This window comes from Pedobacter nutrimenti (assembly GCF_003208655.1).
GTDB lineage: Bacteria > Bacteroidota > Bacteroidia > Sphingobacteriales > Sphingobacteriaceae > Pedobacter > Pedobacter nutrimenti.
The window spans coordinates 286,078-747,450 of sequence record NZ_QKLU01000004.1; the positions used below are offsets into that span (position 1 = coordinate 286,078).

Annotated in this window: 394 protein-coding genes and 1 tRNA gene (2 of these 395 cut by a window edge); 142 read left to right on the forward strand and 253 right to left on the reverse strand. The window is 41.9% G+C overall.

The genetic code is table 11. From position 1 onward, the window contains the following. From B0O44_RS12765 to B0O44_RS12800, 8 genes are all read right to left on the reverse strand, one after another. Positions 1–1,991: the 5' portion of a SusC/RagA family TonB-linked outer membrane protein gene (locus B0O44_RS12765; RefSeq protein WP_170123327.1), read on the reverse strand. It extends 1,456 nt beyond the left edge of the window; the window shows 1,991 of its 3,447 coding nt (coding positions 1–1,991); its start codon is at positions 1,989–1,991; the stop codon falls past the left edge of the window. 264 nt (positions 1,992–2,255) lie between these two features. Further along, the gene (locus tag B0O44_RS12770; protein ID WP_170123328.1) at positions 2,256–3,419 is read right to left on the reverse strand and encodes a FecR family protein; all 1,164 of its coding nucleotides are present in this window, start codon (positions 3,417–3,419) and stop codon (positions 2,256–2,258) included. 225 nt (positions 3,420–3,644) lie between these two features. Then, positions 3,645–3,935 (reverse strand): type II toxin-antitoxin system RelE/ParE family toxin, encoded by a 291-nt coding sequence (locus B0O44_RS12775; protein WP_110831099.1) that lies wholly within the window; start codon positions 3,933–3,935, stop codon positions 3,645–3,647. Continuing rightward, the gene (locus tag B0O44_RS12780) at positions 3,929–4,144 is read right to left on the reverse strand and encodes a hypothetical protein (protein ID WP_110831102.1); all 216 of its coding nucleotides are present in this window, start codon (positions 4,142–4,144) and stop codon (positions 3,929–3,931) included. Before B0O44_RS12780 ends, B0O44_RS12775 begins: the two co-directional genes overlap by 7 nt. A gap of 108 nt (positions 4,145–4,252) precedes the next feature. Further along, on the reverse strand, positions 4,253–4,450 hold the full coding sequence (locus B0O44_RS12785; RefSeq protein WP_110831104.1) for a type IV toxin-antitoxin system AbiEi family antitoxin: 198 nt from the start codon (positions 4,448–4,450) through the stop codon (positions 4,253–4,255). Positions 4,451–4,539: 89 nt separating this feature from the next. After that, positions 4,540–5,202, reverse strand: coding sequence for an energy transducer TonB (locus tag B0O44_RS12790; protein WP_170123330.1), 663 nt, complete (start codon positions 5,200–5,202; stop codon positions 4,540–4,542). Positions 5,203–5,724: 522 nt separating this feature from the next. Beyond that, complete coding sequence (locus tag B0O44_RS12795; protein ID WP_110831109.1) at positions 5,725–6,102, reverse strand: type II toxin-antitoxin system VapC family toxin; 378 nt, start codon at positions 6,100–6,102, stop codon at positions 5,725–5,727. A gap of 2 nt (positions 6,103–6,104) precedes the next feature. Continuing rightward, complete coding sequence (locus tag B0O44_RS12800; protein ID WP_110831111.1) at positions 6,105–6,335, reverse strand: hypothetical protein; 231 nt, start codon at positions 6,333–6,335, stop codon at positions 6,105–6,107. 339 nt (positions 6,336–6,674) lie between these two features. Here B0O44_RS12800 and B0O44_RS12805 point away from each other — a divergent pair, with 339 nt between their 5' ends. Continuing rightward, positions 6,675–6,905 carry a hypothetical protein gene (locus B0O44_RS12805; protein ID WP_110831113.1) on the forward strand — a complete coding sequence of 77 codons (231 nt, stop codon included), beginning with the start codon at positions 6,675–6,677 and terminating at the stop codon, positions 6,903–6,905. 81 nt (positions 6,906–6,986) lie between these two features. On the opposite strand, the gene B0O44_RS12810 is transcribed toward B0O44_RS12805, so the two are convergent. Together B0O44_RS12810 and B0O44_RS12815 are read right to left on the reverse strand one after the other, a co-directional pair. Further along, positions 6,987–7,505, reverse strand: coding sequence for a GNAT family N-acetyltransferase (locus tag B0O44_RS12810; RefSeq protein ID WP_110831116.1), 519 nt, complete (start codon positions 7,503–7,505; stop codon positions 6,987–6,989). A gap of 14 nt (positions 7,506–7,519) precedes the next feature. Continuing rightward, entirely contained in the window at positions 7,520–8,125 is a 606-nt protein-coding gene (locus B0O44_RS12815; RefSeq protein ID WP_110831118.1) for an FMN-binding negative transcriptional regulator, read from the reverse strand. A 65-nt stretch (positions 8,126–8,190) separates the two neighbouring features. Here B0O44_RS12815 and B0O44_RS12820 point away from each other — a divergent pair, with 65 nt between their 5' ends. The 3 genes from B0O44_RS12820 to B0O44_RS12830 all read left to right on the forward strand — a co-directional run bounded on the left by B0O44_RS12820 (position 8,191) and on the right by B0O44_RS12830 (position 11,582). Next, positions 8,191–9,669, forward strand: coding sequence for an aminotransferase-like domain-containing protein (locus tag B0O44_RS12820; RefSeq protein WP_110831121.1), 1,479 nt, complete (start codon positions 8,191–8,193; stop codon positions 9,667–9,669). A 29-nt stretch (positions 9,670–9,698) separates the two neighbouring features. After that, positions 9,699–10,718, forward strand: coding sequence for a phosphotransferase enzyme family protein (locus B0O44_RS12825; protein WP_110831123.1), 1,020 nt, complete (start codon positions 9,699–9,701; stop codon positions 10,716–10,718). 81 nt (positions 10,719–10,799) lie between these two features. Beyond that, positions 10,800–11,582, forward strand: coding sequence for a fatty acid desaturase family protein (locus B0O44_RS12830; protein ID WP_110831125.1), 783 nt, complete (start codon positions 10,800–10,802; stop codon positions 11,580–11,582). Between the two features lie 261 nt (positions 11,583–11,843). Here the strand turns inward: B0O44_RS12830 and B0O44_RS12835 are convergent, their stop codons facing one another. From B0O44_RS12835 to B0O44_RS12850, 4 genes are all read right to left on the reverse strand, one after another. After that, positions 11,844–12,605 carry a hypothetical protein gene (locus B0O44_RS12835; RefSeq protein ID WP_110831127.1) on the reverse strand — a complete coding sequence of 254 codons (762 nt, stop codon included), beginning with the start codon at positions 12,603–12,605 and terminating at the stop codon, positions 11,844–11,846. Between the two features lie 135 nt (positions 12,606–12,740). Next, a complete protein-coding gene (locus B0O44_RS12840) occupies positions 12,741–13,661 on the reverse strand; it encodes a metallophosphoesterase family protein (protein WP_110831129.1) in 921 nt (306 codons plus the stop codon). Between the two features lie 37 nt (positions 13,662–13,698). Beyond that, positions 13,699–15,492: a RagB/SusD family nutrient uptake outer membrane protein gene (locus B0O44_RS12845; RefSeq protein WP_110831131.1), complete on the reverse strand. Its 1,794-nt coding sequence runs from the start codon at positions 15,490–15,492 to the stop codon at positions 13,699–13,701. Between the two features lie 24 nt (positions 15,493–15,516). After that, positions 15,517–18,789, reverse strand: coding sequence for a SusC/RagA family TonB-linked outer membrane protein (locus tag B0O44_RS12850; RefSeq protein WP_110831133.1), 3,273 nt, complete (start codon positions 18,787–18,789; stop codon positions 15,517–15,519). Between the two features lie 172 nt (positions 18,790–18,961). On the opposite strand from B0O44_RS12850, the gene B0O44_RS12855 reads away from it, so the two are divergent. Beyond that, complete coding sequence (locus tag B0O44_RS12855) at positions 18,962–19,558, forward strand: TetR family transcriptional regulator (protein ID WP_110831135.1); 597 nt, start codon at positions 18,962–18,964, stop codon at positions 19,556–19,558. On the opposite strand, the gene B0O44_RS12860 is transcribed toward B0O44_RS12855, so the two are convergent. From B0O44_RS12860 to B0O44_RS12915, 11 genes are all read right to left on the reverse strand, one after another. Next, positions 19,531–19,818 (reverse strand): CBU_0592 family membrane protein, encoded by a 288-nt coding sequence (locus B0O44_RS12860; RefSeq protein WP_211321369.1) that lies wholly within the window; start codon positions 19,816–19,818, stop codon positions 19,531–19,533. The two genes, B0O44_RS12855 and B0O44_RS12860, sit on opposite strands and share 28 nt — an antisense overlap. Before the next feature lie 78 nt (positions 19,819–19,896). Continuing rightward, positions 19,897–20,877 carry a hypothetical protein gene (locus B0O44_RS12865; protein ID WP_110831137.1) on the reverse strand — a complete coding sequence of 327 codons (981 nt, stop codon included), beginning with the start codon at positions 20,875–20,877 and terminating at the stop codon, positions 19,897–19,899. A gap of 95 nt (positions 20,878–20,972) precedes the next feature. After that, positions 20,973–21,551 (reverse strand): RNA polymerase sigma factor, encoded by a 579-nt coding sequence (locus tag B0O44_RS12870; RefSeq protein ID WP_110831139.1) that lies wholly within the window; start codon positions 21,549–21,551, stop codon positions 20,973–20,975. A 176-nt stretch (positions 21,552–21,727) separates the two neighbouring features. After that, positions 21,728–22,210, reverse strand: coding sequence for an ASCH domain-containing protein (locus B0O44_RS12875; protein ID WP_110831141.1), 483 nt, complete (start codon positions 22,208–22,210; stop codon positions 21,728–21,730). A gap of 5 nt (positions 22,211–22,215) precedes the next feature. Continuing rightward, entirely contained in the window at positions 22,216–23,085 is an 870-nt protein-coding gene (locus tag B0O44_RS12880; RefSeq protein ID WP_110831143.1) for an NmrA family NAD(P)-binding protein, read from the reverse strand. A 329-nt stretch (positions 23,086–23,414) separates the two neighbouring features. After that, positions 23,415–24,179, reverse strand: a complete 765-nt coding sequence (locus B0O44_RS12890; RefSeq protein WP_110831147.1) for a hypothetical protein — start codon at positions 24,177–24,179, stop codon at positions 23,415–23,417. Positions 24,180–24,183: 4 nt separating this feature from the next. Beyond that, positions 24,184–24,684, reverse strand: a complete 501-nt coding sequence (locus tag B0O44_RS12895) for a MarR family winged helix-turn-helix transcriptional regulator (protein ID WP_110831937.1) — start codon at positions 24,682–24,684, stop codon at positions 24,184–24,186. Between the two features lie 136 nt (positions 24,685–24,820). Continuing rightward, a complete protein-coding gene (locus B0O44_RS12900) occupies positions 24,821–25,417 on the reverse strand; it encodes a hypothetical protein (RefSeq protein WP_110831149.1) in 597 nt (198 codons plus the stop codon). Next, on the reverse strand, positions 25,407–25,922 hold the full coding sequence (locus tag B0O44_RS12905; protein WP_110831151.1) for an RNA polymerase sigma factor: 516 nt from the start codon (positions 25,920–25,922) through the stop codon (positions 25,407–25,409). The genes B0O44_RS12900 and B0O44_RS12905 overlap by 11 nt, the downstream gene beginning before the upstream one ends. Before the next feature lie 9 nt (positions 25,923–25,931). After that, a complete protein-coding gene (locus B0O44_RS12910) occupies positions 25,932–26,822 on the reverse strand; it encodes an alpha/beta fold hydrolase (RefSeq protein WP_110831153.1) in 891 nt (296 codons plus the stop codon). Between the two features lie 89 nt (positions 26,823–26,911). Next, on the reverse strand, positions 26,912–27,511 hold the full coding sequence (locus B0O44_RS12915; protein WP_110831155.1) for a hypothetical protein: 600 nt from the start codon (positions 27,509–27,511) through the stop codon (positions 26,912–26,914). Between the two features lie 132 nt (positions 27,512–27,643). Between B0O44_RS12915 and B0O44_RS12920 the strand changes: the two genes are divergently transcribed. Both B0O44_RS12920 and B0O44_RS12925 read left to right on the forward strand, forming a co-directional pair. Continuing rightward, positions 27,644–28,873: a DUF4932 domain-containing protein gene (locus tag B0O44_RS12920; protein ID WP_110831157.1), complete on the forward strand. Its 1,230-nt coding sequence runs from the start codon at positions 27,644–27,646 to the stop codon at positions 28,871–28,873. A gap of 113 nt (positions 28,874–28,986) precedes the next feature. Continuing rightward, the gene (locus tag B0O44_RS12925; RefSeq protein ID WP_110831159.1) at positions 28,987–29,430 is read left to right on the forward strand and encodes a DoxX family membrane protein; all 444 of its coding nucleotides are present in this window, start codon (positions 28,987–28,989) and stop codon (positions 29,428–29,430) included. Positions 29,431–29,469: 39 nt separating this feature from the next. Here B0O44_RS12925 and B0O44_RS12930 read toward each other — a convergent pair whose 3' ends face one another. The 5 genes from B0O44_RS12930 to B0O44_RS12950 all read right to left on the reverse strand — a co-directional run bounded on the left by B0O44_RS12930 (position 29,470) and on the right by B0O44_RS12950 (position 33,081). Next, a complete protein-coding gene (locus B0O44_RS12930) occupies positions 29,470–29,826 on the reverse strand; it encodes a gamma-glutamylcyclotransferase family protein (RefSeq protein WP_110831161.1) in 357 nt (118 codons plus the stop codon). A 79-nt stretch (positions 29,827–29,905) separates the two neighbouring features. Beyond that, positions 29,906–30,556: an HD domain-containing protein gene (locus B0O44_RS12935; protein ID WP_110831163.1), complete on the reverse strand. Its 651-nt coding sequence runs from the start codon at positions 30,554–30,556 to the stop codon at positions 29,906–29,908. A 69-nt stretch (positions 30,557–30,625) separates the two neighbouring features. Beyond that, on the reverse strand, positions 30,626–31,489 hold the full coding sequence (locus tag B0O44_RS12940) for an AraC family transcriptional regulator (RefSeq protein WP_110831166.1): 864 nt from the start codon (positions 31,487–31,489) through the stop codon (positions 30,626–30,628). A 73-nt stretch (positions 31,490–31,562) separates the two neighbouring features. Beyond that, the gene (locus B0O44_RS12945; RefSeq protein WP_110831168.1) at positions 31,563–32,069 is read right to left on the reverse strand and encodes a TetR-like C-terminal domain-containing protein; all 507 of its coding nucleotides are present in this window, start codon (positions 32,067–32,069) and stop codon (positions 31,563–31,565) included. A gap of 112 nt (positions 32,070–32,181) precedes the next feature. Beyond that, positions 32,182–33,081, reverse strand: a complete 900-nt coding sequence (locus B0O44_RS12950; RefSeq protein ID WP_110831170.1) for an SDR family oxidoreductase — start codon at positions 33,079–33,081, stop codon at positions 32,182–32,184. Between the two features lie 182 nt (positions 33,082–33,263). Here B0O44_RS12950 and atpD point away from each other — a divergent pair, with 182 nt between their 5' ends. From atpD to B0O44_RS13035, 15 genes are all read left to right on the forward strand, one after another. Beyond that, a complete protein-coding gene (gene atpD / locus B0O44_RS12955; protein WP_110831172.1) occupies positions 33,264–34,769 on the forward strand; it encodes a F0F1 ATP synthase subunit beta in 1,506 nt (501 codons plus the stop codon). A gap of 22 nt (positions 34,770–34,791) precedes the next feature. Further along, positions 34,792–35,037: an ATP synthase F1 subunit epsilon gene (atpC, locus tag B0O44_RS12960; RefSeq protein ID WP_110831174.1), complete on the forward strand. Its 246-nt coding sequence runs from the start codon at positions 34,792–34,794 to the stop codon at positions 35,035–35,037. Positions 35,038–35,851: 814 nt separating this feature from the next. Further along, entirely contained in the window at positions 35,852–36,778 is a 927-nt protein-coding gene (locus B0O44_RS12970) for a branched-chain amino acid transaminase (RefSeq protein WP_317047150.1), read from the forward strand. Between the two features lie 7 nt (positions 36,779–36,785). Beyond that, entirely contained in the window at positions 36,786–38,483 is a 1,698-nt protein-coding gene (ilvD, locus tag B0O44_RS12975; protein ID WP_110831179.1) for a dihydroxy-acid dehydratase, read from the forward strand. A 30-nt stretch (positions 38,484–38,513) separates the two neighbouring features. Further along, the gene (gene ilvB / locus B0O44_RS12980; RefSeq protein WP_110831181.1) at positions 38,514–40,253 is read left to right on the forward strand and encodes a biosynthetic-type acetolactate synthase large subunit; all 1,740 of its coding nucleotides are present in this window, start codon (positions 38,514–38,516) and stop codon (positions 40,251–40,253) included. A gap of 11 nt (positions 40,254–40,264) precedes the next feature. Continuing rightward, positions 40,265–40,882: an acetolactate synthase small subunit gene (gene ilvN / locus B0O44_RS12985; RefSeq protein ID WP_110831183.1), complete on the forward strand. Its 618-nt coding sequence runs from the start codon at positions 40,265–40,267 to the stop codon at positions 40,880–40,882. Between the two features lie 70 nt (positions 40,883–40,952). Further along, on the forward strand, positions 40,953–42,434 hold the full coding sequence (gene ilvC / locus B0O44_RS12990) for a ketol-acid reductoisomerase (protein WP_110831186.1): 1,482 nt from the start codon (positions 40,953–40,955) through the stop codon (positions 42,432–42,434). Positions 42,435–42,492: 58 nt separating this feature from the next. Then, complete coding sequence (gene leuC / locus B0O44_RS12995; protein ID WP_110831188.1) at positions 42,493–43,899, forward strand: 3-isopropylmalate dehydratase large subunit; 1,407 nt, start codon at positions 42,493–42,495, stop codon at positions 43,897–43,899. A 10-nt stretch (positions 43,900–43,909) separates the two neighbouring features. Continuing rightward, complete coding sequence (leuD, locus tag B0O44_RS13000; RefSeq protein WP_110831190.1) at positions 43,910–44,494, forward strand: 3-isopropylmalate dehydratase small subunit; 585 nt, start codon at positions 43,910–43,912, stop codon at positions 44,492–44,494. Beyond that, positions 44,494–45,960, forward strand: coding sequence for an ATP-binding cassette domain-containing protein (locus B0O44_RS13005; RefSeq protein WP_211321370.1), 1,467 nt, complete (start codon positions 44,494–44,496; stop codon positions 45,958–45,960). Before leuD ends, B0O44_RS13005 begins: the two co-directional genes overlap by 1 nt. A gap of 4 nt (positions 45,961–45,964) precedes the next feature. Continuing rightward, positions 45,965–47,062: a 3-isopropylmalate dehydrogenase gene (leuB, locus tag B0O44_RS13010; protein ID WP_110831194.1), complete on the forward strand. Its 1,098-nt coding sequence runs from the start codon at positions 45,965–45,967 to the stop codon at positions 47,060–47,062. Between the two features lie 3 nt (positions 47,063–47,065). Beyond that, entirely contained in the window at positions 47,066–48,238 is a 1,173-nt protein-coding gene (locus tag B0O44_RS13015) for a 2-isopropylmalate synthase (protein WP_110831196.1), read from the forward strand. Between the two features lie 13 nt (positions 48,239–48,251). Beyond that, the gene (ilvA, locus tag B0O44_RS13020) at positions 48,252–49,502 is read left to right on the forward strand and encodes a threonine ammonia-lyase IlvA (RefSeq protein ID WP_110831198.1); all 1,251 of its coding nucleotides are present in this window, start codon (positions 48,252–48,254) and stop codon (positions 49,500–49,502) included. Positions 49,503–49,871: 369 nt separating this feature from the next. Continuing rightward, positions 49,872–50,852 carry a glycosyltransferase gene (locus B0O44_RS13030; RefSeq protein WP_110831202.1) on the forward strand — a complete coding sequence of 327 codons (981 nt, stop codon included), beginning with the start codon at positions 49,872–49,874 and terminating at the stop codon, positions 50,850–50,852. Between the two features lie 129 nt (positions 50,853–50,981). Then, entirely contained in the window at positions 50,982–51,410 is a 429-nt protein-coding gene (locus tag B0O44_RS13035; RefSeq protein ID WP_245943658.1) for a hypothetical protein, read from the forward strand. Between the two features lie 57 nt (positions 51,411–51,467). Here the strand turns inward: B0O44_RS13035 and B0O44_RS13040 are convergent, their stop codons facing one another. From B0O44_RS13040 to hemA, 15 genes are all read right to left on the reverse strand, one after another. Continuing rightward, positions 51,468–51,752 carry a GNAT family N-acetyltransferase gene (locus tag B0O44_RS13040; RefSeq protein WP_110831204.1) on the reverse strand — a complete coding sequence of 95 codons (285 nt, stop codon included), beginning with the start codon at positions 51,750–51,752 and terminating at the stop codon, positions 51,468–51,470. A 249-nt stretch (positions 51,753–52,001) separates the two neighbouring features. After that, on the reverse strand, positions 52,002–52,994 hold the full coding sequence (locus tag B0O44_RS13045; RefSeq protein WP_110831206.1) for an ABC transporter ATP-binding protein: 993 nt from the start codon (positions 52,992–52,994) through the stop codon (positions 52,002–52,004). Between the two features lie 80 nt (positions 52,995–53,074). Continuing rightward, the gene (locus tag B0O44_RS13050) at positions 53,075–53,881 is read right to left on the reverse strand and encodes an outer membrane beta-barrel protein (protein ID WP_110831208.1); all 807 of its coding nucleotides are present in this window, start codon (positions 53,879–53,881) and stop codon (positions 53,075–53,077) included. Positions 53,882–53,887: 6 nt separating this feature from the next. Then, positions 53,888–54,622 (reverse strand): anti-sigma factor, encoded by a 735-nt coding sequence (locus tag B0O44_RS13055; protein ID WP_110831210.1) that lies wholly within the window; start codon positions 54,620–54,622, stop codon positions 53,888–53,890. Further along, complete coding sequence (locus B0O44_RS13060; protein WP_110831212.1) at positions 54,603–55,166, reverse strand: RNA polymerase sigma factor; 564 nt, start codon at positions 55,164–55,166, stop codon at positions 54,603–54,605. Before B0O44_RS13060 ends, B0O44_RS13055 begins: the two co-directional genes overlap by 20 nt. A 74-nt stretch (positions 55,167–55,240) precedes the next feature. Next, complete coding sequence (locus B0O44_RS13065) at positions 55,241–56,365, reverse strand: hypothetical protein (protein ID WP_146229828.1); 1,125 nt, start codon at positions 56,363–56,365, stop codon at positions 55,241–55,243. Between the two features lie 3 nt (positions 56,366–56,368). Further along, on the reverse strand, positions 56,369–56,908 hold the full coding sequence (hemJ, locus tag B0O44_RS13070; protein WP_110831216.1) for a protoporphyrinogen oxidase HemJ: 540 nt from the start codon (positions 56,906–56,908) through the stop codon (positions 56,369–56,371). A gap of 3 nt (positions 56,909–56,911) precedes the next feature. Then, positions 56,912–57,934 carry a uroporphyrinogen decarboxylase gene (gene hemE, locus B0O44_RS13075; RefSeq protein WP_110831218.1) on the reverse strand — a complete coding sequence of 341 codons (1,023 nt, stop codon included), beginning with the start codon at positions 57,932–57,934 and terminating at the stop codon, positions 56,912–56,914. Positions 57,935–57,952: 18 nt separating this feature from the next. Further along, positions 57,953–58,468, reverse strand: coding sequence for a hypothetical protein (locus B0O44_RS13080; protein ID WP_110831220.1), 516 nt, complete (start codon positions 58,466–58,468; stop codon positions 57,953–57,955). A 3-nt stretch (positions 58,469–58,471) separates the two neighbouring features. Continuing rightward, positions 58,472–59,176 (reverse strand): response regulator transcription factor, encoded by a 705-nt coding sequence (locus B0O44_RS13085; RefSeq protein WP_110831223.1) that lies wholly within the window; start codon positions 59,174–59,176, stop codon positions 58,472–58,474. 5 nt (positions 59,177–59,181) lie between these two features. After that, complete coding sequence (locus B0O44_RS13090) at positions 59,182–60,048, reverse strand: sensor histidine kinase (protein WP_110831225.1); 867 nt, start codon at positions 60,046–60,048, stop codon at positions 59,182–59,184. 32 nt (positions 60,049–60,080) lie between these two features. Beyond that, positions 60,081–61,454 carry a glutamate-1-semialdehyde 2,1-aminomutase gene (hemL, locus tag B0O44_RS13095; protein WP_211321371.1) on the reverse strand — a complete coding sequence of 458 codons (1,374 nt, stop codon included), beginning with the start codon at positions 61,452–61,454 and terminating at the stop codon, positions 60,081–60,083. Between the two features lies 1 nt (position 61,455). Beyond that, entirely contained in the window at positions 61,456–62,424 is a 969-nt protein-coding gene (hemB, locus tag B0O44_RS13100) for a porphobilinogen synthase (RefSeq protein WP_110831227.1), read from the reverse strand. A 19-nt stretch (positions 62,425–62,443) separates the two neighbouring features. Next, the gene (gene hemC / locus B0O44_RS13105; RefSeq protein WP_110831229.1) at positions 62,444–64,024 is read right to left on the reverse strand and encodes a hydroxymethylbilane synthase; all 1,581 of its coding nucleotides are present in this window, start codon (positions 64,022–64,024) and stop codon (positions 62,444–62,446) included. A 38-nt stretch (positions 64,025–64,062) separates the two neighbouring features. Then, positions 64,063–65,289, reverse strand: a complete 1,227-nt coding sequence (hemA, locus tag B0O44_RS13110; protein WP_110831948.1) for a glutamyl-tRNA reductase — start codon at positions 65,287–65,289, stop codon at positions 64,063–64,065. Between the two features lie 172 nt (positions 65,290–65,461). Here hemA and B0O44_RS13115 point away from each other — a divergent pair, with 172 nt between their 5' ends. After that, positions 65,462–66,283 (forward strand): alpha/beta hydrolase family protein, encoded by an 822-nt coding sequence (locus B0O44_RS13115; protein WP_110831232.1) that lies wholly within the window; start codon positions 65,462–65,464, stop codon positions 66,281–66,283. A 134-nt stretch (positions 66,284–66,417) separates the two neighbouring features. On the opposite strand, the gene B0O44_RS13120 is transcribed toward B0O44_RS13115, so the two are convergent. The 17 genes from B0O44_RS13120 to B0O44_RS13205 all read right to left on the reverse strand — a co-directional run bounded on the left by B0O44_RS13120 (position 66,418) and on the right by B0O44_RS13205 (position 86,407). After that, positions 66,418–67,911: a RagB/SusD family nutrient uptake outer membrane protein gene (locus B0O44_RS13120; RefSeq protein WP_110831235.1), complete on the reverse strand. Its 1,494-nt coding sequence runs from the start codon at positions 67,909–67,911 to the stop codon at positions 66,418–66,420. A gap of 11 nt (positions 67,912–67,922) precedes the next feature. Beyond that, complete coding sequence (locus B0O44_RS13125) at positions 67,923–71,387, reverse strand: TonB-dependent receptor (protein ID WP_170123331.1); 3,465 nt, start codon at positions 71,385–71,387, stop codon at positions 67,923–67,925. Between the two features lie 226 nt (positions 71,388–71,613). Then, the gene (locus B0O44_RS13130) at positions 71,614–72,762 is read right to left on the reverse strand and encodes a FecR domain-containing protein (protein WP_110831240.1); all 1,149 of its coding nucleotides are present in this window, start codon (positions 72,760–72,762) and stop codon (positions 71,614–71,616) included. Between the two features lie 88 nt (positions 72,763–72,850). Next, a complete protein-coding gene (locus B0O44_RS13135) occupies positions 72,851–73,432 on the reverse strand; it encodes an RNA polymerase sigma factor (protein WP_110831243.1) in 582 nt (193 codons plus the stop codon). A gap of 97 nt (positions 73,433–73,529) precedes the next feature. Then, positions 73,530–75,515 (reverse strand): (E)-4-hydroxy-3-methylbut-2-enyl-diphosphate synthase, encoded by a 1,986-nt coding sequence (gene ispG / locus B0O44_RS13140; RefSeq protein WP_110831245.1) that lies wholly within the window; start codon positions 75,513–75,515, stop codon positions 73,530–73,532. Positions 75,516–75,546: 31 nt separating this feature from the next. Then, on the reverse strand, positions 75,547–76,158 hold the full coding sequence (locus tag B0O44_RS13145; RefSeq protein ID WP_110831247.1) for an RDD family protein: 612 nt from the start codon (positions 76,156–76,158) through the stop codon (positions 75,547–75,549). An 11-nt stretch (positions 76,159–76,169) separates the two neighbouring features. Beyond that, positions 76,170–77,120, reverse strand: a complete 951-nt coding sequence (locus B0O44_RS13150; protein WP_110831250.1) for a LiaF transmembrane domain-containing protein — start codon at positions 77,118–77,120, stop codon at positions 76,170–76,172. Between the two features lie 41 nt (positions 77,121–77,161). Next, the gene (locus tag B0O44_RS13155) at positions 77,162–77,833 is read right to left on the reverse strand and encodes a PspC domain-containing protein (RefSeq protein ID WP_110831252.1); all 672 of its coding nucleotides are present in this window, start codon (positions 77,831–77,833) and stop codon (positions 77,162–77,164) included. 16 nt (positions 77,834–77,849) lie between these two features. Next, entirely contained in the window at positions 77,850–78,542 is a 693-nt protein-coding gene (locus B0O44_RS13160; RefSeq protein ID WP_110831254.1) for an SDR family oxidoreductase, read from the reverse strand. 82 nt (positions 78,543–78,624) lie between these two features. Then, a complete protein-coding gene (locus B0O44_RS13165) occupies positions 78,625–79,494 on the reverse strand; it encodes a hypothetical protein (RefSeq protein ID WP_110831256.1) in 870 nt (289 codons plus the stop codon). A gap of 1 nt (position 79,495) precedes the next feature. Continuing rightward, entirely contained in the window at positions 79,496–80,419 is a 924-nt protein-coding gene (locus B0O44_RS13170) for a hypothetical protein (RefSeq protein WP_110831259.1), read from the reverse strand. Between the two features lies 1 nt (position 80,420). Beyond that, entirely contained in the window at positions 80,421–81,464 is a 1,044-nt protein-coding gene (locus B0O44_RS13175) for a hypothetical protein (RefSeq protein WP_245943659.1), read from the reverse strand. 13 nt (positions 81,465–81,477) lie between these two features. After that, positions 81,478–82,224 carry a hypothetical protein gene (locus tag B0O44_RS13180; RefSeq protein WP_146229829.1) on the reverse strand — a complete coding sequence of 249 codons (747 nt, stop codon included), beginning with the start codon at positions 82,222–82,224 and terminating at the stop codon, positions 81,478–81,480. A 4-nt stretch (positions 82,225–82,228) separates the two neighbouring features. Then, the gene (locus B0O44_RS13185; protein ID WP_110831263.1) at positions 82,229–83,179 is read right to left on the reverse strand and encodes a hypothetical protein; all 951 of its coding nucleotides are present in this window, start codon (positions 83,177–83,179) and stop codon (positions 82,229–82,231) included. Positions 83,180–83,252: 73 nt separating this feature from the next. Then, on the reverse strand, positions 83,253–84,017 hold the full coding sequence (locus tag B0O44_RS13190; protein WP_211321372.1) for a hypothetical protein: 765 nt from the start codon (positions 84,015–84,017) through the stop codon (positions 83,253–83,255). 4 nt (positions 84,018–84,021) lie between these two features. Continuing rightward, positions 84,022–85,044 (reverse strand): hypothetical protein, encoded by a 1,023-nt coding sequence (locus B0O44_RS13195; protein ID WP_211321373.1) that lies wholly within the window; start codon positions 85,042–85,044, stop codon positions 84,022–84,024. Between the two features lie 622 nt (positions 85,045–85,666). After that, a complete protein-coding gene (locus B0O44_RS13205; RefSeq protein ID WP_110831267.1) occupies positions 85,667–86,407 on the reverse strand; it encodes a hypothetical protein in 741 nt (246 codons plus the stop codon). A 136-nt stretch (positions 86,408–86,543) separates the two neighbouring features. Here B0O44_RS13205 and B0O44_RS13210 point away from each other — a divergent pair, with 136 nt between their 5' ends. After that, a complete protein-coding gene (locus B0O44_RS13210; RefSeq protein WP_110831269.1) occupies positions 86,544–87,002 on the forward strand; it encodes a hypothetical protein in 459 nt (152 codons plus the stop codon). 106 nt (positions 87,003–87,108) lie between these two features. Here B0O44_RS13210 and B0O44_RS13215 read toward each other — a convergent pair whose 3' ends face one another. The 13 genes from B0O44_RS13215 to B0O44_RS13285 all read right to left on the reverse strand — a co-directional run bounded on the left by B0O44_RS13215 (position 87,109) and on the right by B0O44_RS13285 (position 104,654). Continuing rightward, a complete protein-coding gene (locus B0O44_RS13215; protein WP_110831271.1) occupies positions 87,109–87,513 on the reverse strand; it encodes a hypothetical protein in 405 nt (134 codons plus the stop codon). Between the two features lie 13 nt (positions 87,514–87,526). After that, complete coding sequence (locus tag B0O44_RS13220) at positions 87,527–88,033, reverse strand: hypothetical protein (RefSeq protein WP_110831273.1); 507 nt, start codon at positions 88,031–88,033, stop codon at positions 87,527–87,529. Between the two features lie 477 nt (positions 88,034–88,510). Continuing rightward, the gene (locus B0O44_RS13225) at positions 88,511–88,978 is read right to left on the reverse strand and encodes a hypothetical protein (RefSeq protein ID WP_110831276.1); all 468 of its coding nucleotides are present in this window, start codon (positions 88,976–88,978) and stop codon (positions 88,511–88,513) included. 645 nt (positions 88,979–89,623) lie between these two features. Beyond that, positions 89,624–93,010 carry a DUF6443 domain-containing protein gene (locus B0O44_RS13235; protein WP_110831280.1) on the reverse strand — a complete coding sequence of 1,129 codons (3,387 nt, stop codon included), beginning with the start codon at positions 93,008–93,010 and terminating at the stop codon, positions 89,624–89,626. Between the two features lie 12 nt (positions 93,011–93,022). Continuing rightward, positions 93,023–96,331: a hypothetical protein gene (locus B0O44_RS13240; RefSeq protein WP_110831282.1), complete on the reverse strand. Its 3,309-nt coding sequence runs from the start codon at positions 96,329–96,331 to the stop codon at positions 93,023–93,025. 322 nt (positions 96,332–96,653) lie between these two features. After that, positions 96,654–97,823, reverse strand: coding sequence for a hypothetical protein (locus B0O44_RS13245; RefSeq protein ID WP_110831284.1), 1,170 nt, complete (start codon positions 97,821–97,823; stop codon positions 96,654–96,656). Positions 97,824–97,938: 115 nt separating this feature from the next. Beyond that, complete coding sequence (locus B0O44_RS13250; protein ID WP_110831287.1) at positions 97,939–98,919, reverse strand: hypothetical protein; 981 nt, start codon at positions 98,917–98,919, stop codon at positions 97,939–97,941. A gap of 18 nt (positions 98,920–98,937) precedes the next feature. Further along, positions 98,938–99,798, reverse strand: coding sequence for a hypothetical protein (locus B0O44_RS13255; protein ID WP_110831289.1), 861 nt, complete (start codon positions 99,796–99,798; stop codon positions 98,938–98,940). A gap of 5 nt (positions 99,799–99,803) precedes the next feature. Further along, complete coding sequence (locus B0O44_RS13260) at positions 99,804–100,592, reverse strand: hypothetical protein (RefSeq protein WP_146229830.1); 789 nt, start codon at positions 100,590–100,592, stop codon at positions 99,804–99,806. A gap of 138 nt (positions 100,593–100,730) precedes the next feature. Then, positions 100,731–101,744 (reverse strand): hypothetical protein, encoded by a 1,014-nt coding sequence (locus B0O44_RS13270; RefSeq protein WP_110831295.1) that lies wholly within the window; start codon positions 101,742–101,744, stop codon positions 100,731–100,733. A 12-nt stretch (positions 101,745–101,756) separates the two neighbouring features. Further along, the gene (locus tag B0O44_RS13275; RefSeq protein WP_110831297.1) at positions 101,757–102,788 is read right to left on the reverse strand and encodes a hypothetical protein; all 1,032 of its coding nucleotides are present in this window, start codon (positions 102,786–102,788) and stop codon (positions 101,757–101,759) included. After that, complete coding sequence (locus tag B0O44_RS13280) at positions 102,778–103,827, reverse strand: hypothetical protein (RefSeq protein WP_211321374.1); 1,050 nt, start codon at positions 103,825–103,827, stop codon at positions 102,778–102,780. Before B0O44_RS13280 ends, B0O44_RS13275 begins: the two co-directional genes overlap by 11 nt. Positions 103,828–103,841: 14 nt before the next feature. Continuing rightward, complete coding sequence (locus tag B0O44_RS13285) at positions 103,842–104,654, reverse strand: hypothetical protein (RefSeq protein ID WP_170123332.1); 813 nt, start codon at positions 104,652–104,654, stop codon at positions 103,842–103,844. Between the two features lie 357 nt (positions 104,655–105,011). On the opposite strand from B0O44_RS13285, the gene B0O44_RS13290 reads away from it, so the two are divergent. Both B0O44_RS13290 and B0O44_RS13295 read left to right on the forward strand, forming a co-directional pair. After that, complete coding sequence (locus tag B0O44_RS13290; RefSeq protein ID WP_110831301.1) at positions 105,012–107,420, forward strand: TonB-dependent receptor; 2,409 nt, start codon at positions 105,012–105,014, stop codon at positions 107,418–107,420. 61 nt (positions 107,421–107,481) lie between these two features. After that, positions 107,482–108,195, forward strand: a complete 714-nt coding sequence (locus tag B0O44_RS13295) for a DUF4198 domain-containing protein (RefSeq protein ID WP_170123333.1) — start codon at positions 107,482–107,484, stop codon at positions 108,193–108,195. A 93-nt stretch (positions 108,196–108,288) separates the two neighbouring features. Here B0O44_RS13295 and B0O44_RS13300 read toward each other — a convergent pair whose 3' ends face one another. From B0O44_RS13300 to B0O44_RS13315, 4 genes are all read right to left on the reverse strand, one after another. Then, complete coding sequence (locus B0O44_RS13300) at positions 108,289–109,035, reverse strand: hypothetical protein (protein WP_110831305.1); 747 nt, start codon at positions 109,033–109,035, stop codon at positions 108,289–108,291. Continuing rightward, the gene (locus B0O44_RS13305; RefSeq protein ID WP_146229831.1) at positions 109,036–109,248 is read right to left on the reverse strand and encodes a hypothetical protein; all 213 of its coding nucleotides are present in this window, start codon (positions 109,246–109,248) and stop codon (positions 109,036–109,038) included. 198 nt (positions 109,249–109,446) lie between these two features. Beyond that, positions 109,447–110,094: a GIN domain-containing protein gene (locus tag B0O44_RS13310; protein WP_110831309.1), complete on the reverse strand. Its 648-nt coding sequence runs from the start codon at positions 110,092–110,094 to the stop codon at positions 109,447–109,449. Positions 110,095–110,343: 249 nt separating this feature from the next. Next, positions 110,344–110,877, reverse strand: a complete 534-nt coding sequence (locus tag B0O44_RS13315) for an NADPH-dependent FMN reductase (RefSeq protein WP_110831311.1) — start codon at positions 110,875–110,877, stop codon at positions 110,344–110,346. Between the two features lie 174 nt (positions 110,878–111,051). Here B0O44_RS13315 and B0O44_RS13320 point away from each other — a divergent pair, with 174 nt between their 5' ends. Genes B0O44_RS13320 through B0O44_RS13330 form a run of 3 tightly spaced genes read left to right on the forward strand, consistent with a single transcriptional unit; the run spans position 111,052 to position 113,441 of the window. Beyond that, positions 111,052–111,786, forward strand: a complete 735-nt coding sequence (locus tag B0O44_RS13320) for an MlaE family ABC transporter permease (RefSeq protein WP_110831313.1) — start codon at positions 111,052–111,054, stop codon at positions 111,784–111,786. Further along, positions 111,783–112,535 (forward strand): ABC transporter ATP-binding protein, encoded by a 753-nt coding sequence (locus B0O44_RS13325; RefSeq protein ID WP_110831315.1) that lies wholly within the window; start codon positions 111,783–111,785, stop codon positions 112,533–112,535. The genes B0O44_RS13320 and B0O44_RS13325 overlap by 4 nt, the downstream gene beginning before the upstream one ends. A gap of 24 nt (positions 112,536–112,559) precedes the next feature. Beyond that, complete coding sequence (locus tag B0O44_RS13330; RefSeq protein WP_110831958.1) at positions 112,560–113,441, forward strand: class I SAM-dependent methyltransferase; 882 nt, start codon at positions 112,560–112,562, stop codon at positions 113,439–113,441. A 107-nt stretch (positions 113,442–113,548) separates the two neighbouring features. Here B0O44_RS13330 and B0O44_RS13335 read toward each other — a convergent pair whose 3' ends face one another. The 6 genes from B0O44_RS13335 to B0O44_RS25295 form a co-directional block, all read right to left on the reverse strand. Continuing rightward, the gene (locus tag B0O44_RS13335; protein WP_110831318.1) at positions 113,549–114,577 is read right to left on the reverse strand and encodes a hemin-degrading factor; all 1,029 of its coding nucleotides are present in this window, start codon (positions 114,575–114,577) and stop codon (positions 113,549–113,551) included. 72 nt (positions 114,578–114,649) lie between these two features. Beyond that, positions 114,650–115,432 carry a heme ABC transporter ATP-binding protein gene (locus tag B0O44_RS13340; protein WP_110831320.1) on the reverse strand — a complete coding sequence of 261 codons (783 nt, stop codon included), beginning with the start codon at positions 115,430–115,432 and terminating at the stop codon, positions 114,650–114,652. Further along, a complete protein-coding gene (locus tag B0O44_RS13345; protein ID WP_245943660.1) occupies positions 115,429–116,478 on the reverse strand; it encodes a FecCD family ABC transporter permease in 1,050 nt (349 codons plus the stop codon). The genes B0O44_RS13340 and B0O44_RS13345 overlap by 4 nt, the downstream gene beginning before the upstream one ends. Further along, complete coding sequence (locus B0O44_RS13350) at positions 116,475–117,335, reverse strand: heme/hemin ABC transporter substrate-binding protein (RefSeq protein WP_110831323.1); 861 nt, start codon at positions 117,333–117,335, stop codon at positions 116,475–116,477. Before B0O44_RS13350 ends, B0O44_RS13345 begins: the two co-directional genes overlap by 4 nt. Positions 117,336–117,438: 103 nt before the next feature. Further along, complete coding sequence (locus B0O44_RS13355) at positions 117,439–118,506, reverse strand: HmuY family protein (protein WP_110831325.1); 1,068 nt, start codon at positions 118,504–118,506, stop codon at positions 117,439–117,441. 37 nt (positions 118,507–118,543) lie between these two features. Beyond that, the gene (locus tag B0O44_RS25295) at positions 118,544–120,850 is read right to left on the reverse strand and encodes a TonB-dependent receptor (protein WP_110831328.1); all 2,307 of its coding nucleotides are present in this window, start codon (positions 120,848–120,850) and stop codon (positions 118,544–118,546) included. A gap of 167 nt (positions 120,851–121,017) precedes the next feature. On the opposite strand from B0O44_RS25295, the gene B0O44_RS13365 reads away from it, so the two are divergent. The 3 genes from B0O44_RS13365 to B0O44_RS13375 all read left to right on the forward strand — a co-directional run bounded on the left by B0O44_RS13365 (position 121,018) and on the right by B0O44_RS13375 (position 125,350). Further along, entirely contained in the window at positions 121,018–122,067 is a 1,050-nt protein-coding gene (locus B0O44_RS13365; protein WP_110831330.1) for a hypothetical protein, read from the forward strand. Positions 122,068–122,238: 171 nt separating this feature from the next. Then, positions 122,239–122,826 carry a HupE/UreJ family protein gene (locus B0O44_RS13370; protein WP_110831332.1) on the forward strand — a complete coding sequence of 196 codons (588 nt, stop codon included), beginning with the start codon at positions 122,239–122,241 and terminating at the stop codon, positions 122,824–122,826. A gap of 76 nt (positions 122,827–122,902) precedes the next feature. Beyond that, positions 122,903–125,350: a bifunctional YncE family protein/alkaline phosphatase family protein gene (locus B0O44_RS13375; RefSeq protein WP_110831334.1), complete on the forward strand. Its 2,448-nt coding sequence runs from the start codon at positions 122,903–122,905 to the stop codon at positions 125,348–125,350. On the opposite strand, the gene B0O44_RS13380 is transcribed toward B0O44_RS13375, so the two are convergent. After that, positions 125,347–128,385, reverse strand: coding sequence for a DNA gyrase/topoisomerase IV subunit A (locus B0O44_RS13380; protein ID WP_110831337.1), 3,039 nt, complete (start codon positions 128,383–128,385; stop codon positions 125,347–125,349). The genes B0O44_RS13375 and B0O44_RS13380 overlap by 4 nt on opposite strands. 160 nt (positions 128,386–128,545) lie before the next feature. Further along, positions 128,546–129,034: a cytidine deaminase gene (locus tag B0O44_RS13385; RefSeq protein ID WP_110831339.1), complete on the reverse strand. Its 489-nt coding sequence runs from the start codon at positions 129,032–129,034 to the stop codon at positions 128,546–128,548. 130 nt (positions 129,035–129,164) lie between these two features. On the opposite strand from B0O44_RS13385, the gene B0O44_RS13390 reads away from it, so the two are divergent. From B0O44_RS13390 to B0O44_RS13400, 3 genes are read left to right on the forward strand one after another with little or no spacing between them, the layout of a single operon-like run. Beyond that, entirely contained in the window at positions 129,165–134,291 is a 5,127-nt protein-coding gene (locus B0O44_RS13390) for a translocation/assembly module TamB domain-containing protein (RefSeq protein WP_110831341.1), read from the forward strand. Next, the gene (gene tamL, locus B0O44_RS13395) at positions 134,275–136,590 is read left to right on the forward strand and encodes a translocation and assembly module lipoprotein TamL (protein ID WP_110831344.1); all 2,316 of its coding nucleotides are present in this window, start codon (positions 134,275–134,277) and stop codon (positions 136,588–136,590) included. Before B0O44_RS13390 ends, tamL begins: the two co-directional genes overlap by 17 nt. A 9-nt stretch (positions 136,591–136,599) precedes the next feature. Further along, positions 136,600–137,571: a YihY/virulence factor BrkB family protein gene (locus B0O44_RS13400; RefSeq protein ID WP_110831346.1), complete on the forward strand. Its 972-nt coding sequence runs from the start codon at positions 136,600–136,602 to the stop codon at positions 137,569–137,571. Between the two features lie 7 nt (positions 137,572–137,578). Here B0O44_RS13400 and B0O44_RS13405 read toward each other — a convergent pair whose 3' ends face one another. Further along, positions 137,579–139,702 (reverse strand): ATP-binding protein, encoded by a 2,124-nt coding sequence (locus B0O44_RS13405; RefSeq protein ID WP_110831348.1) that lies wholly within the window; start codon positions 139,700–139,702, stop codon positions 137,579–137,581. A 105-nt stretch (positions 139,703–139,807) separates the two neighbouring features. Beyond that, positions 139,808–141,712: a DNA topoisomerase IV subunit B gene (locus B0O44_RS13410; RefSeq protein WP_110831350.1), complete on the reverse strand. Its 1,905-nt coding sequence runs from the start codon at positions 141,710–141,712 to the stop codon at positions 139,808–139,810. Between the two features lie 145 nt (positions 141,713–141,857). Between B0O44_RS13410 and B0O44_RS13415 the strand changes: the two genes are divergently transcribed. From B0O44_RS13415 to B0O44_RS13425, 3 genes are all read left to right on the forward strand, one after another. Further along, positions 141,858–143,195, forward strand: a complete 1,338-nt coding sequence (locus tag B0O44_RS13415) for an MFS transporter (RefSeq protein WP_110831352.1) — start codon at positions 141,858–141,860, stop codon at positions 143,193–143,195. Between the two features lie 74 nt (positions 143,196–143,269). Next, on the forward strand, positions 143,270–144,622 hold the full coding sequence (locus tag B0O44_RS13420; RefSeq protein ID WP_110831354.1) for a DEAD/DEAH box helicase: 1,353 nt from the start codon (positions 143,270–143,272) through the stop codon (positions 144,620–144,622). Positions 144,623–144,770: 148 nt separating this feature from the next. Beyond that, positions 144,771–146,426: a PAS domain-containing sensor histidine kinase gene (locus B0O44_RS13425; protein ID WP_110831356.1), complete on the forward strand. Its 1,656-nt coding sequence runs from the start codon at positions 144,771–144,773 to the stop codon at positions 146,424–146,426. Here the strand turns inward: B0O44_RS13425 and B0O44_RS13430 are convergent. From B0O44_RS13430 to B0O44_RS13490, 13 genes are all read right to left on the reverse strand, one after another. Beyond that, positions 146,395–147,357, reverse strand: coding sequence for an MBL fold metallo-hydrolase (locus B0O44_RS13430; protein ID WP_110831358.1), 963 nt, complete (start codon positions 147,355–147,357; stop codon positions 146,395–146,397). The genes B0O44_RS13425 and B0O44_RS13430 overlap by 32 nt on opposite strands. A gap of 56 nt (positions 147,358–147,413) precedes the next feature. Beyond that, complete coding sequence (locus B0O44_RS13435; RefSeq protein WP_110831360.1) at positions 147,414–148,811, reverse strand: aminopeptidase P family protein; 1,398 nt, start codon at positions 148,809–148,811, stop codon at positions 147,414–147,416. A 249-nt stretch (positions 148,812–149,060) separates the two neighbouring features. Then, positions 149,061–149,276 carry an Lrp/AsnC family transcriptional regulator gene (locus B0O44_RS13440; RefSeq protein ID WP_110831362.1) on the reverse strand — a complete coding sequence of 72 codons (216 nt, stop codon included), beginning with the start codon at positions 149,274–149,276 and terminating at the stop codon, positions 149,061–149,063. A 34-nt stretch (positions 149,277–149,310) separates the two neighbouring features. Next, positions 149,311–149,574 carry a hypothetical protein gene (locus tag B0O44_RS13445; protein ID WP_110831364.1) on the reverse strand — a complete coding sequence of 88 codons (264 nt, stop codon included), beginning with the start codon at positions 149,572–149,574 and terminating at the stop codon, positions 149,311–149,313. A gap of 532 nt (positions 149,575–150,106) precedes the next feature. Continuing rightward, positions 150,107–150,736: a hypothetical protein gene (locus tag B0O44_RS13450; RefSeq protein WP_146229832.1), complete on the reverse strand. Its 630-nt coding sequence runs from the start codon at positions 150,734–150,736 to the stop codon at positions 150,107–150,109. Positions 150,737–150,946: 210 nt separating this feature from the next. Continuing rightward, complete coding sequence (locus B0O44_RS13455) at positions 150,947–151,399, reverse strand: hypothetical protein (RefSeq protein WP_110831368.1); 453 nt, start codon at positions 151,397–151,399, stop codon at positions 150,947–150,949. Next, entirely contained in the window at positions 151,396–154,905 is a 3,510-nt protein-coding gene (locus B0O44_RS13460) for a DUF6443 domain-containing protein (protein WP_110831370.1), read from the reverse strand. The genes B0O44_RS13455 and B0O44_RS13460 overlap by 4 nt, the downstream gene beginning before the upstream one ends. A gap of 12 nt (positions 154,906–154,917) precedes the next feature. Further along, positions 154,918–158,061, reverse strand: a complete 3,144-nt coding sequence (locus B0O44_RS13465; protein WP_110831372.1) for a hypothetical protein — start codon at positions 158,059–158,061, stop codon at positions 154,918–154,920. Positions 158,062–158,388: 327 nt separating this feature from the next. Then, positions 158,389–159,342 carry a hypothetical protein gene (locus B0O44_RS13470; protein ID WP_110831374.1) on the reverse strand — a complete coding sequence of 318 codons (954 nt, stop codon included), beginning with the start codon at positions 159,340–159,342 and terminating at the stop codon, positions 158,389–158,391. 1 nt (position 159,343) lies between these two features. Beyond that, complete coding sequence (locus B0O44_RS13475; protein WP_110831376.1) at positions 159,344–160,246, reverse strand: hypothetical protein; 903 nt, start codon at positions 160,244–160,246, stop codon at positions 159,344–159,346. Further along, a complete protein-coding gene (locus tag B0O44_RS13480) occupies positions 160,243–161,010 on the reverse strand; it encodes a hypothetical protein (protein ID WP_146229833.1) in 768 nt (255 codons plus the stop codon). The genes B0O44_RS13475 and B0O44_RS13480 overlap by 4 nt, the downstream gene beginning before the upstream one ends. 1 nt (position 161,011) lies before the next feature. Continuing rightward, the gene (locus B0O44_RS13485) at positions 161,012–161,758 is read right to left on the reverse strand and encodes a hypothetical protein (RefSeq protein ID WP_110831381.1); all 747 of its coding nucleotides are present in this window, start codon (positions 161,756–161,758) and stop codon (positions 161,012–161,014) included. 1 nt (position 161,759) lies between these two features. Next, positions 161,760–162,692 (reverse strand): hypothetical protein, encoded by a 933-nt coding sequence (locus tag B0O44_RS13490; RefSeq protein WP_110831383.1) that lies wholly within the window; start codon positions 162,690–162,692, stop codon positions 161,760–161,762. A 444-nt stretch (positions 162,693–163,136) separates the two neighbouring features. Between B0O44_RS13490 and B0O44_RS13495 the strand changes: the two genes are divergently transcribed. Beyond that, positions 163,137–163,535 carry a hypothetical protein gene (locus B0O44_RS13495; RefSeq protein WP_110831386.1) on the forward strand — a complete coding sequence of 133 codons (399 nt, stop codon included), beginning with the start codon at positions 163,137–163,139 and terminating at the stop codon, positions 163,533–163,535. 236 nt (positions 163,536–163,771) lie between these two features. Here B0O44_RS13495 and B0O44_RS13500 read toward each other — a convergent pair whose 3' ends face one another. The 15 genes from B0O44_RS13500 to B0O44_RS13570 all read right to left on the reverse strand — a co-directional run bounded on the left by B0O44_RS13500 (position 163,772) and on the right by B0O44_RS13570 (position 177,030). Next, positions 163,772–164,263 carry an RrF2 family transcriptional regulator gene (locus tag B0O44_RS13500; RefSeq protein ID WP_110831388.1) on the reverse strand — a complete coding sequence of 164 codons (492 nt, stop codon included), beginning with the start codon at positions 164,261–164,263 and terminating at the stop codon, positions 163,772–163,774. Positions 164,264–164,326: 63 nt separating this feature from the next. Next, positions 164,327–164,641 carry an iron-sulfur cluster assembly protein gene (locus B0O44_RS13505; protein WP_110831390.1) on the reverse strand — a complete coding sequence of 105 codons (315 nt, stop codon included), beginning with the start codon at positions 164,639–164,641 and terminating at the stop codon, positions 164,327–164,329. 11 nt (positions 164,642–164,652) lie between these two features. Continuing rightward, complete coding sequence (locus tag B0O44_RS13510; RefSeq protein WP_110831392.1) at positions 164,653–165,102, reverse strand: SufE family protein; 450 nt, start codon at positions 165,100–165,102, stop codon at positions 164,653–164,655. Beyond that, positions 165,102–166,310 carry a cysteine desulfurase gene (locus B0O44_RS13515; RefSeq protein ID WP_110831394.1) on the reverse strand — a complete coding sequence of 403 codons (1,209 nt, stop codon included), beginning with the start codon at positions 166,308–166,310 and terminating at the stop codon, positions 165,102–165,104. Before B0O44_RS13515 ends, B0O44_RS13510 begins: the two co-directional genes overlap by 1 nt. A 10-nt stretch (positions 166,311–166,320) precedes the next feature. After that, a complete protein-coding gene (sufD, locus tag B0O44_RS13520; RefSeq protein WP_110831396.1) occupies positions 166,321–167,616 on the reverse strand; it encodes a Fe-S cluster assembly protein SufD in 1,296 nt (431 codons plus the stop codon). A 10-nt stretch (positions 167,617–167,626) separates the two neighbouring features. Beyond that, entirely contained in the window at positions 167,627–168,391 is a 765-nt protein-coding gene (sufC, locus tag B0O44_RS13525; protein ID WP_110831398.1) for a Fe-S cluster assembly ATPase SufC, read from the reverse strand. A gap of 12 nt (positions 168,392–168,403) precedes the next feature. After that, the gene (gene sufB / locus B0O44_RS13530) at positions 168,404–169,849 is read right to left on the reverse strand and encodes a Fe-S cluster assembly protein SufB (RefSeq protein ID WP_110831400.1); all 1,446 of its coding nucleotides are present in this window, start codon (positions 169,847–169,849) and stop codon (positions 168,404–168,406) included. Positions 169,850–169,961: 112 nt separating this feature from the next. Beyond that, positions 169,962–171,197 carry an SAM-dependent methyltransferase gene (locus B0O44_RS13535; RefSeq protein WP_110831402.1) on the reverse strand — a complete coding sequence of 412 codons (1,236 nt, stop codon included), beginning with the start codon at positions 171,195–171,197 and terminating at the stop codon, positions 169,962–169,964. Further along, the gene (locus tag B0O44_RS13540) at positions 171,194–172,000 is read right to left on the reverse strand and encodes a DUF1365 domain-containing protein (RefSeq protein WP_110831404.1); all 807 of its coding nucleotides are present in this window, start codon (positions 171,998–172,000) and stop codon (positions 171,194–171,196) included. Before B0O44_RS13540 ends, B0O44_RS13535 begins: the two co-directional genes overlap by 4 nt. 44 nt (positions 172,001–172,044) lie before the next feature. Further along, the gene (locus B0O44_RS13545) at positions 172,045–173,289 is read right to left on the reverse strand and encodes an NAD(P)/FAD-dependent oxidoreductase (RefSeq protein WP_110831405.1); all 1,245 of its coding nucleotides are present in this window, start codon (positions 173,287–173,289) and stop codon (positions 172,045–172,047) included. After that, positions 173,289–174,323, reverse strand: coding sequence for an SAM-dependent methyltransferase (locus B0O44_RS13550; protein ID WP_110831407.1), 1,035 nt, complete (start codon positions 174,321–174,323; stop codon positions 173,289–173,291). The genes B0O44_RS13545 and B0O44_RS13550 overlap by 1 nt, the downstream gene beginning before the upstream one ends. 96 nt (positions 174,324–174,419) lie before the next feature. After that, on the reverse strand, positions 174,420–175,217 hold the full coding sequence (locus tag B0O44_RS13555; protein ID WP_110831409.1) for a DUF1295 domain-containing protein: 798 nt from the start codon (positions 175,215–175,217) through the stop codon (positions 174,420–174,422). A gap of 5 nt (positions 175,218–175,222) precedes the next feature. Further along, entirely contained in the window at positions 175,223–175,951 is a 729-nt protein-coding gene (locus B0O44_RS13560) for an acyl-CoA desaturase (protein ID WP_110831412.1), read from the reverse strand. Between the two features lie 166 nt (positions 175,952–176,117). Then, positions 176,118–176,615: a cupin domain-containing protein gene (locus tag B0O44_RS13565; protein WP_110831414.1), complete on the reverse strand. Its 498-nt coding sequence runs from the start codon at positions 176,613–176,615 to the stop codon at positions 176,118–176,120. Between the two features lie 43 nt (positions 176,616–176,658). Then, entirely contained in the window at positions 176,659–177,030 is a 372-nt protein-coding gene (locus B0O44_RS13570; RefSeq protein ID WP_110831416.1) for a response regulator transcription factor, read from the reverse strand. A gap of 155 nt (positions 177,031–177,185) precedes the next feature. Here B0O44_RS13570 and B0O44_RS13575 point away from each other — a divergent pair, with 155 nt between their 5' ends. Then, positions 177,186–177,821, forward strand: coding sequence for a YiiX/YebB-like N1pC/P60 family cysteine hydrolase (locus B0O44_RS13575; RefSeq protein ID WP_110831418.1), 636 nt, complete (start codon positions 177,186–177,188; stop codon positions 177,819–177,821). Positions 177,822–177,854: 33 nt separating this feature from the next. On the opposite strand, the gene B0O44_RS13580 is transcribed toward B0O44_RS13575, so the two are convergent. From B0O44_RS13580 to B0O44_RS13660, 16 genes are all read right to left on the reverse strand, one after another. Then, on the reverse strand, positions 177,855–178,751 hold the full coding sequence (locus tag B0O44_RS13580) for a DUF1338 domain-containing protein (RefSeq protein WP_110831421.1): 897 nt from the start codon (positions 178,749–178,751) through the stop codon (positions 177,855–177,857). 20 nt (positions 178,752–178,771) lie between these two features. Continuing rightward, positions 178,772–181,057: an aminotransferase class III-fold pyridoxal phosphate-dependent enzyme gene (locus B0O44_RS13585; RefSeq protein ID WP_110831423.1), complete on the reverse strand. Its 2,286-nt coding sequence runs from the start codon at positions 181,055–181,057 to the stop codon at positions 178,772–178,774. Next, on the reverse strand, positions 181,054–183,015 hold the full coding sequence (locus B0O44_RS13590) for an MGH1-like glycoside hydrolase domain-containing protein (protein WP_110831425.1): 1,962 nt from the start codon (positions 183,013–183,015) through the stop codon (positions 181,054–181,056). Before B0O44_RS13590 ends, B0O44_RS13585 begins: the two co-directional genes overlap by 4 nt. A 4-nt stretch (positions 183,016–183,019) precedes the next feature. Continuing rightward, positions 183,020–186,112 carry a glycoside hydrolase family 2 TIM barrel-domain containing protein gene (locus B0O44_RS13595; protein ID WP_110831964.1) on the reverse strand — a complete coding sequence of 1,031 codons (3,093 nt, stop codon included), beginning with the start codon at positions 186,110–186,112 and terminating at the stop codon, positions 183,020–183,022. A gap of 63 nt (positions 186,113–186,175) precedes the next feature. Continuing rightward, positions 186,176–187,690: a RagB/SusD family nutrient uptake outer membrane protein gene (locus B0O44_RS13600; protein ID WP_110831427.1), complete on the reverse strand. Its 1,515-nt coding sequence runs from the start codon at positions 187,688–187,690 to the stop codon at positions 186,176–186,178. A gap of 18 nt (positions 187,691–187,708) precedes the next feature. Then, a complete protein-coding gene (locus tag B0O44_RS13605) occupies positions 187,709–190,816 on the reverse strand; it encodes a SusC/RagA family TonB-linked outer membrane protein (protein WP_110831429.1) in 3,108 nt (1,035 codons plus the stop codon). A gap of 140 nt (positions 190,817–190,956) precedes the next feature. Beyond that, a complete protein-coding gene (locus B0O44_RS13610) occupies positions 190,957–192,588 on the reverse strand; it encodes a tetratricopeptide repeat protein (RefSeq protein ID WP_110831431.1) in 1,632 nt (543 codons plus the stop codon). 73 nt (positions 192,589–192,661) lie between these two features. Next, on the reverse strand, positions 192,662–193,429 hold the full coding sequence (locus B0O44_RS13615) for a carbonic anhydrase family protein (protein WP_110831433.1): 768 nt from the start codon (positions 193,427–193,429) through the stop codon (positions 192,662–192,664). Continuing rightward, positions 193,422–193,721 (reverse strand): hypothetical protein, encoded by a 300-nt coding sequence (locus B0O44_RS13620; RefSeq protein WP_110831436.1) that lies wholly within the window; start codon positions 193,719–193,721, stop codon positions 193,422–193,424. Before B0O44_RS13620 ends, B0O44_RS13615 begins: the two co-directional genes overlap by 8 nt. Positions 193,722–193,821: 100 nt before the next feature. Beyond that, positions 193,822–194,178 (reverse strand): hypothetical protein, encoded by a 357-nt coding sequence (locus B0O44_RS13625; protein ID WP_110831438.1) that lies wholly within the window; start codon positions 194,176–194,178, stop codon positions 193,822–193,824. A gap of 432 nt (positions 194,179–194,610) precedes the next feature. Then, a complete protein-coding gene (locus tag B0O44_RS13635) occupies positions 194,611–195,327 on the reverse strand; it encodes a DUF4397 domain-containing protein (RefSeq protein WP_110831443.1) in 717 nt (238 codons plus the stop codon). A 211-nt stretch (positions 195,328–195,538) separates the two neighbouring features. Then, positions 195,539–195,886, reverse strand: a complete 348-nt coding sequence (locus B0O44_RS13640) for a hypothetical protein (protein WP_110831445.1) — start codon at positions 195,884–195,886, stop codon at positions 195,539–195,541. Between the two features lie 190 nt (positions 195,887–196,076). Then, on the reverse strand, positions 196,077–196,550 hold the full coding sequence (locus B0O44_RS13645) for a DUF1905 domain-containing protein (protein ID WP_110831447.1): 474 nt from the start codon (positions 196,548–196,550) through the stop codon (positions 196,077–196,079). Between the two features lie 79 nt (positions 196,551–196,629). Then, on the reverse strand, positions 196,630–197,784 hold the full coding sequence (locus B0O44_RS13650; RefSeq protein WP_110831449.1) for a TIGR03364 family FAD-dependent oxidoreductase: 1,155 nt from the start codon (positions 197,782–197,784) through the stop codon (positions 196,630–196,632). Between the two features lie 26 nt (positions 197,785–197,810). Beyond that, a complete protein-coding gene (locus B0O44_RS13655; RefSeq protein WP_211321375.1) occupies positions 197,811–199,142 on the reverse strand; it encodes a DUF5690 family protein in 1,332 nt (443 codons plus the stop codon). A 7-nt stretch (positions 199,143–199,149) separates the two neighbouring features. Then, positions 199,150–199,827 (reverse strand): HAD-IA family hydrolase, encoded by a 678-nt coding sequence (locus tag B0O44_RS13660; RefSeq protein ID WP_110831451.1) that lies wholly within the window; start codon positions 199,825–199,827, stop codon positions 199,150–199,152. Between the two features lie 290 nt (positions 199,828–200,117). On the opposite strand from B0O44_RS13660, the gene B0O44_RS13665 reads away from it, so the two are divergent. Then, positions 200,118–201,350 carry a hypothetical protein gene (locus B0O44_RS13665; RefSeq protein ID WP_110831453.1) on the forward strand — a complete coding sequence of 411 codons (1,233 nt, stop codon included), beginning with the start codon at positions 200,118–200,120 and terminating at the stop codon, positions 201,348–201,350. Positions 201,351–201,401: 51 nt separating this feature from the next. Here the strand turns inward: B0O44_RS13665 and B0O44_RS13670 are convergent, their stop codons facing one another. Together B0O44_RS13670 and B0O44_RS13675 are read right to left on the reverse strand one after the other, a co-directional pair. Then, complete coding sequence (locus B0O44_RS13670; protein ID WP_110831455.1) at positions 201,402–202,247, reverse strand: DUF4249 domain-containing protein; 846 nt, start codon at positions 202,245–202,247, stop codon at positions 201,402–201,404. Beyond that, a complete protein-coding gene (locus B0O44_RS13675) occupies positions 202,244–204,592 on the reverse strand; it encodes a TonB-dependent receptor (RefSeq protein WP_170123334.1) in 2,349 nt (782 codons plus the stop codon). The genes B0O44_RS13670 and B0O44_RS13675 overlap by 4 nt, the downstream gene beginning before the upstream one ends. 182 nt (positions 204,593–204,774) lie before the next feature. Here B0O44_RS13675 and B0O44_RS13680 point away from each other — a divergent pair, with 182 nt between their 5' ends. The 3 genes from B0O44_RS13680 (at position 204,775) to B0O44_RS13690 (ending at position 206,804) form a co-directional block, all read left to right on the forward strand. Then, positions 204,775–205,371: a sigma-70 family RNA polymerase sigma factor gene (locus tag B0O44_RS13680; RefSeq protein WP_110831459.1), complete on the forward strand. Its 597-nt coding sequence runs from the start codon at positions 204,775–204,777 to the stop codon at positions 205,369–205,371. Between the two features lie 10 nt (positions 205,372–205,381). Further along, positions 205,382–205,657 carry a hypothetical protein gene (locus B0O44_RS13685; RefSeq protein ID WP_110831460.1) on the forward strand — a complete coding sequence of 92 codons (276 nt, stop codon included), beginning with the start codon at positions 205,382–205,384 and terminating at the stop codon, positions 205,655–205,657. 253 nt (positions 205,658–205,910) lie between these two features. Next, complete coding sequence (locus B0O44_RS13690; RefSeq protein ID WP_110831462.1) at positions 205,911–206,804, forward strand: EamA family transporter; 894 nt, start codon at positions 205,911–205,913, stop codon at positions 206,802–206,804. A gap of 47 nt (positions 206,805–206,851) precedes the next feature. Here B0O44_RS13690 and B0O44_RS13695 read toward each other — a convergent pair whose 3' ends face one another. From B0O44_RS13695 to miaE, 5 genes are all read right to left on the reverse strand, one after another. Then, positions 206,852–207,718: a glycine betaine ABC transporter substrate-binding protein gene (locus B0O44_RS13695; RefSeq protein ID WP_110831967.1), complete on the reverse strand. Its 867-nt coding sequence runs from the start codon at positions 207,716–207,718 to the stop codon at positions 206,852–206,854. Between the two features lie 5 nt (positions 207,719–207,723). Continuing rightward, on the reverse strand, positions 207,724–208,551 hold the full coding sequence (locus tag B0O44_RS13700) for an ABC transporter permease (protein WP_110831464.1): 828 nt from the start codon (positions 208,549–208,551) through the stop codon (positions 207,724–207,726). Beyond that, positions 208,552–209,790: a quaternary amine ABC transporter ATP-binding protein gene (locus tag B0O44_RS13705; protein ID WP_110831467.1), complete on the reverse strand. Its 1,239-nt coding sequence runs from the start codon at positions 209,788–209,790 to the stop codon at positions 208,552–208,554. Positions 209,791–210,090: 300 nt separating this feature from the next. After that, on the reverse strand, positions 210,091–212,073 hold the full coding sequence (locus tag B0O44_RS13710) for an ATP-binding protein (protein ID WP_110831469.1): 1,983 nt from the start codon (positions 212,071–212,073) through the stop codon (positions 210,091–210,093). Positions 212,074–212,187: 114 nt separating this feature from the next. Further along, positions 212,188–212,769 carry a tRNA-(ms[2]io[6]A)-hydroxylase gene (gene miaE, locus B0O44_RS13715; protein ID WP_110831471.1) on the reverse strand — a complete coding sequence of 194 codons (582 nt, stop codon included), beginning with the start codon at positions 212,767–212,769 and terminating at the stop codon, positions 212,188–212,190. Positions 212,770–212,872: 103 nt separating this feature from the next. Between miaE and B0O44_RS13720 the strand changes: the two genes are divergently transcribed. The 9 genes from B0O44_RS13720 to B0O44_RS13760 all read left to right on the forward strand — a co-directional run bounded on the left by B0O44_RS13720 (position 212,873) and on the right by B0O44_RS13760 (position 224,560). Then, positions 212,873–214,105 (forward strand): glycosyltransferase family 4 protein, encoded by a 1,233-nt coding sequence (locus B0O44_RS13720; RefSeq protein ID WP_110831473.1) that lies wholly within the window; start codon positions 212,873–212,875, stop codon positions 214,103–214,105. Between the two features lie 67 nt (positions 214,106–214,172). After that, positions 214,173–214,520 carry a hypothetical protein gene (locus tag B0O44_RS13725; RefSeq protein WP_110831475.1) on the forward strand — a complete coding sequence of 116 codons (348 nt, stop codon included), beginning with the start codon at positions 214,173–214,175 and terminating at the stop codon, positions 214,518–214,520. Positions 214,521–214,651: 131 nt separating this feature from the next. Further along, positions 214,652–215,878, forward strand: a complete 1,227-nt coding sequence (locus B0O44_RS13730; protein WP_110831477.1) for an MFS transporter — start codon at positions 214,652–214,654, stop codon at positions 215,876–215,878. Between the two features lie 129 nt (positions 215,879–216,007). Continuing rightward, entirely contained in the window at positions 216,008–216,586 is a 579-nt protein-coding gene (locus tag B0O44_RS13735; protein WP_110831479.1) for an RNA polymerase sigma factor, read from the forward strand. A gap of 77 nt (positions 216,587–216,663) precedes the next feature. Continuing rightward, positions 216,664–217,797, forward strand: a complete 1,134-nt coding sequence (locus B0O44_RS13740) for a FecR family protein (RefSeq protein ID WP_110831481.1) — start codon at positions 216,664–216,666, stop codon at positions 217,795–217,797. 259 nt (positions 217,798–218,056) lie between these two features. Continuing rightward, complete coding sequence (locus B0O44_RS13745) at positions 218,057–221,461, forward strand: TonB-dependent receptor (RefSeq protein WP_211321376.1); 3,405 nt, start codon at positions 218,057–218,059, stop codon at positions 221,459–221,461. 9 nt (positions 221,462–221,470) lie between these two features. Next, positions 221,471–223,276, forward strand: coding sequence for a RagB/SusD family nutrient uptake outer membrane protein (locus B0O44_RS13750; RefSeq protein ID WP_110831485.1), 1,806 nt, complete (start codon positions 221,471–221,473; stop codon positions 223,274–223,276). Positions 223,277–223,298: 22 nt separating this feature from the next. Further along, a complete protein-coding gene (locus B0O44_RS13755; RefSeq protein WP_110831487.1) occupies positions 223,299–224,210 on the forward strand; it encodes a metallophosphoesterase family protein in 912 nt (303 codons plus the stop codon). Between the two features lie 152 nt (positions 224,211–224,362). Then, complete coding sequence (locus B0O44_RS13760; RefSeq protein ID WP_110831490.1) at positions 224,363–224,560, forward strand: hypothetical protein; 198 nt, start codon at positions 224,363–224,365, stop codon at positions 224,558–224,560. A gap of 9 nt (positions 224,561–224,569) precedes the next feature. On the opposite strand, the gene B0O44_RS13765 is transcribed toward B0O44_RS13760, so the two are convergent. Beyond that, complete coding sequence (locus tag B0O44_RS13765) at positions 224,570–225,220, reverse strand: hypothetical protein (RefSeq protein WP_110831492.1); 651 nt, start codon at positions 225,218–225,220, stop codon at positions 224,570–224,572. A gap of 232 nt (positions 225,221–225,452) precedes the next feature. Between B0O44_RS13765 and B0O44_RS13770 the strand changes: the two genes are divergently transcribed. From B0O44_RS13770 to B0O44_RS13790, 5 genes are all read left to right on the forward strand, one after another. Next, positions 225,453–226,253 (forward strand): hypothetical protein, encoded by an 801-nt coding sequence (locus tag B0O44_RS13770; RefSeq protein WP_110831495.1) that lies wholly within the window; start codon positions 225,453–225,455, stop codon positions 226,251–226,253. A 160-nt stretch (positions 226,254–226,413) separates the two neighbouring features. Then, entirely contained in the window at positions 226,414–227,007 is a 594-nt protein-coding gene (locus B0O44_RS13775; protein WP_110831497.1) for a TetR/AcrR family transcriptional regulator, read from the forward strand. A 3-nt stretch (positions 227,008–227,010) separates the two neighbouring features. Beyond that, positions 227,011–228,009: a hypothetical protein gene (locus B0O44_RS13780; RefSeq protein ID WP_110831500.1), complete on the forward strand. Its 999-nt coding sequence runs from the start codon at positions 227,011–227,013 to the stop codon at positions 228,007–228,009. Between the two features lie 27 nt (positions 228,010–228,036). Then, positions 228,037–228,531: an acyl-CoA thioesterase gene (locus tag B0O44_RS13785; protein WP_110831502.1), complete on the forward strand. Its 495-nt coding sequence runs from the start codon at positions 228,037–228,039 to the stop codon at positions 228,529–228,531. A gap of 119 nt (positions 228,532–228,650) precedes the next feature. Further along, positions 228,651–229,346, forward strand: coding sequence for an alpha/beta hydrolase (locus B0O44_RS13790; RefSeq protein WP_110831504.1), 696 nt, complete (start codon positions 228,651–228,653; stop codon positions 229,344–229,346). 37 nt (positions 229,347–229,383) lie between these two features. Here B0O44_RS13790 and B0O44_RS13795 read toward each other — a convergent pair whose 3' ends face one another. Next, positions 229,384–230,652: a hypothetical protein gene (locus B0O44_RS13795; RefSeq protein ID WP_110831507.1), complete on the reverse strand. Its 1,269-nt coding sequence runs from the start codon at positions 230,650–230,652 to the stop codon at positions 229,384–229,386. Positions 230,653–230,777: 125 nt separating this feature from the next. Here B0O44_RS13795 and B0O44_RS13800 point away from each other — a divergent pair, with 125 nt between their 5' ends. Continuing rightward, a complete protein-coding gene (locus tag B0O44_RS13800) occupies positions 230,778–231,458 on the forward strand; it encodes a hypothetical protein (RefSeq protein WP_110831509.1) in 681 nt (226 codons plus the stop codon). Between the two features lie 57 nt (positions 231,459–231,515). On the opposite strand, the gene B0O44_RS13805 is transcribed toward B0O44_RS13800, so the two are convergent. Next, positions 231,516–233,327 carry a M1 aminopeptidase family protein gene (locus tag B0O44_RS13805; RefSeq protein WP_146229834.1) on the reverse strand — a complete coding sequence of 604 codons (1,812 nt, stop codon included), beginning with the start codon at positions 233,325–233,327 and terminating at the stop codon, positions 231,516–231,518. Positions 233,328–233,560: 233 nt separating this feature from the next. Here B0O44_RS13805 and B0O44_RS13810 point away from each other — a divergent pair, with 233 nt between their 5' ends. From B0O44_RS13810 to B0O44_RS13850, 9 genes are all read left to right on the forward strand, one after another. Next, positions 233,561–234,418 carry a helix-turn-helix domain-containing protein gene (locus B0O44_RS13810; protein WP_110831513.1) on the forward strand — a complete coding sequence of 286 codons (858 nt, stop codon included), beginning with the start codon at positions 233,561–233,563 and terminating at the stop codon, positions 234,416–234,418. A gap of 81 nt (positions 234,419–234,499) precedes the next feature. Continuing rightward, positions 234,500–235,606, forward strand: coding sequence for a Kelch repeat-containing protein (locus tag B0O44_RS13815; protein WP_110831515.1), 1,107 nt, complete (start codon positions 234,500–234,502; stop codon positions 235,604–235,606). A 2-nt stretch (positions 235,607–235,608) separates the two neighbouring features. Then, entirely contained in the window at positions 235,609–236,829 is a 1,221-nt protein-coding gene (locus B0O44_RS13820; RefSeq protein ID WP_170123335.1) for an OmpA family protein, read from the forward strand. A 22-nt stretch (positions 236,830–236,851) separates the two neighbouring features. Then, the gene (locus B0O44_RS13825; RefSeq protein WP_110831519.1) at positions 236,852–237,634 is read left to right on the forward strand and encodes a hypothetical protein; all 783 of its coding nucleotides are present in this window, start codon (positions 236,852–236,854) and stop codon (positions 237,632–237,634) included. A 91-nt stretch (positions 237,635–237,725) separates the two neighbouring features. Then, the gene (locus tag B0O44_RS13830) at positions 237,726–238,157 is read left to right on the forward strand and encodes a hypothetical protein (protein WP_110831521.1); all 432 of its coding nucleotides are present in this window, start codon (positions 237,726–237,728) and stop codon (positions 238,155–238,157) included. Between the two features lie 159 nt (positions 238,158–238,316). Continuing rightward, entirely contained in the window at positions 238,317–238,871 is a 555-nt protein-coding gene (locus B0O44_RS13835; RefSeq protein ID WP_110831523.1) for a hypothetical protein, read from the forward strand. Positions 238,872–238,967: 96 nt separating this feature from the next. Further along, entirely contained in the window at positions 238,968–239,972 is a 1,005-nt protein-coding gene (locus B0O44_RS13840; RefSeq protein ID WP_110831525.1) for a DUF6624 domain-containing protein, read from the forward strand. Between the two features lie 137 nt (positions 239,973–240,109). Then, a complete protein-coding gene (locus B0O44_RS13845; RefSeq protein WP_146229835.1) occupies positions 240,110–241,102 on the forward strand; it encodes a DUF6624 domain-containing protein in 993 nt (330 codons plus the stop codon). 27 nt (positions 241,103–241,129) lie between these two features. Next, positions 241,130–241,804, forward strand: coding sequence for an alpha/beta fold hydrolase (locus B0O44_RS13850; RefSeq protein ID WP_110831529.1), 675 nt, complete (start codon positions 241,130–241,132; stop codon positions 241,802–241,804). On the opposite strand, the gene B0O44_RS13855 is transcribed toward B0O44_RS13850, so the two are convergent. Next, positions 241,801–242,529: a DUF4595 domain-containing protein gene (locus tag B0O44_RS13855; protein WP_110831531.1), complete on the reverse strand. Its 729-nt coding sequence runs from the start codon at positions 242,527–242,529 to the stop codon at positions 241,801–241,803. The genes B0O44_RS13850 and B0O44_RS13855 overlap by 4 nt on opposite strands. A 171-nt stretch (positions 242,530–242,700) precedes the next feature. On the opposite strand from B0O44_RS13855, the gene B0O44_RS13860 reads away from it, so the two are divergent. Then, positions 242,701–243,285, forward strand: coding sequence for a methyltransferase domain-containing protein (locus tag B0O44_RS13860; protein ID WP_110831533.1), 585 nt, complete (start codon positions 242,701–242,703; stop codon positions 243,283–243,285). Here the strand turns inward: B0O44_RS13860 and B0O44_RS13865 are convergent. The 9 genes from B0O44_RS13865 to B0O44_RS13905 are packed head-to-tail and all read right to left on the reverse strand — an operon-like array spanning position 243,282 to position 255,018. Next, complete coding sequence (locus tag B0O44_RS13865; protein ID WP_110831535.1) at positions 243,282–244,619, reverse strand: MATE family efflux transporter; 1,338 nt, start codon at positions 244,617–244,619, stop codon at positions 243,282–243,284. The two genes, B0O44_RS13860 and B0O44_RS13865, sit on opposite strands and share 4 nt — an antisense overlap. Then, positions 244,616–246,043, reverse strand: a complete 1,428-nt coding sequence (locus tag B0O44_RS13870; RefSeq protein ID WP_110831538.1) for a DUF3526 domain-containing protein — start codon at positions 246,041–246,043, stop codon at positions 244,616–244,618. Before B0O44_RS13870 ends, B0O44_RS13865 begins: the two co-directional genes overlap by 4 nt. After that, entirely contained in the window at positions 246,040–247,446 is a 1,407-nt protein-coding gene (locus B0O44_RS13875; protein ID WP_110831540.1) for an ABC transporter permease, read from the reverse strand. The genes B0O44_RS13870 and B0O44_RS13875 overlap by 4 nt, the downstream gene beginning before the upstream one ends. An 11-nt stretch (positions 247,447–247,457) precedes the next feature. Then, positions 247,458–249,593 carry an outer membrane beta-barrel family protein gene (locus tag B0O44_RS13880; RefSeq protein WP_110831542.1) on the reverse strand — a complete coding sequence of 712 codons (2,136 nt, stop codon included), beginning with the start codon at positions 249,591–249,593 and terminating at the stop codon, positions 247,458–247,460. Beyond that, positions 249,590–250,285 (reverse strand): ABC transporter ATP-binding protein, encoded by a 696-nt coding sequence (locus B0O44_RS13885; protein ID WP_110831970.1) that lies wholly within the window; start codon positions 250,283–250,285, stop codon positions 249,590–249,592. Before B0O44_RS13885 ends, B0O44_RS13880 begins: the two co-directional genes overlap by 4 nt. Before the next feature lie 7 nt (positions 250,286–250,292). Beyond that, complete coding sequence (locus B0O44_RS13890; RefSeq protein ID WP_110831544.1) at positions 250,293–251,480, reverse strand: DUF4374 domain-containing protein; 1,188 nt, start codon at positions 251,478–251,480, stop codon at positions 250,293–250,295. 9 nt (positions 251,481–251,489) lie between these two features. Continuing rightward, entirely contained in the window at positions 251,490–253,604 is a 2,115-nt protein-coding gene (locus tag B0O44_RS13895) for a TonB-dependent receptor plug domain-containing protein (protein WP_110831546.1), read from the reverse strand. Positions 253,605–253,627: 23 nt separating this feature from the next. Continuing rightward, positions 253,628–254,548 (reverse strand): hypothetical protein, encoded by a 921-nt coding sequence (locus B0O44_RS13900; protein WP_110831549.1) that lies wholly within the window; start codon positions 254,546–254,548, stop codon positions 253,628–253,630. After that, positions 254,548–255,018, reverse strand: coding sequence for a glycine-rich domain-containing protein (locus B0O44_RS13905; RefSeq protein WP_110831551.1), 471 nt, complete (start codon positions 255,016–255,018; stop codon positions 254,548–254,550). Before B0O44_RS13905 ends, B0O44_RS13900 begins: the two co-directional genes overlap by 1 nt. 411 nt (positions 255,019–255,429) lie before the next feature. On the opposite strand from B0O44_RS13905, the gene B0O44_RS13910 reads away from it, so the two are divergent. The 4 genes from B0O44_RS13910 to B0O44_RS13925 all read left to right on the forward strand — a co-directional run bounded on the left by B0O44_RS13910 (position 255,430) and on the right by B0O44_RS13925 (position 258,342). Continuing rightward, entirely contained in the window at positions 255,430–256,284 is an 855-nt protein-coding gene (locus tag B0O44_RS13910) for a hypothetical protein (protein ID WP_110831553.1), read from the forward strand. A 69-nt stretch (positions 256,285–256,353) separates the two neighbouring features. Then, on the forward strand, positions 256,354–257,079 hold the full coding sequence (locus B0O44_RS13915) for a M15 family metallopeptidase (RefSeq protein WP_110831555.1): 726 nt from the start codon (positions 256,354–256,356) through the stop codon (positions 257,077–257,079). A gap of 5 nt (positions 257,080–257,084) precedes the next feature. Next, entirely contained in the window at positions 257,085–257,645 is a 561-nt protein-coding gene (locus B0O44_RS13920; RefSeq protein ID WP_146229836.1) for a hypothetical protein, read from the forward strand. 70 nt (positions 257,646–257,715) lie between these two features. Next, positions 257,716–258,342 (forward strand): hypothetical protein, encoded by a 627-nt coding sequence (locus tag B0O44_RS13925; protein ID WP_110831559.1) that lies wholly within the window; start codon positions 257,716–257,718, stop codon positions 258,340–258,342. A gap of 13 nt (positions 258,343–258,355) precedes the next feature. On the opposite strand, the gene B0O44_RS13930 is transcribed toward B0O44_RS13925, so the two are convergent. Next, positions 258,356–259,009, reverse strand: a complete 654-nt coding sequence (locus tag B0O44_RS13930) for a hypothetical protein (RefSeq protein WP_110831561.1) — start codon at positions 259,007–259,009, stop codon at positions 258,356–258,358. Between the two features lie 319 nt (positions 259,010–259,328). Between B0O44_RS13930 and B0O44_RS13935 the strand changes: the two genes are divergently transcribed. The 3 genes from B0O44_RS13935 to B0O44_RS13945 all read left to right on the forward strand — a co-directional run bounded on the left by B0O44_RS13935 (position 259,329) and on the right by B0O44_RS13945 (position 262,017). After that, complete coding sequence (locus B0O44_RS13935) at positions 259,329–259,658, forward strand: LytR/AlgR family response regulator transcription factor (protein ID WP_110831563.1); 330 nt, start codon at positions 259,329–259,331, stop codon at positions 259,656–259,658. A gap of 132 nt (positions 259,659–259,790) precedes the next feature. Next, positions 259,791–260,264 (forward strand): hypothetical protein, encoded by a 474-nt coding sequence (locus B0O44_RS13940; protein ID WP_110831972.1) that lies wholly within the window; start codon positions 259,791–259,793, stop codon positions 260,262–260,264. 334 nt (positions 260,265–260,598) lie between these two features. Further along, complete coding sequence (locus B0O44_RS13945; protein WP_110831565.1) at positions 260,599–262,017, forward strand: serine hydrolase domain-containing protein; 1,419 nt, start codon at positions 260,599–260,601, stop codon at positions 262,015–262,017. A gap of 34 nt (positions 262,018–262,051) precedes the next feature. Here B0O44_RS13945 and B0O44_RS24880 read toward each other — a convergent pair whose 3' ends face one another. The 15 genes from B0O44_RS24880 to B0O44_RS14015 form a co-directional block, all read right to left on the reverse strand. After that, entirely contained in the window at positions 262,052–262,252 is a 201-nt protein-coding gene (locus tag B0O44_RS24880) for a hypothetical protein (protein ID WP_146229837.1), read from the reverse strand. 273 nt (positions 262,253–262,525) lie between these two features. Further along, positions 262,526–262,735, reverse strand: a complete 210-nt coding sequence (locus tag B0O44_RS13950; protein ID WP_110831567.1) for a hypothetical protein — start codon at positions 262,733–262,735, stop codon at positions 262,526–262,528. A gap of 1 nt (position 262,736) precedes the next feature. Continuing rightward, a complete protein-coding gene (locus B0O44_RS13955; protein ID WP_110831569.1) occupies positions 262,737–266,129 on the reverse strand; it encodes a DUF6443 domain-containing protein in 3,393 nt (1,130 codons plus the stop codon). A gap of 11 nt (positions 266,130–266,140) precedes the next feature. Beyond that, positions 266,141–269,368 (reverse strand): hypothetical protein, encoded by a 3,228-nt coding sequence (locus B0O44_RS13960; RefSeq protein ID WP_146229838.1) that lies wholly within the window; start codon positions 269,366–269,368, stop codon positions 266,141–266,143. 11 nt (positions 269,369–269,379) lie between these two features. After that, the gene (locus B0O44_RS13965; RefSeq protein WP_110831573.1) at positions 269,380–270,294 is read right to left on the reverse strand and encodes a hypothetical protein; all 915 of its coding nucleotides are present in this window, start codon (positions 270,292–270,294) and stop codon (positions 269,380–269,382) included. A 266-nt stretch (positions 270,295–270,560) separates the two neighbouring features. After that, positions 270,561–271,805, reverse strand: a complete 1,245-nt coding sequence (locus B0O44_RS13970; protein WP_110831575.1) for a carboxypeptidase-like regulatory domain-containing protein — start codon at positions 271,803–271,805, stop codon at positions 270,561–270,563. A gap of 1,217 nt (positions 271,806–273,022) precedes the next feature. Beyond that, on the reverse strand, positions 273,023–274,012 hold the full coding sequence (locus B0O44_RS13975) for a ComEC/Rec2 family competence protein (protein ID WP_110831577.1): 990 nt from the start codon (positions 274,010–274,012) through the stop codon (positions 273,023–273,025). Between the two features lie 4 nt (positions 274,013–274,016). Then, positions 274,017–274,739 (reverse strand): hypothetical protein, encoded by a 723-nt coding sequence (locus B0O44_RS13980; RefSeq protein WP_110831579.1) that lies wholly within the window; start codon positions 274,737–274,739, stop codon positions 274,017–274,019. Between the two features lie 2 nt (positions 274,740–274,741). Further along, positions 274,742–277,456: an EcoRII N-terminal effector-binding domain-containing protein gene (locus B0O44_RS13985; protein ID WP_110831581.1), complete on the reverse strand. Its 2,715-nt coding sequence runs from the start codon at positions 277,454–277,456 to the stop codon at positions 274,742–274,744. A gap of 40 nt (positions 277,457–277,496) precedes the next feature. Further along, the gene (locus B0O44_RS13990) at positions 277,497–278,717 is read right to left on the reverse strand and encodes a type II restriction endonuclease (RefSeq protein WP_110831583.1); all 1,221 of its coding nucleotides are present in this window, start codon (positions 278,715–278,717) and stop codon (positions 277,497–277,499) included. Position 278,718: 1 nt separating this feature from the next. Further along, on the reverse strand, positions 278,719–279,966 hold the full coding sequence (gene dcm, locus B0O44_RS13995; RefSeq protein ID WP_110831585.1) for a DNA (cytosine-5-)-methyltransferase: 1,248 nt from the start codon (positions 279,964–279,966) through the stop codon (positions 278,719–278,721). A gap of 139 nt (positions 279,967–280,105) precedes the next feature. Further along, positions 280,106–280,528, reverse strand: coding sequence for a very short patch repair endonuclease (locus tag B0O44_RS14000; protein WP_110831587.1), 423 nt, complete (start codon positions 280,526–280,528; stop codon positions 280,106–280,108). Between the two features lie 198 nt (positions 280,529–280,726). Beyond that, complete coding sequence (locus tag B0O44_RS14005) at positions 280,727–281,533, reverse strand: HNH endonuclease signature motif containing protein (RefSeq protein WP_110831589.1); 807 nt, start codon at positions 281,531–281,533, stop codon at positions 280,727–280,729. A gap of 582 nt (positions 281,534–282,115) precedes the next feature. Then, positions 282,116–282,853: a hypothetical protein gene (locus tag B0O44_RS14010; RefSeq protein ID WP_146229839.1), complete on the reverse strand. Its 738-nt coding sequence runs from the start codon at positions 282,851–282,853 to the stop codon at positions 282,116–282,118. Positions 282,854–283,101: 248 nt separating this feature from the next. After that, the gene (locus B0O44_RS14015; protein WP_146229840.1) at positions 283,102–283,581 is read right to left on the reverse strand and encodes a hypothetical protein; all 480 of its coding nucleotides are present in this window, start codon (positions 283,579–283,581) and stop codon (positions 283,102–283,104) included. Positions 283,582–283,791: 210 nt separating this feature from the next. Here B0O44_RS14015 and B0O44_RS14020 point away from each other — a divergent pair, with 210 nt between their 5' ends. After that, a complete protein-coding gene (locus tag B0O44_RS14020; RefSeq protein WP_110831595.1) occupies positions 283,792–284,202 on the forward strand; it encodes a DUF805 domain-containing protein in 411 nt (136 codons plus the stop codon). 121 nt (positions 284,203–284,323) lie between these two features. On the opposite strand, the gene B0O44_RS14025 is transcribed toward B0O44_RS14020, so the two are convergent. After that, positions 284,324–284,581, reverse strand: a complete 258-nt coding sequence (locus B0O44_RS14025; RefSeq protein WP_110831597.1) for an Imm32 family immunity protein — start codon at positions 284,579–284,581, stop codon at positions 284,324–284,326. A 369-nt stretch (positions 284,582–284,950) separates the two neighbouring features. Here B0O44_RS14025 and B0O44_RS14030 point away from each other — a divergent pair, with 369 nt between their 5' ends. The 3 genes from B0O44_RS14030 to B0O44_RS14040 all read left to right on the forward strand — a co-directional run bounded on the left by B0O44_RS14030 (position 284,951) and on the right by B0O44_RS14040 (position 287,431). Then, the gene (locus B0O44_RS14030) at positions 284,951–285,964 is read left to right on the forward strand and encodes an SDR family NAD(P)-dependent oxidoreductase (protein WP_110831599.1); all 1,014 of its coding nucleotides are present in this window, start codon (positions 284,951–284,953) and stop codon (positions 285,962–285,964) included. 42 nt (positions 285,965–286,006) lie between these two features. Then, on the forward strand, positions 286,007–286,822 hold the full coding sequence (locus B0O44_RS14035; RefSeq protein WP_110831975.1) for a helix-turn-helix domain-containing protein: 816 nt from the start codon (positions 286,007–286,009) through the stop codon (positions 286,820–286,822). A gap of 123 nt (positions 286,823–286,945) precedes the next feature. Further along, entirely contained in the window at positions 286,946–287,431 is a 486-nt protein-coding gene (locus B0O44_RS14040; protein WP_110831601.1) for a GNAT family N-acetyltransferase, read from the forward strand. Between the two features lie 14 nt (positions 287,432–287,445). On the opposite strand, the gene B0O44_RS14045 is transcribed toward B0O44_RS14040, so the two are convergent. The 8 genes from B0O44_RS14045 to B0O44_RS14085 form a co-directional block, all read right to left on the reverse strand. Then, the gene (locus tag B0O44_RS14045) at positions 287,446–287,721 is read right to left on the reverse strand and encodes a hypothetical protein (protein ID WP_110831604.1); all 276 of its coding nucleotides are present in this window, start codon (positions 287,719–287,721) and stop codon (positions 287,446–287,448) included. 100 nt (positions 287,722–287,821) lie between these two features. Then, positions 287,822–289,147, reverse strand: coding sequence for a serine hydrolase domain-containing protein (locus B0O44_RS14050; RefSeq protein WP_110831606.1), 1,326 nt, complete (start codon positions 289,145–289,147; stop codon positions 287,822–287,824). Positions 289,148–289,675: 528 nt separating this feature from the next. Beyond that, on the reverse strand, positions 289,676–290,563 hold the full coding sequence (locus B0O44_RS14060; protein WP_110831611.1) for a glycoside hydrolase family 16 protein: 888 nt from the start codon (positions 290,561–290,563) through the stop codon (positions 289,676–289,678). A gap of 8 nt (positions 290,564–290,571) precedes the next feature. Continuing rightward, the gene (locus tag B0O44_RS14065) at positions 290,572–291,603 is read right to left on the reverse strand and encodes a family 16 glycosylhydrolase (protein ID WP_110831613.1); all 1,032 of its coding nucleotides are present in this window, start codon (positions 291,601–291,603) and stop codon (positions 290,572–290,574) included. Between the two features lie 4 nt (positions 291,604–291,607). Further along, the gene (locus B0O44_RS14070) at positions 291,608–292,507 is read right to left on the reverse strand and encodes a PKD domain-containing protein (RefSeq protein WP_146229841.1); all 900 of its coding nucleotides are present in this window, start codon (positions 292,505–292,507) and stop codon (positions 291,608–291,610) included. A 10-nt stretch (positions 292,508–292,517) separates the two neighbouring features. Continuing rightward, the gene (locus tag B0O44_RS14075) at positions 292,518–294,104 is read right to left on the reverse strand and encodes a PKD domain-containing protein (protein WP_110831617.1); all 1,587 of its coding nucleotides are present in this window, start codon (positions 294,102–294,104) and stop codon (positions 292,518–292,520) included. A gap of 18 nt (positions 294,105–294,122) precedes the next feature. Next, positions 294,123–295,631: a RagB/SusD family nutrient uptake outer membrane protein gene (locus tag B0O44_RS14080; RefSeq protein WP_110831978.1), complete on the reverse strand. Its 1,509-nt coding sequence runs from the start codon at positions 295,629–295,631 to the stop codon at positions 294,123–294,125. A gap of 20 nt (positions 295,632–295,651) precedes the next feature. Next, entirely contained in the window at positions 295,652–298,774 is a 3,123-nt protein-coding gene (locus tag B0O44_RS14085) for a SusC/RagA family TonB-linked outer membrane protein (RefSeq protein WP_110831620.1), read from the reverse strand. 177 nt (positions 298,775–298,951) lie between these two features. Between B0O44_RS14085 and B0O44_RS14090 the strand changes: the two genes are divergently transcribed. Together B0O44_RS14090 and B0O44_RS14095 are read left to right on the forward strand one after the other, a co-directional pair. Then, positions 298,952–301,897 (forward strand): ligand-binding sensor domain-containing protein, encoded by a 2,946-nt coding sequence (locus tag B0O44_RS14090; RefSeq protein ID WP_110831622.1) that lies wholly within the window; start codon positions 298,952–298,954, stop codon positions 301,895–301,897. A gap of 415 nt (positions 301,898–302,312) precedes the next feature. Further along, entirely contained in the window at positions 302,313–303,542 is a 1,230-nt protein-coding gene (locus B0O44_RS14095) for a glycosyltransferase family 87 protein (RefSeq protein ID WP_110831624.1), read from the forward strand. A gap of 11 nt (positions 303,543–303,553) precedes the next feature. Here B0O44_RS14095 and B0O44_RS14100 read toward each other — a convergent pair whose 3' ends face one another. From B0O44_RS14100 to B0O44_RS14110, 3 genes are all read right to left on the reverse strand, one after another. Continuing rightward, positions 303,554–304,108: a hypothetical protein gene (locus B0O44_RS14100; protein WP_110831626.1), complete on the reverse strand. Its 555-nt coding sequence runs from the start codon at positions 304,106–304,108 to the stop codon at positions 303,554–303,556. 72 nt (positions 304,109–304,180) lie between these two features. Then, entirely contained in the window at positions 304,181–304,561 is a 381-nt protein-coding gene (locus B0O44_RS14105) for a hypothetical protein (RefSeq protein ID WP_146229842.1), read from the reverse strand. Between the two features lie 7 nt (positions 304,562–304,568). Continuing rightward, positions 304,569–305,252, reverse strand: coding sequence for a hypothetical protein (locus tag B0O44_RS14110; RefSeq protein WP_110831630.1), 684 nt, complete (start codon positions 305,250–305,252; stop codon positions 304,569–304,571). Between the two features lie 197 nt (positions 305,253–305,449). On the opposite strand from B0O44_RS14110, the gene B0O44_RS25090 reads away from it, so the two are divergent. From B0O44_RS25090 to B0O44_RS14130, 4 genes are all read left to right on the forward strand, one after another. Beyond that, positions 305,450–306,238, forward strand: a complete 789-nt coding sequence (locus tag B0O44_RS25090; protein WP_211321377.1) for a helix-turn-helix domain-containing protein — start codon at positions 305,450–305,452, stop codon at positions 306,236–306,238. A 121-nt stretch (positions 306,239–306,359) separates the two neighbouring features. Further along, complete coding sequence (locus tag B0O44_RS14120) at positions 306,360–306,737, forward strand: hypothetical protein (protein WP_110831632.1); 378 nt, start codon at positions 306,360–306,362, stop codon at positions 306,735–306,737. Between the two features lie 54 nt (positions 306,738–306,791). Continuing rightward, positions 306,792–307,259, forward strand: coding sequence for a hypothetical protein (locus tag B0O44_RS14125; protein WP_110831634.1), 468 nt, complete (start codon positions 306,792–306,794; stop codon positions 307,257–307,259). A 5-nt stretch (positions 307,260–307,264) separates the two neighbouring features. Further along, positions 307,265–307,777 carry a hypothetical protein gene (locus tag B0O44_RS14130; RefSeq protein WP_110831636.1) on the forward strand — a complete coding sequence of 171 codons (513 nt, stop codon included), beginning with the start codon at positions 307,265–307,267 and terminating at the stop codon, positions 307,775–307,777. Positions 307,778–307,885: 108 nt separating this feature from the next. On the opposite strand, the gene B0O44_RS25230 is transcribed toward B0O44_RS14130, so the two are convergent. Then, the gene (locus B0O44_RS25230) at positions 307,886–308,125 is read right to left on the reverse strand and encodes an exo-beta-N-acetylmuramidase NamZ domain-containing protein (RefSeq protein ID WP_317047152.1); all 240 of its coding nucleotides are present in this window, start codon (positions 308,123–308,125) and stop codon (positions 307,886–307,888) included. Positions 308,126–308,279: 154 nt separating this feature from the next. On the opposite strand from B0O44_RS25230, the gene B0O44_RS14140 reads away from it, so the two are divergent. Further along, positions 308,280–309,734 (forward strand): ligand-binding sensor domain-containing protein, encoded by a 1,455-nt coding sequence (locus tag B0O44_RS14140; protein WP_110831638.1) that lies wholly within the window; start codon positions 308,280–308,282, stop codon positions 309,732–309,734. A 620-nt stretch (positions 309,735–310,354) separates the two neighbouring features. Here B0O44_RS14140 and B0O44_RS14145 read toward each other — a convergent pair. After that, positions 310,355–311,359 (reverse strand): hypothetical protein, encoded by a 1,005-nt coding sequence (locus B0O44_RS14145; RefSeq protein WP_110831641.1) that lies wholly within the window; start codon positions 311,357–311,359, stop codon positions 310,355–310,357. 160 nt (positions 311,360–311,519) lie between these two features. Here B0O44_RS14145 and B0O44_RS14150 point away from each other — a divergent pair, with 160 nt between their 5' ends. After that, complete coding sequence (locus B0O44_RS14150) at positions 311,520–312,647, forward strand: aminotransferase class V-fold PLP-dependent enzyme (RefSeq protein ID WP_110831643.1); 1,128 nt, start codon at positions 311,520–311,522, stop codon at positions 312,645–312,647. Here B0O44_RS14150 and B0O44_RS14155 read toward each other — a convergent pair. After that, positions 312,644–313,753, reverse strand: a complete 1,110-nt coding sequence (locus B0O44_RS14155) for an acyltransferase family protein (RefSeq protein ID WP_110831645.1) — start codon at positions 313,751–313,753, stop codon at positions 312,644–312,646. The genes B0O44_RS14150 and B0O44_RS14155 overlap by 4 nt on opposite strands. A 165-nt stretch (positions 313,754–313,918) precedes the next feature. On the opposite strand from B0O44_RS14155, the gene B0O44_RS14160 reads away from it, so the two are divergent. Then, complete coding sequence (locus B0O44_RS14160; protein WP_110831648.1) at positions 313,919–314,332, forward strand: hypothetical protein; 414 nt, start codon at positions 313,919–313,921, stop codon at positions 314,330–314,332. A gap of 108 nt (positions 314,333–314,440) precedes the next feature. Here the strand turns inward: B0O44_RS14160 and B0O44_RS14165 are convergent, their stop codons facing one another. The 10 genes from B0O44_RS14165 to B0O44_RS14210 all read right to left on the reverse strand — a co-directional run bounded on the left by B0O44_RS14165 (position 314,441) and on the right by B0O44_RS14210 (position 328,101). Further along, entirely contained in the window at positions 314,441–314,761 is a 321-nt protein-coding gene (locus tag B0O44_RS14165) for a hypothetical protein (protein WP_110831650.1), read from the reverse strand. An 11-nt stretch (positions 314,762–314,772) separates the two neighbouring features. Further along, positions 314,773–316,095, reverse strand: coding sequence for a DUF5689 domain-containing protein (locus B0O44_RS14170; RefSeq protein ID WP_146229844.1), 1,323 nt, complete (start codon positions 316,093–316,095; stop codon positions 314,773–314,775). Between the two features lie 36 nt (positions 316,096–316,131). Beyond that, positions 316,132–317,457 carry a DUF5689 domain-containing protein gene (locus B0O44_RS14175; RefSeq protein ID WP_110831655.1) on the reverse strand — a complete coding sequence of 442 codons (1,326 nt, stop codon included), beginning with the start codon at positions 317,455–317,457 and terminating at the stop codon, positions 316,132–316,134. Between the two features lie 79 nt (positions 317,458–317,536). Then, the gene (locus tag B0O44_RS14180; protein ID WP_110831657.1) at positions 317,537–318,448 is read right to left on the reverse strand and encodes a DUF4397 domain-containing protein; all 912 of its coding nucleotides are present in this window, start codon (positions 318,446–318,448) and stop codon (positions 317,537–317,539) included. A 5-nt stretch (positions 318,449–318,453) separates the two neighbouring features. Continuing rightward, a complete protein-coding gene (locus B0O44_RS14185; RefSeq protein WP_110831659.1) occupies positions 318,454–320,037 on the reverse strand; it encodes a hypothetical protein in 1,584 nt (527 codons plus the stop codon). A gap of 11 nt (positions 320,038–320,048) precedes the next feature. Beyond that, entirely contained in the window at positions 320,049–323,462 is a 3,414-nt protein-coding gene (locus tag B0O44_RS14190; protein WP_110831661.1) for a TonB-dependent receptor, read from the reverse strand. Positions 323,463–323,570: 108 nt separating this feature from the next. Next, positions 323,571–324,578: a FecR family protein gene (locus B0O44_RS14195; RefSeq protein ID WP_110831664.1), complete on the reverse strand. Its 1,008-nt coding sequence runs from the start codon at positions 324,576–324,578 to the stop codon at positions 323,571–323,573. 173 nt (positions 324,579–324,751) lie between these two features. Beyond that, positions 324,752–325,336 (reverse strand): RNA polymerase sigma factor, encoded by a 585-nt coding sequence (locus B0O44_RS14200; protein ID WP_110831666.1) that lies wholly within the window; start codon positions 325,334–325,336, stop codon positions 324,752–324,754. Between the two features lie 85 nt (positions 325,337–325,421). After that, positions 325,422–326,222 (reverse strand): 4-hydroxy-tetrahydrodipicolinate reductase, encoded by an 801-nt coding sequence (gene dapB / locus B0O44_RS14205; protein WP_110831668.1) that lies wholly within the window; start codon positions 326,220–326,222, stop codon positions 325,422–325,424. Positions 326,223–326,322: 100 nt separating this feature from the next. Further along, positions 326,323–328,101, reverse strand: coding sequence for a S41 family peptidase (locus B0O44_RS14210; protein WP_110831670.1), 1,779 nt, complete (start codon positions 328,099–328,101; stop codon positions 326,323–326,325). A 199-nt stretch (positions 328,102–328,300) separates the two neighbouring features. Between B0O44_RS14210 and B0O44_RS14215 the strand changes: the two genes are divergently transcribed. Further along, a complete protein-coding gene (locus tag B0O44_RS14215) occupies positions 328,301–329,341 on the forward strand; it encodes a sensor histidine kinase (protein WP_110831672.1) in 1,041 nt (346 codons plus the stop codon). Continuing rightward, a complete protein-coding gene (locus tag B0O44_RS14220) occupies positions 329,338–330,057 on the forward strand; it encodes a LytR/AlgR family response regulator transcription factor (RefSeq protein WP_110831674.1) in 720 nt (239 codons plus the stop codon). The genes B0O44_RS14215 and B0O44_RS14220 overlap by 4 nt, the downstream gene beginning before the upstream one ends. Positions 330,058–330,106: 49 nt before the next feature. On the opposite strand, the gene B0O44_RS14225 is transcribed toward B0O44_RS14220, so the two are convergent. The 4 genes from B0O44_RS14225 to B0O44_RS14240 all read right to left on the reverse strand — a co-directional run bounded on the left by B0O44_RS14225 (position 330,107) and on the right by B0O44_RS14240 (position 333,997). Beyond that, the gene (locus B0O44_RS14225) at positions 330,107–330,808 is read right to left on the reverse strand and encodes a CPBP family glutamic-type intramembrane protease (protein ID WP_110831676.1); all 702 of its coding nucleotides are present in this window, start codon (positions 330,806–330,808) and stop codon (positions 330,107–330,109) included. Positions 330,809–330,828: 20 nt separating this feature from the next. Beyond that, the gene (locus B0O44_RS14230) at positions 330,829–331,536 is read right to left on the reverse strand and encodes an energy transducer TonB (RefSeq protein WP_110831678.1); all 708 of its coding nucleotides are present in this window, start codon (positions 331,534–331,536) and stop codon (positions 330,829–330,831) included. Between the two features lie 77 nt (positions 331,537–331,613). After that, positions 331,614–332,126, reverse strand: coding sequence for a hypothetical protein (locus B0O44_RS14235; protein ID WP_146229845.1), 513 nt, complete (start codon positions 332,124–332,126; stop codon positions 331,614–331,616). 35 nt (positions 332,127–332,161) lie between these two features. Then, the gene (locus tag B0O44_RS14240) at positions 332,162–333,997 is read right to left on the reverse strand and encodes a patatin-like phospholipase family protein (RefSeq protein ID WP_170123337.1); all 1,836 of its coding nucleotides are present in this window, start codon (positions 333,995–333,997) and stop codon (positions 332,162–332,164) included. A gap of 129 nt (positions 333,998–334,126) precedes the next feature. On the opposite strand from B0O44_RS14240, the gene B0O44_RS14245 reads away from it, so the two are divergent. After that, entirely contained in the window at positions 334,127–334,741 is a 615-nt protein-coding gene (locus B0O44_RS14245) for a hypothetical protein (protein ID WP_110831684.1), read from the forward strand. Here B0O44_RS14245 and B0O44_RS14250 read toward each other — a convergent pair. Further along, positions 334,738–335,544 carry a CPBP family intramembrane glutamic endopeptidase gene (locus B0O44_RS14250; RefSeq protein WP_110831686.1) on the reverse strand — a complete coding sequence of 269 codons (807 nt, stop codon included), beginning with the start codon at positions 335,542–335,544 and terminating at the stop codon, positions 334,738–334,740. The two genes, B0O44_RS14245 and B0O44_RS14250, sit on opposite strands and share 4 nt — an antisense overlap. A gap of 223 nt (positions 335,545–335,767) precedes the next feature. On the opposite strand from B0O44_RS14250, the gene B0O44_RS14255 reads away from it, so the two are divergent. Beyond that, positions 335,768–336,877, forward strand: a complete 1,110-nt coding sequence (locus B0O44_RS14255) for a sensor histidine kinase (protein WP_110831688.1) — start codon at positions 335,768–335,770, stop codon at positions 336,875–336,877. Then, positions 336,877–337,578, forward strand: coding sequence for a LytR/AlgR family response regulator transcription factor (locus B0O44_RS14260; protein ID WP_110831690.1), 702 nt, complete (start codon positions 336,877–336,879; stop codon positions 337,576–337,578). The genes B0O44_RS14255 and B0O44_RS14260 overlap by 1 nt, the downstream gene beginning before the upstream one ends. Before the next feature lie 17 nt (positions 337,579–337,595). Here B0O44_RS14260 and B0O44_RS14265 read toward each other — a convergent pair whose 3' ends face one another. Then, complete coding sequence (locus B0O44_RS14265) at positions 337,596–338,492, reverse strand: SMP-30/gluconolactonase/LRE family protein (RefSeq protein ID WP_110831692.1); 897 nt, start codon at positions 338,490–338,492, stop codon at positions 337,596–337,598. 106 nt (positions 338,493–338,598) lie between these two features. Next, on the reverse strand, positions 338,599–340,083 hold the full coding sequence (locus B0O44_RS14270) for a serine hydrolase domain-containing protein (protein ID WP_110831694.1): 1,485 nt from the start codon (positions 340,081–340,083) through the stop codon (positions 338,599–338,601). A 231-nt stretch (positions 340,084–340,314) separates the two neighbouring features. Here B0O44_RS14270 and B0O44_RS14275 point away from each other — a divergent pair, with 231 nt between their 5' ends. Continuing rightward, entirely contained in the window at positions 340,315–340,920 is a 606-nt protein-coding gene (locus B0O44_RS14275; RefSeq protein WP_110831695.1) for a hypothetical protein, read from the forward strand. 17 nt (positions 340,921–340,937) lie between these two features. On the opposite strand, the gene B0O44_RS14280 is transcribed toward B0O44_RS14275, so the two are convergent. Continuing rightward, entirely contained in the window at positions 340,938–342,131 is a 1,194-nt protein-coding gene (locus B0O44_RS14280) for an MFS transporter (RefSeq protein ID WP_110831983.1), read from the reverse strand. Positions 342,132–342,424: 293 nt separating this feature from the next. Here B0O44_RS14280 and B0O44_RS14285 point away from each other — a divergent pair, with 293 nt between their 5' ends. Both B0O44_RS14285 and B0O44_RS14290 read left to right on the forward strand, forming a co-directional pair. Beyond that, on the forward strand, positions 342,425–343,111 hold the full coding sequence (locus tag B0O44_RS14285) for a lipid-binding SYLF domain-containing protein (RefSeq protein ID WP_245943662.1): 687 nt from the start codon (positions 342,425–342,427) through the stop codon (positions 343,109–343,111). A 135-nt stretch (positions 343,112–343,246) separates the two neighbouring features. Then, positions 343,247–344,542: an alpha-1,2-mannosidase gene (locus tag B0O44_RS14290; RefSeq protein WP_245943663.1), complete on the forward strand. Its 1,296-nt coding sequence runs from the start codon at positions 343,247–343,249 to the stop codon at positions 344,540–344,542. Positions 344,543–344,592: 50 nt separating this feature from the next. On the opposite strand, the gene B0O44_RS14295 is transcribed toward B0O44_RS14290, so the two are convergent. From B0O44_RS14295 to lgt, 3 genes are all read right to left on the reverse strand, one after another. Further along, the gene (locus B0O44_RS14295) at positions 344,593–344,775 is read right to left on the reverse strand and encodes an Arc family DNA binding domain-containing protein (protein WP_110831697.1); all 183 of its coding nucleotides are present in this window, start codon (positions 344,773–344,775) and stop codon (positions 344,593–344,595) included. Positions 344,776–344,777: 2 nt separating this feature from the next. Beyond that, positions 344,778–345,632, reverse strand: a complete 855-nt coding sequence (locus B0O44_RS14300) for an SPFH domain-containing protein (RefSeq protein WP_110831699.1) — start codon at positions 345,630–345,632, stop codon at positions 344,778–344,780. A 74-nt stretch (positions 345,633–345,706) separates the two neighbouring features. Then, positions 345,707–346,510 (reverse strand): prolipoprotein diacylglyceryl transferase, encoded by an 804-nt coding sequence (lgt, locus tag B0O44_RS14305; RefSeq protein WP_110831701.1) that lies wholly within the window; start codon positions 346,508–346,510, stop codon positions 345,707–345,709. Positions 346,511–346,899: 389 nt separating this feature from the next. On the opposite strand from lgt, the gene B0O44_RS14310 reads away from it, so the two are divergent. Further along, positions 346,900–347,394: a hypothetical protein gene (locus B0O44_RS14310; protein ID WP_110831703.1), complete on the forward strand. Its 495-nt coding sequence runs from the start codon at positions 346,900–346,902 to the stop codon at positions 347,392–347,394. Between the two features lie 56 nt (positions 347,395–347,450). On the opposite strand, the gene B0O44_RS14315 is transcribed toward B0O44_RS14310, so the two are convergent. From B0O44_RS14315 to B0O44_RS14340, 6 genes are all read right to left on the reverse strand, one after another. After that, on the reverse strand, positions 347,451–349,355 hold the full coding sequence (locus B0O44_RS14315) for an alkaline phosphatase (RefSeq protein ID WP_110831705.1): 1,905 nt from the start codon (positions 349,353–349,355) through the stop codon (positions 347,451–347,453). Between the two features lie 69 nt (positions 349,356–349,424). After that, entirely contained in the window at positions 349,425–350,948 is a 1,524-nt protein-coding gene (locus B0O44_RS14320; protein WP_110831708.1) for a RagB/SusD family nutrient uptake outer membrane protein, read from the reverse strand. 27 nt (positions 350,949–350,975) lie between these two features. After that, complete coding sequence (locus tag B0O44_RS14325) at positions 350,976–354,326, reverse strand: SusC/RagA family TonB-linked outer membrane protein (protein ID WP_245943664.1); 3,351 nt, start codon at positions 354,324–354,326, stop codon at positions 350,976–350,978. A 176-nt stretch (positions 354,327–354,502) separates the two neighbouring features. Further along, positions 354,503–355,456 carry a FecR family protein gene (locus B0O44_RS14330; protein WP_110831711.1) on the reverse strand — a complete coding sequence of 318 codons (954 nt, stop codon included), beginning with the start codon at positions 355,454–355,456 and terminating at the stop codon, positions 354,503–354,505. Positions 355,457–355,519: 63 nt separating this feature from the next. Then, entirely contained in the window at positions 355,520–356,035 is a 516-nt protein-coding gene (locus B0O44_RS14335) for an RNA polymerase sigma-70 factor (RefSeq protein ID WP_110831714.1), read from the reverse strand. 178 nt (positions 356,036–356,213) lie between these two features. After that, positions 356,214–357,884: a MutS-related protein gene (locus B0O44_RS14340; RefSeq protein WP_110831717.1), complete on the reverse strand. Its 1,671-nt coding sequence runs from the start codon at positions 357,882–357,884 to the stop codon at positions 356,214–356,216. Positions 357,885–357,987: 103 nt separating this feature from the next. Here B0O44_RS14340 and B0O44_RS14345 point away from each other — a divergent pair, with 103 nt between their 5' ends. The 4 genes from B0O44_RS14345 (at position 357,988) to B0O44_RS14360 (ending at position 363,936) form a co-directional block, all read left to right on the forward strand. Further along, positions 357,988–359,085: a serine hydrolase domain-containing protein gene (locus B0O44_RS14345; protein WP_245943665.1), complete on the forward strand. Its 1,098-nt coding sequence runs from the start codon at positions 357,988–357,990 to the stop codon at positions 359,083–359,085. Between the two features lie 62 nt (positions 359,086–359,147). Then, positions 359,148–359,822, forward strand: a complete 675-nt coding sequence (locus B0O44_RS14350; protein WP_110831722.1) for a VOC family protein — start codon at positions 359,148–359,150, stop codon at positions 359,820–359,822. Positions 359,823–359,900: 78 nt separating this feature from the next. Further along, positions 359,901–362,633 carry an amidohydrolase family protein gene (locus tag B0O44_RS14355; protein WP_110831725.1) on the forward strand — a complete coding sequence of 911 codons (2,733 nt, stop codon included), beginning with the start codon at positions 359,901–359,903 and terminating at the stop codon, positions 362,631–362,633. Further along, a complete protein-coding gene (locus B0O44_RS14360) occupies positions 362,626–363,936 on the forward strand; it encodes an amidohydrolase family protein (protein WP_110831727.1) in 1,311 nt (436 codons plus the stop codon). The genes B0O44_RS14355 and B0O44_RS14360 overlap by 8 nt, the downstream gene beginning before the upstream one ends. A 110-nt stretch (positions 363,937–364,046) precedes the next feature. Here B0O44_RS14360 and B0O44_RS14365 read toward each other — a convergent pair whose 3' ends face one another. The 10 genes from B0O44_RS14365 to B0O44_RS14410 all read right to left on the reverse strand — a co-directional run bounded on the left by B0O44_RS14365 (position 364,047) and on the right by B0O44_RS14410 (position 375,562). Next, a complete protein-coding gene (locus tag B0O44_RS14365; protein WP_110831730.1) occupies positions 364,047–364,838 on the reverse strand; it encodes a DUF4249 family protein in 792 nt (263 codons plus the stop codon). 3 nt (positions 364,839–364,841) lie between these two features. Then, a complete protein-coding gene (locus B0O44_RS14370) occupies positions 364,842–367,490 on the reverse strand; it encodes a TonB-dependent receptor (protein WP_110831733.1) in 2,649 nt (882 codons plus the stop codon). A gap of 9 nt (positions 367,491–367,499) precedes the next feature. Further along, positions 367,500–368,468, reverse strand: coding sequence for a FecR family protein (locus tag B0O44_RS14375; protein WP_110831735.1), 969 nt, complete (start codon positions 368,466–368,468; stop codon positions 367,500–367,502). Positions 368,469–368,531: 63 nt separating this feature from the next. After that, positions 368,532–369,134: an RNA polymerase sigma factor gene (locus B0O44_RS14380; RefSeq protein WP_170123338.1), complete on the reverse strand. Its 603-nt coding sequence runs from the start codon at positions 369,132–369,134 to the stop codon at positions 368,532–368,534. A gap of 57 nt (positions 369,135–369,191) precedes the next feature. Next, positions 369,192–370,034 (reverse strand): sterol desaturase family protein, encoded by an 843-nt coding sequence (locus B0O44_RS14385; protein WP_110831739.1) that lies wholly within the window; start codon positions 370,032–370,034, stop codon positions 369,192–369,194. A 7-nt stretch (positions 370,035–370,041) separates the two neighbouring features. After that, a complete protein-coding gene (locus B0O44_RS14390) occupies positions 370,042–370,596 on the reverse strand; it encodes a FecR domain-containing protein (protein WP_110831741.1) in 555 nt (184 codons plus the stop codon). 98 nt (positions 370,597–370,694) lie between these two features. Continuing rightward, on the reverse strand, positions 370,695–372,299 hold the full coding sequence (locus tag B0O44_RS14395; protein WP_110831743.1) for a PAS domain-containing protein: 1,605 nt from the start codon (positions 372,297–372,299) through the stop codon (positions 370,695–370,697). A gap of 287 nt (positions 372,300–372,586) precedes the next feature. After that, on the reverse strand, positions 372,587–374,131 hold the full coding sequence (locus tag B0O44_RS14400; RefSeq protein ID WP_245943666.1) for a glycoside hydrolase family 10 protein: 1,545 nt from the start codon (positions 374,129–374,131) through the stop codon (positions 372,587–372,589). A 228-nt stretch (positions 374,132–374,359) separates the two neighbouring features. Then, positions 374,360–375,004, reverse strand: coding sequence for a M23 family metallopeptidase (locus tag B0O44_RS14405; RefSeq protein WP_110831747.1), 645 nt, complete (start codon positions 375,002–375,004; stop codon positions 374,360–374,362). A 12-nt stretch (positions 375,005–375,016) separates the two neighbouring features. Next, positions 375,017–375,562, reverse strand: coding sequence for a P-loop NTPase family protein (locus tag B0O44_RS14410; RefSeq protein WP_110831749.1), 546 nt, complete (start codon positions 375,560–375,562; stop codon positions 375,017–375,019). A 225-nt stretch (positions 375,563–375,787) separates the two neighbouring features. On the opposite strand from B0O44_RS14410, the gene B0O44_RS14415 reads away from it, so the two are divergent. The 3 genes from B0O44_RS14415 to B0O44_RS14425 are packed head-to-tail and all read left to right on the forward strand — an operon-like array spanning position 375,788 to position 378,088. After that, positions 375,788–376,072: a hypothetical protein gene (locus tag B0O44_RS14415; RefSeq protein WP_110831751.1), complete on the forward strand. Its 285-nt coding sequence runs from the start codon at positions 375,788–375,790 to the stop codon at positions 376,070–376,072. 14 nt (positions 376,073–376,086) lie between these two features. After that, positions 376,087–376,761, forward strand: coding sequence for a response regulator transcription factor (locus B0O44_RS14420; RefSeq protein WP_110831753.1), 675 nt, complete (start codon positions 376,087–376,089; stop codon positions 376,759–376,761). Positions 376,762–376,816: 55 nt separating this feature from the next. Beyond that, positions 376,817–378,088, forward strand: a complete 1,272-nt coding sequence (locus tag B0O44_RS14425) for a sensor histidine kinase (protein ID WP_245943667.1) — start codon at positions 376,817–376,819, stop codon at positions 378,086–378,088. A 4-nt stretch (positions 378,089–378,092) separates the two neighbouring features. Here B0O44_RS14425 and B0O44_RS14430 read toward each other — a convergent pair whose 3' ends face one another. Beyond that, a complete protein-coding gene (locus B0O44_RS14430; protein WP_170123339.1) occupies positions 378,093–378,797 on the reverse strand; it encodes a DUF4377 domain-containing protein in 705 nt (234 codons plus the stop codon). A 252-nt stretch (positions 378,798–379,049) separates the two neighbouring features. Between B0O44_RS14430 and B0O44_RS14435 the strand changes: the two genes are divergently transcribed. Then, positions 379,050–380,141, forward strand: a complete 1,092-nt coding sequence (locus B0O44_RS14435; protein ID WP_110831760.1) for a DUF695 domain-containing protein — start codon at positions 379,050–379,052, stop codon at positions 380,139–380,141. A 212-nt stretch (positions 380,142–380,353) separates the two neighbouring features. Here B0O44_RS14435 and B0O44_RS14440 read toward each other — a convergent pair whose 3' ends face one another. Further along, positions 380,354–382,816 (reverse strand): DUF5686 and carboxypeptidase regulatory-like domain-containing protein, encoded by a 2,463-nt coding sequence (locus B0O44_RS14440; protein ID WP_110831762.1) that lies wholly within the window; start codon positions 382,814–382,816, stop codon positions 380,354–380,356. 631 nt (positions 382,817–383,447) lie between these two features. Here B0O44_RS14440 and B0O44_RS14445 point away from each other — a divergent pair. From B0O44_RS14445 to B0O44_RS14455, 3 genes are all read left to right on the forward strand, one after another. Then, a tRNA-Ala gene (locus B0O44_RS14445) sits at positions 383,448–383,521 on the forward strand. 179 nt (positions 383,522–383,700) lie between these two features. Continuing rightward, on the forward strand, positions 383,701–384,639 hold the full coding sequence (locus tag B0O44_RS14450; protein ID WP_170123340.1) for an erythromycin esterase family protein: 939 nt from the start codon (positions 383,701–383,703) through the stop codon (positions 384,637–384,639). A 73-nt stretch (positions 384,640–384,712) separates the two neighbouring features. Next, a complete protein-coding gene (locus tag B0O44_RS14455; RefSeq protein ID WP_110831766.1) occupies positions 384,713–385,342 on the forward strand; it encodes a hypothetical protein in 630 nt (209 codons plus the stop codon). Positions 385,343–385,384: 42 nt separating this feature from the next. Here B0O44_RS14455 and B0O44_RS14460 read toward each other — a convergent pair whose 3' ends face one another. Beyond that, a complete protein-coding gene (locus B0O44_RS14460) occupies positions 385,385–387,934 on the reverse strand; it encodes a hypothetical protein (RefSeq protein WP_110831768.1) in 2,550 nt (849 codons plus the stop codon). Between the two features lie 165 nt (positions 387,935–388,099). Between B0O44_RS14460 and B0O44_RS25395 the strand changes: the two genes are divergently transcribed. After that, entirely contained in the window at positions 388,100–388,342 is a 243-nt protein-coding gene (locus B0O44_RS25395; protein ID WP_110831770.1) for a histidine kinase, read from the forward strand. Between the two features lie 43 nt (positions 388,343–388,385). Here B0O44_RS25395 and B0O44_RS14470 read toward each other — a convergent pair whose 3' ends face one another. Beyond that, the gene (locus B0O44_RS14470; protein ID WP_110831772.1) at positions 388,386–389,333 is read right to left on the reverse strand and encodes a nuclear transport factor 2 family protein; all 948 of its coding nucleotides are present in this window, start codon (positions 389,331–389,333) and stop codon (positions 388,386–388,388) included. 147 nt (positions 389,334–389,480) lie between these two features. Between B0O44_RS14470 and B0O44_RS14475 the strand changes: the two genes are divergently transcribed. After that, positions 389,481–390,185, forward strand: coding sequence for a DUF2490 domain-containing protein (locus B0O44_RS14475; protein ID WP_110831774.1), 705 nt, complete (start codon positions 389,481–389,483; stop codon positions 390,183–390,185). 50 nt (positions 390,186–390,235) lie between these two features. Here the strand turns inward: B0O44_RS14475 and B0O44_RS14480 are convergent, their stop codons facing one another. The 6 genes from B0O44_RS14480 to B0O44_RS14505 all read right to left on the reverse strand — a co-directional run bounded on the left by B0O44_RS14480 (position 390,236) and on the right by B0O44_RS14505 (position 399,946). Beyond that, a complete protein-coding gene (locus B0O44_RS14480; protein WP_245943668.1) occupies positions 390,236–391,651 on the reverse strand; it encodes a calcineurin-like phosphoesterase C-terminal domain-containing protein in 1,416 nt (471 codons plus the stop codon). A gap of 9 nt (positions 391,652–391,660) precedes the next feature. Beyond that, positions 391,661–393,214, reverse strand: coding sequence for a DUF5689 domain-containing protein (locus tag B0O44_RS14485; protein WP_110831779.1), 1,554 nt, complete (start codon positions 393,212–393,214; stop codon positions 391,661–391,663). 29 nt (positions 393,215–393,243) lie between these two features. After that, entirely contained in the window at positions 393,244–394,698 is a 1,455-nt protein-coding gene (locus B0O44_RS14490; RefSeq protein ID WP_110831781.1) for a SusD/RagB family nutrient-binding outer membrane lipoprotein, read from the reverse strand. Between the two features lie 34 nt (positions 394,699–394,732). Beyond that, positions 394,733–398,170, reverse strand: a complete 3,438-nt coding sequence (locus tag B0O44_RS14495) for a SusC/RagA family TonB-linked outer membrane protein (protein ID WP_110831783.1) — start codon at positions 398,168–398,170, stop codon at positions 394,733–394,735. A gap of 106 nt (positions 398,171–398,276) precedes the next feature. Further along, positions 398,277–399,296 carry a FecR family protein gene (locus tag B0O44_RS14500; protein ID WP_110831786.1) on the reverse strand — a complete coding sequence of 340 codons (1,020 nt, stop codon included), beginning with the start codon at positions 399,294–399,296 and terminating at the stop codon, positions 398,277–398,279. 80 nt (positions 399,297–399,376) lie between these two features. Next, positions 399,377–399,946 (reverse strand): RNA polymerase sigma factor, encoded by a 570-nt coding sequence (locus B0O44_RS14505; RefSeq protein WP_110831788.1) that lies wholly within the window; start codon positions 399,944–399,946, stop codon positions 399,377–399,379. Positions 399,947–400,140: 194 nt separating this feature from the next. On the opposite strand from B0O44_RS14505, the gene B0O44_RS14510 reads away from it, so the two are divergent. Together B0O44_RS14510 and B0O44_RS14515 are read left to right on the forward strand one after the other, a co-directional pair. Continuing rightward, complete coding sequence (locus B0O44_RS14510; RefSeq protein ID WP_110831790.1) at positions 400,141–401,073, forward strand: GLPGLI family protein; 933 nt, start codon at positions 400,141–400,143, stop codon at positions 401,071–401,073. Next, on the forward strand, positions 401,070–403,739 hold the full coding sequence (locus B0O44_RS14515) for a carboxypeptidase-like regulatory domain-containing protein (protein WP_110831792.1): 2,670 nt from the start codon (positions 401,070–401,072) through the stop codon (positions 403,737–403,739). Before B0O44_RS14510 ends, B0O44_RS14515 begins: the two co-directional genes overlap by 4 nt. On the opposite strand, the gene B0O44_RS14520 is transcribed toward B0O44_RS14515, so the two are convergent. From B0O44_RS14520 to B0O44_RS14535, 4 genes are all read right to left on the reverse strand, one after another. Further along, positions 403,729–405,201 carry a M56 family metallopeptidase gene (locus B0O44_RS14520; RefSeq protein ID WP_110831794.1) on the reverse strand — a complete coding sequence of 491 codons (1,473 nt, stop codon included), beginning with the start codon at positions 405,199–405,201 and terminating at the stop codon, positions 403,729–403,731. The two genes, B0O44_RS14515 and B0O44_RS14520, sit on opposite strands and share 11 nt — an antisense overlap. Before the next feature lie 5 nt (positions 405,202–405,206). Next, positions 405,207–405,569 (reverse strand): BlaI/MecI/CopY family transcriptional regulator, encoded by a 363-nt coding sequence (locus B0O44_RS14525; RefSeq protein WP_110831796.1) that lies wholly within the window; start codon positions 405,567–405,569, stop codon positions 405,207–405,209. Positions 405,570–405,651: 82 nt separating this feature from the next. Then, a complete protein-coding gene (locus tag B0O44_RS14530; protein WP_110831798.1) occupies positions 405,652–406,353 on the reverse strand; it encodes a LytR/AlgR family response regulator transcription factor in 702 nt (233 codons plus the stop codon). A gap of 35 nt (positions 406,354–406,388) precedes the next feature. Beyond that, complete coding sequence (locus B0O44_RS14535; RefSeq protein WP_110831800.1) at positions 406,389–408,062, reverse strand: histidine kinase; 1,674 nt, start codon at positions 408,060–408,062, stop codon at positions 406,389–406,391. A gap of 165 nt (positions 408,063–408,227) precedes the next feature. Here B0O44_RS14535 and B0O44_RS14540 point away from each other — a divergent pair, with 165 nt between their 5' ends. The 3 genes from B0O44_RS14540 (at position 408,228) to B0O44_RS14550 (ending at position 412,078) form a co-directional block, all read left to right on the forward strand. Then, positions 408,228–409,637: a serine hydrolase domain-containing protein gene (locus B0O44_RS14540; RefSeq protein WP_110831802.1), complete on the forward strand. Its 1,410-nt coding sequence runs from the start codon at positions 408,228–408,230 to the stop codon at positions 409,635–409,637. 90 nt (positions 409,638–409,727) lie between these two features. Beyond that, positions 409,728–410,816, forward strand: a complete 1,089-nt coding sequence (locus B0O44_RS14545) for an AraC family transcriptional regulator (protein ID WP_110831804.1) — start codon at positions 409,728–409,730, stop codon at positions 410,814–410,816. Positions 410,817–410,923: 107 nt separating this feature from the next. Further along, a complete protein-coding gene (locus B0O44_RS14550; protein ID WP_110831806.1) occupies positions 410,924–412,078 on the forward strand; it encodes a DUF4932 domain-containing protein in 1,155 nt (384 codons plus the stop codon). On the opposite strand, the gene lpxB is transcribed toward B0O44_RS14550, so the two are convergent. Genes lpxB through surE form a run of 3 tightly spaced genes read right to left on the reverse strand, consistent with a single transcriptional unit; the run spans position 412,075 to position 414,222 of the window. Then, positions 412,075–413,184, reverse strand: coding sequence for a lipid-A-disaccharide synthase (gene lpxB / locus B0O44_RS14555; protein ID WP_110831808.1), 1,110 nt, complete (start codon positions 413,182–413,184; stop codon positions 412,075–412,077). The two genes, B0O44_RS14550 and lpxB, sit on opposite strands and share 4 nt — an antisense overlap. Next, on the reverse strand, positions 413,184–413,450 hold the full coding sequence (locus B0O44_RS14560) for a stationary phase survival protein SurE (protein ID WP_110831810.1): 267 nt from the start codon (positions 413,448–413,450) through the stop codon (positions 413,184–413,186). The genes lpxB and B0O44_RS14560 overlap by 1 nt, the downstream gene beginning before the upstream one ends. Continuing rightward, a complete protein-coding gene (gene surE / locus B0O44_RS14565) occupies positions 413,443–414,222 on the reverse strand; it encodes a 5'/3'-nucleotidase SurE (protein WP_110831812.1) in 780 nt (259 codons plus the stop codon). The genes B0O44_RS14560 and surE overlap by 8 nt, the downstream gene beginning before the upstream one ends. A 210-nt stretch (positions 414,223–414,432) precedes the next feature. On the opposite strand from surE, the gene B0O44_RS14570 reads away from it, so the two are divergent. Both B0O44_RS14570 and B0O44_RS14575 read left to right on the forward strand, forming a co-directional pair. After that, entirely contained in the window at positions 414,433–417,366 is a 2,934-nt protein-coding gene (locus B0O44_RS14570) for a M16 family metallopeptidase (protein WP_110831814.1), read from the forward strand. Positions 417,367–417,588: 222 nt separating this feature from the next. Further along, entirely contained in the window at positions 417,589–418,956 is a 1,368-nt protein-coding gene (locus tag B0O44_RS14575) for a S41 family peptidase (protein WP_211321378.1), read from the forward strand. Positions 418,957–418,996: 40 nt separating this feature from the next. Here the strand turns inward: B0O44_RS14575 and B0O44_RS14580 are convergent, their stop codons facing one another. After that, complete coding sequence (locus tag B0O44_RS14580) at positions 418,997–419,182, reverse strand: CsbD family protein (RefSeq protein ID WP_110831994.1); 186 nt, start codon at positions 419,180–419,182, stop codon at positions 418,997–418,999. A 121-nt stretch (positions 419,183–419,303) separates the two neighbouring features. Here B0O44_RS14580 and B0O44_RS14585 point away from each other — a divergent pair, with 121 nt between their 5' ends. After that, the gene (locus tag B0O44_RS14585) at positions 419,304–419,990 is read left to right on the forward strand and encodes a hypothetical protein (protein ID WP_110831818.1); all 687 of its coding nucleotides are present in this window, start codon (positions 419,304–419,306) and stop codon (positions 419,988–419,990) included. Positions 419,991–420,060: 70 nt separating this feature from the next. Here the strand turns inward: B0O44_RS14585 and acs are convergent, their stop codons facing one another. Continuing rightward, on the reverse strand, positions 420,061–421,956 hold the full coding sequence (acs, locus tag B0O44_RS14590; protein WP_110831997.1) for an acetate--CoA ligase: 1,896 nt from the start codon (positions 421,954–421,956) through the stop codon (positions 420,061–420,063). A gap of 239 nt (positions 421,957–422,195) precedes the next feature. On the opposite strand from acs, the gene rpmB reads away from it, so the two are divergent. From rpmB to B0O44_RS14625, 7 genes are all read left to right on the forward strand, one after another. Then, on the forward strand, positions 422,196–422,429 hold the full coding sequence (rpmB, locus tag B0O44_RS14595) for a 50S ribosomal protein L28 (RefSeq protein ID WP_108554931.1): 234 nt from the start codon (positions 422,196–422,198) through the stop codon (positions 422,427–422,429). 39 nt (positions 422,430–422,468) lie between these two features. Continuing rightward, positions 422,469–422,651 carry a 50S ribosomal protein L33 gene (gene rpmG / locus B0O44_RS14600; RefSeq protein ID WP_008242799.1) on the forward strand — a complete coding sequence of 61 codons (183 nt, stop codon included), beginning with the start codon at positions 422,469–422,471 and terminating at the stop codon, positions 422,649–422,651. A gap of 38 nt (positions 422,652–422,689) precedes the next feature. Continuing rightward, positions 422,690–422,857, forward strand: a complete 168-nt coding sequence (locus tag B0O44_RS14605) for a DUF4295 domain-containing protein (RefSeq protein ID WP_108554932.1) — start codon at positions 422,690–422,692, stop codon at positions 422,855–422,857. Between the two features lie 72 nt (positions 422,858–422,929). Continuing rightward, the gene (gene ftsY, locus B0O44_RS14610; RefSeq protein ID WP_110831820.1) at positions 422,930–423,892 is read left to right on the forward strand and encodes a signal recognition particle-docking protein FtsY; all 963 of its coding nucleotides are present in this window, start codon (positions 422,930–422,932) and stop codon (positions 423,890–423,892) included. A gap of 56 nt (positions 423,893–423,948) precedes the next feature. Beyond that, complete coding sequence (gene rimO / locus B0O44_RS14615) at positions 423,949–425,283, forward strand: 30S ribosomal protein S12 methylthiotransferase RimO (protein ID WP_110831822.1); 1,335 nt, start codon at positions 423,949–423,951, stop codon at positions 425,281–425,283. Between the two features lie 46 nt (positions 425,284–425,329). Continuing rightward, positions 425,330–426,919, forward strand: a complete 1,590-nt coding sequence (gene bshC, locus B0O44_RS14620) for a bacillithiol biosynthesis cysteine-adding enzyme BshC (RefSeq protein WP_110831824.1) — start codon at positions 425,330–425,332, stop codon at positions 426,917–426,919. A 12-nt stretch (positions 426,920–426,931) separates the two neighbouring features. After that, positions 426,932–428,017 carry an Ldh family oxidoreductase gene (locus B0O44_RS14625; RefSeq protein ID WP_110831827.1) on the forward strand — a complete coding sequence of 362 codons (1,086 nt, stop codon included), beginning with the start codon at positions 426,932–426,934 and terminating at the stop codon, positions 428,015–428,017. A gap of 11 nt (positions 428,018–428,028) precedes the next feature. Here B0O44_RS14625 and lepB read toward each other — a convergent pair whose 3' ends face one another. Genes lepB through B0O44_RS14650 form a run of 5 tightly spaced genes read right to left on the reverse strand, consistent with a single transcriptional unit; the run spans position 428,029 to position 432,403 of the window. Continuing rightward, complete coding sequence (gene lepB / locus B0O44_RS14630) at positions 428,029–429,228, reverse strand: signal peptidase I (protein ID WP_110831829.1); 1,200 nt, start codon at positions 429,226–429,228, stop codon at positions 428,029–428,031. A gap of 8 nt (positions 429,229–429,236) precedes the next feature. Then, entirely contained in the window at positions 429,237–429,977 is a 741-nt protein-coding gene (gene dapB / locus B0O44_RS14635; RefSeq protein ID WP_110831832.1) for a 4-hydroxy-tetrahydrodipicolinate reductase, read from the reverse strand. Positions 429,978–430,036: 59 nt separating this feature from the next. Beyond that, on the reverse strand, positions 430,037–430,669 hold the full coding sequence (locus tag B0O44_RS14640; protein WP_110831835.1) for a DUF5683 domain-containing protein: 633 nt from the start codon (positions 430,667–430,669) through the stop codon (positions 430,037–430,039). Beyond that, complete coding sequence (locus B0O44_RS14645) at positions 430,669–431,589, reverse strand: ParB/RepB/Spo0J family partition protein (protein WP_110831837.1); 921 nt, start codon at positions 431,587–431,589, stop codon at positions 430,669–430,671. The genes B0O44_RS14640 and B0O44_RS14645 overlap by 1 nt, the downstream gene beginning before the upstream one ends. Before the next feature lie 10 nt (positions 431,590–431,599). After that, the gene (locus tag B0O44_RS14650; protein WP_110831840.1) at positions 431,600–432,403 is read right to left on the reverse strand and encodes a ParA family protein; all 804 of its coding nucleotides are present in this window, start codon (positions 432,401–432,403) and stop codon (positions 431,600–431,602) included. Between the two features lie 182 nt (positions 432,404–432,585). Here B0O44_RS14650 and B0O44_RS14655 point away from each other — a divergent pair, with 182 nt between their 5' ends. Then, positions 432,586–433,107 carry an NADPH-dependent FMN reductase gene (locus B0O44_RS14655; protein WP_110831842.1) on the forward strand — a complete coding sequence of 174 codons (522 nt, stop codon included), beginning with the start codon at positions 432,586–432,588 and terminating at the stop codon, positions 433,105–433,107. On the opposite strand, the gene B0O44_RS14660 is transcribed toward B0O44_RS14655, so the two are convergent. Next, positions 433,104–433,559 carry a hypothetical protein gene (locus B0O44_RS14660; protein ID WP_110831844.1) on the reverse strand — a complete coding sequence of 152 codons (456 nt, stop codon included), beginning with the start codon at positions 433,557–433,559 and terminating at the stop codon, positions 433,104–433,106. The genes B0O44_RS14655 and B0O44_RS14660 overlap by 4 nt on opposite strands. Positions 433,560–433,644: 85 nt before the next feature. On the opposite strand from B0O44_RS14660, the gene B0O44_RS14665 reads away from it, so the two are divergent. Further along, positions 433,645–435,267 (forward strand): ABC transporter substrate-binding protein, encoded by a 1,623-nt coding sequence (locus B0O44_RS14665; RefSeq protein ID WP_110831847.1) that lies wholly within the window; start codon positions 433,645–433,647, stop codon positions 435,265–435,267. A gap of 55 nt (positions 435,268–435,322) precedes the next feature. Here the strand turns inward: B0O44_RS14665 and B0O44_RS14670 are convergent, their stop codons facing one another. The 3 genes from B0O44_RS14670 to B0O44_RS14680 all read right to left on the reverse strand — a co-directional run bounded on the left by B0O44_RS14670 (position 435,323) and on the right by B0O44_RS14680 (position 441,530). Continuing rightward, positions 435,323–437,728 carry an outer membrane beta-barrel family protein gene (locus B0O44_RS14670; protein WP_110831849.1) on the reverse strand — a complete coding sequence of 802 codons (2,406 nt, stop codon included), beginning with the start codon at positions 437,726–437,728 and terminating at the stop codon, positions 435,323–435,325. Between the two features lie 432 nt (positions 437,729–438,160). Continuing rightward, positions 438,161–440,968 carry a leucine--tRNA ligase gene (leuS, locus tag B0O44_RS14675; RefSeq protein WP_110831852.1) on the reverse strand — a complete coding sequence of 936 codons (2,808 nt, stop codon included), beginning with the start codon at positions 440,966–440,968 and terminating at the stop codon, positions 438,161–438,163. Positions 440,969–441,107: 139 nt separating this feature from the next. Then, positions 441,108–441,530, reverse strand: coding sequence for a hypothetical protein (locus B0O44_RS14680; protein ID WP_110831854.1), 423 nt, complete (start codon positions 441,528–441,530; stop codon positions 441,108–441,110). A gap of 239 nt (positions 441,531–441,769) precedes the next feature. Here B0O44_RS14680 and B0O44_RS14690 point away from each other — a divergent pair, with 239 nt between their 5' ends. Genes B0O44_RS14690 through B0O44_RS14730 form a run of 9 tightly spaced genes read left to right on the forward strand, consistent with a single transcriptional unit; the run spans position 441,770 to position 449,921 of the window. Continuing rightward, positions 441,770–442,648, forward strand: coding sequence for a cell division protein FtsX (locus B0O44_RS14690; protein WP_110831859.1), 879 nt, complete (start codon positions 441,770–441,772; stop codon positions 442,646–442,648). Beyond that, on the forward strand, positions 442,648–442,872 hold the full coding sequence (locus B0O44_RS14695; RefSeq protein ID WP_110831861.1) for a DUF3098 domain-containing protein: 225 nt from the start codon (positions 442,648–442,650) through the stop codon (positions 442,870–442,872). The genes B0O44_RS14690 and B0O44_RS14695 overlap by 1 nt, the downstream gene beginning before the upstream one ends. A 3-nt stretch (positions 442,873–442,875) precedes the next feature. Beyond that, the gene (locus B0O44_RS14700; protein ID WP_110831863.1) at positions 442,876–443,676 is read left to right on the forward strand and encodes an undecaprenyl-diphosphate phosphatase; all 801 of its coding nucleotides are present in this window, start codon (positions 442,876–442,878) and stop codon (positions 443,674–443,676) included. Then, the gene (gene truB / locus B0O44_RS14705; RefSeq protein ID WP_110831866.1) at positions 443,676–444,371 is read left to right on the forward strand and encodes a tRNA pseudouridine(55) synthase TruB; all 696 of its coding nucleotides are present in this window, start codon (positions 443,676–443,678) and stop codon (positions 444,369–444,371) included. Before B0O44_RS14700 ends, truB begins: the two co-directional genes overlap by 1 nt. Before the next feature lie 2 nt (positions 444,372–444,373). Next, the gene (locus B0O44_RS14710) at positions 444,374–445,237 is read left to right on the forward strand and encodes a YitT family protein (protein WP_110831868.1); all 864 of its coding nucleotides are present in this window, start codon (positions 444,374–444,376) and stop codon (positions 445,235–445,237) included. A 12-nt stretch (positions 445,238–445,249) separates the two neighbouring features. Beyond that, the gene (locus B0O44_RS14715; RefSeq protein WP_110831870.1) at positions 445,250–446,197 is read left to right on the forward strand and encodes a bifunctional riboflavin kinase/FAD synthetase; all 948 of its coding nucleotides are present in this window, start codon (positions 445,250–445,252) and stop codon (positions 446,195–446,197) included. A 47-nt stretch (positions 446,198–446,244) separates the two neighbouring features. After that, entirely contained in the window at positions 446,245–446,571 is a 327-nt protein-coding gene (locus tag B0O44_RS14720) for a hypothetical protein (RefSeq protein ID WP_110831872.1), read from the forward strand. A 57-nt stretch (positions 446,572–446,628) separates the two neighbouring features. Then, positions 446,629–448,857, forward strand: coding sequence for a cation:proton antiporter domain-containing protein (locus B0O44_RS14725; protein WP_110831875.1), 2,229 nt, complete (start codon positions 446,629–446,631; stop codon positions 448,855–448,857). Positions 448,858–448,883: 26 nt separating this feature from the next. Then, on the forward strand, positions 448,884–449,921 hold the full coding sequence (locus B0O44_RS14730) for a DUF2157 domain-containing protein (protein WP_110831878.1): 1,038 nt from the start codon (positions 448,884–448,886) through the stop codon (positions 449,919–449,921). Positions 449,922–449,924: 3 nt separating this feature from the next. Here the strand turns inward: B0O44_RS14730 and B0O44_RS14735 are convergent, their stop codons facing one another. Both B0O44_RS14735 and uvrA read right to left on the reverse strand, forming a co-directional pair. Beyond that, positions 449,925–450,548, reverse strand: coding sequence for a LysE family transporter (locus B0O44_RS14735; protein ID WP_110831881.1), 624 nt, complete (start codon positions 450,546–450,548; stop codon positions 449,925–449,927). A gap of 94 nt (positions 450,549–450,642) precedes the next feature. After that, complete coding sequence (gene uvrA / locus B0O44_RS14740) at positions 450,643–453,447, reverse strand: excinuclease ABC subunit UvrA (protein ID WP_110831883.1); 2,805 nt, start codon at positions 453,445–453,447, stop codon at positions 450,643–450,645. Positions 453,448–453,710: 263 nt separating this feature from the next. On the opposite strand from uvrA, the gene B0O44_RS14745 reads away from it, so the two are divergent. The 4 genes from B0O44_RS14745 to recA all read left to right on the forward strand — a co-directional run bounded on the left by B0O44_RS14745 (position 453,711) and on the right by recA (position 456,500). After that, complete coding sequence (locus B0O44_RS14745; RefSeq protein WP_110831885.1) at positions 453,711–454,286, forward strand: RNA polymerase sigma factor; 576 nt, start codon at positions 453,711–453,713, stop codon at positions 454,284–454,286. A gap of 84 nt (positions 454,287–454,370) precedes the next feature. Then, entirely contained in the window at positions 454,371–454,562 is a 192-nt protein-coding gene (locus B0O44_RS14750; RefSeq protein ID WP_110831888.1) for a hypothetical protein, read from the forward strand. Between the two features lie 138 nt (positions 454,563–454,700). After that, a complete protein-coding gene (gene nth / locus B0O44_RS14755; protein WP_110832000.1) occupies positions 454,701–455,366 on the forward strand; it encodes an endonuclease III in 666 nt (221 codons plus the stop codon). A 120-nt stretch (positions 455,367–455,486) separates the two neighbouring features. Continuing rightward, positions 455,487–456,500, forward strand: a complete 1,014-nt coding sequence (recA, locus tag B0O44_RS14760; RefSeq protein WP_110831891.1) for a recombinase RecA — start codon at positions 455,487–455,489, stop codon at positions 456,498–456,500. A 69-nt stretch (positions 456,501–456,569) separates the two neighbouring features. On the opposite strand, the gene B0O44_RS14765 is transcribed toward recA, so the two are convergent. Next, a complete protein-coding gene (locus tag B0O44_RS14765; protein WP_110831893.1) occupies positions 456,570–456,755 on the reverse strand; it encodes a hypothetical protein in 186 nt (61 codons plus the stop codon). Between the two features lie 14 nt (positions 456,756–456,769). Beyond that, a complete protein-coding gene (tsaD, locus tag B0O44_RS14770) occupies positions 456,770–457,771 on the reverse strand; it encodes a tRNA (adenosine(37)-N6)-threonylcarbamoyltransferase complex transferase subunit TsaD (protein WP_110831895.1) in 1,002 nt (333 codons plus the stop codon). 727 nt (positions 457,772–458,498) lie between these two features. Here tsaD and B0O44_RS14775 point away from each other — a divergent pair. Next, positions 458,499–461,373: the 5' portion of a translocation/assembly module TamB domain-containing protein gene (locus tag B0O44_RS14775; RefSeq protein ID WP_245943669.1), read on the forward strand. Its footprint extends 890 nt past the window's final position; the window shows 2,875 of its 3,765 coding nt (coding positions 1–2,875); the start codon lies at positions 458,499–458,501; the stop codon falls past the right edge of the window.

Sequence of the window (461,373 nt, forward strand, 5' to 3'; positions counted from 1 at the left end):
GTATAATCCTTAAGTTCCGTTCCAATTAAGGCGTCGATTTCGTGATCATTTTTTAAGATTTTTTGAAAATTAAGCTGTAGCCTACCCGTGTTGTTTTTGGAATTACTGGAACTAAAATTTGCCACAGCCCCCAAAGGAACTGGCCGGGTAATTACACCCGTAATGGGGTCAATTTGGCTGTAGGTATTAATGAGGTTCCTAGTTGAATAACTATCTAAATCTTTTATAGATTCAAAATCATCCATCCCCCGCTGATACTGGTACAAAAATTCGAGATTTAAAGTTTTTGGGATGATCTTATAGTTTAAACCTAAATTGAGCCTGTAATTGCTCATTTGTGTTTTCGAATTCTGAACAAGCCTTTCGTTTAGGGGATAATAATTCCAATCTAGTAATCCAGAGTTTAAATATTTATCTTTAGCCACCTGACTATAAAAAGTAGAAACGGGTAATGCTTTCCCATTTTGATCGGCCAGCTGTACATAGGGGTATGTAATTGCATAGCCTCCTGTATTAGATCTTGCGATGCTCCTGGTAAAAGAAATATCGGTACTGAGCTCCATCCTATCTTTTAACAGGTTAAAGGTATTCCTGGCATTTACGGTTAAACGGTTGTAATCACTGGAAACACTGGTGGCCAGGTTTTTATCGTAACCTGCAGAAAAGTAATACATATGGTATGCAGAACCCCCTGTAATGTTTAGGGCATATTGCTGGTTTACTTCATTTCGTAAAAAATACTTACTGTAGTCATTACGCGCATCTATTTTGCTTAAGGCACTTAGTTTTGCAGCTGCATCACTATGGCTTAAAGCGCCTTTTCGCTCGGCATCCAGAATATCCACTACAGGACTTTGGGCCAAATAGGGTGTATACTTAAGTGCCCCGTCATAATTACCATGATCAAACAGATATTTTTGATACTCTATATACTCTGCTGAACTCATTTGAGGCACAGAAAACAAATCGGGTTTGCCGGTAATGCTTACATTTGAGTTCATGGAAATTTTGGGCAACTGGTTGTATTTCCCTTTTTTGGAAGTCAGTACTATGACCCCGTTACCGGCCCGTACCCCCCAAATGGATGCCGCAGCCGCATCTTTTAATATGGTTACCGATTCGATATCGCTGGGGTTAATGTTGTTTAAATCGCCCTCATAGGGAAAATTATCCAGTACAATTAAAGGGTCGGTATTGGCCCTAATGGTGCTCCGACCCCGTACACTGATCGCCGGGTCACCCGGTGTTTTATTCGCACTTTTATTAAAAATAACCCCGCTGGTTACCCTATCCAATCTGCTCAGCACATCTGTACTGACACTCCGGTTTAACAACTGGTTGTCTACCTGTACAAAACTCCCCGTGGCCCTTTCTTTATTTAAATTCTGGTAACCTGTACTGATAATTCCTACTTCTTTAAGCTCTCCTGCCGCTGGTTCCAGCTGTATGGCCGAAGAGCCCGAAACTTCCTTTGCTAAAATCTCCTTTGTTTTGTAGCCCAGGTACGAAATGACCAGTACGGTATTTTCTTCCAGTTGCTTTATGGTAAACTCGCCTTTATCGTCGGTCACCACGGCCCTACTCGTTCCCTTTATCCTTACCGAAGCTCCCGGCAAGGGCTCGCCTTTTTCATCTTCCACACGGCAATGCACATCGGCATTGCGCCAGGCAGCAGCCAGCTTTTCCAAAAAGGAAGGCGTTTTCAGTTTAAGCACTACGGTATTTTCTTTCAGCTCGTACGACAGGGGCTGCTGGTCGAAAATTTTGTCTAGCGCCTCATCGAGCGGGCTGTTGTTCAGTTTAATGTTTACTTTTTTACTTTGTTCTAAAATGTCATCGGCATACAAAAAATTAACACCGCTTTGCGATTTGATTTTTTTAAGCACTTCTTTTAAAGGGGTATTTTGTTCCGACAGGGTAATGCGCTGCCCAAAGGTGGCGGCACTGACCTGCAACAAACCCAGGGTCATAAGCAGTAGTGTGATTTTCACAGTTCGTAATAATTTTGGCGGCAGCCACGGCGTGGGCATACCTGGGTAAAAAGCATTATTTTGCATACTTTTATTGGGTCTTGAGTAAATACATGAAACGGTTTGCACAAATTGTTTTACCCGGAATTTCCGGGAGGGTTTACTCAGGGACATGCTGGCCGGTTGGTGTTCCCGCACCTACCGGCTTTATATCCTCTGGCTACCCGGCCTGGCTAACCTGGTGGACTTTTGCTGTTCATTTTAAATTGGGTTTGTTGGTTGTTGTTAGTTGCTTACAGTGACATTTTTGCCCTGGATGTTAAAATGTACCTTGCCGGTGGTTTGCAGCAGGTCGAGGACTTTATTGGCATTGTCGAACCTGGAAATGGCCCCGCTAAATTTTACGTTTTGCAAAGGGGTCTGGTAATGGATGCTGATGTCGTACCAGCGGGCCAGCTTGCGCATAATGGAGCCCAGGCTTTCATTGCTAAAGGCAAACTGCCCGTTTTTCCAGTCGATGCTTTCCAAAGGGTCGACCTTACGGATGTTGTAATCGAATGCACCGGGCAATGTACCCACCACCGCCTGCTCACCGGGCTGAAGCAGGGTGCTTTTTTCGGCGATAAACCCTGCCGTTTCCATGCTCAGGCGAATCCTCACCAGTCCTTCCAGCAGGGTGGTTTTGGCCTGCTGCTCGTCGGCATAATTGCTCACGTTAAAATGGGTGCCCAGTACTTCCACCTGCTGGTGTCCGGTTTTAACTTTAAAAGGATGTTTTTTGTCTTTGGCCACTTCAAAGTAGGCTTCGCCGCTCAATTCTACCTTCCGGCCGGCCGGGCATACAAAGGCCAGCGGATAAGTGAGTTTTGAGGCGGCGTTAAGCCATACCCTGCTGCCATCGGGCAAACGCAGCTGATAGGTACCGCCTTTGGGCGTTTCTATGGTGTTGTACTGCTTGCTGCCGGCCTGGCCGCTTTGTGTGTATACGATTTGCCCATCGGCCGTTTTGGTAATTTGCACACCGTCTTCCTGTGCCAGGGTTCCATTGGCGGCCTGGTTTAGGGCTATGCGTTTTCCGCTCGACAGGGTAAGCCAGGCTTTGTTGCCACCGGGCTTAATTTGGTTTTGTACCTGTTGTTTTGGGGCGCTGTGCCGGGGTTTATGGTTCAGGTACACCAGGCCCGCAGCCAGGGCAATGGAGGCGGTCAGGCCCAGCCTGGTCCAAAGTTTTATCGCTTTTCGGGGAGGCCTGCGGTGTGATGTTTTGCTTTGCGCAGGCATGCGGGCCCAAATTTGGGCCGTGAGGTTGTTGTGGTCCTGCTCACTGAGCCCGCTGTTTGCTGCCGTGGCAAATTGGGCGTACCAGTCTTCGACCAGGTGCCGCTCCTGCTGGCTGGCCTGCCCGGCATTGTATTTTTGGATCAGTGCTTTGGCTTGTTCTTTAGTCATACATGCTATGGCCATTAAAAGGCCATTTAGTAGTATAAAGAATAAGTAAGGCGCAAGGGGTACAAGGGGCTGAAATATTTTTTACTTTTTTTTAAAAGCCGCTTAACCCGAGCAGGAGTTGTTTTCTGTTTAAAATTAAAAAGCCCCAATTAAGGGGCTTTAAATGAGACTACTCAGAATTTTATCCTGTTTTTAGTGCTTATTAAGAATTTACAAGTTAATTTTTCAATAATTCAGAGGAGACTTACTGGTATGCCTCAGACGAACTATACGAATTTGATTCTGTAAAATACGATAAGAAACCCGATAGTGATACTTTTCAAAAGCCCTCCAGGTCCCATCATTATCTTTTTTGAACTTATCAGAAGGATATTTTTCCGGGTGTTCAAGTAATTCAATGGTCAAATCAATCAATGTATCTCTAACCATTTGTGCATTCTGCAAAGAGTCCAAAGCAATATATTCATAAGCTTTTTTCAATTCGGCCTTTGCACTATTACTCCAAACTACTACCATTTACCAGCTTCGACTTTTAAGTCAGCTGCAGTGGTGAATTCACCTCGCTCAACTTCAGCATCACCTTTTTCAAGGTCTTTGTTGTATTGCGCATATGTTTGTGGCTTTTCAGCAGTATGGAAACCTATATGCATTAACTTTAGTGAACTAATCAACCATTCTCTTTTAGAAGGATCTTTTATCTTATCAAAATCAATTATCAGTTCCATAACATAAGATTTAACATCACGAATTTACACATAAAAGCACTAATAAACAAAGAAGTAATAGTTGCTACAAAAATACTCAAGAGCTTTTTGAGGTGATCTGGTGTTTTATCAGTCGGTAAATTGTATGTACTCATCAAAAATTCTTTGGGCTGTTTCTATATCTCTGCTGTCTTCTGAAGTAATCAGCTCTGCATAAACCAGTATAGGAGGAACAAGTATGGAAGGGTAAACTGCTACTTTAAATATTGGGTGGTCTTTTTCCCAAAAGAATTTCAAAACTTCAATCTCTCCTTCCTCCTTTGGTATAAGTTTTCAAATGCACGAACAATTCGCGATTCGCGAATTTTAAACTGGCAAGGGGCTGAAATATTTTTTAAAAATGTTTTGGGGCTGGCCTAATCCTCCAGCTTAAAGGTGACATCGATTTGATAAGTCAAAGCAATGGGTCTGCCGTTTGCAACCCCGGGAGAACATCTGGGACCTTTTAAAATTGCATTTATAGCGGCTTCATCACAACCATAGCCCAAGCCATTTATAATTTTGGGTCTAACAACATCTCCATTTCGCTCTACAGAAAATTCTACGGTCACAGTGCCTTCTATATTATTTTTAATTGCTGCCGGTGGATATACCAGGTTCTGGTTGATCCGCTCGGCATAGCTTTTTATTCCACTGGGAAATCCGGCATTAGCTAATATTGAAAAATTACAATTGTAATTATCAATCACAGAAAAACTAACCTCCTTTTTTTTATGGCTCCGTTTGGCCGTAACCTGTGGCTTGTTTGCCCCTGGTACGGTCAAAGCTCCGGAGGATACTTTAATGGTGATGTACCTGCTCCCTTTATTGATGAAAGTATAATCTACACCCGCATACCTAAAGCTTAATGTATCTATTGGTTTTAAGCCATTAAACATAAAATTACCTGAACTATCAGTCCCAGCAGTTTCCTTAAAGCCATTGTATTTTTTGTGGGGTGTTCTGCTCTGTATCACAATCCCGTAAACATTGCTGCCATCAATTGCAATTATTTTTCCCCGGACATTGATCGTGTCCATGCGTATAATTTTGGAGGGTAATTTTTGGGCCTGTACATGAAAAGATAATATGAGCAGGACGATCGTTGTAAAAGCTTTTGTCATAATTACCTGATGCCTAAAAACAGATAAATCCATAATGATTTATGTTTTTTCTAAGTGCTGTTGAAACTAAGCAGGAGTGTTACTTGTTTAAAATTAAAAAGCCCCAATTAAGGGGCTTTAAATGAGACTACTCAGAATTTTATCCTGTCCTTTTCAAGACCACTTAGACATATATCCTGTCTCTAATGTTTATAAGACACCTAATCAAGTACTCAATCACATATCTATGATAACTTTTATGATATAAATTATTACTTAGACAGGATGTAAAACAGACCCTTTATGGAGCTAACTTGGACATAAAAACAGATTACCTTATAAATTTAAGCTGTTAAAGGTTTTTTACGTGCGGAGCAATAACACAGCTTTCTTTCTGCTGTCAGAAAATCCTATAGATGAAGTTTTGAGCAGGAGATAGATTGCTTTAAATCAATAACATCAGTCTCTTGAACGAATAGGATTAACACATTTCAGCCCTGCGACTCGCTCAAAATCATTGAGGTTTCGGGTATAAATTTCTAAATCGTGAATACTCGCTGTAGCAGCGATCAAACTATCTCCTAATTTCAGATTGTAATTTTTACGGATTTCTATAGCACGATCAAAAACTTCTCCATCTGGAATAATAACTGATGCGTATTTAAAAACATCCCTAAAATATTTCTCCTCTTCCTTTTTTAATTTATGATATCCTAGAACTTCCACTCTCGATATTTCAGAAAGCCAACAGGCCCCATCAATAATAAATTCCCTCAGGTACTCATATTCATTTGAATACGAATAAATGATAATATTACTATCTAAAAGAAAGGCCATTTTTATGAAAAAGGTAATTCACGATCCGAACGTTGGTTTTGCTCCCATTTCTTAGCATCACCAAAAGAAGAAGGTTCTTTGGCCTTAAAATTAAGAATACGGTTTTTCAACGTATTTTTGGTAGTTTCATTTAAATCAACATTTTTCTTCTCAATCACCACGTTTAACTTCTTAGCTAAAGCAATAATCTTCGCAAGACTATCTTCATTATCAGATTTTAAGATGAGTTCCATAATACTTCGCTATTGTTATATACAAATTTACTAAAAATAAATTATGTTGGGTAGCCTGCACTCTCTTTCTCTGGCTCAATTATAATATTCAAAAGCATACTATCGTAAGCTTTTTAAATCTCTTCGAGATTCACCTGAAGGCCAAAGATTTTAAAATAGCTTAATACCTCTAGTATAGGAGAACCAATTAGAGATAAAAAATTAACAAATAATAAAATCTTCGCAAAATTTATTATATTTTTAAATCGCACTGTATAAAAAAATATGGTATGCTAGACGGTGGTAGGCAACTGTATTTAGAGGATATATCGTTACCCAAATTATAAAAAAATATCTACCATGAGCATAAAGAAGATTTTAACTAAACTAGCACCTGAAGAGATTGCTGATGCTTATGTATTACCTACCTCTCTGAGCAAGGAAGAACAAAAATTAGCAAACCAGGAACTTGCCCTTGCACGTGCAAAACGTCGAAGTGAATTACCTGAAGCTCAAAGACTTTATAATAGCCTTATGCTATTAAAAGATCGACTGGAAATTAATAGAAAAAGAATACCAAATCAGTCATGATTTAGATTTACGAAAAAGGAAAGCTCAACATGTTTCAAAAAAATTGGAACTTGCCTTTTAGCTTTTGATCCGATGATCATTTTAAAGCCTCTTCCGCATTAAAAAATCCATTTGCTCGTCTTCGCCTACTTTAAAAACATGCTTATCAAAAGCCCTAAACCCGTTGTTGAAATAGAACTTTATGGCCCTGGAATTTTGTTCCCATACCCCTAACCAAATGGAAGTTTTATGTAAGCCAAGGGCCACCTCCAGGGCTTTTTCGTACAACAGCTGGCCTACTTTTTTACCCTGATAGGCACTTAAAACATAAATCCGCTCAATTTCCAGGCTGTCCTTTTCCTGTAAATCTGTTTGGGCCTGTTCTGTATTGACTTTCAGGTAGCCAACAGGCTTTTGCCCATCCCACACAACATAAAATATAGAACCAGGGTGACCAAGCTCTGCAGCTATTTTCTCTGCGCTGAAATTTTCATCCAGGTATTTTTTCATATCGGCCTCGGTATTGTCCTTAGCAAAACTTTCAAAAAATGTCTCCCGGCCAATTGCCCTTACGGTTTCTACATCTGCTGTACCGGCTTTACTGATTTTAATCTGTTCCATATTGCTGTATAAACTTATATATTTTTAATGTGGGCTGCCAGGTCTTTTTCAAGGGCATCGCTGCTTTTTTCCAAATGCTCCACAATCCGTTCCCGTTCGGCCTGGTTTTTATTTTGGCTTAGCTTCTTTTGACCTTGCAAATCATTTACTTCGAGCTCAAAGGCCACAATACCTTTAAGCATCCCATCGCGAAACTTATCGCTCAGGCTGTTCCACTGCTCCAGGTAAGCCGGCTCATAAAAGCCAATCATCTGTTCCAGCATTTTAACTTTATCTTCCTGCCCTTCAATAATGGTGGCTTTTCCGTAGGCATGTACCGCAATATAATCCCAGGTAGGAACACTTTCGCGCTTATCGTAATGCGAAGGCGAAATATAGGCATGCGGCTCTGTAAATATAACCAACGAGGTGTTTTCTGTGATATAGCGGGCCTGCTCATTGGCCGCAGCAAAATGCGAAGTCAGCAGCAGTTTACCCGAACGTTCGCTGATAAAAAAGGGCAGCTGCGTGGCTATAGGAAGCGTATCTTTTACCGTAACCATACTTGCAAAGCTATACTGCTTCATAAAAGCAATCATTTCGGCATGGTCCTTAAACTTAAATGAATTAGGCGTATACATTTCTATGTGTTTTAGCTCAAAATTACCCTTAAATTGGATTATATTTATAGACCAATTTTAATATAATGAGTAATCCAATTGCACTGCCTTTATTTGAAACCATTTCTTTTAACCCGGAATCTGGCAGGGCGGTTTACCTGCAACTTTCGGATGCGGTTTTGTTGTTGATTAAAAACGGCAAACTGCGTTCGGGGCAAAAGTTACCTGCCTCCAGGGACCTTGCCCGGTTACTGGGCATCAACAGGCTTACTGTGGTAAAAGCTTATGAAGAACTGCAAATGCAGGGCTGGCTGGAAAGTGCTGTGGGCAGCGGCACTTTTATTTCTTCACATGTTGTTGACCACCAGCCAACCACACTCGGTGGCAGCCTGGTGCCCTCTTCCTTAAAAAAGGCAGGTTTTGTCCTGCAGCCTTTGGATTATCTGGAAAATGTTTCGGAACCTGCCATTGCCGGGCTTCACCTGGACGATGGTTATCCCGACCCAAGGCTTGCACCTTTAAAGGAGTTTTACAGGGCTTATCGTTCGCAGCTGAACAGAAGCGGATTGTATGACAAATTTGGCAGTTACAGCAATCCTGCGGGGCCCGGCCATTACCGGGAAGCACTATCCCTTTACCTGAACGCCAGCCGTGGTTTAAAAACAACGGCCAACAATATTCTTTCTGTACGGGGCACCCTTATGGGCATTAACCTGGTGTGTAGTGCCCTCATTAAACCCGGGGATGTGATCGTTTCGGGTGTTCCGGGCTGGAGAAGGGTGGAACATAATTTTATACATGCCGGGGCCCGGCCGATCGGAATACCGGTCGATGAGCATGGCCTGGTGGTAGAGGAACTGCGCAAAATATGTCTTAAAGAAAAGGTAAAAATGGTGTATGTGACCCCTCACCATCATTATCCGACTACGGTGTCTTTAAGAATTGACCGCAGGTTGGAACTATTAAGGCTGGCCAATACCTACGGTTTTATCATTTTAGAAGACGATTACGACTTTGATTTCCATTACAGGCACCGCCCACTGCTGCCCCTTGCAAGTGCCGACGAAAACGGAATGGTGATTTACTGCGGTTCCTTTGGCAAAAGTTTTTCGCCTGCTTTTCGCATGGGCTACCTGGTGGCTGCCGAAAATGTCATTGAACATTTATCGAAGGTCCGCGTTATTTTAGACCGGCAGGGCGATCACATTCAGGACAATGCCATGGCCGATCTGTTAAACGATGGTACCGTACAGCGTTATCTCCGGAAAACACTGGCGGTATACCAGCAGCGCCGCGATTTTTTTTGTGACCTGCTGGGTACAGCGCTACAAGATGTGGTGCGCTTTACTCCTCCTGAAGGTGGCATGACGGTTTGGACCCAATTTCCCGATACCGTTGATTTACAGAAACTGATCAAACAGGCTTATGCCAAAGGTTTATCCATTTCGGATGGAAAAGCCCACCAATACCCTGGCTTTAATGTAAAGGGGCTTCGGTTGGGTTTTGCTTCCTCCACAACAGAAGAGCTGGCCAAGAGTGTGGAAATTTTAAAGCGTTTATTGTGAGCGGCTTTTGGATGTAATATCTTTACACTATGAAACCTGCTTTCCCATCTGTTTATTCTACGCTTTGTCCTGTTGCTTTATCTGACCTGATTACTGAAAAATATACAACCGGAAAGACCACTTGCAAATTTTTGGTGCGGGGCGTGGGCGATACTTATCTGGTTGAATCGTCAACTGACCGTTTTATTTTAAGGGTATACCGTACCAGCCACCGCAGCCATGCACAGATCAGCGCGGAAATCGAATTGCTGCTGGCTTTAAAAAATGCAGGCGTATCGGTCTCTTATCCTATTGCGGATGTTTTGGGTAACATCATTCAAAAAATTGATGCAGCCGAAGGCGAAAGGTATGCTGTGCTGTTCAGCTATGCACCAGGGCAGGTGGTAAAAGCTTTAAGTGATGCACAGCTGGGGGCATTTGGCCAGGAAATTGCCAAATTTCATGTGGTTTCATCGACACTTCAACTGGGTGATGCCCGCTGGAATTTTGATCTGGAATCGACCCTTTTTGCCCCGCTGGAAAAGTTAAAACCTGCATTTTCAGAAGATCCGGAAAGCTACACCTGGCTGCAGGGCATTGTACAACAGGCAACAAAAAAATTATCGCAACCAGAAACCCTCAATTTTGCCAAAGGTTATTGCCATTTTGATTTTCTGCCCAAAAACGTGCACTTTGAGCAGGATACAGTGACCCTTTTTGACTTCGATTTTATGGGTTATGGCTGGCTGGTCAATGACATCATGTCCTTTTGGCAACACCTGATGCTGGAGGTATTTACCGCGCGCATGACCCAGCAGACTGCTGATGAAGCTTACCAAACTTTTTTAAAGGGTTACCGGGAATACCGTTCCCTCGGTGAGCAGGAACTGGACATGGTCCCTTACCTTAGTCTGGGGTTCTGGCTTTTTTATATGGGCTTTCACACCACCCACGACCAGTTTTATGCCTTTAGCCAGCCGGCACAGCTAAAAGCTTACACCGGCATTTTAAAACATATTGTGGCCAGTTATTGGGAAAAAGAGGAAAATTTGCTTGTAAAAGACAACTAATAGTCATACCAAAGAAATATTTTTTATTTATTCTTTTACATTTTTCTTTTATCGTAGCTTTAGCCTTATAATTTTAAAGCCATGACACATCAGGAAATACTCAAAAAAGTGGAATGGAAAGACTTGAGAAGCCTCTCCATCAGGGAAGTATTCATTGAAAACAATTTAACCATTCCCTGGTTTTTAATTTCCATTACGCTCGCTTACTTTGGTTATTACATTTTTGCCCTCCCCTTTTCGGCATTTTTTTTCCTGACGGGTTTGCGACAGGTGCAGAATGGTTTTCATAATTCATTGGGTACCAATAAATTTTTAACCTGGTTATCGCTATACATCAATAGTGTGCTGATGCTTGTTTCTATTCATGCGGTTAAATTTAACCACATCCGCCACCATAAATATTGTTTAACAGACCAGGATTATGAGGGTAAATCTGCTGGCATGTCCTGGTATGGCGCCATTTTATACGGACCTGTGCACATGTTTCTGATCCATAAAATAACCCTGCAGCTCGGCAATAAAAATTACCGGCGCAATGTGGTCACAGAGCTCTTGTCTATTGTTGCTTTTGCAGGCATCAGCTTGTACTTTAACATCCATTTTTTACTGTACCACATTATTGTAATGCTTATTGGTGAATTTTTAATGGCTTTTTTTGCTGTATGGACAGTTCACCACGATACGCATGACAGCCCGGAATATGCCCGCACCCAAAGAAATGGCTGGAAAAATAAAATCACCTTTAGCATGTTCTATCATTTGGAACACCATATGTTTCCGGCTGTGCCCACCATTAAACTGCCGGAACTGGCCCGCAGAATAGATGAGGCCATACCCGAACTGGAAAAGAAAAGTACTTTTTAAAATTTTTATTTGCTGTATGCAACATTCGGGAAATCCCTTTGTCTCTTATATGGGTTAATACCTCTAAACAATAGTTGAATACTGTAGCAAAAAACAGCCCTGGTGGATGCCAGGGCTGTTTTTATTTCTGCCATGCAACATTTAAATATTCCTGTTGTCTTTTAATCAGGTTACCAATAACCGTTGAAAGGGAGGGGGAATAAGGAACAGCCCCGGAGCAACCCGGGGGCTGTTTATTTATTTTTTGAACTTAAATTATAATCAAAAAGGCTTTACAATTTTAGCCTTTTGAAACAGCACTTTTTTATCTCCTTTGGTAACGGTCAGCAAGGCCGGCGCACCACCCCTTTCGGTGAGGACCATAATGGCGCAATTGTAGGTGATCCCATCTTTTTTAAACTCATAATAATGATTGCCGCCACTGCCTTCAAATACCAGTTCGCCATTTTCGATAACCAGATCGGGTTTATCACTCATTTTACTTTTCAGCGGCCAGGCGGCATAACGGTAGTTGAAGTCGCCCAAATCGTCAATCCTGATTCTGTAAGTTGGGGTTTCCAGTATTTGCCGTGGCGCCACAAAGTCCCGGATGGCGGGGTACAGGCTTTCTTTTTCCTGTTTAATCAGTTGCGCGCGCTTTGCCTTTTCGACTTTGGAGTGGTAAGTCACCCCAGTTAGTTTTCCATCATAGCGCAGCCATACATCCCCATGGTCCAACATAATTCCTCGCCAGCCCACTGCCGACCAATTGCTCGCCGGTGTAGAATTCGCTATTTTTTTGATCAGCTGTGCATCAAATATTTCGTCAAAACGCTTTAAAAATTCCTGCTGGTTTTTCACATCGGGCACCGGGTATTCACGCTGCAAGGGATAAGAAACCCTGGCGGCCAGTTTTTCCCGTTTCTGTTTTTTAATGCAGTCGATAAAATCGGCAACAGGTTCATGGTATTTTGTTTCCAGGCCTTGTCCAAAAACGACAGACAAGCTTAAGCTTAGTATAAAGGTAAATAGTAGTTTTTTCATCAAAAGAGGTATCCGCACCTAAAAATAAGATATTAATTTCAAGAGCAGGAAAATTGGGCTAAAAAAACGAATCCTTACAAATTCGGAACCAGGTTCCGAATTTGTAAGGATCATAAAAATTACCTTCCGTATTTTTTAATAGGTATGCGGAAAATAGTCGTTTTCCACGCTTCCGTCGTCGTACATTTTTAAAATTGCATAACCCGGCGGGGTTTCCAGGTAATAGCCCGGCCCGGCCGACTCGGCATCGCCTTTACCCCACCAAAACCCACTCATTGCGCCATTGCAGCAATATAAAACATCGTTATAAAGGGTATGGTCAGATAAATGGTTGTGTCCGCTTAAACAGATTTTCACCTTGTCGCGGTGTTTGTAAAATAAATCTTTCAGCTTTTTACAATCGGAATGTCCTCCGCCAACCAGCACCTGTGTGGTACCCAAAATCGGGTAATGCGACATCAGCAAAGTTGGGGTTCCGGCAGGAATTTTTTCCAGTTCCTGTTCCAGCCAGCTGAACTGTTCCTTGTCCAGCGAAATTTTGCTGTTGTTCCCGTCAAGTACGATAAAGTGCCAGTTCTTTTTGCGGAAACTATAATAACGGTGCGGGATTTTTAAACGTTTGACAACATAATCTTTTCCGTACATTTCATCTGTTTCAGAGGGTGCTTTCCACCAGGTATCGTGATTACCGATACAGCTGTGCACTTCATATGCAGCAAGCATGGCCGTACAGTCGTCCCAGATGGCCCATTGCTCGGTCACCTGCTCCCTGACCACATTATCGTAAGAGGCATCATTGATGGAATCTCCACCGTTCAGAAAAAAATCGGGCTTATGTTTGCTTATAATTTCTTTCAGGCATTTTTTAAATCTTTCGGGTGCATTCTCGCCCTTGCGGATGTGCACATCGGTAATGTGCGCAACTTTAAGGCTTAGTTTTTTGCCTTTTTTCTCTGCTTTCTCCTTTTCCAAAGCCAGGGCAGGCAAACCTCCTGTAACCACCAGGCCCGTCGCCAATCCCGCTGCTTTTAATAAGGACCGTCTTTTTATATTCATTTTTGTACAGGATTAAATAAAAAACTGAGGGCAGGTTTTACCACCCAAAAATTTGCTTCAGGTTAGGGTTTAACACCACTTCCGATTGTGGAATTGGACGGTAATAATACTGCGGCTCCACAAAATTCCGGATCACCGATTCGGTCACAATATTGCTGCCCCCATTTAAACTTTTCAGGTATATGGTCGCATCCGAACCAATGGTTCCGGTACGGTAATAAATCAGTTTTACCCCTAATGAATTTTTCTCTTTACTGTCTTCAGCAGGAATAGAAGAAGCCGCATCAATTAAAATAATGTCTTCTATACCATCTCCTGTCAAATCGTATTTGCCCAAACCCGGAAAATACATTCCTTCCGGACTTTTTGCCAAAAGGCTTCCTGCTTTCCACCGCATCAAATCGTCAAAGCGGGTATTTTCGAAAGCAAATTCTATTCTGCGCTCTCTTCTAATTTCCAGGATCACCCCAACATTACTGGTCAGGCCTGTATATTGTCGCTGCAGCAATGCATCGGGCGAGGCATTGGCCTGTCCCATGTTCAGGTCGGGTAACCCAGCCCTTCTACGGATCAGGTTTACCGAAACATCCAGTTGCTGCTGGGTTAAGCTCCCCATTTCGGCCAATGCTTCGGCATAGGTAAGCAGCACTTCGGCATACCGGTATACCGGAAAATCTGAACCATTGATCGTAGCCTGATCTGTACTATTGACATAACCTTTTAGCTGGTGGTAACCTGTAAAATTTTTACCAATAATTTGTACATAAGGTGTTGTATTTGGTGCCATGATCCAGCCCGGGTACACCATCGTTTGTGCCAGCCTTGGGTCACGGTTTTTGAATTCCTGCACATAACCCATTTTATCATAGTTTGGCTGATCCGTAAAACGGCTGCCGTCTTTCATCAGGTAGGTCTGCACCAGGTCTTTTGCGGGCGCTTGTTCGTAATCACCAAAAAGGGTTCTGTTTACGTCCTGGCTTTTCTTTTTGCTCATGTCAAAAACATTGGCAAGGATCACCTCCGGATTTATCGTTAAGTCCTGACTGTTAAACAATGTACCATAATCCTGATCAGGTTTGCCCGTATTGTAAATGGAAAACTTTTTTGAAGACATAATATCATTGGAAACATCTGCAGCCACTTGCAGAAAACGGCCGGCACTGCCCGCCAGGTTCAGTTCGGAGTGGTATTTGCGATAGGTACCTTCGTAAAGGGCTGTCCGGGCATAAAATGTGGCCACCGCCCATTTACCCGGCGTGCCCGAGGGTACGCTTTCTTTTACATACTTATAAGCAAAAGCCAAATCGGCCATCACACTGTCAACCACAAGTGCCCTTGGGTCACGGGCTTTTGTGAGTCCCGGATCTCCCGGGTTTAAAGTACGGGAATACCAGGGCACATCGGAAAAACGCTTTACTTTATCCATGTAAAACATGGCCCGGTAATACCGGGCCAATCCGGCGTAATGATTTTTGATGTCGTCACTAATTTTAGCCCTATTATAATTCTCTAAAAAATAGTTTACATCACGCAACCTACCCCAGTCCCATCCAACATTAATATTTTGGGCATTGGTTTTACCGCCCATAATGTTTTTAACTTCCACAGCAGCTGTGGTAGCCGTGTTATCACTGTTCTGGTCATTTGCATAACTGTACTTATCCGGCTGCGAAAGCAGGCCATTGACATACAGGGAAAGGTCACTTTCTGTATTAAAGAAAAGATCAGGTGAAATACTGGTTTGTGGTAAGCGGTCAAGGTCCGATTTTTTACAGGCAGCCAATACCAGTACAGCAATCAGCAGGATATATATTTTAGAAGTATTTTTCATAACTTTTTTTAATGAGGGTTAAGCTTAAAAATCCAGGTTTAAACCAATGGCATATTTTCTCTGGTAAGGATAGGCCCAAGCGCTTGGGCCCTGGTTTACGGCTTCCGGATCTATGTATTTTTTAATGGATGAAAATTCATAGAGGTTATCGGCTGTTACAAAAATTCGCAAACGGCTTACCTTAAAACGCTCGGTCATTTTACGCGGCAGGGTATAGCCTACTGAAACGTTCTTGATCCTTAAATAGGCTCCATTGAGCAGGTATTTGGTTTGCGGGATATCCAGTCCGCTGCCATAGTTGTTGTCGGCCAGCCAGGATTGCAAAACAGGATAATAGGAATTCGGGTTGGCATCGGCTAAACCTGCAGCAATGTAAGAAGCCGAATGCTGGGCCCTCTGCTCAGGGGTGTCGGCCGCGCCACGGTAAAAATCAAGGTTCCATGGATAAACATTCGCATATGGCTGCTGGTAAGGTCCCCAGAACAGGTAATGGTGCGGATAAAAATCTCTTTTTAAAACGCCCTGCAGGAATATCGAAAGGTCAAATCCATTCCAGTCCATATTGAAATTGGCACCGATACTATACCTGTCACTGCTGTTTCCGATAATTTTAAGGTCTTTAGGGTCGTTCGCACTTAAACCTTTTTCAATTTTACCGTTGCCATCCAGGTCTTTATATTTTGGCCAGCCCGGAACAATAGACAAAGCACCCCATGGAATAATACTCGACTGGTCAAGTGCTGCAATTTCGGCCTTGTTGCGGAACATGCCATCGTTTTCAAGCCCCCAGATCTCTCCTATTTTTTGTCCTACCCGGTAAGTAGAAAAAAGTTTCTGGTCATTCGGAAATTTGGTAATCTCAGCCTGAGAATCGGACAGGAATACTTTTGCCTGAAAATTAAAAGGTTTGGAAGCGACGGTAAAATTATCCCTGTAGGTAACGGACAATTCCCAGCCTTTTGTCCTCAGGTCTGCCGTATTTTGATTGGGTACCTTTGTTCCCAAAACCGCTGGCAGCTGCTGACCACCGGTAAGCATACCTGTAGTATTGCGTATAAAATAATCAAAGCCAATAAGGAACTTGTCTTTTAAAAGACCAATATCTGTTCCCATATTAAGGGTCGATACTTTTTCCCAGGTATACGTATTCGGGTCCACAAGCAAGGCCGGTGCACCAGTGATGATCGGGTTCTGACCGTTACCGCCTATAATATAATTGGAGGTTCCCTGTTTTAAGGCCTGGATATAACCAAAATCACGCAGGTTAACATCATCACCAATGGCCTGGTTTCCCAACGAACCATAAGAAGTACGCAATTTAAAAGTAGATACCACAGGAGCCAATGGTTTAAAGAAATTTTCTGAACTTGCTATCCAGGCTGCTGAAGCGGATGGAAAGAAACCCCAGCGTTTTTGTATTGGAAAACGTGAAGAACCATCATATCTTCCGGTAGCCTCTAAAATATAACGTTCTTTGTAGGTATAATTTAAACGACTGAATACACTGTTAATTGCATAGGCACTATAAGCTGAACCGACACTGGCCGTACCACTTGTTAAGCCCAGGTAAGGTAAGGAAGAAGAGATCAAACCATCTCTGGCAGCCGTGGTTGTGGAATAATTGTAATCTTCGGAACTATAACCCACCATGGCGCTAAAAGAATGACTGCCAATGGTTTTTCTGTAGGTAGTGTATAAGTTAAAGGCATTATTGTACAAATAGCCATTTTTCTCACTCACGTTACCTGTTCCGCCTTCTTCCCGGACATCATTTGGACCAAAGCCAATTTTGTATTTTTTGTTGTCCACGTGATACTTCCACAATTCCCTTTTAAAGGAGGCATCTCCGTTGACCACTAAATCTCCGTTTAAAAAAGTGGCAGTTGCACTGGTAATGTTTTGAAAACCAAACATAGTTTCAAGGTTGCTGCCACCATCTTTTAATTTGGCCGATAGCCTGCCCGCATCTGTATTGGCCCAGGTCCCGTCTGGATTGACCGCCACATCTGTTGGCTTCAGGTAATACAAATCAGTAATGCTGGTATATGGATAAGCTTTTTTCGTTTGGTAAATATTCAGGTTGTTGTCGACCTTAAGCCATGATAAAGGTGAAAACGAAATCCTTGGCCTTAAGCCATAGCGGTTCCAGAAATCGTCTGACAATTTGTTCAAACCATTTTCCTTGGTATAATCGGCCGATAAGTAATAGGTTAAAGGCGTATTGTTAACCGTTGCCCCACCGGAAAAAGTAAGGGAGTGGTTTTGTGAAAAACTGGCATTGTTCAAAAAATACTTATACCAGTCATTACTTCCCATATAGGCCCATTTGCTGGGGTTTTTAGGATCTAAACGTGTATCGGGAAGAGAAGGATTATCAGACCTTTCCCTTGCCCATTTTAAAAACTCATCGGAATAAGTCCCGTTGTTCCAGGGTGTATTGTCAACAGAAGTTTCCAATACCCTTGCATAAATATAAGGGTCTGTTACTGGTTTGGGAAGAACTGTTGGTCGGCCCCAGGAGCTGAGCATGTTATAGCTGATGGTCTGTTGACCGGCCGTACCTTGTCTGGTGGTGATCAAAATTACCCCAAAAGCAGCTCTTGCTCCATAAATGGCCGCAGAAGCTGCATCACGCAATACCGTGTACGATGAAATATCAGCAGGTGTTAACCTTAATAAATCGTCGTTGCTCGCGGCCGGGATTCCGTCTATGACAATAAGTGGTGATCCACCGTTAATGGAAGTCATTCCCCGGATGTTAATAACCGGTACGGTACCAGGTGCACCGCCCCCATACGTAATATTTAAGCCCGGACTAACGCCCTGCAGGCCCTGCATGACATTTGAAACAGGGCGTGATTCAAACTGCTTGCCGGATATCTGATCTATGGCCCCAGCTACATTTATTTTTTTCTTGGTCCCATAACCAACCACCATTACCTCATCCAGACCCGCATTATCGGATACCAGCATTACATTTAAGGTGGTCTGACCTTTAATGGTAATTTCCTGGCGCTTATAGCCGACATAGGCAAAAACCAGTATCGCATCTGGTTTCACATTAATGGTAAAGGAACCACTAGCATCGGTGATTGTTCCTTGTTTAGTTCCCTTTACCATAATGTTTACAGCTGGCAAGGTTTCTTTGGTCTGCTCATCGGAAACTTTACCTTTTAGGGTAATATTTTGAGCAAATGCACTGGTACTCATTAAAAAGAAGCACAGCATCCAAAACAATGAATGACTTTTTACTGCGCTCCTGTTTAATGAAAAAAACAGGAAGTAATTTTTTTCCATAGTAATTTCGTTTGGGTGGTTTAACGTGTATTTGATTTTTACTGGCCGCTAAAGTACAGGCACTTTGCTACTTAAATGTTAACCCTACATTAATAAATAGATTGAACGTTCATTTAATTTATATCACATATACAACCTAAAACTCCATTAACTATATTTACCAAAAAATGAAATGGGACGAAAAAGCCTTAAAGAATTAAGACAACAGGAAATCATTACTGTATTTTATAAGACAGCCAAAAAAGAAGGTTACGAAAATGCTTCCATCGCCAAGGTGGCCAAGGTGATGGACATTAACCCCAGTCTTATTATTCATTATTTTAAAACCAAGGAAGACCTGACCCAGGCACTGATCGATTACATCCTGGAAAAATACCTGCTGATCTACAAAACAAAGGATAAGGAAAACATTACGCTGTCGGATTTACAAAAAACCATTGATAAGCTTTTTTCCAAGAAGTGGAATTTACTGTTTGATGATGGTTTGTTTTATACCTTCTATGCCATGTCCTTCAGGGATAAAATTATCCGGGAGAAATATAAAAAGATACTCGATTCACTTCGTTTTGAACTTGCAGCCATAATGATCAAATGCAAGGAAAAGCAGTTGCTGAATATTGCCGACCCTCAGGCCACTGCCGATTTGATATTTGTACTGCTCGATGGGGCTTATTTTTACCTTTCGCTGGAAAAGGATAAAACAGTTTATTCCGAAAGACTGGATTCCTATAAAGCGAAGGCTTATGAGTTCCTGGGCTGGGCACCCTGATCGGGTTTGTTTATGTTTTTGCTTTTCAGGCCTTGTCTTAAAGAATAAAGACCTATAGAAGCCCATAAAAGATTGGCCACTGCATTTGGCAGGTCATTACTGTATACCGCCGCTGTAACCAGGCACAACCCTCCTGCAATATTAAGCAGCTGAAAACTACGCGACTCCGCACTTATCTTTTTGGTACTTAACAGGAAATAACCTGCCGTACATAAAAACACACCCAGCCAGCCAATACTTGTGGAGATCATTTGCATCATACAATCAGGTTCATTTTGCCCCTATCAGGCATGTTATTACTGCTTAACAACTGTAAGACAAATATATAACAATAACTTTTAGATCAAGCCCATAATTGTATTCGCCTCATCGATAAAGCGTTCTATCTTTTTGGTACCGGTAAAGTGCTTCAATAAAATTTCACGGGTTTTGCCTTTTTCGGGCAGTACCAGAAGGGCCCTTACTTCTGTACCTGCGTAAATAAAATTGGTGGTTTTGCGCACAATTTGAAACCGTACAAAATCATCAAAAGAAAACACTTTTTTTATGGCCCCACCAAAACTTGAGCATATGATTTGCCGCTGGTTTTTATCAAAACTCACCTTGCTGAAAAAAGAGGCAATAAGGGCTACCCCAATAATAAATGGAAAATAGGTACAAAGGATTCTTTTAAAAGCAGGTTCGTACAGCATAAAATCTGGCCTGGTTAAAAAATAAACCGTCAGAAAAATCATAAATATCCCCACCGGAATGCTCCATATTTTTGTGTTTTTAACCGTATAGAGGTCGCCTTCGAATTTAAAAAACTGAAAATCGTGAATGGCTTCTTTGGTTTGTATGGGCTGGTTGGAAAACACCAGCTCCTGGATTTTGGGCAATACTTCGCCAACAAAAGCCACCAGGTTTGGATTGCTTTCTTTTGAATAACCCGAAGAAAGGGCAATACCTTTTCCATGCCGGTTCTTTTTGGTGAAGGCCCGGTAGCTGGTTGAGCCCATATTATAATAAGGTGTAATTGCGGCCAGTTCATTAAAAGGAACAGACTGGATGTTTAAACCTAAAAACTGACTGTACATGGTTTGGCTGCTGCCATCAAAAACAATTTTCCTTTCTCCGGCCATAAACAACAGGAAACAGATCACAAACAATACCCCTATGGCAATAGGCAGGCCGCTGCCTGCTGTAAATGTCTTATAGGGAAAAAGAATAAAAAACAGCGCTGTGAACACAAAAAAATAGACTACCGCCAGCAGGCGCAGTATTCGTGCAGGATATATGGTTAAGTAATCGGGTTCTATAACCCATTTTGTTTTGATCATGGTGGTAGAGGTAAAGGTTCTGATTAAAATGATTAATTTCTGAAAGAAAAGATCATGCCAATCCTTTTAATAATTTACATCAACCGCAAACAAAACTACAGTTTCAGCAACATGATCAGGTACAGCACCAGTCCTAAGCGAAGCCTTAATACTTTCAGGGCCCTTTTGATTTGGGTGCTCACCGTTTGCTCTGATATTCCTAAATTTTCGGCTATTTCTTTATGGCTCAGGTTTTCTGTCCGGCTCATTAAAAAAATTTCCTGCATTTTAGGGGGTAAAGAAGCAATTTCCTGATCAATAATCGATTGCAATTGATTTTTTCGCGCCCGGTGATCTGTATGGTTTTCCTGCTGGCTTGCAAAAGCACTCAGCGATACAAAATACCGCGATTGTACTTCTTTATGTCCGATCAGGTCCAGCACTTTATGCCGCACAGCCATCATCAGGTACCCCCCTAAATTGGTTGAAGGATTAATTTGTGCCCTTTTTGTCCACAGCGTGGTAAACACCTCCTGAACAATGTCTTTGGCTTCTTCCCTGTCCTGTATTTTTTTACAAACGTGGGAAAGCAACAGGTTTTTGTATTTGTTAAAAATCTGCGCAAAAGCAGATGTGTCTCCATCCCTGAGCAGGCTGGTTAATTCGCTGTCGTTAAGCGTCGCATAAGCAATCATTTTATTTACCCCTCCCTTGCGGGATTTTTAATTAAACTTTAGACCGGTATCCTCTGTTTTTACTTAGTGATGGTAATAATTGTTTGCCCGACATAAATCTACATCAGATTTTAGAAATAAAAAAAACTTTGTTTTGAGAAAAAAATCAAAATTATGAATAAAAGCCCCTGGCTATCCTACAGTCCATCTTTAGGGGCTGTGCTGTAGACAACTTTAAACCGTTCACAGACCATAGGGACCTGTTCGCTTGGAACCCTGCCGATCCGCAGGCATTCCGACTGGATATAGTCCTGGTACATTTCTCTCCAGCCTTCCAGGCTACGGTCCCCTTCTCCACCATCAAATGCAAATTGTTCATCTACCTCATCAAAAGGCATCACTTTTACTTCCGTGCTTTCAATGATACAAACTGGCAAACCCGCTTTGCCCGTAACAATACTGTAACTGCCAGGCTTTGGCATAGCCCTGTTTTCAAATTCATAAACCCAAACTAATGAACCGGTACTGGTCTTGATCCCCGACAAAACCAGCTCAGCAATTTCATCGGCACTGTCTTCATCGCCAAAATGAAATACATCATAATAATCCGGGTTGCCCTCTGCCTCAACATGTGATAAAAATTGTGCCCAGTACAGATCTGCTGCTCTTTTATTTTCCAAGTCCCTTACGATTTTTTAACGGTGTCGTTAATGTAATTCTCTAAGGTAGTAAAACCTTTCACACTCACCACACCATGACCTTCGGGAACAGCAGAGCCGTCGACCACCGCTTCGGTCATTTTAATAAAGTTATGGATCGCGTTGTCCGTGAAACCCATTTTTTTAATCACACCTTCCCATTGTTCGCGCGGAATCTGCTCTGCTTTCACCTCCCTGCCCAAGGCCTTAGCAAAAGCCGCAGCGACATCTAAAGCGGTATAGGTTTGGGGCCCTTCCAATTCGTAAGTAATGCTGTCGCTTTCTTCACGGACCATAATTTCAGCAGCAATTTGCGCCACATCCTGTGGCGAAATCATGTGAATGGGCAGCTCTACAGGATAAAAACTATGTAAAACACCATCTGTTTTAATCTGTTCCAGGCTCATTGCCCAATTGCTGAAATAATAGGCCGGCCGGATAAAAACCTGGTGCACAGGCAGGCCTTCAAAAGCATGTTCCAGCATATAGGACATTTCCAGGTTTCCCTTTCCACTGGCATGCTGCGCCCCTACCGAGGAAAGTCCAACCACTTTTCTGATCCCCGAGCCCTGTATTGCTGCGCGGTAATTGTCCAGAATGTCCCTGGTTTCTTTTAAGACATCCTCACTTTTGCCGGTCTCTGGGGTAATGACAAAAAGGATTTCCCCGTTTTCAAAAACAGATTTTAACGAAGGCAGGTCCAGGGCATCGGCAACACCAATGTTTGCTCCTTGTTTTTCCAGGTCTGCTCCTTTTTTCTGTTCACGGACAATGCCTTTTACCGGAAGTTTTTTTTCTAACAAATGACGGGCAACCGCCGATCCAACTTGCCCCGATGCTCCTAATACGATATACATGGCTTTAATCTGGTTGATAAATGATTCGATGTTAAAAACAAAGCAGCAAAAGAAAAGTTTAACTTTATAGCATCCAATCAGGCAATGGTAGAACCCGGGCGGATACAACACGCCAAGTACGTATCACAAAAAGCAGATCGGCTCGAAGAATTCAAAAAGGAAAAAGAGGTCTATGACATTATGGATTTCATATTCCAGCCGTTAAGCACCGCTTTGACCCTGCTATTTTATTGGGAATTTAAAAAGGATGGTTTGTTAAAGAAAGCAGAACAGCAAAAAAAGTTCAGGCTCTGCTTTCTGATTTTGATCGTTTTGGTCTTTTTAATCACCTATTTATAAACCACGTAATTCACTTTGTCAACACCTGTATTGCCCGATTTAGGATGATAGGCATATACCGTCATTTCATAATTTCCTTCAAAATCGATTGGAAAATCTCCTTCAAACAAATTCGTTGAAACCAACGACAAGTTCACTTCTTTCACCAGCTTTCCATCTTTTTTAAGTATTCCTTTTACTTCAATATCTTCCGAATTCCAAACCCCGCCTTTTTCTACCACACAGCCACACATCATCACCACATTGGCCTGAAACTGAAATGGTTTGTTTTTTATAGAAACCAGTGAAATGTACTGGTGCGTACGTGGTTTGAGTATATCAATAATAAAACCCGGAATTTCCAGAATAATTCCATCTCCTAAAATGTCCTTACCAGGAATGAGCCAAAGTTCTGTGCTCACTTTTGCTTGTGCCTGCTTCAGGTTAAGTGGAGAACTCACGTCAATACTCACAAAAGTAGGCTCATCGATATCTATGGCTGCCATAAAACCTGCTGTTTGCCCATCAGCAATAGACAGGTCTCTCGATTTAGGCGTTTTCATAATCAAATCTGTATTTCCGGTCTGGCCTGAGGTTTTCCCTTCTGCTAAAATCTGATTGTTTACCTTGTTACGGATAATTACATAAGCGCCCCCCAGGGAACTGCCAATAAATTTTGCGTCCCTTGCTTTTGCCCTGACAACGATTTTGGTTTCTTTGGCGAATACGCTCAGGCCAAAACAAGCTAGGGCAATCATAAAAAGAATTTTTTTCATCAGTTTATGGTTTAGATTGGATTAATTGTAAATATTCTTCCTTAAACCTGTTGTGAAAAGAAGTCTTTTTAAGGGCACCATCTATATTGTCCAGATGGGTCAGTATCCCCAGGTCTTCTTCCAGCATCGCCAAAATTGCCCGCTCACAGCTGTCCCAGATCATTTCTAAATGAGGCAATAATTTAACCGCTTTGCCAGACAGGGAAATCATTTGTTTTCTTTTGTCGGTATTGTCTTTTTTGATTTTTAAATATCCCTTTTCGGACATCTTTTTGACCGTAATCACCAAAGAGGGATGACTATACCCCAAAAGCTCTGCGATATCTGCAATGGAAAGCGTCTCCTTTTTTTGCAGCAACATAAAAACAAGGTACCAGTGGGGTTCTACATCTATGTTCAGCTCCTTATACAACTTCCGGACATCGTGCGACATTCTGTCGCTGATCCTTTTCAGTCTGCTGTCCAGCGCCTTATAGCCAAGATCTTTAATAAAATCAACGTTCATTGGATGTTCTTTTTTGTAAATATATAAAAAAGTAATCAACTATATAGTTAGCTATATAGTTTCATTAAAAAAGAAAAGGCTTAATAAAAAGCCTTAGATGAAAAATAAATTAATTGGTCACTTAAATTATAGGTTTTTATTCCAAACCCTGCTTTAAATTTTCCAGTTCTTCAATCAGCGCCTTCACTTCTTTAATTTGTTTTTTGTGCTTTTTGAGTTTGCCCCAGGCCGTAATCCCTCCCATGTAGGCAGTGATGATCAGCATAGCCGTAAACCTGTAGGTGGCCGTGACTTTTGCAGTAACTTCCCAGGCATACAACATCATGGCCAGCCACAACAACACCACATAAACCCAGCTGTATTTGGTCAGAATGTCTCTTTGAAGATCTAGTTTTTTAATCTGGTACTCCACAAAGCCTTTGCCTGGCACATCAAAATCGATTTTCTTAAAAGCATAACTTTTCCAGCTGATGATTACAAAAACCACCATTAACAAATACACCATGGCGATACTAACTTTAAATGGCCATTGATATTGTTTTTCAAAGCTAAAGTATACCCAGGCAATCACCGCCATAGCCACAATAAAACCGATACTCATGCACACATTAGACAGCAGCAAACGTTTTCTGTTTTTTAGCCAGTTGTTTTTTTGTTCGGCAAACCTGCGTTGGTCTGTACCGGTCTGTACAGGCTGGGCCTGCCAGCTATTTTTTAAATCGTCAAAATCCATTTGCTTGTGTTGTTTGCATGAGTTTAAGTAAACGTGTTTTGATGCGGTTAATTTTTACCCCCACATTCGACAGGTTGAGTCCAACGATCTCCGCAATATCCTTATAGCTTTTATCTTCCAGCACCAAAGAAATGATCAGCCTGTCCTGGGTTTCCAGCTGACTGATGCAATACCTCATGTGCTCGAGCCGCTGTTCCTGTTCTTTTTTGTCGGAAAGCGTTTCCTCATAGGGCAATTGCACCGAATCTGGCAGGGATACATGATCGTGTTTTTTATTTTTCAAATTATAGCTAAAGGCCGTGTTCACCGCAATCCGGTAGATCCAGGTACTTACTCTTGCCTGTCCTTTAAAATTCTGCAGGCTTTTCCAGACCTGGAACAGAATCTCCTGATACAGATCATTGGCATGGGATACGTCATACAGATAAGCCCTGCAAATACGGTAAATACTTGCATGGTTCTCTTTAATCAGTTCATTAAATTCCTGTTCTTTGATATCGGGCATACGGAGCGCTTAACCTTTGCTGATAAAAGTATCCATTTCCTGGTAAAACCAGTCCGGGGCATCGTACATAATAAAGTGTTTGGCCGAGGGGCTTACTTTAACTTCACAGCTTTTACATTGCTGGTATTGCTGGCTATACGAATTCATTACAAATTCACGGGTAAACATAGGGTATTTTTTTACAGGGGCAAAAGCAGCCAGCACCAGTACCGGAACTTTTATGGTTGCAATGTCCTGTCTGAGGTCATTGCCCAACATTTCGTTCATGGTCCAGGCCATAGTTTTAAGATCGGAGTCCGCTCCCCATTGGGCTATGTTGTCCCATTTGGTAGAATCTGCACATAAAGAGCGGGCCACATTGAGTTGACTTGCCTTTAAAGCCGCTTTGTCCATTTTTTTATAGGCTTCCAGCATAGATTGCGCCTGTGTCTCATTAAATCCGGCCTTGGCAGCAGGGTTAAACATGGCTGCATAAAAAGGCAGGGCATCGACCACAACTACCTTTTGCAAATGATCTTTCATTTCGGCAGCAATACAAAGCGATAGAAAACCACCAATAGAATGTCCTACCAAAACGACCTTGTTTAACTTCTTATCTTTAATGTAACGGATAATTTCTTTTTTATAGCTTTCCAGGTAAGGCCCCTGTGCCAAAGGTTCAGTGCCAGCATAACCGGCAAGGGTAAACACATGACATTCGTGGTTCTTCTGGTAACGTGCTACCGTTTCTTTCCAGACTTCTCCGCTGCAGGTTGCACCAGGGATAAACAATATTGGGCTGCCCTTTCCACTTACCTTTACCTGGAAGGCTTTTGTGCCCGGGGTTTGGGCAGACAGCAGGTGTCCGGTAAAAATAAAAATGAAGACCAGCAGGGTATTAATTAAGAGGTTCCTTTTCATGAGTTTATCAGGTTTTAATTTGATTTACTGCATTAGTCAGGGTACCTGGTAATTTATTACACCTTTTAGTCATTTTTTTTAAAAAAAAATTATTTGAGCTGTATTTCGGGAATTTTATAAGCGATTAAATGGTTAATCCCCTCTCCCCTGGTTACAGCCAGCGTGCTTAGAAAATTTTTAACCTTGTCGTCATAGGCCCTGCGGCAAATGCCAAATAATAAAATTCCCCGGTGACCAGCTTTGTCTGTATAGGCTTTATAACGGTAAGCACTCCATTCCAGTAAATTTACAGCATCACCTTTGGCCTGGCTCATTAAAAAGTCAAGTACAATTTCCTTTCCGTCGGGACTAACAATCATTTGATAATTGCAACTGGCATCTGTTTTTTTTCGTTCAATCAGTTTTTTTTCCTGGGCTTTGCCTGCTTGTTCAACGGACATATCGGTCTGGACAAAATCCAGCAGGATCATATTGTTAAAATGCTCCGGGATTTCACCTTTAGGAATATATTCGTGTTTGTAATAAATTTCATTGGGATGTGAACTCCAGGACAGATTGTAAAGTACTTTATCAAAACTCAACTGTTCGGGCGTGCCATAATAATTGGTAATTTTTTCCTGGGCAAAGAGCATGCTGCAGGTTAAAAGGAGCAAAACTACGGCTGCTCCGGACCGGGTTATTTTATTCATAGGTGCAGGTATTGATAGGTAGCAAATATAATCAAATTTGCAGTTGCGCGATCCTATCCAAAAAATACAAAACCTGTGCAAAAAAGCAATATTATACAACTCGGGCGGGTAAATTAAATATAGCTTTGCAGCATGAAAAGATCCTGCTTCTTCCTGATGATAACCCTGCTTTGTTTCAGCGCTGCCCGGGGGCAATATACCCGGCACTTGTCCCCAAAAGTTTCTGTGGGGACAAGTCCGAATATAGAAACCTATTTTTTTATGGAGAAGCTGGCTGTTGAACATATTGGCAATTATGTTTTTGACATTAAAGGCGTAGATTATTCTCACCAGCCCCTTGTTCACTTTGCCTTTGGACATTTTCAGCAATACAAAGATGATCCCCTGGTGGTCCGTTGCGCCGGGCTCATGCGGCAAATCCGCGACCTTTTACACGACAACGGCCCCATTATGGCTTATTTGCTAAATCAACAGGATTTTCCGGCAAGGGGGCCCCGCTTTCCTTCGGTTAAAACCCCAATAGACCCCCAAACAGAAGAACATCCACAAAGCAAGGCTCTGATTGCAGAACTCAGCGACAGCTTAAGAACATTTTATACCCGTGCCAAAGTGGCTGGCTTTCTAAAAACGAATGCAGCTTTTTATAAGGGTGCCTTACAGGAAACCGTTAAAGATGTTTCCCAGGCCATATTCCCTGCTATGGAAAAATGGTACGGCCAACAATTCCCGCAATATATCCTTTACATTTCACCAGCCATGCCCATTACCCCCGGAGAAGATAATTACCGGGGATTCGGCCCCAATATTTTATCTCCAAAAGGAAAAATCCCATCTATGGTCATTAGCTCCAGCAGGATGCTTCCCTTAAAAGAAAACCTTCAGGCTTATCACCAATATGGCTTTGACCATCCCCAGGTAACAACTTTTATTGCCAGGCATGAGATCAGCCATACTTTTGTTAATCCCGTTCTGGACAAATTTAAAACCAGAATTGAAGCCGATTCCATACTCAACACCAAAGAACTGCAGGCCCTTCTTGAAAAAAACAATTTTGGTAGCTGGTATGTCTGCATCATAGAGCACCTGGTGCGGTTGGGAGAAATTCGCATAGCGGTTTCCATGAATGACCTGAAGGAGGCAGAGCGTTTAAGACGCCTTCATATTGGGGAATACAGTTGTGTGCTGCTGCCTTTACTGGAAAAGAAAATCACAGAATACGAACACAACCGCTCTGTATACTCCAACCTGGAAAGTTACATTCCCACCCTTCTGGATTATATCCATAGCCTAAGCCCGAAAGACATTAACGATCAGATTTTAAAATATAAGGACTATGCAAAAAGTGAGGCAACTAAAATGTAAAACAGGCAGTCCTTTTTAAAGCCTTACAGCTCCATCAACTGGACTACCTGTAAAATCACATCTGGCCGCTTTAACTGTTTGCAGATCATGTAACTTTGATTAAATTTTTAATTATGAAAAGTCATTTCCCCGCTGCACAATTGTTTCTCCGTCTGGCCCTCGGCATCAGTTTTGTTTTGCCGGTTTTAGACCGTGTTGGTTTACTCGGCTTGCCCGGAAGCCCAAATGTTTCCTGGGGCAACTGGCAAAATTTTGTGGCTTATACCAATACGCTTTTGCCCTTTCTGGACAGTTCCATGGCGAGCATAATGGGCGCAATTGCCAGTATTGCAGAACTTTTGTTTGGGCTGTTGTTAATTATTGGTTATAAAACCCGGCTGGCTGCTTTTGGGAGTTTTTTGCTTACCCTTGCTTTTGCTTTGTGCATGATGATTTTTACAGGCTACAGACAACCTTTTAGCTACTCCGTTTATACCGCCAGTGCCGCCTCCCTTTTATTGTCGGCTGTTCCCTTTTATAAATGGAGCATTGATCAAAAGCTGGAAACTAAATCTTAAAACCCCCTTGCCCTGGTATTTTACTCCGGGGCCAGGCATTTATTTTTCAGCAGGTTCGGCCGCACTGATGTATACCCAGGCTTTTTTGCCCGACTGTAATTGGACTTCCACCCGTTTGTAATCATCAACTTCATAAGCATCTGTTTGTTCAAGCTCTGCAGCCGATAACTCAAAAACAGTCCCTTTTACCAAATCATTTGACCGTCCGCTGTATTTAAGCATAGGGTGATGTGTTGCCCCACTGATCTTAACAACCTCAGGGTCGGTAATTTCAATCATCAAAAGCTCGTAACCAGATAAAGCATCGGTTTCCCCTTCCAATACCCTTCCGTAGTTTTCCAGTTGTACGTTTTTATACTGTAGCGTTCCGTAGGAAAATAAATGCGCTGTTTTCATGTTGACTTTCTGTGTATAATGATCCAAATCTATCAACAATTTAAAGATTTAGTATCGTCAGTCTGGAAAATACAGATCCTTACTCACTCCAGGGCGAACATAAAATGCAATCACAAAAGTTTTTACGTTTAAAGTCAGGGATCATGTAAGCACATACATCGGCTTTAATGTTTCCGAAAGTGGTGTCTGTTTTATGTTCAAAACCGCTAAAAAATGTAGGTATAATGTTTTTCTTAAAACCGGTTCTGGGAAAAGCGCTGATGATCTCTGTTCTGTTTTTTTCTGTTAACTCCTGGTAGCCTTCTCCCATTACATCCAGCCCCACACCGGAATACAAAAGCGCAACCTCTGGTTCTTTGTGCTCTGCGATACCAATAGTTGTGTGCAGGGCAATCGTATCCCAAACCAGTTGCAATGCATTATTGGGAAAACCATGGCTCTTTAAAAAGTCCCTGGCGGCATTGGCACCATCCACTTCAAAACGCAAATCGGTACTGCTGTATTTTTTGGTTAAACCCAAATCGTGAAAAACAGCACTTACGTACAACAATTCTGCATCAAAATTTAGTTTTTTACGCTGACCATTTAACGCGGCAAAAATAAAAACCCTTAAGGAATGGTTAAAAAGAAATTCCGTTCCATGCGTTAACAAAAGTTCGGTGGCTTCATTTGCAATGCTGCTGTCTGGAATTTGAATTCCTGCAACTGATTTTAATCTGTTTACTGACATATCTTAATATTTTTTATGTCAGCAAAGTTATCCCGCAACTCCCCTTAAGGGAATGTCAAAAAGGGTCAATTACCTGCCAATATTTGCAAAATGCTCCCGGTAATCCAATGGGGACAAAGCGGTTTCTTTTTTAAAAAAGTGACTGAACTGTTCTGGGGTAGCAAAATTAAGCCTGAAGGCAATTTCCTTTACCGAAAGCGCAGAAAATTGCAATGCCCGTTTCGACTCGGCAATCAATTGTCCGTTAATTACATTTTTTGCACCTGAACCGTTGTGCAGCTTACAAAGTTCAGTTAACTTTCTTGAGGTAATTCCCAAACGGCTGGCATATTCGGCCACATCATGTGTACTTTGATAATGTTCACTCACCAATTCCAGAAATTTCCAGTACAGCTGTTTGTCCGCTGCTTCAGGATCTTTAACCAGCGAAGAGTTGATGTTGGCAATTTTAATCATCAGGATTTTAAGATAAGCCGCCATGGCATCGGGCTTATTCGGGTACACTGCCAAAAGGGATTCCTGATAAAGGCCCTGAAAAAGAACTTCAAGCGCCCCAAACTCTTCCTCTTGCAAAGGGATATGCTGATTGGCTGCCGCATTATTAAATAATATGGCTTTACAATTGTTTGCACTTTGGGGGGCTTTTTCCCAAAAACAGTCTCCAAAACAAAGTTCGTATCCTTCAAGTCGGGTGTTTCGTCTAAATGCATACACCTGCCCTTTTGCCGCTAAAAACAATTCCTGTCCGGATAATGTATAGGCCTGTTCATCGATGAGCAGTCTTCCGGCAGCTTGTTTAAACAAAAAAATCCGGTGATAATCACTTCTGCAAAAGGAAACAGGTAGCTCTTGCCCATCCTGCAATAGGCTAATAGAAAAAGAATTTTCAAAAATATGGTCCGGATGCAGGTTCAACAACTTGGGTACTGGCATTTCATTTAAAAATTAAGCGCCGAAATATAGGGTTTTAATTCTCCTGTCCATCCAGAATTTCAATTCGCAAAAGCTATCTGGTTATGGAAGCCAGAAAATCGTCCACTGTTTTATTTAAAGTGGCCGGAACATGTGCTTCTGAAATTCCGATAACATCAATACGGGCGGTTAAATTCAGCGAAATCAGTCCGTGTATCAAAGACCACATCTGTAGTGTTCCTATTTCTGCATTTTTAAAATGAACCAATTCCCTGCGCAGACACCTTTCCAGGCAATCGGTAAAATAATTAAATACAGCAGTGTCTTTTTCAGGATGGAAACGGATCTGCCCAGCCTGATCATAAATTGGGGTAAACATCAGCTGATAGGTTTGCGGATTGTCCAGTCCAAAATTTAAATAGGTTTTACAGATTTCTTCCAGCCTTTTTAAAGGATCTGTGCTTGAGGCCTTAAGCCTGAATTCTTCCAGAAGCAGGTTAAAAGCTTTTGGTTGCAGTTCATAAAGTAGTTTTTCATCTCCCCTTGCGGCAAGGATTTCCCTGCTCATCACATCTTGTTTCAGTTCTTTTAATTCTGACATAAGCTAAAGGATTATAAAGTAGCCCGCTCCTCTAAGCAGGCACTACAAGATAACGCTTAGCTGCCAGTTTTTGTTTGTGTTTTCTATTGGAAATGAATTGGCCAGGACAATTTTAACCCAGTTGTTTGTTCAGCAGTTCCAGCCCTTGTTCAAAGCTATGCGGCTGGTAACCGAGCTCCCGAATGGTTTTATCTAAAATAAAGCCGGTACGTCTAGGGCGGGAGGCCTGCTGTCCCAGGCTGGCACTGCTCACTTCCTGAACCTGGCTTTTATCCAGCTTCCAGAAATCGGCCACCCGGTACACCAGTTCGGCAATACTCATCATATCTTTACCGCTCACATTATAAATTCCCTGCGCTTTTTTTTCTACAGCCAGCAAACAAGCCTCTGCAAGATCTTCTGCCAAGGTTGGCATGCGCCACTGGTCATTGACCACATTTAAAGGACTGCCTTTTTCCAGGGCCCCTTTTGCCCAAAGCACAATATTGCTCCTGCTCATGTCTTTCACAATACCATAAACCAAAATTGTTCTTAAAATAGCCCATTTAACTCCTGAGGCCTTCAGCAGTTCTTCGGCCTGCAATTTTGTTTTCCCGTAATAACTTAAAGGATTGGCAGCCGCCTGTTCATCATAAGGACCATCCTCTCCATCAAAAATAAAATCTGTAGACAAATGGACCAGCTGTATATGATAAGTATTGCAAATGTCCATCAGCAGTTTAACGGCCTCCACATTGAGCCGGTCGGCCTCTTGCTTATTATTTTCGGCAGTATCAACATTGGTCATTGCAGCGGTATGGATAATTGCATCGGGCCTGTATTTTTCCACAAGTGCAGTAATCCGCGCTTTGTCCAGAATGTCCATTTCTTCATACTGGTATCCATTTTGCACAGGAAAGCGATTTTTACCTTTTGAAGTGGCAATGAGGTTAAATTTTCCTGAGGCAATTACATTTTCTGTAATTTTCTGACCAGTAAGGCCATTGCTTCCAGTAACAAGGATGGTTTGCATAGATTTTTAGTGCTTTTTTTTAACGATTTTAGCGCCTCCAAAGTATTAATAAAAAAACTGTGGAAAAACTTTTTATTTATATATAAAATTTTACCTGAAAACTCTTAACTTTGCGAACCAAAATGGGGGCCAATAAACAGCCTTTAACAAATTGATATTTATAATTTTACCCAAAACAATATATGCCTAACATTGGAAAAATAGCGCAGATTATAGGACCGGTAGTTGACGTAAGTTTTGCTGACGATGCTCATTTACCTAAAATTTTCTCGGCTTTAGAGATTGAAAAAGAAAACGGACAGAAGATCGTTTTAGAAGTTCAACAGCACCTTGGTGAAGACCGTGTACGTGCAATTGCAATGGATTCTACTGATGGTTTGGTTCGTGGCATGAAAGTAAATGATACTGGTGCTCCGATCAAAATGCCTACAGGTGAGCAAATCAAAGGCCGCTTGTTCAATGTTGTTGGTGAGGCCATCGACGGGATCAATACCATCGATAGCACTAACGGTAAGCCAATCCACAATGCTCCTCCTAAATTTGACGAGTTATCAACTGAAACAGAAGTTCTTTTTACCGGTATTAAAGTTATCGATTTATTAGAGCCTTATGCTAAAGGTGGTAAAATTGGTTTGTTTGGTGGTGCGGGTGTAGGTAAAACAGTATTGATCATGGAGCTGGTAAATAACATTGCCAAAGCACACTCTGGTCTTTCTGTATTTGCTGGTGTTGGTGAGCGTACACGTGAAGGTAATGACCTTTTGCGTGAGTTCATCGAGTCTGGCGTAATCAACTATGGTGAGGACTTCCTTCATTCTATGGAAAAAGGTGGATGGGACTTATCTAAAGTTGACACTGAAAAATTAAAAGAATCAAAAGCAACATTGGTTTTCGGTCAGATGAACGAGCCTCCTGGTGCACGTGCCCGTGTAGCACTATCAGGTTTAACGGTTGCTGAATATTTCCGTGACGGTGATGGTGAAGGCGCTGGTAAGGATATCCTTTTCTTCGTTGACAACATTTTCCGTTTCACTCAGGCAGGTTCTGAGGTATCGGCCCTTTTAGGTCGTATGCCTTCTGCGGTAGGTTACCAACCAACACTTGCTACCGAGATGGGTTTAATGCAGGAGCGTATTACTTCAACTAAACGCGGATCAATTACATCTGTTCAGGCGGTTTATGTACCTGCGGATGACTTAACTGACCCTGCTCCGGCAACAACTTTTGCCCACTTGGATGCAACAACTGTACTTTCCCGTAAAATCTCTGAGCTTGGTATCTATCCTGCGGTAGATCCATTGGATTCAACTTCACGTATCCTTTCTCCAGCAGTATTGGGTGATGAGCATTACAACACAGCTCAACGCGTAAAAGAAATCCTGCAACGCTACAAAGAATTACAGGATATCATCGCCATCCTTGGTATGGACGAGTTATCTGAAGAAGATAAATTAACCGTTCACCGTGCACGTCGTGTTCAGCGTTTCTTGTCTCAGCCTTTCCACGTTGCTGAGCAGTTCACTGGATTAAAAGGTGTATTGGTTGACATTAAAGATACCATCAAAGCATTTAACATGATTATGGATGGTGAAGTGGATGAGTATCCTGAAGCAGCTTTCAACTTAGTAGGTGGCATCGAAGATGCGATTGAAAAAGGCAAGAAATTATTAGCTGAAGCAAACGCTTAATCAGGGCATCTATATATAGCATATGAAATTAGAAATTTTAACACCAGATAAAAAAGTCTACGAAGGAGAAGTAACTGCGGTTACAGTACCTGGCACCATGGGCTCTTTTCAGATCCTGAAAGACCATGCGCCAATTATCTCTACTTTGGAAGATGGACCAGTAATTATTAAAAGCAATAACGCCGGCGAAGAAACCTTTGTAATTAAAGGTGGAGTTGTCGAGGTCTTAAAAAACAAGATTATTGTTTTGGCCGAAGGTGTTGCTTAATATCTAATTAAAAACCTAAAAAGAGGCATTCGAAAGGATGCCTCTTTTTTTATGCGCTGTTTTTTGCTGCCCGGTTTACCTCTGAAGGAAACTCCCTCTGCATGGAAAAATAGCCATTAGAAATCTGCTGAAGGAAATGATCCTGCACTTATCAAAGTAACCTGCAACCCTTTAACACAAAAAACTTAATCAACAACCTGCGGTGCATACAAACAAAAAGCCTGACCAACCAGAAATGGTGTACATTTCCTTACTGAATTCTCTGGCAAATCAGGCCGCGCTGTGACGGGATGATTGGCTGGGCCGCTCCTCTTTTCTGTGAGCCTGACCAGGCGCTGTCCCGGAATAACGCCAGCCTGATTAGTCTTAAAAATTCCACAGAATTTCCGCTTCATTCTTTCGTGACTTTTCATCAACATTTTTCACCATTTTACTCATTTCAGGAAGAATTTCTCTGATTTTATAATGCTAGCATAACATCTATACCGAATACCAAAATCATTTTCGGTATATTTTGTACCGTCATTAGTATCAAAATACAGTGACATACAGAATTAAATAAAAGTAAAACACAAAAACAACAGAATTATATTTTTTTTCAATTATTTTTTATCCGCTATTGATAGTATCTATACCAAAAACTAAATTGGTATAAACAAAACAGAATAAAATAATAAAGAAATGAATACCTCAATTACAGTCAACAGCAACGTGCTAATTAACCTAAACCTGCTCCTGATTATTCAGAAGGGTAAGGCGCTGTAAATGAGTTTTTATAAAGACCCGAAGCGCCCCCAAAAGAGGCGCTTTTTTAATGAAACAAATAAAACAAGATCTATACCTGAGCCACATGCAATACTTTAATTCTAAAACAGTCATTTATTTAAACGGATCTTTCGTCAAGGCGACCGAGGCCGGAACAGACCTTTACAGCCAGTCCTTGCACTATGGATATGCTGCTTTTGAAGGGATCAGGGCTTATAACACCCACAACGGGACCCGTGTTTTTAAAGCCAAAGCACATTTTGAACGCTTAAAACGTTCCTGCCAACTGGCCCGTATTCCTTTCAACTGGGATATCGAAGACCTGATCCGTCAGACCTATAAAGTACTGGAATTAAACAACCTGAAAGACGCTTACATCCGTCCCTTGGTGTTTTGCGGACCAAACATGTCCCTTTCTGCACCGGCTAAGGTATCCATTATGATCTGTGCCTGGGAATGGGCGGCTTATTTGGGAAATGATCAGTTAAAGGTGGGTATTTCCAGCTATCAACGGCCTAATCCTAAATCATTGCCTATTGAGGCCAAAATTAGTGCACATTATGTGAACTCCATTCTGGCCACCACAGAAGCCAAAAGCAATGGCTATGATGAGGCCATTTTGCTGGACATGAACAACAATGTGGCCGAAGCACCAGGCGCTAACCTGTTTATAGAACGCAATGGCAAATTGTACACCCCACCTACCGGAAATATTTTACCTGGCATTACCCGGGCTACCGTATTTCAGCTTTGCAAAAGACTGGATATAGAATGTACCGAAAGGGTCTTTACCGTAGAAGACCTGAAAATTGCAGACAGTGCCTTTTTCTGTGGTACAGCGGTTGAAATTGCCGGGATCAAATCTGTAGACGAAGTGGTCTTCCCTTTAAAATGGCAGGACAGTCTGGGCGCTACACTGGCCCGTACCTATAAGTGTTTAGTATTGGAAAAACAGAACTACGAAGTAATCATATAATATCAACATGTCAGAATCAACCGAAATCAACCGCTACAGTAAAGTTTTTACACAAGATCCAACCCAGCCAGGCGCTCAGGCCATGCTGTATGGAATTGGATTGACCGCCGAGGATATGCAAAAAGCACAGGTCGGTATTGCCAGCATGGGTTATGATGGAAATACCTGCAATATGCACCTGAACGATCTTGCAAAAGTCGTCAAAAAAGGGGTCTGGGGAAACGGAATGGTTGGACTAACCTTTAGCACCATAGGGGTTAGTGACGGAATGTCTAACGGAACACCCGGCATGCGTTACTCACTGGTTTCCAGGGACGTCATTGCCGATTCAATTGAAACCATATGCGGCGGCCAGTATTATGACGGGGTGATCACCATTCCGGGCTGCGATAAAAATATGCCGGGCTCTATTATGGCCATGGGCCGTTTAAACCGCCCTTCTATTATGGTTTATGGTGGCAGCATCCACTCTGGAAAATATAAAGGAAAAGCCCTGAATATTGTTTCCGCTTTTGAAGCCCTTGGAGAAAAACTGGCCGGAAAGCTATCGGAAGATGATTATCAGGGCATTATCCGTCATACCTGTCCGGGCGCAGGTGCCTGTGGCGGAATGTACACCGCAAACACCATGGCCTCGGCCATTGAGGCTTTGGGCATGAGTTTGCCTTACAGTTCTTCCTACCCGGCCTTAAGTGAAGAAAAACAACAAGAATGCCTGGATGCCGGTCAGGCCATCCGTGTATTGCTGGAAAAAAACATCCGTCCTTCGGACATCATGACCGAAAAATCCTTTCACAATGCCATCGTTACGGTCATGGTTTTGGGTGGATCGACCAATGCTGTGCTGCATTTAATTGCCATGGCCAAATCCGTAGGCCTTTCTTTAAAACTCGAAGATTTTCAAAAAATCAGTGATCAGACCCCTGTTCTGGGCGATCTAAAACCAAGCGGACAGTACCTGATGGAAGATCTTCACGAAATTGGGGGCGTACCGGCTGTATTAAAATATTTATTAAAAGAGGGTTTACTTCACGGAGACTGTATGACCGTAACCGGTAAAACCCTTGCAGAAAATGTAAAAGATGCTGTAGACCTTGATTTCGATCAGCAAAAGATCATTTTCCCGGTTAGTCACCCTATCAAAGCAACAGGGCACCTGCAAATGCTGTATGGCAACCTGGCAGAACAAGGGTCCGTGGCAAAAATCAGCGGTAAAGAAGGCGAAAAATTCGAAGGCCCGGCCCGGGTATTTGACGGCGAACAGGAACTGATTGCGGGCATCCAAAGCGGACGTGTTCATCAGGGCGATGTGGTGGTGATCCGTCATGTAGGCCCTAAAGGTGCGCCAGGCATGCCCGAAATGCTTAAACCAACATCGGCCATTATTGGGGCTGGACTAGGAAAATCGGTTGCCCTGATTACAGACGGCCGTTTTTCCGGTGGTACGCATGGTTTTGTGGTAGGTCACATTACCCCTGAGGCCTGGAACGGTGGGAACATTGCCCTGGTTAAAGACAACGACACAATTACCATAGATGCGGTCAACAATACGTTGCACCTGAACATTTCTGAGCAGGAGCTGGCAGAACGCCGGGCGGCATGGAAACAATTGCCACCACCCGTCAAAAGCGGGGTCCTTTATAAATACCTGAAACAGGTAAGCAATGCCAGCGAAGGTTGCGTAACCGACGCCTTTACAGATTAACCCATTGACAACCACCTTAAAAACAATACAATGACGACAGCACAAGCAGAAGCAGCGACCCTGACCGAAACCAAAACCACTACCCAGGTTACAGGATCGGTTGCTTTACTGGAAGGATTAATTGCCGAAGGTACCGATACCATTTTTGGCTATCCGGGCGGTGCCATCATGCCCATCTATGATGCACTTTACGATTATAAAGAAAAACTATCCCACATTCTGGTCAGACATGAACAGGGTGGTATCCATGCCGGACAGGGTTATGCCCGCAGCTCGGGAAAAGTCGGCGTCGTTTTCGCGACCAGCGGTCCGGGTGCCACCAACCTGGTAACCGGTTTGGCAGATGCACAAATAGACAGTACACCTTTGGTTTGTATTACCGGCCAGGTTTATGCACATTTATTGGGTACCGATGCCTTTCAGGAAACCGATGTGATCAACATCACCACCCCGGTTACCAAATGGAATTACCAGGTTACAGATGCCAACGAAATTCCGGCGGTACTGGCCAAAGCATTTTACATTGCCAGAAGCGGCCGCCCGGGACCGGTACTGATTGACATTACCAAAAATGCGCAGCTGCAGCTTTTTGATTATGAAGGTTATACGCCATGCGAACACATCCGCAGCTATCGTCCAAAGCCAAACGTCAGAACAGAATACATTGCAAAAGCAGCGGCTTTAATCAATGGTGCAAAAAAACCATTTATCCTGTTTGGACAAGGGGTTTTACTGGGCGAGGCAGAAAAAGAATTTAAAGCTTTTGTAGAGAAAAGTGGCATTCCCGCAGCCTGGACCATTTTAGGTGCTGGTGCTATTCCAACAGACCACCCATTAAATGTAGGTATGCTGGGCATGCACGGAAACTATGGGCCCAATGTTCAAACCAATGCCTGCGACGTTTTAATTGCCATCGGAATGCGTTTTGACGACAGGGTAACCGGACGTCTGGACAAATACGCCAAACAGGCTAAAGTGATCCACCTGGACATTGATCCGGCCGAGATAGATAAAAACGTAAAAGCCGATGTACCGGTTTGGGGCGACTGCAAAGAAACCCTGCCCCTGCTTACTGCTTTGGTTGAAGAAAAAACACATACCCAGTGGTTGGCCGAGTTTAGGGCTTATGACAAGACCGAACAGGAAACAGTAATTCAAAACGAACTGAACCCCGGATCAGGTGAAATGACCATGGGCGAGGTGGTCAATAAGCTCAATGAGCTGACCAAAGGAGACGCTATCATTGTAACCGATGTGGGCCAGCACCAAATGGTGGCCTGCCGCTATGCCAAATTTAACCGCACCAGGAGCAATGTAACCAGTGGTGGACTGGGCACCATGGGCTTTGGCCTTCCGGCAGCAATCGGTGCAAAGTTTGGGGCACAGGATAAAACTGTTGTTGCCATTATTGGTGATGGTGGTTTCCAGATGACCCTTCAGGAACTGGGCACCATTATGCAAAGCGGTATTGATGTAAAAATCATGATCCTGAACAACAGGTTTTTGGGTATGGTGCGCCAATGGCAGCAACTGTTTCACGAAAAACGCTACTCTTTTGTAGACATCACCAGCCCTGATTTTGTGAAACTGGCCGAATCTTATTACATCGCCGGTAAAAAAGTATCAGAACGGGAAGACCTGGGGGCCGCGCTGGAAGAAATGTTAAACCACAAAGGCTCCTACCTTTTAGAAGTCATGGTGGCCAAAGAACACAACGTGTTCCCTATGGTACCGCAAGGCAGCAGCGTAAGTGAAATCAGATTAAAATAAGGGTAAAGATCATGAGCAATTCGAACGAAACAGAACTAAACGGAAAACAGGAATTTACAATTACTGTATATACCGAAAACAGGATCGGCATACTCAACCGTATCGCCATTATTTTTTCCAGAAGAAAAATCAATATTGAAAGCTTAAATACCTCGCCCTCAGAGATCGAGCACATTCACCGCTTCAATATCCTGATCCATGAAACCGAAGATGTGGTCCGCAAACTGGCCCGTCAGATCGAAAAACAGGTAGAAGTTTTAAAAGTGTATTACAACACCAACGAAGACATCATCTGGCAGGAAATGGCTTTGTACAAAGTGCCTACAGACACCATCGCAGAGAAAGTTTCGGTAGAACGCCTGCTGCGCGAATTTGGGGCCAGGGCTGTGGTGATCCGTAAAGATTATACGGTATTTGAAGCGACCGGGCACCGGGAAGAAACCGACAAGCTCATTGAAGTGCTCCAGCCTTACGGATTGATTGAATTTGTAAGAAGCGCACGCGTGGCGATCATTAAAGACAGCGATGGCTTTAACCGCAAGCTAAGGGAGTTTGAGCGCAGGGACCCCGGAGAGGAAGTCATTGAAAATGAATTCCTGGATAAAGAGAAAAACGTATTCAGTATGTAAAACAAGGTGGTAAGCCTTACCACCAGATCCATAAAAAACAAGAACCTTAATCATAAAACCAATAAAAACGATGTCAAATTATTTTAACACATTACCGCTTAGAGAACAATTAAACCAGCTGGGTGTCTGCGATTTCATGGACAGTTCCGAATTCCTGGATGGTGTAAATGCCTTAAAAGGTAAAAAACTGGTGGTGGTAGGCTGCGGTGCACAAGGTCTTAACCAGGGTTTAAATCTAAGAGATAGTGGTTTAAATGTTGCCTATGCTTTGCGCAAGGAAGCCATTGAAGGCAAAAGAGATTCCTGGAAAAACGCTACGGAAAATAACTTTACCGTAGGTACTTATGAAGAGCTGATCCCTACAGCAGATGTAGTAATCAACCTGACCCCCGACAAACAGCACACTGCAGTAGTCAATGCCGTAATGCCTTTGATGAAACAAGGTGCTACCTTGTCTTATTCGCACGGTTTTAACATTGTAGAAGAAGGCATGCAGGTGCGTAAAGACCTTACGGTGATCATGGTGGCCCCAAAATGTCCGGGCAGCGAAGTACGTGCAGAATACCTAAGGGGTTTTGGCGTGCCGACTTTAATTGCCGTACACCCTGAAAACGACCCGGAAGGAAAAGGTTTAGCCCAGGCCAAAGCCTATTGCGTTGGAACAGGTGGCCACAAAGCCGGTGTATTGAACTCTTCTTTTGTTGCCGAAGTAAAATCGGATTTAATGGGTGAGCAAACCATATTATGCGGTTTACTGCAAACGGGTTCTATCCTTTCTTTTGACAAAATGATCGAAAAAGGAATTGATGCCGGTTATGCGTCCAAACTGGTACAGTATGGTGTGGAAGTGATTACTGAAGCTTTAAAACATGGCGGGGTAACCGGTATGATGGACAGGCTGAGCAATCCGGCAAAAATTAAAGCCTTTGAGATTTCTGAAGAACTGAAAAACATTATGCGCCCATTGTTTGAAAAACATCAGGACGACATTATGAGCGGTGAATTTAGCCGTACCATGATGGCAGACTGGGCAGCTGGCGATAAAAACCTACTGGCCTGGCGTGCAGCTACCGGCGAAACTGCCTTTGAAAAAACACCTGCCGGAAATGTAAAAATTGGCGAACAGGAATATTTTGACAATGCTTTATTAATGGTGGCTTTTGTAAGGGCCGGTGTGGAGCTTGCATTTGAGACCATGGTGGAAGCCGGCATCAAACCGGAATCTGCTTATTACGAGTCCCTGCACGAAACCCCGCTAATTGCCAATACAATTGCCCGTAAAAAATTATTTGAAATGAACAGGGTCATTTCGGATACTGCTGAATATGGCTGCTATTTATTTGACCATGCCTGCAAGCCTTTATTGGCTGATTTTATGCGCAGCGTGGATGCAGACCTGATCGGTAAAAATTACAATGAAGGCAAAGATGGTTCGGTAGACAACAGGACCTTAATAGCGGTCAATGAAGTGATCCGTACCCATCCCGTCGAAGTGATCGGCGCTAAATTGAGAAAGGCCATGACAGCCATGAAATCAATTAAAACAGCATAAAAATTACCCGGACCCGTACAGGCTTAACATCCTGTACGGGTTTTTAAATCATAAAAAAATGTCAAAAACACTAGTAGAAAAAATTTGGGATGCACATGTTGTAAAGAGTGAACCAGGATTTCCTGATATTTTATATATAGATACGCACCTGATCCATGAGGTGACTTCTCCCCAGGCTTTTGACGGTCTGCGTAAAAGAGGCTTGCCTGTTCTGCGCCCAAAACAAACAGTTGCAACAGCAGATCATAACGTTCCGACCTTAAACCAGCTGCAGCCTATTAAAGAAGAACTTTCCCGTTACCAGGTCGATATGCTGACCAAAAACTGCGCAGAATTTGGCATAGAACTGTACGGTTTAGGCCACCCTTTTCAGGGCATTGTACATGTTATCGGTCCGGAACTTGGCATTACCCTTCCGGGAAAAACCATGGTTTGCGGCGACAGTCATACCTCTACCCATGGTGCTTTCGGGGCCATTGCTTTTGGTATCGGGACTTCACAGGTAGAACAAGTTTTTGCTACCCAGTGCTTGCTGCAGCAAAAACCAAAAACCATGAAAATTGAAGTGAATGGTACTTTAGGAAAAGGGGTTACGGCCAAGGATATTATTTTATACATCATTTCTAAAATATCTGCTGCTGGTGGTACAGGTTATTTTATAGAATATGCAGGTACTGCCATTGAAGCCTTAAGTATGGAAGCCCGCATGACCATTTGCAACATGAGCATTGAAATGGGTGCACGGGGCGGATTGATTGCTCCTGACCAGATCACTTTTGATTACATTAAAGGAAGGGAATTTGCTCCAGCAGGGGCAGAATGGGACAAAGCCTTGGCTTATTGGAAAACATTGTACAGTGATGCGGATGCCAAATTTGACAGTGTTTTAAATTTCCAGGCCGAAGACATTGCCCCAATGATTACCTATGGCACCAACCCAGGTATGGGAATGGGCATTCAGGAAAACATTCCGGCCACCAAAACACAACCCGAAAAAGAGCAACTTTCTTATCAGAAAGCCCTGGACTATATGGGCTTCCAGGACGATTCTTCCCTGATCGGAAAACCAGTGGATTATGTATTCATCGGCAGCTGTACCAATTCCCGTATTGAAGATTTGCGGGAGGTGGCCGATTTTGTAAAAGACAAACAGAAAGCAGAAAACGTAACGGTATGGATTGTTCCGGGCTCAAAACAGGTTGAACAACAGGCCAAAAACGAAGGTTTGGACAAGGTTTTTGAAAAAGCCGGCTTCCAGCTCCGTGAACCTGGATGCAGCGCTTGTCTGGGTATGAACGAAGACAAAATTCCAGCCGGAAAATATTGCGTGTCTACCTCCAACAGAAATTTTGAAGGACGTCAGGGGCCCGATGCCAGAACCTTACTGGTGAGCCCATTAACCGCAGCGGCAGCCGCTGTGACGGGGAAAATCACAGATGTAAGAGAATTAATGGCAGAAGTTTAAAGCGAAAGACATGAAGAAATTTGAAAAATTAACATCGGCCGTTGTGCCTTTAAACATAGAAAACATTGATACCGACCAAATCATTCCGGCCAGGTTCCTGAAAGCCACCACCCGTGAAGGTTTTGGAGAGAACCTTTTCCGTGACTGGCGTTATAATGGCGACAACAGCCCCAAAGCCGATTTCGTTTTAAATGATCCGGCTTACAGTGGAAAAATACTGGTTGCAGGAAAAAACTTTGGTTGTGGCAGCAGCAGGGAGCACGCCGCCTGGGCTATACAGGATGCCGGATTTGATGTGGTCATCAGCAGCTTCTTTGCCGATATTTTTAAAGGCAATGCCCTAAACAATGGTTTGTTGCCCATCCAGGTAACCGAAGACTTTTTAGCCGCCATTTTTAAAGCCGTAGGGCAAGACCACAAAGCCATACTGACCGTTGATCTGGAAAATCAAAAAGTAACCCTGACCAGTACAAACGAAAGTGCCGATTTTGAAATCAACCCTTACAAAAAATCCTGCCTGATCAATGGTTACGATGACATCGATTTCATCTTAAACCAGAAAAACTTAATTGAAGCATTTGAACAAGCCAGATAATGTCACAACCTGTCGTCCATATCAGCAAACTTAACTTAAAATACCATCATACGGTGGTGTTCCAGGACTTGGATTGGGTCATTCAACCAAACCAAAACTGGCTTTTATGCGGCACCAGCGGTAGCGGAAAAACATCTTTGGCCAAAGCCATTGCCGGCCTGAGCAATACCGATGGTACCCTTGATCTTCATTTTGACCCTGCATCTACCCGCCCTGCCCTGGCCTATTATGTGGCCAACTGGTACCAGTTTAAAGACCTGGAAGGGCAATCGAATTTTTATTACCAGCAGCGTTACAACAGCCAGGCGGAGCAAACCGTTGCAACAGTACAGGCCGAACTGGAAAGTTTTGGCAAAGCACAGGGTTTGCAGTTCATTGAGGCTCTAAGAATTGCGGAGGCCTTGGCCTATACCGAATTGCTGCCTTCTTCCATGATCGAATTGTCCAGTGGCGAGCACAAAAAACTGCAGCTGGTCAAAGCCGTATGGCTGGCCCCTCAGCTGCTGATCCTGGACCAGCCTTACAATGGGCTCGACACGCTTTCGCGCAAGCGGCTGAACACTTTACTGGAAGAAATTTCGGTAAAAGGGACCCAGCTGATCCTGATCAGTAACGATGCAGAATTACCTGCTGTTATAGACCGGGTGGCCGAAATCAGGGAGGGTAAAATCCAGGAAGTGACTTTTGAGCAGCGCAGCCGGAACGAAATGGCCCATAGTGGCAAAGCTGTTCCGTCTTTTTTAAAAACCGCACCTGCAGGAACCGCGCCCGAGCACATTATTAAAATGATTGATGTGAACATCCGTTACGGAGAAAAACAGGTATTAAAAGACATTAACTGGGAAGTGAAACCAGGTGAAAAATGGTTGCTTCAGGGACATAACGGCTCTGGAAAATCAACTTTACTAAGCCTGATTTGCGGCGACCACCCTCAGGCTTATGCCAATAATTACTACCTGTTTGGCAATAAACGGGGTTCAGGTGAAAGCATCTGGGAAATTAAACAACGGATTGGCCTGATCTCACCAGAATTACACTGGTATTTTGATCCGACTGCCACCGTATGGCAAAGCATTGCATCGGGATTTTACGACAGCTCCGGTTTGTTTTGCGATCCGGGAGCAACAAAAAAGGCACAAACGGACCAGGTGCTTGACTATTTCGGTCTTCAGGAATATAAAAATGTACTGATGACCGAGCTTCCTTTGGGTAAACAACGACTGGCCTTACTGGCCCGTACGGTCATCAAAAACCCACAGCTGCTGATCCTGGATGAACCTTGCCAGGGACTTGACCAGCAACAGACGCAGCATTTTAACCAGCTCGTTGATGAATTGTCCAGCCATGGCACGACACTGATCTACGTAGGACATTTTGAATCACAGCTGCCCGCCTGTATAGAGAAAAGAATTTTATTAGAAAACGGATGGGTAAAATCCGTAGAAACCATATTAGAAAGCGCTTAATATTATGAAGAAACACATATTAGTTATACCAGGAGATGGTATAGGCCCCGAAGTAACCACCTGGGGAAAAGCGGCATTAGAACAAATTGCAGATGCCTTTGGTCATGAGTTTAGCTTTGATGAAGCCCTGATGGGACATGCTTCCATCGAAGTGAATGGCAACCCTCTTCCGGATGAGACCCTCGAAAAGGCAAAAAACAGTGATGCTATACTTTTCGGTGCGGTTGGCCACGCCAAATACGACAACGATCCATCTTTAAAGGTCAGACCGGAACAAGGCCTGCTCAAAATCCGTAAGGAACTGGGCCTGTATGCCAACCTGCGCCCGATCCTGCTGTTTGACGAATTGCTGAATGCTTCAAGTATTAAACCCAGTATTTTAAAAGGTACAGATATTTTGTTTTTCAGGGAACTGACCGGAGATGTTTATTTCGGTGAAAAAACCCGTTCAGAAGATCGGAATACAGCTTCCGATCTGATGATTTACCACAAATACGAAGTAGAAAGAATTGCACACAAAGCCTACCAGGCTGCCATGCAGCGCAGCAAAAGATTGTGCTCTGTAGATAAAGCCAATGTACTGGAAAGCTCCAGGCTTTGGAGGGAAACGGTTCAGGAAATCGCCAAACTCTATCCTGAGGTAGAAACCGAACACATGTTTATCGACAATGCAGCAATGCAGCTGATCAAAGACCCAAAACGTTTTGATGTGGTGCTGACTGCCAATTTGTTCGGCGATATTTTAACAGACGAGGCTTCACAAATTGCCGGATCTATGGGTATGCTGGCTTCGGCATCTGTTGGTGACGGCACTGGATTTTTTGAACCGATCCATGGTTCGGCGCACGACATTACCGGTAAAAACCTGGCCAACCCCTTGGCTTCTATCCTTTCGGCTGCCCTGATGCTGGAAATTGGCTTTGGTTTAAAAGAAGAAGCCAAAGTTATTATTGATGCGGTAGACCAGGTACTCAAAGAAGGGTTCAGAACCAACGACATTGCCGATGGCTCGACCAATCCTTATAAAGTATTGGGTACCCAGGAAATGGGCAAACTGGTTTTAAAATTCATTTCACAAAAAGTAATCACTCAAAACTCATAGCTTATGTTACACGATCCAAACAGAGTATACGTATTTGACACCACCCTTCGTGATGGAGAGCAAGTACCTGGCTGCCAGCTGGCCACCCCTGAAAAAATTGAAATCGCAAAAGCATTGGAAGCCCTTGGGGTTGATGTGATTGAAGCGGGTTTTCCGATTTCCAGCCCTGGTGATTTCCAGAGTGTGGTGGAAATTAGCAAGGTGCTTAAAGATCCTATCGTTTGTGCCTTAACCAGGGCCAACCAGCAGGATATCGATGCCGCAGTAGGTGCTTTAAAATATGCAAAAAGACCACGGATCCACACCGGTATCGGGTCTTCAGACATGCACATCAAATATAAATTCAACAGCACCCGTGAAGAAATTCTGGAACGCGCGGTTGCAGCGGTCAGGTATGCCAAAAAATTTGTCGAGGACATAGAGTTTTTTGCTGAAGATGCGGGTCGTGCAGACAATGTGTTCCTGGCACAAATGATCGAAGCGGTGATTGCTGCCGGTGCCACTGTCGTGAACATTCCGGATACAAATGGGTATTGTTTGCCTGAACTTTATGGTTCAAAAATCCGTTTCCTGAAAGAAAATGTAAAAAACATCGATCAGGCAATTATTTCTGTGCATTGCCATAACGATTTGGGATTGGCTACTGCAAACAGTTTATCGGGCTTAATTAATGGTGCCCGTCAGGTAGAATGTACCATTAATGGAATTGGGGAACGCGCAGGCAATACAGCCCTGGAAGAGGTAACCATGATCTTAAAAACGCATCATGACCTGAACCTGCACACCAATATCAACAGCAAACATTTCAGGGCCATTAGTGACATGGTGAGCGACTTAATGCACATGCCTGTACAGCCGAATAAAGCCATTGTAGGGCAGAATGCTTTTGCACACAGTTCTGGTATCCATCAGGATGGCTTTTTAAAGCACAGGGAAAATTACGAGATCATTAAACCTGAAGATGTTGGCGTAGACAGTGCGGATATTGTACTGACTGCCCGCAGTGGCCGTCATGCCCTGAAACATCATATTGAAAGACTGGGCCACCAGCTGGAACGTGCCGTACTGAACGATGTGTACGAGCGTTTTCTGATCCTGGCCGATGAAAAGGGCCACATCAATGACGAGGATGTGATTTTATTGGTGAGTACGGTAGAGAAAAAAACATTGGTTTAAAATTAGTACAAGCATGAATGTAGATAAAGAGGTCGGCCTGGATTTCGGGGCAGCGGCAAAGCGGATCAGTGATACGGTGAAAAGAACACCTTTAGAATATAATGCCGGTCTTTCAAAAAAGTACAACGCAAACATTTATCTCAAACGGGAGGATCTACAGGTTGTGCGTTCTTATAAACTGCGCGGTGCCTATAACATGATCAGTACGCTGCCCGCGCAGCAGCTGCAAAATGGAGTGGTTTGCGCCAGTGCGGGTAATCATGCGCAGGGTGTGGCTTATTCCTGTAAAAAGCTAAATATTAAGGGGGTGATCTTTATGCCCGAGATCACGCCCCGTCAAAAGGTTAAACAGACAGAAATGTTTGGTGGTGACAACATTAAAATTGTCCTGGTCGGGGATACTTTTGACGATTGTATGAAGGAGGCTTTAATTTACACTGAACAGCAGCAAATGACTTTTATCCCCCCCTTTGACAACATTAAGGTGATTGAAGGACAGGGTACGGTCGGTGTAGAGGTTTTTGAAGACCTTCCCGAGCTGGATGTGGTCATTATGCCTATTGGCGGTGGTGGCCTCGCCTCAGGTGTTGGGAGTTACCTTAAAAACATCAAGCCTTCTGTGCAGTTGATCGGGGTAGAGCCTGAGGGGGCGCCTTCTATGAAAAATGCCATGGAAAATGGCGACCCGGTTACCCTGGAGTATATAGACCGTTTTGTGGACGGCGCTGCCGTGAAAAGGGTGGGCAACCTGACTTTTAAATATTGCAATGAATTGCTCGACCAGATGCTGCTCATTCCGGAAGGTAAAATTTGTACAACCATTTTAAAATTGTACAATGAAGATGCGATTGTTGTAGAACCTGCCGGTGCGCTTGCCGTAGCTTCCCTGGACCAGGTAAAAGAACTTATAGAAGGTAAAACCGTGGTTTGCATTGTGAGCGGTGGTAATAATGATATCGAGCGCATGCAGGAAATCAAGGAGAAATCTTTGCTTTTTGAGGGGTTGAAACATTATTTTATTGTCCGCTTTCCGCAAAGACCAGGTGCATTGAAATTATTTGTAAACAATGTGCTTGGGCCGCACGACGACATTACACGTTTTGAGTTTATAAAAAAAACCAACCGGGAAAATGGCCCTGCACTGGTGGGTATAGAACTGGCAGAGCGATCGCATTATGAAGCACTGGTGGCGCGCATGAAGGAGTTTAAGTTCGATGTGATTGAACTGAATAATGATCAGACGCTGTTTGAATATCTGGTTTAAAAAATTTCAACTTTTTGCAGGGCTTGTTTAGCAGGGTTCATTTTTTTCAGAGTTCATTTGCAGGGCTTGTTTTCAGGATTGCTTTGCAGGGTTCATTTTTTCAGAGTTCATTTGCAAAGTTTGTTAGCAGAATTTGTTGGCAGAAATTTTTCCCGAAAGAAACGAGGTATTCTACTCCAGGACTGGCGCCTGATCAGGCCCGCGAAAAGCGGGCAGACGAGCCGAGGTCCTTCCGCAGAACACCTCGTTTCTTTTTTTAATTCAGGATGGTAGTAAAGTAAATCAGCAGGTGCCACTGTTCTTTCAGGGGCTCCTTTCTTTTAAATTTTCTTAGAAATTTAAGCAGATAATGATCAGATTTGCATCAACATGAAAATATTGATCGTAAACAATACCAAAATACCTGCTGCAAAATATGGTGGCACGGAAAGGGTAATTTGGTGGTTGGGCAAAGAACTGAACCGGCAGGGCCATGAGGTCACTTATCTTGTGGGGGCCGGGTCGGAATGTCCCTTTGCCAAAGTATTGATTTTTGATCCTGTGGCAGATATCAATGCACAGGTCCCTGATGATATTGATGTGGTTCATTTTAATTATCAAATGCCGGGCTTTACCAAAAAGCCGTACCTGGTTACCGTTCATGGCAATCCGGCCTACGGAGAAATACTGGATCAAAATTGTGCCTTTGTTTCTTCCAATCATGCAGAGCGTTATGGTTCTGCAGTCTACGTTCATCACGGACTCGATCCTGAAGATTACCCCAAACCTGATTTGAATGCCAAACGTTTTTATACGCATTTTCTGGCCAAAGCCGCCTGGCGGATAAAGAATGTTCAGGGAGCCATAGATATTGCCACCCACAGTAACAATCGTCTGGTGGTCATGGGCGGCAGCAGGCTTAATTTTAAAATGGGTTTCCGTTTTACGCCGAACCTAAACGTAAGCTTTCATGGAATGGTCGATAATGAGGAAAAATCGGCCGTAATGAAAAATTCAAAAGCACTCCTTTTTCCTGTTTTATGGAATGAACCTTTTGGCATTGCCATTATTGAAAGCTTGTATTTCGGTTGTCCCGTATTCGGAACACCTTACGGATCACTGCCAGAACTGGTGCCCGCTGAATTTGGCTTATTGAGCAATAGCAAGGCCGTGTTAACTGAAGGGCTTAAGGCTGTAGGCCAGTTCAATAACCAACATTGCCACGAGTATGTACTGGATGTGTTCAGCTTGGAGAAAATGGCAAAAAGCTATTTAAAACTTTATGAAATCGTCCTTAACGGACAAAAACTGAACAGTAAAGCTCCTACCCTTCTTGAAATTACACCAAAACGTTTGTCCTGGAATCCATAATTCTGGTCTGTTTTGTATAATTAAAAAGCCCTTTTGTCGAATAAACCTTCACAAAAGGGCTTTCCTTCTGGTCTACTTTTTTATGGCAATATATTTGCTATCGAATTATACACACACAAAAACTTCTACATGCGACAAAAATTTTTACTATTATTATGCATTGCCACGCTAGGCCTGGCATCTTGCAAAAAGGAAACGTATATCCAGGAGCCACAGGCAAGGACATACAATTACACCATTCAACCTAATCAGTGGGTTTCTAACTCTGGTGGGTTAAATTATACTGCTAACATTAAGCTAAGTGCACTCGATAAAGTAACACTTGATGATGAAGGCGTATTGGTCTATTTGTCTCATCCGGCCAACAACAACAGTGATATCCAATTGCCTTATACCTATGATGTGAATTCGTATACCTATGAATTATATATTGGTGGTATAAATATTGATATTCAGAGCTCTGATGCCCAGGCAACAGCTCCTAAAGCACCAACAAAACCTGTATTTGTGAAAATCGTGGTTGTTCCTTCCAAATATGCAGGTAACGCAGGAAACTAAAAATACAATATCATCTACTTATGAAGAAGGGCCGGCTAAAAACCGGTCCTTTTTGTTTTAGGCCACCAGCCTGTTCCAATCGGGATAACGTTTCAAAAAAGACTGAACATACGGGCATAAGGGAACCAGCTTTTGCTGATGGTTTTCTATGTAAATCAGGGTTTTTTCAACAAGTGCTGCCGCAACGCCTTTTCCTTCCAATTCTTTAGGCACTTCGGTGTGGATCAGGTACACTTTACTGTCTTTTTCCTTATATTCAATAAAAGCGCGGTGGCCCTCTACCCACAATTCGAAATTATGGATGTCTTTATTGTTGATCAGTTCAATGTCTTCGTATTTCATATTTTCAGGCTTTAAAATGGTTGAAATCTACAGGGCTCATCTGTTTACTTTTTTAAACTGACGCGCTGTCCAGGCGGCGAGAATACGTACAATCAGTTGCTTCATCCTTTGTATTTATTTAACAAGTCATACTCTATCAACAAATGTAAATAGCACTATGTTGTAAAAACTTGATGTAGGATAAGAAAAATCTCTTTTTAAGGCTTCTAATTAGTCCTATTCTTTCCGGTCAGTGTAAAAAAAACATACTTAAAAACTCAAAAATTTAGGGATGTTAACCTGCACATGATCGTTCTTTTTATGTTCTCCACGGTTAAGTTGTATGGCCCGGATGGTCACTCCATTTTTTTCCAGCAGGAGTTCCTCATAAAAACCTTTATAATATACGTCTTTGACTTCAAACCGCCTGCTGTTCCAGGAACCTTTTAAATCGACCCATTCGGGATAAAAAACAACTTTACTCCCTTTGGATTGCAAACCCAGTTTTTCTGCCTCAGCGGCATCCAAAACCACTGCATTGCCCAAAAGCTGGGCGGTATAAATGTGCTGGGGATGGTTGTATACATAGGCAGGTGCACCGCTTTGCAACAATTGCCCTTCTTTGATCAGCAGCAACTGATCGGCCAGAAACAAACCATCGGCCGGGTCATGGGATACCATAATCACCGTTACACCGGTTTCCACTGCAATCCGTTTAATGTCTGCCCGCAGCTGGTTTTTCAATAAAGCATCTACCTGGCTAAAAGGTTCATCCAGTAATAAAACAGAGGTATCACTAATCAGGGCTTTGGCAATGGCTACCCTTTGCTGTTCCCCGCCGCTCAGCTCGGTAATTTTTTTATCCTTCAGGTGCTCAATGTTCAGGTGGCGCATCATCTGAAAGGTTTTGTCCCTTTTGCCCTGTACATCGGTATTGGAAAGCATCGAGGCAATATTGTCATATACCTTGGCGTATATATTCAGAGAAAAATCCTGGGTAACCATTTTCATTTCCTTATGGCCAGGGATCAATTGTTCATCTGGCCCCAGCACCCTCTTTTCCTTAAACAAAACTTCTCCTTCATCGGTTTTCAGCAAGCCGTATATGCACTTGAGTAAAGTAGATTTTCCACTCCCGCTTTCGCCTAAAATGGCTACAATCTGCCCTTTTTCGATATCGAAACTAATGTCCCGGATACCGGAAGCTTGTTCTTTCTGATATTGCTTGGTTAAATTCCTGACACTGATGATCTTTTCCTTCACCTTGTAAAGATAAAAATTATCCTATAAAAAAGTCCCGCTCTGACCAGGGCGGGACCTTATTTTGTATAGGGTGTGTATGCCTAGTTTAAGCCTAAGGTTACCCCGAAAGACATATTTTTTAAGCCTTTCTGGGCCGGGCTGTCGAACATATCGTTGAAAGAATATTTGGTAAAGAAACCGATCCATCCGTAACCTATACGCAGGGTTCCGCCATAACGCACCGGCTGAAAATGATAATCATCTTTAATTTTCTGTTTGCCCCTTTCCTCACTGATTTGTTTTACTTTACCGCCCAGTAAAAAGCTCACCTCCGGACCAATAACAAAATAAAATCTTCTGCCTTCACTGTCTTCCTTGGTCCTGAACTCAAAATTCAACGGAATATGTACATAGCTATTGGAAAAACGGTTTTTACTAAATTGTATAGGCTCTTCGATATAGGTCAGGTTTTCACCTCCCCTTTGTATGGTAATGTTGTCTCTCAAGCGGATCAGCGTCCAGTCAAAACCACCGGCAACGTAAATTTTAAAATTGGGGTTAAAGCGATATCCGAATTGCAATACGTCAAAGGAAACAGTGCTGGTTTTACTACCCCTATAACTTAAAAATCTATTGTTGGACGATAAGCTAAAACTACCGTTGTCAATCAGCCTGGAAAAACCAAGGTCAAAACGGGTAAAGGTAATGCCTCCAATAAACCTTCCTTTGGGTGCGCTTTTTTTGGTGGTACTGTCCTTTTTACCAATGCTAATCCCCAGTCCATAGTTTATGTCAAACTTATCCTTCATTTTCCTTTTGGTCGTATCCTGCTGTGCTTTCGCCCCCTGGCCCATAGCAGCTGCCAGTCCCGTAGCCAATACTGCTGCAAAAAATATACGTTTCCTCATGATGGTTTATTTGTGTTTTTTAGAATTAAATTTTATAAAACCTATGTTCACGGCAACCAGTGCACTCTGGTCATCATCGTCGGTTTTGAATTTTAACAACTTCTGTTCTCTTTTGTCAACTTTATCGACTACAAAATTAATCAGATCGCCCAAATTACGGATTCCCTTTTTATGCGCCTGGGCATTTTCATTGATCACCTGATCGGGTTGGTTAAGCATCTCTGCATCCTGGGCCGGAATACTGTCCTCTGTTTTTCCCATGGCCAGTACAGGTTTTTCCTTTGGAACATCCATTTCCAATTGTTTTGCTTTGGAAACCGGTACAATGGCTTCCAGCTGCTGTTCCGGAGTTGTTGCTTTTGTTTCCAGGGTAGTCTGTACCGCCAGTAATTTTTTATCTTCTTTTAAAGCAACTGGCTGAAGGGCCTCTTCCTGTTTTACAACAGCGGTTTTGGGTTCCTTTATGTTTTTTTCAACCGCGGGCTGGGTAACTACCGAAGGCTGCCCTGCAAGCGGGGCGCTCAGCCGGATTTTTTCGGTTTTACCCAACCAAAGCATGGCTGCGCCCACTAGTAGTAAAACCGCAGCAGCCGGTATCCAGTACCACAACCTGCGTTTTTTAGTAGCCGGGTGTAACTGCTGATCTATGTTGTCCCAAAGACCTGGCGAAGGTTCCCACTGGGCCTCTTCAAACCTGTCTTTAAACAACTGGTCAAATTCCTTATCCTGTGTATGATGCATAATTTATGCCCTCCATTTTTATAATCTCTTCTCTTAGTATGGCCCTGGCCCTGGACAACTGGGATTTGCTTGCTCCCTCGGAAATGCCCAGTGCTTCGGCTATTTCCTTATGGGAATAGCCTTCAATCGCATACATATTAAAAACCACCCGGTAACCCGCCGAAAGCTTCTGGATCACCCTCATCAGGTCCTGCATGCCCAGCTGGCTAAAATCAAAACCTACCGAAGGCTGTTCATAGGCATCTTCTACGGGCACAACATTTAAAGCCCTTTGGTTCCGCCTAAAACTCTCAATAGCGGTATGGACCATAATCCTTCTCATCCATCCTTCAAAAGAACCCTCTCCCCGGTATTCTTTTATTTTTTGAAATACCTTTATATAACCCAGTTGCAATACATCCTCGGCCTCCATCCTGTCTTTTGCATAACGCATACAGATGGCGAACATCTTCGGTGCAGTTTCTTTATACAAAAGTTCCTGCATTTTCCGGTCCCCGGACTGGCATCCTTCCAGCAAATTCTGTATCGTATCGCTTCTGGTCAAATCATTTCTGTGTTTGGTTTAAAGAAGATGATCGAAACCTTTTAAAGGTTGCATGCCGGCTAAAAAATTTAGAATTAAATTTTTCCGATCCTGAAATCGTGTTTATAGGTAAGAAAAAGGGAATGGTTGAACTGAAGCTGCGAATCTTTACGGTCGAGATCAAAATGCGGTTCAAAACGAACATCGAGGTAAAAATGTGGCAGTAGCTCTTTCTGATAAACATAACGCAAAGAAAGGATATTTCGTTTATTTTCTATATATCCGTCTTTAAACACGTTATGAGAAACCGATTCATATAAAGGCATCCCTTTAAGAGACATAAAATTATTGCCATGCCAGTAAGAGGTGACAAAACTACCAAACCTGGTATTTACACCTGCATTGAACCATAAGCCAAAGCCGCCCTTAAAGGCCTGTCGCTTATCGGGCGAAAAGTCACGGAAGCCAGCAAAGTAATTTTCTGTGAATATATTTTTAACCGCCCCGCCCAGGTCCCTGCTCAGTTTAAAACCCGCTGCACCATTGCCAAGAGTAGCTATAGGTACACCCCGCAAATCATCAATTTGCCCGCCTTTGTGCATGGCCAGAAATTGCAAGGGCAAGCTTAATGTCCAGCCATGTGCGGAAATCAGTGTCGTCTCAGTAGAAACACCTCCAAGGATTTGTTCTTTTTCCGGAGCGTGGTTAGAGATCATATGCTGCCAGGACAGCCAGGCATCGAGCCTGAAATATTTTTTATTTAAAATCAGCTGGGAACCATATTCTATAGGGTCGGTAATTTGCCGCTCTATGTCGTACAGTGGTTCTATAAACCGGTGTTGGGTGGCCCCTTCCAGACTTCCAAAAAGCAAGGACAGGTCTTTTTTCTGGTACCTGATGCTAAAAAGAGGTTTGGCATCGGCCAGTCCATTGCTTCCAAAATCTTTTCGCAGGTAAGCCCCTGCGGTCAGAACAAGGTTAGGATGTGCGTAATACACAAATTGCGGGCGCAACTGGGTACCGTACAAGGTGTAACCATCGTGAAAGTAATTGGTATACTCGTAATTTCTTAAAAAATTAAAATTATACAGGTTAAAATGCAGTTCGCCGGTTGCGCTGCTATCGGCTGGAATACGGTTTTCGAAGGCCGTATTGTCCAGCTGACTAAAAGAAGGCTTCCCTATTAGGATCAGGAAGCCCATTAATAAGATTTTTTTCATAGGTTACTGCTCGTGCCTTTTCCTGTAGCCTTTATACCATTTCACAGCAAGCATAATCACCACCGAGAAGATGATCAGCCCGGTTAAGCCATAAATCCAGTCTACAGCACTTTTCAGTACGACTGTAAAAACAATGGCCACCAGAAAGATCGTTGCAATTTCGTTCCATAAACGCAGTTTAAAAGAACTCAGTTTGAAAATCCCCTGCTTCATTTGCTTCATGATCCGCTGACAGATGAAATGATAAATCAATAATCCGACCACAAATGTAAGTTTTACATGTAGCCAGGGCATAGACAATAGTCCGGGGTTGATACAAATCATGGTCACCCCTGCAGCAACTGCTAAAATCATGGCCGGGGTGGCAATAATATTCCAGAGTTTCTGTTCTATCTTTTCATATTCCCTTTGCAGGATTATTCGTTCCTGCTCGGGACGTTCATTGGCTTCGGTATGGTAAATAAACAGACGTACACTATAAAACAGGCCCGCCATCCAGCTAACAACAAAAATAATATGAATGGCGAGTACGTAGAGGTACATAGTTTAGTATTTAAATTCTTTGACCACTTCTATAGCATATTTCACATTGTCAAAAGGAATATCTGGCATAATACCATGTCCAAGGTTAAAGATAAATCCTTTTTCACCCCTCATGCGCTCAAACAACTGTAAAATGTGTTTTTTAATTACCGGCTTGTCTGCGTATAAAATATGTGGGTCCAGGTTGCCCTGAACTGCAATGCCTGCAGGCAAACTGTTTTTGATGTTTAAAAGGTCGGCATTCCAGTCTACAGAAATGACATCGGGTTTTGCCTCGGCCATAATAGGTGCAAAAACAGAGCTTCCTTTACAAAAAGAAATTACAGGAATATCTTTTCTGTCCAAACCGGCAATAATTTCCTGAATATAACGGTGAGAAAATTCCTGGTAATCGTTCCAGGACAAGGCCAGTGCCCAGCTGTCAAAAATTTGAATGGCATTTACCCCAGCTGCAATTTGCAGGTTCAGGTAGTTTGCGGTCACCTTTGCAATTTTGGACAACAATAGGTGGGCCACTTCCGGCTGGTTGTGCATCAGCAGTTTAGTGGTTTTAAAGTCTTTGGAAGAACCGCCTTCCACCAGGTAGCTCATCACGGTAAATGGTGCACCGGCAAAACCAATCAGTGGGATACTTCCGTTTAAACGCTGCTGAATAACTTTAATCGCATCTGCCACATATTGCAAACGATCCAATACATCCACTTCCAATGCTTCTACATCGGCGAGCGTTCTTACCGGATTGGCAAATTTAGGCCCAACGCCCTGGGTAAAGCTCAGGTCCCCGCCCATCGCTTCTCCTGTAACCAGAATGTCCGAAAACAGGATCGCTGCATCTATTCCCAGTAAATCAACAGGTAACATCGTTACATCAGCAGCAATTTCAGGGGTTTTGCACATTTCCAGGAAAGAATATTTGTTTTTGATTTCCCAGTATTGCGGCATAAAACGGCCTGCTTGTCTCATCATCCACACCGGCGGGCGTTCTGTCTGTTTTGAAAATGCTGCATCTAAAAATAACGTGTTCATTTAAATTTTATAAAGTGTTTATAAGCTGTTTGCTTCTTTTTCTAGTCTGTTAATTATATCGCTGGCCTTTGGTGTACTGGCCATTTCCTTTGCTTTTTCTATATAGGCCAGCATCCTTTCCTTGTCTTTTTTACGAAGGGCAAGGTTGGCCAGGTGAATCATTACAAATGTTTTGTCTGTTTTACCGCCCAGCGGGAAAAGACTGGCCAGCTGAAAGTGATATTCGGCTTCCTCATATTCTTCCCTTTTAAGGGCAATACTGGCCATCATAAATTCGTAATAACCCCTTCTGTTTTTGGCCAGCCGCTCCGGGTCCGGAACTTCTGATAAGGCAGTAGCGGCCGATTCGAATTCACCGTTTTTAAAATACTTGGAAGCCAGCAGGACAGAACTCTGCTTGTAATGGCTCCATACCAGAAAAGCCAGCAAAAGGCCGCCAAAGGCAGCCAGTTGATATTGTTGATAAAACAGGCATATCAGTGCATAGATGGCAAAAATGGCCATCAGCACATACCTGATCCGGGAACTGTACATTAATTAATGGATATCCGTAAATTTATAACCTACACCTCTGATCGAATGAAAATAAACCGGATTTTTCTGATCTGGTTCAAAATATTTGCGGAAAGTCAGGATAAAATTATCAATGGTACGCGTAGAAGGGTATACATCGTAATTCCATACTGTTTCCAGGATCTGCTCCCGGGAAACCGCTTCGTTTTTACGCTCTATAAGCAATTTAAGCAGCATGGTTTCCTTTTTGGTTAGGGGCACCACTACTCCATCGTCCTGTTTCAACTCAAAAGAGTTAAAATAAATGGTTTTATCACCTATTTTATAAGAGTTCAGTTCTTTCAGGTCATCGGCTTTCATGCTGCGTTTAACCAGAATTCCTACCCTTAAAATCAACTCTTCGAGGTTAAATGGTTTAACCAGGTAATCGTCTGCACCTTTTTTAAGGCCCATTACACGGTCTTCGCTGGTGTTTTTAGCCGTCAGGAATAAAATAGGGACTTCTGTATTTTCCAGACGAATGGTTTCACACACCTGGAAGCCGTCCATTTCAGGAAGCATCACGTCCAGGATAATCAGGTTAAAACGTTCCTCTTTGAAAATTTTCAATGCAGTTTTACCATCTTTTACTGCATGCACTTTGTAACCTTCGAGTTCGAGGTTTAATTTTATGGCGTCTAATAAATGATCTTCATCTTCAACCAGTAATATTCTTAATTTTTGTGGCATAATGATCAACTAAATGTAACTTCAAAAATGGTACCCTGCGGTACGTTATCTTTAACGCTGATATCGGCGTCGTGGTTTTGTAATACTTCTTTAACAATAAACAGGCCTAAACCTGTTCCTTTTGCTTTCCGCACACTTTCGTCACCCACACGATAAAATTTATCGAAAATCAGCATCTTTTCGTCATCTGAGATGCCAGGTCCTTTATCAGATACTGCCAAAAAGGCATGTCCGTTATGATCGTTCAATTCTACTTTTACCTCAGCGCAAGGCCCCGAGTATTTCACTGCATTTTCTACCAGGTTGGTCACCACCGACGATAAAGCAAATGCATCGCCGCTGATTTTTATTCCGGGTTCTATTTTAGCAGTAATGATTTGTTCACAGCCACAGGTATGGATTTGCAAACGGTCTGTAATTTTAGTCACCAGCTCTGAAAAATCAAACTCTTCTTTTGGGAAAGAATAGGAACGGTTTTCAATTTTTGTGGCCAGCAACATATTTTCGACCAGATCATCCAGCCGCTCAATATCCTTTAACGAATTGCTCAGCAGGGCCGTTTGTCTGGCTTTGTCCAGGTCGCGTTTAATAATGGTCTGTATAGACAATTTAATGGCCGCCAAAGGCGATTTCAACTCATGGGTAACCGATAAAAGGAAATTGGTCTGCTGTTCGTGCAACCGGTCTTCCTTTTTAATGGACTGGTGTAAAAAATAAGCGCCGATACACAACAGAAAAAGGAATACCGATCCTTCGCCCATAATCATCGCCATCCTGGAAGGCTGCAGCTTTACCACCAGGGTTCCCCAGGAAATCAGCTGTACCAGACTGTACAGGAGCAGAAAATAAAAGATGACAATGGACTTTTTCACAACGCGCTCTTTAACATCTAATTTACCAAATATTATTTGTTTCTGAAAACAAGGTCAAGTGCCTCAAAAATGGCCCTCTTTGCTTTTTCCAGCTCTATTTTTGTATGTGCAGCAGAAACAAAACCGACTTCGTAACCCGATGGGCCAAAATAAATGCCCCGGTTGAGCAATTCCCTGTGCAGCACTTTAAATTTCTCCATACTGGCCGGATCAATATCTGCGGCTGTTTGTATTTTATCCTTATCGGTAAAGGCCATCCAGAAAATGGAACCGACATGGAATACTTTCAGTTTGTAATTTCTGGCTGTGGCAAAACGCTGAATGCTTTCGGCAAATTCCGAAGCTTTATTGTTCAGGTCTTTATAAAAGCCCGAACGCAGCAGTTCGCTCAGCTGGGCAATTCCAGCAGCCATGGCTACCGGGTTACCCGATAAGGTACCTGCCTGGTAAACCCCGCCGTCAGGAGAAATATGTGCCATAATTTCGGCAGAAGCGCCATACATTCCCACCGGTAAACCGCCACCTATAATTTTTCCATAGGTTACAATATCCGGTTTAATGCCGTAATGGGCAGCTGCTCCTTCAAATCCAAGTCTGAAACCGGTAATCACTTCGTCAAAAATCAGCAAGGACTGGTTGTCTTTACAGATTTGCTGCAAAAAGTTAACGTATTCCTGGTCCTGGATCAAAAGACCGTTGTTGGCAGGAATTCCTTCAATTATTACCGCTGCGATTTCGCCTTTAAACTGTTCAAAGGCTTCTGTAAGGGCCTTTTGATCATTTAAAGGAATCACAATCGTTTCCTGGGCAAAAGATTTAGGCACACCGGCCGAAGAAGTTTCACCAAAGGTGACCAGTCCTGATCCGGCTTTAACCAGCAGTGAATCGGTATGCCCGTGGTAGCAGCCTTCAAATTTTAATATTTTATCGCGGCCGGTAAAACCCCTGGCCAGTCGGATTGCAGACATCACTGCTTCTGTTCCCGAACTGGTGAAACGGATTTTCTCAACATATTTGTTGTTTTTAATGATCAATTCGGCCAGTTCATTTTCCAGCGCGGTAGGCGCGCCGAAGCTCATGCCGTTTTGCATCACCTCTGTTACTTTTTCTCTTACTTTAGGGTGGTTGTGGCCAAGGATCAATGGCCCCCAGCTGCCGCAAAAATCAATAAACTGATTTCCATCTGCATCCCATACAAAACAACCGTCTCCTTTTTGGATAAACAGCGGGGTTCCGTATACGGACTTAAACGCCCTAACCGGTGAGTTTACCCCACCCGGAAAAAAAGATTTGGCCTTTTCATAAAGTTCTGCCGATTTTTCCCTGGAGATATCTGCTTTACTACCCGTATTTACAGGCATATCACCTTCATTTCCCGAAAACATTTTTTTTAAAGACTCTAACATATTACAACCAATTCTTTTCTACAATATCTCTGATGTGGTAGGTGGTAATTATGCTCGCTCCTGCCCTTGCAAAAGCATGCATGGTTTCCATCACCACTTTTTGTTCATCTATCCAGCCCTTTTCAGCAGCTGCTTTAATCATGGAGTACTCTCCGGATACATTATAACAGGCAATAGGCAAATCGCTGTGCTGTTTCAGCTTATGGATTACATCCATATAAGCCAAAGCCGGTTTAACCATCAGCACATCTGCCCCTTCACTTTCATCCAGCAAAGCTTCCCTTATGGCCTCATTTCCATTTCTGAAATCCATCTGGTAGGCTTTACGGTCTCCCTTGCTTGGCGCACAATCTGCTGCCTCACGGAAAGGTCCGTAATAAGCAGAAGCAAATTTAGTAGCATGGGACATAATTGCGGTATTGACAAAACCTGCTCCATCCAGCACACTTCTCATAGCCCCAATGCGCCCATCCATCATATCTGAAGGGGCCAGCATATCGGCACCTGCTTCAGCGTGGGTCAGGCCCATTTTCGCGATGACCTCTACAGTTGCATCGTTCTGTACATAATCATTTTTCAGGATCCCGCAATGTCCGTGACTGGTATAGGAACAAACGCATACATCGGTCACTACGTACAGGTCCTCTCCAAAATTCTTTTTCAGTTCCCTTACCGCAACCGGTACCAGGGAATGGTCATGATAGGCAGAACGCGCATCTTCACTTTTTTCGTCACCAACCCCGAAAAGCATAATTTTATTCACGCCAAGTTTTAATCCTTTTTCTACATCTTTCAGCAGCATATCTGTGGAAAACTGGCTTACGCCTGGCATGGCATCTAAAGGACGGACCACTTGTGTACCCGGTACAATAAAATACGGGTAAATGAACATATCTTTAGACAACCTTGTTTCGGCAACCATTTCCCTGACAACGGGATTTTTTCTCAACCTTCTTGGACGGTGTAACATATCAACCTCTCTTTTCTGTTTATTTTATTTCTATACCGAAAACGGCTTCGGCCAGACCTATTTCATCCGGAGAATAAGGAAGTATGTATTTTACCCCCATTTCATCGAATTTTTTTCCTGTGGAATTGCCAATGGCGATCACCTGTTGTCCCGGATCTAAAAGGTTATCCGCAAAATAGGCATCAACATTGGATGGACTGGTAAAGATCAGCACATCGGCATTGCTTGGATCTATTTCATCGACCAGAGTCGTTTCATAAATGGGCAGGTCAACGACTTTGGTGCTTTCTTTCAGTGCTTTTTGTATGGTCAGCAGGGAATCCTGAGCCCTTGGGAACATCACCGTTTCGCCTTCTGCCAGTTCGGCAAAAGCTTCGGCCACTTCTTCAATGTCCCCACCCTCTCCAACGTAGTCGGCCAGGTGCCCGGCCCTTCTCAATGCATCTTCCGACCCCCTTCCGGCAACACCAAACTTTATCTTTTTGGACATAACCGGTTTCAGGTTAAAAAAGTATTCCACACTGTTTCTGCTGCTGAAAAAGATCCAGTCTAAATTTTTCAAGTAAAAAGGGTCCAGCACATGTACAATCGGAAAAGTACGGATCAGTGAACGGGCCTCTATTTCTATTCTATGTTTTTCCAGTGCCCTTCTGAAATAGCTGTGTTCGCCAATTTCCCGTGTAATAAATACCCTTGCCGGAAGTTTTCTTTCTGCACTGTACTGGGCAACAATTTTCTCGGCCAGGCCGTCCAGGCTTTCTACCCTGTGGAACAAACGGTCCGGAAAATCTTCATCTGTTTCGGCTTTGGAAGTCCAGACTTCAAACATGCCGTTGTCTTTTTTACAATAACAACCCAATGGCATGTGACAACCGCCTTCAAACAGGTTCAATACTTTGCGTTCTACGGCAATTTCCTCGGCAGTCGCAGGATCATTGATTTGCTGCAGCAACTGGAAAAGTTCGGTATCGCTTTCCCTAATCTGGATACCTAAAGCACCCTGGGCCGGGGAAGGGACCAGTTCTGTTGTGTCGATCACCTCGACATGAAATTCAGACAGGTCAATATTTAAACGGTTCACACCAGCTTTGGCCAGTAAAATCGCATCGTAATCCTCGTCTCTTAATTTACCGATCCGGGTTGGTACGTTTCCACGCAGGTCTTCTACGTTCAGGTCCGGGCGCAGGGCCAGTAACTGGGCTTTACGCCTGTTGGAAGAAGTTCCCACCATGGCACCGGTTTTTAATGATAGCTTGTGGCCAATGTCTACGCAGTCTTTCAGAATGAGCAACAGTTCCGAAGGGTCTTCCCTTTGTGGAACAGCTGCAATGATCAATCCTTCGGGATGGTTGGTTGGAAGATCTTTATGAGAGTGTACAGCAAGGTCTATAGTACCACCCAGCAATTCCTCTTCAAGCTCTTTAGTAAAAAAGCCTTTACCCTCCAGCTTATCCAGCCTGAGGTTCAGAATTTTATCGCCCTGGGTTTTAATGATTTTCAATTCGGCTTCCACGCCGATTTCTGCAAGTCTGTCCTTAATATAATTCGCTTGCCATAAAGCCAGGTCGCTGCCCCTTGTGCCTATAATGAGTTTTTTCACTTAAACTATAAATTTTTTGCTGACTAATATAGCTAGAATTAGCTGTTATTCACCAATATTTCTTTTGCCATCACCATCGGAACACTGATGCACTTTTTCTCCATATAATTCATTACCCGCTCCAGTACCAGTCTTGAGTTTTCATCCAGCCCACTGATTTCATCTGCAAAAACAGCGTTCAGTGCGGTGTGTTTAATCTCTTTGATTTTCTGGGGAACCCCGCTCATTGCAATTTCTATTTTGCGCTGGCGAAGGACGAGTTCAAATTCTTTAATGTTTTGTTCTATAATGTGTTCTGCGCTGATGAGTTCTTTGTAGCGCTCCTGAATATTTTTACGGGCGGTTTCTTTTAAAGATTCGACCTCTATATAGTGGACCGGGAAATTTTGAAGGATCTCCGGTGCGGTATCGTTGGGAATGGCCAGATCGACAATAACTTTTTTTGCAGTGTCGCCGCCCAGCAGCGTTTTATAGATTTCTTCGGTGATGACCGGTTCTGTAGATCCGGTGCAGGTAATGATGACATCAAAACCTTCTGTATAATTTTTTAGCTCGGATAAGGGATAAGCCTTGCCGTTCAAGCCCCGGGCCAATTGCGCTGCATTTTCCAGGGTCCGGTTGAATACCGAAAAATTAGAGTATTTATGTTTTTTAAGGTATTGTGCAATATTCCGATTGGTTTCTCCGGCGCCAATGATCAGCAACCTGGAGTTTCCGCACATTTTAAGGTCACGAAGCTTACGGTAAGCCAGTGAAACCACCGATACGGGGTTTTTGGAAATATTAGTATGGGTATATACTTCTTTGGCTGTTTTAACCACACGGTCCATTACTGTACGCATGTAATCTCCGGTAAAACCGGCAATACGGGCAGCCTCATAAGCCTTACGGACCTGCGCCAGGATTTCCTTTTCTCCAACCACCAGGCTTTCCAGTGAACAGGAAGTCCGCAGTAAATGATTAAAAGCTTCTACCTGTTCGTACACCGAAACGTTTTCAATAAAACGTTCCATGTATTGTTCGGGCAGCCCCATGTCCAGCACGGTCAGAAAGCGAAGGATAAATGCTCTGTCTACTTTGCTTTTTGCAGTGAAGACAAACTCAACACGGTTACATGTACCTATATAGAATATCTCCTTGATACTCAGCTGTTCCTGAATGTTCTTTAGCCTGTCGTCGAGCGTTTGCTCACAAATCACTAATTTCCCTAAAGATTTCAGGTCAATCTGTTTATGTGTAAAAGCAATGATCTTTAAATATTCCAATGTAAGGTTGAGTATTTTTTTTCGCAGAACAAAAGTAACAACACTATCCTCAGTGTCTGTCATTATGCTGTAATTAAGGCTAATTTAGAAAGGTTTTAAATAAATAAAAGATACGAAACATTCCAAACTTAAGTTATGTTATATACTGTAAACACGCAATAAACAGCCTTTTATGTTACATAAATCACAATTTATATTAAGCGGCTCACATGATAAAGCCATCCTTGGGGACAGCACTTATGACGATAAATATACAAACCAGGAAATGGTTTTATTTATCCACGGCTTTAAAGGTTTTAAAGACTGGGGAGCACACCAGCTGGTGGCCGATTTTTTTGCAAAAAAAGGCTATTATTATTTAAAATTTAACTTTTCCCATGGAGGTACAACGCCGCAGCAGCCTGATGAGGTAACCGATATGGATGCCTTTGCCTCCAATACCATTGCCAAGGAAATTGCCGACCTGAATATTGTGATCAACCACATTTCGCATACCCAGGCTTTTTCCAGGATCAACCTGATCGGCCATAGCCGGGGTGCTGCGCTGGCCATTTTAAAGGCCGCCGATGATCCGCGGATCCAGAAAGTGGTGACCTGGAGTGCTATAAATGATTTTAGCAGTCTGTGGAAAAAGGAGCAGGAAGAAAGCTGGAAAAAAGAAGGGCAGATTTTTGTAGAAAACGCAAGGACCAAGGAGAAAATGCCTTTAAATGTAAGTTTACTGGAAGATTTTAAAGCGCACAAAGCGGCCTATAACCTCATTGATGCCGCCAAAAGGATCACCATTCCCTGGCTCATTCTGCATGGGGATCAGGATGTAAATGTACCCTTTAGTGTGGCCCAGCAACTGGCACAGGCGCAGCCCGCTGCAAAACTCCAAAAAATAGAGGGTGCCAGTCATGTATACGGGGCTTCACATCCTTATAAAAACAAAGAACTTCCGGACCATTTACAGGAAGTCTGTGATAAAACACTGGCATTTTTAAAAGCTTAGAAAATTAATCCGCTTACAAAAAACAGATTTGTATGAAAAAAGCCGTCATCTCGACGAGAGGAGAGATCTCTCCTCTCGTCGAGATGACGGCTATATAATGAGCCCCCCTTTAGAGGGGGGATTCAAATGCTCCTTTATGGATTTTGTCCACCCTGACCAATGGCCGGATTGGAATTGATTTCATCCAGTGGGATCATCCACTGCCATTCCGGACCACCGGCCGGAACAGTCAATACACCCGCAAGGGCTACTGTAGCATTTCCGCCGGTACGATCTACCGGTGCATTTAAACGTTTCAGGTCAAGGAAACCAAAACCTTCGCCCCAAAGTTCGATCCTTCTCTGGATCAGGATTTCATTGAGTAAAGCTGCACCAGTATTGGCCGATAAAGTATAGGAAGGGTTTCTTTTATTGACCAGTGTAAATAGTGCTGCAGCCGCTTTTGCGTTTTCAGCAGCATTCCCTTCTACAGCCAGGTGCGCACGGGCCTCTGCTTCGATCAGGTACATTTCCGCTACACGCATGTGCACCACATCCCCAATACTGGTTGTACCGGCATTGGTAAATTTAGCCTGCATAAAAGTCGATCTGATTCCACCTGGTGTAAGTGGAAAATCAGGGTTTTTACCGGTTGGGTCCCATAGTTTAACACGCACATCTGTCGCAGGAATCCTGTTATACAATGTAGAAAGGATCCGTTTAGGGTTGGTACGGTTTGCTGTAGAGTTATAAGTTCCCATATAGGCAAAGAAAGAATAGAAATAGGTCGTTTGGTCTTCTACCTGTTTGCTGCCCCACATCCATTCCACATTGTCTACACTGTTAAAGCCTTTCACATAATCTTCCGGGGTCATCAATGCCTGTGCCCCACGCGCCTCTATAGCCAGTTGCGCCGCATCGGCCCATTTGCCCTGGGTTAAAGCGACCCTGGCTTTGATTCCTTTGGCCACATTCAGGTTCAGGTGAGACTTGTTCGGCCTTACTTTGGCCGTGGCAAAAAGAACAAAAGCAGCATCCAGGTCTTTGTTGACCTGCGCGTATACCGCTTCAACTGCTGCCCTTGGCTGACCGCCTTCCTGTACGGAAGTGATTTTAATAGGCACCCCTGCCTGGGTATTGTTCCCGGCCTGATCGTAACGCTTGGCAAAAACCTGTACCAGGTTAAAATGTGCCCAGGCACGGTAAGTAAATGCCTCTGCCTTGATCAGTTTCTTTTCATTGTCTGGTCCTTCAGCGCCATCAATATTGTCAATAATTTTATTGGCATTCTGAATGATTTTGTAAAAATAACTATAAATATAGGCGTTGTTTAAGGTGGTTGCATTGCGGTGGGTTACCCATTTATGTACCCCAAAAGTGGTGGTACTTACCGCATTGACGATGTCATTCCCCATATAGTCCATATTTAAATTCACAGAACCCTGCCCGCCTTCTTCCTGTCTGGAGTACTGCATGTACAGGGACCGGTGTATACCATTTAATGCCGCCATGGCATTGGTGGTATTTTTAAACACCTCTGAACCATCCACCTGGTCAGTTGGAGCAGTGTCCAGATAACTTTTTTTACAAGATCCCATCAGCAAGGCAACAGCTGCCAGGGGTAAAAATATCTTATGTAGATTTCTCATAATCGTTCTAATTAAAATGATGCATTAATACCTAAACTCACTACCCTTGACGGAGAATATACGTTACCATTGGTTCCGTTAAAATTCTGTCTCGGGTCCAGTCCTTTGCGTTTGGACACAAGGAACAGATTTTCACCGCTGGCAAATACATTTAATTTGCTCAGTCCCACTTTCTTGATGAAAGGCTTTGGCACATTATAACCAAGGGTCACCGCGCGCATATCCAAATAAGAAGCATCGATCAGGAAACGGGTGGAAGTCGCATTGTAAAAAGAAGAGCGTCCTACATCCAGTCTTGGTATTCCGGAAGGATCACCAACTTGCTGCCAGCTTTTTAAGGCATCCACATGCAGGGAACCTCCGTAAGAGCTGTAAGACATTAATCCCTGATAGTTTCCATCGTAATATTTACCACCTACACCATAATTTAGCTGAACACTTAGTGACCAGTCTTTATAAGCAAAAGTATTGGTAATGCTACCATCAAATTTTGGAAGTGCAGAACCTGAATAGGCATAAAGGGCATTGTTGCTATTGCTGGTATATTTTTGACCGTTAATGGTACGTGTATCTGCTGCTGAAGGCAGGTTCAAAGGGTTAATTTCATATAAACCAGCACCATCTGCAGGGTCTACACCAGCCCATTGACGCAACCAGAATTCATACCTGGATTGTCCAACGGCCAGCTGTTTGGTCCCGTCAATAATCACAGGGGTTTCTTCCGGCATGGCCGTAATTTTGTTACGTACCATAGTCCAGTTGATGTTCATATCCCATTTAAACGCTTTGCTTTTTATGATGTCTGCACCCAATTGGATTTCTATACCACGGTTGCGCATACGGCCAATGTTTTTTGCAAAAACGCCGGTTCCGCCACCAATACCGTAACCGCTAGACAACGGCAAGGGTACTTCAAACAATAAATTGTCAGATGCCCTGTTGAACAGCTCAAATGAACCGCGTAACCTGTTGTCAAACATGGCAAATTCCAAAGCAGCATCTGCCTGTATATTGGTTTCCCAGGTAATGGTCGGGTTTGGTAAAGTTCCTACTAAAATACCAGGCTCAACAGCGTTGTTATATCCCAGACTATAAAATTCCCTGTCAATGTAATAGCCGGTCAGACCATCATTACCAACAGAACCATAAGAAGAACGCAGTTTCAAAGAGTTCAACCAGGTCTGGTCTGCAAGGAAGCCCTCTTTATTGATCAGCCATGCACCTCCAACGGAGTAAAAACTACCCCATCTGCGGCCTGGTGCCCATTTGGAAGAACCATCCCGGCGAAAGGAACCTGAAAGAAAATATTTACCGTCATAGTCATAATTTACCCTTGTAAAGTAGGCTTCTTTATGGTAGTTATCCGTATAGGAGCTTAACGAAGTCGTGGTCGTAAAATTGACCAGTTCTTTACTGTCATCCACAACCTGGGTGTTTCTGGCCCCGGTCATGTATTTATAATTATAAGCGTAATTGTTGTGGCCCAATAAAACGGCAACGTTATGCTTTCCAAAGCTTTTGTTGTAGTTCAACAATTGTTCAATGGTATAAGATGTTGTAGTGGTATTGGTATTTCTGGCCCTTCCGTTTGGTGCACCATCACCAACCAGTTTGTTCTGGTAATCTGCAAACTGATAACTGGTCACATCCACCCCTAAATTGGTGGTAAATTTAAAGTCTTTCAGGAAAGTGATCTCTCCGTAAGTTCTTCCGCCCAATACATTTCTTTTAACGATTGTAGAGTTCAACAGGGTCTCCTGCAACACATGACGGCCCGAAGACGCACCTGAAGGCCGGTTTGGAACACCATAAGAGGTTCCCTGCAAACTCCCGGTATCATATACCTTGTCTCCTCTGGAATCATATAAAAAATCGCCCGTGACCGGATTGTGTGCGTAAACCGGATAAATTGGCCCGATACCTCTTGAAAAGTTAAACGGGTTCACCAAACTACCGCTTGTACCGGCATCTGCCTGGTTGGATTTAATTAAAGCAGCCGACAGGTTTAAGCCTGTTTTAAACCAGCTCATTGGACGGGAATTTACATTGATCCTTCCGTTGATCCTGTTGTAGTCAGAACGGATAATGTATCCTTTTTCATTCAGGTAACCTAATGAAGCATAGTAATCGGACTTATCCGTACCGCCCCCCAGTGACATCGTATAGTCGCTTCTGTTACCGGTCCTTGCCACTTCTTTCAACCAGTCCAGGTCATCCGGGTACAATAAACGTGCATCAGGGTTTAACAAACCGTCAATTCCAACGATGGCATTATCAGCCACATTAAAAGGATTGTTCATCAGTAAACCTTTAATGTCTTTAGTTGCCTGCGCATTTGCAGCCGCCAGTGACAAGCCCGGTGTACTGGCACTGGCCGGGTACACTAAACTGTTCCTGTAGGCCTGCCATGCCAAAGGATAATATTGGTACGCGTTAACCAGATCATACTCAGGAACGCCCCTGGAAACCAATCCCTGCATCATCCTGAACGAAAGTTGTTCCTTACCGGATTTTCCTTTTTTCGTAGTGATTAAAATTACACCGTTTGCTGCACTTGAACCATACAGGGAAGAAGATGCCGCATCCTTTAAAACAGTAATATTTTCAATATCATCTGTATTCAGGTTGGCAATATTTCCATCGTATTGTATTCCATCTACAATGTACAAAGGATCATTCGATGCATTGATCGAACCAATACCCCTGATGCGGATAGAAGGCGCTGCGCCCGGCTGGCCAGTCCCGGCATTCACCTGTATACCGGGAGCTGAACCTGCAAGGGCACTGTTAATATTGGTCACCGGCCTTGTGGCAAGGTCCTCTGCACTTACCTTTGCGGCAGATCCGGTAAAAGCGCCTTTTTTAGTTGTTCCATAAGCAACAACAATAAACTCATTTAAAACCTGTGAATCGGGCTCCATTTGAATGTTACCCATATTTTCAGTGGCTTTCACCTCTTTTGGTGCATAACCTATAAATTTGATGATCAGAATTGCATTTTTATCAACATTTTTTAACAAAAAGTTTCCATTTGCATCTGTTGCTACCGCTTTAACGGTTCCTTTCACCAATACAGAAGCTCCGCTTAAAGGTTGTCCGGTCTCATCTACGATACGGCCTTTCACATCAATGTTCAGGAACATGCCGCGTACGGCATCCACAAAAACATCTGCTGCTGATTTTTCTTTGGACTTGATCACCACGATCTTATTGTCCAATTTATAGCTTAAGTTCTGGCCTTCAAAACAAATGTCCAGCACTTCTTCTATAGAAGCGTCTTTCACATTAATGTTTACAGGTTTAGCTTTCAGAATAAGTTTGGAATCACCTAAAAAGTCATATCCACTCTGTGTTCTGATTTTGTTAATTAATTTTTCCAGAGAGACGTTTTTTTCTGACAGGGTAATGCGCTGTCCATAGCCCGCGGCACTTACATGAAGGATACCAACGGTCATTAACATTATGATAAGCCTCATAATCCGAAAGAATTGTTTAGGTACATAAACGGCTGATGGCCTGGACCTAAAAAGATCGTAAATAATCATATATTTGATTGTTTGGGTTCAATTGATTGAATGTGTTTAGCTGCATATTTAAAGGGTAAACCTGAACATGGAAAACGGCTATACCGTGATCCCCGACCGGAGGTGTTGGTAGCACTTCCGGTATTTTTTTGTGGTTTACCGCAGAGGAATAGTAAAGTTATTTCATCACGGTAATCCTCCTTCCTTCAATTTTAAAATGCACATCCCCTGCCTGCTCCAGTGCCCTCAAAACAGAGGACACATTTTTCGAGCGGGAGACCTTACCAATGTAAGAGACCTGACCAGGTCTGTCTTCATAAATCACCTCCATATCGTACCAGCGCTCTACTTTTCGTAAAATGCTTGGTAAATCCTCGTCGTTAAAAATAAAATTTCCATTTTTCCAGGCCATCACCTCTTCTACATCGGCCGCCCGTACTTTAATGCCCGTCGAAGTAAAAGTCGCTTGTTCCCCTGTTTTCAGTAAGGTTTTTTCTGCCAGCTGCTGGTCTTTTTCATTTATCCTGGCCACCTGCACAGCGCCTTCCAGCAAAGTCGTTTTCACTGCAGGTTCATTTTTATAAGCATTGATGTTAAAATGAGTACCCAAAACCTCCACTTCCTGTCCTGAACTTTTCACTTTAAAAGAACGTTTTATGTCCCTGGCCACCTCAAAATAGGCCTCCCCGGTCAGTTCAACCTGACGCGATTTCAGTGCCGCAAAAGAAACCGGGTAAATAAGTTTGGAGCCTGCATTTAACCAAACCACTGTCCCATCGGGCAAACGGATTTCATATTGCCCCCCTTTAGGTGTCTCAATCGTATTCAATGCTCCGGCATGCTGCGCACCGGCATCTTCCACACTGTACACCAATTGTCCATCTGCACTTTTACTGATCCTTACACCTGCCTCTTTAGCCAGTTGTCCGTTTTCCGCACCCGTAAGCATAATGCGTTTACCATTGGCCAGTGTTAAATAAGCTTTGTTTCCTCCAGGGCCTACATCTACTTTCGCAAGGGCTTTTGGAGAAAGGTCAGAAATACCTTCCTTTTGGTTAAAATAAAAAAACAGGCCGGCGGAAAGGGCCATCAAAACAACCGCAGCGGCCGCAACAGAAGCCCATTTAAACGGATATTTAACCGGAGACAAAATTGGTGAAAGTGCAGACCACACTTCGTTTTTTGCACGCAACGTGCCCTGGTGATCTACATCGGCACCATCGGGCTGGGTCTGGGCATACCAGGTTTCCAGAAGCGCAAGCTCTTCGGGACTGCAAACACCTTTATTATACTTATTCAGTAAGTCGTTCAGATCTATTTCTGGCATGCAGGAAGTTTAGTTTGGTTGGTAAATCTTAAGACCTTTAAGTCTGGGTGCAGGGGGGTATTTTTTTTTATTTTTTTTTCAGATCGTCTTAAAATCCTCCAAAAAGCATAAAAAAGTACAGTACAAAGCCCAGTTTTACCCTTAAAATTTTTAATGCATTTTTCACATGGCTTCTGACCGACTGCTCGGTAATGCCCAATTGTGCAGCAATTTCTTTATGGGTATAGTTGTTCTTTCTGCTCAGTTCAAAAACTTCCTTCATTTTTGGCGGAAGGGACTGAACTTCTTTTTCTATAATCGCTGCGAGCTGTCTTTCCCTGATCCGGTGATCGGTTAGCCCTTCGTCAGGACGTACAAAGCTGATTTGTTTTTCGGCATAGGCAGCGGTCACATTTTGATGTGCGATGACCTTTAGTGCCCGGTTACGGACTGCGGTATACAGGTAATTGGTTAAGCTTGTTTTAAGCAGGATCTCGTTTCTTTTAAACCATAAAGTTTCAAAAAGTCCCTGAACAACATCTTTTGCCGCAGCTTCATCTTTTAAGCGGTGTAAAGCATGCTGGTATAAAACGCCAAAAAAACGCTCGTAAATTTCAGTAAATGCCATAGCATCACCCAGTCGCAAAGACTCAGTCAGTTCGGTATCGCTGAATTTACTGTAGGTGATCATGATCTACACTTTTGCCGGGTTAATAAAAGCGCAGCCCAATGTTAAATAATTATTTCCAAATTAAGTAACAATTATATAGATAAACAGGTCATCTTTTTTAAACATCACCGGCAGCGGCTGTGTCTACCCAGTTTCCATCTTCTTTAATCAGTTCGATCAGGTCATCGAGTGCCTGGGCAGCATTTACATTTTTTTTGACCACTTCTTTACCCCGGTAAAGGGTTATTTTATCAGGTCCGGTTCCTACATAGCCATAGTCTGCATCGGCCATTTCCCCTGGCCCATTTACAATACAGCCCATAATCCCAATTTTAATCCCTTTCAAGTGGTCGGTCCGTGAACGGATCAGTTGAGTGGTTTCCTGAAGGTCAAAAAGTGTTCTTCCACAGCTTGGACAGGATATATATTCTGTTTTGGAAATTCTGGTCCGCGTAGCCTGAAGAATACCAAAACTCAGAGAGTTGATTAGTGCAAGGTCGATACCAGGCGCTTCCAGCCAAAGGCCATCGCCAAAACCATCTGTAAACAAAGCGCCCAAATCTGTTGCGGCATACAGCATCAGATTTTCGGGACTGGTGTTTTCGTAGCTGCGTTTAATGATAACCGGCAACTTCAGTCCCGTCTGGAGCATTGCCGTAAAAAAGGCCCGTTGCTGCGCCATGGCATGAACAGCATGGCTTTCCAGCAGCAACACACAAGTACTGTCCAGTTTTTGAAGTTGTTCTATTGAATAATCTCCTGCCTCAACCCTTATCAGGTTTAAAAATTCGTCCTTAACCGCCAGCTCATGGAATTCCGTTACAGACAACAAGGGATGACAATTGTGCTGATCTTTTAAAGTCAGCCAGGTCGGGTAGTTGTAAATTTGCTTTAAATTTCCCGGAAAAGAGAAAGAAGGCAACTGATCTCCAAGATAGACCAGGTCGCAAGCCTGATCGGTCATATTGTATTTATCCAGCACGGCACTGTATTTATAGCCCGCTGCAGTCAGGAAAAAAGGGTCTTTGAGGTTCTGTGCAGAAACATCGAGTAAAACTACCGGATGATGGTGCCCACCAATATGCTGCACAGTATCACTTTGTCTGCGGCTATACTGATATGGATCATAAGGAAGGTTGCTGGCTTTCAGGTCTACTGCTATATCAGCCCCCAGTTTTTCTGTTTCCAAAGCCCTTCGTTCATACCTTTCGGCCAAAGCTTTGGCCACCGGGGCCTCAAATTCAGGGTCTTCGGTAAGCGAAACCCTAATGGTATCTCCCAGCCCATCTTCAAGTAAGGTCCCAATACCTACCGCCGATTTGATGCGGCCGTCTTCCCCGTCCCCTGCTTCGGTCACCCCCAAATGCAAAGGATAATTCATCCCTTCCTTAACCATGGTTTGTACCAGTAACCGGTAAGCCTGTACCATAACCTGGGTATTGCTCGCTTTCATGGAAATGACCAGGTTATAATAATTCAGGTCTTCGCACATGCGGATAAATTCCATCGCCGATTCCACCATCCCCCTTGGGGTATCCCCATACTGGCTCATAATGCGGTCCGAAAGGGAACCATGATTGGTTCCAATACGCATGGCAGTGCCGTACTCTTTACAGATTTTTACAAGGGGACTAAATTTTTTATAAATCCTTTCCAGTTCTGCCTGGTAGGCTATAGGGGTATAATCTATATTTTCAAAACGTTTTTTATCAGCATAATTACCTGGGTTAACGCGCACTTTTTCTACAATTCTGGCGGCAGTTTCTGCTGCGTTGGGTGTAAAATGGATGTCGGCAACCAGGGGAACAGTATAACCACGGTAACGCAGTTCTTTTTTAATATTGGCCAGATTTTCGGCCTCTTTCATACTTGGGGCAGTAATACGAATGTACTCACAGCCCGAGTGGACCATGCGGATGCTTTGTTCTACAGTGCCCAGGGTATCCATGGTGTCTGTGGTGGTCATGGACTGGATGCGAATGGGGTTGTGCCCACCCATAGGGACATCTCCGATTTGCACTTCCCTGGTTAAAAACCTAGAATACCGGGATAAATTTGTACAATACCCACCTTCAAGCTCCTTTTGACTAACGACTTCTTCCATGACCTTTGTAAATGAACTGCAAAGATAAAGATTATATTAATCTATCCTTTATCACCAGTGTATTTGCTGCGATGTCGTGCCAGCATTGTTGCTTTTTATTGAGAAAACTATACAAGTAACCAAAAAACAAAGGAATAACAGAAAGGATTTTGCAGGCATTTCTAAGAAAGGAACGGCCAATACTTAAGCGGTTGCCCATCATATCAGTAACCCTGATGTTCAACAGTCTTTTGCCTATGGTGCCTTGTTTTTTGCCCGCTTCGGCAATACTCCCATAAATAAAACGCGCAACCAGGATCAATGGCATATAAGTCACAAACAATAGAATGCGTGTATTTTTATCAGAAACAACCAAAAAACAAAGCAGCAAAACAAAAATATAAGCCAGAAAAATTAAAAAGAAATCAATAGCCGCAGCCAGCAAACGCTGATCAAAAGAAGCAAAATACTGGGGTGCGGTTTGCTGAAAGGAAAAACCAAGAAGCTCACGCAATTCCGGGAATTCGTGAGCTTCTTTATAATCGTCCATTCCGGGTTTCCTGATAAAGGTACCCGGCCGGACTTTAAGATCTGAAAGCTGCTCCAGGGAAAATGGCCCCTGGGGTTTACCATTAATAACTACTGTATAGGAAACTTGCTCCAATTTTTTTAACCTTAGTACCTTTTGACTTCAAAGTTACTCAAACCACCGTCCAATGTGATAAAAATCTTTTTGGCAGCTGCTTTATAATTTGGGGTCTCATAGGTTCCGTTATCCATTTTGGTAAAACCTGTAAAATCTTTGGCCGAAAGTCCGGTTTGGGTTTTAATTCTGCAACCTGAGTTTTGGGGTACACTGATGTTGATGTCTGCGACACCGGTTTTAACCACTACATCAGTAATGGGTAAAAGATCACCGATTTTTACTTCCATTGCCGCAGCCCCACCTTCAAAATGAAAGGTCCTTATTTTATAATCAGAAAGGTCAAATTTCACCTCTCCTGCGCCCATATTCATATTGACATTCCAAACCGGTTTTTTATTCAGTTTAAAAGCAACATCATTTCCGCCTTCATTAATAGACCATTTGCGCTTTTTTTCCTGCATTTTAAAAGTCAGAACTTGCGTACTGTCTGTGGTCTCCTTTCTAAGAGAATAGTCCCCTGATCTTTTTCTGACCCCAACAGCGATCAGGCTATCGGTTTCCCCTTCCAGTTTAAAGGAAGTTCCTCCTCCCGATACATTGAGGGTAACGTTTTTACTGCTGTCGGCACTAAAAGGCTCACTGAAACTCAAACGCTTCACATCCTTGACATCATTATCATCGTCATTGATTTCCAGATCGCCTTTAAAACTATCGGCAAACCAGTTCCTGTCACTTGGCGGTCGCTGGCCTTTGTAAAAAAGGAAGCCCAGCAGAAACACCAGTACAGCAATTGAAATCACATTACCTGCCTGCGATTTTTGACGGTTAAACAAAATATTTACTCCGGCAATAATCAGGAACACCGGCCAGAAACGCCATACGCTTCTCCAATAAAAATCTATTACATTAAAGTTTTCCAGCAGGAGTACGCCGCCTATGAACAGCAGTACAATACCCCACATGATTCTATCTAGTTTCATCTTTTTAAGTTTAATTTAAACAAAAATCCATTGTCCACCTGTTACAACTGTGTTGTACCCGGCGTGTTTTCATTGTTCCCTGAATCCGGGGTTACTTCAGCCTTAGGTGGTTCCGGAGCAGCAGGTTTTTGCGCTTGCTGACTTTTCCATTCTTCCCAGGCATTTCTCCTTTTGGATTTAATAATGAAACTGACCCCGATGGCAATGAACACCAGCGGCCACAATTTACCTAATCTGAACCAGTAAGGAATGATATGAAATTCATTCATCAGAAAATAAATACCAATAACCAGCAGAAACAACCCTCCTACGGTACGTCCTGTATCACTGTTTTTACTGCTGACTTTATAATCAGGATTTTGTTGTGCTTTAAATTTCCCTTCGTCAAAACTGGCTGAACTCCAGTTTGGGGCTGTGTTCGCCGCAGACGCAGGGTCCGGGGCCGAAGTACTTGTCCCTCCAAAAGGGTTTGCCGTATTTTGATCTTTAAAAAAGTCGTTAAACTTCGAGAAGCGCGCTGCAGGATCATTATTTGCAGGAACCACAATCCACATAATCAAATACACCAGTATGCCTGTACCTACCAGGAAAATGGTCGACAATACAAAGAGTAACCTTATAATCGTCACATCAACCTCCATATACTCTGCAACACCGGACGAAACACCAGCAATCACTTTATCATGCTCGTTTCTAAATAATCTCTTGTCCATAACTAAATCTCCTTTTCTATTTAAAATTTTGCGGTTTCAAAACCATCTCCTCAACATTCACACCAACACTTAAATTTAACGCGGTGTATAAAGCTTCTGCAACATCTTCCGGTTGTACAAACTGGTCTTTGGGGATATCTGTTCCGGCCCAAGAAGCAGTTAATGTAGAACCTGGTAAAATTGCGGTAACCTTAACATGATAAGGGGCTAATTCCTGCCGCAATACATTATTAAGACTAAGCAAGGCCCATTTAGTTACACAGTAACTACCAGCATTTTGCACAGTTTCTTTACTGGCTACAGAGCAAATGTTAAAAATATGCCCTGATTGCTGTTTGCGCATGATTTTCCCAAAATGTTTAGACAAATAATAAGCTGCTTTCAGGTTGAGGTTCAGCTGTTTTTCGAGATTTTCGTCTTCTTCGTCGAGCAAAGAAGCGGGTAAAAATGTACCGGCATTGTTCACCAGAACATCAACGGTCTTAAAAATTTTAGTGGCAGCCTCACAAAAATGGAGTACTTGTTCTTTAATGCTGCAGTCTGCCACTAAAGCAACGACTTGTATATTTTTTTTTTCGAGTTCTTTTGCAAAAGGCTGAAGTTCCTCTTCATTTCTGGAGCAAATGGCTAAGTTATAACCAGAATCAGCCAGTTTAAGCGCAATGGCACGCCCAATGCCTTTAGTTGCGCCTGTTACAATTGCATTCATGTTTAAACATCTTTTTAGCAATTGCAATTATATATAAAAATTTGGGCTTAGTGGTTAAAAGAACTTGTTTAGCTCAACTATTTTATTTTTTGATTTTCTCCAGACTTGTACTCAGGCTTTTAATTTCTTCATCCTTTTGGTCCAGCCGCAGGTTCAGGCTTTCCAGTTTTTTATTCTGGTCAATGAGGTGCAAAGTTAATTCTTCAATTTTTTGGAGCAATTTGGCGTTCATTTCACCCAAGTCTACGCCGTTGTTTTTCACTTCTGCTGCTGATGGGATGCCGGGTAAGTGACCTTTTTCCTGAATGTGTTTTTCGGTTTCGTTTAAACTTGGAAGGCCGTATTCTTTTGCAAATACATAATCCGGCCAGTTCGCAGTTTCTACTTTCACTTCTTTGGCCCGGATGTTTCCGTTCACAGCTAGCTTTTCCTGTGGATTGTTGATGCCGATGCCAACGTTTCCAGAAGCCTGAATGGCCAGCCTGGCAACCCCTCCAACATAGGCTTTTAAATAATCATCACCACCTTCAATAACCGCAGCAGATGTTGCCCCCTGAAAAGCAATGGCTGGTATGTTATTTGATTTTTTTAGCGTGAGTGTATTGCCCGATCCATTTATAATTGCAGGGCCGTTTACATCTAAAGTAGCCTGAGGTGAGGTGGTGCCGATGCCAATATTACCCGCTCCGTTTATAACAAATTGGGGGACACCGCCAGTAAAAAATTTTAACCCTCCATATCCTGCCAGATAGCCCATTGGTGATGAAGATGTCTGCTCTTCATACCAGCTTAAACCATAATGGGGTATTAAATTATTCCGATAATTAAATTTATAATTAGGGTCTGTTGTTGTCGCACCAAGCCCAATTGCAGCCTGATTTATTGTGGCATCAATTTGTGCCTGAGCTTTCCAGGTAACCAGTAATAGTAGTAGGAATATAAACTTTTTCATTTTATTTCTTTTTTAAGTGGTTGATTTCTTTTTGTTGTTGCTGAACGGTTTTGTTCAGATCGATGATATACAAAGTCAGTTCTTCAATTTTCTGAAGTAGTTTTGCATTCATTGCTCCCAGGTCTACACCGTTGTTTTTCACTTCTGCTGCTGATGGGATGCCGGGTAAGTGACCTTTTTCCTGAATGTGTTTTTCGGTTTCGTTTAAACTTGGAAGGTCGTATTCCTTTGCAAACACGTAATCCGGCCAGTTCGCGGTTTCTACTTTGATTTCATGTGCGCGGACTTTTCCATTGACCGCAAGTTTATAGCCTTTGGTATCGGGCGTGCCCAATCCAAGGTTACCTGCAAAATAACTTGCCCCAGTTCCATTAAAGTAAGCGGTTCCGGTTCTGGACAAACCATTGGAATTGACATAAGCATCAGGCATTGTTTTATATGTACGTATGGTCCCGTTATATTCCTGATAGGGTAATGGATTTGCAACACCATCGTAAACGACACAAGAGGTCGTATATTTTGAATTATAATAATAGGATGTTCCCCCACCCCTTAACCAGATCACCATTCCGTAGCCGGGGTTACTTAACGTTTGATCTGCCCATCCAGCTATAAAATCTACATTTTGAGTACCCAGGTGTTTATAGTTCTGAACAATATCAGCATTGATAAAATCCGAAGCATTTCCATACCTGTTTAAATGAAATTCAAATCTTGCAAGTAAACTTCCCCTCCAGTCACTGTTCGTATGAACTAAAGACCGTCCAATCTCCAGAACAGAAGTAGCATTATTATCCCAGCCACCATCTGTCCAAACGGTAGGGTAAAATTTATCAAAATCACCTCCGATTGTAATGGTCCCGCTATTTTGCGCCTTTACTTTCCAGGTAACCAGTAACAGTAGTAGGAGTATAAACTTTTTCATTTTACTTCTTTTTTAAGTGGTTGATTTCTTTTTGTTGCTGCTGAACGGTTTTATTCAGCTCAATGATATACAGGGTCAGCTCTTCGATTTTCTGAAGCAGTTTTGAATGGACCACCCCCAGGTTAACTCCATTCTTTTTCACCTCTGCATCCGAAGGGACATCGGGCAGGTGTTTGTTTTTCTCAATAAAAGATTCTACTTCCGGAAGTGGCAAAAGCGGATAGCCTTTTTCAAATACAAAATCACTCCATCCGGCCTCTACTTTAACTTCTTTGGCCCTGATTTTTCCATTCACGGCCAGTTCATAGTTCCCTGGGTTAGGTGTTTGGATGCCTACCTTACCTGCAAAATAAGCATTACCGGAACCGGCCCCCGGAATGCCCAGCAGGCTTTCCACGGAAGGCTCATTTCCATTGACCACATCGACCCGGGGCGCATAGAAATATTGGCGGTCGTTGACGTTTGGATCGTAATAAAGGTAGGTCCTGTGGTAAGTAGAGGTGGTGCCTACAAAAAATTTAAAGTCCGTACAATTCAAAACTTTAATTCCAGTCACCCCATCATAAATTCCTCCCATATGAACTTGGGTATCATCTCCACTACCATGGATATAGCCCACCAGCAAATACCATTTGTTCAGTTCCGGAAGTTTTCCATTCCAAAAATATGGATTAGCATGGGGGCTATTATCCAGATCAGCAACATAGTCACAACCGAAGTAGGAGACTCCATTTGTTGAATTCGTTTTTTTCATCCATACCGTAAAACGGTACATTTTGGTGTGATCAATGGCAATAGGATTTGTGTTCCAACCCCCATCTTCGTTTGCAAGTCCATCAGGTTGCGATTTCCATAAAATAACCCTTTTGCCATTAGGCCCTTCTCCCCATTCTCTTATGTTTTCTATTTCAGTCCCGTTACGGCCAAATACACCTGTTGAACCTTGCCCAATGGTCCAGCCATCCATATTCAGCAGGTTCTGGGCATGACTGTAGTTTAAGCCCAATAGGGTCATACCTATAACCAAAGCTATTTTTCTTTTCAAAAGCAATTTCATTTTATTTCTGTTTTTCCAGTTTGAATACACGGTTTGTCAAGGCTTCATTCTTTTTCTCCATATCAATCAGGTGAAGTGTTAATTCTTCAATTTTTTGAAGCAGTTTAGCATTCATTTCACCAAGGTCCACGCCATTATTTTTCACTTCCGAAGCTGAAGGAATTCCTGGTAAATGACCATTATCCTGAATGTGTTTTTCGGTTTCTTTTAGAGAAGGAAGTACGTAGTCTTTTGCAAAGACATAGTCCGGCCAATTGGCAGTTTCTACTTTGATTTCCTGGGCCCGCACTTTTCCGTTGACGGCAAGTTTATAACCTTTAACATCGGAGGTACCAAGTGCGATGTTGCCGTTAAGAAAAAGGTTTTCCCCATTGATATTTCTTGCTTTAAAATCTACATCAATCCTATTTAGGTTATTGTTATGATAAATTTCATTCCATCCATTCCACACATCAAAATCTCCGTTTCTTGTTCTAAAAGACATATGCGGCTCGGTGCCATAAGCTGTACTGATTTGGCAATCATAATTATTGTCAAACCCACCGAAACTCATAAATGCACCATTCCAGGGAGCCCCCGTTATGGCATAGGCAAAAGTATAGCCATTCGTAAATGTATCATGGCTTCCAGCAACGGAAAGATTCCTGACCTTTTTTGATAAATAATCCAATGGATTAATGTTCTGTGCATACAACTGATTTCCAAACGGGATTAAACACATCAGTGCACAAACAATTTTGATTTTCATTTTCTTATCGGTTTTGGTGGTGATTTTTTTCCAGTTCTTTTAATCTGTTTTCTATTGCGTTGATCTTATTGTCCTTCTCGATCAGGTACAAAGTCAGCTCTTCAATTTTTTGAAGCAGTTTAGCATTCATTTCACCAAGGTCTACTCCCTTGCTCTTCACTTCAGCAGCTGAAGGAATTCCTGGTAAATGACCATTATCCTGAATGTGTTTTTCGGTTTCTTTTAGAGAAGGAAGTGCATAATCCTTTGTAAAAACATAGTCCGGCCAGTTAGCAGCTTCTACTTTGATTTCCTGAGCACGGACTTTTCCATTGACCGCAAGTTTATAGCCTTTGGTATCTGAAGTACCGATACCAACATTACCCTTCGAATCGTACCTTACCATTAAACCATCATAAGCACTGGCAGCTTCTCCATGCAAAAAGAAAAGCTCAGAAAGACCTATCCAACCTGGATAACCACTATTGGGTTCAAAACCTTCAAAAAAAGTAAAGCGAAGTTTAGTGATCTCACCACTTACTGGAGCACTAAAGGTATCTTTTGTATTTCCTGTTACATCCGCTACCGTTCTCCAATTGTTGAATCCAACATAGACGTCATAAGCTTCTATTTTAAATCTTTTAGGAGCCAGGGCCCGGGAAGTAAATCCAACCAAGCCACCTACCTGGGTGTGAGTTGCCGGCAGGCCGCTAATTTCAATAACCACCTGTTTGCCGGTATCTCCATTAAAACCGGTCTGATATTGCTGAAAAAAAGATCCGTCAAATAGACCGGGCAAATCAAAAGCAGTAAATCCGGACTGGGTAACTGTATATCTGCTTGTTGCATTAAACAACATATTTTTTTCCAGCGCCACATAACTCTGATTGCTAGATGGCGTAAAACTTTGCCCGAAAGTCATTTGATTGACCAGTAGAAGAAATAATCCTGTTAACAGTATAGAATGCTTTTTCATATGTCATAAATTTTATGACACGAATGTAAAACCCTTCAGTGCGACCACACTGCACTGGGGAAATTGTGGAAAACTAATTTTTCCTCCGAAAGGCAGATAACTCCCGAATCTGCTTTTCTTGTTTCTTCAGTCTTTTATTCTGTTCTATCAAATGAAGAGTTAGCTCTTCAATTTTTTGCAATAAAGTTGTTTGAAATTCACTCAAAGCCACACCTTCTTTTTGCATCTCATTCGCCGAGTTTACGCCAGGTAAATGTTTATGCTCCTTTACAAAGGCCTCCACCTCTGACAATGATTTTAATTTATAATTTTCCTCAAAAACAAAATCGGCTCCACTGGTATTCACCACAATTTCATTCGCTCTGATTTTGCCATTGATATCAAGTTTATAACCGGAATTTGTTTGTACCGTTTTACCTACAAGAATATTCCCGTTTTCAAGAGTTCTGATGCTGGTGTTACTAAAAGGTGATAAATCACTGCAAATAATCCACCATTGAGTACCTAAGGATTTATAGGCATTGAATTCTTCTTCACTTAATACAACTGAACTGTAACGGCTAAAATCTGACCCGTCAAAGCTTTGGGAAAAATAATTCCCTTTTACAGCAGCCTGCGCATGCCAACCAGAATTGATCTGGTTATTTGCATTGTATTCCAGGCTATTTATTCCATCCCATGGAATGACATAAATAGAAAAACTCTTTCCCGGATTTTTAGCCGCAACGATGCCATATCCAGTGGCTCGGGCATTCAATTGCTGCTTTTCAGAAAGTGTCTGACCAAAAGATAAAGCACTTAACATGATCAAAAAAATGGTTACAATCTGTTCTTTCATTTTGTTATGGTTTGGAATTTAATTTAGCATTGTCGAGTTTTATTTTTAATACCTGAACATCATTTCTGATCAATTCTATTTGTTCCTGTTGCTTGATAATTTGTTTATCCTTTTCTATCAGATGTAAAGTCAGTTCCTCAATTTTTTGAAGTAGTCTAGCATTCATTTCGCCTAAATCCACTCCATTATCTTTCACATCCACAGCCGATGGAATCCCTGGCAAATGACCCTTTTCCTGAATGTGTTTTTCGGTTTCTTTTAAAGAAGGTAATTGATAATCTTTCGCAAAAACATAATCCGGCCAGTTGGCGGTTTCAACTTTGATTTCCTGGGCCCGAACTTTTCCGTTGACCGCAAGTTTATAACCTTTGGGATCTGCGGTTCCAATACCAATGTTCCCTTCATTCGTTGCTTTTAAGGCTAATTTGGCCCCCTCAGTGGTATAATTTGGCCCAACATAGAGACTCCAGTCATTAGTCATGGAAAGAAACTTGTTTACAGTTAAATCGTTGCCGGTATTGTTTAATGGTGCCCAGCCTGAATTGTAATTGATGGACCGGACTTTAACGTGGACCACCAGGTCCTCTTTTACACCATAAGTATTTACGGCCCGGATCCTGAACCTTGGAATTCCATACTCGGTATTACAGTCTACTGTAAAATTGAATCCAACACCTACATAATCATTGTTATTCGTCTTTCCCACTTCTCTCCAAAGCGCCGGATTGGCATGTGATATACTCGCCAAGTGAGTAGCTGAGGCTGCCATATTACCTCTGACATAAGAAATGGAAACTTCGTAATTCCCCGATGTCCCTGCATCGATGGGATATACCCGAAGAAATTCAATGTAATCACCAACCTGATAGTTTGCAGGAAAAACAACCTGTGTTTCATAAATGTCATCGGGAACTGTTTTTAAGTTAAAACTACCCAAACATTTTTCCGGAAGTGTTATGGCCTGGCTTGATTTTGTTGCAACACTCAGCAGAGCTACGATGAGGGTTAAGGTCAATATCTTTTTCATGTTTTTAATTCTGGTTTCTCAAAACATGGACAAGATAAAAGCCTTCAGTGCGACCACACTGCACTGGAGAAATTGTGGAAAACTAATTTGTTTTCGTAAGGTAATTAATAATAAAATAAGCCCGATCACAAGAGTAGTGATCGGGCTTATTTATTTCTAAGTGATGCATCAGATTTTTAAATTATAAAATCTTAAAACAGAGATCAAACTTACAATCAGTCGAATTATCTATTTAATTTTAAAATTTATGCACTAAATAATCTGTATCCATGATTATAGAGGTCAACACATCTTTATCAAAATGATAATTATGATTAATTCCTTCTAAGGCAGATATCACTTTTATATTATTTATCTTTTTAAGTCTGACTGGTTTGGTAAAAAGTTTTCTTAAAAATTCCTCTTTATTTTGACCAACCTTAGTATTCTTTAGTAAAGAAATAATTATAAACATTACATATCAATAGAATCAAACCCATAATGATAAGATATAGCCAATACTTTTTAGAAGAGCTCCATCCATCGTTATTTGAAAATCTAGTCATTATACCCAGAAAAAGAAGGTATATAGGCCCAAGCCAGCTAAGCAAGTTTTGAAAATTCATAAGAAATACACCAGTTATCAGCTAAATACAAATTTTAGAAAGTACACCAAGCTAATTATTCCAAAACAAATAATCAATAACCAGTCTCTGGAATTTACTCTTCCTCTAATAAAAAATTCATAAATTATTTTTTCATAGTATGACGTTATTTGATTTAATATTTTAATAGCCTTTTCCCGCTGATCAATCTGATGTTGTAGCTTACTCTCCCTGTCATCATTCTTTTTCTTCATTTCAATCAAATACAAAGTCAGCTCCTCAATTTTCTTCAGCAGCTTCGCATTCATCTCTCCCAAATCGACCCCAATGTTTTTCACTCCCTGGGCAGATGGAATACCCAGCAAATGCCCTTTTTCCCGGATGTATTTTTCGGTTTCTTTTAAAGATGGAAGGACATAGTCTTTCGTAAAGACATAGTCCGGCCAGTTCGCGGTTTCGACTTTGATTTCACGGGCACGAATGTTTCCGTTGACAGATAATTTCTCTTTGGACACCGCTGTCCCAATCCCTACATTACCGTCTCGACCTACTGAAAACACCTGATTGCCAGGCGTATTTCCAACGGAAAATAATTTATCAACATCGAATTCTGTAACAGAATAATCTGATGGGACACTCCCAAAAGACCAGTTAATTAACTGCCAGTCTACATTTCCAAGAGCATTTAGAACGTAAGCATTGAATGTCTGCCCGTCATTATTGCGTGGATCAACTGCAATGGGGACCGAAGTGATAAAAGATTTTGAATAGGTATTCATATTGGGTAGTACCGGAAAGAATATCTTAGCCGACTGCTCAGTTCTGAAACTTATTGATTATTTTAAAAAATATGAGTCTATAGTCAAACGATTTATAAATTTTGTATATTTAACTTAAAACCAACACTTTAACGTTATGAAAAAGCAAAATTTTTCTACCTGGGTAAGCACCCTGGTTGTGGCCGTGTTCTTATTGTTAACCATCGGCTTTCAAGGTGATAAGTCAAAAAAATATTTAAAGACAATACAAGAAAAAACGAAACCTCAAACTTCTGTTAGCTCCAATTCATCAAAGATGAAAAGTGATGAGGCTACCGAAGGATTGCAAATAGACCCGGCATCTGTCGAAGCAGCAGCCGGATGTGCGTTGCCGGCAAGTTGGCATGAATGCAGTTGGAAGGGCGCGACCCAAACTACTTATAATGTACGTCCTAATGGAATGTGGGAGTTTAAGGTTTTGTACTGCTGTGGACTTGGACAATGTAATAAAACTGGTGGTCCGGTACCAACCTCGCAAGGTTATTTAAAACACGAAGAACTGTCCTTCAGTTCCTCATTGAATTGTTTGGTACTGACAAATCGACAAACCTTTTAGCTCCCAAGTTCAACATTGAAAAAGGAAACGAACAGGTGAGGCCCACGCTCATTTGCATTGGCCTCACCTGTTCGTTTCCTTTAAAAATTACCAATTTTTTTAAAATTTATCGGCTTATATAAACAGTATCTAATTTATCCTTCACCTGATTCAATTGTATCGAAAACGTCTTTATCAAACATTTCTTCAATATTCCGTCTATTTTCTTTTCATTTCTCCATTTATCTAAGGAATCAGAGTTAAAAACGTATAAATAAGTCTTCTTACTATCTGGTAAGCTTTTGAAACCACTATAAGGTAAAGATATAGCCTTTGTTTCACCTACTATAAACTCAGTCTTATCCAGTTGGTCAAAAAAAACAAGACTGTCTGTAATTATTTGGTCAGGTTGTTTTACCACAGTCAACGGCGATTGTGTTCCATTAGCTACTACTAAAATTCCTGTTTTCTTATTTGTATAACACCCCCAAATCAAAAGTGTAACGAGGATGATTGGCAAATGGCTTTTCATATTATTTTTCAATCTATTTTTGAGAAAAACAATTATTAAAAACCACTTTTACTCTATCATACTCATTTGGTTTTGCATTTAACCTCAAACTATCCAATAATTTGTGGTTATCAACTTTTTCACCTAAGGTTCTTCTCTTGTTCTCAATAGCAAGTTCCTTCATTTGCAGCAGATCATGATCATTAATTCCTACAAAAACATTTACACAGCTTTCCCGTTGGTATTGGAACTGAATATTTTTTCTTTTTCCATTAACATTTATAGAAAGTACATATTGTTTGCCCAATTTAACGTTCACTTTTTTTAGTAACTCACTATTGTCTATTTTTTTATTCTTAACGACTGTATCCAAAAGGAGGGTGTCATTGAGCAAAGCTTTAAAATAAACCTGTTCTGAGTAAAATGCCTGTGAAGGATTAAAAAACAGGGACAAACTTAATTCCTTTTGCTTTCCCTTACAGCAGGCAAGAATCATAATGGTAATAAGAAGAAGTATTTTAACAAAAATAAATGTTTTCATAACTTAATAGCCTCTTTATATTCGAAAATGCTTTAATATAATGTACTATTTGTTTAGGACAACCCTTGGTTAAAAATAAGGTGCATTATGACACCTTTTGATAGCTGTTGAAAAATACACTTAGGACCTGGTTATAGGATACATACATAAGAACAATACCTATCATTAAGAACCCTAATGAAGCGCAATACAGTGTAACATTACTTCCCAGCGAAAACACATGGCTTTTGGGTGTTTTTCTTACATCTATAAAAATCCAAATACCAAATAGTATACAAGCTATGCCTCCAAAAAACTTTATCAAAAAATCACTATCCATAATTTATTTTTTGTTGTATCACAGGAAGAATTAGCTTATTGTAAATTATAGAAAACCTCCGCATGGTTATGGACATGCGGAGGTTACAAAACACCTTGTATGTATAAAGCCTTATTACTTTATAACCAACAAAAATAGTGTTCAAAACTTATCTCAAATCAATTTTCATGTTTGATCATTTCTTTTATAGGATTAAGTATTAAACTGGTGAATTTTCTTTTTTGATCTTTGCTTTCAGATGAGTCAAAATCTCTATTGATATCCTTCCAATGACCTAACTGATCACCTTTATTAATTCTAACAAATCCTAGCGTTGTTGCCTCAGAATTGACAGGCCTTATCCATGTGTAAACAATCTCCTTTGTTTCTGGGTAATAAAAATATACCCTATACCAATAATCATTAGCTTTATAACGACCATCCAATAGATTGAATTTCTCTGGTGGCACATACTTTGGATTTGTTTCCTTGAATTGTCTAATAACTTTTATCAGTTCATTTTCATTGGAATCAATACCATAAGTTTCTGCATTTGGAAAAGTTCCCGGTGAGAACAAACCAGCTACCTTATAAAGGCCCACTCCACTTAAAATTATAAATAATCCAATTATTATCTTTTTTAACATATCTTATCTTGAAAACTATTTAGAGGGATTATTCAGCATATACAAAAGTACCAATCAGATAAATATGACAACAATAATAAATATCATTCTGAACAAAAAGGACTTTAAACACCAATGCCTGGGAAAGTAGCCGGGCAGTGGTGTTTTTAATTGATTTTCTTTTAGTTGTTCAAAAGATAGTGTCTTTAAAGCAGTTGAGTAGGAATAAGCAAGGCCAGCATAAGTGCCGACCTCGTATCTCTATTTCCAATAAATGCTTTTATTTCATCCTAAAAGTAATTACAAATAACACTATGGAACCCACAAAATACGTTACTACGAACAGTGTGCTTAACAATTTTTGCTTTTTTGTTTCATCCTTAAACTCATCTATAATTTTATCATGGTGCCCTAATCTTTTCATATAGTAGTAGAATAACCCATACAGAGGTAAAAATATTAAAGCTGGCCAAAGACGTCCGACTCCCGATTCTACAACTAATAGTTTTACTTTTACCCCTCCTATTATAAAAAGAAAGATATCTATAAGTGTAATAATATTAAAATAAAAAAATACACTAATCACAGTGAAGGTTGAAAAAAAAGGAACGACATCCCCGGTAGAAAAGTACTTATACATTCTGTAGTAATAATATCTAATTAGTTTCATTTAGGTTTTCTAGTTATAGTTTCATTATATATAACATCAATTGGATTATATCCAGCTGCATCGGCCACTCCATATAGTATTCCAAATGCCATTGTATATGGATTCGATTTAACAAAAAGCATTGCTACTGAAACTCCGATTTTAGTGTAGTCCGCAGCCGTTGCATTATCCCCCTTTTTTCTCAAATTGTTAAAATCATTTATGACAGCTCCAACACCTAAAATTTTACCAAATACGCCTAATGTTTTGCCTGTGTTTTTTGCCAAAGTTTGGGAAACAGCTGGGTCATTCTTCACAGCTGTGGTAATAGCTTCAGCAACTCCCACTACAATTGCACCAACATCCAAAGCATCTTTATTCTCTTGCGAGAGTGTTGGAATTTCATCTTCTGGTCTAATTTCTACAGTATTCAAAGTGTAAGATACATCAGAAGAATTATCTCCTAAATATACATTCCCTACTGCTCCATCCTTTCCAATTTTCGCATTTCCCACAATTGAACCAGGAGCACGATAATCATCGTATCCTGCAGTCTTAGCGTCCTCTTTCGTTTTAATATTTTTATCCCAGGTCCAAACATTTCCTTTTTTCCCCCAATCAACTCCTTCCATCCCATCCGGATCAATAAACCTAATTGGATTGTTATTTCCATAAACATAAGGACTAAAACGTCTCATCTTCTCCGCCAACGGATCCACCACATTCCACCTACCTATCTCCGGATCATAAAACCTTGCTCCATAATCCAACTGCTTCAGCTCTTCTTGCAACTCCTTGCCGTTATAAAGGTATTTGTTTGTTCCCGGTTTAACAACAGCTTGTTTGCCGAAAGCATAATAATCATCCCGTTGCAAAACCTCCAGTAACTGTGTTGCGGGGTTTTTATAAAAACTTGCCCTCACATTGCCCAAATGATCAGTCAGGTTATACTCGTAACTAAACACACCAGCATTGTTCCTCGCTATCCCTTCTTCCGTCTGGATAAAGTCCAGGGTTCCATCTGTTTTGTACTGGATGCCATCGACATAACTTGTAGTCCCAGTGGAAACACTGACTTTTTTCAGTTTTCTGCCAGCAGCATCGTAGGTATAAGTAATGTCCTGGTTTCCGGTAACCCGCACCGGAAGGTTCAGGTAATTGTAATCAATGTTCACCCCTCTTGGCCCGTCGCTGGTTAAATTACCGTTTGCATCGTGTACATAGGTTCCATTGGTAAAACCACTGATGGCTGTTAAACGGTTACCGGTATACCCCGTATAATTATTGGTTCCAAAACCTGCACGGGTTAAGCTACTGATGTTACCCATTACATCATAGACAATCGTTTCACCAAGGTTTTTACCTGCGGCTGTGGTAGCAGCCATGGTTAACCGGTTTAGATTATCGTAGCTGTAATTAAAAGTATTTGCTCCATTATTGTCATATACCTGACTGGAAATGTTTCCATTGTATTGTTTAAAAGCTGGGTCCAAATGATCATTGTATTTCAGCTCAACATTAAAAATCCCTCCATTGCTGTTTTTCATCCAACCCCTTTCGTTATAAGCATAACTGGTGTTTTGAAGGAAATTTTCACCGTCGGTACTGTGCAGTGATTTTTTAATCAACTGTCCAATTTCATTGTAATCCATTTTATCCAACACCAGTTCCTGTGCCCCATTAATGGATTTAAAAGTGGCCAGTTTACGGCCCATATGGTCATACTCATTACGTGTGGCAATAGTCGTAGTTACACCACTGGCCACATTGGTCCGGTTACTGGCAATCAGTTCGCCTGCAAAGTTGTAGGTATTGTCAACTACATCTGTACCGCCCAAATGGTTCTGACTTTTAACCTGTACTACACGTCCTTCTTTGTCATAATAATTGACCGATAACAGTGCAGTGCCTGTACCCAGCACCGTTATTTTGCTTGCCGTTGGTAAAGATTTCACCCGTTCTTCAGGAGCCTGGTCTCCTGCCGGAGCTCCAAATGTATTGCCAGGAAAACTGTAATCATCATAGTAATTGATGCTGTGGTAATACGCTATGGTCTGGGGAAAAGCCTGATTGGTATAATCTGCTCCCCGATCGCGGGTTTCCCAAAGTAAGGTCTGCCCATCAACGGTTCCCTGTAAAGCGGCACGGCCCGCCCCATCGTTATATAATCCGGTAATGACCGCTCTGCCAAAAGCATCGTATTTGGAGAACAACCACTGGTTACTGGACCTCTGTTTGGCGTCCTGGCTCAACACCAACTGGTCCAATTTATTGTACACCATAAACTCCCAACCCTTACCAGGGATTTTCTTTTCAATTACCCGTTTGCGCCCATCGTAATGGTAGCCGTACATAAACTGGTCAAATAGTGGGTCTGCTTCTGTAAAGCTGCTGACCACTCCTGTACTTTTATCGGTTCCTTCATTAACTGCCGGAGGTAACACATAACGTAAGTTCCCCAGGTCATCATACACATAATACGTCGAAAGGCTTACCGTTTCTGTTTTCCATTGACGTCTCAACACCACCTGCCCTTCCAGGTCTTTGAATTCCTCTGCGGTTCCCACTTTACCCGAAACCCAGTTTTCGTCTTTACCGATGCTTTTGTGCAGGGTGCCTGGTTGGTAAACACCTGCACTGGCACCACTTCCGTTTATGGTCCATAGCTTCACTTCGTTTGCAATATTGGTCCCGTAATCACTCACTATCGTACGACCCAAATCGTTTCCCCTGCTGGAGGCAGGTTGCCAGGCCGAACCCGGTGCACCTTGTTCCAGTACCCGGTTTAAAGGGGAGGCTTCAAAAATGGTTTTGCTATATGGTGTTGCGGTTTTAACCACATTCGCGTCCCAGCCGGATGCCGCACTGTAATAATCAATTTGTTTGCTTAAGGCATCGGTTTTAAAGCTGCCATCGCCGGCAGGTGCTCCATAAGGAAGGTATTTTATGGCTTCCCTTCCGAAGGCATCATAAACCACCGGTTGCACCACATCTTTAAAAGTCGGACTGCCTTGGACAGTTACAGATTGCAGCCCCCTGCCTAATCCGTCAAAGTATTGGATGCTCTGGTTCACCTCACAGGTACTCCTTTGCACGTTCAGGTTCCCTTCATTTACACCTGAGGTTTTAAAAACCCGGGTGCTAATGTAATTTTGGTTGGCGCTGGGATTATTGATCTGGTTAACGCAGCTGGCAAAACTAAACCCGGTAAAAATCCGGACCGTTTTACCTGCAGGAATATAAAATCCATCGGTTAAAGTCACACTGCCCGAAGCCTGGATCACCGATTCATTGTTGTAGCTGTTTTTGGTAATGTGTTGCTGGGCATTGGCTTTAAAACAAAAACCGGATACCAGCAGTCCCGCCAGCAGACTTTTGGATCTATTTTTTAATATATATTTCATGGCAAGAACGTTTTAAGGTTTGTAGTGATAGGTTGTGTTTTTGATGATATTTCCTTCCTGGTCTTTGATGTTTTTCAGGCGTTGAAACTCATCGTATTCATAGTAAATAGTCATGCCCTTAGCATCGGTTTGGCTGGTCATACCAACCAAGGGTTTATAGGTATATATAGTTACAAATGCCTCTGGTAACTGCGTTTTGAGTGGGGCAATAAAACTCGCAATTTCTGTATAGGTTGGATTCTGACGCTGAAAATTACTAATCGCATTAGCCCCAAGGATATTCTCAATAGCTATATAACTGGCATTTTTGATTTCAACAGCAGGATATTGTCCATTATAGCTCCAGAGATAACTTGTTGGAGGTGCAGAACTTTGATGTTGCTGAATAACGTTACCATACTTGTCATAATGATCAAAAAGGATAATACGGGGATCAGAATTCGCGCCATCACTCTGGGTAATTTGATAAGGTTTAACCAAATTCTGACCATCAAAATTTTTATAATCTATAGTTTTGGTACTAACTAGATTCGAATTCGAATACTTTTCTTGTTTGAGAAGCGTATTAATGCTCCCCTTTGAGCTTAACCACTGTCTTGCTATTTCTGCTTGTCCAGATTGCGTCAAATTATGTGGGTAGAAGTTTTTAATTGTTGTTTCCTTCTGATCACTTCTTGTGGTTTTACTTATTTCTAGTAAATTGTAAGTATTCTCATATTCATTTGATGTTATTGATTCTACTGCATTATTATTATCCGAATTGTATAAGGTTTCTATCTTCGATAGTTCGGAAGACCAGGTAGGAGGTAATTCATAGCTTAATGCATAAGGAATAAAATAAGCAGGGCCTGGAACATTATACGCTGGATCGGCAGTGTTCCGGCTAACTTTAAATCCAAAAACAGTATTATCATCATATACCTTATTGAGATAAGTAAACTTAGTCTTCTTGACCAGCTTAAGATCTTCTCCTACGAATTTGAATTCTTCTTTTAATTTTAATTGTCCACGAAACGATTCCATGCTTTGCCTTGGAGGATACGGAAAGCCATTTTGATCAACATCTCTTGTAAACGTGTAATCGTATGAAGTAACCCCTGTTTGATCCGGTCGCTCAGATGTAACATATACTTTCTTATATCCGATATAAGAGCCAGATTGACTTACCTGGGATTGATTGCTATAAGAAGATAATCTTAAGAACTCGGCAGAACAATTGACTGGTATACCTCCAATATATTCACCAACTTGTTTCTGTATCAGTGTAGAATATTTGTAATCATCTTTACCAAAAATATCTCCAGACGATGCCTTTGAATCATAAGCACTGGTATACTTATATGTAGTTACTCCTGATATTGTGTTACCACCCTCATAAGTGGAGATTCTTTCTACCCTTAAACCGCCCACATAACTATTTGTAGCTGTTGAATCTATTTTTTTCCAATCCACTATATAGTGAAAATCATGATAATTTGGAGGATCCTGATTAAAAATAGCTCTGATTCTGTACTTACCGTTTGGGATATAATAGTTTTTAAATCCATAAGAAAACGTAATATTTAAATATCTGTTATCAGGAGAAATACCCTCAAGATTGGTCCATGCACCTCTTGATCCCGGTTCTACGCCCAAGGCACCCACATCCACATTAATAAACGCCCCACCTTTTGAATTACCATTATTTAAAAATGCATCTGGGGGATTATTGATCTCAAAAAAAGATTCGTACTCTTTATAAGGCGGCAAGTTCTCTTCACCTTCTCCCGCTACATATGCACTTCCCCAAGTATATTTTCGAGGAGCATTCTCTTCACTGGTATCATTATTTTTGTATTCGAATTCAGTTCTTCCACCTGTTGGATAAATGATTTGGTTTAAAATTCCAAACTGAGCATAACTAGGTTTAACTTCCCTGTTTGCTCCTGGAACCTGTATATTCGTTCCAGGAATAGTAACGGTTGGGATCAACTCGACATTTCCATAGGCGCCGTTATGGTATCCCCAGTAATCCTGTGCAAAACTATTTCGACATGGGGGAAAGTAGGCTTCATTATAAAAAAACTGATGTGCAGGAAGCTGATCCCCCTGTGCCCCAATCTCAGCCATACTGGATAAAAGCATCCATTTATTTGATTTATAAACATCATCAATTACACAACCAGGACCTGAACCTCCCCCAGAATTAAAATGATAATTGAATCGAAATGTTTTCAGAAGATCATCAGATCCTTTATATATCTTCACTTCTTTAAGTGAGTGTCCACCTACTAAATCTTCTCGTTCGAGATTATCCTTGACAAAGGAAATATATCCGTTCTTAAATACAATCCTCGAAAGAACTTTGGATTGAATTTCTGTAATCATAGGTTGATTGTCTGCTCCTTCAGGCATGTTTGGGCACATATTGCCACTAACAAACTGGTACTTTACAGACCCTTTAAATGTCCTTGTAGAAATAGTTTCTAATTCATACTGAAATAATATGTTTTCTGTCTGATTTACATCTTCTATTTTACTTATTTGCCAGCATGAAGTAATGGGAGACCCAGTTTCTCCTGAAGATATCCTTGTGGTTTCTTTATCATTAAAAAAGTAGCGGGTTCCGTCTTCAGCAGTAATTAAAAACCCTCCGTTATATTCAATTTTTATGTTAGATCTTGGTATCGTCAGAAACTTTTGTAAGTCCTGACTATAATAAAATCGACCACTTTGCCCATTAATACTATATGAAAATACATCAGGCTCAGTGTCCATCTGATTTTCTTTAACCAGAAGCATCAGATTTTTGTAATTTCCAGCATTACCATTTTCCTTTTGATCATTAATCTGTCTTAATGTCAAACCATTATAAAGTGAAAAAATACCACCGAGCCCTTCGTCTTCCAATCCGTTAACACTTCGTGTTATCATAGGAATACCACCGAGCGACCAGCCCAGACCAACCCATGAAGCAATAGATTCAACCTTATGGCCTCCTGCATGATAACTTAAGCTTAAAGGAAGTTCAAGTTCTCCGGATTTGGCGGTATACAGAGGAATCGTAATATTTGGAATTCCGGTAAAATAACTTACAGGCATCTCTCCATACTTAGTAAAAGAAGCTGCATTAGGGCTGAGTGGGACAATCCTTTTTATCTCATTCTGGGCATAAACTGATTCAAATTGAAAGAGATAAAAAAAGAAAACAATCAGAATCATTCCTTTAAAATTTAAAGGAGACTTCCGAAAGCATCTGGAAATAACTACATCGTTAAAATGATCATTTCTTTTTTTTGAAATAAGGGGGTCAATACCCTTTAAAATAAAATACTTGGACATCTGGTTTGATAAAAGATTTATTCGTTCATAATTTTGACCAAGATAAATCCCTTCAGTGCGACCACCCTGCACTCTACTTTTTTTTCAAAAAAGTTATCCACATAAAAAACAAAAATCGAAACACTATAAATCAATAGATTAAAAAACAACAAAACACAACAATGTTAACAACCTAGTTTTACCACCCTAAATCAAGAGGCCCAAATTCTTCCTAAACACTTCACTGGACCCATCAGAAAACTATTCATCTGAGGCTTAAAAAAATCAGATTTCAAAGGGTTAAACTTTATCAAATCAGAACAGATTTTTTTTCATTTTGGACTCAGTGGTTTCCAGTCATTCGCCCAACCAAATCCTTTAGTTTTTGAACATCAGATTTCATTTCATCCATTTGATGTTGTTGATCTGTCAATTGCTTTTCCTGGTGTTGAACTTGTTTGTCTTTCGCAATCAGATGCAAAGTCAATTCTTCTATTTTCTGTAGTAATTTGGCATTCAGCTCTCCCAAATCCACTCCGTTATTTTTCACTTCCATAGCCGACGGAATTCCTGGTAAATGCCCCTTTTCCTGAATGTGTTTTTCGGTTTCTTTTAAAGAAGGTAAAGCATAGTCTTTGGCAAAAACGTAGTCCGGCCAGTTGGCATTCTCGACTTTAATTTCTTTAGCCCGGATATTGCCATTAACCGCAAGCTGATAGCCTTTAGTGTCGGTAGTGCCAATTCCAACATTACCAACGGTCGATAAAGAGCCGTCTACATGCAACCTCGAAAAATAAGAATTTGCACCACCACCATAAGGAGCCGGATTTCTGGAGGAATTGGAGAAAGCACTTTCTAAATAAAGCACCTTTGAACCATCGCTTGCTAACCTGAATTGCGGACCGCCACTTCCGTAGGTATGAAACACCAATGTCGGGGAAGAACCTGCGTCGTTTTTGTTATTGTTTACAATCTCTATACTGTTGGTGGTCAAAGCCGCACCTGTCCATGAATAACCACTCACATTGTTATTTCCATAACTGAACCAGGCCTGACCAGTCGCATTAATAGATCCAGCCACATCCAGCTTATAGTTTGGATCCAAAGCACCTATGCCCACATTTCCACCAGAAGGCGCAATTAACAAAGCACCACCCCAATTCGTAAGGTCATAATTATGTACACCAATAACGGCCTTTCCCCCATAACCCGCCCCTATGACCAAGCGGTCTGAAGTGTTATCATTCGCTCCAAAGTCCGAGGCAATCCATCCTATAGAAGGACTTGCACTAAGACCTGTATTAAAAGAATTAAAGGACGACCGGCTGTTGGGAGAAAATGCGCTAGAACCTGCACGGATTCTATTGGTACGAATATTCCCCATTACATCCAGCGTTTCAGAAGGATTTGTAGTTCCTATACCAACATTTCCAGTTGCTGGTAAGGTATTTTGTGCAGCGCAATAAGTGCCTGCAATTAGAAACTGAATTAAAACGATCAAGTGCTTTTTCATTTGCCATAAATTTTATGGCACTAATGTAAAACCCTTCAGTGCGGCCAAACTGCACTGACTTATTTTCTTCAAAAAACCCAGAACAAAAAAGTCAAACCACTAATAATCAAGCTTATTATTTTTTATCTAAAATCTTTTTGATTAATTCACCTTGTTTTTTCAACTCTGTTTGTTGCTGATTATTTTCTTTTTTCAGCTCAATCATGTATAAAGTTAGTTCTTCTATTTTCTGTAGCAATTTGGCATTCATCTCCCCCAAATCCACACCATTATTTTTTACTTCCACAGCCGACGGAATTCCTGGTAAATGTCCCTTTTCCTGAATGTGTTTTTCGGTTTCTTTTAAGGATGGTAAAGCATAGTCTTTGGCAAACACATAGTCCGGCCAATTGGCGGTTTCAACTTTAACTTCCTTAGCGCGGATGTTTCCGTTAACAGAGAGCTTTTCTTTAGGGGAAGTTGTTCCAATTCCAAGATTCCCATTTTCTATGTAATGATCCCCTTTTCCTTCAATCATTAATCTACCCGACGAAGTCAAATCATTATCTAAATAAGTCGACACGGAAAAATCTGGAATAGCAGTTCCTACAGGAACTGTATTGATTTTAATCTGATTGAGCGCTTCAAGTACATCTACCTTCTCCTGGAGATAAGTAATTTTGACTTTATATTTACCATAGAATCTCACATCTAAATAAATTGGGAGCATTTTATTTGGATTTCCACCAAAGGAACTGTTTAAATCAACCGGACTTCCTATGGTAATTTTAGCATAATGACTAGTTCCATGAGACTCCGTTAATTTTACAACAGGGTTTCCAAAATTCGCACCCTGGCCATAACCGTTTTCAACAATATACTTCTCATATCCCGTAGCAAAATATTGATGGAACAGTTCAACAATAATTAACCCTCCACTTTGCCAATGAAAAGAATTATAACCCAGATTGGCAATTTCATATCGCATTGCTTGCGTATTACCAGAACCTAAAATATCAGTAACAGTACTTTTCCATCCGTTTTGGTCAGAGGACGACTGAGCATTGACATGCAACACGATCAAAAACAAAAAAAGAGAAACAAATATTTTTTTCATACATTTTACCTTAAATTATTACTCTTTCACCCTTTTCTCCAAACTACCCAATTGCACTTTCATTTTCTCATTCTCTTTCTTCAATTCAATCAAATACAGGGTCAGTTCCTCTATTTTCTGCAAAAGCTTAATTTGAAAATCTCCCACCTCCAATCCGGATGCTTTCATTTCTTTTGCCGAAGGGATTTCCGGAAGATGCTTATTGGTTTTAACATATTCTTCGACGGATTGGAGTTCAGTCAACTGATAATCAGGATGAAAAACGAAATCTGCACCAGCATTGATTTTCACCTTTAATTCTTTGGATGTAATATTACCCGCAACAGTAAACAAGGCCTCAGGATCTGCTTTTGAAGTTCCTATAGAAAGTTTTCCGTTGATGTAATTATAATCCCGGACCTGATTGTTTACTATATATTGAGGGGTTGTAATGGTAATGAGGTTCTTATCAAATGAATGTGTCAAAAGCCCCTTAACCTGAACTATAATCGGATTTCCATTATTCACCAAATGGTAAATCGGAAGGACTAAATGATTGGAGCTGTTGATTTCAAATTCTCCGAGTTTCCATTGTTCGGCAACCGGACCGAGGGCCGAGGTCACTTCAGACGAATTAGAATGAAATCCCCCTTCCTGATTCTTTCCAATATTATAACTTTTTCTGTACAACCCGGTAGAATTCTGATAATGATAGCTTGTGGTCAAAGAAACCTCTACACTTCCCCATAAAAGAGAAGTTCCAAAGTCTATATAAGCCACCTGGTTGGATACCCCATTCTCAAATACAATACTGGTTCCCGTCCACTCAAAAGAAGTTTGAGCAAAAGACCTAAGCGATGATGTAAATACAACAAGTAAAATAATAACTAATCTTTTCATGTTTTTTAATTTGATTTAAGGCAAATCTTTTCCAGTTTTTCGATCCTGCTGTTCTGCGCTTCAATAGCTTTTTCTTTTTCAATTAAATGTAATGTCAACTCTTCTATCTTCTTGAGCAACTTTGCATTCATCTCTCCCAAATCCACACCATTATTTTTCACTTCAATAGCCGATGGAATCCCTGGCAAATGTCCCTTTTTCTGAATGTGTTTTTCGGTTTCTTTTAAAGAAGGTAAAGCATAGTCTTTAGCGAAAACGTAGTCCGGCCAGTTGGCATTTTCGACTTTAATTTCTTTAGCGCGGATGTTTCCGTTAACGGCAAGTTTATAGCCTTTAGGGTCAATTGTTCCAACACCTACATTTCCCTTTCCATCAATGGAATATTCTGCCGAATACAGCCCTCTCACATCACCTGGCATTACGGTTACATAATCCATATATAGGTCAGTAATCCCGTTAACAAAATTGGTTCCCCTTATTTCTATATAGTCTGCATTTTCCGGGATTTGAATGGGTAGGGTAAACAGCTGCCACTCATTACTCTTCCTGAACATACTGGGTTTTAATAGTACCCCATAACTTACCGCCCCATTGTTACTCACCACATTAAAATTAAGAAACTCCGAGTCTGAGACATTTGAAGCAACTTTTAATCTGACCTGCACTAAATAATTACCTGCCTGAAGATGTTTATAAGGTCCAAACCAAAAAGTTCCATTAAAAGTAGAAGAAGGCCTAAACAAGGCCTGCCCCCATGTGCAGTTGGATCGGCCACTACGGTAGTGCCTGTCCAAACACTTAAACTACGTTCATCAAATCTTTGTATCGCCAAAGAATCCTGTGCAAAAAGCCCGGTAGTAAAAAGAGACAACATCAAAACGATGGACAGACCACACCGAATAAGTTTTTTTCTTTGTATAAACATTTTTAGATTATTTTAATTTGCTTTCTGAACCCAAAATTTTTTCCATCTGACTTTTGAGTAGATTGATCTGCTCTTGCTGTGCAGTATCTTTCTTTTCCTTTTCAATTAAATACAGAGTCAACTCTTCTATCTTCTTCAATAACTTCGCATTCATCTCTCCTAAATCTACTCCACTACTTTTCACCTCCTGCGCAGAAGGAATTCCAGGCAAATGACCTTTTTCCTGAATGTGTTTTTCAGTTTCTTTTAAAGATGGAAGTACATAGTCTTTGGCGAAAACATAGTCCGGCCAATTGGTATTTTCTACTTTAACTTCCTTTGCACGGATGTTTCCGTTGACCGCAAGTTTTTCCGTAGGGTTTGTAATACCAATACCAAAATTTCCTGCACTCGTTATTTCAGCAAACAGATTAAGATTATTTCCTCCACCTTGTAGAGAAACACCGGCAGAAGAAACGGTGCTATTTGTCCCATAAAAACGAAAACCTCCTAATCTGAATTCCATATAAGAACTATTATCATTAAATGGGCGATCAAAAATGCCGGAAACGGGTGTAAATTCTATATTATATCCCACCCCCCCATAATTACCACCACTATACCCAAGCTTTACGCCCCTCGGGTTTCCAGCATTATAGCCACTCCATTTAATATTCCCCGCTACATCCAGTTTTTCCGTTGGACTAAGTGTACCTATCCCAATATCTCCGGCTGTGGTCAAAGTCATTACATCATTCCAATATCCAGCAGTTAGGGTTAGATTATGATTACTTTCTGTACCTATTTTCCCGTTGTATCCATTATGACTAAATATCCCTGTTTTAACCCCTTCGCCTGAAGTCACCAGAAACTTTGCATGATTGGAACCATGCAGTTGGAGAACCTTATTCCAAGATTGGAGATTGTCAATAGTGGTTGTTCCAATACCTACATTTCCAGTATTCGGATCTTGATATACCTGTCCTTTCACGGTCAATACAGCTATTGTTAATCCTAAACAACCAATTAATATTTTCTTCATAATCTTATGATTTTATTTATTCTCCAGATGGTTTAATTTTTCCGAAAGCAATCTGATTTTCTCGTCCTGTTTTTTTAAGAGCTCACGGTTCTCCTGATTCATATTACTTTCATTAATCAAATACAAAGTCAACTCCTCAATTTTCTTCAGCAACTTTGCATTCATCTCCCCTAAATCCACACCATTATTTTTCACCTCCTGCGCAGAAGGAATCCCCGGCAAATGCCCCTTCTCCTGTATGTGTTTTTCGGTTTCTTTTAAAGATGGAAGTGCGTAGTCTTTGGCGAAAACATAGTCCGGCCAATTGGCGGTTTCTACTTTGATCTCATGAGCACGAATCTTTCCGTTTACAGAGAGTTTCTCTTTTGGAGCTGTTGTGCCAATCCCAATATTACCATCTCCATCTATACGCATACGCTCTAAATTTTTATTTGTATTAAAAGCAATAAAACCACCTTCAACATCTCCACCGCGAAAGAAATTGATAGAATTGTTTATTTTCCCATAAAAACTATGTTCAAGAGCAAAGCTTTTGTAAGCATCCCCACCTGAAGTTGTTGTTGTAAAACCTCTGACCCCCAAAAATGTACCTTCTCCTGTTCCATCTCCTTCAGAAAGTCTACCCAAAACACTTCCCAACTGGTGATTGGAAATATCATACCCTATATCAAAACGGGCTCTGGGGTTTATCGTACCAACTCCAACATTACCGCTTGGTAAAACTGTAATTTTTGGAGAATGATTGGTCAATATAGAAAACGCATGCTCGGTGTAGGTTCCAATCATCCCACCCGCTAAAGCACCATAATAACCTGAAGCGTGGTTCCATAGACCAGTTTTAACACCATCTGATGAGACTAATATTTTTGAATGCAAATCCCCATAAATTTCAAGTGTCTTTTTCCACCCTTCAATATTTTCCGGGTTAAGTGTACCAATACCAACATCGCCGGTACCAGGAAAAGTATTGGTCTGACCCATTGAAATCTGACATACAAAACATGCAAGAGAGGTTAACAAAATTTTTGACAGTTTATTTTTCATTTTTTGCTTCTATAAGTTTTAAACGTTCCATTAATTCCAAAAGCACCTTATCCCTTTTCAGATCATTCTCCTCCCGGACTTTATTGATGTCCAGCAAAGAATTCAGGTGTTTATCTTTTTCAATCAAATACAAAGTCAACTCCTCAATTTTCTTCAGCAACTTCGCATTCATCTCCCCTAAATCTACCCCACTACTTTTCACCTCTGCAGCAGAAGGAATTCCAGGCAAATGACCTTTTTCCTGTATGTGTTTTTCGGTTTCTTTTAATGATGGAAGTACATAGTTTTTGGCGAAAACATAGTCCGGCCAATTGGCGGTTTCCACTTTAATTTCTTTGGCACGGATGTTTCCGTTTACAGAGAGTTTTTCTTTAGGGGCTGTTGTTCCAATACCTACATTACCACTGGAAGTTACCCGTAATCTTTCATAATTAGCACTTTGAGTTTCTCCATTCTCTCCACCGGAAACAGTGCGAATCGAGAAATAGCCTGCATAATTATTAGAAGCGTTTGTTTCCTTTGCACCTTCCAGAAAAGCAAAAGCATATTCGGGATTTGCATTTCCGGTTTTACCACCAAATGCAATAGAACCTCCGGTTCCAATGGCAGAATCGTCTGTTGAAAATGCATTAATTGTTGGCCGGATAATTCCATATTGATTTTTAACAACACTTCCCCGAATATCTATTGTTGTGGCCGGACTCGTTGTCCCAATACCTACTTTACCATCGGTTTCCAACAATACCCTGCTCCAGGGTTGGCTGGCATTATCATTTGTTTTTCGAAAAAAAAGTTGCTGATTAAAAAAATTACCAGAAAACTGCATTGCATAGTTATTGCTCGGATTACTATGTCTTATGTCGAGTAAATGCCACCATTCTGATGCGCCTGCAACCGAAGGGAAATTTACAGGAGCATTGGCTTCAAAAAATCCCGATACAGCACCTGCATCACCACGTAAGCCGGCATCATTTCTGGTTTGGGCAAACACGGCCACAGGAAACATCAACAGGGTAAATATTCTTAATCCTCTTTTCATTGTTTATTATTTAATTATTTTTTGCTCTCTATGCTTTTAACCCTCTTTTCAAGGTCAATGATGTACAGTGTCATTTCCTCAATTTTCTTCAGCAGCTTCGCATTTAGCTCTCCTAAATCCACACCATTACTTTTCACTTCCTGGGCCGAAGGAATTCCAGGCAAATGACCTTTTTCTTGTATGTGTTGTTCGGTTTCTTTTAATGATGGAAGCGCATAGTCTTTGGCAAAAACATAGTCCGGCCAGTTGGCTGTTTCTACTTTAATTTCTTTAGCGCGGATGTTTCCGTTTACAGAGAGTTTTTCTTTAGGAGTTGTTGTCCCAATACCAACATTACCAGCAACAGGGTTCAAGACTAATGAATTGTAACCTACGTTCATTTCGTTAGCCTGAATTACCCCCGTACCATTATCCAATAAAGCAAACTCAAGAGCCTTACTTTTGTACCCTCCCAAACCATTGAGTATTCTAAACTGGGCATTATGTTGTCCTATATTTGCATAATTATCTGTATTCAATGCATTTTGTATAACACTCTTACCTACCACATCCAATTGTACAGAAGGACTGGTTGTACCAACCCCCACCTTTCCATTGACGATATTCATAGCCATAATGGCCCCTGTTGCCGGATCTAAAGGATTTCCAGGATAAGCCTGATTGTAAAAACGTATGCCCCCATAAACGGAATGGGCGCTAAACGTCAACCCTGTATGGTGGTTGATCACAAATGCTCCACCATTAGGCAAACCAGGTCTGGGATCAAAGGTATTATCGGACGTTACTCCCCAACCAGAATAACCCGCCGGTCCGTTACTTTTAATCAAATCATTAAAAGTCAATTTATTAAAACTGCCATCCTGGGCCCAAACTGTTGCAGACAGAGCTAAACAAACTACAAGCGTTAGTATCCTTCTAAAAAGATTTTCAGACGTAAAAAAACAGAAATTCATGAACCATAAAATTTATGGCACTAATGTAAAACCCTTCAGTGCGACCACACTGCACTGGGATTTTTTTTTCAAAATGTGGAAAACTTTTTTTTTCAATTCCTAATCGCTCCACCTTAAATCCTACCCTATCCCCCACGCAGGGTTATTATTTAGAATTAATATAAATAATTTGCATTTCCGTCATTTATGCACTTATTTTGCATCTGTTTATAATTAATCCAAATAAACTATATGCATAAACTCAAACTCTTTATACTTACAGCAGGATTGCTGTCCAGTTCATTAATGACCTTTGCACAAAAAACAGCCACCATTAAAGGAAATGTGAGCACCACCAGTGGAAAAGCCGCGGCCTATATATCAGTTGTCCTGAAAGGCAAAAGCCAGGGCAGCACTTCCGACGAACATGGCCGGTTTACCATCCAACATGTAAAACCAGGAACTTATATCCTTAAAGCTTCGGCCGTTGGCATTAATCCTACAGAAAAAACGGTAACAGTTACTGCCGGGGAAACCAAAATCATTGACTTTGTTTTGGCAGAAAATGACCAGGCTTTACAGGAAGTGAACATTGCTGCCATCAAAAACAAATATAAAATCAGCCTTCCTTCTGCCACCTTAAGACTTAATGAACCCTTGCTGGAAGCGCCGCAAAACATTCAGATTGTGAGTGACCAGGTGATCAAAGACCAGCAAATCATTAGCATGAGCGACGGACTGGTTAAAAATGTGAGTGGTGCCATACGTACCCAGCACTGGTCTGACATGTATGCCAATATTAAAATGAGAGGTTCACAAATTCAGGCCTTCAGAAACGGCTTTAATGTGGTGAATTCGTTTTGGGGCCCGCTTACCGAAGACGTGAGTTTTATAGATCACGTGGAATTTGTAAAAGGCCCGGCCGGTTTTATGCTGGGCAGTGGCGACCCGAGTGGTTTATACAATGTGGTGACCAAAAAACCTACGGGCTTAAACAAGGGAGAGGTATCCTTTATCACCGGAAGTTATGGACTGTACCGCACCGCCATAGATTTTGACAGAAAGCTCACCGAAGACGGAAAGCTACTCTTCAGGCTCAATGCTGCTGCACAAAACAAAAAATCACATCGTGATTTTGAATACAATGATCGTTACAGCATTGCGCCTGTACTTTCTTACCAAACCGGCAATACCAAAATTACAGCAGAATACGTTTTGCAACAAGCCAAAACCAGTCAGGTCGGTTCTGCTTACGTTTTTGGTGTAAAAGGTTATGGTACTTTACCGGTTAATTTTTCGCAATCGGACCCCCGGATCCCAGCTACCCTGATCAATGACCAAAGCTTTACACTAAACGTGCAGCATAAATTTGATGAGCACTGGAAATTAACAGCCCAGGGTGCTTACTATAAATACAACATGACCGGTAACAGTGCCTGGCCATCAAAAATAAATCCCGATGGTACCCTGATCCGTAGCATTGGTTTATGGGATGCGGCCAGCAATATGAAGCTGGCACAGGTATTTTTAAATGGTAATTTTAATACAGGTGCTGTTCAGCACCGCATCCTTGCAGGTTTTGACGCCGGAAATAAAAAATACGAGGCCGACTGGAATGCAAGTGTCAAACTGGATACCGATGCCAACCCTTTTGACAGCGAGCACCCGGTTTACGGCACCAATCCCGCAGCTTACTATGCTTTTGACATCAGACGTTTAACCCCGTTAAGTGAAAGGGCTATAGACGCCGGAGGATTAATAGGCACCAAATACCATTCCTTTTATTTACAGGAAGAGCTGGGCTTTTTTAACAATAAACTAAGGGTTACCCTTGCCGGAAGATACACCGATTTAAGTGAGTACAGCTGGGGCACTTCGCCAGATAATCCCAACAAAGCCAGTCAGTTTACTCCAAGATTCGGTTTAAGTTATTCCATTGACAAGAACACATCTGTATATGCGGTATACGACAAAGCTTTTATCCCACAAAGCGGTGTATTGCGTGATGGGGGCAAAATTAAACCACTTACCGGGCTCAATACAGAATTTGGCATCAAAAAAGACTGGTTTGACAGCCGGTTCAACACCACCCTGTCCTTTTACCGCATCGTAAAACAAAACGAGCTGACCCCCGATCCTATTGACAATCCGCAAAACAGATACAGTATTATTTTGGGAGAAAAAAGAGTACAAGGTATAGAATTTGACCTCAGGGGAGAAATCACCAAAGGCTTGCAACTTATTGCCAATTACGCCTATACCGATGGAAAAGTAACCAAAGTCAATCCATCTGTAGAAAGTATTAAAGTTGGAGATGTGGTACCCGGTTATGCAAAACATACCACTAATGCCTGGCTGACTTATACCCTGCAGGATGGGCTACTAAAAGGTACCGGAATTTCATCGGGTTTTTCCTGGCAGGCTGGCCGCGTACCTGGAAGCTGGAGCAGGACCGACAATAAACCCTTGCCCGATTATTTCCGTCTGGACGGTGGTTTGTTCTGGGGAAATGATAAAATTAAAATTACCGCCAATGTGTTCAACATCTTAAATAAATACCTATACGATGGTGAAATAAACAATTTTGGCAGCATAGCCGCTTATTCATGGCAAACCGAACCTTTAAGAAATTACAGGGTTGGTATCGCTTACAAATTTTAATCCCATCCCGAGCGGCTGTTTAAAACAGCCACGGGTTTTTATACAACTTAACTATATGACAATGAAAACAAAAATCAGCATTCTGCTTCTCTCTTTTCTGTTTAGTGCATCGGGCGTATTTGCCCATGCCTTATGGATAGAAACAACTTCAACCGGAAAAAAAGGTCAAAGCCAGGAAGTCAAAGTATTTTTTGGAGAGTATGAAGCCGGTGAACGCGATTCCATTCAAAAATGGTTTAGCAATTTAAAGGAATTCAGCCTGGTATTGACCGCGCCAAACGGAACAACAAAAAAACTCAATGCGACTGCCGATGTGCTTTTTTTTAAAGCTGTTTTTACACCAGAGCAGGACGGACTTTATAAATTATCTATTGTTCACGAAGTAAAGGATCTTTATGAAAAAGCAAAAATTGAATATTATGCATTTGCCGATGTTGCCGTTGGACGTTCGGCAAAAGTAGGTACTCCTTTTCCTGCGGAGGCCTTATTGAGCATTAGGTTGGGGAAACCTGTTCTAAAGGTTGGGGAAGCTGCTTCTCATGAGGTTTTGTACAAACAAGCACCAGCTGCAAAACAAAAGCTAACCATTATAGGGGCAGATGGTAAAAAACAAGAGATTGAAACTGACCCTGCCGGTAAGTTTACGTTTACACCGGCACAAAAAGGTGGTCATTTTTTAGAGAGTTTTACGGAAGAAAAAACGTCGGGTTCTCTAAATGGCAAGGACTATGAAAAAATCTGGCACGTAGTTACTTATTTTGCCCAGGCAATATAAATAAGAATGCGATTGACAGGCCCTCAGATTTTATTTGAGGGGCCTTTTGTTTTAATGCTTAAAGATTCATTTTCAGTAACAAGGCCCTGGTACCTACTCCACCTTATTTGTCCAGCTTATTTCAGCCAGTTTAAAATTCTTATTCAGCGGATTAAATTCAAACTGCATTGTGTTGCCCTTTAAGCATTTCCCGGCCACCTTCTCCTTTAAGGAAGATGAAGCTATATGAACCCTGTTTCTATCCGAAAAGTTATAGTTAAAGGTAATTTGCTCCTCCCGAATCAGTTCCTTACAAGTGGTATCCTTTTCATTGTACAGCAACTTCGAAAAATAATCCCCGAACAAGTCCTTTAAAGACACAAACTTCAAGCTCCCTCTTTCATATTCAAAACATTTAATATCATTTCCATCGCCAACAACATCATCAGTAATCACAATATAATTTTCGGGTTTCACTTTATAAACAGAAAGGCTCCATAAGCCATCTACCACCTGAATTTTAAATGTATTTGGCTTGATTTCTTTAATTGTCATATACATTTCTGTCGTATCGACCGTATAATTGTTTTGCGCTATAAAGTGCACAAATTTCTCCCTGTCCTTTTGATGCCATTCCCAGCTGGCCATAGCACTGTCGGGTAACAGGGTCAATATATTCAGCAGTTCTTTATGTGCAGCATAATTGATCTTTAAAGTATCACTGAATTTATGCCTGTCCGGAATTTCTTGTTTTTTAGTCTTATCTGGCAGACTGTCTTTAACCTGCACCGTTTTTTGTTCCTGATTACGACATGCAACAAGTATTGTCAAAAAAATGACCGGGTAAAAGATATTTTTCATTCAGTTGTCCTTTAATTTATTGGTTTTCCCCATCCCAGCTTTGATTTCTCCCAAATCCTCTTTCATTCCGGTAATTTCATTTTGTTGTTCCATCAACTGTTTGTCTTTTTTCTTCTTTTCACTAACCACAAAATGAAAATCCATCTCTTTATCGATATCAATCCGGGTCAGGCACTGCTGTTTATCCGTAGAACTGTAGAGAAAAAGGATCATTAAAATTAAAACGGGAATAGAAAAGATTGTCCGAACAAAAATGAACGTTCTGTCTTCCATGAATTTCAGTAATTTATTTTATAAAACTAATTATATTTAACCATTCCCCAAATAAGCCCATCATTTCATTCGATTTTAAGCATAAAAAAGGGCCGGTCTTTACAGACCGGCCCTTTTTTCTTCACTTATCCCTCGCTCCTATTTACTTAAGTTTTTTTCTACGAATGTAGTGCTGGCCAAACTTTCTTCGAACTGTGCGTTAAAATCTACAGCAGCAAAGGTTTGGTTTGAATTTTGTGTTTTTAAAGCTGCAAAACGGCTTGTGTTTAATTTTGCAGTGGCATCTTTAAGTAGAATATGTTCATTGGTACTGCCTGTTAAGTTCAAATGGGAATTGTCTTTAATAACTGTATAAATGCTTTCTGTTTTTGTATTTACTGCGGCTTCGGCTTCATCGCTTAAAAATACCTGTAAGGCAGAGAGTTTAAAATTTCCATCAGTTTCTACTGAAGCTCTTCCAGAAGCCATAATGCGTTTTAAGTCTTTCAGGTATACATAAACCTCAGCAGGGTTCAATTCATTTGAGCTGATCACCAGCTTCTGACCTTGTTGCTGAACCAGCACTTTATCCTCAGGACGGATCGTGTTCACACTGATGTTTTCAGTTTCCGACTGGACCAGAATGACCTTCACATTTCCTTTAGCTTCAATCATTGAATACCCTTTAGCGGTATTTAAGTTTAAAGAATTTTTTCCGCCATCTTTTGCAAATGTTGTAAATGCACTGGATGTTAAAACGATTGCTGTTAGGGTGGTAGCAACTAGAGTTTTGATTGCAGTTTTCATATCGTTAGATTTTAATTTTTCCTAATTTCTTTTGTTGATAAGACGCCAGTAAAAATTAAATGTTGCACTCCAGATCTCCCATTTAGACCAACGCTAAGGTGTTTCTCGACGAACAGGCAAATCCCCTCGACGAACTGCCGGATTAATTTTCAACTCATTGAAAAACAAGCAAAAACAAATCAAAAAAGCCTTAAATTTCTTTAAAGCTTTTTCATATTCACTTAACATTAGTGTCGTATAACTGCCCGGTTACCGGCCCTTCACCAAAGACAAAAAGGAGTTTAAAAATTTGTCCATCCGTTCTGCATAACCCGGGTCTACCAGGCTGCCATCGTTAAAGGTTTTCTGAACAGAAGGGGTCAACAAAAATTGGGGACAAACTATACCGTTTAATTTTAAGCTGTATTGCTGCAGATTTTTAATGGCATTGATGCCTCCGAGTACCCCGCTGGATACCCCGACAAGACCAAATATTTTACCGGAATACTCTTTAAAAAAGTAATCCATGCTATTTTTAAGGCTCCCAGGGTAACTTGCGTTGTGTTCCGGGGAAACAATCAAAAAGGCATCTGTAGCCAATAATTTCAAATGAAGGTCCTGGAGTACATAGTCCGGATTTTCCTGTTCAGCAAAAACAGCGGTAAGCAAGGGCAGGTTACTTTCTTTAATGTCCCAGATCCAGTTGCTGACCGCTAATTTGTTTAGCTGTTGCTGTGCGTACTGGGCGACCTGATGGGATTGCCTTGCCGGCCGGGCACTGCCCGAAATGATAGCGATGTTCATATGTGGGTTCTCTATTGGTTATGACCGACCTAATTTACACATACAAACCCTGATAAAGAAGCTTTAATTATTTAATCTTCCCCTACATTTTATATAAATAATAGAAAGCCACAACAATTTTTATTGTTTCTTTGTATTAATATTGTAATTACAATCAGTTTAACTTTCTAATAAATGAATTTCACAAACTTTGGCAAGTATATCCTGCTTTTAAAAGCCGTATTCAGAAAACCTGAAAAAGGCAAGATATATTTGAAAGCTATATTTCAGCAGATGGACTTCATCGGTGTAGGCTCTCTTGGACTGATCAGTATCATTGCTACATTTATTGGAGCGGTAATGACTTTACAGATTGCTTTCCAGCTGGTTAGTGATTTTATTCCAAAGACCGTTATTGGTTCGGTAACCAGGGACTCCAGTATCCTGGAATTAAGCCCAACCATCAGTGCCATCGTACTGGCGGGTAAAATAGGCTCGGCAATTTCTTCAGAAATCGGGACCATGCGCGTCACCGAACAAATAGATGCCCTTGAAATTATGGGCATCAATTCCCCGGGTTATCTGATCCTGCCAAAAATACTTGCGGGGGTGACCATGGTGCCCTTACTGGTTATTTTTGCCATGGTCCTGAGTATTTCCGGTGGTTATATCGGCGGTACTTTATCAGGCGCAGTTTCGCCGGCTGAATACATTCAGGGGATCACTACAGATTTTAACCCCTATACCATTACCGTTTCACTGGTAAAAGCTTTTGTTTTTGGTTTTATCATCACTTCGGTACCAGCTTATGAAGGCTTTTACGTAAAGGGCGGCGCCCTTGAGGTTGCCCAGGCCAGTACCAGGGCGGTTGTGATCAGCTGTATTGCGATCCTGGCCTGTGATTACATTGTAACCGGACTATTATTATGATCGAAATCAAAGATATCCACAAGTCCTTTGGCGACAACGAAGTTTTAAAAGGTATTTCAGGTAAATTCGAAGAAGGCGTAACCAATCTGATTATCGGAGGCTCGGGTTCAGGAAAAACAACCCTGCTGAAATGCATGATCGGCCTGCACCATCCCGAAATCGGAACCGTAGAATACGATGGCAGGGAATTCACCAAAATGACTTTTGAAGAAAGAATTGAAATCCGTAAGGAAATCGGCATGCTTTTTCAGGGCTCTGCACTTTTCGATTCCATGACAGTTGAAGAGAACATCATGTTTCCGCTGAACATGTTTACCGATCAGCCAAGAAGTGAAAAACTGGACCGGGTAAATTTCTGTCTGGAACGGGTAAACCTGGAGGGCAAAAACAAGCTTTACCCGGCCGAACTTTCGGGGGGGATGAAAAAACGGGTAGGTATTGCCCGCGCCATTGCCATGAACCCCAAATACCTGTTTTGCGATGAGCCCAACTCGGGTCTGGACCCTAAAACCTCTATCGTTATCGATGAACTGATTAAGGAGCTGACCGAGGAATACAAAACCACCACTATTGTGGTTACCCACGATATGAACTCGGTAATGGGTATTGGTGACTACATCATGTTCCTTCATGAAGGAAAAAAATTCTGGGAAGGTTCCAACAAGGAAATTGCCCATACAGACATCCAGGAATTAAACGATTTCGTTTTTGCCAGCCGTTTTATGAAGGCCGCAAAAGAGAAATTTTAAAAATAAATGAGTACAAATATAGATATGATAAGCCTGTTAACCCCCACACACTGGAAAGATTATGAGCTGATTGATTGTGGTGACTTTGAGAAGCTGGAACGCTTTGGCAACCTGATCCTGTGCAGACCTGAGCCACAGGCCGTCTGGAAAAAAACACTTTCCGAGCAGCAGTGGAAAAAACAAACACACATCCGGTTCAAAGGCCGTACAGCAACTACAGGTGAGTGGATTAAAAGTAGCCAGCAACTCCCCGAAAGGTGGAATGTTGAATATAAAAATGACGACGTTCAGATTAACCTGCGCTTAGGCCTCACCTCTTTTAAGCACGTTGGGGTGTTCCCCGAGCAGGCGGTCAACTGGGATTACATTTCTTCCTGTGTTAAACGTTTTAAAACACCCGCGCCTAAAGTATTAAATCTATTTGCCTATACAGGTGCCGCTTCCCTGATTGCTAAAGCAGCAGGTGCCGACACGACCCATGTCGACTCCATTAAACAGGTGGTAAACTGGGCCAATGAAAACCAGGAGCTTTCCAAACTGAAAGATGTCCGCTGGGTGGTGGAAGATGCCCTCAAATTTGTAAAGAGAGAACTCAAAAGAGGCAAAAAATACAATGGTATTATCCTGGACCCACCGGCTTTTGGCCATGGCCCTAACGGGGAAAAATGGAAACTCGAAGACCATATCCAGGAAATGATGCAGGATGTGGTCCAGCTGCTGGATGAAAAAGAACACTTCCTGATCCTGAATACCTATTCCCTTGGTTTTTCTTCTGTTATTGTAGAGAACCTGATCAAAACGTCTTTCCCGCAGGTAAAAAACCTCGAAACCGGCGAACTGTATTTACAGGCCACCTCAGGAATTAAATTGCCTTTAGGTGTTTTTGGAAAATTCAACAGTTTTTAAATATTCCATATTCAAATAAAAAGGCCCTGGAAATTAATCCCGGGCCTTTTTATTTATTACACACACTTAATACACGGATATATAAACGGCAATCCGGCCGTTTTGTTTTAAAAAATTACAGCCAGTTCATTTGCGGTCATTCTCCAGTTTTCATTTTCGGGAATTCCGGGCTTACGTTTGCCAAAAAACTGTACAATGATATTCCCCTGGGCATCAAAAACCTCTATGCTGGTTACAATTCCATCTTCAGTTGGTTTTTTCACCAACCAGACCGCATCAATACCATCTTCACGCAAATGCAGGTTAAACTCCGGGTCCAGTACATTAAACCACGGTCCTGTTTCCAGCAGTTTTTTAACCAGGCCCGTGTGGATTTGTATGCATCCGGCACTGCCGGTAAAAACCATCACTTCCAGATCGGTTTCAGAGGCTTTGTGTAAAATACTTTTCAACGAATCTTTAGTGATCTGACTGGCATAACCCACCGGGGCCAAACGCAATCCCTGCATCCGGCTTACACCAAAATTCCGCAGCATTCCATGAAATTCATGGGTATCTTTTAAATTCAGCCAGGCTGTTCTGAACCCTTCCGCATCTATTTCTGCATCTGCTTTTTCCACAGCAGGCTGTGCAGCAGCTGTAATTTCCAGAGGATTATGCTGCTGCTGAGCTGTATAAGTGGAAACCAGTTTTTCATAAGCAGCTGCATCACTTTGTTCGGTCATATAAATTTTGTGTACCGCAGCACCATCCTTACCAAAAAACTGCAAACTTTTACGGCCATTTTCATCTACCGCAAAACCAGACTTCCACTGGCTCATAAATAAACGCAAGTCTATATCCGGGTTAACGGCCAGTCCCATACTGCCCTGGAAGGATACTTTTTTATAAATCCCTTTACGTTCATGTACACAGTGGTCGTTGCGGGTCAGCGCCATCACATAACCCAGGCTTTCCACCTCCTTCAGGATCGCTTGAAAATCGTCTGTTAAACGAATGGCCGAGCTGCCGACTGTAGTTGCAATCAGTTCGGCTTCCGATACGCCCAGCTGCTGGGCCGCATCCCTGATCCTTACTTTTGGGTTTTCAGCTTTGAAAGTTTCCCATTGACTTTTAAGTTCTATGATATGTTCCATATGTTCTTTTAATTTTTTAATCCTCTTTTATATAACGTAAAATTCTGTTCAGATTTATTTCCCTGGCGCATTTTAACTTCCCACAGTTGCCGGAACCACCAGCGGGCAACTGTAACCTTCACATGGCATCAGTTTCACTTTAATGCTAAAAGTCTCATGGATATTTTCACAACTGATGACCTCTATAGGATGACCATAAGCAACTTTTTTCCCTTCTTTTAACATCAATATCTTATCGGCAAAACGGGAGGCAAAATTGATGTCGTGCAAAATACAAACCACACAGAAGCCCCGGTCTGCAAGCGACCTGGCCAGTTCCATAATTTGTTGCTGGTACAACAGGTCCAGTCCGTTGGTGGGTTCGTCCAGCAGCAAACATGCCTTTTGGGTGTCATAAATCTGCGCCAACACCCGCGAAAGCTGTACCCTTTGTTGTTCCCCGCCCGACAAAGTATTGTAATCCCGGCCTGCCAGATGCAAAATTCCGGTTTCTTCCATCACCTGTTGCACAATCTTTAGGTCCTGTTCCTGAGGTCGCTGGTCAAAATGCGGATAACGTCCCATCATCACCAGTTCTTCCACAACAAAAGAAACAGACAGGGTATTGTGCTGGGAAAGGACTGCCCTGGTCCGGGCCAGTTCTGCCAGCTTATAACTGTCCAGGTCTACGCCATGGAGTAAAATATGTCCTGCAGACGGCTGGATTTCCCTGCAGAGTAATTTCATCAGCGTGCTTTTTCCAGCTCCATTGGCACCCAGAACGGCCAATAGTTCTCCTGATTTGACTTCAAAACTTAAATCATCGACCAGTTTCCTCGTTCCTACCTTGTACTGCAGGTTTCTCACTTTAATCATGGGATGTGTCTTTTATTGCGTTCAGAAATGATAATATAAATAAATACCGGGGTACCAATAATTGCAGTTAAAATACCAATAGGCAATTCCGCTGGGGCCACCAGGGTCCTGGCCACCAAATCAGCCAGACAAAGCAATGCCGCCCCTAAAAGGGCCGAACCCGGAATAATCAGGCGATGATCTGCACCAAAAGCCATTCTTAAAATGTGTGGGATAATCAGGCCGATAAAACCGATTACCCCCGCCACAGCTACTGAAGCACCCACAGCCATTGTTGCCAGAATGATCACCAGGAATTTCACCCTTTTGATGTTGATTCCCATATGCAGTGCCTGGGCTTCACCCAGAGCAAAAGCATTCAAGGCCTTGGCCATAAAAGGCAAAACCAAAACCGGTACCAGAACAAAAGGCAACAATGTACTCACCATTGTCCAGCTGGCCCCTCCCAGACTGCCCAGGTTCCAGAAAACAATGTTTCTGAGTTGGGCCTCTGTAGACATATAGGTCAGCAAACCAATAAAGGAATAGGCCAGGGCATTAATGGCAATTCCGGCCAGCAATACACTGGTAATATTGGTTTTACCATTTTTCATGCCAATACGGTATACAATCAATGTGGTTAAGCCCGCTCCTATAAAAGCGGCTATAGAAAGTGCATAGGCACCCAAAGCCCCCAACAACGCTCTGAAAAAATTCAGCTCCAGTACAATCATCATCACTGCGAACAGCGTTGCACCGGCAGAAATGCCAATTAAACCTGGCTCTGCGAGGGGATTACGGAACAAGCCCTGGATTACGGCACCAGACACCCCCAGGGCCGCACCAACGAGTAATCCCAGTACCACCCTGGGCAAACGGATGTTTAAAAAAACAGCGGCCTGCTGATCCTGAAAACGGGCCGTATTTGAGAGTCCTGTATAATAGCTAAACATAGACATCAGCTCAGAAAAGCTGATCCTCACCGCCCCTATACAGGAAGAAAGTACCACCACCACCAGCAGAAAAATCAACAACAACAATAAAATCAGTCCATTTTTTTTACTCACTTCAATTTCTCCGCTAATTCTTTTACTGCAATACCCAAACGCGGGCCAAAGCTGGTTAGTAATTCTCCGTCCATGGTGATGATCCGGTTATTTTTACCGGCGCTGGTTTCTTTTACGCCTTGTACCGCTGCCAGTCCTTTTGGACCACCAAGACTTTGCAGTCCACCATCAAACAATAAAATCACATCTGGATTGGCTTTTACCAATGCCTCGGCCGTTAAAGGTTTGTACTCTTCAAATTCCGTTACGGCATTACGTCCGCCGGCCAGTTCGATCATTTTTTCCACCTGGGTACCTTTGCCCCCCACCATCATGGTTCCTGTACCACGGGCATATATAAACAATACAGCAGGTTTTTTGACCAGTGCAATTGCCGGTTTGGCTTTATCCAGATCGGCATCCAGAATTTTAATTAAAGAATCACCCTGGGCGGTTCTGTGTAAGCTATCGGCCACAGACCGGATCAGTTTTTTGGCGCCTTCAACAGAATAATCCTGGTCCAGCAGCAAGAGCTTTACCCCTGCCGCTTTAAACTGCTCTGTAATGGCTGGAGGAAGGTCTTTTTTCATGGCCACCACCAGGTTAGGTTTTAAAGCCAATACACCTTCGGCATTGATGTTCCTGTTGTGCCCTACTTTAGGCTTGCTTTTTAAGCCATCGGGATAATTACTGGTTACATCTGTTCCGATAATATTTTTTTCCAGTCCTATGGCCGAAATGATTTCACTTACCGGGCCATTTAATGAAACAATACGGGTACTGTCGGCCAGGGCTTTTTGTTCGTTTTTTTTGGCTCCCCCGTTACAGGCGGCCAGCAGCGCAAGGGACAGGGCTGCAATAGATAATTTCAATTTCATTTCTTGCTTTGTTTAAAATAGACATTTTATTAAAAAAAGGCGCTTCCGGATTCCACCGGAAGCAACCTTATCAACTAAACTAACCAGTTCTTTAATTTCTTATTTACGAGCCTTTTTTTACCAGTTTATATTCAATAACCGGTTTACCACGCTCACCGCCATCATTAGAAATGAAGCTCACAAATTTTAATTTATAGACATTTCCGCTAGGATCTTTAACCACATAAAAACGGTCCGTTTTTACACCCAATGGTGTACCTGAAGTGATTCTCCATTTACCTGCAATCGCATCACGGTCGGCAACAAAAGTGGCCGAGGCCAAATCACTTTCTTTAAAATCAGCATAACTCACTTTAGAAGTCAATACTTCAGCGGCCTGCACACCACCCACAAAATTAATGAGTACAAAGTCCGAGAAAGTATAAGGTATGGTAGCACTGGCTTTATATGTCGATAGCCCCCATTGAATGTCCCAGTTTGCTTTTGCCGGCTCTACCTCTACAGCACCTTTAACAAAAGAAATGTATTTAAAATTGAAAGCCGCGTCTTTATTAACAGCCAGTGTTTTAAATGTAGTTTCATTAATTTTCGCATACTGCAAAGTGTAACCATTACCATTGCGGATCACACGGATTTTTTGCCAGCCCCTGTTTTCTGTCGTACCTGCAGCACCACGGTTAACGATATAAACTTTATTATCGGCATCTGTTGCAGAAACCGTTTTGATGACCGTTCCGGCAAGGTAAGCGGCCACACCACCCTCTACAGGGTCAATGGTCGCAAAACCACCTGCACCCTGACCAATGGCAAGCGTATTATCTAGCGCCAATGCCGTTGTATCTGCAGCAGTTACTTTGGTCAGGTCATTTTTATCCAGTGCAATGGCTGTTGCCCCCATGCTGTGGTTTAAAATCACTTTAAAATCAGTTCCCGAATAAAATCCCAGGTCCCAGGAAGCCCTGGCCACAGCAGTTTGTTTATCGGCGCTAAAATCAACAAACACGCTATTTCCTGCACTGCTTCCAGCCTCAGCGCCAATCAGTCCGTTTAAAGTAAGTTTACTGCCATCGGACGGAGGTGGGACAACCACTATAGGGTCATTATCCTTTTTACAGGAAAGCATTGCTGCGCTTAGGCAGAGACAGGTAAAGATTTTAGAGAAGTTATTCATATTGAATTATTTTTTATGTGGTTAATAAATAAAATACTTAAAGTTTAGACCAGTTGTAACTAATTCCAAAGACATAAGAGCGGCCATAACTTAAAGGCACCGCCCCCCCGCCGGTACTATGGGCGCCACCCGATCCCAGGGAGTTACTGGCCAGCGTGGTTACATTGAACATATTTTTCACACCCGCGTTCAGGGTCAGTTGTTTGAAGAAAATTTTACTGACCATCAAATCGGCCATATTAAAGGCAGCAGTAGTGGCCAGTCTTGCCCTTTGTACATTGTTTTCAGTAAACAGCTCGTAAACAGGACGCTTTCCGGAATATTTATAGGCCAGGTTAATACTGGTTCCAATTTTTTTAAACGTATAAATCAGGTTGCTGTTCAGTTCCGCCGCCCAAACAAACTGCGGTGTTTTTCCCAGTTCAGCTTCGGATTCGGAATACTTATTATAAGTACCGATGTATGAAAAGCCTACTGTGGCCTGAAAATCTTTCCAGAACAAGGTGTTTTCAAAAGTCCCTCCAGTGGTTTTATACTTCGAAATGTTAATCATGGTCGTAATGGAGGGATTATCAGCAGCCTGTCCGAATTCAATTCTGTTTTTGAAATTGTTGTAAAAGCCGTTCAGCGTTGACCGTAAACGAAGGTCATGTTCCTGAACAGGTGCCCAGCTTAAAGCAGCCGTATAACTGTCCGATTCTTCTGCTTTTAAATTTGGGTTTCCCATAATGGAATGACTGGCATCGAAAAAATCATAGTACAATTCGCGCAAAGCCGGTGCCCTGAAGCCCCTGGCATAACCCAGTCTCAGGTCAAGGTCTTGCAGCAATTCTATTTTCGCATTTATCGATGGAATAACCGGAGGGGCGTCGTACACAGAGTTTTTAATAAACCTCAAACCGGGGCGCAGGTTGATGCCTTTGATCAGGTTAATTTCTGAAGAGATAAAAAAAGCATAATCATTGATTTTCGGGTCTCCTTTAATCCGGGCTCCGCTGGCCTGGTCCAGATTAATTTCTATTCCCGGTTGCAGTTTCACCTGTTCTGAAAGTTTATATTGCGCAGTTGTACGTGCCGAAACCGAATTGAATTTCGAAACGTCCTGTTCACCGGCACCTGTGGAAAGGCTTTCTGTATTATTGGTAAAATCGTGAATAACGGTTTTCGTTTTCCGCTGAAGATCAGAATAGCCAATAACCCCGCTCAATTGCAATTTCGGATTTAACCGCCATTCGCCCTGCAATTGCTGTGTATAACGATTCGTGATGTATTTTTGATTTCTGGCTTTAAAATTATTAGGGTTCATTCCGCCCCTGGCATCCAGTGTTTCATCCAGGCCGTTAAACAGATAAGAAACCTTAAAATTATCGTTCTGGTAACCCAGCTTTGCATTTCCCATCCATTGTGTCTTCGGCTTCCAGCGGTTTACGTCGGCATCCACAATTTCCGGGGCTGCAGTAACAGCTGCCTGGTTCCATCCTCCAAATTCATTGTGGGTAGCACCGATCAGTGCACTCCAGCCTTTATTCTGCCAGCTGGCAGAAAGATTTTGCAGGTGGTTCCCCTTTGCCCTGAAGGCATCGTATTCTTTTCCGGCCGTTTCTTCCTGAACCCTTGCAGAAATGTTCAGCAGGGATTTTCCCGGGTTTTTGGTGATGATATTAACCACACCGGCCAGTGCATCAGAACCATAGGAAACCGAAAGTGGCCCCTCTACAATTTCAATCCGCTCAATGGTGTTGATGTCAATCTGGTTCAGGCTTTCCCGGGTATCCCCACGGTCAATCAACGGCACCCCGTCGAGCAGTATTTTCACATTTCTGCCGCTCATGCCCATCATATAAATATCACTTGTTCCCAAAGTCATATCGTTGGAAAAACGAAAACCAAGCTCTGTGCTCAGCACCTGCTGTATATTGGTGGCTGCACGCAAGCGGATGCGTTCACCGTTGATGATCCGGGTTTGGTAAACAGAATTTTTAAGGGACTGGGGCTCATACTGACCTGTAATCACCACCTCCTCGAGCTTTTCTGCGGCAGGTTTTAAACGGATGCTACCAAGTGTGCTTTCCTGTGCTGCATTAAGGGTTACTTCTGTTGCAAAAGAACGGTACTCGGTAGCAGACACTACTATTTTTACTTTTCCGACAGGGGCAGTAAGCCTGAACGTTCCGTCATCTTTGCTGTACACCGCCAGTTTTTCTTTTTGAACTTCAATAAGCGCTCCAGACACCGGCAGTCCTTTTTCGGTTAAAATTTTACCCGTAATTACACCTTTATTTTGCTGAGCACTGGAAGTTCCGATGGTGAAGAGCAGTGTAATTAGCAGTAAATATAATTTCATGTAAGAATCTATTTAGAATTAGTTTAAATAATAGGACAAGTATAGGGACTTATTTAGAATAATTACAAATAATATTAAACTTTTCTCCTAACCTATTGTTTATATGCATTTTAGCAAAGCAAAATCCGGACATTAGGAGAAGTCAGATGAATGTGTATTTTTGTAGCATGAAACTACCTTACCTAGCGGGAACACTTTTAATAGGAATTTTAACAGTTGGTTTGTTTTCCAACTGTAATTCAGATGCTAAAAAAGCAAACGGACAAACTAAAAACGGGCAGACTGCAGATGCAGATACAACAAAAGCCAAAAAAGAGGTGGAACGTCCACCTATTGATACCTTAAAGTACAATGCGCTTTTAAAAGATCTGGCCAATGGCGATACGACAGGCAAATGGCCGGTTAAAAAACAGCCATATCCACTACCGGGAGCAATTTTACCTTTTAAACGTATTGTTGTTTATTATGGAAACCTGCACTCCAAAAAAATGGGTGCCCTGGGTGAATATGCTCCAAAAGAAATGTGGAGAAGACTGGATGCAGAAGTAAAACACTGGGAAAAAGCAGACCCTAAAACGCCAGTACAACCAGGCTTGCACTATATTGCTGCCGTAGCCAGCGGTACGCCCGGAAAAGACAACAAATACATTAACCGCATGGCCAATAAACAGATTGATTCTGTATTGAGCATTGCGAGAATGCGTCCGAATACCATCGTATTTTTGGATTTACAAGTGGCTTTGAGCAACATCAAAGCAGAGCTTCCGCATATTGAAAAGTATTTACAACTGCCTTTTGTACATTTAGGTATAGACCCTGAATTCTCTATGAAAGACGGTTCCCTGCCTGGCAAAAGAATTGGCACCTATGATGCTGCAGACATTAATTATGTTTCCCAGTACCTGGCCGATATCGTAAAAAAGTACAACCTGCCACCTAAAGTATTTACGGTTCACCGTTTTACAAAAAAGATGGTGACCAATTACCAGAACATCAAATTACGTCCTGAAGTACAAATTGTAATGCACATGGACGGATGGGGTGAACCTGAACTGAAAAAAGGAACTTACCGTCACTTTATCTATTCAGAACCGGTTCAGTTTACAGGTTTCAAGTTGTTTTATAAAAACGACCTGAAAAAAGCACCTAATGTGATGCTTACTCCTGAAGAGCTGCTAAAGCTAAAACCAAAACCTATTTACATACAATATCAGTAAACACTTAAAAGAACATAAAAAAAGCGGTCCATCTGGACCGCTTTTTTTATGTCTTAAAAATTTACATCCTTTCGCTCAAAAACAAAACACGAAGCATTGCGCAACATAAACTTAAGCAGACCCTAAACATTTTCTTGTATTATTTAATATAAATTACGAATTTGGTAATTCATGCAGGAATTCTCTCCTTACTTCCAATTGGGTTGGCAGCATATGCTGGGCTGGCAGGGCTATGGCCCCCTTCTTTTTGTCATTGTCCTATGCTGTAGCTACAACCTGATAAACTGGAAAAAAGTGGGCCTGGTGATGCTGGTTTTCGCCCTCGGATATGGCCTTAGCTTTAACCTTGGCCTACTCTATCATATCTACCTGAATCCGGCACTGGTGACTTTCCTTGTCCCGCTCACCGTACTGATCAGTGCGGCCTCCAACCTCTTTAACAAAAAGCAAAAAAGACATCAGGGAAAGGCCAGGTATCTATTGATCCTGCTCTTTGGTCTTATTCACGGGCTGGCCTTCGTTAATTACTTTAAAACCCTGCAGGTACAACCAGCCGACCTTACCGAAAAATTACTGGCTTTTAATGCCGGGCTGCTTTCCGGACAAGTGCTGCTTCTGATGGCCACCCTGTTCACTGGATTTATACTGGTTTGGGTCATTAAAGTTAAAAAGTGGGACTGGATCTTTTTTCTTTCCTCGGCCATATTTGGCATCTCCCTACTCATGACCGCAGAACATTTTCCGGCCCTGCTGCAATAAGTAATTGTTAAGCTTTTCTCAGGCTGTTTCATCTCTGTATTTCAATACTTAACTTTAAGGTTTAAACCTATTTCAAATGGTATCAAGATCCCGCCTGCTGCTCAGTGCCCTGCTCCTTCTGGTTGTTTCCTTTGCTTTTGCCCAGCTGCCAACCAATGACCCCAGTGCCTCAAAAATCCTATTGCCCAATGGCTGGTCATTGAGCCCTGCAGGAAGGTCCTTGCCCCTTGGCGATCTTCCCCTGAACATACAACTTTCCCGTTCTGGAAAATTGCTCGCGGTAACCAACAACGGGCAGGGAAAACAAACTTTACAACTTATTGATCCCAAAAAAGAAAGCCTGCTGGACCAGGTACCTATTGGCAAGTCCTGGTATGGACTGCAATTCAGCGCAGACGACAAAACATTATACGTTTCGGGTGGAAATGACAATATTATTCTGGCTTATGCCCTAGCCGGCCAAAAACTGGGAAAAGCCGACACCATACGTTTAGGTAAAGCCTGGCCAAAAGAAAAAATCAGCCCAACGGGTATTGCGATTGATGAACAGAAAGCGGTATTGTATACCGTTACAAAAGAAGACAATGCCCTATATGTGGTGGACCTGAAAACAAAACAGGTTTTACAAAAAATCTCCCTAGGCCACGAAGCCTACAGCTGTATCCTTTCGGCCGACCGGTCAGAGCTGTACATTTCACTCTGGGGAGGGGATAAAATTGCAGTGTACGAGACAAAGGCCCAAAAAATAACCAAAGAAATTTCTACCGAAAGCCATCCGAATGAGCTGCTGCTGAGTAAAAACGGAAATATCCTGTTTTGTGCAAATGCGAATTCCAATTCCGTATCGGTCATTGATCTTAAACAAGATAAAGTTATCGAGTCCATTTCGGCCTCCTTATACCCGACCCGTTTAACCGGCTCGACCACCAATGCCCTCACCCTTTCGGCAAATGGCAAGACCCTATATATAGCCAATGCCGACAACAACTGTCTTGCTGTTTTCGATGTAAGCAGTCCCGGAAAAAGCCAGGCCAAAGGATTTATCCCCACCGGCTGGTATCCGACAAGCCTGAAAACCAGTGGCAATAAAATATTGGTAGCCAATGGAAAAGGTTTTTCTTCCATGGCCAACCCCAATGGCCCTCAGCCGGTAAAAAAAGACGACAGTGATTATCAGAAAGGTTCTACAGAAAAAAAAGATGTACAATATATCGGTGGCTTGTTTAAAGGCAGTCTTTCTTTTATTGATCAGCCAGGCCCCGACCAGCTGAAAGCTTACTCCTCACAGGTTTATGCCAATACCCCCTTTAACCGCTCCAAAGAAGCAGAGGCCCCCGGAAACGCAGAAATGGTGATCCCCAGAAAACCCGGGCAGCTTTCTCCGATTAAGCATGTTTTTTACATCATTAAGGAAAACCGCACCTATGACCAGGTCCTGGGTGATATGAAGGAAGGCAATGGTGATTCCAGCCTTTGTATTTTCCCGGAAAAGGTGACACCCAACCACCATGCCCTGGCCCGGGAATTTGTGTTACTGGATAATTTTTACGTGGATGCAGAAGTCAGTGCAGACGGGCACAACTGGAGCACTGCCGCTTATGCCAATGATTTTGTAGAGAAAACCTGGCCCATTAGTTATGGCGGCCGGGGTGGCAATTATGACTTTGAAGGGAGCCGGAAAATTGCCTATCCCAAAGATGGTTTTATATGGGATTACTGCAAACGCGCAGGTTTAAGCTATAGGAGTTACGGAGAATTTGCAGACCATGGCAAAGCGAACATTAAATCGCTGGAAGGCCACATCTGTACCGCCTCACCAGGCTTTAACATGGACATTAAAGATGTGGAAAGGGTAAGGGTCTGGAAAAAGGATTTTGACTCTCTGCTGGCGGTAAATGCGGTTCCTCAGTTCAGTACCATCCGGCTTTCCAATGACCACACCAGCGGACAGAAAAAGGGCAAATTAAGCCCTGTAGCTGCTGTGGCAGACAACGACCTTGCTCTTGGCCAGCTGATTGAACATTTATCCCACAGTCCCCTGTGGAAAGAGTCTGCTGTATTTGTACTGGAAGACGATGCCCAAAACGGACCCGACCATATTGATGCACACCGTTCTCCGGCTTTTGTGATTAGCCCTTACATAAAAAAAGGCAGTGTTAACCATACCATGTATTCCACTTCGGGGATATTGCGCACTATGGAACTGATTCTGGGCCTGCCCCCAATGAGCCAGTACGATGCAGCAGCAGTTCCATTATACGATTGTTTTACCAGCAAAGCAGATTTCAGCACTTATACCGCCAAAGCGGCGCAGGTCGATCTGGAGCAAAGAAATATGGCCTCGAACAAAAGCTCTGAACGCTCTGAAAAGTGGAACTTTGCCAAAGAAGATTCCGCACCCGACCTGGACCTGAATGAAGTGATCTGGAAATCGGTCAGGGGGGAACATTCTGTGATGCCCGCCCCTAAAAGGAGTGCTTTTGTTAAGCTCGAGCAAAAGAAAAAGAAAGATGATGACGATTAAAACAGGCCTAGCTGACCTTTATCATCAATGTCCACATCCTCTGGATTGGTGATTTCCAGTTTGATTTCTTTTTTGACTTCCGGCTGAGCCTCAGGTTCAGCAGATTTGGCTTTTGCTGCAGCTTTCGTAGGCTTTTGGTTTTCTTCAGCAGGTTTTTCTGCAGCCTTTTGGCTCACAAACTTAGGTTTTGTTTTTACAGGCTCTGCAGGGCTGCTTTCTGCCGGACTTTCCTTTTCTTCCGGTGGCACCTGCGCCTGGGCCTCTTCAATTACCTCTGTTTTTTTTACCGCTGGTTTTGCAACCTCAAACTTTTTCTTTTCCGTTTTGGCCGGAACAATTTCTTCGGTCTTTTCAGCTACAGGTTCTTCCGAACTTTCTTCAACAGCGTCTTCCGACTCCTGCTCTGTAGCGGTCGTCTCCTGTTCCATGCCTTCCGGACTTTCTGAATTTTCCTCCGCAGGGCTTTCATCTATATCCAAAGGCTCTTGCTGCTGGTCCCTTTCCACAGCTGCAGCACTTTCATCTGTCAATTCGATTTCCTCGTATTCGCGGATGTCCAGTTTCTTTACATCATGTGGGGTTAACCTGTTGCCGTTTGCACGGATGCCTTTTACATCAATAAAATCTGCCAGAACAATTTCCAGCGTTTCAGGGATCTGTGTTTTTCCCTTCAGAACATCTACAGTTAAAACAGCCGCAGGGTTACCGGTCAGGTAAATAAATTTAGAGCCGGCTTCCTCACTGATCAGGCTTAATTTTTTTCCTACAGCAATGGCCTCAAACTGGAAACGTTTGATAAAATAGTTTTTCGCCTTTCCTTCGTATTGTACAACTGCAAATGGTTTTTCCGGATCAAATTTCTGGATCAGCAGCAGGTCTGCGTCAAAGTGGTTGCTCAGTTCAAAAGTGCTCAGTTCGTACCAGCCGTCTTTATGAACCTGCAGAATTTTATCGTCTCCATCAAATTCGCCCAGGTATTTTCCTCTGCCATCTACATTCAAGCGGCGCAGCAATTCATCGTACCATATTTTGAGCCCGGAAAGGGTAGATACACCTTTACTTTTCAGGATGATTTTTTTGATCGGGTATTTAGAAACAATATTTCCTTGTGAGGCGCGGCCCTTAATGGCAATTTCTGCAAAATCCAGGTCAAAGACCAATTTTTTCAATTTGGTATGTGGCTTCAGCTGTACATTGACAATTTCGGCCTCCCCATTTGGATTGGCCGTAAAATACAATACTTTAGAGCCTTTACTGCCCTTGGTCAGGTCATATTCCTTATCCCTGGTTACCCCAACAACAGCAAAACGTTTGATATAGGAAATACCGCTTGCCCCATCCTTATAAATCATATTGTAAATGGTGCGCTCATCTCCTTTTTTAAAGACCGCTGCGTGGATTATGCCTTTTCCAACAAAGGTTTTATCGGCCACCTTGGTGATCATGCACTTCCCATCTTCCCTGAAAACGATAATTTCGTCCAGGTCAGAACAGTCTGCCACAAATTCATCTTTGCGCAGGCCCGTACCAATAAACCCATCGGTTGGGTTCATGTATAATTTTACATTGGCCAGGGCCACTTTAGAAGCCTCTACGCGGTCAAATAAACGGATTTCGGTTTTACGTTCACGGCCTTTGCCATATTTATCCTTTAGTTTCTGGAACCAGGCAATCGCATATTCTGTCAGGTGCCTCAGGTGATTTTTAACCACCTTAATTTCATCTTCCAGGGCTTTCATCTGTTCGTCAGCCTTTTTCACATCAAAACGGGTGATGCTGCTCATTGGCTTATCGATCAGTTTTTTGAAATCCTCAGGAAGAATTTCCCGGTACAGTTGCGGCTTGAAAGGTTCAAACAATACGTTTAAAACCTCTACTACCCCTTCAAAATTTCCTGAATTTTCGTATTCAGGATTTTTATACATCCCTTCCTGAATAAAAATTTTCAACAGGGAACTGAAAAAGATTTTCTCTTCCAGCTCGTTCAGCCGGATTTCCAGTTCCTGTTTCAGCAGGGCCTTGGTGTGCTTGGTATTTGCAATCAGGATGTCGTTCACGCTCATAAACTGAGGTTTGTCATCCCTGATGATGCAGGTATTTGGGGAAATAGAAACTTCGCAGGATGTAAAAGCGTACAGTGCATCTATGGTCACATCGGGTGAAATGCCCGGGGCCAGTTGGATGACAATCTCTACATTCTGCGCCGTATTGTCCTCAATTTTTTTGATTTTGATTTTGCCTTTATCATTGGCCGACAAAATACTGTCGATCACAGAACCGGTAGTAGTACTGAAAGGCACCTCGGTAATGACCAGCGTTTTTTTGTCTTTTTCTGTAATTTTTGCCCTTACCCTGATTTTCCCGCCACGCATTCCTTCGTTATAAGCCGAAAAATCGGCCATACCACCGGTAAAGAAATCTGGTAAAATGTTGGGCCTTTGTCCCTGCAATGCTTCGATAGAGGCATCCAGCAGTTCCACAAAGTTATGGGGCATCACCTTGGTGGCCAGACCTACAGCAATACCTTCGGCACCCTGGGCCAGCAGCAATGGAAATTTTACGGGTAAAGTGATGGGTTCATTGTTCCGGCCATCATAACTGAGCTGCCAGACGGTCGTATCCGGATTAAATACCACATCATTGGCAAACTTGGATAAACGGGCCTCGATATAACGGGGTGCCGCAGCACTGTCTCCGGTTACCGGGTCCCCCCAGTTTCCCTGGCAGTCAATCAACAGGTCTTTCTGACCAATCTGCACCATGGCATCACCGATAGAAGCATCCCCGTGCGGGTGGTACTTCATCGTATTTCCAATTACGTTCGCCGCTTTATTGAAACGTCCGTCGTCCATTTCCTTCAGCGAGTGCATAATCCTTCGCTGTACGGGTTTTAACCCATCATTAATATGGGGAACCGCGCGGTCCAGGATTACATAAGAAGCATAATCGAGGAACCAGTTTTCATAGAGCCCGTTAATAGGGATTATGGTATGCTTATTTTCTTCGTTTACGTTTTCTTCTAGTTCGTCGCTCATTAAAAAACTTGTTGGATGTTGTAAATATACTGTATGAAATGCAATTTCAGAACAGAAGTTTTTAACACGCCTTTCCGCTGAAAAAGATCACACAAAGATAAGCAAAGCATCTAGTTTTACATGCAAAAAACCATAATAAAAAGCGTTTGTCTGCTTCAGATCAGCCAGACAAACGGTCTTCAATAAAACCAAAGGGAAGCAGGCTCTGGATGCTTTTCACCTTTATCACTTCTCCGTCCATACAATAAAACAACACCTGGATCTCCTTTCCCTGACGGCGTTCAAATTCGGCCATCACTTGCAGGCATGCCCCGCAGGAAGTAACTGGTTTTTCTATTTTGAAATTTCCTGTATAAGCTGTTATCGCCATGCGTTCTATCACAGCTCCGGGATGGCCCGAACCAATGGCAAAAAGCGCCACACGTTCTGCACACAATCCCGAAGGATACGCGACATTTTCCTGGTTGCTGCCCAGCACCACCGCTCCGCCGGCCAAAGCAATGGCCGTACCCACCTTAAAACCCGAATAGGGGGAATAAGAACTGTTCAACGCTTCTTCTGCCTTTACACATAAGGCTTTATCTTCCTCACTTAGTTCACTAAAACTCTTGTAGGACTCATAATTGATAGTTAAATTCAATTGATTCATAAACTAAACATACATATTTCTAAACAAATCATGCAATGGGATTGTTCTAAGCATCAATAATACCGCCCTGTGGCATGATTTTAGATAAAATTTTAGTATTATTAATTAATAAATTACCAACCCACATCACTTGAATAAATATATACGTAAAAGTTTAAAGGTTATTCTATGGACGCTTGCCATTGTTATCGGTCTGGTTGTCCTGCTTGCGCTCTCCTTAAATATCCCTGCGGTGCAGGATTTCGTAAAAACCAAAGCCATTAATTACCTTAAAAACAAGACACATACAGAAGTCCGGCTGGAAAGCATAAATATTTCCCTGCCCAAAGACATTGTACTGAATAAATTTTATATAGAAGATCAGAAAAAAGATACGCTCTTGTACGCCCAGCGCCTTGCGGTCGACATCAGCTTATTTAAATTACTGAGCAACAAAGTAGAAATCAACAACATCGAGCTAGAAAAAATCAGGGCAAATGTAAAAAGGGTACACCCCGACAGCAGCTTTAATTTTTCTTTTCTGGTCAATGCCTTTATGTCGGAAGAAAAAAAGCCCGAAGAGCAGGTCAAAAAAGACACCACCTCGACCTTAAAATTTGCACTGGACAAAATTTCTTTAAAAGACATCGGTTTGTTTTACCAGGATGATGTTGCCGGCAACCAGGCCAGGCTTTCCCTGGGGGAACTGACTTCAAGGATCAAAACATTTGACCTGGACCAGCAGCACTATGTGATCAAATCTTTGTTACTGAAAAACACGTCTTTAACCTACCTGCAGCAAAAACCCCTTACCCAGCTTAAAGCCCAGCTCGAAAAAAGTATAGATACCGCAAAAACCGAAAGCGGCAAACTTCCACTGGTAGAAGTACAGGATTTTGCCTTTAGCCAGGTAAAAATCGGCTTTAACGACCGGATTTCGAAAATGAATGCCGATGTGAACCTGAATGCCTTAAACCTCACACAGCTTTTTGTAGACCTGACCAATAACAATTATAAAGCAGACCAGGCTTTGATTAAAGATTCCAAAGTGAATTTTAGTATGGCCACTAATAGCACCAAAGCCGTATTGGATTTAAAGGACTTTTCTTTAAGCAAACTGCTTGGAGATGTTAAAAACGGAAAATACAGTGCAGATGATGCCCAGTTGAAACAGTCCAACATTTTATTTGCCTTTAAACCCGAAAAACCGGCAAAAAATGCAAAGCCCGGTAAAAAAGATACTGCAGCCAGCGCTCCGCTGTCCTTACTGCTCAAAAAAGTTAGCCTTCAGGACAACCGGGTACAGTTTGACAATCTGGGCGAAAAACCGATCAAAAAGAGGATGGATTTTAACCATTTACTGCTCAGCGGGCTCCACCTCAATGCCGAAAACCTGGCCTACAGTGATGCCGGCATAAAGGTCAATGTAAAAGAAGGCGGTTTAAAAGAAAAAAGTGGCTTTATATTATCCAGGCTGCAGGGCAATGTGGTGTATTCCGACCGCCAGATCAAAGTAGACAAACTCCTGCTGAAAACCCCAAACACCAGCATAGAAAACAACACCCAGCTGAATTATACTTCTATGGATGACCTGACCAAACATCCGGAAAAAGTGAAGCTGTTTTTACAGGTAAAAAATACAACCATAGGTTTAAAAGACGCCGGCTATTTCAGTGATGCCGTTCCTGAAAATTACCAAAAGGAAAAAATAAGGCTCAACGCAGAACTCCGGGGTTATATGAACAACCTGAGCATCCAAAAGCTGCAGGCCGATGGGTTAAAGAACACCCATATTGACGTGAACGGTACGGTAAAAGGCTTACCTGATGTCAATAAAATGTTTGCCGACCTGGACATTAAAAAATTCTCTTTAACCAAAAGTGATTTGCTGGTGATCATTCCAAAAAAATCGATCCCTTCGAATATAGAATTGCCCAATGCCATTAGTGCCAATGGAAAATTCAAAGGCTCCATGAGCAACTTCAATACCGGATTTAACATCAGCACAGATATGGGTACGGCAAAACTGCTGGCCGGCATGAAGGGGCCAAAGGGCAGAGAAAGTTATACCGCCAATGTAAGCCTTAACAATTTTAATGTGGGCCGCTTGTTAAAAATGCAGCCCCAATTAGGGCGTTTAACGGCAAAAGCCGATGTTAAAGGAACAGGGCTGGATGCAAAAAAAGCGAATGCCAGTTTTGAAGCGATCGTAACGAGTGCCTATTACAATAAATACACCTATAAAGATTTAAAACTCAGTGGCACCTATGCCGGGCAAAAATTAAATTTAAAAAGCAATATGGCCGACAGCAATGCCAATTTTAACCTTATTGCCTTTGCAGATATTTCGGGTAAGTACCCTGCCGTTAAAGCCAGCGCGGAGCTGAAACAGGTAGACCTTCAAAAGCTCAATTTCAGCAGCGGCGAATTTAAACTGGCCGGTCTGATTAAGGCCGACATACAAACCGCAGATCCGGATTATTTAAATGGCGATGTGTCGGTCAACAAGCTGCAGGTGGTTAAAGATGGCCAGCGTTTTAATGTAGACACCATATTGGTGCATTCCGAGGCCAGTGCCACACACAATATGCTGAGCCTGAAATCGGAGTTTTTAAGGGCCAAGGTGGATGGAAAATACCAGCTCACCAATCTGGCCCCGGCGGTGATCAACCAGATCAACAAATATTACCAGTTCGGTACGGTCACCAAAATCCCCGACCAGCGTTTCCGGTTTTACGTTAATTTTTACAACCCAAAAATCCTGAAAAATTTCGTACCCGAGCTGAGCACTTTTGCACCGGCAAGAATGAATGGCCTGCTCGATACACAAAAAGACAGCCTGGTCCTGAATGCCTCTTTCCCTAAGGTGGTTTACGGAGCTTACAGTATAGACAGCACCCGTCTGAACATCAACAACAACGACCAGAAACTAAACTATAAGCTGGGCATCAAAAGCCTCCAGAGTGCTTCGCTTGCCTTTTTCAACAATGAGGTGAGCGGCACAGCGGCAAACAACGACCTGAACCTGAACATTTACCTGAGGGACAAAAAAAGAAAAGACAAATACGTGTTGGGCGGCTTGTTTAAATCCATCAATAAAGATTACCGCTTTAGCCTGGACCCGCAAAAACTACTGCTCAATTACGACAAATGGATTGTTGCCCCCGAAAATTACCTGCAGTTCGGGCAATCGGGCATTCTGGCCAATCAGTTTAACATCTCTAACGGGGGCCAGCAGCTGCGCATCAACAGCGAAAGCGATACACCCAACGCTCCCCTTAAAGCCGAGTTTAAGGATTTTAAAATAGAAACTTTAACCCGTTTTGCCGAAGCAGACAGTGCCCTGGTGGGCGGGGTGATCAACGGAACCGTCAATGCCAAAGACCTGGCAGGCAGTCCTAAGTTTGAAGCCAACTTAACCGTCGACCAACTGCGCTATCAGAAAGACCAGCTGGGCACTTTAAGGATAGCGGTAAACAACAATACCGAAAACGCTTTTGAAACCAATATTGCTTTATCAGGTGTACACGAACTGCGGGCCAGCGGCTTTTATTATACTGCCCCTCAAAGTGCCCTGGACATGACCTTAAACATCGACAAAATAGACTTGAAAGCCATTGAAAGCCTGTCGATGGGCCAGATCAGAAAAGGGACAGGAACCGTGAGCGGTGAATTGTCTGTAAAAGGAAGCCTGGATGCACCAAAAGTATTGGGCGACCTTAAATTTAACCAGGCCGGATTTAATGTCGCTTATGTAAACTCCTTTTTCAGAATGCCAAATGAGTCCATCAGCTTTACAGATACAGGCATTAAATTCAACAATTTCACCATTCTGGATTCTTTGAACCAGAAGGCGGTGATTACCGGAGATATCCTCACCTCTACTTACCGGGACTTTAAATTCAACATGGACATCCGGACCAATAATTTCAGGGCCCTGAACTCCACGGCAAAGGACAATTCCATGATCTATGGAACTGTATACCTGACCAGCTCCATAAAAGTCAGGGGCGATTTGAACCAGCCCGATGTAAACATGAATGTCAGGGTAGAAGACAAAACCAAGTTTTTCTTTGCCGTACCACCTGACGACCCCTCCATTATTGACCAGGAAGGGATTGTTCAGTTTGTGGACTTCAACTCCCCTCCTTATAACGGACAGAAAGCGCTAACGGTAAAAGACTCTGTGAACAAAGCCCCTATTAAAGGTTTTAACCTGAGTGCCACCATTAACATTGATCCCAATGCCGAGTTGAATGTCGTGGTGGACCCAACCAATGGCGATATGCTAAAAGTTAAAGGACAGGCCACCCTGACCGCCACCATGGACCCCAGCGGAAAAACGAGCCTGACCGGCCGTTACGAAATTTCCGACGGGAGTTACAACTTGACGGTTGGCCCGGTTAAAAAAACCTTTAAACTGCAGCAGGGCAGCAACATTGTGTGGACCGGAGACCCCACCAGCGCCAATGTAGACCTGACTGCCTCTATAGAGGTCAATGCGGCACCTATAGACCTTACAGGTGATAGATCTGATGCGACCCTAAAAAACAAGCTCCCCTTCCAGGTTTACCTGATGATGACCGGGGAATTGCTTAAACCGGTCATTAAATTTAAAATAGACCTGCCCGAAAATGAAAGGGGCTCCGGAGGAGGTTTGGTATACGGGACCCTGCAGCAGATCAACAGTGACGAGGGACAACTGAACAAACAGGTTTTTGCCCTATTGGTGCTGGGCCGGTTTATTGCCGATAACCCTTTCCAAAGTCTGGCCGGCGGGGGCAATATTGCTTCCAACATTGCCCGTTCCAGTGTGAGTAAACTGCTCACCGAACAGCTCAACAATTTGGCATCCGACCTGGTGAAAGGGGTAGACATTAATTTCGGCATCAACTCATCGGAAAATTATCTTGCCAGCGGGGATATGCAAAACAACACCGCCTTGGAAATCGGGCTTTCCAAAAAACTGCTCAGCGACCGCTTAATTGTAACTGTAGGCAGTTCCTTTGGGCTGGAAGGACAAAACGCTGCACAAAACTCGACCAATATTGCCGGTAACGTCAACATAGAATACCTGCTTTCCAAAGACGGTAAGTACAGGTTAAGGGCCTACCGCCGCAACCAGACCGAAGGAGTGGTAGAAGGACAAATTATTGAAACCGGAGTGGGTTTTGCCCTGGTGGTGGATTATAATAAATTCAGGGAAATTTTCAGAAAATTTTCACAAAAGAAAAGAAACCGTATAGAACAGAAGCCGAAGAATGAGAAAACGAATTAAATCCTGCTTACTGATACTTGCCTGTTTAACCTGGGCTGCCTGCAGCAGCACCAAAAACCTTAAACCCGGGGAGTTTTTATATACCGGAGCGGAGGTCAAAATCAATCCGGATTCTTCGGTAAAGATCGATGACCAGAAAGACGTAAAAGCGGCCCTGCTGGACAAAACCAGACCTAAACCCAATCATGCCATTTTGGGCGTTAAATATAAGCTGGGTTTTTACAACCTGGCCGGAGAACCGGAAAAACCAAAAGGCTTTAAACACTGGATGCGCACCAAACTGGGCGAACCCCCGGTATTGCTCAGCGAAGTAAAACTTCCTTACAACAATGCTGTTTTAAAAAGTTACCTGATTAGCCAGGGCTACCTGCAGGCCGATGTGATGGGCGACACGCTAACCAAAGGAAAAAAAGGGAAAGCCATCTATACCGCAAATACCGGTGCACGTTACAAAATCAGGGAGGTTTCTTTTCCGGCAGACAGTACCGGGGCCCTTGCACAGATTGTCAATAAAAACAAAGCGAAAAGCCTGTTAAAACCGGGCAACAACTACGACCTGGAAGTGTTTAAAAACGAAAGGATCCGCATTGACAACGACCTTAAAGAAAACGGGTATTTTTATTTCAGTCCGGATTACCTGATCCTTCAGGTCGACAGCGCCAAAGGCCATCATCAGGTAGACATCCGGGTAAGGGTCAAAGAAATTGCACCTGAGGCCACCCTGAAACCCTACAGCATCCGAAAAATAAACATCTATCCAAATTACAACGTCCGACGCGACAGCGCTATCCGCAAATCCAAACCCGAGGTTTACAATGACTTTAACATTTACGACCCTGCCCACACCTATAAATCACCGCTTTTTAACCGTCTGGTTTTCTTTAAAAAGAACGAACTCTACAACAGGACCGACCACAGCCGTTCTTTAAACAGAATGGTCAATATCGGTGTTTTCCAGTCTGTAAAAGCAGAATTTACCCCTATTGACAGCTTTAAAAACAACCAGCTGGACTTAAACATTTTCCTGAGCCCTTTAAAGAAAAACTCCCTCACCTTTTCGGTAACCGGCACCAGCAAATCCAATAACTTTATGGGTTCGGAGGTCAAAGTCACCCAAACCACCCGGAACCTGTTCAGGGGCGCCGAACAACTGGACGTGAGTGTGAGCGGTGGCTTTGAAACCCAGGTTGGCGGACAATCGCAGGGACTGAACTCCTACTCTTTAACCGGCGAGGGCAAACTGACTTTCCCAAGGTTTATTACCCCATTTAAAGGCATCAACAGCACCAATGCCTACATTCCCAAAACCGTGGTATCCCTTTCCTATCAGCTGCTGCACCGGGGCTCTTTATACGACCTCAATTCCTTCAGGACCCAGTATGGTTATAAATGGAACGAAAACCAGTACAAGGAACATGCTTTTAACCCCATTTCTGTAAACTATGTAACGTCCAGCTTAACAAACGACACCACCAAAAGGGACAGCATCCTGAATGTAACGCCTGGGCTGAGAAACGTACTGGAAAAACAATTTATTATCGGAAGCACCTATAGCTTTACCTATACCAACCAGTTTGAAGATTTCCGGAAAAACAATATTTACTTTAATGGTACGCTGGAAACCGGTGGCAATGTATGGGGATTGTTTGGCAGTAAAAACCCCGATGGTTCCAAATCCATTGGCGGCCTGCAACTCAATCAGTTTGTCCGGGTAGAAGCCGACTTCAGGAACTATTATAAAATCAGCAAAAACCTCATCTGGGCCAGCCGCCTGGACCTGGGTTATGGTTATGCGTACGGCGGACAAAGTACCCTGCCTTTTGTACGTCAGTTTTTTGCCGGTGGAACAAACGACATTCGTGCCTGGGCAGCAAGGTCCATAGGCCCCGGATCTTTTTATTACAAAAACAGTCCTACCTATGCAAACTCTACCTATGTAGACCAAAGCGGGGACATCAAAGCCCTGATCAGTTCGGAACTGCGCTTTAAATTGTTTAGTATATTTTATGGTGCCCTGTTTGCAGATGCGGGTAACGTATGGCTCCGCAAAGAAGACCCAAGCCGGCTAGGCTCGGGCTTTGACTTTAAAAATGCATTTAATGAATTTGCTGTCGGTACAGGTGCGGGTATTCGCGTAGATGCTTCTATCTTTGTGATCCGTCTGGATGTTGCCTTCCCGGTACGTAAACCTTATAACCAACCAGGTAAGCGCTGGGTATTTAATGAAATTGATTTTGGTGATGCTTTATGGCGCAGGGACAATTTAGTGTATAACATCGGGATCGGCTATCCTTTTTAATTTTAACGTATGCGGTTTATTCATAAGATCATTCATTTTTTTAAATCCCTGTGGAGCCTGTTTGTGGCTGCCGGCAATGGATTCATAGAAGACCGGGTGACCAAACTCAGTGCTTCCTTAGCTTATTACACCATATTTTCCCTCACCCCCTTAATCATCATTGTCATCTCTGCGGCCAGTCTTTTTTTCGGGGACAAACTGGATCCCGACACCCAATTATTTGCCGAAATCAATGACATGATTGGCGAACAGGCCACCAGGCAATTGCAGAGTTTTGTGATCAATGCCAATTTATCGGGCAAAAGCACTTTTGGACTGGTGATCGGTATTGCCACACTGGTTATTGGTTCCACCGCCATTTTTATTGAAATCCAGGACAGCATTAACCTCATCTGGAAAGTCAAAGCCATCCCCAAAAAAGGCTGGAAAAAATTTCTGACCAACCGTTTGCTTTCTTTTTCCCTAATCGTTTCCCTTGGCTTCCTGTTGCTGGTTTCCCTGGTGGTCAACAGTATTGTCATTGGCCTGGGCAACAAAATCGAACAATACATTCCCGAGGTCACCACCCTGGTGATCGAAATTTTTAACAATGTCATTACCCTGGCTGTGGTGACCGGTATTTTCACCATCATTTTTAAGGTGCTTCCCGATGTGATCATCCGCTGGAAACCCGCCATTATAGGCGCACTGTTTACCGCCCTGCTGTTTAGCCTTGGCAAATATGCCATTGGCATTTATATAGAAAAAGGAAATCCCGGTTCGGCTTTTGGTGCTGCAAGTTCACTGATTGTGATTCTGCTTTGGATTTATTATACCGCCATTATTTTGTATTTCGGAGCAGAGTTTACGCAGGCCTATGCAGAAAAATACGACAAGGCCATTGCCCCAAGCAAATATGCCGTTCACACTAAAATTGTGGTGGTCGAAAAAGCAATGGATAAACTGCCGCCCCAGCACCCCAAAGAAACCAAAGCAGATTAAGGCTTTTTTAAATGTATTTTTTAATCTGATCGATCAGTTCTTTTTCCAGAAAAGGTTTAAGCACCAGGTCGTTCATGCCCACCTTTAAATAAGCATCCCTGTTTTCCTGTAAAACATGTGCGGTCACGCCCAGGATCGGAATGCCCGATTTTTCTATTCCGCCATTATATCGGATCTCGTGGGTCAGTTCAACCCCGCCCATCACCGGCATCTGGATATCGGTGAGCACCAGATCATAACTGTTTTTACGGAACAGGTCCAAGGCCTCTTTGCCATCAAAAGCAGAATCGTAATCCATTTTCCATTTTTTTAGAATGGTCTGGGCCAAAAGGATGTTCATTTTGTTGTCGTCCACCAGTAAAATCCGTTTGCCTTCCAGGATACTGGACAGACCTGGCCTTTTATCGGTGACCACCAATTTTTCCGGCATTTCATCCAGGGCATAAGGAATTTCAAAACTGAATACCGATCCTTTATCGGGCACACTACTTACACTGATTTTTCCGCCCTGTAGCTCCACAATTTTTTTACAGATGGCCAGTCCCAGTCCTGTCCCCTGCTGTTTGGTCCTGGAGGGAGAATACACCTGTGAAAATTCATCAAAAATATAGTCCAGGTCTTCCCTGGCAATTCCAATTCCGGTATCCTCTATTTGCGCTTTTAAAATCCCTGCCCTTTTTTCCTCCTGTATAAACTGCACTTTCAGGGTCACTTCCCCTTCGGAAGTAAATTTAATGGCATTGGTCAGTAAATTCATCACCACCTGTTTCAGGCGAAGTTTATCTCCCCCAAGGCAAAGTTCTTTGGCTAAAAACACCTTATTGATCAGCGTGACATTTTTATTTGCCGCCAGAACATTCATGCTGTTGAAAACCTCGTTTATTTCCTCTTCCACAATAAATGGGATATATTCAAAATTGATTTTGCCCACTTCGTATTTGGAAAAATCAAGAATTTCGTTGACCAGTTCCAGCAGCATTTCAGACGATTTACGAATGGCCCTGAGCTGCTCCGACTGTCCTTCATTGAGCGGGCTTTTTCCCAACTGTTCGGAAAACCCGATTACTGAATTGAGCGGTGTTCGCAGCTCATGGCTCATATTGGCCAGAAACCTGCTTTTTGAATGTACTTCCTGTGAAGATCTTTTGCTCAGGTTCAGCAGAAGTTTTTCATTTTTATAAAGTTTAAACGTGTGGTAAACAATCACCACAATTAAACTGAGCAATAAAATTCCGTTGAATATAGAAATTCCGTTGAGGCTCCGGACCTGCTGTTGAAGCTCTGCCCCGACCAGCGTTCTTTCCTGCAGCATGGCCCCAATTTCCTCTTTTTTAAACCGCCTTAAAACAGAGATGATTTCCTCCAGTAATTTCCCGTTGACCGCTAAAATGTCCTTTTCTTCTTTTTTCAGTTTACCCGAAGCGGCATAAAGTTCCCTGTAATAGTTATCCAGTTTTTTGAGTTGTTTTTTACTAAAATGCCTGGAGGGAACAGAGACTACTTTTTTACTTTCTCTTTTAACAACAATAACGGAATCTTTCACATGTGCCTTACCGGAAAAAGCCTCCCCAAGCCGGCCAAAAAATTTCTTTTTCGGGGCCGCTTTTTTAATGGTATCAAAATGAACAATGGTTTTAACTTCTTTCCCCATGCCCGGCACCAGAGTTGGCGGCTGCTGCGCAGAGCGTTCTATAAGGCCAAGTTTAGAAAAGCCCAATATCAGGCTGTCGGTTAGTTTGCGGACTTTGAGGTAATTTTCTGTTTTCAGCTTTTTCTCCCTGGGCAGTCCAGGAAAACTTCCTTTTTTCCCTTTATCCTCCAGTGCGGCATCCAGGTCGTTCAATAAGGCCGATGCTTTTTGCATCTGCAGGGAAAATTTCTGCAGGTAATCTTTGCTGGCGGTAGCCTCGTAGAGTTTAGAGCTGTTGTCTGCCTGATACAAAACATAGACACAGCTGTCGAGTTTTGCATAATCTTCCTGTAAATCCACAAGCCTGGCCAGGTTTTCTTTCAGGGCAGCAACCTTAACACTTCTTTGGTATAAAAAAAAGCCAAACAGGCACAGTACCAGTACAACAAATATGATAACCGAATACCTGAACGAGGACCTTGCTTTTGCTTTAAATGGCATACAAAAAATTTGAAACAGCAAAAGCTGTCAACCTATTTATTTTTTTAGCAAAAGGGATTTGATTAGATTACAATAATAATAAAAAAATTAACTAATTCATAAAGATCAGGCAACATCCAGTGAAGTTTCATCCGGCTCGCTCACTAGCGCCTCTCCTTCAGAAATGATCAGGTCTTCTACTGTATCTTTTTCAATTCTTAGGTTTCTGATGATGTGCTGCTGGCGGTCTGGTGTATTTTTGCCCATGTAGTATTCCAGCAGGCTTTTAATGGTCTGGTCTTTTAAAATTACAGGGTCTAACCTGATGTCTTTACCTATAAACAAACCAAACTCATCCGGCGAGATTTCGCCAAGCCCTTTAAACCTGGTGATTTCTGGTTTACCACCCAGTTTTGCAATCGCCTTTTTACGTTCCTCATCACTATAGCAGTAAATGGTCTCTTTTTTATTGCGCACGCGGAACAAGGGGGTCTGAAGGATATACACATGTCCGGCCCTGACCAGATCAGGAAAAAACTGCAGAAAGAAGGTCATCATCAGCAAACGGATGTGCATCCCGTCGACGTCGGCATCGGTGGCAATAACAATATTGTTGTAATGCAGTCCTTCCAGGCCATCCTCTATATTCAGGGCATGCTGCAAAAGGTTAAACTCTTCATTTTCGTACACCACCTTTTTGGTCAGCTCATAACAGTTTAGCGGTTTTCCCTTTAAACTGAATACCGCCTGGCAATCCACATCCCTCGATTTGGTAATCGAACCCGAAGCAGAATCCCCTTCGGTAATAAACAAAGTGGTTTCGTATCTTTTATCGTGTGTGGAATTGAAGTGTACCTTGCAATCCCTAAGTTTTTTGTTGTGCAGGGAGGCTTTTTTAGCCCGGTCATTGGCCAGCTTTTTAATTCCGGCAATATCTTTACGTTCCCTTTCAGACTGCAGGATCCTTTTGAGCAGGGCATCTGCAACCTCCTGGTTTTTGTGCAGGTAATCGTCCAGTTCCTTTTTAACAAAGTCATTGATAAAGGTCCTTACCGAAGGGCCATCGGGGCCCATATTTTGTGAGCCCAGTTTTGTTTTGGTCTGGGATTCAAAAACCGGCTCCTGTACCCGAATGGAAATGGCCGCAATAATCGAGGCCCGGATGTCCGAAGCATCGTATTCTTTTTTATAAAACTCCCGGATGGTTTTCACCACCGCTTCCCTGAAAGCGGCCTGGTGTGTTCCGCCCTGGGTGGTGTGCTGTCCGTTTACAAAAGAATGGTAATCTTCCCCGTACTGCTGTCCGTGGGTCATGGCAATTTCTATATCGTGCCCTTTCAGGTGAATGATCGGATAACGGATGCTTTCTACGTCTGCCACTTTATGCAGCAGGTCGTACAGGCCCCTTTCGGACAAATATTTTTGTCCGTTATAATTAATGGTCAGCCCGGTATTCAGGAAAACATAATTCCAAACCATGCTCTCCACAAAATCAGAAATGTAATGGTAATTCCGGAAAATACTTTCATCGGGATAAAAGGTAATGGCTGTACCATTACGCTGGGTGGTATCTATGATCGCCTGATCATTGACAATTTCTCCTTTGGAAAATTCTACTTTTTTGGTTTTGCCATCCCGGTAACTCTGCACCACAAATGTAGTGGAAAGGGCATTGACCGCCTTTGTACCCACCCCATTTAAACCCACAGATTTCTGGAAGGCATTACTGTCGTACTTACCCCCTGTGTTGATTTTGGAAACACAATCAATCACCTTGCCCAATGGAATTCCACGGCCGTAATCACGGATGTTTACTTTATGTTCAGAAACCGTCATTTCAATAGAACGTCCGGAACCCATGACAAACTCATCAATAGAGTTGTCAAAAATTTCCTTCAATAAAACATAAATACCATCGTCCTGGGCCGAACCATCGCCAAGCTTTCCGATATACATACCGGGGCGCAATCTGATGTGTTCCTTCCAGTCGAGGGACCGTATACTGTCGTCGTTATAAATTGGTTCTGCCATGATGTGTTGATGTAGAGTCACAAATTTAATGAATAAGCAGGGCTTATCCTTCACAAAGTTTCAACAAATACACAATTTCCATTATCTTCATCAAAAATTAGGGCCTACAGGTTCTAAACCCAAATGTTAAGAACAAACCCGGAAGATGCCTGCAAAAGAACTGCCCCTGAAAAAAGAAATCGCCTATGCGGCAGGAATGATGGGCTGGAGCATTATGACCAATATCATTATTGTCATGCTGCCCTATTTTTACCTGCCCCCAAACAATTCGGGATTGAGCCCCCTGGTGCCGCAGCTGCTGGTTTTTGGTGCATTTAACATTCTTTCATTAATAGCCGCTTCGGGCAGGCTCTTTGATGCCATTTACGATCCTTTTATCGCTTCGTTAAGCGATGCCAGTAAAAACCCGAAAGGAAGGCGTATTCCGATTATGAAGTACGCCATTGTTCCGGCAGTGATTTTCTGCTGCCTGGTTTTTTATCCCCTGTCTAAAGGAGAAAGCATGATCAATGCCTGGTGGCTGACCCTGGTGCTGGCCGGTTTTTTCATTTCCCTAACCTCGTATATTATCCCCTATAATGCATTGCTGGCCGAACTGGCCCACGACACCCAGCAAAAGGTAAAATTATCCACCTATCAGCAGGTGGGCTTTGTGGTGGGAATGATCATTGCGGCCCTGTGCAACAACTATGCAGACCTGATCCAGGAAATTTTCCACATCAGCAGCCGTATGGAGGCCCTTCAGTACACCATGTGGGGCTTATGCATTCTGGCCGGTCTGGTGATGATTATTCCGGTGGTGGCCATTAACGAAAAAGAGTACAGTGAGGCAAAACCAACACACATTCCTTTGCTGCATGCCATTAAAAATACCTTTAGAAATTCCAATTTCAAATATTACCTGATCTCTGATTTTTCTTACTACATCGCCCTGAGCATTATTTCCAGCGGGCTGCTGTTTTTTGTGACCGTACTGCTGGGCCTGCCCGATTCAGACGGAGGAAAATTTATGGGCATTATGGTCCTGTTGTCCCTTGTTTTTTATCCCTTTATCAATTTCGGCTCCAAAAAGTTTGGAAAAAAACCAATGGTTCTGGTGGCCTTTGTGATCCTGAGCCTTATTTTTGTGACCATTTATTTTCTGGGCAAACTGCCCTTCTCCTCTACCGCTCAAATGTATATTTTGGTCAGCTGCGCTTCCTTTCCCCTGGCCGCACTGGGCATTTTACCCAACGCAATACTGGCCGATATTGCGCAAAAAGATACAGAAGAAACCGGTGAAAATCACGAAGGGATGTTTTTTGCGGTGAAATACCTGTTTGTGAAACTTGGGCAAACCATGGGCATTGCGGTTTTTGCCATGCTGACCATTTATGGAAAAGACCCCGGAAACGACCATGGTTTACGTTTAAACGGGGTTGTGGGCTTTATCCTTTGCGTGCTTGCCCTGCTGTTCTTCAGCAGATTTAAAGAAGAAAAATAACTCAAATTTATACGTACCTTTGTACCGAAAAGAAATTTATTCTTTTCTTCTATTAAACATTAAATAAATATACATTGTTATTCAAAGAATTAAATCTGATTGAGCCCATTTTAACTGCGCTGCAAACAGAAGGTTATACCCAACCAACCCCTATACAAGAACAATCCATTCCAACTATATTAAAAGGCCAGGACTTACTGGGCTGTGCACAAACCGGTACTGGTAAAACAGCGGCTTTTGCCATTCCTATGCTTCAGCTGTTATACAAACCTCATGCAAACGTCAAAGGCCCCAGAGCCATTAAAGCGCTGGTTTTAACGCCAACAAGAGAACTTGCCATACAGATTGAAGAAAGCTTTAAAGCTTACGGAAGAAACCTGCCTTTAAAATACCTGGTTATTTTTGGTGGCGTGGGCCAGAAAGCCCAAACCGATGCCTTACACAGGGGTGTAGATATTTTAGTGGCCACACCAGGCCGCTTACTGGACCTGATGGGCCAGGGTTTCATCAGCCTGAAAGACCTGGAAATTTTTGTTCTGGACGAAGCAGACCGAATGCTGGACATGGGCTTTATCCACGATGTCAAAAAGGTCATTGCCAAACTTCCGGCCATCCGCCAGACTTTATTTTTCTCGGCAACCATGCCCGGAGAAATCCAGAAACTAGCCAACACGATTTTAAAGGATCCGACCAAAGTAGAGGTCACCCCGGTTTCTTCTACAGCAGAAAAAATCCAGCAGGCCGTTTATTTTGTAACTAAAAATGACAAACGCAGCTTGCTGAACCATATTCTTCAGGATAAAAGCATTGAAACGGCCCTGGTATTTACCCGCACCAAACATGGTGCCGATAAGGTGGTCAAAGACCTGATCAAGGCTGGTATTAAAGCAGAAGCCATACACGGAAACAAATCGCAGAATGCCAGACAAAGGGCACTGACCAATTTTAAGGCCAGAACAACGCGTATTTTAGTGGCCACAGATATTGCAGCCCGTGGTATTGACGTGGATGAACTGACCCATGTGATCAATTACGAATTGCCGAACATTCCTGAAACTTATGTACACAGAATTGGCCGTACCGGCCGTGCAGGTCTAAGCGGTATCGCTTATTCTTTCTGTGATGCCGAAGAAAAAGAATATTTAAAAGACATAGAAAAGCTGATTGGCCTTTCTGTACCTGTTGCAGAAGACAATCCTTATGCCATGAGCTGGCAAAGCTTAATGGCCGCAGCCGAAAAACCAAAAGCCAAAGGCAATGGTGGTGGCAACCGCGGTGCACAGGGCGGCAGACAAGGTCATCCAAAAGGAAAGCCTCAAGGCCAGCACCAGGACCGCGAACCGAATTTGAGCGGCGCGAAAAGGACACCAAAAAGCGGCAGCAGAAGATGGAGCGGAAAATCCAAACCAAAATCTTCCAATGCCTAAAAAAAGAATTTATTCTTCTAAAAAGCCAGATGACAATATCATCTGGCTTTTTTTTGCCTTAGCCAACCACTTGTTTAGGATCTGGCGCTTTTTTTGAGGAGCATTCGTTAATCCAATATCTTTTTTTTAAATAAAATTAACGTTTGTTATGTCCACGAATCACCCGGTCCAGCCAGTCTATCCTCAATATTTAACGGGCGGTGGTGAAATGGGACAATTGACCAGGGACTACAACTGGTCCGCTAACCTTTTGGGCAGTCCGGAAAACTGGTCACAGAGTTTACTGACCACCATTAGCATTATCCTCAACTCGAGGTTTCCCATGTTTTTATGGTGGGGACCAGAATTGATCCAGTTTTATAACGATGCCTACCGGCCCAGCCTTGGCAATAACGGCAAACACCCCGGCGCCCTGGGTCAAAAAGGGGCAGAATGCTGGCCGGAAATATGGCCGGTGATTAAACCCCTTATCGATCAGGTGATGGCCGGGGGCGATTCGACCTGGAGCGAAGACCAGTTGATCCCGATTTACCGCAACAACAAACTGGAAGATGTATACTGGACCTTTAGCTACAGCCGGGTCAATGGCGAAAGCGGAAAACCCGCCGGTGTGCTGGTGATTTGTAATGAAACCACAGAAAAAATTTATGCCCTGCAAACCCTGCAAAAGGCCAAACTGGAAATAGAACAGGCACAGGCAGAATCAGAGGCCCAAAGGGACACGCTGGAGTCGGCCTTACAGGCGGCTGAGCTGGGCACCTTTGATATGGACCTGGAAAAAGGGACGATGGAATGGAACGACCGCTGCCGGAACCTGTTTGGCATTAGCCACCGCGAGCCCGTAGACTATGAAAAAGATTTTATTGGCGGGCTTCATCCTGATGACCGGGAAAGGATTCTGAACGTGATCGGAAAAAGCTATAACAAATCGGAAAGTAACGGGGATTACGACGTGGAATACCGGACCATTGGTGCCGAAGACCAGAACCTTCGCTGGATCAGGGCCAAAGGAAAAGTCTATTTTGATGTCCATGACCGGGCCCAGCGTTTTGTTGGCGCCGTTCTGGACATTACCGAGCAGAAAATGGACGAGTTCCGTAAAAATGATTTTATTGGCATGGTGAGCCATGAACTTAAAACCCCATTGACCTCGATCAATGCCTATATACAAATGTTGCGGGCAAAGATGAAAAAAACAGAAGACGAAATGATGGTCTCCTTTCTGGATAAAATGAATGCCCAAATCAAAAAAATGACCGGCATGGTGAATGGTTTTCTGAATATATCGCGTCTGGAATCGGGCAAGATCCACCTGGACAAACAGAGCTGTTTTCTGGATGAACTGGTCAAAAACGTGGTGGCGGAATCGGAGTTTACGGCATCGGGGCATCATATTGAGCTGATTTGTAATGAACCCATCCCCATTTATGCAGACCAGGAAAAGATCAGTGCTGTGATTTCCAATTTATTGAGCAACTCAGTAAAATACTCGCCAAAAGGAAAAACCATAGAGGTAAAATGCATGTTAATGGACGCTACTGCTCATTTTAGCATCAAAGATGAAGGTATGGGTATTAAACCTCAGAATATTGAAAAATTGTTTACCCGTTTTTACAGAATAGAAACCAAGCATACCCAGAACATTTCGGGCTTTGGAATAGGGCTTTACCTCTGTGCAGAAATTATCCAGCACCATGAAGGGAAAATCTGGGTAGAAAGTGAATCGGCAAAAGGTTCGACCTTTTACTTTAGCCTGCCTGCGGCGCAAGAAGTTAGTCTAACTTCAACAGCTCAGCTTGCCTAGGGAAAATTAGCTTAAGCTGGTTCCTGTTGCCTTCTTTTAGTTCTTTGCGGATCAGGACTTCCTTAGCGGCCGGCGGTTTAATGTGGGTGACAATAAAGGAAACCTTTTCTAAAGTTCCGGCTTTGCAAAGCTGCCCAAGGGCTTTCGTTTCTTGATAAAACAATTTCGGTGTCAGGTGTCCAAAAAGCAAGTTTTCGGGCTGTTCATTGGGAAAAGAAACCTCCAGAAAAATGGCTTTTAATTTTCCTTCACTAATTAGGGGCGCAACCTGCATCCACAGCTTTTGCAATTTATCAGATTTCTCTACTGCATCGGCCCCGGTATCGCCCAGATAAAGTACATAGGCGTCCTGGTTCCGCACTAAAAAAGCCGTGCTCTGGTAAGGGTTCACATGGCTTAGCGGATAAGCCTTTACGGTCATTCCTGTTCCTGCAAGCGGCTGTTCTTTATTTTCTTCCAGCGCCGTATAGGTGTATTTTTTCAGTTGTGGTTTTTCACCTTCATTGGCAAAATTTGCCCAGGCATCCCAGGTAAAATACTTGTCCCTTAATATGCCCAGCACTGTAGGCATCCCGTAAATATTTTTGGGGCTGTCTTCCGGAGAATTGATGATCAGACCAGAAACATGGTCCAGGTGTGCATGTGAAATCAAATAGCCTTTTACCTGGTTTTTTAAAACTTCTTCGGCACTGCCTTTTAAAATTCCGGCCTTTATCGCTTTTCTGATCCCGCTATTGATGGTGCCTGCATCCAAACTGATGTACTGGTCCGTTCCCGCAGCGGCCAGCAGGTAAGCCGAAAGGTTGTCTTCTTCAATTCCGCCCTTTACCCCCAAAGGGATCACTTTAAAACCTAGTTCAGGACCTTGAGCGGCCCCCTTAAAAAAACACGCAGTCAGGATAAGTCCAATCAGACAAACTCTTTTTAGCATAAAAAAAAGATTAATAATTTTAAATGAATTCAAAATACCTTTTCAGTCCTTTCTGTTTAAAAGGCCTGCTCCCTTAACTGTTCAACTTCTTCCGTTGTTTTTGCCAACGCTTTTCCCAGCAGCTCAGAACCTTTTTCTGTAATCAGAAAATTATCTTCTATGCGGATGCCTGTGAAATTCCGGTAAGCATTCACTTTATCGTAATTTATAAACTCAGAAAATGTAGCCGCCGCTGCCCATTGGTCGATCAGCTCCGGTATAAGGTAAAGGCCTGGTTCTACCGTCAGGACATAGCCTGGTTCCAGCTGTTTGCCCAGGCGCAGGGATTTGAGGCCAAACTCCGTGGTATTTTTGGTCAGCTCATCGGTATAACCCACATAGGCTTCTCCAAGATCTTCCATATCGTGAACATCCAGGCCCATCATGTGCCCGGTACCGCATTGAAAAAACAGGGCATGTGCACCGGCAGCAACCGCATCTTCGATATTTCCTTTCATTAAACCAAGATCCTTTAAGCCCTGCGCCAGGGTTTTGCAGGAGGTATAATGTACATCCAGATACCGGGTACCAGGACCAAGCAGGTTAACAGCCTGATGATACGCTTCCAGAACAATGTTGTACATGTCTTTTTGCTGGGCACTAAATTTTTTGCCAACCGGAAAAGTCCGGGTCAAATCACTGGCGTAGCCCATTGCACTTTCTACTCCCGAATCATTCAGTACCATTTGCCCTTCTTTTAAGGTATTTCCATAATAATGGTTGTGCAAAATTTCCCCTCTAACAGTTAAAATAGCCGGATAAGCCAATTGTCCCCCACTCGCCAATGCCCCTTGCTGTATGGCTGCTGCGAGCTGCCCTTCGGTCATTCCCGGCTTTGCCGTTTGCATCACCATCTGGTGTATGTCTGCCGAAATGGAAGCCGCTTTGTTGATTTCTTTGATCTCCTCTGCCGACTTCACCGACCTTGCGGCCACTACCGCTTTAATAAATGGAACTGAAGCCTGCCCGGCAAGCTGGTCAATCGTTATGTTCAACACCGCACTTAAACGGATTTTGTTTTCTGCCCGGTATGGTGGCAAAAAATGAATTTTACGCCCCAATTTAAGGGCACGCTGCAAATAGGTTTCCAGGGCATCTGCAGGTTGAAGGTCCTCCACTCCGCTTTCCCTGCATTTTTCTTTCAGCGTTTTTTGCCTGCCCATCCATACAATGTCATCCATACTCATCTCATTGCCAAAAACAATGGTTTTCCCTTCCTCCAGATCTATAACAGCGGCAAGATGGGCTTCGTTAATTCCAAAGTAATACAGGAATGAACTGTCCTGTCTGAAGTGGTAGGTATTGTCTTTAAAGTTCATTGGGCTTTCTTCGTTGCCTAAAAAAAGCAGTATACCTTTATCCAAGGCCAATTTCAAAGCGCTGCGCCTGTTGCTGTAAATTTCCTGATCAAACATAAAATATGAATTATGGGGTTAGCTAAACAAAGATATAGAATACCCATATAACTCACTGATATAAGACTAATAAAGTATATAGTTTACGTACCCTTGGGCTAGGGTTGGCGTAGGGTTGCTGTACCCCAGGGGTACAGCAACCCTACGCCAACCGTACAGCAACGGTAGGCCAACCCTAGGGATGTTCAGTACTTTATCAGTGCTTTACCAGTACTTTATCAATGTTTTGTCAATAGAGTACAGCTGTATTTATTCTGCCCTGTCAAACTGGACAAAAACAGCACCCTCGCTGCCCATGGTATGGTACTCCAGTCTGATTTCTCCGGCATCAATTAATCTCTTTACGCGGAAACGGACTTCCTGTTCACTGAGCCCCAGCTGTTTTGATAATTTTTCAATAAGCGCTTGCTCCTGTTCGGGGCTAACTGGATGCACCACAATGTCTGTGTCTTCTGATTCTTTCATCGTCGTATTTCATTAAGTTTAAGGGATCTTGTGATTACTGCTTACCCTGGTTTTCATGGGTGTCTTTACAATAAACGGCCACCAAAAGGGCATCCAATTGTTCGTAAAAGGTAGTCAGGTTTTCCTTTTCAATAACCGAAAGGCTGGCCCAGCTTTCGGAAAAAGCCAGTTTAAAAAGTTGCCAAAGCAGGTTTTGGCTTTCTTCCAGGTGATAGTCTGAAAAGAAAGCGCTGATCAGCTGAGCAGATAAAGGAGTTTGATCGGGCTGGTTTGGGTTTTGGTGGCTTTCCTGCTTCATTTAAAATGTATGTTTTAAATGAGCCCCGGGCGGGATTCTGGAACAAGGCTATCGCTTAAAAAACAATAGCGTTATGGACTCTAAATACCGCCCTACCTGGCTTCTCACGGCCATGAACACGGATTTACAATAGAGCCCACAACGCTATAGTGCATTCAAATGTATGCAAAATATTGTCATGGGCATTAATCTATTGTCTCGGTTCTGTAATTGTGAGAATTTGGTAGGCGAGACTCTTGTTAATACCTCAGTTAAGAAGTGTGTATGTTATTTTTCGTTTTACTTCATTCCTTAGTTTCAAATAATTTTTAACCCCGCTTTATGAAAATCAAAACCACCATTCATTTACGTTTCATGATGATTTTGACTTCATTGGAGCACTTTATTGCTTGAGTTAATCAAACATAGTAAAAACAACTTAAAAGACCAATATTTTCTTAAAAATTAATTTTTGATTTCAATGGAAGAAAATTGAGGAGAAAAACAAGATTTTGGAAAGAAGAAAGGGCTGCTTCTTTGGGGCATTCAGGACTTACTTTAGCGATACAGTTTCTGCATTCCCCCGGATCATAATCTGATTTGCTTTTTGGAGGTTTTCTTTTGATTTGCCGAGTATCTTGATGATGGTAAATTTTGTTTTTGATGCTTTTAAATAGTTGATGTCATCTGAAGTCAGTACTTCTATTCCCAGGATGTAGTTTTTATCAATTTTATAGCTTTCTATGTCATCGGTTAATATGGTATTTTCAAACATATAAAGCGTTGAAACCGGGTCCGAATGCACATAGTCCCTGTTGATTTGGCTCAGCGGAATCAAGTCTATTTTTTTGAGACTTTTGGTGGTGATGAAAATTGTACCATTAGGGTTCCTGAACCTGGGGTCAGCGGCATTCTTTTCAACCTTTACGTCCATGATTTCCTCTGGATTGATCCCCGTTAGTGTATTCAAAGAAACCAGTACGCTGTCTATAAAGTAGGAAGGTTGTTTATCTTTTGGATCAGCGCTTTTATTTTTTGCAAAAGAAACCTTTATGCTGTCGTTAGGGATGGTTTGTTTAGTTGTTAAAATAACAACTGCCTTTGCAGGGGGATTATCTGTTTTTTGCTGCGCAAACACAGATGAGAACAGGATTAAAAACAGGGATGTCAGGATTGTTCTCATGGCCAGATTTTTAGCTTGTTGTATAAATATAGAAAAACCCCGCATGATTTTAGTTATGCGGGGGAGGGGACTAAAATTATGTTTTAAAATGAATGATTACTTTTTCTCAAAACAAGAGTTCCGGGTTTCGATATCCAATATGGCCTTCAAAATCTGATTCTTGTGAATGGTCTCCATTTTCGAGTAGAAGTTCACATTTTTCACAATAAACTAGTCCTCAATTCTAGTCAATTTCGAAAACACATATTTTGCGTTAGAAGGAATCGAAAAGGTTTTAGGAACTTTTATAATTACTTTATCAGGAACGTTTTTTTTAATATCTCCGTGATCAATTGCAAAAATTTCATTCAGATCAACTTTTGCAAAAGAAGGCACTTTATCGCAAATACTAAAAACATATAAAGTGTCGTTATCTTCAGTATTTTTACAAATGTATAAATTTGCATTATATTGATTTCCTAGACAGTTATCCTCATTAGGATAGGTCTTAATAATTCTCACCCCTGTATCAACTCCATTCCCTAAAATAGCTCTTCTTAAATTTGAAATGTAAATTGTCTTTTTTTCAAACTCTGTCTTACTATTATTTTTACAATCAATAGTCACTATGGCAAACAAGACAATAGCTAAACTTTTACATATATTTTTTTGAAAATCTGTCATTGATCAACTGGATAAATATCTCTATTATTTAATTTTCCACTTCTATAAAGTCGGTAAATGCGGTACATCTGATCTCTTGTCGGACCAGTTGGATCAGGTTTTTTTCCTTGAATCATAAAATTATTCGTATCCTTTAAATGATATGTAGGTCCCGGAAAAAACCATATATTATCCATTGCAGGATGTTTAAGTCCTCCCGTATGTCCAATCTCATGCGCAAGAGTTTTTTGATTCCTTCCGCTAATCATATCATCAACATACTTCTCATTGATAGATATGTGCTTTCCATCCGGTGCATAGCCAACAATATTTGATCCGGTTGATTTAAAATCATCATCAGTTCGATCTTTAATTTCAATTAAGGTTTCCTTATATCCAATTGATTGCGCATCATCATAGACATTTATCTCTGCTTTAGCTTCTACAGTAAAACCAAGAGTACCATTTTCTACTTTTTTTTCATTTACATTAAAAATTTTCTCAAACTGTTTCTTAACAGCTTTTGCCAATTCATTAGGTCTACCATTTTTCTTCGATGTATTATCAACAACTGCGGCAGTGAAGAGAATTTGATAATGAGCAATACCATTCTTATCAATCACCATAGTAATGGTCCAGTCCTTACCATTTGGATCATTAAGCAGCACTGGATTATCAGCAGTATAACTATAGGCAGACAAAGGGAAAAACTTTTCGCTCAATGGATCCACCACATTCCATCTTCCAATCAGCGGATCATAAAACCTTGCGCCATAATCCAATTGGCTTAAGCCAAGTTCTCCCTGCTTTTCCTTTCCGTTATATGTATAGTTGTTTTGAGGACTTGGACTAATGTTATTCCCTGGGTTCATTTCCAAACCAAAAGCATAGTAATCCTGTACCTGGACAATCTCTCCATTTTGTTTTATTGTTGCCCGGGTATTACCCAAATGATCCTTCAGCATGTATTCGTAGCTATAAGATGATCCCGGTAAAGCCCTTCCCTCTTCGGTTTGGATAAATTCTATAGCTCCGTTGTTGTATTCTATGCCACCGATATAATCCCGTGTGTTACTGCCATAAATCTTTTTTAGCTTCTGCCCGGTCGCATCATAAACATAGTTCAGGCTTTCTCCTGTACTGCTTTTGGTAATTGTTTTTGGCAGGTTGAGCATGTTATAACTAATATTTATCCCTTTGCGGCTATCCGTTTTCTGATTCCCATTGTCATCATAGGCATAGGTACTGCTTTTGCCATCTATACCTGTATCGCTGACGTCATAAAGCTGGTTGCCTTTTATTCCATTGCTGGTATAATTATAAGAAAAATTGTTCAAATAATTTGCCATGCTGTTTGTCCTTTTCAGGTTCAGGATATTGCCCATTACATCATAACTCATCTCTTCGTTAAACTTTCCTGCAGCACCTGGGGTAACATAATCGGCTTTCAGCAAACGGTTCAGTTTATCATAACTGTAAGCATAATTTTGCACCTGTTCACTTAACCCTAAACCGGCGGGGACTTTGGTTTTCCAGTTGATGGCTCCAATATTTCCGTTAAAACTGCCAGGTGTGTTACCATAAAGAAGCTCCATTCCAAAAACAGTGCTGGCATTTATACTATCCAGTTTATTGATCCTGCTCATCCAGCCTCTTTCATTATAGGCATAGCTGCTGTTCTGAATAAAATTTGTACCTCCTTCACTGTGCAATGATTTTTTAACCAATTGCCCCAGTTCATTATAATCCAATTTACTCAGCACCACTTCTGTGGCCCCGTTAATGGATTCAAAACTTGCCTTTTTTCGGCCCACATGGTCATATTCGTAACGGTTGGCAATTGTCGTTTGATTTGCACCCACATGATGGATACGGTTACTGGCAATCAGTTCTCCCGGAAAATTATAGGCGTTTTCAATTTCATCATAGTTCGCTTCGTTCGCGGTTCCCGAAAGGTAATGTTGTTTATAGATTTTAACCACCCTAGCTTCCTCATCATAATAATTTACGCTGAGCAGCATGTCCCCAGTTCCCAAAACTTTAGTTGCCGAACCGGTAAGCAAACCTTTTGTTTTTGCGCTTGCCCCGCTCATTACATACGCACTGGGAAGTGTAAAACTGTAATCATCATAATAATTCAAGGTATACTGTTCCGCAATACTTTGTGGAAAAGCATCGTTACTCCAGCTTTTGCTGTCTTTGTTCCATTTCTCCCATAAGATACTGGTTGGAGCGTCCACTAAGTTTTGTACTTCTGCCCTGTTTTGTACGTTGTTGTATAAACCGGTCATCGTCACTCGTCCCAGTGCATCATATTTAGTAAACAGCCATTGGCCTGATTTTTTTTGATTCGGATCCTGGCTCAGCACCAACTGGCCCAGTGAATTGTAAACCATATTCTCCCAGTCTTTTTTACCTGGGATTCGTTTTTCGATCAATCTTTTACGGCCATCGTAACGGTACTGGTAACAGAAACTGTTCAAATTGTTCTGATCAGGAATAGCTGTAGCATCCGGATTAACCCCAGGAGGAAGCACGAAACTCAAGTTACCTAAATCATCATAAATATAATAAGTCGACAAGGTTTCAATAGTCCCATCCTTTTGATTGAAAACCCTTTTTAAAATGACGCGACCTTCTTTGTCTTTGTATTCTTCAATAGTTCCTGCTTTACCATCCGCAGCTGTCCAGTTTTCATCTTTACTAATAATTAAATACAATTGGTTCGCCTCATAAAAACCTGTTCCAGTCAGTGTTCTTTGATATCCACCAGCTGCTTCTGCGTTATATAAGCGCACAGCAAAACCATCAGATGCATAAGCAGTACTGCTGTTATTGGACCCATAACTTAATCTAACAGTGTGTCCAGAACCCATTTGCCAGGAAGCTCCTGGTGAACCCTGTTCTTCTGTCCGGTTTAATGGGGAAGCCTCAAAACGGCTTTCTGAAAAAGCTGAATTTTCAATTTTTGTGACGGCTCCAAAAGGGTTACTATAAAAGGCGTTTTGGGCAGTTAAGGCATCCGATTTAAAGTTTCCGTTATTACCAGCAACAGGATAAGGCAGGTATTTTTTATTTTCCCTTCCAAAGGCATCATAAGCAATGGGTTGTACAATATCTTTAAACGTCGGACTGCCTTGTACAGTCACCGACTGTAAAGGTCTTCCTAATCCATCAAAATACTGTATGGTCTGATTCACCTCACAGGTTTTTCTTAAAGAATCGATATTTTGCGGCTTCACGCCCCGAACTTTAAAAATCCTGGTACTGATGTAATTTTGGTTGGCACTGGGATTATTGATTTGGTCCACACAATTCGCAAAACTGACTGCGGTAAAAATGCGCACCGTTTTTCCAACAGGAATGTAAAAGCCATCGGTGAGGGTCACGCTACCTGTAGCCTGAATTACAGATTCATTGTTGTAACTATTTCTGGTGATGTGCTGGGCATTGGCTTTAAGGTAAAAGCCAGATACTACCAACCCTACCACCAGGCTTTTGGATATATTTTTTAACTTATATTTCATGATAAGAACGTTTTAAGGTTTGTAGTGATAGGTTGTGTTTTTGATGATGTTCCCATCTTGATCCTTGACATTTTTCAGGCGCTGGAATTCATCGTACTCATAATAAATAGTCATTCCTTTAGGATCTGTTGAACTTGTAATCCCCACCAGTGGATTGTAGGTATAAGCTGTAATGAAAGCATTTGGCAAAGAAGTTCTTAAAGAAGAAAGAAAGGTCTTTATTTGGATATCGCTTGGATTTGAATTGGAAAATGCTTGAATATTACTGGCGCCCAATACATTTTCTATTGATATATAGTCAGTGTTCTTAATTTCAGCAATCGGAAATTGTCCTCCATAACTCCATAGATAATTTGTTTCAGGACCATTATTTTTTGCTATACTAAGTGGATTACCTTTAACATCGTAAGTACGATAGACCTTTTCAGTTTCAACCGGATCATTATCTTTCTGCTGAACCTCAATCGTTTTTGGCAGAAAAACACCATTAAAAGGTTGATAGTAATTATTTCGAATTAAAGATGTCTGCACTGAGTTCTTCGCTCCAACAGTCTCAATCACCGGACTGATATTATTTTGATTGACCATCCCAAGATATATCCCATTCGGATCCCTGTTCAAAGAGATCATATCATGAGGATAAAATTGTTTCTTTTGTAAAAGTTCACCTTTACTATTATTCGAATTAATTTTTGTTACCTGAAAATGTTGTGGATTATCATATGAATAATCAGTTTGGATAGTTACAGGGTCAGTACCTAAGGTAGTATATGTAATCTCCCTTGAACTTTGTTTATACACGAATCTGCTGGGAATGGTATATTTTGACATCGTATTAGCGTCAGCCACCACTGTAGTAGGAAGTCCCTGTAAACCCAACATTTCAGAAAAAAGTCTGAGTCTAAAAATGATTTTATTATCAATTGCAGGAATATGAACTTGTCCTTCAGGATGTATAGTGTAGGTATTGAAAATTTCTTTTACTTTTTTCCCAGAACTGGAATAGAATTCAGTTCCCTTCTCTAATCCCCTCAAATCATTATAAGAAATTGGATGTCTCATTGATGTTTCAACCCAGGAATAGGAAGTTCCTTGCTGATCAGGAAACTCAGAAAAAGAAGTGTAATTATGTACTATTTTACTTCCGTCACTAAGCTTTTCGGCAACACGTTTATATACTACGGAAGGACCATAAGGTAGTTCTTCAAGCGACTCGGAACTGACAACATAGCCTTTAAGGTTTAGCCATATTGTCTGAAGATCTCTAAAATATGTTGGAAAACCTGAAAGCACACCACTTGAGTAAATTGGGTTCTGAGCTTTATATTCATATTCTTTCTTAACAATATCTTTTCCATCAAAATTTTCAACTGATTTTATCCTAAGACCACCCCCTATTGAAAAATAGGGATTAGAGGTAATTTTTTTTCGAAGCCTTAATGATCCTGCTGCAGTCTGAACATCGGAATTACCATTATTGAGCAGTTCATTTGTTCTGAAAATACTGGCTAAAGTATGTGTACCCTTTGGTAAAGTATAGGTCAAAGACTCAGATCCTGAAGGAAGCCATTGCCGGTTAGGACCAATATTAATTGCAGATCTTTTACTCTGTACAACTGTCGGTTCGTCTAATTTGATTTCAATAGTATTTGGATCTACATCAAAGCTTCCTGATTCATAAAAAAAGCTGTACTCCGTCCATTCGTAATTAGCTTCTATTGGGCCACTCTGCTGTTCACTATAGTCATTCGGTTCAAACTCAAACTTAGTATAACCTCCGGTTGGGTAATGAATTTTTTCAAGCATTTCTGCCTTCATAAACCTTGGATGTGCAGTCCTGTTGGCCGTTCCGATGAAATCATTGAGCTTAGGAACAAAAGTAATAGGCACTCTGCCATAATCATTGTTAGCTGCATTGTAATATCCCCAATGGTCTATATCATTGGAATTGTAAAGATCATTGGACACAAAAACGGCAGAAGATGTTGGCAGTAAATCAGAATTATACTCAAATCGGTAAACCTTTTTTTGTCCACCAGAAAAAGAAGATTCTTTAATAGAATCAATCTTTAATCTACCAATGTTTTCAATATAGTGAAAATCCCATTTTTTAATAGGTATCTCACTTTTATCGTATAAGGTAATATTATCCAACTTTTTTTCTTCTGCCGTGAGACTAGCGTAGGGTGCTGGCTTATAAGAAAAATCAGTTCTTATTGACTTTGGAAATTTCAATTTTCCATTTGAAAAAACAATTTCATCAAGATAAGTTACCTGATCTATGATTAGAGAAGGAACTCTCCCCTCTTCTGCTACCTGTCCTATACCAGAGTTTAAAAAGGTAACCTTATCATACGATCTTTCCCGAAACCGATATTTTGCTTCTGGCAATGTATACTTAAATGTAATTACATCACCTGTTAAATTTTCTATTTTCGTCAAATACCAGGATGAAACATGGTTTTCAGAATTTTCAGGAAACGTGAGCCCACTTAACCCCCATTCTTTATGATCAAAGCGATATTTTGTTCCATCCAGAGTTGTAACAACGAAAGCATCAAAAAAAGCAAGTACGTCATTCGTAGGTATAACTTCAATTTTCAATTTTTCCGCACTTTCAACCCTCGGAATTCCATGATTATCAAAATGGAATTTTCCAGTATGCCCAGCAAAATTAAACAGAAAGATATCTGGTTCTAAATCATGTCTCCTATAAATTGTTTCATAACAATAATTAGGATCAGGTTCAGATAAAGCAAGTTGGGCATTAAATACATTCTTATCATAGTAATAACCAAAAAACTGAAGATCATCAGGCAAATTTTTCACTATTCTGGTAATTACCCCCCCAGCATTTAAACTCCAGCCTAATCCAACCCACCCGGGGATATCAGAAGGTTTATTACCACTTCCATTATATGATAATGAAATTGGTAAGGATAGTTTTCCACTGTTTATTTCTAAAAGCGGAACATCAATATTGATCTGTCCTGAATAAAGACTGACAGGATACTCTCCGTACTTACCTAAACTGGCAGCAGTTGGTGAAGGAAAAGTGACATTACTTTTGTCATTCGGAAAAGTTACCCCTTGCGAAAAGGACGTGCTAATGGCCACCACCATCAGTCCAAATAAAATGATTAATTTTTTATGCATATGGATTTTTTTTAAAAAAACTTAACTATCAGATTTTATGCAGCTTATAAAGCTCGCATCTAAATATAGAAGCCTTCAGTGCGACCAAACTGCACTCTGATTTTTTTTAAAAAAAAATTATTCACATTAAAAAAAGCTAACAGTCAAACACTTAAACCAACCTAAACAACAGAAATGTGCATAACTTGAATTTTCAATTAAAATCGGGCAGTCAAAAATTCGTCTTAAAAACTATTAACTCATCAAATCCCTATAAATCTGAAATTCAATGAATTTTTTCTTTTCATATCTATACTGTTCATTAGATTTTAGATAATTACCTCAAAATCATTTTTTCATTTTAAGCAGCATCTCCCTGGTCTGTTTATTATCGGCTTTTACCTGTTCGAGTTCTTTATCCTTTTGGATCAAATACAAAGTCAGTTCCTCAATCTTTTTCAGCAGCTTCGCATTCATCTCCCCTAAATCGACCCCATTGTTTTTCACTTCCTGGGCAGAAGGAATACCCGGCAAATGCCCTTTTTCCTGGATGTGTTTTTCGGTTTCTTTTAAAGAAGGGAGGGCATAATCTTTTGCAAAAACATAGTCCGGCCAGTTGGCAGTTTCGACTTTAATTTCCTGGGCGCGGATTTTTCCATTGACGGCAAGTTTATAACCTTTGGTATCCGGTGTACCTACGCCTACATCGCCTGCAAAATAATTGGGTGTAACAACCCCATTAAAATAAGCGGTTCCGCTTCTTGACATACCATCGGAATTTACATAAGGGTCTTTTGTTGTTTTATAGCTGTGCGCCGGACCGTTCTCTTCCTGAAAAGGCAAAGGATTGGCAACTCCATCGTAAACAACAGGAGCATTCGCATAAAGGGATTTGTAATAATAAGTTGTCCCTCCTCCCCTAAGCCAAATGATAATACTTCCGCTTCCACTTCTAATCGTAGCGTCTCTCCAACCAGCAATAAAATTCCTGTTGCGATCATTGGGTGTGTTTTCCAAATTATTCACCTGGGTAACATCAGCATTCAAAAAACCGGCCCCATTTCCCCAGGCATAGGTATGGTAACTAAATTTAGCAATTACAGTCCCTCTCCAATCACCATTTACATGAGTAGAAGACCTCCCAATTTCCAGAACTGAAGCTGTATTACTGCTCCAGCCACCATCGGTCCAGAGGGTCGGATAAAATTTATCCAGATCACCTCCAACAGTAATACTCCCCGCATTTTGCGCCCGGACTTTCAGGCAGGCAAAAAGCAACAGGACCATGATTAATTTTTTCATTCTATTTCTTTTTTAGCTGTTTTTTTAACTGTTTAATTTCCTTTTCCTGCCGGATCAGGTGCAGGGTCAGTTCCTCTACTTTTTGCAGCAACTGGGTTTGAAGTTCACTGATGCCAACCCCTTCTTTTTGCATTTCTGCTGCCGTACTGATTCCTGGTAAATGTTTGTGCTGCCGGACAAAACTTTCTATTTCCGATAAGGGTTTCAGCTGATAATTTGGTTCGAAAACAAAGTCTGCCCCAGAAGTATTTACTACAATTTCGTTGGCCCTGACTTTTCCATTAATGTCCAGTTTATAAGCGGGGTTGCTTTGGCTCTCTTTGCCAATAAGCACATTTCCACCATTGTGCCCCATCACAATTTTACCGCTTTCACCATAGTATATGGACATCATCTCTTGCCCGCCTCCCCCCTGGTTGTTGTGTGTCATAAAAGAAAATGCTTTACCATTTGCCCCCTGCACCGTTTGCCATGCCCGGCTCATAAAAGTCATGGTCGAATAATCGTTGGTTTCAAAATAAGAGGCTTTAAATGCTTTTCCATCGGGAATCCTCAAGCCGCCATCATTAGACACAAAAACTTCATTTCCAAGGATTAAACCTCCGGAAAAATCGCCACCAAAGTTTAACGCCAAGGTATTTCCAGGCCCATGCACCATAGCTCTACCTCCGGAACCTCTTCCGGCATATTGGAAAATAACGTCGGCAGCACCATTATAAAAAAACTTGTTTCCATTGGAGCCGGCCATAAAGGCGCCGTTGACTTCCAAGGGATATTGGGGATTCGCTGTCCCTATACCAACATTTCCACTAGCAGGGAAAACATTCGTTTGAGAAAAGGCAAATTTGGTCATTGCCAGTATAGCTACAGTTGCTATGGTTTTCTTTAAGGCGATCGTGGTCATTTTTTTAATTTTAGTTGGAGTTGCTTAATTTCTTGTTGCTGTTCAAGTAGCCTTGCAGAGAATTTCTTATCCTGTTCAATAAGATGTAAAGTCAGTTCCTCAATCTTTTTCAGCAGTTTCGCATTCATCTCCCCCAAATCGACTCCATTGTTTTTCACTTCCTCGGCAGAAGGAATACCCGGCAAATGCCCATTTTCCTGGATGTGTTTTTCAGTTTCTTTTAAAGATGGAAGAATGTAGTCTTTGGCAAATACATAGTCAGGCCAGTTGGCAGTTTCGACTTTTATTTCACGGGCACGGATGTTTCCGTTGACAGATAATTTTTCACGGGGAGTGGTTGTACCAATCCCTACATTTCCACTTACAGCGTTCTTTCCTGAAGCAAGTATGAGATCTCCGTTTGATTTAAAGCTTAAAGGGGCGAGATAACCATTAGGCCTTACAGCATAAAACTCCAAAGATGATTCCCCGGTTGGATTATCAGTAAAGAACCCATCTTTACGATGACTTATGACCCAGGTATGAGGAGACCTGATAATGGAAGATCTATTGTTAATTGAAAATTGGATATCAGTATAAGCCTCAGAACCACCATCACTAAAAATTGTAATACCACGACGTGATGCTCCTGCGTTGAGCTCTAGTAAATCGGAAGGGTTTGTTGTTCCGATGCCAACATTTCCACTTGCTGGCAAGGTATTTTGCGCCGAGCAATAAGAGCCAAGAATTAAAATCTGAAACAGAATAATTAATGTTTTTTTCATATTAATTTGCATGAGGTTTTGAAACTATTTTTAATGAATTGACTTCTGTTTGCATCGCCTTCAGCATTTTATTTTGCTCTATAAGGTGTAAGGTCAGTTCCTCAATCTTTTTCAGCAGCCTGGCATTCATCTCCCCTAAATCGACTCCATTAGTTTTCACTTCCTCGGCAGATGGAATACCCGGCAAATGTCCCTTTTCCTGGATGTGTTTTTCGGTTTCTTTTAAAGAAGGGAGTGCATAGTCTTTGGCAAAAACATAATCCGGCCAGTTCGCAGTTTCGACTTTGATTTCACGGGCACGGATGTTTCCGTTGACAGATAGTTTTTCTTTGGGTACTGCTGTACCAATTCCGACATTACCAAGAGGGTCAATACGCATGCGTTCCGTATTGTCAAAGGTGTTAAAGGCGATGTATCCCCCCTGTATGGCCCCTCCTCTAAAAAAGTTTATTGAACTGTTCACCTGACCGTAGAAATTATGTTCAAGTGCGAAACTTTTACCACCAACTTCATTGGTATTAAAGCCCCTTACACCCAGAAATGTTCCGGTTCCTGAAGCATCACCTTCACTTAATCTTCCCAACACAGTTCCTAAAGCGCCATTTGGAATATAGGCCCCTACATCCAATACAGCTCTTGGATTTGTTGTTCCGATGCCAACATTTCCACTTGCGGGCAAGGTATTTTGCGCCGAGCAATAAAAGCCAAGAATTAAAATCTGAAATACGAGGATCAATGATTTTTTCATATTAGTTTGCATGAGATTTTGAAGCTATTTTTAATGAATTGATTTCTGTTTGTTGGGCCTGGAGCATTTTATTTTGCTCTATAAGGTGTAAGGTGAGTTCTTCAATCTTTTTCAGCAGTTTCGCGTTCATCTCCCCTATATTGACCCCATTGTTTTTCACTTCCTCCGCAGAAGGAATTCCTGGCAAATGCCCTTTTTCCTGGATGTGTTTTTCGGTTTCTTTTAAAGAAGGGAGTACGTAGTCTTTGGCAAAAACATAATCCGGCCAGTTGGCAGTTTCGACTTTGATTTCCTGCGCCCGGACTTTTCCTTTTACCTGAAGCTTATAATCTGTATTTACCGTCTCTGTGCCAATATTCAGGCCCCCGGTAATGTTCATTTGTGTGACATCATGGGTTTCAATAAGGTTTGCAGTAAAGTCTTCAATATTGCTGATTAAGTCCTGGTTGATGGGCTGGCCACGGAACATATAATTGACACATAAAAGGCTTTCTCCTGTAGAATTGGCCCAACCAGCAAACTGAAAACTCCAATTGTAATGAGCATCGGAATAGGAGGGTTCCAGTGCCAGATATTTTTTTCCCTGAAAAACACAGGTCTTTAATTTCCAGGGCTGTTCCATGGAAACAGACTGAACTCCTCCAAATATTCTATTGTAGGCAGAGGTTGTATTGACCTGGGCGACATCCATACGGCTACCGGCTACTTCATTTCCTCTAAAGGCAGTAATGGTACCCACAGTATTATTAAAACCTAATAATGTTCCGTTATAAATTTCATGAAGGAGAACCAAAGACCTGGTATAATCTCCTGGTCCAATTCCCAAATCCTTTACCTTATAGCCTGAAGGCCCGGATACTGTTTGAGCATGAAGTCTGCTTATGCCCAACAACAGTACAACAAAGTTTAATAAGATGATGAACGCTTTTTTCATTTGCCATAGATTTTTATGGCACTAATGTATAAGCCTTCAGTGCGGCCAAACTGCACTGGGTTATTTTGTTAAAAAAAGTTTTCCACAGCTCATAAATAAAATTCAAGCAATTGAAAAACAGTATTTTAAAAAATAAAAACACAACAAAAACGCCATTACATAGAGGTAAGAAACAAGGGAAATTCTGCACCCTGATATTTTGGCGTACCCGGTTTTACGTCAGATTTTCAAAATCTGGGCAGAAAATCAGAACTAGTTATTATCCTAAGGTCAATAGCATATTTAAAATTAAAAATGTGCAGATCCCTCGTCGCTGCGCTTCCGTCGGGATGACGGGATTAGTTCCCACCGGAATGCCGTAAATTTTAATGGAACAACAATTTAAAAATAGTTCACCAGTATCTGGAATAATTGACCTTGATTGGGGGTATTGAATAATACCATATGTCAGAACTACAACAAAAAATCAAACAGAACAAAGTTTTCGATAAAATCTTTAAAGAAAACATGCAGGCCAACCTGCCCGGAATTATTGAACATGTTTTGCTGCTCCGTATTACCTGGAGTGAAGAACTCAAAGATGATGTCCAGCATACCCAAGAAAGGAAATTTAAAATCTGGAAATATAGTATTATAGTATCAGCAAACGAATTCTTCAATATTGAAAAGGACCTTGTTTACATTATGAAAAAAGACAAAGGATATTTTGATGGGTTTATGGATGGGAATCACAAAAAAGCTTTAGACATTGCCTTGGAGATGAAAAAAGATGGAATGCCTTTAGATATGATCGCCAAATTTACAGGTCTTTACCCCTCGGAAATTGAAAGCTTAGAAATGTAGGATATGGTATCAGTAGAAATAAGGAAGATGGCCGTCATCTCGAAATGAGGAACGATGGAGAGATCTGTAAGCTCAATATGCAGATCCCTCGTCGCTGTGCTTCCCTCGGGATGACAAGTGTTTCATTTCACTAGGGATGACGGGAGTATTCGTCTACCTAGGACAATAATTTTCTCTATAGGATAGTATTTACATAAAAAGCCTAATCACGATTTACGCTACAGGTTACTTATTTTCTACTGTATCCCGACTTTACCAGGAAGGCTAAATTTTAATTGCTGCATCAGCAGGCTGCTGAGCAGCTCGCCTGATTCCTGTTCTGTACTGATCAGGTCGGCCAGGCTGATCTGGTCCAACAACTGGTCTACAGAAAGTTGGATCAGCTGCCACAAGGAACGAATGGAACAATCTATGGAATTGGTACACAATTTTAATGCACCCGGATAGTCTTTGCAAAAGCTTTCATTAAAAAGCGAGCCGCCCAAAACCTTAAGGACTTCATTGACATTGACCGCAGCAGCGGGTTTGGCCAATACATAACCGCCTTTATTTCCTGGTGTACTGTTGATATACCCTGCAATGCGCAGCATGCGAGTTAACTTTGCCGCATAGGCTGCAGAAAGGCCTTCGGTTTCACTTATTGCTGCAATACTTACCCCGCTCTCTCCCGACCTTGCAATCCGGAGCAGTATCCTCAATCCATATTCTTCCTGTGCAGTAATTTTCATAATTAATTATTTCTTTTCAGCGGTTATGAAACTTCTAAACATCATTTCATCACCTTCATTTTTTTACATCATTCCCAGTTCAAACCTGGCGGTCTCGGACATCATATCTTTATTCCAGGCAGGCTCCCAGGTGACAATTACAGTAACTTCATTTACCCCTTCAATGGCTTTTACTTTTTCTTCTACTTCAAGCGGAATACTTTGCGCTGCAGGGCATCCCGGAGCGGTCAGGGTCATAACAATCTGTACATTGTTCAGCGGTGGCAAAATCTCTGTTTCATAGATCAGGCCCAGCTCATAAATACTTACCGGAATTTCCGGATCGTAAATGGTCTGCAGACAATCAATAACCTTTTGTTTTAATTCTTCTTTGTCCATAGCGGTTTCTTTTAATCCTGTTTGCCCTGGGCACTGTTTAAGGCCTGGTAGGCAATGGCATAATTTTTCATTTGTTTGATCATGGCCAACAGTCCGTTGGAACGGGTCTGGGCCAAATGGGCAAACATACCGATTTCCCGGATAAAGTCCAGTTTAGCGGCTATAATTTCCTCCGGACGGTGTCCGGAAAGCACCTGGATGAGCATACTGATCAATCCTTTAACAATCACCGCATCACTGTCGGCTTTAAAAAACAGGCGGCCTTCTGTAGAGCTGGCCACCAGCCAAACGGTCGACTGGCAACCCTTGATTTTATTTTCTTCGAGTTTATATTCGTCTTCCAACAGGGGTAATTTTTTACCCAAATCAATGATGTACTCGTACTTATCCTCCCAGTTGTCAAAAAGGGAAAAATCTTCAATGATTTCCTGCTCCGTTTGCAATATACTTTTCTCACTCATCAGGATAACATTTTTATGGTTTTATGAAGTCCCGCCACCAGCACATCTATTTCTTCCTGCTGGTTGTACAGGGCAAAGGAAGCCCTTACCGTACCGGGAATGCCAAAACGTTTCATTAAAGGTTGTGTACAATGGTGCCCGGTCCGCACGGCAATTCCAAGGTTATCGAGTAAAATACCGATATCCTGTGGATGTATGCCTTTGATGTTAAAGGAAACCAGGCTAACTTTTTCTTTGGCCTGCCCCACAATTTCCAGACCGGGAATGGCACTCAGCTCTGCTGTAGCATAGGCCAGCAATGCTTCTTCGTGTTTCCGGATCTTTTCTTTACCGATTCCGGATATAAAATCCAGTGCCGCTTTTAAGGCTATGGTATCAGCAATATTAGGGGTTCCGGCTTCATATTTATAAGGCAACTCGTTATAGGTGGTGCGTTCAAAGCTCACTTCTTTAATCATTTCTCCGCCTCCCTGAAATACAGGCATTGCTTCCAGCAATTCTTTTTTGCCATACAATACCCCCACACCGGTTGGCCCATATACTTTATGGCCCGAAAAAGCAAAAAAGTCGCAGTCCATTTGCTGCACGTCGATGTCCAGGTGCACGGCCGACTGCGCCCCATCGATCAGCACTTTTGCCCCAACCTGATGGGCAGCTTCGATCATTTCTTTAACCGGGTTTACCGTTCCCAGCGCATTGGAAACCTGTACCAGGGCAACCAGTTTGGTTTTTTCGCTCAGCAGGGCTTTATACTCCTGTACCGAAAGTTCCCCTTTGTCACTTACCGGAATGATTTTTAAAACAGCTGATTTTTCGGCACAAAGAATTTGCCATGGGACAATATTGGAATGGTGTTCCATGCCCGAGATGATAATTTCGTCACCCGCCTGGATGTTTTGCCTGCCCCAGGTATAAGCCACCAGGTTAATGGCTTCTGTAGTGCCCCTGGTAAAAATAACTTCCTCGACCGATGCAGCGCCTATAAAATCCTGTACTGCGTAACGGGTGGCCTCATAAGCTGCCGTTGCTTCTTCTGCCAGGGTATGAATGCCCCGGTGGATATTGGCATTGTAATGGCTGTAATAATGGGAAAGGGCTTCTATCACCGCCAGAGGCTTTTGTGAGGTTGCGGCATTGTCCAGGTACACCAGCGGCTTGTCTTTCACCAGTCTGTCCAGTATCGGAAATTGAAGTCTTACATCTTTCATGATCGTTTGTTTAAAGGGACAGGTGTTTGTCAATTAGTTTTTCGGCGTGTTCACGTAAAGCTTTTGGCTTGATCTGCACCAGGATGTCTGCAGCAAAAGCCTGTAGCAACATCACTTCTGCCTTTTCTTTGGAAATTCCCCTGGCCCTTAAATAAAACAGGGCTTCCTCGTCCAATTGTCCGACCGTACAGCCATGTGAACATTTCACATCGTCTGCAAAAATTTCCAGCTGTGGTTTGGCATTTATGGTGGCCAGGTCCGAGCGTAAAATATTTTTATTGGCCTGATAGGCATTGGTTTTTTGTGCATCGGGCTGGACCATAATCCTTCCGTTAAAGACAGCTGTGGCCGAATCGTCGGCAATTCCTTTATACAACTGGTTGCTAAAACAATTTGGTTTCCTGTTGTCAATCAGGGTATGGTTGTCCACATGGGTTTTGCCTTTTAAAAGATAAAGACCGTACATGTGGCTTTCATTGCCTTCTGCATCCAACACCAGGTTCATGTTGTTGCGCACCATGCCGCCATTAAGGGCAATACTCACCGTATGCACATAGCTCCTTCCAATTTGGCGGATATGACTCGTGCTCACCTGACTGGCATTGCTGTTGTCATTTTGCAGTTTATAATATTCCACATAGGCATTTTCTTCCACCACAACTTCCATCACCTGATTGTTCAGGCTATCGGCATTACCGATGGTGGTGTAACTTTCTGTGAGTTGAAGCTGAGCTCCTTTATCGGCATAAATCAGGCTTCTGGGCTGTGCCAGTACCGGTCCTGCTGCTGCCTCTAAAATGTGGTATACATAAACCTGAACAGGTTCCTGTTTTTTGAGCACATGGATAAACAGGCCTCCGTAAATCAGCGCGGTATTCAGGGCCTGTAAGCCATCTTTGATGTAAGCTGCGCTTTGGTTCAAATGGGTTTCCACCAGGGTTTTATATTCACCTTCCGCAGCCTGCTGCAGGGGCATAACGATCAGTTCATTTGCACCCGACCGGATACAGGAGTATTCCGCCTTGAAAATCCCGTTTACAAAAACCAGTTCATTGGCCTGCTCATGGCCCGGTAAGCGGATGGCATCCAGCTCTGAAGGCTCAATACCGGCCTCGCCGTCCAAATTGTATTCCTGCTGAAAAAGGGTGCTGATGTTGGTGTATTTCCATTCTTCATCTCTGAAAGAAGGCAGTCCTCTTCCATTGAAATCCTCAAAGCCTTCCTTTCTGAGTCCGGCAATTGTCCCCTGGGGGCCTGTTTGCTGAAGCTGCTCAAACTGATCTTTAAAATACGCTGTGCTTTCCATGCTTTATCTTTTAAAGACCCAAACTCAGGTCGACCTCATCTGTAATAAAATCATATCCTTTTTCTTCCAGCTCCAGGGCCAGTTCTTTTTGTCCTGAACGGACAATACGGCCTTTATACAGCACATGAACATAGTCTGGTTGGATGTAGTCGAGCAAACGCTGGTAGTGGGTAATGAGCAGAATGGACCGTTCGGGGCTCCGCAGCTTATTGATGCCATTGGCTACTATGCGCAGGGCATCGATATCCAAACCCGAGTCGGTTTCGTCCATAATGGCCAGTTTAGGTTCCAGCATGGCCATTTGAAAAACTTCATTTCTTTTCTTTTCCCCTCCGGAAAAGCCCTCGTTAATCGAACGGCTCAACAAGCTCTGGTCAATTTCCACCAGGGCCATTTTTTCTTTCATTTTTTTCAGAAAAGAAACGGCATCCAATGGTTCCTGTCCAAGGTATTTGCGTTTTTCATTGACTGCTGCCTTGATAAAATTGGTGGTGCTTACCCCTGGAATTTCCACCGGGTATTGAAAAGCCAGGAACAGGCCTTCCCTGGCCCGGTCTTCGGTAGAGAGTTCCAGCAGGTCTTTTCCGGCAAATTCCACTTCTCCTTCAGTGACCTCAAACTCTTCCCTTCCGGCCAGTACAGAAGCCAGGGTGCTTTTCCCCGAACCGTTTGGGCCCATAATGGCATGTACTTCCCCGGCTTTGATGTCGAGGTTAATTCCTTTTAAAATTTCTTTTCCAGCGATATTGGCGTGGATATTTTTGATCGATAGCATATAATATAATAATTAGCCTACACTGCCTTCCATACTGATGGCAAGTAGTTTTTGTGCTTCTACGGCGAATTCCATAGGAAGCTGGTTCATCACTTCTTTTGCAAAACCGTTTACAATCAACGCAACAGCGGTTTCTGCATCTATACCTCTTTGTTTACAATAAAAAAGCTGGTCTTCCCCGATTTTTGAGGTGGTCGCTTCATGTTCCACAATAGCGGTTTTGTTTTTAACTTCTATATAAGGGAAAGTATGTGCCCCGCATTTATCGCCCAGCAACAAGGAATCGCATTGCGAATAATTGCGGGCGTTGGCAGCCTGTTTTGAAGCCCTCACCAGCCCCCTGTAACTGTTGTTGCTGTGCCCGGCAGAAATTCCTTTGGAAACAATCCTGCTCCTGGTGTTTTTTCCAAGGTGGATCATTTTGGTACCGGTATCTGCCTGCTGGTGGTTATTGGTAAAAGCCACAGAATAAAACTCTCCGATAGAGTGGTCCCCTTTTAAAATCACGCTCGGATATTTCCAGGTAATTGCAGAACCGGTTTCCACCTGGGTCCAGGAAATTTTGGAATGATCGCCTTTACAAATACCTCTTTTGGTGACAAAATTATAAATGCCGCCTAAACCATTTTTATCTCCGGGATACCAGTTCTGTACGGTTGAGTATTTAATTTCTGCTTTTTCCAGGGCAACCAGTTCCACCACTGCCGCATGCAGCTGGTGCTCATCGCGCATCGGTGCCGTGCAGCCTTCCAGGTAACTCACATAGGCATTGTCTTCGGCAATGATTAAGGTACGTTCAAACTGCCCTGCATTTTCGGCATTGATGCGGAAATAGGTAGACAATTCCATTGGGCAACGCACCCCTTTGGGGATAAAACAAAAGGAGCCATCGGTAAATACGGCAGAGTTTAAAGCCGCGAAATAATTATCGGTCATCGGAACAACCGAACCCATATATTTTTTAACCAGGTCCGGGTGTTGCTGTATGGCCTCACTGATGGAGCAAAAAATTACGCCGATTTCAGAAAGCTGCTCCTTAAAGGAGGTCCCGATGGAAACACTGTCCATCACCACATCCACGGCCACACCGGTCAAGCGCTTTTGTTCATTAAGGGAAATGCCCAGTTTTTCGAAAGTTTTAAGCAATTCGGGATCTGCCTCTTCCAGGCTGTTTAACTGTTTTTTAGGCTTAGGGGCAGCATAATAAATGATGTCCTGGTAATCAATGGGCGGATACTTCACATTGGGCCATGTGGGTTCTTCCATTTTTAACCAGCCTGCATAGGCTTTCAGCCGCCAGTCCAGCATCCATCCGGGTTCATTCTTTTTTTCAGAAATCAGGCGTATGGTATCTTCGTTCAGTCCTTTTGCAATCAGGTCTGTATGTATATCCGTCACAAAACCGTATTTATACTCATTTAATACGGCCTGTTCCAGTGCTTCTGGTTTTTCCTTCATCTGTTTACACGGATTAATCTTGGGTTATTGTAATATAACACAAAATTAAAACAGATATCTGTTTATACAAAAAAGTACAAACAACTTTACAATGCAATAACATTGTCTGTTTTTACCTTCCCGTATTGTTTGGGCGGGCATACACCATTTGCATCACATGGATGTTGCGCATGGCAAAAGCAGCCTCACAATAATTCAGGTAATACCGCCATTTCCGGATAAAACGTTCATCAAAACCCAGGGCTTTTACTTTCTCTATGTTCTGGTTAAACTGATCAAACCATATGGCCAGGGTCCTGGCATAATCGCTGCCCAGGTCTTTGAGGTCTACCAGGGTAAAATTGCTGCTCCGGTTCACCGACTGGTTCAGTTTAGCAACCGAAGGCAATAAGGAACCCGGAAAAATATGTTTCTGGATCCAGTCTACTCCTTTGCGCAGGCTGTTGTAACGCGAATCAGGACTGGTAATCACCTGAAAGGCCAGTATGCCATCGGCCTTAAGCACCTGGTTACATTTTGCAAAATACAGTTCGTAATAATTATGGCCAACCGCTTCCAGCATTTCAACAGAAACAATTTTATCATATTGTCCGGTAATGTCGCGGTAATCCTGGATCAACACTTCAACCAAATGGGACAAGCCTGCTGCCTCTACCCGTTCCCGCGCCAGTTTTTGCTGTTCCCTGGAAATGGTTATTGAAGTGACCTTACAGCCATATTTTTGGGCCATAAAAATTGCATTTGCCCCCCAGCCGCTGCCAATTTCCAGTACGTGGTCTGTTGATTTTAAACAAAGCTGCTCTGCCAGCCTGCTGTATTTGGCCAGTTGTGCTTCTGAGAGGCTATAATCTTTTTGTTTAAAATAGGCACCGGAATAGGTCATCCCCTGGTCCAGAAAACAGGCAAAAAAATCGTTGTTCAGGTCGTAATGCTCTGCTATATTTTTTTGGGATCCGGAAATGCTGTTCGACCGGCTGTTGTGGTACATCCGGTTCAGCCATTTGAGCATATTCAGGGCCAGTAGTTTCGAGCGACTCCCGGATACAGATGGGGCCTGCTCTATATTGAGCAATACCCATTTAATGACATTTACAATATTGCTGGTTTCCCAAAGCTGCTCTACAAAAGCTTCTCCAAAGCCAATATCACCGTACAAAACCAGTATTTTGAAAAAACGGGCATCTTTAATTTCTATATCTGCATGAATGCCCCCGCCCTCTCCCAGGGCCAAAAACCTTCCGTCCGGTAAAGTCAGGGACAAACGCCCCTTGTCCATTTTGCTGAGCGCTTTTAATACAGTACGTTCATAAAATGAGGGCTTGCTTCTTACAACAGAGAGAGTGGTCATGGTCTACTTTTAGCTTTATATGGTCTATAAACGTTTTTTTGAAGGTCGCGGTTTACGTCCTTGGCATGAAAACGGATCTTTTTTCTCCAAAGCAGAAAAGCCTGCCAGTGAATAAGCCACATGACCCTTAAAGGGATAAGCGGAATTAAAAAGAAATAACGCATTAAAGCTGAAGCTTTTAATTCTTTCCGTTTGCCTTTTAAAGTACTCAGAAAAAACCTTTTGCCCTGACCATCGTAATCGTCTATTTTAAGGTCTAGTTTTTCTGAAGGAATGGCCAGGTTAAAATCAAAATAAGTATCCAGTTCTGTAAAAGGGGATACATAAAAAAATTTCTGCGCCCTTTGCCTAAAGCGGTCTTCTTCAAGTTCCTCTTTACCAATAAAAAACAGTTTCATTTCCCTGAAGGTATTGCTGATTTCTGCAACGGTACAAAGCGGAAAACCCAGCTCATCGAAACAGAAATAAAAAGACACCGGGTTAAAATTATAGCCCAGTACCGAAAGATTGGTGAGCAGCATCACCTTACCCTTATCCAAAATAATACCTTTACTAAACAGGTAAGCGCTCAGGTGCTCTCTGGTGCCCTTACCCTGTAAACGTTCACCTCCGAGCTGCAAATGGTCTTTATCCCGAAAACTAAACAGGTTAAACCTGTTGTACCCCAGGCACCAGAATTTCTTCGACAGCCCTTCAATTTCATCCAGGTCCAGGTATAAAAGATATACCCTGTACCAAAAGCTGTGCTTTTTAGGGGCAAGCCTGCTGTGCATTACTTTTGCAGTATATAGAGCGGAATTCATGGGGAGTTGAATTTACAATTATTTTTATAAATAAAAATACTGGTTTACAACCGCTTACACAGTTCTACCGCACTGGCATAGGCATCTTCGTGAAAGCCATATTTAAAATAACTTCCGCAATAATACACCGGCCCTTTCTGGTTCAACAGCTGCAGCTCGGACTGGGCCTGCATGGCCGGAACATCAAACAAAGGATGCTCGTAATCGATTTCTTTCAGGATACTTTTTTCATGGAGGCTGGCACCTGGATTAATGGATACAAAATAATCTTTGCGGTCAGATACCTGCTGCAGTTTGTTCATCCAGTAAATGGTGCTTGGCTGTAATTGTCCGTCCTGCTGCTCTACCCGGTAATTCCAGCTGCTCCATGCCAGTTTTTTTTGGGGCATTAAAGTCCGGTCTGTATGCAGCACCGCTTTGTTGTGCTGGTATTTAAATTTCGAGAGCAGCCTTTGTTCATCGGGTGTTTTGGAGCGGACCATTTTATAAGCCTGATCGGCATGACTGGCAATAATCACTTTATCAAAATACGAGGTGCTCCCGTCGACAGTGAGCACTTTTACCCTGCCATCTTCTTCTCTTGAAACCACCCCCACTTTTTTACGAAGCTGGATCCTGTCCCTGAAAGGTGCGATTAAAAGCTCCCGGTAAGACTGGCTGCCCTGATCAAGGGTATACCACTGGTGCTGGGTATTCAGTCCAAGGAAACCATGGTTTTTAAAAAACCGGATCAGCGACACGGCCGGAAAATCGAGGATCTGCTCCATAGGTGCAGACCATACCGCCGCACTCATGGGAATTAAATATTTCCAAAGCATGTCTTCACCAAAACCCGCTTCCCGAATGTAGCGCCCAATGCTATAGGCTGCAAATTCAGGCCGGTCCAGAATCTGTACGCTTTCTTTGTTAAAGCGACTGATTTGCAGAAGCATTTTAAGAAAAGAAGGGTTAAAAAGATTTTTCCGCTGCGCAAAAAGATGGTTAATGCCCGAGCCGCTGTATTCCAGTTTTTCAGGAAGGTACTGCACACTGAAAGACATATCGGTTTTTTTGACCGGTGCCTTAATTTCTTCAAACAACCTGCAAAGATTCGGATAGGTCTGGTAATTGAACACCATAAAGCCCGTATCAATCGGAATAAGCCGCTCCTGCTCTTCTACAACAACCGTATTGGTATGCCCGCCGATATAATCGAGTTCTTCATAAAACGTAAGGTCATATTTGGACTGCAACAGGTGGCCACAACCCATTCCGGCTATTCCTGTACCAATGATTGCCAGTTTTTCCATTATATGCTGTTTTTTTCAAGTACATAATGACAAACCATCCATTCATTGCCTTTGTTATAGGCAAAAAGCTCTGCACAGGACATATAAAACAACCGCCAGTATGCCCACCATTTTAAGGCTTGTCCGGCACCATAAGTTTGTTCAAAAATGGTCATAATTTCTGTTTTATGGGCATCCATTCTGCTCAGCCAGGCTTCTGCGGTTTTTGAATAATGCATGCCGTTGACCACCCAGTGCCTGGATACTTTCAGGTCGTCGTTAAAATAAAACAACAAGTGATTGGAAGGCATTATGCCCCCGGTGAAAAAGTTTTTACTCATCCAGTCTTTGTCGTTTTTGACTTCAAACTTATAGGCTAAAGTCTGATGGGTAAAAATATGCACAAATAATTTTCCATTCTTTTTTAAAAAGGAAGCTACTTTTTGCAGCAGCAACTGATAATTGCGCATGTGCTCAAACATTTCTACAGAAACCACACGGTCAAAACGCTCTTTGCTATCAAACGTATTCATATCGGCCGTAATCACCAGAAGATTGGTCAGGCCCCGCTGCTTCGCTGTGGCATCTATATAGGCTTTCTGGGAACTGGAATTGGAAACCACGGTAAATTTACTTCCGGGATATTTAGCAGACATAAACAAGGATAAAGAGCCCCAGCCGCAGCCGAGCTCCAATACCGATTGCCCCTGTTGTAAACCTGCCCGCTGGCAGGTCAGTTCCAGCATATCTTCTTCTGAAATATCAAGGTCAATGACCCCTGGTTTCCAGTAACCGCTGGAGTATTTCAGGTGCCTGCCCAAACAATACTGATAAAAAGCTGCAGGAATTTCATAATGTTGTTCATTGGCTTCCCGGGTATTTACAGCGATCGGTGCGTTTTTTAACTCCTCCATGAGCTCATTAAAAGCATGCTGTTGTACCTCGACATCACCCAGGCATTCGTCCTGGAGTCTTTCTTTTAGTAATTTCCGGATTCCCGCCCTGAGCACGAAGTCAGGAAGCTTGTTCTGTTCTATAAGTGTATCGTACCACATGAATTCAGGGGATTGCAGGTTATAAATTGTAAGTTACGGATCATTATTCACTATACGGTTTTTGGGGCCATACAGATCCTTAAATTCCATTAAAATTTATAAGCTGGTTTTCCTTTTTTTGAACCAGGGAACAAAGGCACTCGTTGTGTTCTGGTACTCAACATATTGCGCGCCTTTGGAGCGGATGGCCTGGGCTTCGGTGGCCGGAATGCCGGTTACTTTAAACAAAAGATAGGCAATAATCAGCGGGCTGCTAAGCGCCAGCCAGCCAAAATCTGCGGTACAGGCAATCAGAAAATAAGCCGTCCACAGCAACAGCTCAAAAAAGTAATTGGGGTGCCGGGAATAATTCCACAGGCCTTTGCTACAAACCTTTCCTTTATTTGCAGGGTCTTTTTTAAACTGGTCCAGTTGCCAGTCGGCGATGGCTTCTCCGGCAAGGGCAATAGCCCAGAGCACAAAACCGGCAATTTCCAGCAAGTGAAAGCCAGGGTTCTTATTGGAAACCATCAGAAAAAAAGGCAGGGATAAGATAACATTGGAAATACCCTGAAATTGAAAAAACCAAAAAAACTTCCGGTCGGCATGTGGCGCCCAGTCTTGGCGCAGCTGCTGGTAACGCCCCTCTTCCTGTTGTAAATGAGAAAGCACCCTTTTGCCCAAATGAAATCCCAGCCGAAGGCCGGCAATAAAAATCAGGCTGCAGACCATTTGCACCCGCGGGGCCCAGCCCTGGCCTGTAAAAAATAAAATCAGGGCGATGACCGGAAAATTAAGGGTCCAGAAAATATCCACCACCCCGGCATTTTTAATTCTTTTTGCCCAGATCCATACACCGGTCATGATCAGGCTGCAAGCCATAAAACAAATCAAAACGGTGATGGCGATGTTCATAGGGTTTAAGTTTTTCTAATTTTAATAATGCGCAACCAGTGCATAATTTTCATAACCGGATAGGTCGGGTCAAATTCAAACCACCTGGAAGCAAAGTTCGGGCTGTTTGGTTTTTTATGGTGATTGTTTTGAAACAGCTCTCCAAGCATTAAAAAATCAAAAGGAAGGGAGTTTTTGCTGTGGTCATTGTTGTCGTGGTTGGAATAACCATATTTATGACCGCACCAGTTTACAATTGCCCCATGTATAGGCCCCATTAAAAAATGGATGGGCAGCAACAGGAACATCCACCATGCGGTTGCAAAACTCACATAAAACCAAACGTAAAAGCTGATAAAGATAATTCTGGTGATCCAGGAATCCCCTATTTTATCAATCAGCGGCCAGCAGGGATATTTGTCCCTGAACTGCTCTTCAGGTTCTACGTTGTACTTGGAATAATTCAGGTAAATATTTTTTGTCTGGATCATCATGCCCCATACATCCTTTACAAAATGCGGGGAGTGCGGATCTTTTTCGGTATCGCTAAAGGCATGGTGCATCCTGTGTAGAATGGCATAGGCACGCGGGTTTAAAAAAGAAGATCCTTGGGATAAAAAAGTGACCAGATAAAAAAACTTTTCCCAGAAAGTATTCATTTTAAACATCTTATGCGATGCATAGCGATGAAGAAAAAAAGTTTGGGAAAAAAGGGAGAGGAACCAGTGTAAAAGAAAAAATATTAAAATAATCATATAAGGCACTAATGGCTGTATTAACGTAATTTATCTACGTTAAGATGTATAAACCGCAAAAGTACTAAAACTAACCAGTATTCTGGTTAGTTTGAATAAGAAAGGCCCGAAAACGAAAATGCCCGGCGCTTAAAAAAGGCCGGGCATTTTAATATAATTGTATAAATTATCTTCCAAAATCGTCCTGTACACGTACAATATCAGATTCATCTGAAGGGTTTTCAGGATCAGTATGCTGCCAGATTTCAGAAACCACGCCCCAGTCTTCCAGACCGATCAGACGGTGTCTTTCCCCTTTTTCCAGTTTAATCCTTGTACCGGGTGTCAGTTTTTGAACAGGTCCCTGTTCATCGGTTGCACTTGTGCTTACGCCTACTGTACCGCTAACCACCTGCCAGATTTCTGCGCGACGGTGGTGATATTGCCAGGATAAACGTTTATCCGGGGCAACAACCAAAATTTTCGGACTAAGTTTACCACTGATTTTTAAATCATTGACATTCAACCCATCAAAGTAAACATTTGCAAATTGCTGGGCCTGATCTTCATCTATAACAAAAAAACCTCCCCAGGGACGGGTGTCATCAACATTAATAACATTGAATCCTTCGATTTTCAGACGTTGTGCAACGCCGTTAAATATTTCTTTTTTCTGATCTGACATTTTTAATCTTATTGATTGGCCAAATATATATAGATGACATGAATTAATTTACTGGCTTGCCAATTAATTTATCAATCCTGGTCACGATATAGTCAATGTCAAATGGTTTTTTGATGTAATCATCTGCTCCTGCTTCCAAACTTTTGGCTTTGTTCTGGTCGTTGGCCGACATGACAATTACCGGAATATGTTTAGTAAACAGATCACCTTTCAAATCTGCACAGATTTCCGCACCGTCTCCGTCAGGAAGCATTACATCAAGAATAAAAAGATCCGGTACTGAATCTTTAAGCTTACCCTTTAATTCCTCAAAAGAGGAAGAAAGCTGCAGTTCATAGCCCTCATCTTTAAGAAGATATTCAATGATGTACCTGATATCTGTATCGTCTTCGAGAACATGTATTCTTTTTACCATAATTTAAAATATTTGTTGAACACCTTTAACAACAACAATTTTGCCATAAATTTAAGAGGAAGTACAGATGTTACACTTTTGCGTTAAGAAACGTTAATTTCTAGGAAGAGATCGATAATTGTTACATTTTTACAGAATCTAACCTCTGCATAGATATGATTTTAAGAACAACTATTTTTTTACTGTTTTTTACAGCCTTTATTTCTGCGGCCTCGGCCCAGCAGAAGATTAGCCTGGAGTCTGGAGACCTGATTTTTCAGAACCTGGACTGCGGCCCTTTATGTGATGCCATTAACCAGGTTACCCAGGGTTATGAAGGCAAAAAATTTAACCATATGGGTATGGTTTACCTCCGGAACGACACCATTTACATCATTGAGGCCTCCGGAAAAGATGTGCACATGAGCAAACTGGAAAACTTTCTGGCCAAATCCAAAAGCCCTCATTATGTGGGCAGGCTCAAAAAAACGTACAGAAAATTAATCCCAAGGGCCTTAACTTTCACCATGCACCAAATGGGTGTCCCCTATGATGATCAGTACCTGTACGACAATGACAAATACTATTGTTCTGAGCTGATTTACGATGCTTTTAAATATTCCAACAATGATCAGCCTTTTTTCCAGCTGTTGCCCATGACCTATAAAAAACCAGGGTCCCAGGAGTATTTCCCGGCATGGAAAGCTTATTTTGACCACCTGGGCATGGAAGTACCTGAAGGTAAGCCCGGTTGTAACCCGGGGGGACTTTCCCTTTCAGATAAAATTGATATTCTGGGGATATATCCATAAAAAAGGCGGAATAATATTCCGCCTTTTTTATGATTATTTTTCCGTTTGGGACAGAAAAGTACTTTCAAATATTTTATCGGCATTGTTCGCCTCAAAACCTTCCCTCCGGTGCGCCCTTGTAACTTCAGACAAAGGCAAATCTGCATACTGGTCCAGCACCCGCCGCTCCGCAAATTCGACATATGAACCTGCAATCATTTTGTGGTCGCCACCTTTAAAAGCTGCTTCTACTTTTCCGGCAACGGTAGAACTTTGCAATAGTTTTCCGTCTGCACTGGTTTTAATTGTTCCACCGGAATCATTTAATTTAAAGCCTTTCTCCTGTAAAAAACGGTTAAAAGATAACAGGTCATTATAACCTGGTTTAAGGTTATGGATGCTGATGGTAAAATGGTTCAGGTAATACCGGTTATAAATGGTCCATGCCGCATATTCACTTTCTGCAAGCAGGGTTTCATAGTCTTCAAGCGTTGGCGTTTCCCAGAGCGGGCTGTGTAAAAAAGCATCTACTGCCCGCGCATCGTTCAGGTCCAGCTGGTCGACAGGGTCCGATACCACCACATCTGTATAGCGGTGAATGATCTGCTGGGCCACAGGGCTCAATGCCTCAACGATCAGTTCACTGATAAAAATACGAGGGAAACCCGGGGCAGGTGGTGCATACCAGAAAGCGTCCAGTTTTTTCTCCGGAAAATGATAATGGTCCATTTTCTGGTAACCATAGGCCAGGAATATTTTTTCCAGGGAGGCAATTCCCAAATGAGGGACACCAATGGTTCTGAATGCAATATGGTCATTTTCGAGTTCTTCAAAACCATTGATCATACCTTCCTGGGTCATCGCTGTAATAATTCCGGAAACATCAGGTACTCTTTCTTTATACCTGTTCATCAGTCCGTTCAATACTTCCTGCAGTGTCTTCTGATTCATATCTGTTTTATATTAAGCCTTTAATAGGCATTCAGCACTTCGTCCAAATGCGCAACTAAGTTAGATGCATTTTCAATATTAAACACCATCGGTGGCTTAATTTTAAGTACATTGTGTAAAGGGCCGTCGGTACTTAATAAAAAGCCCCTTTCTTTCATTTTTTCTACAATTTCATCGATTTCCGGGACGGCAGGTTCCAACGTTTCCCGGTCCCTGACCAGCTCTGCGCCTACAAAAAGTCCCTTGCCGCGTACATCCCCAATAAGCTTATGCTTTTGCATCAGCGCAGTTAAAGCACCGATCAGGTAGTTTCCGGTTTCCAGTGCCCTTTGCTGCAAATTTTCTTCTTCAATAATGCGCATCACCGCCAGTCCGGTTTCCATTGATACCGGATTACCCCCGTAAGTATTAAAGTACTCCATTCCATTGTTAAAAGAGGCTGCAATTTCTTCAGTAACCACCACTGCGGCCAAAGGATGCCCGTTGCCAATGGGTTTACCCAATACCACGATATCCGGTTCCACTTCCTGCAATTCAAAACCCCAGAATTTTTCGCCTACCCTTCCAAAACCAACCTGCACTTCATCTGCAATACACAGTCCGCCGGCTTTGCGTACTTCTTTGTATACCTCTTTTAAATAACCTTCGGGCAAAGGGATTTGTCCGCCAACGCCCAGTAAGGTTTCGCAAATAAAAGCAGCTATACCGGTTTTTTGCTCCTTCAGGCCCTCAATAATCCGCGCAATATCGGCCGCATATTTTAACCCCGCATCCCGATCGCCATAGCGGTAATTTCCACGGTACAAATCGGGGTTCATTCCTTTATGGATAAAAGGCTGTTGTCCGGCGCCGCCCGGGCCATCAAATTTATAAGGGCTCAGTTCCATGGCCACCGTAGAGGTGCCGTGATAGGCATGGTCCAAAACTATTACATCTTTTTGCCGGGTATAATGGCGACTGATCCGGATGGCCAGGTCATTGGCCTCACTTCCCGAATTGGTAAAATAGCAGACCTTCAGTTTTGCCGGCATCGATGCGGTAATGACCTTTGCATAATTGACCAGGCTGTCGTGCAGGTAGCGGGTATTGGTGTTTAATTTGGCCAGCTGTTTTTGCATGGCTTTAACCAGCACCGGATGGCAATGGCCCACATGGCTCACATTGTTTACACAATCGATATAGGTGCCACCCAGATCATCGTATAAATACTGCAGCGCCCCCCGGCTGATTTTGAGTTTTTTCTGATAGCTGATGCTCAAATTTTTGCCAACATGGTTTTTTCTTTCTTCCTGTAAACTGTTGTAAGCGGGTTCTGTGGCCAGCACAGAAGCATAACCGCAGGATAAATTAAAAGTGTTCCTCGCTTTTAAAGGGTTTATTTTAATCCACTGGTACAAGAGTGTCCAGGCATCCTGCTCGGATACAAAATGTGAAGGATTATTACTCCTTGACCTTTGCCAGGCGGAGGTACAAACACTCATGCTTAGCCTGGCTGCAATGAGGTAATAGAGCACAGAAAGTTCTGTTTCTGTTAAAGGATAAACTTCATGATAGCTTTTAACCAGCACCGCAGCCACTTCCAGAGGGTTTTGCTGCCTGAACATGGCATAGGTACAGGCGATGGCCACATTATTGATCAGCTGGCTGAAAACCATATCTCCAAAATCAATGATGCCGCTAACCCTGCCCTGTTTTAAAAGTACATTATGGTCATTCGCATCATTGTGAATAATGGCTTTACGCAACCCCTGCTGTAGGGGAAGAACTTCCATTTCATACTGCAGTAAAAAATAAGCCGCCATGGTCCGCTTTTCAGGATCTTTGATGCATTCCAGTTTATCCCTGCAATCCAGTACCCTGGCCAGGTCCCATTCGGTATAACGGGCGGCAGCAGGCTGGACAAAATCTTTCAGCGCTTTGTCCATCAAAGCCAGCTGGTGGCCAAGGCTTTCAAAATTTTCAAATTCCGGCTGGACATCCTGCATAAAATCACCTTCCAGGTAAGACAATACCCTCAGGAATAATTTTCTGTCCTCTTTTTCAATCCGGGTAAAGCCCTCACCGGCCTGGTTTGGGATTACTTTCTGAACGATATCCAAACCTGCCAAATGTTGCATCACCTCCAGCTGGGCGCTCAGAAACCAAAGATCTGTATCTCCCGTGCTCACTTTGCAAACAAAACGTTTGCCTTGCGCATCCCGGAGCAGGAAATTCTGTTCTTCATAACCTGAGGCCTTTTCTGCAGTAACATCCATGTGGTAATACAGGGAAAGCCATTCTTTAATCACATTTTCATTCAGTATCATAAGGTATTTTCTTTGAGCAGCATCAGTATATGTGCTGCAGACCAGCTAAAATTTTTCGCATTCAATCCTTTTCCGCTTTGCGGATGGTAATTTTCCCTGATGGGCCCCTGCGTGGAAAGCCCTTCCGCATTTTGCAGCAATTTAGATAAAAAAGCACCGGCTTCTTTGCGGTATCCATATTTTTGAAGTCCCGCCAAACCAAAATAAACCTGGTCCAGCCAAACCGGCCCTCTCCAGTAACCTTTCAGGGGATCAAAACGGGGATGATCGGCCGCAAGTGTGGGCAAAGGCACCAATGTGTTAAATTTAGTTTCCTTTTCCATGACCTGCTGTATGGCCTTCGCCTGTTCTGTACCAGCAATGCCTGCCCATAAGGGAATCCATCCTTCGGGGCCCTGGGCTTCTATCCAGCTCCCATCCAGCAAGCGGTCGTAATAAAATCCTTTGTCCTGATGGTAAAATGTGTCATTGATCTGTTTTTTCAAAGCGGGTAATTGTGCGGTCCAATGTGCAGCCTCTGCATTTAAGCCAATTGCCTTTGCAATTTTTGCCAGGTAAATTTTCTCGGCATACAAATACGCATTCAGGTCTACCGACTCCTGGTTCAGCGACCAGGCTGCTGTTTTATTTTTGGCAAGGACCGCTTTGTCAAAACGAACAGCATTGTCCATTCCGCTTTCCCAGGCAGCCGCGATTCGTGTACCGTCGGTTGAGCCATATTCACAAAGGCCATTTTTATTATGGTCCCGGTTTTCATACCACCACAAATGGTAGCGGCGCAGTTTAGGATACATTTGTTTCAGAAAAGCCTTGTCGGCGGCACGTCCATAAATTTCCCAAACGGCCCAGGCGGCCAGCGGGGGTTTGGTATCCCTCCAGTTGTTTTCTTTTTTATCGGTGTAAATACAGTCGGCCACCATTCCCTGTTTGTCCTGGTAGTCAAACATGGCCAGCATGTTATCTTTGGCCAAATCCGGCGCAAAATAGCTCAGGCCTACCGCTTGTTTCCAGCTGTCCCAGCTCCAGAAACCATAAAAACCCTGGTAATTTAAAGAAGGGAACAGGCCCTGGTGCAACAAATCTTTTGCCCTGCTCCTCCAATTGCTCATCAGGGTAACAATAGATTTAACAGCCAGCCTTTTTTGCAGGCTATCGGTGAGCTGAGCACCCGGTGCTTTGAAATACAGGTTCAGGTACCGGTCCCAGCGTTGTTTATTAAGTGCATAAGCCTGCTGAAAATTATAGCTTACCGTAGTTTTTGGAATTTCCGAAGTTTCCAGGTAATAACGTTCTGAAAAAGACAGCTCATAAGTGCTTCCGGCCTTCAATACCACCGGGGCCAGCCGGGCGCTATAACTGTTACCGCTCAGGGCGACCGAAAATTTCTGCTGTGCAGCAAAGGCCAGCTGGAACACATGCCCTTTATTAAATTCCAGTTGTACCCCATTTCCCTTAGCAAACAGGCGCCCATCTTTGACCAGGCTTTCACCTGACCAGCTGAGCTCAATATTTTTACTGGTTTTGGACATATTGCTGATCCTGGTGCGGATCATGGCGGCTCTTTTGGACACAAAAATCAGCTGCAGTAAAATCTTCAGCCCCGATGTTTCAAATTCCTGCTGCAGCAGGCCCGGATAATAATGCAACCTGGCCTTCGCACGGCCCAGATCAACAGGAACGCCAGCGGATTTAAGTGACAAACGCGACATGGAAGCAGAAAGCCACTGGCCTTCCATATCCATGACCATAGGTCCTACAAAAGCGCCATAATCGGCACTATCGGAGGGTAAGGTATAGGCATGCCAGGCCCCCAGGTCAGAGAACACATTGGTTTCGATGGCAAATGGCCTGCTGACCTTATGCCCCAATTGTAAAACATCTGGAAACTGCTCCCTTGAATTTTGCGCAAAAGTGCTGCCCAGCTGAAGGGCAAGCAGCAATACTAAAAAGTTTTTCATCGTATTATTTTTTTGCCCTTTCTGTTAAAACTTCGTTCTTGAAAATGGGTCTGAGGGTAAAAGAGTAGTTATAATTCTGATATGGGATCCGGTAGGCCGCATGGGTCTGTGCGCCCCAGCTGTTGTCACCGCCAACGCCCATTTGTTTGTCGTCAATATTCCACCAGATCAGGTCCTGGTTGGTCATTGAACCACCATGAACATTCTCGGGGGCATCTTTATTAAAGTCCAGGTTTTTCATATCAAAATGTAAAATTCCTGTGCTGAGTTCTTTTTTAGCAATGGCCATTAAACCCTCCCCCTGCTTGTTGAGCAGGGATACCCAGCGCACACCCGTGCGGTAACCGCTTTCCTGAGCTCTGGGATAGGGATAAAATAAGGCATCGGCCGGCATGGAATAAACATCTACATCGGCCGCATAATTTCTGTCCTGGTAATTGTCAAAAGGCCCTCTTCCCAGCCAGCTGGCCTGGTCATATTCCGGGTTGAGCAACATTCGCATGCCGATGCGCTGCGGTTCCGGTAATTTATCCTTCCCTGCTTTCAGGCTGTAATCCACCTGTACATCACCATTGGCCCTTACGGTATACAAGGTGGTGATTTCTGCAGCTACTACTGGAAGCTCATGGACAACTTCTATAACAACGCTGTCCGCAGCAATACCAGATGGTTTAAAAGATTTCAATATGGCCCCTTTAAATGCATTTTGCCAGACTTTACTTCTGATTTGAAGACTGTTACCAATGTCGTTGTCTGTTGCTGCCCTCCAGAAATGTGGCTCCAGCGCTTCTTTAATGAGTTTTTTTCCGGAAATTGAATAGTCATCCAACAAGCCTGTTTTTTTATTGAAGCCAATGCCCACTTTGGAAGTCCGCAAACCAAGGTGGTCCTCCTTATCGCTGATGACCAGTTTTTCTGTACTTTTTTCATGCTCCCCGACCAGCGGAAGATACAGCGGCAGTTTAAACTGTTCTCTGGCCAGCACAAAATTTTGTTCCAGCAACGCCGAACTTTCTTTGGTGTACATTTCCAGGGTCAGGAAATACTCTGCTCCCGGTTTCAGTACCAGTTCCCGGACAGGAATCCGCAGCGCCTTCGAACTTTGAGCAGGAACGGAAAGATTTGAAATTTCCCCGCGTTGCAAAACCACTCCATCGCTTTTAATCAACCACCGGAAACCATAGGCAGATAGGTCTGTAAAGTCGAACCTGTTCAAGAGGTTAAGGCTATAGTTTTTTAGGTCCGTTGCCACAAATGCAACATTCTGATAAACCCGCTGCAATTCATAGGCCTGGGGATGAAAACTGCGGTCTGCAGAAAGCAAACCGTCTGCGCAGAAACTGGTATCACTGGTTAAGCCAACCGTTCCCATATCCCTTCCATAAGCCCAGATGTTGTTCCCTTTACGGTCTTTACGGGCAAATGTCTGATCGGAGAAATCCCAGATAAAACCGCCCTGTAATTGCGGGTGTTTATAGATCAGGTCCCAATCATCTTTCAGGTTGCCCCCGCTATTGCCCATCATATGTGCGTATTCACATTGGATCAATGGTCTTTTTTTCCAGCTTTTCACATAGTTTTCCATCACCGTGATGGATTTATACATCGGGCAGTAAATGTCCGAATACTGTTCCAGTTTAGCGGCTTCATATTGTACCGGCCGGCTTTGGTCTTTCCCTTTCAACCAATCGTAACAGGCCATCAGGTTGCTTCCAAAACCACTTTCATTGCCCAGTGACCAGGTGATGATACAGGTAAAGTTCTTATCTCTTTCCCACATGCGTTGCACCCGGTCCAGGTAGGCTTTTTTCCATTCCGGTTTAACCGACAAAGTCCCCATGTCGGTCAGGCTCATGCCATCACATTCTATATTGGCTTCATCGACTACATATAAACCGTACTGGTCACAGAGCTCATACCAACGTTCCCCGTTTGGATAATGGCTTGCCCTTACGGCATTAATGTTCATCATTTTCATGATTTTAATATCCGCCAGCATGTCCTGTTCGGTAATCACCTTACCGGTAAGCATATTGTGCTCATGGCGGTTCACCCCTTTAATTTTTATGGCCTTTCCATTGATCAGAAACAAACCGTCTTTTACTTCTGCAGTTCTGAAGCCCGCTTTACGGTGAATGCTTTCTATCACTTTACCCCTTGCATCCAGATGGCTTATTTTCAAATCATACAAATTAGGGTGTTCTGCATTCCAGCTAAACACATCGGGTATAGCTGCCGAAAACCGGAGCTGCTGTGTGGTTATTTTTTGCAACGAATGGTAAACGGTTTTACCTGATGGATCGGTTAGTTCTATTTTCAGTGTTCCTGCATTACCGGGGGCCGGGGCCTTGTTAAATTTGGTATCCAGCTCAAACAACCCGTTTTTATAGGCCTGGTCCAGTCCGGCTTTAACTTTAAAATCGGCCAGATGAAAAAGGGGTCGGGCGATAAGAAAAATACTCCGCTCGGTCCCGCTGAGTTTCCACATGTCCTGACCTTCCAGATAAGTGGCATCACTAAAGCGGAACACCTGCATGGAAACGGTATTTTTTCCTTTTTTTAGTGCCCTGGTGATGTCAAATTCTGTTGGTGTTTTACTGTCTTTGCTAAAGCCCATCAGCTGGCCATTGATCCAGAGATAAAAAAAGGAATTTACAGCGCCCAGGTGAATAAACACCTGCTTGCCGCTCCAGGAAGGATCCAACACAAAATCCTTTTGATAAGAGCCCACGGGATTATAATCTTTTGGTACAAAGGGTGGGTTTGGTGGAATAGGGTACTCTACGTCTGTAAAAATATACTTGTCGTAACCTTCGGTTTGCCAGTGGGCGGGTACTTTAATCTGTCCCCAGTTTTTTGTCTGTTCAGGTTTCTTAAAAAAATCTAAAGAACGTAAAGCAGGATTCTGTACAATTTTAAATCTCCAGGTTCCATCCAGAGACTGTTTTAAAGCCTGCTCGGGCATAAACCAGGCATGCGGCTGTACCACATTGGAAGAAGGCAAAGCCGGGTTTTCCCAATCGGGCTGCTGCTGTGCACAAAGCAGTAACGGACAAACAAAAAAAAAGCAGCAGGAAATAAATTTATATAAGTTCATGGGCATAAAATAAAGGCAGGCCATTGGATCATGACCTGCCTGTTGATCATCCGGGACTTGAAATTATTGCACCTCCGGGTTGTTGTTTACTTCTTTAAGGGGAGTAGGATAAAAGGCTTTGTCGGGACTGAATTTTCTTCCCGCAGCCTGCATATTATCGTTTAAAAGTCCCCAGCGCCTCAGGTCATAAAAACGGCTGCCTTCGAGGGTAAATTCCATTACCCTTTCATGTACAATCTGGTTAAAAATGGTTTGTTTATTGCCTGAAGGTGCATCCGGCAAGCCAGCCCTTTTACGGACTTTATTGATATAGGTAGAGGCATCGGGACTGCCCTGTTCATTTAAAACCTCCGCATACATCAGCAGGACGTCTGCATAACGCATTAAGGGAACATTAATGGCATTGGATACCCCAATACGGCTGGAGTTGGCCGGAATCCATTTACGAAATGCAATGGTCTGGGCACCGGCACCAAAGATGTTGTCATAAGTATCTCCGTAAACCTGCGGACTTGCGGGATCATTAAAATACGGATCATTAAAATAAATGCTCTGGTAAACCCGGGCATCATATTTACCACCACTAGCCACCTTTCCTTCTTTAAGCATCTCTGTCAGCAGGCGCTGTGTACCGTAAACCTCCCCGTAACCACCCAGTTCAGAAGCCGCAACCCAGTCGCTCAGGTAAGAGCGGTAAACTGCGCCATTGGTGTTATCAGCTGATTGCTGCAATTCAAAAACCGATTCAGGACTGTTTTTGGTTACCCCGTTAAACATCTCCAGGAAATTCGGGTCCAGGCTGTATTGTGCTGAAGTGATTACTTTTTCCAGCCAGCTTTTTGAGGTTCCGTAATAGGTTGCATTTTTGTCCTCTCCTGCCCGGTACAGGTACACTTTCCCCAGATAAGCCTGGGCGGCACCCTGCGTAATGCGCCCCAGTTCTGTATTTGGCCTGGCAGACCTTAAAGGAAGGTCCGGTTCTGCTTCTGTCAGGTCTTTGAGGATAAAATCGTACACTTCTGCCCTGCTGGAAAAGCCTTTGGGTATATCGGCATCTGAGGTAGGCACTTTGTCCCGGATGATCACTCTACTGAAATTGTTCAGCAGTTTAAAGTGGTAATAAGCCCTCAGGAATTTTGCTTCTGCAAGAATCTGTTTTTTACTGGCATCGTCAATGGCCGACGGGGACATTTTAACTATATTTTCAATCACCTGGTTGGAAAAGTTGATGCCCTTATAGTTTTCACGCCACAACAGGTCAATTGCATAATTGCCCGAGGTAAAGGAAAAATTGTAATGTTCTGTCCACCACGGATAATTGAAAGCATCTGATCCGGGAACAATATAATCTTCACGGTAAAATTCACGTACCGACCTGGCCTCCACATAATTGTCCCAGCCCACAAAACCTTCCAGTTGCGAATAAGCAGCTGACAAACCCGAAAGGGCCCGGTCTTTATTTGTCCAGAAGTTATCGACAGTCAGTTTATCCGGGATCCCCTGCTCCAGTTCACTTTTTTTGCAGCCTGTTGCCAGCAGCAGCAGGCATAATCCGATATATAGTTTATTTAAGTTCATTTGTTGATTTTTATTTGGTTAAAAGGTCAGTTGAAGACCCACAAGCACCCTTTTGTTCTGAGGGTACATCATGCGGTCCACACCGGTGTTCAGTACATTGCTCACACCAGCCTCCGGATCAAGTCCGGTATACTTGGTAAAGGTTAACAGGTTTTGCCCGCTGAGGTATAGCCGCAACCTGGAAACTTTTATTTTTTCCAGTACTTTTACCGGAAAAGTATAACCCAGCTGTACCAATTTTAACCTTAAGTAAGCCCCGTTTTCCAGAAAACGGGTAGACTCCCTTGAGTTTCCGTTTGGATCGCCCAATACGGCACGCGGCATACTGGTATTGGTATTCTGCGGTGTCCAGGCATTTAAAGTTGTGTTTAAATAATTCCGTCCGGCATCCATTCCTTCCAGTTCAAAACGGTTCCCGTTATAAATTTTACTACCCGCAATGCCCTGCCAAAACAGGGAGAGATCAAAATTTTTAAACGTTACGGCCATGTTTAAACTGTATTCATATTTTGGAAAACCCGATCCCTGGTACGTTTTATCTTTTTCATCAATAACGCCATCGCCATTGGTATCCAGAAAACGGACATCTCCTGCCTTTGCAAACGGCTGTAAAGGATTGCCCGCTGCATTTTTATAATTGCTGGCTTCGGCATCAGACTGGAACAGGCCTGCAGCCTGGTACAGGTAGAATGCACCGATTTCCCCGCCTACTATGGTCTGGCCTGGGATATGATCGGTTCCATATCTTAACCCATCGCCATCTAAAATCTGGCCATCATTGGCCAGCCGGAGCACCTTGTTTCTCAGGATACTGAAGGTACCCCCCAGATCAAAATGCCAGTCGTTCTTTGAAAATTTATAATTGGCTTCCAGCTCAAATCCCCGGTTGGATACCTTACCCACATTCAGTGTCGGGTCCAGAAGCCCGGCAGAAGGAGCTATAGCTTTTTTAATCAGTAAACCATCGGTGATGTTGTCAAAATAGTTTAGGGAACCGGTCAGGGAATTGTTGAAAAGGCCAAAATCCAAACCAATATTTTTGGACTTTACCGTCTCCCAGCGCAGGTCCCTGTTTTGCAGCTCGTAACTGGCAGAACCTGGCCATGGAGTCGCCCCGGAGCCCTGCACATAGCCCCCTGCCCAGGTATTCGAAGTCGTGATCAAAGCCTGATGATCGTAGTACTTCAGGTTACCTTCATTTCCAAGCTCACCATAACTTGCCCTTAATTTCAGGTTGTTCAGCCATTGCAGGTCCTGCATAAAGCTTTCTTTACTGATGTTCCAGCCTGCGGCCACAGAAGGGAATACCCCGTATCTTCTGTTTTCGCCAAAAATGGAAGATCCATCCCTTCTGACCGCAACCTGTAACAAGTACTTATTGTCATAAGCATAGCTTAACCTGCCCAGAGTAGACAAACGGACATATTTATTATTGGATCCATTGGCATTAATGGTACCACCAATACCTGCATAAATGGTATTGAAATTCGGGTCTGTAAAACCGCCGGGAACTTCTGTTTCAACAATTTTACCGTTTACAACACTCCTGATAATGGTTTTCCCTTCAGCTGTTGCACTTAAATAGCGGTTGGTTTTTTCCTGGGCCGTATAACCGGCAACCAGCTTAAAACTGTGTTTATCAATATCCAGGTCGTAGTTCAACAAATGCTCCATCAGGCGTTCCCTGTAATTGGTGAGCTGGTTAAAAACCCTCGGATAAGATACGGCCGGATCATTGGCATTTGCACGGTAAGGCGGGTTATGCGAGTAATCTTCTGTTTGTGAAGAGATATAACCCAGGTTGGCCGTATAACTTAAACCTTTATACAGCTTCAGGCCAATTTTTATGTTTCCTGACAGGTATTTCACTTTTGAATTGGCCTCCAAAAAATGGTCTGCCGCAATGGGGTTCTGAAATTTCGGGAGCCCGTTTTCTGTTAAAGCGTAACCATATTTTTCTTTAGGGTCCAGAACGGCCAGCAAAGGGCTTTGAAAATAACTGTCTCTAATATCAAATTTTGCAGCTTCAGAAAAGGTTTCAGAATACAAAATGTTACTTCCAACGGTCAGTATACCTTTGGTAAAATCGTTTCTTGACCTGATGGATTTTTTATTGAATTTAGAACCTATAAAAGTTCCTTTATCATCTGTAAGGTCCCCGCTTAATGCATAGGTCAGGTAATCCCCGCCGCCGCTTAAACCGACATTATAGTTCTGGGAAATCCCCTGCCTGTTGATCAGTTTTTGCCAGTCGGTATTGTTTGGGCTGCTTTTGGTCAGGTAGGCTGGAAAATCTGCGGGTAATTTACCCGCGTTGGTATACATTTGTGTATGAACTTGTTTATAGCCATCGGCATCCAGAAAATGAAATTTTTTGGTCGGGTTTACCCAACTGTAATAAGTGGAAAAATCAACAAGTGGTGTCCCCTTTTTTCCTTTTTTTGTGGTGATCAGGATCACTCCGTTGGCACTCTGGGAGCCATAAATAGAAGCGGCGGCCCCATCTTTTAAAACTTCTATAGAGGCAATATCATTATTGCTCAAATAATAAGGATTTCCCGGGACACCATCAATCACATATAAAGGCTGATGGTTTCCAATGGTACTGATCCCTCTTAAACGCACATCGGAAACCTGTCCGGGATTCCCTCCCGGGCTGCTGACAGATAAACCTGCTACACGGCCTTGTAAGGCATTGATTGGGTTATTGGAAGCCACCTGTTCCAATTTTTCACCACTCACAGAACTGATGGCGCTGGTCAGGTTACTTTTCTTTTGGGTTCCGTAGCCGATCACCACGACCTCATCGAGTCCTTTCATGTCCATGATCATTTTCACGATCAGCTCTTTGCCCGGCACTGCCTGCAGCTCCTGGGTTTTAAAACTTACTGCTGAAAATACAAGGATGTCGGTTTCAACTGCCCTGATGCTGAAGCGGCCGTCTGCAGCGGAACTGGTTCCGGTGGCAGCGCCTTTCACCTTAATGCTTATTCCGGCTAAAGGCTGATCAATTTCGTTTAACACCTGTCCTTTAATGATGCCCCCCTGGGCAAAGGCATTACTGTTCATTAAAGCCATGAGGAGCAGGAACAGCAAATGGACAGGCCATCGTAGATTTTTAATCATAATATTTGGTTTGAAGTTTAATTGGTTACTCAAACCTAATATTAGCGTCTGCAAAAAGCGAGTACCAGGGCCCCTACATCGAACACCTGCTACCCCTACATGACCTCTACAAGACGCATTTTAAGCCTCCAGGGCCCTGTTTAAAAGGATTTCAAAAAGTCGTTCAGGTTATCACTGGAGTTCAGCGCAAAGTGTTTACGAAGCCGGTAACGGGCCATTTCCGCCGATTTAACAGAGATGTTGTTCAGCGAGGCGATTTCTTTGATCGATAAATTGAGCCGGATTTGGGCACACAAGCGCCTTTCATTTTGGGTCAGTGAAGGAAATTGCCGCTGAAGGTTATAAAAGAAATCCTGGTACTTGGATTCGATCTGCAGGTTAAAATCTTCCACATATTTTTCCATATTGATCTCGTACCTGAATTTATGAAGCAGTTTATGCAGTTTGACCTGGATTTCTCCGGCGCCGGATTTATCCAATACACTGAGTTCTTCCATAAAATTGCTGATCAACCCGTTTCTATGGGACATGTACAACGCATAATTTTTCAACTCAGTGTTGTTGAATTCAAGTTTATTGCTCAGTGCCTGTTGTTTCAGTTCGGCCAGTTCGGCGTTCTTTTTTTGCCGGCTCCTGAGTTTTGTATATAAAAGAAAACCGATAATAACCAGTAAAACAACAATAATAGCCAGGGTATTCCGCTGGTAAGATTTCAGCACTTTTTCAAGGGACAACGCTTTGATCTGTCTTTCCTTTTCCTGCGCTTCCCTTTTCATGGTCAGGGTCAGCAGGGCGTTGACTTTATTTTTGGAAAGGAACTCTTCCCGGATGGCATTGTATTTCTGGATGTTTTCGTAAGCTGCTTTGTAATTGCCCCTCAGCTGGTCCAGCTGGGAAGAAACTTTATAATTGTCCAACAGGTTTTCCTTTTTTGAATTCGATGTCGATTGGTCAATATATTTTCTTGCCGCATCCAGGGAAAGCTGTGCCTGGTCATATCGTCCAAGTTTCAACATGGAAAAGGCCATCTGGTTGTGTACCTCAGCAAGGGACAGGACTTGTCCGGTAGAATACTTCAGGGCCAGCTGAAAATAATTGATGGCCTGGTTATATTGTTCTATGTTGTTGCTGCTGATTCCAAGGTTATCATAAGCCGCACTCATCAGGGCCCGGTTATGATGCTGTTCTGCCAGATGGAGGACCTTTTCAAAATAGCCTGAAGCTTTTACAAATTCATTTTTTAACTGCCAGCTCAATCCAATCCCGTTCAGGGAAACGGCCGCCTTGTTTTCATTTCCGGCTTTATGGTATAAATCATAGGCCATACTATGGTATTTTAAGGCAAGCTCTGCATTTTCTACATCGTAATAGATCCAGCCCAGTAAGGTATAGGTTGCCGCAATCTGCTCTCCGGACCCCTTTTCTTTATAAATTTCCAGGGTATTAAAGGCGTATTCCAGCGCCAGATCGTAAATGTCATTGTACAGGTAACCCTCGGCCAGGATCACCATTGCTTCTGCCTGCTGCTCTTTTAATTTGTTTTCATAAGCCAGAAGATAGGCCTGGTAAGCGTAGGCAATGGCCTGATTGGTTGAATCGCGGTTTAAGCTTTTTGCCTTTTTATTCAGCGCTTTTATTTTTTCCGTTACAGGTTCTTCCGCCGGCCTGGCACAAACCTTAAAAAGTGGTATAAAACAGGTTATACAAATTAAAGACACCCAGGCTAAACACTTTATTTTAAAGCTGGTGCCTCTTCCTACTACATTCAGCATATTTGGTTATTAGAACTTGTGCAGGCTTCTTCTGCCCCACACAAGCGGAATAAATATAGGAATGTTCAGGCAATTACATGGAAAAATTTACTTTACCAGTACTCATGTCATAAACCGCCCCTACAATTAGAATTCCTCCCTGGTCTTCCATCTCTTTTAAAATCGGGCTGTTTTCCCGGATCCGGGCCACACTGAGTTTTACGTTCTGTTCACATACATGATGCACATATTTTGCGTTGGAGGATGTTTTTTCTCCCGGAAAGTTTTCACTCGAAAGTACTGCCGGTTTTATTTTAGTCAGCAAGGAGGTAATATTACCAAGTTTGACATCGTCTATTGCAGATTTAATCGCCCCGCAGTGCTCGTGCCCAAGAACAACGATGACCTTAGAACCGGATACTTTACAGGCATACTCCAGACTGCCCAGAATGTCTTCATTTACAATATTACCGGCAACGCGCGCAACAAAAATATCCCCCATCCCAAGATGAAAAACATCTTCCACCGGAACCCTGGAATCCAGGCAAGACAAGACCACGGCCAGCGGGTACTGTCCCAGGGAAGCCAACCGGATGCGTTCGGAATTGTTCCGCACCGTCAAAATACTTTCTAAAAATTGCAGATTGCCTTTTTTAAGAATTTCCAAGACAGTTTCCGGCGCCATAGCTGCCTGCTGTTGGGCGGTAAGCAGCTTTCCGGAAATCACTTTATCCGCATCAATCTTCAGGGCACCATCGCCCCCCTGCTCCTGCTCTGCTTTATTTTTCTTTCTGCCTTTACCAATAAAAAGAATGATCATTATCATCAGGGAAAGGGCCAGTAAAAGTTCAGAGCTATTCATCAATATACATACTTTTAACCACCAGTTCCTGGCTTGGGTTAATAATGGTACAGTGATAGTTTAACCAGTTTTTATGACAATAGCTGATGATGACCTGTTCAGGCTCCAGGTCAATATCCGGTAAGCGGTCCAATATGCTGTACAATTGATTGAATTCTTTTTCCACATCAACATTATCCGGAAGGATCAATTGTATTTCTCCTCTTCCTTCAAAGAGTTTTACCATTGTCCATCCCGATCCTTTTAAATGTTTTTTCAGGTTTTGAAAAAGCTGTTCCTTGTATTCGTGCATGCCGACTAAATTAGTAATTCTTCAAAACTAAACGTCAATCCTGCTCAAATTATTTCCCCTATAAATACCTAATAACTTTGCTTCCCTGATACCGGTTTGACTATTTATTGGAGGGCAAAGCCTCAAAGTCATCCAGAAAATCATAAATAGTTTGCATTTTGCTATGGATCATATAGGCAATAACATAACGGTCAAAATGCGCTGAAGATCTTTTAAACAGGGCCATAATTTGCTTTGCTTCTTCCATCAATTTGAGCAGCTGTTTTTTTATAGAACGATGCGTGCGTCCTGTCTTCTCGGGCTCCTCCACTATACCTTCAAAAATAATATCTGTTAAGGACTTGTATGCATCTTCTATACCGGGCTCGGCCTCTTCTATCAAATTGATGGTCGTGTTGCCACAGACATGCAGCATCCAGCCAAAACGGTTTAAACTATGCGAGAGATTTTTTTTCATACCGGACACATTGTCTCATTAGATTTTAATAGCCTTGTCCGGCAGCGCTCTTGTGAGCTAAATAGTAGGAATGTCTGAACAAAATAGAATAGAAATCTTTCCATTGCAGGGTTAAGGCGGGGATTAATCATCTTAAACTGAACAAGAATACTAAATTATGTTCAGCCTCACTTTGTTCAAAACATTCATTTTAAATGTTTGTTCTGAAACAATATCAAAAAATGGCCCTGATAAAAATGTCTTATTTAATGGTAAACCTACCAAAGCAAAACGACTAATTTCAAACATAGAGTAAGAGAGGTTAAATTTGGGGAGTAATGTAGAAATTTTTTTATTAGAATGAACCATGCTTTCCATAGAATTGCAAACAAAAAAAGCCGGGAAGTTCCAAAGGGACTGCCCGGCATTACTATGTAAAAAGGAAACTGGATTTTATTTATTATTGATCACTTGTATCCTGAGCGATTGTTCGGCGGCACCAGGGTTTAATAACCCGGTTGCCATTACCGTATAATATTTTCCGGCAGTTAACGCTGTTCCCGCCAAAGTAGCTTTTACAGCTCCTGTATTCTGATCGGCGATGTCTAAAGAATAAGTATTGGCATCAACCGGAATAAAAGAGCTGACCTGTTTGTAAAATTGATTGTCCACTAATTTATTTCCACCGGTAACTTTAAGATTTAAAGATGGTGCATCAGGAGATAAATTCGCAAAACGCACAAATGCCTGTGTACTGGAAGTTGCGGTCATGGCATCGGTAACCTGTATTCCATCCAATGCCCCGGTGCGTCCAATTAGAAAAAAAGAAAACGTATTACTTCCGGTTAAAGTTATGTTTTTTGTAAAAAGATTATCTGTACTGGAAGCTGTGGTAAACTTGACATCATAACTCCCACCTGCAAGTTGCATGTAAGGAATAATTGCCCCGCCCAAAGGTAAGGCTGCATTGTTTTTTAACGTCCCCCCTACATACACATTAAAGGTGCCCACCGTTGGTGAAGCATTAACAACAGTCAGAAAGCCAATGCCGGGATCTGTCGTATCGTCTTTTTTACTGCATGAGCTCCAAAGCAGGCTAAAACACAACAGGGCAAAAACTAAAAGTCCGGGCATTGGACTTCCGGATTTTTTTTTGGTAAAAGTGGTCATGATTATGATAATTTAAAGGTTAAAATTCAGTATCCTGCAATACCTGATTTTCCCACAAAAAAGGGCCATTAAACCTTTTTAACAGGGTTTTTGGTAACAGCAATACAAATATTGCCTTTAGATTGGAAAGCCTTTGTTAAAAAATGTTAAGCCCTCGTTAAAGTATGTTAAGGACTGTTAAAATACGTTAAGAAAGAAAAACAAATGTCTTTTAAAGTTTATGTTCTTCCTGGTAATCGTCGAGAAAATCGAATATAACCTGCAGCTTCACCTGAATAATACCGGCAGTAGAATAACGTTCCATATTGATGTTTTTAAAAAATGTCATGACTTCGTTTGCTTCTTCCATTAGCTTAAGCAATTCTTTTTTTATAAGCTCATGTGTTTCTTTGGCCAGCTCTGGTTCATCCAGAATCTGCTGAAAAATCAAATCTGTAAGGCTTTTGTACGCAGATTCAATTTCGTGGCCGGCATTGGGGATGGCGCAGGAGCCCATACTTCCCGAAACATGGAGCATCCATGCAAAACGATTGATACTGTAGGCAAGTTCTTTACTCATAACAAAGACTTCTTTTAAATTTCGCAGACCGGGTTCTTTATGAAACAGAACCCGAATTTACATATCCATGTCTTTGTTTAGAATAATCATTTTATTCATTCTTAGGAGTTACCTGAATAATAATTCTGTACAAAACCTTTAGCAGAAAATTAAATAGAAAGTCATCTGGAAAGATCAGCCATAAAACAATTTATGGTATGCGGATGTCTTTTCTTTTTTCTAAAAGCTGGGTGATTAGTCTTTGTATATGTTTGCGTAAAACATCTTCACTTTTCAGTCTGCACAGATATCTTAAAACTTCTTTTTTCCTGGAAGGTGTGAGGCTTTCAAAGGCTTTTGTCAAATTATGGGCCTTTAACTGTTCTGTCATTAAAGCGGGTGCAGGATAATCGGCCTCATCTGTATTTTCAGCCTGTTCAATTACAAAAACAGCCGATTGCCCCACAGCTGTTTTGGCCCCCTTCATCATGATCAGATTTACAAACAATCGGTAAGGCGCATTTTTTACAGGAACCAGGCTTTTCGTAAAATAAAAACCGTTAACCGTTCCTTTAATTCTGATGTATCCTTTTTCTGCCAGGAGCCGGACAGAAATTTCGGCAGGGACATCAACACACCAGTTGATGCCTGTCTGATAAATCACTGCGCTAAATTTATGCTCCATATTTCAAAGCTACTCCTAAAGCTTAAAAATCCAAGAGAAAAATAGGCAAAAAAACAGGAGCCTCAAAGGGCTCCTCAGTTTAGGCAAAAAGTTTTTGTATGCTCATTTCTGCATAGCCCGCACTTGCTGTCATTCCCTTACCACCAATACAAGTCCGGATGTGGATACAGTTTTCCAAATCATATTCCAGAATGTGCTTTTCAGGATGCTGTGGATAATAGCCTGCCCAGTTACTGGCAATTTTACGGACATCGAAATTGACGATCCTTTCGGCTTCTCGCAGCATCAGCTCATTAATGTAACTGTTCAGGTTAAAACCTAGGTCATCAAAATGATTGACACCGGCGTACTCATGGGAATCGCCTATAATGATACTGCCATCAGGTGCCATTTTAAACAATAAATGAATGCCGTAGTTTTTAAGTTCCGTATAATGTTCCGGATGTTTAATATGTTTAAAAGAAGGGCAATATTCTTCAAAACTTTCGTATCGTCTAATGGTTAATCCTGTCAGGACGTTCCCTTCCAAAGCGATGTCCTTCATTGGTGCAGTTCTCATCATTTGTAGTTTACTGATTTCCTGACCACTGTTTTTAAACAAATCGGGGAACAGGAGTTTAAATTCGTAACCATTACAAATGATGACCTTTTTGGCTTGGAATTTTTCATTTCGGGCCGTACGGATTTCTGCATCCCCGCCACCTGAAAAACAGTCAATTACAGGATTGTTGTACATCAGTCTGAATTGCTTAAATTTTACCTGCATATAGGCCTGTAGTTTATGGATCATGACCTCAGGTTCAACACTGATTTCCCTGTTAAAAAACAAAGCTTCTTTTACATAACTTTCCTTTAAAGCTGTGTACTTGTTCAACACTTGTTTTTTACTTAATAGTTTCTGTTCATAACCCAAGGTATTGTAATGATCATGAAGTTCCTGTATAAGGGTCTGTTCCTGCTCATCTGAAGCAATGTAAACGCTCCCCAGGTTTCTTGCTGAAATATCGTACTCTTTTTGAATCTCCTTGTAAATTTCCAGCGACCGCACTCCGTAACCAAACCATTCATGCGCCATTCCCGAGGGAACAACCTGACCGAAATTACGAACGGTAGCGCCAACCGGATAGTTATCTTTTTCCAGCAGTAAAACCCTTTTTCCAAGTTTCAAAGCATGATAGGCATGAAAGGTTCCTAAGATTCCGCCGCCTACAACAATCAAGTCAAATTTATCCATTGTGTCTTTTGTTCTTATAAAATATTTTAATATTCTGCTGCCACCACCAGGTTATGATTTTCAGCCGCATTGTTTTTTTTTCTTTTTTCTGAAAGTGTCTTTTGCCGGAAATAAACGAGCGATAAAAAGGCACAAATACTGCCCAGGACAGAAACCGTATACACCGTCTGTTTAAAAAAAACACCCCAGCTCAGTTCAAACGTATTCAATTCCTTAAACATCAGGACCCCGGCACTCCCAAGATAGCCCATAGAATCGGCAACATAAATAATGAAGCCTATGTTTCCTTTAAAATGAAAATTAGCAATCATCCGCTCAAAAAATATGGCATTGTAAGGAATGTAAGCCATATAAAGCCCCATTCCGACCAGGCACATCCAGGCAACCGGAGAGATCAGCCCCTGGTCAAAAGCAAATGTCGAAATGCCACAAAGTACACAACCACTAATGATCATTACATGGATCACCGTAAAGGCTTTCAGGTTATTTCTAATCAGGATCAACAAACTGATCAGTGCCAGAATTGCAACAGAAATAATCAGGTCAATTTTTGTATAAATATGATTGTCCCTGATGTGCAGGTAATGCCATATTTCCACTTCAAAATTGTCACGCATATCCCTAAGTAGGGTTAGCAAAACATAAATCACCAGGGTCAGGACAATTCCCGGGAAAAAGCTCAGGATAAATTTTTTCCGCTGTTTTGCATCCATAGGCACCCGTTTGGTACGCAGGAGCTGGTCTTCAGGGCTTGGCGCTGGCACCAATTCCAGACAGTACACGCTGAGCAGAAAAGGCAGCATAAACAATAAGCCGGTACAAAAGGGCATCCAGAACTCGTTGACAGGCAAAATACCCATCATTGTCCTGGCCACAGTTTTAACAAATCCAGAGGCAAAAATCAGGCTGATGGATAATAAAGCGCCCATAAATTCTGTGCTTTTGCGGCCCTCCAGATAGCTGAACACCAATCCCCAGATCATTCCAAGCGGAAAACCATTGATCAGCATAAAAGCAATGTTCCAGGGCGCAGGTACTACAGCAAAAGCTAAAAGTGCCGTCCAGGCAATTAGAATCAGCCGGATCAGATAAACCGGCCTCTTTTTAGAGGAGGATTCTGCAATAAACCGTATGCCATAAAATTTACTTAAGGTATAACCGATCATCTGGGTAATGACCAGCCATACTTTATAGTCTATTCCTAAAAGATGACTGCCTTCAAATGTTCCGGCAGCAAATGCCTTACGAAAGGCATACATACTGGTGTAACAGCTAAAGGCTGCAATGGCAGCAAAGACAGACATCCAGCCATATGGCCATTGGTGTACACGTTTTCTGGCAGACTCCAACAAATTCATCTCAGTACTATGAAGTGATAATAGGAATCAGTTCCGACATATGGTCTATAATATGCGTCGGATGGTAAAGTGCCAGCTCCTCCGCTTTGAAGGCCCCGGTTGTAATTCCGATAACATATTTGCAACCCGCATTAATGCCTTCATTCACATCAACTTCTGTATCTCCAATTTTGGCAATGTCTTCACTGCGCGAGACAGACAACTCGCTCATCATTTTGTGGATCATATCCGGATAAGGACGGCCCCTTTCCACATCATCACTTGCAACCAGAATATCTATACGTTCTGCCCAGTCCAGACGTTCGATGATCAGTTCGGCAATATCTCTTGAAAATCCGGTATTGAGTCCTATTTTAATTCCTCTTTTGCGGAGCTCTTTAAAAGTCTCTTCCACATCCGGCAATGCAATTACCGGAGATCCCTGATAAAAGCGGATCATGTTGCTGATAAATACAGCATGTATTTCCTCAATGAAAACATCTGTTAACTTTTCAGGGCCGGCATTTAATTTTTCCAGCATCATCCGGATCGCAACTGGTTTCTTATAACCCATCATTGGATTGATCTCTTCCAGGTCCAGCGCATAGCCAAAGTTGCGCATCGCTAACTGAAAGGCCAGGCTAACGTGATTTTCATCGCTCACGGTGGTCCCTGCCATATCAAAAACAACTAATTTTATTGACATCTTTTGTTTCGTTTATATTTTTCCTTTAAGTGCAGAGGCACTGTGCATCGACACAATTTTAAGCACCTCTCTAATTGTATAGCAAAACTAAACTTTGTTTATTATGAGTATACTACCTCAATATTAAGTTTTTGTAAACCCGATAAAAACAGCATGTAAATTCAAGTCGAATGATCGGGCCTTAACATATATAGAAGCATGTTTTTTAACTATTATTAATTTTAAACCCAATGGATAAAAAAAATAAATTAACTTAGCGGAATAAATTTAACCCGCACATTAACGCATCTATGAAAAAAACAATTCTGTTTTCAGCGCTCTTGATCAGCACCTTATTATCTTGTAAAAAAAGCTTACCGGAAGACGAACCACCTCCTGTACTTCCTCCTGTTAAACTGGAATACTCTAACCTGAGTGTGGAACAGCACAAACAAAGTCTTGAACAAAACGGCACAGATCTTCTTAAAAAGATCAATACCTTACCCGATGAGAAATTCATTAAAGCATTGTCCAACTTATCAAACCTGGAGCCTTTTATGCTGCAAAACTCCATTACTGCTAAACAGGTCATGTCGGTTAACAGTGCTGCACAGGCAAAAAACATGAGTGCACTTTTTGCAGCAGTGACCACAGTGGCCACAAAAGAAGGCCTGAGTAAGTACTATGGTATTTTTACCTGGGACAAAACCAATAAAAAATGGGTAAAAACAGAGTCAACCACCAAACTGGAAGTTGTGTATCCTGCTTCTGCGGCAAGTACCACCAACAATGCTAAACTAACCATGAGTTATACAGCAGCAGCTCAAACAGCAACTGTAGACGGTAAAGTTTACGAACTCCCTTCGGCCCTTACTGCATCCTTAAAAGTCGATGACAAAGAAGAAATGAAACTGACTTCTGTTTTTGAATATAGGGCAGATGGTAGTCCTTCCAAATCGGATATCAATTTGACCATGGGCGCATTCATTTTTAAAGTCAATGTGAGCAGCACGACAGAATCTGCAGCCTCGACCATTTCCTTTGCAAAAGGAACAGAAGAACTGTTTAGCTTTATCACAACTGGAAAAGGCGCTTTCAATATTTCCAATGTAGACGGAGCAGAGCGTATTGGCGATGTACTCAAAAATGCGAATTCGACTTTCAACATTATGAACATTCAATTGGCGGGACAAGTGGATCTTAAAGCAATTGACGATGTAAAAAGGACTTTGGTAAACAGTAATGGAAAAGAAAGAAACGATAAAACCATAGAAGCGATCAATAAGTATTCCAGCATACATGCCATTTATAAGAAAGAAAATGCCATCATTGCGAAAATAGATTTTGCAGCAAGGGAAGAAACAACAACTTATACCTACTGGGATTATTATGAAAACAAATACATCACCTATTCCCTTACAGACTATTACCAGGAGCCTCGTATGACATTTAAAGACAATTCCAAATTGAGCTTCAATACCTTTTTCAATTCAGGATTCAGTAAACTGATCAGTGACATTGATATTTATAAAGGACGCTTTTAGTCAAAAAGAGTTAAAATAAAAAAGGAGGGATTTTTTACAATCCCTCCTTTTTTATTTAGCTGTCATTTTATAAACCGTAGAGCCATACCCACACCAAATGCCTAATCCAGGTCCTTTGATATTTGTTTTAAGGGCTGCAGTACTACCCAATAAGGGATTCGAACTGTTTAAAATCTCGTCCTGAAAACTGTTCCAAAATTCAAAGCCGCTTTGAGGCAATGCCGAGAATTTGATCATAACCTGATCTCCATAAGTATAATAAGGGTCATATTTATTGGTCAAGTTGCTTTCTGCTCCCCGGTTTACCTGCAGCACCACCTTTTTACCATCAAAGTATTTGTCATCCTGATTGGACATCAATGTAGGGGTAAATGTTTTTACATCTTCAAACCTGGTGTACAATTTATAATAATTTTTCTCTCCCGGTGGATCCTGAAAACGTACATTCAGCTGGTAAAGATCCTTCAGGCGATGACTAAACCAAATGCTGTCCAGCGGGACCGTTTTGGGAATAGATGTTTCCGCCTCCAGTACATTTCCTGCATATTCAATTTTTAGTTTATACATTCCACCGGTTTTCCCTTTAAGGGAAGTTCCCCTGTATACAAAATAAGGAAAATAGCGGTCATCCCGCATTCCGGTAAGCACCTCTTCTTGCGTTCCGTCGCTAACGGTAACCTTTGCATAACGGATAATAATTTCTGCCAGCTGCGCTGAATCAACTGTGGTAAAAAAAGGCAGGTTATGGGTAAGAAGGACATAAGGATAGTCCCCGTTTTCAATCCAGCCTTCCACCACAAACTTGGGTTTATAGCTTTCCGATTTTTCTTCCTTTTTACAGGCAAAAATGGCAACCAGGCACAGTCCCATTAAGATGTTTTTCCAATAACTGATCATTTGAAAAATATTTTATAGTTAATTGCCGGCAATACAGGAAGTAGGGCCACTGATTTTTCCTGTATGGCTACTTTTCCGGAATTTAAACTGCCCCGGGCCAGGTAATAATTGTAAATCGGATTTTTCCGGTTATATACATTGTAAACTGAAAAAGAAAGTATGCTCTTATACTTTCCGGCAGTATGGAACTGGTAACCGGCAGAAAGGTCTAAACGATGGTAGTCCGGCATACGGGAACCATTATATTTTCCATATTCGTTAATCACATTACCTGCAATCAAATAGCGGCTGACCGGCATGGTATAAGCATTTCCTGTTGCAAAAGTAAACAAGGCAGAAATGGTCCAGCGTTTACTGAGTTCATAAGCTGAAACCAGGGTAAAATCGTGGCTACGGTCGTACTTAAAAGGAAAAGCATTTCCTTCATTTAACGCCGTAAAAATGCGGTCAGATTTGGACAGGGTATAACTCAAATAACCTGTTAAAGGGCCTTTGTTTTTTTTCAAATAGAATTCAGCGCCGTAACTCCTTCCTTTACCCAAAAGGACATGGTCTTCAATTTTCAGGTTATCCAGTAAGGTGGTCATTCCACCGGAAAATTCTATCACGTTTTTCATACGCCTGGCATAAACATCCACATAGCCCTCATACCCCGCCTCTGCCCAGTCTTTAAATATGCCAAGGCTTACCTGCTGTCCTCTTTCGGGTGGTACCCCTGAAATGCTGGGCATCCAGATGTCGCTTGGAAAACTGGCCGAGGTAATGGGAATCAAATGCACCGTTTGTACATTATCGGACCAGGTTAATTTTAAGGCCGTCTCCTTGTTCAAATAATATTTCATGGTCAGGCTGGGCTCAAGAAAAAAATTGTCACTTACTGTTTTTCCTTTTGCATAGGTGTTCAGCGATCCATCCGGTTCAGTACTGCTGTAAGGTCCTTTGTGCTGATAATAGGTAAACCTCAATCCGGCATATATAGTCATTCGTTCCGAAAGCCTGAATTCATCACTTGCAAAAACAGAATTTTCGCCAATGTTATAGGTGTTCTGCAGTCCGTAATCAAAATCGGTATAGGTATTTCCAGAAAAAGGTGTATTTGGCTTGAAATGATGTCTCAGCAGATTCAGACCTCCTTTGATGTGGTGTCTTCCTATAGAACTCTGTACAACAGAACTGTACGAAAAGTCCCTGACCACCGAATTAATTCCAGCTTTAAAACCTTCCTGTTGCAGATAAAAATTAAAACGATAATTGCTGTAGCTGAATGTATTTTCCCAAAGGCCGCGTTCAGAAAAACTTCTTTTCCAGCTCAAACTCGCTGCCCTGTTTTTCCAGTCCATGCCATTATGAATGTTAAATTGTTGTACACTCATTTTAAAATCATCACCGCCCAGGTAAACAGAAGCAAAAAACCTGTCCTTTTTATTTGGCTGAAAAGCAGCTGAAAAGTTCAGGTCATAAAAATCATAATTCACACTGTTACTGGTTTCATCTTTACGCATCATCCGGTTCACCAGCGGCCACACGGTCTGGTTCATAAAAGTTTTTCTTATGGAACTGGCAAATGACCATTTTTCGCCAAGGGGAACTTTCAGGTTTACTTTTGCGGCAAGAATACTCAAATCTCCTTCAATAATGGTTGAATCTGCAATTTGTTCACTACTCCTGACATCAACAACACTGGATAAGCGTCCGCCATATTCAGATGGAATCCCCGATTTATAAAACCGCGTCTGTTCTACAGCATCGGTATTAAAAACAGAGAAAAAACCCAGCAGGTGGGAGGGATTATAAATAATAGAATGGTTAAATAAAACCAGGTTTTGACCGGCATTTCCACCCCGCACAAACAAACCGGCATTTCCCTCTCCACCTTTCCCAATTCCTGGTAAAGTCTGGAGTGTTTTGATCAAATCGCCCTCTCCTAAAAATCCAGGAACTTTAGCCACATCATCTGCTTTAAGCAGGTGATAATTATTCAGGCCTGTTTGCATTTGTCCCTTTTTATTTCCCTGAACAGTTACTTCGTTCAATTGCTGACTGGCTGATTTTAAATAAAACGAAATCTTTTCATTCCTTAGGGCTTCCCAATTCCTAATCATTATCCCAAAAGAAATGTGTTGCACCTGGATTTCATAAAGGCCCTTTTCGAGCTCCATTCTGAATTGCCCGTTCCGGTCGGTCAATATGCGCTTTGTCCACACTTTTCCCTTCAACTGAATTCGGGCACCCGGCACTGGTTTTTGCAAAGAATCTGAAAGGACAAGGCCTTCAAGGACTATTTTCTGAGCGTTTAACTGAAGGGCAAAAAGCAGGAAGGCAACAACGAAAAGTATCTTGGACATATAAGGTAACCGGATAGAGCGATATGCCGTAAAGAACGTCATTTTTTATATAGCGTACAATCATTGATCTCTATTTATTCCCCCGAGCAAAAAACAGGATCCTGCAAAATGAACTGTAAGGATTATACCCTTTCTTCGACTAAAGGGAAGATTCTTATCTTTAACTATTAGAAGCGGCATTTATGCAAAGCGATAAAACAGCAAATCCTGCCAGTACCAGGTCCTTAAATCCGAATCAATGGGTGATTAACTATGCGGACTACCTGTACCGTTATGCCATTGTCAGAATAAACCAGGAAGAACAATGCCGCGACCTGGTTCAGGAAACTTTTCTGGCAGCCCTGGAAAAAGCAGACCAGTTTGAAGGACGGAGTACGGAAAAAACCTGGCTCACGGCCATACTCCGGAACAAGATTATTGATCTTTACCGGAAAAAATCATCGGGCCTGGCCCCAAAGGATGAAGTCCGGCATCATGAAGTGCTCCAGGAGGATTTTTTTGATGCAGAAAACGGACACTGGAATGTAGAACACCAGCCCAAGGCATTTGCCGCTCAGCCGGATGAGGTCATTCAAAACCGGGAGTTTAACCACATTCTGCAAATGTGCATGAAAAAATTACCTGCGTTATGGTTTGCCGTTTTTTCCATGAAGCATATGGACGAAGAGCAAACTGAGGTGATTTGCACCGAACTGAAATTAAGCCATTCTAATTTTTGGGTCATTATACACCGGGCCAAACTTAGCCTTAGGGCCTGCCTGGAAAAAAACTGGATTTAAAGCTTTCAACATGAACACTTTTACTAAAATCATTTACAACTGCCGCAAAGCAACTTTTCTTATTGAAAAAAAGCAGTTCAGCCCCTTAAGCACCAGGGAAAAACTGGAACTTAACCTTCATCTGGCCGGTTGCAGTGTATGCCGGTTGTTTCAACAGCAGAGCCTGCTGATCAATCAATGGATTAAAAAACGTTTTCCTAGCCAAGGAAACGCAGAAGTTTATTTGGATGAAAATTTCAAGGAGAAATTGCAGCAACGCATCAATCAGGAAATGAATAAAAATTAAAGAAGTGTTTTTAATTTCCCTATATTGCTTCACAAATTAAATGAAATGACACTGGGATATTTTTTTACCGCCACTCCTCCACCAGCTGTATAAGCAGGCAAAACAACCGTTTCGCTTCCTGATAAGCCTGGTTTAAGGCAGGGAACAGTTTAAGGATTCATCAGGCCCTGATGAACTGGTTGTTTTGCGTACGTTCTATTTTCGCAGGCACTCCTGCAGTTTTCGTATTCTTTCATTTAAACAATCAGAACCAATGACAAAATCTATTTTTATGGTTTTCGCCGGTGCGTGCAGCTACGGTATACTTTCTACTTTTGTAAAACTGGCTTACCATGAAGGTTACAGCATCGCTGAAATTGCTTTTCTTCAGGCTTTTCTGGGTATGGCCATTCTATATTTACTCCGTTTATTCAGCAAAAAGAATAAAACTATTGCAACTACTACTCCTACCAAAAGTGTTTGGCTGGCGCTTACTCTTGCAGGCGCAGCACTGGGTATGACCAGTTTTGTTTATTATTTATCGGTTCAATATATTCCTGCTTCTATTGCGATCGTTGCGCTCATGCAGTTTACCTGGATTGGAATCCTTTTAGACTGGGTCTTTTTCAGAAAAACCCCTACTGTCCTGCAGTTACTGAGTATTGCCTTAATCCTGACCGGAACAATAATGGCCAGCGGGATGCTAAGCGGCCAAACAACAGGTCTTTCTGTAAAGGGTATTGTTTATGCCCTGGCTTCTGCCTTTTTATATGGGATCTATATCGTTGTCAGTAGTAAAATCAAAACAGATGTCCCTATGCTCACAAAAAGCTCGGTTATGATGATGGGATCTGCAGTTCTTCTGTTTACAATTAATGCGCGGGAACTTTTGACCCAAAGCCATTTCGATACGGGTCTGATTAAATGGGTCATCTTACTGGCACTGTTCGGAACGGTCATCCCACCACTTCTGTTTAGCAACGGGATCCCCAATATAGGCGCCGGATACAGTGCCATTCTCATGTCGGCAGAATTACCAGTGGCTGTCATTTGTTCACAGCTGATCCTCAAAGAACATATTGATTTTTACCAATGGCTTGGAATTTTACTGATCCTGTTTTCTATTATTTGGATGAACAGAAAAAAGCTACAACTCCAACCTTCTTAGTGCTTTTAAAAAAACAGACAGGAAAAAATCCTGTCTGTTTTTTTTCTTTAAACCGGATCTGCTGGTTTGAAAAATGACACCATTTTCGCAGCAAAGTCCTGATGTGCCGCGAGCCATTTTGTTACGCCTTCTTGTTCATTCGGGCTACTGGCCAGGCTGGCCAGTAAAGAACTCAGCTCTGCATCGTCCAGCTGAAAATTCTTAAAGAAATCAGCCAGTTCGGGATGCGAGGCCATAAACTTTTTATTCACCACGGTCTGGATATTTTCTGCAAGACCAAAGACGCCTTTAGGGTCATCCAGAAATTTCAGTTTATAAACACTAAACACATAATGAGGTGTCCAGCCCGTAATCACTACAGCTTGTTTTGCATCGATGCTTTTCTTTAATACAGCCAGCATTGCCGCCTCACTGGAAGACTGAAGTTCTAGCTGTAATCCATAGCTTTTTATGGCCTGTTGCGCTTTGCTTGTGACTCCTGCACCAGCATCGATCCCTACAATTTTAGCTTTGAACAATGCCGATTTCGCATTCAATTCTTCAATACTGCTGATGTTAACTTCCTCAGGCACGACAAAACCAATGCGTGCCTTTTGGAAATTTGTTCCCATCACCATAAGCTTATCTTCAAATCTATCCAGGTATTCTTTATGTGTGACAGGCAGCCAGGCATCCAAAAAAACATCGGCATTCCCTCTGGCCACTGCAGCAAATACGGGTGCTACATCTGCATTTTTCACTTCTACTTTATAACCCTGCTGTTCCAGAAGGGCCTTAGACAAGTGTGTCATTGCAATACCTTCGGCCCAGTTTACCGAGGCAATAACAACTTTTTTAGCAGCTGGGGTATGACTGCAGGAAAGCATTGTCCCCATAAACAGCAGGATACTGGTATGAACAATTAATTTTCTCATTTTCATTAAACTTTAATCTCCTTTTTTAAACCAAAGGATTGGGTAATCCGATCCAGAATTACAGCCAGGATCACCACCGCAATCCCACCTTCAAAACCTGTCCCGATCTTTAACTGGGTAATTCCCTTCAGCACCACCTCACCAAGTCCGCCCGCGGCAATCATTGCAGAAATCACGACCATAGAAAGGGCCATCATCATGGTTTGGTTTACTCCGGCCAATATGGTTGGAAGGGCAAGTGGCAATTCAACTTTAAAAAGCAGCTGTTTTGAAGTCGCTCCGAATGAGCGGGTAGCCTCTACAATATCCCGGGGTACCTGCTTAAGCCCCAGGGTTGTTAAACGCACTGCCGGGGGCATGGAAAAGATGACTGTTGCAAAGGCCCCAGGTACTTTTCCCAAACCAAAAAACAGTACCGCAGGAATAAGGTACACAAAGGCGGGCAGGGTTTGCATCAGGTCAAGTACCGGGCGGATCAGTTTCCCCGCAAAAGCATTTTTTGCCGCCCAGATGCCCAGCGGTATGCCTATGAGCAATGCAATAAAAGCAGATGACAAAATCAGGGCAAGTGTTGCCATGGTCTGGGTCCAATAGCCCATTCCCCAGATCAGGGACAAACCTGTAAGGGTCAGTATGGTTAAGCCCCAACCTGATCTTTTCCAGGCCAGAAAAGCAATGAGCAAAATCAGTACATAAAAAGGCGGAAGCAGCAACAGCCATTCCACAGAATTCACCACAGCCTCTACAACAACCCGTACGGCATCAAAGAAGCCTTCTCCCTGAAAGCTTAGCCAGTTAATCAGTTTTTCAATATAATATCCTATACGCATCATTTATACAATTTCTTTTTGAAGGTTATCCATCATGTTTCCATTTACATTTTGCCAGCAGGCCCCTGTTGTTTCAATAAGCAAAGAGGTCTGGGCAACGATGCCCAATAGTTTATTACTGTCTTTATCGACGACGGGCACTGCCCTTCCATTCTCTGCAATAAATGGAAGCATTTGCTCTACTGTGCTTTCAGGGTAAGCCACAGGCAAATCCCTTAAAATCGCTTTTTCAATAGTCTTGTGTCCCTGCGCTTTCAGTTCCAGAATATCTTTCAGGTAAACAAAGCCCAGAAAATGTTTATCGGCAGAAACTGCAGGCAAAGATGTTAATCCCGAACTGCGCATTTTTCGTAAACTCCCTTCTACCCCATCTTTTTTATAAATGGCAACCGTTGGTTTTTCAAACATCAGACTGGCAGCAGTAACGATCGACTTGCGGTCTACCTTTTCGACAAAAGAAGAAACATATGCTGTTGCCGGACTGGTTAAAATATCTTCGGGGGTACCAATCTGGATCACCTCACCATCTTTCATAATGGCAATCCTGTCCCCAAGCCGGATGGCCTCGTCCAGATCGTGTGTAATAAATACAATCGTCTTGTGCATCTTCTGTTGCAGGTCAATTAACTCATCCTGCATTTGCGTACGGATTAATGGATCCAGTGCAGAGAATGCCTCATCCATCAGCAGGATTTCCGGATCATTGGCCAAAGCCCTCGCCAGACCAACACGCTGCTGCATTCCACCGGAAAGCGAGGCGGTATGCTGCTGTTCATATCCATGTAAACCAACCAGGTTAATAACGGATTGCGCTTTTTCCAAACGTTCCTGTTCTGCTACGCCCTGGAGTTCCAGTCCGAAAGCTACATTTTCCAGTACCGAACGGTGTGGCAGTAAACCAAATTTTTGAAAAACCATAGCCATTTCTTTGCGGCGGACCTGTTGCAGTTGCTGGTCCTGCAAACTGGTGATATCGACCTGGTTGAGGATCACTTTACCTGAAGTTGGTTCAATGAGGCGATTCAGACAACGCAGCAAACTTGACTTACCACTGCCCGACAAACCCATAATGACAAAAAACTCCCCTTGTTCAATTTCAAAGTTTGCGTTTTTTACTGCAACGGTACAACCCGTTTTCTTAAGGATTTCGGCCTTGCTTTTACCTTGTTTCAATAAAGAAAGTGCTTCTTCTTTTTCTTTTCCAAAAATAAGGGTGAGCGCTTCTATTTTAAGTTTGGACATAGGTTTTCTCCTGTTAAAAATTGAATACAAAACAGCTTCATTACTGCCTGTACAAATGCTTTAAATAAAACATTAAAATGAAAAAATCAGGGTGTAATTTCCCCGGACATTTAAACAGATATTGTTGCTGTATCTTTATAGAAAAACAAGCACTCAGATGGTGCTTTAACAGCGGACGTTTAAACTAAAAACTGTGCAAAGATAGGCAAAACAAGGTCAAAAACCAAGTTTTAACTCAAAAAAGCGTTTGAAGGGCCTTCATTCAGACCTCCTAAAACAGTTTAAAACAGGATAAAAAAATCAGTCTGAAAACAGGTACTGAACAATTTTTCCGTACAGTTCCGAAGGGTTAAAAGGCTTGGAAATATAATCGTTCATTCCTGCTTCAATCGTTTTGCCTTTAACCTCTGAAAAAGCCGATGCGGTGAGCGCAATAATGGGTATTTTCTGAAAACGTTCTCCTTTGAGCGCACGGATTTTAACACTCGCTTTATAACCATCCATCACCGGCATTTGAAGGTCCATCAGTACCAGGTGATACTCATTTTGTTTGACCTTTTCCACGGCCCCTGTCCCAGTTCCGGCAAGATCTACCTGCAGGCCCCATTTTTCCATAAATTTAAGGGCAACCTTGGTATTGATTTCATTATCCTCAGCCAGCAGGACCTTGTAGCCCCCCAGATTCTGCAACTGGCTGGTCTGACCATGATAGGCACGAGCAGATTTTTTTTCGCTTTTTTTGAAAGACAAGCTAAAGGAAAAAGAAGATCCTTTCCCCGGTTGGGAAATCAGGTGTACCTCGCTTCCCTGCAGCTGCAATAATTTTTTAGTAATGGCCAGTCCTAAACCTGTGCCACCGAAACGCCTGGTCGTATCTGCGCTGGCTTGCGCAAAACTCTCAAAAATATAATCCTGTACCGCAGGTTCTATACCGATCCCTGTATCTTTTACCCCAAAGTCCAGCTGCACACTTTGATGGTCTGCAGACCGGAGCCCAATGGTCACCAGCACTGAGCCTTTTTTTGTAAATTTAAGTGCATTGCTGATCAGGTTATTTAATATCTGTGAAAGGCGCACCGGATCGCCCACCAAAATTTGAGGCAGTGCTGCATCCATTTTAAGCTCAAAACGGATTCCTTTTTCGTCAGCCTGGATCTGGTGGGCATGCTTGATGCTGCTCATCAGTTCTGTTAAATTAAAATCCGTTTCTTCAAAAACTATTTTTCCGGATTCAATTTTACTATAATCCAGGATGTCATTGATCAGGCTCAGTAAGTTTTCACTTGAAAATTTCAGGACCTTGAGATTTTCGATTTGTTCAGCTTTGGGATCTTCCTGCAACAACAAATGTGTCATACCAATCACCGCATTCATCGGCGTACGGATTTCATGGCTCATATTAGACAGGAATTGTTGTTTGGCCAGCGCTGCGCTTTCAGCAGTCTGCTTGGCCTTAAGCAGTTCTGCTTCCGTATGCTTTACGGCCGTAATATCCATCACCGCTCCCATTATTTTCACCGTTTTTCCATCTTTAACCACGGGTATACCAATGCTCCTCAGCCATTTGTCATCATGTATGGTCTGAAGTTCCAGATCATAGGGCTGTTGCTGTTCAATGGCTTTTTTTAGCCCTTCTTCCAAACGCCTTCTTCCATCTTCCCGGTAAAAAGAAATGGCCTGTTCCACGGTGGTGGTATCGTCTGGTATTCCCGATAAAAGTTTAAGGTATTTTGTTCTGTACACAGAACCTGTTAATACATCATATTCCCAGCCCCCTGTTTTATTGATCCGCTGGCTGGTGTCCAATAATTCTACTGTCCTTTTCAATTCGGCCTCTGCCTTAAGTAAGCGTTGTTCTGCTGCTTTTTGCTCAGAAATATCCTGACAAAATACAGTTACCCCTTTCACTGTGCCATCTGCAGCAAATACCGGATTGCAGATCATACTGTAAAAGGCCCGGTGTAAATCTGGTTCCCCAAACTCTTCTATGGTCTCAACCGTTTGGCCCGATAAGACCCGGTTAAATAATTCAACTGTTTTATCCTCATCAATTCCACTATTTTTCCCGGCAAGCTCCCGGTAATTGTCTCCCAGCTGCAACTCCACTCCCCGGCCCGCTTTGATGACTTCCTGATGTGCCTTGTTAAAAACCGTATAGTTAAAATGTTCATCAAAGGCAAAAATACTGGCACTGGTACTGTCCAGCACGGACTGGAGCCTTTCAATCTCTTCCAAAAGTTCTGCTTTGGACAGTCCCCCCAAATCTTTTTTGCTTTTCCTCATAATATATTAAGATGATCACTGTTCCAACAACAATTAATCAGCCAAAATTTTCAATATAAAAAAGCAGCTTAATGGAAAACAGATCGAAAAAAGCAGAAAAGAACAGGCTACTGTCTAACCGTGAATGGCTTCCTTATTTCCAAAACTTTGGATCAGCTCACCTTCAAAGTCCAGCCATTCTTTCCACCTTTTTTCCACATCAACATCTATTGTATATTTCCGGGCAAAATTAAGAAATGTGGTATAATGCCCAGCTTCTGAGACCATCAGATCATGATAGAATTTTGCCAGCTCGGGATCTTTAATGTTTTGAGAAAGTACACGAAAACGCTCACAACTTCGGGCCTCGATCATGGCCGCAAACAAAAGGCGGTCAATAAAAGCAGAATTCCGGCTCCCGTCTTTTTTACTGAACTTCACCAGGCGGCCGACATAATCATCCTTCCGCTCACGTCCTAAAGTGTAGCCCCTGTTTTTGATGATGTCTACCACCATTTGAAAATGTTGCATTTCTTCAATGGCAATGGAGGTAAGTTCCTCCACCAGGTCCATGTGCTCGGAATTATTGGCAATCAGGGTAATGGCATTTGTGGCAGCCTTTTGTTCACACCAGGCATGGTCAGACAAAATCTCTTCTAAATTTGATTCTGCAATATTTGCCCAGCGGGGGTCTGTCAATAATTTTAATCCAAGCATGAGTTTCCGATCAGTTTTTTCCTGCAAAATTAGGAATAATCATAGGCTTTTAAAATTATGCATTAAAAACGGCTAGTTTTGCAGGGATTAATTTTCAGAAGCAATGAACACAAAGCAATTACTGATCATCGGACAAGTCTGGCCAGAGCCCGAATCATCGGCTGCAGGAACCAGGATGATCCAGCTGGTCAAACTATTTCTTTCTCAGGGCTACCACATCTGCTTTGCTTCAGCGGCCTCCAAAAGTGAATTTAGTTTCAATCTGGAACAGCTTGGCGTACAGGAACAGGAAATCAAATTAAATGACTATAGCTTTAACCTGTTTTTAAAAAATCTGGATCCCGGACTGGTTCTTTTTGACCGCTTTATGATTGAAGAGCAGTATGGCTGGAGATTGCGGCAGGAATGTCCCGGGGCCTTGCTGCTACTGGATACTGAAGACCTTCATTTTTTACGTCATGCCAGACAACAGGCCATCAAAAAAGAAAAACCAGAAGACCTTTTTACAGACCTCGCCAAAAGAGAAATTGCTTCCATACTGCGTTGTGACCTGAGCCTGATCATCTCAGAGGCCGAGATGAATCTCCTGGAACAGCAATTCCGTATAGATCCCGCTTTACTTTACTATATTCCTTTTTTAGAAGAAGAACTGACAGCAGAACAAGTCAGGCAGTGGAAAACGTATGAGCAGCGGGAAGGCTTTGTTTTTATTGGTAATTTTTTACACGAGCCCAACTGGCATACGGTGCAAATTTTAAAAACGGAAATCTGGCCCTTGCTGCGCAAAAAATTACCTGGTGCCAGTCTGAACATTTACGGGGCTTATCCTTCCCAAAAGGTTTTGCAATTACACCATGAAAAGGAAAAATTCTATGTGCATGGCCGTGCAAAAAATGCTATTGAAGCCATTTCCAAACACAAAATCCTTTTGGCTCCAATTCAATTCGGAGCTGGTCTTAAAGGAAAATTTATAGATGCCATGCGTAGCGGAACGCCAACTGTTACCACACCGGCAGGTGCCGAAGCCATGAAAGGAAAGTTGCAATGGAACGGCACACTAACGGACAATTATCAGGATTTTATTAGCGCGGCAGCGGCTTTGTATCAGGATAAAGCACAATGGCTTGAAGCCGGAAAAAATGGCATCCGGATATTGAATGAACGTTATGGAAAAGCAAAATTTGAAACTGCCTTTATTCAGAAAGTAAATCACCTGCAATCTCATTTATCGGTACACCGCCAGCAAAATTTCTTTGGTCAGTTACTTCAATACCATACCGCAAACAGTACAAAATACATGTCCCTTTGGATCGAAGAAAAAAACAAAAAAAATTGAGGCTATCCTGTTTCAGCTCCTTTTGTATCAGGACTTTTATGCTATATTAGCAGCAGCAAACCAATCCATGAAACATCCGTACAAATCGCAGCTCCTGCTGAACCTTAAAGCGCATTATCATGATCCCTCATGGCGTAGTCTTACCTATTTTGATTCCAGCAGAGAAGAAATCCTTTTTGTCCTTCCTAAAACTGAAAACATCCAGGAAGTCTTCAATGGCCTTTATGAAACTTTGGCCATGCTGCCGGAAATTGAACACCCAAGGGAAAGGGTTGTGATCAGTTTTTGCTATCCAAACGGAGAGGCTTACTGCTCCCGGTTGATCAACCCCAGCACACAGGATGAAATTAACCTTGCCCTGATTGGTTATCGTCCGCAACGCCAGATCAGACCTGAAGAACTGCAGGAGTTTTAATTCAGGAATAAGATCTTTACCACTATTAACACATCATTATTCTGATACATAACCATAATTTAAGTTATTTTAATAATACATAGCTTTTATGGAAATTTGTATGCCTGATCAAAAAGACAGGCTTCAAAAAAATGAATGCGTATACTAAATCTATCCCGGCCACTTCATCCCAGGCATTGGATATTACTCAAAAAAAAGGTCTTCCAGCTGCATTATGGGCATTAACGATTAGTGCTTTTGCCATTGGGACCACTGAATTTGTAATTGTAGGTTTGTTACAAACTGTTGCCAAAGACCTTAACATCAGTATCCCTTCAGCAGGTTTACTGGTCAGTTTATATGCGATTGGCGTTGCCATAGGAGCTCCAATTTTAACCGCACTGACCAGCAGGATACCGAGAAAACCGCTACTTATTTCTTTAATGGCACTCTTTATTATAGGAAATGGACTGGCCTCTATTGCGCCAGGTTTTATTACCCTGGTGCTGGCCCGGGTCATAACAGGTTTTGCCCATGGTGTATTTTTTGCCATTGGTGCAACCATTGCTGCGGCACTGGTCCCTGCCGAAAAAAGGGCATCTGCTATTGCAATTATGTTTTCAGGCTTAACCATAGCCATTGTTACCGGTGTTCCGCTGGGTACTTTTATCGGTCAGCATTTTGGCTGGCGGGCCACCTTTATTGGCGTTGCATTTCTGGGCCTTATCGGATTGATTTCCAGTGTGATTTTAATTCCCTCAAACCTCAAAAATGAAAAGGCCGCCTCTTTCAAATCACAGTTAAAAGTTCTGGGCAATAGACGTCTTCTGCTGGGCTTTCTGATGACCGCTTTAGGTTATGGAGGTACCTTTGTGGCTTTCACTTATCTGTCCCCAATTCTGCAGGAAATTACCGGTCTGACAGAATCTACGGTTACGGTCATTCTGCTCCTTTATGGAATTGCCATTGCCATCGGGAACCTTGCCGGAGGAAAAGCAGCCAATAAAAACCCGCTCAAGGCGCTGCTCTGGATGTTCATTTTGCAGGCTGCTGTACTGTTTCTGTTCAGTTTTACGGTCCATTACACCATCCTGAGCGTGATCACTTTATTTATTCTGGGCGGGCTTTCTTTTGCCAATGTACCGGGCCTGCAGCTATTTGTGGTACAAACAGCAGAAAAACAGCTTCCCGGAACAGAAGATGTAGCCTCCGCCTTTAATATTGCATCCTTTAACATTGGCATCGCCATAGGTGCTTATGCCGGTGGCCTGATTGTCGCCTCTCCCCTTGGATTGAGTGCGACCCCCTGGGTCGGGGCGCTTTTTGTTGTGCTGGCCATTGGTGTCACCGGGATCAGCATCCGGTTAAACCGGAAATAAGATTGTATGGTGAGTAAAAAAGGTCAGTATAAAGCATACTGACCTTTTTTATTTAACACAATCATAATAAACAAAAAACCCTGGGTTTAACAATGAACAGTTGTTTTGTGCTCTGTACAGGATGTGTTAATGATGACCTACAATCAGCTTTCCGATAACGATTTGCTCCTGCTCTTAAAACAAAGAGACCATCAGGCCTATACGGAAATCTACAAAAGATACTGGAGTGTACTTTACCGCTATTCCAGAAAAATCCTTCAGAACGAAAACGAATCCAAAGATGTTATCCAGGACGTGTTTGTAATGATCTGGTCAAAGTCCGACCAACTGGACATACACAGCTCTTTATCTTCCTTTCTTTATACCACAGTAAGAAACAGCATTCTGAAAATCTTCACCAAAACCAAGGTTAAAGAAAAATACATGAGTTCTCTTGAAAAATTCATGGAAGAAGGAACAGATACAACCGACCACCTGCTCCGGGACCGGGAGCTGGCCTCAAGGATTGAAAAAGAGATTGCCCGCCTACCACTTAAAATGAGGGAAGTTTTTGAACTCAGCCGAAAAGACTTTCTGTCAAACAAAGAAATCGCAGGAAAAATGGAGATTTCTGACAAAACGGTAAAAAAACAAATCAACAACGCCCTTAAAATACTCCGCTTAAAACTTGGCCCCCTGGCCGCCCTGTTCCTGTTTATTCATTTCTAAAAATTTATTTTTATTTTTTCTACTACCAATGGCCTGGTAAAAGATCATAACCATACAAACCGCTCAAAACGGGGAATATGGAAAACGAACGCTCAAAAAAACTACTTGAAAAATACCTGGCCGGTCAATGCACGGCCAAAGAAAAAGCCATTGTAGAAACCTGGTACCTTAGGGAAACCGATCAGCTCCCGGCAGATATAGAAGAACCGGACTATGAGAAACTCGAAAAAGAAATCTGGTCCAATATCCACAAGCTGCATCCTGAAAAAGCCAGTTCCGGCACCAAAAAATTCTGGTATGCCGCAGCAGCAATCCTTGTGTTGTGCGGCAGTTTATATACCGGAGCTTATTTGAGCGGTGCCTTTTTACCTGACAGCCAATACGAGGCTGTAAAAAATGATATCCAACCAGGTAAAAACAAAGCCATTTTAACCTTATCCAACGGCCATAAAATTAGCCTTGATGATGCCCTTAACGGAGAAATTGCCAAACAATCTGGTTGCCGAATTAGTAAAACAGCTGCCGGCCAGCTGATATACACCCTTGAATCAGAAAGCCCGGCCACGACCACAGGATTAAACAGCATAGAAACACCAAGGGGCGGACAATACCAGGTCAACCTTCCTGATGGCACAAAAGTATGGCTTAATGCCGCTTCTTCTTTAACCTATCCTGCAGCTTTTACCGGTCAACAACGCCAGGTGCAGCTCAAAGGCGAAGCCTATTTTGAAGTGGCCAAAAACAAGCAAATGCCTTTTATTGTCAGCAGCGAAAAACAGAAAATTGAGGTACTTGGTACGCATTTTAATGTCAATGCCTATGCAGATGGAGAACCTGTCAGGACCACTCTTGCAGAAGGTAGCGTCAGAATCTCTTTAACTCAAAACCCTGCTGAACAAGGCCTATTAAAGCCAGGGCAGCAGTCTGTTGCAGGAGCACATTTAAAAATTGTTCCTGTCGAGGTGGAAGAGTTCCTTGCCTGGAAAGAAGGACTGTTTATGTTCAACAATGAGAACCTGGGCAGTATTATGAAAAAGGTAGAGCGCTGGTATGATGTTCAAATAAATTTTCAGGAACCCGTTTTAGCTGAACGCCGCTTCAGCGGCAGTGTATCCAGGTTCAGTCAGGTTTCCCAGCTTTTAAAAACATTAGAATTAACAGGGTCTGTTCACTTTAAAATTGAAGGGAGGAAAATTATAGTTACAAAATAAACCAGCAGGCCAAAGGATTCGAAAAAGGGTCAGCGATGCTGCGAACATCACTGACCTGTAAGGGTTTTACCCCGCATGTTTTATTGCGGTTGGCCGAATATACTAAGCGATAGAATACTTGAAACTCACAATAAACAAACAAATGTATACAATTTATACTGTTTTTTTCCACAGGCTAAAATCCTGTGTTGCTAAATTTTTTCCCGTCAGGCGATCGGATATTTCCTATGCTGACGGAACATTTAAAAGACAATTATTAATGAGCATTAAGCTTACCACAGTTTTAATGATTACTTTCCTGCTCCAGGCCAGTGCCAGCAGCAAGGCACAGAACATCTCCCTGACCGGCAGCAACATTCCTATCAAATCTGTGTTTAAAGAAATCAGAAAACAGACCGGTTATAATGTTTTTTGGGAACAGGACAAGTTAAATGCCAGCCAGAGGCTGAACATTCATTTCAAACAGGCAAGCCTGGACCAGGTGATGAAAAAATGCCTCGAGGGCCAGCCGCTAACCTATACCATAGACAACAATACCATTGTCATTAAACCCGAACAGGGCACTATACTACGCAATATCGTCCGGTTTTTTACAGATCTGGAAATTAAGGGGACCATAACTGATGAAAAAGGTTTACCCATGCCTTTTGTTTCCATTCAGGTCAAAGGCACAAAAACCTGGTATAAAACAGACGAACAGGGCCATTTCCGCTTACGCGTTCAGGAGGGTGGTGCAGTACTGGTTATTTCCTATCTGGGTTACCAGACCCGGGAAATTGAGGTCAAAAAAGCAGAAGACCTGCAAATCACCATGGTTCCGGCACATGCTGACCTAAGTGAAGTTGTGGTTGTGGGCTATGGGACACAGAAAAAGGCAAACCTGACCGGTTCTGTGGATGCCATTACGTCCAAACAACTTGAAAACAGGCCCATTGCGAATTTAGGACAGGGATTGCAGGGACTGATCCCCAATCTGAACATTACCATTGCCAATGGCCAGCCCAATACCCCGCCCGAATTTAACATCAGGGGATATACTTCATTAAATGGTGGAAGCCCTCTAATTCTGGTTGACAATGTGCCTTTCTCGGCTTCGGAACTACTGATGTTAAACCCTTCGGATATTGAAACCATTTCTGTGCTCAAAGACGCCGCAGCTGCAGCCATTTATGGAGCAAGGGCTGCCTTCGGGGTGGTGCTGATCAGTACAAAAACTGCAAAAAGCGATCAGCTCAATGTAAGTTTTAACAGTTACATGGCCATCAGGACCGTCGGAAAACTTCCGGCTGTGGTTACAGATCCCTATATCGCCCTGAAAACCAAAAACGAAGCCGCTTATCCCTTGTACAACCCAGCCTTCAGCCCGGCCCTTGTTGAGGCTGCACGTTTACGTTCCTTAGATTCTTCCTTGCCCAATGTGGTTACCGACCCAAATGATCCCAACAAATGGTTTTACATTGGCAGTACAGACTGGCTCCGGGAAGCCTATAATAAAACGGCGCCAAGTTATAATGCAGGCATGAGTGTTTCCAAAAAAACAGAGCAGCTGAATTATTATTTTTCTGCAAATTACTATAACCAGCAAGGTTTGGTACGCGATGCAAAAGAGAAAAACAATCTTTACAACCTGCGGGGGAAAGTTGATTTCAACATTACAAAATGGCTGACCCTTTCCAACAATACCATGCTCAGCCAAAGCATTTATGAAGCTCCAACCATTATCGGGGGCTCTTATTTTTCGAACATCAACAGGACCCTGATCACTGATATCCCTAAAAACCCTGACGGGTCCTGGACATCGGCTGGTGCAAGTATCCTGGGTGCGGCAAAAGAAGGTGGCCGTACCAGTGTCAATCACCATACCGTTCAAACCACTTTCTCTTTTGATGCCTCCCTGATCAAAGATGTATGGAGCCTAAAAGGAGATGCCACCTTCAGAAGACTCGACAGCTTATACAGGTCTTATGAAATACCCGTACCTTATAAAACCGGTCCTAATTTATCCCCTCCGCTATCCAGCTCTACTTCGGCAACAGACAAAAATGCCAGCGTCCGCTATGATGTGGTCAATTTATATACCGAAGCCCACAAAAAACTAGGTAATCATTTTGTTTCAGGCCTGGTCGGTTATAACCAGGAACATTACATCAACACCAGTTTTCTGGCTTCCAGAAAACTCCTGATTTCCAACAACATTCCTTCTGTAAACCTGGCAACCGGGGATCAGACCGTTACCGAAAATATTGCAGAATGGGCCGTACAGGGAATTTTTTATCGCCTGAACTATAACTTCAAAGAAAAATACCTGCTTGAGTTTAACGGTCGTTACGATGGCTCCTCCCGTTTTGCCGCAGGTAAAAGATGGGTTTTTGTTCCTTCTGCTTCTGCCGGCTGGCTGTTATCGGAAGAACACTTTTTTGCCCCAGTTAAACAAGCTACAGGGTTAAATCTTTTGAAAATGAGGGCATCCTATGGCGTACTTGGCAATCAGGCTTCCGTAAGGGAATACGACTACCTGGCCATTCTTCAAAGCAAAAAGGGCGGACAAATTCTGGATGGGAAACAGTCCACCTATGTCAATCCTCCGGGAGCCATTTCCAATGACTTTACCTGGGAAAAGGTTTCGACCATTAACATGGGAATTGACATGGCCTTTTTCAAAAACAGGCTGGAAGTTAACCTGGATAAATACACCCGGTATACAAAAAACATGCTGGTTCCCGGGAAACTTCTTCCTGCAGTATTCGGAACCGCTTCGCCCACATCCAATTCTGCAGACCTGAAAACCAAAGGCTGGGAAGTAAAGCTAAGCTGGAGAGATGCAGTACCACTTGCAGGATCACCGCTTTCCTACAATGTCACTTTTGCACTGAGCGACAACAGGGCCTACATTACCCGTTTTGACAACCCGACCAAAATGTTTGGAAAAAACAATTATTATGAAGGCATGGAAATTGGTGAAATATGGGGTCTTGAAGCCGAAGGCTTTTTCCAGAATGCAGAAGAATTAAAAAACCATGCCAACCAGACTGCTGTTGGAACAGATGACCAAAGGTACCAGTATTATGTTGGCGACATTAAATTCAAGGACCGCAATAAGGATGGTAAAGTAGATTTTGGGAATAAAACGGTTGACAACCCAGGTGACCTTTATAAAATCGGCAACAGTCAGATCCGTTTGCCTTACAGTCTGGACCTTTCGGCCGCCTGGAAAGGATTTGACATCCGGGTATTTTTGCAGGGGGTAGGCAAAAGAGATTGGTATGCCTCCGGGGGCAATATTTATTTCTGGGGGATTTATGCCCAGCCCTGGACAAACGTGACCGTTCAGAACCTGGACCACTGGAGCCCTGAAAACCCGAATGCTTATTTTCCAAGAGTCAAAGCTTATTCTGCCGAAGATACGGGAGAAGAACTGGGCATACCGAATACCAGGTACCTCCAGAACGCAGCCTATTTAAGGGTAAAAAACCTAAGCCTGGGTTACACCCTTCCTAAAAGTGTGCTCAAAAAACTCAAACTGCAAAACGTTCATTTTTATGTGAGCGGGGAAAACCTGTTTGAATATTCCAAACTAAAGGTCAAACTGGATCCTGAAGGCCTACAAGGGAACATCTATCCTTTTCAGCGGACCTACTCCTTTGGCATGAACCTTAATTTTTAACCCCATCTTATGAAAACAAAATATTTCAACCACATACTGATTGTCCCGGTCATCATCCTTATTCTTTCGGCAGGCTGCAAGAAAGATTTTCTGGACAGGCCACCTCAAACTTCTATTAATCCAAAAGATTTTTTTAAAACCACTGCCGATCTGGAAACCTACAGCAATGGTTTTTATGAAATGGGCGGCATGACTTCTTTCAGTCCGGCCTATAACGATCTGTTTTCAGATAACATTTCGGTAAACCTGGGCGGAAGTGAGGTCGATAACCTGATCCGGGGGAAAATTAACCCCGCCAATGTTTCGGCCGATTCCTGGGACTGGAAAAACCTTCGGAGAATCAATTACATGCTGAACAACCTGCAGGATGTGAAAGGCGACCAGGCTACAATTGACCATTTTAAGGGCATTGCCCGATTTTACAGGGCTAACTTTTATTTCGAAATGCTTAAACGCTTCGGAGAAGTCCCCTATTATACCTCCGTATTGGATGCAAAAGACGAAGCCGCCCTTTATAAAGCAAAAGACCCGAGGCCACTGGTGGCCGACTCCATCCGCGCAGACCTGGAGTATGCCGCCAGCCGCATCAAAGCAGGGGGCAGCAATACCCGCATTACCAAATGGGCCGCAACAGCCTTACTGGCCAGATTTTGTCTCTTTGAAGGTACCTTCCGTAAATATCACGATGAACTGGGCCTTCAAAACACTGCAAACGGCTTCCTGGAACGAGCTGTATCAGCTTCAAAGGAAATTATGGGCGCTGGTTTCAGTATTTACAATACCGGCAAAAAAGGAGAGGATTACCAAAAACTCTTTACCAGTGCAGACCTGAGTACAAACAAAGAAATGATTTTTTATCAGGACTTTGACCAAAGCCTTAACCGGGCCAACAGTACCCATTATGTTTTTGACTGGCAGTATTCACTGAGTAAATCTCTGGCAGATACTTATCTGATGCTGGACGGAACAGCCTTTACCTCCAGCCCGGACTGGGACAAAAAGACCTATACCCAGGTTTTCAAAAACCGGGACCCCAGAATGGCAGTTACCATTATGCCTCCGGGCTTTTCGACCACTGCCGGAGGAATTCCGAATAAAATCAGGCCAACCTTTGGAGGCTATCCGCAGATCAAATTTTACGCAGTTGATCCCGTTACCAAGGTCTATACGGAGTTTACAGACCTTCCTCTGATCCGCTATGCAGAAGTACTTTTAATTCAGGCTGAAGCAAAAGCAGAGCTGGACAATATCTCTCAAAATGATCTGGACCTGACCATTAACCTCTTGCGCTCCAGGGCTGGTGTGGCTGCTTTGAACCTGGGCAATGCCAATTCAAATCCAGACCTCATTCTGCAAAACATCTATCCGCTGGTTACCGGAAGTAATAAGGGACTGCTGCTGGAAATACGTCGTGAACGTAATGTAGAACTGGCCTGCGAAGGTTTCAGGTTTGCCGACCTGCTCCGCTGGAAAGCAGGAAAACTGCTGGAAAGACCCACTCAGGGTATATACATCCCTCAACTGGGCGCTTATGATGTAACCGGAGATGGAATAGAGGACATTGCCATTTTACAATCCCCGGCAGACGAAAGTCCGATTGCTCCTTTACCGGAAGCAGTCCGCTCCAAACTTCTTAAATACTACTTAAGCAGCAACAGTTTCTATTTAAGCAACACCAGTTCAGGATTTATCATGTTCCCGGAAAACCTCAGTAACCCCCGCCTTTTTGCGGAACCCAAGTATTATTATTTCCCGATCCCTCAACAGCAGACCATCCTGAACCCTAAATTAAAACAACCACAGGGCTGGGAATAAACCTGCACCCAAATAGAACAAAATGAAAAGAAGAAATTTAATAAAAGCATTGCCCCTGGCCACCATGGCCCTGGCATTTGGTGAAATTGGTTATGCCGCCAGCCCGGAAAAGGTTCAAAAACCAGGTAAAAAACCAGTACTCACCATCGCCCATATTACGGATGTACACATCCGCAAAGGAGACAATGCCCCCGAAAGATTTAAAAAATGCCTGAAGGAAATTGTAAGCATCCATAAGCCCGATTTTTTCTTAAACGGCGGTGATACCATCCACGATGCCTCTTACGACAATGTGGTCAGGGAACAGGTAACCGAACAATGGGCCGTTTGGGATGAATGTACAACAATGCTTTCTTCCTATGAAGTACACAGCTGTATCGGCAACCACGACACCTGGTGGGCAGCCCCTTCCAAAGAAGATCAGATGTATGGCAAAGACTATGTCGTCAAACGTTTAAAAATACCCAAACGTTATTATAGCTTTTCGAAAAAGGGCTGGCATTTTATTGTACTGGACGGAAACAATAAAAACATTACGCTCGACCCCGAGCAATTTAAATGGCTGGAAAAAGAACTGGAAGAACTCCCCCAAAATACCCCGGTCCTGTTGATGTCCCACTACCCCATATTAACAGTTACCAATACCTGGGAAGGTGGGCAACATGGAGACCACAAAGAACTCAAACAACTGTTTTACAAACATAAAGACAAAGTAAAAGTCTGTCTGAGCGGTCACCAACATTTACTGGACAGAGCCTGGTACAATGGCATAGAATACTACTGCAACGGTGCAATGAGCGGTTTCTGGTGGGGTAAAGGCGATGCAAAATCTGCCAAAGCCTATTATTACCAGGAAACACCTCCGGGTTATGCCATTCTTAAATTATATGAGGATGGTTCTTTGGAAAATACTTATATCCAGACAACATTGTAAAACAAAATCCACTATTGCCTGCCGGTTTTTGGCAGGCAATAGTTTACCAAAACCAGGAAACAATCACTTAAAACACTGAACAACAGCAAACTGAACAAAGTGAATGCTTCAACTGGCTAAACCTTTATTTACTTTTGATAAAAGCTAAGTTTATGGAGCATCCCGATCAAAATAAAAAAGATCTTCCTGAAACCAGCCTGTCCCAGGAAAGTCGCAACCCAAGCCTGTCTGAAATCCGGGCAGCTCTACAGGAACGCTTTATACAAGTGAACCAAAAACTTGTCGAGTTAAAGGAAGAATCAGACAAATGGGTACTGCAGCAGAAAATTTCAGGAAAAGGCATATTCTAGAGCACCTTGTTATTGTCCTTCCAGTGTTTTAACCAGCAACCTGTAGTTACGGACACTCACGCTGTCCGGGGAATTCGCCGGTTCTTCTATAAATTCTTTCAAAGCCTTAATGTACTCTTTTTTGAATTCCTCATTTCCCGGACTTGCCTGATACTGTATTGCAGCCTTCTCTACGGGTTGTTTATGCTCCCCAATTAACATGGACCTTCCATAGCTCGATTCATCACTCAGGATCACGATATTTTTTTCATAACCCGGTATGTATTTCACCGCAATCTGTGCACCTGCATCCGGAAGCCGGATGTTATTTCTAATCGGATAAATGACTGCAGTCATGGTTGAAAAATCACTCAATACATCCTTACCATCGGCCGTTTTAACCAGCACATCGTAATCGGAAATATACTGATCATTTAAGGTGGAATTTGTTTCAACAACCTGTGTTACAACAGCAGTGCCCTGTATACCGAATTTATTCAGGAACCAGGCGTTGAGAAACTGGGCGGTAAAGATATTGACAAAACCCAGGATGAGCCCTGCAATTAGCCAGGAAAATTTTCGTCTTAAAATACTCACGATAAGACTAAGCACTATAATGACCAACATGGACAGAATAGAATGATGGTTAAGAAAATACAGTAATGCAGAAATGGTTTTCATAGTCGAACCCTATAGCACAAAAAAAGGGCCGAAATAAACGTCCTGCTCATTCACAATCCCATCATTATAATGACTTTATCTCAATAAAATCCTTAAAATGCCCGCAGATGATTAAATTTGTACAAAATTTCTGCATCACCAAGCCTGCGCATCCATACTCACCTGTAGATGCATCTAAAGATTAAGCCCTTTAATTGACTTACTGAATGCAAAAACTTATATTAGTTCGGATATGGAGAATGTTGTGTTCCTGGTTACTGTGTTTCTGACACTCCTTGTGGCAGCCATCCCCTCTTTTTCGGAGGTCATCAAAAGTGGTCCGGGAGGAAAAATTAAAGGCTTTACCATTAATGGCTGGATTACAATTGCCCTGGTGGTCATTGCGATTTTACTGCAATGCATCCAGTATCAGAGAAATGCACAGATCAGAGAACAAAAAAAAGCCCAGTACCAGCGCGAACTGGAAAAAAAAGACTCCCTAAACAAAAGCCTGCTTATTCAAAACAATAAAGAGCTGCTTGGAACGGTCACTTCCAGCCTGGCACAATATCATTTTCGCTATGACAGTGCCCAAAAAGCAATCCACACTTTTCCAGGCGGGGCTGCAAAAAACGTAAAAACCGCCGGCAGGAATAAAACGCCGGTCATTTTTATATCCCGTATTTTACTGGACAGTTTTAAAAATGATAAATACTATTTTTCGGTCGTGGTCAGCAGCCCTAAAAGCCAGGCCTGTCATATACACCTTAACCTCCGCGCAGCATCCTGGACAGGGAGTGCCTATAGTAAACCCGGTGAACAGGTCAGCTACAGTGAAGACCGGATGACCGGAAACCGGCGTTATACCTTAAGCTTGTACAAAACAGCGGCCCAAACCGCTTTTTATGCTTTCTATTTCCATGGTAATTATGCAGACTGCAAAGGCAGGACAATCCCTTTTAAAAAAGTGTATGGTTACAGCACCAGTAAAGGTCTTTTGAACAAGCCTGTGGAAGAACAAGCTGCACTAAGTTTATTTGAAGGGAAACCCTAACCTTATTTACAATATCTTTTCATCGCATCCAATATCATTGGTTTACGATCGCCCAGGTCATAGGAAGCCTTCAGATCAGAGCATATTTTATTAAGGTCCTTTTCTAATCCCTTTTTTCTAAAAAATTCTTATACTTGCAAAACATACTAACTGGTATCTTATGAGTAAGGCAGCAGCGACCCGTTTAAATATTCTGAAAAAATCCTTTGATCTGATTTATAAAAAAGGCTATCAGGCCACCAGTATCGATGACATTCTGTCGACTATGGAAGTGACCAAAGGCGCCTTCTTTTATCATTTTAAAAATAAGGAAGAAATGGGTCTTGCCCTGATCCGGGAAGTAATGAGACCAGAAATGCGGGATATCCTTTTTCAGCCACTAACCCGGGCAGAAGACCCTCTTTCGGAAATTTATGAAATGATTGGGAACCTGCTGCAGGACCAAAGTTTTTTTGACTTCAGATATGGCTGCCCAGCCATTAACCTGATCCAGGAAATGGCACCCACCAATGAAGACTTTAAAAAAGAGCTGACCAGCCTGATGAAAGACTGGCAGGGCGTTGTTAAAAACAGCCTGGAAAAAGGAATAGCCATGAACAAGGTCCATGCAGGGGTGGATCCGGCACAAGCTTCACTTTTTATCATTTCCGGATATGCCGGCATCAGGAGCATGGGAAAAATTTTTGGCCCACAGATGTACAGCGCTTATCTGAAAGAACTTAAAACTTATCTCGACCAACTCAGATCAGCATAGGTTATGAAAGCAAAACTGTTTCTTGTCCTGCTGATCCTATTGCCCGTTTTGTATATACTGACCTGTAACAAGAGCAAAAAAAGCACCGGGGCGGCACAGGTCCATTTCCCTGAAAAACTCTCTGGTTTTAAACTTTTCCAGGGTAACCCTGTTCTGCTTGTACCTGCAGCCGGATTGGAAGTTCAGGAGCTTTCCGCTACTCTTTTTACAGATTATGCAAAAAAACAGCGCCTGCTAAAACTTCCCCCCGGAACAAAAGTTATTATTAATGATAGCGGTTTGCCCGTTTATCCCGAAGGGAGCATATTGGTTAAAACCTTTTATTATCAGAAAAACGAAAAGGATACCAGCCAAGGGAAGCAGCTGATTGAAACCCGGCTGCTTCTGCTGAAAAACGGACGCTGGAATGCCGGGACTTATCGCTGGAACCAGGCCCAATCCGAAGCCTTCTATCAACCGGGGGCCTCGGATGTTGCTGTCAACTGGACAGATGAAAAAAACAACAACCGCAAAGTTCTTTACCACATCTCCGCTCCGCAAGACTGCATAAGCTGCCATCAGTTTTCGGGTGAAATTATACCATTGGGGCCCAAAGCAATCAATTTAAACAGAACCGTTCTGCGCAACGGAACAAAATTAAACCAGTTGCTGTATCTCCAGAAAAAAGGACTATTGAAAATGAATATTCCTGTTTCCAAAATTCCGATTATGCCTGATGATGAAAATGAGCAGGCAAGCATCACCGAGCGCGCAAGGGCCTATCTGGATATCAATTGTGCCCATTGTCACCGGCCCGGAGGAACTGCTTACCGCCAGTCGCTGGCCCTCTCTTACCAGGTTCCCTATAGTCATACCGGCATTGGAATCAACAAAAGAAACATTATAGAAAGAATGAGCAGTCCAGGTATTTACCATATGCCTAAACTGGGTACAACCTTATTGCATACAGAAGGCATCAGCCTGATTAATGGGTACCTGAAAAGCCTGGACCCTAAACAATAGCACAACTACAATTTTAAATAAGTTTATATGGAAAACAAGCTGATCAAGACCCCAAAATCCTATGTAACCATTACCATTTCTGACTGTGACATTATGGGGCATTTAAACAACATCAAATACCTGGAGTATTTTATAAATGCCCGGGAAGAACATTTATGGGAAGCCTACCAGCTTCGCATTATGGACTATGTTAAAACAGGTATCGGATGGGTAGTGGGTAGTCATGAAATTAAATACCTCAGGCCTGTGATTTATTATGATAAAGTCTGCATACGCACGGCCGTCATTAAAATTGCAGCTTCGGAACTCATTGTAGAGAGCGTAATGATGGATGAACAGGAAAATTCTTTAAAATCAATTCTCTGGACCACTTTTGTTCCCGTAGAAGTTAAAAGCGGAAAAAGGGCCCAGCACCCGGAAAGTTTTATGGAGTTCGCAGAAAGTGTTGTACTGCAAAACATCGATTTTGAAGCGGGTATTGCAGGAAGAATTAAAGCGCTGAAAATGGACCTCAAAAGTTAAACTGACAAAAACTTAATGTACCCCTGATGTGTTGTTCACATGACTTTTACATATTCAGGTACAATTGGCGCCCTCCCCTTTACTGCGAATTCATTTAACCTACATTAAAACAAAACACTATGGCAAACAAAGATCTAACGATTATTTTCGTTCATGGGGCCTGGGGCGATGGCTCTCACTGGAAACACATTATTCCGGTATTGCATAAAGAAGGCTATAAAGTCCGGAGCGTTCAAAACCCGCTGACTTCTCTGGCAGATGACATTCAAAAAACCAAAGATTTAATTGATGCGCAAAAGGGAAAAGTCCTGTTGGTAGGGCATTCCTATGGAGGTGCTGTTATTACCGGTGCCGGAAACCACGACCAGGTTGTGGGCCTTGTTTATGTTGCCGCATTTGCTCCCGATGAAGGAGATAGTTTAGGCGGTATATTTTCACGCAGGGAACAGCCTGCCGGAGGTGCCAGCATTTATCCGGACAGTAAAGGCTATTTATGGATTAAATATGATGAGTTTCATAAACACTTCTGCGCAGACCTTCCTGAAGAAGAAGCCCTGGTGATGTCATTGGCGCAAAAAGCCATCCATAACCAGTGTTTTGGTGACGCCACCACCACACCCGCATGGAAAACAAAACCAAGCTGGTACCAGGTGTCCGATCATGACCATATGATCCCACCACAAACACAACAGGAAATGGCAGATCATATTAAAGCCAAAAAAATCATTCACCTGAATTCAAGCCATGCTTCACTGGCCAGTCATCCAAAAGAGATCATTGCCCTGGTTAAAGAAGCAGCGGAAGCTGTTGGGTAATCAATAGAAAAGCTCCGGACTTAATGGTCCGGAGCTTTTAAAAATCAATCACCTGCCCTTCATTTATAAAACGGGTATCTTTAACCGCACCCGTACCATTAAAACGGTATTGCAAGCCTATAATATCACTAGGTTTATTGGAAAATTTAAGCCTGTAAGCTTCCAACCCATTAACAAAAAAACGCATATCCCGGTTGTGGCTTTCGACCCTAAGTTTTACCCACCGCCCCAGGTCACAGCCAAACCCAGACAGGTCGGCACGCTTGCTTAACACCTCCTTTCCTGCAGCATATAGGTAAATATCCCCAATACAGCCTTTAGAGCAAAGCGGAACAGCAATCACATCATTCTTGCAAAGGATTAACACTTCTACCCGCTGACAGGCCGCAGTCCCTTGCTGAAATTCACTCTTTACCATCGTTTCAAAAATAAAGTTGTCATTCTTCAGAGCGCCCAAATCCCTTACGTTATAAAAACGCAAAGCCGGCAATGAAGGCTGCAGCAGAACATTGTATTTAGAAAGCAGCTCTTCATTGACCTGTATCTCATGCTCTTTAAGTACTTCATTTTTTTTAAAATACAAGGGGACATCACTGTTTTTATAGATCATCGCCAACCAGCCACCTGATGAAATCATCAAATCATGCTCTTTTACGATCTGGGAGCCAACGATCAGCTTTGCCCGGTAATAACCGGGCTGATAATAAATAGCCGAATAAGTATGTTCCATTTTAGGCACAGATACTTTACGGCTTACATCCCAGGACTGTGCAATAAATACAGAATCTGCGTCCGCAGCCCTGGCATCATAATTAAAGATGACCGAATTGGGCAGCCCTTCTGTTTTGATTTTATTGCTGCTGAAGGTATAGTCAGAAAAATCAAAATGGGCACTGGCCCCAACTTTTGTTAAAAGTAAAACACAAACCGCAATTAGCAGCAGGGACAAGCCCATTAACCCATATTTCCAATTCCAGGTATTTTTTTTCGCGTCCGCAATTCGTAAAACTGACTGTTCTGCCTGCCCTCCCGGCACCTCATTTTTAAAGTCCCTCCAATCTTTATACCCTAAAAATTTTGCTAAGGTGTTCAACGTTGTTATTGCGGGCATACTGGTATATTTCAGCCTCCCCCATAATCGTTTCAATGTAGTGACACTCAAAACCACAGCCGTAGCTTCCTGAATTTCAATGCTGAGTTTTTCGAAATCATAACCTGTCCAGTCCTGTGCAAGCCCACGGCCAAGTTTGCTTTCTATTAATTCCAGACATTTTTTAAGATGTTGTAGCTCCGGACTGTTGTTCATTCTCTTTTTTGGTCAATCAATTTAAAGACTTGCATGCATTTGCACAAACTTGGCGCCGCATTGAATGGTTTGCGGACAGGTTATTATTCAAATTTGTACCTCATCCATTTAAATCAAGACAAGATATGACAAAAACAGTAAAAGCCCTCTTCAAGCACCTTCGTTCCTCAAAAAACAATCTTTTTAAAGGTAGCATTTTGCTGCTCCTGATTACCGGTATAGCAAGTCCTAAAATTATACTGGCACAGAATTCAACCCAGGCCTACAGGGTCGTTAACCGGAGCATGCATCTGGATAAGAAATCTGATGCACTGCACCTTAACGAAGTGGAGGGTGCCGGCATCGCCTGGATAAAGAACAAAACATTTACCAATGGCACCATCGAATTTGATGTAAAAGGGAAAGACACGCTCCAGAGCAGTTTTGTTGGAATTGCTTTTAACGGATTAAATGACACCACTTATCAATGCATCTATTTTAGGCCTTTTAATTTTCTTGCAGCCGATCCGGTTAGAAAATCACATGCAGTACAATACATTGCCATGCCAAGACACGACTGGCCAACCCTGAGGGACAATTTTCCGAATCAATATGAACAGCCCATATCGACCCCACCCAATCCGAATGAATGGTTCCACGTAAAAATACAGGTCTCTGAAAAACAAATCAGTGTTTATGTAAACGGAAATAAAGATGCAGCCCTTACCTTAAAACCTCTGGTCAATACCTGGGGGAAAATGATCGGCTATTGGGCCGGCAATGGTTCAGGTGGAGACTGGAAAAATTTAAAGATAACTTCCAGGTAACCGTTGAATATAAAAGCATCTTTACAAAATTGTAAAGATGCTTTTTAAAGGAGAATGTTACTTCAACGTAAACAGGACTTTGTTTTCAGGGTCGACGCTGTAACTTTCTATTTCGCCCTCTGTAATATTCAAAAGCTGTTCTTTGCTGTTGATGTTAACCACTTTATTCAGATAAGCCCCATCCTTTAGCTTGAGTTTAAACTCCAGCGGAAAGACAAAAATATCGTTCTGCTGGGAAATTTTAAGCTGCTTAGCAGATTGCTGAATGGCCAACACAGGAATTTCTTTACTCTTTAACCAGCTGAACAAAAAAGGCTCCATATTTTTACCGGAAACGCGGCTGGACTGACGGATAAAAGATTGAACAGACTGATCGCCCGAACGGATAAAATTTGCCATTAAAGCAGACATATTTTTTTTGCCCAGCTGATGCTCCAGCATATAGAACACCCAGGAGCCCTTGCTGTAAGAAACGCCGCTATTGCTGTAATCTTCCCAAAGTGATTTATTGCCATTAAATTTTCCGTTCAGGTAGTTCTGTTTTTGCGATTGAAAAAAGGTATGAACAATAGAATCACCATACACTGAGGATAAAAGCAGGGATTCTGCATAAGTTGCCCAGCCTTCCATTAAAAAATTAGTCGCGGGTCCCACCGGACTTGTCCAGCCATGAGCAATTTCATGACCGAAAGTTGCCCTGGGAGTGGGTTTATCCCTGATTAAAGAACTTCCTTTTTCTCCGGCAACAACAACACTATTGCTCCTGTTTTTCCAGCCATCTCCGTTCGATCTGTCCTGGACGATACCAAAATAACTACCCAATGGTTTACCAAAATGCTTTTCAAGGGTATCATAGTTTTTAGAAAACTCGGCATATAAGGCCTTTTTTTCGGGCAGAAAATCTTTGGTTGCGTACAGGACAAAGTCAATCTGATCTTTTTTAAATGTACTCACCTCCCAGTCCCTGTCATAGTAAACGGATAAACCAAAAGTCGGATGCTCTGATTTGGCTTCAATTATTCTTACATCACCAATTAAGGATTCCCTTTGGGGCAAACTTGTCGCCAGATGACAGGATTTGGGAATGGTACAATACAGGTTAAAATCAGCCCGGTCATTGGCACTTGAAAAACTGAAAAACGGATGCCAGAAATATTGGTTGCGCATGTGTCCGTAGGCTTGTGAAAAATAGGCTGAATTTTTGTCTTTCTCATCGCTTTCGACCTCTATGGTATAATGAATAATCAGCTGCTGCTTTTTCTTCAATCTGGTATTTACCCATAATAAACCACCTCCAAATGTAAAATCCGTTTTAGCATTATTCAGCAGTAACTTTTCCAGTTTGGCTTTGTGGTTTAGTTTGAGGGCGAAGCCAAAGAAATCATTAACATCAATGCTCAGGGTGTCTTTAACTTTTATCTCTTTTCCAGGCAGCACATCTAATCCGAGCTTGTGTTTTTTGATTTGATTTAAACGGTCAATGTTCAGCCGGTCTTTTACTTCCCATAAAAGACCTGTACGTTGAAATTTATAAATTCCAGTGTAATAATCCGCTAAACTGGTTTCATCACCCGAATTCCCGTAAAAAGCCATTCCGCTTAAAAAAACCCAGGCGCTATCTTTATCCAAACGGATAATTTTAGAGGCCCCCGATGCCTTTTTTAACTTTTTGTTTACCGCATAGGCATAAAATTCCTGCATCCCTTTCAGAGGTACAATTTTATTAAATCCTTCAATATCCTCTTTTTGAAATGCAGAATCGATCAGCGCGATACTTCGTTTCAAATTAATGTCGGCACCGGCTTGGGCAAAGCAGTTAACGGTCATCAGGAACATACTTAGTAAAAGGGAATAAAACAGGATCTTCATTGTAAATCTTTTTATTTGTAAATCAGAAAAGGTATTGGTAAGCAAAGGACACCACAATTCAAAAAAGGTTGCCTGGTCCATCTGGATTGTTATAAATAAATCGTATATTCCATATTGAAATAATAAGTGATATAAGACGCTTCAACCGCTCTTTCTTTATTTGTTGTATCAAACCTTGAAGAAAAGGCCAAAAGCCTGATGTGGACCCGGAAAACATCAACTTAGGATTTGTTATGATGACAATTACAGAACAGCTGCCCTCGGTGGCCCTGCGCAACTACATCAGGTGTTATAGTTTGCGGGAACTGAATACCGGCGGCCAGGATGTACCCAGACTGATCCATGCCATTGATCAGTCTTTTATGACCTTTTGGCTGAGCAAAACCCCATTGTTTAGCCATACACCATCCTTGTTCGGCACGACAGAAACCATACAAAAGGTTAACCTTAATGAACGGCCCTTGCTGGGGTTGCAAACCAGCTTTAAGGGGCATCTTAATTTTAACGGAGTTTACCGTTTCTTTTCTGTGGAGTTTATCGCCAATGGTTTTTTCCGCATTTTTAATATTCCTTTTTCGCATTTAAGCGACCGTTTGCTCCATACAGACGATGTCGTTGGTGTAAATGCCCGGTTTTTACAGGAACAACTGGAAGAATCGGCCTGCATGCAGGAAATGGCACAAGCTGCAGATCAATTTTTTTTAAAGGCTTTTTTAAAAAACCTTCCAAAAAACAATATTGAGAACATCACTGCAGCCTCATGGATTATACAACAATCCAGCGCACCTTTAAATATTGGCGCATTGGCCAGCCAGGTCAACCTGAGCATCAGAGGTCTGGAACGGCATTTCATAGAACAGGTAGGTATTTCCCCAAAACTACTGGCCAGGGTGGTCCGCTTTAACAAAGCCCTTCAATGCAAAATGATTTATCCCGAAAGAAACTGGACAGATATTGCAAACAGTTATACTTATTTTGATCAGATGCACCTGATCAAAGATTTCAAAACCTTTACCGGGCATACGCCCAGTTCATTTCTCAAACAGCTTCCATTGCCCATGCGGGAACGCTTTGGTAAGGACATTAACTAATCTGGCGCTTTTTTACTATTTCCGGGGCTTAAGGCTGGTGTAACTTAGTATGGTATAAATAACCAACTGAAAACCAAAGCCATGAAAACAATTCAAAAAAGCTGCCTGTTTGCTGCAATCTTATTTTGCGGACTGCAGTTTTCCTGCAGCAAAAGCAAAATGACCGACCCCGACAACAACAATAACAACAACGGTTTCAATACCATTACCTTTTCCGGAACAGCCATGCTGTCTGAAGCCAGAATTGGTTTGGCAGGTGCTGCAACAGGCAGCAAAATGCTGTTCGCAGGAGGTTTTACTGCTCCCTTATTTTCAAAAGCAGTAGATATTTATGACAGCAGTACAGGGAACTGGACAACGGCCCAGCTGAGTGAAGCCAGAGAGTTTCCTGCAGCAGCCTCTGCAGGAAACCAGGTGATATTTGCAGGTGGAATAAACGCCACCGGTCCATCCAAGGCCGTAGACATTTACCGGGACAATACACAAACCTGGACCTCGGGACAATTGAGTATTGCCCGTTCTAATTTGGCTGCCGCTGCCGCCGGCAACAGCATCATATTTGCCGGGGGGTACAATACTTCAGGGCCGTTAAATACCATAGACATCTATGACACCAATACACAAACCTGGAGCACAGGACAATTAAGCGTTGCCCGTTTTTATCTTGCCGGAGCAAGCACGGGCAATAAAATCGCATTTGCCGGAGGGATCAGCGGGCAGGGCGATTCCAATGCGGTAGACATTTACGATGCCAGCACCAAACTATGGACAACCGCAAAACTAAGCCAAGCCCGTTCAGAACTGGCTGCTGCAGCTTCCGGTGGAAAGATCGTATTTGCAGGCGGTAATTCAGCCGCCAGCCCGGTAAAAACAGTAGATATTTATGACACCACTACCGGTCAATGGTCTGTAGCACAACTTAGTGAAGCCCGCGCAGATTTACAAGCCACAGCCATTGGTAATAAAATATTTTTCGCTGGCGGAATTAAAGGTGTAGGTCAATACAGCACTGTACTGAAAACCGTAGACATTTATGATACCATTACCGGACAATGGTCAACCACCGAAATGAGTGGAACGAGAATGAACGGAGCTGCAGCTACAGCAGGCAACCAGGTGGTGATTGCCGCAGGTTACAATGGTCAGTTCATTCTGAAATCTGCAGATGTATTTACCTTATCAAAATAATTATGAAAACAATCATCATACTTGGTGCAGGCTTATTGTTTGCCCAATATAGCCAGGCCCAGTTTTTAGGTCACCTGAAGGATAAAATCAACCAAAAGGTAAACGAAGCAGTGGACCGGAAAATAGATAAAGTAAGCTCCGGAAAAGGCTCGGCCAATAGCAGCTCTTCAACAGCCGGGACAAAAAATGAAGGCAATGTTTCTTTGAAAACCTATAGCAAATACGATTTTGTTCCTGGTGAAAAAATCATTGCCTACGATGATTTTGCTTCTGATGCCATTGGTGATTTTCCGGGCAAATGGAATACCAATGCTTCGGGAGAAGTGATGAGCGTAGAACGCAAAACCGGAAAATGGCTGAATGTATCTAAAGAAGGGATATATATCCCACTGGCCATAAAAACCTTACCGGATAATTTCACCCTGGAATACGATGTGGTTTTTATTCCCCCAGCTGCAGCTGCCGGGCCAAATACCGCTGGCTTTGGTTTTCAACTGGCCCACGTCGATTTTAAAAAAGATCATTTTATCTATCATACGGCCTATGCCCAGTTTCTGGTTAGCCCCTACCGGGGTTATTTTCAATATGAAAGTTATAAGCCCAATGGTGATAAAGTATTGAACAATGAAACCCAGGTTACAGGACTGGACCGTAAACACATTCAAAATTATCATGTTGCCGTATCGCGTCAAAAAAGCAGGGTCCGGGTTTACCTCAATGAAAATAAAGTATGTGATTTGCCTGCCGTACTGCCGGGACCAGAAAATTACAATGCCATCCGTTTTACGACAGAACAAAACAATGACGGTAGCAACTGGCTGATCACAAATGTGAAACTGGCCTCGGGTACGCCAGACATGCGCAATAAACTCCTGTCTGAAGGGAAACTTTCCACCACCGGAATTTTATTTGATGTAAATGCATCTGCCATTACAGCGGCATCTTATGCTACCCTAAAACAAATTGCCCAGGTGCTGCAGGACAACCCTGATTTAAAAGTAAAAATTGTGGGCCATACCGATAGTGACGGAGATCCGGCAGCCAACCTGAACTTGTCCCAAAAAAGAGCAGAAGCAGTCAAAGCTGCTTTTAGTAAAGAATTTGGTATCGATGCCTCCCGAATGCAAACCGATGGAAAAGGCGCATCACAACCCCTTTCTGCAAACACCAGCAGCGAAGGTAAAGCCAGCAACAGAAGAGTAGAATTTATTAAAGTATCCTAACAGAAGCCATAAAAACTAAGAGATGAAAACCATACTATGTTTGGCATTATTGGGTACCTGCCTGGTACCGGCCATCAACCCAACAAGAGCCCTTATGCCGGCTTCAGGTATTCCCCAAAGCATCACTTTTGAAAGAGAAGTGGTTCAGCAAATGCATGGGGAAGATGGCACGCAAACCATGACTTACTACTTTAGCATTAACGGAGATTACGCCGCCATAAAGCCCGATGCAAAAAGCGATGGAGAAATGAGTTTAATGGTTTACACCAATGATGGAACAACGCTGATGTTTAGCGATGCCCGTAAAACCATTACGGTATTAAAAATGGCCAGGGTGATTGGTGACGGAGCGAAAATGAGTAAAGAAATGGCCGAACAGCTGGCCCATAAAAAACTGCCAGCAGTTAAAACTAAAGACGACATGACGGTTAGGACAACCGGTAAAACAAAAACAATATGTGGTTATACCGCTGTAGAATATGAAATCAAAAATGAAGGTGGAAAGGGCTATTCGTATTACGCCAAAGTAGATTTTAACCCCATAAAAATTTACACCATGGGCGCAGGCAGCAAGGCAATGGCAGGTACTATAGATGCTAAAAAAGCTGCAGAACTAAAAAACAACCCTATGGCAATCCCCGTCCTGAATAAAAATTACCTCCTGGTAGAAATGTCTTCAAATGGAGGGGTAAAAGACATGGAAACAAAAAGCATCACCAAAAAAACATTCAGCGTTTCTACGGTTGGTTACAAAATCATTGATCTGAGTAAAAAAGGACTTGCCGGCATGCTGGGTAAACATTGATAGTGTATTTTAACAAAGTGTTATCTTTCAAAAGAATTTCTCGTTAATTCAGGAAAAATCACTAAGTTAACCCTTACTAAATCACTTCTTTATGAAAAAAATTATTTTAATGCTTTTCGTGCTGGGTTTAACCTATAACCTGCATGCACAGGCCCCTGTTACACCTACTGATTATTACAACAAAGGGTACAGGGATGCTCAATTATTAATTAAAAATGCCTACAATGCGATCCCCGACACAGGTGGTGGTGGTTATTACCAGTCTGACAACACCCCATACGATCCCTCAAAACCATTTGGTGGTGGAAATGGCGGGTTACAGGGACAAGTGTTTGGTCTGTGGGGTCCGGAGTATGATAACTTCGTAAGTGCCTGGGAAAACCGATTTCATTCTAACCGCCATGATTACCAGGTAGAGCCGGATCCTTTGACCAAAGAATATTACAGAGGTTACAACAATGGAATCTTAATGGCCGATGTACTTCCGGTAAGCCCGGGAGGGATGTTATTTTATGGTGATTAAAACTGATTGACTGTATACAAAGGGTTTGTTGCCAGTTAGCAACAGACCCTTTCTATGTATTCATACCTTATCAAACAAAAATCATTAGCATGTATTATATTTATCATTACCCATGCCTGATACAGCACAAAAGAAAATCCTACAACCCATTATCAATTTATGAATTTTAAAAAACACCTGATCCAACTTCCAGTATTCTTAATTATAGCTTTGTATTCCTTTAACAGCGCTGCTCAAAGCATGATTTTTTCTACAACCTATGACAAAAAGAAAGACCAGACCGTTCAGGTGATGCTGCCCCATGGAAATATCGGAATTCCGGGCCAATGGGAAAAAACCAGCTATAACCAGGTCAGCAAACAGCATTTCTTTAAAAACGGTGATTCTACTATCCTTTCGGTTTCCAAGAACCCGGCGAATAAATACCCATTTTTTAAAGCGGCCTTTTCGGACCAGCAATTGGTCAGTGAATTTGTAAAATGGGACAGTGAATACTGGCAACAACAGGGCCTGACCATAAAAATCCTCAAAGATGAATCTGAAAAAGGATTTATCGTTTGGCAGGCAAAGGCAGACAAAGCATATACGACCAATACCATTTTTGTTTTTGGCTGTAAAAAAGGTTTTGTTTACGGTTTTTCTGCAACTTCAAAATCGTGGTCCGAAGAAAAAATGCAGGAATTTTTAACCGAACTTTTTAAAAGCAATTCCTAATCTGGTTTTTTCATTTTTTGATCGCTGTCCGATTTCTACAATTTTTCACCTGAAATTCGGCAGATCTTTAACAGATCATTTATTAAACCGAAAGCCATGATATTCAATCGTATTTTATTCTTGTCCCTGCTGATCACCATCGGCCTCTCTTTAAAAGCGCAACAGTTTTCTTATTTTACTGATCTGGACAGTGCTAATGCAGCTTACAATAAAAAAGACTTTCAACGGGCCGGGACTTATTACGAAAAAGCATTCAAATCGAACGGGAACAAATCTGTACAAGGTGAATTCTATAATGCAGCCTGTACCTGGAGCCTGGCAGGAAAACCAGACAAGGCATTTAAATACCTGGAAGACATTATCCAGGACCATAAAAACATAATCAGGTCCTGGAACGATCCGGGCGAATTTTATAATATGCTGGTTAAAGATGCCGATTTTGAAAACCTCCGGAAACTTCCAAAATGGGAAAAATTGCTTGCCCGGGCCAAAACAAAAAAAGAAAAGTTTGAGGCAAATCTGGATCAGGGGCTTACTGAACAACTTAAAACAATGAGAGAAGAAGATCAGAAAGGTAGACTGGAACTGAATAAAATCCAAAAGGAAAAGGGGTTTAATTCTGCAGAAGAAAAGGCCCTTTGGAAAGTCATCGACGCGCAGGATTCCATCAATCTGATCAAAGCAAAAGCACTAATCCAAAGCCATGGCTGGTTATCGCCGCAACAAGTAGGCTACAAAGGTAACCAGGCACTTTTTCTGATCATTCAGCATGCCGATCTGGCTACGCAAAAGCAATACCTTCCTCTTATGCGAAAATCGATTGCAGAAGGAAAGATATCTGCCAGTAGCCTCGCCTTACTGGAAGATCGCATATTGATGCGGGAAAATCGAAAACAAATTTATGGAAGCCAGTTGCGGGGGACAAATGGGAAGTACTATCTTTTTCCGGTACAAGACGTAACTAACCTCGATAAAAAGCGGGCAAGTGTTGGTTTAGGGTCTATCTCGGCCTATTTAAAAGGCTTTAACTTAGAATGGGATACTGAGGCCTATAAAAAACAACTACAAGAGCTTGTAAAAGAATTTGCAGTTAAAGATTAGTGGACCAATTTGTTTATTTTAGTTTCCATAATCAAGCACTGTATTCTAATTCCCCTTTTTTCTTGCTGTCCGATTTCTACAATTTTTTACCTGAAATTCGGCAGATCTTTAGCAGATCATTTATTAAACCGAAAACCATGATGTTCAAACGTATTTTATTATTGTCCCTGTTGATCACCATCGGCCTCTCTTCAAAAGCGCAACAGTTTTCTTATTTTACTGATCTGGACAGTGCCAGAGCAGCTTACAAGAAAAAGAACTTTCAGCAGGCTGCGGCTTATTACGAAAAAGCCTTCAAAGCAAACGGGAACAAGTCTGTCCAGGAAGAATTCTATAATGCGGCCTGTACCTGGAGCCTGGCCGGAAAACCAGATAAAGCATTTAAATACCTGGAAGACATTATCCAGGACCATAAAAACCTGATCAGGTCCTGGAATGATCCGGGCGAATTTTATAATATGCTGGTCAAAGATGCCGATTTTGAAAACCTCCGGAAACTTCCAAAATGGGAGAAACTGCTTGCCCAGGCCAAAACAAAAAAAGAAAAATTTGAGGCAAACCTGAATCAGGACCTTAGCCGGCAACTCCAATTGATGGAGGAGAACGACCAGACAGAGCGGCTCAAACTCGATAAGATCCGGAAGGAAAAAGGTTCCAATTCTGCAGAAGAGAAAGATCTTTGGAAGGTGATCAAAAGACAAGATTCCATCAATTTGGCAAAAGCCAAAAACCTGATCAGCACTTATGGGTGGTTATCCCCGCAGCAGGTGGGTTACAAAGGCAACCAGGGCCTTTTTCTGATCATTCAGCATGCTGACCTGACCACCCAGCAAACCTATCTGCCCATTGTTCGTAAAGCTGCTGCAGAAGGAAAAGTAGCCGCATGGAGCCTGGCCTTTCTGGAAGACCGTATTTTGATGCGGGAAAAAAAGAGACAAATTTATGGAAGCCAGCTGTACCAGAATTATCTTTTCCCCGTACAGGATCTGGACAATTTAGATAAAAGACGGGCAAGCGTTGGCTTAGAACCCATTGCGGAATATTTAGAAGATCCTCAAAAAAAATGGAATATAGAAACCTATAAAAAGGAATTACCAGAACTGATCAAGAAATTTGCAGTTAAAGATTAGTGGGCCAATTTGTTTATTTTAGTGCCTATGACCATGCGTATTTATCTCATCAGCGGTCTGGGCGCAGACCGAAGGGCTTTCGGTAAGCTGGATTTTCCTGCTGGTGCCCAGCTGCATTATCTGGACTGGATTGATCCGCTGCCAAAGGAATCCCTTGAGCATTATGCAGGCAGACTGTCTCAGGGAATTGATGATTCCCTTCCATTTTACCTGGTCGGTTTGTCCTTTGGAGGCATGCTGGCCACTGAAATCTCGAAATACCTTAAACCTGTACACACTTTTCTGATTTCCAGCGTTCCCTTTTACCGGGAATTGCCCTGGTATTACCGGTCTGCAGGACGATTGGGACTGGAAAAAATAGTTCCGGCAAGTCAGATGAAAAATGTCAATAGTTTTGGCCTGAAATTTTTAGGTGCCAAAAGCAAAGATGAACTGAACTTACTCAAACAGCTGGTTGCAGACAGTGACCCAGTATTCATCAAATGGGCACTCACCTGTATCCTTAACTGGCGGAACAAAGAGAAACCTTTAAACCTGACCCATATCCATGGCAATGCAGACCATGTTTTGCCCATGAAATATACCCGGCCCGATGTGGTGCTTCAAGGTGGCGGTCACTTTATGGTCTATGCAAATGCTAAAGAAATTTCACAGGTGATCAACAACGTTTTAAACGCCTCATATCCGGACAAGCTCCACTAGTCACAATTATACTTCAGCTGTAAAACATAACCTTTACCATTGCTGGCGTTAACCTGCAGTGCTGCGATATTACCCCTGGTATCCTTCTGATAAATATATTCTTCGGTGTAACCATGGTTGTCGGCAATTTTTGAAATCAGGTTTTTTGAAGTCTTACCAAAATAATATTTTAAAGGCCCATTGTAATGGGCTGGCAGTTCATTCTCGTCCCCATGATCATCTATAAAATTGTTTGCTGCGGCATCATTGTTATAAAAAATATTCAGTATTCCTCGGCGGTCCTCAACCGTACTGAGGTTACCATTTGTATAAGCATATTTTGTAACAAAGGTATAATTGCCCAATGTTTCGGCACTTTGAATTAAATAGCCTTCAGCATTATAGATAAAATCTATTTTATCAGGATGATCAGAATAGCTTTCTCTAATAATGCGGCCAGCGGCATCCAGTTTATACGTCACAATGAGCCCGCTATTTTTCTTTAACAAGATCTGGTCATTGGAGTATACATACTGATCCAGGGTACCATTGTATTTTACAGTGGTCACCCTTCCCTGCTGGTCATAGGTATACTGCGTTAGCCCAGAACCAGCATTAAGTTTCAGCTTATAACTGCTTTCCGCTAATAAGCAGTTGTTTTTTATTGCATCGGTGGGTTTATTGTTTTTTTTACAGGATGTGATCAGCAGTACCAGCAGCGGGAGCAATAAGATAGATTTTTTCATATTTTTTGTGTGTATAATTCCTTTTTAAAATTCAAATGTTTTGTAATCCGCCGGCAAAGTAAATGTTCTGTTTTCCTTGCTGCAAGGACATTTGTCCCACCGAAAAATTAAATAGAGGTTTCAAATATTCGACCTATTATTGTAACTTAATTGCATTAATAAATATACTTTATGCAGCCTTCCTGGAAACAGCACAATGACCAGTTCTCCAAAATCAAGCTTCCGGCCTCGGCCCCTTTATGTCAGGCTTTTGAACATGTTGAGCAAAGAGATAACGATTTTTATGCTGCCGATTTAGGCTGCGGATCGGGTATAGACACCCTGGCCATGCTGGAAAAGGGTTGGAAGGTGCTGGCTATCGATAAAGATGAGGCTTCTCTGGAAAACTTAAAAACAACAAAGTCGGCTTTACTGGAAACCCAGCTGCAATCTTTTGAAAAGCTAAACCTTCCACAGCTGGACCTGATCAATGCAAGCATGTCCCTCCCTTTTTGTGACCCTTTACATTTCAATGCCTGCTGGCAAAGCATCCGCTTGTCTTTAAAAACACAAGGTTTTTTCTGCGGACACTTTTTCGGGCCCAAAGACTCCTGGTCCAGCCGCCCAGGTATGACTTTTCTTACCAAAGCGCAACTAAATGCTTTATTGAAAGGTTTTGAAATTCTTTGGATGGATGAAAAAGAAAAAGAAGGAAAAACACTCAGCGGGATGATTAAAAACTGGCATGTGTTTAGTGTGCTGGCCAGAAAAAGCTAAAGCGCCAGTTCCTTGTTCATGATTTTACTTGTCACCAGATAAACCAACAGCATATACAAGAAGTTTTCTAAAAGCAAGCCATAATAAATTCCGGCGTAGCCCATAAAATGGGTCAGGCAAAAAATAACCGGTACAAAAATAAACAGTTCCCGGCTAAAGGTAAGCTTTGAAGCCGTTTTACTGTTTCTGCTTACCTGCAAAAATACAATACTCGTGGAAGCAAAAGGCATTAGCGGCAAGGCCAAAAGCACTGTCCTGAAGTAAAAAATTAAATTATCGGGCAGCTCCACACCAGGCAACAATAAGGAAAGCAGGGTTCTGGGGAAAAGAAAACCTGGTAAGGCCAGGACCAGTAACAAAGCAACTGCCCCGGTCCGGAATATCCCAACCGCTTTTCTGACCCGCTCTTTTTTTCCTGCCCCCAGGTTAATCCCTATAAGGGGAGAAAAAGCCTGGAGCATTCCAAATACCGGAATGGCCGAAAAAGAAAACAAACGGTAAATGGCTGTAAAAGCACTTAGCTGTATCGCAGTTGTACTGTAAGCCGACACCAGTTTAAACAAAATAAACTGGCGAAAAAAACCATTGATTTGCATTAAAAAAGAAGGCAGGCCGGTTTGCAAAATCCGCAACATCAGGGGCGGATTTAAAGCCCAGCGTTGCTTCAGGTTCAGGTAACCTTTGCCCAGATAAAAATAACGGAGGTTCAAAAAAGTATAAATTCCCATGGAAATAATGGTTGCCATTGCCGAGCCCTGTACACCCAAATGAAAGGTTTTAATCAGTACCGGATTGATGAGGATATTTAAAATAACCGCAATGGCCGTAATTTTCATGGCAAAACGGACATTGCCTTCAGCCCTAATCAGTGCAGAACTGCACAGGCCCATCATACTGCTGATCCCCCCTGCCATGGCCAGCTGGAAAAAGGGTTTGCCATACTGCAGCATTGCCTGGTCTGCCCCCAGAAAAATCAGCGCAGGTCCGCCTAACCAAATGCCTGCCAATGCGAGGATCAGGGAGGCCAGAACCACCAGCAGGGTCAGGTTTGCAAATAACCTGTTTGCGAGCAGTACATTTTCTTCACCAATGGCCCTGCTGTACAAAGCAGAAGCCCCCGAGGAAAGCATAGAAGTAACTGCCGCACTAAGGGTAAATAAAGGCATGCTGAGCGAAACACCTGCAAAAGCAACATTACCTACCAACTGCGAGACATAAATGGCATCTACCAATGCATTAAGGGAAACCATCAACATGCCCAGTATTCCAGGCAGGGACAGCTTAAGCATCAGTTTCCAGAGCCCGCCCTGCAGAATTTCTTGTTTGCCTTTCATTGATCTTCCTTAAAAGCAACTGAAAAATTTTTCCCTGCCCAAAGCAACAGACAAATGCCGCTACCCAGTAGCTGGAACAGGCCCAGAAATAAAGTCCCTGCAGAAAGCGTAGGCGGTTTAAATTCAAAGCGGGGTTCAGCTGCATAATCTGCTTTTGTCAGCATGCGGTTGGCAAATAACGCCCGGTTGGAGAACCAAAAAATTTGCCGGTGGTATTTTTCTATGGCCTGCTTAAACTGCAGCTCCCTGTCCATATCCGTACCCGATAAAGCATTGAGCAGCTCTTGCGTATGAACCGCCGGACTGACCAGGTTAAAATAACTGACCTTGCGGTTCCGTTCTTTTACTGCATGGTACAACTCATCCACCAGGACTTTGGATTTTAACTGCTCAGTCATTAAAAAAGCAGAATAACCCTGAAAATAAAAGAATGGTGTTTTTGCCGTGTCCGCTGGTTTTAAGGCCGGATAGTAGGAATAAAAATGATTCAGGGCCCCGCGCATGGCTTCTTCTTTTTCGGGCATGTTCCGGCTTCTCATCAAACCGGCAAGCCTGGAAGATTGCTGTTTTTGTCCACCAGCCACCAGCAAATTGATCAGGGCTGGTACGACAATCAGTAAGCAGATCCATACACCAATGCTACTGATGGCATTGAGCGAAGTGTTCATTTTAAAAGAAATGATCAGGTATAAAATGGAAAACCACAATCCCGTATAAGCGAACAAAACCAGCAGCCAACCCAACGACTGTGCCAACTGCAGTCCTGGTCCGCAGGCCAAAAACGCAGCAGCGGAAAGCACCAGGACCAGCAGCAGCACCAGCAGGCACCTAAACCTTATTTTTTGAGCAATAATTTTTTTAAGCGGGAAAGAGCTGGTCTGCAGCAGGCTTAAAGTTCCCTGGTCCTGTTCCAGGGACAACACATCAAAACTGAGCGCAATGATCAGTAAGGGCAAAAGGTATACAAATACAAAGGCTAGGTCAAAATTACCCGCTGAAAGCTTAAAAGGATTGTTAATATCCCCTTTTAAGGTCTGGGCGTATAAATTCTGGGCATTGAGTATATAATAGTAAGGATAGAGGTCCCTTTGCCCCAGGGAAAGGGCAGCCAATGCCGCCGGTGGATTTGAGGCCAGAAAATTATAACTGAAACGGGCCAGTGAAGGCAAGGCCGCAGCCTCATAAGCATATTTACCCGCCGCGGTACTGGTATCGGCTTTAAAAGCTTCCAGGTATTGTAATTTCTTTTTCTCAAGGGTATCTCCTACACTCCGGAGCCTGTCCTGTTGTTTGCCAATTTCTGAATGCCCATAGTACACGCTAAAGGCGCCCAGACCAATGAAAAGCAGCAGGGCGGTTATTTGTGTTCTGCTTCTAAGCAGCAATTTAAGCTCGCCCGCAAATATAATCTGGTGTAATTTCATGATCGTTGTTTGTTATAAATTTCTACCAGCACAAGGGTTACCAGAAACCAAAGGCCCAGGGAACAAAAACCCAAAAGATAAGGCTTCAGGCTTTGACCGGCGGTCTGCGAAACATAATGGAAAGCCGGAACCTCTGCGTATTTCTCTTTGCTGATCTTATATTCCCAATCGCCCAGTCTGGAATGCTGTTCCATGTCCTGGTTCATATACCGGACAAAAAACCTCCGGTAATTTTCGGCCTGCCGCTGAAAATCAAGGTGCGTATAGTAATCTGTCCCGCAAAGTCCCATGGAGATGTTTTTAATGGCCACAAAAGGATCAATCAGACTGCACCAGAGTGCAATTTGGTTTTGCCGGCCAAGCTGCTGCTGCAGGCTGGAGAAATGCTTGTCATAGACCCAGCTGCTATAGGCCTCTCCGGCCTGCATCACATAACCTTCAAAATTAAAAGGGAGTTTCGAGACCGTATCGACCTGATATTTTTTAAGCAGTTGCGCTTTCAACGCTGAGGCCCTTGCGCCAGAGGCATTGTGGCCATCTATTCCCATTTGAATGTCTTGGCGAATGGCTTGCATAAAATCGTATTTGGTTGGCAAAGGATACAGGTTGTCCCCTGCACTGGCAGCCCATTTGGGTACCAGCACCATAAAACCCAGCCAAATGCCGATCATGGTTAAAATGGCCGGTTTGGCGTTTTTACTATAAGCCGAAACCAGTAAAGTAACTGCTGCCACCAGAAAAAGATACAACAGGTAAAAAAGGCCCAGCAACAAAACCCTTATGATCCCCGAAGCGGTGTACCCTATCCAGATCTGAGTAAGCAACAGCAGGATAAATGCCGGCAGGAGCAGAAGAACGATCCAGATGCAGCAGGCCAGAAATTTCCCCAGGTACAACTGCCGGAAAGAAAGGCCCTGACTGTACAGCAGCTGGATAGTCCCTCCTGTTCTTTCTTTACTAAAGGCCGTGAAACCATTAAAAATAATCAGCAAGGGAAACAGCAATTGCAGGATCATGGCCAGGGAGAGTTCACCAAACCTTAAAGAAGAACTCTGTTCTTCGGCAGGTTTAAAAGAAAATTCATTTTGCTTATGCGGTTCCAGATACACCACCGTTCCGGTAAAAGCATCCAGCCCATAATCAAACAGGCTCAACCCCGTTTTTGGCATATAGGCAAAATTGCCAAAGTGGGCTGCAATATGCGGGTGCTTAGGGTCCTGATGCAGCCATTGTGCCCGCTTTTGTTGTTCAGCGGCCAGCCTTTCGGCAGTACTTTCCCTGAAAACCTGGTAGCCCCCGGCAGCGGCCGTCAACAGCAGCAATTGCATAATCAGGGCCGTCAGCAGGAAGCTCTTGTTCCTGAGCATCATCAGGAGTTCTTTTTTGATGAGGATCGCAATCATCTGTTTAATTTTTAAAGTCTTTTTTGTTCATCAGTTTGTCTGGGCTTGTTCCCACTCAGTTTTCCACCCAGCCGGTAGCTTAAACCAAAGCTGAAACGGCGGCTGTCGGGGATATTTTTATAAGAAAAGTTAGCCGTATTGCTTAAGGAATAGCCCCAATACCAACCTGTATGGAAAAGGTCTGCAAAAGCAAATTTTACATCGAGTTTATCTTTCAGCAAGGTCTTTTTGATGCCCCCGTCCATACTGAAATAATAGCGGGCCATATAGACCCCGTTCAGATCGGCCGAGGTATAACGCGTCAGCAGCTCCAGGCTGGTTTTACCCGGCAAACGGAATGTCTGACTGGCATACAGTTCTATGGCCATTTTATCTACATTCTTAAAGCCTTGTAGCTGTACCAAAGGATACCGGGTATAACTCAGTGTTGCGCTGGTGCTGATACTCCAGAAAGTACCGATTTCTACAGGCACAATGACCTGCGCTTCAAAACGGTCTTTATGGCTAAAATTCGCCACACTACGGATCAGCGTCCCAGTGGCCGGATCGGAATTGATGCTACTGGAAATAAACTGGTCTGCCCGGTTAAAACTCAGGCTGGCAATATACTTGTCCATTAAAGTATAAGCCGCAGACAGCACCCATGCTTTTTCAGCAAGCAGGCCAGGGTTCCCCTGGTAATAGGAAGACTGGTCCGTAAAATACCTGGCCGGGTTCAGGTCCCGGTAACCAGGGCGGCCTATCCTTCGGCTTAAAGAGAAATCCAGTTTATGGTTAGTGCTCAATTGCTGTGTAAGGGCCAGGGAAGGAAAAAGATCGGTATACACGCTTTTGTTCAGGCTAGCCGTTTTTACAGAGTTGCCCTCAGAAAGGGTATGTTCCAATCTGAGCCCGGCGTCAAGGGTGGTGTGTTCCCATTGTTTTGACGCAGAAAAATAAGCTGCCGAAATCTGCTCTTTATAAATAAAATGATCACTTAAAGCAGCGACCTGTACAAGGCTATTGTTTTGCAGGGAGTCATAGTTAAAATTGTTGTCGATTTTTACCGATGAATACTTTAAACCCGTTTTTAAATTCCATTTTCCAAGCGGCCAGACCAGGTCTGTTTTCAGGGAGCGGATGTCGATATGGCTTGGCTGATGATAATTTAAAAGAGAAGTCCCGCTGCCCAAATGGCCATCGGAATTGTTTCTGTAAGAGATGTAATCTGCATCAGCAGTTAGCATTTTCCCAATAGAATCTATGCTGTACTTGTAATTCAAATTATAGGCATTGTTATAATAGGGCTCTTTAGAATAGACCTTGCTGTCCTTTGCCGAAAGCAGTTCTTCCTTTGTGCTCCGCGTATAAGTCGTGTACACTGCATCTTTTGTCCAGTCGTCCCTGGTGCCTGTGTAGACAAAACCAATCTGCTGTTTTTTGTTCAGGTAAACATCTGTTCCCAGCCGGTAACTGTAGTATTGGCTCCGGAAAGGGTTAAAACCAATTCTGTCAAGGATCTGTGGCGTTCCGGCTTTGGTATCAAAGAGCTGGCGGCTGTTTTCTTCCCGGTAAGACCTGCGGTAGCTGTAGCCCAGGTTCCCAAAAAAATTAAACCTTTTCACCCGGATGTTCCCGGTAATGTTCTGGTTGTTGAGCACATAATGTCCTAAGGTAATGCCCGAACTCAGGTTTAATGCATAACCGGGCTTATTGCTTTTACGGGTCACAATGTTAATGATGCCCGAGTTGCCCGAAGCATCATACTGGGCAGAAGGTGCAGTGATCACCTCTATCCGGCTAATCTGATCGCTGGTCATCCCTTTGAGCAAACTGGCCAGCTGCTGGGCAGAAAGGTAATTCATTTTACCGTCGATCATCACATTGGCTGCTGCAGAACCTTTTAGCAACAGGTTTTCATCCTGATCGACCTTCACTCCAGGTGTGCGTCTGAGCAGGTCAAAAGCAGTGCTGCCAGCAGCGGCAGCACTCTTTTCTACATTGTAAATCAGTTTTCCGTTTTTCATTTCCACATTTTTCCTGGAGGAACTGATCGTTACCAGTTCCAGCTGTTTTGCTGTGGTATCTTTTCGCAGCAAAGTGCTGTCTTTTTGCGCAAAAGCAACCGAGCAGCTCATTAACAGGAACAAAAGGGGGTAAATCTTCATATGGTTTCCAGGTATAATTTCTGAAGGTCCCGCGCATTAATTTCAGTCGTTTTTAAAGAATGGACCAATTCGCCCCTGCGCATAATGCCAATATGAGTACCGATATTCACTGCATTAAAAAGATCATGGGTAGCCATCAGTACAGCCCTGCCCTGTGCGCTAAAACTGCGCACTATTTCGGTAAATTCATTGGTCGCTTTAGGGTCCAGCCCACTGGTGGGCTCATCCATAATCAGTGCCCCGGCATTTTTCGAAATGGCAATGGCAATCCCTACTTTTTGACGCATGCCTTTGGAATAGCTTTCCATTCTTTTATAGATGGCCCCCTGTTGCAAGCCTGCACTCAGCAGGAATTGTTCCAGCTCAGTTTTAGAATAAGAATAACCAGCCAGCTGACTAAAAAAATTAAGGTTTTCCAAACCGCTCAGGCTGGGGTACAGCATCACCACTTCAGGGATATAAGCCATGTGTTTTCTGGCTTCCTGTGGCCTGAGGTTCACATCAATATCCTTCACATAGACCTTACCGCTACTGGGCCTTTTAAAATTCAAAAAAATATTAATGGTGGTCGATTTTCCGGCACCATTGGCCCCCAGCAAGCAATAGACTTCGCCTGCTTTCACCTGCAGGTCAATCCCTTTTAATACTTCCTGCTCCTTATAGCTTTTTTTCAGTTGCTCTGCTCTTAACATGCCGTGCTTATTTGATTTTGTCCAGGCCTGTGCAGGTACCACTGTTCAGGCTAATTTTTTTGGTCACTACAGCATTGGAAATGTTATAGCTGTAAATGCTGTTTTCTTTATTGGAAGAAACCACAAAAGTGATGCTGCTGTCATCGAATTTGCGCATAATCGAAGTACTGGAACCATAAATATTAGGTAGTGCCGCAGAAAGGTCACCTAAAGAAGTTTTGGCTGACAGGTCAATTTTATAATACCTGAAATTTGGCCCTTTAGACTCATAAGCATCTGCCGGGTCCTGGATTTGGGTGGTAAAAGCCAGCCCGTTAGAAAACAGGTACAAGCCAGAGCAGTTTTTTCCCGTTGCTGCCTTCAGGTCAAAGAAATAGCTAGGGTCAAAATCTGTCGCTCCCTTTTTTATCCTCAAGATCCCGCTGGGTACTGTACCCGAACCCTGTCCCTGGATGTACAAATCGCCATTACTGTCCAATGCAAAACCGCTGACCGAAGATCCCGCCAGAAAAAGATTGCTGGTCCGGGCATCAGAAATCACTTTGTCTACCTTACCTGTAGCCAGGTCCAGAACGGCCACAAAGGCCACATTTTCCAAAGGATTGAAATTAGAATCAAAATACTGAATACCCAGAAACAATTTTCCATCCCGGGCTTTCATCCCCAGGTAATAGGTAGAAGCGGCATTTTTCTTTAATACAGTGCTTAAGTCAATTTCACCGGTTTGCTGCAGTGCCGAAGGATTAAACTTAATCACCTTGGCCAGTCCCCCGCCTACCGAAGCATAAGCTTCTGTTGCACTGACAAATTCTACAGAAGAAAAAGTATTGGCTCCCGGAACCACCAGCTTTCCGGCAACAACCGCTTTTCCGCTGGCATCAAATGTATATTTGGTCATGGTGGCCGGTGCACCGAAATTGGTCATATAAATGGCCCCGCCATAAGTCCACTGTGAAGAAAAGCTAGGCAACTCGGTCGCCTTGCTGTTGTCCAGGGCAGCAATGTTTAAATCTTTTAAACCCTGGATATAAGTTGTCTGGCTGGGGTAAGCCCCACCAACATTGGAAATGGCAAAAGTCACTCCGCTGTTGTCTCCCGGAGGCGGTACATCATCACTTTTTTTGGAACAGGCGGCCATCAGGCCGGATAAAGCCGCTAAGGCAATCAGTAAAGAATTTTTAAAAGTCTTGTTCATGGTCTTTGCTTATTGAATAAATGTTCTGAATTTGAGGTGAAAGGACCTTCCCGGCCGCTGCACCCCATAGTTGTCATATACTTTTGCGTCTGCCAGGTTATCGACCTGGAAACTGAGGTTATACTTATTGTTTTTTATGGCGTAACTGATGCCGCTGCTTTGTACGTATTGGGTAGGGATCCTTAATTTCTGATCGGGATCGCCGTCTTTGGCCCAGTAGAGGTAAAACCAGTGCACATAACTGCCATTGTACCAGGCCGAAAAACTATCGTCTTTTTTAAATACACCGGGTTTAACATACAGCAATTCCCCATTGGAAAACAGGAAAGGGATATTGGGTAAACGCTGGTTGTAATAGCCCCTGCTGTTCCCGGTCCCGGTATTTTCGGCATCGGTTTTACTGATGTAATTTTGCCAGGTGGCATTGAGCCGAAGCCTTAGCGCATCTGTAATTTTATAACTGTATTCTGCATCCAATCCGGTTATCTGTCCTTTAAGCAGGTTTTGGTAAATGCTAAATAAAGCTGAAGAAGAGGGTGGTGAAAAGATCAGGTTATCGGCCCTGCGGTAAAAAGCATTTACTTCGAAGCCCGATTTTTCACCATTAAACTGGAGCCCTGCATTGAGGTTATGACTCACTTCGGCCCTGAGGGAAGGGTTCGGATAAACCCGGTTAAAGTAAGTTCCGAAAAGTTCCTGTTCATCGGGCAAACGGGTGGCATATTCATAGGAAGCCTTTAACAGGAGCACTTCACTGATCCTGTACCTTAAAGCCTGGCTCCACCCAAAACGGCTTTGTTGTGAACGGGCATCACTTAAGCTGCGGCTGTCCTGGGTACTGATGCTATACCCTCTGGCCGAATAATTGAAATATTTGAGGGAGGTAATGCTGGTCAGCCTTCCGTCCAAAAGGTCTTTTTCAAAAGCCAGGCCGGCGACCAGTTTCTGTAATTTAACCGGATAGTTTGCCGTAGCCGGATTATCGTCCGACTGGCTGTAACTACTGGCAATGATGTTGGCCGTTAAACGGGTCTGGTCATTGAACTCCTCGAGTGCGTTGATCCGTGCTATCCGGTTGCTGATTTTTGTTTTGGGCTGTTGCCTTGGACCACTTTCGCCGCCACTGCTCCTTCTGAAAGCAGGCGGCGCAGACCCATCCCAGAGATAGGTATTGAGCGAGGTATCCACATAGTGGTTGCGCATGGCGTTTATGCCCACATAGGCATTAATGGAAAGGTGTCCACCAATTTTTGCCTTGCTGTATTTTAAACCATTGTTCCAGGCCTGTTCGTCATAATTCACCTCACCATAAGGCTGGGTCATCATCCGGTTGTTCTGCAGCTGCTGGTCCAGAGAAGAAAGGGCGGTGAAAAAGCTCAATTCATCCGCCCATTTCTGAGGCGTGATGCCAATTGTCGCATTTGCATAATAACTGCTGAAACGGTCATGAAAGCGCTTAACCTGAATGGGAACCAACGTACCGTTGACCGGAATTTCTGCATCTATTTTATAATTGTTATCAGAATGGTTGTAAAAGGCACTCAGGTCCGTGTAAAACAAAGGACTAATGCTTTTTTTCAGGTTCAGGCTGGCCCTATGGGTATTAAAGGAAGAAATCTCATAAGAAGCATCGATATAGTCCTTTAAGGATTTGCGGGTAATGACATCTATTGCCCCGCCCAATGCATCAGCGCCCAGTTTAACCGGTACAACCCCTTTGTAAATTTCAATCCGGTCAATACTATTAATTGGCAAAATATTCAGGCCCAGTCCTGCGCCCAGGTAATCCAGGGGAATCCCGTCTATAAAAAACTTCACCTGTTTTCCTGACATGCCGTTGATGTACACATCGGCAAAACTGCCCAGGCCACCACTTTGCCGGACTTTAATTCCGGCCGACTGGTTGATCAGGGCAATGGCCCCTTCAGGCCGGTTGTAATATTTTGAAGCGTCAATAACGCTCAGGTTCTGGGGCTGCTCCTTGCTTTTTACGGCCATTTTTTTGCCCTTCACCGTAACGTTTTTCAGTGCTTTGCCTTTGTCTTCGGTATTTTGCCCCCATAAGGTTATGGGCAAAAGCAGGTACAGCAGCACCAGCACTTTTTGATATGGTATTTTTCCCACCTTACTGATCTTGGATTTAAGGGTTAAATAATTTCATGTATAAGCCCCGCTCCAAGCATCTCATCGTATTCGGCTTCCCATCCGGTGGTCCGGACCTGCGCCCTGCTATATACGCCCCCGGCCATGGCCCAAATGAGCAGCTGGTTTCCGCCGAGCTCGTAGCTTTCTTCGGTATGGGCATGGAGCAGGTAAATTTTTTCTGCTTTGCGCAGTTCCAGAAAATGCTGGTTGCGGATACATCGGGGTTCAGGGGCTGTCAAAAGCGGCAACAATTCCCGTTCTTCATTGTAGCTCAGGTAAGCCTGGGCATACTGAAACTCAATTTCTTTTTTTTCGAATGCCTGGAGTTCAAATACCTGTAACTGATCCGGAAAAATGGGTTCTCCGGGCTTATAATCTATAATTTTAACAGGAACTGCTTCCGGTGATTCATTATGCAGGGTTACCGAATAAGCCCCTTCCTTCTTCTGAGGGGTAGTCGCCTTTATTTCTACTTTTTCAACAAAAAAGAAATCATCCGCAGCCGTTTTGGAATACCTGGTTTCCCCGGAACTCATCACCGTAGAAATTAAACTGTATTTGCCAAGGGGCGCATCAGCAGGCACTGCATAACTAAAATAATAATGCCTTCCCGATTGGATGTTCTGCAAGATCTCCACCAGTTTTTCTTTTTTTTGCTTTCCGCTCAGGTAATCTGCCATAACCATTAAAGGCGTGTTTTTATTCAGGTACAGGAACTGTCCCTCCTTCCGGCTTTCTTCCCTGCTGATGGCCGGCAGGGCAAGCATGTGTTTTTCCAAAAGCCAGGTGATTTCCCCTAAAGGGTCCTGCACACCGATGCGCACCAGGGGACAAATGGAATGTTCCTTTAAATGGGCCGTGTTGAAATTCCAATGGATGCTGACCCTGCTGTCCCTTAAGGTTCGTTTTGGAAAAATGCTCATTAATATTTTCTTAAGCTGCTGATGTTTTCTTTGGAATACTGAATGGGATACACCTGGAACCACTTAACCACCGTATCTGCCCCAAGCTCATCATAAGCATGGCCAATCACATGGCTCAGTTTAACCTGAAACTCTGTTTTGGCCAGTTCGGGGTCCAGTTCATTTTTAATGCGCTGGATTTCTTTTTCGCTTTTGGTGGCAGGCAGGTGGTGAAAGTACCGTCCGAAATGTTCTTCACAAAAACGATGGTACTCCTTGGTGAACAAAATGAAATTATGCCACATCTCGTCCAGGATCAATAATTCATCAGGAATAAATATTCCCGGAAGCTGGCACAGGTACAAAAACTTCCTGGTTTCCCGGAACAGGTCATCGGCCTCGGCTTCTGAAACCTTAAACTGATCTGTAAACCTGGAAAGGACGTCTTCGTTATTATATGCGAGTATTTGTTTGAGTTGCTGCTGGTCCATATCTTAAAATTGAGCAGCGGAACCTATGTTCCGCTGCTGCTTGTTTTTACAATGCGCTAGTACAGTGTCCGCAGTTGCTACAGTGAGAAGCAAAACCAGCTCTGTTTACAAGGATCTCAGCGATCAATGCGTCTTTTGATAAATTGTTCATGGGTCTAATTTTTGAATTGATGGCCTACTCTGGATCAGGTTTTCGGCTTCCCCTCGTTGTTGCAACAATATTGCAAGTTAGATATTATTTAAATAAATGCAACAGTATTGCGTTAAATATTTTAAAATTTTTAACATCAAAAAGAAATTAAACAGAAAGCCGCCTGAGGCTGAAGAAGATAGAAGCAAAAACCCAATGCATTTTTCATGGAACGTTCTTTGCTATGAACACTCAGAATCTAAAACGCTTCTAAAAAACCTATGAAACAAATCCTGAACCTGATTTTACTGGCCTTAATTTTACCATCCTGCCACCCGGCCCCTCCAAAAGAAGAACAACCCACTGTACTCGTTAGTCGCGCAGAATTTGACCTGGAAAAAGTTAATTTTCAGGAAAACGTTCCCCGGCTGTATTCCAAACACCTTCTGGATTCCAATGATTTGCAAATCGATACCGCAAAAGGAAACCCGGCAAAGCAGGTGTCCCGGTATAAAATCAGCAATGTCATGACAGATGCCCTTAAAATAAAGGTACCGCAACAGGACTTTGGATATTTGTACAAAAGCCCACAGCTGGACAGCGTTGCAAAATTTCAGAACATCCGTTTCGGATCGCTCCAGATCCTTTGCCAAAGGGATAAAAAGCCTGTTGCCTTTTATGCCGAGGCCGAATTTAAAGAGGCCAAACTGAGAAAAAAGTGCCTGGATGACCTGCAAAAAAAATATGGCAAACCCAAATACGCCTTTTTCCTTGAATCGGGTTTTGATGTCTGCTCTTATGAGTGGGTTTTGGCCGACAGGACCATACAGGTCGAAACCTCTTATTCGGTTGGTGTGAGGATCAGCACCGATGGAAACAGCGGCAGTATCAAAACCTATAAACTGGACATGCTAATTGTCCATAATCCAGCTAAAGAAGCCTTGTACAATGCCCATATTTATGAATTTCCCGACCGGATCCTGTACGATGGCAAACTGCGAAATTTAAAAGAGCTCCAGTTGCAAAAGAAAAGCACCTTCAAAGACGATTTCCTTTTGCACTCCACCAATACAGAACTGATCAAAAATGTAGGCGGAATATATGATATTCCCAGTTCAGAAAGCGATCAGAATTGAACGGTATATTTATTGCTATAGCTAAATTGAATTTGGGCTTTGTCCTGATTTACAGTCACCTCTACCACTATGGAATATTTATTAACAAGAAAAAGACAGGTCTTAGGGTTTATTTTCAGCAGTAATGACCCTTTCAACACGATGGCCAATAATTACGCCTGCTCTTACGCTTCATTCTCTATCCCGACCATCCTCAGTGTGCTTCATAAAAATTATGACATCAAAAAGGTTTCGGTAAGAGGAGGCGTTGAAATTGATTATTATGCGTTGGATACCCCCTTTTTTCTCGATAAAAGGAAACGTTTAAAACACAACATCAAAAACAATACGTTAACGCTGCTTATAGAAGACGGACTTCCGGCTTCTTCCAAACCCACCTGGGATGCAGTTAGCAATAAACGGATTGCCACTTTAGACCCCAGGCTCCAGAACCCAGCAAGAGGTTTTATCAATACCGTTGAAGAAGAACTGGGCCTACAATTACGGGTCGTACAGGCCACCAGGACCATTGCCGAGCAAAACACCCTTTACAACCAGGGAAGGACTACACCAGGTAAAATTGTAACCAATGCCCGCGGAGGCACCAGTTACCATAACTATGCCCTGGCCATTGATGTGGTGATGATGAAAAACGGACAGGCAGACTGGAGCGTTGTTCCAAATGATGTTGTTGAAATTGGTAAAAGATTTGGGTTTGAATGGGGTGGTGACTGGAAAAAATTTAAAGACTATCCGCATTTCCAGATGACTTTTGGAAAAAGCATCAGAGAATTAAGCGCTGCAACCGTAAAATGAACCACATGATGAACCTGCTACTCCTCAATATCCTTGGCCTTTTTTTAAATTGCCATAGCGGCCATGCACCTGCAAAAAATGCCGGCACTGTGTTTACTGTAAATGGCATTGATACGGCTGCCCTGGTCAAAAAAATCAGGGCCGATTTTACAGCTGTTAATGCAAAACAGGCTTCTTATAAAAAGAAAACGGTCAATGCACCCGGTTTTTCGGCCGAGGGCGGAGAAGTGACCAGTTATCACCGAAAATCAGATCTGGTTAAAATACATGCCGTTTTTTATGGGGAAACCGGAAAGGTAGAAACCGATTATTATTTTAACCCCGATGGCTTGTTTTTTCAATACAACAAAGAAACCTTTTATGATAAACCCATTTATGTGAAGGGATTTAAGGTAAAAAAGACTGCAGAAAATCGTTACTATTTTTATAAAAAAACCTTAATCAGGTGGCTCGACGGCACAAAGGTAAAAGTGGTTACCCCAAAGGGATTTAAAGAAAAGGAACGCGCCATTCATGATGATGTAAAGGATATGCAGGATGTGCTGCACGGGGATTATAAAAACTAGGGGTTATATTTAATGGGTTTGAAATATAGTTATAAATTGCAGATACATTGAGCCCTTTTAATCTTCTTTTATGAAACACTTTTTTAAGCAAACTATTTATCCCGCTATACTGGTTCCCCTACTGGTGCTTACTTTAAGCAGCTGCAAAGGAAAACCGGCGCAGTTAAGCGCCAGTGAAACCGCGTCAATAGAGAGCGAGCGGCAGGCCCTCACCAAACGTACAGACAGCCTGGGTACACTTTTAAGCACCATTACTTTTGAAGCCAACAGCGGCAATAAACAGGATTACAACAAAGGGGTTGTTTTGGGTGTCAGTATTGCCAAGGCCGCTCATGAGCTTCCAAAACTTGTAGATAAAGATCAAATTGTCCTAAACGAGGCTAAAATTAGCCTGGTTATAGACTATCCTTTACGCAAAGAATACAGGTTTGAGCTGAATTCCCCGGCAGGGTTTACCCGGGGCCAGTTGTTAAGTGAAATCGGTAAGCATTATGTGCAGTTATATAAGGAAGAAGAGGAAAGTGCCACCACCAAAACCATTCCGATGAAAGACAGGAAAGGTTTAATTAACCGCAATGAAACCAATGGCAAGTACGGCATTTGGGGACATGATCTGGAAGACCTGATTTTAACAGATGTAAATGTTTATAAAACTCCTGAAGGGAATATTATACTGGCTTTGAGTGTGGAGTCTTAACAAGGATTCAAAATCACATCGGAATCACCGATAAGTACAAGGCATTTTCAAAGTGGTTTTCTTTCAGGGCCGGATTGATTTTTTGATACGCATCTTTATGCTCCTGGTTGTAAATCAGGTATACAGGATAAGTCTTTTCTCCGGTTTCGATCGTAACCGGTATCAGGACCCTCATTTTGTTTTTCAAATCGTAGGTTTCAAAAACATTCTGATTAATCCGCATTTTTTTATTCCGGCAGTGCTCCTCTATATAACCCATTGTTAAAGCGAGGTCTACTCTTACATTACCTGTAGCGGTCGATTCGAACCGGTCAATACCCAGTTCGTGCAGGTTCGAAAAACTAAATTTTTTCTCAATCAGATTTGAATCTGCATATTTAAAGTAAGCCCCCGAAAGGTAACGCTCTTCCATTTTTTTCTGCTCAAATATGCCTTTTATTAAAATGATAGGCGCAATGATTATAAATATGAAAAAGCCGATTACGGCAATGATCATGGAACTGTAAATGGCCTTTCTATGAAAGCAGGCTTCATAAAATAAACTCCAGTAATGTTCAATAGAATTGCTGTCGAAACAGTAATTTATAATTTTGCTTAAGTTGGTGAGGTTAAGTACTAAATTATAAACTATAAAAAGTAAACCGATAAGAAGAAGAAATAAGCCCATTTGGTTGAGATCGTTTAATGGACGAATATATCAATAACAATTCAAATCATTTGCCCAGTTGTTAATGATTTTTTTAGTTCTATTATGCCTTTATTTTATAAATCCTTTGTACCTAAAAATGTGCAGGATAACCCCTAAACCAATGTGCTGTTCCAATGTTCCAGATCATGAACAAAAACACTTTTTTGAACTAAAGATCATCTGGAAAATAAACACGTGTTTGAACTGCTGGTAACTGTAATTTACTTATAGTTATTTTTGAAAGTGATTAAATTACCTATTTTAGATTTAGTGGCAATTTTAACAAACCTAAAACAAAATGAACAACCAGCAAGACTTCACTTTCATAAAAATGGACAAAAAATTAATCAAATTAAGGTTTGATGACATCCTGTTTGTAAAGGGGCTGGGAAATTATGTTGAAATATTTGTCAGAAATAATAAAAAATACGTTTACTATAAGACTTTAAAAGACCTGATTGAAAGATTTCCCGATGAATTTATGAGGGTTCATCATTCCAACATTGTGAATTTTAAAAATGTGGACTATGTAGAAGATAACCATTTAATTATTGGGGAATATAAAATTACAATTGCAAAAAGTTATAAGGATTGCCTATTAAATAGTATAGATAAATTGTTATTGTAAATAAGAAATTTGAAAGGCTGCATAAAAATATAAGCAAACCAAATAACTTATTTTTTTGGGATCGTCTATGTGAGTTGATTTGTAAAAAAGATTATGAAACAATTTTTGTTTTACTTAATGACTTTGGCATTTATGACAACAACTAATTTAAAGGCTCAGAACCACACATTTGAAAATGATGCAAAAACGATCGACGCCTTAATGAAGGCCAGTTATGAGGTTGTTTCGGGTGAAAAAAACGCAAAAAGGCAATGGGAAAGGGATAACTATTTACATCACCCCAAAGCGGTGTATTCTTATTTTGACAAAAAAAAGCAAGAACAGGTGACGATGACATTACCGGAATTTCATAAAGAAACTGATGATATGGTTTTTAACACCGCATTTTATGAAAGCGAAATTAACCGGGAGGTTAGGATTTTTGGAAATATTGCACACGTTTGGAGTACTTACCAAACGAAGTTAGAAAAAGACGGAAAAGTGGCAAGAAGGGGAATAAACAGCATTCAATTAATTTTCGAACATAATCGGTGGTATATAATTTCCTGGACATTCTCCGGAGAAACAGACAAAAATATAATCCCAAAAACTTTTGACAGAAATTAAAAACCACTAGCAATACGGAGCATTTTGTTGTTGTCCAGGATTAAAAACACTGGCAAGTAGAACGATTTTTAGCACGTTATTGAAAATTATGGGTAAAAGTTAAGGGGCTTCGATGCTCATCAACATTGGCTAATTATTTTTTTAGGGAAGATTTACAATACGCACACTAACCTATAAAACGGTTGTACAATTAATTAAGCATTTATTTCAGGTTTATCTGCCGTTTAATTAAAAATGCGTTGACTAAACAATGCTCCTTAGACGCGTATCAAAGGAAAGCTTTCGTGCAACATCTCCATCAATCCTATGTCTTATTTTAAAAAACCAAATATTTATGACCCAGATCAGAATTCTGTTTATTTGTCTATTTCTAAGCGTTAAAGGCTTTTCTCAACGCAACGCGCAACAAAAACTTGATAGTGTATTTAGCATGATGTATGCGCAACATCAATTCAATGGAACTGTACTCATTGAAGAAGGTGGCAAAATAATTTTCTCAAAAGCCTATGGACACCGGGACACCTTATCAAAACATAAAAATACGCAAGAAACGATTTATGAGCTGGCATCCTGTTCCAAGCAATTTACAGCGGCAGCAATCCTATTGTTACACAGAAAAGGGATGTTGCAGTACGAAGACAGCCTGACGAAATTTATTCCTGAACTATCGGTATGGAAAGGGGTGCGTATATATGATCTGCTGAGACATACCAGCGGTATTCCGGAATATATTGCAGATATGCAGAATGGTTGGGACCGCAGGAAAATAGCGACCAATGATGATCTGATCAGGTTCTATTCTTCAAGAAAAGACACTCTTTTATTTGCCCCTGGCAGCAAACACCGGTACTGTAATACGAATTATGCCTTGCTGGCCACCATTGCCGAACGTGTTTCTGGCTTAGGTTTCGCTGAATTACTAAAGGAATACATTTTTTCACCTTTAAACATGAAAAATACGTTTGTCTACAATCACCGGCAACATCCTCAAAAAATTAAAAACCGGGCTACCGGTTATGTTTGGAAGAAAAATTCATTTGATAAAATAACGTCAGAAAACCCAAACTATGGCGACAGCCTTGTTTTTTACCTGGACGGCATTGTAGGAAACGCTAAAGTAAATTCAACTGTAAATGATATTTATAAATGGATAACGGCACTTAAAAATAATTCTTTTTTTACTCCGGAAGAATTTGGGCTGATGACCGCAATAACCAAAACACCGGCCGGGAAATCTGTATCCTATGGATTTGGTCTTGAGTTATCCGGGGGGAATAACAATCTGTCCTTTGGACATACCGGTAGCTGGGATGGTTATACCACATTTATTTATCACAATATGCGCAAAAACCGTACGATCATTATCTTGCAAAACTTCAACTTAGGTGCCAATCCCTACCAAACCATTAACCAAATTTTAGACAATAAGCCGATCAATATTGAATATCCTAAAAAAATAGAATTGCCCTTCGCTGAAATAGAAAAGTTTGCCGGTTATTATACAGACGAAGCAAATAAAGCAGAGCAGCAAGAAATCACATTTTTAAATGGCTATTTAGTCCACAATTCGAGCAAAGTTAAGTGGGACATGCGTTTTTTTCCCATTGCAAAAGATCAATTTCAGGGCATAAGGCAAGGCGGAGCAGATGCTGTGCTTAAATTTACGGATATGGAAAACGGAGATACAAAGCTTGAAATGTTGCAATATGGAAAGGTTATTGGTACATCCGTCAAAAAGAACAAACACAACTAGCACTCAAAAAAGTTTAACTCTGTTGCCCGTTCATTTATTCTATAAATCCTTTATGATTAAGAATGTGTCTAGATAAGCTGTAAACCAATGCGGTATTCCAATCTTCCAGATAACTATAACTCTGGTAAATGGTGGGATCTTTTTTAGAGAATAAAGCATAATAAGTGGTGTAGGCCTTTGTACCCAGATCTTCCCAGGAAATCAATCTTAACAACGGAGATAAGAGAATTTTCAACTGTAATGTTTTATTTTTAAAAGATCGACCTTTTAAATAAAAAAGGTCGATCTTCGATAATACAGTCTAAATTCAGTTTACCATTTCAAGGCACTAAACAAGAAGTTTATACATCTGAAATGCTAATGACAATCCTCCTAATAAAACAAAATAAATCCAATATTTTTTTGCAGATTGCCACCCATCATTAACAGAAAATTTTCCCATAATTCCAATTAGTATAAGGCCTAATGATGATAGTAGTTTAATTAATAATTCCATAACCAGATTAAATTAAATATGTGTAGGGAGTGATTTAAGAATAAAAACTATTCCTAAAAATATACATAAAATAAGTCCCCCCCAAAATTGAACATAAGCTGTTATAGTTGGGCCTTCCCAACCTGTTTTCTCGGAAGATGGTCTTTGTCCTCTAATGTAGAGATACATTAAAAACCCTATAAAAATGAGACCTAATCCCATAAAAAACAGTTCAAAATCCATATTATTTTTTTTGGTCTTGCTCTTTAATTTTGTCAACCGATTTATCCGTTTGTGATTTCACCTTTGATTCTACAAATCCCATAAATTGCTTCGTTGCTTGTTTTATTTCAGTCGAAAGCCCCGGCAAAGGTGCCGGTAATAACTGATCTACTGCTTTTCCACCTAAAGCACCAATGGCACCATAAGTAACCTCATTAGCCAAAGTAGCCACGGCATTTTTATTACTCCCTGCAACGGCTTCAACAGCTACTTCTAAACCGGCCCCTATTAGTGAAGTAACTTTACCTGTACCTGAAACAGCAAGCCCAGGACTTGCACCAACCCCTGCAACCGCAGCTCCAACAACAGTCATACCTGCACCTACCGCTGCTGTTTTATCGCCTACTTCTTGCATATTTTTTGCGGCTTTTAATAGTTCTGTCTTATTCTCCGCAGTCCATTTTTTTATTGACTGCCCAGTTTTGCTAACAGTTGCCGCTACTTGATTATAGGCCCTTTTTGTTGAGGCAACAGCTTTATTGTACGTTGACCGAACATTATTAACAGCTTTATTATAGGCATGTTCCAATCTTGTAAACGGATTATATGCCGCTGGCCAAGGCCACATTCCATCTGGATCCACAAACCTAAGTGGGTCGTTGAAAGCATAAACATAGGGTGACCACTTTCTTCCCAGCTCAGCTTTCGGGTCCACCACATTCCATCTGCCTATCTCCGGATCGTAAAACCTCGCGCCATAATCCAGTTGTCTCAGCTCCTCTTGCAATTCCTTGCCATTATAAAGATATTTGTTTACTCCCCCATCCGCAAATCTTTTTCCAAATGGATAATAATCATCCGATTGAATACGTGTTAATATTCCTGTTTCCGGATGTTTATTGAAAGTATAACGCACATTACCCAAATGATCTGTTAAGTTATACTCAAAACTGTAATCATCACCTATTCTTCTGGCAATCCCCTCCTCAGTATGAATAATGTCTATTGCAGCACCATTATATTCTATTCCGTCGATATAATCTCTCGTGATACCATTGCTCACTTTTCTAAGCTTAGTTCCCGCAGCATCGTAAATATAGGTCATACTTAAGCCGATTCTATTTACTGTAGAAGGCAGGTTGAGCTTATTATACACAATACTTACTCCATTACGTCCATCGGTAGTAGCATTTCCATTCTCGTCATAAATATAAGGAGCGGTTGCCAGACCTCCTGAAATCTGGTTTAACCGGTTACCAGAATAATTATAAGTTCCTAAAGCTCCGTTCCTGTTTAAACTCAAAATATTTCCCATTACATCATATGTCAATACTTCATTTTTTCCGTTAGCTACCAAACCGGATCCTATGCCCGACAGCAATCTGTTCATTGGATCGTAACTGTAAGCGAAACCATTGTCAAGCGCTATTCCCGCTCCCCATCTTTGCGCAGTAATGTTACCATTATACTGCGGGTTAGTATTGCTTAAGGTATCGTACTCCAGTTTAAAGCTAAACTGATCGGAATTATTGCTCTTTAACCAGCCCCTTGAATTATAAGCATATGTGCTATTTTGAAGAAAAGTTATGCCATCGGTACTGTGCAGGGATTTTTTCATTAACTGTCCAACTTCATTGTAATCCAATTTACTCAACGCAATTTCTGTCTTTCCATTGATTGATTCAAAACTTGCCTTCTTGCGGCCCATATGGTCATATTCATGACGGGTAGCAATGGTGGTCAGTACAGTACCTGCATGATGATTCCTGTTACTTGCAATCATTTCCCCTGCAAAGTTGTAGGTATTCTCTATTTCATCATAGTTATCAGGATTTATTACACCAGCTTTGTAATGCTGTTTATAAACTTTAACCTCCCTGGCTTCTTCATCATAATAGTTCACTGTCCATAGTTCATCAGTACTGCCTAATACCTTTATCCGGCTCGCCGTTTGGAGACCTGTCAATTGATTGGTATAGTTTAAGCTTTGATTGTTCGGCAGACCAGGAATGGCATAATTATCATAATAGTTCACCGTTAGTTGTTCTGTATTATTAGTAGGAAAAGCCAAATTACTATAATCTGCGCCCTGTGGGCGATCTTCCCAAAAAACCGTCTGTGTATCCAAAACTCCCTGTAAAGCGCCTCTGCCAGTAGCATCGGTGTAAAGTCCAGTCGCAATTACCCTGCCCATTGCGTCATATTTACTATATGCCCACTGGCCACTTACATATTGTTTTGCATCCTGGCTAAGTACCACCTGATCCAGTGTATTGTAGACCATAGACTCCCAGCCTCTTCCTGGAATTTTCTTTTCAATCATCCGTTTACGTCCATCATAATGATAACCATAAATAAACTGATCAAATAAGACATCGTTTTCCGTAAAACTGCTAATCGTACCTGAAGGTTTATCCGTTCCTTCATTCACTGCTGGAGGTAACACATAACGCAAATCCCCGAGGTCATCATAGATATAATAAGTAGAAAGGCTTTTGACATCTGTTTCCCATTGTCTTTTAAGTACCACACGCTCATCAAAATCTTTAAATTCCTCTATTATTCCTGTTTTCCCCGAAACCCAATTCTCATCTTTGGTAATTGTTTTATACAGCTTAGCCCTCGGATAAACACTTGAGCTGGCCCCATTACTATTGATTGTCCAAAGTTTAACCTCATCAGCAGCATTGGTTCCATAGTCGGTCACCACTGTTCGGCCAATACCCGCACTCCGGCTACCTGCAGGCTGCCAAACCGCTCCCGGAGCTCCTTGCTGCTCTATTCTGTTTAAAGGGGAAGCCTCGAATTTTGTTTCAGCAAAAGCAGCTCCTGGAATAGGAGAAATTCCTGTTACAGGTGAGTTATAGAAACTGGCCTGGGCTGCGAGTGCATCCGTCCGGTAAATACCATTATTTCCAGCCACCGTATATGGTAAATATTTTCGATTTTCTCGTCCATATACATCATAAACAATAGGCTGTACTACATCTTTAAAACTTGGACTGCCCTGTACTGTAACCGTCTGCAAAGGACGGCCTAATCCATCAAAGTATTGTATGGTTTGATTGGCATCACAAATACTAAAGACCCCATTTGCCTCAGTTTCTGTAAAAACATTAGGTATTTTAAAAACTTTAGTGCTAATATAATTCTGGTCAGAGCTTGATGTTCCAGCCAAGGTAGAAACACAATTCTTAAAACTCATCCCTCCCACATAAATTCGAACTGTTTTCCCAGCAGGGATATAAAACCCATCTTTTAACGTAATACTGCCGGGTGAGCTAATTTCTGTTTCATTGTTATAGGCTGTTAAAATCTTGTGCTCCTGAGCATTTAGCACCAAACAACTAAAAACTGATATACTTATGATCAAAGCAAATTGAACCCTATATTTTATTTTGATAATTCTTTTCATAAGGAGCGCATTTATGGTTTATAGTGATAATCATAATTCTTTACAGCATTACGTTTCTGATCTTTTATAAATTTTAGTCGCTGAAACTGGTCAAATTCGTAATAGGTCGTCTGACCTTTAGGGTCAGTTTTGCTGGTCATACCAACCAGCGGACTAAAGGTGTAAGTTGTCATTTGAGCATTCGATGGACAAATTCTGATGTCATCGTACGCATCCCCCCCACTGAGGCTGTAAACACTTCCTGTATAAGGTGAGGCATCATGTAATTTCCATACCCCACCGGAACGGTACCAGTAACTGATCACATAATTCCGCGAATTTGGTATATTCCAATTCACTGTATAATTACCTAAATGATAACGGAATCCTGTATGGGCGGGAGCATTGGCAGTACCCAGCATTTCAGAAGAAGAGTTATCTTCTTCAAAACCTTCGTAGAAAATTTCATTTGCACTGGCATTCTTACCCTCTGCAACAACATATTCATTATGGTATCCCCATTTATACGAATTGGGAGGACCACTGACCCGTTTATAGGTTAGCAAGTTCCCATGACTATCATATTGATCATAGACAATCTCGACAATTGGTGAAGATGTCCCGTAAGATGTTTCTACTATAGACGGTTGATAAATATTGTTCCCAAAATCTTTATAACTCGTCAGGCGCCTGGCCACCTGCACATTATCACTTTGATTGATAAATTTCTCTTCGATAACAGGAGAAATAATATTTGCATTTTGCATCGCTGAATAAACAGGTAATCCGCTACTGAGCATCTCATTTACGTATTTTTTTTCTGTTTTCATTGTTTTATCCCGGCTATCAACTTTTTCTATTACCGTAGGATAATTATGGGCGGTGCTGTTATAAGTATAGTTTAATGTTGTCGAGACAGAATCTGAACTAAGGTTGTCATAGGCAGTTTCTTTTGTTTCCCTTAAAAGAAACCGACCAGAAATGTTCAAAAACTTTTGTACTTCGAACTGTGCGGGAATAAGTACCTGAAGCATTAATTCGGGTTGTACATAACTGATTTTCATGCTGGGAATAATTTCCTGTCCCTCTGCAACTTCCTGATAGACATTTTTCTGTTTGAAAACATTTTTGTAAAGACCACCAATCAGTTTTTGATCGGTTTTTTCAACAAGTGAACCCTTAGAGCCTTCCAATCCTCCTACATAATATTTATAAATTGTTCTACCGTTTGCCCCATTTTCATCACTCGTTTCTGTGACCTGCTGATAACCTAAAGTATTGTCAAGAGCAGAGCCAAGCGACTGTGAAGACGAAGCCGAAAGGACATTGTAACCACAGCTACCTTCTAAAACCGGCCCTCCGGAATGTACAACAACCCTAGGTGTACTGTAAAAACTATAAAACATCTTACTGTCATATGCACTTCCCGGCAATACAATATTGCTCCCTGTTTGGCTATTTACCCAGCTGTAATCGTAGTATTTACTCCCGGTAAGTTCTGCATTGTTATAAGTTTTTATATTTTTCACCCTCAGTCCTCCATATAAAATTTTATTGTAAGCGTTTACATTGGTGACTGGCTTTTTCCATTCAAAGGATATATACCCTCTATCATCAGTATTACTTGATCCAATAGATAACCGATAGGTTTGACCTAACAACAAATTCGAAAAACTTGTTTCAGTACCTGTTCCGGATACCGATTTGATTACTGTGTTTAAACCCGGGCCACCCAAAATAGTTCCAAACATGTAGTCGTCGCTATTGATTGTTGCAAGACCCCAGCTCAATTTAAATTCAGCAGAGCCATAGGGTAGAAAGAAATCAACAGTACCATTTGAAACATCAGATAAGATTGCAGATTCTGTCACATAGGTCGTTTCCTCCTCGGTAACATATTGCTGATGTGGTTCAAATTCAAAGACAGTTTTTCCTCCGGTGGGATACTTAATACTCTTTAGAGTATAAGACTTCATATATTCAAAGTCAGGGTTTCTGTCAGCACCTGATATCTTACCTAATATAGGAATAGGAGGAATAAAAGTATTTATAGGCATTTTTCCATTAGAAAACCCCCAATAATCTTGTGAAAAAGATAGGCGTTCCGGCATTGGATGCTGCTCATCATATAAGAATTCATATGGTGGCCGATCATCTTCCTTCACAGAGAGCAATTTAAGCCTGAGATTGGTATCCGAACCAAAATAACTATAGGCTAAATCCCAACTCTTTATGTTTATCCCATTACTTTTAACATAAATATGGTTCAGATAATTACCCTGGTCAATATTATTAAACTTTAAATCCAGTCTTTTGGTCGTCGAATAAGAAAACTCTATAGTGTTGGGGTTTCCAGAGGACCGTATTCTTTTGATTCTTTGTCCAAAAAATTCCTGAATATTGTTGCATGTTCTGTTTTGTGCAATTAATTCAGGGCAATCAGACAATCCCGGTTTCTCGTACCTCACTTCCGTATAACTTTTCACGATCTTATAGCTATATCCCTCGTACTCAAAATCAACCTGATTGTTATTTGGACTTATGATTTTAGTCAGATAATAAGCTGTGATCGTTTCATCCGGATATTCGTTGGCGCCTGGTATACCAACCGAACATACAGGTGTATTTTTGGTGGTTTCTAACAGGGTAAAGAAATATTTGAATCCATTGTCATCAGTTATAATTATTGGAGGACCATTTTCATCCATACTTACTTTGATATTGGGATTTGCAGGAAAAAAGCAAGCTTTTCCACTGTGGTTAACCATAAATTTCCCCGAAGAACTGAGAAAATTATAATAGTAAGCATCCCGTTCCAGATCCTTCCCTTCATCGACCAGAATCCTTCCTGTTTGATAATCTGCGGCATTAGTGTGCGGATCAAAATTAGGGCCCGGAAACTGCATATTGTTTGTACCGTCTGCACCACCATGTTGTGTTCTGGTGATTATCCCACCGGCATTTAACGTCCAGCCTAACCCAACATTTGTAGCAATATCATCCACCCTGATGCCTCCAGCATTGTAGCTGAGTTTTATGGGCACTGAAATATCTCCGGCCTTAAAGGTGTAAATAGGAATAGAGATGTCTGGAACACCAGAAAACAAGGAAACTGGATTATCTCCATATTTCCCAAGTGCTGTAGCTTCCGGAGATCCGGTAACCGGGCTTTTAAGGTCGGCCTTACTGAATAACCGTTGACCATGGGCAGATATGGTGACCAACAAGCCCAATAGTAATAAATAGATTGATTTATACATAAAACAGGATTTTAGTTGACTTTATTCTTGATTTTTTTTCTCTGTTGAAGGACACTGATCTCTTTCTTAATTTCAATCAAATACAAAGTCATCTCTTCAATTTTCCTGAGAAGCTTTGCATTCATTTCTCCTAAATCAATTCCATTATTTTTCACCTCTTCCGCAGAAGGAATTCCAGGCAAATACCCTTTTTCCAGTATGTGTTTTTCGGTTTCTTTTAAAGATGGAAGGTTATAGTCCTTTGTAAAAACATAGTCCGGCCAGTTTGCCGTTTCGACTTTGATTTCCTGGGCCCTGACTTTCCCGTTGACAGCGAGTTTATAGTCTTTAGGATCTGTAGTTCCCATGCCTACATTACCATCCCGCCCGATGGAGAACACCTGATTGCCAGGCGTATTTCCAACCAAAAACAATTTATTAACATCAAACTCTGTAACAGAATAATCTGAGGGTACACTTCCGGAAGACCAGTTAATTAATTGCCAGTCAACATTTCCAAGAGCATTTAAAACGTAAGCACTGAATGTTTTTCCATCATGATTGCGCGGATCAACAAATACCTCCAGATAAGCATCAGCATACGGAGTAGATGTTAATAGTCTTATCTTCCGAAAAACCGGTTCATTGTAGCAACTATGGCTCATCAATGTAAATGATGAGCCATATAGATTATTATAACTAATTCCTATCTGAAACCTTAGAGTAGAATGATTTGCATCTTCTCTTAATTCGAAAGTGGCATTCGCTCTGGAAGCACTTCCAGGAACAGTTGCAATTCTGTACCAACCTGCTGGTCTTTCCGCAAATGACCAGACAGGTATACTGGTCACATTAATTAATTGTTTACCATTAAATACGGGGGTATTCTGAGCAAGGCACAAAATAGCTTGCAACAAAAACAGAAGACTTAACAATACCTTTTTCATTTGCTATAGATTAGTATGATACTAATCTATAACCCTTCAGTGCGGCCAAACTGCACTGGACATTTTTGTTAAAAAAAGTTTTCCACACTCACAACAAAAAACACAACAATTTAAATATCAAATATTTAAAAACAAAAATATTAAGAAAATCTTATCCCATATACCCGAAAACTTGTCAAAACTGAAAGTCTTGAATTTTTAGCCCCTCTTGTTTTACGTCAGATTTTATTTACAGTGTACCAACGTCCCAAAGTTTTAATAAGTTACTACAAAACCCCAGCCCACCAGGCCATAAACTCCCGGGTGCGGCCCTGGCTGACAAACACCGATCTACCTGCAGGTATTTTTAGCAGAATCTCTTTTCTATGGGAAAAAGCTGTTTTTAGCTGTACGATGTTTTCCCTACAAACGATATCACTTCTGTTGACCAAAAAATAATCCTGTTTGCAAAGCAGTTTGTAGGTTTCTTCGTTGCGGTAAATGTATTTTAAAAAGTCGTTCCTTACATCCTGATCACGCATGGCATTTATTTGTGCATCAGCTTCTGCTGCCGAAACCGTTCCGGCTTTTTGCCCGGCCAAAATTTCCACGACTGGCGACAATGCTTTAAATGGAAATTTGGGGTTTAAAGCGCGGTCGTAAAAGCCATTACGGAACAACATTTTTTCTACGTCAATGTAATCGCTGCTGCCTATGGATTTAAGGTAGCCCAGATCTGGTTTTGCGGTAAAACTAAAGTTGGTATTAAAGCTTAACTCAAAGGGCTCATTAAAACGCCCTTTTTTTGTGGTAATCACAATGACACCATTGCCCGCTCTGGTTCCCCAAATGGAAGCCGCAGCAGCATCTTTTAATAAGGTGATACTTTGTACATCATTGGGATTTATGTTGTTCGGATCGCCATCGTAAGGAAAATTATCGAGCACAATCAGCGGGGGCTGGTCTCCGTTGAGCCCGCTTTTTCCACGGATCATCAGCCCCTGGTAAGGTGTTCTTCTGAGCGTACTGTTGTTTTTTAAAAATAAGGTCCCCGTGCTTACCCCGTCCAGCCTCGAGAATACGTCAGATCCGGTGCTTCTGTTAAAAAGCCCGTTGTCTATGACTTCAAAGGAGCCGGTTGCCCTTTCTTTGGGGATGTTCTGGTAACCGGTACTGACTACTTCTATTTCTTTAAGCTGCTGGTCCTGGGGTTCCAGGGCAATCACCAGGGGTTCTTTTAAGGGGACAGTTATATTTAGTTTTTTGATGGTATGGGTTAGGTAGGAAACGGTTAAAATATGTTTTCCTTTATTTAGGGACAGATGGAATTCCCCGCCATTGTCGGTGATTACAGTTTGGCTGGCAGTTTTTACTGTAGCAGAACCAAGCGGGCCGCCATTGTAGGCCGAAATGACTTTACCGGTAATGGTGGTTACGGTTTGTGGTGGTTTAGGTTGGTCTGGTCGCTGGGCTTTGAGGCTTAAGTTTAGGCAAAGCGCGGCCATTACGATGATTTTTATCGTTTTAAACATGGGCTATATGTTGGTTTAGTTAGTTAATAAAAAGGTCTTTTTATGTAAAGCAGAACGGTAGGTGTAAGCGCTTACACTTACCGCCTGCTTATTGGCTGTGAGAAAAGCCATGTGAATATTTTATCCATTCCTTTTATGGATTGTTTAATTGGTTGATCCTATTGTATTGGGTATATAGATTAGTTGATGACATTGAGCAGGGTATTTGATTGTTTGTAAAAGGTGCTTCTTTTCTTTTGGGGTAATAGAAAGGCAAGCCCGGTTTTCGGGAAAGGTTTGTTTGAACAGTTGACGACAAAATTTGAATAGCCGACAACAAAGTAGGCTTGAATCTTTTTTTAAATAGATGCTGACTTTCTTTCAGATGATCATATGAAAAGAAAAACGCTATCAGTTCGGTTGATGAAGGAATTTGACTGGAATGTAATGGGATTGGGTGGCTTTCCTGCTTCATTTAAAATTTATGTTTTAAATGAGTCCCGGGTGGGATTTAGGAAATAAGCCTACTACCGCTGCAATTAAAATAGAATAGCGTTATGGACCCTAAATACCGCCTCGGCGGGCTTCTCACGGCCTTTGGAACGGATTTACAATAGAGCCCATAACGCCATAGTGCATTCAAATGTATGCAAAATATTGCTATAGGCATTAATCTATTGTCCCGTCCTCTATTTGTGAGAATTTGCCGAGCGAGACTCTTCTGTTAACACCTCTATGAGGATTCTTATATGTTGTTTTTCTTTTTACTTCATTCGTTTATTAAGCTTATTCAATTGTTAAATGGAATCTAATGAAAATCCAAACCACCACTACTTTGTTATTTAGTGGCGATTTTGACTTCATTGGAAAACCTTGTTGTTTTAGTTAATCAAATATAGTTTAAATAACTTAAAAGACCAACATTTTCTATAAAATTAATTTTTGATTTATAAAGAAGATATTTGAAAGGGGAAGCAAGATTTTGGAGGGGAGTAGATATGCAATAATTTGCTTTAAGTAATGTTAAAAGTCTCCCAGAAATATATACAACAAGTCGAGCAATGATTTTTCAAAGCATAAACAAGTCGAAATAATCTTTGGCTGAAGATTGTAAAAAAACTATTTATTGATAAACGTTAAGTTGCACTGGATTATCCGGAAGAACTAAGGGTGCTATGTTGATAAGTAAATTCAATTAACAAAGATGATCATTTTAAGTTGTTTCTTTTCAAATTTGCTTATACTAGGTCGAAACTTTTATCTCCCCCCGTGTGAGTGTATGCTATTTCAGTAAAAGTATCCAATTTCGCATTCAATAATGCAAGCTTTTTTAAGTATTCTACATATCCCACCATACCATAAACAATATTTGTTGAATGAATATTATAACCATTACTGTGAAATTCCTTTAACACCGGAAAATGTGGATGTTTATACTTTTCATTAAGACCAGCTGAGATAACAGCCTGAGGATCTTTGTTCTTTCTAATGAAAGACCAAAAAGGGGGATAATAATTTTTAGATGCTCCATGATGCGGCAATTGGCAAATTACTAGCTCTTTCTTATATAAGTCTTTATGTCTGTTTTCAACAACCAATCGTTTAAAAGAAAGAATTTCACTATCAGAGGTAAGTAAATAATAATTATCACCTATAGCAATTTTAAAAATTGTAGAAAGGTAATTAGCGCCTTTACTTGCAGCCTTCTTATTTTTTTCCGGCTCAAAACTCACAATATCCATATATTTTCTAGCCTCAGTATTACTAGGAGATAAACATTTTAAGGATGCACCATCATTCAATTCAATCTGCCAGTTTTCAGAAATAAGATCTATTTTTTCAATTATTTTACTGGCATAAAGCTCATCTACCTTCTTTATCATGTCTTTTAAATCAATTAATGCAGCAGTATCAATTTCAACCCAATTTAAATAACGATAGTAGTCCTTACCAAGGAGATGAAGGGTATGTGAAAACGCTCCAAGTTTAAGCTTTTTCTCTTCAAGATAATTAAGTAATTCAACCATTCCTGAATAATGATCAGAATGGGGATGAGACAGGATAATAAACTCTATTTTCTTATAGGTTGATTTTTTAATATAATCAAGTATTGGATTAGCCTTACCCTTTTTATTGCAATCTATTATTCCAATTTTAGGCACATTATCATCCATCCATTCTAATAAAATTGAATCTCCTTGTCCTACATCTTTAAATGTTATTTTCATCAAGTTACCCCCCTGTGAAAAATGAACCTCCTTCTAATCCTCCAAAAAAATCCTGTGCAGGAAAGAGATTCCTTCTATCTTTATGTTCTTCAAAAATATCAATTAAGCGTGCACCTGGCTTTGTATATATACGTATCCTGACATGTGTCCCAATATTCATATCTTCAATATTTGCAAGTAACTCTAGATCAAATTTTCTAACTTGAAATGTAGGCCTTTCATCATTTAATCGACAATTAATAAGCACACCATCATCTTCTAATTCCACGATTTCACCAAATATAATTTCTTCGGTTATCTTATTCTTATTTGAAACTTTTCTGATTAAATCTTTAATTTTATTAGTAAAATCATGAGAAGATAAATCATAATCTGTCTTTTGCCATGCCTCAATATACTCTGGCATTAAATCAATTTCATTAAGCAATCTAATAAGTTCTTCCTGATGATGAGTATCTTTTGACCAAACAACAAGGACATATTTTTTATTTGGAGGAATGATAGATTCTACCCATTGAGCGGATAATTCTGCATCAAAAGTCGCTTTATAATACAAATCCAAAAATAAAATATTAACACTTTCTATGGGCTCCGGAGGAAAGGAATTTTGATCTGGTTTTGCGTTAAAATAAATAGTGCCAGTATGTAAATGTTTAAGCACTTTATTCAAAGGTGCAATCTGTTGTTCTACATCATCGACAAAAGCCACCTGTGGTCCTATATTCATAACTAATCTTCCTGATTTTTATTAAAAACTAACTCTACAATAGCTCCATTAAAATTTTCATCAACATCTGCTTGACCATTTTCTGTGAAAATTTTTAACTTACCATATTTCATCATAATAGTATCAATCAAATACATTCCAATACCAATTCCACCATCTTTTCTTGAGAAAAAAGGTGTCACTATTTCTTCAACACTATCTTTAAATCCTGGACCATTATCTGCTATTATTATGTGAGAAACATTATCAACTTTAAAAGCCTTAACTAAAATAGCTTTGTCTTCTTTGTAAATAGTATCAAGCCAATAAATACTATTATCTATCAAATTCATAAGCATAGTTACTAAATATCTTTTATCGCACTGTATAGTAGTTACACACTCACTCACGTCAATTACCACAGCTATCTTTCGAATCTTAAGCTTTAACCGATAATTACTAAGCGCTTGATTTATAGCAGATTCTACATCTACCGGTTTATTTCCAGCTTGCTTCAAAACAGATAAAATACCTGAAACATAGTCATCAAGTTCTTCTACCTGATTTCTTACCCTTATATGATCAATTGGCTTTAGTTCCACTGTTTCCTGCATTCTTGGCACAAGCTTTTCAATTTCATGTAAAGCAACTGAAGCAGTCATACCAACCCCAGCCGGGATCAATAATGTTTCCTGAGCTTTTTCATAGTCACTCTCAATTTTTGACGCCTCTTCAAGTAATCTTTGTTTTTTACTTTCATCATCAATTTCTGCATCATTTATCAAAGCCACAAAATTGGAAACTCTATTTGAAAAGGAAATTCCTGTATCTTTTTTATTAAAACGAGTCCACTTCAAACGGTCCTTTTGCCTTTCAATTCTAAATTGAATGAGAATATATTCTATGACTATTTCAAAATAATCATAGCTTTCATTTTTAATAAACCCTTCTCTGTTTGTCTTTTCAACCAATGAACCTGATGTTTCAGAATCTAAGTATATAAATCCAATATTCTGATTATTTGAAAACCATTCTTTATTATTAACACGTTTAATGTCAAGTTTAAGCCAATCATTGCCTGGTTCTCCGTAATCGTAGACTCTCAAATCACCTTTAAAGACCTTTATCCCATATTGATCTCTCAACACTTTCTTTAAAATATCAGGTGTATATGTAATATCTTTTAATGAGGTCGAATCAAGGTCATATGAATATAATTCCATCATAATCTCACCAAAAGGAATAGGTTCTAAGGATTTAGAATCGAGAAGAGTTTCAATCACATCAACCTCATATCCCTTTTCCTCATAATATTTTCTAAACAATGGACGAAGCGAACCTATAATGTTCTTATCATAATTCTTATCATTCTTTAATATATGTGCTCCAACTGCACTATTATTAGCCAAACGAAATTCATATTCGAAGGTTAAATTATAGTTTCTATCAAGAATTGCTGTTAGCTTATAAGGTGCCTGAGATAACAATTCATTAACATCTGGAAATCTATCTAGCCAATTATTGTTAAAATTCAAATTAATGATAAATTTTTGGGGATCATTCTTAGGAGAAACCATAGAAACAGTATGTCGCTTTAACTGTCTTGCCATACCCCTATTCCATATTTCTTTAAGGCTTGAAATTCTTATATAGGTGCCAGAATCTTCTTTAAAGTAGAAACTCTCAATATCTGTATTTTTAGTATACTCAATTTTAACATCAGATAAATACTTGGATTGAGTAAAACTTCTCCAATCTATTTCAACTTTTATCTCATAATTTAAAAGCTCTTTTCTTAAAAATTTACCATGTTCGTCTAATATAATCCTACTCGGTCTACTTATCAATTTTATTACATTACCTAATTTATGTACAGCAAAACGTCCCACTCCTTTTTCACCCATTGGTACTCTTTCGTATATAGGACTACGAACAATTTGACGTTTTCCATTCTTGTCAAGAGGTTTTCTAAATGCAGTTCCTGGTTCAAGCCAAACATTTTCTAGCACATCCTCAGACATTCCAAGACCAGAATCCTTAACAATTATACTAGAATCTTCAAGGTCTCCAATATTGTTAAAATAAACATCGACATCCTTAGCGTCAGCATCGTAACTATTTTTAACAAGTTCATAGATTGCCATTACAGGATCTTTGATCAACTCTTCTCCCAGAAGAGTTAAGATATGCGCCTTGGGTTTAAAATTGACATTTTTAGTCTCTAAGATATTTGAGTAAGGCAGATTTTCATCAAGAGCTATTAATTCAACTTCATTTTCGGGGACCCAATGTTCATATTCCTTATGATGAACAATCAAACCATTTGTATCTTCTTTTTTCAACTCAAATGTTCTCAAAAAAAGTTCGATTTCAACTTCATCTATTAAAACATATCCTTCATATTCTTCCTCAGATAGTTTAACAATAACAATAAGATCATTTTCTGCAAAATACCTGCCCAAGCGTGTTATGCGGTATTCATTTCGGGTACCAACACCATAATATTTAAAGCAACATGAAGAGGTCGATCCATCGAACCAAGTAATATTAGCAAACCTTTCCTTATTTTCCCCTCTAATTCCCGGAGTATCGAAGATTAACGATCTTGAATTTTTAGGAATATAAAGCCCCGCCTGGTGAGCCCCCGTTGTTCCTGCATCATTTGGTGAAATAAATTTATAGAAACTATACTCATTATTTCTTACTGCAGCTATTATACTTGACAATTCATCACTCATATAATTAATATCAATTAAAGTAAATATATTAAAACAAAAATCAAGTTTTGTTACTGCGTTTCTGCTTATCTCTAACTATTTGAATAAAATTCTTTAAAGAAATTAGTTGGTCACGTTGTTCTAATAAATACGTAGAAAAAAGTTGTTCTGGAATTACCAGTTGTAAATTACTTGCTTTCATTTCTTCAGTTTGATTTTTACTGATAGCTGGTTCAAGAGTAATTAGATGCTTATTGGGAACCTTTGCAGCTTCGGATAGAACTTGCCTCCAACGATCCTTTGCTGTAGTTTTTACGCCTAACATTGTTAATAAATCAACATTAAACTTCTGATCGTGATATTGCTCAATACCAGGAAACAAAAAATCAGGTCTATTATTCCTCTCAGTAGCTGCTTCATGACTAAACTGGAGTTCATTTATTTGAAATATTAGCGCTAGATTATTTTCAAAAGCATATCCAGCTCTTGCTTTTCTCCTGTTTTGAACACTCAATGAAAACTGAATAAATTCATCAACATTTCTTCCGTCTTCTCCAAATCCTTTTTCAAGTTTTTCCTTGACAATAAAACTTTCCAATGTTTTGAAAAGAAGTTCTTCTCTTTCAAGCCACATTATCAGAGTTTTATCAGGCTCATCAATTGGAGAAATGCCATTAATTGTTGATCTTGAAAAATCAGAGAATATTTTTGTTGATGGAAATGAATTCCCAAATCGTTTTAATAATTCTTCCAGATAATCAGGAGCTGTCTCTTCGATTTCAAATCCGAGTGTAGACAATATGTATTTACCAGCGAAACTAATTTCAGCAGTATTGGAGGTAAAATCTTTCACCATAGATTCATCAAGAACTTCAGCAATTCCAAAAAGCCATAATAATTGTTTTTCAGAAGTGGTTCCCCGAGAAGCAATGATCACCGCCAGCTTATTATTCCTCAATTTTCCAACGACCAAGAGATCTCCCGCATTCGCTGATTTTATAACATCATTAGATGAATAATAAAGTCGGTATTCAGTTCTGATAGGATGATTTTCACGGGCATCATACCAAGTCATAATACCCGATGCAGAAGCAACCTTATTCTCATCATCATCCAACTTAATATAAGTTGTCTCAAATAAAGCTTTTTCAAGTCCAAAAATTCGCTTAAATTTATCGATCCCGTTAATCTCATGTTGATTAGACCTTTGGGAAGAGACCTCAACCTGGGACAATCTTTTAGCACCAATAGCGAGAAAATATTTTGAGAGCGTATTAGACATATTATTCTTTTCTTATAATTTCCACTATCGAAGTTCCAACTGACTGAATTAAAGGCATTACTACTGAATTACCGAACTGCCTGTATGCTTGATTATCAGAAACAGGAATTACTAAACTTTTTTTAGGATCATCGGTATTTATAGGATATATAGGATATCCCTGTAAAGCAGCCGCTTCATGTGGGATAAGTCTTCTGGGATTCCGACCATCCTGTGCAATCAGGATTTCAGCACCATCTTTATAATATCGGGCACTTATAGTTCTGGTCACCCCTTCAGGATCAGCCAATCCAAAACCAAAGCCATTCCCTTTTTCTTTATGTTTTTTTGCATATTCCTGTAAATAATTCCACAATTTGTCGCTAAGCGTGTATTTTGGATCAACTTCAGATTGTAAAATAGTTTTCAATCTTTGTTTCTCGCCGGGAAGTTCTACTGAGTTAAAATCGAATTTTATATCTTTCCCAAATACCTCCTTATCAAAACCTACCATCAGAGTTCTTTCTCTGTGCTGAGGCACAAAATATTTACCATCGATTATTTTATGGTCAAATGAATAGTTTAAACCTTCAAGCGTTTCTTTAATAACTTTAAATGTATTTTTCTTATCATGAGATACAAGATTCTTAACATTTTCAAGAAAAAAAGCTTTCGGTCTGTGAGTTTGGATGATATCAGCTATATGAAAGAATAAATTCCCCTGCTTTACATCTTCAAAGCCATGACTTCTTCCCAGGCTTATTTTTTTTGATACTCCGGCTATAGAAAAGGGTTGACATGGGAAGCCTCCACATATAATATCAAATTTTTCAGGAATATATTGTTTTGTCTCGTCCTTTGTAATGTCTCCAAACGGATATTCTCCGTAATTTGCAAAATACGTTTGTTTGGAAAACTTATCCCACTCTGATGTAAATACACACCGTCCGCCAAGGTTTTGGAGAGCCATCCTAAATCCGCCAATACCAGCAAAAAGATCTATAAATGTGAATAATTCTTTTCCTTTTTCAGGCGCAGGAAATGGGACATGAACATTCCGAAACATATTCTGCTGGACAGCACTGTATAAATTATCGACTCCTGATTCAGCGACAGAATTAGCAAATTTTTCCACAACATCTATTGCAGCACCATAAACAGGCTCATTTACAGAATGATAATGCGTAAGTAAAGCCAGATCTGTTTCTACAGGCCATTCAGTTTTAACTATCTTTTTATTCTTTTTTTTATAAACTACTTCTTCTTCCATTTCAGTCCTCAACCTAATTACAACAAACTAACAAAATTATATTATAAGCACCTATCTAAATCTTTCCACAGGGTATACAAACGACGATACCTTACTACAACAACATACTAATTATATTAGCAAATATATAACAGAAAAATTAAACAGAGCCTTGGAAAACAGAAAAAAGATCAGAAAGTGTCAGATCAATCCGGGTTGCTTTTAATCCGCATTCCCATACTTCAATTACTTTCCAGCCGCTTTTTATAAGTAAAGATTTATTATCCAAATCTTTTGAGATGTTACCATTAATTTTATTTAGCCACCATTCAGTTCGGGTTTTAGGCACAACATAATACTTGCATCCTTCATGACCGTGCCAAAAGCATCCATGAACAAATATTACAGTTTTATACTTGGGTAACACAATATCAGGTTTACCCGGTAAATCTTTCACATGTAGCCTATATCTGAATCCATGACTGTGTAAAAATTTACGAACCAAAAGTTCGGGTTTGGTATTCTTCCCTTTTATTCTGCTCATATTATAGGAGCGGATTTTTTTTGAGTGTACATCAGCCATAATGGACAGTTAACGGTTTTTATCAATGGTTTGTTTAGTAAAAACAAAAGACAATTGAAATTTTCAAGAAGAACGTTTTTTAAAGAAAATTTCCTGTTGCAATGAAAGCTAAAAACTTAAATAATAAAGTAACACCATCCAGAAAATAATCTGTAGTTTAAAAACTCACTAAATCTATAAATTGATATTATTTACAATCTAAATTGTATTAAAAACATACTCTTTTCCATCGATAACAATTAACCAACCCGGATTTAGATATTGGGAATGTGTTTTTCCGTAGTGCAGTTGTCTATGACAAGTAGCACATAGCACTAAAACATTCCAGCTTTGCAGCGTATTAGGAGCATTCCTGTTTAATTCTATCATATGATGGAGTTCACAATATCTTTCTCCTGTCTTTTTAATAAACCCCTCTTTACGACATATTTTACATGTCGTTCCATCCCGTTGTATAATTGCTTTTTTAAGTTGTGTGGGTCTCCGTACTGCTTTTACTATACTAGATCGATAATCAGGTTGACCAAGGTACTTTTTATTTAACTCATCGATCTGGGCAGCTATATCCTTATAATCTTTAGCAACTTCAGGGAAAAACACATTATCATTGTTCGTTTGATCAATCATTTCTTCTATCCATTTATTTATCTCAAACTCATCTTCAGGCTTAACTTTTACATTAAACTGAGGTTGACTATAATTATGAGCAGTTACCTGAAGATCTTTAATATTGAAACCCTCAACCGGCCTAAGGTTTTCTCCTTGTATTATATATTTCCAATGTTTACCCCAAATGCTATCACTTTCATTATTAGTATCTTCATAAGTTTTGACATAATTCATCATCCAACATATCTGCTTTTGTCCTTTATTCTTAAGCGAACGAACCGTTTGTTGAAGCAAGATAATTTCATTTTTTTCTAAAACTATATTATTATTTGTTGCATTTTTCTGATTTTCCAAAGTGCCAACCAAACTAGCTGCCGAATTCTTAATTATAATCATATTAACTATATAAATTTTCTATGTTTATTATCATAATTATTATAAAAATCCACAAAAAAAAAGATTTTTTTATAACCTCAAACACTTATCGAAAAATATTACCAGTAGTATCCCTACCTCTGGCCATACTTATGCACGTGCCTTTCTTCTTTGTGATTCTCCTAAATTAGGAACTACTATTACAGCAATTACTTGTTGTTGATTTAAAACAATGCGTTTTCTCGGAACTCGTTCCTTGGGCCCTATGTCTTAACTTCCCTCTGAATTACAATACAAACAATAATTACTGTCTATACATTTGGCACAATGTACATTCACCAGATTTTCACTTTAAACGACATTGATCCAGTTAAAAGAAAAAATACTGCAAAGCAGTATCAAAAAAAGAAAATTTTTCATGATTGCAGAGTAGTCAAAAATCTATTTGATACAGACCAAATAAGTCATCATTCTAAATTCCACCACTTTTAATAAGTAAAGCAACATTTGGCAAAAAAAGAATTAGTTTAATCCATAATTATTTATGGTAACGATATATCATTTTACACTCAACAATATTATAAATTTGATAAAGAAAATAGATTATAAATATATACAATCGTCAATAAATGATTCTTTTGTTACTATTACCTGATTATTATTTATAATTTTTACCAGTGATAATATATCATTTATAATATCATTTAAATTCTCGTAAGTAGCATAGTTATGCGGTGTATTATTTACAAATGAATAAATACTATTTCTGTAAGAAAAGCTGTCATCCAGTTTAGTTAGGGATGGATTGACATAAATACCATTATTATGAATAGTATTTCTGATAGCCGTCAGCAGGTTTAAAGCATTCCATTCATTACCAGTTTTTGAAATACAAACAATTTCAAAAATCTTTTTTCTAATATCAAAAATGCCCTTTGAAATATCAATTGTAGAATCTAATTCTTTCGCAATAATTCTTAAATATCTTTCTACAATTGCAGATAAGTTATAGATTAATCCGTTTTTATTAAACTTAATGTAAGCATGGTATATTCTGTCTGCATCTTTAAATGTATCGGTTTTAAAATGCTGGATCTGAAAAGAATGATTAACAACCTGTTGAATATTGAATAATAAATTCATAACATGAGGAATTAAAATTCCATCTATTTGATGCAGTATATTTATTCTTATATCCTTATCTATATCCCATGAATGCATACTTATCAATTTATGCATATATAATTTAACTTGACCTCTAGTCGATTCAAGTAACGCACTGTGGTTAGTCAATAATTCTTTTTGACTTTCTATATATTCAATTTGCTGTATATTCTTCACGCAAACAATTGTATACTAATATTTTAAAATACAAAACCCATTAAAACAATGGTTTCTTTATAATTGTTAAAGAATTTCTCAATATTACTACCATTTGCAGTAATACACAAAACATTAGTATTATTTTATAGTGTGGAGGTTATTGCAGAGGATTATAAAATTGAAACCTCAACGGCAACTTTCCCGGAACTGGCTGCTGAAGTTGCCCGAAGAATGACCTTAAATCATCCCTAAACCAAGAAATAATTTCAACCCTTCTCAAACACATATTCATCCCCAGCCCCTTTACTACATTCAATAAAAATCTTTTCCGGAACACCTTGCCTTAAATCCACAGAAAACAAAGACCTGTTCGGGCATTCTTCTGTATTTTTAAACCACATTTTTCCTTTTTCCATTTTATAAGGCAGGTCATCTGCGACAGAAACCATATAATTACCCAGGTACCGGTTTTGCCCGTCAAAAATCAAAATCCTGTTGGTGGCGCGTTTCGACAATCCCCACAACCACTTAGAGGTCATAACCTGATAGGTTTTACCATTACTGGCATGGAATTTCCCAAGATAAGTTAAATGGGTTTCGCCTTCATTTTCTGCTGTCCATGTACCAAAAACATATTCATAACCGATTTTGGCCTTTTTCAGTACCTGAAGCTGTTCTTTACCCTGCGCTTGAATCCTTAAATGAACAAGGCATAAAACACACACCATCAGGATGATTTTTTTCATAGACCAGATTTTATTTTTCACAATGACTTTTATCATTTAAAACCACTTTAAACTTCCCCTTCTTGCAAGTTTTACAAGTGAATATAGCGACTTTACTGATCTGTTTACAAATAATAATCTCAGTTGTTTTTCAGCAATAATATTCCCAGCTTTGAGAAACCAAATACTAAAATCCGCTCCACCAAATTAAAGCGCTTACACCACAACTTTATGTTTAAAAATCCTTTTTCATTTGAAGGCAGAATTCGAAGGCTTGAGTATTGGCTTAGTTTTTTATGTTATATGCTCTATTCTATAGTCGTTGGCATAATAATCGGTATGCTTTCATATATGCAAATTATACCTCCTATGGATGATGACAAAATGGACGGGGTATTGTTTATTGCTGCTCTTCCTGTGTTTTACTTTATAATTGCCCAAACCGCCAAAAGGTGCCATGACAGAGGAGATAGCGGTTGGTGGATGATCGTTCCTCTTTATGGATTTTGGATGTTATTTGCCGATGGCGACATTGGTGACAATGAATATGGACCAAATCCGAAAGGATTGTATTACGAGTTTGAGGACCACAATTCTCCCAGCCCTATAGATCAGGTTGACGGAGATGGAAGAATTATCTAAAACAATCATAAACCTATGACAGACAAAATCGATAAGGAACGACGTAAACAAATTCTGAATGACCTCCGTAAAAATGTCCGGGAAGAATTTTTCTTAAATATTGTTGCCTCTAATTTAACATCTATTTTTTCTCCAGAATGAACTCACTTGATCCATCCTCCAGCGCATTTGTTTCATCAAAATGCAAGTGATAACCGGCAGGTATCTGATCCTGAGACAGGTTTAACAGATGTTTCGCTAAAGAAATCAATCCAGCTTTATTAGCCGTAATTTTTATCACCCCATTTTCAATACTTGATTCAATTTCAAAACCCGGCTCCCAATCAAATTTGAAGCCTTGATCATCACTATATTCCGGTATATTTAATGTCATTTCCATTTTACAAATTGTTTTAATAAAGAGTTTTAAAACATTGCTCTTAATCTGCACGGTAATTCATTCATCAGGTAAATGTCCAAATGAAAAACTTCATCATACACACTTTTAAAATTCATGATTAATTTCCTGTTACTTTTCCATTTTAATTCAAGGTAGTTCTTTCGCTCCACTTTTTGACCGATTACCTATATCATTTTCACTTGTTTTCTCAGACTAAACCTTCCACAATTCTCCAGAACTACAACTACCGATGCAAGTTTATCAATAACAAAACACTGACACCCTCAACAAAGTAAATTGACACGCTAAACAAAATCCCACATCCTGCCTCCGCCTAAATTTGTCCTATAACATTTAATCAAAAAACAAATGGAAAAGAACAATTATCAAGGCGCATTACAACATCCTTTAAATTCAGGTTTTAACGCCAGCTCAACAGCAACAGAAGTGGTTAAAGGCATTGACCTGACTGGCAAAATTGCCATTGTAACCGGTGGAAATGCAGGCATTGGCCTGGAAACAGTCAAAGTACTTGCAGCTGCGGGTGCTACAGTGATCGCCCTGGCCAGAGACCTGGAAAAAGCAAAAAAGAACCTGCACTGCATTCCCAACGTAGAACTGGAAACCATGGACCTGATGGATCCGGCAACTATAGATGCTTTTGCAAAAAAGTTCCTCGCTTCGGGCAGACCGCTTCATATACTGATTAACAATGCAGGGATTATGTGGGTGCCCCTGCAAAGGGACAGCCGGGGCATTGAATCACAATTGGCCACCAACTACCTGGGGCAATTTCAGCTGACAGCCAGATTATGGCCTGTTTTAAAAGCAGCAAACGGGGCAAGGGTGGTCAATGTATCTTCCTATGGTCACCAAATGGCACCTTTCAATTTCGATGATCCCAATTTTATGCACAGGGAATACCAAACCCTGTTGGGTTACGGCCAGTCCAAAACGGCCAGCAACCTCTTTGCCCTTGAGCTGGACCAACGCGCCAAAGCACATCATGTAAGGGCATATGCCCTGCACCCCGGCTCTATTGCCGGAACAGAGTTGGCCCGGGATGCAGATATCGAATTATTTAAACAAATGGGCTTCGTAGACCAGCAGGGCAACATGCGCCCGGAAGTTCTTGCCAGCCTGAAAACCATTCCACAGGGGGCCGCCACAACCATATGGTGTGCCACCAGTCCAATGCTTGATGCTATTGGCGGGGTATATTGTGAAGACGCAGATGTTGCAGAATTAGACCATGGCCATTTCGGACAGGACAATACTTTGGGCACAAGCGGCGTACAACCCTATTCACTAGACAGGCATAATGCGAAAAGACTATGGGAGCTGAGTCAGGAAATGACGGGTATCGAATTCAACATTAATTAAAGCCCGTTTTTTAATCCATCAAAAACAAATAACTTTATGAAAATGGAACACCTATCGAAATACCTGACCAGGGACATTAAACTTTCCTGCTATGAAGACAAGCTGTTCAAATCGGACCTGATGTTTGATGACCATATGTTGGTCTGGTTCATTTCGGGTGAAACAAAAATTATACAGGCAGCCTCCACCTTTCATTTCAAAACAGGTGATATTTTTCTCATCCCCAGAAATGAGTTGGCCACCATCATTAACTATCCGAAAAATGGTTTACCGCATAAAACCGTGGTCATGCACCTGTCTACCGAAAGGCTCAAAAAGTTCTATGAAAAAATTGATTTTAAAAAGCACAGCCAGCCTGATCAGAAAATATACCGCTTTAGCAACCATCCCTTGCTGGAAAGCTGCCTGGCTTCGCTGATCCCCTATTTTGAGGTTCAAGGTGAATTTCCGGAAAACCTGGCCACACTTAAAATTGAAGAAGCGATCAGTATACTTCGTTTAATTGATCCGGGAGTAGATAGCGTACTGGCAAATTTTGATGCCCCGGGTAAAATTGACCTGATCAGTTTCATGCAGCGGAACTTTATGTTCAACATGCCGCTGGAAAAACTAGGCTATTTGACTGGCCGGAGCCTGTCTACCTTTAACAGGGATTTCAGAAAGCTTTTCAACACCAGTCCCCAGAAATGGCTCACCGACAAAAGACTTGAGCTCGCCTATTACCAACTGGCCGAAAAAAAGAAAAAACCAACAGAGGTTTATCTGGAAGTCGGATTTGAAGACCTCTCCCACTTTTCCTTTATTTTTAAAAAGAAATATGGGCTATCGCCAAATCAATTGCCAATCAGTATACACTAACAGCCTGGTATTGTCCGGGTAGATTAAAACTGTTGAATATCTGCAAAGCGTTTCCGATCTTTAATACCCCATGGCCAGCAAAGGATGTTTGGTGACAAAATTCAATTTTAGCGGAACAAGAAAATGAAAAACGAATTGATCTTAAAACCAACCAAAGTATCAGACCTGGAGCTTTTCTTTGACTTCCAGCTCGATCAAGAGGCGAACTACCTGGCCGCTTTTACTTCCAAAGACTCAACAGACAAAACTGCCTATTTAAAAAAAATGACCAATTACCTGCTCAATGACCCGGCTGTAAATATGCGGACCATTTTCCTGAACGACAGTATTGTGGGTAGCGTTGCAAAGTTTGAAATGCATGGTGATACCGAAATCACCTACTGGATAGATAAAGCTTTTTGGGGCAAAGGGATCGCGACAAAAGCACTGAGCCATTTTCTGGAAATCGAAAATACAAGACCTATTTTTGGGCGGGTAGCCTTTGACAATATAGGCTCTCAGCAGGTACTGGAAAAATGTGGTTTTGTAAAAATTGGTCAGGACAAGGGCTTCGCCAATGCACGACAGGCAGAGATAGAAGAATTCATTTATAAACTGGAAAAAGCTTAATATCAAAAAAGGCCCTAAGGGGCCAGTGGTGAATTTGCAGCAGCAGCGGTAAGTGCTGCAGAAATCTCTTTTAAGGTCTTTATGCTAAAAGGATGCCGGCCCGCTAACCATCTTTTAATTTCATCCGGATTGATGTCCACAGCAACTGCAAGGTCATTTTCTGTAAGGTCCTGATCGGCCAGCGTTTTTGCTGCTTTGCCTGCCAGGTCCAGGTTCAGTTGCGTCAATTCCGCTATAGCAGGGTTTCCACTTTCTTCCAGCCAAATGGATACAAAATCGTTTTCTTCCATGTATGTTTTTTGTAATTGGCGGCAAATTTAATGATATTACATCCATTATTGCAATTACAAAAAACATACATGGGGGATCATTTCCTATTGTACCAAAAACCTATTCTTTGTTAAAAACCAGCGAAGCACCCCCCTGCTTTAAAGTGAACTCTTTTTTCGCCGGGTTAAACTCCAACACCACACCGACCTGTTCATTTTTAAACTTGTCTTTTTCGCTCGCCTCCAGGCTGATTACAGGTTGTCCGGTGGCCTGGGCCATTAAGGTTTTATCTTTTTTGGTCAGGGTGATTTTTAAAGGAATCTGTTTACTGCCATACACACCCAGGTACTGGTCCAAATCCTCACTGGAAACTTCAATGGTGGTGAAATTTGGGATCTCAAAAGGTTTTTGGTACACACTGCTTAACAATGTAATCAGTATTTTATTGTTTTCATATGCTGATCCATTTGAAGTTAAGGCCACGGCAATTTTATCCGATGGATAATCGACATAAACGGAAGAAAAACCATCAATTCCGCCGGTATGACCAAAACCGGTTTTATCATAAAACGGAATTTTAAACAAACCCATTCCATAACCGTTCTTTATGGTTTCCATTTGTTCCAGACTTTTTGCCGAAACCAATCGTCCTTCAAATAACGCTTCTGCAAAGCGGGTTAAGTCACTGGGGGTGGATACAACCCCACCGGCACCCAAAGGAATAGACATATCGGTTTCTGTTTCCTTTTTCCAGCTGCCGCTGAAGCTATAGGAATTGCTTTCGTTGTTTTTGAGGTTTATTTTTCCTCCAAAAAACGTGCTTTTCAAACCCAGGGGCTCAATAATTTGTTCTTTCAAAATGGCTGCATAATCCTTTTTATACACCTTTTGCAAAATGAAGGTCAGCAGCACGAAATTCGAGTTGCTGTAGGCCGCTTTGCTCTCAGGTTCAAAATCACTTCCTCCTTTTGCAATCAGCTCTACCAGTTCTTTTTCAGATTTTTTGACGGTATTCCATTGCAGGTAATCTTGATTATCTGTGAAATTATGAATGCCGCTGCGGTGACCAAGCAACTGGGCTACAGTAATTTTATCGCTGTTTTTAACCGCGGGGAAGTAGGTGTTTATGGTTTGCTCCAGCTTCAGTTTACCCGTCTCAACGGCTTTAAACACCAATACCGTTGTAAAGGTTTTTGAAATGGAACCGATCCGGTACTTTGTGTTTTCATTCGCTTTGGTATTGCTTTCTACATCTGCATAACCTATTGCTTTGGTGTAAAGCAATTTACCATCCTGCGAAATGGCCACACTTCCCATAAACTTGTTATGGTCTTCCAGTGCTTTGAAATAGGCATCCAGTTTAGGTTTGTCGACCGTTTGTGCGTAGGAAAAGGACAGGGAAAGGGCAAAGCCGATTGCGGTAAAAATTTTCTTATAGAGGATCATCTTGTTATGGTTTAAAGTCTTTAATGGGAATGGGTAGAAAACGCGGTTTACTTACAGTGAAATTTTTCTTTTAAATATAACAAAATAATTATAAACGAAAATAAATCGGCATTAAAAATCTGACCTGTTCAGCCTCCAAAACATAAGGCCATTATGTTCAATTTTAACTCCTTTTTTTGCCCGCTTACCTGAGCTTTAAAACAAGCCTATTAATTTCCTAAGAGTCGCTCTATAAAAACTATGTTGTCATTGGATTTTAATCAGATGACAACCAGATGAAAACTATATAAATGCCCCTGTTACCACCCTGTTACGACCCTGTTAGCACCCTGTTACCACCTAGTTTTTTTCAAACTACTTTTAGACCATTCTTGGCCCTATTCACCACCCTAAAATGGCAACAATTGAAGGCCATTTTTGGGTCATCTCCGGCGCCAGAAAAAACAGGTTTTGCCTCCTGGTTTCCAAACGTTTTAAAACAAAAAAGCCCCTCTGAAAATTCAGAGGGGCTTTACGATTTTACCGGTTTTAATAAGCTGTGACCTTTACCCAGTCGACCATCATTTTCGCTTTCCTGTCTTTAATCAGTTGCAGCGCTTTTTCTGACAAACCGTAATACGGCTTTTTAAGTCCATTGATTTTAAAAGGATAAATACCCCCTACCGCAAAGTTGAGGATCAGAAACTGTTTATCGGTAAACACCCATTTGCCATAATGCTGGGCCATGGCCTTGGTGACCCGCAGCACTGTTACCCCATCGTATTTAAACACCAGGCTTTCCGGTGTCCACTCCACCCCGTAAACATGCCATTTGCTGGCATCGTTGTTTTTGTTAAAATACAAACGGTTTACAAAAGGGGTTTCGCCAGAGTAATTGGGGCCATGTACGGCCGAACTGACCCAGTCGCCTTCCCCAATAAACTCCATAATATCGGTTTCACCACCCGCTGGCCAGTTTGGATAACCCAGCATCCACCAGGCCGGCCACAGGCCGCTGCCCGCCACCAGCTTAATGCGTGCCTCGGCTTTGCCATAGGTAAAGTCAAATTTATCTTTGGTGATGATTCTGCCCGATATAAAATCAAAGGTCTGTCCGTCAAAAGTTTTAAAACCGGGTACGTACTTTGGGCTCAACACCAGGGCCCCATTGCTGGCCCCTTCTGCGGCAGCACCTTTTACAAAGGAAATCACATTGGTCGAATCGACATAAGCCTGCAGCTCGTCGTTGACATGAAAACCGGTCACCTCGGGTGTCCATTTGCTGCGGTCTAGCCTAGTTCCCGAAAAGTCATCCCAAAAGATCACTTTTCCGCTTTGGCCGGTTTTACCAGCCTTATTTTTTTTACTTTGCGAAAAAGCAGGCAGGGTCAGTAACGCTGCCAGGGTCAGTGCAAAAAATTGTTTGTTATAGCGCATAAATATAATTATCTGTAAACTCGTACGTATTCAACCTCCATGGTCGCACTGGTCACCGCCGGATCTACAGCGCCGCCAAAATTGCCACCCATAGCGACGTTCATGATCAAAAAGAAATTGTTGTTAAAGGGTGTGCTGGCATCATTGGCAAAGGTGTAGAACACATTTCCGTCAACAGCAAACTTCAATTGGGTAGCGGTCCACTCCAGGCTGTACACATGAAAATCTGTAGAGGCCGTAGGCACCATTACCGTACTACCTACCCCGCCGCCGCCATAATGACCAGGATAATGGAGGGTAGAAAATATTTTGTTTTGCTGGTTGCCCACATGTTCCATAATGTCAATTTCGCCGCAGGCAGGCCATGGTGTGGTATCGATGTTACTGCCCAGGGCCCAAAGCGCCGGCCAGGTACCGCCACCTGTAGGAAGTTTAGCCTTAAACTCTACCCTGCCATATTTAAAATTGAACTTACCTTTGGAAAGCAGGCGTGCCGAGGTGTAGTTATAGCCATTGTAGTTTTCCTTTTTCAGCGTAATTTTCAGTTTGCCGTCGGCTATAATTACGTTTTCCGGACGGTTGGTATAGTACTCTACCTCGTTGTTGCCCCAGCCATTGTTATTGCCCAGGTCGTATCCCCATTTACCCGGATCAGGTGCACCGGCCTTGTCAAATTCATCCGACCAGATCAATGACTCACTGGCCGTGACCGTTACATTTGTTTTTTGTATGGCCACTTTACCCTGGGCACTTTTTGCCGTCACCTTTACCGTGTAAGTGCCTGCAACAGGATATTTATAGGTCACCTGTCCGGTTGTGGAAAGCTCGTTGACCCCATTGCCATAATCAAATTCATAAGACACCGCATTTGCAGCCGTTACCGTAAAAGTTACCGTACCGCTGTTGTCGGTGCTCAGCACCGTTTTGATTTCTATATTGGATGGCGCAGCGGGATCGGCAGCTGCACCGTCGTGGTTTTTGCTGCAGCCTGTAAAACACAGCACAAGCACCATCAGCATATATTTTTCTAAATATCTCATTTCCTTATTGCTTTACTTTAAATTTCTGATACCATGCCAGTCCGTCAATACCTATGTTACGCAGGGTAATAGTGGTCGGTGTAATTGCCAGTATTTCGTAGGTATTGCCTCCAGAACCAAAATTGATCAGCCCGTTGCCCGGAACCAGAAACTGTATCCGTGTAGAGTTTGCTGTTGTGGAGGCCGAAGTCGCATTCATAAACGTTAGCCTGCGCGGGGCGGCAATGTCAATGCTGTAGCAATTGTCACCTCCCGATGCGCCATAATAGGCCGTTGCGGCTGCAATAAAGAAAGACTGTCCTTTATTGTTCACGCTCAGGCTGACATTGTTATTGGCATCCTTGCTAAAGGTCATTTCATCATCGTACAGGCACTCTGCACGCTGGTTGGGTTCTGCGCTGTAATAATCGGGTTCAAACGAAGTGGTTGGACCAACCCCAACGTGGCCGGGGGTTTCGCGGGCGCTTACCCAAACCTGCGAACTGCCTTTGGTCAGGTTTTGTAAAATGTCTGCAGGGATTTCAAAAGCCACAAAAACTTTGATTTTTTTTGTGCTGCTCGAGGTCACCCCACCGGTACCTATGGCGCTTGCAATAATGGTATACTCTGCTGTGCCCGGGTTGGCGTATTTGTGCTTTATTTTTCCGGTCGGTACAATTTCTGTGGTCCCGTCGCCATAATCTATTTTATAAGAAACCGCATTTACTGCTTTGACGGTGATGGTCACATTCCCGCTCCCGCCACCATTGGGGTTGCCGGCATCCACACCTTCAATTTCTGTGCTCAGGTTTACATCTGTCGGGGTCACGATGGCGCCTAAGGAATACTCCTTCTTTTTACAACTTACCACCGCGATCACAGCGACCAGACAGGCCGCTGTCCATATTTTTAGAGTCATTTTCATGGTCATTCCGTTAATTAAGTGTTATGTCATCAAAATAAATGGTGTAATTGGCAGAACCATCGCCTTTGGTACCATTGTCAAGGATCAGGACTATTTTCTGATAGCTTTTGGCGGTATTGATCCCGCTGTAGTCAAAGGTCAGTTCTTCCCATGCATTTGCTTGTGTGGTGGCCACTTCTTTTTCGTAGCTGATGCTGCCATCGGTCAGGTTTTCGACCTTTAACAGGATCTTCGCTCCTGCCCTTGGTGACCAGACCTTCATTTTAAAGGTTTTTTTGGTTGAAAAATCGATCGGGTTGTCCAGGGCAAGGAAACCTCCGCCCCAGGGCTGTCCATCTTTTTTAATCATTTTACCCACTTTTGCACTGGTGTTGATGCCACCTGAATTAGGATTTGCAATAACACTCAGATCGCCGCCGTCAAAACTCACAAAGGCGTAGTTCAAATCGGCCGACTCGAAGTTAAGGGGCAAACCTAAAACCATAGATGCTGGTGTAGGGATTTGCAGATCGTCCATATAAAACACCTTACCGCTGCCATTTACTCCAAAGTCAAAGAAAGCAGAGGCTTTATCGTAAACCACAGCCGGATCAAGGGCCGGCGTACCTGCAGAATTGCGGGTAAAGTCAAAGCTTAGTGTTTCCCATTGATTGGCCTTGGTGGTCAGCACATCGGTTTCCACCGATTTGGTGCCATCACTATGGTTTTCGAGTTTGAGTTTAATGGTCAGGCCCGCGGCTGGTGAATAGACCCGCATGGTCATTTTTGAATTGCTCGCCGATACCGGGATTTTAGTCGCAAAACCCGCCGCTGTACCTAAGGTTGTTCCGGCCCAAACTTCGGCACCGCCACTTTTAACCACCTTAAGGACTTTATTGGCCGCATTTACCGGGTCGGCACTGACCGAAGAGTTATTACCCCCAAAATCGCTGGTGGTATAATCAAAATTCGGGTCATCAAATCCAAGCGGCAAATCAATTTGCTTGCCCACTTTTACCGTTTGGGTGACCTGGGTGCTGGCTGCACCACCGCTTAATGCCACAATCCGTATGGTATAAGTCCCTGCCGCCTTGTAGGTATGTGATGCGGGCTGCCCCTGAATAAAGGTGTCAAAAGGTTCGGGATTTGTAGTGCTTTCATCACCATAATACACATGGTACATGGTCTCAAAATCGGCTGTCGCATCGACAGTAACATTTAAACCTTTTATCGCAATAACAGGTTTAAGATTTTCCGGTGCCCGGAACGAGACGGTAAGTTCCTGTTTAAACTCAACCGTTTTGCCGCCAATGCTGTGACCGACCAGTTTGACGGTGTATTTTCCTTCAGCGTATTTATGGTCTACCGTTTTACCGGCGCCCACCTTCACAAAGGTTCCCCCACCGTCTCCAAAGTAAACGTCATAACTGGTTACCCCTTCACCGCTGGGTATAATGGTCACCAGGCCTGTATTGTCTTGTGTGATGTTGAACAATACCCCCAGCTTGCCCGGGGCAGCAGCCTGATCAACAAAGGAGGTATCGTTATACTCCTTTTTACAGCTGATGGCGCTGGCAAGCAGTAAGGTTGCTGCTAAATAATATTTTATTGCCTTCATAATCATAAATAATAAGGGTTAATAGCCTGCATTTTGCGTAAGGCCGGAAATGGTTACCTCCTGCTGCGGAATAGGAAACAGTTCATGCTTGCCGGCTTGAAATCCGGCTAGCTTAGCCGCGGCCTGTCCGGTCCGGACCAGGTCAAAAAAACGGTCCCCGTCCATAGCCAGTTCCAATCGGCGTTCATCCCAAATGGCCTGCTTTAAAGCCGTACCCGATGCAGTTACATCGTGATTGGTGTCTTTAAATGCACGGCGGCGCACCTGGTTCAGGTAGCCAAGGGCTTTACCGTCATCACCACCGCCACGGTTAAGGGCTTCGGCCGCCATGAGCAAAACTTCTGAATAACGCATAATGCGAAAATTGTTCAGGTAGTTCAGCTCAATTTGTCCTGAGCTTTCACCCTTACGAGGCAAATATTTACCATTGTACAGTCCTGTATTTTTGTAGGGTGCCACTTTATAGGTGATCGCATACTCCGGATGGGCGTTTTTATAAGCTTCAATATCAAATGCGGTGATGTCTTTGCGCTGGTCACCGGCCGAGTAGGCACTGGCCAGGTTTTGTGTAGGCAAATTGGTGCTCCAGCCGGCTGCAAAAGGCATAGCCGCGCTTCCGCTGATGCCCCTGATGCCATTTTGCTGTACGGAATAGTTGCCCTGTCCGCGTGTTGCTCCACCCCAGTTGTAATAAGGCGAACCGTTGGTGTACTGGATTTCAAAAACCGATTCCGGTCCATTTTCTCCTGCTGCCAGGTAAATAGAGGCATAGTCATTAACCAGCGTAAACGCATTTGCGGTAATAATGGGCTCCAGCACAGTGCTGGCCTGGGTAAATTTACCTTCGTATAAATACACTTTTCCAAGCAAGCCCTGGGCTGCATATTTGGTAATGCGGCCCTTTTGTGCCTGCACGGTTGGTAAAGCGGCAATGGCTGCGTTCAGGTCTTGTTCTATTTGCGCATATACCTGTGCCTTTGGCGAACGTTGAAGACTTCTTGAATCGGTAAGGTTAAGGCGTTTATCCACAAAGAAAGGTACATCGCCCCACATTTTGACCAGCGTAAAATAATAATAGGCCCGCAGGAAATAAACTTCGCCATACAAGGCATCCTTGCCATTGAAATTTACCGCCTGGCCGGCAGGGTTTTTATCTTTATACTGGAACAGGTAATTGGCCCGGTTAACCCCTTCGTAAGACACTTTCCACAAATCTTCCAGTGTTGAATTTACAGCGGTCAATGTAAAATCGTCAATTTGCTGTAGGGGCACAACGTCGGAGGCACTTTCGCCACCGGCCACGGAATTGTCAGAAGCGATATCGCCAATGACGGTCACCTGGTTCAGCCATTGCAAGGGTGTATAGGCGCTGATGACCATGGTACGGTAATCGTCCTCGGACTTCAGGTAATCCTGATCGGTCACCACAAAATCTTCATGGGGATTATAATCAACAAATTTTTTGCAGGAACCAAGCAGGGTCATCACCACAACCATACCCAGCGTTTTTATGTATATCTGTTTCATTTTTTTACGATTAAAAGCCATTATAAATTAAAATCAATTCCTAATGCGTAAATGCGGGCCTGCGGATAGGCGCCACGGTCTACCCCGTTCTCCAGCAGGTTGCCATTGCCCGATATTTCAGGATCGTAACCAGAGTATTTGGTAAAGACAAACGCATTTTTCACCTGCGCATAAACACGCATTGACCTGAATACATTTTTCAGCATTGATTTTGGAAAGGTATAGCCCAGCTGCAGGTTTTTTATTTTCACAAAAGAACCGTCTTCTACATACCTGTCGGACACACGGATGTTGCTGTTGGGATCGGTAAATATGTAACGTGGGTTACGGGCATCATTGGTGCTGCCTTCGCCGGTCCATCTGCCCAGTACAGCGCGGTACTTGTTGGAGAAGTTGGCATTACGTTCATAGGCACGGTAAATATCATTGCCTATAGAGGCATAGGTCAAGGCACTAAAGTCGAACCCTTTGTACGACATGCTCAGGTTCCAGCCCAAAGTGACACTTGGAAAGGGGTCTCCTATTTTAACCCGGTCGTTATCGTTGATTACTCCATCGCCATTGGTATCTACATAACGGATATCGCCCGGCTGTGCGCCCGGTTGTTTCGGGGCTGCTGCAATTTCGGCTGCATTCTGGAACAGACCATTGGTTTTATACCCGTAAAAATAAGCCGGGGTATAGCCTTTTTCAAATACGGTGACCGTTTGGGATTGTCCGTTAAAATAGCTTCCGCCCAAAATACGTGCGGTCCCGTCGGTATTGGTTTCGGTGACCTTATTTTTCATGGTGGTCACATTGAACATGTTGTTGATGGAAAACTCACCAACTTTTTCACGATAAGTGACCGTGATGTCCACACCGCTGCTTTTTGTGGAACCTATGTTGGCAGTAGGCACCTGCGCTGTTCCAAGGTATAAGGATACCGATGGGGTAAACAATAAACCATCTACTTTTTTCTGGTAATAATCGGCCGAGATGGATACCTTGTTTTTCAGTAAGGTCAAGTCAAAGCCCACATTAAGCTGTTTTTGTTTTTCCCAGGCCAGGTTATCGTTACGTGAGCTTGCAACTGTAGAGCCCGGATAAAAGATATTACCAAAATTATAACCATTGCTGTTGGCAGTCGGGCCATAATCAGGGCCGCCTGTTGCGATTTTAACATACTGTGGGGTAGTATTTTCATTTCCGGTCACCCCATAACTACCGCGGACTTTTAAATAATCAATAAAGGCTGGTTTAAAAAACTCTTCACCGGTCACCACCCAGCCCAATGAACCGGCATAGAAGTTACCAAACTTGTTGTTCACACCGAAAGCATAAGAGCCGTCGCGGCGCGCAGAAAATGAGGCCAGGTAACGGTCTTTATAATCGTAGTTTACCCGTCCAAAGTACGACAGGTTTCTTCTGAAATACTGGTAATAACCACCGGTTTGGGCATTGGGGTTATCGGCACTGTTGGTTCCGGTTGCTGCAGAATAATCGGCAAATTCCCAGGAATTGAAAGGCACATCCTGCCGGCCTACATTCATACTATTGCCCGTCGTTTTAGCCATTGAAAAACCCAGTACGGTTTCAAAATGATGGTCCTGAGCTACCGAGAAATTGTAATTTCCAAAGTTTTCCCAGGTATAGTTAAAATTGCTGTTTTTGGTTTGGGCCACATTGTTGTGCCGTCCGGTAACCGGGTTACCCGCAGCGTCCAGGCCGTTCTCTACGTTTTGTGGCCCCCAGAAAATCAGTGGCGTAAAGGTTTTTGATTTGTCATCGTATTTGGTGTATCCGAAACGGCTGTTCAGCTTTAAGCCTTTGATCACCTGGTACTGCAGTTCAAATTTTCCATAGATTTTACTGCCGGTATTGGTATTATAGGTATTGTCCAGCTTGGTCAGCGGATTAAAGATCTCCGACAGCAACAAGTCGCTATAACCGTATTTGCTCACCACACTTTTATCATTGTTGTATACCGGTACGGTAGGGTCAAAGTTCAGGGCACTGCCAATAATGCTATTAAAGGAATTTTCCTGTACGCCTTTATTGTTTAGCAGGACACCGGTGGTATTTAAAATAAATTTCAGTTTTGACGTAAAATCAAAAGTTAAATTGGCCGTAAAAGTTCCGCGGTTAAAATGCGATTTATCGTAACCACCTACAATCCCTCCCTGGCTCAGGTAACCTGCCGAAAGGAAATAGGTCATTTTTTCGCTGCCGCCACGGGCCGATATGTTCTGTGATTGCAATGGTGCGGTATGGAAAATTTCCTTTTGCCAGTCTGTACCTTTTCCCAAAATGGAAAGATCCGGAAAAATAATGTTGCCCCCTGCGGCCACGCTGCCTTCATTCACAATGGCACCGTATTCAGCGGCATTGAGGACACCGATCCGGCGGGATACATCCTGCAGGCCAAAATTGCTGTTGAAAGAAAATTCTGTTTTTTGGTTCCTGCTCCCTGCTTTGGTGGTAACCACAATGACACCGTTTCCGCCTTTAAGACCATAAATGGCTGTGGTGGCCGCATCTTTCAATACATTGATGGATTCGATATCTGAAGGGTTAATGGAATTCAGGTCGTCGAGGGTTTGGATGGAGCCATCGACCACTACAGTTGGGTCATTACCTGAAAAGGATGGGATACCCCTAACCAAAACCGATGGCTTTGCACCAGGCGAACCAGGCTGGATCACCGTTACGCCAGATACCTGGCCTTGCAAGGCTTCCTCGGTACGCACCGCATTCAGTTTTTTAATATCGGCACTTTTAATCACCGAAATCGCACCTGAAATGTTGGTGACCTTTTGTGTACCATAACCAACCACCACCACTTCGTTCAGTACTTTTAAGTCGTCACTAAGCACAAAATTCTGGACACCAGCCCCGGTTACCGTTCTTTCGACCGTTTCCATACCAATGTAGGAAACGACCAAAACACCACCCGCGGGTGGAAGGTTAAGGGTATAATTTCCGTTTACGTCTGTCATGGTGCCCGAGGATGCACCTTTAACGACAATAGAGGCGCCCGGAATGCCTTGTCCGTCGGACTTTTGGGTCACTTTACCTGTTAAGCGGAGGCTTTGGGCATAGGCCGCGTTAACAAAACAAAATAGCAAAGTGATACCCGCAAGAAGCTTGAGTTTGAATTGCATGGGTTTAGTATTAGTTTATAATTTGGTTTAAAAAAAGCGCAGGAAGCGCCCGTTCATAAGCTCAAAAGTAGCTTTACAGAATCGGATTCAGCAAATTTACCACTACATCACTACCACACAAGGCTGAAAAAAGTCATAAAAATAACGATATTGGCTATACCATTATAAACCGAATAAATGACATTTTCTACCCGGCATAAACAGCTGTTTTTTAGATTTTTACTTTTTTCAATGCTTGCCCTGGCAAGCCCTGATGCCTTTTCGCAGGCCTACATCGCCCAGCGAAAAACAGTCAATTATCAAAAAGAACAGTACAACGCGGGTACCCAAAACTGGAAAATACGACAGGATGCGCAGGGCCGGATGTTTTTTGCCAATAACGAAGGGGTGCTGACTTTTGACGGGGCGGCCTGGCAATTGTTTCCTTTGCCCAACCGCACCATTGTGCGTTCCATTGAATTTGGCAGGGACCATAAACTCTATGTGGGTGGGCAGGATGAGATCGGTTATTTTTCGCCGTGTAAAAACGGGGCACTGGTGTTCACTTCCCTCAAAGAACTGATCCCCGCCGCAGACCGGGTATTTTCGGACCTATGGGATATTGTAGCCTATGGAGATGATGTATTTTTCAGGTCCAACAACAAACTTTTCAAATACAGTAAAGGTAAAATAACAGTTTACTACAGCCGTTCCTGGTTATTTATGGGCACCGCTGGAAATAAACTGCTTGCCCACGATGAACAAAAAGGCCTGCTGGAATATGTAAACCAGCGCTGGCAACCCTTTATTGCCGCAAAGGACCTTCCTGCGGGCTGTTACATAACTTCTATATCGCCCTACCACGATGCCCTGAGCCTGGTGACCACTGCCCGCAGCGGCATTTTTTTACTCAGCGGCAAAACTTTACAGCATTTTAACCTCCGGGGTTTTGACATTGATAATGGACAGCATTTTTCGGCAGCCATCGCACTCAACGACGGAAGCTTTTTACTGAGCACCTATCAGAACGGCATTTACCAGGTAGACCGCAGCGGCCTGGTTATGGAAAACATTGCCAAAAAGGAAGGCCTGCAAAATATTTTTGTACGCAGTATGTACACCGATGCCAGCCACAATGTTTGGCTCGGACTGGACAATGGCATCGACTATATTGCCTATAACAATGCGGTGAAGCACATTAGCCCGGCCATATTTAAAGACGGAGGCGGTTATGCCGCAGCACTTTACCAGAACAGGCTGTATTTCGCCTTGTCCAATGGCATTTACCAGGTACCCGTTACAGACTTGGCCGATTTGAGCCATTTAAAAAACAATTTCAAAACCGTGGCCGGAGGGCAAACCTGGAACATTGCCCAGGTTAACGGACATTTACTTGCCGGACGGGATGACGGCATGTTCGAGGTTGGGGAAAACAAAATATCACCGCTTTACAACGCAACCGGGTTTTGGATTTTTAAACCAATGGACACCGGTAACGGCAAAAGTTTTATTGCCGCAGGCAATTACTATGGGGTACGCCTGTTTGAAGATATGGGTGCCACATTAACCGACAAAGGCAACATAGGCAAATATTATGAGTCGGCCCGTTTTTTACAGGTCGACGCCTCGGGCATCATCTGGACATCACATCCTTACCGGGGCATTTACCGGATTACCCCGGGATCCGGTGCCCTGAAAAATTACACCAAAGACCAGGGGCTTCCCTCCACCCTCAATAATTTTGTGTTTAAAGTAAAAGGCCAGGTGGTGATCGCAACCGAGAAAGGCATTTATGAATACGACAAAACAAATGACCGCTTTACACCATCACCGGCCTTTAAGAAAATATTCGGTACACGTGGGATCAGGTATTTACAGGAAGATGCTTCCGGCCACATCTGGTTTGTAGAAGGTAAAAGTCTGGGGGTTGTCGATTATTCTTCAACACCGGTGATCATTAACTTTCCGGAGCTGTATAACCGCATATTAAGTGGTTTTGAAAACGTATATCCCATTAACCCCGAAAATATATTTGTAGGAAGTGAAAATGGTTTTTACCACATCAACTACACCAAATACAAGCAAAACATCAGGCCTTTAGAGGTATACATTCGCAGCGTAAGGTCTGGCTCGGGTACCGATAGTGTGTTGTTTGGCGGATACAGCACGGCCATGCAGCCCAATGGTCAGCTCCGGATCGCTGCCCTGCCCAATTTCGCACATGCCTTTAATTCACTGCGCTTTGCGTATTCTTCACCGGTTTTTGAAGAGCAGTCCAATGTGGAGTACAGCTATATGCTGGAAGGTTTCGACAAGGGCTGGTCAGACTGGTCAAAAAAAACAGACAAAGATTACACCAACCTGCCCGCGGGTCATTACAGCTTTAAGGTCAAGGCCCGAAACCACAACAATAACGAATCGGCGGTGGCCAGCTATGCCTTTTACATGAACCCGCCCTGGTATCAAACCATTTGGGCCTACGCGGTTTATGTATTGGTCATTGCGGCTATACTTTACCTGATTTACCAAAAGCAGGAACAGCGGCATTTGTTGAAACAGAAAAAAGAGCTGAAACGGCAGCAGAAAAAAAATGAAGAACAACAACGACAGCTGGCTTACCTGCACCAGCTGGAACTGGAGCGATCTGAAAAAGAACTCGCCAACCTGAAAAATGAAAAGCTCCAGGCAGAACTGGAATTTCAGACCTCGGAACTTGCCTCATCGGCTTTAAATCTGGTGCAGCAAAAAGAGTTTCTGGCCAAAGTAAAAGACGAACTGCAACATTTGCAGCGGTCGGGTAAAGAAGCGGTGGAAGTGTCTGAAATTAAAAAAATACAGCGCATGCTGACCGGAGAAGACAAACTGAACGAGCAATGGCAGCAGTTTTTTATCCACTTTGATAAAGTGCATGCAGGCTTTTTGTCGCTGGTTAAAGAACGCTATCCGACCATTAACCAGCAGGAGCTAAAACTCTGTGCCTACCTGATCATGAACCTGTCGAGCAAGGAAATCGCCCAATTGATGGCCATATCGGTGCGGGGTGTAGAGATCAGCCGCTACCGTTTACGTAAAAAACTGCAGATCCCTACTGAAATGAATTTGTTTGAATTTCTGTTTAAAATACAGCAGGAGTTAATGAAATAATACGTTTATCCTTTTTTTGATGAGTGCCGGCGTTTAAACTAAATCCGGATTTGCGCTTCTATTGTTGCGGTTTTTAAGGTTTCTTTTCGCCTTGAACCCCAAAGCTATATTCATCAAATTGTCATTCCGATTTTTTTTCACAAAAAGGGATAGGACTTTCACAAGAAAGCGTTGTCTTAACATTAAATCAATTTCACAATTGACGGCATCCTACCTATAACCTACATTTTAAATTTAAAACAACTGAAAATGGACTTATTCCCGGTAGCCCAACCTTTTGTGTATTTCTATAAAAAAAATCTAACCTGTTCAAAAGAACTGAGTTTTACACATCAAATTTCCTGGCCCACCACTTTTAATGGAATAAAGTCAAAAATCAGTTAAGGCTGAATATTTTTTAATTCCATTATAAATTATGCTTACAAACGAGAAATCGGCAACCAAAAAATTCCTTTATTTAACCGGGTACCAGTGGGTATGGGTATTGTATTTTGCTGTTGCCACTTACTGCTGGCAGTACAAATACTTCAGGCAAATTGACAACAATTTTATCATATTTAGACAGGTTTACTACCATTTAAGAGCAGGCTTAAATTTATACTCCCTTTATCCGGCGGAGTATTACGACCAGAACCACTATGGCCCTATATTTTCTATGTTTATTGCCCCTTTTGCCATTTTACCAAAAAGCATCGGCTTTTATTTATGGCAAATTGCAAATGCGGCTGCTTTTCTGATTGCGGTAAATATGCTGCCCTTGACCAACCGGATCAAAACCCTGGTTCTTTTATTTTGTGTTATTGAATTTTCAAACACCTCGCATTACTTGCAAAGCAATGCCATTATTGCCGCTTTTATGATCTCGAGCTTTGTACTGGTCAAAAAGGGTAAAGACGAATGGGCAACGGCCTTGATTGTACTGGGTACCTTTATCAAATTGTATCCCGTTATTGGTTTTGCATTTTTCCTTTTCTCCAAAAACAAACTTAGGTTTATCCTCAGCACGGTGATTTGGTCTGTGGTGTTTTTCCTGTTGCCCATGACCATTTCCAGCCCCGGCTATGTTGTTCAATGTTACCACGACTGGTTTACGCAATTGACCCTAAAAAACTCCATGAATGTAACCCTTGGCGGGACCATTGACTGGTGCGTAATGGGCGTGGCCAGACGTTTGGCGGGTGATCCAACGATTCCAAATTTGCCTTTTTTAATTGCTGGTGCAGCTATTTTTGCCATTCCTTTGTTAAGGTTTAAGCAATTTGCTTCTTCGAAATTTTGTCTGCAGGTTTTGGCCTCCGCGCTGCTGGTTGCGGTCATTTTCAGCACAGGGGCCGAACACCCCACCTTTATTATTGCCACTGCCGGTGCGGTGATTTACATCATGATGCAGGATAAACCTTTTACTCCCTTTAACATCACCATGCTGGTGTTGCTGATGGTGGTCACCGGACTGGGGCCAAGTGATGCTTTTCCTAAATTTTTGCGCGACTGGATAGAGTATTATGCAGTAAAAGCCTGGCCATGCATTATCATATGGGCTAAAATTGCTTACGAGCTGATCTTTAAAAATTTCATTGTAGAAAATACGACTTTAAAACTCAGGGATACGGTAAGGGAGGAATCTTTATGGGCTAAGTCAGGTTGATTTTTTATTCCTTAAAATGTATCAGGTCCTACTTTACCTCCACACAGATAGATGAGTCTTTTCATGGCCTTGGTAAACCGGATTTGTAAGTCTTTATTAAAGGAGTTTTGGAAATTCATTTTGGCATATGGTCGATCATTTACTTTGGTTGATTCTGAGTCTGGAATTATATTGCTACCTGATACATTTGAGGAAAAACCCTGGACTGAAACTAGTCTACTGCCAAATTTCCCATCAACCGCATAGATTTCCATACCAACATTTTTCTCGGACTCTTTCCAGACAATGTTAGCCGTATTCAAATGATCAATATAATTTCCAACTGCAATAACCTCTAATAAGTAAAGGTTACCTTTTGACGTTTGCCGCTCATCAAGTATCTTTATATAGACAATATTTAGTGTGCGCTGATCAGGATTCCAATCAACTTTTTTGATGTCAGCGCCATAAGCGAGAAGTTGTGTTTTCATCCACTCAATGGTTTCATTAAGCGTTGGTCCGGTTGTTTGTGCTTTTAGCGTAAACGGAAAATAAAACAACACCATCAGTAAAATTATTTTTTTCATCGCTGTTTTATGGTTTTAATTCCATTAATTTTAATCTTGTACTAATGAAAATTTAGTTTTTCGGGTAAGCACTCATTCAACATTTAATTCAAAGACATTATAGCCGTCCCTCTTAAATTTTTCGATAAGTTTTTTGCGTTCCCTACCTGCATCATAGCTGTTTGTAAATAATTTGTCGTTCTGGTCTTGCGAATTGACTGTAATCCCCAAAGCGTACTCATACAACTTATTGTCCACTTTATTTTTTACAGCCTGCTTGAAGGCTTCTTTTATGCTATATTCCAATACGTTCCATGTCGTGCCTTTAAAATCGTTTGGATCCAGCACCTTACTAATGTAAAGGACCTTATTGCTGTAGTTAGAGGTATAAGCATAGCAAAATGATGGCTTTTGTGCATAAGCGGTTGCCATGAGTAAAATGCTTATCACAAATAGAGAAAAGAACTTTTTCATATATATTTTAATTTAAATTCAGATAATTTTTAGTACCTGCAATTGCGTTTATCACATTAACACCAGGATAACTATTGCTCTTCAGCCAATAATACCCGGCAAGAGCAGCAGCTAGCCTTTGTTGAGGAGTACCATGGTGCGCAGGGTCATTAATAGCGGCATAGTCTCCAATTTTCATAAACCATTTTAGGTTCGCAATCACATCTGTTTCGGTTTGGTACGATCTGTAAAACAAATAGGCTCCAGCCATAAAATCAGCAAACAACTCTGCTTTCATTCCTGGGAATCGATTTACCCGATATTTATAATCGACAATATGACCAAATTCATGAGCCAGCGTCACAGGAACGACTGTCATGTTTCCCGCAAACTGGTACATTTGTACCACATAAGCTCTACCCAATATCACCGTACCATCGGGCCTTAAGTTTGTCTCTGCTTGTCGAAAGGCCCTGGCGTTTGGTGAGCCAGAGTCATCGTACATGAACAGAGAGGCATTTACCTCAAAAAATGCCCTGATAATATCACCTTCCCTTCCGATCCATTGGTCCAGTTGAAAATTTCCTGTGGTTACAGATAAGCTAAACTGTTGACCAGGTGTATTTGATCCATTGGATGCACAACCTGTAAATAATTGCGCATGGCACGGAATAGTTGTCAAAAGCACCAATAAAATTGTCAGATATTTCATTTTAGGGCTGTTTATTTATTGTCTCCATACAAAATTCACTAAACAGGGCCCTCTAATCAATACCCCCATAGGGGGATTTTGGGATTAACCGTTTCACGGTCAGCGTCGGTCAAAATATTTTGATGCAAAACATTCCTTTGATCTGGTTGTAATTTAACGTATATTAGAATAGTCAACCTACTCGCTTTAAAGGAGATATGAACATCTTTGAGTCCGACACCATAGCACTCAATTATCAGGACGAAGGCAACCTGTTAACCGCATCATGGAAAAATTGCACCAATGCAGAACAATTTACAGATGGCATAAAAAGTTGCAGGGAACTCTGTGATAAAGTCGATCTTCAAAATACCCTCTGGCATTTTAATGAATTCAGTTATGTTATTCCGCCAGACCTTCAAAAATGGACAGATACTTTTTTGAATGTTTCCGTTCTAAAAAAATCAAAAAACTTCAGAAATGTTGCTTTTATAGTAGGAAATGATGTATTGGCCCTTTTATCTGCAATTGATACAGCTGAAAATGGGGAATCGGGCGTAAAACCCCGCTACTTTGGCAGTGAGCAACAGGCCCTGAAATATTTACTGACCAGAAATAAAGAAAAAAAAGAGTTATCCAGGACCTTATTAATGCCAGACCTGTCATTTAAGACAGACAGCAATAATCCCGACAGGTCACAGATACGTATAGATGTTAACAGTGAAGAAATACATCAATATTTATTTCTCCTGAACCGCATGCTAAAAAGCAGGTCTTTCGGTATACAGCACGTTTCGAAATTCATGATGCTTTCTGTCCGAGAAAAAGAAATCCTGAATATGATTCTTAATGGGTTAACAAACGAAAAAATAGCCCAGTTGCTGTACATTACTTATGAAACCGTAAAAACCCACCGCAAAAACATTTTCAGAAAACTGGAATGCCGCAATCTGAGGGAACTCATGCAGTACAATATCCTTTTCCCAAGCCCGGGATCCTTTCTTTAAAATCTTATAAAATCCCCCAACGGGGGTATTGATCAAAACCCACTGTTTAGAGAACTTAGAATAATCAAACAGGGTCACCGAAAACTGCATATTGAAAGAGTAGGCTACAAAAATCCAAAACATGAAATCAATATCCTTAATGTCTGCTTTTTGTACAATTTTATTGTTCTTATGTTCTTTTTCTTCGAAAACAAAACAGTCTGAATGGGGAGCATGGAACTCTTTTACTGGTTATCCCAATATTGAATTCAGAGTAAAAAATATTGGTTACAATTCTTATGCTAAAAAGTGGCAATGGAACTTTCAGTTCAGGAATTCGTATTCAAGAACGGTCACTTTTAATTATGGCTATACTTCTGCCTATGGAAATTGTGTCAAAAATCACACGATCTATCGTCTGGCCCCTGGGGAAAAATCGGGTGAAGCAGGTGGTTTAATTGACGAAGCCAATAGAATCAGCCTGTGTATTGACAAGGTAGAATTTAGCAATAGCAAATGATAATCTTGTTATGATATACCGGGGTTGACATCATTTTTCCATTAAAATTTAAAAATGAAAAAGGCATTTTTTACATTTATGCTGTTTACAATTACAGGTGTGCTTTCTTTTGCACAGACCAGGCCTACTAAACAGGAAATTGTTAACTGGATCATAGAAAAAGTAAGGTTATATTCTGAATACAAATTAATCGAAAGCAACAATACAAAAGTTGCCACCTTCTTTAGTATTGATGCCAATCAGAATATCGAACAACATATAACAGGGAAGGGATTTACGATGATAGGAACTGAAAAATTGGAAGATATATGTTCTGCTGAATTGGATGAACTAAATCGTATAAAAATACAATTTAAACAACCCATTGTTATAACCCAGCTAGAAACCGGAGGGAAAGTTACTTCTGGCATTGCCATACTTTATTTAAATGAATCTAAAGAAAACAATCTAAGGAACCGAATGATAAAAGCGCTTAATGACTTAGGTTCGTACAATTGTCCTAAAGCAAAAGAAGTATATTAATTAATATGAAAAAGGTATTTTTTACATTCCTACTATTTACAATTACGGTTGTGCTTTCTTTTGCGCAGACCAGCCCCACTAAACAGGAAACTATGGACTGGATCGTTGCAAAATTAAGGGAAAATGGTTATGGGACTACCCAGACCACAGTCACGGGGGATTTATATTTATATCGATTCAATTATACTGTCGATGACAACGGGATAATTAACGTTGAGGAAAACTCTTCAGTTAAGGATGAGAGCGGAAGGTCCTATACAAAGGATAGTTATTCATTCTCGTTAAATGATATTTGCAGTATACAAACCGGGAATGCCATAAAATGTCTCTTAAAGACGAAAATAGATTTAAGTACCGAGCTGAATCAAAATGGATACAAATCACGTATAAATAGATTACGACAATATTCTTTTATCTGCTTAACATGGGGGAAGGAACAAAACTTAAATGAACGCATGACGAAGGCACTACAGACACTGGCCGAATATAACTGCCCTAAAGCAAAAAACACATTTTAATACTGTTTGAGAACCTTCCAACACCCTTTCCTCCTACTCTGGTGACCAGATAAAATTGCCAAGATTTTTCTAAGACAAAAGAAGTATATGAATTAAATGACAAACGGATTAATCCGGATACAACAGATATTTGGCGCGGATCGCTTTAAACTTTTGTAATCCCGGTTGCCAGCTTTTTCTGATTTCAGCTTCCGGTACCCCTGCTATGATTTGCTTTCTGAGTTCATCTGTACCTATACGTAGATCAAAACCAGATACTTCTTTATTATTTATGACCAGTGTGATACAAGTAGGCTTAAAGACTAAATTAGTAAATGATTTATAATTATATATTTGCCTACTCATCATGTGAAATGACCGCTCCGAATGTATCCTCTGTATTAGTAATAGTCATTGTATTGGTTTTATCCAATGTACCAATCACATGTGTGCTTATAAATCCCCTCAGAAATTTAAGCCCAGCACTCAACCATAAAAAGTGAACACCATTAATGATAGACAAATGATCAAAAAAATATCTCTGGTAATTCTAATCGTTTCTTCCCTCTCCATCCATGCACAAAATTTATTCCCGGTAAAGTTAGAAAACTGTAAAACGGATAGATTTTGCCTCGATTGTGGAGATGTTAAAGCATCTTACAGCGAAGCAAACTTTGCTGAATTGCTGGAAAAACTAAATAAATCTTTAAATCTTCAGGGTATTAATGGAGCTGTTAAATTCCAGGTTTTAATCGATTCTAACGGAAACGGCTGTGTATTAAGTCATACAGACCAATCAAACCATCTTATTACACAACAGATCATTACCCAGTTAAATAGCTTTAATAAATGGATTCCCGCAATTACTGCCAATAAAAAAGAAGAAAAAACATCTGTTAACCTGATCTTTTCAATAAAATCAGGTCGGATTTCCGGAATGATAGAAAGAGTTGATGTACAGGCTTTTAAAAAATCATTTGATGAACCAAGAAAACCAGAAATATTTAATAAGACTTACGCTTACAAAAACGAAAATCTAAAGAATTATAAAATTACAGTTTGGAATTCACGCAACTCGAATCTGACCGACAATATGAACGACAACATTACTATTGATAAAAAGGGATTGATTTGGTTATCTGCCGGAGATAGTTTGTTAACATTTAATGGAAAGAAATTTTATAATGCTGGAAAAAGTAACGAGAAAGGCCCTTATCTATGTATTGAGAGCGACAACAATGATATTAAATGGATGTATGTTTCCAACAGTATATACAGTTATGATGATAAAAACTGGACCAAGTATGACCCAAAAGTTATTGGATCTGACGGTGCATATAAGATCATTAATAACTCCAAATCACAAGAAGTTTTCTTCTGTTCAGATAAAGGGCTCACAATTTACAAGGATGGTCAATGGTCAAATCTGAACCAAAACAAAGTTAAGGAGTTGCCCTCCAATAGGATTACGTTTGCCCGAAGAGATTCCAAAAACAGAATTTGGATTGGGACTTTTAGTGGTAGTATTGTGATTGATGAATTGGGAAGAGCAACAAGCTTTAATGACACTGAAACGGTGTTAAAAGGTAAGTGCATTACTTCAATGGATGAAGATGAAAAAGGTAATTTATACTTTTCTCTCTACGAGTTTGATGCGAAGATCCCCGGACAGGTAAACAGAGATGAGGGGATTGCAGTGAAATATGCGGATGGTACAATTAAACAATTTACAACTTCAAATTCGGGAATGCCTTTCAATCATACAAACAAAGTACTCTATGATAGATATGAAAAAGTTTTATGGATATCTACAGACAGGGCTGGATTAGTCAGGTATGATTTAAAAGATGGTTGGGAAAATTATCATAATGAGAATTCAGCAATACCAACATCCTATATTTCGACAATGACGTTCGACAAAAAGGGAAATTTATACCTCGCAACCAGACAAGGCCTGGTTAAAATAGAACGAAAATAAATCGAATCTAAAAACCAGTACTATTAACGGGACGACGAAGGATATTTTCATTTTTATCGATTTGGAACCGTTCGATATCCATCCGAATTGTGAATGGCTTTCCGATAATATTCATAGTAACTCTGAGTACCAAGAAGAACATAATTCACATGAATGGTTTTAAACTTTTCAGCAATACGATAGTTGACATTATATAAAGATTGAGGGTGTCATTTTTAAAATGTTTAACAACATGTTACCTAGCCATCTCCATCTTTTACGGTCTCCCTTAAATTAAGAAAGGGCAGAATACTCTGCCCTTTTATGTAATAGCCCGAAGGCTTGTTAACGGGGTATATTACAACCCCTGTACCCGCTTTGGATAGTTTCCTATCCTGTCCTGTGAAATAGTTTCCTATCTCCGGTATCGATCACACATATCCAAGACAAATCTTATGATATTACAGACCGCTGCAATGAGCATTATTGCAGAGAACAACTGGGTTAACATACTTTAACCAAGATACTTAATAAGATTTAAAATATTACTAATTATTGACTGCCCATCCTTTTATTAAAATTAAAAATGCAGAATTAAATTTTTGGCATTTCCATTTCAATCACTGGATCATTTATGGGTTTTAAGAAAAAAACATTGCCCTTGCTTTCAACAGGTTTTCCTTATTTTTTTTATCCTTGATGACCACCTGTTCAGGTGAAAAAAAATGGGTCAGCACGGACCGGATGTTTTCCGGATCTCCCATGTCCAGGGCAAACTGAAGAACGGCTCCCGAAGACTGCTCTCTCATGATCATTGTAACTTCCGATTTACCTATGCTTACCCGGTAAGTATTAATTGCCTTGAATTTAAGGATCATTAACTCGGTGAGCCGGATAAATTCAGATTTATTCTGCTGCTCAACCGCTTCAAGCAGCAATTTCTCCCCCGCACTGGACTGGTTATAGGTGTACAGCTCCGCATCTTTTATCTGCGGCCAGTTGATGATTTCCCAAAGCATAGGCCGGGCCAGTTCAAATTTTTTCAGGTCCTGCCACAGGACATCGGCCATCCTGCATAAATAATAAAACTTAAAGCCGTAGTATTCTTTTCCAATCTGGATCCCGTCCCGGATCACCTTATGCGTATCGGGCTTTTCCTGGTATAAACGCTGCCACAACTGGTATTCTTTTTCTTTAAATTTCTGGTCATTTGCACAATCGCTCAGGAAACAGGCAAAATCTTCTACTTCTTTTAAAGCCAGGCTTTCTATGGGTATATGATGATATTTATCAAACCATTTATTTGCTTTATGAACTTGTTTGATTTCAGTTTCTATATACTTTTTAAGTTTCACTGAACCTTTATGGCCGGGCTCTTTTTCCAGAATCCCGTCAATGATGTTCAAAGCCTTTTCTCCGCAACTTAAAATTTCGCCCCCCGTTTTCATTGCCATTGCATCCAGCCACTCAAAATAAGCCCAGCACAACAGGGTGTTGGTGTCTTTCAGGTCCTTTTCCTCCATGATCTTTTCAATTTTGACCACGGTTGTATAGAAATTCAACTGTTCAATTTCCCTGACAATCTCTTTATCAAGTGTTTTCAGGTCAAAGGGATATTTTTCAAAAGGGTGAATACGGGTATCCATACACTTATGTTTTAAGCATTTAACTCAATATAAGAAATTCAGATTTATAACCTTTTAATAAGTAGAGATTTCTTTTACGGCTCAATCCACTAAACCTCTTCAGGGGATAAAAGATATTCTATAAATTAGTTCCTTCTAAACACCACCATTTAAAACCAATATGGTCCCGAGAGGAAAACTGGATATATCTTTTGCGGCATTGTTTAAAGGTATCGTTTACTGCGGTGCAGAGTTACTCGGCGCAACACATTCAAAAGAGATAAAAACTGTACCAAATACACTGTATTGCCTTTCTGTACGGACCGGCTTAGACCTCACTTTACAAGCCCTTAATTTTGAGCCCGGGTCGGAGGTTCTTGTTACCAACATCAATATCCCCGATATGTTTAGTATCTTATCGGCTCACCGGTTGGTTTGCGTTCCTTTGTCTGTAAATAAACATACACTCGAAATTTCTGCCCAGCAGATTAAGAAGCTCATTAATCCTTCTACAAAAGCAATTCTGATTACCCATTTGTTTGGAGCGGTCATCAATATTCAGGACATCATCAATCTGGCAAAAGAACATCACCTGATGGTGCTGGAAGATTGTGCCCAGGCTTTTAATGGCGTTTATAAAGGCAACCCCGGTACCGATGTAGTGATGTACAGTTTTGGGCTGATTAAAACGAACACCAGCTTAACCGGTGCCATGCTGCGGTTTAACAATCCTGAATTGCAACATAAGGTAACCCTTCTCCAAAATCAGCTTCCCATTCAATACACAGGACAGTATTTAAAGAAGCTATTTAAAGCCCTTATTATAAAAATGATCACTCAAAAATGGTCATTTACCTTACTTTATTGGCTGTCCCAAAAAGCGGGGAAAAATTTTGATGATGTACTGGCTGGTTTTACAAAGGGTTTTCCGGGTGCAGATGTTATGGCTAAAATCCGCTACAGACCATGTCAGGCCAACCTGAGGTTAATGGGTCAACGTATTGCTGCCTTTCCTTTAACCCGCATTTCTAAAAGACAGGAGCTCGCGCTTTCGACCTTAAGACATCTACCTGAGGCAATGAAAATAGGGCAATTGAATGATCAACACACTTATTGGGTGCTTGCCATTGAATCAACTGACCCCGGTCAGCTGATCAAAGCGCTTCGGGCCAGGGGTTATGATGCCACTCAAAAGGCTTCAAGCCTGGTCAAAATAAAGGGCACAAAAGAGGTTTCCCAGCCTGATGAACTTGATTTAGACAAACTGGTTTATTTACCTGCCGGGAGCGGTATATTACAAATCCTTTAACCTGCTGAAAACACCTTCTTTTTAAGCCAGGCCCGAACGGGTTCATCGTACCATTTTAAACAAACCCAGGCCAGTAAAACCGCACTACAGAAAACAAGTATGCCCATTGGATAGGCTTCTTTGAGCGGCATCTTGTGGTCGGCAACCCAGGCATTGTATATACAGACCAACGGAAAATGGGTCATGTAAATTGGGTAAGAAATATCTCCTAAAAACTTACAGATTTTCGTCGCATATTTTCCGGTCACTTCGCCCCCTGCCCCCAGCCATACAATTACAGGAAAGAAAACGATCACACTGACCACATCATAAATGGCATTCATCCATAAATTTTCTGCTCCGCCAATTCTTGGGATGGAAAACACCACCAGGATCAGCAGACTGCTCCAGAAAAAAGCATTTTTGACCTTAACCAGTTTTACAGTACGGCAGAGCAGCAGACCTGCAAAAAAAGGATACATGACCCGGGCAAAACCGATGTGCAGCTGTTCCAGGTTAAGTGACCAGCCCCCAATAATATCACCTGTTTTACTGGTTAATGAAAGGTGCACCAGAAAACAAGCAGAAAGAAAAACAAGAAGCGAGAGGGCTTTATTTGAAAATTTACGCACAAAAAGTGCATAAAGAATGTTGGCTATGTATTCAAAAAACAGGGACCATCCCGGACCATTTAAGGGGTGCATTTCCTGCCAGCCCCGGATGTCCATGGAGATGGGCAGCGGAAGGAGCGTAAAACCAATTAAAGTAACCAGGATTAGCTTCCAAACGGGCACTTCATGAATGCCGGGCCACAAGACAGAGTCCTGAAAGTAAAAACATAAGGCACCGATAAGCATTCCCATCACCACAAGGGGTTGCAGCCGGACCAGGCGGCGTTTAAAAAACCCACCTATACTCATTTTGCTCCACCGGTCGTCATAGGCATAAGCCACCACAAAGCCCGATAACAGAAAGAAAAAATCTACTGCCAGATACCCGTGATTGATCATCAGATCGAGGTGACTGGTGGAATGGGATTCTAAAATATGAAATGCTACCACCAACAGGGCGGCAACGCCACGGAGTCCGTCAAGAATAGGGTAATGGGGTTTAGAGGCTAACTGCATTTTACAATAAAAAAATATTTGAATTTGGTTATTAGAGTATGGCAATCAATAATACGAAATAGTACAAGAATTTCCATTTCTGTCTTAAATTTTAATTTATTTTTCCAAACGGCAAATTTTAGCTAGTTTTAATTAACAACATTTACTCACCTAAATTAATTGATTATGAAAAATTTGAGAACCAAAATTATGTTGATCCTGATGACGGGATTACTGATGAGTTTAAATGCATCAGCAAGCAGTGTTTTACCCAAAAGCAACGCATATACCATTGTCCGGAATTTTTTATGCTTTGATGTTCAGGGAACTTTAATTGGCCCGCCCCCATCAACTTATACTCCGGGAGGCAGTTTAAACTTTACATGGTATGGAGATCCGATTCCTGCCGGGGCGTACTATTATATTGACGATTATAATATAGAATATCAACGCACAGGTAGGGCCGGAAACGAATTTGGCACAATTGCAATTCCAATGACTGCTTTTGGCGGACCAGGTAATCATACCGTTGGAATTGTTTATTGGGAAAACGGGATACTACTAAATTATGTCTATCCAATTACAGTTACTTTATATTAAGTCCCTCTTTTACCATACCATTAAGGCTGGCTTTTCCTAGCCAGCCTTAATCCATCATCATATCCACCCCTGTGCTAAACCCGAAGATGTAATTAAAAGCAATTTTGTTTAATCTTCTTTTAAAATCCTTCCCAGAGGATCTTCGGAAGGTTCCCCGGGAGCGCTAACCCTGGCCTTTGTGTTTTTCTTCTTCATTTCCTTTAATGTTCTGGCTACAAAATGTACTTTGATTTCATTAAACAGCTGTTCATATTCCCCAATCAACACTCCAAGTTCGCTTAACTTTTTGCCATAATCGGTATACAAACGCTCCAGTAATTCACGATATATTTCTGTTTGCAATTGTCCTTCCTGCTGCTCCAGTAATTTTTCTAAATGAAACAGGGCATCCATCAAATGCGCATGCTTCGACCGGCTGATGCCCTGCATTCTTTTAAAATCTAAAATCCGTAAACAATTTGTTTAATCACAATCGGGGCGTTTCCATTTTTTCCGCCCGAACGGGTAGATTGATTGGAAAACATCAGGTCCGGTGCGGCAAGCCAGGCATCGACCGTTGCTTCAGAACCGGCCCCCTGCGCTTTAATCAGTTCTTCACGGGAAGGAATTTTAAATTTCACGGTGTAGAATTTACCACTTTCTTTATAGTCCGCAGACAATATGGTGGGTACGTTCAGGATCCCCAAACCGACCTTAAATACATCCGAAGCCGGATCGAAAGCAGGAACAGAATAGTAACCTGCAATGATTGCATCGCCGGTCATCTTACTGCCGGCAAAAGTAAGGCTTACTTCTTTTAATCCTTTCAGATCAATAGAAGCGCCTGTACTAAAATAGGCCGAGCTAAAATTGCTGGCGCTGGATACCACATATACATAAGAACGGTCTTTATTCAGGATCTCCCCGTCAAATTTATCCCCCGGTATATAGGCCATAGTACCTGAGCGTTCATAATGCATGGTTTTGGTTTCAAAGGCACGGCGAAAGGTCATGTCTGCTTTCACTTCGCTGGTCACGTACATTTCATCCATCAGTAAACGGGAGATACTGCCTGCTGATACGTCGGCCGAAGTTCTGAGGTCAAGATAAATGTCTTTTCCCCTGGTTCTGAGAATTCCCTTAACCAAACCTACGCTGGCCGGATAGCTGCTGTTTTCAAAAGCAGCACCACTGACCACCATGGATTTGATCATATTGTTCCCGGCGTCCTGAAAAGTAAGTGTACCACTGTATTTGCCATTTCCACCACTAAATGCCCCTTCTGTTAATGAAATAAGGGTACCGTTCCATAAAGCCGCGTTTTTTAAAGCCTCTGTGATGGTGGTGTTTTTTGCAGTAATTGTTCCTGTACCCGTCTTTTTTGCATTGGCAGCAGGCACCTGGGCCAATACAATTTCACCATTCTGCTTTAATAATTTCTGTCCGGAAACATTAACCTCCAGCCGATCACCCGCAGCAAAATTTTGTGCTGCATCGAAACTAATGACAATACCTGGCTGATCATCGGCTTCCTGCAAGATGACGGTTTTATTGTCTACATTTTTTCCGCTGATGTCAGAAATCACGACCCCACTGATCTTTTTAGCATCCGGAACTTTAACCTCATCTGCGGTACTCAATGCTTTAAGCGCAGTCAGGCTGATGATTTTGATCTCTGCCGGAGGAGCTACGGGAAGCTGTTGACTTTCATTCTTTTTACAGCCGCCCATGCCAAATAGCAAAGCGGATAATAATATGATTTGAATGGTGTGTAAGTTTTTCATTTCTCTAGTAATTTGAACAGCTATACAGCTGTTTTATTAAAATCCGTAAACAATTTGTTTGATAATAATTGGTGCATTTCCCTGACTGGAGGCGGCCCTGGTCGATTCGTTCCGTATCATAATTATAGGGGCGGCCAGCCAGTTGTCTATCACCTGTACCGATCCTGCCTCTCCTTTAATGAGCTCCTCCCGGGACGGAATTTTAAATTTTACAGTATAAAATTTACCGGCTTCCTTAAACTCGGTTGCAGCCGGGAAACTGGCATAACTTAAAATTCCGATGCTGATCTTGAATACATCTTTTGAAGGATCAAATGGAGGTACGGAATAATAATCTGCGATAATGGCATCACCTGTCATTTTACTACCGGCAAAAGTAACCGTGATCTCTTTGATCCCTTTCAGGTCAATAGAAGGCCCCGCATCAAAATAAGCACTGCTGGGGTCCCCGGCACCTGACATCAGGTAAACATAAGCGCGGTCTTTGGTCAACATATCGCCGTCAAATTTATCTCCGGGAATATAAACCATAGAACCACCCTGTGAATAATTCATGGTCCTGGTCTCAAAATCGCCATAGCCAAAGGTCATGTCTTTATCGACCTTACTGGTCACATACATTTCATCGCTAAGCAAACGGCTGATACTGCCTGTAGCTACGTCTTTCGCGGTACGGATATCCAGAAAAACATCCTTGCCCCTTGTCCGCAAAATCCCTTTTATACTCCCCACACTTGCCGGATAAGTGGTATTTTCAAAAGCGGCCCCGGCAAGGACCATCGATTTAAGTCCTGCACTCTTATCGTCAAAATTGAGTACCCCACTATATTTACCATTTCCTCCACTTAATGCGCCTTCGCCCAGGGAAACTAAAGTTCCATTCCATAAAGCCGCGTTTTTAATGGCTTCGGCTGCTGTTGTTGTCCTTCCGGCAATAGCTCCAGTTCCGGTTTTCTTTGCATTTGCTGCTGGTACCTGGCTCAACACAATTTCCCCGTTTTGTTTTTGCAGTTTCTGTCCGGAGATGTTCACCTCCAGCTGGTCACCCACAGCAAAAGTCTGCGCAGCATCAAAACCGATGACAATTCCCGGCTGGTTATCTGCTTCCTGTAATACAATTGTTTTGTTGTCCAGATTTTTTCCACTCAAGTCAGAAATAACCACACCCTTGATTTTTTTTGCGTCGGGCACTTTTACTTCATCTGCTGTGCTCAAAACTTTAAGGTCCGTGAAGCTCATCATTTTAACCTCCGCAGGAGGGATTACCGGAGGATCACCTGCCGGGTTCTTTTTGCAGGCAGAAAGGCTAAGCAGCAGTCCCACCGTAAGCATCATTTGTTGAATAGTTCTTTTTGTTTTCATTATTTTACTGGTTTTGTTTTTTGGACAAAGGCATAGCCTGGCATGTATAATACATCCCTGCAAATTCCCTTTGAAATGTTTAGAATATTTGTCTGATCAGTGCTCTTAAATTGGCTTCTATAGCTGTATTTTGATAATTAATTGTGCCATCGGCATTTCGGCCCACGGGTAGGTTTAACTGATGGTTTTTCTGAAAACCTTGCACCAGCAAGGTATAAGCATGTCCCTCAATTGCCGGAATTCCGGTATAAATCAGTACCTGTCCTGTGGTTTTACTGACCAGCCGAAGTTGTAGAGAATTGTTTCTGGCCTCTTTGGTATTGAGCATCAGGTACTGGGTAAACTGACCGTATTTTAAATTCTGCGGAAGGGTTTCCTGACTCAGGCTTCCATCTGCCTTTACCAGACTGCATTGCAGCTCATCGGCATCCGGACTCAGGTGCACCAAACGCAAGGCTACGGATCCATTTTCTACTTTTAAGGATTTACCGGCAGGTATGGTTAAAATTTTATACTTCGGCACCGTATTTTCAGTAACGGGTCCGTCTCCCAGGTAAAAGCAGGTTTCTGTATTGGGCCCCATTTCTATACTGGTATCTGCAAGATCTGTCAGAGGGCTGTTGGTCAAACCATTCTTATCTGCAATCATATAACTGAACAGCCAGCGGTGCGTTCCTGCGGGATAACTCAGGAACAGTGGCCCCTGATCTTTCAGGTAAACTTTTGGGAATTCAAGCTGCCTGCTGTAATCGATCAGGTTAAAGTGTGGCAAGCTGGAATACTCACTGTTGATGAATTTTTTATTGTTGGCCACTGTATCCAGAAAAATGCCTACACCTCCTGAACTATATTTAAGGAAGACATCTGAACTGGCCAGAAAATTAACCCCTGCAGCTGCTGTTCCCCCGGGTAGTGCCGGTTCGATGTCTTTTTTGCAGGAAAGCAGCAGTACAGCAAAACAAAAGGTCGTTATGTATATTTTAAGCTTCATATTTTTTATTTTAATACCGTTTTCACAATCCTCCTTTTTGCGTTTGCAGTCATATAGACCTGCCCTTGTTCATCGTAATTGAGCAACTGGTCTTTAAAAGCACTTGCTGGTTTACCGTACTGGTAATAAGGTTCAAAACGGTAGCCGGTGATATCGGCAGGCCCGGGAGCATACTGATAGGTTCTTTCGGCCTGAAAATCCAATACCATCCATTTGGGCCCGCCCACAAGCGCGGAAATATCTACCCCACCTTGTCCGGTTGCCAGGGCGCCATCCAGAAACTGGTAAAGCAAAAACTGTAAGCGCTGGCCAGGTAAGGGCAAATAACCAAAACCACCATCGGTACTGCCCACATCCAGATTGATCCTCAGGTTAGAAAATGGTCCTGTATAGCGTTTAGGGAGTATGGAAGGTCCTTCGGGCAACAGGTTAAATTTTTTGATCATCAGGCGGCTTTCAAGATCAAAAACCAAAAAGGAAGGTACGCTTGTGATGTTTCCCAAAACCCTTACACTTTCTGTAGAAAGAACATAAAGGGTGCTTTCATCGGGTAGGACGCGAAGCCCTGAGGCGAAGCGGTTTGGCCCTTCTATATAAACCCCGTTCATTCCGGGCAGGGCTGCAAAAGTTTTAAACAAATATGCCAGGCTGCCATCGCTGCTGCTGTATTTGGCCACTGCCCCTATTTCTACAGGGGTATGTTGTACGGGCACTTCTCCGGCAATACCTAAAAACACATTGCCTTTACTGTCGGGATAAACAGCCGTAACGGCCAGGTTTACCTGCCCGATGAGTCCTTCAAATGGGGCTTTTAACCCATTGCTCTGGTTAAGTACTTTAATCGTTTTACTTTGCAGGTCGGCTTCGACAAAAGCATCTCCTGTTGCTGTTTTAACGGAATACCAGGCCTTGGTGCTCTGCGGATTTAAGCCCCCTGCAACAAAGGTCTGCAGGCTAAACTGATTCCCGGTCAGCTGGCGCTGGGTCATCAGCGTTTCGAAGTTTCCGTCTTTGCTGATGTGTTTGAGACTTTTTGAGGGAACATCAAAAAAGTACAGATCTCCTTTCCCATTGATGCATTGCAAAAATACATTATTGGGGTCAGACAACTGAACGTGGTCGGTGATCCCAAGGCCCCCTGAAAAACTTCCTTTTCCTCCAAGTGCATAAATTTCTATACCCGCACCGTTTATGCTGTACCCACCGGAGGTTATTTTAACCGGAATATCCCGGCCCAGACCCATTGCCTGGGTAATGATGATTTTAACCCGGTCCATCATCTGCTGACTGGTACTGGGGTAGGTCCCGGCCAGATAAGGGATGGAGTCTACAGAAACGATACTCGCTTCGGCCTTTCCAATCTGTATTTTCAGGTTGTTTTTTGGCTGCAAACGCCCTACAATGGTCATCGTGTCTCCAACGCCATAGGCTGGAAGATAGGCATATTTATTTTCGTTATTGATCTGCGGCAGGGCATCCAGTTTTGTTTTGAAATCATCTGTTTTTTTACAGGCAGAAATTAAAACCATCCCCATTAGGCCCAGGATCAGGGGGATTCTAATCATCAATTTCATTTCTTTATCTTTCATATTTTTTGCAACTAAAATGAATAAAGCAGGGACAATATAAAGTGACGGTCGGCCTTGTACTCATTAGCAACCAGGTCTCCGGAAATACTGTACCTCCTGTCATTGGGTTTTCCGGAAGCCGGCGGGGTAAACACCGCTTTTTCGTATTTATAAGTAAAGTTTTCATCTTCTACCATGCGGATGGGCTGGTCCAGAATATTCTGCACACTAAATTTCATCTGCATACTTTTAATGATCCGCTGGGTTAGCGAGAAGTCTAAACTGCCGCGTTTGAGTTCAATCAGGCTGCCCTGATTTCCGGCCTTTACAAAGGTATTCCCTTCTGCAGGTTTGTAAGGCGCCCCATAGGCTGCCGCGTAAATTCGCGGACCGACTTCATTCCAGGTTAAAGTCACCTTGGTTCCGCTTGCTGCGTTGTCATAATATAAACCTATATTAACCGAATAGGGTGCCTGTCCCTGTAATTGTCTGGTGAACTGGGGGTTCAGCCCGGGGTCCGTATTTTTATTTAAAGTGGTATCGAGGTTTTTTACCGCTTCACTTTTAATCAGGGAAAGGTTTCCGATAATGGAAAAATTCCTGAAAAAATCTACCGGAATAAAATCCAGGCTTTTACGAAAGTCCAGTTCCAGACCTTTTACTTTTGCCCGGTCGGCATTTGCAAAAGTAATTGTCGCTGGCCCTCCTACCCTCAGGTCCCGGTGAATGATTCTTTCAATAGGATTGTTCAGTTCCTTATAAAAAAGACCAACACTAAACGTTTCTCCTTTGGTATTGTTTTTAGGATACCATTCTATCCGCAGGTCGTAGTTGTCAATTTTGGCTGCTTTTAAAAGGTTATTTCCCTGTACGGTCTGGTTGTTCAGGTAATCGAGTTCACTATAAGGGGAAAGCTCCCTGAATTCGGGCCGGTTAACGGTTTTTCCATAGGCTGCCCGGAATACGAATTCGGTATTGGGACGATAACCGACGTTAAGGGAAGGTAGGTAACTGGTGGTTTTATTGTCCACCAGAACCGGGGTATTTACGGCTCCACTGACATTGGGAGGCAGTGCTCCGGCTACTTTCTGCCGGTTATACTCTACCCTTAGTCCCCCATAAATATCCAGTTTACCATCAAAAGGCAACAGGCTCAAAGCGGCATAACCGGCATTGTTCTGTTCGGATGCGATATAGGCATCATTTCCGCTGGTCCGGTCAAATACTTTAAGGGCACTGCCATCGTCTTTGAGGTAATCTGTACTCCAGATCCTGCCCAGGTCCTGCTCTTTAAAAAACACCTTACTGTAATCTATAAATTTGCCATTTCCGCCAATGTCCTGGGTTTCGGGATAACCGGCATTATTCAGGTCTCCCTCATTCAGGGTATACACCCTGCGGAACAGCTTTCTGGCTTTCCATTGCTGATAGGTCCCGGCTTTAAAAGTAATCCAGGGTTTTACCTTCCAGGTATAATCGGCTGAGGCATTATATACGCTTTCCTCATTTTGTGTCCATGTCCGGGAGATCATTCCACGTTCCAGTCCGTTATCTCCATCTTCTACTCCTGGTGCAGGGCGATAGGCCGCTATCCAGTTCAGCTCGGGTGTGCCGGGCAGCAGGTTAAAATAATCCCTGCGGTTGTACTGTAACCGAATAACCCGCTGGTCGGGGATCTGCTGGCGGCTATAGGTGTAGCCTGCATTCCATTCCAGCTGCTGCTTACCTTTTGCCAGGTAATGGTTTCCGCTAAAGTTCCCTGAATATAAAAAGCGCTGGGTATAGGAAAGGATAATATTACGGTCCTGCACCCTGTAATTCACCGGCAAATCTGTCCAGATGCCTGTGCCTTTATTGGTACCGTCGTCCACAAAAAACTGGTCATTTTTGGTGTTGCGTACAATGGTCGCATTTTGTCCCTGTTGCAGGAAAAAGTTTTTAAAAGACAATGAACTGCTGTCCTTTAGTTTATAGGTAAAGTTTTGCAGTAAATTAAGTTGCGCCGCTTCAGTGCTTTGGGTTTCCCGGGTCAATGCATGTGACCTGGTTTCATCAAAAGCGCTGAAAAAACTATTGGTCCTGGCCACCTCATTTTGCTGGCTTTCGTTTTTATAACTCAATGAACTGAGCATGCCGATTCTTTTTCCACCTATTTTAAAAGAATTATAATAATTGGCTGTGAGCTGCAGCATAGGCAGCGCCGTTTTAAAACCATACTGCAGGTTAGGGCTAAAATTCCGGGCATAATCCGTCTGGGAAATCTGTGCTTTGGTAAAGTCACCGTAACCTGGAACAACTGTAGGCAGTTTCCTCAGGCCATTATCAAAACCCAGAAAATCGGTTCCGCTGCCCGGACTGCTTAGAAATTTAGAATTAAAGGTGGTATTGGGCCGTACACCGTTTTGCAGCTCCAGGTCAAAGTGCTGCACATTCACGGCATCTTTGGTAAATAGTTTTACGGCTCCTCCTGTCATATCCCCCATCAGGTCCGGAGCCGGAGATTTATAAACCAGAATCCGGTCTATCACCCTGCTGGGAATAAGGTCCAGGGAAAAAGCCCTGGAATATAATTCGGTAGAGGGTGCAATATTCCCGTTCAGATAGGTCATGTTGTACCGTTCATTCATTCCGCGGATAATGATAAACTTATCGTCTTTTATGGTCACGCCCGAGATTTTTTTAACCACTTCGGCGGCATTCCGGTCTGCACTCATTGAAATCTGCTGAGAAGAAATGCCGCTGACCACCGACTGCGACATTTTAATTTCCTGAAGCACCTGTTTGTCTGTTGTGTGGGCTACCGGGGCCCGGCTTCGCCGTAAAGAACTCACCACTACCTCATCGAGTGCATTACTGCCCTGAAGTTTCAGATTGTAATTTTCCTCTTTCCCGGACTGCACCGTAACCGGCATTTTCTCTGTTTTATAACTGACAAAAGAGGCCTGCAGGGTATATTTTCCTGAAGGCACATCCTTAAAATGATAATAACCATTCGGATCAGTCTGTGCTCCTTTTTTCAGTTCAAGGATGTAAACAGAGGCGCCGGGCAGGGGTTGTGAAGTTTCAAACTCTACAATACGGCCTTTAAGCCCTCCTTTTCCCTGACCGGCGGGTACGTTTGGGGAGGGCTCTTTGCTTTGTTCAAAAGTGATGTAACCTCCCTCTGCTTCATAGTTCAGGCCTGTAGCTTTTTTGATCAGCTCAAGCGCCGTTTTTATACTGATAGTGGATTCCCCCGTTTTTATAACCTGGCCAAGTTTAGGCTGCAGGGATTCCGAATAATTAAAACGGAAGCTGGTTTGTGTTTTAATGGCTTCTACAATTTTAAGGCCTGTCAGCGTTCCTTTGGGAAGGGTGATTTTTTGGTCCTGCGTTTGTCCCGTGGCTGTAAAAGAATTAAGAATGGTGCATAAAAAACATATCAGATATGTTATATTTTGTTTCATATTTGCATTATAAATAGATTAAGGGCCTATACCCATTTGTTTATTTTACCGACTGGTGCAATCAGTCATTTACAGGCCGTCCCGCGTCAACAGGACGGCCTTTATAATTTAGTTTCCGTTCATACTCCTTTCTTTTAAACTGATGTTTTTGCCTTTGATTTGATAGCTAAAACCTGCGGACCTGGAAAGCAGGGACAATACCCTGTCCAGTGGCTGGTTTTTAAAACTGAAGACCACCTTGCGCTCCAGTAAAGCAGGATTGTCTGTATGAATGTTAACCCCGTACCATTTTTCCAGGTCATTAACGATCTCCTTCAATGCTGCACGATCATAATCCAGTTCACCCCTGGTCCAGTTGATTGTTCCTGCGGCAAGTACACTGGCCACTTTATATTTTCCGCTTTCCTGATGGTATTGCAGCTGCTGATCGGGATGCAACCTCAGCATTTCCTGATCCTTATGACTGATGCTAATGCTTCCGGTATGAAGGGTAATTGTGTTTTGTGTTTTTGTTGTATTTATTTCGAAACTCGTTCCCAGCACTTTGGTGGTCAGGGTCCCGGCCTGGACATAGAATGGTTTTTTTCTATTGTGGGCGATGCTGAAAAATGCCCTGCCACTTAACCTGATCCTGCGGTCACTTCCATTGAAATCAGCGGGTACATCAATAGCTGAGCCCGGAAACAAGGTGACCTTACTGCTGTCCTTTAAAAGAAAAGTTTTGACCTGACCGGCTGGTCCGTATATTTTTTCCCAGCCTACAGATGACTGCGCTGTTTTATTCCAATACCCTTTAAACCAAAGCCCCATTGTAGCACACAGCAGCAAAATAGCTGCGGCTGCAGCATAAGAAAACCATTGACGGCGGGGTTTTATGCGGATGGATGTTTTTTCCTTTGTATTGCTGTTCAGGGTGCTCCAGATGTGGTCCCGTTGATGTTGACTGCGGGAGGGATCAAATTCTTCCCCTTGTAAATAAAAAGCTTCCCGGATACAATTTTCAATGTAGTCTTTGTCTCTGTCCAATGCCAGATAGGCACTGATCACCTGTTCTTCCTCCCTTGTACATTTACCCAGAAAAAATCTGATCATGGTTTCTTCGCCTGGTCTTTCCATTTGGATTTGTCTTAACAGACAGACGGTATTGCTGCCTCTCTATATGGATAGACGTAAGTTTCCTGCGGGAACAACTATGCCTTTTTGAAACTTAATATAAGCGGTAGTTTTACTTCACGATATCTTAACATTGGACGTAAAAACGAGCTGTAAAAATACAGGTGGAAGAAATTTCAGGGAAGGCAACAAGCTGTGGCCACAATCAGTATTGGAAGCACCTCCGAATAGGCGCCCAAATCGTTACGGATAATTTTCATGGCAGCCGTAATCTGGTTATTGACTGTACTGACAGAGATCTTTTTTGCTTCGGCAATTTGTTTTTGGCTTAAGCCCTGTTCACGGCTCATTAAAAACACCTCACGTTGTTTTGCGGGCAGTTTATGAAGTGCCCTGAGGTAAATCTCTTCCAATTCTTTAAAACCCAGCTCCGGGTGCACAGTAATCCCCAGATACTCCACTGGAAGGGTTTCTATATCCTGGGTTTGGAGAATGTTCTTCCGTTTAAAATCAGCAATCTGATTTCTGATGGAGCCAAACAGGTATTTTTCAAAATCGGCTACTTTTCCAAGTTCTTTTCTGCGCTGCCAGATGTTCAGAAAAACATTCATGACCATTTCTTCGCTGTCTTCCCTGCTGCGGGTGGATTTGTAACAGGTCTGGTAAAGTTTATAGTAAAAAGAATCGACAATGTTCCGGTAAGCGGCATCCTCTCCACTAAGCCATTTTATAATATACTGTTGTACAGTATCGGTTGCCATTGTTACTACCTGATTGATGCTACGGCAACAAAGGTATCAATGCTGTGTTAAGTTAGTATTAAGATAAAGCAGGTGGCTTGTTCCATTAATCCATCACACTATCCAACCCCCTTTTAAATCCTTTAAAACTGCCTACTTTTTTAATAGCCAGCAAGCCTCCTTTTACATAGGGTTCTGCTCCCGTACCTGAATCGTGCCTGATGGTCAGTCTTTCATCCTGTAAGCCAAAAACAGATTCTACCGAGATGGTATAGCTGGGAAGCCTTAAGGCATGGACCCGTACATGATTGATTTTGGCGCCCCTGCTTTCCACAGGGCCGACCAAATGGTCCCCGCTTACAAAGTCATTTGGTATCCTCACCTCTGAAAGTCTTTTTACCAGTTCCCTGGTGGTCCCGCTGGGACTGTCTATTTTATGACTGTCGGCGTAATCAATTACTTCAAAATCGGAAATGTATTTTGCTGCCATTTCCGAAAATTTCATCAGCAAAACTGCTGTAATGGCAAAATTGCCAACGGCAAGTACAGAAACCTTATGCTTGGTGGCCAGTGTTTCTATTTCCTGGTAATCTTCGTCTGTTAAACCCGATGTGCCCACTATAACGTTTACTCCCTTGCCGATAGCGGTTATGATATTTTTCTTTGCGACCTCGGGTTTTGTAAATTCAAAAAAAACATCACAGGATACGGTAGATAATGCCGTTTCTGCATCACCAAAAACAGGAACATTTTCCGATTGAAGTTCCAGCAGTTGTGAAAGGTTCCGACCTTGCATTTTTCTGGATATCCCACCGGTCAGTTCCAGCCCTGGATCGGCATCTATGCCTTTGCATAAAGCAGAACCCGCCCAACCTGTTGCCCCGGCAACCAATACTTTTATTTTCATATTTTCTTATTTGATTATCCCCCAAAAATCTGAGGTCATGTTACAAAAACAATTTATAGGACTTACAGTTTTACCAGAGTTGTAACATTCATTGGGACCATTATTGTTTTTTTTCAGCGTCCGAAATATATTTTAAGGCTTGTTCCAACTGTACATCACTATAGGCCATGATTTGTTCAATTGTTGGCTCAAAAGCAATATCGGGTTTAATTCCAATACGTTGTGTTTCCTTCCCGTTTGGATAAAATATTCCGTTACCGGTAAATTGAAACTGGTAGTTTCCCGGCAAATTAAGCTTTTTTAAATCCCCGTCTGCGCCTGCGGTCTGACTTCCAATAATGACTGCTTTTGAGCTGAGGGCCCTTAACATCATGGTAAACCATTCTCCCATACTCTGCGTATGCTCATTGGTTAAAATAATAATTTTGCCATTGTATAAAGCCGAGTGTATCTGAATGTCCTTGGACAAGTATGCTTCCAGTTCATTCTTTAAAAGAAAGGCCCCGGGATCTTTCTGATCGGCCTGGTAATAACGGGCAAATTTAAAGGCTGCTTTTCCCAGCATTTGGGGCAGGTAATAATAAAATAATCCTGGGGACTGGGGATACGCCCTCATGTCAAAGATCAACGCTTTTTTACTGTTCAATAAGGCCGAAAATTTCAGCACACTTTGCGTATCTGCCGGAAGGTCTTGATCAAAAAAATATCCTGCCCTGATGATCCCCACCCCATCCCCAAGATCTTCATAACCTTTCTTTACCTTTTTTTGATTAATCCGGCTTTGAAAAAAACGATTAATGAGTCCCACTTCATCTGTATTTTTCAGGCTGAGCATTTTAACTGAACGCTTGTAATACTTACCTTTTCTTAAAATTTTTAATTGTAATGCGGGATTTTTAATAGCGGTAAATGCATAGGCCATTCCAGTATTCTGGGTAGATAAAATTCTGTTTTTAACCGCAATATTGGATGCTGGCAATAACGCGGCCCTGTCTTTAAGCCAACAGGCCACGTCTATTCCGTTAATTTTCACAATGAGGTCTCCTTTTTGCAGGGAAGCGCCATGCTCAAGGCTATCACTTAAAAAGTCTTCCACCAGGATATTTTGCCTATAAATGCTGTATTTGAACGGGGGATAATAATCAAGTTTAAAAACCTTCACCTTTTCCTTTATCTGGTCCATAAATCCTTCTGCATGTGTATCGTCGGTGGCCGCTTCGAGCAACAATACTGCTTTCTCGTAATCGGCCCTGCTTTTGACATGTTCAAAAACAGGAATCATTCTGCTCAGTACCACTTTCCAGTTTTCATCTGTCTTGTATTTATAAGGGAACAGGTATTCAACAGCATTCCATGCTTTGGCCAGGGCCAGCAGGTTCATGGCCTGGTTGTCGAAATTATAGTCTGCATAGCTTGGTTCATTGGGAAGGAGGGAGTCGTACCATAATGTAGGAATGTAATGGTGTATTCCATTTAAATTACCCACTGAAGATAATGCTACTAATTTCTGTCGGAGTTCTTTCTCATAGAACCGATCCCGGGTCCAGTCGTAGTCGATATTTTTAATCAGGTGTCCGGAGCCTGGTTGACGACGGAAATTTTTAATGCCCTTTAAGGCTCCTGAATCTGCCTGACCAACCATTTTCAGCAGCAATGTATTTAAGTTTTTTCGGTCTGCTTTTTTTATGCGGTCAATGTATTTTAAAAACACTTTATCTGCATCAAATTTTCCCGATGCACTTTGCAGGGAGCGGTATTTTACCATTCCCCAAACCTGGATAAAACACTGTATATTTTTGTTTTGATCAGTGTCTTTTGCATGCACTACCGGAATGAAACCGTATAAAAAGAAGAGGAAAAGGCCGAGTTGTTTTTTCATGTTTTTTGCTTTAGTCTTCCAAAGGTCTCAAACAGTCTTTCATCAAAAAAAAGCGATTGACCAAGCCACCGGTTTTATTGATAAGAACAGATTTTGGTAAAAAATAATCTTATCTATAAAATTGACCATCTTGTCAATAGAATTGACCACATCATTGATCTCTTTTCGGTTCTGAAAAATTTTAACTTACTTTTAGAAGATGAGGAAAAAGGCCATAATTTATTTGCATATAGGTTACTGGACACTGGTCTACATACAAGTATTGCTGGTTGGTGTAGGCACTGGTGTGTTAGGGACCTATTTTGACTGGAAGCTATTTACGGGCATTGTGATGCCTGTTAAATTTTTGCAAATGGCCTGTTCCATTCTTTTCTTTTACATGAATTACTTGTTGCTGATACCCTTTTTTTTGAAGAAGGGTAATATTTTTAAATATCTTTCTGCACTCATTGCTGTCATTTTAATCCTTACTCCTTTATACTATGTAACTGAGCAACATGTATATCCCCTTTTGGGCTGGAAAAGTTATGAACTGGATCTGGACTTTTCATCAGCATTAATGGTCACCATTAGTTCTTGTTTTATCCATATATTTTTAGGTTTATTACTGAGTTACCTTATGGACTGGAGAACCATACGCACAGAAAAGGAACTGGCAGAAAAAGAGCAGTTGAAAACAGAACTGGCCTTTTTGAAATCACAGATTAATCCGCATTTTTTGTTCAACACCATTAATGACATTTATGCTCTTTCGCAACAACAATCGGAACAAGCACCAGGTGCATTGCTTAAATTATCTGAACTGCTTCGTTATATGCTCCGTGAAAGTGATGGGACTTATGTTCCTTTGGCAAAGGAAATTGCTTATCTTGAAAATGTAATCGAGCTTCAGAAAATCGGACAGAAAGGTTTTTCCTATGTAAATTTCAGGGTCGATGGTGAACCGGCCGGGCAGATGATTGCTCCCCTGATTTTGATTAATTTTCTCGAGAATGCTTTTAAACATGGTGTTTTTACCCAGGAGCAAGAGCCCATTGAAATTTTGGTCCACATAGATAAAAATGCTATGTATTTTCATATCGAGAACAAGATAAACACTTTTAAAAAAGACAAGACAGGTGGAATTGGGCTCGCAAATGTAAAAAGGCGTCTGGCACTTATTTATCCGAAAAAACATGAACTTCTTATTGAAGAAAAAAAAGCAACCTTTATCGTTGACCTAAAAATTAACCTGACATGATCCGATGCCTAATTATAGATGATAAACCTCTGGCAATTGATGTATTGAAAAACTACATCAGCAAGGTTCCTTTTTTGGCGCTGACCTTCAGCACCACCAACCCGCTGGAGGCACTGAATAAAGTGATTGAAGGCGGTATAGATTTGGTGTTTCTGGACATCCAGATGCCAGAACTCAGTGGTTTGCAGTTTATGAAAATCGTAAAAGGAAAGTGCAGGGTAATTTTAACAACTGCCTATTCGGAATATGCTTTTGAAGGCTTTGAAAACGACGCGGTTGATTATCTGTTGAAACCGGTTTCTTTTGAACGTTTTTTTAAAGCGGCCGAAAAGGCCTTGTTCCTTTTAAAAGGACAATCAGATCAAGAGAAAGCGGAGCCCAGGCCTGCATCAATGCAAAAAGAAATCAACCACATTTTTGTTAAAACAGAATATAAACTGGTCAGAATAAACCTTGCAGATGTACTGTATGTGGAGGCAATGCAAAATTATGTGGTCATCTACACAGGAACAGAGAAAATAACCAGCTTACAGACCATGAAAAAAACAGAAGAGCAATTGCCCCCTGCTCAGTTTTTAAGAATCCATAAGTCTTTTATTATAGCTATAAATAAGATCAATAGTATTGAACGCAACCGCATCCATATTGGATCAAAAATTATTACACTTGGAGAGGTTTACCGGGAAGCGTTTTATAATGCCATAGAGAATAATTAACCGGCAAAACTTCAACCCTGGTTTTCTGTAAACATCTATAATTTTGCCGTTAACCTAACTTGGAAACTGAAGCCAGCAACACCAGGACCGTATTAAAACAGGCATGAAAAAGTATGGAATATTTTATCCCGTACTTTACACGGATATAGCCCAGACAAAGACCGGTAAATGTTTGTGACAGGATAAAAATGATAAAAAAGGGGTTCTTTAAATTCATGCCCTTCCAGTTGCTCAGGTGCGCCATTCCAAACAGAACCGCTGTACAATAGAAATGGATGCCATAAAATTTACGCCAAAAACTATAAATGGTTTTACGGCTCATTTTTTCGGTCTTAACATGAACAAAAATAGCCAGGATCAAAAAGAGTATGTAAACAACAAATTTTATATTTTCACTGTCAATAAACGAGGCTCCGATTACCCCGGGCAACAGGATCATAAAGTAAACCGCAAGTTTCCATTTCCTCAGCTGATAGCGGAACAGGTATTCTTCCAGCAATGGAGCAATGATGCCAGCGAGTATTAACGCAAAAAAAACACCCTTTTCAAAGAGGTCAAAATGAAACTCATAGTCTTCAATCAGTTTGTATTTCACCAGTACACTTTTTATGGAAGTAACCAGGGCACCAAAAATAAAACTGGCCAGGGACAGGTACAGAAAGTCTTTAAGAATTGTATTTTTTGGTTTTTGGAGATGAAGCAGATCTGGCCGCTTTAAAAATTGCCAGAAGGCAGAAAAGGTTTCCATCATGGAGCGCGGGATTTAAATCTTTACAAGCCAATTGGCAGTTTCATTTTTACATTTACCGGCTCTCCGCTCTGAATACCAGCTTTCCAGTTGGGCATGCTTTTGATTACCCTTACCGCTTCCTGGTCCAATAAAGGATGCAGGCCTTGAAGAACAATCACATCTACAACCCTGCCTTTCTTGTTTACTGTAAACTGGACAACGACCTTTCCATGGGGCCTGTCTTTTTCCAGTTCAGAGGGATAATTAAAATGGTCCCCAACGTATTTATAAACAGCGGGCATTCCTCCTTCAAACATGGGCATCACTTCTATGCTGACTTTTTCAGTAACGCTCTTCCCATTTTCAATGTGGTCGGCAGTCACGACTTCGTATTGATCGGTGATTTTCCCATTCGTGTCCCAATGTGTCTCCTTTTGCGCAACATTATCGCGGTATAAAATTTCTGATCTTTTTTTACCATCCTTGTACCACCATTTAAACAAGCCTTCCCTAACCTGGGGATCTAAAGATGTATAATTTCCGGACATTTGGGTTTCGCCTGTATTAAAAAAATCAGTAACCAGATAGGCTCTGCTTGTTTTCTGAATAGTTCTGTGATATGTGCTTCCTTCTTTTGAAGATGGTTCCCATTTGGAGTTGAACCAAAGGGTATCTATTGTTTGGGCATTGCCATAAAAAGCCATCAGGCAAAACAACACTAAAAATCGGGCAGAAAGTTTTGAAAGCATATTTGAAATTGTTGACCAAAGATAAAAGATAGAAGTGCTACAAACTTATTCTTTTCGCAAAATAGATAATTTTAAAATTAACTTTTTAAAAGGTCTTTTTTCCAGACCCTGATCTCTTTTTTGCTCTCAATGTATAAGATTTCGCCAAACTTCAGGGCATTTAAAACTTTCCGCCTTTCTTTTTCAGGGACCAGTTTTCCATCTACATAAAGCAGTAGATTCTCCCGCCGGGCAGATCGTCTGGCTTGTTGCAGGTTTTTCCATTTTATCACATCCTTTTGGGGGTAAACATAGGTAATAACCAATAGGTCTTTCGTTAAATGGGATAGACCAACTTTATCATATTTAACAAAATCAACCGACAATACTTTATCTACATCGATCCCGGAAAATACACTATCAATTTTTAAAGAATCACCCTGATCATAAGGTATTCCATTTAAAACATACAGCAATTCTCTTTTATTTTTATGACCGACCGTATCCGCTTCTCTTTGAAAATGCTTTTCCAGTACTACTCTATTTAATTTTTGTGCAAAAGCAGCATGAAATAAAAACAGACAAAAAAGCAAGGAGACAAAGTACTTCATTACAGTTTGTTTAGGTTCCAAAAAAACAGAATTTTTCACTCCCCCGCAGCATACCATTCATACATCCAGCCGGGTTCCTGATTAAACTTCGTCCAGTCCTTCAACAGCCGTTCTTTCAAAGGCCCCCAGCCCTTGCTTTCTGATTCCAGGCGGTACACGAGTCTGAGCATGTTGAAACACATGGTCGCCTGGCCAGCAATGACCAGGTTCTCCAATGCATGCGCTTCCACCTGGTACTGATCAAACCACAAAGTGGTATCCATAGCGGTAGCCCTGTCCACGATACTTCTAAGCCTGTCCGCGGGCTCAAAAACATCTTTCAGCAAACGGGCATCTACAGCGGATACTTTTGCCGAATGGTAATCCCAGGGTTCTCTTTTAATTTCAGTAACCAGCACCTCCTTGTTTTTTGAAGACAACAGGTAAATGGCTGTCATGGCAATGTTTTGTCCCCATGAACGGGGCTCCGGGCTTCCGGTTGGGCCCGTTATACCATTATCATATATATCGCTGCTATAACTCTTTTTGAAATAAAGCAGTTCATAACTCATTCTTCTGATCTTTTTCAGGTAAATGGAATCTGCCAGTAAAAGAACCGACTGAAGACGGGCCAGCAGCATGGACCGCAATTGACTAAAGGGCAGCTGCAATAAATCCGGATAATGCTTTTTAAAAATCAGCATCCAGGTATTTTCCTTTTCTGCTGGTTTTGCCTGAAGAAACTGGTTCAGCTTTTTAATTTTTGGTCCTACAAGAAAAGAAAAAAGAAGCTGCAGCAACAGCAGCATTGTACTGATGCCAAGCAGCAGATAACTGACCCTGGTCCAGGAAGTACAGATCAGGAGCAAAGCGGTCAGGAGCACCATCAGTCCAAGAACAATTCTGTAGGCCAGATATCCTTTCTTAAAACGGCGGATATACCCCGACACAGATGTTCCTTTCTCCGTGCTTTCGGGTTCAGGGTATTTAAAAGGCTGGTCCAGGTAATTACTCGAAACATCACAAGTCAGGTACAGATCATAGTCATATTTTTTCCGTTCCCGTTCGTCGGCCTGCAAAAAAGCATAAATGCCCTGGTTATCGTCTATTCCCCCATCCATAAAACTGGCCATATCCAACCTGGGCTCAAAACCCAGTTTTTCCCTGGTGTTGTACCTGTTGTTTCCTTTTAAAACAGCAGCGAGTTCTTCCCAGCTCAATACTTTTTCTCCGTTGTTCCAGCTAAAATCCCTTGGGTAAACCAAAGGCTCCAATCCGGCAGGGAAACAGGAAGAACAGGCCAGAATATCTCCCAGTTTAATTTGTTTCACCAGGGGCAAAGCATCCCGGTCGGCAGACAAATACAGGTATTTGTTACCGATTACCCCGCGGGTACCGAAACGGAAGTTCAAGCCATTGTTAAATTCGGTTGTGTTTACACAAATTTCATCGATCACAAATTTTGCGTTCCTTTTCGACTTAAACAAATCGCCATAACTGGCTTGTTCAAATAGCAACTGGTCATATACCAGTGCAAATGCATTGATCAGGTTTCTGTTTTTATCGGGCCTTTGTATCCAGGCCTGCTCATCTTTTAAAACATCAAATACTTTGTCCAGCAAACCGGTTCCTTTTAAATGCTGTAACAGCTGCCCATAAACCTCAGGAAAAGACTTGCCCTGTCGCAGCATATAGCACAACAGCATAGCGGTAATTGACCCACCGGAAGCAGAGGAAATGAACTTTATTTTTTCCAGCAGGTTTCCTTCCTGGTAAGGTGTCTTGTATAAATAACTCGCGCAGCCCAAACAATAAGCCGCAGCCCGAAAACCTCCGCCCGAAAAACTCAGTGCGACATGCTCAATTCCGTTTTTTAACTTTGTTTTTTCCAAGCTGTTTTCTGAACGGCAAATACCGCTTCGGTTATTGTAAATTTAACAAATACAATCAAATTTACTTTTTAGATTTTGCATAAATCTAATTTTAACAGTAACTTAAAGACAAATCAACACCTTTGCCCCATGTTAAAAAACCGGATCGATCCCTGGGGAAACCTGATCAAAACAACCGCCCGTGGCGCATGGATGGGAAACCGCGGTATCTTGCATGATGAGCATCAAAATATCCGCCGTTTATTTAAATTAAAAGCATGGCTCATTTGCCTGCTGGAATTCAAAAACAGGCAAAGAAAAGTGATGAATCCCGGAAATTATACCGAGCTTTTTTTCCTTGATGAAGCAACGGCCTTTTCTGCCGGTCACAGGCCTTGTTTTGAATGCCGCCGGGAGGACTTTAAACGATTTAAATCCAGCTGGATCAAGGGCAATCCCGAATACGGGTTCGGGGAAAAAGTCTCGATTCAGGAAATTGACAACATTCTTCATCAGGAAAGAATGGGCCCTCACGGTGAAAAAATCACCTATGAAGAATTGCTTAAAGAACTTCCTGATGGCTGCTTTATGCTTTATAAATCCAGGCCTTATGTCCGCCAGGGTAAGCACCTGTTTTCCTGGTCGCCTTTTGGATATGGCAGCGCAGAAACATTTTCAGAAAATGAAAAAGTGCAGGTACTTACCCCAAAATCTGTAGTTAATGCTTTCAGATCGGGTTATGTGCCCCAGATTAATCCCCATTAGAGGAAATGCCCTAACGGCTCATTTTTTTTCCTCCCAGTGATCACAAAATACACAACAGCAATGGAGATGACCAGCAGGTAAGGCATCAAAACATTAAGATCATTGTACATTGACTCATTGCCGCTGAGTAAAATTAATCCCTTATGATGCTGGTCCTGCATTGCCACTCTGGGAAGAAGTTCCTGGGCATAGTTCCAGCCCAGGTGCAGTCCTATCGGTAAAAATAATTTTTCACTTTTAAGATAGGCCAACCCAAACAGTACTGACCCCAGTCCTGTACTGATCATTACTTTAAGCATATCCCATAGGGTCATAGAGGCATGAAGGTGCATAAGCCCAAAAGGAATGGCAATGATCAGTTGTGCCAGCCATGGGGCATATTGTTTCAACAGGCTTTGGAAAGGATACCCCCTAAACACAAATTCCTGTATAAATGCAGAAAATAAACAACCTAAAAAGGTCATCAGCAGGTGCATCGGGTCCAGGTGAGGGTTAATTTCCCAGTTGTCTTTTGTTAAATACAAAGTTATGACAAGCGTTATAAAAAGCAGAAATATTCCAGCCGCCAAGCCCTGGAATAAATTAGCCCAGTCTTTTTTAGACAAAGGCACAAAGCCTAAAGACGATAAGGTGTTTCCCTCAGCATGTAAAAAGGCCCAGCTGCTGACCAGGGAAACCAGGAAGAAAAAGATAAAACTATTAAGGGCAGGAACCAGACCCGCTGTGACATAAGCCAGAGAGAGGATCAGAAAATAGAGCCCTACTTTAATCCATGTTGGCCAGGTTGTTTTTTGTGTTTTCATATGTTTAGCTTTTTTTATCCAAATAGCACGATAAAAAGCATTGCGATCAATTTAAACTGCTGAACCCCTGCCAATTTCCGTTAAAACAACAGAAATTCACCACAAACACCATGCTTAGGCTCCGAAAAAAACTTCGTCCGGTAAATCTGTATATTGAACGGAAATTTACATCTACTCATCGTCTAAATTTGTAATCTCTTTGCAGCAAACAGAACTTTAGCTTATGCAAATCACACAACTGATCGAAAAGATTTATACCAAACCCTCTTTAAGAGTTGGTTTCCACCTGATTTTCTGGCTCCTGCTGTTTGGTGTCAAGCTTTACCTCACCGCTGTTTCTTTTAATGTATACCGTTCCTTTCCAACGCTGTCTTATGTTTATATCAATCTTTTCAGCACCCTGCTCCTGGCTGCTTTTTATTACCTGTTTGTATACGTACTAATTCCCGTTTTTTTTAACAAAAAAAAATATTTTCAAGGCATACTAGTTTCCCTAGGGCTCATTCTGCTTTATACTTTAACAGACACATTTACAGAAATGCAACTGATAAAAACCTGTAAAGCCTGTACCCTGATTTTGCAAAAAGACCACCCGGACTATGCCTCTTATTTAAACAGAGGTTTTATCAATGTTGTACTGACCAGGATATTAGGCCTGGGCACGCCTATGCTTTTGTTATTTGCACTCTGTATTCCTTTTAGTATAAAAATGACACTGCAGTCTTTTAGAAACAACCTTAAAACACTACAGTTGAGCCGGGACAATATGGAGCTGGAGCTTAATTTTCTGAAAGCGCAACTTAACCCGCATTTTCTGTTCAACTCCATGAACAATATTTACGGATTGATCCTTACCGGAAATAAAGAAAAATCTGCCGCGCTTGTGGCCCGTCTGTCGGAACTGCTCCGCTATACCCTTTATGATTCCAATCAGGTAACCATGCCGCTGGAAAAAGAGGTTCAGCTGATCCGTGACTATATTGAACTGGAAAAAGTCCGCTTAAACGACAGCCGGGTTATTTTTTCTTACCAGACAGACAGTCCGGATTATGATCTGGCCCCTATGTTGCTACTGCCCCTGATTGAAAATGCCTTTAAGTACAGCAAGGACAATACAGATTCTTTTATTGATATTTTTCTGGATATTATAAATGGTAAATTGCGTTTTACCATAGACAACAGCATGGATACGGAAAGGCTTCCCGGAATTTCAGGTGGTATTGGCCTGGTAAATTTCAAAAAAAGAATGGACCTTTATTATCCGGGAAAGTACTGGTATGAAGCAGGGCCCTCGGGTACAACTTATTCTGTAAATTTAACCATTGAGCTATAATGAGGTTAAACTGTATGATTGTTGACGATGAGCCTATTGCAAGGGACATCCTCAAAAGCTATATAGAACAATGTCCGGAACTCGTTCTGGTGAAAAGCTGCAGGAGTGCCTCCGAGGCTTATGAAGGCTTGCATGAATTTACTACAGACCTGATTTTTCTGGATATACAAATGCCGGTCATTACCGGAACTGAATTTTTAAGGTCTTTGCGCAAACCACCACTGGTGATTTTTACAACGGCTTATTCTAATTTTGCAGTAGAGGGTTTTGAGCTGAACTCCGTTGATTACCTGCTCAAACCAATTACATTTGAACGTTTTTATCAGTCCGTTCAAAAAGCGACGGAAAGAAAACATTTTTCTGAGCGCCCTGAAATAAAAGAGCAAAAAGTTCCGGATTATACATTTATCAGACAAGACAACAGGTTGCTTCGCATCAACCACAAGGATATTGAATACATACAGGCGGAAGGCGATTTTTCTTCTGTTTACCTTGGAGAAAAAAGGCTCTTTGCCAGCCTGCAGCTTAAAAGCTTTGAAGAACTGCTTCCTGCTGAAAAGTTTCTGCGCGTTCACCGTTCCTATATGGTTAACCTGGATAAAATCAGGGCCATTAAAGGAAATGTCCTTGAACTGCAGCAGGCCGAAATTCCAGTGGGCGCCAGCTATCGTCTGGCTTTAATGGATCATTTGAGGATATAAAACCTGCGCCTGTACCACTACTCTATACCTTTGGTTTTCATGGGTATAACATACACCGATTTACGTGCAGTAATAAATAAAATATTTTTGTCCCTTCCGGCAAAGCAAACATTACTTGGTGCAGAAGGCACTTTAATAAGGTCAATCATTTTTCCCTCCGGGCTACAGATCAGCACACCTGTTTTGGTCGTCAGGTAAATATTTCCTTTTTCATCCAGCGTCATACCATCTGAACCTTGTTCTATAATTAACTGTCTATGATCCAATTGGCCATTTTTACCGATCGTATATTTATAGGTTTTGCCGGCCCCGATATCTGCGATGTATAAATACTTTCCATCAGGGGTACCAACGATTCCATTGGGCCGGATCAAACCGGTCAAGGCCAGCTGTGCTGTCTTTTTTCCTTTGGGCAGATAATAGACATTATTTTCAAGCTCGGCAGATGTTCTTGTCCAGTAATCACGCTGATAATAAGGATCGGTAAAATAGATATCTCCATTTAAATTGACCCAAAGGTCATTCGGTCCGTTAAATTGTTTTCCCTCAAATCCGGCAAGTAAGGTCTTTACTGTAGCTTTCGCATTCACGGCCCACAATTCTCCATGTTCATCTGAACAGGTCAACAGATTACCTTTATGGTCAAAATAGGTTCCGTTAGCCCGTCCGGAAGGATGCAAAAAGAGAGAAAGTTTTCCATTCAGGTCATATTTCCAGATCTGGTCATTGGGCTGGTCCGTAAAAAACACATTTCCCGCCCGGTCTGGGGAACAGCCCTCGGTAAAACTAAAAGCCGAGGAGACCAGTTTCAGGTCTTCCTGAACAAATAATCCACTTGCATCGGCTTGCGGCGACTGGGCACAGAGCTTACAGGAAACAAACGAAAGCAAAAAGCACAGGGTTTTAAATCTCATCCGTAAAAATAAATTTTAGTTGCTTAAATCGGCATACACCAGTTTCAATAAGCAAAGGTCTCTATCTTTTAACGAATATAGAAAAAAAGAAAGGTCTGTAAGCGGCCTAATTGTTTTGTAAGAGTTTCAGGCGCTCTGCGGCATTTTTGTTTTGTGCATTCAGTTCCAGTGACCGCTTAAAATTTTCAATCGCCAGCTCTTTTTGCCCGTTGGCCTGATACGCTTCTCCCAAACTGTCATACGTGTTGTAACTTGCCGGGAACAGACTGGTGTTCCATTTGAAAATGTCAATTGCCTGTTTGATCTGCCCATTGTTCAACAAAGTATATCCCCAGCCGTTAATCTCATTTTCAGAAAGGATTAAGCGCGGGTTCTTTTTTCGGCCTGAAGCCACAATTTCCCTGGCATGAGAAAAGCCTTTTCGTAAAAGCGCCTTCCTGATCGTTTGAAGTTCTGCAGAAAGGCCAAACCCGTTAGCCGCATGCATTTCCGGAAAATAATAACCGGCAATTTCATCGATAAAGCTTTCGGGACTACAGCCCTGCTTATTGGTGAGCACCAGGATAGAAAGGTTATCTTTAGGATACATAAATATGGCGGCCCTCCCTCCTCCTATCGGTGCGATGGCTGGATGTTCGGCCCTGATGACTACAGGCCACCCGAGTGCATATCCGTTAATAAACGGATCAAATCCGCCGGGCTGGCCGTTACTTAAAACCGAAGGCCGCCACAACAAACTCAGGTTTTCTTTTGAAATCAGTTCACCCTGCTGAAGCGCGATAAGCCATTTGGCGAGTTCCCCAGCGGAAGAGACCATACCGGTTGCAGTGCGGTACCATTCCGGAATTTTCAGATAACCTACCCCTAGAGTGTTTGTTCTGATCCACTTGCCCTCCACCAATTTCATATTTGTATAAATCCCGGCATAATGTGCAATAAGATCAAAGGAATCTCCAAATGTAGTCTGGATTATTCCCACCTTGTCCAGCTGTTTTTTCTGAACAAATTCCTGAAATGAAAGTCCGGATAATTTTTGAATGATCAGCCCAAGCAAAATGTAATTCATCTGATTGTATTCAAATGCTGTTCCTGGTTTAAAATGAATGGGTAAAGACGCGGTGAGTTTCATGGCAGCAGCCAAACTTCCGTTTCCACCCATATTGTCCAGATCATCGGGAACGTCGGGCAGGCCCGAATTATGACTCATCAACTGCCCAATTGTAACCCCTTGCCACAAAACGGGTAAGCTATCGAGGTATTTTGAAAGGGGTGCATCTATAGCCAGTTTTCCCTGCTCTACCAGTTGTACAGCCGCAACCCCAATAAAAGCCTTGGTTATAGAGTTAATGTTAAAAACGGTCTGGTCTGTTACAGGAACATCATGTTCGACATTCGCAAGACCATAATTGGCGGATTTGATGACTTTACCATCCCTAATAATGGCCAGCTGCATTCCCGGAATATGACGCTTTTGCATTTGTGCCTTCAGGAACACATCAATACTGTCGGCTTTAACTTCAGCTTTGATTTGTGCCCGCAGACCTGGGCAAAGGTGCAGTATAGCAAAAATAAGAATCAGTATTTTTCTCATAATTAAATGTCTTCGGGGCTTAAAACCAGAACAATGCCATAAATTTCCAGGGCATCCACAAGCTATACCAGTGGTCTCTGAAGCGCTTTTTCCGACAGCAATTGTCCGTTTTTGAACAATTAATGTCCGGTCATTTTCTTTTCCATTTTAAACCTGAAATTAATAAATCTGGTTTGGTTACAGAATTTATTAAAAAAAAGTATAATTTGGTTCTACACACAAATCAATTCTATGAATTTTAAAAAAACAGTTTTACTCGGCTTCATGCTGAGTTGTGCCCTGCCAGGCAGGAGCCAAAAAATCACACATGCCTTATTTAAAATTTCAGGCGCGTCCACAGAAATCCGGTTGATCGAGCTCGAACTGGATAACAAGATGGTGATCGGCATCCGTGACGGACGGATTGCTTACGCAGAAACCTTATCAGGAAATGGTCTGGATTACCAGGCCGGTCAGAACTGGAATCAAACCAATAATGATTATGGGATAAAAATGGCAGGTCCCTTTCCTGTAGAATATTACACCAATTTTGACATTCACGACCCGGTCGGAAAAATAAAATCTATAGGAAATATAAAGTTCAGTTATAACAATAAATTTGATATTCATGAACAATTCGGTAGCCTGAAATCTATAGGAGATATTCGCCTGACCTATTACAATGCCTTTGATATTCACGACCCTAAAGGAAAGCTAAAATCCGTAGGTAGCGTAAAAATCACCTACTTTAATAAATTTGATGTCGGTGAAGATTTTGGCCGGATCAAATCCATTACCGGCAATTCCAGCAGCTTATCGGTATCATTTACCGACCGCAGGTTTATGCAGCAGGATTAATAAAACCAAGGGGCTGGTCAGACAGGGCCGGCTTCCTTGTTTCTTATTCTGGATATGGCAAACATAATGCCTATAGAAAGCACTATCAAAATCAGATAACTGTAACTCAGATTGCTTTCATCTTTAGCGGGTACAACATTCACCACTCCGTAACTCAGAAAGGAAACAATTACATAGGTAATTCCTCCGGTAAGCCCCCCGGCAATACCTGCATTTTTTGGAAATTTTCCCAAACAATAGGTAAAGTAATTGTTAAAAGTATAACCGGCTCCAACATGAATGATAAAGGCAAAAAAGATCATGGAATAGAGGTTGCTGATGAAATGGACACTCACCATCATGATGCCAACAAACAGAAGTTGCAAAGCCAGGTTAACAACCAGTCTTTTAAAAAACGGACGGTTGATGGTCGCCTTCCCTATAAAACCGCCAACCATCCAGGCAAAACCCAATACCAGTGAACTGTAACCTGCAACAACAGGTGTCAAATGCAAATGATGTTCTATGATAAAGGGCCCTGTCATGTTATAAATCATCACCATACAATAGGCAAGTCCCAGCATAATGATCCCCAGACTGAAACTTGCAGTGGTGATCATATTGGTATAGATGTTTACAATTTTCCGGAAATTAAATTCTGTAAAATGAACAATGGTTTCCCCGCTGTAAATCAGTTCCAGGATGACCAGAACAAAAGCCATTGCGGCCAAAAAATAGAAATTGGATTCCCAGCCAAAAGCACTTTGTAAATATCCTCCGATAAAAGGAGCCACAATAGGTCCGGTAGACCAAATGATAGAAAATAAACTCAGGTAATGCTTCAATTTATCCCCGCTGAAAACATCGACAAAATAGGCCCGTTTGGCGACAATAATTGCCCCCACGGTAAGCCCATGGATAATCCGCATCAGGTAAATTAAATAAATGTTATGGGTGGCCGCGATGACCAAACTGGCCAGGGCAAAAATAACCAGTGAAACCAAACAAACTTTATAACGGCCAAAACTATCCAAAACACTCCCGATAAACAGCTGGGAGATTCCATAACTGATCAGGAACAAACTCAGGGTAAGCTGTACCTGAATACTGCTTACGTTCATTTCTGCGGCCATGGTAGGCAGGGAAGGAATGTAGATGTCGGTCGCAAATCCGGATAAGGGGAGCAGCGTAAAGGCCAGCAATGTGGCAACGCCTTGATTTTTCTCTTTCATAGACGCTGCAAAATTACGGATTATCCAGCTTCCATGTTTATTAAAATCAAATGCATAATTATGCGATTCAAATAACATACATCAATAAAAAGCCTTCAAATTTACTATTATGACGTTTTTGTGATTTTAAAGTTATGTTTAAATTCATAAATGCAGGCTGTAATTTAATCCCGATTTTCTATTTTTGACAGGAAAGAACTTAATGGCCTTTTTTTTGTTCTATAAGCAACAATGGCAGGCCACTACGCGTTAGTCCTGCAGTATTCACTAATATTTTATATAAACACAACAACATGAAAAACCCCAATTTTTTAAATATTAAAAAATCAGCTTTGTTATTTTTTGCGGCCTTGTTTATGGCATTTTCTGTTTCCGCCCAGAGCAGTGAGGAAAAAAAAATAGGTGACGCAACAGTTGTACTTTCTGACTTCGCAAAAATGAAAGAATCCATTCCTGCTGAATTATTAGAAGTCACCCAGGGAATTATTATTGTACCTAAACTGATCAATGCCGGTTTTGTAGTAGGTGGTAAACGGGGCAAAGGCGTTGCCATGGTAAAAAAAGCAGATGGCAGCTGGAGCAATCCGGTTTTTGTAACCATGACCGGTGGCAGCATTGGTTTTCAGATTGGCGTACAGGCTGTAGACCTGGTGCTGGTCTTTAAACACAGCAACAGTCTTACGGACATTAAAAAAAGTAGTTTTACCCTGGGAGGCGACCTTTCGGTAGCTGCAGGTCCGGTTGGTAGAAACTCTACCGCAAGTACCGATTATAAACTGGACGCAGAAGTTTACTCTTATTCCAGAAGTAAAGGTCTTTTTGCAGGGATTTCTTTAAATGGTGCGGCCCTTGCCATTGATGAAAAAGCCAATAAAGAATTGTATGGAAAAACCATGACGGCCAATGAAATTTTTAATGCACCAAATAGTTCTTCGGCTGTGATTAAAGAATTAAAATCGACTTTGTCCGGAATGAAATAAACAAATGATACCGCATAAAAAAGGCCCTTATTGATAAGGGCCTTTTTTATGCGGTATCTATTTAATAATAAGCCAATAAGTTTTAAATCAATCCTATAAAAGGAGTTATTTTCAGGTAAACTTAACTGCTTCCCTATGATCAGAAAAAACATTTCCAAACTCTCTTTTATTGCTTTGCTCCTTTTGGCTTCAGCCGCATGTAGCAAAAAAGTAGACCTCCTTCCTGTTAAAAATGATACAGCTATTAAACCCGAAAGCCTCACCGTGGCTGCAGGGAGCGCAATGCTTGTTGAAAGCCTTACAGGCCCTATAACAGTCAATGAATTAAATGCTTTTAAAAATTATATCCAGACAAAAGTTTCGGCCCCACCGACCAATGACGGGAACATCTGGGTATATGGAAACTCCGGCAAACAACTGGAGGCTTGCGGACTGATGTATGATGCAACAAAAGATATGGCCATTCTTGACCGTATGATCTATCTGGCCGATGCAGCACTTGCAGGGCGCAACGACCTCGCTCCTGCAAATAAAGGTGGGCAGCGAATCCTATGGAGCGGCAATATAGAACCAGTATGGCCTTCTTCAGATGCAAGTGCCAGTCCGCAGGGAGCAGGTGTAGAACAGGGACAGATCTTATCTCACATGGTGTTTTGCTCGTTGTTGATTTTGCAGAATCCTTCTATCTGGAATAATCCTGTAGGTATTGGTGATCCTAATAATTTTGGGGCAACCTATAAAACCCGCGCATTAAAATACATCAATGAAGCCGACTACGTCATGGACACCTGGATCCTTCCACGTTTCATCAGGACTGCCGACCATAACCGGTATTATTTTCCAGGTGCACCTAACCCCTATAAACCCAATGATCCTGCTCCATGGAACCAAGCCTGGATGCTGACCAACGGTTTTGTCCGTCTGGTGCAATGTCATGTGCTTTTAGCAGATGATCCTGCCCGGGTTGCAAAATATGATGCCATTATCCAGCCTAACATTGACTGGTTTTTTGCCAACCTTAAATCCGTTACCTCAAAGTCGGGCAGTCCATGTTTTACCTGGGCTTATGCCTACCCCAGCGGAATGGAAGACACCAATCATTTCGCCTACGATGCAGAAGGGCTTTGGATCGCCTACAACAGCGGACGTTATGGCTTGAGCAAAGCCAAAGTACTACCCTTTGCAAATACCTATTTTGATGTGGTACTGGCTACAGTGACCAATGGCCTTTATGCAGGACGTGTAGATGGGACAACAGGTACCGGCCATGCAGCAGGGGATAATTATGTCCGTGATGAATATATCTATTTAACAGAATTCAGACCTGACAAATTCCTGGATGTAGGTAACATTGAAATCAGTAAAAATAAAATAGCTTCTTCGCCGCAGATTACAGCCAGGCTGCTTTGGGAAAAAAGCAGAAGAAATTAATTTTAAACAAAAAGGAGGCGTACACACCTCCTTTTTGTTTTTTAGAAAACTTATTTTTTAGGGTCATTTTTTTCCTCCCCTTTTACTTTCAGTCTCTTCGCATCTTTAAGACTTTTATGCAGCATCCACTCCAGCTGACCATTAACACTACGAAATTCATCAGCAGCCCATTTCTCAATAGCCTTCATTGTTTCTGCGTCAATTCTTAATGCGAATGATTTTTTTTCAGCCATTCTTATTGATTTAATGTTCCTGTATTGATTACAGGTTTTGTTTCGCTATCCCCACAAAGCACCACCATCAGGTTGCTCACCATTGTGGCTTTCCGGTCTTCATCAAAAGTAATGATGTCTTTATCAGATAACATTTTCAATGCGCTTTCCACCATTCCCACAGCACCTTCTACAATTTTATGCCGGGCCGCAACAACAGCAGAAGCCTGCTGGCGCCTCAACATAGAATGCGCAATTTCCGGTGCATAGGCCAGATAAGCGATCCTGGATTCTATCACTTCAATACCTGCAATTTCAAGCCTTTCTGCCAGTTCCTGTTCCAGGGCACGGTTTACATCATCAAAATTCGTACTCAGGGTAACTGTTGCCGTTTCATCTTCGAAATGATCATAAGGAAAAGAACCTGCCAGTTTTCTTACTGCTGAGTCCGTTTGTATTTTAATAAAAGCACTATAATTGTCTACTTCAAAGGCAACCTTAAAGGTATCCTTTACCCTCCAGACCAAAATCACACTGATCAGGATCGGGTTTCCCATTTTATCATTTACCTTAATTTTTTCGCTTTCGAAATTTCTGGCCCTGAGCGAATAGGTAAAGCGGCTGTATAAGGGATTGATCCAAAACAAACCGTTTTGTTTGACACTGCCCCGGTATTTTCCAAACAGCAGCAAGACTTTGGAGCTATTGGGGCTCACAATGATCAGTCCTTTGGCACAGATGACAAAAACAAGCCCGCAAACGATGATCAAGCCAACGTTTTGCAGAATAATACCATAAGCAAGTACCAGAACAGACAGGATTAAAATGACCACTGTAAGGTATCCGTTAAAGGGGTTAACACTCTTTTCTTCTTTCATAAATATAGTATTTAATTGATATTAAATTGATATCATAAATATAAAGAATATTAAGGCACAAAAACAAGCCTCTGCTAATAAATATTTTTACGGATCTTCATCAGGACCAGGCCAGTTATAATAAAGGGTATACTTAAAATTTGCCCCATGTTTAACCACATCCCCGATTCGAAAGCAGACTGGTCTTCTTTCAGAAACTCAATACCAAGTCTGAAAGAAAAAATCAGGACCAGCACCAGGCCAAAATAAAATCCTTTACCTTTTACAAAATGCTTCATCAGTTTGTAACACAACAGAAAAATAAAAAGATAAGCCAGCGCCTCATACAGCTGTGCCGGATGCCTGGGGATCATGTCGTCTTTTTCAAAAACAAAAGCCCAGCCCAGACTGCTTGGTTTTCCAATAATTTCAGAATTCATCAGGTTCCCTATACGGATAAAAAAGCCGGCAAGTGGGACCACCAATGCAATCTGGTCCAAAAGAAACCAGATGTTTATTTTAAACTTCCTGCTGAACAGCAGCAAACTCAGCATAATTCCAATCCCGCCCCCATGGCTCGCCAAACCGTGATAGCCTGTAATGCGGAAGGGATGAAATGAAACCGGGAGAATGATTTCCAGTGGATGTTTTGAAAAGTACTCAAAGTCATAAAAAAGACAATGCCCCAGCCTTGCGCCCACAAGTGTCCCCAGAAAAACATAAACCGTCAGTTGGTCCAGCAATAAGAGATCGACCCCATAATGACTGAATTGTTTTTTAAGAACCACATAGCTGGAAATAAAAGCCAGAAGGAAGCAGAGTGAATAATACTGTAGCTGAAAAAACCCCAGGTCTACAAGTGTAGGGTCTGGATTCCATAAAATATATGCCGGGCTCATAAATTAAAAATTAGTTTATGCAACAAAGTTACATTAATAATTGAGACTGATTATTTCCTATCCAAAATAGACGAATTTAGGATAAGACGTTAAAATGTTAATAAATGTATTCTAAAAAAACCAACTCATTAATGTAAATTTGCATAGAAACCTCTACATACCCGGTATAATTTTTTTTAAATAACATCAGGCCCATTAGAAAATGAGTGGTAAGAAAAAAAACACTGACCTTATCACATTATAAATCTGGTCTTTAAAACCTGAATATACCATGAAATCCAATTTCCGGAAAAAGAAATTCCCATTCTGCTGTAACTGATTTTAATTCTGTTCATCTAAAATGGGCTTTCAGCTGTTTAAGCGTTAAACATTCTAAAAAACGAGGCATAATGAACTTACTGCCATTTGAAAATATATATTATAAAACTAAATTAAAAGCAGAGGAGGTGATCTGCAGGTTAAACGAACACGTAGGCCCCGAAAAACCATTGCTAAGTTCCATTCTGGTCACGGGTTCCGATAAACCTTATGAAGGAGAGATTTACGGAAAACAATTTCAGATCAGAAGGATCATTAATTACAGGAATTCTTTTCTGCCCAGAATAAGCGGCGTTGTCAAAGAAGAAGCAGGGGAAACACAGATCTTTGTTAAAATGAGGCTTCACCTTTTTGTAATGGTCTTTTTATCGGTATTCTGTGTTTTTCTTATTGGAATTTCCGTACTGATCTTTTGCAAAGAAGACGGAGTGATTTTTCCCTGGACCCTGGTTCCCATTGCCATGCTCCTGTTTGCTTTCACAATGACCGTTGGTTGTTTTAAGGTCGAGAGCAAAAGATCAAAAAAGGATTTGAAGGAAATATTTGAAGCGGAAACTGAAGGGTAAATACCTTCAACAGGTTTCTGCTGTCCCTACAATTGTAAGGGCAGCAGAAACCTGATTTATTTTTTCTTTCCCTTACGGATTAGCTCCAGGATCTTATCGTAAATCGCTGTATTTTGATACACACCTGTAAACTGCCGGGACCCGGGCCCGTAAGCAAATACAGGAACCGGAACATTTGTATGGTCATTAGTAGAAAATGTACCATACACATAACCCGTTTGTTCATCACAATCCAGTAAAGATAATCCTCCGGTTTCATGATCTGCAGTTACCACAACCAGGGTGTGCTGGTCTTTTTCTGCAAACCTTAAAGCAGCTGCCACTGCTTTATCGAAATCCAGAAGTTCTGTAACGGCATAAGGCAAATCATTGGCATGGCCGCCATAATCAATCTGGGCTCCTTCTGCCATAATAAAAAAACCTTCTTTATTTTTGTCCAGTACAGCCATTGTGTGCTCAAGACTTCTACTCAGCCAATCTGTTCTTCCGTCTTTTATGGGCCTGGTTTCCGCATCCGGAAGCAAGACCAGTTGCTTAGGGCTATTGTCTTTTTGAAAAGCGGGAATATCGTTACTGATCCGGTAGCCTTTATTTTTAATTTTGTTCAGCAGGTCCTTATCTATGGTGTTTTTATAAAAATTTCCAGCTCCCGAACCGATCAGAATGTCAACTTTTCCCGACAGAAAGTCTGCAGCAATTGCATGAAGACGATTTCTATCTGGCTGATGGGCATAAAAAACCGCGGGGGTAGCATCACAAACATCACCAGTACTGATGATCCCCGATTTCAATCCAAAAGCATACAGGGTATCGGCCAGGCTGCTTAACCTTTTGCCCTTGGGATCTAAACCGACATAACCATTGTTTGTTTTTGCTCCGGTTGCAAAGGCGGTCCCTCCTGCCGCAGAATCTGTATTGCCGGAATTGGCCGCCTCTGTTCTTGCCAGTCCGTTAACGGGCATAGCAATCATGCTCAGCTGTCCATGATTTGCAGACAGACCAGCCTTAACCTGGCTTAAACCCATGCCATCACCAATCAGCAGGATTACATTCCGGACAGCATGGTCTTCTGTTTTGATGTCCATGGAAGGTTTAAATACAGGTATGGCCTGTTGCATCTGAAATTTGTTGCTGCCTTTTTGCCGGTAGTAATCCTGTACTTTTTCAGGCAAGTCTGTATTCAGCCAGTCTACTCCAAACTTCTCCAGTACAATCCAGGTATTGGGACTGTCATTGCTGGCCCAAAAACGAAAGGGTTTGCCTTTAGCGTGGGCCTGGTCAATCACGGTCTTCATCCGTCCCGCGTCTTCGTGGTTTGGAACCCCTTTACCATTCCATTTAGAGTAATTTTTCAAATCGTCACTGATCATGGCGATGCGTTTCAATGCCGAGCTGCTATACGTGGTGTAAGGGCGTCCGTCAAATTGTAAAATGGGGTCAAAACGATCAAAATCGCTCGGTTTAGGCATATCTCCGCTAATTACCAGCTGGATGGCATCTGGGTTGTTCAAGGTATTAAACAATTCCCGATAAGGTTGTATTTCTTTGAGCAAGCTGGGAATTACCTGCAAATGGTTCTCTTTAATGTCAATAACCAGTTGCAACTTTTTCAGAGGATCTGCAAAAGCATGTCCCTTGTTTTCTTTATACAGTTTAGCAAGAGGTTCTATGTAGTTTTTTAACAGCGTCTTTTCAGGGCGGATTTCGGTACTGTCATGGGCCACATATAAAGCGCCCTGTTTAAGAAAAACATCTGCTTCTATAGACTGCATCCCTGCAAAATAAGCCCTGAAAAAGGGGATATCTTGTTTGTAGTCGTTGTGGCTATGCCCTTTACTTTGTTGCAAGACCGTCTTTTTTGGACTGTACATCAGACTGTCTATTTTGGGATTCAGCTCTTGTGCGTAAGAAAAAGAAACGCCAAGCCATAGAGCTGCTGCTAAAAATGTAATTTTTTTCATGCTATGGAATAAAAAAACAGGCGCGCACTGCCTCTGGCAGCGCACGCCTGTTTAAAAATAAATACGAATTTACCAGCCCTCATTTTGAGTAATCACATGATTGCTGTTGTCAATTTCACGTTGAGGCACCGCCCAAACGCCATGTACAGTAGGGTTAAAAGCTCTGGCCGGCCAGATCACATCGCCCACAGAGTTGTGTAAAGGTTTTGCATAAATGGCCTGTGCATCTCCCCATCTGACCAGGTCACGGTGACGGTCTGCCCATTCTCCTGCCAGTTCATTGCGGCGTTCCCTTTTCAGATCATTCATGTCCATCCCCGCTTTAGGGCTTAATCCGGCACGCAGCCTGATTTTATTGAGTTCATTGTCTCCTGCACCTGCACCACTGAGCATAATGGCCGCTTCAGCTTTAATCAGCAGCACTTCTGCATAACGCATCAAGGGCACGTTCAGGTCAGTCGTTCCATTGTCTCCATTCGGATTTACATGCGTCGGAATCGGACTGTCATAAGAAAAAGGTTCCATGTATTTTTTGAACTGATAGTCAGAAGTTGCCCCACCATCCTTTGTAAAAAGACGTTCTTTTCCAAAATACATAAATTTATCACCCGGCTTTAAAATAGTCGCCTCTCTCCGCTGATCGCCCGGTTCATAAGAATCATATAATTCTTTTGTCGGCAAATAATATCCCCAGCCATTGTATAAGTTCCAACCCTTATTGGTCAACATTACCCCTGGCAGTTTACTTCCCCATCCTGTTCCACCTCCGTTAGGTGTACACACCACCGACCAGATGTATTCTTTTGACCAGTTGCTGGCTGCCTTAAACACATCCGCAAACCCGGTATTGATCAAATCGTGTTTACCAGAACTGATCACCATATCTGCATATTTCTGCGCATTGGCATAATCCTTTTTATACAGATAAACTTTAGACAGGTAAGACCAGGCTGCTGTTTTGTGTGCCTTCCCGTAATCTACAGGTTTCATATCTGTAAAATAAGGAAGGTTATCTGCAGCCTTTAAAAAGAGCTGGGCAATATAATCGTAGTTTTCATTTACATTTTTAGCCCTTGGGGTAGGAACTGTAGGATCCGTTTCAGGGGTTACAATTGGAACACCGGCCTTTTCGTTTCCATAATTGGCAGCCAACTGAAAATACACCAAACCTGCGTTGAAATAAGCATCTCCAATAATTTGTTTTTTAACCTGCTCATCCATGGCAATGGAAGGCACATATTTAACAATATCGTTTGCCCGCTTAATAACGGCGTACCGCATAGACCATTGTGATTCTGTATATCCACCGCCTATATAATTGCTGTTAAAATTTTTGATGTTATCTGCCTCGGGTTTGTTACGTCCGGTAACCATATCATCACTTGCATTGATAAACCAAAACATCCCGCGGCCATAAAAATCTTCTTCATTATATTTTTCATAAAGTGAAGCTTCTGCCTTTATTGCATCTTCCTTGGTTTTCCAAAAGTTGCTGCTGGAGGGACCACCCTCGGGTGTTAAGTCCAGTTGTTTGGTACATGAACTGAGTAAGGCAAAAACTGCGACACCTGTATATTTTAAAATTTTGTTCATCTGATTCTCTTTATTGTTTTCAAAAAATTATAAATTGACACTAAGGCCCAGCATAAAACTTCTTGCCTGAGGATAACGGCCCACATCCAATCCGTAATTGTCCATTCCAATTTCCGGATCAAAACCTGAATATTTTGTGATGGTAAACAGGTTATTGGAAGTTGCATAGATTCTTACCGCGCCCACTTTCATTTTATTGGTCACTGAAACTGGCAGGGTATATCCGATGGTCACATTTCTTAACCGCAGGTACGAACCGCTTTCTACATAAAAATCTGAGGCATTGAAGTTTCCGTTCGCATCTGAAGTAGAGATGATCGGAACTTTTCCATTAGGGTTTTCCGGTGACCAGGCATCTAAAATGCCTGTCAGTTTATTGTACGAAGGGCCACTGGCGCTATAGGTTGTTCTTTTTACCGCATTAAACAGCTTGTTGCCATATACACCTTGTGCAAAAATATTCAGATCGAAATTTTTATAATTTGCATTAAAGCTTAAACCGTAAGAAAAATTAGGATAAGCACTGCCGGCAAAATACCTGTCTTTTGCATCAATTGAACCGCTGTCATCTAAATCGGCAAATTTAAAATCACCCGGTTTGGCATTAGGCTGGATTTTCTGGCCTTTTGAATTTTTATAATTGTCTACCTCGGCCTGGCTTTTAAATATGCCTTCTGTTTTCAGCACATAATAACTGTACAAAGGCTGTCCAACCTGGACAAACAATGGTGCCAACTCATTTCTGAAGTTTTTAGAAATGGCAATCGTTTCCAACCCGGGTGCCAGTTCTATAACTTTATTATTGATTTTGGTCAGCGTGGCATTAACAGAATAATTGAATGCATGATCGCGGTCGCTATTATAAGTCAGTCCAAGCTCTATCCCCCTGTCCCGGACCAGTCCGGCATTAACCGTTTGTGTTTTTAATCCGGAAGTACTTGGTAAAGGCCGGGTCAGGATCATTTTGTCTGTATTTTTCACAAAATAATCTGCAACCAAGGTTAACCTGTTTTTAAGGATACTCAGGTCCAAGCCAATATTGGTTTGTTTAGATTGTGCCCAGGTTAAGTTTTTGTTCTCCAGTACACCTTGGGCATAGCCATTTTGCAATACTGGATTTTGTCCCCAGTACACCTGGGTGCGGTCAAGCAAAGGGCTTACATCGGTCGGTTGCAGCGCCGCCAGGTTTCCAAGTAAACCATAACTGCCCCTAAGTTTAAGTTCACTTAACCAGCTTTGATCTTTCAGGAAATTTTCCTTGCTGAGTACCCAGCCACCGGATACAGAATAATAATTTCTGAAGCGGTTCTCTTTAGTCAGCAAGGAAGATCCGTCCCGGCGTCCGATCAGGGAAAGGAGGTACTTTTCCTGATAACTGTAATTAGCCCTTACAAACAAAGAAGATAAAGCCGTTGCTGTTAAATAGCTATAGGCTGGCTGGAAACTATTGGCGTTAACCAGGTAGCGGTACTGAGGAGATTCATCATCAAAACCATTGCCTATGGAAGATAGCCCTCTTGTGGTCGTTTTCTGAAAAGAATAGCCTCCGGTAAAATCCAGCTGGTGCAAGCCTATTGTGGTTTTATACGAAAGGATCTGTTCTGCCAGTAAATCGTTTGAACGGTCACTTTTTTCTTCCAGACTGTTGGTCAGTACAGGTTTACCCACTTCAGGGCGTTTTGGCGTAAAGTTTTTATAATAGTTAAAGGTTTTGCTCACACTAAAATTAGAACGGAACGTTAAGCCTTTGGCCAGGTTAATGACCGCATAAGGGTTAACCACCAGCACATTGGAAGGGCTGCTGATGTCAATTCTTTTCAAGTCGGCCACAGGATTAATGATATCTCCGTAATCTCCTGCATAATCACCTCCCGGCAAACCGGCAAAAGAACCATTTGGGTTGTAGGGTGTTCCGTTGGAAGGATAGTAAATGGCCGAAAGTAAAGCTCCTGTATAATCACTGCTGGTATTGGCCCCGTTTCCATTGGTATTGCTAAAAGACAGGTTCTCCCCTATTTTTAACCAGGGCGTCAGCTGGTGATCGGAATTGATCCTGAAATTATAGCGCTGGGTTTGCGTATTCAACACAATCCCTTCTGCTTTACGGTAATTAAAGCTCAGGTAAAAATTCGATTTCTCAGAGCCGCCGCTGATGCTTGTACTGTAGTCCTGCAACAAACCGGTTCTGAATACCTCATCCATCCAGTTGGTCCTGGTGATCTGTCCATCGGGGTACTTTGCAGGATCAAAAGCGGGAAGAATCGCTGTGTTTCCATTTTTTGCTGCAACAGCCGCCACCCAGGCCCTTTGTGCTGCATCCAAAGGCTTTAGTTTTTTCCAGGCATTTTGCACACCTACCTTTGCATCAAAGGAGATCTGCAGTTTACCACTTTTACCTTTTTTGGTTGTAATGAGTACAACTCCCCCTGAGGCCCTCGCTCCATAGATTGCTGAAGCGCCGTCTTTTAAAATGGAAATAGATTCTATATCATTCGGATTCAGCTGCGGGGCAGCCGGTGAAAATGATCCGTCTACATTTTTTTGGGTAATCCCCGAAAAAATAGTCCCGTCTATAACGTACAGCACGCTTTCTCCGTTAATCCCTCCGGCACCTCTGATGTTAATCCGTGGTGCGGCTGTAGGGTCTCCTCCTTCATTGGTGACAATAACCCCGGGCGATTTTCCGGCCAGGACCTCTCCAACACTGTTTACAGAACGTGAAGACAATTTATCCAGGGAAACAATACCCACAGCCCCTGTAAGTGTCGCTTTCTTTTGCGTACCATAACCCACCACTACCACTTCGCTCAGCAGGGATTTATCTTCCATTAAAGTAACATTGACGACCTGGTCATCACTGACTTTCACCTGCTTGGTTTTATAGCCCACCATAGAAAAGGAAAGCACGGCATCCTCCCCTACAGAAATACTGTATTTTCCGTTGACATCGGTCGTGGTTGTTTTACCTGTTCCGATCACCTTTACCGATACACCCGGCATCACCAGTCCTGTAGAATCTTTTACCACACCCCCTATAATGCGTTCTGCTTTTTTTGGCGCAGGTGGAATGTTTTTAAGAATAATATAATCTCCTTTTTCCAGACAGCTGAAACCTAATTTTTTAAGTACTGCTTCAACCTTTTCGTTTTTAAAAGATTCATTATTCAGCAATTTTTTTTCGGAAAGCATATCCGGATTGTACACAAAATGCAGGCCTGTACTCGCCTCAATAGCTTTCAATACCTGTACTGCCGGACGTCCTTTGCTGAGCTTCAGGTTAACCGTACTTTTTTCCAGTTTTTGCGCCATTGTCGGCGAGGCGAGCAGGGCCCCGCAAAAGGTACAAAGTATTGAAAAAGTTAACAATGAATATTTCATGGCTTTATAAAGAGCTGGTAACCTCTTATATGAGGATTGTTTCATATATTTATTCGTTTTTTAAAATAGTTCTTGTTTTAAAATTAGCCTGGCTGCATAATTGGCGTTAGAAGCCGGCCCTAAATTTACCGGCGCTGATCTGATCAGTGCCGGTTTATCACCTTAAGATTATACTGTCATTTTTTATATACATTAAAAGTTTTAGGATCTTCTGTTTTGCTGAACCGTAAATGATGCAGACTACAAATGATGTCCAGGATCTCTTCCGGTTTTTGTTTGGTATTAAATATTGCGGTACATTTTAAGTTTCTGACCGCGGGTGCGGATAAATTAATGGTTATGTTGTAGGCATATTCCAGCTTGCGGAAAACCTCCTGCAGTTTAGTCCCCTCGAAAACCAGGTTTACATATACCGGTACCGGTGTATAACTGATGGCGGCATGTCTGTCTTTTTTGTCATAAACGATCTGCTGACCCTTAACCAATGTTCCAAACAACTGACGGGAATTTCCAACGGCAACCTTTCCTGTAGCGACAGCGATACTGATGTTTCGGCTGGACTGATAAGATTTAATACGAAAAGAGGTCCCCAAAACTTTAGTATACAAATCATTAGAGGTTTTCACAGTAAAAGGCCTTTTTTCATCGTGGGCAACAGTAAAAAAGGCCTCACCTTCCAGTAATTCAATAAGACGTTGCCCGTTCTTAAACTTTTCAGGGTACCGCAGCCGGGCAGAAGGTTCCAGTAAAATTACCGACCCGTCTGACAGCACCACTTTTTTCTTTTCACCTGCAGCGCTTGCAATGGTGATGAATTGATCTGCCGAAATACTTTGTTGTATATAGATCTTCCGGAAAAATATCCCTGCAGCTGCAACTATAAAAAGCATAGCAGCAATCCGCAATAAAGCAGGCCAGACCAAACGGACCGGTTGGGAACGTTCGGTCATGTGCGAACGGATATTTAAAAGTACATTTTCTTTAATCTTTGCTTTTTTGTCACTTCCTATCACAGAAGTATGCTCCTGATAGGAATTATACCACTGCTCTACCTGCGCAATTTCCGCAGGGCTTGCTTTCTGGTCTAAATATTTTTTCAGCAATACTTTTGCCTCTTCTTCTTTGGTCATCTGTATACATGTCCCTTCAAAAGAAGTTTGGTACTAACCAAAGTCGTTAAGCTTAAGTTAAGTTTAGGTTAACAAAATGCAGATTGCTAAAATCAGCAGATAAGAGAGTTTTTTCTTCAGCACTTTTAATGCGGATGAAATTTGGTTTTTGACTGTCTGTACTGACAAGTCCAGTTCTGCTGAAATTTCTTTTACAGATTTTTCCTGTTTCCTGCTCATGGAAAAAATCAATCGCATTTTTTCCGGAAGTTCGCCCAGGGCATCATCAATTTCTTTATGAAGATCTTTAAGAATTAAAGGGCTTTCGGCACAGGGCATCTTCTGATCCTGAAGCAACAAAGCAAAATCTTCCTGATGTTTTTCTTTAAGCGAGCAAGACCTGAAGTAATTGATCACCTTATATTTAACCGCCCCTTGAAAATAAGCAGCCAGGCTGCTTTCAATTTGCAGCCTTTCCCTGTTCTCCCAAAATGAAATAAATATCTCCTGGGTAATGTCCTGCGCAACCTGTTCATCCTTCACCCTTTTGTAAGTGCTGTCCAGCACCTGCTCCCAGTGGTTCTGGTAGATGAATTCCATGATGCGCCGATCACCATTTTTCAGTGCAAAAAGCAGCTGCGTTCCCGAAAGAGTAGAATTTGTTTCGATATGATTTTTTTGACAAATCTACCACGGGTATATTCCCTTAATATTAAGAAGCTGTTTAGAATTTATTAGACCTGAAGTCCTTTGAAAAATCGTTGTTTAAATCCAGAATTTAAAGTTCATATTTTTTTCTCAGTGCATCTCCAATCGCGTATGCATCTTTAATAACCGATGCAGGATAACCAAGAGAAGATAAGATGGCAATACCATTTTTGTTTTTCAGAATACCTGGCTTTATTTTATAATCAAAAATCAGTCTGGCATCAGATACTTTTTCTTCAAAAGAGTAGACTGCATACTCCTTGCCCAAAAGCTCGGCAAGTTCAAGGTCATGGGTAGAAACAAAAACAAAATTCCGGTGCTGTGCCAGATGTGAAAGTATTGCCTTTGCGGCAGCAACGCGTTCGATCGTATTTGTTCCCCTGAAGATTTCGTCAATGATGATCAGGCTTCCGCTACCGGACTGGCTTCTTTGCAAAATATCAAGTATGGACAAGGCCTCCGACTGAAAATAACTTTTATGCTCCTCCAGGTCGTCACTCATACGGATACTTGTAAAAATTTGCAATAAAGGTGCCTGGTAACTGCTGCTACAGGAGGTAAACAAGGTCTGGGACAGCAATGCATTAATTGCCATAGATCGGATAAAGGTGGTCTTGCCCGACATATTGGAGCCTGTGATCAGCACACCTTCTGCAGGGGGGACCAGAATGGAATTGGCCACGCAGTTTTCTACCAGCGGATGGTACAAGTCACGAATGTTTAATGCGGTTCCATCTGCAGTAAACTCGGGTTTGCAATACACAGGAAGACTTTCCCTAAGGGAGGCTACCGCAACAGCCATATCGGTTTTGCCTACAAAATTAAACAAGGCTTCTATATTTTCGCGTTGCTCATTGATCCGGTCAACCGAAACCAAAAACATAGCCGGTTCAATGACCAGTAATGTTTTGATCAGTTCAAGTATACCTGAAATCAGATCGCTTGGATCATTATTGGCATAGTTTTGAAAATTCACATAACTCAGTGAACGCTGAAGTGGCCCAAGTTGCGCTATACTTTTTATGATTTTGCCATTTGCAGTCCTTTCATTCAGTTTCAGCAATTTTTTACTCGTTTTCACCAAAACATAGAGCTGGGGCAGGGAATGAACATAACTTGAAATTTTTTTCTTGTTGCTGTAGTGCAGGTAAAAATTAAACAAGGTCAAACCAAGAGACAACAGGAACAGAAATTGGTTTTGTAAAACGACTGTAAGTACAAGGGAAATGATCCATATGGCCGCCGCCAGTTTAATGTACAAACGAAGTCCCCCGCTGTAAAGCGCGTTGTATTGTGTACTAAACAGTTCATGTATATAATAGGCATCCTTATGGGCAAGCTGGGCCAGTTCCATTTCAACCTTTTCCCTTAGTCCGGAATTGCCTGCAAATTCTTCCGCCTGGACATCCAGTTCTTTTAAGGCTATGGGGTCTTTATGGCCACTCCTCAACTGTTGATAAAGGTATTGTTCTCCGGGCCTGCTGTTGGTCCGGTCTGTAAAGGCAAAAACCTGATCCAAATCAATATCCTCGGCTATGGTATCTGACAGTGCATTTTTCTGACTGGAATTACAATAATTGTGATATGCATAAAGCTGTTTGGAATTCCAGCTTTTTTCCTCAGGTTTTCCCCATTTGCGCCGAATGTGCAATAATTTTTCTTCCTGTGCCCTTTTATTACCGTATAAAAGGTAAACGCCAACAAAAATCAGCAACAATACAATAAACAACAGGTAATACATATACAGGGTCTAATTAAGAGAAACTTAGTCAAAACTAAAAAAATATGGAGAACCTATTTAAACATCAGAAAGAAAAACATTTCAAAAATCAATAGATTTGGACATGAACCGATTTATTCTCCTTATGGCGGCTATGTTTCTCTTTCTGGATTCAACTGCGCAGAATCTGGACCGTTACGCCGACAGCATTCGAATCAAAAACCAGATTCCCGAACTTGCTTATGCTACTGTAACTTTATCGGGAATCAGTTCAGGGGTCATCGGATTTCATAGAAATGATCTTCAGAACAAAGAGACCAAAGCCAAATCATCAGATTATTTTCATCTGGGATCTAATACAAAGGCCATTACAGCTTTTATTGCTGCAAAACTGGTCCAGGACAAAAAAATACAATGGAAAACCAAAGTGTTCAGTTTATTTCCTGAATGGAAAAAAGAAAGTAAGCCGGTTTATTATACAATAACACTTGAGGACCTTTTATCGCACCGGGCAAAAGTAAGGCCTTTTACCGATGGGTCAGAGTTCAAACAGCTCCCTAAATTTACAGGGAACAAGGCCGAACAACGCAAACAATTTTCCAGAAACCTCCTTCACCTGGCACCGGTTTCACTTGCAGGTAAAACTTACAGTTATTCTAATGCAGGTTACAGCCTGGCTGCGGTAATGCTTGAAAAGGCGAGTGGAAAAACCTGGGAGCAACTTGTTGAGCAAACCCTTTCCGGGCAACTTAATTTAAATTACAAATTTGGCTGGCCTAATAAGTATGGTCCGGACCAACCCTGGGGGCATTGGATAGAAAAAAACACACTAAAGGCACTTCCGCCCTCCCTTGATTATGATCTGGCGCTGGCAGAACCTGCCGGGGACATCAGCATGCCGATTGCAGATTATGCCCGTTTTATACAGTATAATCTGGAAGGACTAAACGGAAAGTCTAATTTGCTGAAAGCGGAAGCTTATCGTTTTTTGCACTACGGCAAAAATGAATATGCGATGGGTTGGGCAAATGCCAATCTGAAAGGCAAACACCTTTCCCAGCACGCCGGATCAGCGGGTACTTTTTATTGTTACACCCTGGTCGACAAGGATAAAAAAGCAGCTTACATCGTTATGGCCAATACAGCCACACCAGAAGCCCAAAACGGCTTATTCGAATTACTCGGTACAATGAGAAAAAAGCAGGAACAGTCTTCCCGCTAATTTTCATCCTTCTTTTGTAAGCTACCTGTAAAACAAATTGTGAAAGGGGCCTGAATACTATAATGCATAGTACATTTGTCTCTATGGACATCCAGGAAATCAAAATAGAAACAAAAGCGCTTGAGGCTACTTTATCCTTTTACACAGAATTGCTGGGACTTGAACTGCTTTACAAAAGCAAAGAACACATTTGCATTTCGGTCGGGACTTCCGTACTGACTTTTATAAAATCAAAAGGCCCCGAACATCCGGTATACCATATTGCCTTTAACATTCCGCCCGGCCAGTTGCAACAGTCCATTGACTGGCTCCATGGCAAAGCAGATCTGCTTCCGGTAACTGAAAGCAATGTGGTCGCAGCTTTTGAAAACTGGAATGCAAATGCAGTATATTTTCTGGACAACAATGGCAACCTACTGGAATTTATCGCCAGGCATGATTTATCTATTGCCTCAGACGAGCCTTTTAGCGGCCATTCCATTCTTTGTATCAGTGAAATTGGAGTGGTCACAGAACAGGTTCCCCAACTGGCAAACCAGCTTATAAGCACTTATGAGCTACCCATTTTCTCCAAACAACCAAGGGCAGATAATTTTACCGCGCTGGGCGATGACAACGGGCTTTTGATTCTTGTAGAAAACCGCAGAAACTGGTTCCCGACTAAAATTCCTGCAGAAAAATTCCCCTTAAGTATACTCATTAGAGAGGGACTGCTGAGCCGGGAGCTTCTTTTTTGATTTCCGTAGTAAAATATGTGTTATAAATTCTTATGATGTTTTTTTTATGGTAGTTTTATATACCAAACAAAAAACTTCATGAAGAAAATTTTACTCCAGCTCATGTTGGTGTTTTTTGCTACCTCTGTATTTGCACAGCAAACCTATCCTGTCAATGGCTCTTATGACATTCGCCAGGGGACTTATGCATTGATCAATGCCACAATTGTAGTGAATGCCAACCAAACAATTTCAAATGGAACCCTTTTGATTAAAGGGCAAACCATACAATCTGCAGGAACCGGTATCTCCGTTCCTAAAGGCTATGTTGTCATAGACCTAAAAGGCAAATTCATTTACCCTTCTTTCGTTGACGCCTTTACCTCTTATGGTATAACCGAACCTGTACGCAACCCCGGAAGCGGTCAGCGTCAGTCGATTTTTGTTTCTACAAAAAAAGGTGCTTACGGCTGGAATGAGGCCATCAGACCAGAAACCCAGGTTAACGCTTTGTTTAATGCAGACCCTAAAAAAGCCGATGAACTGCGCAAGGCCGGTTTTGGAAGTGTCAATGTCATCAGCAGGGATGGTATTGCACGCGGCACCTCTGCTGCTGTCACATTGAGTGATGAACGGGAAAACAATACCATGCTCAATCCGCAGTCTGCGGCCAATTATTCTTTTAACAAAGGCAGTTCTCAGAATGATTACCCGACCTCTTTGATGGGTTCTATTGCATTGCTGCGCCAGACTTATTACGATGCCCAGTGGTACGGAAAACAAAAACAGGAATACAACATTTCCCTGGAAGAATTCAATAAACAACAAACCATTCCGCAAATATTCGAGGCAGATGGATGGCAGAATATTTTAAGGGCCGATAAAATTGGCAAAGAATTCGGCAAACAGTACGTGATCAAATCCAATGGGGATGAATACCAAAGGATCAATGAAGTAAAATCAACCGGGGCAAGCCTGATCATCCCGGTAAACTTTGTAAAGGCTTATGATGTAGAAGACACCGTAGAAGCCAGGAGCATTAGCCTTGCCCAAATGAAAGGCTGGGAAATGGCGCCCGCAAATCCTTCCATATTGGAAAAAGCTGGAATTAAGTTTGCCCTGACCACTTTTGGATCCGAAAACCTGAAAGATTTCTGGACCAATCTCCGGACTGCCATAGACTACGGCCTCACAGAAAAACAAGCCCTATTGTCCATGACGGAAATTCCGGCAACAATGATCGGAATTGCAGATAAAGTAGGTAGCCTGGAAAAAGGCAAACTCGCCAATTTTATTATTACTTCTGATAGTCTTTTCAAAAAAAACAGCAACATTGAAGAAAACTGGGTACAAGGCAAGCGCTTTATTACCTTTAAAAAAGAGGCACAGGGAAAAGACACTGTAGCTACTGCACTGGCTAAAAAAGCGGAACCCAGAAAAGCCCAGACTTTAGGACCTGTTATTTATCCTTTTACCTCTTTTGGCACCGCAAGTCCTTTAAAACAGGAAAGTGTTTTGTTAAAAAATGCGACTGTCTGGACCAACGAGAAAGAAGGCATTCTGCAAAATGCTGATGTATTGCTGGAAAACGGAAAAATTAAAGCCATTGGCAAAAACCTAAGTGCTGGAAATGCAAAGGTTATCGATGCGACTGGTAAACACATTACTGCGGGAATTATTGACGAGCATTCTCATATTGCTATAGCAGGGGGCGTTAATGAAGGTGCACAATCCTCTTCTGCTGAAGTACGCATCACCGATGTGGTCAATTCAGAAGATGTCAATATTTACCGTCAGCTTGCTGGTGGGGTCACCACATCACATCTGCTGCATGGTTCTGCCAACCCGGTTGGCGGACAATCCCAACTCATCAAACTACGCTGGGGAAAATCTCCGGAAGAACTGAAATTTGGTGGAAATGACGGCTTTATTAAGTTTGCATTGGGCGAGAATGTCAAACAAAGTAATTTTGGCACCGGTGCCCGTTTCCCAGTAACAAGGATGGGGGTCGAACAATCTTTTGTAGACGAATTTACAAGGGCAAAAGAATATAAGGCTGCTTTATTAAAAAAGGACAATAATGTACGCAGAGACCTGGAGTTGGACGCGATTGTTGAGATCCTGGACAATAAACGCTTTATTACCTGCCACTCTTATGTACAATCAGAGATCAATATGCTCATTAAGGTAGCAGATAGTCTTGGATTTAAAATCAACACTTTTACCCATATTCTGGAAGGTTATAAAGTGGCCGATAAAATGAAAGCACACGGCATTAACGGTTCCACTTTCTCCGACTGGTGGGCTTACAAAATGGAAGTTGCCGAGGCCATTCCCTACAACGGAAAAATTATGCACAATGTTGGTATAACGACCGCCTTTAATTCAGATGATGCCGAAATGGCCAGAAGGTTAAATCAGGAAGCGGGAAAAGCAACTTTGTATGGTGAGGTACCAGAAGAGGATGCCTTAAAATTTGTGACTTTAAACCCGGCCAAAATGCTGCATATAGACAACCGCGTAGGGAGTCTTAAAGCTGGAAAAGATGCCGATGTGGTCATCTGGTCCGACAACCCTTTATCCATTTATGCCAAAGCAGAGAAAACCTTTGTGGATGGCATTGCTTATTGGGACATAGACCGTGATGCTCAAATCAGAAAAGATCAGAAATCTGAGCGCAACCGTCTGATCCAGAAAATGCAGGACAATAAGAAAAAAGGTGCGAAAACCCAGCGCCCGCAAGCGGATGCCCCAAGGATCTATAACTGCGAAACACTGGAAGATTATTCTCTTGAACTTAATGAACTGGAAAGGACACACACTCATGAATAAATATATTTTCACCCTGCTGATCTCTGCACTGGGATTAAGGGTTTTTGCACAGGCGAACATTTCTCCTGCAGGTCCTCAGGACAAAAAAACCGTTATTATGGGTGCAAAGTTGCACATCGGTAACGGACAAGTGATTGAAAATGGTTATCTGATTTTCGACAAGGGTAAAATTACGGGTGTTGGAGATGCAACCACAGTCCGCTTTGACTTTAGCGGCTCTACCGTTATTAACGCCAATGGAAAACAGGTTTATCCTGGCTTTATTGCCCCGGTCACCAATCTGGGACTTGCAGAATATGAATCGGTAAAAGCGACGTTGGACTTTGCCGAAATAGGCACATTTAATCCGCACATCAGATCATTGGTTGCTTACAACACCGATTCTAAAGTGCCCGCTACCCTAAGGAGTAATGGCGTCTTAATGGCCCAGATCACCCCGCAAGGTGGTACAATTTCCGGAAGTTCTTCGGTTGTACAACTCGATGCCTGGAACTGGGAAGACGCGGCTTTGAGAAAAGACGATGCACAGCATTTAAACTGGCCGGTTACGCCTAAACCAAGACCGGGTTTTGGATCAAGGGCAGCTGTTTCAGAAGAACTGCTTAAAGAACGTACTCAGAAAATCCTTTTTGAACTTGACCAGCTTTTTGCAGAAGCAAAGGCTTATGCAGAGACAGAGAAACCTGCCGTGATCAATACCCGTCTTGCGGCCATGAAACATTTGTTTGACGGACAGCAAAAACTATTCATCAGTGCAGATGCACAAAAGGACATTACTGCAGCCATCAATTTTGCAAAAAAATACGGCATTACACCCGTACTGGTTGGCGGGGAAGAAGCCTACCTGATGATCCCTTTTTTAAAGGAAAACAATATTTCTGTCGTTGTTAAACAACCACATGCCCTGCCCAATTCGGTCGATGATGACGTAAACCTGCCTTATAAAAATGCAGGAATACTTGCCAATGCCGGGATTAATGTTGTGGTAAGTATTGACGGTTACTGGCAACAAAGAAACCTTCCATTTATGGCAGGTACTGTGGCAGCCTGGGGCTTGGATAAAGAAAAAGCTTTACAAACCATTACGCTGAATACGGCAAAAGTATTGGGAATCGACAAAAGCACAGGAAGCCTGGAAAATGGTAAAGATGCTACCTTTTTTATATCTGCCGGAGATGCACTGGACATGAAGGGCAATCGTGTGGAGCAAGCCTTTATTCAGGGCAGGTCCATCAATCTGGACAATTTACACAAACAACTGGATAAAAAATTCAGTGCCAAATACGCTTCAGAAAAGAAGTAACAAAACGCTTTAAACTCCCCTGTTAAATAAGACAATTGTTGTATTTAACGGGGGAGTTTTTTTTATGCACAGTCTGTAATTCCCTGAAAAAACGAACACCTGCTTTTGCTTTAAGGGATAACGATACTTTTACGCTCTACAGTATGTGCGCTGAAAAAGCCAAGGGCACCGCCGCTGATGTTACTTAAGGGATTGGCAGATGCTGCTCCCCCACCCGAACCATCGGCATTCAAAAGGCCATATAAATAGGTATACACGGCCGCATCAATACAATGCATCTCAGCCGTTAAACGATCTCCCTTTATGATATCTTCACTATGGTCCTGATTATAGGGGGCAAATACCAGATAAGAACTGATTTCCTGGCCGGAACTGAATTCATCATTGAACACCTTATACTGACGCTGAAGTTTGTCGTTAATGAACTGCTGAAACCAGTAATAGTTTTTTATCCCATCTATATCCCGGAACCTGATTTGAGGGGTAACTCTGGAAGGTTTGTAATCAGAAGCCTGCAAGGTAAAATCAAGAAAAGGGACAGGCTGGGGCATGGTACTTGACGCGCTAAAATTTTCCCCAGAAACAACCACCAGCAGTTTATAGGTATCTCCTGGAACGCCTTTTAACTGGCTTTGCTCATAAACTCCTTTACTGCCTTCTGTAAGGTTATAGGTAATTCCATTATGTTCAATTTGCACCAAAGCACCACTCACCGGATTCAGCTGGTTATTGTCTTTAAAGATTTTTGTCTGACTGATGATTACCTTACAAGATCCGCTTTCATTAGAAAGCCCCCCTTCAATAACATATTTAAAAACAGGCTCTGAGGGATTAAAAGTAATGTTCTTTTCACAAGAGGCGAACAATGTTAAAACCAGCAGGAAGCAGAAGATCCGTTTCATAGGCTAAAATTTAAAATTATAAGAGACAGAGGGCACAAACCTGAATAAAGACAAGCTCCTTGCCTCGGTCACATCAGCATCGCTTGGCCTGTCCCGAAAAATCACCCGGTAAGGATTTCTTTGCCCGTATACATTGTAAATACTAAAATTGAGTTCGGATGAAAATTTTTCCGTTTTCCGAAGCACCCGGGTCGCTCCAATATCCAGACGGTGTGAATCCGGCAAACGGTCCCTGTTTCTTCCGGCAAAATAGTAATAGTTGTAGCCAAGGATTTTATATTTTGTATTTGGAAAAGTCACCGCATTACCGGTCGAAAAAACAAAACATGCCGAAAGGCTCCACTTAGGATTAAGCTGATAAATACCAACCAGGTTCAGCTGATGTGTTTTGTCCTGACTGGCATTGTACCATAAATTTTCATTAATTCCATCTATTTTTCTTTCTGTTTTGGACAAAGTATAACTGATCCAGCCCGTCAGTCTTCCGGTTTTTTTTTTAAACAGCAATTCAACACCAAAAGCCCTCCCAATTCCAAAAAGCAATTGACTTTCTATAGGACGGCTTGTAAAAACATCTGCACCATTTTTATAGTCAATCTGGTTCCATAGTTTTTTGTAATAAAGTTCTGCGGTAAGCTCATACGTGTTTTGGGCCATATCCCTGTAATAACCTACAGAATACTGGTCACTTTTTTCGGGTTTAATGATGTTTGTACTGGCCAGCCACCTGTCCTTGGGGTCCGATCCACTGGAATTTGAGATCAGATGCAGGTTTTGAGAATTACGGGTGTAGGAGATTTTAAGTGCCCCTGTAGCACCCAGGTAAAAAGCAGCAGAAATACGTGGCTCCGCATTAAAATAAGTTTTAACCCATTGTCCGGCTGCATAGCTGTCTGTATCTGTCACCTCGCCATCCTGGTCCAAATGATAATAATCTCCCGGACCAAGCAGGCTGAATGCGGAAATTCTAAGTCCATAAGTCAGCCCAAACACTGGGGCCGCCCTCCAGGTATTACTCACATACAGTGCATTGTCCAGGGAAAACCTTTCCTGAAATTTCTGGGGGATCAAGCCTAAATTCCCCGAAACCTGCAGTTCACCAGGTTTGATGTTATGGTAAGTTGTATTTATACCAAAACTAATGGTATTGTATTCATTGGCATACCATTGCAGGTCTTCTTTAAAGCTCCAGTCCCTGATCCTGGAATAAATGGTATAAGAAGATAAATGATCACCTGATTTAACCTTGTAGCTGTAATTGCTATAGATCAGAGAAGTATTTGAAAACAATTTAGGGCCAAAAATATGGTTCCACCTAACTGTGGAAGCGACATTGCCCCAATCCAGTGCAGATATGTCCTTGGCTTTAAATACATCGCGGCCAAAGTACCCTGAAATGAATAACCTGTCCCCCTCACCAAGCAAATAATTGGCTTTCAGGTTGACGTCATAAAAATAAAGTGTTGAATTTTTAATCTGGGTATCGCCAGCCAGTTTCAGGAGCTGATCTGCATAAGTTCTTCTTGCAGAAATCAGAAAAGATGATTTTTCTTTTTGTATAGGCCCTTCAATGCTGACCCTCGCTGCGGTTAATCCTATTCCTCCTCCCACCTTTAATTTTTGATTGTTGCCGTCGTTCATTCGTACGTCAAGTACCGATGACAAACTTCCACCATACCTGGCCGGCATTCCGCTTTTGTAGAGGGTCACGTCTTTCAGGGCATCTGAATTAAAGGCAGAAAAAAAACCCAGCAGGTGGGTCGCATTATAAATTGGGGCTTCATCCAGTAAAATAAGGTTTTGATCCGCTGCCCCGCCCCGGACAAAAAAACCACTTCCTCCTTCAGTTGGGGATTTAATTCCCGGCAGCATTTGCAAGTTCTTGACCACGTCCCTTTCCCCCATCAAAACCGGGATACCGTTGATGTCTTTTATATTCAACCGTTCTGTTCCCATCTGGGGGTCATCCATCTTTCGTGCCGGCCCACGGCTAACCCGAACGGTGTCCAATAAGGCCGGCTCTTCCTCCAGGGACAAATCCAGCCTTTCATTTTTGCTAAGGTCTATGCTTGTCTTAAAAGGTTTCAACCCAATTCTTTTAATATTCAAAATATAACTGCCTGCCGGCAGCATTAAAGAGAAAAAACCATATTCATTAGTAGCTACTCCCTGATTTGTACCCGAAACGCTTAAAGTGACGCCGGTTAAAGCCTCACCAGTTTCCTTGACTTTAACCATTCCACTGACCACATATCTTGCATTTCCTTTTCCCAGATTAGCCGCCAGGCCGGCTTCCTCTTCCTTTGCTTTTCCGCTCCCCAGTCTGATAAAGACTTCCTTCTGCAGTAAACTAAATTGAATGGCTTTGCCTTTAAAGGCTTCAGAAAGCGCCTCATCAAGCGGCTTATTTTTCACATCCAGATCTATTTTTATGGTACTGTAGGCAACCGCCCCATTATAAGTAAAACCGATGCCACTAACTGCCGTGATTTTATCAAGTGCTTTCTTTAAAGGTTCCTGTTGCAAATGAATGGTTATTTTTTTTTTCAATAAGGGGCTCTCCTGCGCATGGGCCCGAATTTGAAGGACCATCAGCAAGGTCAATATGAATATTATAAAGGTTAGTACCCGTATCAGTTTCTTTGTGCTCATTCCCGGGGTTTAATCATTGCCAGATCTGAAAACCACATATTGATTTCCATTTCTTTTCCATTTTGCTCCTCCAACAGTCACCAGTTTATCCAGACTTTGATTTATAGCAGCTGTCATGTCTAAATTTCCATAAAAAATTTCATTTTCCAGACCATGTCCAAGCTCAATCTTCACATCATACTGGGTTTCTATATCGTGTATCACTTCTGCCAGCGCAGTGCCTTTATACACATAAAAGCCCAGGCGTCTTTGAAGAAAAACACCCGCCTGAGGGAAATCCACTTTATGGAGTTTTTCTGCCTGTTTATCAATCACGACTTGCTGGTTAGGCAGTATAATGGCTTGCTGATTATTTTTATCTGCCTGCAAAGACACCGAAACTTTACCACTAAGCAGGGTAATGCGTGTCTTATTTTTCGCACCATAGGCTTCGATGTTAAAACTCGTACCAAGTACTGTGGTTTGGACCGGACCGGCAGAAACTATAAAGGGGTGTTCCGCATCATGGGCAACTTCAAAAAAGGCTTCTCCTTCGAGTTGCACTTTTCTGTTTCCTGCCCTGAAATGTTCCGGATAAGACAAATTGCTGTTTGCACTTAGCCAGACCCTTGTCCCATCTTCAAGCTGTACTTGTTTATGTTCAGCAGCAGCATTCTTTACTTCCATTTGCCGGACAGGGCTAATGAGGTTTAACCATCCTGTCCTAAAAAAATAAAGGCCGCCCGCCAGCAGCAAAACAGCCGCAACGGCCTTTATAAAAAGACGTAAAGTGATCTTTCTGGAAGGGGAAGGAATAAAAGAAGGGACCAGGCCCGAATCAGGAACTGCTTCAGTATTGTTCCATGTGGCTGACATAAGGGCCCGGCCTTCTTCTTCATTATCGTGTAAAAGCTCCAGAAACCGGTCGAGTTCCTCAGCAGTACATTCGTTGCTCAGGTACCGCCTGTATAAAAGTTCCAGTTGTTTTTTTTCTTCCACAATGAGCTAACAGGTATTTTATCCTTGTTTACATAATATATACAACCCTTGCGGTCTTTAGGACTAGTTGGATTGAAAATAATCGGCAGCGGCAATAATAAAGCAAACCATACTGCCATGTTTAGTCACATAACTTCTAATCAGCCTTCCAGCTTCAACCATGTGATTTTTCACCGTATTTTTAGACAGATCCAGACGCTCCGCAATTTCTTCATAACTCAGGTGTTCTTTCCGGCTCAAATTGTAAATCAGTTTTTTCTGAGGAGAAAGCTGGTCTATTGCATCCTGATATACTTTACTTAACTCCTTTTCAAAAATCATTTCTTCTGTACTATTATTTAGATTTTCCATAAAAGAAAACAACTGATCTCTAAGTTTCTTGTCGCGTGATACTTTCTTCAGGTAATTCAGGACATGATTTAACGTGATTTTCTTTATATATGCCCCAAAATTAAGTTCGGCATTTATTTGCCCGCGTTTTTGCCAGATTTTCACAAATACTTCCTGGACAACTTCCTCCGCGGTATCCTCAGATTTACAAAGCTTTAAAGAATATACAAATATTTTACGGCGGTATTGATTATAAATTTCCGCAAATGCAGCCGGATTACCCTCTTTGAGTTTAATGAGCAGCTCAGAAGAATCCTTTGTGTTTGCCGGTTCCATTCCCATGAAGCAATTAACGCTCCCTAAGTTAAAATAATATTTTTCACATTAAAAACATTAACCATAATCCTTTCGGCCATTCTGTTTTTCCCCCTCTGTTTTAAATTTCCTTTTGCTGAACGGTGCTGCCATCAATAAGAAAAAACCTGTCGATTTACTGACCTTGAATACATCTATACCGTAATGGATTGCTGCTTTTTTCTTTTCCCTGTAAGTATCAAACAACCTGTCCCATATGCTTAGCACGTCCCCAAAATTACAATCTGTATAAGGCAGCTCGTTATGGTGGTGGACATGGTGCAGGTTTGGGGTAATCAATAACCAGCCAATGACCTTTGCTGTTTTTTCCGGCAGGTGCAAATGGGTGTGGGCAGAAATATTTGAAACGGTTTGTATGGTCTGGCGCAAAACAAGCAAACCAAATGTAGCTCCTGAAAGAAAGACCCAAAGGCACAGAAAACAGACCCGGACAAATGTTTCTCCCGGATGCTCCCGGATGGTTGTGGAAACATCGACTTCATGATCGCTGTGATGGATCAGATGAAACCTCCAGAGCCAGTGCACCTTATGCATAATGACATGATATACATATTCAAAAAAATCCAGCAGTAAAAATCCGAGCAGGTATTTGACAAATGTATTTCCCTTAAACAGAAACAGGATGCCCCAATGATGAACCGTTACCCATTGTGAAACACTTAAAACCAGCAAAGTCATGCCCAGCTGTACAGGAACAGCGGTCAGAATAAAAAGAAGGTTCAGCCCGCCATGCTGCCATTTCAGTTTAGCCTGGTGAACAGAAAGCAATACCTCGGCAAACCATAAACTTAACAGGATACCTGCAAACAGCACCAGCTGGACAAAGGCCGAATGATCTTTAAATATATGCGTTAATGACATCAGAATTTCAGGCCTTAAGAGATGAAAAATTTGTTTTACAAAATTCACTTCTCCCGGGATCAAGAACAACCCGCTGCCGGGTTTTAACCGAAATCTTTCTGCTATAATCTCCTTTTTCAAACGTAACAGTTGCTGCACCGCTGTACATGCAAACCTCTACAGCACCGTCATCCACTGCCGAGATGTTAAAATTTCCCTGTTGTGCATTTGTAAGCACAGCGCCGGTCTGTACTACAAAAGGATAGCCCAGATGTTCCGAAACTTCAAAAAAACCGCTTCCCTCCAGACTGACATACCTACGCAGCCCCTTAAAGATTTCCGGATAAATCAACCTGCTGCCCGGTCCCAGCTTTACCCTGGTTCCATCGGCAAGAAAAAAGGTCTTAAATTCTTCCTTTTCTGTAGAGACTTGTTTTTGACTGGCCTGAATGGGATGAAGGGCTTCTGACTGCGAAAAGCAGTAACGGCCCAGGAGATCAAAAAATAATTCCAATTCCTGTTTGGAGCATTTCTTTTCTCTATACAGACCATACAACTCTTTTAATCGTTTTATTTCTTTCATAATAAGATTTGATCACAGCCCACCCACACAGGTGTCTGGCTGATTTCTACCTTATACAATCTGAAAAAGAGAAAGGGCTAGCGTATTTTGAAAAATTATCATTTTTTTTCTGTTCGCATCAATGTATTGACCTTAGCAGCCGTTAGATGGACAATTTCATCCAGTTCCCGGACGCAGTCATCGATCATCGCATAATACTGCTGTTTTTCATCAGCATCTTCTGTACTCTGAATCAGGGTGTACAAGCCCAGTATAGAAGAAACCGGTTTGCGGATCTCATGAGAATTGATCCAGGCAATTTCTTTTAACACCTTATTTTGCTCATTGATTCTGGTTTCGCGGTTCTTTCTTTCGGTGACCTCTGTTACAATGTCAATATAGCCCGAATGCAGCGCCTGGGAATCAAAAATCGGTGTACTGTTGATTTCCACCCAATACGGCTGACCGCTTTTGTGGTAATTTACAATTTCCGCGTGGAAAAAATTCTGTTCCCTCAGGGAGTTTGCAATGTAATCCCGGGTTACGCTGCTGGTATCCGCACCATGAAGAATTTCATCTGCAAGCTTTCCTTTCAATTCTACGAGTTTATATCCGGTCAAATTTTCAAATGCCGGATTTACCCATTGGATCCTTTCTTCACAATCTTTAATGACCACCCCATTTTTCACTTTGCTCACTACTTCCGACAGGCGAAGGTTCTCCTCATTTTTCCTTTTGTACTCATCAATATCCTTCACTGCACCAATCACCCTTCTGGGCATTCCATCTTCTCCTTTTAGCAAATAAGCCTGATCAAATACATATTTATACGTTCCGTCGGCACACAAAAACCGATACGATGCTTCCCAACGCTTTTTCACCTTTAAAACAAATTCATCCAGACTGGCAACCACCACTTTTCTTTCATCCGGATGAACTTTATCCTCCCACCATTCCATTGTTTTAGGAATGCTTTTCGGGTCATAGCCAAACAGGGGCAACAGTCCGGAGTTCCAAATCAATTGGTCAGTATTCAGGTCCCAGTCCCAAATGGCATCGTGAGTTGCTTTGTTAACCAGTTCATACCATTCCAGGGTACGGTTGAGCAATTGTTCCCGGGTATAGCTTTCGGTAATGTCCTGGATAATTCCACTAATTTTAAAAGCCTCACCATTCTGATAAATTACTTTTCCGGCATGACGGACCTGGCGCCATTCTCCCTGGACCTTCAAACGGTGTGTATAGTCCAACTCTCCTGTAGCAATAACTGCATCCATATTTGAATTCAGTCCATCTATATCATCTGGGTGTACCTGTTCCATAAAAAAGGCGGCAGGCGTAATCGGTGCATCGGGTTCCAGACCAAACAGGGTATACAGGTTGTCCGACCAAACCACCTCATCTGTTTTCAAAAAATATTCCCAGGCAGCAACCTTTGCCATTTTTTGGGCGTAATACCATTGCTGCTGTTCCTTTCTGCTGTTTTCCAGGCTCTGCTCCAGATACTGCCTGGTCTTTGTTTGCCCCTTATGATAAAGACTGACCAGATAATGCAATAATAAAGCACTCAAAGTTATAAACAAAACTCCTTTAAGACTGTGTATCACGGCCTGATCCTTGGCTGGTATACCCTGAATCAGTACAGAGATGAGCTGATCACTGATCACCAGCCAGACCACGCTGACCACTACATAAAAAAGAACGATATAATTTTTATTTTTCACAGGGAGCAGAAAATCAATTTAAAATAAGCGTCAATACAATGTACATAATTATGAATATCTATCCATGTAATAACCTACCTGAACCAAATATTTTTTTTATTACAACCATTGCATTTCATTTCCTAATCCAAAAAATATCAGATGCTAAAAGAAGGGGCCAGCCTATAAAAAGACGTTAAGTTTATACAAATGAGTATACTGTTGTCCAGCTATTTGTAATACGCAAAGAACCGATCAATTGGGCTTACATCGAAGCAACAAAGATTTAAGGCCTAAAAGACAGAGAACTATTTGGTTGTAGTGATTTCCACACCAACCACTTTACTGTCCTCGCTTTCATTTTTTAAACGGTCCAGTGCTGTCACTACATAGCTATAGCGTTTTCCGTTTTCAGCTGTGGTATCAATGAAAGAAAGATAATCCTCAAAACTTATTTTCAGGATATTTCTTGGGCTCAATGTTGAAATTTTCTCCCCTTCTGCAAAACGATAGATCACAAAACCTGAAGCAGTTTCACCGTCACTGGCCGGCAATGGTTTGGCCCATTTCAAATGTACTCCATCTCTTAACACCTCTGCAGTCAAAGCCTGAGGCGGATTTGGTGCAATTTCATCCAGCCATGGCATTTGAGGAGGTAATGCAGGATATCTGAACAAATTGTTTTTTAAAGAATCGGCTACCGCCCTGGCTACTGTGCTCAATGATTTAGAAGAGAAAAATACACTTCCCTGAATGCGATTATTTTCCCGTATATAGCGGACCTGATTTGGCATTTCTGCCGGCACCCTCCAGGCTGCTTCTGCCCGGGAATTGACCAGATAAGGCCCCAGTCCGATATATACATGTCTTCCGTAAGCATTATTGGCCCACCAGTCAGAAAGGGTTGCAAAAGGTGCTGCTTTTCTGCTGAATGTAAAATAAATCTGTGGATTCATATAATCTACCCACCCTTCTTTGGCCCATTTACGGGTATCGGCATAATTTTCAAAATAAGCCTCTCCTCCAAAAGTATTAGAACCCTCCGGATCTCTGGACCTGTTTTTCCAGATCGCCCTTGGACTAATACCAAATTTCACGTACTTTTTATAATGATGTATACTGTCATCCAGCATTTTAATCAGCAGATCTACATTATTTCGTCTCCAATCCTTAATATCTGTAAAGTCATTTGGGTATTTGCTGAACGTTTCCGTATCGTTCATTTTTTGACCGGCAACAGGATACGGATAAAAATAATCGTCAAAATGCACCCCATCAATGTCATACTGCTTGACCACATCCAGGATTACCTGTACAATGTAGTTTCTGACCTCTGGAATTCCCGGATCAAACTGTCTTTTGTTCGCATAGGTAAAAAACCATTCCGGATGTTTTTTTGTAATGTGGTCTGAAGTTAAGGCACTGGTCATGTTCATACTGGCACGGTAAGGATTAAACCATGCATGCAGTTCCATTCCTCTTGAATGGGCCTCCTTAATGGCAAAAGCTAAAGGATCGTAGCCCGGCTCAACGCCCTGTTTCCCTGTCAGCCACTGGCTCCAGGGTTCTCTTGACTTGGCATAAAAGGCATCTGCGGCCGGTCTTACCTGCAGCATAATCGCATTGATGCCCTGGCTTTTATGTCTGTCCAGTATACCAATAAGCTCCTGTTTTTGCTGATCCATTGTTAAGCCTGGCCTGGAGGGCCAGTCAATATTTGTAACCGTTGCAACCCATACACCCCTGAATTCCCGTTTATTACTGCTGTTTGTTTCTGAAAGGTTTGCCGCTTGTCCTGCAGCTGTCATCCGCAGAAACAAAAATATGATGGTAATAAAAGTTAATTTGTACATGTTGTATCTATTCATCTTGCCCTCAATGCCCTAATGTATTTCTAAAATTTCCGGGGCCCCCTTCAGGGCCTGTGTGTTTGTGTTCCGGTCACAAATATACCAGTCTTTTTTATATAGACCTGGTATTCTTTATTTTAAAGCCATCACCTGACCGTATTGGTTTATCTGACGTTAACGTTTTTCGGTCCCATAATATTATCCGTTTATCAAAGACCTGAGGATTTTCTGCTAAACCTTCAGCTTTTCCTTTAAAAAAACCAGTGGATTAAAAAAGCGAAGGTCCAGTTCTTTTTTATTCATTGTCAACCAGCTTGCACATCCATAATCGTCAAAACGCCTGCGGATTTCCAGATGCAAATGGTGATAGTCCCCGCCATATTTTTTAGATTCCTGCACCGTGAACAAACGGGCGATCTTCGTCTTTTCATCTACCTGTTGCCCCTGTCTCACGTAAACTTCTTTTAAATGCTTGTAAGAACTAAAAATAACCTGTCCGTCTTTCAACTGGTGTTTAAGAACAACCGTTTGTTGATTTTCACCCAGATGTACCGAGCAAACAATACCTTTAGCCATCGCATAAACAGGAATCAGTTTGCTGGCGGGCTTTAAAGGATTTACATCTATGGCCGTATGCATATGGCCTTTCAGAAAACTGTCCCGGTGGTCTCCGAAAATACTTATGATTTTCAATTGTTTGATGTCTTTCCTGTCGGCAACTTCAAAAGGTAGGAACCAATTTACAGCAATGGCAGATGGAGATGCATCTGTATAATAGGGTTTCCACCTGTTTTTATCTATATCAATATTAATTTGGGCGTCTGCAAAAAAATGCAAACCCAAAAACAGCAATAGAAATAAGATTTTTTTATTCATCCAGACAAGATATTAAATTTCCGGCAGATAAAGCTTTGGCAGAATCAGCCCCAGTCTTTCCTGTACCGTGGTATCTCCCCGGATCTCCAGGACCGGGCAACTCACCTGCTCCAGCCAGTCCTGATGAACTTTCAGTGTCCTTCCTTTGGTCGTATTGTCATCATAGCCCCAGGCCCACTCCATAAAATCCTGATGTACAATTTTGTACACCGGGTCGGTCAGGTGACGGTCTCCATAACGTTCCAGCTCCCGGTCTTTTAAACGCTGGATCCGGATTGCCCTTGGGATGTACAAGAAAACCACCAGGTCAAAGGCATTCAGCCATTCCCCGCCCCAGTTCACCATAGAACCGCCCAATATCCAGTTTTGATGTCCGGCCAGATCCTGCTTGAGCATTTCGTTGCGTAATTGGGGATCACGTTTTAGAGTAAATGGGATTTCTGAGTCTGCCCAGAAATAAGCATCCGTATCAAAATAAGGAGCAGAAGTCTGGTTGGAAAGTGCCTGCCCCAGTGTCGTAGAACCGGCACATGAAGCCCCCATGATGTGTATTTTCATTTTTTACCTCCCTTATTGAAAAAGTCGTGATCAGCACGTAAAATTATCAATCTTGCAGCTAAACAGAAAAAGTAAATTTCTTTTCAAATTTCATGTTATTTTCATTTTCAGTGTGGACATTTGATCTACACACACAAACACACACCTTTGAATCCTGTTTTAGGGGAGATTTAGTTAGATAAAGTTTGCCTCCCTGGAGGCAAACTTTTTTTTATCTTTACAATTATGAACAGATCCTTTCTTTTTCATGTATTGCTCATACCCTGCCTGCTCATGCTACTGCCTGGAAAGGTTAGGGCAAATTCTGCCGCAGCAAGGATAAAGCCTGTTTATCTTCAGGAGGATAAACAGGATGATAAAGACAAAAAGCAAAAAAAAGAAGAAAAGAAACCCGAAAAACCAGAAGTCAAAGAAGTTCCCAAGGCCAGAAAACAGGAAGTCCCTGTGGTGGTTCCTCCAAGAAAAGGCCCTGTTCCTGAAAAACAGCGTGGCAGGGGAAATCTATTTTAAGCCGGCATAAGAACATGAAAGTACTGATCATTGAAGATGAAAAGACGCTGGCCTATGAAATGGAAGCTTTTCTGAAAAAAGCCTTTTACCTCTGCGATCTTGCCCATACTTTTAAAAGTGGTCTGGAAAAAATAGAACTCAATACCTACGATTTTATTCTGATGGACCTGGGACTACCCGATGGGGATGGCCTGGACCTGCTGCAAAAAGCAAAAAAACACAATCCCGAGGCAGCTTATATTATTTTAACCGCCAGGGGAAACCTGGAAGACCGGATTACGGGTCTGGATCTTGGTGCCGACGATTATCTGGCAAAGCCTTTTTACCTGCTGGAGCTCCAGTCCAGAATGCAAGCCATTGCCAGAAGAAAATTTAATGTCAGTGAAGATCTTATGCCGCTGGGGGAATTTAACCTTGACCTGCTGAACAGAAGGGTCCTGCACCGGGGGCAGGTTATAGAACTTTCTAAAAAGGAATTTGACCTGCTGAGCTACCTTTCCCTACACAAAAGCCGCGTACTGACCAGAATGCAACTAAGTGAACACATTTGGGGTACTTATGCAGATGATGATTATGACTCCAATTATATAGATGCGCACATTAAGAACATCAGAAAAAAATTAAATGCACTGGCCCCTACCGAATGGCTGGAAACCGTTCGGGGTGTAGGCTATAGAATCCGGAAGTAATTTGAAACTGTCGAGTAAACTTTTATTTTTTATTACAGGATCAAAGCTGGCTATTGTGATCCTGTTTATTTTGTTGTTGCCTTCCCTGGTCAAACAAATAGCCCTGGAGTACACCAATTATACCCTTAAGGAACAGAAAAAAAAGGTATTGGACATTGTACAAAAAAATGGCCTGCATTATTACCTGGAAAAAGACAGTGCCTATGGCAGTTATACCATGCTCAAGGAAGAATATATTTCCCTTGCCCCGGCAGCGCCTGGTTTAAAAATAGACACCATTAAAAATTCCCGGCGCATTGTGGAAAAGGATACCCTTAATTACCGTATCCTGAGTTACACCTTTAAAAATTCCAGCCGCAATTACCTCCTTGAAATTGGAAAAACAACAGCAAGCATCAATCAATATGACCAGCCGCTTCAACGCTTTGCCTTGTACGTTTTGATGGTACTTGTGCTGCTCACCATTCTGATTGACCTGACTTTTACCAGGGTACTGATCCGTCCCCTGACCAAGATCATCAGCACAAGGCTTGTTAACCGGAAGTTTCCTTTTAAAGAACAAGGCATCAAGATCAAAACCAGCACCACAGATTTTAAATACCTTGACGAATCGCTCAGCTTACTGACCAGCCAGATCAACGATGCTTTTACCAAAGAAAAGGAATTCACCGCCAATGCTTCGCATGAACTGATGACCCCCATTAGCATCCTGCAGCATAAGATGGAAAATTTATTAGCCGATCAGCAGGTAAGCGAGTCCGTTTCCCTGCGCATTATCGAAATGATGAAAAGCCTGGACCGCTTAAAAAAAATTTCGTCCTCTCTGCTCCTGATTTCCAGAATTGAAAATGAGCAATTTGTAAAAAGGGACCAGGTCAGGCCCCTGGAGTTGTTCAGGGAAATTAAAGAGGAAATCGGCCATCGTCTGGAAGCACAAAACATTTCCCTGGTTCTGGAACTTTCTTCTGCCCTGAAGTTAAAAAACGTAAACCAGGACCTGCTCTTCCAGTTGTTTTATAACATAACCAATAATGCCATTAAATTCAACAAAACAGAAGGGAAGATCCTGGTTAGTGATGCGTTTCTAAAACATGGAGAATATCAGATCCGGATCTCCGACACCGGTATTGGGATAGAGCCCGGACAGTTGCCCTTTATTTTTGACCGTTTTCGAAAAAGTAATCTTTCAGAAAAAACAGGTTATGGACTTGGTCTGGCCATTGTGAAAAGTATTGCCCTTTACCACAATATTAAGGTAGAAGTTCAATCCGTTCCAAATGAAGGAACTACTTTTTTTGTATCCTTCCCTGCCGACCAATTGGATTAAGGTTTTATTTATCCTGGTCTGTTATTCCAAACATCAGGACCAAACGCTCACCTTGATACAAATTAAGGGTCTGGTCTGCCACATCGTATTTAAAGGTATTGCCACTTAAAAGCTGCATAAAATCGTGTTCCAGTTTATTTCTGCCTTCATCAGGACAAGCCATCAGGGTACTGCCCAGTTGTTTAAACCGGATCATTTCATTTCCTTTTTCATAAGCGCCAAAGAAGCCATTACAACCTGCATTACCGCTTATACGCCCTTTAACTTTATCGAAGACAATATATGCCGGAGAATTTTCCTGGGTAAGCCCGTTCATCTGGATCAGTTTCCATTTGTGTTTGGTGACAAAAGACCATACACCAGCATGTTGTGGCATTTTTTGTTTTTTAAGAATTTTCTTTAGCTTATAGGTATAAGCTGATGCATCTGCAGGAACATTGGCCCGCTTGGTACGGATCACCTGCAAAACATAACGATAACCGGCTTTATATTTGAAACCTTCAATGTTGCTGTAAAACAGCTCCCAGTCTTTACTATTTTTGTATTTAACCTGGTAGCAGGTTTGCGGGGCAACCCCTGTACAACTGGCCCGGTCTTCCTTAACCACCAGGCGGATGATGTCTGCTTTTGTTGTAAACGAAAGTCCAAAGACCAGTAAAATGGCCAATATAAATTTGCTTGTTGTGGACGTTAAAAAAGATTGTTTCATGGTATGTGTTTTTGTGTTATTCATACAAAGAAGATGCCTGCATCCGCAGCTTTCCATAAAAATACACAATCAAAATAGAAAAACAGCCTTAAACAACTGAAAATCAAAACACATTATTTCTCATTATTTTTCCTACAGTGCTCTACTTTATTCTGAATATATTTACTAAATCCCCATATTTAAATTCAAAATTTATTTATTTTGCCGCTTATACATCCACCTTTGTCAGACTTCTTTTAACCCCGTCTTTTAATGAATTTTCTAAAAAACATTCTCGGCTCCAAACAACAGGCACTAAAATCAAACGAAAACTTCTGGTCCTGGTTTAAGACCAGGGAACGTGTTTTTTTTAATGTCGTAAAATCACATCAAAATATTGAGCAGGATTTTTTTGATGAACTGGGACCAAAACTCAATGAACTAAAAGAGGGCTATTTTTACCTGACCGGAATGATGAACGACGATACCGCCGAACTGGTCATTACCGCAGACGGGAACATCAAAAACATTGTGTTCGCAGAAGAACTGGTTGCGCAGGCTCCTGTTTTGAATGGCTGGAAGTTTACAGCATTAAAAGAAGCCTTAAATATCGAAGATGTTAACATCAGAATGGGCGATTATGAGTTTAACCGGAAAAATTTGCAATTCTATGCAAACGATCTTGAAAATTACCCGGATGAAATTGACATTACAGTGCTTTATGATGAGCTTACCAAAGAGAATGAAAATGATATTTCCATTGGTGTATATATATTTCTGGAAAATTACCTTGGAGAACTGAACGCGGCCACCATCATTGACCGCTTAACCATTATCAGGAAGGACCAGGCAAAAAAAGAACTGATCCCTATAGAAAAATTGAAATCATTTTTGATCTGGAGAGAAAAAGAATTCATTGAAAAATATGAAGGCATTCGCAGTAATGCAGATCATGACGCCTACTCTATGCTGGAGGCCCAACTGGAAAACGGTAATCCTCTGCTGGCCATTATCAACACTGAACTGCTTGGCTGGGACAGCAAAGCTTCCCATCCCTGGATTTTAAATTATACCATAAAGTTTGACGGAGAAAACACCAACGGAATGCCAGACCAGCATACCTATAAACTACTGGACAAAATAGAAGATGAACTCATGGCGCAACTGAAAGATGTAGAAGGCTATCTGAACATCGGAAGGGAAACTGCAAATGGCAACAGAGAGATTTATTTTGCATGTAAAGAATTCCGGAAACCTTCAAAAGTGGCCTGGAAGATTCAGGAAAAATATTCAGACCAGCTTGAAATTTCTTATGAGATATTCAAAGATAAATACTGGCAAAGTTTTAAACATTTTCTACCCTGAACTAAACAGCATGTTAAAAAGAGTCCTTTAGAAAAAGATCTTTTATCATCAAACGGGCCTGGCCTAAAAAAGGAAAGCGGGAATAACCCTCCGGATCATTCCCGCTTAATCTAAATTAACGCTCTCAGTAATAAAGACGCTTTTTGAAAGTAAATATTGTATCCGGTATTCTTTTTTTTGAAATTTTGCCTGGATTTCATAAAAACCGGCCTTTAAAACCCTGCGGAGACCCTGAAACCTGTACTGCTGCCGTTCTTGTAATTAAAAGTTTTGACCAGGTTAAACCGAAGTCCAAAACGTTGTATACCGATATAAGCTTCGGCATAGTTTTTTATGACATCAGAAGTTAGGTAATTTACGCCAATCACTTCTTCCAATTTCAATTTCTTGAACAAAGGGATTTTACTCAGAAATAATCCACCAAAATTGTGTTCGGCATGTGCTTCCAGAAATTCTTTTCCTGTACTGTATTCATAAGGACTGAGCATCATAAACCCATCTGTAAACTGGGTATAAAGGAAAATATCACTGCCAGCAAAATGTTTAAAATCCATATAATACATTTTATCTCTGTTAAGGAACTTACCTGCCGCGGCACTGTATTTGAAAGCACCTAAAATACCCAGCTTTTTATTGGAGTCAAATACCCGGATCCCTGCATAATCGAAATCTACATCTGAATCAAATGCCCCTTTTATTCCTTTCCTGTATTCCAGCTCCAGTTTAGGATATTTCGAGCCTTGTCTGATGGTAAAATCCGGACGTTCAATATAGCTTTGGGCAAAAGCAATATTCAGTTTCAGACCTAATGTCAATGCTTTATTGGCACTGAAAGCATAATTATTTTCGAATGATGGATATGGATTGTTTGCTGTAAACTGTTTATCTGGAAAATCTCCAGCCGTCCGGAAGGAGGTATTCAGCAGGGGTGTCCTGTTTGCGTATTCTATATTACCGCTAAGATACAATCCATTACTGAGCTCCCTGCCTGAATAAATTTTCACAAAATCCTTTTTAAACAGTTTTAAAATATTTTCCTTGGCAAACAGCGTACTAAAAGTATTAAACAAAGGGGGTATCGCCCCGTATTCGGTATTAAAGTCTGTATAACTTGTTCCCCCGCTGATCCCTAAATAAGCCCTGCGTTTTCGGTTATACACATAGCCGATACTGCCATTGGCACTTAATTTTTTGTTTTCAAAACCATACCGCGGATTAAACTTCATACTTAGACTGCTGCTGTCTTTCAGGGTTTTTCTATAACTCAGCTCCGGACTGTACACCCATCCTTCTACCGTATTGTAGTTTACGCTAAGTACCGGACTATTAATCCCCCAGGACTCTTTTTCTTTGGTATTTCTATGCGTATACCCGGTTAAAAGAACCTTTAATGGTTTCAATTTATTTGCTTTTCTGTCTATCGAATCTTTGTACTTATCGGAACTTCTGACGAGCCGGATGCTGTCTTTTTTGACATAGTCCCTTTTTTCCTCGGGCGTTAAAAGTACAGGCCTGATCCCCGCCCAATAAGCAGAATCTTTTTTATTAGACCCGGCGTTTACCTTTAGAACCCTGTTGGTAAAGAATTTTGGAGGAAAATTAGGTTCTACATCATAATTGCTGAACACCCCGGTATAGGTACCTTCAAATTTAAAGCTGAATATTCCTCCGCTATAATCGTACCGCTGACTGGCGAGCATCCACTTCTCATTTTTAACGGGAATATACTGTTGTTTTATTCTCAGACTATCAATCCCCTCGATCATGGAATTATTGGTGATGGCAAGATCAATACTATGGATCCGCCAGCTGTCATCAATAATATAAATATAACCATTAAACACCTGATCATATTTACGACGCGAAATCACTTGTATCTTATTGATCCAGTTACCACCCTCGCGGAAAGTTCCAATAAATTTATAGCGGTAAAACAGCATCGCATTCTCTGCAATTGGTGAAACGAAGCCCACACGGCTCAACTCACCGATATCAACAATATTTTTGTAAAAGCTCACCAAAAAATCTGTTGCCTGATTAAAACTGAAGCCATTGCTGTTGCCGCTTACTTTTGAAGAGATCATTTCTTCATTAATTTTACCTGGCTGCTGAAAATTAAACTTTGATACCGATTCGGACAAATAGAGTATTCCTCTTTTGCCGGAATCCAGGCCCATATTTTTAAGGTCATCCTGAATGTTCCTGCCCAGGAATTTTTTAGGCGCATTTTTAAGTTTGGTCACCCCTTTAATATAGGTATCACAGGAAAAGGCCTTAACTTCGGTCAAATGCTGTTTGCGTTTTTTAATGGCATTCCTGATGATTTCATAGGCCGGGTCTTCCGCACCAGCTTTAATGACTACGTCCTTCAGCTGATAAACTTCCGCCTGCATTGCCACAGACAGCTCTGTATCTCCATTGACCTCTACCTCTTTAATAAGCTGGACATACCCCACTGCCCTAAACACCAAATTGTATTTTCCTTTATCCAGTTTGAGCTGGAATTCCCCATTGGAATTGGCAGAAGTACCCTTACTGCTGCCCTGAATATAAACACTTGCAAAAGGAAGGATGTTTTTTTCTTTATCGGTCGTAACTCCTTTTAGGGTAAATTGTTGGGAAAAGCAAAACTGTGTAAACAAAAGGGCACACAACAGGAACAAGAGCTTCTTCATATAGTTTTATGGGCGTTTAAGGTTATAAAGCGAAAATGCCTATAATTTCCGAATAATACTCTGTTGCATTAAGTTAAAAAAAGTTAAAAAGCTATGGCGCCTGCTTTTGACCAGGGTTTAGATATTGTAAAAAAGGAAAGCGGGAATAACCCTCCGGATCATTCCCGCTTAATCTAAATTAACGCTCTCAGTAATAAAGACGTTTTTTGAAAGTAAATATTGTATAGAGGAATAAAAAAAATCTAAAGACCTGATGTATGCCTTTTAAAAGCCCCAAAAAAAACATCGGCAGCACTAACTTTCGTTAATGCTGCCGAATCCTTTATGCTATGCCTGCCCTACGCGGATCACCCCCTCACAGGACTTTTTTCGATTGAATAGCTATCTATTTAACAACTCAGTTCTACACTTGTTTTGAAGAATAGCTGCTTAATTTTTCTTACTTAAATATAAATCTATTCTTTGCCTTTTTTTGAAAAAACTTATCCACCGGGTGTGGAGAGATTTTTTAATTACCTGGTACATACTTTCCATCATGCTGTTGACTTTAATCGTTAACTGCCTCATCAATTTTAATATTTATTTGCATTCCACAAACTAATTGCTATTTTTGCCACCTCAATAGCCACAAGGGGGATTAGCTCAGCTGGCTAGAGCGCTTGCCTGGCAGGCAAGAGGTCAGCGGTTCGACTCCGCTATTCTCCACAGCTTAAAGCCTTTCAGTAGTACTGGAAGGCTTTTTTGTTCAAATGGCTTCCTTCAAATGGACAATAAACCATTAAACTTTCTTTGCCAAATTCTGTATGCTCTTTTTTATTTATGGAATCTTCATGCATTGCTCATCATAGTTGAAATATCAATCAAATATGATAAAGACATGGTTAATGACTTACCTACTCCTGATTTCCTCAGTGTTTAGTGTTTATGCCCAGGACAACAACATCAGCTGGATCAATAAAAATGCACGGCCCTTACAGGCAGACACCTCAAAATCGCTCAGCGATCTTGATTTTTTATCCGGAACACTAAAGGATAATACCATTTTCGCCATAGGTGAAGCTTCTCATGGCACACGCGAATTCTATAACCATAAAAAACGCATCATAGAATACCTTATCCTTCACCTCAACTATAAAAGTCTGGGGTTTGAAATCAGCGATTCGGCAATGGAACCCATTAACCAGTACTTACTTACCGGAACCGGCAATTTAAAAGACCTGATGAAGGGATTTTATTTATACAATACAACAGAGATTTATGACCTTTTCCAATTCATAAGAACCCATAATAAGAAACAAGCGCCCGCGGAACAGGTTCAACTATTTGGTTTTGACCGGATGGAATATGCCCCAATGCCATTGGAACGCGACCAGTTAATGGCACAAAACATCATTATAAACCAAAATACAACCCACAACAAAACCATCATCTGGGCACATAATGTACATATTGCAAAAGACACCACCATGGCCCAATACCAAGGAATGGGCTATCACTTAAACAAAAAATTTGGGAACAAACTTTATGCGCTGGGATTTGACACCTATAAAGGCTCGGTAAATGTAATCACCGGTAACGGATTTGAAAAATATGAGTTTCAAAGCGCAAAAGATACCTTTTCAGCATTATTAGCTTCAGCAAAATATCCTGACTTTTTTATAGCCCTTAGCGGGACGGATAATCCCCTGAAAGGAGTAATCAGTAAGATGACCAATATCTATGCAAACTGGACAGAAGGTCGTTCACTCCCCGTAAATCCAGGTTCTGATTTTGATGGAATGATATTTATCAGGGAAAGCCATGCCTCCGCACTGATGAAATAAATTAGTGCAGAAATTTTGTTCTGCTCGCAGGGAATAAAATTTCTTTTCTATATTCACATCTCAAATTTAAATTATGCGTTTTCTCTTTTTCTTTATCCTGCTGTGCAGTGCTACTTTTGCCAAGGCCCAGCTGTTTGGTGTTATACCAATTAATAAATTTCAGGCCGGTTATTATTACGACCTTAACGATCAGAAAATCATCGGAAAAATCGCAAAAGACGCCAGCTCTAGAAATACCTTTACTTCAAAAAACTACTTTCTGTTTAAGTCAGATACAGGTCGGGTACGCATCAGTCCCGATATGATCAAATCATTTGTAGTAGGACTCGATAGTTTTACGGTTTCTCATGGGCCAGACGCCCAGTTTTACAAGGTGGTTATAGATGGCCCCTCAAAGTTATTCGGTCTTAGTGGATTTAGCAGTCAGGCGCCTACAATGTCTGCCGCTCCGGGAGGTGGAATGACGATGAATGGAGGAGGTACCACCTTCTTTAAAAGCACTACATACTTCTATGGTCCTGATGCAGATCATTTGTCACAGTTGACAAGAAAAAACTATGCAGAGGTTATGAGTTTAATTGTCGCGGATGAGCCTTCCCTTGTCGAAAAAATTAAGGATAAAACATACCGGTACGGAGATATGAAAGAGCTGACCGAAGTTTACAACCGGATCAAGAGCATAAAGAAAACTCCATCCAAATAAAGGTTATAGTGCTGTAATGGGAAATTTTTGTTTCAATCAGCATTATTTAATTTCTTTGCCATCCTTAACCATTAAGTTAAAATTTACTTGTCCCAGCCTTCCAGTAACATCCAGTCCTTCTATGTTTCCGATAAACTTGCCTGAAATATCTGAACAGTAAAATGTAATTTTAGCCTCCCCTTTTTCATTTGTAATGACTTCCGGGTTCCAGATCAGGGTATTCCTAAAATCAAAAATGTTTTTTTCTTCCGGTTTGCGTTCGTAATCGGGGCTATAAAATACTTTACCTGCAACATACCCCTGAACCCGGTGCATATTAAACATCTTCAACAAATCCTCGTCTGTATATTTTGGATATTCGTAAGCTTTTTTAATCACATCACTATTCTTAAAGCTCCCATGCCAGGGAACCCTCCCATCTTTATATTGAGTATAAGCGCCCCCTTCAACCGGTTTCGATCCCGAACCACAGGAACCGCAATTTAACCAACCGCATGTTCCTACAAAATCGCTGTTCCCGGAAAACCTGGCCGTACTATCCAGTTTTGCCATATATTTATCCCGTTGTAAATTTACAGCACCAGTTCCCCTTCCATTTATTACCACTTCGTCCAGTGTAATCAGTCCGGGTATATTAGGCAATACTTTCAGGGTATCTGTTTTATCTTTTCGGGCAATCAGCGGGTAAACAACTTTTTTCTGTCCCAGTATGGAATCAATTGCACCAAAGGGATCCGAAAGTACAATCTTTGTCTTTTTAACAATTTCATCACTGCCAAGTGGTTTTATATAAAAGTATCCCTGGTTCGCCAGCAGCATCTGTTCTTTGGAAATTTTAAATTTTCCGGGAGAAGAAATCTGAATGGGATCGCCAAATCCCATTTTTTCGGGTGTAAAAGCAAGTAACATTTTAGGAAGGCCGGACTTACCGCTCATTGTCCCCTCCACCTGGTCACTGATAATTTTTTGGCCTTTTGTTGTCTTTAACAGATCATGCTTACCCCAAATGTATTTTCTCCAGCCTTGTGTCATTAATAACAAATCCATGGATTGTGCCCTGTTTTTATTGTTTTCATCAAAAAAGTAGTCCGGATTGATGATCTCTCCTCTAATTTGCGAATACAACTGGGTATAAGAAATGATGTTTAAAAAATCCTCCTGGTTTTTATAAAGATCATCGTAAACGCTAAGCCCAAGATGCGCAATTACAGGCTCGCCTTTTTCGTTGCTGGCCCGGATGTTCAGTACAACTTTATCTTTTCTATCATAAACGGATTGCGAGGGCTCAACACTGATGTTAATCTTTTGATCAAAATTGACATACACAAGTCTTTCAACAAGGGGTATCATAGCTGAATTATACAGGGTGACCTCCACAATTCCCTGCGGAAATTTATCTTTTGGAAGGTTAAACAGCAAGGTATCATTCCTCATTTCTCCTTTATAAAGTGCATATACTGTGCCCCTTACCTGGGCGGAGATGATAATATCCTGATCTGGTATGGAATTGCTTTTTGTTACCAGAAAGACAACAGCTTTCTCATTCTGGCGCAGCACTTTCAATACAATACCCGTTTTATGTATTTCCGGAAGTTGCTGTAGTATCTCTGAATGCCCCATTTTCACTGCATAAACTTTTCCGGTCCGGGGAACAAAGTTAAACTTGCCCATCCCGCCATAAGTACTCTTAATACTGTCAATGGGCTTTCCGTTTTCCAGTAATATCCCATTCAAATCGTAAGGCTTCCCATACTGCTTGCTTACTTTAAAAGCAACCACATTCACTTGTTCAGCAACCAAATGCCCTCCCTCAGGAAAAAATTTAATAGAAAAATTATCATTTGCAATTGCAGGCAGGGTTATCATATTGCTGATGTCCTCCTTCTGGTAGCTGGTCTTAATATCCAGGAAAGTATTTTTAAAAGGATCGTCTATCCTAAATTTGAGGGTGGCATATCCATCGGCACCAGTTACAGCCTGAATCGTTTTTTGATAAATACGATCAACAAAAATACTGGCCAAAACATCTGCTCCTTTAACTGGAAGTTTATTGGAGCTTGTGCCAACGGTCAGTTCAATTTCTTTTTTATCCTCCGTATTTATCCTTTTAACCGACGCATTAACGGCTAATTTCGGGTTGATGCGTTTCATAATTCTCAGCTTTCGGAAGGCTTTGAATTCCTCCTGATCATTCAGAAACGATCCTGCGGTAAAAGCCATAAGTATATAATCCCCGGGAGAGACATCTTCCCTTATAATTAAATGCCCATCAGCAAAACCATTATGGATCAGTATTTTTTCCTGTCGGATCAGCTGGTTGCTGAGTGCATGCCGAAGCTGGATATACAGAGTTGTATCTGCAGCAGAGGGTTCGTTGTACCGGGCATTCATGATGTACCCCTTAAACCACAGGTCCTCTCCTGTTTCATACACACCTTTACTCAGTTGGAGGTACACAAGTTGCTGGGGTTGTTTTTTTGACAGTGAATCGGTCCATAACGCAACCCTGGATATGTTTTCCTGGGAATAGGCAAAGGAGGCTAAAAGACACCAAAACAATAGAACAGTAATTCTTCTAATAGCTAAAACCATATCGTTTTTTTTATAGATTGAACAACAGCAGTTTAGCAAAATATCAATTATATTTCATAGTTGGTAATTTACCAGGGCAACAAGTCCCCATAAAAACCGGGTAACCCAAAAATGCCAGGAACAGCTTGACATCCGTTGCTGATTCTTAAAAGATATATAGAAGAAATGGCCAATTCCCAAAACTTGAAAAAGCAACAGTTACAGCGCATTATTCAGCGTGAAGAAACGGAAATAAAATTAGCGATAGCTCAAAATGCAACCCTAAGGGCCCAAATCAACCCTCACTTCTTATTTAACAGTTTGAGCTTCGTTTATCAAAGGATTAGAAAAGTGGGCGCTGATTCGGGGGAAAGTCATCCTATTACTTTCAGGGATAATGAGATACAGCATAGAGTCTACTCAGGATGAAAAACTGGTTAATTTATTTACTTAAGGTAAATATTTTGCTCAATCAGTGCAAGCTCACAATCCGGGTGGCCTGCCAGTTTCCGTCTTTTAACCGCCATAGGGTAATAAATTTAGAAGGCTCGCTTTCACCCGGCTCTGCTATATTCCTGAAAGAATGATAACCAATCTGCACTACTCCAAAATCCTTAATCGGGTAAACCTCTATACTGCCCTTGGCAAGTATCCGGGTAACTTTACCGCATATGTTTTTTTGAATAGACTCCAATACTTGTTTTTTCGAAGTGGACAAACCTCCCCTGTCATGATAAAACTCCAGTTCATCGGACATCATAGCCGCCATTTTATCCAGCTCACAATTGTTATATGCCCCAAAAAAGGCACTGTCCAGACTGACAATTTTTTGATACAACTCAACAGACTCAGGCGCATAAGGCTTTGGCTCATAGCGTAATTCACCCAACAACGAAACCGGATGGGTATTGACCATATAGTCGAGTTCACTAACCATTAACCAGTTTCCTTTTATTTTATTCCAGGTTCTTGAAAATTTAGACTCCTCTACAATTTTTTCCGCTTTCCCATTTTCCGTTCTATAAAAACGCTGTACACCGGTTTGTATAGCCCTGGTTTCACCCTGTTCAAAAACCTGTAAACTTCCTTTGACAATCTCCCTACGCATTGAGGCTCTTTCCCTGCTTTTATTTTCGCAGGACCTTTTGATGTTTTTTTTAAAATCGTCCAAACTTTGTGGACTGGTAGCTACTGAATAACCCCTGTCATGATAAAAAACGAAACCAGGTGCGAAAATGCTTTCCAGTTGTTTAAGATCACAGCTCTTAAAAGCAATATCAAACAACAGGCTATCTTTAGCAGACAATTCAATAAACAATTTTTCATTTAGCGCCGGTACTTTCTTAACAGCTTGTGCAAGTACAGAAAAACCAAAAAAACAAAAGCAACAGGCGGTCAATATCAGTTTCTTTAATTCCATATAACTATGACGCCGTTAATTTCCAGTTGGTTACAGGTATGTACAAATCCTGTTTTTTACATCGGTCAGACGCTTTACCTAAAATCTTTGAGAAATCTGCTGTCAATTTTACTATTTTAGCCAGACACACAAATTAAAAAACTAACCATGCGCATTTTAATTTTACTTTTCACCGCTTTCTGTTTCATGACCACGACAGGAATTGCACAAACCATACAGCAAAACAGCGGTTGGCTTTTTCTGATGAACACCACCAAATTCAACAACAAATGGGGTAGTCATTTAGATATACAACTCAGATCCGCGGACAAATGGGACCACCTGAGAAACTTTATGTTCAGACCGGGCATCACCTATTATGTCAATAAGAAAAATGAACTCACATTGGGTTATTTGTGGAATGAAACTTTTAATCCTTCGGGAAGTATTCATCCCAGCGCCACGGAACACCGGATCTGGCAGCAATACATTTACAAACATAAAATTGGCACCATCAATGTAAGCCACAGATTAAGGACCGAACAGCGTTTTATAGAAAGGCACGGTCAGCAAGATGTATTTGCACAACGTTTCCGGTATTTTTTCAGGTTACTGATGCCTTTGGAGAAGGAAGTAAAAGATTTTGAGAAGGGCTTTTTTGCAGCCTTACAAAATGAATTTTTTCTGAATATTCAAAACAAACAAGAACTGAACCAACATGTGTTTGATCAGAACAGGGCTTACCTGGCAGGTGGTTACCGCTTAAACAAAGCGCTGGACATTGAAGCGGGTTATCTGAACCAAGCTTCCAAAGGCATTAACCGCAGCACCGTGAACCATGTGGTACAGCTGGCTGTCTATACCAGATTTTAAAATGTATTTATAAAAACAGGAGGGGGAAAATCCTCCTCCTGTTTTTTGTTTTACACCTCGGCCTCAGCACTAAATTTTTCACCAAAACGGTCTGTCGCAGTCACCTTTACTTTTTTCACTGAAGGGTCAAAATGTGCGACAAAAATATGATCGGTTTTTCTTGGCTCAGGAAAGGTCCGCCCTGCGGGTAACTGATCTCCTTTATATAATGTTACGGATAAAGGATCATAACCAATCTGATTTTCCATCAGTCCCATAGCCTTTCCATCTAAAAAATATTCCACCTTCCAGTCCGGGTCCCAATTCCAGACATTGGCAATCAGCCGGCTCTGATTGGTCAGCCGATCTGTAAACACGCTGACCTGTTTCTCTCTTTCAAGTCCTGTAGATTTGTAATACCAGGTCAGTTTTGTTCCATCCACATCATACACTCCGTAACCTCTTGGTGTCCCATCTTCACAGATCGGCCCTGTCCACCAGGCCCCGCACACAGTACCATGATTGTGCTCATAAATTCCGTCCCTGATCACATTTTTATTAAAATGGGTATGGCCTGACATAATGTGAACATTTGTATATCCTTTTAACAGTGCATAAAAGTCTTCTTTATTTTTAACTGAATTATGGACAGGGATATGCAAGTTAATGATCAGCAGGTTGTTTTTGTCCACATGCTCCAGATCCTTACCGAGCCAGTTCAGCTGGTCTTCTGTAATATATCCATCATACTCTCTTTCGGTACCCAAATAACGGACATCATCCAGCACCACATAATGTGCTTTTCCACGATTGAAAGAGTAATAAGTTGGTCCGTAAACCTCCTTAAACGTTACATCTGATGTTTCGTCTCCACCTTTTCTGTAGTCCATATCGTGGTTGCCAAGGGCCTGAAAAAAAGGAATCCCCATTTGGGAAACAGCCAGGTTATAATCCGGAAACAAAGCATGGTTGTCCCATACAATATCACCTACACAGATGCCATGGACCAAAGTATCTTTTGGCATGTTTTTCAACAACTGCTGCACATCCGGCACAGAAGTTTCCATCATTTGCTTTACATCTTTTTTATTTTTAACCTGAGGATCCGCCCAAATGATAAATTTATGTCTGTTATCGTTCAATTTAAGGGCCTTTAGTTCAAAATCATATTCATTTCTGCTGCCCAGTTTTTCATAATGCCTGGCTACCCGGTCATCGGTTTTAAATTCATAACCTGACGGTGTACTCATAAATATACTCACTGCCTTTTCATTGGGTTCTATGGTATAGTTACCCTTTGCATCGGTTAGGACCACGGAAAAACCATCGGATATCACCACATTTGCAATACCCTTTTTACCCGACAACACCCTCCCTTTAATTGTTTTTTCCCTTTTAAGCTGATTAAAAGCTTTGCTGTTCAAACTGACAAAGGCCGCGCCTGTGACCAGGCCCATACGTTGTATAAAAGATCTTCTGTTCATCATGTAATATCGTTAATTTGAAAGTGTGGTTACATCGGCACTTTCAATTTCTGTCACAACGGAACTTTGGGTCATCAGATAAAAAACCCATGCCCTTGGTGTTTCCCATGTTTTTTTCGTCGCATTAAATTTACCTCCGAGTTTTATAAAATAACCTGCATCTGCAACAGTTGGGTGCGGGATAATATAGGTGTTTGTTCCCTGAAAAATAAAAGGTTGGTCAGTAGCGGATGTTGCATCCTTCATATTGTAATGGTCGTTATCCATAATCCGGTAACCTTTATTGGTCGTGGCATCAAACATGGTGGTTTTTCCTGTACCTCCAAAAAACACCACATCTGAAGGGACAGAGGCCTCAGTAACATTAGTGCCTTCAAATAAAGCAATTCCCCCTGCATTACCACTGTTTGGCAATAAACCACCGCTGGCACTTCCAAAACCATCACCATCGTTGGTCACATAAGCAATGGCACGGATCCATTTGGAGTCACTGATATTGGTTGAGTTGGCCCCGTTGATTCTTTTATTGCTGCCACCAACATAAAAGAACTCTCCTTTTTTAACCGATCCCGTACTGAGGTTAAATTTATAGGTCCTTCCTCCTCCCGTGGCCCATCCGGCACCCGGAGCCGCGCCCGGGTTTGGTGTTGCACCTCCTCCATTGGTACACATGATCAATGACATCGGGCTTTTTTCAAAATTAATGTCTTTGGTGGCCAGCAACTGAACATATTCGTAATTGCCATCCGCACCTTTGGCATCAGCCACAAAACCACTGATCAGCACAGGGAATTTACCAAGCCCGGGACCATTCGGATCCGGAGGAGCAATACGTTCTGTAATGTCTTCAGTAGACCTCGGCCAGATCTGCATCATTGTAGCTCCTGAACTGTTTTGTGTAGCCAGTACAATACCCGCAAAATTTGCTGTCGCCGGCAAAGCTTCTTTGGCAAAACTTGCCTTAGCTTCAGTATGCATAATAATGCTGTCTGCTCCATTCACAATAGTCCTGTTTCCTTCAAAAGTGGTGGTGGGCAAAGGCAAGGGATTAATTGTTCCCGATTTAACCATAACCAGGGTACTTTCATAATCTCCGGGTTTCAGGTTAATCGAATAACTTGAAGCAGACTGTACATTAACTTTATTTCCGGAAGAAATTTTTCTTATAGAGGCATCGGACAGCCCGGAAATCTGCAAGGCACCATTAAGTTTTTTAAGCACACCTCCTTCTATAGTCACGACAATAGAATCTCCAGCTTTATAGCTCGATGCCGTAGAGAGTGCCAGGGAAATTCCTCTGGTTTTTTGCCTCCTGGTACTTTGCATAATCAACAAACCTTCAGGAGCATTTCCTCCGTCAGGATTAGAGATCACCACTCCGGTAAGCTGAGTAGCTCCGGTTAGGTTTTCTTTATTGAGTGCCACATCCGAACCGTTATACAAGTTCCTGACATTTTCCATAAAAGTCAAAGGACTTAACGTGCCTTCGGCATAATCGTGTTTTTTACAGCCTGCAATCAGAACAATTGTCCAACACAGCAGTAGGTATAAAAATTTCACCTTCATAAAATATTTTCTTTAATAATTGATTATCATTAAGGTCTTTGCCACCAAACCAGAGTATTAATATTATCTGTTCCCTGAATGGCTACCGCAGCACGGTAATTCTGGCCATTTGCAGACTGTACATATACCGGATAATTAAGCCTTGCCGGCATCATCTTATTGTTTTGGAGCCCATCACCCTTAGGCAAAACAGGATGTCCTGTTCTCCGATACTCAAACCATTGCTGCAAATCCGTAAAAAACAGGGCGTAATATTTTTGCAGATGGATCAGTTCCATTTTCTGGTCCAGGGTATAGGCATCGTCCCATTTAACCTTGTCAAAAGTGAAATAATTATTGGGCACGGTATAACCCCATAAGGTGATGTCACTGCTTACCCCGGCTTCATAATAGGTTTTGGCTGGTTTTGAGCTGATCCAGCCTTTGGCTGCAGCCTCTGCCAGGATCAGCTGAAGCTCTGCATAATTCATAATATTTCCCAGTAAAGGTTCAATCTGAAGCTGCGTCGGAAAAGAAGATTTTCCAACAGGCGTCTGGCCCGGGACATAACCACTTGGGATTCCGGCATATTCACCCTGATAAAGGGTTGCCCATTTTTGAATTCTCGGATCACTTCGTTCATTCAGATTATCGACAAAAAAACTACCGAGTTTTGGACCATACCAATCTCCTGGCCTCCAGGTGGCAAAAGGCGAAACATAAGGTGCAACACCTGTCCAGCGAAGAATTGCCGAATCGTCATTACCGGTCATTACCGGATAATTAGCCGCTTTAGTATCAACAATTTCTTTAATTTTTGCACTGGCACCGGCTTCTGCTTTTCCCGAAACACGAAGTAATAACCTCAGGTACAGTGAATTTCCAAACTTTCTCCATTTCTGATAATCACCTCCATAAACCGGATCACTGCTGGAAGGGACTTTAGCCCCGGTTTTTAACAATTCATTGGCCTTCTCCAATTTTAGCATCAAATCGGGATAGATGTCTTTTTGCTGATCAAAAGCAGGTGTATAGACACCTTCCTTCGCTTTATTGGCCTGCGTATAGGGTACATCACCATAGGTATCGCTCAGCATAGAAAATATCCAGGCCTGACAAATCAGGGAAACCCCCATATAGGTATTGCTCAGGTTGTCTTCCCCTCCCTTATAAATGTCATTAAAATTACTCAGCTGGATGTACCAGGAATTCCACAGGTAATCTGCTTCAGCGGTGCGCACATCATACCTGAAAAGTTTACCTTCAGTATCCCCCATGTCAACCGTAACTTGCATAAATTCATTATTGATCCTTTGACTCCTGCTCATATTGGCAGAAACCACACTGGTAATGGCCGGCGCCAGTAAAGTTTGCGGCAAAGCAAATTCACTGGTATTTGGATTGGTATTGAGTTTCTGAAAATCTTTGGTACAGGAAACAACGCTCAGTGCCAGGGCAGTCAGTAATACCAGTGATTTTATCGATCTGTTCTTATATTTTTTCATCTGTTTTATTGTTTGTCAGATTGTATCTCTTTTATTAAAGGCCTATCACCAGGTTTAAACCAAAAGTCCTGGTGGAAGGAAATTGTCCATATTCAAATCCTTTATTAATGTCACCAGAACCGTCCAGTGTTCCAAATTCCGGATCAAACAAAGGCCATTTGGTAATGGTAAAAAGGTCCCGTCCATAAACACCTACCGAAGCCCGTTGTATGCCAAACTTTCTGGCCAGTTTTACCGGTAACGCGTAATCAAAACGGGCTTCCCTGAGTTTGATAAAATCTGTGGAATAGGTTGTGCCCTCTACGTTGTCCCGGCCATAATGCGCTGTATAATAATTTGGTGCATCGGCAATCCGGTCATTTGGCCTGAAAGAACCATCCGGGTTTTTAATGACCCCCTGTCCGATAATTCCGTTATACCTTCCTGGTAACGTGTTTTTTGTTTTTCCCTGTTCGGCAAGCGCAGCTGCAGAAAGGGAATAACCTACTGCTCCATACTGGGAATCAAACAAAAAGCTCAGTGAAAATTGCTTATAACGGAAATTGTTGCCAATACTGGCTTTCCATTTTGGGTTCGTATTGCCGATATATTTTTTTTCAATACTGATCACCGGTAAACCATTTTCATAAATAATCTGTCCATCGGGTGCCCTTTCATAAGCACGGCCGTAGAGGTCGCCCATACTTCCGCCAACAACAGCCACGACAGCACCCCTTCCACCCGGTCCATTCTGAAGGATCAGCTGTTCCAGTCCGGGAGTCAATTCAACAATTTCATTCCGGTTGGCAGCAAAGGTGGTATTAATGGTCCAGGTGAGGCCACTTTGATTTTTCACAGGGATACCTGTCGCTGCAATCTCAATCCCTTTATTGCGGACCAGACCTGCATTCACAATTACATTACTCATCCCAGAAGCAGCATCCACTTTTGAAGTCAGGATCTGGTTCCTGGTATTGCCTTTGTACAGGGCAACATCCAGTGTGATGCGGTTATTGAGGAAGCGAAGGTCGGCACCTACCTCGTAACTGGTTGTATATAGCGGCTTCAACCCAAGGTTTCCCAGCGTCGTCTGATTGGCAAGGCCTCCAGGGAAAGTAACCTGTGGGTTATAACTGAAAGAGGTCAGATAAGGAACCACATCACTACTTCCCACTTTGGCCACTGAACCTCTTAATTTCGCAAAAGAAATGGCCCTTGGTAATTTAAGCCACTCGGAAAGGATTAAACTACCATTAACAGAAGGATAAAAGAAAGAGACATTATCAGTTCCTACTTTACTGGCCAATATGCTGCTCCAGTCATTACGTCCGGTAACATCCAGGTACAGAAAATTTTTATAACTGGCCGTGAATAAACCATAGAAACTGTTCAGGGCATAGGATCTCCGGTAAGGATAGGGAGCGAGTACCCCAGCGCTATTGGCTAAGGTATATACTCCGGGATAGGATAAAGAATCGGCCCTTAATTCATCCTTGATGTATTTATTTTTCAGCATACTGCCTCCTGCGGTTGCTGAAACTTCAAAGTCCCTGTTTATTTTTTTATTGTAACGCAATAGAAAGTCGCTGCTGATTTCTCTGGAAAAACTGTTCTGTGTCCTGTACATCCCCTTCTTATATTTTTCCGTATCAAAAGGCCTTTGCTGTGACCTTTCATCATAAGAAAAGTCAAGAGAAGTTCTTACCATCAGGCTCAGCTCTTTGGTAAAACTATAAGTTGCCTGCGCATTTCCGGTCACTCCGTTTCTGGTAGATTTATTGAGCATTTCATTGGCGATCAGGTAAGGGTTATCCGGATAGCTGCTAAAAGGAAAGCTCTGTTTCAGGTTTTCCTGACCCGGCATCCAGTAATCCTTCAGCCAGCTGATGGGCGCGCTGGGCTGCCAGAATAAATACCAGTACATAATGGATTGGTTGTTATAACCTGTGGAAGGTAAATTGTCACTGGATTTATTATTGTAATTTACCTTGGCTGCAATCTGCAGTTTGTCGCTCACTTTCTGGTTTAAAGAAAGTGCAACAGAATTACGGTCATATCCGGTATTTGGAATAATCCATTTATTGTTGGCATTGGTCACAGAAAAACGTGCAGAAGTTTTGTCATTTCCACCATCCAGGGTCACACTGTTGGTTAGGGTCCGGCCAGTTTCAAAAAACTTCCTTGAGTCATTCACATAAGGCACCCATGGGGTCCTTACGGTTGATTTGGTATGGGTAAGGGGATCATATTGATAAAACAGCTGTCCGTTTAATTTCGGGCCCCATGCAGAACTGGTACTTCTTGTGCTCGCTCCATCTTCTGAAGCATTATAGGAATAATAATTGTCCCCGTCTACACCCTGGCCGTACTCATACTGCAGGTCCGGCCAGCGGTTGATCCTTTCAAAGGCGGTATTGGAATTGATGGTCACACCAATGCCTTTTTTTACCTTACCCGATTTGGTGGTAATGATAATGGCCCCGTTTGCCCCCCTTAATCCATAAAGTGCAGCAGCTCCCGGGCCTTTCAGTACCGTCACTTCTTCTATGTCTTCCGGATTAATATCATTTAAACCACTTCCAAAATCTACAGGCGTTTCGTCGCTCAGGTAGCCGGAACCTCCGTTACCGGTTGTTTTTCCACTGGATTGGCTGATCACGACCCCATCGACAATAATTAAGGCCTCATTGGTACCGGTCAGGTTGTTTTCTCCCCGCAATATAATTTTATTGGAGCCTCCAGGGCCGCCATTTGAGCGGACCAGGTTTAAGCCCGCAACTTTTCCGGAAAGGGCATCTGTCCAGTTGTTGGAAAGGGCATCGGTCAATTGCTCTCCCTTAACCACTGTGGCAGAATAACCCAGCGATTTTTCTTCCCTTTTGATACCAAGTGCAGTCACCACGACTTCATTCAGCTGCCCTGCAGAAGGTTGAAGTGAGGTATTCAGTACCGTGTTTTTATCGGCCTGTACCAGCAGGTTTTCTTTTCTGAAAGTTTCATAGGAAATAAAGCTGATTTCCACTGTGTAAGAACCAGGAACCACACTTAAGGAGTAAGAACCATCGTTCTGGCACTGGCTGTAAGCATCAGCCCCCAGCACTTTAACCGAAGCTCCGGGAAGGGGTTGCCCCTGTTCATCCAAAACCTTTCCTGTTATTTTACCTTTGGATTTTGGCCTGGCCACAATCAGGATGTTCCGGTCATTGGATTGTTTAAAAGTAAACAACGTTCCGCTGAGCAGCAGGTTCAACGTTTCTTCTATGGTGCGTTCCGCCTTGTTCAACCTGACGATACGCTTATCATTCAACTGGCTGTTGTTGTAATTGATGGACAGGCCTGTTAATTTTTCCACCTGCTCAAAGGCATCTTTAAGCATGATCCCTTCAGCTCCGAAGGTTATTTTTTTACTGCTAATTGTTGGGGACTGGGCCCTGGATACACCAAAAAATACAGTAAGGAGTACCAGTATGGTCAGGAACCATAATTTTTTCATACATTTATCTTGTTAATACTTATTCATTCATGAGTGTAACTCTTTAACTTAGAGCCTGGAGTTGTTACCAGCAATTCCGGGCTACTTGAATTCAAACCAGGTAGCGCTATTCCATAATTTTTCCTCCTTTTTGATCGTTATCTGATATAAAAATATGCTTACCCTTAACGGTACAGCTAAAACCAGTGAGTGTTTCTATGTCTTCCAAAACCTGTTTTAAGGGAATGTTTTTGAACTTTGCAGTAAGCTTAGCGGCACCCAGCTCCGGATCAGTAAATTCAATTTTAACGCCATAGCGATGCTCCAGCGAAGCTGTAATTTCCTTTAAGGAGGTATTGTAAAAAACAAAATTATTATTGATCCAGCCGATCAGCGCCTGCGCGTCTGCATGACCAGAACTGTATAAACCACTTTCGGTATTAATTTCAATCTGTTCATTTGGGACCAGGTATTTCAGTAAACGGGACTTCCCATTGACATTTGCCACAACACCTACTTTTCCCGTCTTTACGGTAACCTCTACCTTATGTTCGTCCGTATACGCTTTTATGTTAAAAGAAGTTCCAAGAACCACTGTACTGATTTCGCCACTTTGCACCACAAAAGCTCTTTTTGGCTGATGGGTTACATCAAAAAAAGCTTCACCATCCAGGTAAACTTTACGCTGGCGGCCCAGAAATTTTTTCTCATATTTCAGATGGCTTCCCCCAGCCAGGTAGACGATGGAACTATCCGGCAATAGAATTCTGGAATGCTGTCCATCCTGATTACTGATCTGCGCATATTCCAGGGACTCCGGGTTTGCCGGGACCGCAAAGCGGTAACCAATAACGGCAATTCCGCAAATCAAAAAAAACAAAGCGGCATAGGCTACAAGATGTATTTTATAACTTAGTGCTTTTTTCTCTGAATGATTTACATGGGCCTGTATCTTTGACCAGCTTGCTCCAGCATTTTCCGGTTCTTTAAAATATAATTTTGAGGCCTCCAGGATTTGAATTGTTTCACTAAATTTTTCCAGATTGCCGGTTTCCGCCTCAATCCATTCCTGCAACTCCACCAGGCCCTGGTCACTGATGGTCTTTTCAAAATACTCAACTATTAAGCGATAGCTCTGATCTTCCATTTAAATCTGTCTCTATAATAAAGACAGGTTCCGGGAAAGAAATACGTAGCTTAAAAAGTTAAATTTAGGTTAAGAAAATGTTAACTACCTAAGGTGTAATTTCTGGCATTTTTTAACAGTTCACGAAGCTGGGCAAGTGCCTGGTATAAGGTTGTTTCTACTGTTCGGACAGAGATCCCCAAAATCGCTGCAATTTTATGCTTGTCCAGATTGTCCATCCGACTCATGAGTAAAACTTCTCTTTGTCTTTGTGGCAAGCGATCGATCATTTTTAGGGTAATTCCATAAGACTCCCTTCCGGAAAGGATTTTAAAGGGTGTATCCCTTTCCTGCAAAAAATGTTGAGCCAAATCCAGGTCTTCTATAGAGTCGACCGGTTCTTTTTTCTTTTGCTGATAATTAATGGACAAATTTTTTGCGGAAACAAACAGGTAGTTTTTTACATTCAGAATGATGTTGCTTTTTCTGTTGTCCCAGACTTTGATAAAAAGATCAGCAATAATTTCTTCTGCTGCTGAATAGTCCTTTGTATACAGGCTACAAAACTGGCAAAGTATTTTATAATAGCGGTTAAAAAGTGTTTCAAGTGCTACTGAATCATTTTTTTTTAGGAGCGCCACCAATTCTTCGTCTGTAGGTTCGGGGTACATATCAGATGCTGTCTTTACCGGCAAAGTTAAAGAAGCAATGTTAGGTCAATATTAAATCGGTAAAGAAAACACCCCTGCATATTAAACTTCTTCTGATTACCCTTTGCAAATTTATTTTACGAATAATTCATATTATTACGAATATTTCGTAGTATTACACAAAAATCGTAAACTAAACTATTAATCTGAATCAAATGAAACCATTCCTTTTTATTTCCATTATCACCTTAGGTCTGTACAGTTCAGGTCTAAAAGCCCAGGCTCCAGATACCTTAAGGGCAAAAGCAACCTATTCTTTTTCACACGTTCAGGACACCAACAAGCGTGACCAGCCTTATACCGAACAAATGGTATTACTGCTTGGCAGGAACGCAAGTGTTTATGTAAGTATGGACAAAATTGTCCAGGATGAGCAGCGTAAAAAAATGATTGAAGAGCAAACCAAAAATATGGCACCAGGAGGCAATTTCAATTTAAACCTGGGAAGCATTAAAAAGACCACCCGCCAGGAACTTTTTCAGTATGCTGCAGAAAAAAAACTGATCACTAAACAGAATCTGGTGAATAATTACCTGATTGAAGAAGCTCTACCCCAGATTTCCTGGAAAATCAGCAATGAAACCACAGTGATCTCTGGTCTCAATTGCCAGAAAGCAACCACACACTTTAAAGGGAGGGATTATATCGCCTGGTTTTGTCAGGACCTGCCTTTTCAAACGGGTCCCTGGAAATTAAACGGGCTCCCAGGTTTAATTGTAGAAGCTTATGATACAAAAAAAGAGGTTGTCTTTAAATTCGATGGCTTCGAAGAGGTTAAAAACAAAGCCCCGGAACCGGAAAAAGAGTTACCTGATGGCAGAGTGATGAGGTTCTCGGGATTAAGCGGTACAGAAATATTAAAATCACAAACCATCTCCTTACCAAAAGATGCCATAAAAACCTCCCAAAAGGATTATGACAGGCTGCAGGAAGCGATGAAAAAAGATCCCGCTGGTTTTCTGAATTCAGCAATGGCAGGATCTTCGGCCAATGGCAAATCGGGCAGTATTAAAATTGTTTCCAGGCCAGAGGGCAGCACCATAAAGCCTGCAATGAATAACCCTATAGAGCTACCGGAAAACAAATGAGAACCTTAATTAAACTCCTTTTTCTGCTGTTTGTATGTTCTGGCTTTAAGGCATTTCCGCAAACGGAAATCAGCGGAACTGTCAAAGACTCCAAAAACAAACCGGTACCTTCAGCCACCATTACTTTAAAAAGCGTCGATGGCAAAATCGCTGCTTTTTCCAGGACCAATGAAAAAGGTCTGTTTAACCTGAAATTACCAGCGGAAACAATCGGCCTGCAACTGGAAATCAGTAGCCTGGGTTATAAAAAGCAAACTGTTCCGCTTGTCCCTGCCCGCAGTAGCTATAACGTTAACCTTCATGATTCGGCTATTGATTTACCCACCGTGGTGATCAATAACCGACCGGCACTCAAAGCCACTGGTGATACTTTAAGTTACAAACTTTCAGATTTCAGCGAAAAACAGGACCGGGTTTTGGGTGATGTCCTGAAAAAAATGCCGGGCATTGAAGTGGCTTCCAATGGCAAAATTTCCTATAACGGTAAAAACATCTCCAATTTTTATATTGACGGGGACAACCTGCTGGATGACAAGTACAATATTGCCACCAAAAGTATTCCCAAGGAAATGGTCGATAAAGTACAGGTAATTGAAAATGACCAGCCGGTAAAAATGCTCCGGGGAAAAAGCAACAGTGAGGATGTTGCCTTGAACATTACCATAAAAGATGAGGCCAAATTAAAATTGGCCGGACAAGCCAGTCTGGGTGCCGGCTTTCCGGAGAAATTTGATGTCAATGCCAATGCCATGATGTTTAATAAAAAATACAAGGGCATCAATTACCTTAAAGGGAACAACATCGGAAAAGACCCGGCCCAGGACCTGGTTTCACATAACCTGTCGGATTATTTAAGGCGTATAGAAAATGGAAAACCGGGTGCTTTATTGTCCAGTGGTGCAGCTGGTGTGCCGGACCTGCCCCAGAACAGGTATTTGTTCAATCAGGCGGGCCTATTTAATGTAAACAACCTTTTCAACCTTAAAAAGGATGTGCAGCTAAAAACCAATGTCTACTATCTTTTTGACAAGCAAAAAAGGGAATACAATAAATCAACTGACATTTTCCTACCAACTGGAAATGTGGGCTATACCGAAAGTCAAAACAACATCTCCAGACCACAGCTATTGCATGCACAGGCCAGTCTGAACATGAACAGGGACAAATCTTATTTGAACAATGTGTTTATGGCCGATTACAATCCAACAAGTTATCGTGTTGACCTGGTCACCAACAACCTTCCCTTGCAACAACATTTGAGCCAAAAGCCCTTTGATATTTCCAATGAATTCAACTACATGAATACCTTAAAATCAGGAAATGTATATAACATCTATTCTTATGTAAATTACATCAATCAGCCGGAGCGTTTAACTATTTCCCCAGGCCTTAACCAGGAACAATTTAACGATGGGACTCCTTACGCCAGCTTGGTGCAAAATGCAAAGGTCCCGTCATATTTCACCAACAATTACATTGCCTTCAAACACAATTCACTCAATTTGTTCCAAACCTATAAAACAGGGTTCAACCTGCAGTCACAGCATTTACAATCTTCTTTGGATGCGGTCCAAAATAATCAGCGTACACTGGCAGCTACTGCTGATGCTTTGAATGACCTGAACTGGAATAGTTTTAAAGTATACGGGGAAGGAAATTATGAATACAAAAGTACTGATGAAAGGTTAAAAATAACGGTTAATATCCCCTTGTCCTACCAGAATATTCATTATAAGGACCCTGGTCATTCTCTGGACAAGCAGTTGGAAAGATTTTTTGTAAGCCCAAGGGCCAATATAAAATACATGACCAGTATTGAAAACTATCTTACGGCATCTTATGGGTTAAGAAACGAACTGGGGGGACTGGATGATATTTATCAGGGTGCAATATTAAAAAACTACAGGACTTTATTTGCCAATAATGCCCCGGTCACAGAAAGAAGAAGTCAGACCGCAGCCCTGGGTTTTAACTACCGCAAAGCCATAACCATGTTTTTTTTTAATGTACAAGCTATGTATAGTAAAATTCATGTCAATACCATTTCCTCCAGTATCATTACCGATAATTTACAACAGAGAATCGTATTGCCTTTTGGAAATGACATCAGCAGCTACAGCCTTTCGGGCAGCATCAGCAAATATTTATTTGCACTTAGAAGTACGGTCAGCGCTGGCGCCAACTGGTCACAAAACAACAGCAGTCAAATCCAAAACAATGAACTTCTCCCTTACAAAAGCGAAAACAATACTTTTAAAGCAGGGCTCCAAAGTAAGATCAGCAAAAACATCAATTTAAATTATGCCATTGATTACAGCCTGATCAAAACAAAAACGGCGGCCAATGCCGGGGGGGGAACAAAATACAACCAGATCAAGCAACAGGCCGACCTATCTGTAAATGTGCTCAGCAATTTATTCTTTACCTTAACTGCCGAACACCTGTATACCCGCCAGTCGGGACAGGAAAAATTAAGTTACCTGTTTTCCGATCTGACCCTCCGCTATAAAGCCAACAAAATCAATACGGATTTTGAAATTGGTGTAAACAACCTTGCAAACATTAAAACCTACAAAGCAATTTACACCTCGACCAACATGCTTACTTCAGGTACTTACCTGATTCCGGGAAGAATTGGTGTATTTAAAGCAACCTTTAATTTTTAGGCGTTTGAGTATAGGAGGAGGTATAAACAAAGATGGTCCCCTTATGGGCATCATCTTTGTTTCTGATTACCCTTATACTTTTGATTTCCCCGGCCTTTAAGTCTTTCAATTGTGCCGGCGAAATTTCCTTTCCATCCTGCTCCGCTTTTAATTCAGTAATCGTGCCGCTTCCCATGGCTTCTTTTGGGCGTGCAACCCCAATTGCCCTGATCACTACATCATCCCCTGAGGAAGGGGTAAAAGTCCCATTCGTTTTATCTAACCGTACAGTAATGGTCTTTGGGCTTTTCCCTTGCACACCGTTAATCCCGGGCTGATCTATTACTTCTCCAATCCGCTTTGCAATTCCCACCATCCTGGTATGTATTTCTGCTGTATCAGCAGGTTTGTTTCCTGTATAAGTCATTTCCATTTTAATGATGCGGACAGGTTCCTTTGTTTCTTCCTGAACTGGTTCAGGTTGCGGTAACGGCAATAGTTTTACGGCCTGCATCTTTTTTTTCTTTGCTTTTGGAGCAATGCTGGCCACAACTGGTTCCGCTGCTTTTTCAGGAAAAATCTGCGAGACCATCTGATGGATCTTTTTTTCTGTCTGATTGCTTTTGATCTCTGTTCTGATTAACGTAAATGCCGTTGTAATCAAAAATATAAAAGGAAGCAATAAGGCATATCTGATGAGTTGAAAGGAGGAAGACTGTTTGCTGTTCATCATCACAATTCGCCTCCTGATACCTGTAATGTTAAAATTGTTCATCAGTACAGAAGGTTTTATACCTGATCCGGTGTACAGCATACTGTATTGATAAGCCTTGCGGTCAATTCCTTTTCTTAAAATTTTCTGATCTGTAATGAATTCTACATTTTCTTTAACGGCCTTACGCATAAACCACACGCCCGGGTTAAACCAGTAAAATACTGTTGCCAGTTCAGCCAGCAAAATGTCCAGCGTATGCAGTTCCCTCACATGTACCTGTTCATGTTCCAGAATCGCATTCAATTCTTCGGGATGGTGTTGGCCTGGATTTAAATAAATGCTTTTCCAAAAAGAAAAGGTAGACGACTCGCCTTTCAGCAACCGTACACTATAGGCTCCAATTTCACCCGGAACAGAGGACTTATGTATTTTATATAGGGAGTACAAACGGATGATCATTCTGAGCGCCATATAGAAAACACCCAGCCAAAAAACAACCTTTGCCAGCAGCCAGTAATCGACAACAGAAACTTCACTCATCACGCGATAGATGACCCTGCCTGAAAGCGGCACAACCAAATGACTTGAGGATTTAAAAAAACCGGACAGGTCAAACAGCGGGTACAAGGAGGAAAAGAAAATACCGGCAATCAAAAAAAACCTGTTCAACGTATAAAAAGTAAGCCTTCTGAGGATCACATAATAAGCCAGACAGAAAAGGATCAGGGAAAGATTTACTTTAAAAAGAAAGGTAAAAAATTCTGGCATAACAATCAGGAATTAGGGTTCTCGATAAGGTTAATGATCTCTTTTAGCTCTTGTGCACTAATTTTCTTGTCTTTAGCAAAAAAAGTAACCAGTTCTTTATAGGAGTTTTGAAAATAATCATTCACAAAACCCTTCATGAATTTTTTCTTATAATCTGCTTCTTTAACCTTTGCACTGTACCTGTAGGCATTGGCCATCTTTTCACTTTTCAGAAAGCCTTTTTTTTCCAGGTTTTTAACCGTTGAGGCCAGGGTTGTATAGGGTGGTTTGGGCTCCTGCAGGAGTTCCATAAAATCTTTGATAAAACCAGTTCCAAATTGCCATATGGCCTGCATGGCCTCTTCTTCCTGTATTGTCAGCTTTTCCATAATACGAATATATCGTAAATATACGAATACTACGTTTAAATATTCCGTATCAATCTATTATTTTTTATTGCAACAAACTCAGTTAAAGCCTGATCTGATGGATCAGTTCTTCATACCTCGTCCTTCCAACAGGCAAAACCTCTCCGTTTTTAAGCAAGACCTGATATTTGCTCCCTGCTTGCACGAGGATTTTTTCAAAATCCCTGCTGTCGGCAATATAGGATTTATGGATCCTTAAAAAATAATCCGGCAAGAGCTGTTCCAGTTTTTCAAGTGATTTGTCATGAAGTTCAGTCCTGCCGTTGCGGAAATGAATTTCAGTATAAATTCCTGAACCTTTAATATACTGTATTTCTTCAGTCCTGAACAACAATATGTTTCCGGTTTTTTTTATAAAAATAAATTTAACACCTGCGCCTTTTGTTTTTTCTTTATTCACCAGACGTTCCATGGCCAGGGACAGTCTGGCTTTATCAAAGGGTTTAGGGATAAAATCCAATACACCGTAATTAAAGGCATCTATGGCTTTTTCCTTATAGGCAGAAATGATAATGGTGTGAAAAGATTCCGCCGTAACGGATTTCAGCACTTCAAAACCGTTTTCCCCATTCAGGTTCAGGTCCAGCAATAACAGGTCCGGGGGATGGTTCCGGATAAATTCTATGCCTTCACTTAATGATCCGCAGATGGTCACCGACACACCGGAAGACCTCATCAATTCCAACAGAAAACGTTCTATTCTTGCCGCTATTCTGGCCTCATCTTCAATAATCAGTACTTTCATCTGTTAACTCCTGTTGTTTTTAATTCTGCCCGTCTTCATTTTTTATAAATCGTAATTCTGGTGATCCAACCTCCGCTACCTGCAGCCGATTCCAGGCTCCAGTTTTGCCCATAACTTTCTGTAAGCCTTGCCCGGACATATTGTAAACCTGTCCCCTCCCTTTGTTTAACTGCTTTGTTGAGCTTTGCCTTGGTACTAAGCTCATAAACCTTAGCCTGTAGATTCTTTTCAAAGCGGAGAGAAAAAGCAAGGGTCCCATCTGTTAAGGGTGTACTATGGGTAATTCCGTTTTCAACTAAAGTATGGAGAATTGCCGGTGGAATGGTATCTCCTTCTTCTATGCCCTGATCTTCCCAGGTATAATGGATTTCTTTACGGAATTGCATTACTTTCAGGTGGCTCTTGCACAAGGCAATCTCCTGTTCCAGAGGGATCCGTTTCTGCTCTGCAATCTGTCCCAGAATGTCCAGCTCCAAGGCCAGCGCCTCTATAAATTCAACCCCCTTTTTGGGCGATTCTTCAACCCAGTCAATGACAGATGTAATGGTATTCATCAAAAAATGAGGCTGGATATTTTTCCTGAGTAAATCAATTTTAAGTCTTTCTGAATGCACAAGTGCTGCCTGATAAGCCTGATCTATTGCTTTAGAACGCAATACAAGAAGATATAACATACTCAGGATCACCAGGCCAAAACTCAGAAACAGTGTATAATCAAAATAGAGCCAGCAACCAAGCAATCCGCTGAGAAAAAGGGCAGTAAAAACAGGACGGCTGCCCACTTTTTTTCTGATCAGCGCTAAAGTAGTCAATAATAAAGACCCCGCCCACATACTGGTGATCAGGAGTTGTTCGGTAAAATCATAACGTCCGTGAAAATAAACATACAGACCTAAAAGAAGACTTACCCACAACAAGCTTAAAAGAAGCAGTCCTGCGGAAAAAAATTGCTTATATAAAAAAAGGGGAATTAGAAAAGCCACACAAAAACTAAGCACGCCTATAATTTCCAAACGAACGGTTTGCACATCATAACGGTATGACCACACCACAGGAATATACTCCACCAGGATCAACAAGAGAAACAAAGTACAGATCAGGGCAAAAATAAGGAAAGACTGTTCCTTCGGGTTGGCGGCATAGAGAAAAAAATAATAAACACTGACAATTAAAAACACCCCGGTCAACATGTACATGAAACTGCTGTACATCAGGGGGAAGCGTAAAATGCTTACATAATTTGCGACACGAACATTATAAAAACTACGATTAGCTATCGAGTAAAAGTTAGAAATCCGCATGGCCAAAACGTGCTTTCCCGGGCCAGCAAGACTATCCGGAAGCAGGTAATAACTACTATGTTTTCCAGGTTGCTCTTCTGTTTTACTAGGTCCGACTTTTCCATTTTTACCAATCGGGTGACCATCCCACCAGACTTCAAAAGAGCCAAGGGCCACAATATGTAAGGCCAGGGGTCTTTCCTTGATCAAAACAGAGTCGAAGGTAAAATGATCACGGAGCCAGAAGATTTCATGACCATTAATCCCGTTGCTTTCCTCCCATTTTTCTTCATTGATATTTTTCGCAGCCCAGGCAATACTGTCTCCTATTTTCAGGCGCATCTGCTCGGGCTTATTCTCTGTATAGGTACAGGAATACAGAACGGGTACAAAAAAAAGCAAATAAAATCTTAGCGTTCTGATGAGCATTTCTTTTATAGTTTCTCGGTGCAAGATAAGTCTAATTACCTAATAAAAAGTGTCGTTCACAAGCGTCCCGAGCTTTTGGAAAGTTAAATCAGCACAGAACCATTTCCTCCTTGTAAAATTGTAACTGAATTGACAGTTGCGGTATTTATCGCAAAATTTCTTTAAATGAAACCTATTATTATTTCCCAGATCATGAAAAATAAAATCCTCCTGTTTCTTTGCCTGATGCTGTGCGCTGCCGGACTTCATGCCCAGGATTACCGCTCCAAAAAAATTGACAGCTTATTAAAGCAGGCTGGCCAGATTGGTATTTTTAATGGCAATGCCTTGGTCGTACAAAAAGGGACAACCATTTACCGCAATGCCATTGGTTTTGCAGATGGCAGTAAAACAAAAAAACTGCAAAGCCATATGCTTTTTGACATTGGGTCTATTGCCAAGGAATTTAACGGGGTTTGCATCATGATCCTGAAAGAACAAGGCAAACTAAAACTCGAAGACAAACTCTCCCTTTATTTTCCCGAGCTCCCTTCCTGGGCCAGCTTGATCCAGATCAAACAGTTATTGAATTACACCAGCGGCCTGCCTTCCAGCAGCCTTAACGCTGATGAGGAAATTCTGCAGGAAATCAAAGCCTTAAAAACCCTTGCTTATGAACCAGGTAAAGCATACATCTACAGCTATAGCAATGTCTGCCTGCAAAAAAAACTTATCGAAAGGATTTCAGGAATGAGCTATAATGCCTTTGTACAAAGGAACCTGATTGTACCCTTAAAATTGAAGCATACTATTATGGACCTTCCAACCGATGACCCTCAAATGGCCCGTGCCTTTAACAACAGTTTTGTAAACGAGTCTTATCGTCAGCAAACCACCGGCTGGCCAAGATTGACCATAGACGACCTGTACACTTTTATCACTGCATTGAACAGTTATAAAATCATCAGCAAAAATTCCCTGGAAGAACTTTCACAAAATTTCCCGGAGGGGGAAAGCAGTCTTGGAACGGCCCGTTTTGAGAACGGATCCCTGGTATGGCACCAGCATCATGGTTCCAATTACAATTATGAGGCCCTGGTCAGTACAGACCTTAAAGACGACATCAGCATCATTTTAATGACAAGCAATCAAAACTTTAAAGTATCACAACTGACCCAGGCCATTTTTGCCATATTAAGGGGCCAGCCCTATACAGCTCCTAAACGCTCTCTTTATTTAGATCTCCGTGAAAAAGTATTAGTCAATTTTGATCAGGGAATGGATTTTTATAAAGATGCCAGAACCAACAAAAAGGACATCTATGACTTTTCTTTTGAGATTGGAGATCTTGTCAATACCGGAAAATATCTGATGAGAAGAAAATTGTATGACCAATCCTTACGAATTTTCGAAACGGGTTTGGCCCTTCCGATCCGCAACACAGACTCCTCTTATGTGTATCAGCTGATGGCTGAATGTTATGTTGGAAAAAACATACCTGAACAAGCCAGGTTATACTATCAGAAAGCCGTAGATAAAGATCCGGGAAACCAAAATGCAAAAGGTTTTTTATCGGGCCTGGGCGGTAAAAAATAAACGGCCCATCGTCTTACCTCTGGTCCATTCCTTAAAATAGAATGGACCATTTATTTTTTTAATTTATCTTCGTTTTGAAAAATTAAAACGATGCTGCCAACAGAGGCCCAGCTGCTTTTATTTGCCGCCATTCAGGGCCTGGTCCTGATCCTGGCACTCTTGCTTCGGGCAAAAAGCCTAAGAGGTGCCAATGTATATCTTTCCCTGTTGATTTTTACAGTGACCATAGAACTATTTGGTGGCTGGGCAATGAGTTTTCGTTACCAGTCTGGTCCAAATGCCATTCCTTTCTGGCTCCTGAATTCCTATCTACTGGTACCTGTAAGTTTACTGCTTTACGCAGGACAGATTACAAAAACCCATTTTATACCAGAAAAATATCAGTTATGGCTTTTTATGCCTGCCTTTATAGAGATCGCAGCGGAACTTATTAATTTTTATCTGTTTAAATATGGTTGGGTAAAAAACACATTATTTAACCTCAGGCCCTGGTTTATATATACCGAAATCTTTCCCCCCTTTTTAACTGTACTCGCCCTTGGCCTGTATCTACTGCTTGCTTTAAGGTTCATTAAACAAAACAAAAACATCAGTCTTCAATTTTATTTTTCACTATTCAGCCCCTGGATTTTAATCTGCCTGGTTACAGGCTTCTGGATCGCAGAAGTTATTTTTGGCTATCAAACCTATCATTGGACCAATGCTTTATTGATTACCTGGCTTTTCGCTTTAGGTTATCATGCCCTTTTGAGGTCTTCTGCTTTTGACGACCTGCCTGAACCAAAAAAAGAAACCGGGATACATTTCCCCCAATATCAGGACCGTATCGAGCTGGACCGGCTGCTCCTTTTGATGGACCAGCAGCAGGTTTTCACCCAGAACAAATTGTCTTTGGCAAAACTCAGTAAATTGCTAAAATTGCCAGAGCGATATGTTTCTTACCTCATCAACAAGAACTTTGAAATGAATTTTCATCAGTTCGTCAATAAGTACAGGGTACAGGAAGTCCTTAAAAAACTTCATGACCCTGCCCAGCAGCATAAAACTTTACTGGCCCTTGCCCTGGAATCTGGTTTCAATTCAAAATCGGCATTTAATGACGTTTTTAAAGCACAAACAGGTAAATCGCCTTCTGCTTATCTTAAAATGCGCGCCCAAGCCCTTCCTTTAAAGCCCTGAAAAGACCGGAAACACAAATCCGGACGTCCTGAAACCGTATCCGGGCGACACTTTCTATACAGGTCCTAGTTTTGCGGTATCCTGTTAAAAAACCAGGGCTACATTTTATGAAAAAAAACCTGCTGCTATTAAGTTTTCTTGCGTTTCCTTTCGGCCTGCTTGCTCAAGATCTGCCTTTGCCGGTAAAAAAAGAAGGCCTTCAAATCCGTTTTTCCAAAAACATAGAAGTGATGGGTTTCACTTTTTTCCTTGGCTCTTATGGACAACAGCTTATGGATCAACCTGAAGCAAACAACTCCGCGGGAGTCAAAAATCAGGATTGGAATGCTTATGCCTTTGCATTTTATGAAAAATACTTCGATTTTAAAACAGATCCGGACTTACAGAAGCTGACCAGCATTGAAGAAAATACCGAAGGGGCGGCCATGATCAGTTTTTTATTGTTGGCGGAGGATTTTCCGAATGCAACATTTCCTGAAGACCTTCCTGAAAAACACCTTCAGGCTTTTGCCCCGGGGCGTAGTCTGAAAGAAGCCCGGCAGATTGCACAGGAATTTCTGGACTGCGGTAACCGTTTGTATAAACACCTGAATTTTGAAAATTACTTTAGGGACAATAAAGCTTTTTACGATACAGCCATTGCAGAACTGCTCGGTGCTTTACCATCAGATCAGGCCATGGAAGCCGTACAAGCCTTTTACAGAAAACGCTTTGATGCCTATGTACTTATGCCCAGCCTCACCATCCCGCCCGGAATGGGTTTTGGGGTAAATACGACTGCTAAAGGAAAAACCACCATTTACAATGTTTTTGGCAGCAGAGGCGTACAGCAACTTTCCGGAAACAAAGCTTTAAAAATGGGTTTCAGTGATGAAAACATGGTCAGGGAACTCAGTACACATGAATTTGGACATTCTTTCACCAATCCGGTATTGGATAAGCTTCCGGATGCACTTTTCCGGAGTTCCGAAAAACTGTTTGGCCCATTAAGGCAAGCCATGAGCAACCAGGCTTATAACACCTGGAAGATTTGTCTCTATGAACATTTTGTGCGGGCCGCAGAAGTATTGATCGCCAGAAGGCTGGGCAAAACAAAGAATGCGGACATCTTGCTAAACCATTATGTTAAAGACAGGAAATTCATTTACCTGCCGGAATTGATTTCAATTCTGGAGCATTACGAAAAAGATCCGAAAATGTCTTATGCTACTGCTGCTGAAACCTTTTTAAAACAACTGGCCTTAAAGGCAAAGCAAAATTAAAGGCGCTTCAAATCTGCTATAATCAGTTCCGCAGTCCTGGCCGAGGCCCCCGGTTTGCCCATTAATGCAGATAATTCTTTGTAGTCCTGCAGCATTGCTGCCCGCTGTGGCCCTTCCAGCAAAGGCTGTAAATTTTTGATGATCTCTGAGCTGTTGCAGGCTTCCTGTATCAGTTCAGAGACTACTTTTCTATTCATGATCAGGTTAACCAGGGAAATGTATTTAATTTTAACCAGCATTCTTGCAATGGCAATGGAAACCGGACTCCCCTTATACACCACGACCTGGGGAATATGAAAAAGAGCTGTTTCCAAAGTTGCTGTACCTGAAGCAACGACCGCAGCCCTTGATTCGTGTAAAAGATCATAAGTCTGGGCAAAAACAAGGGGTATATTTTTATTTCCGATAAAGGTCTTGTAATAGTCTTCCTTAAAAGTTGGTGCAGCAGCGATGACAAACTGATGTGCCGGAAAATGATCTGTCAAACCAAGCATGACGGGTAACAAACGTTCAATCTCCTGCTTGCGGCTGCCTGGCAGTAATGCAATCAGGGGACCATTCCCCAGCTTATACCGTTCCCTGAAATCTGCAGCAGGAGAAAATTTCGATATTTCATCCAGTAAAGGATTACCCACATAGTCTACTTTCATTCCCCATTCTTTGTAGAACTCCACTTCAAAAGGAAGGATACAAAACAGCCGGTCTACAATCTTTTTGATTTTAAGGACCCTTTTCTGGTTCCAGGCCCAGACTTTGGGAGAAATATAGTAAAAAACCCTGATGCCATTTGCCTTGGCAAATTCTGCTATTTTTAAGTTAAAGCCAGGAAAATCAACCAAGATCAGCGCATCCGGCCTGTTGGCCAGCAAGTCTTCTTTACAGGATTTAAGGTTTTTAAAAATGGTCCGAAGGTTCAGTACCACTTCTGCAAACCCCATAAAAGCCATTTCGGAATAATGTTTAACCAGTTCACCCCCTTCGGCCCGCATTTTATCTCCGCCAAAGTATCTGAAAGCGGCCTGCTGGTCATGATCCTTTAATGCCCGCATTAAATTGGCCCCGTGAAGGTCCCCCGATGCTTCTCCTGCAACTAAATAATACTTCATTACTGACGGACTTTATAAATGAAAAAAGCAAGGGCCCATAAAAAAGTGGCACTTAGTATTCCCCTGCCTGTATTTTCCTGCTGCTGTTTAAAAAAGTACTTTAACAGTAAAGCATTTACACCAATACAACAGATGAGCAATAAATCGGCTTTGGCCAGATAAGAGACCTGATGCATAATGTACCAGGTGATTCCAACCAGCACACCCGGTACAGCAAGCCCGATCCAAAAGCCTGTAAAAACCGTATCCTTTAAATTCTTAAACATTAAAACTCCATGAATTTAAAACAGGAATCGCATGATGGGCAGTCAGGTCAAATTGAACAGGAACTATAGATGCATAACCGTTATCCAAAGCCCATACATCGGTATCCTCTCCCCTGTCGTTGTTCTGAAAGACACCGGTCAGCCAGTAATAGGGCCTGTGGTAAGGATCTTTTCTTTCGTCAAATTCCTCCGCCCATTTTGCATTGGCCTGACGGCATATTTTAATTCCTTTGATGTGTTCTCCATTTGGAAAATTGACATTCAAAAGCGTTGCCGGTGGAAGGCCATGGGCCAGTACCTCTTCACAGATGGCTTTAATATATTTTTTACAATGGCTGAAATCTGCCTCCTGAGCGTAGTCGTCTAATGAAAAGCCTATAGATGGAATTTCTTCTATAGCACCTTCCACCGCTGCAGACATGGTTCCCGAATAAATCACATTAATGGAATTATTTAAACCATGGTTAATGCCCGAAACACAAAGATCAGGTTTTTTACCCTTAAAAATCCGGTTCACAGCGAGTTTTACACAGTCTACCGGTGTCCCAGAACATTTGTACATTTCAACGCCTTCATAAAGGTCTACTCTATCAAAACGCAATGGTTTTCCAATGGTAATGGCATGTCCCATTCCGGACTGGGGACCGTCTGGGGCCACCACAACCACATTACCGATTTCCTGTACAACCTCAATCAGATTTTTAATGCCCGGGGCTGTAATTCCATCGTCATTTACCACTAAAATGTTCGGTCTTGAATGCTGTGTTTTCATTTTATACGCGCTTTTTTATACTCCCATCATTTGGAACGGTAAAAATACAAGATTTAAACAGATTAATTGGGATTATCCTTTATACAGTTACCATATTTATAATGAATCGTGTTATATTTGAATGTAACTAAATGGATATAATTATTTTGCAAATGCAATGCTCCTTCTGCTTCCTCAAAATTTAAACATAAAAAAACAAACCAATTCATTATGAAGAATAAACTACTGCTTATTGCTGGTTTTCTACTCTCTTCAAGCGGGGCAATGGCCCAATCTGCCTACCAGTGGAAAACAGCAACTTCGGGAGGATATACCTATAAGTATGTCACCAACGACCCGACCAAATCCAGGTTTTACAGCCTGAAAAACGGGCTGACCGTTATCCTTTCACCCAATCCAAAAGAACCGAATATCGAATTCCGCATGTCGGTAAGAGCCGGAAGCAATACCGACCCCCGTACCAATACCGGACTTGCCCATTATCTGGAGCACCTTTTGTTTAAAGGGACAGACAAATTCGGGACAACGGATTATGCGAAAGAAAAACCTTACCTGGATAAAATCGATGCCTTATACGAACAGTACAATAAAACGACTGATCCTGCAAAGCGTAAGGAAATCTATAAAGAAATCGATAAAACTTCTGGTGAAGCCTCTAATATTTCTATTGCCAACGAATACGATAAAATGATCCAGGGTATTGGTGGTCAATCTTCCAATGCACATACTTCGGTAGAAGAAACCGTATACAACGAAGGCTTTCCGTCGAATTCTACCGATAAATTTCTTGCCCTGCAGGCCGAGCGTTTCCGCAATCCTATTTTCCGTATTTTCCATACGGAACTTGAAGCAGTTTATGAAGAAAAAAACCGTGGCCTGGATGATGATGGAAATAAAATGTATGAAGGGATGTCAAATTTATTGTTCCCTACGCACAATTATGGTCAACAGACCACTATCGGTACCATTGAACACCTGAAAAACCCTTCATTGGTGGAGATCAAGAAATACTACCATAAATATTATGTACCAAACAATATGGCCGTTATCCTTTCGGGTGATTTCAATCCGGATGAAATGATCAAAAAGGTAGACAATGCTTTTGCCTATATGCAGCCAAAGCCGGTTACCCTGTATAACCCTGCTCCTGAAAAGCCGCTTACTAAAGTGCAAACGATAGACATCTATGGTCCAAGTGCAGAAAGCGTACAGATCTTTTACAGAGGTTATGCAGAAAACAGTCCGCAAAGTTTATTACTTGAACTGACTGCACGTATCCTTTCCAATGGAAAAGCAGGGCTTTTTGACCTGAATCTGAACAAGCAACAAAAAGTTCTTCGCCCGGGTGCCGGTTATCAGCAAATGAAAGATTATGGCTTGTTTTATTTAACTGCCCAGCCTAAACAGGGACAAAGCCTGGAAGAAGTAAAAAAATTATTGCTGGAGCAAATTGACCTGCTTAAAAAAGGAGAATTCGATGCTTCCCTGATCAAAGCAACTGTAGCCAATAGCAGGTTGAGTCGGTTACAACAATTTGACAACAATAATTTCAGGGCTGAAGCCATTTCCGACGAATTCATATTGAACCGCGGAACCAAATGGGATAAAAGTCTGGATGGTCCGGATGCCATGTCCAAGGTGACTAAACAACAAATTGTTGATTTTGCAAAACAATTTTTTGGAGAAAACTATGTGGTCGGCTTCAAACATAAAGGAGAAGACAAAAACATCATTAAAGTTGAAAAACCTTTAATTACACCAATCAATCCAAATGCGAATGCCATTTCTGCCTTCACAAAAAATTTACTGGCCTTACCGGTAAAACCCATTGAACCAAAATTCCTGGATTACACCAAAGACCTTAATTTTGGCAAATCCGGTATTGCCGATGTGATTACGGTCCAAAATAAAGACAACAGTATTTTCCGCATGAGCTATCGCTTTAACCTGGGCTCCTATAATTCCAAGTTATTGCCATATGCTGCGCAATACCTTAATTTTTTAAGTACAGATAAATATACTGCTGAAGAGATCAGCAAACAGTTCTACAACATTGCATGTAACTATAGCGTGAATATCGGAACTGAAGTTGCCACCATTAGCATCAGCGGCCTACAAGAGAATTTTGATAAAGCCGTGAGCCTGGTAGAGCATGTACTAGCCAATTGTAAACCAAATGAAAAAGCCCTCACAGAATTAAAGGGAAGCATTTTAAAAGCCAGACAAAATGCGAAATTAAACAAAGCTGCCATTTTAAACGGTCTGGTATCTTATGCACAATACGGAGCGGCAAACCCGAGCAATTATGTCCTGACAAATGACGAACTGGACAAAGTCACAGCCGATCAGTTGATTTACATTTTGCATAATTTCACCAATTATGAGCACAGCATCACTTATTACGGGCCTAAAAGCCTGGGTGAATTTACAGCTGACATTGCTAAATTGCATGCACTTCCAAAAGAATTTACGCCTGCTTCACCGGCGGCGAAATTCACCTATACCACCACCAATGCCAATCAGGTCCTTTTCGCAGACTATGATATGGTCCAGTCTGAGATCAGATGGGTACGCAACGACGGACAGTATGATCCAAACTTAATCGGCAAGGTCAACTTGTTTAACAATTATTTTGGAGGAGGTATGGGTTCAATTGTTTTCCAGACCATCAGGGAATCTAAAGCACTGGCTTATTCGACGTATGCTTTTTATTCTGCACCCGACAAAAAAGACAAGGACTATGCAATGATTGCCTATGTAGGAAGTCAGGCTGATAAAATGAATGACGCTGTAAAAGGCATGAACGAATTACTAACCGATCTTCCTCAACTGGATAAATCCTTCGATAATGCAAAAAGCAATTCCATCAACGCGGTGGAAACCGGACGCATTACCAAGGATGGCATCATAGCAAGCTATTTTTCGGATAAAAAACTTGGCTTTGACCATGATTCCCGTATAGATCTGTACAAAAGCTTAAAACCATTGACCTTTGCAGACCTGAAGAATTTCCATGCAGAACATGTTTCGGGTAAAGCCTATAACTACTGTATTGTGGCTTCAGAGAAAAAAGTAAAAATGGAAGACATGCAAAAATTTGGGCCAGTGACTAAATTGACACTGGAACAAATTTTTGGTTATTAAATTTTTTATTTCAGGCAGGTAAACCCTTTTCGGTTGACCCGGTAAAAGCCCCCCGTTATGATTTGGACGGGGGGCTTTTGTTTTGCCTCTCTTGCCCGCAAGCGAACACAAAACTGTTCGATAACGAACATAAAAAATCGTCCCAGACTGCGCTATTGTTGTTTTACCTGGGATTTAGGATATGGCACATCACTTGTCTGAACTCCAGAAAAACCTACAAAAATGATGAAGAGATTACTTTTACTTTTATTATTCCCTATTTCCTTATTTGCCCAATCCAATAAACTCAGCAAAGCCGATAAAATTTACGGATTGTCTAAATTCTGGCAGGAAGTCAATTATAATTTTGTTTACCTCAATAAAGTAGACCGCCCCAAATGGGACAGTACTTACAAAGCTTTAATTATCAGTATTCCCGAAACCAAAAATGATTACCAGTACTACCGGGAATTGCAGAAATTCTGTGCCTTGTTAAAAGATGGGCACACCAATATTTACATGCCCGAGACTAAAGATTTTGAAACCATGACCACCATGTTTGGCGATTATCGTTTTTTTATTCAGAACATTGGCGGCAAGGCCATCATTGCCCGTGTGAACCTGTCGAAAAAAGATGAAATACCTCCTGGAAGTGAAGTCATCGAAGTAAATGGTCAAAATACCAATGATTATATTGCTGCACATGTCGCTCCTTATATTTCCTCCTCAACGGATTATGTTTTAAAAGACTTGAGCATTTCAAGTTTACTGAAGGGACTTGCGGGTGATGAATTTACCATCAAAATAAGAAAACCTAAAGGACAAATGGTTTCCTTGAAACTGACACACAAAACGACGACAGAAAAAGAAGTTTATCCTGCTTTTGATGATGAAAACCAGCTCCTGGATTTTAAATGGTATACTAATGATATCGCTTACATCGCGCTCAATTCTTTTGGGGACAGAAAAATAGATACGCTTTTCCATCAAAAACTTCCTGAACTCCAAAAGGCAAAAAAAATAATTATCGACCTTAGAAAAAATGGCGGTGGCAATACGGACATAGGCACGGAAATTCTACAACACTTAACCAACGATACCGTATTGTATGGTGCAAAAAATGCAACAAGGCAACACCTTCCAGCTTTTAAAGCCTGGGGTAAGTATGTGGAACCTAAGGATACCATAAAAAATGAATGGAACAAAAAAGCACTGCTAATTAACCGGGACAATTATTATTACACCTTTGATTACCGACCAAAAAAAATCAGGTTAGACATGCAAAGAGTTGTTGTTCCAACTGCTATTTTAATTGGTCACAATACGGCTTCTGCTGCTGAAGATTTTTTAATTTATGCAGACAATCAAAGGCACATGGTTAAAATTGGCCAGAATTCCTATGGCAGCACCGGCCAACCCTTTGTTTTTGATTTGCCTGGAGGCGGTTCAGCAAGGGTTTGCACCAAAAAAGACACTTATCCTGACGGCCGTGAATTTGTAGGTTATGGCATAAAACCGGATATGGAAATTGTTCCAAGCCTGGAAGATTATATTCAGAAAAAAGATCCTGTACTCGAAAAGGCCCTGAACTACCTGAATAAAATAAAATAAAAAAGAAGTCCCGGCCTTTGGCCGGGACTTCTTTTTTATTTTAAAGGGATTTTAACCACTTTACTACCTCATCGCGGGTCTTTCCCGTTTTTTGCTGTAACTTTCCCAGTAATTCATCATCTTTTCCCTCCTCATGTTTCAAATCATCTTCTGTTAAGTCGGCATAAGCCTGCTTTACTTTTCCTTTAAGCTCGTTCCACTTTCCTTTTAATTCTAATGTATCCATGGTCATTGTTTTTATGTTTAATCTTTAAACCGTTCTTTTTAAAGAACAAGCAGCTAAAAAAAAAGTTTGGACAAACTGCAACCTTTACTCCTTTGCTTCGTCTTAATCAAAACCAAATCGCATGAAAAAACTATTTTACCTGCTCCCTTTTCTTGTCCTTTTTCAGAGCTCCTGTACCATGATGGTTAAAGGACTGGCCAAAACAGTTGCCAAACATTATGACGATCACAAGGACCTCAATCTATCTGATCTGGAACTGATCAATCAAAATGGCCAGACCGGAAAATTTGGCACAAGCTTTACCGGAAAAACCGTGTATTTATATGCCTGGGAACAACAGTTGCCACGGACGGATCAGGATAGCGATTATGCAGGGCTAAAAAAACGTTTTGCCAAATACAATGATGTCGTATTCATTAACATTTATACTGGTTCCAGCGAAAAAGACTGGCAGAAAATACAAAATATCAAAAATGAAAGGGTAGCGGTATACCGCCTGTCTTCTGCCCCGCAAAATGCAGGTTTTAAAAAATTGGTTGACTCTTCTACTGTAGTCAACATTATTGGAAAAGATGGTGCCTTATTGGGGTTTAAGGGCCCTACCCCCTCTGACAAACTCCTGGTGGATTATGCACTGGACCAGGCCAGAACTGGAATAGATGCCACAACATCGACCAAAACTATGATTAAGGGTATAAATAGCAACCGCCGGTTTAAAAACCCGGCCCTATACACCTGGTACGAAAATCATTTTGGCACAAAACCGGCAGACAAACTCAGCGTGAGTATTTCCAATAACGGAAATTAAACCCATAAACAAACAGCCGCCCGGAACCAAAATGTCCGGGCGGCTGTTTGTTAAGAACAAATCTAAGGCATCAGACCTGTTTTGCTTTCTCTATAATTTCCTCCACTACCGCAGGGTCCTGTAACGTACTGATGTCTCCAAGATTAGAGATATCGCCTTCGGCAATTTTTCTTAAAATACGTCTCATAATTTTTCCTGACCGGGTTTTAGGCAGACCAGATACAAACAGGATCTTATCGGGCTTCGCTATCGCCCCGATCACCCTGGTTACGGTTTGCAGAATGTCTTTACGGCTCAGGTCTGCATCACTGTGCGGATTAGGAAAAATAACAAAAGCATAAATGCCCTGTCCTTTCACCTCATGAGGATAACCCACCACAGCACTTTCAACTACCCCTGCATGCATATTAATGGCATTTTCCACCTCGGCAGTACCGATCCGGTGTCCGGATACATTGATCACATCATCTACCCTTCCAGTAATTCTATAATATCCGTCCTCATCCCTCAAACAACCATCACCTGTAAAATAAAGGTTTTCATAGGTCGAAAAATAAGTGAGTTTACAGCGCTGGTGATCTCCGTAGGTTGTTCTGAGCATACCAGGCCATGGGAATTTGATGCATAAATTTCCACTCACTCCATTGCCTTCTATGACATTCCCCTGCTCGTCGACCAGCACAGGCTGTACGCCCGGTAAAGGTAAAGTGGCATAGCTGGGTTTGGTCGGGGTCACAAAAGCAATGGGAGAAATCATCAACCCACCGGTTTCGGTTTGCCACCAGGTATCTACTATAGGACATTTTTTCTTGCCCACATGCTCATCAAACCAATGCCAGGCCTCTTCATTTATAGGTTCTCCTACCGACCCCAATACCCTTAAAGAACTCAGGTCTGCGCCATCCACCGGTTCATCACCAAAGCCCATTAAAGACCGGATGGCGGTCGGGGCCGTATAGAGAATATTTACTTTGTGTTTATCCACCACCTCCCATAGCCTGGCCGGTGTAGGATAGGTCGGCACCCCCTCAAACATCAGGGTCGTTGCCCCTTGCGATAAAGGTCCGTAAACAATATAAGAGTGGCCTGTGATCCAGCCAATATCGGCCGTACAGAAAAAGACTTCTTCGGGCTGGTAATTAAATACATTTGAAAAAGTATAACCCGCATAAACCATATAGCCACCTACGGTATGGACTACACCTTTGGGTTTACCGGTTGAACCCGATGTGTATAAAATAAACAGCATGTCTTCTGCATCCATCTCTTGAGCAGGACAATCGGTATCCACTAATTTAATTTCATCCTCAAACCAAAGGTCTCTGCCTTTTAACATGGACACTGGGGTGCGGGTATGGGTCAGCACGATCACTTTTTCTACCGAAGGACAACCGATGAGCGCATCATCGATCACTTCTTTCAGCTGGATCTGTTTGGCTCCCCTGTAAGCGCCATCTGCAGTAATGACCAGTTTACAACTGGCATCATTAATACGGTCTGCAATAGATTTTGCAGAAAAACCACCAAAAACTACGGAATGCACCGCACCGATTCTTGCACAGGCCAATACAGCCACCGCCAATTCAGGTACCATTGGCATGTAAATACACACCCTGTCTCCTTTTTTGACCTGGTTTTTTTTGAGTACATTGGCAAAACGGCACACCTGCTCATGCAGGATTTTATAGGTCAACGTAATACTGTCTTTTTCGGGATCATTTGATTCCCATATGATGGCCGGTTTATCACCGTTTTCTGCAAGATGCCTGTCCAGGCAGTTTTCGGTGATGTTCAGCTTGGCACCTTCAAACCATTTAACATTAGGCTCTGAAAAGTTCCAGCTCAGGACTTTGTCCCATTTCTTTCTCCATTTAAAAGTACTCGCTATGCCAGACCAAAACTCTTCCGGCTGTTCAACGCTTAGTTTGTAGGTTTTTTGATATTCATCAAAAGAATTAATTTGCATCATGTGGTTCTTATTTCAATACTAAGATCCAAATATAGCTTTATTGGTTTTGTTAAAGTATTTATATTTAATATTAAGAATTTATATAAATTTGTGGCCTTACAACAGTCGCAGAGGGAATATTGATAATATTTTTGAAAAATATCCGGTAGCGCCTTGATGATTACAAATATTATTCAGATATTTGCACACTCTTAAAAAATTAAGCGACTAATAATTAACAATATATATTTAAAGGCATGTCTAGAGTTTGTGATTTAACCGGAAAAATGGCGATGACAGGTTTTAATGTTTCTCACTCAAATGTTAAAACTAAGCGTAAGTTTTATCCCAACTTACAACTTCAGAAATTTTATATTCCTGAGGAAGATCGTTGGATAACACTGAAAGTATCTACTTCAGCTATCAAAACCATCAATAAAATTGGTATTACAGAAGCAATCAACCGCTTCGTGAAAAAAGGATTTTTGTAACAACTTCGGCTGGTTTTTACCGGCTTCAATTATAATAAAATGGCAAAGAAAGGTAACAGAGTACAAGTTATTCTAGAATGTACAGAGCATAAAACTAGCGGCATGCCTGGTATGTCTAGATATATCTCTACTAAAAACCGTAAAAACACTACTGAAAGATTAGAGTTGAAAAAATTCAATCCAGTATTGAAAAAAGTAACTGTACACAAAGAAATTAAGTAATACATTTAGTATTTCAACAATACAAATCTATTTAGATCATGGCAAAAAAGGTAGTTGCAACCCTTAAAACGGGTAAAGGAAAAGAGTATTCGAAAGTTATTACAATGACTAAATCGCCTAAAACAGGTGCATATTCTTTCAAAGAAATCATTGTTCACAACGATCACGTTAAAGATGCTATTACTGCACCTCAAGAAGGTAAGTAATCTCAATATTCTATAATATTAGAGCCGTCCCTTCATTCTGGGAGGGCTTTTTTTGTTTTGTTAAACATTCGTATGGGTCTATTTGATTTTTTCAAGAAAAAAGAAACCGCCCCCGAAGCCCAGGAAGCTTTGGACAGGGGTTTAGAGAAAACTAAAGAAGGTTTTTTAAGTAAAATCACCAAAGCTGTTGCCGGAAAGTCAACCGTTGATGATGATGTTCTTGACAACCTGGAGGAAGTATTGGTCACTTCTGATGTGGGGGTTTCCACTACACTAAAAATTATTGACCGTGTCCAGCAGCGTGTTTCAAAAGACAAATACCTTTCTACCTCCGAGCTGAATCATTTGCTCCGGGACGAGATCCAATTGCTTCTGGCAGAAAACAACAGCAATGACTTTCGCAAGTTTGAATATGGTGACCATAAACCTTATGTCATTATGGTGGTTGGGGTCAACGGTGTGGGTAAAACCACGACCATTGGTAAATTGGCCAGTAAACTTAAAAATGAAAACCTTAAAGTCGTGCTGGGTGCTGCAGATACCTTCAGGGCAGCTGCCGTTGAGCAGATTAAACTATGGGGCGAGCGTGTAGGTGTACGTGTGGTGGCCCAGGCCATGGGTTCGGATCCTGCTTCTGTGGCTTTTGATACCCTGCAGTCTGCGGTGGCCAACAAAGAAGACGTGGTCATTATAGATACTGCCGGACGTTTGCACAACAAAATCGGCCTGATGAATGAATTGGGGAAAATCAAAAACGTAATGGACAAAGTTGTTCCGGGCGCCCCTCATGAAATTTTGCTGGTCCTTGACGGATCGACCGGACAAAATGCCTTTGAGCAATGTAAACAATTTACAGAAGCAACAGATGTGAATGCCCTGGCCATTACCAAACTGGATGGCACAGCCAAAGGTGGCGTAGTGATCGGGATTTCCGACCAGTTCAAAATTCCCGTAAAATACATCGGTGTGGGTGAAGGCGTAAATGACCTTCAGTTGTTTGATAAAAAAGCATTCGTAGACAGCTTATTCAAATAAACCCCACTCAAAAAATTAATATTGTCCCTTTGGGGATCCATTTTATATCAAATTCAATGAATACAAAAACCACTTCCAAAATCATTACCGCTAAAAAACCCAAGGTCAACGTCATTACCCTGGGCTGCTCCAAAAATCTTTATGATTCTGAAGTTTTAATGGGACAGTTGCGCGGAAATCAAATGGATGTGGTACATGAATCTGATAAAGTCAGTAAAGACGATATTGTGGTGATCAATACCTGCGGTTTTATTGACAATGCCAAACAGGAATCAATAGACACCATTTTACAATACAGCCAGTTAAAGGAACAAGGCAAGGTGGGTAAAGTGATTGTGACCGGCTGCCTTTCTGAGCGTTATAAACCAGAACTGGAGTCCGAGATCACCAATGTGGATGCCTTTTTCGGGACCAACGACCTTAACAACATCCTGCACTCGTTGGGTGCCAATTATAAACATGAACTGATTGGAGAAAGATTATTGACAACCCCTTCTCATTTTGCCTATTTTAAAATTGCCGAAGGCTGTAACCGTCCCTGCTCCTTTTGTGCCATTCCTTTAATGCGCGGAAAACACGTTTCCCGTGACATGAACGAACTGGTGAACGAAGCAAAAATACTGGCTGCCGGGGGCACCAAAGAACTTATCCTGATTGCACAGGACCTCACTTATTATGGCCTGGATATTTATGGAAAACGTAACCTTGACGAATTGCTCAGACGTTTATCGGATGTAAACGGTATAGAATGGATCCGTTTGCAATATGCCTATCCTTCGGGCTTTCCGATGGAAATCCTGGATGCCATGAATGAACGTGAAAACATCTGCAAATACCTGGATATGCCTTTACAGCACATCACAGACAATATGTTAAAGTCCATGCGCCGGGGAATCACCAAACAAAAGACCATAGATATCGTCAACCAAATCCGGGACAAAGTACCAAACATTGCCATGCGCACCACCCTGATTTGTGGTTATCCTGGCGAAACAGAGCAGGATTTTCAGGAAATGTTCGATTGGGTAGAAGCTACCCGTTTTGACCGTTTAGGCTGTTTTACCTATTCTCACGAAGAAAAAACCCATGCCCACAACCTTGTTGACGATGTACCTGAAGAAGTAAAACAGGAACGTGTGGATGCCATTATGGAGCTTCAGCAGGGAATTTCATTTGACATCAATCAACATAAGGTAGGCAAAACCTATAAAGTACTCGTGGACAGAAAAGAAGGTGATTATTTTATTGGACGTACCGAATTCGACTCTCCTGAAGTAGACAATGAGGTTTTAATCGACGCTGCTACGGGTTATGCCGCAAACGGAAGTTTTGTACAGGTAAAAATTGACCGTGCCGAAGATTTTGATCTGTATGGACAAATTGTAAAATAAAAGCACTGCACTGTGAATTATAGTTTAATAACTTAAATTCGTGCCGATGCTTGCCAAATACATATCTTACCAGGACACCCATTCCTTTTCTTCAGTCGTATTGGATTACGTAGAAGGAAAAAGGGTACTTGATCCTTTTTATAGCTTCCGGCCTGATTTGAATGGCTTTGAGCAAGCGCTGAATTCCCGTAAAATGATCGGGGACAGAACTGTACTGCTCCAAGCCCTGGAAAAACAATATGCTGGAATGGTGTTGAGCAATCCCCTGAAAACGAACCTCGGGTTGCTGGCAGAGGAAAAAACCTTTACCATTACCACAGGACATCAGCTCAATATTTTTACCGGCCCTTTATATTTTATTTATAAGATTGTCACGGCCATTAACCTGGCCAGGGAATTGAAACAACAATTTCCGGATTGTAATTTTGTTCCCGTTTATTGGATGGCCACTGAAGATCATGATTTTGAAGAGATCAATCACCTCAGGGTAGAAGATAAAATGTTGACCTGGAAAAAACAGGCTTCAGGTGCTACAGGGCGCTTAAACCCTAAAGACATCACGGAAGTTTTGCAGGCCTACAAAGGCTATCTGGGCATCAGTGAAAACGGGAAAAAACTCTCGGAACTGGTTGACCGGGCTTACAGTAACCACAGCAACCTCAGCGCAGCGACCCGTGAACTGGTCAATGGCCTTTTCGGTAATGAAGGCTTAATTTGTATCGATGCCGATGACCGCGCATTGAAACAGCAGTTTGCAGCCATCATTGCAGCAGATGTTACACAGCAGCATAGTTTCCGGGAAATCAGCCGCAGCAACCAGGCCCTGGAAAATGCCGGCTATAAAGCCCAGGTCAATCCAAGGGAAGTGAACTTTTTCTATATGACAGATCAGCTCCGCGAGCGGATCATCTATGAAAACGATACCTATAAAGTACTGAATACAGCACTTACTTTTACCCAGGAGGAGCTGATGCAGGAAATTAAAGATTATCCGGAACGTTTCAGCCCGAATGTAGTCATGCGTCCCCTGTACCAGGAAGTCATCCTCCCAAATCTGGCTTATATTGGAGGTGGGGCCGAAGTGACCTACTGGCTGCAGCTCAAATCAAATTTTGATCATTATCATGTACCTTATCCGGTCCTGATGTTGCGCAACTCGGCACTGGTTATTGATGCCCAAAGCGCAAGAAAAATGCACATCCTGGGCATCAGTCATCAAAGTTTGTTTCAGTCCAATGAAACTTTAAAAAATGAATGGATCAAGTCGCATGTACACAACCTTGCCCTAAGCCTGGAGGATGAACGCAGGTCTGTGAGCGCCATATTTGACCACATCAAACTAGATGCCTTTAAGATTGATAAAACTTTATCCCCTTCTACCGATGCTGCAAAAACCAGGACCCTAAAGCTGATCGACAACCTGGAAAAAAAGATGCTCAGGGCAGAAAAAAGAAAACATGCGACTTCTTTGAACCAGATCGATGCCCTAAAAAACAAACTTTTCCCTTCCGGTGTATTACAGGAAAGGGTGGTAAATATTGCCCCTATGTATGTTCTTTATGGCGACGATTTTATTCAATCCCTGTTGAAAAGCTTTAAACCACTGGACCATCAGTTTACCGTGTTTTTTGCCTAACAAAGCCTGTATATGATTTTTCAAACTTTTACCGAGCAGCAATTACGCAGTTTTACAGAAGCTGTTTTTTTAAAAATGGGTTGCAGTGATACCCATGCCCGTTTGGCTGCCGATGTATTGCTTAAATCGGACCTTCGTGGAATTGACTCCCATGGTGTAGCGCGTTTAAGCGGCTATGTAAGGCTTTGGGAGAAAAAAAGGATCAATAGCCGGCCTGACATCAAAATCGTTCACCAAACGGCGACAACCGCCACTGTAGACGGCGATGCCGGACTGGGTCTGGTCGTTGCCCCATTTGCCATGGAACTGGCCATAGAAAAAGCAAAAGTTTACGGCAGCGGCTGGGTATCTGTACGCAATTCCAACCATTTTGGCATTGCCGGATACCATTCCCTGATGGCAGTGGAAAATGACATGATCGGCATCAGCATGACCAATGCGAGTCCGCTGGTTGCACCAACCTATTCCAGTGAACGCCTGTTGGGCACCAATCCCATGTGTTATGCTTTTCCCGCCGGGGCATATCCTCCTGTTGTGGTCGATATGGCTACTGCAGCGGCAGCAAACGGGAAACTGGAAATTGCTCAGAGAGCAGATTTACCTATACCTGAAGGCTGGGTACAAAACAAGCAGGGACACAGTTCTACTAATGCACACGAACTAAAAAATGGCGGTTCTCTATTACCGCTAGGTAGTGATAAGGATCATGGAAGCCATAAAGGCTATGGCCTGGGGGCAACAGTAGATATTTTATCCGCGGTACTTTCAGGCGCAAATTATGGCCCCTGGGTCCCTCCCTTTGTTGCTTTTCTGGAACCGCCTTCGGATCCGGTTGGAGAAGGAATAGGACATTTTCTGGGTGCCATGCGCGTAGATGGTTTCCGTCCGGCAGCAGAATTTAAAACCCACCTGGACAACTGGATTGCGCGTTTTAAAAGCTCAGGTACCATAGACCCTTCCAAAAAGGTTATTATTCCGGGTGAACCCGAATACCTGTCTGAGCAGCAGCGCCGGGAAAAAGGCATTCCTTTAATCGATGCGGTGGTAAAAGACCTGAACGAACTTGCCCAAAAGCTGGGAAGCCACACCCTTTCCTAAAAAAAGGGATTCTAATGAATCCCTTTTAATAACCTGCTCCATCTGATCTTACTAAAGAAAGAGCCTTTATCGTTATAGCTCATCCAGATGAACAAAGCCTTACCGACCACATGGTCCTCCGGAACAAAGCCCCAGAAACGGGAGTCCAGTGAATTGTGCCTGTTATCCCCCTGCATCCAGTAATAATCCATTTTAAAGGTATAACTGTCTGCTTTCTGACCATTGATCATCCAGTCTTTGCCTACTTTTTCAACCTTATTTCCTTCATAGATCCGAATGCTCCTTTCGTACAAAGGCATGGTCACACTGTCCAGTTTTACTGTCCAGCCTTTTTTAGGAATGGTAATCGGTCCAAAATTGTCTACATTCCATTTCCTGGCTGGATCATGCGGAAAAACGCCCAGGTCCTGCTCCCCTTCCGGCTTGGTGTTCTCCTGAACACTTTCTACGAAATCCAGTTTACGGACCTGTTCCATCATTGGTTCTGTACCTGTAAACTCATAGGTGTTTTGAGAAAGCCCGGTAATATCTGCCTGAAGGTCAAAACCCATGCCTTCAAAAATACTGAAATTGACTTCTGAGGTTTTAAATTTCACCGCATAAGTAATCTGTCCGGTACTTTTCAGTTTCTCCGGTTTTCCATTTACCGATACCAGTCCGTTTTTCATACTGACCACATCACCGGCAATGCCAATACAACGCTTGATGTAATTTTCTCTTTTATCGACGGGTCTGCTCACAATGGTAAACTGGCTGTTTACCGCTTTCCAACCTAAAGACCTCACCATTTCATAATAATTATGGTCCTGTTGCTCCAGGGCTACTGTATCGCCCTCGGGAAAGTTAAAAACCACCACATCATTTCTTTTGATATTGGTTAAGCCAGGTAAACGGCGGTATTTCCACTGTACGCCATCCCAATACGCTTTTGTACCTGTTAAAGGCATGGTATGGTGCGCAAAAGGAAAAGCTATAGGTGTCATGGGAATCCTAGCCCCATAATTCACTTTACTTACAAACAAAAAGTCGCCAACAAGTAATGACCGTTCCATCGAGCCGGTTGGAATGGTGTAGGCTTCAATAAAAAAGACCCGGATTACAGTGGCGGCGACAACCGCAAATATAATGGCATCAGTCCATTCCCTGCCTTTGGATTTTTTCTTTTTTGGATTGGCAGTATCCTTATTTTTTTGCCAGAACTTCCAGTTCATATTTTGTTTTATTTAAAATTAAATATATCGGCAATATTGTAAAAGCCTTGTTTATTTTGCAGCCATTCTGCCGCAACTACTGCACCCAGAGCAAAACCAGCCCTACTGTGGGCCGTATGTTTCAGTTCAATATCATCCACTTCGGAGCTGTAAATTACCGTATGTGTGCCAGGTACATTTTCTACCCGCTGCGAGGTGATCAGCAACTGGTCATTTTTCAATACCTGTTCAAATGGAGTTCCTTCCAATTCATTTACCCATTCTTTTTTATTGTCCAGGTTTTCAATAATTTCCTCGGCCAGGGTCATGGCCGTACCGCTTGGGGCATCCAGTTTCTGGGTATGGTGGATCTCTTCCACCTGTACATCATAATCCGGAAAATTATTCATCAAACGGGCCATTACTTCATTAATGTGAAAAAACAAATTGACACCTATGCTGAAATTCGACCCGTAAAGCAGGGTATTGTTACGGTTCAGACAATCATTTTTTACTTCCTGCAGCTGTCCATACCAGCCGGTTGTTCCCACAACGACGGGTAAATTCGCATCAAAACAGGCGTAAATGTTACTTAAAGCAGCATCGGGCGCACTGAAGTCTATAGCCATATCGGCTTTTCTCAGGTTTGCCGTATTCAGCTCCTGCTGATTGTCAATGTTTATTTTTAATACAATTTCATGGCCTCTTTCTAGTGCAAAACGCTCTATGATCTGACCCATTTTACCATAACCAAGCAGGGCTATTTTCATTGTTTTCTATTTCTTTTTTATAATGATACGGTTTTTTAAACCTTATGTGCTAATTTCTCTTAAAACCTCATGGACAACTTTATGCCCGGACTTACCGCTCCATTATAACCATAAAGCATGTCTTTCTGGATCAGGGTGGGGCTAATTTTAAAACCCAGGTCCTGGCCAATATCAAAATATTTGAGCCGGGCATCGACATAAGCCTCAATGATATTGGCCGCATACAGGGCCCCAAAGGAGAAAATGATCACCCAGCGGTTACGGGCATAAGTATCTTTTGCCGTAATCAGCCCTGATGTCGGATAAGGGATCAAAGAACCATTCGGATCAGGTACTCCGTTGTGGTTCACCCGGTACTGCAGTTCAGTCAGGTATTTATGATAGTTATTTGTATTGTCTATATACGAAAGGGCTAGTAATGTCGCTCCGGTATAAATTGCCCCAACTTTAATGAGGCGGTATACCGTAACCCCATTGCCGATCTGGCCCAGGCCAGGCACCATTGCAGAACGTAAAGCGGCTTTACGACCTGCTATTTTACCCAGGTTCACATAAGGTTTGGGTTTGAGGGTATCGGTTCCGGACCTTACAATTTTGGCACTGTCTTTTTTTATTTCAATAGGCTGCTGTGCCTTTAAAGATAAAGAGGCAAAAAACAACAGGGCTGTTATGACCAACAGGCTTTTAGGCATTACCAATCTAATAATTCTAAGATTCTGTTCAGGTCATCATCAGAAACAAAGGGAATTTCAATAGCCCCTTTGCCATTTTGTCCAACTTTGAGTTTAACCTTTGTTGCAAACCTGGAAGCCAGGTCTTTTTGAAGTTTCTGATACTCAAAAGAAACGCCGGCAGATTGTTTACCTGTTTTAGGCTTCAGCTGCAAGCTGTTGATGCTCCTGACCAGTTCTTCTACCTTACGGACCGAAAGGCCCTTATCCAGAATTTCCTGGTGAATAAACAATTGTTTATCTACCCCTTCCACACTGATTAAAGCCCGTGCGTGCCCCATAGAAATTTTCTGGTCACGGATAGAGATCTGTATGACAGGGGGAAGTTTCAGTAAACGCAGGTAATTGGTTACCGTTGTCCGGTTTTTTCCAACCCTTTCCCCGAGTTGTTCTTGCTTTAAATTACATTCCTCCATCATGCGCTGGAAACTTAAGGCCACTTCTATTGCGTTTAAGTTTTCGCGTTGTATATTCTCGATCAGCGCCATTTCCAGCATCTGCTGGTCATTGGCACTCCGGATATAGGCTGGTATTCTGCTTAATCCGGCCATTTTGGAAGCGCGAAGTCTTCGTTCCCCGGAAATTAGCTGGTACTGGTTTGCAGCCGTTTTTCTGACCGTAATGGGCTGGATCAGGCCTTGTACCTTTATGGATTCGCTCAGTTCATTTAAAGCAACCTGATCAAACTCTGTACGGGGTTGGTAGGGATTGGTTTCAATCTCATGGATGTTAATTTCCCCTATATTGTTTTCCTGACTTTGTGCAGAACCGGTTTCACTGACCGGATTTATGCTGCTCTTAGGCGGATGGACAGCATCTGTATCGTCCAAAAGCGCACTTAATCCTTTACCTAAACCTGTTTTTCGCTGAAAAGACGTCATTAAGTTTTATTTATATAATTGCTGTTTTCAAATCTTCAACCTCATCGACCAATCCGTTTTTACGGACAATTTCGCGGGCCAGATTCAGATAATTAATCGCTCCCTTGCAATTTGCATCGTGCATAATGACAGATACACCATAACTTGGGGCTTCACTTAAACGTGTATTGCGTTGTATAATGGTTTCAAATACCAGGTCCTGGAAATGGGTCCTGACCTCTTCAACCACCTGGTTGGAAAGGCGTAGGCGCACATCGTACATGGTCAGTAAAATGCCTTCGATTTCCAGTTCAGGGTTCAGTCTGGTTTGGACAATTTTTATGGTGTTGAGTAATTTACCCAGCCCTTCCAATGCAAAATACTCACACTGAACGGGAATGATCACAGAATTTGCCGCTGTTAAAGCGTTAATGGTAATCAGACCCAGCGAAGGAGAACAGTCAATGATGATAAAATCGTACTGGTCTTTTACTTTTTCCAGTACCGCTTTCATTTTATATTCCCTGCTGCTGAGGTTGATCATTTCAATTTCTGCCCCGACAAGGTCAATATGCGCAGGCAATAGGTCAAGATTCGGTGTATCGGTTTTTTGTATCGCTTCAGAAGGCTCTACATCATTAATGATACATTCGTAAATGCTGTTTTTGATATTCCTTGGATCAAATCCAATACCGGAAGTGGAATTGGCCTGAGGATCTGCATCGACCAATAAGGTCCTGTACTCTAATACGGCTAAGCTAGCGGCTAAATTTATAGAAGAAGTGGTTTTACCAACCCCTCCCTTTTGATTCGCTAATGCAATAATTTTACTCATTTATCTTTTTAAAAATTACCTTTTATTTACCTGAAGCTTGATTATACTTGATTTTTTTACACCAAAAAATGCTATTTTTGTATGAATCAGGCACTTTTTAACGATTAGCTAAGATACAAACTTATTGCCATATATGGCGACAATGCAATAAGTGTTTTAAACATCTTATTAACAATTTTTACATGGTTACCATCATATCAGGAACAAACAGAGCTCATAGTAATACGCTCAGAATCGCAAAATATTATCAAAAGGTTTTAAAGCTTAAAGGCCTTGAGACCCAGTTGCTGAGCCTGGAAGAACTTCCCGACACCCTGATTAAAACAGATCTTTATGGCAACAGAAGCGAGGCTTTCAAACCCATACAGGAACTGGTGGCCAAAACAGAAAAGTTTTTGTTTGTCATTCCGGAGTACAACGGTAGTTTTCCGGGGGTATTGAAAACATTTATAGATGCCTGTAATTTTCCTGAAAGTTTTTACAATAAAAAAGCTTGCCTGGTGGGTATTTCTTCGGGAAAATATGGCAACATCAGGGGCGTGGACCATTTTGCAGGTATCTGCAGTTACCTGCATTTGCACGTGATGCCGCTTCGCATCCATGTTTCGGCCATTAAACAGGAAATGAATGAAGATTTTGAATTTTTTAAAGAAGATACCCTGAAATTCACTTCAGAGCAAATGGACAAGTTTATTGCTTTTTAAACCCCAAAACTCATCCAGTTTTTCCCCTCTGTACCAAAAACAAAATAGCCCGGATAAAGGATCTCGGCCAGGTCTTCCAGTATAGAAACCAGGTACTGTGGATCCTTGAAATCGCCGTTTAAAGTGTCCATCAAATAAAGACGGCTAAATTCCACGGCAGGCCATTCTTTTTCCAGCAAGGCCGGAACAGCCCCCATAAGCCCGGTCATTCCCTGTAGCTGGTCCTGATAAATCAGCACCCGGGCCAGGACCGGTGCAGCAACAACATCCCCCCCCGCAATCGTCAAAAGTTCATTCAGTAAGGGATTGACCTCATTATCGCTGTTCAAAACAATCAGGGGAACCCGGTCCATAAATTTAATCTTATGCCCTATGATATCTACCCGGTCCTGAAGCTGTTCTTTCAGAAATTCATCCTTAACATTATTTATAGCGGCATTTAAAAAAGACATATCGTTTTATTTGTTACTTTGTGCAAAAGTAACAAAAGTTTAAGAGCCTGTTTAAAATTTAAGCGCCTCTCCTATTTTTATTCCTATGCACAAAGCTTTTTACTGGATCCTGCTTCTTCCTTTGTTTTTCTCCTGCGGTAAATCTTCCGGCCCCGGGGACAAAAAAGTTTTTAACCTCAATCTTGACCAGAACGTTACTTCAATGGACCCGGCTTTTGCACGCAACCAGAACGCCATCTGGATGATCAACCAGGTATTTAACGGGCTGGTACAAATTGACAGCAACCTGAATACCGTTCCGTGTATTGCCAAAAGCTGGACGGTTTCCGAGGATGGTTTGCTGTATATATTTAAACTCCGCAATGACGTCTTTTTTCATAATGACCCTTTATTCGAAAATGGCAAGGGCAGAAAAGTCCTGGCCAGTGATTTTGTTTACAGCTTCAACCGGCTCATCGATCCGAAGGTGGGTTCTTCCGGCAGCTGGATCTTTAGCGATAAGGTTAAAGATGGCAACAGCTTTACCGCAGTCAATGACAGTACCTTTCAAATCCGTCTGGCCAAGCCCTTTCCAGCTTTCCTGAGCCTGCTTACCGCCCAGTACTGTTCGGTTGTACCCAGGGAAGTTGTAACGCATTACGGCAAAGATTTTCGCAGCCATCCCATTGGAACTGGCCCTTTCAAATTCAAATACTGGAAAGAGGACGAAATTCTGGTTTTGCTTAAAAATGAAAATTACTGGGAAAAACAGGGGCATCAGCAACTCCCCTATCTGGATGCAGTAAAAGTTACTTTTATCAGTGACAAACAAAGCGCCTTTATGAATTTTATCAAAAAAGACCTCGACTTTTTTGATAAGGTCGACGGGAGTTACCGGGATGATATTTTGACCAAAAGCGGTAAAATGACGCACAAATACCAGGGGAAATTCCAGCTGAAAAAAGGGGCCTATCTTTGTACGGAATATCTTGGCATTTTGGTGGACACCACCAAATCCATTGTCAAAAATTCTCCTTTAAAGTATAAAAAAGTAAGGCAGGCCATTAATTATGCAATAGACCGGAAAAAACTGATCAAATATTTACGCAACAGTATTGGGGTGCCTGCAAATGCTGGTTTTGTACCCGCCGGGATGCCAGGCTTTGACAGCACAAAAGTACGGGGTTACCATTACGATCCTGAAAAAGCAGCAAGGCTCTTGGCTGAGGCCGGCTACCCTGGCGGTAAAGGCTTACCACAGATTACCCTGAGTACTTCTACCACCTATAAAGACCTGATCGAATTTATTCAGGAAGAACTGAATGCACTGGGGATTAAGGTTAAGGTCGATACCAGTCCCAATGCGAGTTTAAGGGATATGATGTCCAAAAATGAAGTCAACTTTTTCAGGGGTTCCTGGATTGCAGATTATCCGGATGCAGAAAATTACCTCTCGGTATTTTATTCCAAAAACAGGGTACCCTTTGGGCCTAATTATACCGGTTATTTTAATGCAACCTTTGACCGGCTATTTGAACAAAGTTATTATGAGCGCAATGTAGAAAAACGTTACGCCCTTTATCGGCGCATGGACAATATGGTCACCGAAAATGCTTCTATTGTCCCCGTTTATTATGACCAGTCGGTCATCATGTTGCAAAACAACATCTCTGGTTACCTCATGAACGCCCAGAACCTGATGGTTCTTAAACAAGTAAAAAAGCAATAAAAAAAGGCCTTTCGCATCTATACGAAAGGCCTTTTTTTATTTCAGGTATTGTGGCTTATTTTCCTTGTCCGCCAATACCACCTTGTCCCTGCTGTTCACCTTGCTTAATGTCATCATTGTTGATTTTTTTCTTCTGGGTGAATTTCAGTTTACCAAAGTTATAACTGAAGTTGATTCCAAAAGAACGCAACGGATAATGAATGTTCGTGCTTTGATTTGAAGTGGCAGTGGTGTTTACGGTATTGATCACCAGGTCCCTGTTAAACGGATTTAAAACATTTAATCCGATAGTCGCTTTTTTGTTCAGGATCTCTTTCTTAACCGCAGCCCCGTAGAAATACATTTTATCTGTTCTTCCCTGGAAAGTACGGCGCGGCGAATTGATCACGCCCCAAAGCTCTGTGCTCCAGCCACCAGATAAAGCATAGGCAGAACGGGCAAAAGCAGTATAGTTTAAAAAGGTACCTGTTTTAATATGGTCCGCAGGATTGGTTACATCATAGGTGTTCATTCCAAAGTTACCCATCAGCGTCCATTTTGGTTTTGGATTGTAAGAGGCAAATACGTTAAAACCATAAGACTGGCTGGTACCTACGTTGATGTAGGTGGTCAGGTTTTTGTTCACACCTCCCTCAATAATAGGATTAATAGAGCTTTCTATCACATCCTGTGTTCTGCGGTAAAAAACAGATGCATTAATTACAGATCCTTTAATGTAGGTGGAATAACCCAGCTCCATATTATCTGTCAGTTCGGGCGCCAGATTCGGATTACCTTGTACCGGATTGAACACGTCACTTTCATTTCTGAAAGGGTTCAGATAAAAAAGACTTGGACGTTGTACCCTTCTGTTATAGCTTGCTTTAATCGTGGTCATGCCTTTAATTGTTTTGGAAACCACTACACTCGGGAACAGGTTAAAATAATCGTTCCCAGCTCCGGCAGCATTGATTTTAGTATATTCTGCCCTTAAACCCGCTTTAGCAGATATTTTTGGCGTAATTTTAAATGCAAGTACTCCATAGGCAGCCCCTACATTCTGGTCATAGTCAAAATTCTGACCTGATCCCTGACCATAGTCACTGATGATGTTCCTGAAAATCCCTTTCATACCGGTTTCCAAAGTGGTGGTTTTGCTGAAGGGATAAGTATAATCAGCCTGCACGGTGTATTCGTTGTTTTTACCGGTATTGTTTCCCTTAATAATCAGATCGGGCTGATTAGGGTTGCTGAAAATGTTGGTAAAATCACTTCCGTTTCTTCCTGTGGAAAGCTGTGCAGATAAGGTAAATTCTTCTCCTTCTTTTTTAGAAGTCTTTTTATAGTCTACGTTCCAGTCCAGGTTATTGAAACTCATGTCCATATCCCTGCTGTTGTGTGAAACCACTCCATTGGTGACCACCTCATACAATCCAGGCCCACCATTGGAAAAGTGATTGTATTTTACACTGCTGCTAATGTTGTTATAGGCATTGATGTCATAATCCAAACCCCCACTCCCATTATAACCAACCCTTGACCAGTCGGAGTAACCAGTCTGGGAAGTGGTGTTATTTACGCCATTGATCACTGCATTGTTTAAAACAACCACGCTTGATTTTTGAGGATAAGCCTGGTTCAGACCTAAGCTGGTGGTTACAGACAAACGGCCAGTTTTAGCGTTCAGGTTAAAAGCACCATTATTGGAACGGGTACCCGCCGAAGCATTTACACTTCCGCTCACACCTTCTGCTGTTTTTTTCTTGGTGATGATGTTGATGATCCCACCGGAACCCTCTGCATCGTATTTTGCAGATGGGCTGGTGATCACCTCTACACTTTTGATCTGCTCGGCAGGGATCATTTTCAAGGCATCCGCAACGCTGTTTGCCATTGTTCCCGATGGTTTTCCATTGATCAGTACCCGCACTGCACTTCCGCGCATCTGCACATTTCCATTAATGTCTACAGAAAGCATAGGTACTTTACGCATCACATCTGTAGCATCCCCACCTGCATTGGTGATGTCCGCTTCAGCATTATAAACCAGTTTGTCCACCTTATTTTCGATCATGGCCTTTTGTCCGGTAATTTCCACTTCTTTCAGGTTACCTGAGGTTGGGGAAAGCAAAATGGTTCCTGCATTCAGATCGGGGCGCTCAGGTGTTGTTTTCACCATAACCGTTTTTGTTTTATACCCCATAAAGCCCAGGGTGAGCTTGTACTGATCAGGTGCAACATTTTGAAGCACGGCCTTTCCTTTGTCGTCCGTTATGGCGCCATTCACAGACTTGTTGTCCTTTACTTTAATCAGGGCGACAGTAGCATAGTCTACAGGTTTTCTGGTGATGGAATCCAGCACAACCGCAGTGATCTTTCCGGTTACGGTAACCTTACTTCCACCTCCCATGGCCATTGGAAACTGCGCTTTGGCACTTAACATCATGACCAGCCCTATAAACAATAGTAAAACTCTTTTCATATTAACTTATTCTATTTTTTCAATTAGTCTGCGCAAGGTAGATTTTGTTACACACCCGGGAAACAGATTTCTGACAGGAGATCAAAAATAAACGGTGAATGGTAGAAAAGACCCGGTGAAAAAAAGAGCATCCTCCAGAATATCTGGGCAAAAGACCTTGCATTTGGATTAATTCTAAATTTAAGACAACATCAATATGGCCCTGGTAAAAGGATTGTGACAACAGGAATTCTACTCGGGCCCAATAGGGATTTCGCTCGGATTTTACAGAGGCCAGGTCCGGGTAAAGTCCGGGTAAAATCTCTATAATGTCCGGGTAAAGTCCCTGTTATCTGTAGTTTTTTCCTAAAGCCCTCCCCATTTCGGTTCCCGCAAAAAGGGCAGTCTGTTTAGACTGCCCTTTACCTGTTTTTTATACGTTCCGGTTGCGGCTTAAACCACCAGGTTTACAATCCTTCCTTTAACGACAATTACTTTTTTAGGCGTTTTTCCTTCCAGGTATTTCTGTACCTGTTCATCGGCAAGAACGGCCTCTTCAATTTCTTTGGCTTCAAGTGCAAGACTTAAATTCAGGTTTAACCTGGTTTTACCATTTACAGAGACCGGGTAGCTGAATTCATCTTCCACCAGATAAGCCGGGTTAAATACCGGATAGGCTGCATAAGATAAAGTACCGGCATCGTGACCAAGCAGCATCCAAAGTTCTTCACAAATGTGCGGGGCATAAGAAGACAACACAATCACCAGGTCTTCCAGCACCTGACGGTTTTTACATTTTAATTCGGTCAGTTCATTCACTGCAATCATAAAACTCGACACCGATGTATTGAAAGAAAACCGTTCAATATCATCCTGTACTTTTTTAATGATTTTATGCAGTGCTTTTAATTCTGTTTTGTGCGGAATGGTATCTGTGACATTAAATTCCCAGGCCTCGTTGTGGAACAGGCGCCAGAATTTACGCAGGAATTTGAAAACACCTTCGATGCCATTGGTGTTCCAGGGTTTGCTCTGCTCAAGTGGCCCAAGAAACATTTCGTACATTCTTAAGGTATCTGCGCCATAATTTTCAATCAGCACATCCGGGTTGACCACATTAAATTTAGATTTTGACATCTTTTCGACCTCTACCCCGCACAGGTATTTCCCGTTTTCCAGGATAAACTCTGCATCCTTAAATTCTGGCCTGAACAATTTAAATTTCGGAATGTTCAGCACCTCATTTTCTACTATGTTAACATCTACATGCAGTGCCGAGGTTTTATAATTTCCTCTCAGTCCATGTGAAACCAGGGTATTGGTTCCGCGGCCCTGCTCATCGATAACCCGGTAAACAAAATTACTGCGGCCCTGGATCATTCCCTGATTGATCAGCTTTTTGAAAGGCTCTTCTTCCTGCACATAACCAAGGTCTTTTAAAAACTTATTCCAGAAACGGCTGTACAGTAAATGTCCGGTAGCATGTTCTGCCCCGCCGATATACAAGTCCACATCTTTCCAGTACTCAATGGCTTCCCAGGATGCAAACTCCTCCTGGTTCCTTGCATCCATATAGCGGTACCAGTACCAGCTGGAGCCTGCCCATCCCGGCATGGTACTCAGTTCGTATTCATACTTATCTTCATAGTTCCAGCCTTCGGCACGTCCCAATGGAGGTTCACCGGTTTCGGTTGGCAGGTATTTGTCAATTTCAGGAAGCAGTAAAGGCAGTTCTTCTTCTTTGATCAGGTAAGGAAGCCCATCTTTAAAATAAACAGGAATCGGTTCTCCCCAATAACGCTGACGCCCAAAAATGGCATCTCTCATGCGGTAATTGATCTTTGCCTTACCGGCTTGTTTATCTTCGAGCCACTGGTTTAAAAAGTTAATGGCTTCCTGGTAGTTCATGCCATTGATCAGACCGGAATTGACGTATTTTCCTTCCTTGGTCGGATCGGCCTGCAGCTCCAGGTTTTGCTGGGCATCCAGAACCTGCACAATTGGCAATTGGAAATGGGTAGCAAAAGCCCAGTCCCGCTGGTCACCGCTTGGCACCCCCATTACCGCACCAGTCCCATATCCGGCCAGTACGTAATCTGCAATCCATAAAGGGATCCTTTCACCACTAACTGGGTTGACCACATAGCTTCCGGTAAATGCGCCCGAAACAGTTTTGGTATCGGCCATCCGGTCCAGTTCCGATTTCTTCTTGGTCTGGGCAATATAGCCCTCCACAGCCTCTTTTTGCTCTGGGCTGGTTAAACCGGCCACCAATTCATGCTCCGGTGCCAGAACCAGGTAAGACACTCCAAAAATGGTATCGACCCGGGTGGTAAAGACCTCTATATAGTTTGCCGGAACGCCGGCATTTTCTGCTGTTTTTTCAATATTGAATTTTACACTTGCACCTACACTTTTCCCGATCCAGTTGCGCTGCATTTCTTTTACTGGCTCCGGCCAGTCTATGGTGTTGAGCCCCTGCAGCAAGCGTTCTGCATAAGCAGAAATCCGCATGCTCCACTGCATCATTTTTTTCTGTTCTACAGGATAGCCCCCACGCTCAGAAAAACCATCTTTCACCTCATCATTGGCTAAAACTGTTCCCAGGGCCGGGCACCAGTTCACAGTGCTTTCCTTCAGATAAGTCATCCGGTATTTAAGCAGTTCCTTTTGTTTTTCTTCAGGGGACATGGTTGCCCAGTCGCTTGGTAAAAAGACCTTTGTATCTTCATCACAAACCGCTTTCACATCTGCGCTTCCCGAAGCATTAAATTTTTCGATCAGCGTGGTGATGTCTTCTGCCCTGCCTGTTTCCAGGTTGTACCAGGAATTGAACAACTGCATGAAGATCCATTGTGTCCATTTATAATAACCCGCTTCGCTGGTCCTGACCTCCCTGCTCCAGTCAAAAGAGAAGCCAATCTGGTCCAGCTGCCTGCGGTAAGTGTTGATGTTTGCCTCTGTTGTAATTGCAGGATGCTGACCCGTCTGGATTGCATATTGTTCTGCCGGAAGACCAAAAGAATCATAGCCCATCGGGTGAAGAACATTAAAACCTTTTAAACGTTTGTAACGGGAAAATATATCCGATGCGATATAGCCCAGCGGATGGCCTACGTGTAATCCTGCTCCTGAAGGATAAGGAAACATATCCAACACATAAAATTTCGGCTTCGAAGTGTTTTGTTCGGCTTTAAATGTTTGGTTCTGTGCCCAGAACTCCTGCCATTTTTTCTCTATTTCTTTAAATTGGTAATCCATTACAGCTATTCCTTAGATAGCGCGAAAATAATGAAATAATTTGAATCGTTAAGGCAAAGGCCAATGTTCGGGGCAAAAAGGGTCCATCTGTTTTTCAACAGCTTAAACAAGTCTTTTCCAGAAGTCCATTGCGGGTCCTTTATCGTTTCAGGAACCAGGTTTCCGTTGTTCTGGGACTGGAACCATCTATTGTGCCCGTAAATTGTAGGGTATTGTCGTTGATCACTTCTGCATTGCAGGCCAGTAATTTAGAAGGAAGGCTCAGGTTAAAGGCCGTCCCCAGAAAAACAACATAATTCCCTACCTGTCTGGTGCCGGCCAGACTGACTTCCAGATCACTGCTTTCGTTGTTTTTAAAATCAAGATAATCCGAAACGCCATAATTAACGGTATTGTCAGTGACCACTGCGCCGCTGGCATTAAAGGTTTTGGTTTCGATTTTCAGCACCTGCCACTTACCGGACAACTTGACAATCAAGGTATTCGGATTGTCTTTTTTACAGCCTGCAATTCCAGTGGCCAGCCACAGCAGCAAAGCTCCTGAAAGTAATTTTATCTTCATAGTTCAGACGTTTTAGGTTATGAGTATTAACGTGAAATTAAAGGCTTTAGTACAAAAAGAGCATTCGGAACGCCCGGAGCCCAGGCGGAGAAAAATGTTAAAACGTGTTAAGATGGAGGGCCTAAACTATTTCTTCCGGAATTTCGTTGTAGATTTAAAGTTTAAAAGGGCCGAAAGCCATATTATTTACTTTTGTTACTTTTATTTTTTTTATTTTCGCACAACATAAATACGAATACATGGAAGAATTTGAAGTAAGCGATGCTTCTAAGAAGACAAAGACCATATACATTTCTACAATTTTCAGCATTACCCTGGTGCTGCTGATGCTGGGTATGCTGGGTCTGATTTTGGTACACGCCAAGAATTTATCCAATTATGTAAAAGAGAACATTGTTCTGAACATCATTGTGGATGAAGGTGCAAAAGAAGCTGATGTACTGCAATTTCAAAAGGAACTGAATGCAAATCCGGCCATCAAATCCACACAATATGTAAATAAAGAAATTGCGGCAAAAAACCTGACCCAGGACCTTGGAGAGGATTTTGTCAATTTTCTGGGTTACAACCCACTGCTTTCTACAGTTGATGTTTATTTAAAAGCAGATTATGCCAACAATAAAAGTATTGATGCCTTAAAAGCGCAGATCAGTAAAAACCCTGCAGTAAAAGAGGTCATTTATCAAAGCTCCTTAATTGATATGGTCAACCAGAACATCAATACCATTAGCCTGATCATTTTGGCTTTTGCCGTGATTTTACTGGTGATTTCTGTGGCGCTGATTAACAATACCATCCGTCTGGCCATTTATTCCCAGCGCTTTCTGATTAAAAGTATGCAGCTGGTTGGGGCAACCAAAAATTTTATCCGCAAGCCTTTTGTCCTGGTGGCGGCTTTACATGGATTAATCGCAGCCATTATTGCGGTGATCATTTTACTGGGTATCCTTTATTATGCACAGAAACAAATTCCTGAAATCATCATACTAAGAAATTATACGGAATTTGGAATTGTCTTGCTTTCTATGGTAGGAATAGGCATTTTCATTACTGCAATCAGTACCGCCTTATCGGTAAGCAAATATTTACGTCTAAAAATTTACGATCTATACAGATAATGACAGAGAAAAAAACTGCTCCTGCAAACCAGGCTGCAAAAACCGAAATGGTTTTCACCAAAAAAAACTACCAGTTGCTGCTGATCAGTATTGCGATCGTTGTACTGGGCTTTCTTTTAATGATGGGCGATACGGACATCTATGATTTCAGAAAAACCCTTTTAGCCCCAATGGTGGTGCTTTTTGGTTTTGCTTTTGGAATTTACGCGGTTTTAAAGAAGTAAGCAATGGATTTTCTACAGACCTTTATCCTTTCTGTAATAGAAGGAATAACGGAGTTTTTGCCTGTATCTTCTACAGGTCATATGATTATTGCCTCCTCGCTGATGGGTATCGATAAAGATCCCTTTGTGAAGCTTTTTGAAATTGCGGTACAGCTTGGGGCCATCCTTTCGGTTGTAGTCTTTTACTGGAAAAGATTTTTTCCTTTAAACCATTGGAAATTCTATTTAAAACTGGTCATTGCCTGTCTGCCCGCTGCGGTATTTGGTATGTTGCTGCAAAAAAAGATAGACGGTTTGCTGGAAAGCCCGCTTACTGTAGCCGTCATGCTGGTTATTGGTGGGGTGGTTTTGTTGTTTATAGACCGCTTCTTTAATAAGCCTCTGGTTAAAACGGAACCGGAAATCAGCAATAAAAGTGCGCTGATCATTGGTTTTTGGCAATGTCTGGCCATGATTCCCGGAACCAGCAGAAGTGCGGCCAGTATTATTGGCGGAATGCAGCAAAAACTGACCCGCTCTGTGGCTGCTGAATTTTCTTTTTTTCTGGCGGTACCGACCATGGTGGGTGCCACTGGCCTGAAGCTGTTTAAAGCTTATAAGGAAACACCGGAAATTTTAAAAGACAAACACAATTTAATGCTGCTTGGCGCAGGAAATTTAATCGCGTTTGTGATTGCGCTGCTGGCCATTAAATTTTTTATAGGTTATGTACAGAAATATGGCTTTAAGCTATTTGGCTGGTACAGGATCGTCTTTGGTTTATTATTTTTAGCCCTGTATTACCAGGGATTTATACAGCTTTAATGATTGAATTTCCGGATTTTAATTTTGCGGAGGGTGAACTGCTGCTGATCAACAAACCCTATCAGTGGACAAGTTTTGATGTGGTGGGAAAAATCAGGAATTCCCTTAAGCCTTTAAAATTAAAAGTGGGTCATGCCGGCACACTGGACCCCCTGGCCACGGGTCTATTGATCATCTGCACAGGTAAGCTGACCAAACAAATAGATACTTTCCAGGCTCAGGAAAAAGAATATACCGGTACCATGGTGCTTGGGGCCACCACGCCTTCATTTGATATGGAAACGGTGGTTGATCAGGAATTTCCAATAGATGGTCTGAGCGAGGAACAGATTTATGCTGCTACTGCCCCTTTTATCGGAGACATCCGCCAATATCCCCCCGCCCATTCGGCGGTTAAGGTGAATGGCGAACGTTTATATGTGAAGGCCCGCAGGGGTGAGCAAACCGAGCTGCGTTTACGGGAGGTTTCCGTCCCTGTTTTTGAGATTACACGAATTGAATTGCCAGAAGTGGATTTCAGGATTGTCTGCAGCAAGGGCACTTACATCAGGTCCCTGATTTCCGATTTCGGGAAACAGCTGAACAATGGGGCTTACCTCTCCAAACTCACCAGGACCAGGAGCGGTGAGTTTCGTTTGGAAAATGCATTTGAGGTTATGGATCTGGTGAACTATCTTAGAAGCAAAAAGGAATAGCCATGCGCGGACAGCAGAAATCCAGGAAACTCAATTTTGTGAAGAACCTGTTCTTAATTTGTTGCGGGATTGTTTCTGCCTGTTTTGGTTTAAAAAGCTTTTTATTACCCAGCGGTTTCATCGACGGCGGCGTTACAGGGATTTCCCTGCTGATCAGCACCCTGACCGGCTTAAAGCTTTCTTACCTGATTGTCATTATCAACATTCCTTTCGTAATCCTTGGCTACCGGCAAATCGGAAAAGTTTTTGCAATTAAAACTTCTGTGGCCATTGCCCTTTTGGCTATTCTACTCATTGTAGCCCCCTTTCAGCCCATTACACATGATAAATTGCTGATTGCCTTTTTTGGAGGCTTGTTTTTGGGAGGGGGGATCGGACTGGCCATGCGGGGCGGATGCGTTATTGACGGAACCGAAGTACTGGCTTTGTACCTGAGCAAAAAGAGCAGCCTTACCGTTGGGAACATTATCCTGATTCTGAATATTGTGATTTTCGCATTTGCAGCAAAATTTCTGGGGATTGAGACCGCACTGTACGCCATACTGACTTATTTATCGGCGTCCAATACCGTGGATTATATTGTGAATGGCATTGAACAATATACAGGCGTAACTGTTATTTCTGTAAAAAATGAACACATTAAGAAATTTATCATTCACCAGATGAAAAGAGGGGTAACCATTTACAAAGGGGAAGGTGGCTATGGAGAGAAAAAAGACATCGATATCCTGTACACCGTGGTTACCAAACTGGAAATGAGCAAACTGCAAACCGCCATCAGACAAATAGACCCTGAGGCTTTTGTGATACAACAACAAATTGCTGATATCCGCGGCGGGGTCGTGAAACGTCAGGCGTTACATTAATTCTATTGCACCTTGAAAATATATAACCATCTTTCGGAATTCAAAAAACTGGACAATGCAGTGGTCACCATAGGTACTTTTGATGGGGTACATTACGGCCACCAGAAAATTGTCAAAAGGCTCTGTGAACTGGCTCATGCTACGGGCGGAGAAAGCGTGATCCTGACTTTTTTCCCACATCCCAGACAGATTATTGATCCGGAGAATCTGGATTTAAAAATGATCAATACCATTAAGGAAAAAGCCGGTATACTCGACGCCCTTGGTGTGGACCATTTGATCATTACTCCTTTTACCAGGGATTTTTCAAATCTGGGTCCGGAAGAATACATTCAGCAGGTTTTGGTAGAAACACTGGGGACCAAATCCATTATTGTAGGCTATGACCACCGCTTTGGTAAGGATAGAAAAGGAGGAATGAAGGAACTGGAAAGCTCGGCAAAGTTGTTTGACTACAGTATCGAGGTGATCGATGAGCAGGACATCAATGATGTGGCGGTCAGTTCAACCAAAGTAAGGCAAGCCCTTTTGCGGGGTGATGTTGCCCTGGCGGCCAAATACCTCGGTTATCATTTTTCCCTGGAAGGCCGGGTAATCAAAGGGGATAAAATTGGCCGGACCATTGGTTTTCCTACCGCCAATATTTTTGTAGAGGAGTCTTATAAGCTCATTCCTTCTGATGGCATTTATGCAGTGGAAGTTCTCATGGGAACAGAACGCTATAAAGGCATGGCTTATATTGGCCAGCGCCCAACTATTAATGGAATGACCCGAAATATTGAGGTTAATATTTTTGATTTTAACCAGGAAATTTACGGACAGGATATTAAAATGTTTTTCCTTGAATTTTTGCGTCATGATGTAAAATTTACTGGACTTGAAGCCTTAAAGGAACAACTGAAACAGGATAAGGAAGATACCCTTGCCTATTTCAAAAAACTGTCACAAAGTCCTGATTAGGGCTGATTTTCTTCTTAAAAAAGGCTTTTTTTCTTATATTTACGACAATGAGGTATATACACACCCTTGTCTTATATGTATTGATCCACTTGCTGTCCATTCCTACAGCAATGGGAAAGTTACCTCTTTTAATCAAAGCAACAAGCGGTGCCTGTACTGCCTCTTCTACCAATTCAGAAGAGCTCTTTTCTGAAGATTACACTTTTTTAAATCATCAGGCAAAAAAGAACGGACTGAATGCTGTTTTGTTGATTGCGGGCAAAACAGAGCTACATCCGGCATCTTTGGAGCGGATTATGGTCAATACGGCTTTGTGCCCTGCTTATTATTCTTCACTATTTAATTTTCTGTTCCCCAAACATGTTTTCTGGTAATTAGTATAATTTGTAACATCCTTCAAATTTATTTTTCTATTTACAAAACATAATTTCATGATACACCTTCCTGTATTAATTACTGATTTAGGACTCATATTAGCCGCAGCCGGGGTTACGACCCTTATTTTTAAAAGAATTAAACAGCCCCTTGTTTTGGGCTATATCCTGGCCGGCTTGCTCGTAGGCCCCCATATTAAGTTTATCCCAACGGTGACCGATAAGGAAAGTGTCAACATCTGGGCCGAGATCGGGGTTATCTTTCTGCTGTTCAGCCTGGGACTGGAATTCAGTTTTAAAAAACTGGTTAAAGTGGGTGGCTCGGCTTCCATTACCGCTATTGTTGAAGTGGTTTTCATGCTGCTCATTGGCTTTGCCGCAGGTAAGCTGATGGGCTGGTCTACTATGGACAGCATTTTTCTTGGAGGAATTTTATCAGTTTCTTCTACCACCATTATCATCCGGGCTTTTGAAGAATTAGGGGTCAAACATAAGAAATTTGCCGGACTGGTTTTTGGAGTGCTTATCGTGGAAGACCTGGTGGCCATTTTACTCTTGGTATTGCTGTCCACCCTTGCGGTGAGCCAGCAATTTGCGGGAACTGAAATGCTCATCTCCATTTTGAAGCTTTGTTTTTTCCTGGTGCTTTGGTTTATTGGGGGCATATTCCTGATCCCAAGCTTTTTAAAGGCGACCAAAAAACTAATGAATGATGAAACCATGCTGGTGGTTTCAATCGCTTTATGTTTAATTATGGTATTGCTGGCGGTAAAGGTTGGTTTCTCCCCTGCCCTGGGCGCTTTTATTATGGGTTCCATTTTAGCGGAAACGACACAGGCAGAACGGATTGAACATCTAACAAAATCAGTTAAAGATCTCTTTGCGGCAATTTTCTTTGTTTCTGTGGGCATGCTCATCGACCCCAGGGTCCTGGTCGATTATGCGGGACCGATTGTGATCATTACCATCGCCACTGTTTTGGGTAAGTTTCTGAGTTCGGGTTTTGGGGCTTTAATTTCGGGGCAACCGCTAAAAACTTCTGTCCAAACGGGCTTAAGCCTGGCACAGATCGGGGAGTTTTCTTTTATCATTGCCACCCTGGGCTTGTCTTTAAAGGTCACCAGTGAGTTTTTGTATCCGATTGCCGTGGCCGTATCGGCCATTACCACCTTTACCACACCCTACCTGATCAAGGCTTCTGAACCTTTTTATCTTTTTATTGAACGTTCGCTGCCAAAAAAATGGATAGAGGGTTTAAACCGTTATAGTTCCAGTACAGCCGGCATAACGACACTGAGCGACTGGAAAGTTTTTTTAAGGGCCTATACTTTTAATACCATTATCCATTCGGTTATTTTAATTGCCCTGGTTTTTCTGGGCTCCAAATACCTGCAGCCTTTTATTGCCACCCACTTGATTAATGGCAATACGGGTACTGTGGTGAGTTTACTCCTGACCCTGATCATCATGACGCCCTTTTTATGGGCACTTGCCTTGCGCAGAATGGAACGAAAGGCCTACAGCAATTTATGGCTGAACAAAAAGTACACCAGGGGCCCTCTGGTGGCCCTGGAGGCTTTAAGAATTACCCTTGCGGTATTTTTTGTTGGTTTTTTGATTTTCCAGTTTTACAATACCCTGGTTTCCATGGCCATTGCCCTGGCGTTGATCTTGTCGGTGATGTTTATCTTTTCCAGAAAACTACAGGCTTTTTACAACCGCCTGGAAAGTCGCTTTTTATATAACCTGAATGCACGGGAAGCACAAAATACCCAGCCTGAAATTTTACCCTGGGACACCCACCTCGCAGAGCTTTCTGTGGCCCCGGAATCAAAACTGGTGGGACAGACCCTCTCCGAGCTGGCCGTCAGGGAAAAGTACGGGGTCAATATTGCCCTGATTGAAAGGGGCAAAATTATGATTCCAACACCTGGAAGGGATGAGCGTTTGTATCCTCATGATAAAATACTGGTTATTGGTACCGATGACCAGCTGGCTATTGTTAAGGAACTTTTTGAAGGTGCTCTGGACGAGACTGCCAATGCAGATTTTCCTAAAAAAGACATGACCCTTCAGAAGATTGTCATCAACAGCCAGTCGCCGGTATTTGGAGAGAGCATCCGCAATTCGGGCATACGTGACCTGACCCAAGGTCTGGTGGTTGGAATTGAGCGTCATGGGCAAAGAATCCTGAACCCGGATTCGAACTTTGTTTTTGAAAATGAGGACATTGTATGGATTGTGGGCAATAATAAAAAAGTTCCGGATCTGCTAAAGAAAACCTAATTTAGGTTATTCAAGCTGATCAAATTATGAAATTGGACCAGGATAAAAGTGATTTTCTAGACGAAATGCTACAAAACTGGCAGGATCAGCAGTTGCTCAATGCCGAGCAAGTCAAAAAACTAAGGGACAGCTATGAAACCAAAACTTTTGACTGGCGCCGGCTTGCCCAATATTCTTTTTGGATTGCCATGGCCTGCGGGGTGATTTCCCTGGGGGCCCTTTTGGTCGATAAAGACATTCTAAACTACCTGAAAAGATTGTACGATACCCCGGACAGCATCATCAGTTTTTTATCTGCGGTGATTGCGGGCATTTTATATTATGTCAGTTTCAAAAGGAAAAAGAGCCATCATATGCAGGTATTCAGCAACGATGCTTTAATTTTTACAGCAGTGATGCTCACCGCAAATGCGATCGCTTACCTGGGCAAAGCCATTGACAACAACGGGGGGCATTTCTCCCTGCTGATCCTGTTTTCTGTATTTGTTTATGCTGTCCTGGCCTACCTGTTTAAATCCCGGCTCATCTGGATTTTTGTATTGCTTTCCCTGGGGGCCTGGTTTGGGACAGAAACGGGTTATCTTTCCAGGGGGAACTGGTATTTTCTGGGTTTGAATTATCCCCTGCGTTTTGTATTCTTTGGCCTGGCTTTAACTGCAATAGCCCTTCTGCTGAGGAACAGCAAAAAATTTGAGCTTTTCTGCGCCACCACCTATATCACAGGGATGATTTATCTGTTTATTTCGATGTGGCTGATTTCTGTGTTTGGCAATTTCGCTACGGTGGAAGAGTGGTATAAGGTCAAACAGATCAGCTTGTTTTATTGGGCACTTATTTCTGCGGGCCTTTGTATTTTTAGCATTTGGGCAGGCCTGAAATACAAAGATGATGTTGCCCGCGAGTTCGGGATTACTTTTCTGTTTTTAAACCTCTATACCCGTTATTTTGAATACTTCTGGGACAGCTGGCACAAAGCGCTTTTTTTCAGCGTTCTTGCGGCCTCTTTCTGGCTGATTGGCCGCAGGGCAGAAAAAATATGGAACCTGGAGTTTCTTAAAAAGTAATCCTCAGACCTTAATAAAGTGTACGTAAACAATTTTACAGATGTGATAACCGGAAAGGGCAAAAAATAAAATGGCAATACTTTTATTGACAATGTAACTGCTGAGGTCAAACTTTTCTTTGATGTATTTGGCAAAACGGGCAAAGCCATACAAAGCCAGTCCGGCACCAATACCTGAACCTACACTAAACACACTTAAAGAAAGGTAACCGATATCGATCCATTCATGGGAAATCAGGTAAGTGCCCACAAAAAGCCAGTAGGGAATTTGCATCGGGTTCAAAACCCCCAGCAGCATGCCATAACGGATGCTGTCTTTTTCTGAATAATCTGCTTTGGGCATTTCTTTTCTGGATTTCCAGGTAATGATCCCAAGTACACCAAACATGACCACCATGACCACATCAATGATGTTGCTGAGGTTCATTGTACTGGAAAGCCATTGCACAAAACGCATAACGGCAAAAGTAAACAGGACCTCTACGGCTGAAAATGCGGCGATGAAATACAGTGCTTGTCTGATGCCCCTATTAATGGTAATCTGTACAACGGTCAGATTGATGTTACCTGGTGGAATGTATCCAATGGAATTTAGTATAATTCCTAAGACAAATGTTAGAAAAAGCATTGGCGAAGATACAAGGATTCCATTAATTTATGTTCGTATTTTGATTTACTGCTGCTGACAACAATTTCGTATTCGTTTTGTTTTTTCTATCCTTTTAATGTTTCAGATGATCTTTTAAATAGGTTGCCGTGTAAGATCCTTTGGCTTCTGCCAACGCTTCGGGTGTTCCTTCAAAAACCACATTTCCTCCTTTATCTCCACCCTCGGGGCCGATATCAATAATCCAATCCGCAGACTTGATCATATCCATATTGTGTTCAATCACCAGAATGGTGTTGCCCTGCTCGATTAAGGTATTTAAGGCAATGAGCAGTTTTTTAATGTCATGAAAATGCAGTCCTGTAGTCGGCTCATCAAAGATAAACATGGTTTTATTGGCCTGGTTGCCTTTGATCAGAAATGAAGCCAGTTTGATCCTTTGGGCTTCTCCTCCTGAAAGGGTATTGGAAGATTGTCCAAGGTGCACATAACCCAGGCCTACATCCACCAGCGGCTGTAGCTTATGAAGAATTTTGTTTTCTTTTTTAAAAAAGTCTACCGCCTCGTCAATGGTCATGTCCAGAATGTCTGATACATTTTTATCCAGATAGGTAATGTCCAGCACCTGCTGTTTGAATCTTTTGCCCCCGCAGGCCTCACATGGCAGATAAATATCGGCCATAAACTGCATTTCAATTTTAACTTCTCCCTCACCCTGACAAACATCACAGCGCCCGCCCTCCACATTAAAAGAGAATGCCGCCGGTTTAAGCCCTGCTGCTTTAGCCGCCGGTAGTGCCGAGAATAAAGAACGGATATCGTCCCATGCCTTGACATAGGTCACCGGATTGGAACGCGAAGACCTGCCTATAGGGTTCTGATCGACCATTTCTACCTGGCTCACCAGGTCGATGTTTCCAAAGATCCCATCGTAGGCACCGGTTTGTTCACCGGAGTAATTACCGATTGCTTTTTGCAATGCAGGGTAAAGGATCTTTTTAACCAGACTGGTCTTTCCTGACCCCGAAACACCGCTCACCACTGAAAAAACACCCAGCGGGAATTTAACGTCTATATTTTTAAGGTTATTTTCTCTGGCCCCCTTAATCAGGATGTGGTCTTTCCATTTTCTCCTTTTGGAAGGGATTTCAATTTTTTCAGCTCCGGACAGGTACTTTCCTGTCAGACTGTTTTTGTCTTTTAAAATCTGGTCATAAGTACCGCTGAAAACCAGGTTCCCACCATGTGTACCCGCCTGAGGTCCGATGTCTATAATATGGTCCGCGGCCTTCATCATTTCTTCCTCATGTTCCACCACCAGCACTGTATTTCCGACATTTCGTAAAGATTCCAGTACACCGATCAGTTTATTGGTGTCCCGGGGGTGCAAACCAATGCTGGGTTCATCCAGCACATACACAGAGCCGACCAGGCTGCTGCCTAAAGAGGTGGCCAGGTTAATGCGCTGGGATTCTCCCCCGGAAAGGGTATTGGACAAACGGTTCAGGGTCAAATAACCCAGCCCTACATTGTTCAGGTATTCGACCCGGTTATAGATCTCAGAAAGCAGTCTTTTGGAAATCTTCTGATCTGTTTCAGAAAGTTCCAGTTTGCCAAAGAAATCAAGGATGGTGGATAAAGGCATTAAAACCAGGTCAATAATCGATTTGTCACCGATTTTCACATAGGACGCATCTTTACGCAACCTGGATCCTTTGCAATCCGGGCAGACTGTTTTTCCTCGGTAACGCGAAAGCATCACCCTGTATTGTATTTTATAGGTCTGTTCTTCCAGTTCTTTGAAAAAAGCATCCAGACCTTCGAAATATTTATTCCCGGTCCAAAGCAACCTTTGCTGTTTTTCGGTCAGCTCGCTATAGGAACGGTGAATCGGAAAATCAAATTTATCAGCATTACGGATCAGCTTATTCAACCATTCCCGCATTTTCTCGCCGCGCCAGGGGGCAATCGCATTGTCATAAATGCTTTTGCTTTTATCGGGCACAACCAGGTCTTCATCTATTCCAATGACATTTCCATAACCCTCACATCTTTTACAAGCCCCATAAGGGTTGTTGAAACTAAAAAAATTAGGTGTAGGTTCTTCAAACTTAATCCCGTCCAGTTCAAAACGGTCGCAAAAATGACTGATCCGGCCTTCATGTTCTACATAACAATCCCCTTTACCTTCAAAAAAAGCGGTTTGCACAGAATCTGCAATTCTGCTTAAGGTTTCTTCTTCAGCATTGACGACAATACGGTCTATGAGTATTCTGATGGTATGTTCGCTGCTGAGTGCGACGTCTTTAAAATTCTCATCTTCCAGGATCGCTTCTATTTTATAAATTTTATCCTCGAACATGACCCGCAGAAAGCCTTTTTGCAGCAGCACCGCCAGCTCTTCTTTAATGGTCCTGTTGTTGTGCGGAAAAAGCGGACAGTACACCGTAACCGTTTCATCAGTTCCCAGGCTGGCGATAAAGTCTACAACGGTACTAACGGTATCCTTTTTAACCAGCTGCCCCGATTCGGGTGAATACGTTTTCCCAATTCTGGAAAACAAAAGTTTCAGATAATCGTAAATCTCGGTGGAAGTCCCTACTGTAGACCGCGGATTTGAGGTAATTACTTTTTGTTCAATGGCAATGGCAGGTGCAATTCCTTTAATATAATCTACATCGGGTTTATTCATCCGGCCCATGAACTGCCGTGCATAGGCAGAAAGGCTTTCTACATACCTGCGCTGCCCTTCGGCATATAGGGTGTCAAAAGCCAGGGACGATTTTCCTGATCCTGACATCCCGGTAATGACCACCAGTTTGTTTTTGGGAATGGCCACATCAATATTTTTAAGATTGTGTACCCTTGCTCCTTTTATAATAATATTTTTATGTGGATCTTTCTCTGTTTCGCTGCTCATAGACTGGATAGAATTTGCTAATATACCTCAAAAAATAATAGATTCCCGATTTACAGGAATGCAAAAATAAGGGTCTCAGCCTAGTTTTATTTTTTTTTAACATTTTTCTTATGGGATTCTGACAAAAAAATGCTTCTTTTGAAATTAATAACCACAACAACTGAACCACCAACTTTAAAAAAGGAATAGGAGAACAAACTATAGATTAGACTACTACTAAATATTTTAAGCAAACGGCAAGGGAATTTAGTATAGATACTCCTATGAAATTACAATCAAATAGTGATCAGGATCTGGTGAAGTTATACCTCAATGGGGATGAGTCTGTTTTGGAAGAACTTCTGAAAAGACACAAATCAAAAATATATACTTCCATTTATTTATTGGTTAAAGATCAGTACCTCGCAGAGGATATATTTCAGGACGCTTTTATTAAGGTCATCAATACTTTAAGGTCCGGAAGATATAACGAAGAAGGTAAATTTTTACCTTGGGTCATGCGTATTGCGCATAACCTTGTTATTGATTATTTCAGACGTGAAAAACGCACTCCGGTAATTACCAGTTCCGATGGCACCGACATCATGAACATGTTGCAGGTCCATGAAGAAAGCGCAGAAGAAAGAATCCTCAGGGAACAAACGCATACCGATTTAAGGGCAATGATCCATCTGCTTCCTGACGAACAGAAGGAAGTTTTAATTATGCGACATTATGCAGATCTGAGTTTTAAGGAAATTGCTGACCTGACGGATGTGAGCATCAATACGGCATTGGGCAGAATGAGGTACGCTTTAAGCAATTTGAGAAAAATGATGAAGGTAAAAGAGGTGGGTTAAAAATTTAGTTTGCAAATTATTGCATAAGTTAAAATAAATATTAAATTGCTTCGTTTAATAAGAAACAAAAACAGTTTAGTGCTTATGATAACAACCTCTACTCCAATCAACAACCTCCATCACTTTCATCAAAAATCAGAAAAACTCAATACTGAACTTTTTGAAGAATTTGATTCCTCTTTTTATGAAAATTTAAAACAGGAATTGGACACACTGGTCAAAGAACCTAGTGATGAAGTCATCAACAAGATTTTAGCGTACGCTAAGGTTAAGTAACTCTAATCAGCTGCCCTAACCGGCAGCTTTTTTTTTGCGCTTTACACAACTCTTTTGCTTCCGGGCATCCTTTCTGTTATCGATACCGAAAAACTTCTTAAACCATTTGGTGTTGTTTTTAAAGAGGTATATTTGTGCATGCTTAAAAAAGAAAGATACAAACAATTTGTTGCTCATTTTTCGGCCAAACAGCCTGATGCAGAAACCGAATTGCACTATAACAATCCTTTTCAGCTGCTAGTTGCCGTCATCTTATCTGCACAATGTACAGACAAAAGGATCAATATGGTGACCCCTGCCCTTTTCAAGCGTTTTCCGGATCCGAAATCTCTGGCAGAAGTTACCCCTGACCTTGTTTTTGACTACATCAGGACCGTAAGTTACCCGAATAACAAGGCCAAACACCTGGTTGGTATGGCTAATATGCTACTCCATGATTTTAACAGTCAGGTGCCCCAGGACATTAATGATTTGCAGAAGTTACCTGGGGTCGGAAGAAAAACCGCAAATGTAATTGCTTCTGTAATTTATAATGCGCCCGCCATGGCTGTAGATACCCATGTATTCCGTGTGGCGAACAGAATCGGACTAACCAATGGCAAAACACCTCTTGCTGTTGAAAAGGACCTGGTTAAAAATTTACCCGAGCATACCATACATATTGCACACCACTGGCTCATTTTACATGGGCGCTATATTTGCGTGGCCAGGTCGCCAAAATGCAGCATTTGTGAAATTACAGACCTATGCCGTTATTTTCAGCGGAACCAGAAAGCTAAAAATATTAGTCATCAGGAGGTTTGAAAATTATTATTTTTGTTTTGTATTTTGAAAAGTCAAATAATTAACTACTTTTGCTAAAGTAATTAGCACAAAGACAACTGTAAAATGTTTACACATTATATATAAGAAAGAACTAACGAAATGAATCCAAACGCAGATAAATTAAAAGCACTACAACTGACCCTTGATAAATTAGAGAAATCTTATGGCAAAGGTGCGGTTATGAAGTTGGGGGATCAGGCTATAGAATCGATAGAATCTATTTCTACCGGTTCAATTGGTTTGGATATTGCCCTGGGCATAGGTGGTGTTCCCAAAGGACGTATCATTGAAATTTATGGCCCGGAATCTTCCGGAAAAACAACTTTAGCCACCCATATTATTTCTGAGGCCCAGAAAGCAGGTGGTGTAGCGGCTTTTATTGATGCAGAGCATGCTTTTGATAAATTTTATGCTAAAAAGCTGGGCGTAGATGTGGAAAACCTTCTGATTGCCCAGCCCGATAATGGAGAACAGGCATTGGAAATTGCAGACAACCTGATCCGTTCAGGAGCAATCGACGTTATTGTAATTGACTCTGTAGCCGCTCTTGTTCCCAAAGCAGAGATCGAAGGTGAAATGGGTGATTCGAAAATGGGACTTCAAGCCCGTTTGATGTCCCAGGCCCTCCGTAAATTAACCGGTACCATTGCAAAAACAGGATGTTGCTGCATTTTCATCAACCAGTTAAGAGAGAAAATAGGTGTCATGTTTGGGAATCCCGAAACGACTACCGGAGGTAATGCCTTAAAGTTTTATGCTTCTGTACGTTTAGACATCCGCAGAACTTCTCAGATCAAAGATTCTGATGAGGTATCCGGAAACAGGATCAAGGTAAAAATTGTAAAAAATAAAGTTGCCCCACCTTTCCGTATCGCTGAATTCGATATTATGTTTAACCAGGGCATTTCAAAAGTGGGTGAAATCATTGACCTTGGTGTTGATTTTAACATTATCAAAAAGGCAGGCTCCTGGTTCTCTTATGGAGAAACAAAACTTGGACAGGGAAGAGATGCTGTAAAGCAATTGTTATTGGACAATCCGGAACTGGCCGACGAAATTGAAGCCAGAATCAGGGAAGAGGTCACCGGAGAAAAACTGGAAGAACAAATTTAAGCCCTTCTAAAAAAATAGCTAACGATAAAGCCAGTTGAATCTTTGTTCACCTGGCTTTATCGTTTATGCTCAGACCCCAGGGCCCATATATTTTGCATCTACATAGATGGCTACAATTACGGCCAGTATAATGGCCGCAAGCAATACCGCCAGCCCCATATAGTTTTTTCTTTTGTCCTGTTTCACCAGCCAAACCATAAAAATTAAAAAGGGAACCAGCATCAGCCCCATAAAGAGAAAGCTCGTAGAATTCATACACATTTATTTAATTAAAAAACCATTCTTGCTGCAGGGGCTATATCCTGACCCACAAAATCTTTGTTTAAATATTTATGATAACCTGCAATGGCAATCATCGCGGCATTGTCCGTGCAATATTCAAAAGCAGGAATAAATACATTCCAACCCAACTCTGCTGCCAGCTCTGCCAGGCTATTTCTCAATCCGGAATTGGCAGAAACTCCTCCAGCTATAGCAATATCTTTTATTCCGTATTGTTTCGCCGCTTTCTTTAATTTATTTAATAAAATCTGTACAATACTGTGCTGAACGGAAGCGCAAATATCGTTGAGGTGTTTTTGTATAAAATCGGGATCCTCTTTTTCCTGGTCCCTTAAAAAATATAAGATTGCTGTTTTAAAACCGCTAAAACTATAATCAAGTCCTTTAATTTGAGGTTCCGGAAATTTATAAGCCAGGGGGTTGCCTTCCCTTGCATGTTTATCAATCAGGGGTCCACCTGGATAAGGCAGGTTTAAAATTTTAGCCGTTTTGTCAAAAGCTTCTCCTGCGGCATCATCCAGTGTTTCTCCGACAATCTCCATATCAAAATAATCCTTCACCAAAACAATTTGTGTATGTCCCCCGGAAACAGTAAGACATAAAAATGGAAAGGAGGGTTTGGGCTCATCAATAAAATGTGCCAGAATATGCGCCTGCATATGGTTGACCGCAATAAGGGGTAAATCCAGGGCCAGCGCAAAGGATTTTGCAAAAGAAACACCAACAAGCAAAGAGCCCAATAGGCCCGGCCCCCTGGTAAAAGCAACTGCATTGATGTCCTTTTTTGTAACTTTAGCATCAATCAATGCCTGCTGAACAACCGGAACGATATTTTGTTGATGTACTCTTGAAGCCAACTCTGGAATTACACCACCATAATTTTCATGAATTGTTTGGTTTGCAATAACATTGGCTGTAATTTTGCCGTTGTTACAGATAGCAACAGAAGTTTCATCACAAGAGGATTCGATAGCGAGTATTACAGACATTTATCATTAATTAAGCTACAAAAATATCAAAAAACTATTACAAATAATCCTTTGGTTTGTTGCATCAGTATTACTGCTGCTTTGTATTGTCTTATTTGCACTCCAGTTTAAGCCGGTTCAGACTTATGTTGCAAAAAAAGCAGCAGATTATTTATCCAAAGAACTTAAAACCACCATATCGTTAAAAGGCATTTACCTTAAACCTTTTAAGTCTGTTGTCATTGAAGACCTGCTGGTCCTGGATCAGCAAAAAGATACTTTATTAAATACGCCAAAATTTATTGTTGACCTGAATAAACTCTCCCTGAAAGAAAGGATCGTTGACATCAATACCGTACAAGTCAATAACGGCCGTTTTTTCCTAAAATCTTATAAAAACGGGTCCAGTAATCTCGACTTCATTATTGATTATTTTGATTCAGGTCCTGCTGTAGTCAAGAAGAAAAAGAAACCTTATGCCATTTCTTTCGACAGGGTCATCCTTAATAATTTAAGTTTTAAATACAAAAACTATAAATATAATGAAGTCATTAAGGGGGTCAATTTTGATGATGTCGATCTGAATTCGCTAAATGGTATTTTTGAAAAACTCAACACCAAAGACCACCTACTCCAGACCAACATTAAAAATCTGACTTTCAGAGAAAAAAGCGGTTTTTATTTAAAAAACCTAAGTGCATTTGCCACCATTGACAGCAATCAGATTGAACTGCAAAAACTACTCCTGGTGACCAATCAAAGCCGCTTGACAGATTATTACCAGATGCGCTTTAATAAATTCGATGATTTCAATGATTACATTGACAAAGTGCATATGAAAGCCCATTTTAAAGACAGTCATGTGGACTCAAAAGACGTCGCGTATTTTGCTCCAGAATTGTCAAAAATGAATTTAAGCGTTGATCTTGATGGTCAGGTAAGTGGTCTGGTGAATAACCTTAAGTCTAAAAAGTTATCTGTTAAAGCAGGTAAAGCGACCTATATTAAAGGAGATTTTATTCTTAAAGGCCTGCCCTATCTGGATGAGACTTTTATGGACATGAGGGTCGAGATGGCCGGGACCAATAAAAAGGACCTGGACGAACTGATCCGAAATACCACAGGTAAAAAGAACATCGCTCTACCCACCATTGTAAACAAGTTTGGCAACATCAATTTCAACGGAACTTTTACCGGATTCCAAAATGATTTTATCGCTTATGGGGAATTCAAAACAAAACTTGGAAGGGTCGTTTCGGACGTCAATATGAAAATCAGCAAAAGCGGGGTGCCTTCCTATTCGGGAAATGTTAAAACCTTTGACTTTGATCTTGGGAATCTTCTGGATGAAGAACTCCTGGGCAAAATTACCTCTGCAGTTAACATTAAAGGTAAAGGCACAGAAATCAATAAACTCACAGAGGATATTGATGGCGATATTCAATATATAGATTTTAAAAATTACAGGTATACGAATGTAAAAATTAACGGAATTTTTGATAAAAAGTATTTCGATGGGAGTTTAAAAATCAATGACAAGAATGTTCAACTGGTCTTCGATGGTGGGGTAAATTTAAATCCGGCACTCCCTGTGTTTAACTTTAAGGCCTCTATAAAAAATGCCAAAATGAAGGCGCTGAAATTGTTAAAGGATTCCTTGAAAGTGGATGCTGAATTTAGCACGAACTTTTCGGGAGATAACCTGAACAATATTCAGGGTAATCTTTCTATAAACCGTGTTCAGTTAAACAATGTAAAAGGCATTTATCACATTGATTCTATCCGGCTATTGGCCAAAGGTACTGGTATTGACAGGACCCTGACCATACAATCGGATGTTTTGGATGCCAGTATAAAAGGTCAGTACGACCTCAATACGCTACCATCTTATTTTAAAGCCCTGGCCAAAACGTATATTCCTTCTTTAAAAGCCGATATTGTAAAGTACGGTACGCAGAATTTTCAGTTCAATCTGAAGATTAAAAAGTTTGAGCCCATTGCCCAACTTGTCGCGCCCGGACTGCAAATCAGTGACCAGGCGATACTTATTGGTAATTTCGATTCCCAGAACAGAAAAGCGACCCTTAATGGTTTTATCAGGCAGCTAAAATATGACGGGATTACCATTAACAACATCATTATCGATGAAAACACCAGTGATAAACAGCTGCAGGCCATCATTACTTCTGACAGGGTGGACCTCACCGATAGTCTTTTTATAAAAAATGTCAACATCTCCAACATCCTGAGAAACGACAGTTTGTCCTTAAACGTAAAGATGTCCAATTCTGATGAAATGAACCAGCTTGACCTCAACGGGCTGGTTGAATTTGCTGGTGATACCACCGCCAGGATCAGTATTCTTCCTTCGATATTAAAAATTAACAACGAAGACTGGAAAATTCAGGACAAAGTGAAGATCAATTTCCAGGATGGTAAAACAAAAATCAGCAATTTTGACCTGAGCAACAACGGACAATTACTTACCGTGGATGGTGTGCTTTCTTCCGATCCCCAAGATCTTTTACTGCTGGGCTTTAAAAATTTCAACCTCACCACACTTAACCCCTTTCTCAAGAGTATGGGGGTTAAACTTGCAGGTAAGGTGAACGGAGAAACCAAAATTCAAAGCGTCTTAAAGTCGCTGAGGGTCAGTGATCATCTAAAAATTGACTCCCTGCATTTCAATGACACCTATATTGGTTCACTGCTGGATACTTCCTCTTATGACAAAGCCGATAACATTGCCAATGCCTACACCAGGATCCTGTCTAATGGAAAAGAAACTTTAAAGATCGATGGGCATCTGGAGCTCAAAGAAGAAATGATGGATCTATCGGTCCGTATGGATAACAGTGAACTGGCCATATTAGAACCATTTGTAAATGAACTTGTCTCTAAATTAAAAGGTAAAATATCTGCAGATTTAAGCGTTAAGGGGCCGTTCAGTGCACCACAGATCAACGGGGAAGTTCAGTTTGACAAGGCGAATGTCACTGTAAATTACCTGAAAACGGCCTATACCTTAACCGATAAGGTTGGTGTAGAGAACAGCATTATCCGAATCGAAGATTTAAAAATACTCGATGCAGATGAAAATGAGGCCATAGCAAATGGTACGGTGAACCTAAACAACATTAATGATCCTGAGCTGGATATTATTGTGAACGCAAAGAATTTCATGGCACTCAATACGACCGCCAAAGATAATTCATTGTACTACGGTCAGGCTTATGCCACGGGAACTTTTAAGTTTAAGGGTCCGACCAATAAATTATTTATCGGTATAGATGCCAAAACAGAAAAAGGAACCGTATTTAATTTACCACTCAACAGCTCGGAAACCGTATCAAGTAAAGATTTCATCACTTTTGTAAGTAAAGACACAACAAAGACCGTTCAGAAAAGAAACAGTTTTGACGGTTTGACCATGAGTTTTAAACTGAATGTAGATCCCAACAGTACAGCGAACATTTACACTACTTTAGGAAAACTAACGGGTAAGGGCAATGCAGACCTTGATCTGGAAATAAATAGTCTGGGAGATTTTGAAATGACCGGGGATTATATCATAGAGTCCGGAAATTTTGATTTCACCGCCCAGGAGGTCATTAATAAAAAAT

What these genes read in the sequence shown, in the direction of transcription:
- B0O44_RS14340 (WP_110831717.1), bottom strand. Translation starts at nt 357,884, where the DNA reads ATGTATTACCTGTTGTTTATTGTATTGTTGCTGATTTTTGTTGGCGTT.
- B0O44_RS14035 (WP_110831975.1), top strand. Translation starts at nt 286,007, where the DNA reads ATGGAACACCTATCGAAATACCTGACCAGGGACATTAAACTTTCCTGC.
- bshC (WP_110831824.1), top strand. Translation starts at nt 425,330, where the DNA reads ATGCTTGCCAAATACATATCTTACCAGGACACCCATTCCTTTTCTTCA.
- B0O44_RS14330 (WP_110831711.1), bottom strand. Translation starts at nt 355,456, where the DNA reads ATGACCAAAGAAGAAGAGGCAAAAGTATTGCTGAAAAAATATTTAGAC.
- B0O44_RS13920 (WP_146229836.1), top strand. Translation starts at nt 257,085, where the DNA reads ATGATGAACCTGCTACTCCTCAATATCCTTGGCCTTTTTTTAAATTGC.
- B0O44_RS13940 (WP_110831972.1), top strand. Translation starts at nt 259,791, where the DNA reads ATGACAACAACTAATTTAAAGGCTCAGAACCACACATTTGAAAATGAT.
- sufC (WP_110831398.1), bottom strand. Translation starts at nt 168,391, where the DNA reads ATGCTATCGATCAAAAATATCCACGCCAATATCGCTGGAAAAGAAATT.
- B0O44_RS14315 (WP_110831705.1), bottom strand. Translation starts at nt 349,355, where the DNA reads ATGAAAAAAATTACATTTTTAGCAGCAGCTCTATGGCTTGGCGTTTCT.
- B0O44_RS13470 (WP_110831374.1), bottom strand. Translation starts at nt 159,342, where the DNA reads ATGAAAAAATTAATCATGGTCCTGTTGCTTTTTGCCTGCCTGAAAGTC.
- tsaD (WP_110831895.1), bottom strand. Translation starts at nt 457,771, where the DNA reads ATGTCTGTAATACTCGCTATCGAATCCTCTTGTGATGAAACTTCTGTT.
- B0O44_RS13555 (WP_110831409.1), bottom strand. Translation starts at nt 175,217, where the DNA reads ATGAACATCGCCATCACCGTTTTGATTTGTTTTATGGCTTGCAGCCTG.
- hemJ (WP_110831216.1), bottom strand. Translation starts at nt 56,908, where the DNA reads ATGTACCTCTACGTACTCGCCATTCATATTATTTTTGTTGTTAGCTGG.
- B0O44_RS13500 (WP_110831388.1), bottom strand. Translation starts at nt 164,263, where the DNA reads ATGAAAATTACTGCACAGGAAGAATATGGATTGAGGATACTGCTCCGG.
- B0O44_RS13795 (WP_110831507.1), bottom strand. Translation starts at nt 230,652, where the DNA reads ATGAACAACAGTCCGGAGCTACAACATCTTAAAAAATGTCTGGAATTA.
- B0O44_RS13875 (WP_110831540.1), bottom strand. Translation starts at nt 247,446, where the DNA reads ATGATTGCGATCCTCATCAAAAAAGAACTCCTGATGATGCTCAGGAAC.
- B0O44_RS13840 (WP_110831525.1), top strand. Translation starts at nt 238,968, where the DNA reads ATGATATTCAATCGTATTTTATTCTTGTCCCTGCTGATCACCATCGGC.
- B0O44_RS12820 (WP_110831121.1), top strand. Translation starts at nt 8,191, where the DNA reads ATGAGTAATCCAATTGCACTGCCTTTATTTGAAACCATTTCTTTTAAC.
- B0O44_RS13685 (WP_110831460.1), top strand. Translation starts at nt 205,382, where the DNA reads ATGAACACTTTTACTAAAATCATTTACAACTGCCGCAAAGCAACTTTT.
- B0O44_RS13540 (WP_110831404.1), bottom strand. Translation starts at nt 172,000, where the DNA reads ATGAATTCCGCTCTATATACTGCAAAAGTAATGCACAGCAGGCTTGCC.
- B0O44_RS13565 (WP_110831414.1), bottom strand. Translation starts at nt 176,615, where the DNA reads ATGTCAGATCAGAAAAAAGAAATATTTAACGGCGTTGCACAACGTCTG.
- B0O44_RS13665 (WP_110831453.1), top strand. Translation starts at nt 200,118, where the DNA reads ATGAAAAAAACAATTCTGTTTTCAGCGCTCTTGATCAGCACCTTATTA.
- B0O44_RS14550 (WP_110831806.1), top strand. Translation starts at nt 410,924, where the DNA reads ATGAAAAAAAACCTGCTGCTATTAAGTTTTCTTGCGTTTCCTTTCGGC.
- B0O44_RS14085 (WP_110831620.1), bottom strand. Translation starts at nt 298,774, where the DNA reads ATGCAATTCAAACTCAAGCTTCTTGCGGGTATCACTTTGCTATTTTGT.
- B0O44_RS13480 (WP_146229833.1), bottom strand. Translation starts at nt 161,010, where the DNA reads ATGAAAAAAACATTAATTATTCTGTTTCAGATTTTAATTCTTGGCTCT.
- ispG (WP_110831245.1), bottom strand. Translation starts at nt 75,515, where the DNA reads ATGGAAGAAGTCGTTAGTCAAAAGGAGCTTGAAGGTGGGTATTGTACA.
- B0O44_RS14275 (WP_110831695.1), top strand. Translation starts at nt 340,315, where the DNA reads ATGAATTTTAAAAAAACAGTTTTACTCGGCTTCATGCTGAGTTGTGCC.
- B0O44_RS14310 (WP_110831703.1), top strand. Translation starts at nt 346,900, where the DNA reads ATGAACTTACTGCCATTTGAAAATATATATTATAAAACTAAATTAAAA.
- hemE (WP_110831218.1), bottom strand. Translation starts at nt 57,934, where the DNA reads ATGAACACGTTATTTTTAGATGCAGCATTTTCAAAACAGACAGAACGC.
- atpD (WP_110831172.1), top strand. Translation starts at nt 33,264, where the DNA reads ATGCCTAACATTGGAAAAATAGCGCAGATTATAGGACCGGTAGTTGAC.
- B0O44_RS14020 (WP_110831595.1), top strand. Translation starts at nt 283,792, where the DNA reads ATGTTTAAAAATCCTTTTTCATTTGAAGGCAGAATTCGAAGGCTTGAG.
- dcm (WP_110831585.1), bottom strand. Translation starts at nt 279,966, where the DNA reads ATGGAAGAAGAAGTAGTTTATAAAAAAAAGAATAAAAAGATAGTTAAA.
- B0O44_RS14430 (WP_170123339.1), bottom strand. Translation starts at nt 378,797, where the DNA reads ATGAAACAATCTTTTTTAACGTCCACAACAAGCAAATTTATATTGGCC.
- B0O44_RS14540 (WP_110831802.1), top strand. Translation starts at nt 408,228, where the DNA reads ATGAAACCTATTATTATTTCCCAGATCATGAAAAATAAAATCCTCCTG.
- B0O44_RS13690 (WP_110831462.1), top strand. Translation starts at nt 205,911, where the DNA reads ATGACAAAATCTATTTTTATGGTTTTCGCCGGTGCGTGCAGCTACGGT.
- B0O44_RS14100 (WP_110831626.1), bottom strand. Translation starts at nt 304,108, where the DNA reads ATGAAAAAAATAATTTTACTGATGGTGTTGTTTTATTTTCCGTTTACG.
- B0O44_RS14440 (WP_110831762.1), bottom strand. Translation starts at nt 382,816, where the DNA reads ATGAAGAAGCTCTTGTTCCTGTTGTGTGCCCTTTTGTTTACACAGTTT.
- B0O44_RS13380 (WP_110831337.1), bottom strand. Translation starts at nt 128,385, where the DNA reads ATGAGCGACGAACTAGAAGAAAACGTAAACGAAGAAAATAAGCATACC.
- B0O44_RS14125 (WP_110831634.1), top strand. Translation starts at nt 306,792, where the DNA reads ATGAAAAAGGCATTTTTTACATTTATGCTGTTTACAATTACAGGTGTG.
- B0O44_RS13945 (WP_110831565.1), top strand. Translation starts at nt 260,599, where the DNA reads ATGACCCAGATCAGAATTCTGTTTATTTGTCTATTTCTAAGCGTTAAA.
- B0O44_RS14260 (WP_110831690.1), top strand. Translation starts at nt 336,877, where the DNA reads ATGAGGTTAAACTGTATGATTGTTGACGATGAGCCTATTGCAAGGGAC.
- B0O44_RS14525 (WP_110831796.1), bottom strand. Translation starts at nt 405,569, where the DNA reads ATGGAAAAGCTGACAATACAGGAAGAAGAGGCCATGCAGGCCATATGG.
- B0O44_RS25395 (WP_110831770.1), top strand. Translation starts at nt 388,100, where the DNA reads ATGGCCAATTCCCAAAACTTGAAAAAGCAACAGTTACAGCGCATTATT.
- ilvA (WP_110831198.1), top strand. Translation starts at nt 48,252, where the DNA reads ATGAATGTAGATAAAGAGGTCGGCCTGGATTTCGGGGCAGCGGCAAAG.
- B0O44_RS14065 (WP_110831613.1), bottom strand. Translation starts at nt 291,603, where the DNA reads ATGAGATATTTAGAAAAATATATGCTGATGGTGCTTGTGCTGTGTTTT.
- B0O44_RS13930 (WP_110831561.1), bottom strand. Translation starts at nt 259,009, where the DNA reads ATGGGCTTATTTCTTCTTCTTATCGGTTTACTTTTTATAGTTTATAAT.
- B0O44_RS14580 (WP_110831994.1), bottom strand. Translation starts at nt 419,182, where the DNA reads ATGGATACATTAGAATTAAAAGGAAAGTGGAACGAGCTTAAAGGAAAA.
- B0O44_RS14080 (WP_110831978.1), bottom strand. Translation starts at nt 295,631, where the DNA reads ATGAAACAGATATACATAAAAACGCTGGGTATGGTTGTGGTGATGACC.
- B0O44_RS13660 (WP_110831451.1), bottom strand. Translation starts at nt 199,827, where the DNA reads ATGTCAATAAAATTAGTTGTTTTTGATATGGCAGGGACCACCGTGAGC.
- B0O44_RS13405 (WP_110831348.1), bottom strand. Translation starts at nt 139,702, where the DNA reads ATGCCATTTAAAGCAAAAGCAAGGTCCTCGTTCAGGTATTCGGTTATC.
- uvrA (WP_110831883.1), bottom strand. Translation starts at nt 453,447, where the DNA reads ATGAGCAGCGAAACAGAGAAAGATCCACATAAAAATATTATTATAAAA.
- B0O44_RS14365 (WP_110831730.1), bottom strand. Translation starts at nt 364,838, where the DNA reads ATGAAACGGATCTTCTGCTTCCTGCTGGTTTTAACATTGTTCGCCTCT.
- B0O44_RS14535 (WP_110831800.1), bottom strand. Translation starts at nt 408,062, where the DNA reads ATGCTCATCAGAACGCTAAGATTTTATTTGCTTTTTTTTGTACCCGTT.
- B0O44_RS14150 (WP_110831643.1), top strand. Translation starts at nt 311,520, where the DNA reads ATGGTCCCGAGAGGAAAACTGGATATATCTTTTGCGGCATTGTTTAAA.
- B0O44_RS12830 (WP_110831125.1), top strand. Translation starts at nt 10,800, where the DNA reads ATGACACATCAGGAAATACTCAAAAAAGTGGAATGGAAAGACTTGAGA.
- B0O44_RS14295 (WP_110831697.1), bottom strand. Translation starts at nt 344,775, where the DNA reads ATGGCTGAAAAAAAATCATTCGCATTAAGAATTGACGCAGAAACAATG.
- B0O44_RS13545 (WP_110831405.1), bottom strand. Translation starts at nt 173,289, where the DNA reads ATGGAAAAACTGGCAATCATTGGTACAGGAATAGCCGGAATGGGTTGT.
- B0O44_RS14410 (WP_110831749.1), bottom strand. Translation starts at nt 375,562, where the DNA reads ATGAAAATACACATCATGGGGGCTTCATGTGCCGGTTCTACGACACTG.
- B0O44_RS13730 (WP_110831477.1), top strand. Translation starts at nt 214,652, where the DNA reads ATGAATGCGTATACTAAATCTATCCCGGCCACTTCATCCCAGGCATTG.
- lepB (WP_110831829.1), bottom strand. Translation starts at nt 429,228, where the DNA reads ATGAACTGGAAGTTCTGGCAAAAAAATAAGGATACTGCCAATCCAAAA.
- rimO (WP_110831822.1), top strand. Translation starts at nt 423,949, where the DNA reads ATGAATACAAAAACCACTTCCAAAATCATTACCGCTAAAAAACCCAAG.
- B0O44_RS14095 (WP_110831624.1), top strand. Translation starts at nt 302,313, where the DNA reads ATGCTTACAAACGAGAAATCGGCAACCAAAAAATTCCTTTATTTAACC.
- B0O44_RS14200 (WP_110831666.1), bottom strand. Translation starts at nt 325,336, where the DNA reads ATGGCAACCGATACTGTACAACAGTATATTATAAAATGGCTTAGTGGA.
- B0O44_RS13400 (WP_110831346.1), top strand. Translation starts at nt 136,600, where the DNA reads ATGCGGTTTATTCATAAGATCATTCATTTTTTTAAATCCCTGTGGAGC.
- B0O44_RS12970 (WP_317047150.1), top strand. Translation starts at nt 35,852, where the DNA reads ATGAAACAAATAAAACAAGATCTATACCTGAGCCACATGCAATACTTT.
- B0O44_RS13710 (WP_110831469.1), bottom strand. Translation starts at nt 212,073, where the DNA reads ATGAGGAAAAGCAAAAAAGATTTGGGGGGACTGTCCAAAGCAGAACTT.
- B0O44_RS12945 (WP_110831168.1), bottom strand. Translation starts at nt 32,069, where the DNA reads ATGTCAGAATTAAAAGAACTGAAACAAGATGTGATGAGCAGGGAAATC.
- B0O44_RS14320 (WP_110831708.1), bottom strand. Translation starts at nt 350,948, where the DNA reads ATGAACAAAATTTTAAAATATACAGGTGTCGCAGTTTTTGCCTTACTC.
- B0O44_RS14645 (WP_110831837.1), bottom strand. Translation starts at nt 431,589, where the DNA reads ATGACGTCTTTTCAGCGAAAAACAGGTTTAGGTAAAGGATTAAGTGCG.
- B0O44_RS14350 (WP_110831722.1), top strand. Translation starts at nt 359,148, where the DNA reads ATGCATAGTACATTTGTCTCTATGGACATCCAGGAAATCAAAATAGAA.
- B0O44_RS13820 (WP_170123335.1), top strand. Translation starts at nt 235,609, where the DNA reads ATGAAAACAATCATCATACTTGGTGCAGGCTTATTGTTTGCCCAATAT.
- B0O44_RS13180 (WP_146229829.1), bottom strand. Translation starts at nt 82,224, where the DNA reads ATGAAAATCAAAATTGTTTGTGCACTGATGTGTTTAATCCCGTTTGGA.
- B0O44_RS14655 (WP_110831842.1), top strand. Translation starts at nt 432,586, where the DNA reads ATGGTTACCATCATATCAGGAACAAACAGAGCTCATAGTAATACGCTC.
- B0O44_RS14210 (WP_110831670.1), bottom strand. Translation starts at nt 328,101, where the DNA reads ATGAAAAAACAACTCGGCCTTTTCCTCTTCTTTTTATACGGTTTCATT.
- B0O44_RS14250 (WP_110831686.1), bottom strand. Translation starts at nt 335,544, where the DNA reads ATGAAAACACAAAAAACAACCTGGCCAACATGGATTAAAGTAGGGCTC.
- B0O44_RS13800 (WP_110831509.1), top strand. Translation starts at nt 230,778, where the DNA reads ATGACAAAAACAGTAAAAGCCCTCTTCAAGCACCTTCGTTCCTCAAAA.
- B0O44_RS14405 (WP_110831747.1), bottom strand. Translation starts at nt 375,004, where the DNA reads ATGAATAAAAAAATCTTATTTCTATTGCTGTTTTTGGGTTTGCATTTT.
- B0O44_RS14670 (WP_110831849.1), bottom strand. Translation starts at nt 437,728, where the DNA reads ATGAAAAGAGTTTTACTATTGTTTATAGGGCTGGTCATGATGTTAAGT.
- B0O44_RS13570 (WP_110831416.1), bottom strand. Translation starts at nt 177,030, where the DNA reads ATGGTAAAAAGAATACATGTTCTCGAAGACGATACAGATATCAGGTAC.
- B0O44_RS12930 (WP_110831161.1), bottom strand. Translation starts at nt 29,826, where the DNA reads ATGAAAACAGCGCATTTATTTTCCTACGGAACGCTACAGTATAAAAAC.
- B0O44_RS14390 (WP_110831741.1), bottom strand. Translation starts at nt 370,596, where the DNA reads ATGAAAGAAATAAAACGATTAAAAGAGTTGTATGGTCTGTATAGAGAA.
- B0O44_RS13830 (WP_110831521.1), top strand. Translation starts at nt 237,726, where the DNA reads ATGAAAAAAATTATTTTAATGCTTTTCGTGCTGGGTTTAACCTATAAC.
- B0O44_RS13775 (WP_110831497.1), top strand. Translation starts at nt 226,414, where the DNA reads ATGAGTAAGGCAGCAGCGACCCGTTTAAATATTCTGAAAAAATCCTTT.
- B0O44_RS14165 (WP_110831650.1), bottom strand. Translation starts at nt 314,761, where the DNA reads ATGCAGGGCATCAGCCGGTCGAAGCATGCGCATTTGATGGATGCCCTG.
- B0O44_RS14060 (WP_110831611.1), bottom strand. Translation starts at nt 290,563, where the DNA reads ATGCGCTATAACAAACAATTTTTTGCACTGACCCTGGCAGCGTTACTG.
- B0O44_RS12855 (WP_110831135.1), top strand. Translation starts at nt 18,962, where the DNA reads ATGGGACGAAAAAGCCTTAAAGAATTAAGACAACAGGAAATCATTACT.
- B0O44_RS14660 (WP_110831844.1), bottom strand. Translation starts at nt 433,559, where the DNA reads ATGTCTTTTTTAAATGCCGCTATAAATAATGTTAAGGATGAATTTCTG.
- B0O44_RS14415 (WP_110831751.1), top strand. Translation starts at nt 375,788, where the DNA reads ATGAACAGATCCTTTCTTTTTCATGTATTGCTCATACCCTGCCTGCTC.
- B0O44_RS13065 (WP_146229828.1), bottom strand. Translation starts at nt 56,365, where the DNA reads ATGAAAAAAATCTTATTAATGGGCTTCCTGATCCTAATAGGGAAGCCT.
- B0O44_RS13585 (WP_110831423.1), bottom strand. Translation starts at nt 181,057, where the DNA reads ATGATACTGAATGAAAATGTGATTAAAGAATGGCTTTCCCTGTATTAC.
- B0O44_RS14070 (WP_146229841.1), bottom strand. Translation starts at nt 292,507, where the DNA reads ATGAAAATGACTCTAAAAATATGGACAGCGGCCTGTCTGGTCGCTGTG.
- B0O44_RS12835 (WP_110831127.1), bottom strand. Translation starts at nt 12,605, where the DNA reads ATGAAAAAACTACTATTTACCTTTATACTAAGCTTAAGCTTGTCTGTC.
- B0O44_RS12920 (WP_110831157.1), top strand. Translation starts at nt 27,644, where the DNA reads ATGAAAAGATCCTGCTTCTTCCTGATGATAACCCTGCTTTGTTTCAGC.
- B0O44_RS14270 (WP_110831694.1), bottom strand. Translation starts at nt 340,083, where the DNA reads ATGAGAAAAATACTGATTCTTATTTTTGCTATACTGCACCTTTGCCCA.
- B0O44_RS14700 (WP_110831863.1), top strand. Translation starts at nt 442,876, where the DNA reads ATGGATTTTCTACAGACCTTTATCCTTTCTGTAATAGAAGGAATAACG.
- B0O44_RS12850 (WP_110831133.1), bottom strand. Translation starts at nt 18,789, where the DNA reads ATGGAAAAAAATTACTTCCTGTTTTTTTCATTAAACAGGAGCGCAGTA.
- B0O44_RS14725 (WP_110831875.1), top strand. Translation starts at nt 446,629, where the DNA reads ATGATACACCTTCCTGTATTAATTACTGATTTAGGACTCATATTAGCC.
- B0O44_RS13275 (WP_110831297.1), bottom strand. Translation starts at nt 102,788, where the DNA reads ATGAAAAATAAACTGTCAAAAATTTTGTTAACCTCTCTTGCATGTTTT.
- B0O44_RS13990 (WP_110831583.1), bottom strand. Translation starts at nt 278,717, where the DNA reads ATGTCTAATACGCTCTCAAAATATTTTCTCGCTATTGGTGCTAAAAGA.
- B0O44_RS13890 (WP_110831544.1), bottom strand. Translation starts at nt 251,480, where the DNA reads ATGAACAAGACTTTTAAAAATTCTTTACTGATTGCCTTAGCGGCTTTA.
- B0O44_RS13210 (WP_110831269.1), top strand. Translation starts at nt 86,544, where the DNA reads ATGAAAAAGCAAAATTTTTCTACCTGGGTAAGCACCCTGGTTGTGGCC.
- B0O44_RS12845 (WP_110831131.1), bottom strand. Translation starts at nt 15,492, where the DNA reads ATGAAAAATACTTCTAAAATATATATCCTGCTGATTGCTGTACTGGTA.
- B0O44_RS13655 (WP_211321375.1), bottom strand. Translation starts at nt 199,142, where the DNA reads ATGAATTTGTTGGAGTCTGCCAGAAAACGTGTACACCAATGGCCATAT.
- B0O44_RS13680 (WP_110831459.1), top strand. Translation starts at nt 204,775, where the DNA reads ATGCAAAGCGATAAAACAGCAAATCCTGCCAGTACCAGGTCCTTAAAT.
- B0O44_RS14030 (WP_110831599.1), top strand. Translation starts at nt 284,951, where the DNA reads ATGGAAAAGAACAATTATCAAGGCGCATTACAACATCCTTTAAATTCA.
- B0O44_RS13595 (WP_110831964.1), bottom strand. Translation starts at nt 186,112, where the DNA reads ATGAACTTATATAAATTTATTTCCTGCTGCTTTTTTTTTGTTTGTCCG.
- B0O44_RS13880 (WP_110831542.1), bottom strand. Translation starts at nt 249,593, where the DNA reads ATGAAGATTTACCCCCTTTTGTTCCTGTTAATGAGCTGCTCGGTTGCT.
- B0O44_RS13580 (WP_110831421.1), bottom strand. Translation starts at nt 178,751, where the DNA reads ATGAATCAGAAGACACTGCAGGAAGTATTGAACGGACTGATGAACAGG.
- B0O44_RS13535 (WP_110831402.1), bottom strand. Translation starts at nt 171,197, where the DNA reads ATGACCACTCTCTCTGTTGTAAGAAGCAAGCCCTCATTTTATGAACGT.
- B0O44_RS13605 (WP_110831429.1), bottom strand. Translation starts at nt 190,816, where the DNA reads ATGATTAAAAATCTACGATGGCCTGTCCATTTGCTGTTCCTGCTCCTC.
- B0O44_RS14695 (WP_110831861.1), top strand. Translation starts at nt 442,648, where the DNA reads ATGACAGAGAAAAAAACTGCTCCTGCAAACCAGGCTGCAAAAACCGAA.
- B0O44_RS14325 (WP_245943664.1), bottom strand. Translation starts at nt 354,326, where the DNA reads ATGAAATATTCATTGTTAACTTTTTCAATACTTTGTACCTTTTGCGGG.
- B0O44_RS14400 (WP_245943666.1), bottom strand. Translation starts at nt 374,131, where the DNA reads ATGTACAAATTAACTTTTATTACCATCATATTTTTGTTTCTGCGGATG.
- B0O44_RS13845 (WP_146229835.1), top strand. Translation starts at nt 240,110, where the DNA reads ATGATGTTCAAACGTATTTTATTATTGTCCCTGTTGATCACCATCGGC.
- B0O44_RS13245 (WP_110831284.1), bottom strand. Translation starts at nt 97,823, where the DNA reads ATGAAAAAGCACTTGATCGTTTTAATTCAGTTTCTAATTGCAGGCACT.
- leuD (WP_110831190.1), top strand. Translation starts at nt 43,910, where the DNA reads ATGAAGAAATTTGAAAAATTAACATCGGCCGTTGTGCCTTTAAACATA.
- B0O44_RS14360 (WP_110831727.1), top strand. Translation starts at nt 362,626, where the DNA reads ATGAATAAATATATTTTCACCCTGCTGATCTCTGCACTGGGATTAAGG.
- B0O44_RS13250 (WP_110831287.1), bottom strand. Translation starts at nt 98,919, where the DNA reads ATGAAAAAAATATTTGTTTCTCTTTTTTTGTTTTTGATCGTGTTGCAT.
- B0O44_RS14650 (WP_110831840.1), bottom strand. Translation starts at nt 432,403, where the DNA reads ATGAGTAAAATTATTGCATTAGCGAATCAAAAGGGAGGGGTTGGTAAA.
- B0O44_RS13900 (WP_110831549.1), bottom strand. Translation starts at nt 254,548, where the DNA reads ATGAGCATTTTTCCAAAACGAACCTTAAGGGACAGCAGGGTCAGCATC.
- B0O44_RS13705 (WP_110831467.1), bottom strand. Translation starts at nt 209,790, where the DNA reads ATGTCCAAACTTAAAATAGAAGCGCTCACCCTTATTTTTGGAAAAGAA.
- B0O44_RS14605 (WP_108554932.1), top strand. Translation starts at nt 422,690, where the DNA reads ATGGCAAAAAAGGTAGTTGCAACCCTTAAAACGGGTAAAGGAAAAGAG.
- B0O44_RS25090 (WP_211321377.1), top strand. Translation starts at nt 305,450, where the DNA reads ATGAACATCTTTGAGTCCGACACCATAGCACTCAATTATCAGGACGAA.
- B0O44_RS13515 (WP_110831394.1), bottom strand. Translation starts at nt 166,310, where the DNA reads ATGAAAGATGTAAGACTTCAATTTCCGATACTGGACAGACTGGTGAAA.
- B0O44_RS13280 (WP_211321374.1), bottom strand. Translation starts at nt 103,827, where the DNA reads ATGAAAAGAGGATTAAGAATATTTACCCTGTTGATGTTTCCTGTGGCC.
- B0O44_RS13970 (WP_110831575.1), bottom strand. Translation starts at nt 271,805, where the DNA reads ATGTTTAAAACGATAAAAATCATCGTAATGGCCGCGCTTTGCCTAAAC.
- ilvD (WP_110831179.1), top strand. Translation starts at nt 36,786, where the DNA reads ATGTCAGAATCAACCGAAATCAACCGCTACAGTAAAGTTTTTACACAA.
- B0O44_RS14110 (WP_110831630.1), bottom strand. Translation starts at nt 305,252, where the DNA reads ATGAAATATCTGACAATTTTATTGGTGCTTTTGACAACTATTCCGTGC.
- B0O44_RS14335 (WP_110831714.1), bottom strand. Translation starts at nt 356,035, where the DNA reads ATGGAATTCATCTACCAGAACCACTGGGAGCAGGTGCTGGACAGCACT.
- B0O44_RS14120 (WP_110831632.1), top strand. Translation starts at nt 306,360, where the DNA reads ATGAAATCAATATCCTTAATGTCTGCTTTTTGTACAATTTTATTGTTC.
- B0O44_RS13745 (WP_211321376.1), top strand. Translation starts at nt 218,057, where the DNA reads ATGAGCATTAAGCTTACCACAGTTTTAATGATTACTTTCCTGCTCCAG.
- B0O44_RS13320 (WP_110831313.1), top strand. Translation starts at nt 111,052, where the DNA reads ATGAATTTCACAAACTTTGGCAAGTATATCCTGCTTTTAAAAGCCGTA.
- B0O44_RS12840 (WP_110831129.1), bottom strand. Translation starts at nt 13,661, where the DNA reads ATGAATATAAAAAGACGGTCCTTATTAAAAGCAGCGGGATTGGCGACG.
- B0O44_RS14495 (WP_110831783.1), bottom strand. Translation starts at nt 398,170, where the DNA reads ATGAAAAAATTATGGTTCCTGACCATACTGGTACTCCTTACTGTATTT.
- lgt (WP_110831701.1), bottom strand. Translation starts at nt 346,510, where the DNA reads ATGAGCCCGGCATATATTTTATGGAATCCAGACCCTACACTTGTAGAC.
- B0O44_RS13785 (WP_110831502.1), top strand. Translation starts at nt 228,037, where the DNA reads ATGGAAAACAAGCTGATCAAGACCCCAAAATCCTATGTAACCATTACC.
- B0O44_RS12865 (WP_110831137.1), bottom strand. Translation starts at nt 20,877, where the DNA reads ATGATCAAAACAAAATGGGTTATAGAACCCGATTACTTAACCATATAT.
- B0O44_RS14380 (WP_170123338.1), bottom strand. Translation starts at nt 369,134, where the DNA reads ATGGAACCGGCAAACACAAAGGATTCTTCTGAGCTGCTCATTAAACTC.
- B0O44_RS12915 (WP_110831155.1), bottom strand. Translation starts at nt 27,511, where the DNA reads ATGAATAAAATAACCCGGTCCGGAGCAGCCGTAGTTTTGCTCCTTTTA.
- B0O44_RS14665 (WP_110831847.1), top strand. Translation starts at nt 433,645, where the DNA reads ATGCACAAAGCTTTTTACTGGATCCTGCTTCTTCCTTTGTTTTTCTCC.
- B0O44_RS14765 (WP_110831893.1), bottom strand. Translation starts at nt 456,755, where the DNA reads ATGAATTCTACGAGCTTTCTCTTTATGGGGCTGATGCTGGTTCCCTTT.
- B0O44_RS13255 (WP_110831289.1), bottom strand. Translation starts at nt 99,798, where the DNA reads ATGAAAAGATTAGTTATTATTTTACTTGTTGTATTTACATCATCGCTT.
- B0O44_RS12815 (WP_110831118.1), bottom strand. Translation starts at nt 8,125, where the DNA reads ATGTATACGCCTAATTCATTTAAGTTTAAGGACCATGCCGAAATGATT.
- B0O44_RS12890 (WP_110831147.1), bottom strand. Translation starts at nt 24,179, where the DNA reads ATGAAAAAAATTCTTTTTATGATTGCCCTAGCTTGTTTTGGCCTGAGC.
- B0O44_RS12780 (WP_110831102.1), bottom strand. Translation starts at nt 4,144, where the DNA reads ATGGAACTGATAATTGATTTTGATAAGATAAAAGATCCTTCTAAAAGA.
- nth (WP_110832000.1), top strand. Translation starts at nt 454,701, where the DNA reads ATGCTTAAAAAAGAAAGATACAAACAATTTGTTGCTCATTTTTCGGCC.
- B0O44_RS13610 (WP_110831431.1), bottom strand. Translation starts at nt 192,588, where the DNA reads ATGCTGAATGTAGTAGGAAGAGGCACCAGCTTTAAAATAAAGTGTTTA.
- B0O44_RS13435 (WP_110831360.1), bottom strand. Translation starts at nt 148,811, where the DNA reads ATGTTTGATCAGGAAATTTACAGCAACAGGCGCAGCGCTTTGAAATTG.
- B0O44_RS13450 (WP_146229832.1), bottom strand. Translation starts at nt 150,736, where the DNA reads ATGAGAACAATCCTGACATCCCTGTTTTTAATCCTGTTCTCATCTGTG.
- B0O44_RS12900 (WP_110831149.1), bottom strand. Translation starts at nt 25,417, where the DNA reads ATGGATTTTGACGATTTAAAAAATAGCTGGCAGGCCCAGCCTGTACAG.
- B0O44_RS13560 (WP_110831412.1), bottom strand. Translation starts at nt 175,951, where the DNA reads ATGATTATTTTAATATTTTTTCTTTTACACTGGTTCCTCTCCCTTTTT.
- B0O44_RS14190 (WP_110831661.1), bottom strand. Translation starts at nt 323,462, where the DNA reads ATGAAACAAAATATAACATATCTGATATGTTTTTTATGCACCATTCTT.
- B0O44_RS13425 (WP_110831356.1), top strand. Translation starts at nt 144,771, where the DNA reads ATGTCCACGAATCACCCGGTCCAGCCAGTCTATCCTCAATATTTAACG.
- B0O44_RS14255 (WP_110831688.1), top strand. Translation starts at nt 335,768, where the DNA reads ATGCAAATCACACAACTGATCGAAAAGATTTATACCAAACCCTCTTTA.
- B0O44_RS13365 (WP_110831330.1), top strand. Translation starts at nt 121,018, where the DNA reads ATGAAACTACCTTACCTAGCGGGAACACTTTTAATAGGAATTTTAACA.
- B0O44_RS13225 (WP_110831276.1), bottom strand. Translation starts at nt 88,978, where the DNA reads ATGTTAAAAAAGATAATAATTGGATTATTTATAATTTTAAGTGGAGTG.
- B0O44_RS14420 (WP_110831753.1), top strand. Translation starts at nt 376,087, where the DNA reads ATGAAAGTACTGATCATTGAAGATGAAAAGACGCTGGCCTATGAAATG.
- B0O44_RS13205 (WP_110831267.1), bottom strand. Translation starts at nt 86,407, where the DNA reads ATGAATACCTATTCAAAATCTTTTATCACTTCGGTCCCCATTGCAGTT.
- B0O44_RS13980 (WP_110831579.1), bottom strand. Translation starts at nt 274,739, where the DNA reads ATGAATATAGGACCACAGGTGGCTTTTGTCGATGATGTAGAACAACAG.
- B0O44_RS14230 (WP_110831678.1), bottom strand. Translation starts at nt 331,536, where the DNA reads ATGCTTTCAAAACTTTCTGCCCGATTTTTAGTGTTGTTTTGCCTGATG.
- leuC (WP_110831188.1), top strand. Translation starts at nt 42,493, where the DNA reads ATGTCAAAAACACTAGTAGAAAAAATTTGGGATGCACATGTTGTAAAG.
- B0O44_RS14515 (WP_110831792.1), top strand. Translation starts at nt 401,070, where the DNA reads ATGAGAACCTTAATTAAACTCCTTTTTCTGCTGTTTGTATGTTCTGGC.
- B0O44_RS13215 (WP_110831271.1), bottom strand. Translation starts at nt 87,513, where the DNA reads ATGAAAAGCCATTTGCCAATCATCCTCGTTACACTTTTGATTTGGGGG.
- B0O44_RS13635 (WP_110831443.1), bottom strand. Translation starts at nt 195,327, where the DNA reads ATGACCACTTTTACCAAAAAAAAATCCGGAAGTCCAATGCCCGGACTT.
- B0O44_RS14355 (WP_110831725.1), top strand. Translation starts at nt 359,901, where the DNA reads ATGAAGAAAATTTTACTCCAGCTCATGTTGGTGTTTTTTGCTACCTCT.
- B0O44_RS13165 (WP_110831256.1), bottom strand. Translation starts at nt 79,494, where the DNA reads ATGAAAAAGTTTATATTCCTACTACTATTACTGGTTACCTGGAAAGCT.
- B0O44_RS14180 (WP_110831657.1), bottom strand. Translation starts at nt 318,448, where the DNA reads ATGAAGCTTAAAATATACATAACGACCTTTTGTTTTGCTGTACTGCTG.
- B0O44_RS14160 (WP_110831648.1), top strand. Translation starts at nt 313,919, where the DNA reads ATGAAAAATTTGAGAACCAAAATTATGTTGATCCTGATGACGGGATTA.
- B0O44_RS13905 (WP_110831551.1), bottom strand. Translation starts at nt 255,018, where the DNA reads ATGGACCAGCAGCAACTCAAACAAATACTCGCATATAATAACGAAGAC.
- B0O44_RS13185 (WP_110831263.1), bottom strand. Translation starts at nt 83,179, where the DNA reads ATGAAAAAGCATTCTATACTGTTAACAGGATTATTTCTTCTACTGGTC.
- B0O44_RS14470 (WP_110831772.1), bottom strand. Translation starts at nt 389,333, where the DNA reads ATGGAATTAAAGAAACTGATATTGACCGCCTGTTGCTTTTGTTTTTTT.
- hemB (WP_110831227.1), bottom strand. Translation starts at nt 62,424, where the DNA reads ATGTTACACCGTCCAAGAAGGTTGAGAAAAAATCCCGTTGTCAGGGAA.
- B0O44_RS13240 (WP_110831282.1), bottom strand. Translation starts at nt 96,331, where the DNA reads ATGTCCAAGTATTTTATTTTAAAGGGTATTGACCCCCTTATTTCAAAA.
- B0O44_RS13120 (WP_110831235.1), bottom strand. Translation starts at nt 67,911, where the DNA reads ATGAGAAATCTACATAAGATATTTTTACCCCTGGCAGCTGTTGCCTTG.
- B0O44_RS13455 (WP_110831368.1), bottom strand. Translation starts at nt 151,399, where the DNA reads ATGACAGATTTTCAAAAAAATATATGTAAAAGTTTAGCTATTGTCTTG.
- B0O44_RS13355 (WP_110831325.1), bottom strand. Translation starts at nt 118,506, where the DNA reads ATGAATAACTTCTCTAAAATCTTTACCTGTCTCTGCCTAAGCGCAGCA.
- B0O44_RS13330 (WP_110831958.1), top strand. Translation starts at nt 112,560, where the DNA reads ATGATAAGCCTGTTAACCCCCACACACTGGAAAGATTATGAGCTGATT.
- B0O44_RS13485 (WP_110831381.1), bottom strand. Translation starts at nt 161,758, where the DNA reads ATGAAAAAATCATTGATCCTCGTATTTCAGATTTTAATTCTTGGCTTT.
- B0O44_RS14560 (WP_110831810.1), bottom strand. Translation starts at nt 413,450, where the DNA reads ATGTTTAAGAATTTAAAGGATACGGTTTTTACAGGCTTTTGGATCGGG.
- truB (WP_110831866.1), top strand. Translation starts at nt 443,676, where the DNA reads ATGATTGAATTTCCGGATTTTAATTTTGCGGAGGGTGAACTGCTGCTG.
- B0O44_RS14455 (WP_110831766.1), top strand. Translation starts at nt 384,713, where the DNA reads ATGCGTTTTCTCTTTTTCTTTATCCTGCTGTGCAGTGCTACTTTTGCC.
- B0O44_RS13955 (WP_110831569.1), bottom strand. Translation starts at nt 266,129, where the DNA reads ATGAAAAGAATTATCAAAATAAAATATAGGGTTCAATTTGCTTTGATC.
- B0O44_RS13340 (WP_110831320.1), bottom strand. Translation starts at nt 115,432, where the DNA reads ATGATTAAAGTGAGAAACCTGCAGTACAAGGTAGGAACGAGGAAACTG.
- B0O44_RS14570 (WP_110831814.1), top strand. Translation starts at nt 414,433, where the DNA reads ATGAAGAATAAACTACTGCTTATTGCTGGTTTTCTACTCTCTTCAAGC.
- B0O44_RS14730 (WP_110831878.1), top strand. Translation starts at nt 448,884, where the DNA reads ATGAAATTGGACCAGGATAAAAGTGATTTTCTAGACGAAATGCTACAA.
- B0O44_RS13085 (WP_110831223.1), bottom strand. Translation starts at nt 59,176, where the DNA reads ATGCCACAAAAATTAAGAATATTACTGGTTGAAGATGAAGATCATTTA.
- B0O44_RS14175 (WP_110831655.1), bottom strand. Translation starts at nt 317,457, where the DNA reads ATGAAAACAAAAAGAACTATTCAACAAATGATGCTTACGGTGGGACTG.
- B0O44_RS13625 (WP_110831438.1), bottom strand. Translation starts at nt 194,178, where the DNA reads ATGAAAAAAAATCTCTCGCATAGTTTAAACCGTTTTGGCTGGATGCTG.
- B0O44_RS14545 (WP_110831804.1), top strand. Translation starts at nt 409,728, where the DNA reads ATGCTGCCAACAGAGGCCCAGCTGCTTTTATTTGCCGCCATTCAGGGC.
- B0O44_RS13130 (WP_110831240.1), bottom strand. Translation starts at nt 72,762, where the DNA reads ATGCCAGAAATAGATCTGAACGACTTACTGAATAAGTATAATAAAGGT.
- B0O44_RS14435 (WP_110831760.1), top strand. Translation starts at nt 379,050, where the DNA reads ATGAATTTTCTAAAAAACATTCTCGGCTCCAAACAACAGGCACTAAAA.
- ilvB (WP_110831181.1), top strand. Translation starts at nt 38,514, where the DNA reads ATGACGACAGCACAAGCAGAAGCAGCGACCCTGACCGAAACCAAAACC.
- B0O44_RS13430 (WP_110831358.1), bottom strand. Translation starts at nt 147,357, where the DNA reads ATGCTAAAAAGAGTTTGTCTGATTGGACTTATCCTGACTGCGTGTTTT.
- B0O44_RS13135 (WP_110831243.1), bottom strand. Translation starts at nt 73,432, where the DNA reads ATGATCACCTACAGTAAATTCAGCGATACCGAACTGACTGAGTCTTTG.
- hemL (WP_211321371.1), bottom strand. Translation starts at nt 61,454, where the DNA reads ATGTTAGAGTCTTTAAAAAAAATGTTTTCGGGAAATGAAGGTGATATG.
- B0O44_RS14520 (WP_110831794.1), bottom strand. Translation starts at nt 405,201, where the DNA reads ATGCCAGAATTTTTTACCTTTCTTTTTAAAGTAAATCTTTCCCTGATC.
- recA (WP_110831891.1), top strand. Translation starts at nt 455,487, where the DNA reads ATGAATCCAAACGCAGATAAATTAAAAGCACTACAACTGACCCTTGAT.
- B0O44_RS14710 (WP_110831868.1), top strand. Translation starts at nt 444,374, where the DNA reads ATGCGCGGACAGCAGAAATCCAGGAAACTCAATTTTGTGAAGAACCTG.
- B0O44_RS14680 (WP_110831854.1), bottom strand. Translation starts at nt 441,530, where the DNA reads ATGAAGATAAAATTACTTTCAGGAGCTTTGCTGCTGTGGCTGGCCACT.
- B0O44_RS13750 (WP_110831485.1), top strand. Translation starts at nt 221,471, where the DNA reads ATGAAAACAAAATATTTCAACCACATACTGATTGTCCCGGTCATCATC.
- B0O44_RS14575 (WP_211321378.1), top strand. Translation starts at nt 417,589, where the DNA reads ATGATGAAGAGATTACTTTTACTTTTATTATTCCCTATTTCCTTATTT.
- miaE (WP_110831471.1), bottom strand. Translation starts at nt 212,769, where the DNA reads ATGCTTGGATTAAAATTATTGACAGACCCCCGCTGGGCAAATATTGCA.
- B0O44_RS14140 (WP_110831638.1), top strand. Translation starts at nt 308,280, where the DNA reads ATGATCAAAAAAATATCTCTGGTAATTCTAATCGTTTCTTCCCTCTCC.
- B0O44_RS12925 (WP_110831159.1), top strand. Translation starts at nt 28,987, where the DNA reads ATGAAAAGTCATTTCCCCGCTGCACAATTGTTTCTCCGTCTGGCCCTC.
- lpxB (WP_110831808.1), bottom strand. Translation starts at nt 413,184, where the DNA reads ATGAAGTATTATTTAGTTGCAGGAGAAGCATCGGGGGACCTTCACGGG.
- B0O44_RS14720 (WP_110831872.1), top strand. Translation starts at nt 446,245, where the DNA reads ATGAGGTATATACACACCCTTGTCTTATATGTATTGATCCACTTGCTG.
- B0O44_RS14050 (WP_110831606.1), bottom strand. Translation starts at nt 289,147, where the DNA reads ATGATCCTCTATAAGAAAATTTTTACCGCAATCGGCTTTGCCCTTTCC.
- B0O44_RS14105 (WP_146229842.1), bottom strand. Translation starts at nt 304,561, where the DNA reads ATGAAAAAGTTCTTTTCTCTATTTGTGATAAGCATTTTACTCATGGCA.
- B0O44_RS14585 (WP_110831818.1), top strand. Translation starts at nt 419,304, where the DNA reads ATGAAAAAACTATTTTACCTGCTCCCTTTTCTTGTCCTTTTTCAGAGC.
- B0O44_RS13370 (WP_110831332.1), top strand. Translation starts at nt 122,239, where the DNA reads ATGCAGGAATTCTCTCCTTACTTCCAATTGGGTTGGCAGCATATGCTG.
- B0O44_RS14155 (WP_110831645.1), bottom strand. Translation starts at nt 313,753, where the DNA reads ATGCAGTTAGCCTCTAAACCCCATTACCCTATTCTTGACGGACTCCGT.
- B0O44_RS13460 (WP_110831370.1), bottom strand. Translation starts at nt 154,905, where the DNA reads ATGAAATATAAGTTAAAAAATATATCCAAAAGCCTGGTGGTAGGGTTG.
- tamL (WP_110831344.1), top strand. Translation starts at nt 134,275, where the DNA reads ATGAGAAAACGAATTAAATCCTGCTTACTGATACTTGCCTGTTTAACC.
- B0O44_RS14215 (WP_110831672.1), top strand. Translation starts at nt 328,301, where the DNA reads ATGAGGAAAAAGGCCATAATTTATTTGCATATAGGTTACTGGACACTG.
- B0O44_RS12910 (WP_110831153.1), bottom strand. Translation starts at nt 26,822, where the DNA reads ATGAAAAGGAACCTCTTAATTAATACCCTGCTGGTCTTCATTTTTATT.
- B0O44_RS12770 (WP_170123328.1), bottom strand. Translation starts at nt 3,419, where the DNA reads ATGACTAAAGAACAAGCCAAAGCACTGATCCAAAAATACAATGCCGGG.
- B0O44_RS13965 (WP_110831573.1), bottom strand. Translation starts at nt 270,294, where the DNA reads ATGAAAAAGGTATTGTTAAGTCTTCTGTTTTTGTTGCAAGCTATTTTG.
- B0O44_RS13385 (WP_110831339.1), bottom strand. Translation starts at nt 129,034, where the DNA reads ATGAATCAATTGAATTTAACTATCAATTATGAGTCCTACAAGAGTTTT.
- B0O44_RS14480 (WP_245943668.1), bottom strand. Translation starts at nt 391,651, where the DNA reads ATGATGAACAGAAGATCTTTTATACAACGTATGGGCCTGGTCACAGGC.
- B0O44_RS13115 (WP_110831232.1), top strand. Translation starts at nt 65,462, where the DNA reads ATGTTACATAAATCACAATTTATATTAAGCGGCTCACATGATAAAGCC.
- ilvN (WP_110831183.1), top strand. Translation starts at nt 40,265, where the DNA reads ATGAGCAATTCGAACGAAACAGAACTAAACGGAAAACAGGAATTTACA.
- B0O44_RS14185 (WP_110831659.1), bottom strand. Translation starts at nt 320,037, where the DNA reads ATGAAAGATAAAGAAATGAAATTGATGATTAGAATCCCCCTGATCCTG.
- B0O44_RS13725 (WP_110831475.1), top strand. Translation starts at nt 214,173, where the DNA reads ATGAAACATCCGTACAAATCGCAGCTCCTGCTGAACCTTAAAGCGCAT.
- B0O44_RS13640 (WP_110831445.1), bottom strand. Translation starts at nt 195,886, where the DNA reads ATGAGTAAAGAACTTGCCTACAGTATCAATCGTTTTGCATGGATGCTC.
- B0O44_RS13160 (WP_110831254.1), bottom strand. Translation starts at nt 78,542, where the DNA reads ATGAATGCAATTGTAACAGGCGCAACTAAAGGCATTGGGCGTGCCATT.
- B0O44_RS13575 (WP_110831418.1), top strand. Translation starts at nt 177,186, where the DNA reads ATGATTTTAAGAACAACTATTTTTTTACTGTTTTTTACAGCCTTTATT.
- B0O44_RS13850 (WP_110831529.1), top strand. Translation starts at nt 241,130, where the DNA reads ATGACCATGCGTATTTATCTCATCAGCGGTCTGGGCGCAGACCGAAGG.
- B0O44_RS14130 (WP_110831636.1), top strand. Translation starts at nt 307,265, where the DNA reads ATGAAAAAGGTATTTTTTACATTCCTACTATTTACAATTACGGTTGTG.
- B0O44_RS13590 (WP_110831425.1), bottom strand. Translation starts at nt 183,015, where the DNA reads ATGAAAAACTTTTTAGTATTGCTGCTTGCCCTTCAGCTGGGCAGCACT.
- ilvC (WP_110831186.1), top strand. Translation starts at nt 40,953, where the DNA reads ATGTCAAATTATTTTAACACATTACCGCTTAGAGAACAATTAAACCAG.
- B0O44_RS13670 (WP_110831455.1), bottom strand. Translation starts at nt 202,247, where the DNA reads ATGATCAGTTATTGGAAAAACATCTTAATGGGACTGTGCCTGGTTGCC.
- B0O44_RS13465 (WP_110831372.1), bottom strand. Translation starts at nt 158,061, where the DNA reads ATGCATAAAAAATTAATCATTTTATTTGGACTGATGGTGGTGGCCATT.
- B0O44_RS12800 (WP_110831111.1), bottom strand. Translation starts at nt 6,335, where the DNA reads ATGGAACTCATCTTAAAATCTGATAATGAAGATAGTCTTGCGAAGATT.
- sufD (WP_110831396.1), bottom strand. Translation starts at nt 167,616, where the DNA reads ATGGAAAGCACAGCGTATTTTAAAGATCAGTTTGAGCAGCTTCAGCAA.
- B0O44_RS12805 (WP_110831113.1), top strand. Translation starts at nt 6,675, where the DNA reads ATGAGCATAAAGAAGATTTTAACTAAACTAGCACCTGAAGAGATTGCT.
- B0O44_RS12905 (WP_110831151.1), bottom strand. Translation starts at nt 25,922, where the DNA reads ATGCCCGATATCAAAGAACAGGAATTTAATGAACTGATTAAAGAGAAC.
- B0O44_RS12775 (WP_110831099.1), bottom strand. Translation starts at nt 3,935, where the DNA reads ATGGTAGTAGTTTGGAGTAATAGTGCAAAGGCCGAATTGAAAAAAGCT.
- B0O44_RS13975 (WP_110831577.1), bottom strand. Translation starts at nt 274,012, where the DNA reads ATGAAAATAACATTTAAAGATGTAGGACAAGGAGATTCAATTTTATTA.
- B0O44_RS14460 (WP_110831768.1), bottom strand. Translation starts at nt 387,934, where the DNA reads ATGGTTTTAGCTATTAGAAGAATTACTGTTCTATTGTTTTGGTGTCTT.
- B0O44_RS13650 (WP_110831449.1), bottom strand. Translation starts at nt 197,784, where the DNA reads ATGGATAAATTTGACTTGATTGTTGTAGGCGGCGGAATCTTAGGAACC.
- B0O44_RS13790 (WP_110831504.1), top strand. Translation starts at nt 228,651, where the DNA reads ATGGCAAACAAAGATCTAACGATTATTTTCGTTCATGGGGCCTGGGGC.
- B0O44_RS13490 (WP_110831383.1), bottom strand. Translation starts at nt 162,692, where the DNA reads ATGAAAAAAGCGTTCATCATCTTATTAAACTTTGTTGTACTGTTGTTG.
- B0O44_RS13810 (WP_110831513.1), top strand. Translation starts at nt 233,561, where the DNA reads ATGATGACAATTACAGAACAGCTGCCCTCGGTGGCCCTGCGCAACTAC.
- B0O44_RS13195 (WP_211321373.1), bottom strand. Translation starts at nt 85,044, where the DNA reads ATGAAAAAGATATTGACCTTAACCCTCATCGTAGCTCTGCTGAGTGTT.
- B0O44_RS13935 (WP_110831563.1), top strand. Translation starts at nt 259,329, where the DNA reads ATGAACAACCAGCAAGACTTCACTTTCATAAAAATGGACAAAAAATTA.
- B0O44_RS13755 (WP_110831487.1), top strand. Translation starts at nt 223,299, where the DNA reads ATGAAAAGAAGAAATTTAATAAAAGCATTGCCCCTGGCCACCATGGCC.
- B0O44_RS12950 (WP_110831170.1), bottom strand. Translation starts at nt 33,081, where the DNA reads ATGCAAACCATCCTTGTTACTGGAAGCAATGGCCTTACTGGTCAGAAA.
- B0O44_RS13015 (WP_110831196.1), top strand. Translation starts at nt 47,066, where the DNA reads ATGTTACACGATCCAAACAGAGTATACGTATTTGACACCACCCTTCGT.
- B0O44_RS14090 (WP_110831622.1), top strand. Translation starts at nt 298,952, where the DNA reads ATGACATTTTCTACCCGGCATAAACAGCTGTTTTTTAGATTTTTACTT.
- B0O44_RS13815 (WP_110831515.1), top strand. Translation starts at nt 234,500, where the DNA reads ATGAAAACAATTCAAAAAAGCTGCCTGTTTGCTGCAATCTTATTTTGC.
- B0O44_RS13295 (WP_170123333.1), top strand. Translation starts at nt 107,482, where the DNA reads ATGAAAACAAAAATCAGCATTCTGCTTCTCTCTTTTCTGTTTAGTGCA.
- B0O44_RS13305 (WP_146229831.1), bottom strand. Translation starts at nt 109,248, where the DNA reads ATGATCCTTTTTCTCTACAGTTCTACGGATAAACAGCAGTGCCTGACC.
- B0O44_RS12825 (WP_110831123.1), top strand. Translation starts at nt 9,699, where the DNA reads ATGAAACCTGCTTTCCCATCTGTTTATTCTACGCTTTGTCCTGTTGCT.
- B0O44_RS13150 (WP_110831250.1), bottom strand. Translation starts at nt 77,120, where the DNA reads ATGAAACTAGATAGAATCATGTGGGGTATTGTACTGCTGTTCATAGGC.
- B0O44_RS13675 (WP_170123334.1), bottom strand. Translation starts at nt 204,592, where the DNA reads ATGTCCAAGATACTTTTCGTTGTTGCCTTCCTGCTTTTTGCCCTTCAG.
- B0O44_RS13805 (WP_146229834.1), bottom strand. Translation starts at nt 233,327, where the DNA reads ATGAAGATCCTGTTTTATTCCCTTTTACTAAGTATGTTCCTGATGACC.
- B0O44_RS13645 (WP_110831447.1), bottom strand. Translation starts at nt 196,550, where the DNA reads ATGGAGCATAAATTTAGCGCAGTGATTTATCAGACAGGCATCAACTGG.
- B0O44_RS14265 (WP_110831692.1), bottom strand. Translation starts at nt 338,492, where the DNA reads ATGAGATTTAAAACCCTGTGCTTTTTGCTTTCGTTTGTTTCCTGTAAG.
- B0O44_RS14750 (WP_110831888.1), top strand. Translation starts at nt 454,371, where the DNA reads ATGATAACAACCTCTACTCCAATCAACAACCTCCATCACTTTCATCAA.
- B0O44_RS13035 (WP_245943658.1), top strand. Translation starts at nt 50,982, where the DNA reads ATGCGACAAAAATTTTTACTATTATTATGCATTGCCACGCTAGGCCTG.
- B0O44_RS13835 (WP_110831523.1), top strand. Translation starts at nt 238,317, where the DNA reads ATGAATTTTAAAAAACACCTGATCCAACTTCCAGTATTCTTAATTATA.
- B0O44_RS14245 (WP_110831684.1), top strand. Translation starts at nt 334,127, where the DNA reads ATGTTAAAAAACCGGATCGATCCCTGGGGAAACCTGATCAAAACAACC.
- B0O44_RS13170 (WP_110831259.1), bottom strand. Translation starts at nt 80,419, where the DNA reads ATGAAAAAGTTTATACTCCTACTACTGTTACTGGTTACCTGGAAAGTA.
- B0O44_RS13765 (WP_110831492.1), bottom strand. Translation starts at nt 225,220, where the DNA reads ATGAAAACCATTTCTGCATTACTGTATTTTCTTAACCATCATTCTATT.
- B0O44_RS14735 (WP_110831881.1), bottom strand. Translation starts at nt 450,548, where the DNA reads ATGCTTTTTCTAACATTTGTCTTAGGAATTATACTAAATTCCATTGGA.
- B0O44_RS13950 (WP_110831567.1), bottom strand. Translation starts at nt 262,735, where the DNA reads ATGGATTTTGAACTGTTTTTTATGGGATTAGGTCTCATTTTTATAGGG.
- sufB (WP_110831400.1), bottom strand. Translation starts at nt 169,849, where the DNA reads ATGAAGGAAAAACCAGAAGCACTGGAACAGGCCGTATTAAATGAGTAT.
- B0O44_RS13985 (WP_110831581.1), bottom strand. Translation starts at nt 277,456, where the DNA reads ATGAGTGATGAATTGTCAAGTATAATAGCTGCAGTAAGAAATAATGAG.
- B0O44_RS14450 (WP_170123340.1), top strand. Translation starts at nt 383,701, where the DNA reads ATGACTTACCTACTCCTGATTTCCTCAGTGTTTAGTGTTTATGCCCAG.
- B0O44_RS13055 (WP_110831210.1), bottom strand. Translation starts at nt 54,622, where the DNA reads ATGCATCATACACAGGATAAGGAATTTGACCAGTTGTTTAAAGACAGG.
- rpmG (WP_008242799.1), top strand. Translation starts at nt 422,469, where the DNA reads ATGGCAAAGAAAGGTAACAGAGTACAAGTTATTCTAGAATGTACAGAG.
- B0O44_RS13925 (WP_110831559.1), top strand. Translation starts at nt 257,716, where the DNA reads ATGAAACACTTTTTTAAGCAAACTATTTATCCCGCTATACTGGTTCCC.
- B0O44_RS13335 (WP_110831318.1), bottom strand. Translation starts at nt 114,577, where the DNA reads ATGGAACATATCATAGAACTTAAAAGTCAATGGGAAACTTTCAAAGCT.
- B0O44_RS13040 (WP_110831204.1), bottom strand. Translation starts at nt 51,752, where the DNA reads ATGAAATACGAAGACATTGAACTGATCAACAATAAAGACATCCATAAT.
- acs (WP_110831997.1), bottom strand. Translation starts at nt 421,956, where the DNA reads ATGCAAATTAATTCTTTTGATGAATATCAAAAAACCTACAAACTAAGC.
- B0O44_RS13495 (WP_110831386.1), top strand. Translation starts at nt 163,137, where the DNA reads ATGTCAGAACTACAACAAAAAATCAAACAGAACAAAGTTTTCGATAAA.
- B0O44_RS13505 (WP_110831390.1), bottom strand. Translation starts at nt 164,641, where the DNA reads ATGGACAAAGAAGAATTAAAACAAAAGGTTATTGATTGTCTGCAGACC.
- B0O44_RS13005 (WP_211321370.1), top strand. Translation starts at nt 44,494, where the DNA reads ATGTCACAACCTGTCGTCCATATCAGCAAACTTAACTTAAAATACCAT.
- B0O44_RS14235 (WP_146229845.1), bottom strand. Translation starts at nt 332,126, where the DNA reads ATGAAGTACTTTGTCTCCTTGCTTTTTTGTCTGTTTTTATTTCATGCT.
- B0O44_RS14280 (WP_110831983.1), bottom strand. Translation starts at nt 342,131, where the DNA reads ATGAAAGAGAAAAATCAAGGCGTTGCCACATTGCTGGCCTTTACGCTG.
- B0O44_RS13780 (WP_110831500.1), top strand. Translation starts at nt 227,011, where the DNA reads ATGAAAGCAAAACTGTTTCTTGTCCTGCTGATCCTATTGCCCGTTTTG.
- B0O44_RS13825 (WP_110831519.1), top strand. Translation starts at nt 236,852, where the DNA reads ATGAAAACCATACTATGTTTGGCATTATTGGGTACCTGCCTGGTACCG.
- B0O44_RS14005 (WP_110831589.1), bottom strand. Translation starts at nt 281,533, where the DNA reads ATGATTATAATTAAGAATTCGGCAGCTAGTTTGGTTGGCACTTTGGAA.
- B0O44_RS12895 (WP_110831937.1), bottom strand. Translation starts at nt 24,684, where the DNA reads ATGAACGTTGATTTTATTAAAGATCTTGGCTATAAGGCGCTGGACAGC.
- B0O44_RS13915 (WP_110831555.1), top strand. Translation starts at nt 256,354, where the DNA reads ATGGAATATTTATTAACAAGAAAAAGACAGGTCTTAGGGTTTATTTTC.
- B0O44_RS13125 (WP_170123331.1), bottom strand. Translation starts at nt 71,387, where the DNA reads ATGAGGCTTATCATAATGTTAATGACCGTTGGTATCCTTCATGTAAGT.
- B0O44_RS14490 (WP_110831781.1), bottom strand. Translation starts at nt 394,698, where the DNA reads ATGAAAAAATATAAGAACAGATCGATAAAATCACTGGTATTACTGACT.
- B0O44_RS13270 (WP_110831295.1), bottom strand. Translation starts at nt 101,744, where the DNA reads ATGAAGAAAATATTAATTGGTTGTTTAGGATTAACAATAGCTGTATTG.
- dapB (WP_110831832.1), bottom strand. Translation starts at nt 429,977, where the DNA reads ATGAAAATAGCCCTGCTTGGTTATGGTAAAATGGGTCAGATCATAGAG.
- B0O44_RS14170 (WP_146229844.1), bottom strand. Translation starts at nt 316,095, where the DNA reads ATGAAAAACTTACACACCATTCAAATCATATTATTATCCGCTTTGCTA.
- B0O44_RS13190 (WP_211321372.1), bottom strand. Translation starts at nt 84,017, where the DNA reads ATGAAAGAACAGATTGTAACCATTTTTTTGATCATGTTAAGTGCTTTA.
- B0O44_RS13550 (WP_110831407.1), bottom strand. Translation starts at nt 174,323, where the DNA reads ATGTGGTACGATACACTTATAGAACAGAACAAGCTTCCTGACTTCGTG.
- B0O44_RS25230 (WP_317047152.1), bottom strand. Translation starts at nt 308,125, where the DNA reads ATGATGAGTAGGCAAATATATAATTATAAATCATTTACTAATTTAGTC.
- B0O44_RS12940 (WP_110831166.1), bottom strand. Translation starts at nt 31,489, where the DNA reads ATGCCAGTACCCAAGTTGTTGAACCTGCATCCGGACCATATTTTTGAA.
- B0O44_RS13030 (WP_110831202.1), top strand. Translation starts at nt 49,872, where the DNA reads ATGAAAATATTGATCGTAAACAATACCAAAATACCTGCTGCAAAATAT.
- B0O44_RS13700 (WP_110831464.1), bottom strand. Translation starts at nt 208,551, where the DNA reads ATGATGCGTATAGGATATTATATTGAAAAACTGATTAACTGGCTAAGC.
- B0O44_RS14075 (WP_110831617.1), bottom strand. Translation starts at nt 294,104, where the DNA reads ATGAAGGCAATAAAATATTATTTAGCAGCAACCTTACTGCTTGCCAGC.
- B0O44_RS13410 (WP_110831350.1), bottom strand. Translation starts at nt 141,712, where the DNA reads ATGGCAGAACCAATTTATAACGACGACAGTATACGGTCCCTCGACTGG.
- B0O44_RS14015 (WP_146229840.1), bottom strand. Translation starts at nt 283,581, where the DNA reads ATGAAAAAAATCATCCTGATGGTGTGTGTTTTATGCCTTGTTCATTTA.
- rpmB (WP_108554931.1), top strand. Translation starts at nt 422,196, where the DNA reads ATGTCTAGAGTTTGTGATTTAACCGGAAAAATGGCGATGACAGGTTTT.
- B0O44_RS14745 (WP_110831885.1), top strand. Translation starts at nt 453,711, where the DNA reads ATGAAATTACAATCAAATAGTGATCAGGATCTGGTGAAGTTATACCTC.
- B0O44_RS12870 (WP_110831139.1), bottom strand. Translation starts at nt 21,551, where the DNA reads ATGATTGCTTATGCGACGCTTAACGACAGCGAATTAACCAGCCTGCTC.
- B0O44_RS13315 (WP_110831311.1), bottom strand. Translation starts at nt 110,877, where the DNA reads ATGAACATCGCTATCATTTCGGGCAGTGCCCGGCCGGCAAGGCAATCC.
- B0O44_RS14040 (WP_110831601.1), top strand. Translation starts at nt 286,946, where the DNA reads ATGAAAAACGAATTGATCTTAAAACCAACCAAAGTATCAGACCTGGAG.
- B0O44_RS14625 (WP_110831827.1), top strand. Translation starts at nt 426,932, where the DNA reads ATGATTTTTCAAACTTTTACCGAGCAGCAATTACGCAGTTTTACAGAA.
- leuS (WP_110831852.1), bottom strand. Translation starts at nt 440,968, where the DNA reads ATGGATTACCAATTTAAAGAAATAGAGAAAAAATGGCAGGAGTTCTGG.
- dapB (WP_110831668.1), bottom strand. Translation starts at nt 326,222, where the DNA reads ATGAAAATAAAAGTATTGGTTGCCGGGGCAACAGGTTGGGCGGGTTCT.
- B0O44_RS13235 (WP_110831280.1), bottom strand. Translation starts at nt 93,010, where the DNA reads ATGAAATATATATTAAAAAATAGATCCAAAAGTCTGCTGGCGGGACTG.
- B0O44_RS12860 (WP_211321369.1), bottom strand. Translation starts at nt 19,818, where the DNA reads ATGATGCAAATGATCTCCACAAGTATTGGCTGGCTGGGTGTGTTTTTA.
- B0O44_RS14025 (WP_110831597.1), bottom strand. Translation starts at nt 284,581, where the DNA reads ATGGAAATGACATTAAATATACCGGAATATAGTGATGATCAAGGCTTC.
- leuB (WP_110831194.1), top strand. Translation starts at nt 45,965, where the DNA reads ATGAAGAAACACATATTAGTTATACCAGGAGATGGTATAGGCCCCGAA.
- B0O44_RS14145 (WP_110831641.1), bottom strand. Translation starts at nt 311,359, where the DNA reads ATGGATACCCGTATTCACCCTTTTGAAAAATATCCCTTTGACCTGAAA.
- B0O44_RS14000 (WP_110831587.1), bottom strand. Translation starts at nt 280,528, where the DNA reads ATGGCTGATGTACACTCAAAAAAAATCCGCTCCTATAATATGAGCAGA.
- B0O44_RS13620 (WP_110831436.1), bottom strand. Translation starts at nt 193,721, where the DNA reads ATGCACGAATACAAGGAACAGCTTTTTCAAAACCTGAAAAAACATTTA.
- B0O44_RS25295 (WP_110831328.1), bottom strand. Translation starts at nt 120,850, where the DNA reads ATGAAATTATATTTACTGCTAATTACACTGCTCTTCACCATCGGAACT.
- B0O44_RS13080 (WP_110831220.1), bottom strand. Translation starts at nt 58,468, where the DNA reads ATGTACAGTTCCCGGATCAGGTATGTGCTGATGGCCATTTTTGCCATC.
- B0O44_RS14290 (WP_245943663.1), top strand. Translation starts at nt 343,247, where the DNA reads ATGATCAGAAAAAACATTTCCAAACTCTCTTTTATTGCTTTGCTCCTT.
- B0O44_RS13220 (WP_110831273.1), bottom strand. Translation starts at nt 88,033, where the DNA reads ATGAAAACATTTATTTTTGTTAAAATACTTCTTCTTATTACCATTATG.
- B0O44_RS13960 (WP_146229838.1), bottom strand. Translation starts at nt 269,368, where the DNA reads ATGTATAAATCAATCTATTTATTACTATTGGGCTTGTTGGTCACCATA.
- B0O44_RS14285 (WP_245943662.1), top strand. Translation starts at nt 342,425, where the DNA reads ATGAAAAACCCCAATTTTTTAAATATTAAAAAATCAGCTTTGTTATTT.
- B0O44_RS13870 (WP_110831538.1), bottom strand. Translation starts at nt 246,043, where the DNA reads ATGAAATTACACCAGATTATATTTGCGGGCGAGCTTAAATTGCTGCTT.
- B0O44_RS14225 (WP_110831676.1), bottom strand. Translation starts at nt 330,808, where the DNA reads ATGATGGAAACCTTTTCTGCCTTCTGGCAATTTTTAAAGCGGCCAGAT.
- B0O44_RS13885 (WP_110831970.1), bottom strand. Translation starts at nt 250,285, where the DNA reads ATGTTAAGAGCAGAGCAACTGAAAAAAAGCTATAAGGAGCAGGAAGTA.
- B0O44_RS14500 (WP_110831786.1), bottom strand. Translation starts at nt 399,296, where the DNA reads ATGGAAGATCAGAGCTATCGCTTAATAGTTGAGTATTTTGAAAAGACC.
- B0O44_RS13415 (WP_110831352.1), top strand. Translation starts at nt 141,858, where the DNA reads ATGCCTGCAAAAGAACTGCCCCTGAAAAAAGAAATCGCCTATGCGGCA.
- B0O44_RS14505 (WP_110831788.1), bottom strand. Translation starts at nt 399,946, where the DNA reads ATGTACCCCGAACCTACAGACGAAGAATTGGTGGCGCTCCTAAAAAAA.
- B0O44_RS13740 (WP_110831481.1), top strand. Translation starts at nt 216,664, where the DNA reads ATGGAAAACGAACGCTCAAAAAAACTACTTGAAAAATACCTGGCCGGT.
- B0O44_RS13865 (WP_110831535.1), bottom strand. Translation starts at nt 244,619, where the DNA reads ATGAAAGGCAAACAAGAAATTCTGCAGGGCGGGCTCTGGAAACTGATG.
- B0O44_RS13440 (WP_110831362.1), bottom strand. Translation starts at nt 149,276, where the DNA reads ATGAAAGAATCAGAAGACACAGACATTGTGGTGCATCCAGTTAGCCCC.
- atpC (WP_110831174.1), top strand. Translation starts at nt 34,792, where the DNA reads ATGAAATTAGAAATTTTAACACCAGATAAAAAAGTCTACGAAGGAGAA.
- surE (WP_110831812.1), bottom strand. Translation starts at nt 414,222, where the DNA reads ATGAAAACACAGCATTCAAGACCGAACATTTTAGTGGTAAATGACGAT.
- B0O44_RS14345 (WP_245943665.1), top strand. Translation starts at nt 357,988, where the DNA reads ATGAACCGATTTATTCTCCTTATGGCGGCTATGTTTCTCTTTCTGGAT.
- B0O44_RS14530 (WP_110831798.1), bottom strand. Translation starts at nt 406,353, where the DNA reads ATGAAAGTACTGATTATTGAAGATGAGGCCAGAATAGCGGCAAGAATA.
- B0O44_RS13445 (WP_110831364.1), bottom strand. Translation starts at nt 149,574, where the DNA reads ATGAAGCAGGAAAGCCACCAAAACCCAAACCAGCCCGATCAAACTCCT.
- B0O44_RS13310 (WP_110831309.1), bottom strand. Translation starts at nt 110,094, where the DNA reads ATGAAAACTGCAATCAAAACTCTAGTTGCTACCACCCTAACAGCAATC.
- B0O44_RS14475 (WP_110831774.1), top strand. Translation starts at nt 389,481, where the DNA reads ATGCGCATTTTAATTTTACTTTTCACCGCTTTCTGTTTCATGACCACG.
- B0O44_RS13615 (WP_110831433.1), bottom strand. Translation starts at nt 193,429, where the DNA reads ATGAATAGCTCTGAACTTTTACTGGCCCTTTCCCTGATGATAATGATC.
- B0O44_RS14300 (WP_110831699.1), bottom strand. Translation starts at nt 345,632, where the DNA reads ATGAAAGAAGAAAAGAGTGTTAACCCCTTTAACGGATACCTTACAGTG.
- B0O44_RS13860 (WP_110831533.1), top strand. Translation starts at nt 242,701, where the DNA reads ATGCAGCCTTCCTGGAAACAGCACAATGACCAGTTCTCCAAAATCAAG.
- B0O44_RS13375 (WP_110831334.1), top strand. Translation starts at nt 122,903, where the DNA reads ATGGTATCAAGATCCCGCCTGCTGCTCAGTGCCCTGCTCCTTCTGGTT.
- B0O44_RS13855 (WP_110831531.1), bottom strand. Translation starts at nt 242,529, where the DNA reads ATGAAAAAATCTATCTTATTGCTCCCGCTGCTGGTACTGCTGATCACA.
- B0O44_RS13735 (WP_110831479.1), top strand. Translation starts at nt 216,008, where the DNA reads ATGATGACCTACAATCAGCTTTCCGATAACGATTTGCTCCTGCTCTTA.
- B0O44_RS13290 (WP_110831301.1), top strand. Translation starts at nt 105,012, where the DNA reads ATGCATAAACTCAAACTCTTTATACTTACAGCAGGATTGCTGTCCAGT.
- B0O44_RS14690 (WP_110831859.1), top strand. Translation starts at nt 441,770, where the DNA reads ATGGAAGAATTTGAAGTAAGCGATGCTTCTAAGAAGACAAAGACCATA.
- B0O44_RS12795 (WP_110831109.1), bottom strand. Translation starts at nt 6,102, where the DNA reads ATGGCCTTTCTTTTAGATAGTAATATTATCATTTATTCGTATTCAAAT.
- B0O44_RS14385 (WP_110831739.1), bottom strand. Translation starts at nt 370,034, where the DNA reads ATGTCATTAACGCATATATTTAAAGATCATTCGGCCTTTGTCCAGCTG.
- B0O44_RS12935 (WP_110831163.1), bottom strand. Translation starts at nt 30,556, where the DNA reads ATGTCAGTAAACAGATTAAAATCAGTTGCAGGAATTCAAATTCCAGAC.
- B0O44_RS14640 (WP_110831835.1), bottom strand. Translation starts at nt 430,669, where the DNA reads ATGCCTAAAAGCCTGTTGGTCATAACAGCCCTGTTGTTTTTTGCCTCT.
- B0O44_RS13050 (WP_110831208.1), bottom strand. Translation starts at nt 53,881, where the DNA reads ATGAGGAAACGTATATTTTTTGCAGCAGTATTGGCTACGGGACTGGCA.
- B0O44_RS14485 (WP_110831779.1), bottom strand. Translation starts at nt 393,214, where the DNA reads ATGAAGGTGAAATTTTTATACCTACTGCTGTGTTGGACAATTGTTCTG.
- B0O44_RS12790 (WP_170123330.1), bottom strand. Translation starts at nt 5,202, where the DNA reads ATGGACACGATCAATGTCCGGGGAAAAATAATTGCAATTGATGGCAGC.
- B0O44_RS13510 (WP_110831392.1), bottom strand. Translation starts at nt 165,102, where the DNA reads ATGAGTGAGAAAAGTATATTGCAAACGGAGCAGGAAATCATTGAAGAT.
- B0O44_RS13155 (WP_110831252.1), bottom strand. Translation starts at nt 77,833, where the DNA reads ATGGACAAGAGATTATTTAGAAACGAGCATGATAAAGTGATTGCTGGT.
- B0O44_RS14510 (WP_110831790.1), top strand. Translation starts at nt 400,141, where the DNA reads ATGAAACCATTCCTTTTTATTTCCATTATCACCTTAGGTCTGTACAGT.
- B0O44_RS12880 (WP_110831143.1), bottom strand. Translation starts at nt 23,085, where the DNA reads ATGTATATCGTATTAGGAGCATCGGGGCAAGTTGGATCGGCGGTTGCC.
- B0O44_RS13770 (WP_110831495.1), top strand. Translation starts at nt 225,453, where the DNA reads ATGGAGAATGTTGTGTTCCTGGTTACTGTGTTTCTGACACTCCTTGTG.
- B0O44_RS13600 (WP_110831427.1), bottom strand. Translation starts at nt 187,690, where the DNA reads ATGAACTTAAATAAACTATATATCGGATTATGCCTGCTGCTGCTGGCA.
- B0O44_RS13695 (WP_110831967.1), bottom strand. Translation starts at nt 207,718, where the DNA reads ATGAGAAAATTAATTGTTCATACCAGTATCCTGCTGTTTATGGGGACA.
- B0O44_RS13325 (WP_110831315.1), top strand. Translation starts at nt 111,783, where the DNA reads ATGATCGAAATCAAAGATATCCACAAGTCCTTTGGCGACAACGAAGTT.
- B0O44_RS14370 (WP_110831733.1), bottom strand. Translation starts at nt 367,490, where the DNA reads ATGAGCACAAAGAAACTGATACGGGTACTAACCTTTATAATATTCATA.
- B0O44_RS14220 (WP_110831674.1), top strand. Translation starts at nt 329,338, where the DNA reads ATGATCCGATGCCTAATTATAGATGATAAACCTCTGGCAATTGATGTA.
- ftsY (WP_110831820.1), top strand. Translation starts at nt 422,930, where the DNA reads ATGGGTCTATTTGATTTTTTCAAGAAAAAAGAAACCGCCCCCGAAGCC.
- B0O44_RS13475 (WP_110831376.1), bottom strand. Translation starts at nt 160,246, where the DNA reads ATGACCACGATCGCCTTAAAGAAAACCATAGCAACTGTAGCTATACTG.
- B0O44_RS13350 (WP_110831323.1), bottom strand. Translation starts at nt 117,335, where the DNA reads ATGAAATTGAAATTATCTATTGCAGCCCTGTCCCTTGCGCTGCTGGCC.
- B0O44_RS13300 (WP_110831305.1), bottom strand. Translation starts at nt 109,035, where the DNA reads ATGAAAAATATCTTTTACCCGGTCATTTTTTTGACAATACTTGTTGCA.
- B0O44_RS14195 (WP_110831664.1), bottom strand. Translation starts at nt 324,578, where the DNA reads ATGGAAAGACCAGGCGAAGAAACCATGATCAGATTTTTTCTGGGTAAA.
- B0O44_RS13760 (WP_110831490.1), top strand. Translation starts at nt 224,363, where the DNA reads ATGGAGCATCCCGATCAAAATAAAAAAGATCTTCCTGAAACCAGCCTG.
- B0O44_RS14045 (WP_110831604.1), bottom strand. Translation starts at nt 287,721, where the DNA reads ATGGAAGAAAACGATTTTGTATCCATTTGGCTGGAAGAAAGTGGAAAC.
- B0O44_RS12810 (WP_110831116.1), bottom strand. Translation starts at nt 7,505, where the DNA reads ATGGAACAGATTAAAATCAGTAAAGCCGGTACAGCAGATGTAGAAACC.
- B0O44_RS13720 (WP_110831473.1), top strand. Translation starts at nt 212,873, where the DNA reads ATGAACACAAAGCAATTACTGATCATCGGACAAGTCTGGCCAGAGCCC.
- B0O44_RS13910 (WP_110831553.1), top strand. Translation starts at nt 255,430, where the DNA reads ATGAAACAAATCCTGAACCTGATTTTACTGGCCTTAATTTTACCATCC.